Here is a 461,373-nt window from a genome sequence, read left to right as displayed (position 1 = left end):
CGACGTCGCCGCACGCCTGCACCAGGACGACCCGAAGCGTCATCCCGAACAGGTGTGGGCGGACTGGTTGAGCGGCGAACACCCCATCGAACACCGCCGCGACGTCCTGGCACGATTCGTCGAACGCGCCAACCCCCACGGCACCATCACCCGGCGCGCGGTGCTCAGCAACGTCCGTGTCCTCGCCGAGGGCGTCGACCTCCGAGCCCGCGCGGTCGCCTTCATGGACCCCAAATTCAGCATCGTCGACATCGTCCAGGCCATCGGCCGCGCCCTGCGCCAGAATCCGGGCGAAGGCCGCACCGCCACCATCATCGTCCCCGTCTTCCTCGCACCCGGCGAACAACCCGACGACATGCTCCTCTCCGACAGCTACCACCCCCTGGTCCGCACCCTGCACGCCCTCGCCGCGCACGACGCACGCGTCCTGGACATGCTCGCCACACCGGCCCCGAGCGGACCCAAGACCTGGGCGAGAGGGGTAACCAATGCCGAGGACATCGAGGGACGGGGCGACGTCGAGCCCGGTGACGGTGACGAAAGCGACGCCGCCGGTGAAGAGGAGCGGTTCCTCGTGCGGTTCATGACCGAGCGCGACCCCGCACTCCTGCGCAACTTCATCAACCTGCGCGTGATCAACCCCGAACGCCGCGACTGGCGCCGCGGATACCACGCCGCCAAGCGGTGGCACGCGAGCCATGGGCACCTGCGGGTGCCGCTGGAGAGCATCGACTACGACACCGAGACCGGGACGTCGTACCCGCTCGGGCAATGGATCGGGGACCAGCGACGGGCTCGGACGGCGGGGTCGATCACCCTGCATCGCGTCGAGCTGCTCGAGGCGCTGGGGATGGTGTGGAACACCGACGACACCGCCTTCGAAACCGGACTGGCCATAAGCCGCGCCTACCACGCCGTCCACGGACACCTCGCCGCGCCCAAACCCGCCGCCATCAACGGCTACCTCGTCGGACAGTTCGTCGCCAACTGCCGCCGACCGCTGGAAACGCGCAGGACCCCGAACGATGGCGCGAACGCTGGGCACGGCTGGCCGAGATCGACCCCGACTGGAACCCCACCGGCCGGCCCGACCCCGCAAAGCGGTGGTCGCTGGACTGGCAACGCATGCTCGCCGTGGTGCGCCTGCACACCGAGGCCGGCGGCAGCATCGACGACCTGGTCCCCGCACACACCATCGGCGGCGAAGACGTCGGAGCCTGGCTCCGGCGGCAACGACGCGGCGCGGGGAGTCTGACGCCGGCGCAGCGGGCGGCGTTGGCCGGGGTCGGTGTCGACGTCACCGAGCAGGACGCGCAGCCGGCTGCGGTGGCGTCGGCGGCGAGGGCGGACCGGTGGACGCTCACCCTCGCCGCGGCGGCGGCGTTCCGGGAGCGGGAGGGGCATCTGACCGTCCCACGCAAGTACGTCGAGACCGTCGAGCACGACGGAGAGGAGCATCAGGTGAAGCTCGGGGTCGCTCTTGCGAACGCGCGGCAACGGCGGGCCACCTTCCCGCCGGAGCGGCTCAAGGCGCTCTCCGCGCTCGGCATGAGGTGGACCTGACCTGACTTCGGGCGTCGGACCCGGGTTCGGGGCCCGACGTCACGCTCGCCGAGCGCGCGGTGACGCCGGCCGGATGTGTGGCTCGGTCTCGGATCCGCGGAGGGGTGAAGTCGCCCGGAACGCCGTGCGTCCCGGGCGGATGTGCGGTCGACAGCCGCGGGGCTCCTGCGGGTTGCGGGTTTGGGTCGTCTCAGCTTGTTCTTTATCCCCGGAAAGGTCGTTCCTGCCGGGGTTTGTGCGTTCGCCGGACAGAAGCGCGGCCGCCCTGGAAGCTTCGAAATGTCGAGTAACGAAGCAAACAGGAACGGCCGCTGTGACGAGTCTTCTGCAGGATCCCGCCCGCGTCGAGTCCCTGAACGTGTTGTCCCGCTTCAGGACGGACTTCCACGACTGCCTCACCACGCGCGCGGACGCGTTGTTCGAACTGACGGACGCGCTCTCGTGCGCCGACGGCGCCGTGACGTCCCTGGTCGACCTCACCCTCACACCGGAACACCGGCGCGGCCACGGTGCCCTCTACGACGCGCTGAACAGCGGCAGGATCGACGAGGAACGCCTGCGGACCGTCCTGGCCGGTCTGCCGCTGCCCAGATGCGCGGACGGCCGGATCGTCCTCGCCGTCGACGTCAGCCCGTGGCTGCGCTCGGACGCTCCCACCAGCGCGGAACGCCTGTTCTGCCACGTCTACGGACGCGCAAAAAGCAAGTCCGAGCTGATCCCGGGTTGGCCGTACTCGTTCGTCGCCGCGTTGGAATCCGGACGCACCTCCTGGACCGCGATCCTGGACGTCGTCCGCCTGGGACCGACACACGACGCCACGGCGGTGACCGCGAACCAACTCCGGTCCGTGGTGGGCAGGTTGACGAAGGCGGGTCACTGGAACGAGGGCGATCCGGACATCGTCGTCGTCATGGACGCGGGCTACGACGCCACCCGCCTGGCGTTCGTCCTGGCCGATCTGCCCGTCGAGGTCGTGGGCCGGATCCGCTCGGATCGGGTGATGCTCCACCCGAGACCGCACCGACAGCCGGGCACCAACGGCCGCCCGCCCAAACACGGACCCGCGTTCGCGCTCGACCGATCCGCCACCTGGTCGGAGCCGACCCACACGACCGTCACCGAGACCACCCGCTACGGCACTGCCAGAGCCGATGGTTGGGACAGGATGCACCCACGACTGACCCATCGCACGAGTTGGCTCGATCACGACGGCGAACTCCCCGTCGTCGAGGGCACATTGGTCCGTCTGCGCGTCGACCGCCTGCCGGGTGACCGCGACCCCAAGCCCGTCTGGCTGTGGTCGTCGAAAACCGGCGGCACGGCGATCGACGTCGACCGCCACTGGCGCTCCTACCTCCGGCGATTCGATCTCGAACACACCTTCCGCCTGTTCAAGCAGACCCTGGGATGGACCCGTCCGAAGATCCGCACGCCCCAGGCAGCCGACCGCTGGACGTGGCTCGTGATCGCCTGCCACACCCACCTCAGGCTCGCCCGAACCCTCGCCGCGGACCTGCGTCGCCCCTGGGAGAAGCCCGCCGAACCGGGGCGACTGACCCCGGCCCGGGTCCGCCGCGGGTTCAGGAACATCCGCCCGAACCTCGCCCAGCCGGCCGGCGCACCGAAACTCGGAAAACCCGGCCCGGGACGCCCTCCCGGTTCCAGGAACCTTCGACCCGCACCCCGCTACGACGTCGGCAAAACCATCAAACGCGAGCGCACCCTCACGGCCCACCACGAGCGCACAGGATAAAGACCAAGCTCAGAAAATGTTGGGCAACTGATCGTTTTCGGTCTGTTGTGTAGATCCTCGGTGTGGTTGTCGGCGGCAGCTCACGATCGCGGGCATGTGCGTGTGTGTCTGCAAGCCGCCCTACGACTCGTCGTTGACGGATCGGCAATGGGCTTTGATCGAGCAGTTGTTGCCGGTGCGGGACCCGACGCGGGGCGGTCGGCCGTTGAAGTTCCCGCGTCGGCTGGTCGTCGACAGCATCCTGTACGTCCTGGTGTCGGTGAGCATGCCCAGGAGTTGGGCATCGGAGAAGCGTCCCAGCCTGTGAGGGTCGGCGTTGGCGTCGACCAGCACCCGGGTCAGGTTCTGGAGGATGTGTGTCTTGCCCACGCCGTTGCGTCCGATCAGGACGTGGACGTTCGTCGGTGGATCGACACCGGGGGTGACGTTGAACGCCAGGCAGACGTCCTCGGCGTCCGGGCGAGGACCCGGCAGGGTGTAGGTCAGGCCGAACCGGCTGAGGCTGGCACCGCCGCCGGCCAGCCGTCGGTACTGGCCCTCCACTGTGGCGCGAGGGACCGAGCGCAGCAGTGACATCGCGGTGACGGGTTCCGTCAGGGCGCGTTCGAACAGTCGCGCGTCAAGAGCGACGTCCCGAAGCCCGTTTAGAATCTCGTCTCTGACCGTCTCTCCGAGATCGTCCAGACGCTCGTAGTAGCTGTCGTCCTGGCCCAGGGAGAAATAGCTCTCGTCCAGACGGTAGAACGACGGAAGGAGTTCGGGACGACGCCGCGCCGGAGGCTCGGCGGCGACCGGCGCCGATGGGCGGCCGGGGCCGTGGCCGTCCCCCATGCCGAAGTGGGCGATCTTGACCAGGCCGATTTCGTGGTCGCCGCCGTTGAGATCGCAGTAGGTGAGAAAGAACTGCGTCTCGTAGCGGAGCCAGTCGTCCCAGTCGTCGCTGGACAATCTGGCTTCGCCGCGCTGCGGCGGCGTGTTCGCACCCGTCACCAGGGTGAACCTCATGGGCTGCTCCGGTTCTTCCTCGGACGGATGCGCCCAGGATGTCGCATCGTGGATGCCTGGGAGACCGATATCGCTACCTCGACGTGCTCAGGAAGGCAGGTGCTCTCATCGAAAACCTCCCACAACCCGACAGCCACGAGTTCTGGGCCCGGCAGCTTTCGCGGAGCGTCTGGGCGGCGTGCCGAACGGCGTGGGCGGCGAACGTTGCGGTCATGATGAACAGTTGCGATCCGGCGTCCTTCACGTGCTCCCGCAGGACGGTGCGAGCCGTCGGTGGGGATCACGCCAGAGCAGAGTCGAAGTCGCCAACAACGCGCCGCCCGAGTGTCACCGGTTCCGTGGGACGACTCGAGACGGCGACTCGTAACCAAGATGTGAGACGGGTCTGCGGTGGTGGGTCGTGGGTGGCTTACATGCTTGTGGCATGGACCTCGATGAGTTCGCACAGGTGCGAGCGGCAGCGATCCGATTCCGGGCCGCGATGGTGTGTGCGCGAGGCGCAGGCCTGTTCGCCGACGACTGTCTGGGTTTGAAGACGTTTCCGCATGGAGCGTGCGGAAACGCATGCGAGTTGTTGGGCGAGTATCTGACGTCGCTGGGGTTGGGCGAATGGGAGATCGTCACCGGGCAGCGGCACCCGCAGACTCACGCCTGGCTGGAGCGCGATGAGGTGATCGTGGACATCACCGCCGACCAGTTTCCTGACTTTCCTCATGGCGGCGAGTGCGCTTGGAGGGCCACCGACGATCATTCGTGGCACGCGCACTCATTCGTGGAGGACCGTCGGGAACGGGCGTGTCTGCCCGAGCGTGGCGACCACTTTCGGGGCGCCTTGAGGGAGGTGTACCCCCAGGTGTGCGAACTGATCCGAGAGTGAACGGACATACGCGTCCACGGTGCGACCGGGACCGCGTCCGCAGAATCCCCCTCCGTTGCCGCCTCGCCCCCGACAATTGCGATGATCGCAACAGATCTCGTCGAGCGAAATCGATCGGGTTCCTCGGGCACGAGCATGGTTCTCACAATCGATCCAGCGTCTACCGGGCGCTCGCCGAACACGACAAGGCCGCGGCCTACCCCGAAGCTGTCGAACAGGCGCGCGCCGAGTTCGCCCACCGGGCCGGCGACGACATCCCTCCGCCCGTCCGGGCACACATCGCGTGCCCGGACGAGGTGCCGACACCCGACGAACCCGACCTTCGACAACGCCTGATCGCACTACGAGCCGAGCCGTCGACCACGGAGGACCGGCCGCTCCCTTGAGCGGCGGGCTCCGGGGACTGGTCACCGCCTCGGAGGACCAGGTGCGCCAGGCGCTCAAGGCGTACTGGACCGACCGCGTCGAACGCCCGGACTTCGCAGAGCCGTCCCAGATGGCAGACCCTCTCGAGAAATGCCGCACCACGGTGGCGGCTCGAGGCCTTGGGCCATGCCCTCTTCGAGGTGTCGGTCGGCCCGGGCCCGCGTGAGTTCGCGGCTCGCGTCGATGTGTTCTTCGGTATGTTCCGCTGCAGAGGGATCGACAATCGAAGGCGGGGGTAAATGCGCGTTCTCGGGGCGCGGTACGAGTTGCAGGCTCTGGTGGGCCGAGGCGGTATGGGCGAGGTCTGGCGGGGGGTCGACCGGGAACTCGGGCGTACGGTCGCGGTCAAGGTGCTGCCCGTCGAATTGACCCGGCAGGAAGAGTTCCGGACGCGGTTTCGCCGCGAGGCGCGCACCGTCGCGGCGCTGTCACACCGAGGCGTTGCGACGCTGTACGACGTCGGCGAGGACACGACCGACGATGGGGTCTCCCCATTCTTGGTCATGGAGTACATCGACGGCCGCACCCTGGCCGATGCCCTCCGCGACGGGTTGCCGGCAGTGTCCCGTGCGGTGGCGATCGCTCGAGACATCGCGGACACACTCGTGCACAGCCACGGGCACGGCCTCATCCATCGCGACATCAAGCCCTCCAATGTCATGCTGAGCGCTGCGGACGGCGTGAAGGTGCTCGACTTCGGCATTGCCAAGGCCCTCGCGGAGACCACGACCCGACTGACCGCGACCGGGGTGATGGTCGGCACACCCGCGTACCTGTCGCCGGAGCAGATCGACGGCGCTGCGGTGGACGGGCGCTCGGATCTGTACTCCTTGGGCTGTCTTTTGTACGAACTCCTGGCCGGGCGGCCTCCGTTCACCGGGGATTCGCCGTTCGCTGTGATGAACCAGCACCTGGTGAAGGACCCTTCGCCGCCGTCCGCGCTGCGGCCCCGGATCCCCGATCACGTCGATGCGGTCGTGCTACGCCTGCTGGCCAAGTCCCCGGCGCAGCGCTACGGCAGTGCGGCCGAACTCCGGGGCGCTTTGGAGGGCGTCGAGGCTCGGCTGCGTGCCGAAGCCGAGACGGGGAGCGTGGCGGACGCTCCCATTGCGCAGGCGCGGTCGGCACCGCCACCGCGGCCCGAAGGTGCGCCGAACATCCCGACACAGGCGTTGCCGGCGGGGGACGGCGCACCGAGGTACGTCTCGGCCGGGGCGGTCGGCGTCGCGCGGGCTACGGAACCGGCCGCTCCGGTCGGCGCGCACGGCATTCCGGCGCCGCCGCCTGTCCACGACGCCGCCGCGCACGCCGCCACGCGGCTGGTGGAACCGAACCACCGGTTCGCGGAACAGGGCAGTCCGTGGGCGGTTCGTTTCCGCGTCTCGGCCGATGGCCTCGTCGCGTCTGCGGGGATCGCGATGATCCCGCTGACGTTCTTGAGTGTGGGCCCCGACGACTTCTGTGGCCTGAACGTCGTCGCGTTCATCGCCGCTGTGTCGGCTGTTCTCGCGTTGGTGTGGTCGGCGCGGGTGTCCGCGCTGATCGCATGGATGCCTCCGGCGGTGCTCACCGGGGCGCTGTTCTCCTACACCGACGACGCGTCCAGGTACTCGGATGGCTTCGCGTACGGCGCGTACGGCGAACGTGTCGGCTGGTCGGTGGACGACCTGGGCACCCGCTACACCGCCGCCGTCGTGCCTGTTGTGATCCTCGTGTTGTTCGCCCTCTTCGCGTTCTTCCGCAGCCGCTCCGCTCCTGCGGCGTACATCGCGATCTTCTGGGTGGGCGGCATGATTCTCGCGTTCTCGAGCATGACGCCGCCACCTCGCACCATCGTCCAGGTGAGCGAGATCGGCCTCGGCTTCCTCGTGGTCGCCGCGCTCGTCCAGGAGTTCGTGAGTCGACGTCCGAGTCGCCCCGGGGAGTGACGGTCACGGGCGGCTACGCCGGACGGTAGGTCGTGCGTCGCCACTCCCGGTGCCTCGTGGGGTCCACCGAGGCCCCGGTTCAGGCCCCATCGGCGTCGACCAGGGTCGGCAAAGGGTGAACGCCGGGCTTCCAGGAGCCGTCAACGGCCCTCATCGTCGATCGGATGGTCCGAGCAAGACGACCTGGCGGTGCGTTCCCAGGGATTGCGGGGACGTGGTCCACCCACCACTGCGGGAAGGCGGTGTACTGCGCCGCGGTTCGCGAGGGCCGCGCCGAAGCGCCCACCCCGGCAGAATTCCCGACGCCCGCGCGAGCCGTCCTCACGCCTACCATTCCCGGCGACCGTCGCGTTCGCGCACGTCCTGCGTGAAATGCGGGCATGGGGTGTCGCTTGTCCAGGCTGCGGCTACTGGCAGAACGATGTTCAAAGGCGGACAGATCGGTCGCGTCGAGTATCCGCGCGAACGCTTCCACCACGAGCGGCCGCACGCGCTGCGGGGGAACCCTGCCGGTGAACCAGTGCGCGACCGTGGACGCGTCGTAGCGGAGCGGGTGTCCGGCTTCCGCCGCGACTTTCCGCACTTCGGCGGCGCAGGCGGCCCAGGTTCGGCCGGTGCGCGCGAGGATGTCGGCAAACGCGGTGCTGGTGACGGGACGGGTGCGCTGCGTCCCCTGCGGAAACGCCTGGCTCGAAGTCGTCCAGCCCACCCGAACCCGCCCGTTGACGGCCCTGATGATCCGACCGGGAGCACATGCCGTGACACCACGGACGTGAGGCCCGGCCCACTCGCCGGATGCCGCAATGGTCGTACTCGACACAGACGCCGTGATCGACGAGAACCTCGGCCACATACTCCAAGTGGACGCTGCCGTCGGGGTGATGCGCCGAACACGCGGGCCCGCGCTGTCGATCAATGCCGGTGCGGCGGCGGACGGCGTAGGGCACGGCCGGCCGAGCACCCGCCGGCTCAAGCCGTCGCCGGTCTCTCGGTCGCGTATCCCTGAGCACTGTCGGTCTTCGGCAGACCATCGTTCACTCTTGCGGGTGATGGTGTTCGGGGCTTCGACCGGCCGGTCTCGGATTCGTGGCCATGGGGCCGGGCAGGTGCCCACCGTTCGTGTGCCAAGGCTCGATAGTTGTCACCGGTGGAGCCGTCTAGGCTGGCAGAAGGGCCGGGCCGAAGCAGCTTGGTTGTCGCCTGGGAGGCAGGTGGTTGTCACAGATGCTCAATCAGCCGCCTTCTTGTCACGTGACGCGCGACGGCCTCGCCGGGATACTGGGCGAGCAGACCATGGAATGTGGCCCCGCACGTGACGCCTTGATCGCCGGGGCAACGTTCGTCGTCTGGGACGGCCTGGTTCCTGCCGACCGGCTCGCACACACCTACCGGATACGGCTCCGGCACACCCGAAAGCGCGGCCGGCCGACACTGGCCCTGGCCGCCACCGTCGACCGCCTCCTGGAGGCAGAGGACGAACTCCTCCGCATCGGCCAGATCGTCGCGACAGATTCGTCATGGACGTTCATGCTCTTCCTCAACGCCACCGCCACCGCAGTGCTGGCCTGCACCGGCGTTGCCAGGACCGAGTCCCCGGCAGATCAAGGCTCCGAACGCGTAGTGACAACAAGCCTGCCTTGGTGACAACTGTCGTGCCTTGGCTCAGTTCGGTACCCCGAAGTTCAACAAATCAGTTGTAGGTTCTCAAACGATCTCGCGGACGCCGATCCTCTGACCTGCTGTTCTCAACGGAGTTCATGCTGCCTCAGTCCGCGGAAGTCTCACGTTGTAGAACGGCCCCCTACAGTCACAGGATCGACCGGACGGCTACCAGCAGCACAGCACGCCACATCGCCGCTGCCGGTCGGGGCTCCGGTCAGTGCCGGCCGCCGGTCCGGAAGATTCCGTCACTGGCGAGCCAGACCAGGCCGGGGGTGCCCATCTCGTCGAACCACGCCGGGGGCCGCGCGGAGGTGAAGGCCGCGGCCATCGCCTCGAACCAGGCCGTGAACGACGGGAAGTCGGGCACGGCGTCGGCCTCCTCTTCCCACGCGCCGTCCGCCAGGTACTGAGAATTTCGGTTGGGGGTGACTACGGCGGGGCCAGGATCAGTCCCGTCTCGGCGATGAAGCCGTCGAGGAGGGTGGGTCGGTATTGCATCCTCTTCAGTCGGGTGCGGGCCAGGGCGGCGAGTTCGACGGTCGTGCACGCGGCCAGGTTTCCAAGGCTGTGCTTCAGGTGGGCCCACACGCCCTCGGCCGGGTTGAGGTCGGGCGCGTAGGTGGGAAACCGGAACACGGTCAGCCAGGCCCGCGCGTCGATCAACTCCCGCATCGCGGCGTCGATGTGATGGGTGTAGTTGTCCCATACCAACACGATCGGGCCGCCGAGCTGTTGATGTGCGGAGTCCAACAACTCGGCGAAGTCCTTCTCGCGGAAGCCCTTGGGATCGCCCTTGCGACCGCGGTGCACCCGGATCCGGAACAAGAGCCGGGTGCGCCGGCCGGGCGCGCAACAGACCAGGCCGGCGAGCGAGATGCGTCCGGAGCCCTTGCCGCTGACGGGGACGACGGGCGGGTGGCCCCGCCGGGACCAGGCGCGCGCCTTCGGTGGACGCAGCGTCTGTCCCGCCTCGTCCGCGAAGCACAACCACGCGCCTTGGTCCCTCACCGTCTTTCCACGCGCGGCCACGTCTCTTTCACCCAGGTGGCCACCGCCGCCTCGTCGCGCTCGACGGCGCGGTGCACCGGGGCCTGCGGCGTCCAACCCATCTGCCGCAGGATCCGCCAGGTCTGCGGAACACTGAAGCGCACGTGGAAGCGACGGGCGATCACCGTGGCCACCCGGGCGACGGTCCAAAACCGGTCCTCGACCCAGCCGTGCGCAGCCGGGCCCCGTTCCAACTCCGCGTACAGCTTCCTCGGCTTGTCGTTCCTGGCCGTGATCCCCTTCGGTGTGGCGGCGTTCGCCATCGTCCCGACCGCGGTGGACGAGTACACCCTGGAGCAACGAGGCCACCGGTCTGTGTGCAAAGCCCAGGATTATGACGCGCGCACCCGAACCGCCACGACCACGGACGCCGACGGCCACAGCAGCACCCGCACCTGGACCGAATACGTCTACCGCCTGGAGTGCCCGGGCGATGGGCCCCGCGCGATGACGACCACGAAACGCGTTGCGAGGAAGGGAGAGTCGTTGGAGGTGGCCTGGGACCCGAACGACTGGGTTGCCGCCCGCCCGGCGCCCGCCACGAGCAGCGCCGACGACATGTCCTGGGCCCTGATACTGACCGGCGGCGCGATTTTCCTGCGTCTGTCCTCCGCCACCGGGCGCACCCTGAAAGAGCGACGCGACTACACCCCCGCCGCAGCGGGCGGGGAGGGCGCGCAACGCTAACGCCGGGACCTCGGCGCTCGTCCGTGCGCCGAACACTCTCTCGGCCCGCACCACCTCGCGCAACGGATGCATCCCCTCGACCTCAACGCCCACCCCCTTGATCGGACCGGGCACGCCGATGCGATCCCGGGCGTGAGCTGCGGCAAAGCAGTGGCGGGGCCTGTAGGGGCACCGGGCGGGGCGAACACGTCCGCCGCTACTTCAAGCCCTCCCCCGAGGCGATCTCGGAGCTGACCAGCCTCCTCGCACCCGGTAACGCGCGCCGCTGAGCCATCTGTTTGGGCCGCACCAGTGAACCGGGTCCGCTGGGCGCGCCGTCCGTGGCACGGGGCCGGGCGCGGAGGTGGGAGTCACGGAGTCCATCGTCACTGTCGTGCGGAGGCTTCCAGTGGCGGCCCTGTGTTTCTCGGCATGGTTGGTCCGGTGGCCGGTCCGCCGTCGTCCCGGCGTTGAGTCACTCATCCTTCCAGGGAAGACCCCACAGGGCAGGGCGCATTCCCCCGCTTCCCGACCGGATACGGCGCGCGGCCTCAGGGCCGTATGCGGAGCGACAGCGAAGACTCGAGTCTTTGGGGCTGCATGGCGCACGATGGGCGACACCCCCGCCTTCGGACACGCTCGGCCTCCTCGGGCGTCAGCGGATCGTCGGGGCGACCGATGCGGGCAGGCTTGGGCCTGATCGGCGGCAGGCCGTCGTCCACGGCGGCGCCCTCAACTTCGGCGAGCGCCCGGTACAACGAGGCGACGGATGATCGAGCATCTGGGCCGCGCGGCGGGCCGAGATGATCCCGATGAGCGCGATCCGCGACCCCGCACTTCTCGCCGACTTCGTCAAACTGCGGGTCATCGACCCCGAACGCCGGGACTGGCGCCGCGGCTACGTCGCCGCCCGGCGATGGCACACCACCCACGGCGACCTGGGGATTCCGCTGGAGGCCATCGACTACGACGCAGAGACCGGGACCAGCCATCCCGTGGGGGCGTGGATCAGTGAGCAGCGGCGGGCGTGGTCGGTGGGGGCGATCAGTGCGCGGTGGATCGAGTTGCTCGAGGCGTTGGGGATGGTGTGGAGCCCCGACGACACCGCGTTCGAGGACGGACTGGCCATGTGCCGGGCGTACTTCGCCGTCCACGGACACCTCGCCGCACCCAAGAACGCCGCCGTCAACAACTACCCCGTCGGACAATTCCTCGCCAACTGGCGCCGACCACTGGAATGCCGCAAGAACCCCGCACGCTGGGCACAGCGGTGGGAACGCCTGGCCGCGATCGACCCCGACTGGAACTCCACCGGACGCCAGGACCCCGTCCTGCGGTGGCCCCTGGACTGGCAACGCATACTCACCGCGGTACGACTGCACATCGAGAGCGGCGGAACGCTCGACGAGCTCGTATCCGGACACACCATCGGCGGCGAGGACGTCGGCGCCTGGCTTCAGCGGCAACGGCGCAGCGCAGCAGGGTTGTCGGAGGCGCAGCGGGAGGCCTTGGCCGGGGTGGGTGTCGAGGTGGCCGAGGTCGCGACGCAGCGTGCACTGCCGGTGGACCGGTGAGCGCTTACCCTCGCTGCCGCGGCCGCGTTCCGCGAGCGGGAAGGGCACCTGGTCGTGCCGCGCAAACGCGTCGAGACCGTCGAGGCGGGCGGTGAGGCGCACGGGGTGAAGTTGGGTGTCGCACTCGCTAATGCACGCCAACGACAGACGACATGGGCAGCGGAGCGGGTTCAAGCGCTGACTCGGCTCGGAATGCGGTGGGCATAGTGCCGATCACGACCCGGGACCCGGGCGTCGGCCTCGGGCGTGAGGCCTTGGTCGGTTGTGGTCCGCCCGGGGAGGAAGGCGGCAATCGTGCTTTCGGCGTCTGGTTCTGCCGCTACGGTGGTTTCAGGGTGCGGTTGTTTGGTGCCGGGGCGGGGTCCGGCGGCCCTTGGAGCAGGGGTTCGAGGCGGCGATGCATCGTGCGGTGTTCCTCGTCGGGTCGGGCGGCGGCATCTTGGGTCATCACGGTCCGGGAGGTGACGCCTTCGTCGTTGGCCAATTCCCGAATCACCCATACCGCACTTGCTCCGGCTGGGCCCGCTGTTTCGCGGTCGGGCTGCCCCGGGATACCGCATGACACCGATATACACCCACAACCGGCCCCTAACCCGGAACCGAAACTTTCAGTAGCCTCGCCCCATGCGTGAGTCGAGAGCACCTCCCGACTGCCGTTCGACGACCGACCGCGCGTCGTCCGCTGCCGGGTCGACTACGTCGGACAACACGTCGAACCTGCGTGGTGCTCGGCACTGTTCCCCACACCGGCGCGTGCCGATCAGTCGCTCACCGCGTTCTGCGCCTTCCGGAGATGCGTGAACTCGCCCGGGTAGCTCCTGGGTCGGAGCGTCGCGAGCGACTCGGGTACGGCGACCTGGTCTGCGTGTCCCTCCGTCCGCCTCGCCCCTCGGGCGTGTTGTCATGCGATGGCCGCCGGGGTTCGAGCGCTGGAGGACCCTGTGTCGCCCCACGGCGTGGACATGGCTCTCGACGACTTCGCTCGCACGTTCGCGGCGACTCGGCAAAGGAGGTCCGATGCGGCGTGCTCGGTCAGGGTCCGAAGTGCAGGTAGGGGGCCCAGAGCGTCGGGTTGAACGGGGCCGTTCGACGGAGCTCTCGAAGGGCGTGGTGCACTGCGTGAGCGGCCCGATCCGGGCGTAGGGTGCCGTCGTCGATCAAGGTGTCGTAGATCAGGCCGGCGACCGGGGTCTCCTGGGCGTAGTCGTGATCGATCGCCTGCCACAATCCGGCGATGACATGGCGCACACCGGCTATCTGGAGCGCGGCGGCGAGGTGCGTACCCTCATCGAACTGCCGGGTGTCGCCGACGGCGGTATGGCACGCGGCGAGGAACACCGCTTCGGCGAAGGCGCGTTCCGCGACGATGTCCTGAAAGGTGAGGACTCCGTCGGCCAGGTGCAGGCCGCTGTCGAGAGGGTCGGCCTCCTGGCTTCCGTGGCCGGCGATGTGCAGCCAGGAATGCCGGGTGAGCGCGAGGAGTAGACGGTCGCGGGTGATTTCGCGCCCGTCCAAGCGCACCGGCTTTGGTCGCAGTCGTCGGGCCAGGACATCCGCGTCGCGGCTCGGACCCACCAGTCGCGGTAGGTCGGGCCGGTCGGGCAAGGCGGATATCGTGGCAACCAGCGGTCGGCCGGTGTCGGCGGCGACGGGTCGGTCGCGCGCCAGCCGAAGGTGGTTGAGCGTGACGGTGTAGGAGGACACCACCCGTTCCGAAACGGCCTCGTCCCCGCGCCCTGCGGCGTGCAGGGGAAGCATCGCGAGCGGACCGGTGGGGCACCACCACACCCTCGGCGGCGTCGTGTTGTCCCCGGCGACGGCGCGCGTCACCGGGTCGCCCACAGTGTCCCAGAGCCAGGCCAGCACGTCGAGCATGTCCTGCTCCGCCCGATACTTGCCCAGGATGTCGCCCTCGGCCAGCATGCGGGTGAACGTGTTGGTCGCGTCGCGGTAGCGGCGGGCATGGTCCAGCACGTCGCGCATGTCGAGGGAGGTCAACTCCAGGATGCGGATCCGCCGGGGGTCGATGAGGATCGCGTCGCAGCGCAGGTGGCTGACGTTGACGATGACGGCCGTGCCTCCCCGCGTCGCTTCCCTCAGCGCGTCCGGGTCGGCCGGCCCGACGAATGCCGCACGGCCCAACGCTCGAGCGGCCTGCTCGTACAGGGCGTCGAGCTCGGTACGAGTGTGATCCCGTTGCCGGGCCCGTTCGCCGGTCTGCTCCTCACGTTCTCGCCAGCGTGGCGTCTGTTGCGGTGGGCGGATGGTCAGGAGTTGGTTCAGCGTGGACCGAGCACGCTCGATCCGCCCGGCGAGTCGCGGTTCGAGCCTTCGTAGTTCGGCGAGATCCGCGTGATCGCGCACCATGTGTCCCCAAGCGACGAACCGCCCGCGCTCGAGCATCTCCACGGCGAGTTCGCCGTCGCCGGTCGCCAACGCGGAGGCGGCGGCGTCGGTTCCCAGCATGCTCAGTTCCATGGCGCGGCGCTTGCGATCGGCGTCGGACAGTTGCCACCCCACACTGCTGTCGATGAGGTCCACGGCGGTACGGAAGGCCGCCAGGGTCGCCTCGGCCCTTGGGGCGCGGCCGGTCGCCAGGAGACGGGCGTGCAAGGTGGCTGCCTTGAGTCGATCGAGTGCGGGGAGAGACCGGTGTTCGAGCGGATCCGCCGTTAGGTCGAGCGCCGTTCGGTAGTCGGCGTCCCGCCTGTGCTGTTGCCACCGTGCGACCAGGAGTTCGGCCAGCAACAGCCCCGCGCGGGTGTGCTCGGCCGAACCCGGCGGGAGCAGCCGGCGGGCGGCGGTACGCCGAACGACGGCCCGGTCCACGTCGAGGTCACCCTCGGATCCCTCTCGGCGACGCGTCAGCAGGATGTCGGCCATGGCGAGGTTCGCGGCGGCGAGTACTCCCGGTGCCGCGCGGCCTTGTTCGAGCACGGGATCGAGCAAGTCCGCCGCTGTGTCGAGGACTTGCCGATCCCCGTCGAGAGCGAACCGTCGGAGCAAGGCGCCGGCCAGGGTCACGGCGGCGTCGGCCGTGCCCGATTCGGCGCGGGCTCGTGCGCACGCCAACGCCTGCTTCAGCGTCGCCGGGTCATCGGTCCGGTCGAAGAGATCCAGCAGCGACGCGGCCAGGTCTGCGCAACTGGGGTCGCCGGTGTGGGTGTGGTGGATCGTACGGTGATGTACCTCGCGGTGGAGGGCGACGGCCTCGTGCAGATCGTCAAGGTCACCGACGTGTGCGTATCTGCCGCGCAGGGCGTCGCCGAGGACGGACGCCGCACGGGGTCGAGCGACGCGGCGTAGTGCGTTGATGGCCCGGTCGAGGTCGGCGAGATCGCCGGTGACGTGATAGCGGTCGAGGAGCAGCTTGCCCGGGACCGGGGTCCGGCCGTCGGGATCCGCCGCTCGGGCCAGGTCGATCGCCTCGTCCAGGTCGCCGGCGGCTCCGTACCAGCGATGGCGGGTGGCGAGTTGGTCCGAGCGTGTGCTCAGGCACGTGGCTTCGAGGGGGGTGTCGACGGGGACGAGCGTGAGGGCTTCGGCGATGATGTCCACAGCAGCGTCAAGGAGGGCGCGTTCGCCCTTGATCGCGTGTTTGGCCTGATGAGCCACGCTGATACGGCGGAGGCAGTCGGCCCGGGTGACGTCGTCGACGGCCGCGTCCAGGACGGGGCGCAGCGCGGCGACACCTTCGTCGATCCCGTCCGGGTCCTGCCGCCATCCGCCGCGTAGCAGGAGACAGTCGACGAGCAACAGGGCACTTGCCGGTACGCCGTCCCGGGCCGCGCCGCGAGCACGGGCGACGGCGTCGTCGAGCAACGCGGGATCACCGGTGAGAGCGTGACGGTGCACCAGGACGCGTGCGAGGTGGAAGAGCAACGTGCGTCGGGCGCGGTCGTCGAGAGCCGTCTCGGTGAGCGACTCCTCGATGAACACGACGGCCTCGCCGGACAACCGGAACGCGTAGTCGCGTGAGGTGACCACCTCCGCGAGCAGACGCATCGTGTGGGCCACGGAAAGCCTCGCGTCGAGGTCCCTCGGATCGTGCGCGACGGCCGCCTTGAGCAGCGTGTACGCGGTCCACAGGTGGTTCTCGTCGCCGGTGTGCTGATGGGCTTCCAGGTATGCCGTGCCGGCGTGGGCGAGACGGGGCCGGCTTGCCGGGCGTTCCTCGGTCGGCAGGGACCGTGCGAGATCGAACGCGGATACCGCGTGCGCCAGGTCGCGCGGATCACCGAGGGCGTGATGGCGCTCCAAGTGGGCCCAACCGGCGAGGCTCAGCCCGTCGGCCCGCAGCGGCTCGGTGCGCGGATGACGCAGACAAGCGATCACGGCGGAAAGGTCGGCCGACGAGGTGCGGGCGTCGGCGCGTTCGGCGAAGGTTTCGGCCACCACGTCCAGCCACGCCGTCGGCAGCGGCGCGACCGTCGCTCCCTGTGCCGCGGCCAGGGCCCGGGCGGGCTCCGCGAGCTGTTGTGCCAGGGCGGCCACACGGCCTTCGTCGACATTCTCGGGCAGCCGGAGCCCGGCACGCAGCGCGGCGTTTTCGGCGGTGCCGGGGCCGCCCGCGGCCAGGACGCGGTGCAGGGCAGCGAGCACCTGGGTATCGCGCCTGTCCGTGCCCGAGTGGTCGTCCTGCGCGAGGCGTCGGTATGCCGCCAGGCTCGCCGTCAGGTCACCGGGTCGGCGGGTTTCGACGTATGCGCGCGCGTGTGCCTTCACCGCTGCCGCGTCGTCGTCACTCGTATCGATGCGCATGTCCCCGAAGCCCCCTCCCGTGATTCCCTCCGGTCGTATGATGCCGTTGTCGACACGTCAGGGGGGACTGTTCGTGGGCGAGCGGGATGTCTTCGCGGGTTTGTGCCGTCAGCTTCCACAGCTGCGAGACACGCTCGCAGGGGCGGCGCGAGACGAGTTCGATCGCAAGTTGCCCGAACTGCGGGCGGGGACGATCACCCTCCTGGACTTCTGCCGGGCGGTCGGCATTTCGACGGCCGGTGGGGTGCGCGACGGCGGACCTCGCTTCGGGCGGATCCCCGGGGTGGCGCAGACCCCGTTCGTGGCCGGGCAGTACGCGTGCCCCGGATCCCAGTGCGCGCGCATGGACCCGCGCGACGGCAACGGCGTCGCGCCGTGGTGCAACTTGTTCGACGCGGCGCTGAGGCGTCTTCCGGACGCGAGCGCTCCGTGAGCGGCCTGCTGACCGAGTTGGGCAAGCGGTTGGCCGATCGCTGGCTGACGGAACTGCTCATCCCCGGTGCGCTGTTTTGTCTGCTGCTGTGGACCGCGACGACGTTGCGCCATGGCGCGGCGTTGGATTGGCGCCGGTGGGACACGGCCGCCGAGAAGTCGATCTCCTCGCTGAGCGGGGCCGAGGCGGCCGCCCGGGTCCTGGTACTGCTGGTCGCCGCCGGGTTGGTCGGGGTCGTGGGTCGCGCGCTCGCGGCGGTGCTGCGCGGTGTGTGGTTCGCGCCGTGGCTGCGCGTTCCCTTGGGTTGGATCGTGCGTGCACGGCGGGCATGGGCCGTGTGGCGCGGGGCCCCGGGGTATCCGGTGCGATACCTACCGGCGCGCCCCACCTGGATGGGCGACCGCATGCGGTTGCTCGACGAACGGTTGGACGTGCAGTACGGGCTGCGGATCGGGCCGTTGTGGTCTCGGCTGTGGGTCGTGTTGGAGGACGCGGAACGCACTCCGGTGACCACCGCGCAGGCCGACCTGGTTCGCGCGTCCGGCCAGGTGGTGTGGGGACTCGCCGCCATGTGTCTGGTGTGGGTGTGGTGGCCGGCCCTCCTGCTCGGCCTGTGCGTGTCGCTCCTCGGGATCCGGCGGGCACGGGCAGCCGTGGACAACTACGCCGAACTCGTCGAGGCACTGGTGGACACCTCCCAGCGGCGGATCGCGGACCTGTTCGGTTTCGCGCTGCGGGACGGGACCATCCACCGAGACGACGCTCGGCAGTACATCACCGATCGCCTGCGCAAGGGAGCCTGACGGTGCGACCATTCGACATCCCGTGCCGATTCGAGGACACCACGCTCGTCTGGACGTTCTACGTCGGCGAGCCCGCCGCGGACGCCCACCCCTTGGAACAGCAACTGGCGTGGCTGGAACGAGAGCGCGGAGGCGAACTCGCCGCCCCCGAAATGGCCAATGCCTTCGCCGAACTGCACCGCATCGCCCGCCAGGAGGGTGTGGGGCTGGAGGATTTGGCCGCGTTCGCCTGGAGAGAGGCGGGCGAGGAGATCCGGCGATTCGGTCACTGACCGTCCGTCGCCGTGAGCGACTCCAGCACGTCGATCAGCGGCGTCCTGCTCTGTGCCGCCCATGCGGCGGCCCCCCGGAGGGCCGTGGTCAAGGCATTCGTCTCCGTCCAGCCGTGGGTCTCGGCGAGTACTTCCGACTGGTGCGGTACCCCGGTCTCGAATGCTCCTTCGGGCAGGAGAAGCCGGAACCCGTCCGGGTAGGGCGTGACCACCTCGCCGACGATGTCCGGACCGGGCCGGTCGATGTTCAGCAGGTGCAGTGCGGTGGTTCGGCAGAGCATCGCGAGCGACCCGATCGGCAGCGGAGCGTGCGCATCCTCGAGGAGGACCGGGACATCCGCACCGGGGCGTCGGGCCGCGTCGAACAGGATCTCGGCAAGCCTTTGCGCACGATCGGGGTCGGCCAACAGGCCGTGGTCGCAGGCCGTTTGCAGGGTCCTGCCGGCCAGGGCACGGATCCGCCGGTCGTCATTGCGCACACCGTCGACGAGCGCGGCGACGGCCGCGTCGCCGAGGTGGTCGAGCCGGGCGACGGCTTCGATGAGGGTGTCGATCGCCGCGGGCGAGTCCTTGGCCATGGCGAGCAGGGCACCCATGTCCTCACCGATCGCGGTCAGGGCACGGATGGCCCCGGGGTGGGCCGAGTCCCCGGCGGCATCGGTCGGCAGGCTTCGCAGTGCGCGGACGCAGGCGGGTGCGCGCCCGGCCGCCGACCGCACGAGTTCGGGCGCGAGCAGGGCGATCTCTCCAAGGGCGAGCACCGCCACGATGCCGGTGCCGGTGGTCGAGACGAAGGCGGCCCTGCCCCGACCGGTGTCCTCCACGACCGCCCGCATCAGCACGTCCAGCAGGCGCTCGCGGCTCGCCTGCGCCGTGATGAAGCGCGCGACCCACGCGGCCTCGTCGATCAGCGATACCTCCCGCGCGCCCGGCCGGTCCATGCGAAGGAACGTGGTCAGCCACGCCACCGGATCGGAGAGTGGTCCCATGGCCCGTACCCCGCTGCGTTCCAGCTCGTACGCGGCCCGAACACCGTGCGCGTCCTCCCGTGCCGCCGACGTGGTGAGTGTCGTCACCACGATCGCTCGGTCGGCCGGTTCCAGGTCCGCCCGATCGAGGAGGTGCCCCAGCGCGCGCACGGCGTCGACGCCGGCTTCGACACACAGATCGCGCGCCACCGTTGGCGGGGCGCACAACCCGAACAACTCCAGCGCGATTGTGGCGGCATCGCCGAGATCGTTGCGCGCCAGATCCCGCAGGACCGGCACGAAGACCTGGAGATCGCTGCGGCCGGCACGCCCCGCCTGGCTCGCCGCCACCTCGACCAGCGCGCTCAGCAGGTATCTCCGCTCTGGGCCGTCCACGCGGCGCAGCAGCGTGTCCACACCACGCGCCGACAGCGGTGTCAGTCGACGAACCGACCGCAGCAACAGCGATCGCGAGCGGGTGTCCTCACTCAACTCGGTGAGCACGGCCGACAGCGCGTCCGGGGCGTCGTACACGATCGCGGAGAGCGCCGCGCGTAGGAACCGGCGCACGGGCCGATCGTGGTTCGCGGCGGCGAGGCGAGCCAGCCCGGCCACCACGGGGGCGCCCACCGTGCCCATTCGGAACGGGGAGGACACCTGGGAGAAAACGGCCCACACGCGAAATCGCACGTACTCGTCGTCGTGGATCACCAGGCGCGGCAGGCAGTCGACAGCGGCCTCGTCGAGGTCACCGGATTCGAGTGTCAACAGCGTCGCCAGGTCCGCGATGTCGGTCACCGCGAAACCCCGCCAGCCGGCCACCAGTGCGGAGCGCTGGCGTAGCCGCGCCAACGGCAGCAACCAGCGGACCGGTTCGATCCGTCCTGTGGCGAGCAGGCGCTCGACCACCTCGCACGCCGTGCCGTCCAGGTCCAGCGGTCGGGTCCGTCCGGTGCGCAGCAGCACGGCGAGAGCGGCTTCTTCCCGCGCCGGATCCGGTAACGCCGACCACGCGGCCGCTGTACTCGCCGGTTCCGGGACGCTCGGGCCCAGCGCGTCCAACGCGTCGCCGCACACCGCCAGCGCCGTCGTCAGGGCCCAGGGAAATCCCAACGGCGTGGAGGGTTCCCAGGGCCGCCGGTGACGACGTTCGTGGACCAGGAGTGGTTCGGCCGACCGTCCACGCGCCACCGCCCTGGCTTCGGCGCTGCCCAGCCCGGCCACCAGCGCGGCGTGCCGAGCGGCGCGCGAGGGTTCGATCGGGGTGGGGAGCGAACCGAGCAGCAGCGCCATCTCGTGATCGGGTACCTCCGCCGCAGTTCCCGCCCGGTCGTCCAACGGGTCGCCGGCGGTGAATCGGGCCAATCGTGCGCGGGCACGCGCGCGTTCCGTCGGGGAGACGATCCGCTCGGACAGGGCGGTCATCGCGACAAGTGTGCGTTCGTCCGCCCGGGCCACCCGTAGTTCCAGGGCCAACTCCAGAAGGCGCAACGCCTCATCGGGCTCCTCCACTTGCTCCGCAAGGCTCGACAGGTCGGCAGCGGACAGGCGCTGTCCGCACAGATGCGCCAGTCGGATCCGGGCCCTGCCCTGAGGATAGCTCTGCTTCGAGAAGCCTTCCGGAGCAGGCAACGAGGCCAGCATGACGACCGTGTCGGCGGTACTCGCCTCAAGCAGCGCGGGCATGGCGGCCGCAGCTGCCAGCACCCGCAGGCTGCGCTCGGCGCTGACCGGATCCACGGCCCGATCACGGAGCACCAGGCACGCCGCCTCCACCAGGAAACCCTGCCTCACCACCTGCCCCGCCAACCGGTCGATCATCCAGCAACGGACGAAAGCCAGTTCCGGATCCAGCCGCGCCAGCACGGTCAGGGACTCCGCAACGGGGTGACCCGCGGCAGGGGCGAGAGGATCCAGCGGCCAGCGCTCACCGCCGCCCGCAGCGGCCGTCACGGACATCTTCGACAACACGTCGGCCAGTCCCGCGCCCCGACCGTGGACCAAGGCCGCACCGACCGTGTCCAAGGCGACGGCAACGTTGTACGAGGGCGTGTCCGACGTCAGGAGGTAGGAGTTCTCCTGCTGTGTGTTGACCAACTCCAGCAACGACAGCGGCAGGCCGTCCTCGATGTGCTCGCCCCAGCCGCTGCGCCGTCGTTCCACCGTCGCCAGCGCGCGGACGACGGCGACGGAAATCGCCAGTTGCTCCGGAGCCGTCGGACGTCGGGTGCGGAACGCGTTGTACACCGCGCCGGGAGTCAGTGCCCCGACGGCATCCGACAACAGGATCCGGACACGTTCGAGCCGCCACAGGACCCGATTGCGTACCGGCTCGTCCGCGGTCGACGAGAGCAGTTCGTCGTCCTCCCACGGCAGGTCCGCAATCGCCAGCCGAGCGACCACGGCGTCCGCGCGCAGATCGGCGTCGACGCCGTCGTCGGCGGCCAGTCGCCGTAATCGATCGGCGGCATCGGTGGGCAAGGCATCATCGCGCAGCCACTCCAGGATCATGGGCGTGAGCGGAGAGTCCACGGTGATCGCGTCCAGGTCCAAGGCGTCGCCGACGTCGACCGGAAGGCGCGCCCAGCAGCCGTCCGCCAGAGCCGCCAGGCGATGTCGCTCCGACACGGCCATCCTCGCCGCCATCCGCACGCGCAGCGCCGCGATCCGGGCCCGACCGTCGGGCAGGTCCCCAACGCGAGCACCGCCGTACAGGCACAACACCAAACGCCCCCAACGCGGATCGGCCGCCACCTTGTCACCCAGGGTGGGATCGATCGCGAGAGCCGCGCGGAACGGGGTCGAGGCGGGATCGACCAAGGCGGTTCGGATGCCGGCGGCAGGGGCCGGTCGGCGCAGTACGTGGACGCCGGGTGGCAGATGCAAACGAGAGCCATCCTCACCCGGGATCACTGGGCCCGGCGGGCCGGTGGCCCTTCGTGCGCGGCGCATCGCCATCCGTTGCAGAGCGCGGACCACCGTCCAATGCGTGTGGGCCGAGTCCGCGAACTGCGCCCGGGCGAGGGCCGTGCCGATGGCCGGGGCGGTCAGGCCCAGCGCGTCCGCCATGGCAGCGGCGGCGGGAGCATAGACGTCCGATGCGGCGTCGGCCACGGCGGAGATCGCCGATTCCCGATGGTGTTCGACCGCCGCGGAAAGCATCCAGGCCGCGTACTCGGCGTCCTCGGCCACGGTTTCGGGCCGCTGCAGGGGCAACCGACTCGCCACCCATTGCACCGCGCCGCGTACAGCGGAGTCCACCTCGTGGGACGAGAGCGAGGCGGGGTCCGCTGTACGGACCACACGCAACAGCTCCGCCTCGACATCGCCCCCTCGCGAGGCCGGTACCACCGGGCTGTTGCGGAACTTCCCCCTACGTCGGAGGAACCGGCCGATGGCCGGACATCGGAACGCGTCCATGCTCGCGAACTATACGAGGCGGTCATCGACGTCGGGGGCCGAATGTCGCCTGCCGAGGCACTCTCCTGCCCCTCCGGACGCGGACCGCCCTCGACGCCTCCAGCGCGGGCGACAACCACCTCCACAACGCACACGTCGAGCGTTCAAAGGAACTCATCAGCCCATTCGTTCCCAGGCCGATGCCGTACGGACAGCGACCACAGCCGCCGACGTCGAAGCTCGCAAGAGCGACCTGGACTCAGCGCGCGAAGGAGACGAAGCGGAACTTGCCGCGACCAGCTGAAGTTCGCCGTGCGTGAGCCGACACATCGCCGGCAGATCTTCGCCGAAGGGGCCGGCCTGGTCGTAGGCAGCGATAGCATCGTCCAACGCGTGGTAGGCATCGCCGGCGGCGGAGTGGACGCGGGCCTTGCGGGCGTGCAGCATCGCCACCCTGGCCGAAACGACGTGTCGGACCGTTCAACGAGCTCACGAGTCGGGCGTACCGGGGGATGGACCGATCTCAATTCCGTTCGGGCTGCGTCACACCAGGGGACGGCGGCCAAAGAGATCGCCCGGCTGGTGGCTCCCGCGTTCGGCCGGGCCCAGCTGCTCCGTTCCTCGCCACCGTCGCCCTGCGGGACTCCGCTCGCAGGGCGACGGCGGTGTCGGGGCCCGGGCGCGAGCCCACGAGCCGAAAGGGCGGGACGTCCGCCTGTGTCACCCGATCGCACCGCCTGGTCCTGTGGCGTACGGGCACGGACACCATCTCCGGGCATCGTGGGCTTTCATGGGAATCCCGACCCCCAACGGCCGGCGATCCCGACCCACCAATGCGCCCCTCTGGCACGCGGGAGCCGCCACCCCGTCCACACCGGCTCATTGCGGCGACACTCACCCGGCGTCGCCACCACCCATCCACCGGCGGAACCTCGGTCAGCGGATGACGTCGAACACGTTCTTCTGCAGACCGTTGGCGTACGCCTCGTGTTCGACGAGCTTCAGTTTCTGGGTGTCCTTGTCGGTGGCGCTGAACAGGCGCTTGCCCGCGCCGAGCAGGAGCGGGAACACCAGCAGGTGGTAGCGGTCGATCAGGCCGGCGTCCGACAGTGCCTGGTTCAACGTGGCGCTGCCGTGCAGGATGATCGGGCCGCCGTCGGTCTCCTTGAGCGCGGCGACGTCGTCGAGCGAGCGCAGGATCGTGGTCTCGCCCCAGTTCGACACCGGGTCGCCCTCGGACAGGGTGGTGGAGACGACGTACTTCGGCATCACCTTGTAGTCGGCGAAGTCGGCCATGTCCGGCCACACCGCGCTGAACGCCTCGTAGCTGACCCGGCCCATCATCATCGCCGCGGCCTCCTGCTGCTCACGGCCCTTGATCTCGAACGCCTCCGGGAGGAACTCGATGTCCTTGAAGGTCCATCCGGAGTTGCGGTAGCCGGGCTCGCCGCCCGGGCCCTCCACGACGCCGTCGAGCGAGATGAACGCGGTGCTGATCAACGTACGCATTTCGGGTTCCTCGGTGTCTCGTTGCCGGTTCCCGGCGGGTTCGGTCGGTGCGCGCTCATGTCGCGGCCACCGGTCATGATCTTGGACTGTGGGTCGCGGGGAAACTCATCGGCCCCTGCCCAACCTCTTCGGGCGCCCCGTTCGGTGGGCGGGTCGGGACGCCGTGACGCCCGTCGACGAAGGGGGCGCGGGGCTTCGTACCGGGACTCCTCGTCCGCGTCCGGCTCCGGGTTCGCGCCGCCGTTTCCGCGGCAACCCGTCATTGCCCGCATCGCGCAGGCGTCGGCGGGAACGGGTGGGGGTCGGGTCAGCGCGTTGTGCGCAGCATGGGGAGCAGGGCCGCGCCCGCGGCCAGGTGGAGGACTCCCAGCACGATGCGGGTGTCGGTGGTGGCCTGTTCCAGGCCGATCGGCACGAAGGAAAGCAGGAGGACGGCGCCGGCGAGCGCGGCCCAGATCGTCTTCGCGGTCCGGGTGAAGCGTTCCAGAGCGGCCAGTGTGCCCCAGGCGAGCAGTCCCACCGCCAGGGTGAACACGGCGATCTCCGGGGCGACGAACCGGTGGGCCTCGGTCTTGCCGGGGTCGGTGATCTCGAAATCGGTCCCCAGGGCTGCCGCGACCGTGAACAGGACGGTGTTCGCCAGGACCGCGAGGCCGACGCAGACGGCGCGCGTGCGCCGGGCGGACGTGTGGACGGAACGAGCGAGGACTGTGGTCATGACGGGACTCCTGCCGTTCGATTCGGGCCATCAGCTATTGTGGACGTCGTCCACATAAGCGGGGCGTCGAATTCCGAGCACCCCGCTCTCGATGAACGGGATCCTGGCACATCAAAGTGGACGCTGTCCACATGAGGAGGGGGCATGGCCTCGACACCGCCCGCACCCAAGACCGGCACCACCCGCACGCGAAGCACCTACCGGCACGGCAACCTACGCCGAGCCCTGATCGCAGCCGGCCTGGAACTGGCCCGCGAGAGCGGCCCGGACGCGGTCGTCCTGCGCGAGGCGACCCGACGCGTCGGCGTGGTCCCCAACGCCGCCTACCGCCACTTCGCCGACCGGGACGCCCTCCTGGCCGCCGTCTCCCAGTCCGCCATGGCCCGCCTCGCGGCAACCATGGAGACCGAGATCACCACCGCCACCGCCGCCCTCGCCGGGGACGACCCCATCGCCGCCGCCCGCGCCCGCTTCCGGGCCGTCGGCCACGGCTACCTCACGTTCGCCCAAGCCGAACCCGGCCTCTTCCGCGCCGCGTTCACCACCCACGCCGACATGACACAAGCCGAGGACGAAACCGCCGCCGGCCCCGCCGGCCGAACCCCCTTCCAGATCCTCGGCGACGCCCTCGACGACCTCCTCGACGCCGGCCTCCTGACGGAAGACCGCCGCCCCGGCGCCGAGTTCCTCGCCTGGTCCGCCGTCCACGGACTCGCCGTCCTCCTCGTCGACGGCCCCCTCCGCGGACTCACCCCCACCCAGACCCGCACCTCCACCGACGACCTCCTCGACATGATCGAACACGGAATCGAACAACCCACCGACACGACCTGACACCGGACCCGCCGGCATCGGCCTCGGGGCCCGCCGGCCCCCGGGGCAGAACGTCCCGGTTCTTTCAACCCCGGCGATGGAGGCGTCCGCGGTCAGGTCGGTCGCCCACTGCGCGTCGTCGACACGACGGACGACGAAGCGCAGCCGGCGAGTCCACACCGACCAGGGACAAGTCCACCACGCCCCGTTTCGCGGCCTCCGCGATCAGGCCCTCCAACAGGGCCTCGAAGACACCGGCGTCACGCCACTGCCGAATCGGAAGCCTCGGAACACCGACACAGCAGGCCATCGACTTCATCCACTTCGCTTCCCACACCGTTGCGGCTTCCGGGACGAACGACGCGACCGGATCCCGCTCGTAGCCGAGGTGTTCCGTCATCTCCGCGTCCAGGGCCCGCTCCGGGATCGCCCGGGTGATCTCGGTCAACAGGCCGCCCTCGCCCAGCAGGGCCGCCCCCGAGGCGTCCGCGCGGGCCATCAACCGCTCGACGACCTCGTCCACCATCGCGTCCGTGACCGCGGGCGGACCACCGGTGGTCCGCGGGTTTTCGATCTTGTTCCAGGGGGGTCAGCCGCATGGCCGGGGCCGTCCTTTCGGCGAGGTCGCGGGCGTGCTGTGGTGGATCGGGTTCAGGTGTGGTCGGGCAGAGACACGCCGTGTTCTTCGGCGAGCCGTTCGAGGGATTCCAGGCGGGCCTGCCAGACCTCTATGCCGTACCCGTCCCGGTCCCGGCGCGCCTGGGCGAGGTTGTCGTGGGCCTCTTGGAGGCCGCCGGTCAGTTCGTGGACGAATTCCCCCATGGGGTACCTCCTGTGTGGACGGGGCGCATTCGGGTGCGAGGACGACCCGATGGGCGCGGAGTGGGTTTGGGCGTGTTTTCCGGTCATGGGGCTGGGGGGACGAGGGCTGCGTGGCGCTGTCGAGGTCCGCGAAGACGGGGATCCGCCAAGGAGGGCAGGTTCTCGACGACGGGCCCGGACAGTCCTCGGGGTCGCACAGGGCGAGGCGGCGGCCGTGCGGGGCAAGGCGTTTGGCGGCGTCCGTGAGTGCCGCTCGGCCCTCGGTGCTCCAGCGGACCACGTGGCCGACGTCCACGACGACCGCGTCGAGGCCGCCGGTGGTCAGCGTCCATCCCACCGCCCCGCCGAACCTGTCGAAGTCGTCCGCGGTCAGGGTTCCGGACAGGAACAGGATGCCCACGGGGCCGCGGACCTCGAAACGCCACTGCATGGGCACGGTCGTCTCCTCGCCGTCGATGTGCGGACCATCGGGCGCGGGTCCGATGGTCGGGGCGGGGCGCGGATGCCCTGCCGGTCTCGGGTCCGAAACGCGTCCGTCACCTCCCCCATCATGCTGACGTATGACGCAGTTGCCAATCTTATCAATTGCCAATCTATGGTCTTGCTCGTGTCGATGGTCTCGCGGTGGTGGGGCTGTCGGCCGAGGTGGTCGATGCGGGCCCGTGAGGTGGTGTGGATGGAACGTCGAACCATCGTCGGATCGGGCGCGCCGTGGCGGTCGCGGCCTCGGTTCGACGATCGCGTCGCGCCGCACTGGTCCGCGAGTCGTCCGCCGGTGGCCCTCCCGTGTCGGGATTCCGCTCACTCCGACACGGGAACGGCCGCCCTCCGGATCCCGATTCGCCACGGGGCCGGCGGTCGAGGGCTTGGGGAGCCGCGTTGAGTCTGCTGCATGTGTCGGTGCCGGGGTGTCCATGGTGGTCTCGGGGCTGGTGACGGTGGCCGCCGCGGTGTACGGGGCCGCGTATGCCGGTGGTGGGCACGCCGGCAACGACCTGCGACCGCGAGCCGCCCCATCGGCCCACCCGACCCCACCACACAGCCACTTGCTAAAGTAGTCAATTGTTCAATCCGCGCGGAAGCATACGCCGCGAGGCCCGGCCCCGCACCGGGCGCCGGCACGAGGCGCGAAGATCGTCCCCATGACCGAGTACAGACGCGAGGACCATCCGTGGTTGTCACAGACACATCCGAGCGGCCCGGCCGCCACGCGGCGATCGCCGTGGTCGCACGCCCCTCGCACCGTGAACCCCGGGAAGGACGTGGAGCGGTGAGCACCCCCCTATACGAGCTGAAGGCCGAGTTCTTCAAGACGCTCGGCCACCCGGCCCGCATCCGCGTGCTGGAACTGCTCAGCGAACGCGAGTACGCCGTCGCCGAGATGCTCCCCGAGGTCGGCATCGAAGCCTCTCGCCTGTCGCAGCAACTGGCCGTGCTGCGCCGCGCGAACCTGGTGGCGGTCAGCCGCCGGGAAGGATCGACGGTCTACTACACGCTCACCAGCCCCCGGGTGGCCGAACTGCTCGTGGTCGCCCGCGGCATCCTGACCGGGCTGCTCACCGATCAGGTGGGCCTCCTCAAGGACCTGCGCGCGACCGCGCCCCAGGTTTCCCCCAGGACGCCCCGGGACTGAGCCGCATCGCATCCGGTGCCGCCCCACCCGCACGACGGCCCCGGAACGAACGCCCCGGCCACGGCCGTGCGCGGCATCGGCACGGCGTACCTTCCAGGAGCGAGGATCCGCACCATGAACGACCGGCGGCAGGCAGTCCACACCGCGCGGAAGGCACCGCCCCCCGCAGCCGAAGGGCGGATCCCCCGACGGCTCGCGCTCCTTCCCGGCCGCAGCGACCTGCGCACGATGCGGCGCGCCCCCGGACGGGACCTGGTCGCGGGCCTGACCGTCGCCGTGGTCGCGCTGCCGCTGGCGCTGGCGTTCGGCGTCGCGTCGGGGCTGGGTGCCCAGGCCGGGCTGATCACCGCGATCGTGGCCGGCGCGCTGGCTGCGGTCTTCGGCGGATCCAACCTCCAGGTGTCGGGGCCCACCGGGGCGATGACCGTCGTCCTGGTCCCGGTAGTCGCCACCCACGGCACCAACGGCGTCCTGATGGTCGGCCTCCTCGCCGGGCTGATCCTCGTCCTGCTGGCCGTGCTGCGGCTCGGGCGCCTCGCCGCGTTCCTGCCGGCCCCCGTCATCGAGGGCTTCACCGCCGGCATCGCCGTGGTCATAGCCCTCCAACAGATCCCCGCCGCGCTGGGTATAGCCCACGCCGAGGGCGACAAGGTCTGGCAGAGCGCCGCCGACGCCGGCTCCCGCTGGCTCGACCACCCCACCGCCGCCGCGCCGGTCACGGCCCTGGTGGTGGCCGCTGTCATGCTCGCGGGGGCGAGGTGGCGCCCGGCGATCCCCTTCTCCCTGGTCGCCGTCGCCGCAGCCACCGCCCTGGCGTGGTCCACGGACCTGCCACTGACCCCGATCGGGGAACTCCCCGCAGGGCTGCCCGCACCCTCGCTGGGGTTCCTGGACACCTCCCTGTTGCTCACCCTGCTGCCCTCCGCGGCGGCGGTCGCGGCGCTGGCCGCGCTGGAGAGCCTGCTCTCGGCGACCGTCGCCGACGGGATGACGGTGGGGCAACGGCACGACCCCGACCGGGAGCTGTTCGGCCAGGGCGTGGCCAACCTCGCCGTACCGCTGTTCGGCGGCGTCCCCGCCACCGCGGCCATCGCCCGCACCGCCGTCAACGTCCGCGCCGGCGCCACCTCACGCCTGGCCGCCCTGACCCACGCCGTCGCGCTCGCCGTCATCGTGTTCACCGCCGCCTCCCTCGTGGCCCACATCCCGCTGGCCGCCCTGGCGGGGGTCCTCCTGGCCACCTGCGTGCGCATGGTCGAGGTCTCCGCGCTGCGCGCCCTGGCCCGCTCCACCCGCGCCGACGCCCTCGTCCTGGCCCTGACCTTCCTCGTCACCATCGCCCTCGACCTGGTCACCGCAGTCGCGGTAGGCATCGGCCTCGCCGTCGTCCTGGCCCTGCTCTCCGTCGCCCGCACCGCCCGCCTCGAACAGGTCCCCCTGGACACGGGCGACCACACCGCCGAGGAACGCGCCCTGATTGAAGCGCACATCGTGGCCTACCGCCTCGACGGACCCCTGTTCTTCGCCGCCGCCCACCGCTTCCTCCTCGAACTGTCCGAGGTCACCGATGTGCGGGTCGTCATCCTGCGCATGTCCCGCGTCACCACCATGGACGCCACCGGCGCCGGCGTCCTGGGCGACGCCATCGACAAGCTCGAACAACGCGGCATCGCCGTCCTGCTCTCCGGGATCAAACCCGCCCACGACGACATCCTCGCCACCCTGAGGGTGGCCGACCACCTGCGCCGCGACCATCGGATCCTCCCCGACACCCCCGCCGCCATCGCACACGCGCGAACCCTCCTCGGGCAACCCCACCACCGGCCCGCCCCGCTCGACGCCGACCCGCTCGGCCCCCTCCCCCAGACGCTCCCGTGTTGAGCCGCGACTCCTCCGGACGCGACCGCCCGGGCGCCAACCCCGCCTTCAGTGTCCGCATCCACGTCCCCCCGAACGCCGCCGACATCGTCGAGAGCGTCCTCGCCGACGCCCCCGGCGCCGTGTCGCGGCGCATCGACGAACACCCCGACGCCATGGGCGCCTTCCGCATCACCCTGGACGCCGACGGCCCCCGCACCCTCGCCTGGCTCACCGACGCCCTGACCCACCGCCTGGGCGCGGACCTCCTGCACACCCAGGACCCCGTCTTCACCACCGCCTCCACCGGCAAACTCACCCTGCGCGTCTGCGCGCCCACCACCACCGGACTCGACGTCGCCCTCATGGACGCCGACGCCGACCGTCGCGTCGTCTCCCACCTGGCGCAACACCCCGAACACACCGACCGCTACACCGGACGCGGCCACCGCGTCGCCCTCGTCAGCGACGCCAGCGCCGTCCTCGGTTTCGAGGCCCTGCCCCCCGACGCCGTCCTCCCCGCCCTGGAATCCCAGGCCGTCCACCTGCGCCGCGCCACCGGACTCGACGTCTTCCCGCTGCCCCTGGCCGCCCCCCGTGTCGAGGACATCGCGCAGGCCGTGCGCCTGCTCGCCCCCGGCTTCAGCGCCGTCGTCCTCATGCACACCCGCTTCGACCGCGTCACCACCACCCGCTCCGTCCTCGGTCCCACTCCGCCGGTCCTCCTTTTGGACGCCGTCAACGACGGCCTCGCCGTCGCCATCGCCGCAGCCACCGTCAACGCCCTCGTCAACCGCGGCGTGAACCCGCTGAGCGCCCGCGTCGTCGTGGTCGACCCCGCAGCCGGTGGCGACCTGGCCGGACTCCTGATCGCCTCCGGCATCGGCGATCTGACCCTGTTCGACCCCTTCGCGCACCGCGCCGACGCGCTGCGCGACGTCGCCGAGGACACCGACCTGATCGTCGACCTCACCGCATTCGCGACCCCGCCCCCGGGCGTCCCCGTCCTGCGCACCCGCCCCGACACCCCGCCCGCCTTCCCCGCGACCACCACCGGACCCCGCCCCCTGCACGCCCTCCCCGGACTCCTCACCGCCGCCACCACCACCCGACGACCCGTCACCATGCACGCCCGCGTGGCCGCCGCACACGCCCTGATCGAGAACACCCCCCGCAACGCCCTCCTACCCCCCACCGACCAACCCGGCCTCACCGCCGCCGTCGCCGCAGCCGCCGCACGCGTCCTCGACACCGACCCCACCTGAGCCCCGACCGACCCGCACGGCCCCCGCCCCCGTCCGGACACGTCGCACCGGCGCGGGCGGGCCGGCATCCCGCGCACCCGCGGGGCCGCACGGCCCTCGCTCCAGCAAGCACGAGATCTCCCATGGCCGAGGCCTACATCGTCGACGCGGTTCGCACACCGGTCGGCCGCAAGGAGGGCGGCCTGGCCGGGGTGCACCCGGCCGACCTGGGCGCCCACGTCATCAAGGCCCTGGTCGAGCGCAGCGGGATCGAGGCGGCGATGTCCTCGACGCAATTCGGCCTTGCTCGGACTCGAAGGGCTGGGTCGCGCGTTACGGCTATCAGCCGGTCGACCAGTTCCTGGGCGCCGAACTGATCGCGAGGAAGTCGGACATATCCCGCGAGGAGATGGAGCATTTCGCGCTCGCGTCGCACGCCCCGGGCGATCCACGCGATCGACAGCGGCCGGTTCGAGCGCGAGATCGCGCCCCGTCGACGTGGACGGCGCCCTCGTCTCGGTCGACGAGGCGCCCCGACGGGACACCACCGCGGGGAGGATGGCGATGCTGCGGCCGTGGACCCGGGGGGCGCCATCACCGCCGCCGTCGCGTCGCAGATCTCCGACGACGCCGCCGCGCTGCTGATCGTCTCCGAACGCGCCCTGAAGCAGTACCTCCTCACCCCGCGCGCCCGCATCCACCACATGAGCGTGCGCGGCGCGTCCCCCACCGAGATGCTCTCCGCCCCGATCCCCGCCACCGAGTACGCGTTCGCGAAGTCCGGCCTGACCGTCGACGACATCGACGCGGTCGAGATCAACGAGGCCTTCGCCCCGGTCGTGCTGTCCTGGATGAAGGACATCAAGGCCCCGCACGAGAAGGTCAACCCCAACGGCGGCGCGATCGCCCTGGGCCACCCCCTCGGCGCGACCGGCGCCCGCCTGATGACCACCCTCCTCCACCACCTGGAGCGCACCGGCGGCCGCTACGGCCTCCAGACCATGTGCGAAGGCGGCGGCCAGGCCAACGTCACCATCATCGAACGCCTGGGCTGACCCACCGCCCGGAACCCGACGAGCCCAACACGCTCCACCGAACCGATGGATTGACGACCTGACGAGTTGCCAAGAATTGCAATTCGTTGGATGATGACAATGGCATGCACTGGGATGGCCGCCCGACGGGCCATGAGGGCCGTTCGGCTCCGGGGCACTGCCGTCGACCGTGTCAGTCGGGCGCACGGTCGACGCCCACGCCCCTTTCGGGCGCGGACCCGGGCACGTCGACACCGCGCCGGGTCCGGACGGAGACAACGGCCGCGCCGAAGGGGGCAGACTCGATGACGGCTTCGCCCTACACGACCCAGGCGCACTTCTTTCGCGTCCTGGGCCATCCGGTGCGCGTTCGCGTCCTGGAAGCCCTCGGTGAGCACCCCATGGCCGCACGCGAGCTGCTGTCCGCAGTCGGCGTCCCGTCGACCTGTCTGTCCCGCCAGTTGGCGATCCTGCGGCGCCTGGGCGTCGTGCGCTCGGCACTTCACGGATCGACGGTGGTGTACGCCCTGCGGGGGCGCGACCTCCCGGCCCTGATGCGGGCCGCCGACAGCGTCAGGGCCGCCCTCCCCGCAGGACCGGGGGTGGGACCCGACGATCGTGCCCGGGCCCGAACCCACCTCCTGGCGAACGCCGCACCCAAGCAGCCGACACACCGCACACCGCCCCGCGCGAGCCGGGTCGGCCCCGCGTGAGCAGGCGTCGCCGGCGCCCGCCCTGGCGATGACGAACATCGACCGACGGCCCGAACGACCCGCACCGGACGAAGGAGAACGCAGATGCGCTTCGAGATCACCCGCCCTCACATCGACGGCACGAGCAGCGTCGACACCGTCGAGGACGCCGCGAGCGTCGCGGTCCTGGTGCGCGAGGCGGCCGCCGTCGGACAGACCCTCCACATCCGCCCCCGGCGTCGCCAGCCCGAACCGGCACAGACCGCAATTCCCACGCGACCGATGACCAAGACACGCTGAAGCCGGGCCGCGGCCGGCGCCTCGACCTCACGGACCCGACCGACACGACGCTCACCCGCGCTCCCCACCCGACACCGCGCCGCCGCCGGCGGCGCCCCGGATCCCGAGCGACCGGATCGGAGACTCGCCATGCGCCCCGACGACACGAACGCCGAACGCCCCACCCCGCCCCGCCCCGCCGGGGGACGGCAGACCCAGAAGGAGATGGAACGCGGCATCATCGTCTGGCTCCTCGTGTTCACCTTCGGGACACACCTCATCGGCGGCGGAATCTGGCTGTACATCCACTTCAGCGGTCGCGGCTGACCACGACCCTCCGCCCCACGCCGGCCCCGACACGCCACAGCCCCCGTGCCGTGCCGGGGCCGGGTCGCGCCCCCTCGACCGTCCGCTTCCTTCCACCCGGTGCCCTTCCGGCGCCGAGATCGACCGTTCCCATCCGCGAGGAGCCATGCCCATGGGCAACCCCGTCATCGTCGAGGCCGTTCGGCCCCCGATCGGCAAACGCAACGGCGACCTCGCCGGCCTGCACCCGGTACACCTGCTCGCCCAAGCCCAACGCGGAGTCCTCCAAGGGACCGCCATCGACCGCCGCGTCGTGGACCAGGTCATCGACTGCGCGCAGATCTCCGACGGCGCCGCCGCCGTCGGAGATCTGCGACGGCGCCGCCGCCGTCCTGATCATGGACGAGGACCGCGCCCATGCCCTCGGTCTGCAACCCCGCGCCCGCATCGTTTCCCAGTGCCTGGTCGGATCGGACCCGTACTACCATCTGGACGGTCCGAACGACGCCACCGAGCGCCTCCTCGCCCGCTCCGGCATGAAGATTTCCGACATCGACCTGTTCGAGGTCAACGAGGCGTTCGCCTCCGTCGTCCTGTCCTGGATCCGCACCCAGGGCGCCGACCCCGAACTGGTCAACGTCAACGGCGGCGCCATCGCCCTGGCCACCCGGCCGGATCCAGCGGCGCCCGCCTGCTCACCACCGCTCTGCACGAACTCGAACGCACCGATCGCAGCACCGCACTGATGACCATGTGCGCCGGCGGCGCCAACGCCTCCGGAACCATCATCGAACGCATCTGAGGCACGCCGAACCGGCAGCAGGAAACGCACGGAACCGAACAAGGCAAGGAAAGACCGATGACCGACGCAACCGACACCCCACCGAGCTGCCCCGAGTGCTCCGGCGCCCACACCTACGAGATGGGCACACTGCTGATCTGCCCCGAATGCGGCCACGAGTGGGCACCCGCGGCCGCCGAACCCGCCGCCGACACCCGGGACGCGGCGATCAGGGACGCGGTCGGCAACATTCTCGCCGACGGCGACACGGTGACGGTGATCAAGACCCTGAAGGTCAAGGGCAGCCCCAGCGGGATCAAGGCCGGCACCAAGGTGCGCAACATCCGCCTCACGGCCGGTGTGGACGGCCACGACATCGACTGCAGAATCGACGGATTCGGACCCATGCAGCTCAAGTCCAGCGTCGTCAAGAAGGCCTGACCGCGACGGCTACGCCGGCTCTCGCATTCGCCGAACCACCGCTCAGGCTCGTCCTGATCCAGGGCGAGCCCGGCAGTGACACCGTCGGAACCACGCGGGGACCGAGGTCGAGACCACCGACCAGTTCACGGCCGCCACCGCCCGCCTCGCGGGACCATCAAGGATTCCTGATACTCCCCGCCTCGCCGACGCGGGCCTGATCATCCGCGGGGAAACGACACCACCTGCTGCTATGCCCTCCAGGACAAGGTCAGGTCAGCCGCCCGGCGCCGACCCTCGGGGGGACTGCCACACATTCGCCGTCGACGGCTGTGCGGGCCGTGCCCCGACGCCGATCCGGACCAGCCGGCCGACGCCGTCGCGGTCGATGCTCTCGAACGGCGACACGGCGACGATGCCCCGTTCCAGGTAGGGCCCGAGGAAGGACGCCTCGGCGTCGTCGCGGGACAGGCCCCACCTGGTCTGGGTCAGGTCGTTGGTGCCGAAGGAGAAGAAGTCCGCCGAGCGGGCTATGTCGCCGGCGGTCAGCGCGGCCCTGGGCAGCTCGATCATGGTGCCGATCGGGCAGTGCACGTCGATGCCGGTGTATTCGCGGGTCTCGACAAGCACCCGTTCGATCTCGGTGCGGACGATCCGCAACTCGGCCTCGGTGGCCACCAGCGGGATCATGATTTCCGCGCGAGGATCGCCGCCGGCGCGCACGCGGGCGGCGACGGCCTCGGCGACCGCGCGGACCTGGGTGGCGATCAGGCCGGGTACCGCGAGCGCGAGGCGTACGCCGCGCAGGCCCAGCATCGGGTTCTCCTCGTGGAGCAGTTCGCCGGCCTCGTGCAGGCGCAGGTCGCGGGATTCCGGCGGCTGTCCGAGGACGTGTGCGCGGGCGATCCGGACGGCCGATTCGGTGTGGTCGGGCAGGAATTCGTGCAGGGGTGGGTCGATCAGGCGGATGGTGACCGGCAGTCCGTCCATCGCGGCCAGGATGCGGGTGAAGTCCTCGCGTTGGAGCGGGAGCAGCGCCGCCAGGGCGGCGTCGCGTTCGGCGTCGGTGCGGGCGAGGATCATGTCCTCGACCAGCCGGCGACGGGCACCCAGAAACACACGAGTGCGCAGACGATCCGGAACGCGGCCTCGGGGGTGCGTTGCCCACCCTGGTCTGCATGCAGCACCCACAGCCGGCCGCGTTCGATGGTGAACTCGACGTCGCACAGGTCGCGATAGTGGGCCTCCAGTCGGCGCAGGTGCGCTCGCAATCGGGTGTACGAGTCCGGGTCCAGGCGCTCCAGTTCGTCGAGCGCGAGGGCGTCCCGCACACCCGAGACCACGTCCTCGCCCTGGGCGTCGGGCAGGTAGTCGCCGTAGACACCGGATCGGCCGCTGCCCGGGTCCCGGGTGAAGGCGACTCCCGAGCCCGAGTCCGGCCCCAGGTTGCCGAAGGTCGTCTCGGTTCCGGCGAGGGCATGGCCGGCGGTGTGCTGCTTGAGGCCCAGCGGGTCCAGGGCCCAAACGGCGGCGAGGTCGCGGTCGCTGATCAGGCCGAGCGCCCGGTCCCCGTCGACGACACCGACGTGGTGCAGGTGAGTGGCGATCATCTTGTCCATCGCCGCCCACAGGGTGGTCTCGGAGGTCGCCGAGACCACCGGGCCGTGCATCGCATCGCGCACGGTCGGTTGTGAGGGCTCGTCTCGGCGGTGGCCTGCGTCGTCTCGGTCATGGCGTTACTCCTGTTGTGTGTCGCAACGGGCATGAACGGCGGCTTTCTTCGACGGACGCGGCAGCCACGGTGACTGCCGGGGACCGGACAGGCATTTGCGTGTGGCCGGCCCGAGCGAGCGGGCGCGGGTCCGCGCGACGTGGTCACTGCCCCGATTCCACTCGGTCTCACGCGTCGCACCGAGCAGGATCCGCACGGCCGATCCTGACCCCGCTTGGTATACCTGCCCGGGTGCGACGTGTTCGCGCTTCGTGTTGAGGGTGACGTCACCGCGGCGCCGGCACGGGCAGGTGGGTTCGGTCGTCGACCTCGTCGGGAACGATCGGGGTCTCCCCGAACTCGTGGCGCTCAGTCTTGAGCCAGATGTAGACGGGCAGGCCCAGCAGGACGACGAACATGCCGTAGTAGACGGCCTGGTAGCCGCTTCCGGCCAGGGACCAGAAGGAGAAGACCAGGGCCAGCGCGGAGACACCGCAGTCGCGAATCAGGTGCGGCCACCGGGTCTGACGACCTCGGGTGACCAGCCAGTAGAGCTGTGCGGCGGCACTGAAGATGTAGGGAACGACCGCTGTGAGCACGGACAGCAGCACCAGTGTGGTGAAGACCTTGTCGAAGCGGGTGTAACTGACCACGGTCAGGACCGAGGCGAGCGCCGTGGAGGCGACGATGCCGAACGCGGGTATCCCCCGCCGGGTTCGCGCGAACGCCGCGGGAAACAAGCGGTCCTTGGCCGCGGCCATCGGCATTTCCGCGACGATCATGGTCCAGCCGATCAGCGCGCCGAGCCCGGAGACGATCGCGGCGATCGCGACGGTGTCGCCGGCCCACTCGCCGCCGAAGATCGCGTTGGCCGAGTCGGTGAAGGGCGCGCTGGACTTTTGCAGGGCGGCGTTGGAGACGGTGCCGAAGACGGTCAACGTTCCCAGGATGTAGACGAGGGCGCAGCCGATGGTGCCCAGAACGGTAGCTCGGGCGACGTTGCGTTCGGGGTCGCGCACCCGACCGGCGGCCACGGTTGCGGTCTCGATGCCGAGGTAGCTGAACAACGCGATGGCCGCGGCGGCGGATATGGCGGAACCGGCGGAGGTGCCGCTCGCGTTGAAGGGGCCGAAGTTGTGTGCCTTGATGAACAGCAGCCCGATCGTGGCCATGAACAGCAGCGGAACGAATTTCAGGACGGTTGTCACGACTTGGGTGATCGCCATGTTGCGGAGGCCGGACAGGTTGACGACTGCCGGCAGCCACAGGCCGACGAGCGCGAGGGCGATCGACCAGACTTTGGTGTGGTCCGTGTTCCAGAACACCTCCACGTATCCCACCCAGGCCACCACGATCGCGGCGTTTCCGACCCAGGCCGTGATCCAGTAGGACCACGCGTTGAGGAAACCGCCGAACTCGCCGAAGGCGTCCCGCGCGTACAAGTAGGGCCCACCTGAGCCGGGGACGCGTTTGGACAGCGCGCCGAACGTGACGGCGAGGGCCAGGGCGCCGATCGTCACCAGGACGAACGCGACCAGGCTGATCGGCCCGTACGGGGCCAACGCGGTCGGCAGTGCGAAGACACCCGTTCCGATCACCGAGCCGATGACCAGGGCGGTGGCGGTCGGCAATCCGAACCGGTGCCCGGCCGGTGCCCCCGGTGCGGATTCGACTGGGGCGTTCTCTGTGACATCCGTACTCATGTGTAGATCCCCGCTTCCCTTGTTTGTTGCCGGCGTCGAGTCGCTGTCGTCGACGGCGATTGCCTCTCGCACGCTCGACAAGAGGAGGAAGGCCCTTGAGGGCCGCGCACATCCTCGGATGCGCGCCCTCACCCTGCGGCCTCGGCCGTTTCGCGGACAGGGTCGTTGGACCCGGGACCGGTGGGCCGTGTTGCCCAGGTCCCTTGAGAACGCGCCGCGAGCTCAGAGCCGCCGTTCGCGTGATCCCGCTCGTCGAGGCGGTCGTCGGTCGGAGTGCGAAGGCCGAGTTGGAGGCCCGCTACCAGCCGTCGACCGACGTTCCGCGCATCGGCGGTGACTGGTACGACCTGATCCGGCTACCCGACCACGTCCCGTGTCTGATGGTCGGCGATGTGATGGGACACGGCATCGAAGCGGCCACCGCGATGAGCCAGATCAGCAACATCCTGCGCGTCGTCGCCTTCGACGGGAAGGAACCGCCCAGCCGGATCCTCCACCGCCTCGACGTGGTCCTGCACGCACTCCACGGCGGCCCGATGGCCACCGTCGTCGCCGCCCGCATCACCGCCGACGACCGCTGTGAGACCGTCAGCTCTTTGATCGGCGTGGTCGGCCGACCGCAGGACCGGGTGGGGCTTCGTCCCAACACGGCCTCTCGGGCGTGCGTGCTCGCCACCGTCGTTCCCCAAGACCTTGTCGGGGCTGCCGGCGAGCCTCGTCGCACAGGCCGAACGGCCCACATCGGCAAGGCCGGATGGTCACCGAGGCCGGGCCGGGCGCCTCTCCTCGGCGATTCGGCCCTGCACGAAGATCAGAGCAGAGGGCGCGGGGCCGTCCGCACGGCACGGGTACTGCGGAAATCCGTAGGAAACTCCCGCATTATCAAGGAGGTTCGATGGCGTTCAACGTACAGTCGGAGACCGGGCGGCTCAGGCAGGTCATCCTGCACCGACCGGACCTGGAGCTGAAGCGGCTGACTCCGACCAACAAGGACGAACTCCTCTTCGACGACGTCCTGTGGGTCAAGCGGGCGCGCGAGGAACACGACGCCTTCGCCGACGCGCTGCGCGATCGCGGGGTGACCGTCCACTTGTTCGCGGACCTGCTCAGGGAGACCGTCGACGGCGAACCGGCCGCCCGGGAGATGATCTTGGAACGAGTGTTCGACGAGCGTGCGTACGGGCTGCTCGCGGTCGACGAGCTACGCGCCCTGTTCGAGGGCTTCGACCCGGAGACGCTGGTGCGGCACCTGATCGGCGGGATCACCAAACGCGAGACGCTGGAGTACATCCGGGAGCCGCAGAGCGTCGCGTTGCACACGATGGGCCCGGACGACTTCGTCGTCGCCCCGCTGCCCAACCACCTGTTCACCCGCGACACGTCGGCGTGGGTGTACGACGGCGTCGCGATCAACGCGATGCGGATGTCCGCCCGCCGCCGCGAGACGGTGCACTTCGAGGCGATCTACAACCACCACCCGATATTTGCCAAGGACGACTTCAACGTCTGGAGCCCCGGCCAGTCCGAGTACCCCGCGACGATGGAGGGCGGCGACGTCCTGGTCATCGGCAACGGCGCGGTCCTGGTGGGGATGAGCGAGCGCACCACGCCGATGGGTGTGGAGTCCCTGGCCCGCTCGTTGTTCGCCAAGGGCTCGGCGCGCAAAGTCGTCGCCCTGTCGATGCCCAAGGCCCGTGCGTTCATGCACCTTGACACGGTCATGACCATGCTCAGCGGGGACACGTTCACGAAGTACGCCGGCATGGGCATGCTCCCCTCGTACACCATCGAACCGGGCGACTCCGACGAGGAACTCAAGGTCACCGACCACCCGGCCGAGGACATGCACACCGCGATCGCCGGCGCGCTCGGGTTGGACAGCGTCAACGTGCTCACCGCGACCCAGGACGTCCGCTCCGCCGAGCGAGAGCAATGGGACGACGGGTGCAACGTGCTCGCGGTCGAGCCCGGTGTGGTCTTCGCCTACGAACGCAACGTCACCACCAATACGTTCCTGCGCAAGAACGGCATCGAGGTCGTCACCATCCGCGGCAGCGAACTCGGCCGCGGCCGCGGCGGACCACGCTGCATGAGCTGTCCCATCGAGCGCGAGGCCGCCCTCTGAAAACTCGTCGGGATCACCGAGAGGGAGACAGTGCGGCACGGCGGGACAGTCACGGACACGAGCACTGGAGCACCCCAAGGCGTGTCCCGGCGTGAACGCACGGGTTCTTTCAGGAGCGAAGTCGGATCTCGAAAGGATCGAACCGAGCATCGGCTTCTCGCACCCGTTTCCGTCCTGGAGAGATCGACGCCGGTGTCGTGAAAATACCGATCCCGCCCGTCTCGCCGTCCTGTGGGCGGCCGACGAGGCACGAACCGTCGTGGACTCATGGCGCGGCCGGTGCACGCTTTGACCGCCGCTCGGCGCCGATCCCGACCCGCCCGGGCCGGCGCCCTGTTCACCCAGGCCGGCGTCACCGCCGCCCGGACACTGGGCGACCTCGTGGCCACGACCGCGTTGCTGCACTCCCAGCCGCTGCCGATCGGGGCCTCCGTCGCGGTGATCGGGAACGCGGGAGGAGCGGGCGTACTCGCCGCCGACGCGTGCGTGGACGCCGGACTCGCCGTGCCGCGGTTCGGCCCCGGCCTCGAGGCCCGACTGCGCGCGCTGCTGCCGGCCGGCGCGTCCTGCGCCAACCCCGTCGACACCACCGCCACCGCCACCGTCGACGGCGACGGCGACGGCGACGGCCTGCGCGCGTGTATCGACACCGTCGTCGCCGCGGGCCACGTGGACGCCGTCGTGCTCGCACTGGCCCCCACCGCACTCGGTGACCCCCTGGAGGACATCCTCCAAGGCCCGGCGGTGCGCGCACGCCCGGTCGTGGTGGTAGCCCCCGAATGTGCGGCGGCCGTGGACCTGTTGGCGGCCGAGGGTGGCACCCTGCCGGTCTACACGACCCGACGGCGTCAGCGTCGTCGACGCCCGAGTCCGCCTCGCGCCGCGCACGCACCACGACCCCTACCTCCGACGCCTGCGCTGAAGCAGATCCGAATTCACCGTGACGGCGGCTCACGCCACCCACCGCGCCGCCGCGGCGGCGACGACGGGTACCGAGCCATCCGAGCACGACCGCAACGCGATCACCGTGGCCATCGACGGTTCACAGCAAAGCAATCAAGCCCTCGACTGGGCCGTCAGGGAGACCGCCCGACGTGACGTCCCATTGCGGACGGAATGCCGTGCGCGGCTTGTCATGCACGAGGTGGGAGGAGTGTCCCCGGCAACAACGAGGGAACCCTTCGTTCTGCCGGTCAACTATGTGCTCGACGGGGCCGACGTGGTCTTTCGTACGGCGGTGGACTCTCCGTCGGCGGGTCTGGACGGCCCTGTGGCCTTGGAGGTGGACGAGTTGATTCGCGCGGCCCGTCCGGCGTGGAGCGTCCTGATCGTCGGCGACGCAACGTGGGTCGCCGATCCCGTGGAGATCGCCCGACTTTCCGAGGACGGTCTTCGGCCATCGCCCGAGGGCGAGCACGACGCCTGGATTCGAATCCGCCCGCGACGAATCAGCGGCCGCAGGCTCCACCCGTGTCGTGGGGCGCGCCCCCGCCGCCCGCGACTCCTGAGGACAACCGCACTGCGCTGCCGCCGATTCACCTGCTCGTTCCCGATCGAAGCCTGCCTCGGGCGGGGCAGCACGAACACTGCCTCCCAGACCCGCGGTCGCCCTGGACATCGACGACTGCCTGTTCGAGGAGCCACCGATTCCTGGGTCTCACGGGTCCGATATCGGCGTGGCCACCGATGAGGATTCTCGCGGCAGCGGGACCTGCCATTCCAGGACGGCACCACGGTCCGAGGCGGGGCCGAACGAGCAGGTTCCGCCGAGGGCTTCGGCGCGTTCGCGCATGTTGACCAGGCCGCTGTGGCGAACGATCTCCGCAGGGGGTCCCGCTCCGTCGTCGGCCACGCGCAGCCGAACGCGCTCGGTGTCCGCCTCGACGTGTACCTCGACCCGACTCGCGTGCGCGTGGCGCGCGGCATTCGCCAATGCCTCGCGCAATACCGCCACGACGTGATCGGCGACCGATTCCGGCACGAGCGTGTCCAGCAGCCCGTCGACCCGCAACGTCGGGGCGAAGCCCAGCGCCTCGACCGTCGCGTCCACCTCGCGCAGGCAGCGGGAGCGCAAGGCGGTGCTCTGATCTCGGCCGCGGGCCTTGAGCGAAAAAATCGTGGAACGGATGACCTTGATCGTCTCGTCGAGCGCGTCGACCGCCGACTCCACCCGGTCCAGAGCCTCCGGATGGTCGATGAAACGTGTCGCGCTCTGCAGAGTCATCCCCGTCGCGAACAATCGCTGGATCGCCAGGTCGTGCAGGTCCCTGGCGATGCGGTCGCGGTCCTGGAGGACGGTCAACAGTTCCGCGTCGCTGCGCCGTTCGGCGATCTCCAGGGCCAGTGCCGCGTGGTCGGCGAAACCCGTGACCATCCGCACCACCGCTTCCGACAACTGCGGTCGTCCGGTGCGGTTGGCGATCTGCAACACGCCGCGGATGCGGTCGGGCGTGCCCAGCGGCAGCAGGAACGCCGAACCCAGGTCGAAGTCCATCGATTTGGCGACGACCGCGCGCGGATCGTCGCGCAGGTCGGTGCTGTTGATCGCCTCGCCGGAATCGAAGACCTTGCCCATCAGGGTGCCGGTGCCGGCGAGTATCAGCCCGCGTACCCGGTCCGCCGAGTCACCCTCCGCCGCCTCGACCACCAGGTTCCCGGTGCCGGCGACGGGAACGGCCAGGGTCACCAGGTCGGCGTCCGCCATGTCACGGATGGTCGCGGTGAAGGAGCGCAGGACGTCGGCGGGGGCGTCGCCCGAGAGCAGGCTGCGGGTCAGGTCCGAACTCGCGGCCAGCCAGCGCTCGCGGCGGCGGACGTCGTCGTACAGACGCGCGTTGTCGATGGCGACACCGGCCGCCGCGGCGAGCGTGCGCAGCACCGCCTCGTCGTCCTCGTCGAAGTCGCCGCCACCGCGTTTCTCGGTGAGGTAGAGATTGCCGAAGACGGCGTCGCGGATGCGAATCGGCACGCCTACGAAGGTGTTCATCGGAGGATGACCCTCGGGGAAGCCGAACGAGTCCGGGTGCTCGGACAGGTCGTGCAAGCGCAGCGGATGGGGGTCGCGAATGATCAACCCCAGGATGCCGCGCCCGGTCGGGAACGGGCCGATCCCCAGAATCGTGTCCGGGTCCATGCCCACGGGCAGGAAGCGGGCCAGTCGTTCCTCGTCGCCGATCACCCCGAGCGCGCCGTACTCGGCGTCCACCAGCGTCACCGCGGACTCGACGATCCGGCGCAGCACGGTCTCCAGATCGAGGTCGCTGCCCACCGCGAGCACCGCCTCCAACAGTCCGCCCACCCGGTCCCGGGTCGCACGCACCACCTCGACATGCGCCTGGAGCTCGTCCAGCAGCTCGTCCAGACGCATGCGTGGCAGAGCCGTTCGCTCGTCCGACGCCACAGGGCCTCCCAGGATCGGTGACCGGGCGGGGCCTTCCCGAGGTCACGCCCATGGTGTCAAACGTGGATACCGGCGTCATTCGTTACCCCGACCCGAACATCGGTGATGTCCCCGCACGCCCGTTTTCAGCCTTGGTGGGCATCCTGTGACAAGGCAGCGCGTGATGGAGCACCACGAGCGTGGTCGGCCTCGACCGCAACGGCACTCTCAACGACGAAGTCAAGCCGCCGGCAGACCGACAGGGCGGCAGCGAGGACGTGAGGGGCCGAACGGCCCTACCGAGTCGGGCCCTTCCAGGGCCGGTTGCCTCTGTGCGACAGGGTGTGCCCGGGAGCAGGCTGGAGGTCGTACCGCCGGTGCCCGGCGTCCACCGTGTCCGGGGCAGGCGGTGCCATCGGCATCATCACCGATCGCGATATCCTGGCGCGTCCGGTCGGACCACGAACCCATCACGACGGCGAGAAGCGCCGTGCAAGCGTGCGTTCGACGCCGCTTTCGAGCTGATTCCCCGAAGGAGCGGCATGCCGACGTCCCCTATCCGAGTCTTCCTGCTCGACGACCACGAAGTGGTGCGCAGAGGGCTCGCGGACCTGCTCGGCGGCGAACCCGACATCGAGATCGTGGGCGAGTCGGATTCGGCCGCCGAGGCGATCCGGCGTATTCCCGCGCTGCGCCCGGACGTGGCGATCCTCGACGGCCGCCTCCCCGACGGCAGCGGCATCGACGTGTGCCGCGAGGTGCGATCGCGCTTTCCCGAGATCAACGCCCTCATTCTGACCTCGTTCGACGACGAGGAAGCGCTGTTCGCGGCGATCATGGCCGGCGCGGCGGGTTACGTCCTCAAGCAGGTTCGGGGGCGCGACCTGATCGAGGCCGTGCGCACCGTCGCCCGGGGACAGTCCCTGTTGGACCCGTCGGTCACCGCGCGGGTCCTGGACCGGGTCCGCAACGGTCCTGCGGCCGAGCCGGGCCCGACCGGACTGAGCGAGCGCGAGAGGGAAGTCCTGGAACACATCGCGCGCGGCGAGACCAACCGGGAGATCGCGAAGGCGCTGGGCCTGGCGGAGAAGACCATCAAAAACTACGTGTCGGCCGTGCTCGCCAAACTCGGACTCGAGCGCCGCGTCCAAGCCGCGGTGTACGCCACGGAACTCCACCACACCGCGGACCGACCGCCTCGATCCTGACGGACCGGCGCACGACGACCTCCCCCGGACGCCGGCGACATGTCCCGCGAGGGCTCACTCGATCAACCCAAGTGAGCGACCTGGATCGAGCACGCCCCAAGCCGCCCCGGTAGACCTGTCGCATGGAACACGGTGTCATCGACCGGTCCTCCCAGAGACGCTTCCTGCGGGCTGCCAGACCGGGGAAGGGACGGTTCCACAAGACGTCGACCATGCTGCGCCGCGCAACGGGGCGAGGTTACCGACGGCGCCCGTCGGAGTACGTCGATCGCTGCGCCGGGCGGCCGGCCTGGCCCCGTTTACCCCCGGCAGGTACCACGGCGCCGCCTGCCCACCTCCTACGAGGTCGGCGTGCGCAACGGACGCGTGCAACCGGGCGACACGGTGGTCGTGGTGGGAGCGCGCCCGATCGGTTCGCCGCGATCACCACAGCCCGCCTGTTCGAACCCTCCCGGCTCGCTCACGACGGACGGACAGGCCGCGTACGTGGCCATCGAAGCCGTCGGAATCCCCGAGTCCTTCGAACTGTGCACCCGCCTGGTCCGCCCCGGCGGACACGTCGCCAACGTCGGCGTCCACGGCAAACCGGCCACCCTGCACCTCGAAGACCTGTGGATCCGCAACCTCACGATTACCACCGGCCTGGTCGACACCACCAGCACACCACTGCTCCTGGACCTGCTCACCGAACGCCGCCTGAACGTCGACGGCATGATCACCCACCGGTTCGGACTCGAGGAAATGCTCACCACGTAAGGCACGTTCGCCCGTACCGGGGACACGGCGCGCTCAAGGTCGCGCTCTTCCGCCGCTGACGTGTGGGAGCGCCGCGGCCACCGGTCCATGCGAGGAGCCGGCGTCCGCAGGTCGACGTTCTTCGACACTCTCGGCGGGCCACCGGCAACCGGGAGACCGTGTTCAAACGGAGGGCCGCATGAACCGCCCACCGCTGGTCATCGCGGCACCCGACGGCTCACTCCAAGCGGCCGAAGCCCTGCTTCAGGCCGTGGACGAGGCAGCGCGGCACGAGGCAACGAACCGCGCCGGGCGCGGGCACGTCCACGCGCAACGGATCGAGGTCTCGGACGGACAGACTCGCCAAGCCGCCACTCGTGGCCGGGTCGGCCCTGGCGGCCCGTCCGAATCCCCACGACGCCGACCGAAAGCCGTTCGTTCCGGTCGGCGGCCCGGGCGGAGTAACGACACGCCTGGTCGCGAAGATCGTCACGCATGGACGGGGACCAGGAGGACGGGGGCCTTCGAGTGGTGCAGGACGGTGTGGGTGACGCGGCCCAGGTTGGGGCCGAAGCGGCCGGTGTTGCGGTACGCGGCGAGTACGACCAGTTCGGCATCGGCGCTCGCGGCCGTCAGAGCGTGTGCGGCGGAGTCGAGGACGACCTCTTCCGTGACGTGGACGTCGAGGTACTTCTCGCGAAGGGGGGCGACTGCGGCGGCGAGCGTCGCCTTCGCGACGGCCTCGGTGTCCTCGATCAGCCAGGGCGCCGCGGTGAAGGGCGCGCCGAAGGCGGCGACCGCCGGGTACGACCACGTGTGGAGTGCGCGCAGCGGGAGGGATCGTGCGTGTGCCTGGGCGAAGGCGGCCTCCAGGGCGGGAGAGCATTCGGTGTCGGGGACGCCGACGACGATCGAGGTCCGTGCCGATGTCTCCTCGTCCGCCCGGTGTCGGGGGTGTACGACAAGCAGTGGGCAGCGTACGGCTGCCGCGACGGGCAGGCTCACCGAGCCCATGAGCAGGCCGGCGAAACCGCCGAGGCCGCGGCTGCCCACGACGAGCAGCGCCGCGCGATCGCTCACGGTTTCGAGGATGTCGATCGCGTTGGCGATCTCGACCGTGGCGACGACCTCCAGCTCCGGGTGTCGAAGCCGGGCGCGCGCGGCCGCGTTGTCCGCGACGGCCCGCGCGTTCTCGCGGAGTTGTTGCCCGAACCGGTCGGCGGCGCCGCCGAGTTCCACCCATTCCAGGGCGTGCAGCACCTCCAGGACCGTGTGCCGTCGCAGGGCCTCGTCGGCGGCGAGGTCGACGGCGAGATCCGCGGCGGCGGAACCGTCGACACCGACGAGGACGTGTCCGGTGGGCTTGATGCCGTTGTTCGGCGTGTGGCTGATCGTCGCGGCGTCGTCCGACTTGTTCACGGTGACTCCGTATGCACAGTCGTCGACCTGCGCCGAAGCACAGGCGACGATGAGGGTTGACGTTATTTGTTCGGCGGACGCGCCGAGGGGTTGGGACCCCGCCGGCGGTCCAGGTCGTTCATTCCGGTCCCGAGCGTCGAGTTCGTCGGCCGGTCACGAACTCCGATGTGATGCAAAACCAGGAGTATTCGTCCTCGTTCGGTCCCAGTGGCAACAGCCGGTCCAGTCGCTCGACTTCCACCGGATCGGCGACCCGAGTGGATCGTCCGGTGATCGTGGTGGTCCAGCCGGTGCGCTCGGTGACGTCGATACAATCCGCTTGGAACGCGACGACGGAGTCGTGTGCCGCCCGGGCCAACACGGAACCCGTATAGGCCCGAAACACCACACGGTCGCCGTCGAGGGCGAACAGGACGGGATGCACCGCGGGGAGCGCGCCTTCGGTCACCACCACTCGCCCGACCGGCACTTGGGCCATCAGCGCGAGTGCCTCCCGGCGATCGACAGGGGTGTGTGTCATGGGACTTTCGAGCATGTCCTCAGCCTCTGGTCTTTCCGAGACCCTCACCAGGGCCGATCGGCCCTACGGGAAGCCGGCGTCGACATCGTCGCGAGGACCGGCCGACGCCGGGCGTCAAGCATCGGCGGATGGGACGAACACGACCGGTGTGGTGCTGTGGCACAGGCAGTACACGCCGGTCGGGCCGGGGATCGCGGCGGAGTCGATGCCGCTGGTACCCAGGACGAGCAACCGGGCGTCTCGGGCGCGGGCGACCAGTACCTCGCCGGGGCTGCCGTGCACCGGAGCGGCCATGACGCGTTCCGGGGGATTCGGTGTGCGGACGAGGTCGGCCAGGGCGTGCTCCAGGCGTTCCCGGGCCACCGCCGGCGGAGAGTCGGGATGGTCGAGCGTGGGGCGTGTGGTGTCGAGGTCCGCCCAGACCGCGACGACGTCCAGGACCAAGCCGAGTTCGGCGGCCGCACGAGCGGCCCATCGCACGGCGAGCGCGGACGCGCTGTGACCTCGGAGTCGAACGCCCTCGGGGAACGCAGAAGCGGGCGATGCCCGAGACGCATACGAACGACAGGCTCGGCTCCGGGCATGAACACCGCCATGGTTCCGCTTCGCCGGACCCGGACGGCACGACGACGTCCCGATGGATCCACACCGGGCCTCGCCGAGGCAATCGACACCGACGATTGGACCCGAAAATGACCTCCACCTCCCACCTTCCCCCCCTGGGCGTCCTGGTCGGCTACGACGGCTCGGAAGGCGGCGAACGCGCGCTCCTCTGGGGCGCGAACGCCGCCGCCGAAGCCGAAGTGGCGCTGTACATCACGACGGCCCTGCCCCCGGGTTCCCTGGGCCGACGCGGCCGGCACGGCGCCCTGACGAGGTTCGCCGGGGCGCGCACGCCATGGTCGTACACGCCACGGCCAAGGTCCGTGCGGCGTTCTGGTCTACGCCCGCGTGATCGCCGAGCGACTCCAGACAAGCCGCATCAAACTGCTCGACCTGTACGGACCGCACGGCTCTCGCACCCGATGAACACACCGTCGCAGTCGCGGATGCTGATGAGTGCGTGCATTGCAGGCCGCAGTGACAGCGCCGGAGGCAGTGCAGGTTGCCGCTGATGCTGCCGGAGTCCCGGGGACCGGGGCGACGCCCACGAAGCCGGCCAGGCGGTCGGAGCTGCCGTGGCAGCTGTCAACAACGCAGGACCATCCGAGTCACCATCCTGACGCGGCGCACGGGGCCACCTCGACAAAGCCGTTCGGGCCGCGACCGGCTCCCGAGGTGGGGAGGAGACGGCGCGGATTCGTCGGACGATCGCCGGCGCCCCCACCGACGACGGTCCGGCGTCCCCGGGAGCGTCGGCACGTGAACGCCACCTCTCGTCGCGTGCGTGCCGCCGATCGGCCATAGCCGACGGGCGACGTGGGACGCACCGAGAACCGATCAGTGATGGGCGTGCTCGTCGTGTTCGCGTGGGACCACGACCACGGGGCAGTGGGCGTGGTGGATCAGCCCATGGCTCACGGAACCCAACAGCATCCCCTTGAAGCCGTCGAGGCCGCGGCTGCCGACGACCAGACACAGGATCCGTCCACGCCCACGACGATCGTCGGCGGGTCGGCGGTGGCGTGCTCGGGGTTCCGCACGATCACCACGGGGCACGCGGCGTGCGCGGCCACCGGCACGGCGATGCTTCCACTGGTCATCAATTCGCCGATCGAGGACAGCCGGCGCGACCCGAGCACCACCAGGGCCGCCCCCCGCGCCTGGTCGCACACAACCTTCGCGGGCGTACCGTCGACCAGGGTCTCGGACAGTTCCAGATCCGGGTGCCGACCCTCGACCGACATCCGGGCACGATCGAGCGCCGTCTGCCCGGCGCTGTGGAAGATACCGCTCCACGTCCGCCACGGCTTGGTCGTGTCCGGGTCGTGGTCGGCACCCACCGGCCAGTCCAGCGCGTGCACCAGGCGAAGCGGCAGACCGCGACGAGCATCGGCGCACCGGCTCGCCGTCGGGTTCGGCGCGCTGTCCAAGCGCGTCTGCGGCGAGGATGCGGGTCGGCGCCGCCTCACGGTGCTTTGCGGGTCGCGGTGTGGTGCCGTCGTGGGTACCTGGCGGAACGTCCCGCGCGTCGTGCGCCAGGGGGCCCTCTCGAGCGTGGCCACTCGGCCCTGTGAACGGTTTCCCGTTGGAGAGACGGTGAGCACACGGCCCATCCACTCGGGGGGCGGCCGTCGGGTCGGCACCCGGCGTACCGGAAAAGGGGATACGACATGAGCTCGTCGCACGGACACCGGCTGATCACGCGCTTCCATCTGCCCAACCGTAGGACCGCCCCGCAGTCGGACGTCACGACTCCCGCCGCTCTCCCGGCGGCGGCCGACACGCGGTGGAGCACGTCCGCTTCGGTGCGCCCCGCCGAGGCTGCGACGGCGGGTCTACGCGTCCTGCTGGGTGTCGTCTTCCTGTGGGCCTTCCTCGACAAGACCTTCGGCCTGGGATACGCCACCCACAGCGGCAAGGGCTGGGCCGACGGCGGCTCCCCCACCGAAGGGTTCCTGTCGCACGTGAACGTCGGCCCCATGGCCTCCACCCTGCGCGGCTGGGCGGGTGCGGGATGGGCCGACTGGCTGTTCATGCTCGGACTGTTCGGCATCGGAACCGCGCTGATCCTCGGCATCGGACTTCGCCTCGCCGCCGCTGCCGGCACCGCCATGATGGGCCTGATGTGGATCGCCGAGTGGCCCCCCGCCAAGCACCTCGACAGCGGCGCGCCCAGCATGTCCACCAATCCCTTCGCCGACTACCACCTCGTCTACGCCGCCGCGATCGTCGTACTGGCCACAGCAGCGGTCGGAAGTCGGCTGGGCCTGGGTGCCCGCTGGGCCGCCCTGCCCACGGTCCGGCGCAACCCTTGGCTGCTCTGAGCACCGGAATCGGCCACGGGACGGGCTTCGACAACGGCACGATCCTCCTCGCTCGGGAGGGCACTTCGGCGGCCGATCACTGCTTCTCTCACCGCTCGATGCGCAGACGACTCGATTCGGATTCTCGCCGGGACCCCGCGCGGACACCGCGACGTTCCCGGCGTTGTCGTCGGCGTCCGGCTCGACAACGACCGATGGCCCGCCGTTTCGCGAAAGGCGAGGCGGGCCAGGAGTCTTCGCGGCGCCCCGCCGGGTAGCCGCGCCCCTACGACCACGACCGCGTCTCCTTTCCGAACGGCGGATCACCATGCGCGACGTTTCACCCGTGTCTCCTTCGCCGCCTCACCCGGCGGGGCCTGGGGCGTTCACGGTCGGACTGACCAGCCGTCAGGCCGCGGTGCAGTTGGGTCTGCACGGCCCCAACGCGGTGTCGCGGGCCGCACCGACCCCGGTATGGGCCCGGATCGCGGCACAGTTGCGTGACCCCCTCGTGCTGGTCCTGCTCGCTGCCGCAGCGTTGACCGGGGCGACCGGTGACACCGCCGACACCGTGATCATCTGTCTCGTGGTGGTGGTGAACACCGTCGTGGGCGTGGTGCAGGAGATGCGCGCCGATCGTGCGGTGACCGCCCTCGCGGATCTGACGGCTCCCCGAGTCCGCGTCCTGCGAGACGGTGTGGAACGCGAACTCCCCTCCGTGGACTTGGTCCCCATGGACGTCGTGCTCTTGGCCGAGGGAGACGTCGTCCCGGCCGACGTCATGCTGTCCGAGGCATCGGCACTCCTGGTGGACGAGTCGGCGCTGACCGGCGAATCGGTCCCGGTCGACAAGAGCGCGATCGATCCGGCCGGGGAGGTCCTGCCGGAGCACACGCTCAGCGCCGGAACCGTGGTGTTGCGTGGACGGGCGGTGGCCGAAGTGGTGGCGACCGGGGCGCACAGCGCCCTGGGGCGCATCGCGGAACTCATGCACGAACGGTCCGGTCCCACCCCACTGCAACGCCGACTGACCCAACTCGGACGAGTCCTCGCGGTGGCGGTCATCGCGCTTTGTATCGTTGTGTTCCTGCTCGGCCTGTGGCGTGGCGAACCCGCCGAAGCCATGGCGATCACGGCGATCAGCCTCGCGGTCGCGGCCGTACCCGAGTCGCTCCCCGCCGTGGTCACCCTCGCGCTCGCGCTCGGCGCCCGCCGGATGGCCGCACGGCACGCGATCGTGCGCCACCTCCCGGCCGTCGAGACGTTGGGCTCGGTCACGATGCTGGCCACCGACAAGACCGGCACCCTCACCGAGGGCCGCATGGTCGCCGAACGGCTCTGGACTCCCGATGGCACCGCCGAACTCACCGGCACCGGATACGCCCCCGTCGGTCGACTCCTCGTGAACAGCCGGCCCGTCACAGCGGACGCGGTGCCGCACATCCGGGCGTTGCTGACCGCCGGCATGCTCTGCAACGACGCCACGCTCGTGGCGCCCGACGACGACGACGCGTCCTGGCGGGCCCTGGGCGACCCGACCGAGGTGGCCCTGCTCGCCGCCGCCGGCAAAGTCGCCCTGGACCGGGACGAGCTGCGCGCGGCGAACCCGCGCGTGGGCGAAGTGCCGTTCGACAGCGAACGCAAACGGATGACCACGATCCATCGCGCGCCCAACGGGCGAGTTCACGTGATACTCAAGGGCGCGCCCGAAGTCGTACTCGACGCAAGGTTCGTCACGGCCGACCCGCACGCGCTCAGGACCGCACGGCACGCGGCGGACACCCTGGCCGCCGAGGGCTACCGGGTCCTGGCCCTCGCGGCCGGCGACTTGGACGAGGCGCCGACGCGAGGCGAGGAGGCCGAGGCGGGCCTGACCCTGCTCGGGCTGATCGCGATCGACGACCCGCCCAAAACTGCCGCCCGCGACACGGTCACCGCGTGCCGAGCCGCCGGCATCACACCCGTCATGATCACCGGCGACCACCCGGCGACCGCCCGCGCGATCGCCGTGCGACTGGGAATCCTCGACGACCGTGACGACACGGTCCTCACCGGCGCCGACCTCAACGAGGAACCCGAAGACATCACCGCCACGCGAGTGTTCGCACGAACCACCCCCGAGCAAAAACTCACGATCATCCGAGCGTGGCGCTCCCGTGGCGCCGTGACCGCGATGAACGGCGACGGCGTCAATGACGGGCCGGCCTTGCGCCACGCCGACATCGGCGTGGCCATGGGCAAACGCGGCACCGAAGTAGCCCGCCAAGCCGCGGACCTGGTCCTCGCCGACGACGAGATCTCCACCGTGGTGGCCGCCGTGGAGGAAGGCCGCCGGGTCTACGACAACATCCGCCGCTTCCTCGCGTACGCGCTCTCCGGCGGGGTGGCCGAGATCGCCGTCATGCTCGTCGGCCCAGCCCTCGGCATGCCGATCCCGCTGGTCGCCGCCCAAATCCTGTGGATCAACCTGCTCACCCACGGTCTCACCGGTGTGGCCATGGGCGCCGAACCCGCCGAAGCCGACACCATGCGCCGCCCGCCACGACCTCCGGAGCAGAGCATTCTCGGCGACGGACTGTGGCAGCGTGTCCTGGGCCTGGGCGCCGTCGTAACCACCGTCACCCTGGCCGCGGGCGCATGGGCCGAACACAACGGCCACGAATGGCAGACGTTGCTCTTCCTGACCCTGCTCGCCGCCCAACTCGGCGTCGTCATGGGCCTGCGCACGCGTCCCTTCGGCCACGCCAACCTGTTTCTGCCCGCCGCGGTCGCCGCCTCCGCGGTGCTCGGCCTGGCCGGTGTGTACGTACCCGCACTGCGCGAACTCCTCGACACACGAGCCCTGCCGGCCGGTGACCTCGCGATCGCTCTCGCGGGCGCCGTCATCGGCTTCGTCGCCGCCCGCGCTTTCCGCCGGATGAACACGGTCCCGCGCCATGGGAAGGACGACGAGGCGTGAATCGACCGCGAGGCAGCGGCCTCGCGAGACCACGACCGCAGCCCACCAGGGTTCCTCGGTTCGTCGTCGGGCGTCTTCACGGACGGCCCGTGCGGGGGCCGGGCGTCGGGGTCGGGCCACCGGCCCCGGGCGGGCGGGTACGGGGCAGCTCGCGTCCGGCCGCGATCAACTCGCGCACCAGCGTGTCGAACACCGGCGTTCGTTGATCGTCTCGTGGGACGCGGGCTCGGATCGGATGATGACAGCAGCTCACGAGTGGGTCAACGAGCGGATCGCGCCCCGGTTCGGTTCGGTTCCTGGGGCGCCGGCGGACGCCGACGAAGCGACGCCGCCGTAGGCGAACGCCTCCCTCTCCCGCGGCGGGCCGACGGTGTGGATGAGCAACCAGGACGCGGCGAAGATCGGCGTCTCGGCAACGACTGGATCGAGGCGGTCGACCGCAACGGCGTCGTCGTCGCCCGCGCGGTCGTCTCCCACCGCATGCCGGAGGGCACCGTCTACATGCACCACGCACAGGACCGGCTCATCGACGTCCCCCGCACCGAGACCAACGGCCGGCTCCAGTCGCTGCTGCCGGCCTACCCCGACGAGCATCTTCGCGAGAACGCCCACCTGGCCCGCGAGGTGACGGCGGCCCTGCCCGGGCCGGTAGCAGCCCCGCTGTATCGGTTCCTCGACCACGCCGAGGCCACCGATGTCGACGATCTGGCCGCCGAATACGTCGCCGTCTTCGACAACCGCAGGCGCTGCTGCCCGTTCCTGACCTACTACGCCCACGGAGACACGCACAAACGTGGAGTCGCGCTCCTGAGCATGAAGCAGACCCACGCCGCCGCCGGCCTGCGCCTGTCCGACGACGAACTCCCCCGACCACTTGGCCGTCGTTCTGGAGTTCGCCGCAGCCGAACCCGTAGCCGGCCGCAAGCTGTTGCTGGAGCACCGGGCCGGGCTGGAGTTGCTGCGCCTGGCCCTGCGCGACGCGTCCGCTCCCAGGGCGGACGTCCTGGAATCGGTGTCGGCAACCCTGCCCCCGCTCCGAACACGCTCGGCAAGACCCGCGCCGCGCTGCCCGAGACGCCGTGACCTCGTGCGTTCGTGGCAGGCAGTTCGTGGCGATCGTGTGGTTCGGACCGGTGTCGAGCGCGCCCGCGGGCGTCGGCTTGACGGTGGGTTTTCGTAGTCCGGCCCCACCGCCGCGGCGTCCGGCAGGGTCCCGTGGAGCAACGGTCAGGCAACGGTCGGCCGGATGTCCGAGGGTGCCGATTCGGAAGAACCGCGCCCTCGGACACCGACGTTCGCCTACCACCTCAGGCCGCCGGCCCCGAATGGGCGGTTGCGCGACCATGGGGACGACGGGCCCGCCGGTCGGCGGGGTCAGTCCTGTCCGAGCCAGAGGTCCGGTCCGAAGACCTCGTAGTGGATCGCCTCCGCAGGCACACCGCGACGCAGCAGGTCGCCGCGTACCGTCCGCATGAAGGGCAGCGGGCCGCAGAGGAACGCGGTCAAACCACTCGGGAGTTCGAGTGCGCCGACGTCGGCCTGGCCGACGGAGGCTTCCTCGTCGCCGGGCTCCTCGTACCACAGGTGGAGGCCGGCGTGCGGCAACGCCTGGACGAGACGCCGCTGTTCGTCGCGGTGGGCGTGGTCGGCAGGGCTGCGATCGGCGTGGACGACGACCACCGGGCGCGTCGCACCGGTGGCCGCCAAGTGGTCGAGCATGGCCAGCATCGGGGTGGCGCCGATTCCGGCGGAGGCGAGAAGCAAGGGACTGTCGCCGTCGGGCAGGACGAGGTCGCCGAAAGGCGCCGAAACGGCCAGGACGTCACCCACCCCGGCGTTCCGGTGCAGCCAGGAGGAGACCTCGCCATCCGGGCTCGCCCCGCCGTGGACTCGCTTGACGGTGATGCGCCAGTGCGCGGTGCCGGGTGCGGCCGAGAGGCTGTACTGGCGGATCTGCCGTGCGCCGTCCGGAAGTTCGACCTGGACGCTGACGTACTGACCAGGCCTGAAGGAGCCCGCGGAGTCGCCATTGGCGGGCTGCAGCATGAAGGAGACCGCGTCGGGGGTCTCCTCGCGTCGCCCGGTGATCTCCATCGGTCGCCAGACCTGCCCCTCGGCAAGCCGGTGTTCCTGATAGAGGCGTTCCTCGGCGGCGATGAGGGCGTTGGCCATGAGCCAGTAGACCTCGTCCCAAGCTGCGGCGACGTCGGGGGTGACGGTACTGCCGAGCACGTCCACTATCGCGGCGAAGAGGTGGTGGTGGACGATCTTGTACTGCCCGGACGTGATGCCCAGAGCGGCGTGCTTGTTGGCAATCCGTGCGAGCATCGCGTCCGGCCGGACGTCGGGCCGCTCCACGAGCATGGTGGCGAACGCCGCGATGGATCCGGCCAGCGCCTGCCGCTGTTCTCCGTTGGCCTGGTTGCCCCGGTTGAACAGGTCTCGCAGCAGTTCGGGATGGTCGTCGAACATGCCGACGTAGAATCGTTCGGAAATGTCCCCGAGGGCCGAGCCGACGACGGGCAACGTGGCACGGATGACCGGAGTGGATTGCTCGGACAGCACGATTTCCTCCAAATTGGTGATGATCTTCGCATTCAGTCGCGCGCAATCACCGCCTCGGCGAGCGAGGCGGGCTACGGAACGGCGGGTCAGGTCTGTTCGCGCACGCCGAGTTCGATCGGCATCGGAGCGCTCGGTCGTGCCACCAGGTCGGCAACCGGTCAGCGAACCCCGCGGTCCGCGCTCGTCACGCGACATGCGTCAAGGATCATTTCCCACCCATGAATCCAACAGGGCCGTTCGGCCCTGGGTACCGCACGTGCTTGGAAGGCACTGGCACGCAGGCGACGTCCGGTCCGGAGGGAGAGCCGCAGCACCGACCGGCGACCGCGGCGACGCGTAGCCCACCAGCACCGTGGGGATGCCGATGAGTACCGCGCTGCGCCAGGCTCCGCAGCGGCCCGAGACGGCCGCAGTCGGCGCCGCTTTCCGGAAGGGGCCGGCCGGGCGGCCGGCAGACGACGCACCCGTGCGCCGCGCCGTGTCAGGTGTCGCGTGCTCTCGATCAGGTTGTGCGCGCCGGGAACGTGGTCGCCGCGGGCATGGGGGCGGGCGTCTGCGCGCATGGTGGTGTCGGGGCGAGGGTGCGTCAGAGCAGGCTGTTCTCGGGGTAGTTGCCGCTGGGAGTGACGATGGTCCCGGCGTTGCCGCGCAGGATCTCTTCGGCCTGGTCGAGTGCGCCGATGGCGGCCATGTCACCGGTCGTCTCGACGAATCGGCAGGCGGCGTCGACCTTGGGGCCCATGGAACCGGCCGGGAAGTCCTCGGCGCGTAGTTGGGTGGGGGTGGCGTTGGCGATCTCGCGCGCTTCGGGGGTGCCGAAGCCGCGCATGACACGGGAGACGTCGGTGAGCAGCAGGAGGGCGTCGGCGTCGAGTGCCTCGGCGAGGAGTGCGGCGGTGAGGTCCTTGTCGACGACGGCCTCGACGCCGGTGAGTTGGCCCAGTTCGTTGCGGACGACGGGTACACCGCCGCCGCCGGCGCACACGGCGACGGCGCCGGAGTTCAGCAGTTGGCGGATCAGTCGGGTCTCGACGACCCGGGCGGGTTTGGGCGATGGGACTACGCGGCGCCAGTGGGCGCCGTCGGGTTTGACCGTCCAACCGCGTTCGGCGACCAGGCGTTTGGCCTCGTCCTCGGTGTAGACGGGGCCGACGAATTTCGTGGGGTCGTCGAAGGCGGGGTCGGCGGCCGAGACCAGGGTTTGGTTGATGAGGGAGCAGACCTGGCGGCCGGGGAGGGCGTTTTGCAGCGACTGGAGGAGCCAGTAGCCGATCATGCCCTGGGTCATCGCGCCCAGGACGTCGAAGGGGTAGGGGCGGCTGATGCTCTGGTCGGCGGCGGATTGCAGGGCGAGTACGCCGACCTGAGGTCCGTTGCCGTGGGTGACCACGAGTTCGTGTTCGCGCGCGAGCGGGGCGAGTGATTTGACGGCCTTGTGGATGTTGTCGAGCTGGATGTCGGCGTCGGGCTTTTCCCCGCGTCGAAGCATCGCGTTTCCGCCGAGGGCGACGACGATGCGCATGTCGGTGTTCCTCTCGTTCGAGCCGGTCGGTTCGGGCGCACGGCACCGGGTCCCGGTTGATCGGAAGTCGGAGGTCGGAGGTCGGTCGGAGGTGCCCGAGGCGCGTGTTGCGGTGCGGGGTCTGGTGTGGTCAGTCGCCGAGGGTGGCGACCAGGACCGCTTTGATGGTGTGCAGTCGGTTCTCCGCTTGGTCGAAGACGATCGAGATCTCCGATTCGAAGACCTCCTCGGTGACCTCCAGGGCGTCGAGTCCGGTCTTTCGAAAGATCTCCTCGCCGACCTTGGTGGCGCGATTATGGAAGGCCGGGAGGCAGTGCAGGAACTTGACGGCAGGGTTGGCCGTGGCCTTCACGACATCCGCGTTGACCTGGTAGGGCTTGAGTTGGGCAATACGGGTGTCCCAGATCTCCTTGGGTTCGCCCATGGAGACCCACACGTCGGTATAGAGGAAGTCGACGCCCGCGACACCCTGGGTGATGTCCTCCGTGTGGGTGACGGTGGCGCCGGTGCGGGCCGCGACCTCCTTCGCGCGCGCGACGATCGCGTCGTCGTTCCACAGTGCCTTGGGGGCCACCATGCGCACGTCCATGCCCAGCATCGCCCCCGTGACCAACAGCGAGTTGCCCATGTTGTTGCGGGCGTCGCCGAGGTAGGCGAACGAGAGCCGGTGCAACGGCTTGTCGCCGTGCTCGCGCATGGTCAGCATGTCCGCGAGCATCTGGGTGGGGTGCCACGCGTCGGTCAGCCCGTTCCACACCGGCACACCGGCGTACCGACCGAGGACTTCGACATCGGCCTGGCTGTGTCCCCGATATTGGATTCCGTCGTACAACCGCCCCAGCACCCGCGCGGTGTCCTTCATCGACTCCTTGTGGCCGATCTGCGAACCGGACGGGTCCAGGTATGTGACGCCGGCCCCCTGGTCGTAGGCGGCGACCTCGAACGAACAGCGCGTGCGCGTCGAGGTCTTCTCGAAGATCAACGCGATGTTCTTGCCGGCCAGCCGCTTTTGCTCGACGCCCGAGTACTTGGCTGCCTTCAGTTCGCCCGCGAGATCGAGAAGAAACCGGAACTCCTCCGGAGTGAAGTCGAGTTCCTTGAGGAAATTGCGATGACGCAGATTGAAGGCCATGGTCCGTCGTCTCCTGAAATTTCGTCGGGTGGTGTGCGGCCGGTGAGTCGCCGTGCCGGCGGGAGGTGGAAACGGCTTCACGTTCGATGGGGCGACTCACGCAGCGCGGTGCGCCTCGGCCTCGGCGCGGTTCGCTTCCTCGGGTCGGCGAACACGTCGTATTCCTCGTGGGCTCTCTTGACCTACAGGAAAGCGAAGGTCGTCCTTGTTCGTCGTCGTCGGGCGTTCGAGGTCGGGGTGGTGCAGGATCACCTGCTTGAGCCGACCGGTCTCCGAATCGGCGTGGAAGCCCATGGAACGGTCCTTTCGATGGTGAAGCGAGTGCTCACAAACGGGGGTGTCGGCTCCGTGTCGGCCGGGTCGTTCACGAGCGCGGGTCGACGGTGACGTCGGGCGTGTCGGCGCCTCGTCGCGGAGGACCTCGTTCTTTCCGGGGCCGTACTCGCCGTGTTCGGCCGTGACCCGGATGTACACGGGGGATGCCGAGAAGCAGCACCGCGAGGACACCGACGCTTACCAGGCTGAAGGCCAGGATGCCGATCTTCCCGGACTTGGCCAAGGTGGCCGGCAGCGGGACGATCCTGGTGCCGACGACTCCGCCGACGACAAGCGTCGAGGCTTGGGAGAGCCCGAGTCCCGTAAAGGTTCGTCGCCGTCGGCCGGCGATGCGGACGTGTGCGATGCCATCGCGCCGACGGGCGCGGGTGCCTGATTCATCGCTCCCCCTCGATGTCGATGGCAGCACGGCCGGAAACCACGCTGCGGTTGAATTCTCCACCCCGGTCGGGCTGTTGGACATCGGCCGCACGTCCCCCATCGACGGGGAGGAAGCCCTCGCTCGGTATGGGACCTTCGGCCCTTCCGCCACCGGTATCCCCGTTCCGAGCCGGTAGCAGAGACCGTGGTGCCCCGGATCCGCAGGTGGAGCCCCGGTCGGTGACGCATGTTTCAGTGCGGCGTACAAGGAGAGAATCCTGGCCGAGTACGAGGGCCTGGACAAGCAGGGCAAGGGCGCCCTGCTCCGGCGGGAGGGCCTGTACTCGTCGTTGATCTCCGCGTGGCGGCAGCAGCGGACGACGGCGCGCGGGTGGCGCTCGCGACCCCGCCGGGCGCTCCCGCGGGCCGACCCGCGGGAGCGGGAGATCGCCCGCCTGGAGCGTGAGATCGCGCGACTCCGCGGTGAGTTGGGCAAGGCCCGAACCGTGATCGAGGTGCAGGAAAAACTCTCCGCGCTGCTGGATCAATTCGCCACCGGCAGCCCGGACACGAGCACGGGCGAGAAGGCCTGACGTTCGACAACCGAGCGCGCGGAGACCGCCGACACCGACGGGCCCTCGGAGTGGGACGGCTTCACCCTCGAGGAGCGCCGCCGGTGGGACGGGGTGAAACTGTCGACCTTGGCGAGCGGTCAAGAACTGCGCCTGCTCGGCGATGCCCATCGATCATCGTTTCCGAGCCTGTTCTCCGCGTCGTTGCCCGGCGTCCAGTACAGCAGCGGTCGTGCCGTCGACGTGCCGTTCACCAATTTCGAGTTCGTCGACGAGCCGACGCGGACCGCCCTGCGCGGCGATCGCGCGCCCGTTCGGCGGCGTGCAGATCGTCGCCCGGGACCGGGCGCCGTCGTGGAGACGGGCGTGGACGCCGTGCGTGTCGAACAGGACGTCGGGCAGCTGCAGGCGCGGCGCCCACATCAGGTGGGCGTTGTCGTCCCAGGGGCATGGGTCGCGGGTGAGGGCGCGTTCGTGATCGGGGTCGCGGTCGGCGCGGACATGGCGGTGGGTGGGAGTGGTGGGGGTGCCGCGGGCGTTCATGAATTGGGCGAGGCCGTGGTGCCATCCGGTGGCGGAGCGTCCGCCCATGGCGGTGGTGAGGGCGAAGTAGCCCAGGCGGGTCCAGGGGAAGACGATCTCGCGGAAGGGCCGGCGCAGCCGGGCGAGCCCCCGGGTCAGGAGCGGCCTCGGATGCGGTCCAGGTCCGCGTCGAGGACGGCGAGATCCGGGTGGTCCCGCAGCTCCTGTTCCCGCGCCCAGTCCTCGAGGTCGGCCTCGTGCGCGGTGCGCACCCTGTCGACGCTGGTGTCGGTGAGGATCGCGAGCAGCTCCGCGTGCGTGTCGCTCAGGCCGCGGTAGCGGTTCGCGGGTGCAAAGGAGGAGGCGGCCTCGGCGGGGAGAGTGGAGCCGGCCGCAGTAAGCCCGTCGACCAGCCAACGCCGAAACGGCGTGTCCTGGGTCCTCCAGGCCGGGTCGTAGTCCTCGAACCCGGTATCGGGATCGTCGAGATCACCGACCAGCCACCGCCGGAACAGCGAATCCCCGGCGCTCCCGGCCGGGTCGTGATCGCCGTGATCGTCGTGATCGGGAGCATCGGAGGCGGAACCGAAGGCAGCCATGGTCGAAGCCTCACCACGCCCGCGGTGGCGTACGCGAAATCCACCCGCACGAGTGACATCCCGACCAAGGCCATACGAGGTTCGCCGTGAAGGTGAGGCCGCCGACGAACACCGCGGGCCCTCGGGTGCGCAGCAGGGTCGGCATCGCGCGGGGCGGGAATCGTGCGGGTTCGATCGAGGACGTCCACCGGGCGCCCGCTGTGGTGCCGTCCCGGCCTGCCGCCCTCCACAGCTCCGCGCGCACATCCGGATCGCCGGTGTGTCCTTCTCGCCCGAGGTGAATTCTCAACGCGTTGCCCGGCCTTCTCACACCCTGCAGCACCGCAGCCCAACCGACCCCACGCCATGGACCACACCCGACACCACACACCGAAACCCCAGGTCACACAACACATACCGACCTTCTCAATCGGTGCCGCACCCCAGGTCAGAACACCACATCCACGCAACGCGGCTGAGAAAGTGTTGGGCAACTGATCGTTTTCGGTCTGTTGTGTAGATCCTTGGTGTGGTTTGTCGGCGGCAGCTCACGATCGCGGGCATGTGCGTGTGTGTCTGCAAGCCGCCCTACGACTCGTCGTTGACGGATCGGCAATGGGCTTTGATCGAGCCGTTGTTGCCGGTTCGGGACCCGACGCGGGGTGGTCGGCCGTTGAAGTTCCCGCGTCGGCTGGTCGTCGACAGCATCCTGTACGTCCTGGTGTCGGGGTGTGCGTGGCGGATGATGCCGCGCGACCTGGTGCCGTGGGACGCGGCGTATCGGTGGTTTCGGGCGTGGGCCGCGGACGGGACGTGGGAGCGGGTCCACGACGCGTTGCGGGACCGGGCGCGGATCGCCGACGGTCGGGATCCGCAGCCGTCGGCGGCCGTGCTCGACGCGCAGACCGCGCACAGCCATCAGGGCGGCGAGGCGATCGGTTTCGACATGGGCAAGCGCACCCGCGGCCGCAAGCGGCACATCCTCGTGGACACGTGCAGTCTGTTGTTGAAGGCGGTCGTGCACGGGGCGAACGTGCAGGACCGGGCGGGGGCCAAGCTCGTCCTTGCGGGTCTGTCGACGGCGATTCCGCTGGTGGGGCTGGTGTGGGTGGACGGCGGATACGTCAATTCGGTCGACGACGGCCTGATCGGGTGGGCGGAGGAGAACGCGGGCGTCAGACTGGAGGTCGTTGCTCGGAACGCGGATCTGAAGGGCTTCCACGTCCTGCCGCGCAGGTGGGTGGTGGAGCGGACGTTCTCCTGGTTGGGGCGGTGCAGAAGGTTGGCAAGGGACTACGAACGCAAGACGGCGCACGCCGAGGCCATGATCAAGGTCGCCATGATCCGACTCATGGCCGCCCGCCTCGCCGGCGAGGAGATCACACCCAACGGCCCCATCGAGACCGAAGCCGCACGACGCCTCGACGAGGACACCAAACGCCAATAGCCCCCGGTTGCCCAACACTTTCCGAGCTTGTTCTTTATCCCCGGAAAGGTCGTTCCTGCCGGGGTTTGTGCGTTCGCCGGACAGAAGCGCGGCCGCCCTGGAAGCTTCGAAATGTCGAGTAACGAAGCAAACAGGAACGGCCGCTGTGACGAGTCTTCTGCAGGATCCCGCCCGCGTCGAGTCCCTGAACGTGTTGTCCCGCTTCAGGACGGACTTCCACGACTGCCTCACCACGCGCGCGGACGCGTTGTTCGAACTGACGGACGCGCTCTCGTGCGCCGACGGCGCCGTGACGTCCCTGGTCGACCTCACCCTCACACCGGAACACCGGCGCGGCCACGGTGCCCTCTACGACGCGCTGAACAGCGGCAGGATCGACGAGGAACGCCTGCGGACCGTCCTGGCCGGTCTGCCGCTGCCCAGATGCGCGGACGGCCGGATCGTCCTCGCCGTCGACGTCAGCCCGTGGCTGCGCTCGGACGCTCCCACCAGCGCGGAACGCCTGTTCTGCCACGTCTACGGACGCGCAAAAAGCAAGTCCGAGCTGATCCCGGGTTGGCCGTACTCGTTCGTCGCCGCGTTGGAATCCGGACGCACCTCCTGGACCGCGATCCTGGACGTCGTCCGCCTGGGACCGACACACGACGCCACGGCGGTGACCGCGAACCAACTCCGGTCCGTGGTGGGCAGGTTGACGAAGGCGGGTCACTGGAACGAGGGCGATCCGGACATCGTCGTCGTCATGGACGCGGGCTACGACGCCACCCGCCTGGCGTTCGTCCTGGCCGATCTGCCCGTCGAGGTCGTGGGCCGGATCCGCTCGGATCGGGTGATGCTCCACCCGAGACCGCACCGACAGCCGGGCACCAACGGCCGCCCGCCCAAACACGGACCCGCGTTCGCGCTCGACCGATCCGCCACCTGGTCGGAGCCGACCCACACGACCGTCACCGAGACCACCCGCTACGGCACTGCCAGAGCCGATGGTTGGGACAGGATGCACCCACGACTGACCCATCGCACGAGTTGGCTCGATCACGACGGCGAACTCCCCGTCGTCGAGGGCACATTGGTCCGTCTGCGCGTCGACCGCCTGCCGGGTGACCGCGACCCCAAGCCCGTCTGGCTGTGGTCGTCGAAAACCGGGGCCACCGCGAGCGACGTCGACCGCCACTGGCGCTCCTACCTCCGGCGATTCGATCTCGAACACACCTTCCGCCTGTTCAAGCAGACCCTGGGATGGACCCGTCCGAAGATCCGCACGCCCCAGGCAGCCGACCGCTGGACGTGGCTCGTGATCGCCTGCCACACCCACCTCAGGCTCGCCCGAACCCTCGCCGCGGACCTGCGTCGCCCCTGGGAGAAGCCCGCCGAACCGGGGCGACTGACCCCGGCCCGGGTCCGCCGCGGGTTCAGGAACATCCGCCCGAACCTCGCCCAGCCGGCCGGCGCACCGAAACTCGGAAAACCCGGCCCGGGACGCCCTCCCGGTTCCAGGAACCTTCGACCCGCACCCCGCTACGACGTCGGCAAAACCATCAAACGCGAGCGCACCCTCACGGCCCACCACGAGCGCACAGGATAAAGACCAAGGCGTCGCAGGTATTCGGGAATCGCGTCCTTCCCTCGGAGTCTGCCGGTGGACGTAGACGCCTTGGGCATGGTCGAACAGGTGCGCATCGGCGAGCACACGCTAACCATGACGCTTCCGGTGCTCGGAGACACCATGGGGTTGTTGCAGGCGCCATCGGGCTACCCGGGCGGGCCGCTTCCCCCGCATATGGTCGAGGCGTTCGAACACCGGTGGGGATACCGCAGTTCCGAGCGGGTCTACTACGTAACGGCGGCGGCAGCCTCCGTCCTGCTGTGGCCCGAAGAAGAGATGTACGACTCGGAAGAGTTCACAAACTTGAGCAAGGCGTTCTTCCCTTGGTTCAAGGCGGCCCAGGAGTGGGCTTCGGTCTGGGCCGGAATGCCTCTCGGGGACTTCGACAATTCACATGAATCGGCTCTCCACATCCCCGACGGTGGCAGGTACATCACTGGGAGCCCCGCACGGATGCGGACCCTCTTCGTCCCGAAGCAGCCGTTGAGTCGAGCCCAGGTGAGCGGGGCGCTTCGCCGTGCTTCCCGAGGTGAACACCTTCCTGTTGAGCATCAGATGCTGCTGTCTGCCGAGGACGCGCAGCTCGGCGGCGATCTTCGTAAGGCAGTCATCGATGCGGCGACGGCAGCCGAGGTCGCCCTCGCGTCCTATGTCGCCGACCACCTCAGGAAGAAGGACCTGGCGTCCGAGTTCATCGACGAGATGATCAAGGACGTCAACGGTGTGGCGAACCTGCACGTGCTGTGCACACGCCTGGGCGGCGAGCCGGGCGTCTCCAAGAACAGGCTCACAACAGAGCTGGCGGACATCAGGAACAAGGCCGCGCACGGAGGAAAGATCCCCACCTCACGAGAAGCGATCGTCGCCGGCAAGCATGCCGTGACCATCGTCCGCGCGCTTCGGCCCCTACCCCAAGTCTGACCAGGGGCTCAGCCGCACCACCCACGAGCTTCTTCCGATCGCACAACGCGTCGGTGAAGGCCGGGAGTGTGGAAGGAGAGCGTCATCGTGCGCGGCCTGGTCGAGCGCGGCGAGCACGGCCGCGGTCGCCGCGTCGGGCGGGCAAGTTGGGCACCGCCGGTCGGGGCGGCTTCGCGCGGCAGGGCGTTCGAGGGATCATCCGGCCACAGAGTCTGCCCGCTCGAAGTAGCGGTCAGGTCGAAACGGGTGCGTTCGCGGCGACCGCGGCCGTCTCACCACAGGGCGGTCTCGATCTCGACGAGGATCAGGCCGGGACCCGTGCGCCGCGCCGTCTCGAACACCTCAGGCCCCGGAGTGTTGGTCCACATATAACCCGGGACCGGCGTTCCCATCGGCCGGCCACAGTGTGAACTCGCGCTGCGTGGACGGCTTCTTGTTGCCCCGCGAAGAGCACATCGTCCGGAAGACTTCCTGCCCAGTGCCCAGTGCCCGGTGCCCCTGTCCGGGGCGGATACGCGTGGAACGGGGCGTGCGCGGGCGACCACGCGGGACCGCAGCTCGCAACCGTGTCATCGCGCACCCGGGAGGGCCGAAACAGGCTGGGCCGTGTCCCCGGACGTGGTGCACGATGGAATCGACCGCGTGTATCGATCGAAAGAAGTCTCGTGGTTGACCCCGAGCTCAAGCACGCCTTGCGCCATCTTCGCTCCGTGAAATCGCAGCAGCCGTCCGATGCGAACTCCGTCGAGTTCGCCGACTGGCGGGAGCAAATCGCTGAGGCCCTTGACGCGTTGGCCTGCCTGTTGCCCCTCGAGGAGGACCGACTCAGGGCCGCAGCGGAGGCGGCCGCGGCACGAGGACAGGCGGCAGAGGCTCGACGAGGTCTAGGCGCGCCTGGGTAATGGCTCAACAACCGGCGTTCCAGGCGCGACTCGCTGAGTGAGAAGCGCGCGGCTGCTCACCGAACTCGGTATGCGCTGATGAAACGCCGGCGAGCCGGATGTCTCGGCGTGTCTTCGACTCGGACGAAATGGTTGGGTGTGGAGGGAGCCGGGGAAGACGGGCGCAGAGTAGTCGCAGAGGCGACCTCGCGCGGCACCGGCGGCTTCAGGTCGTCGTCGCGTGGTGGCCCATCTTGGCCAGGGGCCAAGTGGGGCCGGACGGGTGGTCGAACCACACGTGTTGGGCGCCGTCGGGCTCGACGCGCAGGCCGAAGCGTTCGGGTCCTGGGCGGCCTTGGGCGGCCCAGCGTGCGTGGGTGTGTTCGATGTCGGCCCACACGTCACGTTCGCCGTGCACGGTGACCGCGAACGGGCCCTCGTCCCGGCCGAGATCGTGGTCAATGTCGGCCCAGTTCGCGCCGGTGGCGTCGATCACCCGCAGGGTGCAGCACCAATCCCCCGGCTGCGGGTCGTGGGCGCGGGCGGTGAGGAAGCGGTATCCGGGCAGGGTGGCGCCGACGACGAACGCGGCCTCGGGCTCCTCGGGTTGCACGGCCCACGGCGCCAGGTCCGACACGCGCTCACGTGTGGGGGCGTCGTGGTCCACGGTCGGCGGGCTCTCGTCGTACCCGGCCGCGGCGGTGCGCAGCGGCATGAACGAGCCCAGGGCGGCGAACGGGCCGGTCGCTCCCCCGTCGTCGTCGCGGGTCAGGCGGGCGATGCCGTAGGACACCCACGGCGAGGTCCACGGGACCAGGAGCGTCCCGCCGAGGCGGGTCTGTTCGACCCAGGCGGGAGGGACGATGTGCACGGAGCACGTCGCCACCACGGCGGCGTACGGGGCTCGGGACGGGTGTCCGAGGGTGCCGTCCGCAGTGACGATGTGCGGGTGTACGCCCGCGCGTTCGCACGCGCCACGGGCCGATCGGGCCAGGTCCGGGTCGATCTCGACACTGACCACCTCACGCCCGGTGGCGGCGCGTAGGAGGCAGGCGTTCCACCCGGTGCCGGTGCCGATCTCCAGGAACGGGCCCGTGGTGGGGTCGAGCAGGTCGAGCATGGCCGCCACGACCGAGGGCTGCGAGGCGGACGAGGTGGGCCAGTCCTCACGGCCGGGCGCGCCGTCCATCGCGGTGATCACCGGGATGTCGTCGTACGCCGCGTCCCACCATGCCTGCTCGTCGACGGAACGGTCGACGGGGCTTGTGTCGGTCCAGACGCGGTCCGGCAGGAACAGGTCCCTGCGCACGGTTGCGATCGCCTCGCGCCACCGCGGGTCCAGGCCGGGAATCGTGGTGGCCACGGTGTCCGCGAGTCGTCGGGCATGCGCGAGCGGGTCGTGCTCGGTCACTTGCCGTCCTTGGGGTCGTCCTTCTTGTGCCGCCCCGGCACCGGCGCCGGCTTCGAACCGTCCGGACTCGGTTTCTGCTGACCGAAATCCTTGTCACCCTCGTGCTCACCCACCGCGCGACCTCCCCCACGCTCGACGCACCGTCACAGATCGAGCATCCTCGCCCACGCCACGTGATCGCAAGCTCTTGGGAGCACGACCCATGCACCCGGGCTCGCCCTCTGCGGCCCGGTCGAAGTGCCTCGGTATGTCGTCACGGCGTGGGGTGTGGGAGGAAGACGTGGGGGGTCTTGCCGATCTCGGCCACGAGGATGTCGTCCTGGGGGTCGACGGTTTCGTCGGCGAGCGGGTCGGCGAAGGAGTCGAGGTGGGTGATCGTGTCGACGGCGTCACCGGCCGCGGCCCGGCGCCGCTCGGGTCTCGTCCCCGCGCAGCACGCGCGGATCGCGGCGTACTCGGCCTGCCACGCGTCGGCGTACGCCAGCGCCAGGCCCCGGAACGGCGTCCCCAGCGGCCCGTGGGCCTGCGCCACACGGTCGTCCGAGTTGTCGCCGTACGTCTCGCCAATGGCCGTGCACACCCACTGCACGAGCGCGGCCGTGGTCGCCGCGAACCTCTCTTGGACGGCGAACTCGTCGTGTGGTCCGACGGCCAACTCGCCTTCGACGCGTTGCAGCTTCGGATGAACCGCGCCCGCGCCGCCGCGCAGCGGCGAGTTGGGGGCCGGGCGTTCGAAACCACCGAACTCCCCAACGACACGACGCTCCCGGGGACACGGCCCGCCGCATGACGAGTTCCCCGTCGACGACGGCGGGAACGGCGCGGGAGCCGAAGGGGGCGAGAGCCCGGCCCGGGCTCGCGTCTACGTTGCGGTGGCGTCCAGGGCCTTCGAACGGCCCAGTTCGCCGGTGACGACGGTGGCGGGCGCATCCGGCGCGGACGGGACCTGGACGAGGACGCACGCGAGGAACGTGGTCCGGATCTCGGTGAACGGCCCGTCCCTGCCCAAGAGTGCGATGGTCCTGGGGACGGTTGCCCTCAGGTTCGCTTCGGGCACCAGCGCCTTGGTGTCGATCGCCTTGTCCAGGACGCAGGGGATGAGCCGGGCGCCGGAGGCGGTTTCGAAGACCTGCCGGGTGACGGGGCGGGCGGTGACGGTGGTGATCTGCGACATGCGTTCGTCCCGGCGGGCGTCGTCGAGGACCCTCTTGCGCAGGTCGGTGGTCCAACTCCCGGGCGCGAGGCCCGGATCGGTGGTGTCGGGGCTGTCGCCGCTCACCGACAGCAAAGCCGCGTACCGTTCGCACACCCCGCCCGCCGCCCCGGCGGGGGCCGTGCGCGCGGCACCGGAGGCGTCCCGGGCGACGTCCTCGAGCTTGGGAATGGCCTGACGCTCGGGGCTCGGGCTCGCGCTTGCGGGCGGGTCTCCGACCCACGCGTGGGCGGTGAACACCGCCTTCCACGGCGTGCCGGGCGCGTCCTGCACGAAGTGGACCACCGCCTGGTTCTCGTCGTCGGCGTGGGTGGCGGCGATGGCGACGAACGTGCGGGGATGACCGCTCCCGCGCGGGATCCAGAACCGCGGTTCCAGGTGGGTGAACGGCTCGTAGGGTTTGCGGTCCTTCGTCAGTCGGTCGGCACGGTACGCGGCCAGCGACGCCTCCAGCAGTTCGCCGCCCTCGACGCCGGCGAGGCGGTCGCCGTCCAGCGCGGCGTTGGCGGCGTTGTTCTCGGCGTCGTAGTGCTCCAGGACCTTCCGGGCCTCCGCCTCGGAGATCACCGGCGGGTCGGGGGCCGGCACCACCGTCGACGCGCTCGGCGCGGGCGCGCTGTCCCGGCCGCCACCACCCGACGAACACCCCACCACCACGGTGCCCGCCCACACCAGCACCGCCGTCGCACCCAGACGCTTCGCCCATCCGCGCATACGGTTCCCCCGAACCCCGACCCGTCACCGACCACTCCACACTCCCACGCGCCTCCGACGACGTGGGGCCCGGGTACGGACGACGCGCACACCGCCGTTCGAACGCGCCCGCCGTACCGTGGTCCTGGACCGCGCCGACGTGCTCTCCGGCGAGGCGTTGGAGTATTTCGCCACCCTGGCCGAGGACCCGCACGTCGATCTCGCGCTGATCGCGATCGGCTCCCCCGCCTGGAGCGCGGGCCTGCCCAAACGGGCCCGAACCTGCACTCGCTCATCTACCGCAGGGTCCGCTTGGAACCGTTGACCGATACCGAGGCCCGCACCGTCGTCCCGGGCCTGCACCCGATCCGGGCCGACACCGCCACACGCGAGATCACGGCCGTCAACCATGACGTCGTGGGAACGCTGCGCGGGTGGCGGCGCGTCACTGCGCACCGGCTCGGTACACCGAACCGGACCCCGGGCCGACACGGCGGATAGACCGCCGAGGCATCGACCGGGGCGCGTGCGGGGCTGGGAATCTAATTCGCGGGCCAGAAATCGGCCGGCTCCTTCGACTTCTCGATCACCTCTGCCAAGGCATACGCCCATTCGCGCGACTGAAGCGCGCGTTGTGCCAGCGCCTCGACGTCGACCGGCGAAGGTTCCGAGCGGCCGCGCGTCGACCGAATCTCGGCGATCAGGTGCCGCGTCCCGTACAGACATCGCGCGGCGTCACCGGCCAGGATGTCAACGTCCAAGCGGATCGTCTGGGCGAGATTCCGATCCAGCCAGGGACAGCCGGCTGCGACCAGGCGCACTCGGATGTCTCGGTCCAGGAAACGCCACTCCGACTCGACCATGGCTGCCCACCGTGCGGCCTGCTTGCTCGTCGAGAGGTTCGTCGCCGCTGCGACTTGCTCCACGAAAGCGCACCCTGCGGTGAGGGCTTGCTCCCATACGTCCGTGCTCACTTGCCGTGCCCGCACTCCGCGTCCCGGCCGCGTCCGGGCGGCAACCGTGTTCGTGACCGCGTGTTCGTAGAACTCGTCGGCCTTCGTGACCAGGCTCGCGATGGATGCCTCGGCGCTCGGGCGGATGCAGCTCTGCACGGTCCGGTGGAAATCATCGGCGACCTGGCGCGCGAGAACGAGGACCGCTCGTTGCTCCGAGCGCTCCGCTTGGTCCTTGCCGAGTGCGTTGAGGACGAACAATGCGAAAGGCACGCCGAACAGCAAGCCTGTGAGGCTGGAGAATACGTTCGGCACGTACGCCAAGTGGCCCCAGCCGAACCGCAGATCCCATACCACGCAACCCACGAGCGCCAGCACGCCGCAGAGCACCGAAACCCAGCTGACGACCCTGATGTACGTGGGCGCGCCTTGCCAGTCTTCCTTCAATCTCGCCATGTTCCTCCCTTCGGATCCACAAGCCGGAGACCCCGGGTCGGCCACGGCACGTGGCGCCCTGCGCAACGGCTGCCCTCCCAACGAGGCCCGCCCGCGGACGTCACGTTCGCGGGCGCAACAGCAGACGGTCCACGAGCCCGGCCCGGTCCCGGGCGTTGTCGGCTCGGGCTTCGGCGCGGGCGGTGGTCAGGGCGCGCATCGCGGCCCGACGGGTGTGGAGGGCGGTGTCGTCGCCGGCGTCGGCGACGCTCCGGACACGTGCGAGGGTTCGCTCGAACGGTTGGAGGGGTGTCGCGTGCCGTCGCGCGGCTGGGAGGGCAGGTCTTCGGTATGAGCAGCCGCCTTTCCGACTCCGGTCCCGACCGCCCCGTGCTCCTGCCTTCCGGGGCGGCTTGGAGTACCGACGCCCGATTGGTCGGCGAGGTGCTGGGGACCATGGGGTCGGCTGCCGTGCGCACCCTCGACGACACCCGCTACCTGCGGCCGGCCCTGACATGGCAGATGGCCGCCGAGGTGGTGGGGGACTGCGTCGCTACCGACCACCGTGCCGAAAACCTGCGGGTCGTGTCCTTGCCCGCCTATGCCTTGAACGCGGTGTGGGCCTGTCATGCGGCACTGGTCCGGGCCGCCGACGGCGCCAACGACGACGGCGAGCGCCTGGCCGATCTGCTGTCCGACTACCTCGACTGTGGCCATGTGATCGATCTGCGTGGTGTGATCAGCGCTTTGGAGAGGGTTCTCACGGTGCTCACTCTCGATCTGCCCGCCGCCCGCACATTGGTGGCCCACTTGGTGCTGAACCCGGGGTCGGGCAGCCCGGAGGCCCGGGCGGCGTTGGACGAGGTCCTGCTGGCGTGGCGCGGTGCGGGAGTGGCCTGCTGACACGCACCGACCAGCCCGGGATCGGGATCCGATGGCAACAGGTCGAGTCGGTGACACGGGAAATCCGGGCGTCCTTCTTGGATGTGCGCAGGACGGGGGAAGGGCAGGCAGGTAGCTCGATCGCGAGGGGAATTCGGGTCGTCGGTCGCTCGAGTCGCTCGGCCATGCCCACAGGGATCGGCGCGACGGCGGCGCAGCGGGACGTCCGGGGAGTGGTGATGCCCGGATGGGCGTCGCGGCCGGTGGGCGGTGTGTGGGGACTCTCCGGGGTCGTGGAGGTGGTGTTGCCCGTTCGACGTCGTCGGTTCGCGTTCCTGCCGTTTCAGGGTGTGGGTGTGAGGAGGCCCTTGTCGACGCGTTCGTGCCAGGTGTCGAGGAGGAACTCGGCAACGGTCACGGTGGCGTTGAGCGCGAGGCGCGGGTGGCGGGCGAGCGCGGGGCTGGGTGTGGTGCGGCCGTGGCCCAGGCCGAGTTGGTTGCGAAGTTCGGCGAGGGAGTTGACCGTCTGCGCGAGGGTGCCCAGGACTTTGTGGGACGCCTCGCTGCCCTTCGCGCTCGCGGGGACGGATTCGGCTTTGAGGGCCGGCAGCGCGGCGACCTGTGTATAGAGCTTGGGGATGTTGTCGTTCTTGGTGTATTCGACCGTGCTCTTGTCGAGGATCATCTTGAGCAGGCTCTCGACGAGTTCCTTGCACGAGGCGATCGCCGCGGCGGGGTCGCGTTCGATCCCGTCGCGGATCCGGCCGAGGTGCTCGTGCAGGACCACGGGGTCGGTCAGCAGCGGGCGGGTGTCGAGTTTGAGTTCGGGCAGTCCGCCGTGGAACGAGGTGCGGCGGCGGGCCCTGTACACGGGTCGGCCGCTGATCGCGCCGTCGGGGACCTGAGGTCACGGACGCCCGTCCGGTCGCGTGCGGCGACCCCTCCACGCGAGCCGACGAATCCCGCAAAAGACAACCTGTCGGCGTCGGTCAGTTGGTGAGTCAGACCCGGCGGAGGAGCCACCACACATCCTCACTGTCAGTCGTTCACCGCACCGATGCAGACGATGTACCGGACCCGCGCCAAGGCGCCGGTGAGCCCCCACAAGCCTTCCGATCATCGATCGGTGCCATGTATCGAGGCGAGCGAACAGAGCCCTTGACAGTCCACCGCAGCGGCACCGCACACCGGAGACAGCCCGACCTTCACCCCCGCAACGCGTCCGCCCGGCGGAACATTCGAGCAAGGCCGGCCCGCATCGCCCACACTGCGGTGCGTCGGCTTGACGGTCTTCCTCGGCTCGTTGCGCGCACGGGGGTCTCGTCCGGCGCGGCTCGACGGTGTTGCGTCGTGATCGGAATGCGGCGGTCGATGTGTCGTGTGCACGAGCGGCCCACCGCGTCCTCCCCCGCTGGCTGTGCGAGCGGCAGGAGCCGGGGGGTCGAGGCCCGGTGATCGCCGCTCGTTTCTCGTTGAACGCTGAACACGCGACGGGCTGCTCAAGGAATCCTTGTCAAGGAAACTTTGGGCATCGTAGCGTGGCGGAATGACCACCCCAGGCGAGAAGGCATCCCCGTCCCCGGCAAGCCCTCTCGGCGGCGACCACCCCGCCGCGCGGATCATCACACGCCACCACGAGGCGATCGAACGCGATGTGGAGCGGGCGCTGGACACGAACGCCGAGCCGTACCTGGCGATCACCCACGTCGTCGGCCGATCCATCGTCGCTGCGCTGGCCGGCGACCCGAACCGCTTGGCCGTCGAGGACGTCGCCGACGCCCTCGAGGCGGTGCCCGCCGCGCGCAACTGGTGGGAGCACTGCGAGGCCGAACTGCTGCGCGCCGCACGCACCCCCACCGCCGACGGCAAGCCGCGGATGACCTGGCGCGAGATCGGCGAGCGCCTCGGCATCACCGAACAAGGCGCCCAGGACCTCTACCGCCGCCGCATCGGCAAAAGCTCTCCCTCCAAACTCCGGAGCCCGTGGCCCGTGGGCCCCGGCGACGCCCCCACCGCACCCAATCACCAGGACACACGGGCCTGAGGTCACCCACCCCCGACACGGACACCCGGCTCGCCCCACGCGGAGACCCCGATGCCCAACCCCAACGCCCCCATCGCACGCCGACCCGCCCGCAACACCACTCCGACGCTGCGCCCCCACCAACGCGACGCCCTGACCGCCGTCGTCCGCGAACTGGAGAACCCGGACCCCACAGCAGTGGGCAGCGCCCGATACAGCGGACGCCGCGCCACCGCGGTCATGGCCTGCGGCACCGGCAAGACCTGGGTCGCCGCCGCAACCGCCACAACCCTCGCCGCGCACGACCGCGTCCTGGTCCTCGTGCCGGGCCGCGACCTCCTCGTCCAGACCGTCCGGGCGTGGCAGCGGGCCGGGCGCGTGGGCGGGACGCAGGTGGCGGTGTGTTCCTTCGGCGGCGACGCGGCGTTGGGCGGCGCCGGGGTGCGGGCGACCACCAGCGCCCCGCAACTCGCCCTGTGGGCCCGGGCCGACGGGCCGTTGACGGTGTACGCCACCTACCAGTCGCTGGGCACGATCCTGGACGCCCACACGGGCGTGTACGGGCTGCGCCTTGCACCGTGGAGGCTCGTGTGTATCGACGAGGGACACCGCACCAGCGGATCGCTCGCGAAAGAGTGGGGAGCCGTCCACGACGACCGACGCCTCCCCGCCCAGGGGCGGTTGTACCTCACCGCGACCCCACGCGTGTGGGAACCACCCGCCAACAGCACCTACAGCGAAGGCACCGGCGAGGGCGAAGCCGAACGGCCCTCGGTCCTCGCCGACGACGAGGCATGGGACAACCCGGAGGCGGCGGGCCCGGGTGGGCTCGACAACCTTGCCCAGGACGAAGCCGGCCGGGACAACGAAGGTGACGAGGACGACGAGGGCGGCGCCGGGCCGATCCGAGTGCGCGGTGGACGTCCGATCCACTCGCCACTGCCGCTCCACGCCGTCGCATCCATGGAGAACGAGGAAATCTTCGGCCCCACCGTCCACCGCCTGGAACTCGCGGCCGGCGTGCGCCTGGGCCTGCTCGCCAAGCCTCGGATCGTGGTGGTCGACGTCGCCGACCCCACCGTCCAGAACCTGGCCGAGGCCGGCGGCCTCGACCTCAACCGCGGCCCGGGCCGGCGCACTCTCGAGGAGGTCGAGGAGTACCGGGCCGCACGCCTGGCCGCCCTGCAGACCGCCGTACTGCGAGTCGCCGCCGACCAGGAGTTGAACACCGTCATCGCCTATCACGCGCGGACGGCGGAGGCCCAGGCGTGCGCGGAGACCCTGCCCGACGTCGCGAAGCGACTGCACGAAACGGACCCGCAGCGGTATCCGGCGGCGGTGTGGGCGAACTGGCTGTGCTGCGAACACGAGACCGAGCACCGGCGGCGGGTGCTGGGCGAATTCGCCGCGCACACCGACCGCGAACCCGCCCCACTCTTCGAGCCCACCGGACGCGACGAGCCCGCCCGGCGGTGGTCCCTGGACCGGCAACGCATACTCACGACGGTACGACTGCACACCGAAAGCGGCGGAAGCCTCGACGAGCTCGTGCCCGGACACACCATCGGCGGCGAGGACATCGGAGCCTGGCTGGAACGGCAACGGCGCGGCGGGACGGGCCTGACGCTGGCACAGCGGGAGGCCCTGGCCGGGGTCGGCGTCGAAGTGGCCGAGGTCCCGGCGCAGCGCGCGGCTTCAGTGGACCGGTGGGCGCTGACCCTGGCCGCGGCGGCGGCGTTCCGTGAGCGGGAGGGGCATTTGACCGTGCCGCGCAAACACGTCGAGACCGTCGAGGCGGGCGGTGAGGCACACCGGGTGAAGTTGGGTGTGGCGATCGCCAACGCACGCCAACGACAGGCTTCCTGGGCGCGGGAGCGCGTCGATGCCCTCACCGCACTCGGGATGCGGTGGGTGTAGGGGGAGGGTGTCCCGCCAGGGTTGGTGAGTTCTCGGAGGTGGCCTGCTGGCTGAGAGCCCCTGGCGGCATCCTCGACCAAAGAAGTCGATTCAGATGGTGGGGTAGGAGCGACCGCCGGCGCCTATACGTGGGACCATCCGGCTGTGTTGGAGTACGACTCATAGCTGTAGCGGGTGCGGCGGTCCCAGTCGTCGCCGGTGAGGTGCTTGTACGCGTTGTCGGGTACGTAGAGCAGGGCCTCGGCCCAGACGAGGTCGCTCGCGTACGGCATGAACCGCTGTGGGGCTCGAAGTACGCTCTCGTACTCCTCACGGCCGGCTGCGACGACCGCCGCTCGGGTGTAGAGGAACTGATCGCCCGACAGGCCATCTCCGTATTCCTCCCGGTCCAGCCTGTACAGGACCCAGGAGAGCTGCTCGGCGAAGCCGACCACATCAGATACAGGGGCGTTCACCAGGCGGGCTGTCAGGGCAGCAGCGAGCTTATGGCCCCCGGGGTCGGGGACAGAGGGGTTGCACGCTTCGATGAGCTGCCAGAAGGCGTTTTCGTCCATGTCGGAGAGCATGGCGCGTGGGTATGACAAGCCAGGTAGTCAGGTGGTTGCCTCGGCCAATCGTCGGTAGCCGATGAGGGTTGCGGCTATGCCGACGAAGGCGAGGAAGGGCTCGGCCTTGCGAAGGGTGGTCGGGTGTCCTTCGCGGGGTCCACACATACTCGCCTCGTGGCGTGCCGTGCGGGCTGTGCCTCGCGCAGGTCGACGAGGAAAGGCTCCGGCCGCGGCAACGCGCGGCCGGAGCCCTTCTCGTTCGTCGCGCGGACGACCCGGCGGAGGGGAACACCGGTCGCCCGTGGACGGGTTCAGGTCGACACGCCGCGCCGGACCCGGTCCGCGATGCTCTCGATCTGTTGGTCGAACAACAGGTTCATGGTCGCCAGGAGTTGCGGGTCGATGTCCGGGCGCAGCAGGCCCGGGACCAGGTCGTTGAGGCCGACGTGGTGGCCGCTGGTGTGGAGGCCTTCGAGGCGTTCGAGGACGAAGGCGTTCAGGTTGGTGTTCAGGGTGCGGTTGATCGGTGCCAGTGCGGGGTTCGGCGGGCCTTGGAGGAGTGGTTCGAGGCGGCGGTACATCGCGCGGTGTTCCTCGTCGGGGCGGGCTGCGGCCTCTTGGGTCATCACGGCCCGGCAGGTGACGCCATCGTCGTTGGTGGTTGCTTGTGTGCGCCTGGTCATTGACCGTGATCGCGTACGGTCCGCAGGTGTTGCGCCTTGGAACCTCGTCGACCTGTTGGGGTGCGGGGCTACGGAATTGACGGGCGTCCCCGGGCTGGGTTTCGGGGTCGCTGGAGCGAGCGCAAACGCCACCTTCTGCGACCTGATGGTTCGCACCGGCAGGCGCGTTTCCGAGCAGGCCCACGTGGTCGAGTGGGAGGCTCCCACAGGCCCCGGCAGGTTCTGGCTGCCGGGCACGATCGCGAAGGGGCAGTCGGCCGGCTGGATCTACGTTCCGGCGTCGGTCCGGCGTGACCTGACGGACTACGCCTTGCACGACCGCGCCGCGGTGGTCGAGCAGGCGCGAGCGAACGGCCGCTATGACAAGGTCCGCCGTCCGTTGATTGTGGAAGGCCGCGCCAGGGCGGACACCGCCCGCTACACGACGGGGGCTGTGGCTCCGCCAAAATCGGATGGCGCCATCACAACGGAAGTGACGCTCATGGGGCAGAGCCTGGGGGTCTGCGGTGCTGGGAGCCCCGTGAACCTGTCGTGTCATCGTCGTCGCGGTGTCGTTGTGGAACCGACCTGCGGACGCCACCGGGGGCCCGCGTGGCGGGCGAGGGCCTGGGTGAGCTCAAAATGCTGTTGCTCGGTCAGCGGCCCGAGGACACACAGGGGGACACGGCTCCACCGTTGGCCGGGAACCGTCCCGGCGTAGAACCAGCCTGCCGGACGCAGCGGGGTGACGTTGCTGTCGACGAAGGAGACGTGCAGTGCGGGGTACGAGTAGGGCACAGAGGTGGAGATGACGGTCTCCACGGTGACGGTCTTGGCCTGTTCCCAGGTGACGGTGCGGCTGAAGACGTCGGTGGTGACGATGCCGTCGGGGCCGACATGGAGTGACCAGGGCGCTCGCCCCGGGAGCGCGTTCCGGTGGCGCCTGTTGCGGCGTGTGCTCGTCACCAACGCGAAGGGCATCGCGCACGCCGATATCGCTGCCACAATCGCCAGGACGAGGAGCACGTCCCAGGGGTTGTCCTCCTTGCTTGGGGTCTTGGCGATGCCGTCCGTGGCGATCCAGACGCCGATACTGGTCGCCGCGACCGCCAGGAGGATCAGGAGGTAGAGCGCGAGCACGGGCGTGCGTACGCGGGCCGAGGCGTAGTCGGTGATCGGTTCCCGGCCGGTCCAGGAGATGTCGAAGGCACCGTCCCGAGTCGGCCGGCGTTCGATGCGTGGTGGGGGTGTGCGCCGCGACGGCGTGGCGGTGACGGCGGTTGCGGTCCGGGTGTCGGAGGCGGCGAGAGCGGTCCGGAGCCGGTCCAGGTGTTCGTGGACCTCCTCCGCGGTCCGGGGGCGCCGGCCGGGGTCGCGTTCCAGGAGTGCGGCGACCAGGTCCGTCAGCGCGGGCGGCAGGCCCACGCAGAGCGTGTCCAGGCGTGGGGCGTCCTCGGTGAGCTTCAGTTGCATGATCGCGAAGCTGGTGGGGCCGATGAACGGCGGTCGGCCGGCGAGCAGGGCGAACAGCACGCTGCCGAGGGCGTACAGGTCGGATCGGGCGTCCCCGCGTTCGGTGAGGAACTGCTCGGGCGCGCCGTACTGCGGGGTGCCCGCGGGGGCGAGCTGGGAGGAGGCCGCGAGGGTGAAGGCGGTCTGGAGGAACCCGGCGATGCCGAAGTCGACGACCTTGACCCCACCGTCGGGGGTGATCATCACGTTGTGCGGCTTGATGTCGTAGTGGACGACCCCGGCCCGGTGCGCGGCGACCAGCGCCGCACAGACCTCCTGCGCGATGGCGAGCGCGCGGGCCGGATCAATCGGTTCCCCGTCGCGGACGTGCTCGGCGAGATTGGCGCCCTCGACCCGCTCCATCACCAGGAACCACAGGTCCTCGTGGATCCCCCGGTCGTACAGGGCGACCACGTTCGGATGGTTGATCTGGGCGGCGGCCACCGCCTCGCGCTCGAACCGGCGCGGCAGATCCGCGTGTACCGCCGCGTCCAGGACCAGCATCTTGACCGCCACGTCCCGGTGCAGCACGCGGTCTCGCCCGGCCCACACCTCGCCCATGCCACCCCGGCCGAGCCGTTTCAGCAACTCGTAACGTCCCGCCACCAGTTCCCCGCGTTCCACCCGCCACCCCCGATGACAACGGCAATGTCGGGCAACAGGCTACGGCCGACCGGTCAACCACAAGGAGACCTCACGACACATCCGGTCCGAGGCCACGGCAGCGGGCCTCAGGGATCGGTCGACCCGCCCGCTGGCGTCACGAAATTGAGATACGCGCCACAGCCAGTTTCACAAAGGCGCAACAGAGCAGCATCATCCACCCGCATGGCCCCGCCCCCGGGGCCATAAGACCCCGTGGCGCCTGTCTTCCAGGACTCGGATCGATCAGACGGTCAGCGGTCAACCACAAACCCTGTCCACAAGAATTCCCGGATCACCCACATAAGGGGCACCTCCCAAGATCAACGGACCGGGAACAGTACTCCGCCCCTGCGACAAGCGGAAGGGGTCGGCGGTGTTTCACCGGTCGGGACCGACCCGAGGTGGCGGGGCGCGGGTGGCGTCGGTGCTACGGCCGAGACGGATGCGGGATCAGGACCTTCAGGTCCCGGGTGGCCCGCTCCGCCAGGGCGGTTCGGAAACGCGTCCGCGAGACGCGTGGATACCGGTCCGATCATGACCGGCAATCCATCGAGCAGCGCAAGTACCCGCTGCCGGAGGTTGAACGACAGGACGAGTACCTGCTCCTGAACCTGCCGGAGGGAGGCGTGGGTCAGGGCCCTGCCTGGGTTCCGTGAACGAACGGGATCTTGATGTAATGCCCGGGCGGATGCCGAGCGCCGGCAAGCGCACGGCTTGGCGGGCGGACGGGGCTGGTGAGCAGTGGTGGGGTCGGAGCCGCATGACGCGGTGACGGGGTCGGCGCTTTTGGACTGGGAGCTCGTGCCGCTGGAGAGCGTCGGGCCGCTGTGCTTCGGCATGCGTATCGCCGAGGTCGCGGCGGCGCTGCCGGGCATGATCGAGTTGCGTCGGTTCCGGGCGGACCCGTTCGAAGAGATCATCGGTGTGGAGTTCGGCACGCCGAATGCAGAACCCGCTGTGTACGCCTACCTCATCGACGGCGGATTGTTCTGTGTCGGCGTCGACGCCGTCCGCGGCCCCCAGGTGAAGCTCTGGGGACGTGAACTGACCGGCTGCATGCCCGCCGATCTGCAGCAGTTCCTCCACCATGCCCACGACTGCGAGGTGATCCAGGTTTCCTACGGGCCGCGGGGAAACCCCGGATCCAACGGACTGGGCCTGGTGCTGCGCGTGCAGGAGGCAACCAGCCGCATGCTGACGCGACCGGTCATGGTGGGAGAAGCCTGGGCCGAGCGCTGCACCGACGACTGGGAAGGCGCGATCCCGGAGTGTGAATGGGCAGGCTATCTGTGGCCCTGGTCGGACGAAACCGAATGGCGACACGGCCCCACCGAGCACTGGGGCGACTGGCAACCCCCGTTCTGACTTGGCCCTGGTTCTGCGGGACCCAGGCCGGGTGCTCAGGAACGGCCTTCGGTCCAGCGTCGGCACGAACAGTTCGGCGACGGCGACGACAGCGGATGATCACGCCGGGCGGACGCGTGCCGCGTCGCGGCGTGCTCGACCTGTGGGACCGATTCCACCAGGCGTAGTACGGGACGCCGTCCTCGGAGGAGTCGTAGCAAACGGGCGAACCCGGGTTCACGCTCAGCCGATCCGTCAAGGTGGGCCGCGAGTTCCGCGTCGCGGTGGATGCCTCCGCCGCACGCGCGGAACGCGTTCTCGAACTGCCGGCGCGAGAAGGTCAGGTCCCCGATGGTGTGGTAGTCCCAGTCACGGTGGCTGTTGCGGAATCCCGTCCACGTCACGGTGCCGGCCGTGAGTACGATCCTCGCCATCAACGCCCCGCAGTCGTAGACGCCGCACGAGCATCCCAAGAGCATCGTCTCGCCGCCTTCGGCGAGATCCGGGACGTAATCCGATTCCTTGCCGAGCAGATGTTCCAGAGACAGTTCGGCATGTGTGTAGTTCCCGGCACGCCAACCGGGGGAGCCGGAGCCGGGTCAGGTTTCCGGGAGGGTCAGGTCGGCCGCGGTTCGGGTGAGGTGTGTGGTCAGGACCTCGGCCGCGGTGTCGGCGTCGCGGGCCAGGGCCGCCTCCTCCAGTCGGCGGTGTTCGTCGATGCCGTCGCGGTCGGGGTTGCGGTGGGCCGACCAGCGGCGGGCCAACTCGCTTGCGGTCCACATGCGATCGAACGTCTCCAGCAGGACCGGATTGCCGCAACCCTCCAGCAGCGTGCGGTGAAAGACCCGGTGTGCCTCGGCCCAGGCGCTGCTGTAGTACTCGCCCTCCTCGGTGTCGTACGGCACCGTGCGGGCCAGCCGGTGGTGCGCCGCCCGTACGCGTGCCTCCCAGTCGACGTCGCCGCGCTCGACGGACATGCGCAGCACGACCGGCTCCACGACCCGGCGCGCCTCGGCGATCTCCTGCCAGCGCCGATCCGAGAAGGCCGGCACGGCGAACCCTCGATTGGGCAGCCGGTCGGCCAGTCCCTCACCGACTAGCCGCACCAGCGCCTCGCGGACGACGGCCAGGCTCACGCCCTGCGCCCGCGCGAGGTCCTGCGGCTTGAGCGCGTCACCGGGGGCATGTACGCCACGCATGATCGCGTCCCGCAGGCGGGCGTGCACCTGCTCGGAAAGCATCTGCTTCGCCGGGGCGGACGAGGCGGGGAACGTCTGAGTCACGCCGCTCACTATAGACGATCCTCCAGATAATCGATTATCCGTGTTATTGTCGATCCATGAGCACCGACAACCCCTTCACCCGCCTCCCCGCCGAGGCTGCCCCGTTCACCGTGACCAGCACCTCCGTCGCCGACGGCGCTCCCTGGGCGCCCGCGCAGCTCTCCGGCATGTTCGGCATCCCGGGCGGCAGGGACCTCTCCCCGCACCTCGCCTGGAGCGGAGCGCCGGAAGGCACCAGGAGCTACGCCGTCACGATCCACGACCCCGACGCCCCCACCGGATCCGGTTTCTGGCACTGGGCGGTCGCCGACATCCCCGCCGGCGTCACCGAACTCCCCGAGGGCGCGGGCGACTGCACCGGCTCGGGCCTGCCCGAAGGCGCCTTCCAGCTGCCCAACGACGCCCGTGCGGCCCGCTTCATCGGCGCCGCCCCGCCGGCCGGGCACGGTCGGCACCGCTACCTCGTGGTCGTACACGCCCTCGACGTCGAGTCCATCGGCGTCCCCGTCGACGGCACCCCCGCCCAGCTCGGCTTCACCATGTCCACCCACACTCTCGGCCGGGCGACCCTGACCGCCACGGCGCGAACTCCGGGCGAGGGCGAGGAGATAGACCCGGTCGAGGTCGTCGAACGCGTCGAGGTCTCCCGCCTCGTCCCCGCCTCCGCCGAAGCCGTCTTCGCGGTCCTGACCGACCCGCAGGGCCACGTGGACATCGACGCGTCGGGAATGCTCCTCGACGCCGAGGGCGGACCGGTGGAACGCCCCGGCGACCGCTTCGTGGTCCACATGGACCGGGAAGCCCTCGGGGACTTCCCCCTGGGCAAGTACGACGTCGAGGTCGTGATCACCAAGCTCGTCCCGAACGAGGAGATCGCCTGGACCGTCGAGGGCCGCATCCGACCGCACGTCCGCCACGTGTACGGCTACCGGTTGGAGCCGGCCGAGAGCGGCACCCTCGTGACGTCCTACTACGACTGGTCGGGGCTCGCCGAGGAGTGGAAGCGGCGCCTCACCTTCCCGGTGGTCCCAGAGTCGGCGCTCAAGGCCACCCTCGGAATCCTCGAACGTACCGTCCGCCGGCGAGCCGCGGCCTGACCGTTCGACCGCCTGACCGACCACCCCGGCGCGCCCGAGGCGCCGGAGGCGTCCGAGCGACGCAAGGTCGCGCGCGACCGCGACAGGCCCATTCCCCGTGTCCGCCTGGAACACCTGTCCACCGACGAGCGGTTCCCGCTCCGCGACCCGGGTTCTCTGGCGGTTCCTCGGGGGCCGACTCTGCCGACCGCCGCACCCGACGATCGTCGTCCTCCACACCCGTCATGCATCGCCGCCCCATGAATCGATTCCAGGGGGCGGATTCAATGCATTCGAGCGGGCGTGGATTTGGCCCGGTCGCTCCGTACCGGGGCCGTTTCGGAGGGACCTCGTACCGACCGTCGAGGCCTCAGGGTTTCCCGATCGGGTAGAAGGCGAAGTGTGCCGTGCCGGACACCGGCTTGACGCCGTTGTAGTTGTCGCCGCGATGGACGGGCAGGGCCGCCGTGGCGTGGTCTCCTTCGTCGAACGCCGAGGCCCCGGTCGAGTCCTCCAACCTGATCTGTCCGGGGGACGAGCCGACGAGGAAGCCGTCGGTCGTGGCGGGGGTGGCCGAGATGTTGGCGGCGGCGTTCCTCACGATCGGTTCGCCCAGGATCTTCACCGGGCCTCTTCTCGCGTCCAGTGTGTCGTCGCTTTGCAGGGCGCCGGTCACCACCAGAGTGCCCGCGGTGATCCGCGGGTTCGCGCCGGTGGCCGTGATCGCTCCCGTGCTGGTCAGGCTCTGCGCGCTGACCAGGGCGCCGACGGTCACCGCCCGGTCGACCGTGCAGGTCTTCTCGGTCCTCACCGCTTCCGCCACGTTGAGCGTTCCCGTGCAGGTCACCGAGAGCCCGGTCAGTGTCAGGGCGGGGGTGCCGATCAGTGAGTCCGCCCGCAGCCCGGGCAGGACGGGTTCGTCCACCGCGACGGTGACCGAGTCGTAGCGGTCCACGCCGCCCGCGCTGGTCTTGACGACGAATGTCTCGTCGCGGTCCAACTGGGCGATTCGGTGCGGGAACGTGACCCGGATTGTCACACATCGAGGCGAACGCACTGGGCCGGGCACGGATACGTGGTACCGGCCCATCGGACCCGGATCCGTCGATGAAACGCCGAGGGCCGGCATGAGGGAAGTGCCGCCGGAGCCGTGCTGCGCTCAGCGGCTGTTGGGCGGGGTCATGCGGGCGCGGAGCAGATCGGGTGTTCCGGCAGCGCCCGCGTTGCGCTTGAAGGCCACGATGACTCCACCCCCCGTAGTGCCACGGCCCGGCACCCTCGGCGAGACGCTACCAGTGCTCCGATCGTTGTCCGACGCGTCGAGGCACTCGAACTCGCCTGCCCGCTCGGCCCCGTTGGTGGCCCCGTGTGCCCGCCCGTCGCTCCGAGAACACGGGGGCGCCGCACGGGCGTTGCCCCACGCGGAATCCCCGGCCGGCGAGGCGTCGCCGGTCAGTCCTGGGGGTCGAACCGCTCCAGGAGACGGTCGCGTTGTTGAATACCGAGGCCGCGCACACGGCGGCTCTCGGAGATCTCCAACTCGCCGAGGAGCCTCGCGGCCCGCGCCTTGCCGATGGCGGGAAGGGATTCGAGCAGGGCACGGACCGGCATCCTGCGCACGGCGTCGGAGTCGGCGGCCAACACCTCGCCCAGCGACAACCGGCCGCGCTTGAGCGCCTCCCTCACCTCGGCCCGCTCCCTCCGCACGGCGGCGGCCTTCGCGAGCGCGGCCCGGCGCTCCTCGGTGGTCAGCGGCGGCACGGTCATCAGGGTGCTCTCCTCGCATCGCTCCCGGATCGGTCCCCAGTGTCGCGTGGAACAGCGCGCCGGTGTCCGGGCACGGGGTGGACGCGTCCCAGCGGTCGCGGCGGTTCCGGGGCTTCGAGGAGCGACAGCGCCCGGGCGAGCGTGGCGTAGCAGTGGAAGTCGGTCAGCGGCACAAGGAGGCTGAACGGGTGAACCGCCTCGATCCGCCCGTCGCGCGGGTGTCCCGACGCCCAGGCTGAGGAGGCCCGACATGCGGACCGGCACTCCGCACTCTTCGACAGGGGATCGACATGCGCTTTCGTTTCGCGGCCACCTTGGCCTGCCTGACCATGACCATCGCACTGACCGGCGGCGGCGCCGGCGCGCGGGCGTCGACGGATCGGGAAGAGGCCCTCGACGCCCCCCGCCAGAAAATCGAATCGACCGGGGTACTGGCCCTGCACTGTCAGAGGGGCTACTTCTGCGCCTACATCCACGCCAACTACAGCGGGGAGCTCCTGAAGTCCCAGGCCGGCCGCGGTTCGCGAGTGGACGTGGGTGGTGGGACGTCGTCGGGCTCCAACAACACGGCCAACGAATGGGTGGGGGTGAACGACCTCTGCTGTGGTGTTCCCGACGACGACGTCTTCAAGTGGGCCCCCTACACGGAGGCGAACGTCAATTCCTCGGCCAACGACAAGATCAACTACTTCCGTGTGAGGTAGTCGTCACACCGACGGGGGTGCCGCATTCCCGGCACCCCCGTTCCCGACGGGAAGACGGACGATGTCAAGATTCACCCTCGTGGGCACGGCCCTGTCGCTGGTGCTGGCCATCGGATCCTCCGCCTGCGGGCGGCATTCGGAGACAGCCGTCGTCGCGGATCACCTCCGGCAGCTCGTGGACCGGCCCGCCGTGCTCGACGAGGCCGAGAACCGGTTGACCGCGCGGTGCATGAACCAGGCGGGGATGACCTATCCGCAGGTGCCGGCCCCGCACGACGACCGGCCGATGGTCGGGCTGCTCAGGGCCGCGGCGCCACTTCGCGCCGAGACCGTACGGGAACACGGCTATCCCGACAGGTGGATGACCCGTGATCGAATCCCGGAAAAGGGTCCCGTCGAGACACACGCCGATTCCCTGCCCCCCGATGTCAGAGAGCGGTTCCATCACCTGCTCGGCGGCGAGGGCGGCAACGACGTCCGGGTCGCGCTGCCCGGGAATTTCGAGGTGGCCGCCTCCTCCTCGGGCTGTGTGGGCGGCGCCCGGCGGCAACTCTACGGGTCGGTGGAAAACTACCTGACCGTGTACTACCTCCCCGAGTTGGTGCAGCGCCGGGCCTCCGCGGCCGACGAGGACCCCGACGTGCGCCTCGCCTACGCGGCGTTCGCACGATGCATGGCCGGCGAGGGGTACCGGACGGCGACCCCGGCCGCCGCCGTCGCCCTGGCCACGACGTACTATCCCGGTGGGCGCCAACGCGCCGGGGCCGACGAGAAGAAGCTCGCCCTCGCGGACGCGGGATGCCAAACCGAGGCGCGACTGCGCGAGCGGCTCGCCGCCGCGGTCGACCGCCTCGCGCGACGCTGGCTGGCCGACAACGAAGCCGCCGTGTCCAAAGCCCATGGACTGTTGCGGGCCGCCCTCGTCGAGGCGAAAACAGCCGTGAACCGCCGGTGACCCACGTCCCGCACTCGCCTCCACCGAAGGCGAACCCGTGGTGCCGTGGGGCTCGTACACACATCGCGGCCCCGCCGCGGGCCCCCCGGATCCTCGCCCGGGCGGCTTCCCCACCACACGGAGCCAGCCCCGGAACGCGCACGCGGGTCGCGAACTGCGCGAACGTCTCGTGTAGTTGCGGCCCGCCGTCGACACCGGGCGGCCGAGTCGGGACTCGCGGGCGCCGGGCGGGGTGGTCGAACCGGTGCCGGCCGTCCGCACAGCGCGATGCTGGACGTGTCCCTGAACACCGTCAAACGGTACGCGCGTATACGCCCGTACTTCGCGGGTCGTTGATTCGTATGGTGTGACCGGTCTGGGGGTGTCCCGGGCGGGGGGTGTGGCGTTGGGTGGGGTGTGTCGATGACTTCCCGGTCCCCGCGGCCACGGTCTCAGCGTCAGCGCCTTGAAGTGGTGGTGACGTCCGTGGTGGAGAAGCGTCTGGGCGCTCTGCCTGTCGCTGCCGAGTTTCTGCGCCGTCTGGACGTGGCCGGGATCGTCGACGGGCTGTGCCCGGGCGGCGCGAGCGCACACCTGACCCACGGGCAGGTCATCGAGGCGATGGTGGCCAACCGGCTGACGTCGCCCGCACCGCTGGTGCGGGTCGGGGACTGGGCGCGGACCTGGGCGGTGGAGGAGGTCTTCGGCATTGAGCCGGACCTGCTCAACGACGACCGCCTGGCCCGGGCGCTGGACGCGATCGCGCCGAAGCTGGAGCAGATCGCTGGCACGGTCGGCGCGCGGGCGATCGCCGAGTTCGGCTTCGACGTGTCCCGGTTTCATTGGGACATAACCAGCATGTCTGTCTACGGCGCCTACCCCGAGGAGGACCAGGACGAGCAGTACCCGGTCATCAAGTACGGGCATCCCAAGGACCGGCGGGTGGACCTCAAGCAGGTCCAGGCCGGGCTGGCGGTGTCCGCCGACGGCGGCATCCCCGTCCATACCCGAGTCTTCGGCGGCGGTGCGGCCGAGGTCTCCCAGGTCGTCGGGGCGATGAAAGACCTGCGGGTCATGGCCGGCGAGCAGAAGTTCTTGATGGTCGCGGACTCCAAGCTGGTGTCCTACTCGAACATAGCGGCCCTGCTGCAGGCCGACGTGCCGTTCATCGCCCCGGTCCCGGCCGCGCAGGTCAAGGACGAGGTCTACGCGGCCTTGGACCTGGAGCAGGCGGCCGTCGTGGACTGGGTACCCGACCGGGACGCGGGCAAGGACCCCGACCGGCGGGAGGTCTACCGGGTGCTGGAGGACGTCCACACCCTGGCCGGGCCCCGCAAGCGCGACCCGGTCCTCACCGTGCGGCGCATCCTGGTCCACTCCACCGGAAACGCAGCCGGCCAGCAGGCCGCCCGCGCCAAGCGCCTCGCCAAGGCGGCCGAGGAGATGGACAAGCTCGCCCGCGCGGCGGGTGGCCGACACTACAAAACCAGCGACAAGGTCGCCGCCCGCGCCGGGGTGATCGCCGCGAAACGCCGCGTCGCCTCCTGCCTGCGCTGGCACGTCGAGCAGGACGAGTCCGGCTCCCCGTCGCTGAGCTGGCACTTCGACCAGGAGGTGCTCGACGCCGAGGCCCAGGTCGACGGCTGGTACGCACTGATCACACCACTGACCGCCGAGCAGGCCGCCCCGCAGGACGTCCTGATCCAGTACAAGGGCCAGGGTGCGGTCGAGCGCCGGTACCACGATTTCAAGTCGCCCCGGTGTTCGTGCAGCACAATCACCGCGTCGCCGCCCTGATCCAGGTGATCTGCCTGGCCCTGCTGGTGTTCTGCCTGATCGAGCGTCAGGTGAGGCGGGCGCTGGGCCCCGAGCAGACGATGACCGGCCTCTACCCGGACAACCGCCGGGTCCGGCCCACCGGCCGGATGATCCTCTACCACCTCGGCGAGCTGACGCTGCGGATCGGTAACGTGACCGACCCGCCCACCGTCCAGATCACCCGCGGCGTCCAACTCCACCTCCTCGAGCTCCTCGGCATCGAAGTCACACGAACCCGCTGGCCACAGACCTGTGACTGAGCGCTTTGCTTGGCCGGTTCGGCCGACTGAGGCGTCAATCCACGGGCAGGTGATCACAGCTTCGGACGCTGTCGCTGCGGCCTGACGGCGTGGCGTCACGCGGTGGACGCCGGCCGACGATGGTCGGCGCGCTAGGCGGGCAAGGCCGTACGGTCGAGGCGCTGCCGCTGGGAGTCGGTGAGCCGGAGGTCTGCCGAAGCGAGATTCTCCTCCAGATGGGCGAGCGAAGCGGTTCCGGGGATCGGCAGGACGACCGGGGAACGGGCGAGCAGCCAGGCGAGCAGGACCTGGGGGGCGGTGGCGCCGAGTTCGGTGGCGACGGTGGCGAGCGCGGATGCCTGGCCGGAGTCGGCTGCTGCGGCGACGGGGCGCCAGGGAAGAAAGGCAATGCCGGTGGCCTCGCATGCCTCCAGAACCGGCTCGTAGTCTCGGTCGAGGAGGTTGTAGCGGTTCTGCACGCTCGCGATCTCGGCGGTCTGCCGGGCCTCGGCGAGTTGTGCAGTGGTGACCTCGGACAGCCCGATGTGCCCGATCTTCCCTTCCAGTTGGAGGTCGCGGAGCGCGCCAACCTGTTCGGCGACCGGAACCTTCGGGTCGATCCGGTGCAGCTGCAGGAGGCCGACGCGCTCGGTCCGGAGCCGGCGCAGGCCCTGCTCGACCTGCTCGCGCAGGCTCTCCGGCCGTGCGTCGTACGCCCACCCTTCCGGCCCGGACTGGGTGACCCCGACCTTGGTGGTGATCAGCAGGCCGTCCGGGTACGGATGCAGGGCCTCGGCCAGGAGTTCCTCGTTGGCCCCCCATCCGTACAGGTGGGCGGTGTCGATCAAGGTGACGCCCAGTTCGACGGCGCGCCGGGCTACCGCGATGGCGGCTTCCCGCTCAGGGCCGGGCTCGGTCGGCAGGCGCATGGCGCCGAACCCAAGCCGAGTTACCCGGTATTCGCCTCCGATGGAAAACGTGCTCGGCGTGCCCGGAGTGTTCGTTGTGCTTGAAGTCATCGGTCCCCCTCGTCGGCCCGACGATACCTGGGCCCGCCTCGTGAGGGTCCCTCGAACGCGACGCTGCGGACAACCTCCGTTCGGGCACTGCGACAGCCTCACCAAGCAAGCCGATATTGAGCACCAGAGTGGCCAACTGAAACGCTCAACGGCCAAGTGAAGCGCTCAGTCACAAGACCTGAATCGGTGACCCGCGAAGTACGGGTATACGCGAGGCTGACGCCCTGCGACGCGCCCCGCGCTACCGGCCCACCCTCGTCGACCCGTATCGCGACCACCTCCGGGCCCGTCGGGCGGCCGATCCCGCCGTGGCAGTCCTCCAACTTTTCCGAGAGATCAAGAACCTTGGTTACACCGGCAGCCTCAACCTGCTCTACCGCTACATCACCCAAGGCCGTGCCGAAGGCGACCGGCCCGCGATCACCCCAGGCGCTTCGCCCGCCTTCTCCTCACCCACCCCGGCAACCGGCGCGACAGCGACGCCGAACTCATCCGAGATCTCACCACCGCCTGCCCCGAAATGAACGGAACTCGCCTGGTCCATCGGCGAGTTCGCCGGATTGCTTGCGCCCGATCCGGGGAACGACGCCCGGCTGACCGCCTGGATCACCGCCGTCCGCGCTTCCAGTCTTCCCCACCTGCACGCCTTCGCGAACGGTCTCGAACTCGACCGCTGTGGGTGCCGGAAACCCCGTCCGCGCTGGTCGGGCGGCATGTCGGTATTCATGGATGGTGCCGCCGAGTCGGTCCTGTCCGCGGATGCGCAACCGCTGGAGTTCGTCGGGGTCGGTGATCGGCTCGGGCAGCGCACGGAGCGGCGCCGCCTGCCGGAGCGTTCGGTGCGGCCTGTGCGCGTTGTCATGCCGTTCGAACTCGCGCAGCGCACGGAGCAGGTGACGCTGATTCCGGATCAGTGTGCGGTCGAGGAGTTCGTGGCGGCAGGTGCGGACCCGGCGCTCCATGACCGCGTTCAGACGGGGTATGCGGACGCCGCGACGGTGCGGATCCCGGCGTCGGCGAGGATCTCGTCGAACAGCCCGGGGAACTTCCCGTCCCGGTCGCGGATGCGCGGCGTGCGGCGGATCCGGCCGGAGAGCCGGGCCGGGGAAGGCAGCGGGGCCAGTCCGCCGCGACGCCGTGGAGGTAGCGGAACGCCCGGGCCCACGATGGGGGGTCGGCACCCGACATGCCGCCTTCCGGCGACCGTCTCCGCGCCCGACATCTCGGGTGCCGAGGGCCGTTCGGAGCAGACGCTGTCGCCTGTCCGATCCACCGGGGCGCGCCGTTGCCCGGAGGGCGCCCGAGCGGCTGCTCAAATGTCGGGACGGCACGACGCCCCGGGCCCCTGGGGCTGCCGAACCACCGGGAGCGACCGTGAAGAAGCCTTTGTCCCTGCGCACTCGCACCGCCGTCGGCGCCGCTGTCCTGGTGCTGGGCCTGAGCATGGCGGGCGGCACGCCCGCGATCGCCGCCCCGCACCGGACCTGGGAGGCACCGGTGGCGGGCGAGGTGAAGGACGGGAACGTCGTGCAGACCTCGCACCTGACCGAGGAGGCCGCGGTGACCGCCGCCCAGGCCGCCCTCGACGCGGCCGAGGCGGACGGCCGGCGCGTCAGCGTCGCCGTCGTCGACCGCAACGGCAACACCATCGTGGTGCTGCGCGGCGACGGTTCGGGCGCGCACACCTACGAGTCGGCACAGCGCAAGGCCTACACCGCGGCGTCGTTCAACGCCCCGACGTCGGTGCTGGTCGGGCGGCTCGAGCAGAACCCGACGCTCGCCGACATCCCCGGCACCCTGTTCCTCGCCGGCGGGCTCCCGATCCACTACCAGGGCGCCCCCATCGCCGGCATCGGCGTGGCCGGCGCGCCGAGCGGGCTGCTGGACGAGCAGTACGCCCAGGCCGGCATCGACGCGATCAGCAACTGACCCGGCAGCGGGCGGTGCGCGGCCGGTCGTCCGGCGTGCCGGCCGCCGTGCGGGGCGGCCGCCCGCGGTGACGTCGGGGCACCACGCCCCGCCCAGCGCCGCAACCGCATCCCCGCCCCCACCCCCGACCCCAACCGCGGCCGCGTGCCCGGCAACCCGCACTCCCCCGCGGGCCCTGCCGGGCACGCGGCCGCTGCCGCGCCCAGCCCGGCCCAGAGGAAGCGCGCCGTCGCGTCGGCCCACGGGTGCGGCCACCGCAGTCGCTGACATGATCGTCGGCTGTGTCCCTGGCCCGATCCGCGCCGCACGGCGGTCACCGCGGTCCCGTGATGTACCCGGTGCCGACGGCCGACAGCCGCGCCGCAACTCGCCTGGTCGGTCGCGCGGGTGGCGGCGGAGTCGGCGTGTCGGGGCCGCCGCGGCGGTCGGTGCTGCTGGCCGCGCTCGGGGCCGCGGGCGTGTTCGCCGGCGGCTGCGCGCCGGGAGACGACGGGCGGCGGGAGCCGGCCGCGACAGGGAGGCCCCTCATGCCCCTGCCCCAAGGCACGGTGCGGTGGACGTTCGACAGCTACGGAACCACCGCGGTGACACCCGCGTTCGGAAACGGCAGGCTCTACGTCGGCGGCGCGGCGGTCTCCGCGCTGGACGCCGCCACCGGGCGGGTGCTGTGGGAGTACCAGACCGCGGACATCGCGGACTGCACGCCCGTGGTCGCCGACCGCACCGTCTTCGCGACAGGCGGGGACCTCGTCGCCCTGGACGCGGACACCGGCCGGGTGCGCTGGCACCGTCCACCCGGCCCCGACGGCGGCTTCCATCACGCCGACCATGCCGACGGCCTGGTGGTTTCGGCGGTCGGCCCCGGCTCGGTCTGCGGCGTCGACGCGGCGACCGAACCGGAGCGGTCCGACGCCGACGGCGCGCCCGATCCACGAGATCGGCCCTGTGCGCGGCCCGCACCACGTCGACCCCGAGGTGCCGGTGAGGATCGCCGGCAGTCCCGCGTCGATCTCGCTCGGACCGTGGTAGCGGTTGGCGGGGGCGGAACAGGAGACCGCCTCGACGGGCGAAGCGGAACCCGCCGCGGCAAGCCCCGCGACCAACCACCGGTGAAACGGGGTGTCCCGCGTACGCCAACCCGGATCGTAGTCGCGGCGTCCGTCCCGACGGGTCACCGTCGTCCGCGCGGTTCCCGAACACCCCGTGCCGGCCGCGACCCGGCCGCGGAGGACGAACGGCGCCGCCTCGGACGGGGCGCGGCTACCCGGCGGTCGGCGTCGGGGACTTGCGCACGCGGATGAACTCGTCGAGCCGGGCCAGTTGTTCGGCGCTGAAAGCGGCCTCGGGCACGGTGGCCACACACCGCGGCGCCGTGCGGATCACGAGCAGCCCGAACTGGCGCCGCACACCGAGCGTGGCCGGCCAGCGCATGCTCGTCGTACCGACACCGGGTCGTTCGCGCGTGAATCCCTCGTCGTCGAGCACGATGTCGATCGCGCCCTGCCTGATCAGCTCACGCACTTGTCTGCCGTGGATGAGGAACAGGAAAAGCACGAAGAAGATCGACCAGAGGCCCATGCGGAGACTCCCCGCGGAGATCGCCAGGAGCAACACCACCACGGGCACGACGACCAATCCCCAGCGGGCCCACTTCGGATAGGCCGCCAACGCCGGTCCGCCACGTGTGGGTGTACGTCGTCGAGATCAGCATGTGCGGATGCTAGGGGGAGCGCGGAACACCCGATCCGGCGGGCCCACCTCGGCCAACGGCCGGCGCAGATTGCCGCCGACCTTGCCCGGAGCACAGGGCACGGGGGAGACGGAGGCCATGTCTCCGTCTGTGGCAGCGATATCCCGGTGTCGTGGATCAGGGAGACGTTTCGGTCGTCGGGGACGGCGGTGTCGAGGATCGGGTAGTCGGCGTCGCCGTCGACGGGCAGCCGGCGCATCACGGTCTCCAGCACGCCGCGTGGTGGCTGCCGCCGCCGGCGGCGGCGAACCGCCACCGGAACCACCATCGTCCGCCTTCCGGCCGAAGACGGATGATGGAGCCGGCACCGGACCGGTATGCCCACCTGCGCATCCCCGATGACACCGGAAGGCCACTGCGCGAGGAGGTCGCTCGGCTGATCCACTCCTTCGACGCGACCCGGACCGGGCGTCCTGACGTTGGCCGTTCGCCCTCTATCAGGTCTTGCTCCGCGTCCGCCGGCGCCGGCCTGGTGCCGTCCGGACCGGCGGACGGGGCAACGTCACTCGGGAACGCCGAGCGGCGGGTGCTCGAGCACGCGGGGCTTGTACTCGACCAACTGGATACGGCCGTCGAAGGTGCGGTGCTCGATCATCTCGAGGGCAACGTCCGGATAGCCGTCGTAGATGCGTTCCGCGCCCGTGGCCCCGGTGATCACCGGGAACATCACGACCCGGAAGCGGTCGACGAGTCCGGCTCGTACCAGGGACCGGCACAGGCTGAGGCTGCCGATCGTGCCGAGGAGCCCCGAGCCGTTCTCCTTCATGGCGCGGACCGTCTCGACGGCGTCGTCGCAGACGAGCGTGGAGTTGGCCCACGTCAGTGGCTCCTCGAGTGAGGAGGAGAACACCACTTTGGACGCCTGCGTGAGCTCGTCGACGGACGCCTCTTCCTCGGGCCTGAACTCGCCTTGGCCATTCGGGACCTCGCCTGCGGCGAAGCCCGACATCAGGCGGTAGGTGTTCGCTCCCATCAGGTAGGTGGCCTCGGGCTGCTCGCCGAGCCATGCGAGGTACTCCGGGCCCTCGAGGCCCCAGAACCCGGGCCATCCCTCTCCCGATGCGTGGCCGTCGAGGGAGGTGATGAAGTCGACGAGAAGCTCCGACATGGCGGTGTCCTTTCCTGGGGTGTCACGACCTTGGACCCGCCGGGAGCCACAAACTCATCGGCCGCGCCGCGAAGCAACGAGAAAACCCATGACGCCGCCCCGACCCGACAGGGCGTGCCCCGCACTCGCCCCGCCGACTCCCGGCCCGCGCGCGGAAAGGCCGGCGTGGACCGGAACGGCGTCGCGGCCGCGCGGTCCGTCCTCTCCAACTACAAGGGGCTCGGCGAGGGGGTCGACATCCCGAACGTGGATTCGGTCGCGATTCTGGACCCGAAAGGGGCTCGGCACGATCCGGTGCACCCGCGGCGCGCTTCCTCACATCGACGCGCGCGGGGCGAGCGGGTCCGGGGCCCGCCCGGGGGCCGGATCTTCCCGGAGCGTGTGTTCACCGAGGGGCGGGGGTTGTCCGTGGCGAAACGCGCGACGAGGACGGTGCCGGTGTCGGCCCGGCGGGTGCGGGAGGGCTGGCACGGCCCTGCGGACACCCGGATCCGGCTGGCGGCGCCAGGCGAGGTGGGTCGCGGCCGCGTCGCGCGCCGCGGAGCGTGAGGGTTTCACCGAGCATCGAGACCCGAACCGCTCCCGCGCCGCTCGACACGTCGGCCCGGCACAGGCGCCACGCGACGGTCGACGACGACCCGGCGCCTTTAGCCTAGGGCCTGTACGGAGTTGTGTCAGTCGGCGGGAGGGTGTGGGCGACCTCGGTTCCGTTGGAACGTGGAGACACGCCTCAAGGATGGGAGACTGGGAGAGCCGGGTGCCGGGTCGAGGGCAATTTGTGAAGGCACTCCCCGAGGCCGTCACTCACGCCGATATCGAGGCGGGGGTCGGGTCGCACCGCGGGTCCGTCAACGAGCGAGGATCTCCCGCGAACCGCGGATGGCCTCCGAGGGCATCAGAGCGCTGTCCTGGTTGGACAGGACAACGACGATGGTGCCGCGTCCGAGGTGGATGTCCAGTTGCCCGCCGTAGCCCGGGGTGCCGCCGTTGTGGCCGACGATGCGGGTGTTGTCGAGCGTCTCGTCCTCGAAGCCGTACGCGTAGCGCATGCGGCTCGGGGTGCCGCTGGGGGGTCCGCCCGGGGCGGGGGCCTGGCCGTTCCCTCCCGGACCGCCGCCCGAGGCGGGGGCCGGACCACCGCTGAGCACGGGCCCACCGGAGCCTTGGCCGCGGTTCGGGAGGTCCTTGCCGGTCAGCAGGGTGTTGGTCATCTCGGGTCCCAGCAGCCGGTTTTCGCTGACGGCGCGGGCGAAGTTGAACAGGTCGGTGACCGTCGAGTACGCCGCTCCCGACGGGTTGGCGAACTGAACCTGATCGGCGATGTCGCGCAGTGTGGCGTCCGACGGCTTGACCGTCCCGGTGGACGATCCCGGCGGCAGTAGCTTGCCGTCCGCACCGACGAGCGCGTAACCGTGCGCCATATTCGGGACGTCAACCGGCTTGTACGGGCGGACATCGGTGTCCGTCATGCCCGCGGGGGTGAAGACCTGGCGCCGCATGTGGTCCGCGTAGGACTCACCCGACACGTGCTCGATGACCGCCCCGAGGGTGATGAACCCGGAGTTGCTGTACTGGAATCGCGATCCGGGCTCGAAGGCCAGGGGCTGCGCCGCGATCACCGGCAGGAGCCCGGTGACCGTCTGTGCCGGATCGGGGGTGTCCGAGCCGAGGACATCGCCCATCCCCGAGGTGTGGGTGAGGAGATGGTGGATCGTCACCCTGTCGGCGATCGCGGCGGGCAGGCCGGGGACGTGCTTGCCGACCGGGTCCTCGAACGCCAGCTTGCGCTGCTCCGCCAAGCGGGCTATCGCCACGCCGGTGAACGATTTTCCGATCGACGCGACGCAGAACTTCGTGGCCACGTCGTTGGGGATCTTCCGGATCCGGTCCGCCATTCCGAAACCACTCGCCAGAATCGGCTGTCCGTCTTTCGCGATGAGCACGCTTCCCGAGAAAGTCCCTTCGGTGGCAAGGCGTTCGAGTTCGCTACGATATGCTTCCCACTCCGGAGGAACCGAAGCATTCCGACTCGGCGAATTCGTTCTCTCGGGAGACTTGCCGGCTTTCGACTTGCCGCCGCCACAAGCGACCAGCCCCCCGGAAATAACAAACATTCCCCCGACAAATGACCTTCGACTGACCGCCATGCCTGTCCCGCCTTCGCGCCGATCCGGTAGTGCACGAGAACGTAGAGCGCGAGTCAGTCCCGAACCAACTGATTAACCCAGTGGTTGATCAAACGCGGAAGGAGCGGCCGATGCGGCTGCGGCTTGCCGAAGAGGCGTCCGACCTGGTGGCATTCAACTGCTCGCCGGCATACGAGGCGCTGCGCAGCCTGCATGTGCTGGGTGACGTCAAAAGCCACCCGCTGCACATTTCCTGGGTTTTGACCGCGCGCACCAGAATGTCCGGCGAACTCAAAGCGGAATTCGACCGGTTCGCCTTCTGGTGCGCCCGACCGCTGGGTTTCCCGGAAATCTGGCCGCCGTCGGGCAGTCGGTCGTGGTCGGAGGAGATATCCGAGCTACGCAAAACGCCGGTGCACAACTTTGCGGAACCGTTGATCATGCCGGCGCTCGCGCGGAACGGGCGCGTGGGACCGACTTCCTGGGAACTGTTCTCCGAGAATTCCGACCTGCGGCACCGGGCACTGGCGAAAATCGAAGAACACCGCCCCGCTTCACTGCCCGCGATGCGCGAACTGATCGCCGACCCCGAGCGTTGCCGAGAACGCTTCGCCGATTTCCTGGACACCTACTGGCAGACGTGCCTCGCACCGGACTGGCCCCGCCTGGAGCGGCACCTGCTCACCGAAATCACGCGCTGCGGACACCTCGCCGGGCAGCGCGGCGTACCACGCATGCTGGCCGCAGCCCTCGGTCACATCGAACTCGCCGAGACGGGGCCGGGCGCCCAGGGCGGCGACGAGATCGTCATCCGGCCCGCCTCCGCGCGCCGAGGCCCGGAGCCCATGGAGATCACCCTCACCCGGGGCGACCAACTCCTGCTCGCCCCCTCGCACTTCGCATGGCCGAAGGTGACCGTCGCGGTCATGCGCGAGCGACGAGGAGACATCGACCGCACAACAGCGACCATCACGTACGCCCTCGCCGAAATGCGCCGGCAGGCCCAGCCTCCCGTGCCACCCGAGGACCTCCTCAAACTCCTGCGCTCGGCAGGCGACCCGACCCGGCTGAAGATCCTGCAACTGCTCGGCGTACGCGCCCGCTCGACACGGGAGATCGCCGGACTGCTCGGCTTCACCGAGGCCGCGATCTCCAAGCACCTCAAACTGCTCGCCGAAGCGGGCTGGGTGGAGCAGGACCGGCACAGCTACTACGTCTACTACCGGCTCGCACACGACGCCCGCGACAACCTCACCCGAGGACTCGACGAAATACTCGGATGAGCACCCGGCGACGGCAACGGTCCGGGATCCACGCCTCCCCCACCACTGACTGACACGACTCCGTATAGGCCTTGGGGCCTATACGGAGTTGCGACCAGTGTTGTTCGTGAACTGAAAGAACACTTGCGTGCCGCGACGTGAACTGAGCGATGAAGAATGCGAGTTGGTCGAGCCATTCTTGCCGATAAGCAGGTTCGGCCCGTACCCGGAGCGACTGCGGGAGCAGTTCGAGGGTGTGGTCTGGCGGTTCCGCACCGGCAGCCAGTGGCGGGAGATGCCGGGCGAGTTCGGGCCATGGTCGACGGTGTACGACAGGTTCTCCCAGTGGCGCGACGCGGGCATCTTCGAGGCGCTGATGGACGGGATGATCGCCCAGGCCGCCCGCCTCGACCAGGTCGACATATCCGTGGTGAGCGTGGACTCCACGGTTGTCCGCGCCTACCACGACGCCGCGGGCGCCCGGGTGAGCGAGGAGGTCCTCACCGCCCTGGAGAAAGCCGCCAGCCCGTCAAAAGGGGCTCGCAAAACGAACAAAACAAGCATGTCGAACCGGACGACGATCCCGGCCGGGCCGAACGGCGGCGTGCCCGCCGCCGGCACCGGGCGCGGCTGACCGCCGCGGCCCTGGGCCGCTCCCGCGGCGGGCTGACCAGCAAGATCCACCTGGCTGGCGACCGGAACTGCCGCCCACTGGCGTTCACCGTCACCGAGGGGCAAGCCGCCGACAGCCCCCGCTTCATCCCCGTCCTCGGCAAGATCAAGATCCGCGGCCCGGCCGGACGCCCGCGCACTCGGCCCGACGTCGTGGCCGCGGATAAGGCGTACTCGTCCCGAGCCAACCGCGCCCACCTGCGCAAGCGCGGAATCACATCGGTCATCCCCGAGAAGGCCGACCAGGCCGTCAACCGCAAGAAGAAGGGCCGCCGCGGCGGACGGCCCGTCACCCACGATCCGGACCTCTATCGCGAACGCAACACCGTCGAACGCCTGATGTGCGCCACGAAGCGTCTTGTGCCGACCACTGTCGCGGCCAGGAAGCGCCCAGCGACAACCGCTCCCGTACGACGTCACCGACGTCGTACGGGACGAACAGCTCGTCCAACCCGCACGTATCGGAACGGATTCGGACGTGGACATGTGCCGTCACCCCACCACGACAGCACCTCCCCACTCGTGAAGCACGCCGATGTCCACACCCGACCGCAACATGCGGAAAGGCGAAATTTGTGATCGGGAGCCGTCGCAGGTGCGCATGTGATCGGGCGGCGCCCAGCGACGTCACGGTCGTCATCGTGGTGCCCCCGTTTCCGTCCGCAACGATCACCGAACCCGCCAGAGCCGGCCCCGGACGGCTGCCGGGCCCTCGTTCGCGCCCAGGACGACGAGGGCCGCTGCACAGAAGATCGGTTGCGACTTTTCGAGCTGGGTGACATCAAATCCAGGGCCTGAACTGGGCCTTAGCGACGTAGTTTTCGCCCCGCTGAGCCGAAGCACCGTAGTTGCCACACAGGCAGGCTTGTTGTCACCGGATTCCGCAGTGGTGGGCGGTTTTCACATGGTTCGGCATGGAGTCGCGGACCATGCGCGCGTTGGGTAGCCGGCCTCGCCAGAGCTCGCGCTCACCGGTGAGCTTGAATCCGTGGTGCTCGTAGAAGCGGATCGCCCTCTTGTTGTAGTCGGTCACCCAGAGGTGTATCGGCGCGTCTTCCGCCCATGGGAGAAACTCGCCCATCAGCCCTTGTCCGATGCCTTGGCCCTGGGCCTCGCTCAGCAGATACATCGGTCCGAGGGTGACCGTCTCGTCTCGCCGGCCACAGAGGAGCCCGACGATCTCCGCCTCGGCGAGGACGACACGGCAGAAGAGCAGGTTCGGCCGCCGCCCGGCCTCCGCGATGAACTCTCGCCACCGGGTGATGCCTTGCGTGGTGACAGCGGACCCCCGTTGCTCCCGAATCCACGTCTCGTCGATCCCCGCCGCATCGTTGGGGTACGTCTGGAGCCACGCCCTCAATTGCATCCGGCCCACGGCCTCGGCGTCGGTGGGGTGAGGAGCTTCGATGCGATGGGTCACGGGGACATTCTTGACGGTGTGCCTGAGTTTTCCCGCGACATGCTTGCCGATGGTGACAAGAAGCATGCCTCGTGGGTGACAACCAGCCTGCTTTGCGCACTACTAAAGGCCAGGTCACCCCGCTTAGTTGGTGACAACCTTCCCGCTTTGGTTCACCCGCTTGACACCGGAAGGCCGAGCTTGTTGACACCTACGCCACGTTTTCAGCCCCGTCGCCACCTGCCACCGTGCAACTCGGCTGGCATCCGAGAAGGACCGGGCGGACGGCTGCTCATGCCAGGGTGACGTCCATGCCACCCTCGGCCAGGGCCTCAAGGACTACGGCGAACAGGTCGTAGGGCCGGCCGTCCGGCGTCAGGGCGTGGGACAGGTGCTCGCGCGCGGTCGCGGCGTTTCGCCAGAGCAGGGTGGCGGGGGCGGTGTAGCCGAAGGTGCCGCGCAGGCAGTCGTCGAGGGCTGCGAGGCAGCCGCCGAAGTAGCCGCCCGGCCCGTTGACCGCTTCGCCGAGCGCCAGGTAGAGGGCTGGTTCGTCGGTGATGTGCCGGCCGTCGAGTTCGTAGGCGTGGCCGGCCGGCCGGTCATGGTGGGATCGTCGGCAGGCCCGCTCCCGGGCGAGGTCCAGCCAGGCCCCGCGGCGGTGGGTATCGAGGCCGGCCCAGGCGTTCACGGCGTCCGGCGGCCCGGCGAGCCACCGCTCCCAGATTGGCCGGGCGTATTCGGGAACGGGTGTGAAGCGGCCTCCGTCGAGCTCCAGGTCGATCAGGTCCGCCCCGCGGGAGGATGGGCGCCGGTCGCTGACCGTGGCCCACAGCAGCCGGTCGGTAAGCAGCTCACCTCGATCGTCCCGTAACTCCAGAGCGGCCTCCCCCAAGTCCAGCGCCCGCCGGGTGCCCTTCGCCGGCGGTGCCCGTCGTGCACGCGAACGCGACCCCTGTGCCCCTCGGGCGGACCTTCGTAGTCGTCCAAACCGGTGAGCAACAGATTGTCCGTCCCGGGGAGTTGCCCCAGAGTCGGCACGACTCGATTCGGTGAACGCCCGTGGCCGGCCCCGATGTCTCCCTCGACGACCTCCTGCGGGACATTGCCCCCGGTCGGCACCGTGTTCCGCCCGCCGAGGCCCGGCCGTGGTCGGCGCCGGAATTCGAAGCGACCCTCGACAACGAGCCTCCGCGGGACCTCGCGGCCGGCACGACGCTTCGTTTCGCTGCCGCGCACTCCGCTCGCACTATCCGGTTTCCGCGACCGCCGACCCCGCCACCCGGTACCGGTGGCACGGGGACATCCAATTACCGCACGCGCGGCGTCCGTGGGGTACCGGACCGGCGGGCGCCGTATAGCCTCACTGTCGACCTCGGGTCGAATCGATTCCGGCTGACCCGAACTGACCTACAAGGGCGGGGACATGACGAGGGTGCGCGCTGTGGTGGGACGGCGGGCTGTGCTGTTGGCGGCGGCCGCGACGGCGGTCGGCGGGGGTGTGCTCGCGGTGGACGTCGCGCAGGGCGCCGACGGCGCGGCGGCCAGGGCGGGTGGACCCCCGCCCGAGTCCGAGGCAGAGCCGGACGAACTCGACGACGGCGACGCAGCGGCCATGCGGGAGTACACGTCCAACACTGCGCTGTACAACGATCGGAACCTGCGCGAGGGCCGCGACTACGCGCTCCGCTATCGGCGGCACGAGGCGGTCGGCGCCGGTGTCGGCAAGCGGTTGCTGTTCCCGGACACGGCCGTCCTCGCGCCGCACGGAGGTGGCATCGAGCGGGGCACCTCCGAACTGTGCCTGGCGATCGCCGGCTACCACCCGGCGACCGGGGCGACGGGCGGCGGACCGGTGTTCGACTACTGGATGTTCGAGGGGCTGCTGAGCGACGGCAACAAGCGGCTGCACGTCACGTCGACGCACTGCGACGACCCGGTCGCCCAGTCGCTCGCAGGCGGCAGCCGGCATGCGCTTTCGCTGCACGGCTGTACCGCCGAGCAGGCGCGCGCCAAAGGCGACGGTCAGGCCGTAGTGGTAGGCGGCCGCGACGGAGCCCTCAAGGCGAAGGTGATGAAAGCGCTGAAGGACGCGAAGTTCCAGGTCATCGACGGCGAGGTCGTCTCCCGACTGGCAGGTCAGCTACCGGCGAACATCGTCAACCGCACGCTGACCGGCGGCGGCGTCCAACTGGAGACGACGACACAACTGCGCGATGCGATGTTCAAGCCGAAGTGCAACACGGCCGCGCTGCGCGGCCGCAACACGACGGCGGTGTTCGACCGCTTCGTCGCCGCGGTCCGTACCGCACTCGCCGCCCCGCACACGCTTCCGGCGGCGCCCTAAAGGTTGTTGCAGAAGGCTGTTCTCATAGGTAAAAGGCCTGTATGGGTGGGGTGTTGCGGGTCGAGGCGTTGTGGGTGGAGACGTTCACGGGGTTGCGGATGGAGGGGTTCGCGCGGTTGGTGCGAGCGGTGCGGGAGCGGTGTCCGGAGCGGCCGGTGACGGGTCGTCCGTGGTGTCTGCCGCTCGCGGACCGGGTGCTGCTCGTGGCGGTGTACTACCGGACGAATCTGACGATGCGGCAGATGGCACCGTTGTTCGGGGTCTCGTCGGCGACGGTGTGCTGGGTGATCCAACGGTTGGGTCCGCATCTCGCGTTGGCGCCCGCCCGGGCCCGGGCGGCGGACGTGGAGCGGGTGTGGATCGTGGACGGCACGCTCGTGCCGGTGCGCGACCGGTCGGTGGCGGCTTCGAGCCGCAACTACCGATTCTCGGCGAACGCGCAGGTCGTGATCGACGCGGACACGCGCCTGGTGGTGGCGACCGCGCGGCCGGTGCCCGGGAACACCGCGGACGCGCACGCCTGGCGCGGCTCCGACCTGCCCGCGGTGTGCGCGGGAACCACGGTGCTCGCGGACGGCGCGTACTTTGGCACCGGCCTGGTCGTCCCGCACCGCCAACGCGCCCGCCGCCCGCTGCTGCCGCTCCAGGAGGACGACAACGCCGAGCATCGCCGGGTCCGCGCCCGCGTCGAACACGTCTTCGCGCGCATGAAGAACCACAAGATCCTCCGCGACTGCCGCCTCAGGAAGGACGGTCTCCACCACGCCGTCCAGGCGGTCGCCCACCTGCACAACATCGCCCTGGCGACATGATCGAAGCAGCCCCGCAAGCCACCCCGACCCGCCCGAACACGGACTTCTGCAACAACCTTTAGCCCCCGCGCGCGCCTAGTACTGCAATTGCGCTTGCCGTGACTTGTCGTCGTGGTGGTCGTTGGTCTGGTCATGGGTGGGGACCTTGGCGTGGGTGACGTGTGGCGGTGGGCGGCGGGGTTGGAGGAGGTGCACGAGCGTTTCGTGCATCGATTCCAACGGACGGAACCCCGGGAGTCGGCGCTGGCCTACATGCGGGGACTGGTGTCGTCGTTGGAACGCAAGAACGGGTGGACCGTGGCGGAGCAGGCGGGCCACGACCGCCCGGACCGCCTCCAACGACTGTTGAACACCTGCGACTGGAACGCGGACGAAGTCCGGGACGACGTACGGGAGTTCGTGATCGATACTTTCAGGCCGAGGACGGCGAGTTCACCGTGGACGCGGCGGTGGCCCCGGGCCGGGTTCTCCCGCGCCGGCCGGATCCCCGGGACACGGATCGAGCGGACCGTCGACGAACGCCCGGGCCGTTTCGGACGGGACACGGCCGCGTACCGGCGGCGGACCGGGTCGCGGTGCCACCGCAGGACCGTGTCGGGGTGCACGGTCGGCCCGAGCCGTCGCAGCACCCGGCGCGGCAGCGGGTGCGGCAGCGCGGCGAGCCAGACCCGGTCAGCCGCGGCGAACCGCGGCCGCCGGTCCCCGAGCTGCCGTTCCAAGACGGTGAGCCGGCGGCGCAACGCCGGAATCCCGGCGTCCTTGTCGCGGTCGCCCATCAGGAGCAGCCGCAACGCGGCGAACGCGTTCGTGACGGTGAGGCAGGCGAGTCGAAGCAGCACGAATGATCATGCTGCCGCGGCGGCGATCGCGCCCGGCCAAGGGGTCTACGACACCGCTCGCGTGCAGCCGCTGAACGCGCGCTCTCACCTGCACGGATGGAATTTCGGCACCCACAGGGTGCCGGTGGCGTACGTCCTCGTGCCGCCGGGCGCGACCGCGAAGGCGCCGGCCGCCGAGTTCGCCCGCTACGTCGGCATCCCCGTCACGGCCCGGATGACGCAGGCCCAGATCACCGAGGCGGTCTGCCACACCTACAACCGGGCCGGCGTCCGGTCCTCATCGATGAGATCCACCGCCTCAACCCCCGCACCAGCACCGGCGCGGAGACCGCGGACCTGTTGAAAGACCTCACCGACCGAAAGCCGATCGCCGCGGCGTCGGGGACCTGGTCCCGGCACAGGCGGGTGGTGCCCCCGAGCTTGGCGACGGGTAACGTATTCGTTACCCATGCAGGTCAATCGATGACGCGTGGTGCCGGTTCTTCCGCGACCACGACATGCGCGTCGGCGTGCTCACGCGGACGGCCCTGGCCGACTCGTGGGATCAACCGACGTGGATGTGTGGGCGCCGGTCGCGGTCCGGTTCGGCCTTGCGGAGTACTTCGCGGGTGACGGGGGCGACTTCGCCTTGGCCGAAGAGGAAGAACCGCAGGAAGTTGGCGAGCGGGTTGCCTTCGGTCCATTCGAAGTGGATGTGCGGGGGCCGGCCGGAGACGTCGCGCACGTGCAGCAGCGCGGCGAGCGCGTTGGGGACCGAGGAGCTCTCCAAGGTGAGGACGCGGTAACGGCCGTGTAGGACTTCGCCCTTGACCCGCATGCCGGACTCGATCTCGGACGGGTCGCCGACGGTGACCTCGACGAAGACGACGTCGTCGCGCTCGGGGATGTGGTTGTCGGCGCGGATCTGCTCGGTCTTGTCGCGGTATTCGGCTTCGTCGCGGCGGTCGGGTTCGTTGGCGATGAAGCGGATGGTGCGGTGCGGCGGCCTCGACCTCGCGAGCACCGCGTTGCGGCGCGCGCAGCTGTCATCCTGGGCGCTCGCACCGTCCCCTTGCCGCGCTCGGTCGCGCCGAGGACGCCCGACGGGCGCTCGCCGACGCCGACGACGCCTTGGACGCGTCCCCGGCGCAGGCTCCGGGTCGGTTCGGCTTCGACCACGCCGGGCACCTCCTGCACTCCGCCGCACATCCCCCTCGGACAGGGCGACCGGGCGGGCGAGCACGCCCGCGAATCCGTGGAAGCCGCGTACGCGTCACCGGACTGGGCGGCGGCCACCGCCGTCCTGGCCCTCGCCGAAACCCCCGTCGTCCTTGCGGGCTCGGTGGCCGGGGCGTCGGGTACGGGGGTGAGCGTGGGTCGTGGCGGTCACCGGTGCCCTTCATCGCCGTGGTGCCCGGGGTGGGCCGGGGTGAGGTAGCGGTGGGAGTCGGCGTCGAAGGCGGCCGCGCAGTGGGCGGAGCAGAAGTAGTGGGTGGCGCCTTCCGCTTCGCGGGCTTCGGGCGCGGTGGCGGGGTCGACGGTCGTCCCGCAGACCGGGTCTACGGCCTGGTGAACAGGCGGGGTGACGGCCCGGTCAGCGGTCGTCTCGACCTGCGGTGGTGCCGTCGGTGCGGGGGCCGGGGCCGTCGGGAGTGGCGTGGGGTGCCAGCGGCGCAGGCGCGATGCGTTGGTGACCACGGACAGCGAGGAGAGTGCCATCGCTGCGGCGGCGATGATGGGGCTGAGCCGGATGCCCCACAGGGGGTAGAGGGCGCCGGCGGCGAGGGGGACGCCGACGGCGTTGTAGACGAGGGCGAAGAACAGGTTCTGCCGGATGTTGCGCATGGTGGCGCGCGAGAGGCGGATGGCGGTGACGACGCCGGTGAGGGAGCCGGAGATGAGGGTGATGTCGGCGGCTTCGATGGCGACGTCGGTGCCTGTACCTATCGCAAGGCCGACGTCGGCGGCGGCGAGGGCGGGGGCGTCGTTGATGCCGTCGCCGACCATTCCGACGGTGCGGCCTTCGGCTTGCAGGCGGCGGATCCCGTCGGCTTTGTGTTCGGGCAGGACCTCGGCGAGGACCCGGCCGATGCCGACCTGGGCGGCGATGGCGGCGGCGGTGCGGGCGTTGTCCCCGGTGATCATGATGACTTCGACGCCGAGTCCGCGTAGCGCGGCGATGGCGGCGGCGGAGTCGTCCTTGACGGTGTCGGCGACCGCGATGACCCCGGCGGGCCGGTTGTCGACCGCGGCGAGGATCGGTGTCTTGCCCTCGGCGGACAGCGCCGCGGCGATGTCGGACAGGTCGCCGGTGGCGATGCCGGCGTCGGTGAGCAGGCGCGCGGTGCCAACCAGGACGGCGTGGCCGTCGACGGTGGCCTGGACTCCTTTGCCGGTGATCGAGTCGAAGCCGGCCGCCGTGCTCCACGACAGGTGGCGGTCGCGCGCCCCGGCGACGATGGCGGCGGCGAGGGGGTGTTCGCTGTCCGCTTCGGCGGCGGCGACCAGGGAGAGCAGCCCGGCCGTGTCGAATCCGCCTACGGTGCGGACGTCGGTCAAGGCGGGTTTCCCGGAGGTGATGGTGCCGGTCTTGTCCAGGACGACGGTGTCGAGTTTGTGGGCGCTCTCCAGGGCTTCGGCGGAGCGGATGAGGATGCCGGCCTGGGCGCCTTTGCCGGTACCGACCGTGACCGACAGCGGGGTGGCCAGGCCGAGCGCGCAGGGGCAGGCGATGATCAGCACGGACACGGCGGAGACCAGGGCGAGGGTCAGCGCCGGGGCGGGGCCGACTGTGAACCACAGGGCGAACGTACCGATCGCGACGGCGATGACGGCGGGGACGAAGTATGCGGAAACCGCGTCGGCGAGCCGCTGGATCGGCGCCTTGGACGCTTGGGCCTGCTGCACCAGGCGGACGATCTGGGCGAGCATCGTGTCCGAGCCGACCTTGGCCGCGCGCACCCGCAAGGACCCGGTGCCGTTGACGGTCGCGCCGATCACCGTGTCGCCCGCACGCTTGGTGACCGGGATCGGTTCGCCGGTGACCATCGACTCGTCCACCGCCGAGGACCCGGACAACACGTCGGCGTCGACCGGGACCTTCTCGCCCGGCCTGATGACGACCTCGTCGCCGACCACGACCACCTCGACGGGGATCTCGGTCTCGGTCCCGTCGCGCACCACACGGGCCATGCGGGCCTTCAGGCCCAGCAGGGCGTGGATCGCCTCGCCGGTGCCGGCCTTGGCGCGGGCCTCCAGCAGCCGTCCCAGCAGGATCAGGGTGAGGATGACGCCGACGGCCTCGTAGTACACCTCGCGCACGTCGCTGGGCAGCGCGGCGGGCGCCACGGTGGCCAGGACGCTGTACCCGTAGGCGGCCGAGGTCCCGAGGGTGATGAGGGAGTTCATGTCCGCGCCGCGGTGGCGCAGGGTCAGCCGGCCGGTCACATGGATCGGCCGGCCGGTGAAGAACATCACCGGGGTGATCAGCGCCAGTTGGACCCAGTGGTTCAGCGTCCAGCCGGGCACCCAGTCGGCACCGAACAACTCGTGCGCCATCACCGCGAACAGCACCGGCAGCGTCAACACCGCGCCCACCGCGACCCGGCGGGTCAGATCAGCGATCTCCGCGCGGCGTTCCGCGGCGTCGGCGGCCTCGGCCTCGACCGCGGACGCCTGGCTGCCGGACAACTCACCGTCCGATGTACGAGGGCCCGGCGCCTCTGGCCTGCTCGCACCGTCGCCGGACTGCACGCCGACGGTCTCCGCGTGGTCGGCCGGTGCGGGCGCGGGCGTGATGTCCGCCGGGACGACGAGCAAGGTGCCGTGGATCATGTTCATTCCGCAGGCGAAGCCGTACGTGCCGGGTGCGGGCGGGGTGAGGCGGACGGTGGTCTGCCGGTTGGCGGGCAGACCGGCACTGACGTGCAGGTCGGGGAAGACCACGCGCGAGGTGCACTCGCCGGACTCCTGTCGATCGAAGACCAGTTCGACGGGGACGCCTTCGCGGACCCGGATCACGTCCGGGGTGTAGCCGCCGCGGACGGTGACCTCGACGCGCTGCACCCCGCCCTCGATCCGTGCGGTACGGGCGCGGCGCGGCCCGAAGAAGTACCAGCCCAGCCCCGCAATCAGCAGCACGGCCACGGCGACGACCGCGACATCGGCTCCGGTCATGGCCCACACCCCTTCTGACGGGTACCTGCCCAGGCTCGCCCCGGGTACCCGTGCCGGGCAGGGGCAGGCCGGCCCTTGGGCCCGGGCCGAACGGCGCTGTGGCCATGTCCGGCGCAGCGCGACTGTGGAGGCGAAGATGCCTCCTCCCGGAGATGGGGGCGGGGCGGCCGAGAGGGGCCGACGATGATGTTCTGGTACGACCACGGCGTCAGCGGCTGGGGCTGGGTGGCGATGACCATCGGCATGGTCGCGTTCTGGGGCCTGCTGATCACCCTCGCCGTCCTGGCCGCCCGCGCCTTGGCCGCCGACCGGCCGACGGCGGCGCCCGCCGCGGGCGTCGCGCCGACGCCCGAGCAGCTACTCGCCGAGCGGTTCGCCCGCGGCGAGATCGACGAGGACGAGTACCTGCGGCGCCTGGGCACCTTGCGCGACACACACTCCGGCGGCAGCGGCCATGGTCCGCAAGCGCACGCGGGCCGCCGCCCTCGCTGCCTTGGCCTTGGCTGCGACGGCGGCCGTCGGGGCGTGCGGCTCGGACGGCACCACCCCCACCCTGCACCGGCCAACGCCACCACCATGGCCGGCCCCACAGCACCGGGTCCGACCGACGGGTGGGGACCGGGCATGTGGAGCGGCATGATGGCCCCCGGCATGGTCAACCCGTCCGACGGCGCCGTGCAGATCGAATACGGCCCGGCGATGATGTGGAACACCGCCTACGGCATGCACTTCGGCAGCCAGGACCAGGCCCGCGTCTCCGCCGACCAGGCCCGGGAGATCGCCGACCGATGGCTCCGCGACCACGGCAACACCCACACCGCGGGCGACCCCGAGCCGTACCCGGGCTACTACACCCTGCACACCCTGCAAGGCGGAAGCATCACCGGCATGCTGTCCGTCAACGCCACCACCGGACAGGTCTGGGAACACACCTGGCACGGCACCTACATCGCCACCAGCCCCCACTGACCCACCGCACGACACACGGACGCCCAGGATCGACCACCCGCGTCCGGTCGCTCGGTGTTGCCCTCGCCAACGCGCGGCAGGGGCGGGCCACCTTTCCGCCGGGGCAACTCGACCCGCTCTCCGCGCTCGGTATGCGTTGGACGTGAGTTCGGACATCCCACGAATTCGCCACGCCCACCGGGACGAGCAGCAGTCGGAAGCGTCCGCCCGGCCGTTGAACACCGTGCTGGAAAGCCCGACTGCAAGCGACGGGTCACGGGACGTCGAAGGTCCGCGCATGGGCCGGATCAAGCAGCGCGGGCGACGCGACGCGCGGGGCGAAACCGTCGGCCACCGGCCCGTCTCCCCGGACCGGCCGTCGGAGGCCGACCCGAGCCAGGCGTTCCAGCTCGCCGCCGAGTACGCCTTCATCGACCAACCCCGACGACGCGCTCCCCAACGAACCGGCCGCTGACATCCGTGGACACCGCACACCCGCACCGCTTTGGGAAGGACCCCTCAAGCCACCGGGGCCGTGCGGGTCATGCCTGCTTGCTGGTGTGTTCGGTGTAGAACTCATTGAACGCGGCGAAGGCCCGTGCTCCGTAGATGGTGGCGGGTCCGCCGTTCATCAGGAAGGTGACGCCGAGGGTCTCGGCTGCCTCGTTCGGGGTAGCGCCCTGGAGCACAGCTGCGTGCGCGTGGGCGGCAATGCATCCATCGCACTCTTTGCTCACCGCGATGGCGAACGCGATGAGCTCTTTGATCTTCCCGTTGAGGGCACCTGAGCGAAGGGCCGCGTCGTGGAGTTCCTTGTAGCCCTGGTATACGTCAGGGATCATGTGACGCAGCTCGCGTGTGAGAGGACGTAGTTCTTCTCGGACGGCTTTGCCGTGGCTGGTGTTCATGGTGGCCTCCTGCCTCCTGACCGGTTGCCAGGTGCGCCGGGCCTTCGTGGCCTGGCTGGGGTGATGGGAGGTTGGCGTCCCCTGAGGTTCTCAGGTCAGGTTGCCGCAAACCGCCGGCTGTACAGGGAGTGAGCGCTGTGGTTCTGCCCGCGCCGGTCGGCGGAGCTGGGTGGCTGCACCGAGCTCCGCGGGGTCGACGCCGGTGAACTGGATGCGCATCCGGAGAAGCCGGATGTCGACGGCTTCAGCGGCGAAGCGGGTTGTGCCGGCAGTCGGACATCTTGCAGGCGCCGACCCGGCCGGTGGTGGACGGGTCGGCGCCTTTGGCCGGGAGGTGAAGAAGGTGTCGCAGTGTGCGTGCTGAACGTCGCCCATGGTAATGGCCGGCGCGTGGCAGGCGGGGTGCCGGTTGTAGGCGCAGTCCTCGATCGCGCAATCGTTCACGACGGGCACTTCGATGACGACGCTCTCCTCGTATCGGTAGGCCTCTTCGGCTCGTCTACGCGAGCTGCAGGCGGTCTCAGGCGAGCATGGGCCCATCAGGTCGAGCGTGGTCGTGGGCAACGCCGACGGCCGGCGGACTTCCGCCGGACGGCGCAACGCCCGAGGGTCGTCGTGCGGCCCCGGCACAGGCACAGAGCCGTACTGTCAGGCAGGGGCGGGCTCGAGGACGCCGATTAGGAGGCTTCACGCACCGGCTCCTCTCGTATCCCCTTCGTCTTGCTCGCCGGACCCGCACCATGGGCCGCTCGGGCGCGGGCCCGCAATGCGGCCCGGCCCCGGCTCGGCGACCCTGGAGAGAGGCAGGCGTCGGGAGGAGCGTCCATGTATCGGAAGACGATCTCCAAGGAGACCGCGCCGGGCGTCACACCGAATCTCGCCGACTACGACGAGGCTCGTTCCGATTTCACCTGGTCGCAGGTCCGCACCGGACTGGCCGGGTTGCCTGGCGGTGGACTGAACATCGCGCACGAGGCGGTCGACCGGCACGTGGGTACGGGCCTCGGCGACAAGGTTGCCCTGAGGTGCGTCTCCCGTGACAACACCGTCTCGACCGTCACGTACTCCGAGCTGGCCGGTCGTACGGCCCGCTTCGCGAACGTCCTGCGGTCGCTGGGCGTCGGCCCTGGGGAGCGGGTGTTCACTCTGCTCGGCCGCTGTCCCGAGCTCTACACGGCGGTGCTCGGCACGCTGAAGAACATCAGCGTGTTGTGCCCGCTCTTCTCCGTGTTCGGGCCTGACCCGGTGGAGCAGCGGCTGCGGCTCGGCAACGCCCGCGTGCTGGTGACCACCGCGGCCCTGTACCGGCGCAAGGTCGCCGACCGGCGGGGGGCGCTCTCCAATCTGGAGCACGTCCTCATTGTCGGACCCGAGGTCGGACCCGGTGCCGAGAAGTCTTCCGACACGCTCTCCTTCGAGGAGCTCATGGCCGCGGCCTCGGACAGGTTCACCATCCCGCCGACCTCGCCGGAGGACATGGCTCTGCTGCACTTCACCAGCGGAACCACCGGCACGCCCAAGGGTGCGATCCACGTCCACGAAGCGGTCGTCGCCCATGACGCCACAGCCGCGTATGCGCTCGATCTGCACCCCGAGGACGTGTACTGGTGCACTGCCGACCCCGGCTGGGTCACCGGCATGTCATACGGAATCGTCGCCCCGCTCGTCCACGGCGTGACGGTCGTCGTGGACGAGGGCGAATTCGACGCCCGGCGCTGGTACCGGATCCTCGGCGAACAGCGGGTCAGCGTCTGGTACACCGCGCCCACGGCCCTGCGGATGCTCATGCGCACCACGCCGCGCGAGGGCCCGTACGACCTGCCGCGCTCGTACGACCTGTCGGCCCTGCGCTTCATCGCCTCCGTCGGCGAGCCCCTCAACCCCGAGGCCGTGGTGTGGGGCCAGGAGGTGCTGGGGCTGCCCGTCCACGACAACTGGTGGCAGACCGAGACCGGCAGCATCATGATCGCAAACTTCGCGGCATGCGAGATTCGGCCCGGTTCGATGGGGCGACCGTTGCCCGGTGTCGAGGCGACCGTGCTGAAACAGGGCGAGGACGGCCGGGCGCTGATCACCGACGGCAGGGTGACGGAGGTGACCAGCCCCCATGTGGAGGGAGAGTTGGCACTGCGGCCTGGCTGGCCGTCCATGTTCCGCGGCTATCTGCACGACAAGGAACGGTACGAGGCGTCGTTCGCCGACGGCTGGTATCTGACCGGCGACCTGGTCAGACGGGATGCGGACGGCTGGTACTGGTTCGTGGGACGCGCCGACGACGTCATCAAGTCGGCCGGACACCTCATCGGCCCGTTCGAGGTGGAGAGCGTGCTGATGGAGCACCCGGCGGTCGCGGAGGCCGGAGTGATCGGCCGGCCGGATCCTGTCGCCGGGAATGTCGTCAAGGCATTCGTGTCGCTGCGCCCCGGACTGGAGGCGAGCGCGGACCTGGAGCGGGAGTTGCTGGGCTTCGCGCGTCGCCGGCTGGGCCCGGCCGTCGCGCCCCGGGAGATCGCCTTCGACCAGAACCTGCCCAAGACCCGTAGCGGCAAGGTCATGCGCCGGCTGCTGCGCGCCCACGAACTCGGCCTGCCCACCGGCGACATGTCCACGTTGGAGGGATCCTCGTGAGTCCGGCTCGCAACACCCACGCCAGGAAGGCCCCGGGAACCCGGAAGCCTGCCCAGAAGGCCGCGAGAAAGGCCGCCACGAGCAAGATAGGCGCGAGGGCGGGCGGTTCGGCCCCAGGACCGGGTATCGAGCACAAGGTGGATCTGCTTGAGGCCATGCTGCGCATCCGGCGCTTCGAAGAGCGGTGCGTCGAGTTGTACAGTGCCGCAAAGATCCGCGGCTTCGTTCACCTCTACATCGGCGAAGAGGCCGTCGCCGTCGGCGTCAACCAGGCGCTGAGCCCCGAGGATGCGGTGGTCTCCACCTACCGCGAGCACGGCCACGCACTCGCTCGCGGCATCCCCGCCGAGGCTGTCATGGCCGAGATGTACGGCAGGACGACCGGGTGCAGCGGGGGGCGCGGAGGGTCCATGCACCTGTTCGACGCCGGCCGCCGATTCTACGGAGGCAACGCGATCGTCGCCGGCGGCCTTCCCTTGGCCGCCGGTCTCGCCCTGGCCGACCGTATGCGCCTACAGCCTCGCGTCACCTGCTGTTTCTTCGGGGACGGTGCCTTCGCCGAGGGCGAATTCCACGAGACGGCGAACCTCGCCGCCCTGTGGAATCTGCCACTGCTGCTGGTCTGCGAGAACAACTTCTACGCCATGGGCACGGCCTTGGAACGCCACGAGGCGCAGACCGACTTGGCCATGCGGGCCGCCTCGTACGGCATGGTCGCCTGGGCCGTCGACGGTATGGACGTGGAAGCCGTGGAGCAGGCCGCCCGCCGGGCCGCCGACGCCATTCGGGCAGGAGCCGGACCGCACTTCCTGGAGCTGCGTACCTACCGCTTCCGAGCCCATTCCATGTACGACCCGGACCGCTACCGCGACAAGACGGAGGTCGAGCGGTGGAAGGACCGGGATCCGATCAACCGGCTCATGGATCGCATGCGCGAGAACGGTGAGCTGGGCGACGAGGAAGTCACCGGGATCGAGCACCGGGTCACAGAGGAGGTCGACCGTGCCGTCGAGGCCGCCGAGCAGGCACCCGAGGAGCCGGTCGAAGACCTGCTCCTCCATGTGACCAGCGCTCCGGGAAGGTGAGTTGACCATGGAGAACGGCGGGCAGCCGGTGGAAGCGAAGACGACCTACCGGGAAGCGATGCGCGAGGCGCTGTGGGAGGCCCTGCGCGCCGACGACCGGGTCTTCCTCATGGGCGAGGACGTGGGCCGCTACGGCGGATGCTTCGGCGTCAGCCTCGGCCTGTTGGAGGAGTTCGGGCCGGAACGGATCCGCGACACCCCGCTGTCGGAGTCCGCCTTCGTGGGCGCGGGCATCGGCGCGGCCCTGGCCGGGTTGCGTCCGATTGTCGAGATCATGACCGTCAACTTCAGCCTGCTCGCCCTCGACCAGATCCTCAACAACGCCGCCACCCTGCTGCACATGTCGAGCGGTCAGCTGCCCGTCCCGCTGGTGATCCGCATGACGACGGGCGCGGGGCGGCAGCTCGCCGCCCAGCACTCGCACAGCCTGGAGGGCTGGTACGCGCACATCCCCGGCATCCGTGTCCTCGCGCCCGCGACCATCGAGGACGCACGCCACATGCTCGCCCCGGCGCTCGCCGACCCCGACCCCGTACTGATCTTCGAGCACGGCAGCCTCTACAGCGCCGCCGGTGAACTCGTCCCGTCCGCCACCCCCGTGGACATCTCACACGCCGCAGTCCGCAGGGCCGGCATCGACGTCTCCCTGATCACCTACGGCGGATCGCTGCCCAAGGCGCTGGCGGCGGCGGACGAGTTGTCCGTCGAGGGCATCAGCGCCGAGGTCGTGGACCTGCGCACGCTCCGGCCACTCGACGACGAAGCGATCGCCACCACCGTGGCTCGTACGCACCGCGCGGTGGTCATCGACGAAGCCTGGCGCACTGGCAGCATCGCCGCCGAGATCTCCGCCCGCATCGCCGAGGAATCCTTCTACGAACTGGACGCCCCCGTGGAGCGGGTGTGCAGCGCGGAAGTTCCCATCCCGTACGCCCGGCAGCTCGAGGAGGCCGCCCTGCCGCAGACCACCGACATCGTCGCGGCGACACACCGGGCGGTGGGCTGACCATGGCGGAGTTCACCATGCCGTCCCTCGGCGCCGACATGGACGAGGGCACGCTCCAGGAATGGCTGGTGCGGTCCGGCGACCAAATCCACAAGGGCGATCCCATTGCGGTCGTCGAGACCGCCAAGTCCATGATCGAGGTGGAGTGCTTCGAGACCGGGACGATCGGAGAGCTGCTCGTCGAGCCGGGCACGACGGTGCCCGTCGGCACGGCACTCGCCCTGATCGAACCGGCCCCGCAACCATCCAAGAAGCGGGAGAAGCGGGCGAAGGCCAAGCGGACCGAGAAGGCCGAGGAGAAACGGCCGACCCGGCCGGCAGCACCACACCCGACACCTCCTTCCCCGCCCGAACCCGGTCACGTCCCTACGCCCTCCGCTGCCCACGAGCGCGGGCACATCGAGGCCGGCCCCCTGCTCAGGCACCTCGCGGAGCGAAGCGGCATCGAGTTGGAGACCCTCCAAGGCTCCGGCCTCGGGGGGCGCGTCACCCGAACCGAACTCGAGCAAGCGGCCGCGGCCGCCGGGACAGCCGCTCCGCAGTCGCGCGTACGGGCCACGCCGCTCGCCCGAAGGCTCGCCGCCGAATTGGAGGTCGACCTGGCGGCGGTGACGGGGACTGGCCGGGACGGCGCCGTCCGCGCCGCCGACGTGCGCAAGACGGCCCCGGGACCCGTGACCGTGACCACGGCTCCGCCCCGGGGCCACGTCACCACCTCCGCACATCCTTCCGAGGACCGGACAGTGGCAATGCGCCAGGCGATCGCCGGACTGATGACCCGCGCCAATCGGGACATCCCGCACTACTACCTGTCCACGACGATCGACATGGCCACCGCAATGGACTGGCTGCACGAGCACAACGGGCGCACCCCGGTCGGCGAACGGCTGCTTCCCGCGGCTCTGCTTCTCAAGGGCGCGGCCCTCGCGGCGCGCCAGGTTCCCGAACTCAACGGTTTCTGGACCGACGACCGCTTCGCGGCGGGCGACGGCGTACACCTCGGCGTGGCCGTGTCCCTGCGTGGTGGCGGGCTCGTGGCCCCCGCTCTGCGCGACGCCGACACCCTCGAACTCCCCCAGTTGATGACTGCTCTCAAGGACTTGGTCGCCCGTGCCCGTACGGGCCGACTGCGCGGCTCCGAGGTGTCCGACTCCACGCTTACCGTCACAAATCTGGGGGACCAGGGGGTGGAAAGCGTCTTCGGCGTCATCTATCCCCCACAAGTGGCCCTGGTCGGCTTCGGGAGGATCGTCGACAGGCCGTGCGCTGTCGACGGCCTGCTCGGCGTACGGCCCGTCGTCACGGCCACCCTGTCGGCGGACCACCGGGCAACCGACGGCGCCGTCGGCGCCCGCTACCTGACAGCGGTCGACCGCCTCCTGCAGAACCCGGAGCAGTTGTGAACCGTACCGAAGCACTCGACATCGTCAAGGAATCGATCGCCCGCGCCGTTCCCGATCCCGACCTCGCCGCCCTGGGGCCGGACGACGCGTTCCGAGACGCCCTGGAAATGGACTCGCTGGACTTTCTGAGCTTCGTCGAGACCCTCAGTAAACGCACCGGCATCCGCATCGACGACGAGGACGCTCCCCGGCTCACCACGATGTCCAGCACCGCCGACTTCCTTCTCGCCCGCGCGAACTGACGGGCCGGCGGAATCTGCATGTGCCGATGGCGGCGTCAGGGGCATGGTGGAGGGGGTGGTGGTCCCAGAACGTCGATCAGGGCCCGGCGCGGCGTCTGTGGCACCTCGCCCGCACTCAGGCCGAGCCGCAGCACCATCTGGGCCACTCTGAAGTGGGCGTCGTCCGAGGACGATTCGATGCGCCCTGCCTCGATGCGCAGGTCCGGGTCTTCCAGTGGCTGGTCGGCGAACGACGCCGCGACCCCGTGCCGGGTGCCGAGTGCCGAGTGCCGAGTGCCGAGTGCCGAGTGCCGAGGACCAGGATGCGCTGGAGGGCCTGGCCCGGGGCGAGCCAGTCGTAGCGCGTGTCGCTGCGGCTCTCCGGCGATGGTCGGTCGCCGCTCGAACGGCGCCGTCGTCCGGCTTGGGATTTCGCGTCCGACGGCCAGGTCTCGCACGGTGCCTGGCGGATCCTCGGGCAGCGGCCCCAGAGTCTGTGCCGGGAGGCCCTCATGGCGGTGGGCGGGGTCCGGGGCGCCCACCCAGAGGGCTCGCTCGTCGCGCATCTCGTCTTCCTCCGGCCCGGTGGCTTCGCGGATCAAGGTCAGCACGTGTTCGTACGCGGGCTCCCGTGTGACAACGCGGAGTCGTGGGCGATCTCGGCGGGCAGTGCCGCCCGGACGTGCCGCATGGGTCCAAGGTCCCCAAAGCGAGGGGTGTCCATCCGCGCTCATCCGCCCATGGGGTCGCTCCCTGTGCCGGCCGGGTCGTTCGCCGCCGCGCGGACTGGGCCGAACGGCCCTGCCCGACCTCGCGCCCCGGGAGCAGAGTCGGGCAGGAAGGCCGACACTCACAGGAAGCAGGAAGGCCGACACTCAGGGGGCGGCTCCCGGGGTCGGCACCCATGAAAAGGGAGTGTGTTGTGACCACCTTCGAAGGATCCGCACCCGTCGTGGTGGGAGTCGAGAACACCGACGCCGCCCGTCTCGCGGTGCTGTGGGCGGCCGACGAGGCGGTCCGTCGCGGGCTGCCGCTGCGCTTGGTGAACGCGTTGGACTGGCCGGTCGGGGTCGACAGCGATCCGAACGTGACCGGCCCCTTGCAGACCTGGGGCGGTGTCTTCCGCGACGCCGGTCGGCGGGCGCTCGACGCGGCCGGTGCGCTGGTCGTGAGCCGACACCCGGGGCTCGGCATCTCCGAGTCCCTCGTCGACGGGGAACCCGCCGAGGTCATGCGGGAGCAGGCGCGAGACGCCGCCATGGTGGTGCTCGGGTCGCGCAGGTTGTCCTCGGTCAGGGAGTTGATGACCACCGGGGGCATCGCGGTGCCGGTGGTCGCGCACGCCCGGTGTCCGGTGGTGATCGTCCGCGAGCCGGAACACGCCACTGGTGATCCGCTGACGATCGTCGTGGGAGTGGACGGATCGCGCGTGTCGGAGCGGGCCGTCGCCTACGCGTTCGACGAGGCGTCGCTGCGCGGCGCGGCCGTGTTGGCGGTCCAGGTCCGTCCGTTCTCCGCGAGCCCGGTGGTGGGCGCGGTGGGCAACGTGGAGGAGTTGGAGGAGGGCCGGGCCCGTCTGGCGGAGACGCTCGCGGGCTGGAACGAGAAGTACCCGGATGTGCGGGTCCATCGGGAAGTCGTCTTCGGCCACCCCGTGAGCACCCTGGCGCAGGTTTCCGAGCACGCACTGTGCGTGGTTGTCGGCACGCGCGGACTCGGCGGGTTCAAGGGGATGCTTCTCGGCTCGGTCAGCCACGGTCTGCTGCACCACGCGCGGTGCCCCGTGGTCGTCGTGCCGCGCGAGCGTGACGACGACCACGACCAAGGTTGACTCCACTCATAGGCGAACCGGAGCGGCCTTCCCGCACCACCCATGATCCGCCCGGCCACCGCCCCATCGCCCGGGAGCGTGGCCGGGCCACCCGCGCGCACGCCTTCCCGCGTTTTTCGACCGCGAGCAGATCCCACAGATCGGCGAACAATCATGCACAACACCCCTCGGGCGAGTTCGGAATCCGGCCCGCCCGCGGACCACTCCTTCCTCGTACGCGGGTTGACGAAGGCGCAAGCAAGCGAGCGGCTTGCCAGGCACGGCCCCAATACCGTGCGACAGCCACGGCGGACACCGGTGTGGGCCCGGGTGGCGGCCCAATTGCGCGACCCCCTCATCCTGGTCCTGTTGGCCGCCGCCGTCCTGACCACGCTCACCGAGGATCTGGCGGACACGGTGGTCATCCTCCTCGTCGTCACGGTCAACACCGCCGTCGGCGTCATCCAGGAGATCCGCGCCGACCGTGCCGTCAGCGCGCTGTCCGACCTGTCCGCGCCGACCGTACGCGTGCTGCGCGACGGAGCCGAACACGAAGTCGCATCGGCGGACCTGGTACCCGGGGACGTGGTCCTGCTGGACGAGGGGGACATCGTGCCCGCCGACGCCGTCCTGTACGAGGCGTCGGCCCTCCTCGTGGACGAGGCGTCCCTGACCGGCGAATCCGTCCCTGTGGACAAGACCGCCCTCGACCCGAGCGTCGAGCCGATCGAGGACAATCTGCTTCAGGCGGGCACCGTCGTCATCCGGGGACGCGCCCTCGCCGAGGTCACGGCCACCGGCGCGACCAGCGCCCTGGGGCGCATCGCGGCCCTGATGCAAGACCGCCCCGGCCCGACACCGTTGCAACACAGGCTCGCCCAGCTCGGGCGCGTGCTCGCGGCCGTCGTCATCGGCCTGTGTCTGGTCGTGTTCGCCCTGGGCATGCTGCGCGGCCAACCCACCGAGTCGATGGCGGTCACCGCGATCAGCCTCGCGGTCGCCGCCGTCCCCGAGTCGCTGCCCGCCGTGGTCACCCTCGGTCTGGCCTTGGGCGCGCGACGGATGGCGGAGCACCATGCCATCGTCCGCAACCTGCCCGCCGTCGAGACACTCGGCTCGGTCACGGTGCTGGCCACGGACAAGACCGGCACCCTGACCGAGGGCCGCATGGTCGCCGAACGCCTGTGGACCCCACACGGCACGGCCGAACTCACCGGCACCGGCTACGCGCCCGAAGGCGAGATCCTCGTCGACGGACGGCCGATCGACGCGAAAGCGGCACCCGATGTGCGCGACCTGCTCATGGCCGCCGCTCTGTGCAACGATTCCACCCTCCTGACGCCGGGCTCGGACCCCGCCTGGTCGGCCCTCGGCGATCCGACGGAAGCGGCCCTGCTTGCCGCGGCCGGCAAGGCCGGACTCGACCGCGACACACTGCGCCGAGAACATCCGCGGGTCGCCGAGGCCCCGTTCGACAGCGACCGCAAGCGCATGACCACCGTGCACCAGGATGCCGACGGCCGGGTGTGGGCCGTGCTCAAGGGCGCCCCCGAGGTCGTCCTGGACCCGGGTTTCATCGCCGCGCCCCCGGAGTTCCTGCACCGGGCACGCTATGAGGCCGACCTCCTGGCCGCGGACGGCTACCGAGTCCTGGCCGTCGCCACGCGGCCCCTCGACGCCGTACCGAACCGCACCGAGGACGAGGAACGGAGCATGTCCCTCCTCGGCCTGGTCGCCATCAGGGACCCGCCCAAGGAGAGCGCCCGGCACACCATCACCGCATGCCACGAGGCCGGCATCACGCCCGTCATGATCACCGGCGACCATCCCGCCACCGCCCGGGCCATCGCCACTCGCCTGGGCATCCTCCACGATCGTGACGAAATGGTCCTGACCGGCACCGACCTGCGCGAGGACCCCCAACGGGATGTGACCACCGCACGCGTGTTCGCCCGAACCACCCCCGAACAGAAACTGACGATCATCCAGGCGTGGCACTCACGCGGTCACGTCACCGCGATGAACGGCGACGGGGTCAACGACGGCCCGGCCCTGCGCCGCGCCGACATCGGTGTGGCGATGGGCCGCCGCGGCACCGAAGTCGCGCGTCAGGCGGCCGACCTGGTCCTCGCCGACGACGAGATCGCGACCGTCGTCGCCGCCGTGGAAGAGGGCCGGCGCGTATACGACAACATCCGCCGCTTCCTCGTCTTCGGCCTTTCCGGCGGCGCGGCCGAGATCGCCGTCATGCTCCTCGGCCCCCTCGTCGGCCTGCCCCTGCCTCTGCTCGCCGCACAGATCCTGTGGATCAACCTGCTCACCCACGGCCTCACCGGCGTCGCCCTCGGCGCCGAACCGGCAGGCGCCGGCACCATGCGGCGTCCCCCGCGCCCGCCCGAGCAGAGCATCCTCGGCGACGGCCTGTGGCACCGGGTCCTGCGGCTCGGTCTGTGCGTCACCGCCGTCAGCCTCGCCGCCGGGACCTGGGGCGACCACACCGGGCGCGCCTGGCAAACCCTGCTGTTCCTGACCCTGCTCGGTGCCCAACTCGGCGTCGTCATCGGCCTGCGCGCCCACACGTTCACGCGGGCCAACCCGTTCCTGCCGATCGCGGTCCTCGCCTCCGCCGCGCTCGGCCTCGCCGGGGTGTACGTACCGGTACTGCGCGACATCCTCGGCACGGACGCGCTGCCCGTGAGCGACCTTCTGGTCGCCCTCGCGGGCGTGTTCGCCGGATTCGCCGCCGCCCGCGTCGACCGGCGGATCGCGGCGGGCGGCTCGCGCACGGGCAGCGGAGGGTGACACGCGGCTCTCGCCGGGCATTACGGACGTCAAGGAGCCACGAAATCCGATCCTGATCGACGATTGCGGGTGTCGTGGAGATCGCTCACGAGCGCGTCGCGGAAGAAGCGCCAGGAGGCACGACGGTCCGAGCGGGCCAGGACCCGGGCGTGCACGACCGAGCTGAGCGTCGAACCGTGGGCGGTGCGTGGCACGTAGTAGGCGACGGTCCGACGCATCAGTTCGTGCCCGGCGCGATAGCCGAGTCGGCGCAGCAGGTCACGCGTCTCCCGTGCGGAGAACAGGTAGTGGAGCATGAGGACGTCGGCCTGCTTGGACACCTTGTAGCGGTTGACGGTGTCGCCCTCGGCTTCGAGGATCCGGTCCAGTCGGCGGATGTTCGGGTAGCGGCGCCGGTAGCCGGCCCAGTCGAGTTCGTCCAGCCGTTCGTAGCCCGCGAATTGGCTGAAGACCCCGTCGTGGAAGGGCACATACGGCCGACGCTCGATCTCCTGCCAGCGGGCGAGTTCACCTCGGCCGAGATCGAGGCGCTCCAGGAGTTCGTCCCTTCGGTAGCCGGGGGGATTCGACGCCGGCGGACGGGCCCAGGAGCGAGCAGGTAGGTAGGTCCGCTCCACCGCCCATCGCTTCGGTATCGGAGTGAATCCCCTGGTCCCGGGGGCGCGTGCGGAGATTTCCAAGTCGATGCCGAGGGTGGCCGCGTGCTCTACGAGGTGTCGGCGATAGCCGCCGTCGACCCAGGCCTTGCGAGTCGCTTTGGTCCCCGGACGTGCACAGCCATTCGATGCCGGGCCGGCGAGCAAGGACACGAGGCGCACAGGGCTCCGCGCGTTATGCGGGTGGGGTCGTTCGGGCCGATGGGAGGGCTGGGGCGCGTCCGGGGGCCGATCATCCGGTGGCCTCGAGGGCGCTGAGGGCGGCGTCCAGACGGCGGGTGGCCTCCTCTGCGACCGACCGGAGGGCGGGCAGGCCGGTGAGAGTGACCATGACGCGGGGATCCAGGGCCTGAACGGCGGTGCGCTCGCCGTCGGTGCGGACTACGACGTTGCAGGGCAGGAGGAGGCCGACGGTGCGGTCGGCGTCCAGGGCTCGGCGGGCAAGCGGCGGGTTGCAGGCGCCGAGGATCAGGTAGTCCTCCATGTCGTGGCCGAGCTTGGCCTTCAGAGTGGCGGTGACGTCGATCTCGGTGAGGATGCCGAAACCCTGTGCGGCCAGGGCCTCACGGACGGCGGCGACGGTCCCGGCGAAGTCGGCATCGAGGTGGACTGTTCGGTCGTAGCGCATGGCGTCATCCCTTTTCGCTGGGTGCGAGGGGGCGGCGGACAGCCGCCCTGCGTTTCGCGGGGTCTCTCCATCACCAAAAATACCCCGGGGGGTACCGCGTTAGACTCGAGAATATACCCCCGGGGGTAAATATCAGCCGAAAGGACCAACCGCGTGTTCTTCATCGACACCATCGAAACCGAGGGACTCGGAAACCGCAGCTACCTGGCGGGCGGGGCGCGTACGGCCGTTGTCGTGGACCCGCCACGCGACGTGGAGCGGGTTCTGGTGGCCGGAGCCGCGCGTGGGGTGCGCATATCGCACGTGGTGGAGACCCACATCCACAACGACTACATCACCGGCGGCCTGGAGCTGGCTCGCATCACCGGCGCCGCCTACCTCGTGCCCGCCGCCGCCCGGGTCGGTTTCGCCCGCACACCGGTCGCCGACGGTGACACAGTGAGCGTGGACGGGGAGATCACCCTGCGGGCGATGGCCACACCCGGACACACCCCGCACCACACCTCCTACATCCTGCAAGAGCGGGGAACGGTGGCTGCGGTGTTCACCGGCGGGTCACTGCTGATCGGCTCGGTCGGTCGTCCGGACCTGGTCGAGCCGCGGCTGACCGAACAGCTGGCCCGCGCCCAGCACGCCTCTGCCCATCGGCTTGCCGACGAACTCCCCGACGAGACGCGGGTGCTCCCCACCCATGGGTTCGGGAGTTTTTGCTCCTCCTCCCAGGCCGAAGGGGAGGCCACCACCATCGGCAAGGAGAAGACGGGCAACGACGCCCTGGTCAAAGACGTCGACTCCTTCGTCGCCGCCCTGCTGGCCGGCTTGGAGGACGTGCCCGCCTATTACGCCCACATGGGCCCGGCCAACTCCGACGGACCGACCCCGGTGGACCTGACCGCACCCCCGCCGGCCGACCCCGCAGACATCGCCGAGCGCCTGGCCGCCGGGGAGTGGGTGGTGGACCTGCGCAACCGGATCGCGTTCGCCGAGGGCCACGTCGCGGGATCGTTCAACTTCGAGGTGGAGGGGAAGATCGCCACCTACCTCGCCTGGATTATCCCTTGGGGCAAGCCCGTCACCCTCCTCGCCGAGTCGCCCGCCCAGCTCGCCGCCGCCCAGCGCGAACTGGTCCGCGTCGGCATCGACCGTCCGGCAGCCGCCGCTACCGGCACCGTTCGCGACTGGCTACCGGACGGCCACACCCCGCGCTCCTTCAGCCGCGCCACCTTCGCCGACCTCGCCGCCCGAGAACCCGCCCCGGACGTGGTCCTCGATGTGCGCCGGGACTCCGAACGCGCCACGGGCTGGATCGAAGGTTCCGTACATATCCCAATCCACCACCTCCACCGCCGCTTGGCCGACGTACCGGCCGGAACAGTGTGGGTGCACTGTGCGGGCGGGATGCGCGCGGGCATCGCCGCCTCCCTGCTGGACGCCGCAGGCCGAGACGTCGTCGCCGTCGATGACGCCTTCGACGCCGCGACCGAAGCCGGCCTGCCCCTCGCCACCGGCACCTGAACCGCTCCCACCCGCGCCCCGAGAATTGGAAGGAAGCAAGGTGTTCCTCTTTCGCCGCGACCCCGCCCGTATCACCCCCGATCAAGCCCGCCGGTACACCATCAACGGCGACGCCGTCCTCCTCGACGTGCGCGAGCAGGACGAGTGGAACGCCGGTCACGCCCCCGACGCCGTGCATGTACCGCTCTCCCGACTGGTCACCGGCACGGACCTGCCCGCCGCAGCCGAGGGTCGACCGCTGGTGGTGATCTGCCGCTCCGGACATCGCTCCCATCAGGCCGCCAAGCTCCTGGTCGGGCGCGGAGCCGAGGCCGTCGACGTCAAGGGCGGTATGGGCGCTTGGGCCTCGGCCGGGCTGCCGGTCGTCGACGAACGCGGAAGCCGCGGCTGGATAGCGTGAGTGTCCTGCTCCTCGCTCTCGTCACCGGGGCCGTCATCGGCTTGGCCCTCGGGGCCCTCGGTGGCGGCGGCAGCGTCCTGGCCGTCCCCGCCCTGATCTACCTTCTCGGCTTCACCCCGGCCGCCGCCACCACCGCGTCGCTGATCATCGTCACCGCCACCTCCGCGACCGCCCTCTACACCCACGCCATCTCAGGCAACGTCCGTTGGAAGACCGGCGCACTGTTCGCGGCCGCCGGAATCGTGCCGGCAATCGTCGCGGCCACGCTCGCCGCCCGGCTGCCCCAGGCGATGCTCACCGCCGCGTTCGCCGCAATAGCGGCCCTCGCCGCCCTGAAGATGCTCAAGCCCGGCGACCGCGACCCGCAACCCAGACAGGTCAGACCGGCGCGGGCAGCCGGCGCGGGCGCCGGACTCGGCGCGGTCACCGGCTTCCTCGGAGTCGGCGGCGGCTTCCTCGCCGTTCCCGCCCTCGTCTCCATCCTCGGACTGCGTATGCGCGCCGCGGTCGGCACCAGCCTCCTGGTGATCACCGTCAACTCCCTCGCCGCGCTCGCCGCCCGGGCCGGCACCAGCACGCCCGTGCGCTGGGCGGTCATCGCCCCCTTCGTCGGCACCGCGATCCTCGGAGCCTGGGACGGCAAACGCCTCGCCGCCAAAATCTCCGGTCCCGCCCTTCAGCGAATCTTCGCGATCGTGCTCCTGGTCGTGGCTGCCCTCATGCTCGCCGACGCCTTCCACTGACCCTTCCCACGTGCGTACCGCCAACCGGGAACCACCGACAACAAGGACGGAACATCGCCTCATGAATGCCCCCCGCACCCTCGACACCGACCAGACCCGCACCCACCTGCACGAACTGATTTCCTGGACGTCCGTACCCCCGGCGAATGTGCCACCGGTCACCTCCCCGGCGCCCTCAACATCCCTCTCGACCACCTCGAACGGGCTCTCCCGGACATCCGCGACGCTGCCCAACGCCGCGATGTCCTCATCGTCTGCGACTCCGGCGCCCGCTCCGAGAACGCCCGCGAAACCCTCGCCGACAACGGCATCCCCGCCTCCGCCCTCGCCGGAGGAACCGAAGCCTGAGCAGCGGTCGGCCACGCCCTCCACCACCCCAACGATGCCCGGCGCACTGCGTGGAGCATGGAGCGCCAGGTCCGCCTCACCGCCGGCGCCGTCGTCCTGACCGGCCTTGCCCTCGGCCGGCTGCGCCCGGCCTTCCGCCTCGCCTCGGTGGGCATCGCCGGCGGCTTGGTCGTCTCCGCCCTCACCAATACCTGCACAATGGCCGCCCTCCTCGCCAAGCTCCCCCACAACCTCCCCCACCAGGACGACTTCGCCGCGCCCTCGCCGCCCTTCGCAACCACTGACATCACCCGTTCAGATACCCCCTGGGGTACCATGAATCGAGAGCACACAATGCCAGGAGGCAACCGGTGAAAGTCGACGACGATGCAGTCAACGCAGTCCTCAACCGCTTGCGCCGAGCCCAGGGACAACTCGCCGGCGTCATCGCCATGATCGAAGCCGGTCGGGACTGCAAGGACGTCGTCACCCAACTCGCCGCCGTCTCGAAGGCCCTGGACCGCGCGGGCTTCAAAATCGTCGCCAGCGGCATGCGCCAGTGCATGACCAACACCGACGAGAGACAGGCTCCCATGTCCGAGGAAGAGCTTGAAAGGCTCTTCCTTGCCCTCGCCTGACGCACGACCTCGGAACGGCCCGGCCGCCACCGCGAGCCGGGCGGGGCCGGGCCGGGCCGTCCATGTGTCCACCTGTCATGTCACCGCGCCGCGCGTCGAGACGGCGTCCGTAACGGGTACTGCGGACAAGATCTTGGCGATGTCGGGTCACCCGGGCGCCGAGGGGTCCCTCCGGGGCGGTGTCGGGTGCCCAGGTGCGCGCCTGGCCCGGCAGACATCGGATCCCTCGCGGCTCGCCACAGCGGTCGCCGGACGACGCACGCGAGGTCGTGGCCGGTGTGGATCTACCGTGATACGGGCCTGACCAGTTCCCGTGCGATTCCGACGGCCCAGTCGTCGATCTCGGCCCAGTTCCGGAAATCTCCGAAACGGCCGCCGCATGCCCATAGCAGCGGGCGCGACAGTGCGGGAATGTGCTCGTGTTTCAGGGCTCCTGCGAACGAGTGCACGTCCTGGGGGTGGACCACCGCGTGGTCCCTCGCGACCGCCGGGGACTCCTTCACGTGCGCCGCGAGCCAGTGGCCCCGCCGCCCGCGGAGGGACGAAGCGAGGCTCACGTTGAACAGCCACACGCGACGCCTCGCAAGCTCGCGTGCGTGACGATGGAGGAACTCGGCCGCGTCCGGCAGCCAGTCGCCATTGTGGATCGCGCTACCGATCACCACCACGTCGTACCGCGAAGTCTGCGGGGCATCGGCAGCAGGCCGGAGATCGACCCGGTGGCCCGCTTCGACGAACCGTGCGGCAATGCGCTCGGCGACCGACCGGGTCGACCCGTGGCAGGTCGCATAGGCGACAAGGATGTCCATGGTCCGCCTCCTGAGGAATCGAACCCGCCGGATGTTGACGGATGTCGCGGGAAGCACAGGATTGCTCGCAAGGTCCGACGGGGGGCATCCGCCTGTTCCGCGACACCCGAGTGCGAAGCGGGGCAGCGGTTTCCGGGCGACCGGTCCGGTGGACGAGGTCCAAACAGAGTTCGTGCCGTGGCGGGCACGTCGCAGATTTCCGGGACGTCCGGGCCGGCGCGGTCATTGCGGGCATCGCCTCGCCCCCGCAGTCCGGTGACGGCGTTGGTGCGCGGCCACGCTTCCGCGTGCGTGCGCACCGCTGTAACGCCGTTGCGGTCGTCCGTGGCTCCTTCGCTCGGGTACGTCCGATGCCGGTGTCTCACGGGCCGCCGGCGGAACTTGGTGCATCGTCGGTCCGGTAGGCGATGTGCTCGACGACCGAGACCACGCCGTCCACGCTCCGGCACAGCCGCTCGATGACAGGGATCAGGCTCTTGAACTCGACGGATCCACCGAGGGTGACCTGACCCTCGTCAACCTCGACCGTCACCTGCGAGGGCGCGAGGCGCAGTGTTTGCCGCAGCACCTCCTGATCGATCTCCTCCCGGATGGCGTCGTCACCTCGCAGGAAGATGCGCAGCAGGTCACCACGACTGACGATGCCCTGCAGCCTGTCCGCCTCGTCCACGACGGGCAACCGCTTGATGTTCTGGACTGCCATGAGGCGAGCCGCCTCGACCACGGTCCAGTCCGGACGCGCGCACACCGCGGGAGCCGACATCAGTTCCTCGGCCCGAACCCCTTCTGCCTTGGCCCGCTCCCAGGCCTCCAGGTCCGGAATCGGACTCACGCCGGACAGGTCGACCCGGGCGGTGGACTTGCGCAACAGATCGGCTTCGGACACCACACCCATGGGGCGGCCCAACTCGTCCACCACGGGCACTGCGGTGACATCGTTGTCCGTCAACAGTTGGACGATCTCCCTGAAAGGCATGTCCCGCCGCGCCCGGACAACCTCTTTGGTCATACATTCCGCAACCGTTCGGTGGTACATGTCGCCTCTCCCATCCGGGGTGTGACAGTCGGTCGTCGTCACGTTTCGGGTGTACCGAGCCGCTCCTGCGACAGCTCCCGGCAATTTTCGGGATCAGGCCACGCGCCGACCGCCTGCTCCCTCACCTCAGCCCCCGGGGCGACACGTTTTCCTGCCACATCATCAGTGTTCCCCATCGGCGCCGGGTCGGGCACCGAATGCCCCAGGCCCGGACGGCGAGCAGCACTTGATGTGGAACCTTGGGGAGGAGGCGACGGAAGAGAGGACGGCGTCGTGAAGTTCCGAAGCGGCGCCGCCCATTGGTCGGGGTGCAGATGGAGCGAAGTCCGGCATCGGATCCGTGCACTGCGCAGGCACTGGATTCCACGACTGACCGAAGAACTCGCGGCAGCCGACCTGGCACTCGAGCAGTCGGACCACGAGGACCTGATCCGGCGCCGATGTGCCGCCGGCATGCCGGACGGGGCGACGACGCCGTAGTCCTGAGCCACGTCGACAAAAAGCTTGTCGACCCCTATGTCATCGACGCGTCACCGGCCGAAGCATCGCCTCGGGTTTCTCGACGTGCGTTTCGGGGCCGGGGAAGAACAGTGACTCGTGGTCGTCCTCGGTCCAGCGCACCATGTAGGGCGGAGTGCCGTCCGTGTGATCCACCCGGATCACCAGGCCGACACGTCGGGGCTCACCCACGCGCGGAGACTCGACTACCACCCAGTCGCCTACCTGTGCCTTCATGATGCCGCTCCCTTGTGGGTTTCCCGAGACCACGGCGGTGGCAGAACTCCGCTGATCCGCCGACCTCAGGATGCCGTCCCTGGACCGCTCGCGTACAGGGCCGTTCGGCCCTGTGAGCTGCCTGCATCCGCGTTTTGGAATCGCGAAACACCGGCACCGGGTCCACCTCCGGGCGCTGCCGGTGTGCCGCACGACAACGGGTCTTCGACAACGAACGCGACTGTAAACAGCAAACACTGTTGGAGGTCTACGTCGTCAAGGCCGACGCCGACACCATGACCAAGGCACCCGACAGCGCCTGTTGCACACCCGTGGCCGACGACGACGTCCCGGTCGCGGTCGGCGTGGACGAACGGGCCGGATCCGGCTGCTGCGGCTGAGGATCGAATGGACGGGCTCGGCCGGTGCGCCGAGCCCGCCCTTCGGCATGCTCCCTCATGCGGAACGCGTTCCCTCGCGGCTTCGGGCTCTGCCGGTCCTGCCAGTCGACGCGATTCCGGCAGCGTGCGGGACCGGCTACGTTTCCACGGAACCGCCTTCTCTGTGTGGGGGAACGACGTAGATCAGACGGTCGAGGACGAGCAGTGGTCGGCTCGTGCGCCCGGGGAGATCCGAGGACAGGGTCAGGGAGACAGACCAGGAGGCACCGTTCGGGTTGGGGTGCACGGAGTCCTTCCAGGCGCCGGCGGCGGTCGCGACCGCTGTCGCGATCTCCGGCGCGAGCGGCTGGTGCGGGTACAGCCCGACCGGCCACCAACTGCGGATCTCACCCACCAGATCGTGACCGTAGGCGAGTTGGACGGTGACAGGCGGACCGGTCGCCGTGCCGAACAGCTCGGCCAGCGCAGCGGTCAGCGCGACGTCGAGATCCGCGCCGACGAGCGTCAACGGCTGTGCCACCGCGAGTATCGGCGTGGCGATGTCGGGAGCGGTGATCGGCGCCGTGCGCATCACGAACGCGGAGTCCGTGGTGATCCCATCGATCAGGTGCTCGTTGCGGTGCACGACCAGGCTCGCCTGGCCGTTCTGAATCGTGGCCACATTCAAGCCGGGCCACCCGATCCGCAGGGTGGGCGTGCCGTCACTGTGGAGCGGATCCGGCGGAAGGTAGCGGAGCCGGCCGTCGCGGGGCCCCTGCGGATCCGGGCGCAGCGCGATGAAGCTGCCGTCCGCAGCGCGCCAGGCGACGTCGGGCCAGGCGCCGCTCGGCGACGGTTGCGGCCGGTCGTCGAGCGCGAGTGTCACGGCCACGACCGCGGGCTCGGTCTCGGCGCCGTCGTCCGGCAGTTGTCGGCTGAGCTTGACCCGGAAGCGGTACGTCTGCGCGCTCGCGCACTCGTCGGCGAGCGCGGTCGTGGGCGGCGACCAGTGCTGTTCCCACGCGGTCGTGATCGGGGTGATCAACTCGACGGCGCTGTGCGCGATGTGATCGCGCACGTCGGCGCCGAGGGCGGGGGTGGTCTGCGCGTACGCCCCCATCGAGTCGCGGACGCGGTCGGCGAGCGCGGCGTAGCACCAAAGGGCGGCGGCAAGGTCGCTCGCGACGTTCGTGGCCTTGACGGTGGGGGCCTCGGGGACGTTGAAGCTCACGGTCACCAGTACCTCGTCCTGTGCCGCGTGCTCGTGGGAGTAGGTGAGCGCGAACGTCCACAGGGCGGCGGCGGTGAGCGGCGGCGGGGTCTCGGAAGACGTCGGGGAGGCGGTCTGAGCGATGATCAGCGGCAGACTCGGCTGCAGGCGCAGGGGGATCGGGAGCTTGAGGGAGCCCAGGTCCCCCTGGATGACGCCGGTCGTGTAGGCACCGGCGAGCGGCCGCACGAACGTGAGCCATCGCCCCGCCCGTCCGTCGTCGGTGGACGTCAAGGTGGGCATGTCCTGCTCGAGAGAGTCGACGACGTAGCCGAGCGCGCGGGTGTCGATCTCCTGGCAGTGCGGTGGGTCGGCGATCGTCACGAGGAAGGTCGCGAACGAACCGGTGGGCCCCAGTGCGGTGGGCGCCTCGGTGAACGTGACATCGGTGCCTGCCGGGTCGGTGCCCGCTCGCGGAGCGCCGTGCAGCCGAGCGGTCGGCTGCGGCGGGTCCGGGTAGGGCGAGACAGCGGTGGTGTCGTACTGCACCGCGAGCGCGATGTCGTACGCGCCGGCGAGGCTCGTGTCACATACGCGGGTGAGTTGCCGAGCGGCGGCCTCCGCGCCGGCGACCGAGTCGCCGACGTCCGTGCCGACGAGTACCGGGGCGAGTCCGGCGGACATCGCCCGGCCGAGACGCCGGCGCAGCGCCAGCAGCGATTTCAGGTCGTCTCTGGACGCGGCGTGCGCGTACATGCCGCAGGAGTACACCGCGGATACGAACAGGTCGAGGTCGGCGAGCAGCCGCCGGGCCCAAGGCTCGACATCGACTCCGCCGAAGCTCGCCGGCACCGTCCCGGACAACTCGCCGGTTTCGGTCAGGACCGGCACCGGTACGCCGGTGCGGCTCTGCGGGTCCGGATACAGCGGGCGCAGCGCGAGGCATCGCGGCGCCTTCTCGGACCTGCCGGGATAGGCGACAGGTGCCTTGAGTTCGACCGAGGAGATCCCCTGGGGACCGAAGTCGACGGCCCACAGTTCCGGCGCCTCGCCGGTCGCGTTCGTGGTCGCCAGGCGCAGGTTCGGAAGCGCGGTCCGGCACTCGTGGATGAACGTGTCGAGAGTTCGCGGCTGTCCGTCCAAGGAGTCGCATGGGGCAGGCACGACCGCGTCCGCACGCTCGACCGGGCCGTCGTTGCCCGGCGTCGTCAGCGCGGGGTCGATCACCGCGGGGTCGCGCTGGAGTCGAAGCGCGCAGGTGAACGGGAAGGCGGGTGCCGCGAACGGACCGACGGCGGCACCGAGATTGGCCGATACGGTCGCCGGTGGCGGCGGCAGCAGCGCGCGGGCGCCGCCGCGGTACAGGGCGACGTGGCCGGTCACCGCCCGCAACCCCGAGATGTCGACGGCGACGCCGCGCGCGGAGAAGCGGGACAGGACGGCGTTCAGGGTGTCCTGCGCGACGGTGACCTCGCTCTCCCCGCCCGGTTCGGTCAGCGTCACGCCCTGCGCGAGGACGCCGACGAGCGCCGCGTTGGCCTGCGCGAAGGACACCGGGTCGACCCCGTAGGCGGCGGCGACGTCGGCGGCGCTCATCGTCGCCGACGGGGCGCCGGTCTTCGGCCGCAGTGATGCGGCCGGGCAGACGAGTAGGCCGCCGACCGCGAGGAGGCCGGCGACGCCGGCGATCGCGGCGACGACGGCGGCGAAGTCGATCCGGCTACTCTGCGTGCTCAGGCGTTGGTAGACCGTATCGAGCGTGTCGGTGGCGGTGGTCGTGGTCGAGTAGGCCCGATCGTCGATCGCAACGGTAACGGTCCGGCCCGCGACGAGGGTCGCCGGCATGTGACGGTTGGTCCGCGCGAGCGACAGCCCGTCGGTGCCGAACTGGGCCGCCAGGATCGTCAGCGTGTCGTCGGCGAGGACCGCGTACGGGATGCTGACGCCTGTGCTCGGAAGCACGACGGCGCCGGGGATCACCAGCGCGTGCGCGGCCGACAGCGTCAGTGCGGTGTTGGCGGCGAGCAGCGCACCCGGGGTGGTGGCGAGACTCATCGCGACCTGGGACAAGGACTCGGGGTTGCTCGGCACGAGCGGGGCCGGGCTCCACTCCCCCAGCGTCAGCGCCGTCCCCGGCGGGTAGGGACCCCGAACGTCGACGTTGAGGGCGGCGACTTGGTCGATCCGGCCGCCCGCGAGCGAGGCGAGCGTGCTGCTCTCGCCCGCGACCACGTGGGTCGTCCGTAGTCCGGAGCCCGGCGCGAGGATCCCCGGTCTGTCGCTGTTCGCTGCCGCGATCTCGCCGATCGTCGCCTCGAATCCGGCACGCTCGAACTCGCCCCGAACATCGGTGAAGGATGCGCCCTGTGCGCCGACGACCACCGTGTGGCCGAGCGCCGAAAGGGTGAACCCGGGGGTGAGCGCGCGCGCGTCGGCGTTGTCGAGCGCGAGTAGGACGGGGCTCGTCGAGTGCTGCCCGGCGATGTCGGCGAGCGTCAGCCGGGCGGCATCGGCGCCCACGGTGAACGCGGTGTCCGGGACCGCGAGGACCGTGCCGGGAGTCAGCGTCGGTCCGTTCGCGTTGGCCGCTGCGGCGAGCAGCGCCGCGGGGGTCGGGCGCGGCGAGCCCGACGGCACGCGGGCAATGATCGAGGTGGCGCTGTCGCCGAGTCGCACGGTGGCGGTCGCGGTGACGGCGAGCTGCCGGCCGGCGGTCACCAGTGAGTTCAGCGCCGCGCCCGCGTTCACCGCGGCAATCGACTCGGCGCTCGTGCCGAAGCTTGTGATCACCTCCGCGAGCGTGTCGACGCCGGTCGCCGACGCCGGCTCCAGCGCCGCGGCGGCGGTCGCGAACAGGTGCCCCGCGGCGGCGTAGCGGACGAGCGGCGCGGTTCCCTCACTCAGCGGCATGGCCATCGCGCCCGTGTCCGCGCCGGTCGCGAGGGGGGAGAGGATCGAGCCGCTCAGTGTGGGCTGGACGAGCTGTAGGTAGGCCCGGGCGAAGCGGATCGCGTGGCCCGCCGCCGTGTCGGCCGCCGGACCGGGCGTGCCGCCGGGACCGGGCAGGGCCGCCGCCGGCTGGGGGCGCACGGTGATCGAGGCGATCACGTCGGCCGCCGGCCGCGCGACGCTCCAGGTGGCGGTCGTCGCCGGCCACGAGCGCAGCCCGATGAGCGGGTCCGTGTAGCCCATCCGCACGGTCACCTGCTTGCCGAACGGCTCCGCGGAGACGTTTCCGAGCACGTCCTGGAAGCCGACTCCGAAGGTCGCGTCGGCAAGCGCGTCGGCGGCGCCGAAGCCTCGATACGGATCGCTCGCGGGCGGCGGAAGCCCGGGCACGTCGGGAGCGACCGACGGCGGGCCGAACGATGCCACCGGCACGACCTGCTCGTAGCGCCACAGGGCAACCGGATTCGTCGGGGAATCCGTCAAAGGTTCGCCCAGGGCTCGTGCGGCGCGGGCCTGCCGGTGGCGGACCCACAGCGGCAGCCGCAGGCCGTCCTCGCGCAGTGGCGGCAGCGGCGGCGCGGTGCGTGCGGTGCTGTAGGCGCCCGACAGGCTGCTCGTCACAAGACTGAAGCGTTGGGCGAGGCGGGCCTGGGCCTGGCCGGGCGGAGTCGGGGCGGAGTCGGGGGACGGTGGGCGGGGGATCGTCAGGGTGATCCCGGCCGCGCCGGGCGGGACGACCGCCTGGCGAACCAGCTCGGCGGGGAAGCGTCCGACGTCGTGGGCCTCGAGGTAGAGCGCGTGCCGGGTGGCGTCGAGCCCCGGCCCGACCAGGGCGCAGTTGTCGGTCTTCAGCAACGCGCGGCCCTCGGGTGCGGCGGCCTGTTGCCGGCACGAGATGGCGATGACCCACAGCGTGAGCGTGCCGTCCTGGGTGATCGCCCCGGGCGGGAGGTCGTCGCCCTGCACGGTCACCAGGTGCAGGAAGGTACCGCGCTGGGCGCCCGATCCCTGCCACAGCAGGGTGAGAAAGTCGGCCGGTTCGGACAGGCTCGCGGTCAGCGGGGCGGGCGGGCCGGCCGGTGACGTGTCGGTCGCCAGGTCGGTGCGGATCAGGAACGTCGCCTGTGGGTCGAGGGCCGGCACGGCCAAGCCGGTCGGGTCGGCGGCGCCCGGGACCGGCGCGATCGCCAGCGCCACGTGGGTCTGCGGCGAGAACATTCCCGCAGTATCGCCGCCCGGCGTCGGCAGCAGGTCGCGGTCGGCCCCCTCGGCCTCGAGCAACTCGTAGACGTTCGTGAGCCCCGGCACGCGACGCGCCGACAGCGCGATTCGGGTCGCGAACGTCGAGTCCGGGATCGCCGTGTGCGTGGAGACGTCGGTGGCCGTGTGCGGGGCGGCGAACAGGTCGAACGGCGTCGTGTCCCCGGCACGGGCCTTGGCGAGCACCGTGGCCGGGAACGGCCACAGCGTCGGGTTGCCGCCCGCGCTGTCGGACGCGCCCGGGATCGGCAGCACCGAGGCGCTCTGCAATTCGACGCGGTGGTCGAGGCCGTAGGTCCGTGGCATCTCGCCCACGACCGGGATCGGGTCGGGACCGCTTTCGGGGGTGATCGTCAGACGTGATTCCGGGTAGTGGGCGGCGAGTTCGGTGTTCGTCCACGAGTAGTCGATTGTTCCCACGCCGCGTTCGGCGTCGAGCACGAGCCAATCGAGGTCGGGGTCGCTCGGGTCGGTCTTGGTCACGGTCGCGTCGAGCGAGCCGGCGCCGTCGAGCGGCGGCGCCGGAAGCTGCTGGCCGCTCAGCTCGGCGAGTGCGGTGAGCGGCCCCGTACCGCGGACGTGACCCCGCACGGTCGTGGGTTCCGGCAACCGGACTCCCTGCAGCAGCGACCGCGACACCTGGTGCGAGATGTCGCTCAGCCGGGTGCCGCCGCACGTCTCGGCAACGAGTGTCTCGATCGACTGCGCGGGCAGTTGCGAGAGCTTCAGCGGTGTGCCGGCCGCGAACAGGTCCCGCGCCCCGGTGACCTCGGCACGACTCCCGAGCTCGGCGACGGTCAGGCCGGCTGCGGCGGCGATCGCGGCGAGGGTCGGATAGGCGGTGCCGGCCGTGAACGGCAGCGAGGAGATCGTCAGCACCGACAGCGGATCGAACACCGGCGCTGCGGCGAGCCACCCGACGAGCGTCGTGGAGGTGGTGATCAGGCGGGTGGCCAGCGAGTCGAGTGTCTCCCCCGGAAGCACGGCGACCGGACGGGCGGGGACGGTGATCCCGTTCTCGGGCGTGACCACCACCTCGGCTCGGAACCGGGTCCAGCGTGGATCGTCGTAGGCGCTCGGCGATTGCGCGAGCGAGAGCGCGGCGCCGATCCGCAGCAGCGTGTCGCCGGTGACCGTGATGTACGTGGTCCCGGTCGTGTGCGTCGGCCCGTCCGGGACCTCCAGGGTCAACCCTTTGGGCAGCGGCTCGCCAAGCGGCAACTCCCTGAGCCGGTCGACGTTCAGGTCGGCGATCCTCTGCGCGTACCATCCGCTCGACGGCGCGCCGACGTCGACGAAGTAGCGCACGTAGACGATCCCGGCGACCAGGTCGAGGTTCGTCAGGCCCGGCAGCGGTGCGGATCGAGCCGGTACCGCCACCAGGGCGCCCGCCAGCAGCACCCGCCTGTCCGACAGCGCGGCGTCGGCGATCAGGCGGGTCGGGTCGGCGGCGCCGTACAGCCGCGTCGAGATCGTGTCCAGTGAGTCCAGCGCGCGTACCTGGACACGCACGTCCTTGACGTCGACGACCGCGCCGGTCGCGAGTGCCACATCGGCGTTCTCGATCGCCAGTGTGGCGCCGGTGACGCCGACGGTCACCTCCAGCCGGTCGCCCGGGGCAAGGGTCGGCAACCGGTCCGCGAGTCCCGGGTTGCATGCCGCCAGCTCGGCAACTGTCGCGCCGAGACAGGCGGCGACCGCGGCGACCGTGTCGCCGGGACGAACGACATAGGTGACGGTGTCGCGCGGCAGCAGCCGATCGTCGGCGGCGAGCGCGTCGAGTGACCCGTCGGCCATCGGCACGGTGCGGTCGACGAGCGTGCCGGCGGCCTGGCGGACCGCCTCGCGGGTGACCATCAGGCACCAGTCGCAGAAGACGCTCGAGGCGATCGACCGGTACTCGGTCGGGTCGTCGTCGGTGGGCTCGGGCCCCGGTTGGCCGGTAACCGGTGAGAAGTCGCTCATATAGGCGCTCGCGTCCCGGAAGTAGAGCGGTCCGGTCCTGTTGTGGAGCGTCAGGTCACGCCGACCTCCGGGGGTCAGGGTGATCGTCACGAACGGCGGTACGGGCAACGCCATCGCGCCGACCGTCGGGACGCCGGTGGCACCGCTGACGTTCAAGACGATGTTGCTCTTGAAGAACGTCTTCAGCGGAGCCGGCGAGAACGGGGTCTTCGTCCACTCCGGGTCGGCGAGTCGAGTCTCGAGCCAGGTGAGGCTGCCGGCGGTCACCTTGCCCGACTCGTTGCCGGGCGTCGTCGCCAGCGCCCGGCGCAGCAGCGCCTCGATCAGGACTGCCGCGGGCGGCGGGTCGTCGAGGGTCGACTCGGGTGCGGTGGCGGCGCGCGCGGTGCGGGCGTCGGCCCGAGAACCGTCCGCGGCGAACAGCGAGAACGCGACTCGCCAATCGGGGCTCGGCTCTTCGCTCGGCGGCGGGGAGGTGCCGTCGGCCCATCGCAGCGGGGGGCCGGCGATCGTGAACACCGGCAGCAGATAGGCGGCGACCGTCCTCGGCGCCTCGAAGACCCGCGTCGCCTGCTCCCAGAGCGCGTCCGCGACCCGTCCCTCGGTCAGCGCCACCGCGGCCGCGTGCTGAACGGCCGCCAGCCGCTCCGGGGCCCGACGCAGCGGCGCCTGCGTCGGCTGCCCGGCGGCAAGCGCCCATGGCGGCTGCGCGTCGGAACCGATCCGGAAGCCGGCGCTGTACCGGACGCTGAACGAGAACGAGATGGAGAGGCCGAGGATCTCGATCTCGGCCTCGGCCTCGACACTGACCTCGAGCGCGAAGATCGTCGCGCGGTATGCCTCGAACGTCACGCCGGCCTGGGCATGCGCCTCGATCGATACGAACGCCTTGACGACCGCGAAGTCGACCTCGCCGTACAGCCGGCCGTGAATCGCGGCGACACCTTGGGCGTAGTGGTAGCGGGCCGAGTTCGTGCCGCCCTCGGCCTGGTACCAGGCGAGCACGCCCTGGAAGATCACCTCGACCTCGACGTAGATCCCACCCGAGAGCGGGCCGATGGCGATGTCCTTGCCGACCCCGATCGCCAGCCCGAGCCCGAGCTCCAGCACCGGCGAGAACGTGCCACCGACGATCGCGGGCACACGAGTGGAGGTAGCTCCGTCCAGGACGCCGAAGTAGACCCCGCCGCGGCCGATGAACGGGAACACCTCGACCGCGAAGGAGCGCTCGAAACTGCGGTTGTGGGGAAAGCCGAGGTCGATCAGGAAGTTGCCGTTGGTGTAGATCTCGACGACGGCGACCCCGAGCGTGATCGACACCGCGCCGAGTTCGATGTGGCGGAACGCCTCGGGCAGGGACAACTCGGCCCGGAACATCCCGACTCCGCCGGCGAGCCGCTTGTACAGGATCTCGAACTTCAGCCCCGCGAGCGGCCCGGCGCGCTCACCGCGAAGCGCGATGGAGAGGCCGTAGACGTTCGGGTCGCTGAACACGAGCGCGAGGTCGACGGTATCCATCACCGAGATGTCCAGCGCCGTGAGCCAACCACTCGCGGGGTCGAAGACCATCGGTCCGCCCGCCACCGGGTCGACATCCCCGCCTGGGCGCGGCTGCATGTCGGCGCTCAACCGCTTGATCGCCTCGGTGACCGTGGTCGGTGGTGAGGAGAGTCGAATCCGCTGGCCGAGAGCCAGGTAGCGCAGATCGAGCAGTTGCTTGCCCTTACCCGGGACGTCGGGCGGCGGGTCGTGCACGACATCCCAGCGCAGTGCGTCCGGCCCCCGGTACGGTCGGCCGAGCAGGTCGCCGGAGACTTCCAGCTCGACACTGTTCTCGCCGTCCGGGCGGTAGTGGTAGCGGACGCCGACGGATTCCAGATGAAGCAGGACCAGGTCCGCATGGACCGCGTAGCTCAGCTCGATCAGCGACTCGGTCGGGTCGATCGTCAGCGTGAAGCATGAGAGGTCGATCGCGAGCAACTCGTCCCACGGCGGGTCGAGGCGGAAGTCGAGCGTCGGCGCCGCCAAGCGGACGAGCTGCTCGATGATCTCGCCGAGCGTGATGCCGCCGAGCTGCAGGGCGATCAGGCGGTGGCACGGGTACGCGTCGTGCGCCTCACGCCAGGAGATGGTCGCCAGCAGCCACAACTCCCCGAGGTGGACCGCGAGTGCGTAGCTCGGCTCGGGGATCCCGATGTCGCCGGACAATTCGACCGCGAGCCGGTTGATCCGAAGGCTCGCCTTGGCCCTACCGGTGGGGGTGGCCCTCGCCGTGGCCACCGCCAGTTCGATCTCCGCCCCGGCCGCGACTTGGACGGTCGTGTCCAGCAGCGACACGGGAAACCGCGCGGCCAGCGCGCCGGCCAGCGACCACGACCAGGTGGTGTCGCCTGTGTCGATCCGTCCCTCCAGTCGCTCGACCGTGAGCGCTTGGAACTCCTCGGGCGCGGTGCCGACGAAGGCCGCGATCAGGTCGCCGACAGTCGGCTCGTAACCCGGCTCCAGGCCGCCGGAGAACACCCAGCCAGGGCTCGGTCCGGATGGCAGCTCGGCGTCGAGCGCCAACACCGCGATGTCGTCGTCCATCCGGCTTCGGAGCGCGAGCCGGCCGCCGATCCCAGCGGAGATGTGCGACTGGCGTGCCTCGACATGGAAGCGCAGCTCGGTCAGCGACAGGTTGTCGAAGAACGGCAGTTGCCAGTCCGTGGTGATCGTCGCCTCGGCGCCGTAGGTCTGGCCCGAGGGGTCGGCGAGCATGCTCAGCTCGGTGATCTGCATCCCGTTCGGAACGGCGAGCTGTTCCGTGCGGCCGAGCAGCGTCCGGAGCGCGGTGGCGACATCGATCGGGGTGTCCTCGCGCAGGCTTCCGGTGAGCACGAAGTGCGGCAGGGTCGCCGCGAGGTCGAGCGTGGGCGGGTTCTCGCCGGTACCGAAGGCGATCGAACCGAACACGCTGCCGGAGACGACGGGCGTCAACCCGCCGTCTTCTTCGCATCGGATCCGCGCCAGCACCCAGCGGGTGCCGACGTCGATGAGTCGCAGGCCCGGGACGGGTGGCCGCCACGGCTCCGGCGATTCGATCGTGATCGCGAGCGTCCGCAACTCGTCGGGGATCGGCGAGCCCTCTTGACAGCGCATGACCGCCTCGACCTCGGTCAGGCGGAAGGTGTCGAACCCGGACAGTCCCGGAGGGACTACCAGCGACCCGACCGGCATGTCGAACAGCGAGGCGATCGCTGCCAGCCCGCCGCTCATTGGCGGGCCGTGCTCGATCTGGGCACTCAGCACCCAGTTCGTGCTCGAGACACGCAGCGGCGCCGTCAGGTGCACCGTGATCGTGTCGGTCAGGGACACGGTGCCGATGAGGTCGAGTTCGCTGAAGGACTCACGCTGCGCGACCTGGGGGTCGAGCCCGGTGACCGCCCGCAAACCGATGCCGAGTTCGCGGACCGCCGACAGTCCCGACAGGTCGAGGCGCGAGCCGGACGCGATACCGCGCAGATCGAGGCTGATCGGTTGGCCGGCGTCTGCCCCGAGCACGAGGTCACCGTCGAGGTCCAGTGGCCACGGGGACAACCACTCGGCATACGCCGCCAGCGGCCCGCTCGGCTGCAACTGCCCGCGCAGACGCAGCGTACCGCTGCCGCTGCGCGCGACGAACGTGGCTCCTCGCACGGCGACTTGGGCCAGCACCGAGCCGGCCCAGGTCAGTCCGGGGCCGTCGGTTCGTGCCTCCAGCGTCGGCGGCAGCGTCGGGAAGGTGGTCGCGAAGGTCCAGTCCGGCGTGGTGATCGCGAGTGCGAGTTCGAACTCGATGCTCGTGCTCGGGGCGGTGACCGACAGTGTCGCGGCGATCGGGATCGGTGGGAGCGTCGCGCCGGCAAGTCCGTACTGCCCGCTTCCGGTGAGCGTGAGGGCGTCGCGTGTGCGACTGATCGCCGCCGCCGTGAGCGGGTACGGCCCGGCGATGCGCAGCGCGGCGAGCATCCCGCTCAGAGATGCCAACGCCGGGTTTCGGGAAGCGACGAAGAGATCGATCGTCTGGTTCGGGGCCGCGCCCTGAAGGCTTGCCAGCAGAGCGGCGTAGACGTCCTCAAGCGGTGAGTCGAAGACCGTGGGCACGCTCATGGGAGTTGTCGCAGCCGGGACGGCGGGGGTGGCGGGGACGGGGGTTCGTAGTCGGGTGGCTCCGGCTCCGGCTCCGGCAAGGGGCCGGACGAGGACTCGGCGGGGCCGCCGTCGGTCGGCGGAGCGGAAGGAACGACAACGAACCCCTCGGAAGGCAGCGGTCCGTGCACCGCCTCGACCGCCGCCCAGTACTCGGCGTTCGCGCTGGTGCGCTCGCGCACGACCTCCAGCGCGGTGGTGCCGTCTTGCCTGACGATGAAGCCCCACGAGATCGCGCGCGGCGGTGGGGGCTTGAACGCGCTTTCCCCATCCTCGCGTGCCTCCCATGGGAAGGCGATCGGGATCGGTGTGTGGGGAACTTCAGCGAAGTAGTCGGTCGTGTACACGTTCTCTGTGGTGCGGACCGTGTACCAGCTCTCGGACGGCGGCCAACCGGCGCCGGCCGGCTTGGCCTTGCTCGATGACACGGTCAGTGACCGCTCGGGGAAATAGGCGGTGTAGAAGTGCTGGTGGCTCGCCTCCAGCGCTGGGTCGAAGTACTGCGGGTAGGGCCGCAGGTTGGCGCCGAAGTCCTTGATGACCCGAGCCGAAGGGTGCCTGAACGTGCTCCTCTCGCCGGCACTGGCGGAGATCGTCTCGGCTTTCACCCAGCTGCAGAATTCCTCGACCACCCCTTTGCCGGCGTCGGACTCCCCCGAGCCGGTCAGGTCGTAGGTGGTGGTGTCGCTGCCGTGATGCGGGAGCGTGAGCATGTAGGCGGCGGCGCCCAGCTTGTCCCGGACGTCTTCTCGCGCGAGTAGCTCGTTGCAGTGCGCGAGCGACAGCCCGGTCGCATCACCGGTGGCAATGATGGTCCGGCCCGCGAAGATGGCGACGGTCACGATCGAGCGGGTGTTGATCGCGAAGCCTCCGTCGGGCAACTCGGCGCGCAGGCGCTTGCGGCCTACGAGCGGGATCTTTTCTGCGGTCGTATTGGCGCTCAACGCCCACAAGTCGATCTTGCCGCCGACCCTTACCAGGGGTTTCCAGCTGGACTTTTTCTCCTTGAACGAGCTGAAATCGCTTCCGAGCCTGGTGATAATCTCCTCTTGTCCTCTGGGGCGATATTCCTTGAGCTGGTTGAGGTAGTTCACCGCCTTCCCCTTCTGGTATTTGCCGAAGTCGCCGCCAAAGATGATCTTCTTGATGGTCAGCACCGGCTTGGTCGGACTCTTGGTGCGCGGCGTGTCGAAGTACTCGAGCAGCGAGGAGATCAGGTTGATGTGGTCGGAGTCCGAGTGGGAGAGGATCACCGCGTCGAGCACGGCGCCGCCGGTCATCTCCTTCAGCCGTCCGGCGATTACCGCCGCCGACGGCCTGCCTGCCGTCGTTTTCCACTGTTCGGAGCCGACATCGATGATTGCGGCGGCCGTCAAGGAGTCGTCGCTCTCACACAACTCGATGTAATTCGCGCTCCCCTGGCCGACGTCCATCACGCAAAAGCGCATGTAGCTCATCGCATGACCTCCTTGGTGGTGGGCTTGCCGCCGACGTAGGCGGCGTACCAGCCGACCACGCGCCGCTCCTCGGTGCCGCTCGAGCCGAACAGCACCAGGTCCGTGGTTCCCGGTGGGAACGAGAAGCCGAGGATCGACAGGCCCAGCCGACGCAGGCGCAGCGCGTAGCTGCGCACGCCGGGTGTGAGTTCGGCGGTCTCGAACTGGAATGAGCGAAAACCGACCTTCAGCACGCCCTGGAGCGGCCAGCTGAACGAGCCGTTGGCATAGCCGGGGAGCTTGAGGCCGACAAACACCGGGCGGTCGTCGGGCTCGACTGCCGGGCCCCACGCGGCCAGGAGGTCGAGCGTCAGCGGTTTTCCGCCCGAAAGGGCACCGAGCGTACCAAGGTCGAGCGCGTAGATGAGGCCGAACCACGGGCCTGGGAGTGGCTGCTGCTCCATCCGGGCCGCGATCGAGACGTAGCCGAGTTCTTCGGGCGGACTGCCGGCGTCTCCGGCGACGAACCCCGTCGGCGTCACCGGAAAGCGCGCCACGAGCGAGTTCGCGCGCGCGCGGCTCCCCGCCACGTCGAGCGTGACCGCGGTGAGGTCGGTGGCGAACCGAGGCCGTGCGCAGGCGCCGAGCGAGAAGGTCATGTCGACGGCGAGGCCGTCGAACCGCAGCCACCCGTCGACCGGCGGATCGCCGACGGTCACCCCGTACCCGAACGGGTCGAAGTACGGAAACTCGATCATGCGCAACGCGCCCGCGAGCACGAATCGCGTGGTCGCCTCCCCGACACCGACGACGCCGTCGCGGGTCAGGACGAGCGCCGAGGAGATGTCGATCGTGTCGAGCACGGTCGCGCCGGCGCCGTATCTATTGACTCCCTCGAGCGCGAACACGCAGGTGGGGGAGCCATCGCCCGAGGTGTGCAGGCTCCCGGTCAGCACCAGATTGTTGCCGTGCGCGGGATCGAGCTTGGTCAGTCGCGCGCCGAGCAACTCGTTGACCATCAGCTCGACACGGGCGGCGAAGCCGGTCAGGGCGGCGTTCACGAACTGGGCGGTCAACCGCAGGGTCTTGAACGCGAACGGAACCGGATGGGGATCACTGGGGTCAAGCGTCAGGTCGTCCGGGTCCTCGTAGTCGATCAGCCCGAAGACCGCCGTCTGCCGGAGCGCGATCTCACCCCCGTCGACCTCGACCGGAGTTGCCGAGAAGCCGATGTGGTGGGCGTAGAACCTGTTCTGATCGATGCCGCCGGCGACGAAACGGATCGTGCTCGGCAGCCGCACGACGTCGACCGGCGCGTTCACGAACAGCACCCCGTTCCAGTCGGGGTCGGCGACGATGTCGCGGTAGAAGACGGCGTATGGGTCGTCGCGAGGCACGGTCGGGTCGTTCGCGCGCGCCCTGGCGGCGGCGAACATCGCACGCAACTCGTCCTGCGTGCCCTGCTCGCCGGTGATCGGCAGCGCCGCCGCGGCGCGCCAAGCCCAGGCGGCCGCGTCGTCGACCAAGTCCTCGAGGCTACGGTGGGCGAACTTCAGCAGTATCACCGTGGGTGCGTCCTGGGCGGTCGGCGGAGACTGCTGGGCGCGCCAGGCGCGGGGCGAGAGCTGGATCGCCCAGCCCGACATCACCGCCTGCGAGAAGCCGCCGATCCGAACCAGCGTCGACACGTGGTCCGGCGCGACCGGCCGGATCGCGGCCACGAAGGTGGCTTCGTCGTCGAACCGCTTCGGCACTCCGTCGGGCATCACGATCGGGCGCAGCCGGTCGACCACCGCCGGCGGCACGTCACGAGCCGCCGCCATCCGCAGGCCGACGTCGTCGAGTTCGTAGGGGATCGACGAGTCGGTCATGTACACGTCGGGGTTCGCGATGATCGCGAACAGCTCCGCGGCGGACAGCGCCGCGCGCATCTGCGGGCCGAGCGAGGTCAGTTCGATCCGGCCCTGGGGGGTGGCGGGCATGTTCGCGATCACGAGCGAGTCGACCTGCCGGTCGCGGACCTCGATCAAAAGGCCCTGCGGGGTGACTGCGGGGGCGCCGCGTCCGGATGCGCGGGGGCCGGTCGCGATACTGCCGAGCGCGAGCCGCCGGGCCGGCGCCAGCGCGGCATCGACCCGCAGCACGAGCTCTTGATCGGACACGTCTGCGCCCGCCGGCAGCGCCACCGGGACGGTCGTCGGCGGCGGACCGGCGCCGGCCGTCCACGACGGCAGTGTGGCCGCCGGCAGCTCGAGGTAGTCGAGGAAGCCTGCCGGCAGCACCGAGATCTGCTCGCTGTAGAGCGGTGCCTGGACAGGTTGGGCGTAGTAGCGCAGCCCGGGCGCGGCCGAGGTCGCCGGCAGGATCACCAGATGGGAGGTGATGGCCTCGTCGCTCAGCAGAGGCGTGTCGGGCCCGGCCGCCGGCGGCTGGGGAGCGGCACGCAGCGCCAGCGCCGGCCGGCCCGCGCTGAAGAACGCGATCCCGGTGGTACCGGGAGGAAGCGTCGCGTATTCCTGCGCCGAGCGGCCGAACGTCACGCGGTTGTCGCTCGTACCCTCCGGTTCGTCGACTGCGAGGGTGAAGGCGCCGTCCGGACTCAGGTGATAGGTGAACGCGCTCTGATCACCGATCGTCAACGGCGCGCGGCCGAACACGAGCGCGGCCGGGCGCAGCGGCGCCTCGGCCGCGCGCGGGGTGAGCGTGGTCGCGTGGCCGCTGCTGGTGCGCAACGTCGCCGCCAGCGTCGATGCGCTGCCGCCGCCGCTGTCGTCGAAGAAGCCGAGTCGGCTGCGCACGGTGCTCAGCGGGTGCAAGGGGTCGTAGCTCAGGTGAAGCGAGATCGCCGCCGTGCCCTGTGCGATCACGCTCATCCCGAGCACATCGACGCCGTCGCCCGGAGACCCGTCCCGCTGTGGGGCCGCGAAGCACAGCTGTGTCCGCAGCGCCGCGAGCCCGTCGCCGCGACCCGCCGGCAGCGTGATCCCGGCGCGCAGGCAGCCGACGCCGACGCCGGTGAACGCCAGCCGGGCGGTGGCCGACTCGGCGGCGAACGAGCCGCCGGGCGCCTTCAGCGTCAACGCCGCGATGGCGATCCCATGGCCGAGCGTGCCTGGCGGCATCTGGGTCAGGGCCGTCCCGCACGGGAGCTCGACCGCGTACTCGCCGAGCGCCGTCGTCGCGGTGCGGAGCACGCTCCAGGTGATCGCCGGCCCCGAGCCGCTGCACGCGCACTGCACGGGCCACAGGCGCCACCGCGAGTCGGGATCGTTCGGGTTCTCGATCCACAGCAGCCGGACCCCGCCGCTCGGAGGAAGGCGCTCCAGCACCTCGGTCAGGGCTTCCGAGAACGCCTTCGACGACGCCGGCACGGACCCCAGGAACACGTAGCAGCCGCCGGCGTCCTGCCACGCCTGGTCGAGAGTCACGGTCGCGCCGAAGGCGGCACCGTCGCTCGGCCGGTAGCCGGCCCAGAACGGGACGGGCGCGTCGCCGCTGCTGGACAACGCGTACAGCGGCGGCTGCGAGACGACCCGGTCGAACGTGGGCGCGGCGGTCATGCCCGCGCGCCCACCGTGAGGCGGTCGCCGTGCAGCAGCGGCAGCGACAGGGCGTCTCGTTGGTCGAAGGTCCGCAGTCCCCCATAGTCCACGCGCACCCTCTCGTAGGCTCCGGCGTCGTAGCGGGTGGGGTCGAGCACCGCCGGTCCGAGCCCCCGCTCGAGCGTGACTCCGAGCAACTCGGTCGCCGCGTGCGGCGGGCGGCGGGCGAGTCGATCGAGCACGTTGCCGACGGTCGTGCCCACCGGGACGAGTTGTTGGGCGCCGTCGACCGTGACCCGGATGGCGAGCTTCAGCACGCTGCGCCCACGAAAGTAGGCGACCGCGACGCCGGGACTCGGCGCCGGTTCGCTACCGGAGATCGCGTGGTAGGTCGCGGCGGCGGCGATCGTGAACTGACGGGTGGTCTGTGCTTCGGCGGGCGGCGTCGCCGGCTGCGCCTGGGCGGGGAAGAACAGGCGGTAGAACGGCTGCCGGAAGGTGGGGTGGTAGAGGTCGACGGCCTCGGCGGCGCCCGATTGGAGTCCGCCGGTGCTTTCCGGGGTGGGCGCGGTGATCACGCCGTTGGCGGTGAGCCAGGACAGGAACGCGTCGAAGCCGAGCAGCCACGTGGCATTGCCCGGCTGCGGTGCGCTGTCGAAGTAGTCGTCCACGTCGTAGTCGAGGGCGGCGCCGTTGGCGTAGCCGGACGCGTAGGCCGGCGGGCGGTTCGAGGACATCAGGTCGAATTCCGAGGAGGCGACCCGCAGCACCAGCCCTGGCCGCAGATCCGCCGAGCGGCCGGCAGGGTCGAGGCCGTACGCGTACAGCAGCGTCTCGGCGAACGTCTGCGGCATCAGCCGCGACACGAGCTGCTGGAGTTGGACGATCCCCCACGGCGTCGCGCCTGCGTCTTCGGCCCCGGTCAGCAAAGCCGTGTACGCGCTCCATACGGCCGTGCGGATCGCCGGGGCGTCGGAGAAGTCGAGCGCCGCGCCGCCGATCTTCAGCAGGTAGGGGAACGCGGCGCTGTGGGCGCGGTCGGTGTTGGCGGTGATCTGTAGCGCCGGTGGGTCGTTGCCGCTGTCCGGTGGAACGGGCAGGCTGCGAAGCGGCCCGATCTCGGGAAGATAGGCGGTCGTCGGGGCGGGCGTCAGCGCGAGCGTCGAGGCGCGGAACACCCGTGGGCGGCCGTCGCTGCGCAGGTAGATCCCGGGACTGAACAGTGGCCGGGTGACCGGCGGGCCGGTGCTTCGACCACGCCGGGCCTGGAGCACGAGTTGCCAGTCGCCGGTCGTGTCGGGCAGCGTGACCGGGAAGCGCAGTGTTCGTGCGTCGGCACCGGCGTCGGCGGTCGCGGCGGGCTGGGCCCGGCCGGGGGCGACGACGCTTGCGCGGTACCCGCCGCCGTCCACGCTCGCCCCTTCCCACGCCAGCGCCGCGCTGATGCCGTCGTAGTCGCAGGCGCGCAACGCGGGTTGTGCGGTCAGGACCTCCGCCGCCGGGCCGTACGGGCCGGTCAAGGCGACCGAGGACACCGTCGCGCGGGCGCGGACGGCGACGCTCAGGCCCCACTGGTCGGTGATCGCGACCGGTGGCAGCGTGGCGGTGGTGGTTGTGGTCTGTACCGGCGCGCCGAGCGGCTCACCCTGGCGCAGCAGTTGCACCGCGTAGCCGTCGGCGGGCGGGCTCACGACCGGGGTGAAGGTGACCGTGGCCGCTCCCGTGAGCGGGTCGACAACGATGCCGGTGACCGACGGCGATGTCGGCAGGGCGGTGGCCGGTGCGCTGGGCGGCCCGGTGACGGTACCGAGGGTCGGCGCGACGGTGACCGACAACTCGCCGCCAGCGCCCGCGGGCACTGGGACGACGGCGGTGGTGGAGGTGACCGTGCGCCGCGCGAGCACGCCGTGCCCGTCCGAGACCGTGACGACGTAGCCGCTCGGCGCAGGCCCGCCGGGCGGTGCGGTCCAGCTCGCGATCAGCCCGGGATCATCGAACGTGACCGACGTGATGGCCGGGGAGGTGAGCAGCGCCGTAAGCGTGCTCGTGGGCGGCCCGAAGCCGGTTCCGGCGGCTGCGGCGACCGTAACGGTCGCTCCGGTCGGCACCGGGTCGAGCGCGTTCGACCAGGACCCACCGCTGACCCGGAACCGCTGGACGGCCCTGCCCTGGAGCGTGAGTGTCACGATCGCACCGTCGACGCGCGGGTCGCCGGGCCCCTTCCAGGTGGCGGACAGGACGCCGCCGGCGAAGCCGAGCGCGACTTCGACCGGCGCGCCGAACACGATCGGGGCGAGCCCGCTCGGGGGTCCGAGCGCGACGCCGGCGCGGGCCCGCAGGGCAAGTGACGCTCCTGCCGGCGTGCCTGCGGGGAGGTTGATCAGCGCAGGAGAGGTGGTACCGATCTCCGGCATGGCGACCACGCCGCCCGCCATGAGCAGTGGAACAAGCGCGGCGGTCCCGGTCGGGGCGGTGAACGTCGCCGTCACGGCACCGCCGGTCGCGTCGGTGGCGAGCTCCAGCGTCGGCGCGGCGGTGACGAGCGCGAGCGTTGCCGACGGCCCCACGGCGACGCCTGCGCGCTGCGTGACCGTGACGGTGTACGAAACCTCGGCCTCGGCCGGGAACGACAATGTCGCGGAGCTGCCGCGCACTTCGACCTCGGCGACCGTCCCGGCGCCGGTCACCGTCACGACCGACTGTCCCGGCGGCGCCCAGCTCAGCTCGAGCCGCGCGCCGTCGTAGCGAGCGGCGGCGATCGTCGGCGCCGCGATCGGCGTCGGCACCCGCGTCGACCAGGGACCGGTCGCTCCGTTGGCGCTGACGCGGGCGGCGACCGTCACGGGGCCGGCGCCGGGGATGTCGAACGTGGCGGTGCCGTCACCACCGACCGCTTGGGTCGAGGTCGGGTTCCCGTTCACCCACAACCCGGCAGTGAACGTCAAACCGGTCGCGCCCAGCGCTCCGGGACCGACCGCGACGACGAGCTTCGAGCCGCACTCGACCGCGGTGACGATCGGAGCGGCGAGGAGTACGGCGGCGCACGCGGCCGGGCCGGTGGCGATCCCCGCGATCGCGCTTACGGCAAGGGTGTACGCGGCCGCGGGGTCGATCGGGCCGTCGACCGGCAGGGGCAATCGCGCATCGCCGACTGGCGCGGGAACGATCGCGCGCGTGATCTCGGTGCCATCGGCAAGCAGCGCCAGTGCGTAGTGGTCGGGCGCAGGCGCGCCGCCGGGAGCGGTGACGGCGACGCTCAGGGTGCGGCCGTCGAATCCGGGCCGCGAGAGCGTCGGCGGGGCGAGGACGGCGGCGACGTGCGCGCACTCGGGCCCGGCAGCGGCGCCGGCACGGGCGGTGACGCCGACCGCGTAGCTCGCGTTCGGATCGATCGTCCCTGGAGCGAGCGTCGCGGTCGTGCCGGCGACGACGGCAGTCGAGACCATCGTGCCGTCCTTGTACAGGGTCGCGAGATACGCGTGGACCGTGCCGGGAACGGGAGTCCACGAGACTTCGACACCGCCGTCGGCGAGCGTGCACACACCGGTGATCACCGGCCTCCGGCGGAGGACGGGAAGCCTGTTGCCGATCGGCCCGCTCGTGTCGACACCGGTTGCGCGGATCGCAACGTACAGCGGCACGAGCGGGTCGCTTGCGATCGTGGGGATCGCGACCGATGGCCGCAGCGTGTCGACCGCAGCCGTCCGCGGCGGGTAGCCCGGGCTCGTGAACACGCCTTGCAGACCGGTGACCGCGCCGCTGGGCACCGTCGGGCCGGTCCAGGTCAGCGTCACGTCGGTGCCGGTGACGACAGCCGACTCCAGCGCCGGCGCATCCGTGGGCAGTAGCGGCCCGGTGGCGGCCAGGCACTCCGCGACGCCGGCGAGCGCATCGACCCGGACTGTCGTCCGCGCGGCCGGGTCGAGCGTCGCGGCAGGCGTGAGCACCCCGGTCAGCCCGGCGAGGACGACGCTCCCGAGCTGTGTGCCGGCGCTGACGATCGAGAGCCGATACGCCGTGGCGACCGTGGCGTCGAGCGCCTCCTGCGGCCATGCCCACGAGGCCGACAGCCGCCGACCGTCCCAGTTGGCCGAGACGATCGAGGGCAGCGTCGAGACCAGCGCGATCCGGGCGGCCGGGGAGGAGCCGGCGGGACCGGTGGCCGTGACCGACAGCGTCAGTGAGACCGTCGGGCTGATCAGCGCGGCGGGCAGCGTCACCTGAGCCGAGGTGCCGGGCAGGGCCGGGAAGGTGGATGGCTGTCCGCTGCTGGGCGTGACCACGAGTGTCGCCCCGGTCACGGCGCCGGGCGGGGCGTCCGGATTCGTCCATGCGACCGTCAGTGTCGTCCCGGTCAGCTTCGCGGAGCGGATCGACGGCGCGACTGCGACGACGGGCGTCGGCGGGCCGAACGGACCGCCGACCCGGACGCCGGTCGGCGGGCCGAGCCCCCGCGCGCGGACCGCGAGCCCGGTGGCGCCGGCCAACCCCGCGTAGGTGATGGTCGCGACCGGCGCGCGGCCCGCGTCGACCGGCGCCGAGCGTGCGACCACGACTTCGCCCTGCTCCAGCACCGCCACGTAGCGGGAGATGCCCGCGGTCCGAGCCGGCGGCACGATCGTCGCGTTCACGCAGCCGTCGCCGAGCGCGACCGCGCTCACCGTCGGCGCGGCCGAGATGAGCGAGGCCGAGTCGCCTGCCGGCCCCTGGCTGGGGGCCGGGAACGCGCTCCAGCGCAGCGCGGCCGAGTACGCGGCGGCCGGATCGAGCGGCACCGCCACCGCGGCGGTGCCGCCGCCGCCTTGCGCCTCCGCGACGGTCACGCCGCCCTGGGTCACAAGCAGCGTCGCCAGGGTCGCGTTCGTCGGCGCCGCGGCGCTCCAGGCGACGTTCAGAGTGCGGCCGTCGTAGTCGGCGCTGTCGAGCGCCGTGCCCGCGGCGACTACGGGCACGGCGGCGCTCACGGCTCCCTGCGCGACGCCGCGCAGATTGGCGACGGTGGCGGTACAGGCCGAGGTCGCCGGCAATGGCGGGCTGGGGGTGACAGCACCACTGGCGGCGCCCGGCACCGAGGTGCCGCACACGGTTTCACCCGCCGCGCTCACCTCGATCCGCGCGCCCGTCGGGTACGGCGGGCCGAGCCGGTTCTCCCAGCACAGCGCGAGCTTGCTTCCCTCCCAACGGATGTCCCGGATGACCGGGCCGACGACAGCCAACTCGACCGCCGGGCCGAGCGGGCCGCGTGCGGTTCCCGCGATCCAGAACGGCCGCACCGTCCAGGCCTTCGCGGGGTCGAGTGCCGCAGTGACCGCAATCCGTACGAGGAGCCCCGGCGTCCCGACCTGCTGGGAGACGGGCCGGTCGTCCGCGTACAGGATCGCGCCCGCCAGGGAGCCGTCCGGCACGGGGCCGGTGAGGATCGCCCGCACCAGGTTCCGGTCCTGGTCGTAGGCGACGGCGCTCAGCTCCGGCGCGATCGTCACCAGCGGCTCGACCGTGGGCGGTCCGGTCGAGGTGCCGAACGCCGCGCTCGCGCCGAGTGTGTATCTGCCGCCCGGGTCGAGCGGGGCCGGCAGCGTCAGCGTCCCCGAGCTGCCGAACAGCAGCGCCTGCGCGATCGGGCTACCGGTGCTCGCGTCCACCGCGGTGACGTACGCCCCGTTGACAAGTTCGGTGGTCGGCAGCGTCCAACTCGCCGACACCGCCAGTGCGCCGTCGTAGCAGACCGCCGGCGACCGCAGGCGACCGACGACGAGCGTCATCGGCGTGCCCCACTGCCCGGGGACACCACCGTCGTCCACGGCGGCAGCCGCGACCTGATAGATCGGCCCCGGAGCGAGCGGACTCGAAAGAATGACCGAGCCGCGCACACCGAAGCCGGACCCCTTGGCGAGCAGCGTGTCGCCCTGCAGCACGCCGACGCGGAAGAACGTCGCTCCCTGGACCGGGTTCCACTGTGCGTTGACTTTCAACACGCCGTCGTAGGCGGCGATGGTGATCCTCGGCGTCTCGGTCTCCGACATCGGACTCCCCTCAGCGGCCGGCTGTGATCTCGCTCAGGTATTGCTCGAAATCGGGCAGGTAACGAGGCTCGAGCATGGCTCGGATCCGCGCGGGGTCGGTCCGGCGCGAGCGGTCGTGCGACATCTGCAGCGCGTAGTCACCGACCTCGATCCCGCCCGCGAAAACCGAGCTCTGCGCCGGATCGGGCTCCGAGGACTCGTCGAGCCGAAGATTGCAGAGCAGGCCCTGGTAGGGCTCGCGTTCTGCCTGTACGAGGACCGACGTGGCGCCTCCCCAGACCCGCACCTCGTCGCCCGGCTCGAGTTCGTGTGCCTGCACGAACCCGTCCGTCGTCATCACCGGGTGGTTGCCGGACAGCGCGACCTCGCCGCCGTTCTCGGTGCGCAGCTTCAGAATTTCTCCGCCGAAGCGAAAGATCGTCGTGGAGCTGACCTCGCGGGCGACGCCGTCGCCGCAGCGGACGACCGAGCCGTGGACAACGTCCTCGATCGGGATCGTGGAGTCGTCGGCGAGCAGGATGGGCGTGCCTGCGACCAGACAGCTGTAGACGAACTGGATCGGCGGGATGTAGGTAACCCCGTCGAGCGGGTCCTGGTCGGGGAGGTCGGAGCTCTGCACGGTCGCGATCGCGGTCGTCTGATCCTGGAGGCGGACCATGAGCTGGATCGTCAGGTAATCGGCCTCGCCGCTGACCCAGTTCAGGTTGCCCCACAACAACGGATCGCCCCTATCACCCCACGGTGGCTTGACGGCCGGCGGCTTCATTGTCCAGGCGAGTGTGTTGCCGCTGACGTGGAGGTTGTCGAACAGTGTCATTCTCGAGGCCCGCGGCAGCGCCGCATAGCCGCCGGTCCCGCCCAGGCCGCGGGCGAGTGTGCCGAAGATCCACGTGTTGACCTCGTATAGGGGCTCCGGTGGAGGGGCGACGAAGGTCACGCTCCCGTACCAGGGCAACGCGTACGTAGTGGTGTCGTGCCCGTACCCGTACCAGTAGTCGACATCGTCCTGAGAACTCCCCCCGCGTCCGAGCGCGATCCGGATGTAGTCGCTCGGAACCTTGGTCTGGTGCTTCTTCGGGTGGATCACCACCGGGTCGGCCAGCACGCCGAGGCTGACGCCACTCTGTGTGGCGCCGGTGACCCACGGTCCGCCGGGCTGCTGCTGGTAGGAATAGACGATCGTCCCCGTCATCTGCGGCTGGACGGTCCGGCCGGACACCGGCGCGGCGTACAGCTTCAGGTACTGGCCCTGGTTGAACTGCGAGCCGGAGCCGGACGCGAGCGTGGTCGTGCCCGCCGCGTCGAAGACCGCGATCGTCGAGTTGAGCTGAAAGGCACCGTAGACGACGCTCGCGAATCCGGACGCGGCGGCGTTCTCGGTGTTCGGGACACGGCTGATCTCGTTCAGGTGCGCCCCGGTTCGGAAGGGGGGGTCCTGCGGCAGTTGCTCACCGTCGATGCCGCTGCGCGCCACGTGGCGCTCGCGCCTCTCGGCCAGTGCCGCGTGCATTCCGGGGCGGGTCTCGGGTGTGTGACCACCGAGGTTGTGGATCGCGAGTGCGGCGCGGTACTGACGCTCGTCGGAGAAGTCGAGAATGGTGTTCTCGCGACCTTCGATCAGTCCGAGAAGAGTGGCGATCGCCTCGCTGTCCTCGTGTCCGAGCACGTGAAACCCCCTGCGTCCTGTCTGAATCGTTGCTCTCAAGGTCGCAGTGTGGGTCGCGTCCACGCGCTCATGTATCGATCGCCGGCAGCAGATCACGCGAATGAGCTACCACGGTTGCCATCCGATGGAGCAATGCTCCGCTCCGGCACTGGTTCATCCGGGGGGATCACGCCGCGCGAGCGGTAGGACCTCGCAGGTCCTCATCCGCGATGCCCCGACCTCCTGGAGGACCCGGAAACATGGCGCGCTCGCCCGCTGGGCCTGGCCCCCATTTCCGCAGGGTCTGTTCCCGACACCGTTCGGGCGATCGAGGTCCGGCCTCGTCGGCCGGGCCTCGACGGGGTCGTCCAGGTCGCGGAACCGCCCCACCGTTCGTGACCCACCGGGACCCGCAGTCTGCTCTCCGGCACCGCGCCGTCCGACGTGCCGAAGTCCTTCACCGCGTCCGTTCGCGAGAACGAACACCTGTTCGCCGTTCCTCAACCGGGCATCGCGCGACGCGTTCCCGTCCAATGTCCCGAGACCGGGCGTCCGGTCGGCGTCGGCATGCCCGCGCGCCGTCAGCTCGACACAGCCGACCTGCTTCGGCTTCGGGCCTCGGGACGGGAAGTCGGGGCGAGTTCGCCTGTTCGACAGGGCCCATATCCGCCGCCGCCGGGCGTTTCGATCACGAGGACGTCGCCGGGCCGCACGTCGACGAAGTCGCAGCCGGCCATGGGCGTGGTACTGCCGTCCGCCCGTTCGACACGGTTGGTTCCCAGGGCGCCCGGCGCCCCGCCGGCCATACCGTACGGCGGTACCCGGCGATGGCCCGACACGATGCTCACGGTCATCGGCTCGCGGAAGCGGATCCTGCGTAGGGCGCCGTCGCCGCCGCGCCACTGTCCCGCGCCGCCGCTGCCGTGCCGGATGGCGAATTCCTCGAGCAGCACGGGGAAGCGCCATTCGAGGATCTCGGGGTCGGTCAGCCGAGAGTTGGTCATGTGTGTCTGCACCACGGCCGTGCCGTCGAACCCCGCGCCGGCGCCGGAGCCGGACGCGATGGTTTCGTAGTACTGGTGCCGTCTGTTGCCGAATGTGACGTTGTTCATGGTGCCGGACCCCTCTGCCTGGACGCCGATTGCGGCGTAGAGCGCGCCGGTGATCGCCTGGGACGTTTCGACGTTGCCCGCGACGACGGCGGCCGGATAGGACGCGGCCAGCATCGAACCGGACGGAATGACGATCCGCAGTGGGCGCAGGCAACCGTCGTTGAGGGGGATGTCGTCGGCGACGAGCGTCCGGAAGACGTACAGCACGGCAGCGGCCACCACCGAGGTCGGCGCGTTGAAATTCGTGTCGAGCTGCGGCGAGGTTCCGGTGAAGTCCACTGTCGCGGTGCGGCGTTCGCGGTCCACCGAGATCTTGACGTGGATGAAGGCGCCTGAGTCCATTTCGTAGTGGTACTCGCCGTCGTCAAGGGCGTCGACGACCCGGCGAACGGCCTCCTCGGCATTGTCCTGCACATGGCGCATGTAGGCCTGGACCACGTCGCGACCGAAGTGGTCGATCATCTTGCCGACTTCTTCGACGCCCTTGTGGTTGGCGGAGATCTGGGCGCGCAGGTCGGCGAGGTTGGTGGCCGGGTTGCGAGACGGATAGGGGGCTTCCGCAAGGTGTTGCAGGGTCTCGGTCTCGCGGAGTCTGCCGTTCTCGACCAGGAGCCAATTGTCGAAGAGCACGCCCTCCTCGTGGATCTCGCGGCTGTTCGCCGGCATCGAGCCGGGGGTCAGCCCTCCGACCTCCGCGTGGTGGCCTCGGGAGGCGACGAAGAACAGGATCTGGGCGGGGTCCGCGTGTTCGTTCCGCTTCTCGAAGACCGGGGTCACCACGGTGATATCCGGCAAGTGGGTGCCGCCGTGATATGGGTCGTTGACGGCGTAGGCGTCACCGGGCTTCATCGATCCGGCCCGGCGGCGGATCACTTCCTTGACCGTGGTGCCCATCGATCCGAGGTGCACGGGGATGTGCGGGGCGTTGGCGACGAGGTTGCCGTCCGGATCGAACAGGGCGCACGAGAAGTCGAGCCGCTCTTTGATGTTGACGGACTGGGCGGTCGATTCCAGTCGCGCGCCCATCTGCTGGGCGATCGACATGAAAAGGTTGTTGAAGATCTCCAGCAGAACCGGATCGGCGCCGGTTCCGAAACGGGCCGTGACGCGGGCGCCCACCCGCTCGACGAGCAGGTGCCCGTTCCTGCTCATGGCTGCTCGCCAGTCCGGCTCGACGACCGTGGTGGCGTTGGCCTCGGTGATGATCGCCGGACCGGTCACGCTGTCGCCGGGCCGCATGCGTTCACGCCGATGGAGGGGGACGTCACGCCACGCTCCGCCCGTGAACAGGGGAACGGAGCCGGGAGCCTCGACGTCGTCGCTCGCGGCGGTCTCGCCGAGGCGGCCGAGGTCGGGTTGCCGAGTGAGGCCGATCGCCTCGACCGAGAGTGCTTCGACGACGATCGGACGGTCCATCAGGAACGAGTACGCCGCGCGGTGGCGCGCTTCGAACACCTCGGCCATGGCGGCCGGATCGGCCAGCTCGACGGGCACGGCGGTGTCGGTGCCGTCGTATCGCAACCGCGCGCGCCGCGACACTCGGATCTGCTCGGCGGGGATGTCCTCGTCGAGGAGTTCGGCGCGGGCCGCCGATTCGAGTTCGTCGGCGACCGCGCGAACCCGGCCCATCCGCGCTTCCTCCAGGGGAACCTCCACGGACTGCTCGCGCATGGCCGTGGTGTCGGCCAAGCCGATGCCGAGCGCGGAGAGCACGCCGGCCATGGGCGGTACGAGAACGGTGCGGATACCGAGGGAGTCGGCCACCGCGCACGCGTGCTGGCCGCCGGCACCACCGAAGGTGGTCAGTACGTATTCCGTGACGTCGCGTCCCTTTTGCACTGAGATGCGCTTGACGGCCTCCGCGATGTTCGCCACCGCGACCTGAAGGTAGCCCTCGGCGACCTGTTCGGGCGAGCGCCGGTCGCCGGTGCGCGCGTGGATGTCCTCGGCCACCTCGGTGAACCGTTGCCGCACGACGGTGCGGTCCAACGACCGGTCGCCGCCCGGTCCGAACACCCGTGGGAAGTACGCGGGTTGGATGCGACCGAGCATCACGTTGGCATCGGTGACGGTCAGCGGTCCACCGCCCCGGTAGCAGGCCGGCCCCGGGTCGGCACCCGCCGAGTCCGGGCCGACCCGATAGCGGCTGCCGTCGAAGTGCAGGATCGAACCGCCCCCGGCCGCGACGGTGTGGATGTCCAGCATGGGGGCCTGGATACGTACTCCCGCCACCTGTGTGGCGGACACCCGCTCGTAGTCGCCGGCGAAGTGGGACACATCGGTCGAGGTACCGCCCATGTCGAAGCCGATGACCTTGTCGAAGCCCGCCAGTTGCGACATGCGCGCCATGCCGACGATGCCGCCCGCGGGGCCGGACAGGATCGCGTCCTTGCCCCGGAAGTGCCCGGCTTCGGCAAGGCCGCCGTTGGATTGCATGAACATCAGCCGTACGCCGGGCAGCCGATCCGCCACCTGCCGTACGTAGCGGCGCAGGACCGGTGACAGGTAGGCGTCGACGACGGCGGTGTCACCACGCGGCACGAGCTTCATCAGCGGGCTGACCTCGCTGGACAGCGACACCTGCGGAAATCCGATTCGCTCCGCGAGGTCACCGATCGCCTCTTCGTGGGCCGGGTGCAAGTGGCTGTGCATGCACACCACGGCGACGGCACCGATGCCGTCGTCGCGGGCGCGTCGCAGTTGGTCGGCCAGGCGGACGAGATCCGGCGGGCGCGACACCGTCCCATCGGCGGTGATGCGCTCGTCGACCTCGACGACCCGCTCGTACAGCGCCTCGGGCAGTGAGATCTCCCGGTCGAAGATGCGTGGCCGATTCTGGTATCCGATCCGCAGCGCGTCTCCGAATCCGCGTGTGATCACCAGCACGGTCCGCTCGCCGGTGCGCTCGAGCAGGGCATTGGTCGCCACCGTGGTGCCCATCCGTACGGCGTCCACCTCGCCGCTGGGGACCGCTTGCTCCGGCGACAGGCCCAGCAGCGTGCGCACGCCCGCCACGGCGGCGTCCCGATAGCGGGCCGGATTCTCCGACAGAAGCTTGTGCGTCACCAGTCGACCGTCCGGGCGTCGAGCCACGATGTCGGTGAATGTGCCGCCCCGGTCGATCCAGAACTGCCATCCCCCGCCGGCATCGTTCGTCACCTGTGGCTCCCTTCCGTGTCGCCGGTCCGTCGAAGGTTGTGCCCCCACAGCTTGACGCGGAGGGCGTGGCCGGCCGTGCTGCGACCCGCCGCAAAGTCACCGGGGCCGGCAGCCGCACCGACTGGCCCGGCGGCTTGGGCGGTTCCGCTGCAGGGCCGGATGGCGGACTCCTGCGCCTGGCAGGGATCTCCCAGCGGATCCGCAGGGCGAAACCAATGCAGATGCGCGAAGGCGCGTTCCACAGTCCAGCGGCGAGGCCACCGAGCGACTCCGGGCAGCGGACCGACTGTCGTTCAGCCGGTCGGCATGAAGTCGGCGAAGAGGTCCGCGTGGCGGGCCAGGGACACGGCGTGGCTCGCGCATCGCTGGTAACAACAGCTCAGCAACGTCGCATCGGCGACGTCTCCGGGCTCGGCTTGGTCGGTTTGGTCGGCTTGGTCGGCTTCGGCAAGCATTCGCCGATACAGCAGCCGCTGGCGCTGGGCGATCTCGTGCAGGTCTCCGAGAAGGTCCGCGACGGCCTCGGATTCCCTGGACTCCAGCACGTCACCCGCCTTGCCGACCATGGTCAAGGCGAGGTTGCCCATCCCCTGCAATGGGAGCCGCAGCCGAGACGGCAAAGGCTGCCTCGACTGCCGTGCCCAGGCCAGCTCGACCAACTGTCGGGCAAGAGCCGCCAGGCACTCCACGTCCGTGCCGACATGGACGCCGACGACGATCGCGCGCGGGTCAACCGTCGGCGAACCGTCCGCCGGCACGACCGAAGCGTCGTCCTCGATCTCCTCACGGAGCTCGTACAGCGCCTTCTCGGCAGCGGTCGCGTTCTCGGCGGCGGTGTCGGCGATGTCGAGCAAGGCGGCAGTGGCTTCACCCAGCGCCTTGTACGCGAGCCGAACCATCCCGGCGAGGTCTGCGACCAGCCGACGGGACCGGTACTGGCCGGTGTCGGACATACTCCAACTCCTGTTCCAGGACACCAGCCTCGCGGCCGACCGACCGCGTCCGCGGGGTGGGGTCTCTGCCGACCGTGAGGGCAAGCGCCTGAGCGCGCGCCGAGTCCCACGCTTCCCTCCAAGTCTCGCACCGCTCCCGCGGACGGCAAGGTGGCCTCAATCGACGGCCGGCCGCCGAAATCGCGGAGGAACCGGCAGCGGAGCCGTCAGGGGTGCAGAGCCGCCTCTGGGACCACCTGCGTCACGCTTCCTCGACATCGTGGCTCGGAACGACGATCACCGGGCAGGAGGCACGGTGGATCAGCCCGTGACCGACCGAGCCCAGGAGCATGCCGCGGAAACCACCCAGGCCACGGCTGCCGACGACCAGGCACAGCGCGGCCGCCGAACGGTCCGCGAGCACGCGCACCGGATGCCCATGGGCGACCTGCGGTCGGATCACCACATCCGGGTACTTCTCCTTCCAGCCCGCGAGGCTCTCGGCGAGACGCACCCGGCCCTGTTCGTCGGCGTGCCGGGTCGCGTGGGTGACGAGCACCGCTTCGACGACCGCGTCGCGACGCGAAGCCTCGTCGAAGGCCAGCGCGATCGCCGGCTCGGAACGGGCCGCTCCGTCCACGCCGACGACGACGGTCCGGGTGAGCTCTTCCTCGTGGTCGGGTCGGCGGACGACCGCGACCGGACATCCGGCATGGGCCGCGAGTGGGACGGCGATGCCACCGGTGGTCATCAACTCCGTCGCCGCCGACAGGTGCCGTGAGCCGACGACCACCATCGCGGCCTCGACGGCTTCGGCGCGCAGCACGGCGACCGGGTCGCCGTCGACCAGCACGTCGACCACCTCCAAGCCGGGGTGGCGGCCGAGCGCCAGCGCGTGCGCCCGGTCGAGCGTTCGGCGACCCGCGTCACGGAACTTGTCGCCCCAACCGTGCCGCGGGGGCGTCAGGTCCGGATCGCGGTAGACCTGCACCGGCCACGACGTCGCGTGTACGTGCTCGCTGGGCCGGTCGCGCGGCGGCGGCTCTTTCGTGTGGGGGTGATGCGGCTCCGGCGCGCCCACTGGCCATTCGAGGGCGTGCACCAGGCGAAGCGGCAGCCCGCGACCGGCGGCTTCGTCGGCGGCCCACGCGACGGCGAGGTGTCCGGATTCGGTGTGCTCGACGCCCACGACGACCGAGAGTCGAGCAGTGTGTGGGGTCATGATGACACTCCTCTCGGGGAGCGGAAGGACCCGGTGATGAGCCGGCGGCTACTTCGACCGTGCGGCGGCGCGGCGAATCCGGACAGGGCCATTGGACCCGGCAGGAAGGGACGGAAGGCCGTGGTCGTCATGCGGTCGGATGCGGGCGTGCGCGCGAGACCTTGGGACGAAACACTCATCCGAAAGCCTTGCGCCGGCGGGCGGCCTCGTCCAGTTCCTGCTGTTCCAATCCGAGTTCGCACGCCTTGAGGGCATCGTCCAGCCGTGGGATCCAGTGCCGTCGGAGGGCGCGGACTCGTCGCCGCGCACGCCGGATCTCGTTCTCCACCCGGCGCGCGGCCAAGAGCGCCGCCGCGTGATCGGCGGCGGCCTGCAACGCTTCGCGATAGCTCTGCTCCGCATTCACCAGCGCGGTGTTCCCCGGGGAGAAGCCTGTCTCGGCCCGGAGCGGAATCGCGCAGGCCGTATGCGCGGGGTAGCGGACACCCATCAGGGTGACCCATGCAACGGTGATTTCCGCCGTCCCGATCTCGGACCAGGCCGTCTCCGCCATACGTTCGCCGCCCAACACGCGGCCGCGCAGGAGCCACGTCTCGGCTTCGGAGAGCTTGGCCCGCCACGATTCCCCGGTGTGACGCTCGGCCACGCTCAGGCGGTCCCGCGTTCCGAGAAGGATGGTCAGCTTGCGTTCGAGCAGGTTCGCTCCGCGTTCGGCGACGGTCAGGCTGCGCCGCAGCCGCAGCCGTACCGCGCGGCCGGACGGGCTCCCGTGGACGGCGGTCATGCGGACTCCCCGGTGGGGTCGGAACCAGCCTTCGGCACGAGAAAGGTGTCCAACAGCGACGGAGGGAGCATGGCGAGTTCGCTGCGCGGCAGTACGCTCAGTACCGCCCACGCGAGGTCCAGGGTCTGGTCGAACGAACGCAGCTCGTCGCGTCCCTGGTCGACGAACCGGCGTCGGAACGCGTCGTCCAGGGTGAGGTAGCGCCGGTCCATCGGGCTGAGCGCCGACTCCCCGATGAGGTCGACGAGTTCCCGAACCTGCCGGGCGTGGGCCAGCGCGGCGAGGAGCTGCGCCGCCACATCGAGGTGGTCGAGCCTGGTCCGGTCCGCCCCGACGCCCTTGCGCATCAGACGCGACAGCGACGCCAGGGCATCGAACGGCGGGTACACGCCGAGAGCGTGCGTTTCCCGCGACAGCACGATCTGTCCCTCGGTGATATACCCGGTGAGGTCAGGCACGGGGTGGGTGATGTCCCCCGCAGGCATGGTCAGCACCGGCAGCACGGTCACCGAACCGGGCAGTCCCCGGATACGGCCGCAGCGTTCGTACAGCGAGGCAAGGTCGCTGTAGAGGTAGCCGGGATACGCGCGGCGGGCCGGTGTCTCCCCGCGGGCGGAGGACACTTCGCGCAGGGCCTCGGCATACGCGGTCATGTCCGTCATCACCACGAGGACGTGCCGGCCATGGGTGAACGCCAGATCCTCCGCGATCGTGAGCGCCACCCTCGGGGTCAGGAGGCGCTCGATGACCGGGTCGTCGGCGGTATTGAGCAGCAGGACCAGCTCGCTTGCCGCGGACCGGGCGTCCAGCGCGTCCCGGACGAAGTCCGCGTCGACGCGGGTCAGCCCCATGCCGGCGAAGACCACGTTGAAACTCTCGCCCCCGGTGGAGGCCTGAGCGGCGATCTGCACGGCGAGTTCGAGGTGCGGGAGCCCGGCCACCGAGAAGATCGGCAGCTTCTGGCCACGTACGAGCGTGGTCAGGCCGTCGACCGCGCCGACCCCGGTGCGAACCGGCTCGGCCGGTGGCTCCCGCCACTGCGGGTTGATCGGTACGCCGTTGACCGCGGCCGTCGTGTCGGCGAGAACAGGAGGGCCGCCATCCACGGGCTCGCCGCGCCCGTTGCAGACGCGGCCGAGCCACTCGGGGCCGACAGGCACCCGCAGGGGGCTGCCGGAGAAGGCCACCCGCACGTTGGTGGGGTCCATGCCCGACGAGCCCTCCAGCAGCTGCACGACCGCAAGACCACGATCGATGTCCAGAACCAGGCCGTGGCGCTGCTCGCCGCCGCCCAGGGTGATGCGCACGTATTCATCCCAGCCGACGCCGGACACGCCCTCGACCAGCATCAGCGGCCCGTGCACTTCGCGCACCGCGGTGTACTCGACTTCGCCCCAACGGATCACGGCGGCCCCCCTTCGCCGGGCTCGTCCGGCCCGGAGGGAGCGTGCCCCGGGGATCCCGCCAAGGCGGTGAGGCGGCCGAGGACGGTGTCCCGCCGGGCGTCGATTCCGGCGGTGTCGCCGTTCGGCACTTCCTCGCGGGCACGTACCAAGGGGCTGAAGTCGATCTCCTCGACGGCCGATGGCGAGACCTCCGCTTCGACGAGTTCACGGCAGACGGCGACGACCGCCAACACGGCGTCGACCAGCGCGGCCGTCTTGCCCGCGTCGCAGTAGGCGTCGTTGGCCGAGAGCGCGTTCTGCTGCAAAACGCCTTCCCGGACCAGGCGGCCCGCAAGAACGCCGATGCGTTCCCGCGGCGGCAACGCGGTGATGCCGATCAGGTCCACGAGATCGGCGAGCCGGTCCGCTTCGCTCAGCACGGAGGCGACGTCCGCGCGACGCCAGGACCATTGGGCATCGCCGATGCCCTGGAGGCCGGCGTCGCGCGAGAACGAACCGGCCCAGGACAACGCCGGGTAGTGCCGCGCGTAGGCCAGGTCGCGGTCGAGGGTCCACAGGCACCGGACGAAACGCTCCGTATGCGCGGTCACCGGCTCGGTGAAGTCGCCCCCGGGTGGTGACACGGCACCGATCACGGTCACCGAACCCGCCGTGCCGCCCAGCGTGGTCACGGCCCCCGCCCGTTCGTAGAATCCGGCGATCGCCGACGCGAGGTTCGCCGGGTAGCCCTCTTCGGCGGGCAGCTCGCCGCTGCGTGACGCGAACTCTCGCAGCGCCTCGGCCCACCGCGAGGTGGAGTCGGCGATGACGACGGTGTCCAGTCCCATGTCGCGGAAGTACTCGGCCACCGCGGCGCCCGCATGCACGCTCGCTTCCCGGGCCATCATCGGCATGTTCGACGTGTTGGCGATCACGACCGTCCGGTCGGCGAGGTGCCCTCCGGTGCGCGGATCCTCCAAGGTGGCCAGCTCCGCGATGACTTCGGACATCTCGTTGCCGCGCTCACCGCAGCCGACGTAGACGATCACGTCGGCATCGCACCACTTGGCGATCTGCTGGAGCAGCATCGTCTTGCCGGTCCCGAACCCGCCCGGCACCGCGACGGTACCGCCCCGAGCGATCGGGAAGAGGAGGTCGATCGCGCGCTGGCCGGTGGTCAACGGCTCCCCGAGACGCCGCCTTTCCTGGATCGGACGGGGCCGCCGGATGGGCCACGCCGTGTCGATCCGGATGGCGGTCCCGGCCACCTCGGCCACGATCTGGGCCCCCGTATAGCTGCCCGGCGGAACAATCCGGGTGACCGGGCCGGAGGTGCCCGGCGGAGCAAGAACGCGCACGGCGACCGACCCGGCCGTGAGGACTTCGCCCACCGGCTCGCCTGCCGCCACGGACTCGCCGTCCGCGACCGAGGGTGAGAAGGCCCAGGACCGGTCGTTGCGGCCGTCTCCCGTTCGGCCGGGGGCCAGCCACACTCCGACATCGCCCAGCGGACGCAAGAGCCCGTCGAAGACGCCGCCGAGCAGATGCGGGCCGAGTGGCGCGGACAAAGGCCCGCCGTGCGTCGCCGCCCGGTCGCCGGGCCGGAGCCCGCCGGTGTACTCGTACGCCTGCGCGGTGGCGACCTCGCCGCGGATCTCCACGATCTCGGCGAGCAAGGCCGCTTCCCCGAGGGACACGACATCGTGCATCGCCATGCCGGGCACGTGTCCGATCTCGACCAACGGCCCCGTGACACGCAAGACCCGGGAGGGCTCGCGGGCGCCGCTCACGGTGTCCACAGCGTTCGCACCTCCGCTCCCACACGGGCCAACGCGCGCTCGGCCAGGGTGGCGAGCCTGAAGTCGACCCGTCGGTCCGCTGTCCAGCCGACCACGCCGCCGTCCGGATCCTCGACCACCGTGGCCGCGTCACCGAGACGGGTCCGGGTGCGGCGGACCAACGAGTCGACGTGGTGTGCGTAGTCCGGTGTGCCCCGCAGCTCCCGCGCCCGTTCGGTCACCCGCGTCCTCAGCAGGTCCAACGCCTCTCGCTGGGCAACGAGAACCCGAGAGCGTGCCTCCTGACGGGCCCGCGTGAGCCGGTCACGAGCGGCCGTCCCACCGTCGGCGGCACCCTGGCTCCGTGTCGAGGCCAGGATTTCCCGGGCTGTTTCCGCTGCGCTGTCCACGGTCGCGGCGGCGTCGCGTTCCGCCTCGCGAAGCAGCCGGTCCGCGTCGGCGCGTGCGGCGTGCAGGAGCTCCGCGCGCACCGGTTCCAGTGCGGTGTCCATGTCGTCGGAGTCGCCCAGTCTCATCGCGGCATCACCGCGACCAGGCGAGCTGTGCCCTCGTCGTCGGCAAGATCCTCCGCCAAGGCCTCCGCGGCGGCCTCGGTGAGTACCACCAGCTCGACGCCCGGGGTCAACTCACGCCACACGGCGCGCACGGCCGAAGGGTCTTCCGCGATCCGGACGTCGACACCCGCCAGAGCCAGCCCGGCCACGCGCGCGTATTCGCCGATCGCCGCCACGGTTCCCATGTCACGCCTTGCCCATCAAGAGGACCGCGACCACGAGGCCGTAGATGGCGATGCCCTCCGCCAGTCCGACGATCACCATGGCCCGGCCGAAGAGTTCAGGCCGTTCGCTCAGCGCGGCGAGCGCCGCCGCGCCCGTGTAGGCCACCGCGATCGACGCACCGATCGACGCGCCTGCGACTGCGATGGCGGCCCCGATCAGGGCGGCCGAGGAGGACCCCGAATCTCCGTTGGAGGCGGCCGTGCCGGCCGCGTGGGCACCTCCCCCGGCAAGGGCGATCGACAGCACGACTCCGGCGCCCGTGAGCATCAGCGCATTTGCGGCGATCACCCACCACAACGCCGCGCGTGATCGCCGCAAGAACAGTCTGACCACGAAGAAGACCACAGCGATGATGGGGAGAACGATGATCCAGGCAGTCACGCCGCCACCTCCGTACGTTGTACGGGCGGATGCCAGGGCCGGAACGGCCGTCCCTGAGAGACGAATACGCGGGAGAACAGCTCGTAGTATTCAAGGCGCATGGCCTGCACGCCGGCGACCAGCGCCTCCAAGGCGAAGGCCAGCGCGTTGCCGACCGCGAACAGCGCGACAGCGGCGAGCCAGGCGGCTCCGCCGCGGCGAGCCGACGCGGTCGTCCCATCCCAGATGATCGCGCCGAGGGCCGCATGGGTGAGGCCGAAGGCGGCGAGCCTGGTGAACGAGACGATGTTCGATCCGAGCCGCATGACGGAGTCGACGAGTTCGACGCCGGCCTGCGCCGCGCCGCCGGGCCCCCCGGCAGTGCCCGCGTACAGCCCCACGCCGCTCAACACCAGCCCGGCGACCGCGAGGACACCGCCTACCGCGAGCAGGACCGCGCCGCCGCTGACCAGCGCGACGGCGAGCAGGACACACCCCGCGAAGAGCGCGGCGCCCCCGCCACCGGACGTCGCATACCAGGCGTACCCCGGCCCCTGCTCGCGGCGCCGGTTGACGAACGCAACGACATACGCCACCGCCAGCAATACGACGCCGATCACGACCGCGGCTGTGAGCAGACGCAACGGTTCGTCCAGGGGTCGCAGCCACAGGGCGGGCACCACGCCCGTCGGGCCGAAGAACTCCCCGTACAAGATCCCGGCGAGCATCGACGCGACCGCTGCCCCCGCCACGAACGGCCACAGTGCGCGTGACCGCGCCAACGCGGCGGGCCGACCCGAACGAAGGCACAGCGCGGCCACCAGCAACAGCGCCCCATGGCCCAGGTCGCCGAACATCATGCCGAACATCACGGCGTACGCGAGCCCGGCCGGCACCGTGGGGTCGAGGTCGGCGTAGGGCACGGTCCCGTACGCACGCACGAGCGGGGCATACGACCGCCGCAGGGCGCCGTCGTCGCGGAGCATTGTCGGTGGATCGTGCCCACGCGGCGCGCGCAGCAAAACGATCGCCGCCCCGACCTCCGCCACGCGTGTTGCGGCCTCCGCGACGTCGGAGGCCGGGCACCAGCCGGTGAGCGCGGCGGCTTCACCGTCGCCGGCCGCCTGATCCGCGAATGCCTCCAGTTCCGCCTCCCCCGCCAGCAGGTCCGCGCGGCCATCGTGCTCAAGGGCATCGAGGTCGGGCCGTGACGCGCTCAGGGTCACCATGCCCGGGGGCCGGCGCAGCCGCCCGAGGCGGGAAGCGGCCGGGACCTGCCGGGCCCGGCCGCCTTCCACACGGTCGAGTTCGATGCGGCCGATCTCGGCAATACGGACGAGCGTTTCGCGCAGTCGTGACCGTGGGGCCACTACTGCGACCCGCTGCATGCGCACCGGCGCTGCGGCATCAAAACGAGGCATCGAGCACCTCCGGCGATACGCCGCCGGTCGTGGCGACTGCCAAGGCAGCGCGGGTCCGCCAAGCGTCGGTGGACATCAGGGCGATCGCGCCCACCACGGCTGCCTGGCCGAGGCCCCTCCTTCGGAGCAGTCTCCGTCCCTCGCACTCGACGTCCGTCCACCAGCGGGCCTCCGCCCGCCACAACTGCGCCGGACGATCGATCCCGGCGAAGACCGTCCGGGTCTCGGTCGGCACCGCGCGCCGGTAGTCCGCGAACGACCGCGCATGCGGGGCGGCAGCGCCGAGGAGACGGGACGCGATGCGACGCGTGCGATCGGTCAACTCCCGTTCGAGCAGGAACCTCTCGCGACAGATCAGCAGGGCGAGCCGCTTTCGTGCCCACACGGCCGCGAGCGGCACCTGCTCGGCGACCCGGACGGACGCGGCGACCCGCATGCCGACACCGATGGCCGCTGCGGTATCCGCTCCGGGATCGCCCCACGGCGAACGGGCCAGCTGCGCCCTCAGCTCCGGTAGGGAGCTGGTGTGGGCCAGTCTCGGCCACGCGATCGCCAGGGCGCCGAGCCGGTAGGGCGGGGCACCCTCGCCGTTCCGAATGGATCGGATATGGGCTTCGGTGTTGGAGATCTCGAACCCCGAGGCGAGCAGGCGCACGTCATCGGCCCCGGAACGCGTTTGCCAGCCGGCGAGCACACGGAGCTGCCACAACAGCGTGTCCGCGACCGCGCGCTGGGCCTCGGCCAGGGAATCGGCCGCACCCACGCGCCGACCGTACGCGGTCGAGCCCAGACCTTGCACCGCCTCGTCCAAGGCCGACAAGGCCGCGATCCGGCGCAGCTCGTCGGGACCGACGCAGCGCGACAGCATGGTGCGTGCGCGAACGGCTCCGGGAGCCCACCCGGCCGTCATGGCCGCCCCTCGGCTGCGGGGCCGGGCAGGGTCGGCCTCGTGCCGTCGAGGTCCGCGACGACCTCGGCGAGGACGCGCCCGACCAATGCCGGCATGCGCGCCTCGGCACGTTGCGACACGGCACGGGCCGTCCGCAGTCCGGAGTCCCTGATCTCGGCCGCGCGCGCTTCCGCCTCACGGAATACTCGGCGTGCACTCCGCTCGTGCTCCGCCGGGGAGTCGTTCCGCGCCTGTGCCACGAGCGCCTCGGCATCCCGCTCGCCGCGGCGGCGGATTTCGGCCGCTCTGTGCTCGGCCTGCGCGCGGATGGTGCGTGCCTCGGCCTGGGATGCCGCAAGCAGGCCGAGCGGAGTCGCGAGTTCGTCGGCGAATTCACGCGAGCGATCGGCCGGGACACCCGCCACCCCCGGGCCGGGTGCGGTAACCGGGCGAAACCGCCCTAGGAGGTTCCGAAGGGGCGCCATGGGGATCTCCAACCGGGGTGGATTTCCGGGACAGCACCGCCGGGCGCCACCGGTCAGGGTCCATCGGCCCTGAATTCCTTGCATGCGCCCGCAGCACGGTCGGCTGAGGTTGAACGCGTAAGTCCATCGTCGGCGCATTGGACACGCACCTCAAACGCAGCCCTGTCCCTCGGGTCCACCGCGTCCCTCGGGTCCACCGCACCCGTACTCGGCTCGCCGCAGCACCGAACGAGGACCTGCCGCCCCCGCAGATGTGGTCGAACTCGCCTGGATGGTATGGCTCTCGAACGAAGCATTCGACGAAGCCCAGGGGCCCGCCACGAGTGGAAGTCCGTTGGGCGCTTCGCAGGCAGCCGGGCACGGGCGGAGTGGCGAGGCCCATCCCTGGGCAGGAGGTGGAAGAAGACAGCTGCCGCGCGTTCACCACGCCCGGCCGTCCCCACGGCGGCGGTAACGGCCCGCACAATGACGCCGACGAGCACGAGGACCCGAGGTGAGGACCATGGTCCGCAAGCGGGCGCAGGCCGCCGTTCTCGGTGCGTTGGCCCTGGCTGCGACGGTGGCGGTCGGCGCGTGCGGCTCGGACGGCAACACTCCGCACCGTGCACCGGCCAACACCACCACCATGGCCGGCCCCACAGCACCGGGTCCGACCGACGGGTGGGGACCGGGCATGTGGGGCGGCATGATGGGCCCCGGCATGATGGGCGGCGCCTGGAACTCCTGGGCGCCCGGCATGATGGGGCCCGGCATGACGGGCAACTGGTGGCTGCCCGGCGATGGCGTCCGCGTGCAGAGCCTCGACCAGGCCCGCGGGCGCGCGACCGTTTTCGCCGACCGGCTCGGTCTGCGCGTCGGCGAAGTCATGCAGTTCTCCCGCAACTTCTACGCCGAACTGCACGCCGCCGACGGCCGCCCGGCCACCGAGGTCCTGGTCAACCCGTCCGACGGCGCCGTGCAGATCGAATACGGCCCGGCGATGATGTGGAACACCGCCTACGGCATGCACTTCGGCAGCCAGGACCAGGCCCGCGTCTCTCCCGACCAGGCCCGGGAGATCGCCGACCGATGGCTCCGCGACCACGGCAACACCCACACCGCGGGCGACCCCGAGCCGTACCCGGGCTACTACACCCTGCACACGATGCAGGCCGGAAGCATCACCGGCATGCTGTCCGTCAACGCCACCACCGGACAGGTCTGGGAACACACCTGGCACGGCACCTACATCGCCACCAGCCCCCACTGACCCACCGCACGACACACGGACGCCCAGGGCGTGTCTCACCTCGGTGACCGGCCCCCGTCGGTGGGGTGACGACGTCGGCGGTTGGCGCGCCTCAGCTCGTCGGCGCCCCACACGATGAACGGGAAGGACGCGATGAGCGCCAGAACGTCCACCGGGAGTGCCGATGTGCCGAAAAGCGTTTGGAACGGCGGGAGGTAGATCAAGGCCGCGGTGAAGGCGATCTCGAAGGCGATCCCCCATAGGAGCAGTGGATTCGACCACACGCCGACCGAGCGCAGCGAGGCGTGTTCGGTACGGGCCGCGAAAGCCGTGCCGATCTGGCAGGCGACGATGCCCGCGAAGGTGGCACTGGTGGCCCGTAGATAGTCGTCGTGCAGCGGATGTCCCGAGCCCGTGGGGTCGCCGGGCTGCCAGCCGGCCCGCCACAACACGTAGAAGAACGCCGTCATGACCAGCGCGGCGGAGATGAGCCCGAGGAACACCCAAGCCCTGAAGAGCAGATCGCCACGGATGATGCTCTCCTTGCGCGAGCGCGGCGGCCGGTTCATCAGTCCGGGTTCGGCGGGTTCTCGCCCCAGGGCAAGTGCGGGCAGGGTTTCGGTGCCCAGGTCGATCGCGAGAATCTGCAAGACGGTCAGGGGCAGTGGAATCTTCCCGCCGGACAATGCGAACACCAGGAAGGGCACCACCTCGGGAGTGAGGTGGGCGAAGATATAGAGAATGAACTTGCGAACGTTGTCGTAGACACGGCGACCGGCTTCGATCGCCGCGACGATGGTGGCGAAGTTGTCGTCGGTGAGCACCATCGTCGACGCCTCACGCGCGACGTCGGTCCCACCCCGTCCCATGGCCACGCCGATATCCGCACGATGCAGTGCCGGCGCGTCGTTGACGCCGTCCCCCGTCATGGCCACCACATGTCCCACCGCTCGCAGCGCGTCCGCGATACGCAGCTTGGCCTCGGGTGACGACCTGGCGAAGACGATCTCGTCACCACTCCCGATGAGTTCGTCCAATCTCGCCTCGGACATCGCCTCGAGCTCTTCTCCCGTGACCGTAAGAAGGCCCTCCGTACCGATGCCCACCTCACGGGCGATGCTTGTGGCGGTGACCGGGTGATCACCCGTCACCACGTGCACCTTCAGGCCCGCGTCGTGGCACCTGCGCACCGCTTCCGGGACCTCGGGCCGGGCCGGGTCGACCAACCCGACCAGCCCGAGGAAGCACAGGTCGTGCTCCGCGTCCTCCCGATGCTCGGGCGCGGGCGTACCCTCGGCGAAGACTCGGTCCGCGGACGCCAGGACACGCAGTCCCCGTCCCGCGAAATCCGCCAGCGCTGCCTCGGTACGCCGCCGATCCTCGTCCGTCAGTGCTCGGGCAACGCCATCGTCGACGATCGTGGTGCAGCGAGGAAGCACCGCCTCGGGCGCGCCCTTGACGTCCAGTCGTCGCCTGGTGTCGGACTCGGGTGTCACCGTGGACATCAGTCGCAGGGTGGGAATGAAGGGGAACAGACGGAGCCGATCGCGGTCCCGGACGGCTTCGTCCACAGGCGTGTCGCCATGCGCCGCGGCTTGGAGGAGAGCAAGTTCCATCGGATCGCCGATCGCCGGCCGATCCCCGTCCGCCACCGCGGCCGTCGTGCAGGTGGCGACGGAGTGCAGCAGGTGCCGGTACTCCTGCGGCAACCCCGGCCCCGGAACGACGTCGACTGGGGCGCCTCCACCGCGAACGAGGGACACGTGCATGCGGTTCTCGGTCAAGGTGCCGGTCTTGTCGGTACAGATCACCGATGTCGAACCGAGTGTCTCGACCGCGCTCAGGCGCTTCACCACCGCACCCCGACGCGCGAGCACCCGCACGCCGACCGCGAGCGCCAGGGTGATGGTCGGCAACAACCCTTCCGGCACGTTCGCCACGAGCAGGCCCACCGCGAACAGGAACGCGTCCTTCAGGGAGAGTCCCGCCAGCAGACCCAACGGCAGAAAGGCCAGGCCCACACTTGTCGCCACCGCGGCAATGATCCAGGCGACTCGCTTGACCTGCGTTTCCAACGGGCTGCTCTCGCGCTTCACGCGGTGACTGAGAGCGGCGATACGACCAAGTTCGGTGTGGTCGCCGGTGGCATACACGAGCACGCGCGCCGTGCCGTCGACGACTGCGGTTCCGCTGAACAAGAGATCGGATGCCTCGAGCAGGGGCGGAGTGCCCACGGCGTGCTGCGAGCCGCGTGCCACGGGCACGGACTCGCCAGTGAGCGTGGACATGTCCACGTCCACCAGACCCTCGACGACGCGCGCGTCGGCACAGACCCGATCGCCTTCGGCGAGCAGCACGACATCTCCGGGGACGATCGACGCAGCGTCCACGGAGCGAGACACTCCGTCGCGTACGACCCGAGCCTGCTCGGACAGGAGGCGCCCGAGCGCCTCCACCGCCTGCTCCGCCTGGCGCTCCTGGACGAAGGCGAACGCGGCGTTGAGAACGACCACGGCAAGGATCGCGCCGGCCAGCGCGGGCGTCCCCGCCGCGAACGCCAAGAGCCCCGCACCAATCAGCAGCAGCGCCAAAGGATGCACGAATTGAGCCGCGAGGTCGCGCCACCAGGGGCGCTTTCCCCGACGTCGGATCCTGTTCGGGCCGTACGCCACCAAGCGCCGGGCGGCCTCGCGCTCGCTGACCCCGTCGGTGCCGCATCGCAGGTCACGGAGCAATCGCAGGAGCGGCTCGCGGGGGTCGGGCTCAGCGGAGTCGGCGGATGGTCCCGATCGGGCTCTTCCAGGCGTCGGATCGGGCATCTGTGCGCTTGGGTCACTCATCGGACCTCCGCGGGTCGCTCATGGTCGGCGGCCGGCGAGATCGGATTCGAGCCCGGTGGTCTCCGGGCAACCACGACCATGAGTGCCGAGGGATGTCACCGGGGCCGCTTTCTCCACGACACGCACCGCTCCCATGACCACATCCGTCGTCCGTGTCGTCCCGTGGGCCGGCTCCGGTCGTTTGTCCGACACCGAGACAATGCCCGTCATCGTCGTCGCACTCACCTCCCCCACCATCCTGTGAGCGTGGGCGCTGCTCGATAGTCGACAGCCTGCGCGGGGAACAGGCCGCCGACGACGGCACGCGCCCCCGGAAACAGGGAAGCCGCCGCAATGCCGTGACCCGTGTGGCATGGGCCGGGCCCGCGCGCAATGCTGGGAATGTCATGTCGCAAGGGGTCGTCCCCTCGATTGCGATCCACCTCGACCGGGAGCACCCATGAAGACCTCCGACGCACCCCGGGCACCCGGCGAGGTGGCACGCGCAGTCTTCGAAGCCCTGAACGACGGAGATCTCGACGGTTTCGCCCAATTCTCGGCCGACGGCGTCTTCGGCGACTTCATCGCTGTCGGCGAGTTCCGCGGTGCGGCGGCCGTACGCTCCTTCTTCGTGGAACTCTTGGCCGCCGTCCCGGATTTCTCGATCACCGTGGAGGACGTGATCGCGGACGATCACGGCGCCGCGGTCAAGTGGCACGCGACCGGGACGTTCACGGGCAGCCCGTTCCGGGGGGTTGTCGCCAATGGGCGACGGATCGGACTCCGCGGTGTGGATTTCATGGAAATCGACGGCGGGCGGGTACAACGCAACCGAATCGCCTACGACGGAGCCACATTCGCCCGCCAGGTCGGCTTGCTGCCACCGAACGGATCAGGACCCGACCGAGCCTTGCTCGCGGCATTCAACGCGAGGACCCGTCTCGCCGGATGGTGGCAGCGCCGTTGCCGGTCCACCACATCGCGCTGACCGCCCCGGGACTTCACGGCGCTTTCGGGCCGCCTACGACGAGGGAGAGCACGGTGCGGGCGACATTCCCACTGGGGCGGATCGCCGGGGTGCGGATCGGGGTGCACTGGAGCGTACTGGTCATCTTCACGGCGATCACGGTCGGGCTCGCGCGTAGCCGTCTCCCCCATGCCCACTCCGGCCACCCACAGGTTGTCTACTGGGCGGTCGGCGTAATCACCGCCGTGGCGTTCCTTGCGTCCTTGTTGGCCCACGAGTTGGCGCACGCCGTGGTGGCCCGGCGGAACGGGATCGAGGTGGAGGACATCGTTCTGTGGCTGCTCGGCGGCGTGTCCCGACTCAAAGGGGAGGCATCCACCCCTGCCGTCGAGCTGCGGATCGCGGGTGTCGGTCCGCTGGTCAGCATCATTCTGGGCGTGTTCTTCGGCCTCGCCGCATGGCTGCTGAACACGGTCTCCGGCGCGAATCCGGTGGTCGAGGCGGTGGTCTGGCTCGCGGTTGTCAACGTCCTGCTGGCGCTGTTCAACTCCATCCCCGCCGCCCCGCTCGACGGCGGCCGACTGCTGCGTGCGCTGTTGTGGTGGCGCACCGGCAACCGACTGCGCGCGACCACCGGAGCCACTGCGGCGGGCCGGACATTCGGCTGGGTCCTGGTCTTCCTCGGCCTGTTCCTGGCCGTATACGGCGATACGTTCGGGGGACTGTGGCTGGCGCTGATCGGCTGGTTCCTCATCGCGGCCTCGACGATGGAGGGGCGCCAGGCCCAGCTACGCGAGACCCTCGCCGGGATCCCGGTGCGCAACGCCATGTCGCGGGAGCCTGTCACCGTGTCCGAGCGGCTCACGGTCGCCGAGTTCTTCGACGGCCCGCGGTACCGGTACCGGCACTCGGCGTTCCCGGTGACCGACGACGCCGAGGCCCCGGTCGGATTGCTGACGCTGCGTGCCGCACAACACGTGCCGGAAACCGAGCGGGACTCGGTCACGGTGGGCCGGATCATGCTGCCGATGTCTCGGGTGGCCGTCGCCGCTCCGGACGATCCGCTGTCCGACCTGCTGCTCCGCCTGGAGCCGGGCCCCGAGCACCGGATCCTGGTCGTCGACGGCGACAGGCTCGTCGGAATCGTCTCCGCGTCGGACGTCAGCCGGATGGTGACCTGGCTCATCACGACCGATCCGCGCCGACGCGAGCGTTGACCCTCGGGCCCTGCGTCCGACGAGCGCCGGCCGTTCACGCCGCGTGTGACGCCGGGTCAACAGACCGAACACAAGGTGACCGTCTGGTACACGGCGCCGACCGCCATTCGGATGCTGATGCGCACGACGCCGAGGCGGCAACCCGGCGATTTGCCGCCGGGAACCGACCTGTCCGCGCTCCGGTTCATGGCCGGCGTAGGCGAACCGCTCTACTCGTTCCCGGGAACGGAACTCGCCTGTCCGCACGTGCGTTCCGCTCTCGGGTCTACCCGTTCCGGCCGTCGTCGTGTGCGCGGCACCATCGGTCATAGGCGTCTACGGCGGTGGGCAGCGTGGGGAACAGACGGTCCGCGCCGATCGATGCGGTGAGGCCGTAGGCGTCCAACTGCGTGCGCAGGTCCTGTTTCACCCGTGCCAGGGCAACGACCACGCCGCGTTTGCCCAGTTCCTCGCGCACGGACTCCAGGGAGTCCAGGGCGGTGATGTCGACCTCGACGATCGCCTCGGTGTTGAGCACGAACCACGACACCGGGTGGGTCTCCTCAGCCACGGCGGCCAGTGCACGGCGCCGGAAGTCCTCGGCGTTCGCGAAGAACAGCGGCGAGTCGTAGCGGTACACCACCAGCCCGGGAATCGTCCGGGCTCCGGAGTAGTCGTCGATGTCGTGCATGCCCGCCATGCCCGGCACGATTCCCTGGACGGCGTCGTGCGGTCGTGCCACGCGGCTCAGCAACTCGGCGACCGACAGGCCCACCGCCACCAGGACGCCGTAGAGAATGTCCAGCGCCAAGACGCCGACCAGACAAGCCATCGCCAGGAGGAACTCGCGCCGCCGGAAGGACATCAGGCGCCGGAATCCCGCCACGTCGATCATCCGCACGGCGGCGAAGACGACCAGTGCGCCGAGGGCCGCTGTCGGCATGTTCGTGAGTAGAGGACCGAGGAACAGCAGCACGGCGACGACCACCGCCCCGGCGGTGAGCGCGTACACCTGTGTTCGGGCACCGGCCGCCTTGGCCAGCGCGGTGCGACTGGCACTGCTGCTCACCGGAAAGCCGTGCACCATACCGGATGCGACGTTCGCCGCGCCCATGGCGAGCAGCTCCTGGTTCGGATCCAGGCGGGGTTTGCCACCGGCCGAATCGAATGCGCGCGCGGTGAGCATCACGTCGGTGTACCCGACGAGCAAAATCCCGGCCGCAGGCGCCAGCAAGTCACGCGCCTGGCCGAAGCCGGGTGCGAAGACGTCGGGAAACCCGGTCGGCACATCGCCGACGACCTCGATCCCGTGCTCCGTCAGGCGAAACGCGACAACCAGCGCGGTGCCCAACGCGACAGCCGGCAACGGGGCCGGGAATCGGGGAGCGAAGTGCGCCGCGCCGAAGAGGAAGACCAGCGTCGCCGCGCCCATGACGACCGTCCCCCAGTGCACATCGGACAAATTCGTCACGAACGAACGCCACTTCGGACCGACCCCGTCGCCCTCCACCGGGACACCGGTGAGTTCGGGCAACTGATCCACCATCATGATCACTGCCAGTCCGGCCAGGTAACCGATCAGCACCGGGCGCGAAAGCAGGTCGGCGACGAAGCCGAACCGCACCAGCCACGCCACGAGGGCAAGAACCCCGACCAGGATGGCGAGGGTCGCGGAAAGGACCGCGTAGCGCCCGGCGTCGCCTGCGGCCAGGGGGCCCACCACCGTCGCGGTCATCAGCGCGGTGGTCGACTCCGGACCGACCGACAACAAGCGCGACGACCCGAGAAGGGCGTACATCACGATCGCGGGCAGAATGGCCCAGAGGCCGACGACAGGTGGGAGGCCCGCGACGGTGGCGTAGGCCATGACCTGCGGCACAAGATAAGCCGCGACCGTGACACCGGCCGGCAGGTCGTCGCGCAGATGTTTCGGCTCGTATCCTCGCAGCGCCACCACCCCGGGCACCGCGCTTGCCAGGCATCGACTGATCGCCGTGGGAAAGGCGGCGGGCTGCGGCATGGGCCTCCTTGGGTGAGGGCTTCATGATGCCGCGCACAGTGTGGACAACCTCGTAGCGGACACGGAATGGACACGGAATACCGTCATGTGGTCACCCGCGCTGCCGCTCCTGAAACGGTCGCCGACTGTCTGGAGTCCCCGACTCCCCGGGGGCATTCACGCACGCCGGCTCCATCGTGGTCGGGAGGTGAGTCGTCTCGTGCTCCCTGTCGTGAAGAGGTCTCCGGAGGATACCGGCGCCGGCATCGGGTGCCTGGATGCCACGCGTGTGGCCGCGCGTCGGTGTTGTCGGGCAATTACTCAATCGTGCACGGCGGCAGGTGACCCGGTGACCGCTTCGATATCGCGTGCGGCCAGGTCGAGCAGGCGGTGTGCCAGATCGGACAGTGCCCGGGCGGCGGCCAGATGGTCGCCGATCTCCGGGACGTCCCGGTCCTTGGGGTTCTTGCGGGCGTGTCCCCAGCCACGAACCGATGTACCGTCCCGCGTGTTCAGCCGTGCCTCGGCGAACGTACGCACCGATTCGCCGCCTTCGAAATCGTCCGGGCCGCTCTTTTCACTCAGGTGGATATCGACGGTCCAGTGCTTTGCGGCAACCATCCGACTCACCTCCGGTTCGACAGCTTCCTGCTCTCAGTCTGCGCCGCCGGCGCATACGCGGTAGGGCCGAACGGCCCCCGGCGTAGCGGCCTCCGACGCGTCCGGCGGTGTCCTGCGCTCGGTTCCACGACGACGGCAGGAGAAGCCATCAGCGACCCCGCGGTCGCCGCCCGGGCCTTGTCTCGCGCGGCGCGCGCGCTACGGCGGACGATCGCCCGGAGTGGGAGGTGTGCCGTGCCCTCCCGGTCGGCCTCCTTGTGCAACAGATCGGACTCCGAGACGACGCCGACAACAGCAGTCGCGGTGAGCCCCCGATCGTTCGGCAAAGGGCCCTTCGCCGAACCGACCGGGCCGAATGGCCCTGCCCGACATCGTGTGCAGGGAGCAGAGTCGGGCGAAAGGGCCGGCGATCGAGGCGGCTCGCCCGGAAGGGAGTGCGTCGTGACCGCCTTCGAAGAACCGGTGCCCGTGATCGTCGGGGTCGAGAACACCGACGCCGCCCGAATCGCCGTCCTGTGGGCGGCCGGCGAGGCCGCTCGCCGCGGGCTTCGGTTGCGTCTGGTGCACGCTTTGGACTGGCCCGTCGGCGCCGAGCACGACCCGGACATGAGGAAGCCGTGGGAGACCTGGAGCGGGATCTTTCGGCGTTCCGGGCAGCAAACGCTGGAAGAGGCGCGCACACTCGCGTTGGGCACCCATCCAGGGCTCGACATCACCGAACTCCTTGTCGATGGAGAGCCCGACGCGGTCATGCGAGAGCAGGCCGCGAACGCCGCCATGGTCGTCCTGGGTTCGCGCCGGCTGTCGTCGATCAGGGAGTTGATGACCACCGGAGGCATTGCCGTCCCCGTGGCCGCCCACGCGACCTGTCCGGTCGTGATCGTCCGGGATCGGGAACACGTCGAAGACGATCCCGGGACGGTTGTCGTCGGGGTGGACGGATCGCGCGTGTCCGAACGAGCCGTCGCCTTCGCGTTCGAGGAGGCCTCGCTGCGCGGCGCGACCGTACTCGCCGTCCAGGTTCGTCCATTCTTCGCGAGCCCGGTGGTGGGCGCCGTGACAAACGCGGAGGAGGTCGAAGAGGGCCGGATCCGTCTCGCGGAAACGCTCGCGGGTTGGTCGGAGAAGTACCCCGACGTGCCGGTGCGACGCCAGGTCGTCCTCGGCCACCCCGTGCACACCCTGGTCCAGGCGTCCGAGCAGGCCCTGTGCGTAGTGGTCGGCACGCGCGGACTGGGCGGCTTCAAGGGCATGTTGCTCGGCTCGGTCGGCCACGGACTGGTGCACCACGCCCGTTGTCCCGTCGTCGTCGTGCCGCGCGAGCGCGACTGACGTCCCACGGGAGAGTGTCCGACCACGTCGTACGCGAACCCGGTCGACCCCTATCGCGCACACCATGATCGGCCCGGCCGCGCCACCCCATCGCCCGGGGAGCGGCCGGGTTGCCGTCCCACACATCCTGCGTGTCCTTGGATCGCCGGCGAATCCGACTGATCGGTGGCGAACGACCGTGAGGGGTCGGAGAACGAGGTGGCCTCGGCGAAGCTCGACGGGCAACCGGTGGCCGGGCACTGCGCCACAAGGATGCACGACCTGCTCACCGCGGCCTCGCTGTGCAACGACGCCACTCTGGTGCCGCCGGGCCCCGACCCTGCGTGGTCGGCTCTGGGTTCTGGCCGCGGACGGCTACCGGGTCCTGGACGTCGCCACACAGCGTCTGGATGCCGTGCCCCACCGTGTGGAGGACGCGGAGGAGGGCGTGTCCCTGCTCGGCCTGATCGGCATCAGCGATCCGCCTCGGGAGTCCGCTCGCACCACCATCGCCGCATGCCACGAGGCCCGCATCACTCCTGTGATGATCACCGGCGACCACCCGTCCACCGCACGAGCGGTCGCCACGCGCCTGGGCATGCTGCGCGACGGCGACACCACGGCCCTGACCGGCGCCGACCTGCGCGCGGATCCCGAGCGGGATCCGACCGCCGTGCGGGTGTTCGCGAGAACGACACCCGAGCAGAAACCGGCGATCATCCAGGCGTGGCGTGCCCGAGGCCACGTCACGGCGATGGCCGGCGACGGCGTCAACGAGAGCATCCTCGGCGACGGCCTGTGGCAACGGGTCGTGCGGCCGGGCCGTGCGTGACTGCCGTCAGCCTTGGCGCCGGAGCGTGGAGCCACCACGCCGGACATGTCTTGCAGAGCGTGCTGTTCCTGACCCTGCTCGGCGCCCAACTCGGCGTCGTCACGGGCCTGAGGACCCGACTGCTCACCCGCGCCAACCCGTTTCCGCCGATCACCGTCCTCGCGTCCGCCGCCTTGGGTCTGGCCGGCGTGTACGGACCGATGCTGCGGGATCTCCTGGGCACCCACGCCTTGCCTGCGGGAAGCCTCCTGATCCCTCTCGCCGGGGCAATCCTCGGATTCGCGGCCGCCCGCGTCGACCGCCGGATCGCAGCACGTGGACGAACGGTCGGCGACCGGTGAAGCCGGACGTGGGACTCACGGCCCTGGTCCTCTCGGGGCATCCGGCCCTGTGGTCCCGATGTCGGAAGCCCGAGACTGATGACATCCGGCGTCATCCCGATCGGGCCACGTGTTCGACGGCAGGAGGCCCCGGATGAGCGACCGTGCGTCCGCGCGTGACCGGGCCGCCGCCGTCTCCGCCCCTGAAGGTGGAGCCCGACGGGTACAACCAGGGTGCGCCGAATGCGCCTTTCCGCGTTCGGACGCATCGATGGGCCGTAGGGAGAAATCGACATGACCAAGGCATCCCTGAACCCCGCCGACCTGCGGTACCTGGCCGCCGCGGCCGGTGCGGCACCCTCGCTTCACAACAGCCAACCGTGGTTCTTCCGACCCACGATCGACGGCTGCGGAATCGCGGTGTACGCGGACGGCACGCGAGCGGTCCCGCTCACCGACCCCGATGGCAGAGCCATGCACATCTCCGTCGGCGCGGCCGTGTTCAACCTGCGCGTCGCCGCTGCTCAACTGGGTCGGGAACCGCTGGTGACGCTCCTCCCCGACGATGATGCCGATCCGTCACCGACTGCCGTGCTCAACCTGGGTCGATGCGCCCACACCCCACTTCCCTACGGCCCGGACCTGTACTCGGCGATCGCCCGACGGCACTCCAGTCGCCTACCGTTCGCCAACCGTGACGTCCCGGAGCGCGTCCTCGGTGAACTCATCGCCGCAGCCGCCGCGGAGGGCGTGGTGCTGGCCGTGCTGGAGGAGGCCGACGCGCGCCGTGTCCTGAACCTGACGGCCGAGGCCGAACGACGAACGGCCGCGGACCTCGCGCGACAGGCGGAGACACGCGAGTGGCTGCGCCTGGAGGAACCCGCGGCCGACGGCATCCCCCGCGAGGCCCTGGGCCCCCAGGACCACGACGCCCGGGTACCGGTCCGCGCCTTCACCGGGCACCCGCCCTCGTCTCCCACCACGACGCAGCGCTTCGAGGCGCTACCCCAGGTGGCAACCCTCACCACCCACTTCGATCGTCCGCAGGACTGGCTGCGCGCAGGCCAGGCCATGGAGCGGGCATGGCTGGTGGCAACGGTCCACGGTCTGCGTGTATCGGTCCTCCACCAGGCCGTGGAATGGCCCGACACCCGCGCGAACCTGCGCGATCCGCAGACCGGTCCCGGGTACGTCCAGATGGTGCTGCGGATGGGGTACGGGCCGCCCGGAACCCCCACTCCCCGCCGCCCCGTATCGGAGACACTCGGGGCGGCCGAGGCCGGTGGCGACGCATCGACCGTGAACGAAACCGGCGGGGAAACGGCACCACCCCTCGGGTCGAACCGACAATGAGCCTGCCCGGTATCGAAGGGCAGAGGGTCGGAGGGTTTCTTCGAGCATGCGTCGTCGTTCGTCGGCCGACTTCTCGATGCTCCCGACCCCGCCCAACGCCCCGGCGCGGGCGGACCCGATGGGCGGTGTGCCCGACACACTCACGGCCGGCACGTCCCCGCCGGTGCGGCGGGCCTGTTCGACTGCGTAGTCGATCGCGGCGGTATCGCCGTCGCTCGCGACGCCCACCACGACGTCCTTGGCTACTCCCCCGGTGATCACCCTCCTCGCGAGACCACCGTTGTGCCTGATGGATACGCCCCGATGCGCATCGCGACCAGAGCCCGGAATTCAGCCTTCGGCTCACCGGCAGCGGCCCGCGACGGCCCACTGCCATAGGGCCGTTCGGCCCTTCACTCCGCGCGTGGTCGGCGCGAGCGTGGGAACGAGCGGAGTTCAGACGACGCACGAGAGGAAGCCCGATGACGATGGCGATTCCCGAGGGTCCGGACCTGACCACGGTCGACGCATGGTGGCGGGCCGCGAACTACCTCGCGGTAGGCCAGATCTACCTGAGCGGGAACCCGCTTCTGACCGAACCGCTGCGCCCCGAACACATCAAGCCGCGCCTGCTCGGGCACTGGGGCACCTCCCCCGGCCTGAACCTGATCTACGCCCACCTGAACCGGGTCGTCCGCGAACGCGGCACGCACGCCCTGCACGTCACCGGTCCCGGGCACGGCGGCCCCTCCGCGCTCGCCGCGTCGTGGCTGGACGGCACCTACAGCGAGCGCTACCCGAACGTGTCCCGGGACGCGGACGGCATGGTCGCGCTCTTCCGCCAGTTCTCCTATCCGGGCGGCGTCCCCAGCCACATCGCCCCCGGCGTGCCGGGCTCCATCCACGAGGGCGGCGAACTGGGCTACAGCCTCTCGCACGCCTTCGGCGCCGCCTTCGACAACCCCGATCTGGTCGTGGCGTGCGTGATCGGCGACGGCGAGGCCGAGACCGGGCCGCTCGCCGCGTCCTGGCACGGCAACAAGTTCCTCAGCCCCCGCACCGACGGCGCGGTGTTGCCGATCCTGCACCTGAACGGCTGGAAGATCGCCAACCCGGCGCTCCTCGCCCGCGTGCCACGCGAGGAACTGGACGCGCTGCTGACCGGCTACGGATGGCGCCCCATCCACGTCGAGGGCGACGAACCCGCCCGCGTACACGCCGCGTTCGCCACCGCGCTGGACGAGGCGCTCGAGGAGATCGACGCGCTCAAGACCACCGGGCACGGTCGCCCCCGATGGCCGATGATCGTGCTGCGCACCCCGAAGGGTTGGACCGGCCCTCGCACCATCGACGGCGTCCCGATCGAGGGCACGTGGCGCTCGCACCAGGTCCCGTTGACCGGTGTGCGCGAGAACCCCGAGCACCTGGCCCTGCTCGAGACGTGGATGCGCTCCTACCGCCCCGACGAACTCTTCGACGAGGGCGGCCGGCCCACCCCGATCGTGCTCGCCAACGTGCCCGCCGGCGACACCCGCCTGGGCGCCGTGCCCGAGGCCAACGGGGGCACCATACTGCGGGATCTGCCGCTGCCCGACCCGAACGCCTTCGCCGTCAAGGTGGTCGAACCCGGCGCGTCCTCGTCGGAGCCGACCCGGGTCCTGGGCGAGTACCTGCGCGAGGTCTTCGCCCGCACGGCGACCCGGCGCGACTTCCGCCTGTTCGGCCCGGACGAGACCGAGTCCAACCGACTCGGCGCCGTCTACGGCGCGACCGCCAAGGCCTGGCAGGAACCGATCACCGACCTCGACACCCACCTGGCACCGGACGGCCGCGTGGTGGAGATTCTCTCCGAACACACCTGCCAGGGCATGCTCGAGGGCTATCTCCTGACCGGGCGGCACGGCGTCTTCTCCTGCTACGAAGCCTTCACCCACATCGTCTCGTCCATGTTCAACCAGCACGCCAAATGGCTGCACGCCTGTCGCGAGATCGGCTGGCGCCCACCCATCGCCTCGCTCAACTACCTCCTCACCTCGCACGTCTGGCGCCAGGACCAGAACGGCTTCTCCCACCAGGACCCCGGCTTCGTCGACAACGTGATCAACAAACGACCCGAGGTCGTCCGCGTCTACCTGCCGCCGGACACCAACACCCTGCTGTCGGTGAGCGACCACGTACTGCGCAGCCGCGGCCTGGTCAACGTGATCGTCGCCGGCAAGACGCCCAACCCCGACTGGCTCACCATGGGCGAGGCCGTCCTGCACTGCACCCGCGGGGCCGGGGTCTGGGAATGGGCCTCCGACGACGAGGGCGACCCGCAGGTGGTCCTGGCCTGCGCCGGCGATGTGCCCACCCTGGAGACCCTCGCCGCCGTCGACCTGCTCCGCCGACACCTGCCCGAGCTGCGGGTGCGCGTGGTCAACGTGGTCGACCTGATGCGGCTGACCCCCGAGAGCGAACACCCGCACGGCATGCCCGACACGGAGTACGACGCGCTGTTCGGCACGGACGTTCCGGTCATCTTCGCCTACCACGGCTACCCGTGGCTGATCCACCGCCTCGCCTACCGCCGCCACAACCACGACCACCTCCACGTGCGCGGCTACAAGGAATACGGCACCACGACGACCCCGTTCGACATGGTCGTCCTCAACGACATGGACCGCTACCAACGCGTGATCGACGTGATCGACCGCGTCCCCGGCCTGGGTTCGCGCGCCGCGACCGTACGTCAGGCCATGGTCGACGCACGTACCCGGCACCACGCGTGGATCCTCGAACACGGCGAGGACATGCCCGAAGTCCGCGACTGGGTGTGGCCGACCGACACCACCGATCGGCATTGATCCGGCCGCAGCCGATGTGACCGCCTGTCGCCCACCCCCACACGACAAAGAGGACAGTTGCCATGAGCAGTCGCACCGAGACCGTCTTACTCGTCCCGACCGCGGACACGGGTCCCTCCGACATCGACACCGCGGTGGACATCCTTGTCGCCGATGCCGCCAACGCACTCGCCGCCTACGACGCGTTCACCCAGGAGCAGGTCGACCACATCGTCAAGAAGGCGTCCGTCGCCGCCCTGGACCAGCACACCCGACTGGCCCGCGAGGCGGTCGAGGAGACCGGCCGAGGCGTCTTCGAGGACAAGGCGGCGAAGAACATGTTCGCCTGCGAATACACCACCGACAGCATGCGGAGTCTCAAGACGGTCGGCGTCGTGGCTCGCGACGAGATCACCGGCATGATCGAGGTCGCCGAACCGGTCGGCGTCGTGTGCGCGGTCACGCCGGTCACCAATCCCACCGCAACGGTCGTCTTCAAGGCGTTGATCGCCCTCAAGAGCCGCAACCCGGTCGTCTTCGCCTTCCACCCCTCGGCCCAGCGGTGCAGCGCCTCGGCGGCACGGGTGGTGCGCGACGCGGCGGTCGCCGCGGGCGCGCCCGAGCACTGCGTGCAGTGGATCGAGACCCCCTCGATCGAGGCGACCACCGCGCTCATGCGTCACCCCGGCGTCGCACTGATCCTGGCAACCGGCGGCGAAGGCATGGTCAAGGCGGCCTACTCGGCGGGCAAACCGGCCCTGGGGGTGGGTGCGGGCAACGTACCCGCCTACGTCGACAGCGACGCGGACCTGCGCCGGGCGGTCAACGACGTCGTGCTGTCCAAGTCGTTCGACAACGGCATGATCTGCGCCTCCGAACAGGCCGTGATCCTGCACACCGACATCCACGATGCCGCCCTGTCCGAATTCGCCTCCCTGGGCGCCCACTTGGCCACCGAGGACGAGAAGCACAAGCTGGAGACCTACCTCTTCGGCGCCGGCGCGGGGCCCGGTCGCGAACCACGCGTCAATCCCGAGGCCGTGGGCCGGAGCCCGATGTGGATCGCCGCCCAGGCGGGGTTCACGGTGTCCGCGGACACCACCGTGATCCTGGTCCACGCCGACCGAGTGGGCCCGCAGGAGCCCCTCACCCGCGAGAAGTTGTGCCCCGTCCTGGCCGTTCTGCGCGCGGACTCGCGCGAGCAGGGGTTCGCGCTCGCCGCCGACATGGTCGCCTTCCACGGCATGGGACACAGCGCCGTCATCCACACGAGCGATCCCGCCGTGGCCGAGGACTACGGGCGGCACATGAAGACGGCCCGCATCATCGTCAACGCGCCCTCGTCCCAGGGAGCCATCGGCGGTATCTACACGGGCCTGTTGCCCTCGCTGACTTTGGGCTGTGGATCCTGGGGCGGCACTTCGACGTCCAACAACGTCTCGGCGGTCAACCTGTTGAACGTCAAACGGGTGAGCACCCGCCGCAACAACATGCAGTGGTTCAAGATCCCGCCCAGGATCTACTTCGAACCGCATGCGATCCGCTACCTGGCCGAGATGCCGCACGTGCATCGGGTGACCATCGTCACCGACGCGACCATGACGCGCCTGGGTTACGTCGACCGCATCCGCCGGGTACTGCACTCCCGCGAACTCCCGGTCACGATACAGACCATCGACGACGTGCTGCCCGAGCCGAGCATCGACTCGGTACGGCGCGGCGCAGACCTCATGCGGACATTCCGCCCGGATACCATCGTCGCCCTGGGCGGCGGCTCGCCCATGGACGCCGCCAAGGTCATGTGGCTGCTGTACGAACAGCCCGACGTCGACTTCTCCGACATGCGGCAGAAGTTCCTAGACATCCGCAAGCGCGCCTTCCGCTTTCCCGTCCTGGGCGAACAGGCCCGACTGGTGTGCGTACCGACCACGTCCGGCACCGGCGCCGAGGTCACACCGTTCGCCGTGATCACCGACTCCGTGACCGGCAAGAAGTACCCGCTCGCCGACTACGCCCTCACCCCGAGCGTGGCCATCGTGGACCCGCTGCTGGCCGCGGAACTGCCGCCCGCGCCGGCCGCGGACAGCGGGATGGACACCCTCACCCACGCCATCGAGGCATACGTCTCGGTCTACGCCAACGACTTCACCGACGGCCTCGCGCTGCACGCCATCCGGCTGGTCTTCGACAATCTCGAACCCGCCGTCACCGACCGGCAAGCCAGTCCCGAAGCGCGCGAGAAGATGCACAACGCGGGCACCATCGCGGGGATGGCCTTCGGCAACGCCTTCCTCGGCATCGTGCACGCCATGTCCCACACCCTGGGCGCCACCTTCCACATCGCCCACGGGCGCACGAACGCCGTCCTGCTGCCCCACGTGATCCGCTACAACGGCAGTCCGCCCGGCAAACTCGCCGGCTGGCCCAAGTACGAGCGCTACCAGGCGCCCGAGCGCTTCCAGGACATCGCCCGCACGCTCGATCTCCCCGCCGGCACCCCCGCCGAAGGAGTGCGCTCCCTGGCCGCCGCGGTCGAGCGGCTCAGGGATCGAGTCGGCATCGAACCGTCCTTCCGGGACCTGGGCGTCGACGAGCGAGCATTCCTGGACGCGTTGCCCGGGCAGGCGCTCAACGCCTACGAGGACCAATGCGCCCCGGCGAACCCGCGGATGGCCATGCTCGACGACATGATCGCCATCATGCGCGACGCCTACTACGGCCCCGCCGCCGCCCCGACACGGTGAGCGACCGGTGGCGAGCCGCTCGGATGGGTCACGGACCGTAGCGGAGCCGCGGGCCGGGGACGCGATCGGCTTCCGCCTTCATCCGATCCGAGGACTGCCGGAACCCGTACGGTCGCGGCCTCGCCCGCCCTCTCCAGAGCCTCGCGCAGGAGCTCGGTGGGCGAATGGGGCCTGTCGGGCCACTCGCTCGGGTCCATGAGTTGGGCCGCGACCCGGGGTGATACCTGCGGCGGCACCACGAGAAGTTCCCTGAAGGGGGCGATCAGCGAGAAGTGTTCGATCCGGCGAGGGTCCTGGCCGGCCACGATTCCCCCACCGCACGACGCGGTCGAGCCCGGCGATCCGGAACGGCCGAGGCTCTTGGGGCCACAGGCTCCGGTCGAGCGTCGCGCGCGAATACCATGGGATCGTGATGGATCCGGGCCAGGACCCGCGCCAAATCGTGGCCGGTGACGATTCCGAGCGGCACGGACGATGGAATTGGTTCCGGCCTTGGCGGTGATGCCCGCGCGGTACGGCGGGCACATGGACGAGGACGACGGCTGGATGTGGGTCTGATCCGCGCTCCCGGTCGCCGGGGCATCGAACACGTGGTCCATGTGGGCTCAATGCTCGATGCGGCCGCTCCAGGTCGGCTCCACCGACGCCCAGTCCCGCTCCCAGGCGCGCGCACGACGACGGGAGATCAGCAACCACTCCACGCCGTAGGTCCCCGCCATCACCACGAGCGACCCGGCGAATGCCATCATCCCCGCGACGATCTCGTCGACGACGATCGCGGTGTGGGTCAGCGGCGGGTCTGTCGGGCGACCCGCGGCGTCGAGCCAGATGTGGATGGTGTCGCCCTCGGATGTGCCGAGGGGCACCCGGGCGGTGCCGGTTTGCGTGACGCCGTCGGTCGCGACCCATCGCACGCTCGCCGCCACCGTCTCGGCGCCGGGCGCGGCCATCTGGGGCGGCTTGGCGGTCAGCACGGCGGGAACCCGTTGTTCTTCGGCGAGTTGGCGATTCCGCGTCGCCTCGCCGGAAGTCGCGCTCGCGTCGACGGCCATCACGATCGCCAGCGGTACCACGAACAGCGTCAGGAGCGTCAGCAAAAGCATCGAACGGACGTGCACGACATCACAGCGCCGGTACATCGGCTCGCGCCCGACGAGTGCTCGGACCCATCGCCGTAGTCCTTCGTGCCTGCGCCGCGGTCGCGGCGTCGCCGTGTTCATGGCCCTGCGACGGGTATCGGCACGACGGCCACCGGACAGGACGCGTGGTGAAGCACCGCGTGGGTGGTGGGGCCCAGGCGCATCGGGAAGGGTCCGTGCGCCCGGTGGGCGGCGACCACCAGCAGATCCGCGTGCGCGGAGACACCGATCAGGGCGTAGGCGGGGGTACCGGTCGTGACGATCGCCTCGATCTGGACATCCGGTGTCCGTGCCCGGATCGGGTCCAGGATTTCGGCCAGGAGGTGGTCGTGGGTTGCCGCCATGTCCAGCGGGTCCCCGAGCAGCGGCGCGACCACGCCGGGAAAGTAGCCGGCCATCGCGAGTGTCCACACGTGAACGGGGACCACCCTGCCGCCGATGCGGCGAGCCCGCTCGACGGCGAACTCGACCGCGGGCGCGTCGCTGCGATCGGCGATGCCCACGACGACGCTCGGGGTGTCCACGTCGTCGGCCGCCTCGGGTACGACCACCACGGGGCAGGTCGTGTGCGCGCACACGCGCAGGGACACCGATCCGAGCAGCAGCCCGGCGAAGCCGCCGAGGCCTCGGCTCCCGACCACGATCAGCTCGGCCCGTCCGCTCGCCTCCAGGATCGCATCCGCCGCCGGCCCCTCGACCAGCGATGTCTCGACCGCCAGATGCGGGTGGGCGGCGCGGCTGCGGTCCGCCGCCCGCTCCAGCAGGGCGCGGGCGCCTTCACGAACCTCCTGCGAGTGACCGTGCCGGCCGAGAGCGGCGACGGGAATGGCCATGGCCAGGTACAGCGGCGTTTTCGCGTCGGCGGCGGCGTGGGCGCCCCAGGCGAGCGCGCGTTCTCCGCCGGGTGAGCCGTCGTAGCCGACCAGGACGCCGAGGCCGGGAAGGTGGGTTCCGGTGCTCATGAGCTTGTCCAATCGTCGCGTGCCGACGGCTCGGGCGGCGGGGCCGGAACTGCGAGACCCGATCGACCCCTCACCCTCAGCGTGCTCGCACTCCATCGGCGGGCACAGGGCCGCCCAGACCCGGGGCCCGGGACCTTCGGCCCGGCCCACCACCCCCACCGGCCCTGTGTCCGGGGCTGCCGAGGTTCGATGGTGGAGACAGGGTGGACCGCGATTGCGAACCCCGGACAAACAGGAGGCGAGCGCGATGGGGACGAGCAGCGAGACCGCCCCGGGCGGTTCCACCACACAGGCGAACGCGTCGGCGGGTGAGCGGAGCGTGGCCGACGTGATGAGCACGGCGTTGCTGACCGTCGCGGGCGACGAGTCCCTGTTGATGGCCTGGGAGCTCATCCAGCGGACCGGGTTCCACCACCTTCCCGTCGTGGACGAGGACGGGCGCAGCGTGGGGCTGCTGGAGCGGGGCGAACTCGCGGTGGCGTGTGCTCTTCCGGCCATCTCGCTCGCCGAGCGCTACGTGGGCGATCTGCTGTCCGGCGGTGTTCAGCCGCACGTGCCGACCTCCGCCCGGCTGGCCGAGGTTGCAGAGGTCATGACCGACCACGCGGTCGACGCGGTCGTGGTCACGAACGACAACGACGCCATGGTCGGGCTGGTGACGGCCCGGGATCTGGTCTCGGCGCTCGCCGGACGCAAGCCCGCACACGGCCCCAGCGACCGCGGGCCGGTGCTCTTCCGACTGGAACCGGTGCTTCCCCCGGAGCGCCACACCTGATCGGCATTGCCCGAACGTTCGCCGTTCGGCACTCGATGGCGACCACGACCACACGAAGGAGTTCGACATGGAATCCCTCGGCACCCGCTTCGACCCGGAAACGAATGCCGGCTCTCCTCGGCAGGGCACCGTCCCCGCAGACGAGATCACCGACAACCGGCGGCAGGGCCGGATCGTGGTGGGCTTGGACGGCTCCTTCGGATCCGCCGTCGCCTTGCGCTGGGCCGCCCGGGAGGCCGCCGAACTCGGCGTGGTCCTGGACGTGGTCGCGGTCTGGAGGGACGCCGATCCCGAGCGCCCGACCCTGGACCGGCCCGATGCCCCCTTGTCGGTGGCCCGCGAGCGGCTGGAGCACGCCCTGGCGAGCCTGGTGCGGGCCCCGATCCCGCCGGAGCGGATCGTGGCGACTCCGCTGCACGGCGCAGCGGGCGAGGTTCTGGTGGCCCGCGCACGGGACGCCCGGTTGCTCGTGCTGGGTACCAGCGGCATCGAGTGCCCCACGATCCCGGGGCCCACCGGCGTGTACTGCCTGCGCCACAGCGCCACCCCGGTGGTGTTCGTCCCCGCGCCGGAAGCCTGACCCCCACACACCGCCGAATGCCCGACCACCCCGAGCCTGATCAACAGGCTCGGGGTGGTCGGGCATTCGGCGGTGGCATTCACCGCAGGCGAAGCGTCGAGCGCTCCCTGCGGGGCGATCACCGCCGGCTCGGGCGTGGACGCAGCCGGCGGCCGGTCACGCGTCCGGGGTGGATGCGGAACCACAGTTCGCCGTGCCGGGCGGGCCAGGCATCGCGTCCGGCTTCTTTGAGCCTGGCGATTTCGACGGGGTCGGTGACGGGCTCGGCCACGCCGATCACCAGGACGCTCCAACCCAGTCGGGCGTACCGGTCCACGTCGTCGACTTCGAAGGCCACCGTTCCGCGAACGTGGGCGAGTGGGGAGCCGGGGCGGGTGGTGAAGACGATGTCCCTGCCATCCGACATGTAGTTGACGGGAAGAACCCACGGCACGTGCTCCATGCCGCCGGCGAGGCGGCCGACCTCGTGGGTGGCGAGGCGGGCACGGCACTCGTTCTCGCTCATCCGAATCAGGCTGCGGACATCCGGGACACTCGGGTTGTCCCGGATGGTCCGCTGCGTACCGAAGGTGCCGGACATGAGGGCGGTGACGCTGGTCTCCAGGGCCACCGCCAGGCCGCCGAGGGCGGCTCGGGACAACGGGGCGTCTCCGGCCTCGAGTTCCACGAGCCACTTGAGGGGCAGTCCTGCCCGGGCGCAGACGTCCGCCCGGGTCAGGCCCAGTTGTTCGCGTCGGGTGCGGATGTTGCGGGGAATGTCGACCATGTCGGGAAGGCGGGTACCGGCCGTCTCGTTGTCCATCGGATCCTCCTTCTCGACGGGCCGTTCCGCCCACGCGCACGGTCCTGGGTGTCGCTCAGTCCCGGTCGGGTTCCGTGCGCGTGGGCTCGTCGGGGTTGATGTCGTGCGCCGCGATGGCGGCCCGGGCGGCTTCCAGGCGGGCGCCGGGGAGGCGGTAGGGCGAGCAGGAGACGTAGTCGACGCCGCAGTCGTGGAAGAAGTGGATCGAGTCGGGGTCGCCCGCGTGTTCTCCGCACACCCCGATGCGCAGGTTCGGTGTGGTCGCACGGCCCTGGTCGACGCCGATTCGGACCAGTCGCCCGACGCCGTCACGGTCGATGGTCTCGAACGGGGAGACGGAGAGAATGCCCTGTTCCAGGTAGGCGGCGAGGAAGGAAGCCTCGGCGTCGTCGCGGGAGAGACCCCACGTGGTCTGGGTCAGGTCGTTGGTGCCGAACGAGAAAAAGTCCGCCGAGCGGGCGATCTCGCCCGCGGTCAGTGCGGCTCTGGGCAGTTCGATCATGGTGCCGATCGGGCAGTTCACGTCGATGCCGGTGCGGGCGCGGATCTCGGCGAGCACGCGTTCGACCTCGGTGCGGACGATGCGCAGTTCCGCCTCGGTGGCCACGAGCGGGATCATGATCTCCGCACGAGGATCGCCGCCGGCGCGCACGCGGGCGACGACGGCCTCGGCGACCGCGCGGACCTGGGTGGCGATCAGGCCGGGTACCGCGAGCGCGAGGCGTACGCCGCGCAGGCCCAGCATCGGGTTCTCCTCGTGGAGCAGCTCGCCCGCTTCGTGCAGGCGCAGGTCGCGGGGATTCGGCGGCTGTCCCAGGGCCTGTGCGCGAGCGATCCGGACGGCCGATTCGGTGTGGTCGGGCAGGAATTCGTGCAGGGGTGGGTCGATCAGGCGGATGGTGACCGGCAGTCCGTCCATCGCGGCCAGGATGCGGATGAAGTCCTCGCGCTGGAGCGGGAGCAGCGCCGCCAGGGCGGCGTCGCGTTCGGCGTCGGTGCGGGCGAGGATCATGTCCTCGACCAGCCGGCGACGGGCACCCAGAGATCGTCCGGGATGTGCTCGCGCCGCCGATAGACCGAGGCGCGTTCCCCGTTCCACGACTCGAACACGGCCACCACGGCGCGCCGCAGTTGCTCACGCGCGTCCTGCGGGAATTCCTCGCCGGTCACCTCCCGGATGATCCCCTGGAATTCCCGCACGGTCTCGGCGAGTTGGCGCGTTTCGAGGCCCAGGTCGTCGCCGGCGCCGACCTGTCGCCTACGTCGGGTCAACACGTCCTCGAAACGGGCGGCGTCGATGCCGAGGACGGTGGCGCCGTACATCTGGACCAGGCGCCGGTAGGAGTCCCAGGCGAAGCGCTCGCGGCCGGTGGCCTTGGCGAGGCCGAGCACCGAGGCGTCGTTGAGTCCGACGTCGAGGATGGTGTCCATCATTCCGGGCATCGAGAAGCGTGCGCCCGAGCGCACCGACACCAGGAGCGGGTCGTCGGCGTGGCCCAGTCGCCGCCCCATGACCTGCTCCAGGCGTGCGAGGTGGGCGGTGATCTCGTCCTCCAGTCCCCCGGGGACGTTCCCGGTGCGCAGGAAGGCCCGGCACGCGTTCGTGCCCACCGTGAAGCCGGGCGGGACCGGGAGCCCGAGACGGGTCATCTCGGCGAGGTTGGCGCCCTTGCCGCCGAGCAACCCGGCCTGTTCACGGGAGCCTTCGGTGAAGTTGTACACGTACACGGTGGTCATGTCCGGCCTTCCTGCGGGTTCGTGTGACGTGACGGGTCAGAGACGGCGGGCGACGTACTCGGTCAGGTCGAGCAGGCGGTTGGTGTAGCCCCATTCGTTGTCGTACCAGCCGAAGACCTTGACCAAGTCGCCGTTGACCTGCGTGAGTTCGGCGTCGACGACGCACGAGTGCGGATCGCCGATCACGTCCCGGGAGACGATCGGCACGTGCGAGACCCGCAGGATGCCGCGCAGCGGGCCCTCGGATGCGGCCTCGAAAGCCGCGTTGATGCCGGCGGCGTCGGTTTCGTCGCGCAGGATCAGGGTCAGGTCGGTGAGCGAGCCGTCCTCAACGGGAACCCGGACCGAGATGCCGTCCAGCGCGCCGTCGAGCTCGGGCAGCACGAGCCCTACGGAGCGGGCCGCGCCGGTGCTGGTCGGGATCATGCTGAGCGCGGCGGAACGGGCCCGGCGCAGGTCCTTGTGGGGTGCGTCGAGCAGGGATTGGTCGTTGGTGTAGCCGTGGATGGTGGTCATCAGGCCGCGTTCGATCCCGAAGGCGTCGTGCAGCACCTTGACCATCGGCACGACGCAGTTGGTGGTGCAGGAGGCGGCGGAGAGCACATGGTCGGTATCCGGGTCGTAGTCGCCCTCGTTGACGCCCATCACGATCGTGGCGTCGACACCGCGACCCGGAGCGGACAGCAGCACCTTGGCGGCGCCGGACTTCAGGTGGGTCGCGGCGTCCTCGCGGCTGCGGAAGCGGCCGGTGGCCTCGATCACGATGTCGACGCCCGCCGTGTCCCAGGCCAGGGCGGCCGGGTCGCGGTGGGCGGTGACGGCGATGGGGACGCCGTCGACGACGATCGTGTCACCGTCGGCCTCGACCGAGCGGGCCAGAATGCCGTAGGTGGAGTCGTACTGAAGCAGGTGGGCGAGCGTGGCGGCGGGGGCAATGTCGTTGACCGCCACCACCTCCACGGGCGTGGTGCCGTCGTCGACACGGCCCAGGACGGCGCGCAGGTAGTTGCGGCCGATGCGGCCGAAGCCGTTGATTCCCACTCGTACGGTCATCGCGGGATCCTCCTCGGATCTCGTGGAACACGGCTGGGGCGGGGTGCTTCAGCGGCGGAAGAGGGCGACCTTGAGCGCGCCGGTCTCCCCCGCGCGGGAGAAGGTGTCGTAGGCGCCGAGCATCTCGTCGAGGTCGAACCGGTGGGTGATCATCCCTTCCGTACCGAGTCGGCCCTCGGCGAGCAGGTCCAGGAGCAGCGGTGTGCTGGTGGTGTCGACCAGGCCGGTGGTGATGGTGAGGTTGCGGATCCACAGGTCTTCGAGGTGCAGGGTGGCCGGTTTCCCGTGCACGCCGACGTTGGCGACGTGTCCGCCGGCGCGGACCAGGCGGGTGCACAGTTCGAAGGACTCGGGCACGCCGACGGCCTCGATGGCCACGTGCGCGGCCTGTCCGTCGACGGTGAGCGAGCACAGGGCATCGTGCGTGGCTTCGGGAAGGTCGAGCACGACGTCGGCACCGAACCGCTCGGCCGCGTCACGGCGTGCGGGCGAGGGGTCGACGGCGACGATGCGTGAGGGGGCGAAGAGGCGGGCGGTGGTGATGGCGGCCAGTCCGATGGGGCCTGCTCCCACGACGACCACGGTGTCGCCGGGGCGTACGTGCCCGTTGCGGACGCCGACCTCGTAGGAGGTGGGCAGGATGTCGGCGAGCATCAGGGCCTCCTCGTCGCCGACGACCTCCGGGAGCTTGTACAGCGAGGTGTCCGCGAAGGGCACCCGGACGTATTCGGCCTGGGTACCGTCGACCAGATGTCCGAGCACCCACCCTCCGCCTCCGAAGCACTGACCGTAGGCGCCGGTGCGGCAGTTGCGGCAGCGCCCGCACGAGGAGATGCACGAGACGAGCACGCGGTCGCCGGGAGTGAAGTCGCGTACGCCGGGCCCGACTTCGGTGATCGTGCCGACGGCCTCGTGGCCGAGGATCCGGCCCGGTTCGACCTCGGGCACGTCGCCCTTGAGGATGTGCAGGTCGGTGCCGCAGATGGTGACGGCGTCCACGCGAACCACCGCGTCCTGGGGGTCGCGGACGGTGGGGGTGGGCACGTCCTCCCACCGGTGGTTTCCGGCGCCGTGGTAGGTCAGGGCCTTCATGGCGTCCACCTTTCCGAAGGTCAGCGGCAACGCTTACGCCCCCAGCGTCACCCGCCGAGAGATGTCGCCGTAGGGCCGAGTGGCCTGGACGAACGGGCCGAGTGACACACCTCGTGGACTGCGGAGATTCCCTCGTCGCACGGAACGTCGGGCGTCGCAGGGTCGTCTACACCTCGACCTCCGGCCATCCTTCTGCGCTGTCCCAGTCGACGCAGCCGATCGAGCCGTCGATGATGCGCAGTGCCTCGTCGATCGGAGTTCGTCCTCGCAGTCCGGCAGGGTGAGTTGGCAACCGTCACAGGAGGCGAACTTCCAGACGGCGAGTTCCGCGTCGGCGACACGCTCGCGGGCGGCGGTCCGGGTGACCTGGGGTGCGGGCCACCAGGACCGGGCAGGTCGCCCGGCCTGCGAGGGCCAGGCTCACCGATCCCAGGAGCATCCCGGTGAATCCGCCGTGCCCACGACCGCCCACGACCAACAGGTCGGCTCGCTTGGCCGTCTCCAGCAGGGCCTCCGACGGGGGAAAGCTCCCGCACGGGACCTCGGGCGCCGCCATGCCTCCCCCGGGAGTTCTGCGGTGGTGGAGGACGGGTCACGCTCGCGGACGGCTCGGTGTGAGCGATCCCGCTCCCGCTTGCGCTCAATGGGCCCGCAGTCCGTGCGCGCGGAACTGCGCGCGGACGCGATCGACGAGTTCGGCCGTCGGCGGCGGTGTGTCCCGCAGGGGGAAGACGATGCCGAGTTCGTCGTACTTGGCGGCGCCGAGTTTGTGGAAGGGCAGCACGTCCACGCGTTCGACATTGCCCAGCCCCGCGGCGAACGCGGCCAACGTGTCGATCATCGCGGCGTTCTCGGTCAACTCCGGAACGAGGACGAAGCGCAACCACACCGGGATGTCGGTGGTGGCGAGCCGGCGGGCGAACGCGAGGGTGGGTTCGAGTTCGCGTCCGGTGAGTCGGCGGTAGGCGATCGGGTCGAAGGACTTGATGTCGAGCAGGACCAGGTCGGTGGCGGCCAACAGTCGATCACCGGCCCGGGCGCCGAGGAATCCCGACGTGTCCAGGGCGGTGTGCAGGCCCAGCTCGCGGCATCGCCTCAGCACCGTTTCGACGAAGGGCGCCTGGAGCAGCGGTTCGCCTCCGGTGACGGTTACTCCCCCGCCGGTCGCGAGCAGGAAGTCGCGGCAGGCCGTGATCTTTCCCATCACCTCCTCGATGTCGGTCCGCCGGCCGTCGCGCAGGTGCCAGGTGTCGGGGTTGGAGCAATACAGGCAGCGCAGCGGGCAGCCGTTCAGGAAGAGCACGAAGCGGGTCCCGGGTCCGTCCACGCCGGTGGACATGTCCCACGAGTGCACCATGCCGATGTGGCCGTCGTTGCGGGGGTGGGCTGCGTGCAGGAGGGGGTCCGGGTCCTGTCGCATCGTGCTCACCTGGTCTCGTGAAACGTGCGGCTGATCACGTCGAGTTGTTGCTCGCGCGTCAGGCGGGTGAAGCGCACGGCGTATCCGGAGACGCGGATGGTCAGGTCCGGGTAGCGGTCCGGGTGTTCCATGGCGTCCGCGAGTGTGGCCCGGTCCAGGACGTTGACGTTCATGTGGAAGCCGCCGGACGCGATGTAGCCGTCGAGGAGGCCGACGAGGTTGTCGGCGCGCTCGGTGGGGTCGTGGCCGAGTCCTTCCGGCGTCACCGTCGAGGTCAGTGAGATGCCGTCGCGGGCCAGGTCGTAGGGGATCTTGGCGACCGACAGCGCGGAGGCGGCCATGCCGTGCCGGTCGCGGCCGTTCATCGGGTTGGCGCCGGGGGCGAACGGCGTGCCGGCGCGGCGGCCGTCGGGGGTGTTGCCGGTGTGCTTGCCGTAGACCACGTTGGAGGTGATGGTCAGCACCGACAGCGTGTGTTCGGCGTCGCGGTAGGTGGGGTGGCGGCGCAGTTTGGCCAGGAACGAGCGCACCAGGTCGACGGCGATCACATCGGCGCGGTCGTCGTTGTTGCCGAACGCGGGGTACTCGCCCAGGACGCGGTAGTCGACCGCCAGTTGCGTGTCGGGGTCGCGGATCACCTCGACGCCGGCGTACCGGATTGCGGAGAGGCTGTCGGTGACCACCGAGAGGCCGGCGATGCCGCAGGCCATGGTGCGGTGGACGGGGTGGTCGTGCAGCGCCATCTCCAGGCGCTCGTAGGCGTACTTGTCGTGCATGTGGTGGATGATGTTGAGCGCGTCCACGTAGGTGCCCGCCAGCCAGTCCAGGACGTTGTCGAACGCCGCGTCCAGTTCCGCCGCGTCGAGTCGATCCCCGGTCAGCGGGTGGGATTTCGGGCCGACCTGTTCGCCGGTGATCTCGTCCCGGCCGCCGTTGATGGCGTACAGCAGGGCCTTGGCGAGGTTGATCCGGGCTCCGAAGAACTGCATGTCCTTGCCGACGGCCATCGCCGAGACGCAGCATGCGATCGCGGTGTCGTCACCGGTGCGCGGGCGCATCAGGTCGTCGGATTCGTACTGGATCGAACTGGTGTCGATCGAGACCCGGGCGCAGTACCGCTTGAAGCCGCGCGGCAGCCGGGGCGACCACAGCACGGTCAGGTTCGGTTCGGGCGCCGGGCCGAGGTTGTAGAGGGTCCGCAGGTAGCGGAAGGAGGTGCGGGTGACCAGGGGGCGCCCGTCGGTGCCGATGCCACCAAGGGATTCGGTGACCCAGGTGGGGTCGCCGGAGAAGAGCGCGTCGTATTCGGGGGTGCGCAGGAAGCGGATGATCCGCAGTTTGATCACGAAGTCGTCGATCAGCTCCTGGGCGCGGCTCTCGTCGATGCGGCCCTCGCGCAGGTCACGCTCGAGGTAGACGTCCAGGAACGTGGAGGTGCGGCCGAGCGACATCGCGGCGCCGTTTTGTTCCTTGGTCGCGGCCAGGTAGGCCAGGTACAGCCACTGCACGGCCTCGTGCGCGGTGGCCGCCGGTCGCGAGACGTCGCAGCCGTAGGTCGCGGCCATCTCCTTGAGTTCGCCCAGGGCCCGTGCCTGCTCGGCGAGTTCCTCGCGGTCGCGGATCACCTCGGCGGTGGCGGGCAGCGGGTCCAGCGCGGCGCGGTCGGCGTGCTTGGCCTCGATCAGGCGGTCGGTGCCATACAGGGCCACCCTCCGGTAGTCGCCGATGATGCGTCCGCGGCCGTAGGCGTCCGGGAGCCCGGTGATCAGTCCGGCGCGGCGGGCCCGCAGGATCTGCGGGGTGTAGGCGTCGAAGACGGCGTCGTTGTGGGTCTTGCGGTGGGTGGCGAACACCGCGCGCACGAACGGGTCCACCTCGTAGCCGTAGGCGCGCAGCCCGGCCTCGACCATGCGCAGTCCGCCGTTGGGCATGATCGCCCGCTTGAGCGGGGCGTCGGTCTGCAGGCCGACGATCAGCTCCCGATCGCGCTCGATCCACCCGGGGGCGTGCGAGGTGATCGTCGAGGGAATCGCGGCGTCCACGTCCAGCACGCCCTTGCGGCGCTCCTCGGGGAACAGCGCGGACACCTTGGCCCAGACCGCCCGGGTGCGGGGGGTGGCGTCGCTCAGGAAGTCCGCGTCGCCGGTGTAGGGCGTGTGATTGGTCTGGATGAAGTCGCGCACGTCGATGGTGTCGTTCCACCTCCCGGGGCGGAAGTCCCTCCAGGGAGCGCGGTCGGTCCGGGTCTCGGACGCGGCGTCGATGGTGGTCATGGTGGCCTTTCGGTTGACGGGGTCGACCCGGTCTGTTCACCTCCAACGCTCGTCGCCCACCGGCGGGCCGTACAGGGTCCAACGGCCCTGGGGCGGGCGCCGGTCGGGCCGGCGGCACGGCGTCGGTGCGGTTGCCGGGTTGTGTTCTCGGCGGTGCGCGGCTCAGTCCCGGTCCAGGCGCGGGCGCAGGCGGCGGCCGGTGACGGCACTCGCGTGGATCCTGGTCCAGACCTCGCGCGTGCCCTCCGACCAGGTCCGGGTCCGGGTCGCCGCGAGGCGGGCCGTCTCGGTCGGGTCGGTCACGTGTTCGGCGTCGCCGATCACCAGCACGCTCCATCCCAGCCGGGCCATGCGGATCAGCTCGTCCACCTCGAAGGCCACGCGACCGACCACCTCGGCGGGGCGGGTGCCCGCGACGCTGCGAAAGACCACGTCTCCTCGGTCGATCAGGTAGTCGACCGGCAGCACGAACGGTTCCCGGCTCATCGCGGGGGCGACCCGGCCGACGTCGTGCAGGAGCAGGCGGGCGCGGCACTCCTCCCGCGTCATCACGACCAGTTCCCGGATGTCGGGCGCGGGTGCGGCCCGCGCCGCGGGTGCGTGGTTCGGCGGCACCTCGACGGCGCCGCTCAACAGCCGTTCGACGCTGGTGTCCAGGACGCGGGCGACACTCGTGAGCGCGGCGTGGGACACCGGGGCCGATCCCTCCTCCATGCCTTCGAGCCATGTCACCGGCAGGTCCGCGCGGCGCGCGAGTTGCCGGACGGTGAGCCCGAGGCTGCGGCTGCGCGAGCGCACGCCGACCGCGAGGGCGAGGTGGTCGGAGCGGGCTGTTCCCGCTGTGTGGTCGTGCATGGGTGGTACCTCCGTCGGTGGGGGCGGCGTACTTCACCCGACGGTCCCGCGGGGCGCAGCAGAACGGACAGGGCCGTTGGACCCACCGAAGGACGAAAGTCTCCTGCCATCACGGCGGTTGCGTGCGAGAACGCCCATCGTCACCGACGATCGGTCATCGGCATTCGGCGGTAGAGCGTCACGGGTGTGCACGGCCACGCGCGGGTGGCGAGCTTCGAGTCGAGGCAGGCCCGGCCGTGTGGGGAGGTCCTCGCGGGGTCCTCCGACGAGGAGTGCACCGCACGGGGGTTGATACGTCGCCGGTGGTCACCGTGACGCCCGCGGACGGTACCGCGTGGGCGGCTCGGCTGATGGATCGCCACCACGTCAAGCGCCTGCCGATGGTGGACCGATCCGGGCGACTGGTGGGCATCGTCAGTCGTGGAGATCTCCTGGCCGCCCTGGTCCGCTCGGACGCGGACATCCGCGCGGAGATCGAACAGGACGTGCTGGGCGAGGCGTTGTGCGGTTGTGCGCCTCCGTCGACGGCGTCGAGCGCGTCACTCACACGCTCACGCATCCGGCCGGCGCCGCGCGCCCGGGGTCGGCGCGCTGATGCCGACGTCCCCACAGGGGTGTGGGGACGTCGGGGCGTCGGCGAAGCGAGGCGGGTCCGTCGTTTTCAGGTTCGGTGTCGCTCGGTGTCCTGGTGCAATTCGGTCGCGTAGACGGCGGCTTGGACGCGTCGCTCCAGGCCGAGCTTGTTCAGTACCGCGGAGACGTAGTTCTTGACGGTCTTTTCCGCCAGGCCGAGGCTTTCGGCGATCTCGCGGTTGGTCTGGCCCTGTGCGATGTGCTCGAGGACCTGTTGCTCGCGCTCGCTGAGTCCGGTGGGGCCGGGTTCGGCCACCGGTCCCCTACGTACGCGTTCCAGGACGCGGGTGGTCACCGCGGGGTCCAGCAGGGATTGGCCGGCGGCCACCGCGCGCACGGCCGCGATCAGGTCCTGTCCGCGGACCTGCTTGAGCACGTATCCCGCCGCCCCGGCCATGATCGCCGCGAACAGCGCGTCCTCGTCGTCGTAGGAGGTCAGGATCAGCGCGTTGATCTCGGGAAAGCGCGAGCGCACCTCGCGGCACACGTCGATGCCGCTGCCGTCGGGCAGGCGTCCGTCCAGGATCGCGACGTCCGGGCGCAGGGCGGGGATGCGCCGCGTGGCCTCTTCGGCGGAACCCGACTCGCCCACGATCTCGATGTCGGGTTCGGCGCCGAGCAGGTCGGCGAGGCCTCTGCGGACCACCTCGTGGTCGTCGAGCAGGAACACGCGGATGGGCGGTGTCGACACGGCCCTCCTCCGGAGGTCGGTGGGTCCACTGTCGGACGTCGAAGACGCCCGCGCCTGTCACCGTAGCGGGCGGTGCAGCCCCAGGAGAACGGTCAGCAGGTCGCGGTCGGTCAGGACGCCGATCGCCGTGCCGTCGGCGTCGACGACGAGCAGGGCGTCGCGGCGGTGTTTGAGGAGTTCCTCCCCCGCCGCGATCACGTCGGTGTCGGGGGCGACGAAGGTGGTCTCGGTCCCGGCGAGGGCGTGTCCGGCCGTGTGCTGCTTCAGGCCCAGCGGATCCAGGGCCCACACGGCGGCGAGGTCGCGGTCGCTGATCAGGCCGAGCGCCCGGGCGCCGTCGACGACGGCGACGTGGTGCAGGTGGGTGGCGATCATCTTGTCCATCGCCGCCCACAGGGTGTCCTGTGTGGTCACCGAGACCACCGGGCCGTGCATCACCTTGCGCACGGTCGGGATCCGAGGGCTCGTCTTCGTGGTGTCCCGCGTCGTGTCGGTCATGGCGTTGCTCCTGTCGTGTGTGTCGCAACCGCTGTCGGGTGATGGTCTGTCTCGGCGGACGCTGCGCCCACGGTGACCACCGGGCACCGGGCGCATCGGAGGCTCTCGCGGGTGACCGGGCCCAGCGGGCGCCGGTCCGCGTGGCGCGGTCGACCGCCCAGAACCAGCAGGCACGCCTCGTTCGCCGCGCCGAGCAGCACCGGCACGACCGGTCCCTCGATCGGTCGCCGGACCACGGTCAGGTCGGGCCGGATGTGGTGCGCGGCCTGCTCGGCCCCGTCCAGCAGTTCGCGGACCCGCCGGCGCTGCACGGTCGGGTCGACGAGGGTGTGCATCGGCGCGTAGTGCGCGCGGTGGGCGGAAGCCGCCTCCCAGGCGTACACGAGGTGCAGTGCGGCTCCGCGCAGGTCCGCCTCGTGGGCGGCCCATCGCACGGAGTTTTGGTTGATCCAGGGGTCGGGGTCGATCCCGACCACGACGTACGGCGCGGTGCCCTGCGGAGGGCGGGTGTCCATGGGTTCCTCCTCGGCGAGAGGTACAAGCCCAACCCTGCTCTGCCTCGGCCGGCCCGCACAGGGTCTGTCGCCCCTGCCTCGGGGTCTTCTCCAGGGTCGTTCGGCCCCTGCGGGGTGCATCGGCAACCGGAATCGCGACGGCGTCCATCGGGCGAGGGGCAGACGTGGCCGGCGGGGTTTGACTCGATGGGGCCGAGACGCGTTTCGACGGGTGACCGATCCTTGGAGGGGTTGTGCCGTCGGACGAGCGACCGGCACTGCCGCGGATGCGCCTGGGCGAACTGCTGAGAAACGCGGCGGGGCGGACTTCGACGAGGACGACGAGGCGGTCCTGCGCACGCTCGCGGCGGCGGCCGGCGTCGCCATCGACAACGCCCGCCTGTACGACGACGTCCGCCACCGCGAACGCCGGCTCGGCGCAAGCTCGGAACTGACCCGGAGCCTGCTCTCCGGCGACACCCCCACCGACGTCCTGCGCACGTTCACCACCACCATCCGGGACATGGCCGACGCCGACCTGGTGACCCTGGCCGTGCCGGTACACGGGACGGACGATCTGGTCGTGGAGGCCGCCTCGGGGCCCTTGGCGAACCGCGTCCGCGGGTTGGTCCTGTCCGGCGAGAGCACCCTGATGGGCAAGGTGTTCAGCTCCGGCGAGACGATCGTCAGCACCGACATCGGCCACGATCCGGGCGCGGTGGTGGCCACCGCCGCGGGATCCGATCTCGGTTCGGCGTTCCTGCTGCCGCTGGGCACCCGCGAGCGCATCCGCGGTGTGCTCCAGGTCGCCAACCGGCTCGAGCGGCCGCAGCTGTCGGACGCGGTGGTGCGCATGGTCACCGGCTTCGCCGACCACGCGGCACTCGCCCTGGAGATCGCGGAACGGCGCCGCGACGCCGAACTCTTGACCGTGCTGCAGGATCGCGACCGCATCGCCCGGGACCTGCACGGCCTGACCATCCAACGCCTGTTCGCCACCGGCATGACCCTGCAGAGCGCCACCCGCTTCATCGACCACCCCGAAGCCCTCGAACGCGTCGAATCCGCCGTCGACGCACTCGACGACACGATCAAAGTCATCCGGTCGACGGTCTTCTCCCTCAAGGCTCGCGGCCGCGACACCGGCGTCGGACTGCGTTCCCGCTGCCCGCGCGAAGTCGACGCGGTGACCGAAATGCTCGGCTTCGCACCGACGTTGCGCGTCGACGGCCTGCTGGACACCCACGTACCCGAGCCGATCGCCGCCGAGGTGATCGCGGTGCTGCGCGAAGCACTCGCGAACGCGGCCCGCCACGCCCACGCGAGTCGGGTGGAGGTACACATCGAGACCGACGGCGACCACGTGCGGCTGCGGGTGCGGGACGACGGCGTGGGCCCGCCGGCGTCCCCGACCCGCGACAGCGGTCTGGGGAACATGCGCGCGCGGGCCGAATCCCTCGGCGGCGCCTGCTCGTTCGGGCCCGCCCCCGACGGCGGCGCCCTCCTGGCATGGCGCGTCCCGCTGGGCTGAGCCCCCGGCCCCCGGGTCTCGGCAACCGGACACGCGATGTCGTCCCCCGCCGCTGCGGCCGGTGGGTCGCCACCGGGCCGGGTGGCCCGGGTCCACCGGGCCCATCGGCCCGTGCGGTCCGCCGCTGGATGCGCTGCCGTGGACTCGAAAGGCAGCGCCTGCCCGGCTGTTGCCGTCGAGAAGGGACGAGTCCATGCCTGTCACCCCGCGCACTCCCACCGGACACGTGGTCGTCGGCGTGGACGGATCGCCCGCCGCCCTGTCCGCCGTCGCCCAGGCCGCCCTGGAGGCGGCGAACCGCGGACTGCCGCTGGAGATCGTCAGCGCCTGGCTGGTCCCCAGCGACGGCGAGTGGGCCTCCTACGCCGGGCGGATACGCCGCGAGGCGCAGGAGGCGGCCGAGGCCGCCGCCGCCCACGCCCGTGCGCTGTTCCCGCAGATCTGGACGATCGCGCGGGTCCGCCGCGGCGCCGCTCACGAGGTGTTGCTCGCATCCGCCGAACACGCCTCCCTCGTGGTGGTCGGCAGCCGCGGCCACGGACGCATGGCCGGTCTACTCCTGGGCTCGGTGAGCCTGTCGGTGGCCGCCTACACGCCGTGCCCCCTGCTGGTGGTGCGCGGCGAACCCGGCCCCTCGCGGGTCGTGGACGGCGACGCCGAGGGCCTGATCGTGGTCGGCGTCGAGGACGAGGACTCCCGCCCCGCCGTGGAAGCCGCATACGAGGAGGCCCAGTTGCGACACCTGAGGGTGTGCGCGCTGAACGCGATGCCACCGGCCACCCCCACGCCGATCGGGCTGCCCGCGCCGGCGTTGGAGTCCCTGGCCTCGGCAACCGCCCTGCGACGCGAGGCGGTGGAGGCCTCACTGGGCGCGCTGCGGGCCAAGCACCCCGAGATCGAGTCCCAGGTGCGCCTTGTGCGCGAGGGCGCGGGTCGCGCTCTGGTGCAGGCCTCTCGCGAGGCCGACCTGGTGGTCCTGGCCGCCCACCGACGCACCGCCCGTTTCGGCACGCGCCTGGGCCGGGTCAGTCACACCGTCCTGCACCACGCGCACGCCCCCGTCCTGCTCGTGCCCGTGGGCTGACCCCGGGCGCCGATCCCGCGCGGCAGGCATGGGACACACATGGGGGCGATCGTCGGCCGAGTCTGCGCCGCGCCCCGGAAGACCACGAGAGACGTCACGAAGAGGAATCCCGCCCGCAGGCGGTCGCCCCCGAATCGTCGGGGGCGACCGTGTGGGTGCCGAAAATTCCATCCGCCCAAGTCAGGCCGCATGTCGGTATTCGTGGATGGTGCCACCGAGTCGGTCGCGTCTGCGTATGTTCAGACGCTGGATCCGGACGGGATCGGTGATCGCCTCGGGTAGGGGCCGTAGCGGCGCCGCCTGGTCGAGTGTCCGGTGTGGGCGGTGGGTGTTGTAGTGCCGTTCGTACTCGCGTAGCGCGTGGAGCAGGTGGCGCCGGTTCCGGATCAGCGTGCGGTCGAGGAGTTCGTGGCGACAGGTGCGGACCCGGCGTTCCATGACCGCGTTCATCCGCGGGGTGCGCACCGCCGTCGGCACGGTGCGGATCCCGGCATCGGCGAGGATCTCGTCGAAGAGCCTCGGGAACTTCGCATCCCGGTCGCGGATCAGGAACGCGGCCCGGGTGCCCGCGTCGTCGAGGTCCATGACCGGGTTGCGGGCGGTTTGGACCACCCAGGCGCTGGTGGGGTGGGGTGTGGCGCCGAGGATGCGGACGCGGCGGGTGGCGTGCTCGATGACGCGGCTTCTGGCACCTGCCCATGAGCGCCCCCTCGATCGATGGTCACCCTATGTTGTCGAACCCTCGCCCGGTGTGCGGGAGTTCCCGCAGACTGGGAGCGGACGTGCGGGTTCGGCCGTTCGTGTCCGGTGGCGCGTCGGGCCGGGCGGCAGGGAGCCGGGAGGGGGACTGCGGTGGGGTGGTTCGGGCGCTTCAAGGGTGATTTCTACTTCGAGGAGGTCGTCGGGGAGGGCGTGATCTGGCCCGCGTACACCGACGACGACGGCGTGGTGTTCCTGGACGTCGACGAGGACACGTCAAGGTCGTCATCGACGGCGTGGTCCTGGGCGACGAGATCTACGACGCGTACATCGACGAGAACGGCCGCCTCCGACTGGACGAATGAAGCCGTCGGCTCGAAGGCCGAGTGTTCGCCGGCGGACCGAGACTCGCGATTTGGTCAGGAGTGGCGCGGAACGGTCAAGAGTGGCCGAGTGGGTGCCCAGAGAGCGAGGGGCGTCCATGTGGTGACGTCAGGTCCCTGACGGGCACTGCGAGTTGCCGACTGGCTGCTTTTGGGTGCCCAGGCGCGGGTTTCGACAAGGAGAGGGCTGTGATGGTGGCTGCCGGGGGTGCGCGGAACTACGCGCAGAGGATGGGCATCGTTCGATCGATCGTGGTCCAGGAGTTGGGCTGGGACGAAGACACCGACGATGAGATCCGCACCGATATCGGGGACGCGATCGGCAGCGAGATGGTGGACGACAAAACCGACGAAGTCGTGGACGTCGTCCTGCTGTGGTGGCGGCAAGGCGGCGGCGACTTGGCAGACGAACTCAGGGGTGTGGTGGCGCCCCTTTCCGACGAGGGCGTGGTCTGGGTCCTCACTCCTAAGACGGGCAAGCCCGGCCACATCGATCAGAGCGAGATCGCCGAAGAAGCGAACACGGCCGGCCTGGCATCCATCGGCGCGGTCACCCTGGGGGCATGGTCCGGGAGCCGTCTCGTCCAGCCCAAGACTGCCTCCAAACAGCGGTAGTCACAGCCCGACCGGGCGGATTCTGCCAGACACGTCGTCCAGAGCCACGGGCCGCTGTTCGGGGTAACCGGCTGAACTCGAGGACGCGGGAGGCCGTGCCCCCGGGCCCCTCGCTCTGGTGCCCGGCCCCAGTCGGCGCCCGTCCCGTTCAGGCGTCCCGAAGCGGAATCCACGCCGCCGCAACTCGTCGGCGGGAGCAGGCCCAGGTCAGCAACGCGCGATCCACCGCGGTGTCGGGGGCGCGGCTGCGGGCGGCGTAGGCGTGGGAGGTGATCTTCGCCCAGGTGAGGAAGTTCCCCCGGGCGTGCGTCCGGTCGGTGTGGAGCAGGTCCTCGTCGATCGCGGTGTCCCACAGGGGGTGGAACAAGCGCAGCACACCGGGGACTTGCGATGGCTCCAGACGTGGCACGTGCTGCCAGGTCAGGACTCGGGAGGCCAGGGCGGGAGTTCGCGCCAGGGTGCGCTCGGCGCCCGCCCCACACAACACCAGGCAGGTGTGGGTGGTGGGGACGTCCACCAGGAAGCGGAGGTAGTCGAGTTCGGGGGCGGCGATGCGTTGGACGTCGTCGAGCACGAGCACGCCCGGGGCCCGAGGGCGTCCAGCCGTACGCGGACCGCCCAGCCGGCGGGAGTGATCGGGGAGAAGAGCTCTTCCCTACGTTCGGGCAATAATCGGGGCCGGATACACCAGGAGCAACCGTTCCGGGCCATCGATCCGTCCACGACGGGAGACCAGTGCCGGCGTCGGCGTCCAGGGGCGTTCCATCCATGGCGCAACGTGGACCGTGTCCACCTCATGCCACCGCGCGCCCTCCAGGACGCCGATCCGGATCGAGGTGTCGTACTCCGGAACCACCCATTCATCGTTCCAACCGTGGTCTTCCTCCGGCTCACTCCACCCCCCGGTCGACCACGCCAGGTAGAGCCTGTCTTGGTGTACCGCCAGGGCCGGGCGGCCGTTGCCGTTGGCGTGGCCGAGCACTACGGGCTCCGACCAGGTGTCACCCTCAAGCATGGTATGGACGATCGCGGCGGGGTCGCGGCTCTCGTCGTCGTACCGGCGGAAGGCAATGTGCAGGCGCCCCCGGTGGAAAGCAAGGTCGAGGTCGAACCTGTCCGTGACGGGCAACGGGACACCGTCCGCCCAGGAGGCGCCGTCGAATGTGTAGTGATACATGGCATCGGTGTTGTCGTACTGGTACGCGGTGCGTACGAACTCGTCCGACAGGCGCGGGGAATACAACTTCCTCGCCTCCTCTGGCAACACCGCCGAGGGATCGAACCCGTGGAACGCGAGGTGGAGCAGCCCGTCGTGAACCGTCAGGACCGGTTGACCCTTCGCCACACGGCTGAACTCCCGTGACTCCCAGCCGCCGTCCGGGTGGGAAGTCGCCAGCATCAGTACCGGAAAGTCGTCGGTGGGCCGTTTCGTCAAGTACGCGAGATACAGCCTGTCCTCATACGAGGCCGGCGCCACCGGATTCCCGGCCCGAGTGATGTCGATGCGGCGATCCTCGCACCATGTACCCCCGCGTCCGTCGGCCGTGGGCGTGAACACGGTCCCTCCCCCGCCACCCTCATCAGCGACACCCTCACGCCCTGGACCGAATGCCACGACGTGACCTCCGGCACCAACCCCGCCACCACGATCGCGCTGTGCGGACCCATCTGGGCCAAATACAACCTGCTCCGCACCGCCAACGCGATCGGCCTGCCCCTGACCGGCGTCCTGAGCGAACCCGACAGCGTCGGCAAGTACGCGAACTTCCAGCACAGCACCGGCGGCACCACCGCACACGCGTCCATCCACTGGACACCCGACACCGGCGCCTGGTCCATCGAAGGCGACATCCGCGAGAAGTGGCTCGCCGACGGCGGCACCTCCGGACCCCTGGGCTACCCCGTCTCCGACGTGAGCCAGGTCAAGGACGGCGCCGGCACCCCGATCGGCTACATCTCCCACCTCACCGGCACCCCCGCCACGGGGGCCGCCGCCATCACCGACGGCAACAACACCGGCGTGAACGAACTCCACGGCAACATCCACGCCCGCTGGCAGGCCACCGGAGGCGTCCGCGGACCCCTCGGATTCCCCTCCACCGACGAAACGCCCACCCCGGGCGGAGGCGGCTCCTACAACCACTTCCGCACCCCGGGCGCCGGCGCCGACACCGGATCCGTGTACTTCAGCTGGGACACCGGGACCTGGGCCCTGTACGGCGCCATCCGCGAACGCTGGGCAGCCCTCGGATACGAGAACGGCTACCTCGGATACCCCACCGGCAACGAGTACGACTTCCTCGGCGGCCGCCGCCAGGACTTCCAGGGCGGCTACGTCCACTGGATCCCCGGCACCACCACCGACACCCCCTACGCGCCGCAGCGCGACATCGCCACCGCCGACCTCACCGGCGACGGCAAAAGCGACATCGCCGCCATCTGGGACGACGGCAGCCTCATGCTCTACCCCGGCGACGGCAACACCCACCTCGGCCCCGCCATCTCCATGTGGCCCGACCAAACCTGGAACGGCATGCGCCTGACCGCCGGAGGCGACTTCAACACCGACGGCAAAGCCGACCTCGTCGCCGTCAGCGGCGCCGGAAACCTCTACCTCTACACCGGACGCGGCACCATCACAGGCGGCGCCGCCCTCAACCCCGCCATCCCCCTATGGCCCAACAACAGCTGGGCCACCATCCGCGACATCGCCGCCGGCAACCTCGACGACAACCCCCACGCCGACCTCATCGCCATCTGGGACGACGGCACCCTCCACACCTACCCCAACCTCACCCCATAGCAACACAAACCCACAGGCCCACAAGCCCACAGCGACAACCGCGGCCCCGCACCCACACCGGGTGCGGGGCCGCGGTACGACCACCGACAACCGACCAACAGCCGCGTGGCGGCGGCCGACACCGGGGCGGCCACGCGCACACCGACCACCGGCGCGGAAACGGTCCAGCATGTCCGCGCACCGCACAACGGGGTCCCCGTAGTACTCGGGAAAGATCGGGCGGATATGGCCGAGTAGGCTCCTGACCAGGGGGCTCCGGGGAGTTGGGGAGGGGTGTTAGGTCGTGGTCGCTCCGGTGTTCACAGACGAGGAACTGGAGGGGCTGCGGCGGTTCCCTGAGATCGGCCGGGAGGAGTTGTTTCGGTTCTTCACGCTGACCTCGTCGGATGTGGCGTTCGTCGATCCGGGCCGGGGCCGTGGCCCGGCAGACCGGTTGGGGCTGGCGGTCGCGGTGTGCACGCTGCCGTGGCTGGGGTTCGTACCGGATGATGTGGCGTCCGCGCCGCGGGCGGTGGTGGTGCGGCTGGCCGAGCGGCTCCGGGTCGATCCGGACGCCATCCGCTCGTACGGGCGTAGGGCGAAGACCCGCACGGAGCATCTGCGGTTGGCGGCGCGGTACTTGGGGTGGCGGGCGGCGTCGACGCTGGAGTTGAAGGAGCTGGACGAGTTCTTGCTGGCGCGGGCGATGGAGCACGACTCAGCGACGCTGTTGTTCCGGCTGGCGGGCGAGTACCTGATCTCGGCGCGGGTGATCCGTCCGGGCCCGGTCACAGTGGTCAAGCGGGTCGCGCACGCCCGCGAGGTGGCGCGGGCCGAGACGTTCGAGCGGTTGGCGCACGAGTTCACCGACGAGCGACGCGCCGGGCTGGATGATCTGCTGGTGGTGGACGCCGGGCTCGGGATGACCCGGCTGCGGTGGCTGGGCACGGGGCCGGTGGAGGCGTCGCCTGCGGCGGTGAAGGCGGAGATCGCGAAGCTGGAGTTCCTGCGCTCGATGGACGCCCACACCCTGGACCTGTCGGTGCTGCCGGCAGAGCGGCGCCGCTTCCTGGCCACGGTCGGGCGCCGGTCAACCGCGCAGGCGTTGGAGCGACGCGAGCCGGAACGGCGGTATCCGATCCTGCTGACGCTGGTGGCGCAGTCGGCGACCGAGGTCCTGGACGAGGTGGTGCAGCTGTTCGACCAGGCGGTCTCGGCGCGCGAGGGCAAGGCCGCGCACAAGATGCGGGACTACCTGGCCGAGCGCGCCAAGTCCGGGGAGGGGCGGCTGGAGCTGCTGGACACGATCCTGGCGGTGGTTGCCGACCCGGCGGTGCCGGATGAGGACGTCGGCGGCCTGCTCCGCGGGGAGCAGATCGGGTGGGAGCGGCTGTGGTCGGCCCGGTCCTCCGCACTCCCGCCGCTGCCGCGTGATCACGGGCACCTGGCCGCATTGGACGGCTCGTATGGGTACTTGCGGCAGTTCACCCCGCAGGTGCTGGAGGCGGTGCGGTTTTCCGGCGGCACCGCCGCGGCGGAGTTGCTGGCGGCGGTGAAGATCCTGCGGGAGGTGAATGTCACCGGTGCGCGCAAGGTCCCCGACGGCGCGCCGACGGAGTTCGTCCCGGTGCGCTGGCGTGGCTACCTGGACACCGCGGCGCGGGCGGGCAGCGTGACCGCCTACCGGCACTACTGGGAGCTGTGCGTGCTGCTGGCACTGCGGGACGGGCTGCGCACCGGCGATGTGTTCGTGCCCGGTTCGCGCCGCTATTCCGACCCGGCCGCGTACCTGCTCACCCCGGCCAAGTGGACGGACCATCGGGCCCAGTTCTGCCGGCTGGTCGGCAAGCCCGCTGACGCTCCGACTGCCCTGGCCCAGGTGGAAGACGAGTTGCACGCCGCGCTCGGCGAGTTAGAGACCGTCCTGGCCGCCGGGGACGGCCCGGTCCGCCTGGACGAGTCGGGCGACCTGGTGATCTCGCCGTTGTCGGCGGAGGACATCCCGGCCGAGGCGGTGGCGTTGAAGGCGGAGCTGACCGAGATGCTGCCGTTCGCGCCGATCGTGTCGCTGCTGATCGAGCTGGACAAGCGCACCGGGTTCCTGGACTGCTTCACCCACGCCGGCGGCAAGCAGACCCGTACCCCGGAGCTGAAGCGGAACCTGATCGCGGTCCTGCTCAGCCATTCCACCAACCTCGGCCTGACGCGGATGGCCGATGCGTGCGGCATCTCTTACGGCATCCTGGCCTGGACCGCCGAGTGGTATGTGCGCGAGGAGACGCTGCGCGCGGCGAACCTGGCGCTCATCGGCTACCACCAGCGCCTGCCGCTGACCCCGGTGTTCGGCTCCGGAACCTTGTCCTCCTCGGACGGCCAGCGGTTCCCCACCCGCGGCAAGTCCGTCACCGCCAGGGCGCTGAGCCGGTACTTCGCGAACGAGGGGCTCTCGACGTACACGCACGTGACCGACCAGCACACCACCTACGGCACGAAGGTCATCGTCGCCACCAAGCGCGAGGCGCACTACGTGCTCGACGAGATCCTCGGCAACGCCGCCGACATCCCAGTCACGGAACACGCGACCGACACGCACGGGGTGACCCTGGTCAACTTCGGCCTGTTCGACCTGCTGGGGCTCCAGCTTTCGCCGCGCATCCGGGACCTGGGCAAGATCACCCTCTACCGCACCGCGCCCAAACCCGAGGCGGAGTCGGCGTTCCCGCTCACGGGGCCTTTGCTGACCCGCCGGGCCAACCTGGACCTGGTCGCCGGACACTGGGACGACCTGCTGGGGCTGGCCGGGTCGCTGAAGTTCGGGCACGCCACCGCGTCGCTGCTGGTCGGCAAGCTGTCGGCGTCCGGGCGGCAGAACGCGCTGGCCGCCGCTTTGAAGGAGTACGGCGCCGTGCGCAGGACGATCTACGCCGCCCGTTACCTCGCCGACCCGCAGTATCGACGCAAGATCTCCCGCCAGCTGAACAAGGGCGAGTCGCTGCACGCACTCAAACGCGACCTGCTCTACGCCCACGAGGGCGCCATCCGGGCCCGGCATCTGGAACAGCAGACCGAACAGGCCTGGTGCCTCACGCTCGTGACGAACGCCGTCGTCACCTGGACGACGGAGTACTACGGGCTGGCCGTGGAGTCGATGCGCCGCTCAGGACGACGCGTCGACGACGAGGTCCTGGCCCACATCTCCCCGGCGCACAGCGAGAACATCAACTTCTTCGGCGCCATCGAGGTCGACATCGAAGGCGAACTCGCCCAACTCGGCCCCACCGGCTACCGGCCGCTGCGTATATCCGACGCCCTGTTCTGACCGCGTCGTCGCGGTGGAAGGGGCGGAACGCGGGCTGCGTCGGGGGCCTATCGCCGGGTGCCCCCGGCCGGGCGTTCTTCCTGCCGGTCTTGATCGTGAGCTTCCGGGATACGGAAGCAGGGCCGGGACCGGTGCGCGGTCGTCTGCGCGCCCGAGAGTACGGCCCGCCACAAACACCTCACGCGTTTGAGCTGTCAAGCCGCAGCGGCAATCGCGGTGGGGAAGGCGGTCTGTTCGTCGAACAGTTCGTGCTTCTGGAGGCAGTGGTAGAGCTGTCCGATTTGCAGCGGCACTCAACAGGCACGACATAGTTGTCGCCATGACGATCTACGACTCCATCGGTGCAACCTACGGCAGTACCCGGCGACCCGATCCCCGGATCGCCGCCCGGATCCACGCCGCGCTCGGTGACGCGGCCACCGTCATCAACGTCGGCGCCGGGACCGGTTCCTACGAACCGCCGCAGACCGTGCGCGCGGTCGAACCCAGCCAAGTCATGATCGCCCAGCGCCCGGCGGGATCCGCGCCGGCCCTGCAGTCGGCCGCGGAATCCATCCCCATCAACGACAACGCCGCAGACGCCGTGATGGCCCTGTTGACCGTGCACCATTGGTCGGACCTGGAAGCCGGGATCGCGGAGCTGCGCCGGATCGCACGCCGCCGCATCGTCATCCTGACCTGGGACCAGGACGTCTTCCGCCGTCAGTTCTGGCTGGTGCGCGAGTACCTGCCCGAGGCCGCAGCCTTCGACGACACCCGCGCCGTCCCGATCGACCGGCTGACCGCGCTGCTGGGCGGTGCCCGCATCGAGCCGGTACCGGTGCCCCACGACTGCACCGACGGATTCGGCGCCGCCTACTGGCGCCGCCCGGAGGCCTACCTCGATCCCGTCGTCCGGGCCGGCATCTCGATGCTCGCGCAGACCGGCGAGGACGTCATCGCCCCAGGCCTGTCCCGGCTGGAGGCCGACCTGTCCTCGGGCCGCTGGCACGCGCGCCACGCAGATCTTCTCGACCGTGACGAACTCGACGTTGGGTACCGGCTACTGGTGGCCGACCTGTAGACGCCGACCCCCGGCGCATCACGATGCACCGGCTACCAGCTCGACCACCGCGACGCCTCCATGTCGTGCTCCCGGGGCCTCGACTGCCCCGGCGTCGCGCTGTCGCACCGCGGGTGGCGCGACTGCGCTGCGGGTGACCGGTGCGACGCCTGTGCCGGCCGCCTCGCCTGGGCCTGCGGCAGCTGACCGACCACCGGGCGGGTACCGGCCCCGCAGGTGGCTTCGCCGCGCTACGCCTCCGTAGCAGCGGCGATCCGGTCGGCGTAGGTGCGGTAGGCCTTGCGCCCGGCCGGGGTGGAGCCGTCGCCGACCAGGGCGGCGCACTGCCCGAGCACGGCCTGGTGGAGCGTGAGCGGGGCTGTGACGCGCAGGGAGTAACCCCGCCCACGGCGAATCGCCCACCCCGCGCGCAGCGCGCCGCGGACCGCGTCGTCCGGGGTGCCCTGCAGATGCTCGGCGAGCAGGCCGGGCACATCCAGGGTCGTCGGCTCGTCGGCGGGCACCCGCTCCGCCTGGCCCTGGCCCTCAACTTCGTCGGCGCCGTCCAGGATGTGCCGGACGTCGGCGGGGAGTTCGCGTGCGCCGGCGGCATCGAGGGCCCGGCGGACGGTACGCGGGTCGACGCCGTGTTCCCGGGCCAGCGCCTTGACCGCGGTCCCCTCGCGGTACGCGGTGACGACCTCCGCAGCGGTGCGCGCGTCGAAGACGGCCGGTCGGCCGAGTGTCTTGCCGGCGGCGACTGCGGCCGCCACGCCCTCGCGGGTGTTCTCCGAGATCATGTCCCGCTGGAACTCCAGCACCCCGGCGAGCATGGTGACGAACAGCTTCGTCATGGGGTCGTCCGCCGTCAGGTCCATCCCCGACCAGGCGCCGGCCGCCACCCGCAGGTGGACTCCGCGACGCCGGAGCACGGCGCGGACGTCAAGAACGTCCTTGACGGAGTGGAACAGCCGTGCGGCGTCGGCGACGCGCACGGTGTCGCCGACGGCGGCCTCGTCCAGCAGGCCGCGGAACCCGCCCCGCCCCAGCGGATGGATCCGGCTGGAGGTGGCAGGGTCCTCGAAGGAGCGCGCCCCGTCGGCCAGGTAGGAGCCGAGCGCGTGCTTCTGCCGGCCGTTGGTCTGCTTGTCGGTCGAATGGCGGAGGTACAGGAGGTCGGCCACACCCCAACCCTAGGCGGAAAGGAGGGGGCTAAATGACGGACGGCCTGGATTGGATCCGCAGGGCGTTCCGCGTGGTTCCGAATGGATTCCGGCAGCCGTCCAATGGGGAGGCGCAATCGAGCGATTCAGCCCCTGCACACCATTCGATCGAAGCCCGTCGCGGCGATCTGGGGTCAGACGTCGCGGGCTTGGGCGGCTTCCCACTCCTTGATCGCGCGCCAGTCGCGGGTCATGGCGTAGCAGCGCTCCGCAAGCTTCTCGGGAACCTCCCCGCTGTCGGGTCCACCTCGAAGGCGAGGCCCAGCAGGCGTACCGCGGCGTGTTCGGACAGGGTTTCCGTCCTCTGGGCGGCGGTCAACGTGGGCAAGGCCATGGGACGACCCTCGACTCGGCTCCGGGTGTACGGCCCCGCGCGGCAGTCAGCGGCTGTAGTTGCGGACGTGGCGTCCGTCGTCCAGCCGCTTGTACGCACCGGGCGGGGAGTGCTGTCCTCCAGAACCGTCCAGTCCCCTGAACCACCGGTCAGGATGAGCGGAGGCTCGTCGCCGACACCGCACTCGGGGCTGGAGCCGGTGGGCACGACGACCTCGATCGGCGTGGCATCATCCAGGCCGGCCAGGAGCAGCCGCAGCCGCCCCACGGTCAGCGGGATGGCATCGTGCACGTAGCGGTAGGTCACACCCCCCACCGACGACCATCACGCCGGGCAGGTCACGTACCCGCCGCTCCGAGCGAGGGCTGATCATCGCGTCCGGTGACACGGAATGCAGGTTCCGGGTCTTGGGGTCCTGGTAGGAGCGGAACGGAAAACCGGCGTTGGTGTCAAAACATTTGACACCAACGGTCAATGGTGGGCCCGATCCTCGGCCGCAGACAGTTCGGCTCGTTGTGCGATCAGGCGTTGCCGAAGGTCGAGTTCCTCGGATGTCGGCAGTGCGTCGGGGCGTGCGATGCGAGCCCGGATGGGTCGGGGGATGTCGTCAGCGGACCGGTGCGCGAAGTCGGCGTGGGCCTGTTCGACGGCGTCCGGGTAGGTCGCGGCCTTGTCGTGTTCGGCGAGCGCGCGGTAGACGCTGGCGAGGCTGGGGCTTCGTCCCTTGCGTTTGCCGGTGGGGATGATCAGGTCCGGGCGGATCGCCTCGACGCTCTCGCCGGCGGCCTTGCGGCGGAGCACGGTGTGCAGCATGTCGTCGGTGATGACCGCGGGGCGGCCCCCGTGCTTGCCCTTGCGGGCGGCGGCGTCGAGTCCTTCGAGGGTGGCCTCGCGGACGTTCTCGCGTTCGGTCTCCGCCATCGCGGCGAAGAACCCGAACAGGATGCGCCCGGGCCCGGTGGGGTCGTAGATCCCGGGCAGCGGCCCGGCGAGCATCTCCAGGACCAGGCCGTGTGCGGTCAAGTGGTCGGCCAGGGCCGTCAGTTCGGCCGCGTCCCGTCCCAGCCTCTTCATCTCGTACACCGCCAGGATCACCCGGCAGTGCGGGGCGTGGGCCTTGATCTGGCGGGCCAGCGCGAGGGCGGCCTCGAACTGCGGGCGCACCCGCACCCGGGTGCTGATCTTCTCCGAGAAGATCTTGTCCCTGGGGATGCCGTGCGCGGCGAGCGCGTCCAACTGCGACTGGAGTTCCTGCGTGAGCGTCGAGCAACGCGCGTATCCGATGCGGATGTCGGCGCCGGGGGTGTCGGGCGCGATCGCGAGCGGGACCGGGGTGCCCGGCCGCCACGACCGCCCGGGGCCGCGGTCGGCCGGCGTCGGTACCCGCAGGAGTTTCGCGAGTCGGGGGACCTTGGTGAACCGGCCGGTGTGGTAGGCGCCGGCGACCGCGCCGGAGCGCGAGCGGCACGGCGACCCGGCCGCGACCGCACACCTCGGGCACGGGTGGCGCTCGACGTCGTCGGCGTCGGTCGAATCGGACTCTCGGGGCGGCGTCATGACCCGAGATGCTGTCACAAACATTTCTCACAAGGGGGTGGATCCCGGTTTCGCGTGAGAACGGGTTGTGAGAACGATTCGAGGGCCGGGACAGGCCTCGCGACACGTTCCGGCTCCTGCTCCGGGAATGGACCGTTTGTGAGAGGGCGGGGTGCCGGGCCATGCGCGCGCCGTTGTCCGGCGCGCGCATGGCCCGGCCGGCTGTCTCTTCAGTCCAGGTCGGACATGTCGAGCACGAAGCGGTAGCGGACGTCGTTTCGCCGGAGGCGGTCGAGTGCCGTGTCCACCTGTGACGACGGGAGTACTTCGATGTCGGCGGCGACGCCGTTGTCGGCGCAGAATTGGAGCATCTCGGCTGTCGCCATGCGTCCTCCGCTGCCCGCGGAACTGAGCTTCTTGCGGCCGATGAGCAGGTCCGTGGCCTCGACGGTGACGGGGCCCCGGTACCCGAGGAGGCTGAGGGTGCCGTCCATCGCCACCAGCTTCAGATACGGGGCGAGGTCGTGAGGGGCGGGGACGGTGTCGATGACGACGTCGAAGGTGTCGCGTGCCGTGGCCGTCTGCCGGCTGTCGGTGGAGTCGATGAGGTCGTGAGGGCCGAGCGTGCGGGCGTCGTCGAGCTTGTCCCGGGTGCGGCTGATGACGGTCGTGGTGGCGCCGAGCGCCACGGCCATCTTGACAGCGAGGTGGCCGAGGCCGCCGAGGCCGGCCACGGCGACGCGACTGCCGGGGCCCACGCCCAGGGAGCGCAGGGGTTCCCACACGGTGACGCCAGCGCACATCAGCGGGGCGGCTGCGGCCGGGTCGAGGCCGGCGGGGAGCGGGTAGGCGAAGGCGTCGCGCACGACGTACTCGCGGGAGTAGCCGCCCAGCGTGGTCGACCCGTCCTGCCGGTCGGTGCCGCCGTAGGTCAGCGTCGGGAAGGAGTGGCAGAAATTCTCCTGTCCGGCTTCACACATGACGCACACGCCGCAGGAGTCGACGATGTTGCCCACCGCGACGCGGTCGCCGACCGAGAAGGTGGTCACCACGGCGCCGGTCCCGGTCACCCGAATTCGGGGTTGCCGTCGGCACGGAGCCCGCCGACGGAGCGGTCAGCGGATGGGCGTGGCGAGCTCGTGGACGATGTCGAGGTAGGTCGAGGCGACCGGGTTCAGGCCGGTGCGGGGCCACAGGAAGCCGTAGTCGATCGGTGGGGCGTCGTGCAGCGGGACGAAGGCCAGGCCCGGGCGGGAGTGGAAGTCCTGGGCGCGCATTGCCACCGTGCTGACGCCGACGCCCATGCTGACGTGGACCAGGACCTCGGGCCAGAAGCGGGTGGCCGGCCCCTGCGGGATCGGCCGGCCGGACGGGGTTCTTCGCGGGAAGTAGTAGTCCATCCAGTATGCGGGGATGTGTTCCGAGGCGATCGTGACCAGCGTCGTGTCGGCGAGGTCTTCCATCGAGACGGATTCCTTGCCTGCGAAGGGGTGGCCTGCGGGCACCAGCAGTCCGCGCGGCTCGGCGAACATCAGCGGACCCTGCACGATGTCGGGCTCGTCGATGGGGAACTCGGTGAGCTGCAGGTCCACTTCGCCGGCCCGCATGCGGCCGAGCGGGTCGAGGAGCTGGATCTCCTGGATCTCCACCACGCTGTCCGGATGGCGCACGCGGAACAGGTCGGCGGCCCTGACGAGCAGGTTGCCGCACCACGCCCCGGAGAAGCCGACGCGTACCACACCCTTGATGCGCACGCCGCGGGTCGTGGTGACCGCCTGTGCGAGCCCGGCGGCGATCTGGTCGTACGCGGGGCGCAGGTCGTCGCGCAGCTGCTCACCAAGCGCGGTCAGCGTCACCTTGCGGCTGTTGCGTTCGAACAGCGGGCCGCCGACGCGGCGTTCGAGCTTGCGGATGGTCTGGCTGATCCGGCCGGTCGTGACGTGCAGGCGTTCCGCGGTGCGCCCGAAGTGCAGCTCCTCGGCGAGTGTGAGAAACGCTTCGAGCTCCAGCCGTTCCAGCATGCCCACTCCTTGATCGTTTAATCGTGCTCAACCCAGCGTGTCTCGGTCGTGTCTTGTTGCGCCGCGTGCCGATCCTGCACGCTGAAGGGGTCGCGTCCGAAGGGCCCCGGGGCCTCGGAGCGGATTCCCCCATAACTGCGAAACGGAGACTTCCGCATGAGCAAGGTCGTTGCGGTCATGTACATCACGATGGACGGCGTGATCGAGGACCCCGCCTGGACCGGCCCGTTCTGGAACGACGAGCACGGCAAGTACCAGAACGGCCAACTGCGCGCGAGCCGCGCCCTGCTGCTGGGGCGCACGACGTACGAGAGCTTCGCGAAGTCGTGGGCCCCGCGCGACGAGTCGGACGAGTTCACCGCGCGGATGAACCACATCCCCAAGTACGTCGCCACCACCACGCTGCAGACGGCGACCTGGAACGCGGCGATCCTCGACGGCGACGTCGTCGAAGAGGTCACCAAGCTCAAGGCCGAGCCGGGCGGCGACCTCCTGGTCTACGGCAGCGCCACGCTCGTCAACACGCTGATCGAGCACGACCTGCTCGACGAACTCAAGCTGTTCCTCCACCCGGTGACCCTCGGCACCGGCAAGCGCCTGTTCGTGGACGGCCTCGCCCCGAAGACCTGGACGCTCGCGGGCACCCAGTCCTTCAGCTCGGGCGCGATCGTCCTCGACTACCGCCCGGCCAAGGCGGCCTGACCCACCCGTCTCGGCCCGCACCGGGGTCACCCGGTGCGGGCCGAGACGAACAAGTCGGCCGAACTGCTCCGGCCAGGAGACGGTTTCCCGCGCGCCCCGTCCCTCGGGGACACGGCTCCACGAACGCCTGCCGCAGCGGTGCCCCCGCGCCGATGGTCTTGCCGGCGAGGTTCGGGCCGAGTAGGGCTCGTGCCTTCGGGGACCGTGATGTCGATGCCGCCTGGCACGGTCTTGTCGCCGTAGGACTTGCGCAGCCCGTTCGCCGCACTGTCGCGGTCGGTCACGCGTGTGGGCCTTTGGGGGCCACAGGCGGAAGTGTCGCCTGCACAGGGTGCGGGCGGTGATACCGCCGTGGCCGGCGGCGGCGTTCCTCAGGGTGTTGTCGATTCGACCGTGGCCTGTACCAATGTCCGGGGCGACGGACGCTCCGGGACGCAGCGCCGATAGGCACGTTGCCCATCCGGGTGTGCAGCACGACCGTGCCGGAGATGGCCTCGGCGATGTGGATCTTGCCCTGTTGGGTGTTGATCTGCGCGGGGCCGGTGAGGCGCCCGATCGCGATGTCACCGGCGTGGGCGGCGGAGCGCAGGCTCGTGGCCTCGTCGATGCCGTGATCGCGCCGTGTGCGTTCTCGACGGTGACGTCGACAGAGGTCCGACGACCCGGAGTTCCGCGCCGGACAACCTCGCCTCGACGTGGGCGGCGGGCAGCCGAAGGGTCACCTCGACGGACCCGGAGGCGCCGAAGTACCGCCTCTTCGCCGTCGGGACGTCGATCCACAGGACACCGTCCTCGTAGCCGACTGCGGCCTGCCGGGCCCGCCTTCACGTCGCGGCCCTTCGAGGCGCCGGCGGGCAGGACCGCCACGTTCGAGTCGGCGCGGTCGGTGGCGATGACCCGGATGCGACCCACCGGGACGCCCAGGACGGCGGCGGTCGGGGTGTCGAACGGCTGCATCGCGCTCTCCTGTGAATCGTAGTTCCCGACAACGGAAAAGCTATGTTGCTTTCAAACATCATTCAACTCATACATTGCGCAGGATTGCTATATATGCAGCTCAGTGATTGAAATCGTTGCAATGATCCTTCTTTTAATGCAACGATTCGATCAAGGAATGTTGCAATGAGCCAATGGTGAACGCTATGCAGGCTTCGGAGAACGCGAGGACGCCCGACGAGAAGCTGTTCGCCGAGATGGGTGCCTTCATCGACGAGCTCAGCGCCGCGGGCGTGCTGCTGGCGACCGGCGGGCTCGAGCCGGGCGGCGTCCGGCTGGTTTGCGAGGGCGGCGACATCACCGTCACGGACGGTCCGTTCGCCGAGTCCAAGGAGGCGGTGGTCGGCTTCGCCCTGGTCGAGGTCCGGTCCAAGGAGGAGGCGGTCGAACTGGGCCGGCGGTTCCGCAGGATCGTCGGTGACGGCGGAGAGCGTGATCCAGCAGGTCTTCGGTCCGTGACGGACGCCCACCGCACGGTCGACGCGATCTGGAAGATGGAGTCGGCCCGGATCGTCGCAGCGCTCACCCGCATGGTGCGCGACGTCGGGGTGGCCGAGGAACTGGCGCAGGACGCGCTGGTCGCGGCGCTGGAACAGTGGCCGCACTCGGGGGTCCCGGACAATCCGGGTGCCTGGCTCACCACCGTCGCCAAGCGCCGCGCCGTCGACCACATCCGCCGCGACCGACGGTCGGTGGCACACGGCGAGACGCTCGCCCGCGACCTGGCCGAACAGCGGCGGCTCGACGACGGCTTCGGCGGCCCCGAGTACGACCTCGGGGCCGCCGAGCCGGCGTCCGAGCAGGACGACGTGCTGCGGCTGATGTTCGTCTCCTGCCACCCCGTCCTGCCGACCGAGGCACGCGTGGCCCTGACCCTGCGGCTGCTCGGTGGAGTCACCGCATCCGAGATCGCCCGCGCGTTCCTCACCGTGGAACCGCTGATCGCCCGCCGCATCGCAACGGCCAAGCGCACGCTCGCCGAGGAGCGGGTGCCGTTCGAACTCCCGGCCGGCGCCGAGCTGGCCGAACGCCTGTCCTCGGTCCTGGAGGTCGTCTACCTGATCTTCAACGAGGGCTACTCGGCGACCTCCGGCGACGACCTGATCCGGCCCGGCCTGTGCCTGGAGGCGCTGCGGCTGGGGCGCCTGCTCGCCGAGTCGGTGCCCGACGAGGCCGAAGTGCACGGCCTCGTGGCGCTGATGGAGATCCAGGCGTCCCGCACGGCGGCGCGCACCGGCCCCGGCGGCGAACCCGTCCCGCTGCATTGGCAGAACCGGGGACGCTGGGACCCGTTGCTCATCCGCCGCGGCTTCGCCGCGATGTTGCGGGCCCGCGCCGTCGGCACGCACGGCCGGCCCGGCCCCTACGTGTTACAGGCCGCGATCGCCGTGTGCCATGCCCGGGCGCGCACCGCCGAGGAGACCGACTGGGTGCGGATCGCCGGACTGTACGCCGCCCTCGCCCGACTCCTGCCCACCGCGGTGGTACGGCTCAACCAGGCGGTCGCGGTCGGGATGGCGGACGGCCCCGCGGCCGGCCTCGCCCTCGTCGACACGCTCACCTCGGACCCCGCGCTCCGCGACTACCACCTGCTCCCCGGCGTGCGCGGCGACCTGCTGCTGCGCCTGGGGCGCGGCGAGGAGGCACGCCGCGAGTTCCAGCGCGCGGCGCTGCTGACCAAAAACGCCGCCGAACGCGCCTACCTGACGCGTCGTGCCGAGGCGATCCCGGTCGGGGACGCGTCCACGCGGACGTTCGGCGAGGCCATCGACGCGTTTCTGGCCCAGGACCGGCTCGCGCCGGCGACGGCCCGCTCCTACGGACAGACGTTGGGGCGACTGCGAATGTCCCTGGGCGTGGGGTTGCCGCTCGCGTCGCTGACGGCCGATCAGATCGCCGCCGCCTTCCGCCTGTCGTGGGCCGGCGCGGCGGCGGCCACCTGGAACCGACACCGGTCCGCCGTACGGGCATTCGGGGCGTGGACACACACCCCGGGCCTCGACGCGGCCATCCCCCAGCGGATACCCGACCCAACGCCGACGCCGACCCCGGTCACGCCCGGAACGGCGTGGCCGGGGAATGTGGAGGCATCCTTGCGGGAGCGCACGCTGTGGACGCTGCTGTACGAGTCGGGCGCCACCGTCGCGGCCGTGCTGGCCCTCAACGTCCAAGACCTCGACCTGCCGAAGCGACGAGCCCGCCGCGCGGACCGGCAAGCGGACCGGCGGTCGGATCGGCGTGGCGCGTGGATCACCTGGCGGTCGGGGACGGCCGCGCTCCTGCCCGAACTCCTGGACGGCCGCACCCGCGGCCCGGTGTTCCTCGCCGACCGACGCCCGGGGCCGGCGCGGGCGGGCATCCTGGGCGCGGAGGACGTCTGCCCGCAGACCGGACGCGGCCGACTGTCCTACGAGCGCGCCGAGTTCCTGTGCAAATCGACGACCGGACACTCACTGCGCCGACTGCGCGACTGGAGCAGGAACCGGAACGGATCCTGAGGAGGCTGGGACCGGGGCCGCTCCCCCGGCGCCGGAGATATCCCCGACGTCGTGCCTGCCGGCGTGGCCCTTCAGCCTGCGGGTGCGAGCCGACGTCGATGCCGTTGACGATCAGGCCACAGCGGACTTCGGCACCGCCACGTCGGAGTCGGTATACAACCGGTGCCTGACGCCGGCTTCGCCGGTCGGGTCTCACACATCGCGTCTGAGAACCATTCGGGGATCCGCGAGAGGTTGACCAGGCCCATCACCCACGAACCCACCGCCGCGTCGCCCTGTCGTCCAGGTCGCGCGGCGCCGACCGGTCCAGGCCCCTGACGAGTCGATCAGGTCGACCAACATCCTCGTTGTACATCCTCACCGGCTCCGAACGGGAGGTTCCTCGATCACTTCGAGCGCTGCAGGATTTCCGTCGGGGCCCGCAGGCGAGCATTCGGCACAGCAGCCCGGTGGCCGTCGTTCCCAAGGCTCACGATCGCCTGTGCTCGATCTCGACCGCGCCGTAGTCGGGACCGAGCATAGACGAATCCGGCTCTTCCGGCTCTCGACGGTCATACGGAGCAGTACCAAGGCGCCGCCGGAGACCTGCGCCAGGGCGCTTGCGCCCACCGGCCCTTGAGATGGCGCCCTTCATCCGGCCGACGAACCAAACGTAAGGCCGTGGTATCCGACCTCGTACACCGCCCAGACCGCCGCGAGCGCAACCACCGTCGGCAGCTTCGGTGCACCCGACCGTGCGAACTGCGGCAGGAATGGGATCGCGAAGATCACCGCCTTCGGGTTGCCGAGGCTGAGCAGCAGGCCGCCCCGATACGACGGGAAGCCCGACCTCACGGCGGCCGCCGCCTCATCGAACGACACCTCCTCGCCGCGCCGTGCCGCGCGCAGCGTCTGGGCACCGAACCACACCGGCGCCACCGCCCCGACGATGCGCACCACGTCATACTCCGGCTCCGCGGTCGCGAGCAGGGCGGGCGGCCCGAACGCAGCGAACCGACCCACACGAACACGCCGGTCCAGTTGCCGAGCAGGTCGCAAAGCCGGCCCGGTGACTGCGCAGCGACTCCTTGATGATCAGCATCGTGCCGGGCCGCGGGTGGCAACCACGAGATCATGCAGGCGCCGAGGAAGACGAGGACCAAAGGGCGCGGGATTCCTCCCCTGGGTCCGGTGTTGATGCGTGGAGGACACGATCCTGCCTTCATCGTCAACTATGCAAACGCCAGTCTGCTTTCGGTGCACTGGGATGACGGTGAACGCACCACTACTCCCACCCTCGGCCGTCTGTGCTCGGCGGCAACTCCCAGCCCCGGGGGCAATCAGGTGGTCGGAGCCGCGTGTGTGGTGAGGAATTGGGGGTCGAGTACGAATGGACCAGAGACTGCAGTTTGGTGTCACATCAGTTGACACTCAGTCTGCGACTGTGGTTCCAGTCCGTTCGTCGTGCTCGCGCAGCATCCTCATCACGGTGGCGGGGGACGGGTGCTGGCCCTTCTTGGTGCCGTGGGTGATGACGAGCTTTTTGGCGATGTCGCGCAGGCTCATGTCCTGGTCGCGGAGGTGGCGGGCCATGGTGAGCATGGCGTCGTCGGTCACGCCCGCGCCGCCGATGGTCTTGCCGCGTTTGCGGGCGGATTCGTGGCCTTCGAGGGTGCGGTCGCGGATGTACTCGCGTTCCATGCCGGACAGGGCGGCGAGGACGGTGAACACGACGCCGGACGGGTCGTGGCTGCCTTGGAGTTCGCCGGTGAGGAACTGGAGGCCCACGTCGCTGCCCTTCAAGTCCTCCGCGAGGGTGGCCAGGTCGATGCCGCGGCCGAGGCGCTTCCAGGCCCGCTACCGCACCCTCAACCAACCCCTGCGCCGCCTCGCCAAGACCATGGACCTGACCGGCACCGACGAAGCCGCACACCTGCTGGACGCCCTCGCGTTCCTGCCCAAGCTGGAACGCACCGTCGCCCGCGCCGGCAAGAGCGGCGCCCAGCGCGCTCTGTTCCCCACCCTGCCCGTCGACCACCTCGGCCCGACCTGGCGCGAACGCGTCTTCCCCACCGACGGCGAGCACGCCGGATCCCTCGACAAACGCGCGTGGGTCGTCGGCACCGCCGAGACCCTGCGCGGCGCGCTGCGCCGCCACGACGTGTTTGTCCCCGGCCTCACGAAATGGGGCGACCCGCGCCGGGCACTGCTGGACGGGGACGCGTGGGAGGCCGCCCGGCGCCGGGTGTGCAGCAGCCTCGGCCTGAACCCCGCACCCGGCCCGGACCTCACGCGGTGGTGCGCCGACCTGGACGGCGCGTACCGCCGGTTGGCCGACGGCATCGCGGACAACCCGCACATCCGCATCGAACAGCGCACCGACGGTGGGCGTATCCGCGACCACCTGGTGCTGACCGGGCTGGACCGGCTCGCCGAACCGGCCAGCCTGATAGGTCTGCGCGACGCGGTCGACGCACTGATCCCCACTGCCGACTTGCCCGAACTCCTCCTGGAAGTCCACGCCTGGACCGGGTTCCTCGACCACTTCACCCACGTCGGCGACCAGAACACCCGCGCCGAGCACCTGGTCACCTCGCTCGCCGCGGTCCTGGTCGCCGAGGCCTGCAACATCGGCATACAAGCGATGGTCGCCGAGGACGAACCCGGGCGCTCCCGCGCCCAGCTGTTCTGGGTCGAGCAGAACTACCTGCGCGCCGAAACCCTCCGCCTCGCCAACGCCGCGCTCGTCGACCACCAGTCCAAGCTGGAGATCGTCGGCGCGTGGGGCGGCGGCGAACTCGCCTCCGCCGACGGGCTGTCGGCGCCCTCGGCCTGGTGCTGAACGCCTGCGTGCTGTGGAACTCCGTCTACATCCAAGAATCCGTCGCCCAGTTGCGCGCCCAGGGCCACCACATCGCCGACGCCGACCTCGCCCGCCTCTCACCCCTCGGGCACGACCACATCCGGATCCACGGCCGCTACAGCTTCGCCCTTCCGGCCGAGGTCGCGGGCGGGCAACTGCGCTCGACCCGCAAGCCCATCGACACGGCCGCCGCAGTCTAGGACGCCTTGTCCGGCTCGTCCGCGCGGCGGGCGAGCCGGTACCGGACCTTCTCGTGCGACAGGCCCACGAGTTCGCCGATCTGCCGCAGCCCCCAGCCCTCCGCCTTCGCCGCGGCCATGCCGCCGTCCAGAGCCGCGTCCGTCACCTCGCCCAGGGCCTGCCGCAACTCGACGACCAGCCGCAGCCGGATCGCGGGCGCCAGATCATCCAGACCGGCACAGAACCGCGCCACGTCCGCCTTCAGGAAACCGACCGTCGGGTCATCGCTCATCCACCCACCCTGACGGGCCGATTCACTCCGTGTCAAAAAGTTTGACATCAACGCCGGTTTTCCGTTCCGTTCCTACCGGGACCCCGTCTTCAGTCATATCCGCCCGATCTTTCCCGAGTACTACGGGGACCCCACAACGCGGCGACCGGACGGCCACCCGAAGCCGCCGATGCCTCGGCCGTCGGCCAGGGGTGGTCGGGCGTCGAAGCTGCCGGCACCGATGGGGTCGCGAGACAACCGCTCGAGCGGAGACCCGAGTTCCCGCTCCGCCGGGGGATCCCCGAGACCCTCGTATACGCACGGCACGGCAACAGGGCGACTCGTCCCACATCGAGCTCCTCGCCATCGTGCTCAGGACGAATTCACCGCACTGGCATTCGCCCATGAGAATCACGACGACCTTCACGTACACGTGGAGAACCGGTGCCGCGACATTGCTCGCGGCGTACCCGAAGTGGTCCCGCTTGGCAATGGTCGGAATGCCCGTGATCCTGCCGTTGTTGGCGATCGGCGTGGATTCCGTCGTCCTGCGCATCTGGCTGGCCCTCTCGGGAGTCGTCCTGGTGTTCACGCACGGCAGGCAGGTGCACGCGTTGATCAAACAAGGTGCGATCGACGTCGAACTCGACGAGGACGGCTTCACCCGCGAACGACCGGACGTGGGCGCGTCGAGCATGCGGTGGTCGGCCACCTTGGACGTGCGGCGGCAGTACGGCCTCCTCGTGATCCGAACGATCCCCAGGTGTGTCGCCTCCGTGCCCGAGAGCGCCTTCAGCACCGAGCAACTCGGCCACCTCGACGAGTTCATCCGCCTGCGCCGGTACCCGACTGCCCGCATCGACGGGACCGAACCGACGGCCAACACCCCAGCCTGAACGAGTGGACTCCCACACACGGAAACATCCCGTCTCGTCGAGAACGCCGCGAAGACATCTTCGGGCCCGCGCACTGTCGCCTTCGATCGAGACTCCGCCCCTCGGCGGTCGCCCCTGAGTCGTGGCATCCGACCCGGTGGGATCCGATGTCTGAGTGAACGGGCCATCCTGGTGACCACGTTCCAGAAGCTGATCAACGGCAGGTCCGTGTTCGGGGTGGTCGGCGACGATCGGGAGCACGTCGACCTGGGCGTGGTCGTGGTGGACGACCCGCGTGTCGCGCTCGCGACCACCGAGGACGTGTTCCGGCTCGCCTTCTCCCGCGACCACCCCGCGTTCGAACCCCTCGAGGAGTTGTTCGCCGACGCGCTCAAGGCACAGTCCGCGAGCGTGTGGCCGACATTCGGGCGCAGGACCCCACCGCGACGGCACGCGTCCCCTTCTGGGAGTGGGCGGACAAGCAGGAGCACGTCATGGCGGTGCTGCATCCCCACCGCCACGACGACGACTTCAAGTTCGCGTGGCCGCTGATCAAGGACGTCGTCCTGCGCCTGTGCGTGGCCTCCGTGACCGGGCAGGGCGTCGAGATCCGCCCGCCGGTACCGCCGATCGCCTGGATCCCGGCGTTCGCCCGGGCCCGCCATCCGGGCACCCCTCATGGTCGCGACACCCGCGCTCGGCGTTCCTCGCTCATCCGTCCGACGGCGCCGCGGCGCTGGATCGGAACGCCCGCCGGCACCACGAAGGAACTCCCGCCCAACCCCGCCCACGCCGGTCAGGCCGGCGAGTCGTCCGGGGCATTCGCGGCCCACGGACCCGTCGACGGGTCCCACAGGATCGGGGCCGGCGCCGGCAGGCAATGCACGGCGATCGCCTCCTCCACACATCCGCGCCCGATCAGCATGCGCGCCGGGTCCACGCGGCCGTAGCCGGTGGCGGCGGCATATCCGATTTGGTCACCGGCTCCACACCTAACAGGACCGCAGGCGCTGCCATCCAGGGCGCGGATCAGCGAGCGAGCGACCGGTTGGGATGCGCTGGGTGGTGCATCGGATGAGCACGATGCCTGGCGCAGCGGAGTCCGTCGGCGCAGGCCTCGGTTGCCAAGACGCGTCGTATTGGGCACTATCCACGTCATGACTACACGAAAGGGCGGTCAGCCCTCCGGTCGGTGACCGGCTCGTGGTGGGTGCGCGACGGCGGTGTCGCCTGCGATCATCCCATCCTTCTCGATCACGCGCTTACCCTCCGCGACCGCTACGGGCAGGGTCCGTGGCCGGGGTTCGGCGATCCTCTTCCCGATGCTCGCCCCGGCGGTTCCCGCCCCGTCTTCGTCGGCGGCGGTGAAGACGCCCTGGTGAGGCGCGATCACGACGGCCAAGGTGTCGTTCATCCTGCGGGGATCGAACTCGCCGACCATCTCGAAGACTTGCTCCTCACTCCGGATCCCGTTCGCGGTGGCAGGCTTCGGGACCTCCACGACCGGCTCGCCACCTGCTCGCCGATCGACGTCGCGGACGAGCTCGGCGCCGAGGTCCGCCGCCGCTGCCTGCCGTCCGGTGGCCTGCGCCGATTGGGCCGGGAGTTGGCGGAACACGGCACCTGTCGAGCCGCGGTGAAGATCGGCCTGGTACTCCTGGGCCTGGGCGGGGACATGCGCGACCGTGAACTGCTGCTCCTGCTGGGAACATTGGACGAACTCACCCTGTACGCCGCCGTCGCACTCCACCGCTCCCAGCCAGACGGAGACCAAGCCGTCCACACACTGGCTCAACGTGTCGCCGGCTGGGGACGCATCCACGCGGTCCGGACGCTGCGCGACACCATCGACCCCGGCATCAGGGCCTGGCTGCTCCGCGAGGGCTTCCGCAACGCCATCATGGACGAGTACCTGGCTCACATCGCCGCGACCACCGGCGACCTGCACAGTGCCCTGAGCAATCCGGAGATCGACACCTCGCTGATGAACGGCGCGAACGGCATCCTCGCTGCGCTCGCCGCGAGCCAGGGCGGTCCGGCACCCGGCTTGGCCGACTACCCGGACGCCGTCCCCGTGCTGCGCCGCTACACCGACCTGGTCCAGGCCCGGACGCCCACCCTCGCCATGCTGCGTGACCTGATCAGCATCACCATCTTCTTCCGCCACGCACCCCAGGGCCTGCCCTGGACGCCCGCGGACATCCAGTACCTGACTGCACGCCACGAGGCATTGCTCCACGAACCCCGGTGGCCGGCGCTTGTCCTGGATCACCTCGCCGACCCCCGCCGGCCCGACTTCCACCTCGCCCTGGGACCCGCTGAAGTCCTGGGCCTGCGCCCGACGGCGCAAGCCCTGGCACGCGTGGAAACCGGACCGTCCCTGCTCGACCCGACCTGGATCCACGCCCTGCGCGACGGGAACGGCGGGCAAGCCGCACACATCCTCGCCTTGGCCGAACAACGCCTGGCCACCACGCCCCAACCCGAACGTGACCATGCCCTCGTGCTCTTCGCGCACTTCCTGCGACACCATCCCGAACACGGCCGGCCCCTGCTGAAGTCCGCACTCGCGACCAGCACGCCCGAAGTACGCCGCACCGCGCTGACGACCCTCGCGGGGTGGCCCACCGACCTTCTCGACCCCGAGGCCGCCGAACACCTCCGCAGCGCCCGGACACATCAGCAGGACAAGCCCCGGGAGGCAAGCCCGTGACCGCAACTCCCCACCGTCTGGCGCCCTACGCCTCTCTGCCCGACCGCTACGGCGAACAGCAGGTCGCGGCATCGACCGTCGACGCCCACGGACGCGTCGTCACACTGCTCGTCCCGCCGGACGCGACATGCAACCATCGTGTGCCCCCGGAGCAGCGCCGGCCCTGCGACGCACTGATCGTGGTGATGGACGGCAGCGACGTCCATGAAGTGCGCCTGCCGGACCTCGACATGCGCTTCCCCAGGATCGACTCGCTGGGCGGCGGCTTCGTCCTCGCCGCCGCACGCTGCCGCATGCCCTCCGGACCACCGGCGGCCACCTTCGAAGCCCTCGAAAGAGAAATCCCGCACAATGCACTCATCGTGGGCGACGACGGCACACCGCTGACGACCTTCCACGCGGGTGACGACGTCCAGCACCTGCTCACGGACAAGCACGACAACATCTGGACCGGCTACGGCGACGAGGCCGTCGTCTGCGCGCAACTCCCCGCGAACCGGCACCGCGCTCGCGGCTCCGCGACCACGCCTCGGCCCGCGCCGCGGATGACCATGCCGATGCCCGGTCTCGTCCGCTGGACCCGCGACGGCTCTCCCGCCTGGTACGCGACGCAGCAGGCCAACCCAGCACAGCGCGTCTGCTCGCGGTCGTCGACGACGACGCCCGTGCCCGGCGTTCGGTGTGCCGGCTCCCGAACCCGCTCGCGGCGGGGTCGACGCAGCGGGACGAGGACCGGGTCAGGAGCGATCTCGGATGCGATCCAGGTCCGCGTCGAGGACGGCGAGGTCCGGATGGTCCCGCAACTCCTGCTCGCGCGCCCAGTCCTCAAGGTCGGCCTTGTGCGCGGCCCGCACCCTGTCGACGGTGGTGTCGGTGAGTATCGCGAGCAGTTCCGTGTTCTCGCGGCTCAGGTCGTGGTAGCGGTTGGCGGGGGCGTAGCAGGAGACAGCCTCGGCGGGGAGGTCGGAGCCGGCCGCGGTGAATCTGTCAATCAGCCATCGCCGGAACGGGGTGTCTTGGGTGCTCCAGGCGGGGTCGTAGTCGTCGTACTCGGGATCGTCGAAACCGGGACCTATGCCAGCCATGGCCGAATCCTCTCCACAGCCGCGGCAGCGTACGCCAGACCCACTCGAACGCCAAGAACCCCGCGATCAGCCGGACAAAGCCCAGCTCAACAAGGGGAAACCAAAACCGGAAGCGCTGTCACCAAACCCGCTGACACCACACCACACAATCACACCTCGAATTGCGCATGCACATACACGCCGCGCGGCACGCCACAAGAGGACAATGATCGCCGCGCCCCCGCTGGCGACTGCCCCACCGTCCGCCCGGACGCCGGAACGCACGCCGACGACCAAGCCGGCGAGACGGTGCCGGCGGAGGTTTCCACCCCCGCCGGCACCGTACTTCTCGCGTTCCGCGAACGGCCGGCGAACCGGTCGCCGCGCGGGTCTGCCGCGGCGGGTTTTCGGCCTCGGCTACGAGTTCGCGACCATGCGGGCCGCGACCTTGCCTCGGTAGTGGTCCAGGACGACCGCGAGCATGATCACCACGCCCGTGATGATCTGTCGTTGGAAGTCCGAAACCCCCATCAGGAGAAGCCCGTTGGTCAGTACCCCCAACAGGCACGCGCCGAGCAGTGTGCCGATCATGGAACCCTTGCCGCCGGACAGGGAGGCTCCGCCGATCACGACGGCGGCGATGGCGTTGAGTTCGTAGCCCTGGCCGAGGATCGGGCTCGCGATGTTGAGCCGCGCCATGTACGTGATCGCGGCGATGCCGACCGCGAAGCCGGCGATCGCGAAGGCCGCGATCTTGACCACCTTGGTGCGGTGGCCGGAGAGCCGAACGGCTTCCTCGTTGTTGCCGATCGCGAAGATCATCCGACCGAAGACCGTCCGGGTGAGCACGAGGTGGCCGATGACGACCATCACGATCGCGATCCAGAACAGGACCGGCACGCCGAGCAGTGTGCTCGTGCCGAAGCGGTTGAAGCCCTCCGGGAAGGTGTACAGGGTCTTGGCGTCGGTGTACTCCAGCGCCGCTCCACGGGCGACGTTGAGCATGCCGAGCGTGACGATGAACGAGGGCACGCGCCACCGCTCGGTCACGAATCCGTTGATCAGGCCGCACACCATGCCCACCGCGACGGACAGCCCGACGGCGGCGGACACCGCGAGCGGTACGGGCAGATCGCCCGAGGCCAGGACCTTGCCCGAGGTCACCGCGCACAGTGCCATCACGGCGCCCACCGAGAGGTCGATGCCGCCGACCAGGATGACGAATGTCATGCCGACGGCAAGCATCGTGTTGAGCGTGATCTGGGTGGCGATCTGGGTCAGGTTGTTCGACGTCGCGAACGAGTCGGCGAAGATCGCGAAGAACACCACCATCGCGAGCAGCGCCAGTCCGATCCCGGCCTCGCCCATCACCTGTCGGGCCAGGCCGGCCGTCGAACGCGTCGCGGGCCGGGTCGTCAGCGTGGAGGAGGTCATCGTTTCACCGTCCGGATGGGATGTGGGGCGCTGTCGGTCCCGGGGGTGTTGTCGGGCTCGACGGTCGGGGAGGCGGTCGTTGGCGTCTGGGTCTGGGTCCGGGTCGACGCCGCGGGGACACGGTCCGTCGGCTGCGCGGCGTCCGAGACGTAGCCCGAGTAGGCCAACGCCAGGATGTGCGAGCTGTCGAACTCCGCGCGCGGTACTTCCCCGGCGACGCGACCGCGCGACAGCACCAGGATTCGATCGCAGACGCCCATGAGTTCGGGCAGGTCGGAGGACACCACGAGGAGCGCCTTGCCGGCCGCCGCGAGGTCGACGAGGAGTTGGTGGATCTCGTAGCGCGCGCCGACGTCGATGCCCCGGGTCGGCTCGTCGACGATCAACACGTCGGTGCCCGCGAGCAACCAGCGGCCCAGGACCACCTTCTGTTGATTGCCGCCGGAGAGGCTTCCGACCGCCTGCCGCACACTCACGGCCTTGACCCGCAGCCGTTCCACGCTCTCCCGCGCGAGCCGCTCCTCCTCGCCGCGGCGGAGCAGTCCCGCACGGGACACCTTGGACAGCGCGGCCAGCGTGACGTTGGCGGCGATCGGAAGATCGAGCACCAGGCCCTGGCTCTTGCGGTCCTCGGTGAGCAGGCTGATGCCGTGCCGGACCGCGTCGCGCGGCGAGCGGATGCGGACGGGTTCGCCGCGTACGAAGACCTGGCCGCCACGGGCCGGGTCGGCGCCGTACAGCGCGCGCACGACTTCCGTCCGGCCCGAGCCGACCAGGCCCGCGACCCCCACGATCTCCCCCGCCCGCAGGGCGAAGGACACGGGTTCGCCGCCCTGCGGATGCAGGTTCTCGACCCGCAAGAGTTCGTCGCCCGGGGGAAGTTCGGTGGGCGTCGGATATTCGTCGGCCAGGTCGCGGCCGACCATCAGACGGATCACCTCGGCCGTGTCGAGGCCGGCCATCTCACGGGTGATCACGTGTCGACCGTTGCGGAACACGGTCACCCGGTCGCCGATCTCGAACACCTCGTCGAGGTGATGCGAGATGTACAGGACCGCGACGCCGCGTGCCGTGAGCCGGCGCAGGATCTCGAACAGGCGACCGGTCTCCTGCGGTGTGAGGGTCGCGGTCGGCTCGTCCATGATCAGCACGCGGGCGTCGTGCCACAACGTGCGGGCGATCTCCAGGAGTTGCTGCTGGGCGATGCCGAGCCGTTCGACCTTGGCGCCCGGCGCGATGTCGAGGCCCACCTCGGCAAGCAACTCCCGTGCCCGCCGATCGAGTTCGCGTCGATCCACGATGCCGAACCGGCGAGGCAGGTGCTGGAAGAACAGGTTCTCGGCCACGCTGAGGTAGGGCAGCACGTTGAGCTCCTGGTGCACCACCTGCACACCCGCCCGCAGTGCCTCGGCGGCGCCGCTCGGGCGGTACGGCTCACCGCCCAGGCGCATCTCCCCGCTGTCCGGGGGGTGGATCCCGGACAGGATGCGGACGAGCGTCGATTTGCCCGCGCCGTTCTCGCCCAGAAGTACGTGCACCTCGCCCGGCACGAGGTCGAGCCGTACGTCCTCCAGGGCCACCACACCTGGGAAACGTTTGCCCACCCCGGTCACCTGGAGTACGGGGGGCAAAGTCGTGGGCGCCGGGCCGGTGCCTCCGTCGTCGTCGCGCACGTCTGTCACCTTTCGTGCCTTGGGTCGTGTCGTGGGGTGTCGTGTTTCCGGTCGCCTCGCAACGTCGCCTGCGCAAGTCGCCCGTTGCCGGTCCCGGCCGTCGTCGGCCTGCTGCTCCCGGTCGCCGGACGACTCGCGAGCGCACCGACGGGCCGTCAGCCCGCCTTCGTGACGACCTTGATGTCGGTCTTGATCCAACCGGTCACCGGCTGACCCGAAAGCAGCTTGAGTGCCTGGTCGATTCCGTCCCCGGCCTGCTTGGACGGGAACTGGTCGATCGTGGCCACGACGCTGCCGTCCTGCACGAACGGGGCGATGGCCTCGATGTTGTCGAAGGACGCGAGCTTGATCCGCTTGTCCTTGCCGGCCGCCTTGATCGCCTTGAGGGCGCCGAGTGCCATCGAGTCGTTCGAGGCGAGCACGCCCTGGATGTCGGGGTGTGCGGTAAGCATGTTGCTGACGACGGTGTAAGCCTCGTCGGTCTCCCAGTGCGCGGTCTTCGAATCGAGCAGCGTGAGCTTGCCCTCGGTGACGGCGGCTTGGAATCCCGCCTTGCGCTGTTCGGCGTTGGCCGCGCCGGGGTTGCCCTCCAAAATCACGACCTTGGCGCCCGGGCCGAGCGCCTCGACGAGCTTCGTGCCGGACTGCTTGGCGCCGTCGGTGTTGTCCGGGCCCACGAACGGCACGTCCAGACCCGCCGACTTGAGTCCGCCGTCGTCGAGCTTGACATCTATGTTGACGATCTTCAGGCCCGCGCTCGCGGCTCGCTTGATCGGCGCGATCAGGGCCTTCGAATCGGCGGGCGCGATCACCAGGGCCCGAGCCTTCTGCGTGATGCACTTGTCGATCGCGGCCACCTGACCGTCGATGTCGGTCTCGTTCTGGATGCCCACGGAGGTCAGGTCGACGGTGCCGAGTTCCTTGGCGTGCTGCTCGGCACCCTTCTGCATGCTCTGGAAGTACTCGTTGCCGAGCGACTTCATCACGAGGCAGACCTTGGCCTTGTTGTCTGCGGCAGGCGGAGCGGCCGCCTTGCCGGAACCGTTGCCGCTGCCGCCCTCCTGACCGCACGCGGTCAGGGTCAGCACGAGTGCCGCGCAGGCGGCGACGGTGAGCGCGGCGCCTCGGCGGGGCGTGTGAGTGGTGGTTCTCCGGGTGGTGATTCTCATGGGAGCGTTTCCTTTCCATCGAGAGGGTTCGGTACATGGGCGCGGCGACGCGAAGGGGGGTCGCCGTCGACACCGGCGCGACGCGATGGTCGCGGGGTTCGGGAAGGGGCGCGGAACGGGCGCGATCGGGCCGGTGCTCCGCGAGGTCAGAAGGGGACGCCGGCGGTCAGGATGACGTTGGCGTAGGGGGTGGCCTCCCCGGTGCGGACCACCGCCCGCGCGCTCGCGGTGAGGCGTTTGAATTCCTCGTGCGGAACCCGATCGATCGGCACGTGGCCGAGGAGCCGATCGGTGCCGGCGAGCAGCACCGGGTCGTGCGCCTCCTCCGCCAGCACCGCGTGCTCGACGACCAACTCGGTCAGGATCGACTCGAGGACGGGCAGGAACGCGGGGTCACCGCGACGCCAGACCAGGTCGATCGTCTCCACCGCGGGCGGCACCGGCAGCCCCGGATCGGCCACTACGAGCCGATCCGTGTGCCCGAGCGCCGCGAGCACATGCAACAGGCGGGGATGCCAGAGTCCCTCGCGCCGCACCTCACACCACCGCCGCGGCGGCAAGCGGACGATCGGCGCGGCCGGGCCCGGCCATCAGGCGCGACCGGTTCGGGTCGGCAGGGCTCTCGCGGCGCATGTCACGCCACCGCCGCCGCGGCCAGGAGCGCGTCGACCTCGGCTCGGGTGGGCAGCGCGGACTGCGCCCCGTGGCGGGTCGTGGCCAGAGCGCCTGCGGCACACGCGCGCCGGAGTGCCTCGGCCGGGTCCGCGTGGGCGCCGAGCGCGAGGGTCAGTTCGGCGCAGAAGGAGTCACCGGCGCCGACCGTATCCACAGCCGCGACCGGAAAGCCGCCCTGCGCCACGTGTTCGTGGCCGTCGGCGGCCACCGCCCCCTCCGCGCCGAGCGTGATCACCACCAGATCCGGGCCGAGTGCGCGCAACGCGTCCGCCTGTGCGGCCCAGTCGGGCACGGCCGGGATGCCGGCCGCCCCGAGCAGCCCGGCGGCCTCGGTCTCGTTGACCACGAGCACGTCCGTCTCGCCCAGCAACGCCCGCAGGACATCGTCGAAGGGCGGCAGCGGCGCGGCGTTCAGCACCGTCGGTACGCCGGCGGCTCGCGCGGCTCGGGCCGCCGCGAGCACGGTGGCCACCGGGACCTCCAGTTGGAGCAGCAACGCGTCGGCGGCCTCCGCCACGCCCCCGTCCGTCACGGCCGCGAGCGCGGCCTCGTCCAGTCGCCGGTTCGCCCCCGGCGACAACGTGATCGCGTTCTCGCCGTCGTGCTGGACCACGATCAGGGCCACGCCGGACGCGCCGTCGACCGTACCGACCGCCGAGTCGTCCACGCCCTCGGCGACCAGCCGATCGCGCAGTTCCGTTCCGAACGGGTCGTCCCCGAGTAGGCCCACGAGCCGCACCGCCGCGCCCAGCCGCGCGGCGGCCACGGCCTGGTTGGCCCCCTTGCCGCCGGCTCCCCGCACGGCGTCCTCCCCCGACACCGTCTCACCGGGCGCGGGCAACACACGCACCCGCACCACAACATCCATATTCAGACTTCCCACCACAACCACCCGCCCGCTCATCGGACTTCCCTGCCGTTCTCGCCGACTCGTCTCGTACAAAAGGCCCGGCCACCGCACCTCCCGCGGACCGGTCGCGACACCGGCCCGCTAAGTCGGATCGCCCCACCGGCCGTGCATCCGCAGCCGCCTGCGGCAACGGGCGCGGCGGCCTCATCCACCGCCCACGGTCTCCTCGGCCGCCGCCTGCGCCGTATCGACGTGCTCACCGCCCGCCGGGTCGGGACATCCGCACGACCCACGAGCGATCAGGTGCACCGGAAGCACGTCCCGACTGGGCGCCAGGTCCGGATCTGCCATCCGCGCACTCAACCGCGCCATGGCCACGCGGCCCAGGGCTCCGACCGGCTGCCGCATCGTCGACAGCGCCGGCCACGTGTAGGCGGACGCCGCGATCCCATCGAAGGAAACGATCGCCAAGTCCTCCGGCACCCGAAGCCCCAACTCCGTGGCGGCCCGAAGCACACCCACCGCCTGCTCGTCCGACGTCACGAACAGCGCGTCGAGCCCACGATCGCGCGAGAGCAACGTGAGTCCCGCCAGGTAGCCGTCCCGGCGCCCGAAGGACCCGTGTACGAGCGGCGCCGCATCCGGGCACGACTCCCATCCGGTCCGGCCCCCGGAGCCGGAACCCACCCGCTGACCGGCCTCCTCGAGGGCGTTGCGCCATCCCGCGACCCGATCCACCGTCGGGTGGATTCCCAAGGGCCCCGCGATACACCCGACCCGCCGCCGCCCGTGCCCGATCAGGTGCGCAGTGGCCGCCCGCGCGCCTTCGACGTTGTCCACGAGCACCTGCGACACGGTGGGATCCTCGACCTCCCGGTCGAAGACCAGACAGGGCACGCCCGACCGGGCCAGTTCGCCGCGCCACGTCCGGTTGCCGTGCGTGGGGATGATCACCAGCCCGTCGACCTGGCGATCCAGGAAGGTCCGTACGTACCCCGCCTCGCGCTGATCGTCGTCCACCGCGTTGCCCACCAGCAGGGTGTATCCGGCAGCCCAGGCGTGGTCCTCCAGCGACCGGGCCAACTCCGCGAAGAACGGGTTCGCGCTGTCCGGTACGACCAGGCCGAGCGTCATCGTGTGACTCAGCCGCAGCGACCGCGCCACCGCGTTCGGCCGGTAGTCCAGTTGCTTGACCGCCGCCAGGACCCGGTCGCGAGTGGCCGGGGCGACCGAGCGCGGGCCGTTGTTGAGGACGTAGCTGACCACCGCCGGAGAGGTGCCGGCCAGTCGTGCCACATCCTGTCGCGTAGCCATCTGGGAAACTCCCGAATTGGGTGGGTCCGGCAGCATCCACACGAGTTGGCAACTCGTGTTGATCCGGAAGTGGACGGAATTATGGAAGGCAACCGGAGCAACCGCAAGAGTCCGGCACTGCCAATCGCACGGTCGTACGTACGCAAGGCACCCCGTCACGAGCACATGAGGTCACGTCGTCCGCCCGACCCGGTCGGCCGGCCGGGACCGGGACGACGACCGGTAGGCGCGCGGCCGGCAGCGTGGCGGCGGGCGAGGAGGTCGGGTCGGCGCTCGACTTCGACCTCGCCCGCCCATACCGTCAGCCAGCCCTGGATGGGCCCCAGGTGTGCGGTCTGGGCGGCGAGTTGGAAGGCCTCGTTCTTCTGGCGTTCCATCTCGGGCAGGCGATGCGGCGCGCGCGAGGGCCACGCGCAGGGCGTCGGGGGTTCGGTCCGGGCGGGGCAGCCGTTCACCGCCCGGCAGGGGTGTGGTGGGCTCACTCATGCCGCGTCGTCCTCTCGGTGTGTGCGGGGTACGTGGCCGGTCGCGGTCAACGTGGTGACCAGGTGCCCGTCGACGTATCCACCGATCAACAGTTCGCACAGCACGGACATCGACTTCACGCCCGCCGCGGCGCGCCGCCGGTCGGCGCGCGCCCACACCCGCTGCGACAGCGGGCCGGTACGGCAGCCCGTGCGGGCGGTGCCGTCCCGGGTGGGGCCCAGGGAACGACCCGCGGGCGGGGTCACCGTCACCCGGCCGTCGGCGTATGCGTGGAGGAGGGCCTCGAGCACCGGAGTCAGGCCCAGGGCGTCCTCGGCCGCGCGTTCACGGGCGTGCCGCCACAGGCCCACGTTCATCCACACCAGACGCTCACGCGCACCGTGTTCGGCGTCGTCGGCGTCCCCGCCGCGCACACGCACACCGATGCCGGTGCCGGTGTCGTCCGCCATGGCCTCCCTCCCGTCCCATGTGACAGCTGTCCTCGACCCCGATCCATCCGCAATCCTAGATGTGCCACATCCAGCCCCGAAAACCCCCGGCGCCCCGGACACCCGAGCGGGTGGCGGCGAACCCGCGCCGGCCGGCTGCCGGCATCCTCGCAACCCGGGCCGTCCCGGCCTGATGGCCTCGGTGCTCGAGGCGTTCGCGCGGCCGCGGCCGCCGATCGAGGAGGTCGAAGCGGTCGGCGACCCGATCGAGGTCCTCCCCTGCGCCTTCCACGCCCTGCGGCACGGGCAGTCGACGGCATCCCCGGACGAGCCCTTGCACGAACGCGGCACGGGGCGGGGGTTCGTCCCGACGGTGGCTCCTCGGCCCGGGGAGCAGGTCCGGATCGACACCACTCGTCTCGATGTTCTGGCCTTGTTCGAGGACGGCACGGTGGGGCGGCCCGAACTCACCATCGCGGTCGACGTCGCGACCCGGGCGATCCTGGCGGCGGTGCTGTGTCCCGGTGGAACCAAGGCCGTGGACGCGGCGCTGTTGCTCGCGGAGATGGCCGTCCCGCACCCGGCCCGGCCCAGGTGGCCCGACGTACTGCGCTTCGCCCACACCCGGCTGCTCTCGCGCGATCGGCTGATGACGCTGGACGAACGCCTCGAGGGCGCGGCGGCGCGGCCGGCCGTGGTGCCGGAGACGATCGTCGTGGACCGGGGAAAGGTCTTCCTGTCGGGGGCGTTCACGGGCGCGTGCGAGACGCTCGGGATCAGTGTGCAGCCCGCCCCGCCGTTCGCGCCGACGGCCAAGGGCATCGTGGAGCACGCCTTCGGGTCGATCAACTCCCTGTTCTGCCAACACCTTCCGGGATACACCGGCTCCGACGTCACCCGCCGCGGCCCCGACGCCGAGCATGAGGCGTGCTTCAGCGTCGCCCAACTCCAGGACCTGCTCGACGAATGGCTCGTGCACTGGCGCCACCGCCCCCACGAGGGGCTGCGCCACCCGGTGATGCCGAAGGTCGCGCTGACACCGAACCGGATGTGGGCCGCGCTCGTCGCGGTCACCGGATACGTACCGGTACCGCTGAGCCGCGGCGACTACCTCGGACTGCTGCCGGTGCGATGGCAGGCCGCCGGCGAACGCGGGATCCGCATCGACCACCGCCCGTACGACCACGAGGTGCTGGGCCCGTACCGGGGTCAGTCCTGCGGCATCGTCGCCCGAGACGGGAAGTGGGAGGTCCACCACAACCCCCACGACGCCCGCCAGATCTGGATCCGCCTGCCCGACGGGGAACTCACCGAGGTCCCGTGGATCCACCGCGACCACGCCCACCACCCGTTCAACGACCGCACCTGGCAGTACGTCATAGCCGTCACCGCTCTGCGTTCGGATCGTGACCGGTACGAAGCCGACCTTGCCGACGCCCTCGACCAGCTCATGCGCCGCGCCCAAAGCGGGCATGTCACCCGTGTCGAACACGCCCTTCCGGCCCGCAGCACACCCGCCCGGACTCCTCCACCGGCACGCTCCGCGCACGAGGGGCGGGAACAGGACCTCGGTGACATGCTCCTTGGGCCAGGCGAGGACAGCCTCGACGAACTCGACGACGGTTGCGACGAGTCGCCGCTGCCGGGGTCGGACTCCGGCGAAGACGATCCCGACTCCCTCGCCCCGCCGTATAGGGGGCTCGGGCTCTACGACGCACACGAGGAGGCCCTGAAATGGTGAGCCCCGATGCGAACTCGGGCGACCACACGTGGGGTGTCGGTGCGGACACGACGGAACAGTCCCGGCCGGTGACCACCTGGCAGGGTTGGCAGGACTTCGCGACCGCACCGCCCCCGACACCGCCCGAGCCCGGCACACCACCACGCAACCGGGAGGAACGTCCGGCCTATCACTCCGCGTTCGTGACCGTCCGTACCCCGGCCATCGACGCCCTCGCCACCAGCGTGCGCACGCTGATGATCCTCGGCCGCCACCAACGGACCACCGCCCGGCCGTCCCTGATCGTCACCGGGCCGGCGGCGGCCGGGAAGACCACCGCCCTGCTCCACGTCGGGCGCGCCTGCCACCTCGCCCACATCCGCAACCGTCCTCCACCGCCCGGAACCGCACATGCCCGGGTACCGGTGGCGTACGTCCTCGTACCGCCCGGCGCGACCCCGAAAGCGCTCGCCACCGAGTTCGCCCGCTACCTCGGCGTCCCCGTCACCACCCGGATGACACAGGCCCAGATCACCGAAGCCGTCTGCCACACCTACGACCGGGTCGGCGTCCGTCTGGTCCTCATCGACGAGAACCCGCCGCCTCAACCCCCGCACCACCACCGGCGCCGAAACCGCCGACCTGCTGAAAGACCTCACCGAACGCATCGCGGCGACGTTCGTGTACGCGGGCATCGACGTGGCCGCCACACCGTTGTTCGGTGGTGTGCGCGGGGCGCAACTCGCCGGACGGGCCTCGCTGATCGAGTGCGGGGCGTTCCCGGCACGACTCGGGAAACGCGAACCCTTCACAGAGCTGATCGCCGGAGTGGAAGCCGCCCTCGACTTGGAACGCACACCGCGCCGGGACACTCCCCCGCCTCGCGTCCTACCCCCACCAACGCACCGCCGGCCGGATCGGCAGCCTCACCCGCCTCACCCGCCAAGCCGCGATCACCACCATCGTGGACGGCACCGAACGCATCACCAAAACCAGCCTCGACGCGGTTCGGACGCGGGCAATCCGGGAGTCCACGCGAACTCTTCTCTCTGTCCTCCCGCGAACTACCTGATCGCCCCTCGGCTCCGTCCACGGCTCGAAGTTGGCCCACCGGCTCGCAGAAGTCGTGTTCGCGACAGCGGCAGAAGCACTGGTAGAGGAGGGAGCGCCGCGACGGAGCGACACTGACACGCCCAGAGCGGTGCAGTGAGAATCTGCCGTCAGGAATGAGTGTCCCGTCGCACTGCATCCGGCAGATGGCGGGCTGCGACCTGGTGAGATGCCATGTCGTTTGAGAACTCCAAGGGACGGCATTCTCAATCACATGGCTTTCGCGGAAGCGCCTGGGCGGCGGGCAAGGACGGCTCAGTGTCCTGATCATCGGCAAGGCTGCCCACGGCCTTTCGGAGACGGTGACGTGCGGCGTCCAGACGGTCGATGTAGTCGGCGGCGAAGATTCCGGGAAGTGGCTTTGGCCAACGTCCCGCAAGCTTGTGGATCGGGGCCCAGGCGGACGGATCGTTGACCAGGCGGCTGAGATCCGTCATCTGTACTCGCTCCAGCCAGTCCGAGAGGACCAGCGCCTCGTCAGGGGTGAGCTTGATCGTGATCTCAGTGCTCTCTACGGCCCGAAAACCCCACGAACGAGGCAAACGCCGCCGCCGCCCCTTGTCATGCAGCTCAGCTTCGTCGTGTCATCGAATGCAACCGAAGGTCTTCTTGGATCTGAGCATGCCAGGATGCCGGGGAAACGACCGCCGGCACGTCGACGGGCAGGAGCCAGCCATGATCAGCGGTGCACATGTCATCCTCTACAGCCAGGACGCCGAGGCGGACCGCATCTTCATCCGTGACGTCCTCGACTTTCCCGGCGTCGACGCGGGCGGCGGCTGGCTCATCTTCAAGCTGCCCCCGGCCGAGGTGGCCGTGCACCCGACCGACGGCCCGCCCCAGCACGAGTTCTTCCTGATGTGCGACGACCTTGATTCCCAACTCGGCGAGTTCCACGCGCAGGGCGTCGAGATCACCCGCCCGATCAGCGAACAGCGCTGGGGCAAACTGACTGCGATCCGGCTCCCGAGCGGCGCCGAACTCCCGCTGTACGAACCGCTGCACCCCATCGCCCACAGCCTGTGACCCCACAGCACTCAACTCGGCGTGACGCATCTCAGGGTGGCCGCGGAGCGTCGGTGGCGACGCCACAACAGGGAGGCCGTCCGCATGGGAATCGCGTTCGTAGCGGTTCGTAATGGTTCGGCCCATCACGCGACGCTCGGACACCATGACCCACCGCCTCGCAACCGACCCAAGACCCGTCTCCCGGCAAGACCGCCTGGTCAAGACACAGGTCACCGCACCACAGCAGGTGGTAGAGCGTCGGCAGGACGGACAGGGGGTCCCCCGCTGCCGCGGCGCCGTCCATCAGCAGCCTCGGGGCGTCGAAGGCGTCCATGAGCCGTTTCGCCGCGTCGCCGATCCGGTTGCGCGGATGCCAATAGCCGGACAGCCGGCGGACGTTCGCCATCTCCACCGCAGGACTGTGTCGGAGTGCACGGTCGGCCGGAGCCGTCGCAGCACCTGGCCCGGCAGCGGGTGCGGCAGCGCGGCGAGCCAGACCCGGTCAGCCGCGGCGAAACCGCGGCCCCTGGTCCCCGAACTGCCGTTCCAAGACGGTGAGCCGGCGGCGCAACGCCGGAATCTCGGCGTCCTTGTCGCGGTCGCTCATCAGGAGCAGCCGCAACGCGGCGAACGCGTTCGTGACCGTGAGGCAGCCGAGTCGAAGAGGTAGGCGAGTCGAAGCAGCACGAATGATCAGGCTGCCGCGGCGGCGATCGCGCCCGGCCAAGGGGTCTACGACACCGCTCGCGTGCAGCCGCTGAAGGCACTCTCACCCGCACGAATGGAATTTCGGCACCCACACCCCTGAGCCGGGTAGTCGCCTTACGGTCGACCGAGCCGCATGGCGTGTGTGCGCCGTGGAAGAAGCTCCAGCCCCTGATGCCCCGGCCCACGTGCCCAGCGAGAACGGCCGGTCGAATCCAGCTCGTTGCTTGGGGCCGCTGTTGACAGGGGCGGTTCCACCGGAGGATGAATGGAGGGCAGGCGCCGCGATACGCGCGGCCTCCCCGGGCCCGGACACCTCCACCGACCGCCGAGTGAGGAAGAACTCCGATGCCCTCGTCTTCCGATTTCACCGTCTCCACCGTCTTGGCCGGCCCCTGGGCCGTGGTCACACCCGCAGGAGAGATCGACGTCGACTCCGCGCCCGATCTCGAACGTGCCCTCGACGACTGCCTGGACCACCACCCGAGCGAGGTCCACGTCGACCTGTACGCGGTCCGCTTCTGCGACTGCCGGGGCCTCGGTACCCTCCTGCGCGCACAGCGCCGCGCACACACCCTCGGCGCGGCCCTGGTCCTGCACGACCCGGCCCCCGTCGTGGCCCGCCTCTTGGCCGTCAGCGGAACCGACGGGGTACTCGGCCCGCCCGTCGCGGCATGACGCGACGGGCAGGCGCGAGGGCCTGCCGCGTGGCCGTCTCGCCACCTCGCTGTTCAACCTCGCCAACCGATTGGCGGAGGCGAGCCGGAAACGGGATTCCACCACCGCCCCGCCTCACGGAACTCGGACCGGCGCTCTTGATGGTTGCCGGACCCCGGCTCAACGGAATCCACACCAGGAAGCGTCCAACGGGTCTACTCCACGCGAAAGCCCCCATGCTCCTTCGCCCGGCGCAGGAAGTCGATCAGTTCGTCCCATCGCGGCGTGGCGGCACGGGCTTCCGCCCCCGCGGACGACGGCCGGGTCGCGAGGGTGGTCAGGGCGGCGCGGATCTCCTTCGGGGTCACGAGCCAGTTGTCGTTGCCGTGGCCGATCTTGTACTCGGCGATGCCGGTCGGCTCCTCGGCCGCCCAATCCAGCGCCGCGTCGTACGCGGCGCGGAACGCCAGGGCCGCGGTCGTCATCCGGTCCCGGGGAACCGCGCACGCCTGGTGCCACGTGACGCCGAAATCCTCCAGGTCCGGGAACGGCGCCTCCAGACCGTGGGTGAGCATGCCCATCCCGTCCATGGCCCGCTTCACCGGACCCATACTCGACATGTTGAAGCCGATCTCGGGCACACCCTCGCTCTGCTCCCCCACGATCACGAAGTCCCAACTCACCGAAGCCTCCCCGACTCCCACCGAACCGTCGACACACGGCACAACGCCGGTCTCGACCCGTTTCACCGACACCCGAGGCCCGGACGGGATCATCCCCGGCTCGTGTCCCGGTGGGCCGGTCGGTCGATCTTCCCACCGGCACGGCCGGCCCCCGCGAGGGCCCAAGCCCCAGCGCACCCGCGACTGGTCGCACGGACGGTCGAGGAGCAGGACGGTGTTCTCGTCGGCCGATATCGCGGCGATGAGCTTCGTGGTCCGGGTCGGGCGCGCCACCCGCTCGCACGTTGCGGGGACCACGCGAAAAGGCACTGCCACAACCCGGACGCCGGCCCGACACCCGAGCCCGCGTTCGCCCATTCGACCATTGGGCCGTCCGATCAGCGCTGCCGGAGAGCGCAGGTCCGCTGCCTGGTCGGGTGCGTGACGGTGAAGCGGTGTTCGCGAGCACGCGGGCGGTGTCCCCGATGGCGGGGAGCAGCCGGGTGCGGGGCGGTGCTCGCCGGTTCGGCCGGTACCCGAACCGCCGCCGTCCGGGGCCGCGACCGGGGGACGGTCGACGGAGCGGCGCACCCCGCCACCGCCACGGCGAGCGGGCAGACCACCGCGCCGGGCGCGCTGATCGGCGCGCGGGCCCTGCAGGGCGTGGGCGGCGCAATCCTGTTCCCCGCGACGCTGTCGCTCGTCAACACGCTGTTCGCGGAAGGGCGTTCGCGGACCCGGGCGCTGACCGTGTGGGCGGTGTCGGGAGCAGGCGGGCTGAGCCTGGGGGCGCTGCTCGGCGGCGTACTGACCAGTGTGTTCGGCTGGCAGGCGGTGTTCCACGTCAATGTGCCGCTGGTCGTCGTCGCCGGGCCGGCCGCGTGCGCGCTGCTGCCCACCGACGCGGCGTGGCGCGGCGAGCGTGAAGAGCGCGAGGGAGGTAAGGGACGTAAGGATTGTGAGGGGTGCGCGGGACAGGACGGACGCAAGGAGCACGACGGGCGCGACAGCGCGGGTGCGGCGCAGCCCGGCTTCGACTTCCCGGGGGCGCTGACCGGCACGGTCGGGCTCACGCTGCTGGTGTTCGCGATTGCGCAGGGACCGGAGTGGGGGTGGACGGATCCCCGGGTACTGGGCGCGGCGGGAGTGGAGTCGCGGACGCCTGATCCGCTGCTGCCGCTGCGCCTGTTCACGCACTGCGGTCTGACGGCCGCGAGCGGGGTGATCCTGGTGTTCGGACTGACCCTGCAGGCGGTGCCGTTCTTCCTGACGTTGTGGTTTCCAGGGGGAGATGGGCTTTCGGCGCTGCGCACGGCGGTCGCGTTCCTGGGTCCGAAGTCGTCGATCACGGTGGGCCATCTCGCGGGTGAGCGCCTCGCGGGGCGGCTGGGCGTGCGTCGGTGATGGTCGGGTTCGCGGTCGCCGCGTTGGGAGCCGCGGTGTTGGCGACGGGGATGACGGACGACTCGTCGTACGCCGGGCTGCCGGCCGGGATCGTCGCCTTCGGGCTGGGCACCGGCATCGTGTTCACCACGATGTGGGTCGCCGCGGCGTCGGGCGTCGCCCACGCCGAGCAGGGGGCGGCCTCCGGACTGGGCGTCCATCGCACTCCAGTTCGGCTCCGGGCGGGCCTGGCGGTGCTGGTCTCGGTGGGCGGGATCCGGACCGGCGTGGCGGTGGTCGCGGTGGGTGCCCTCATCGGTCTCCCGGCCGCGCCGGCGTTCCCGAAGGCCGTGCGGCCTCCTGTCGATCCGGCCGGGGCCGAGGCCTGCCGATCCGATCGGTCAGCCGTCTTCGTCCTCGTCCTCGGTGCGGTCACCCTCGGCCTGCGACGTCTCGTAGGCGTGGGCGGTCTGCTCCGATGTGGCGTCTTCGTCGGACGGGCGCATGTCGCTTCCCCGCACCACCACGCGCGGGGGCGAGTGCATTCCGTGGTGGTCGTCGTGAAGGTGCTCGCCGCGCACCTTGCTGTCAGGCATGGGAACCTCCTGCGGCCCACCGCACCCGGCGGCGCCGGGTGCGGTGCCGCTGCATCTCCAGTGTCCCTCTTCCACGGGTCGCCCGCCCCGTGCGCGGTGCGTCGCCGGCTGCGACGCCCTGCGGATGAACCGCTCCGGGTTTGTTAGAGACTCGCGGTTGTGGTGATGACCTGCTGATTTGGTTGTTCCTGGTAGTGCTTGGCTTCGTGTTCGGCGGGTGGGACGTGGCCGATCTCACCGTGGAGTCGGGTGTGGTTGTACCAGTCGATCCACTCCGCGGTGGCGAGTTCGGCGGCGGCCAGGGTGCGCCACGGGCCTCGGGGTTTGATCGATTCGGTCTTGTAGAGGCCGATGGTGGATTCCATCAGGGCGTTGTCGAGGGCGTCCCCGACGGTGCCGATGGATCCGGCGGTGCCTTCGCGTGCGAGGTGTGCGGAGAGCCGGAACGAGGTGTACTGCGAACCGGCATCGCTGTGATGGATCAACTCCCCGTGTCGCACCGGGCGTTGCGCGCGGTCGCGTTGCCACAGGCCCATCTCGAACGCGGAGAGTACGAGGTCGGTGCGCTTGTTGGTGGCGGCCGACCAACCGACGACGCGGCGCGAGAAGGTGTCCACGACGAAGGCGACGTAGACGGTCCCGGCCCATGCGGCGACATGGGTGAAGTCCGCCACCCACACGCGGTTCGGAGCGCGGGCGACGAAGTCGCGCCGGAGCAGGTCGGGAGCGCGCGTGGCGGCCGGGTCCGGCTCGGTGGTGCGGACCTTCCGGCCGCGTACGGCCCCGGAGAGCCCGGCGGCGTTCATCAGCCGGGCCACCGTGCAGCGGGCGACGTCGGTGTGGCCGCGGCGCCCGAGCTCGGCCCAGACCTTGCGGACGCCGTAGACACGGTAATTGGCCTCCCATATCTCTTCGATCAGGGCGGTCAGTTCCGCGTCGCGGACCGAGCGCGCGGAGGGCGCGCGCTTCTTGAAGGCGTAGTAGGTGGACGGGTGGATGCCGCAGTCGTGCGTGGTGAGCACGGTGCAGATCGGCTCGACTCCGCCGAAGCGGTCCCGGTGCTCGTCGATGAAGGCTACGAGCGTGTGTGTGGCCGGTCGAGCTCGGCCGCGAAGAAAGACGCCGCGGCCTTCAGGATCTCGTTCGCCCGCTTCAGTTCCGCGTTCTCTCGTTTCAACGCCTTGAGTTGCGCGGACTCCTCCGTCGTGGTTCCGGGCCTGCCGCCGGCGTCGACCTCGGCCTGACGCACCCAGTTGCGGAGCGACTCGGGCCCGACGTCGAGCTTGGCGGCGATCGAGCGGATCGCCGCGTGCTCGGACTTGTACTGGTCACGGGTCTCCAGCACCAGGCGCACGGCCCGCTCTTTGAGATCCCTTGGATAGTGCTTCGGCATGATTCGTCCGATTCTCTCAAGAATGAGAGTCTCGATCAAACCCGGAGCGGTTCATTTGCCCAGGTCACAGCCATCCAGGTCACCCCGAAGGACAGTCTTACAACAGCCCCGCCGGCCGGCGACTCAACCGCCGTCCCCACCCACGGCCGCCGGCAACACGCCACCCCGCCACACCACCCGCAACGGGCGCGGCCGAGCGCGGGGTGCAGGAACGCCCGGCGTATCACTCGCGGTTCGCTGCCGTGACACCCCAGGCCTCGCCGCCGTGTACGGTGCGCGAGTCCGTTGATCGTTTAACAGGGGGACGATATGTCTGGGGTTGCCACAGCGTACGATGTGTCAGTGGGGTCGGTGCACTCCGCGGACGGCACGGTCATCAGCTACCGAAGTGTCGGATCGGGTCCGGGGTTGCTGATCGTCCCCGGAACCCTGGCGATGGCCGCCGACTTCGACGGCTTGGCGGCCGCGCTCGCCGGCCGGTTCAGCGTGCACACGATCGAGCGGCGCGGACGCGGGGCCAGTGGCCCGCAGGGGGACGAGTACAGCGCGGAGGTCGAGACCGCCGACATCGAGGCGGTGCGCGCGGCGACCGGAGCCCGCTTCGCCTTCGGACACAGCTTCGGCGCGTTTTTGACCCTGGAGGCCGCACTCGGGGGATCCGCGTTCGAGCGGATGGCGTTGTACGAGCCGGGGGTCTCCATCGACGGCTCGGTACCGATGGACTGGGCGCCGGAATGCCGGCGTCAGCTCGAAGCCGGCGAACCCGCCGAGGCGTTCCTGACGTTCATCCGGGGCATCAACCCGGAGACCAGCGGCAAGGCCCCGCGCCCGCTGCTGCGGCTGATCATCCCACTCGCGATCAAGAAGCCCGAACGGCTCCAAAAGTACGCCCTGTTGGCCGGGTCGATTCGTGAGCACGCCGAAGCGGCACGCAGGGACAACGACTTCCCGAAGTACGCCCGACTCGACGCCCCGGTACTGCTCATGGCGGGCAAGGGGGTCAAGAACACCGGCGCGGGCCGTTCCGCCGTCCGCCTCAAGGACGTCCTGGTCGGCTCCGAACTGGTCCTCTATCCCAAGCTCGATCACTTCGGCCCGGAAAAGGATCCCGCGACCATCGCCGCAGCCGTCTCGGCCTTCTGCCTGGATCGCTCCGCCTGAGTTTCGTCCCGCCCCCGGCAAGGGACGATCTTGCCGGGGGCGGTCCAGGCGCGGCGATGAGGACGACGGTGTCCGATAGCGGGTTCCGAAATCGGATAGGCCTCGGCCGGGGTCGGTGGGAGACTGGGCGAAGTCGATCATGGACGGTCGGCCGGCTTGTCTCCCACGACCCGAAGGATTCGGCGTTGCCTCCTGCACGAATTCGTACCAAGGCTGCGGCCCTCGCGATACCGCTCCTGTTCTGTGTCACCGCGTGCGATTCGGGTTCGGGGAGCACGGCCGAGGGGGCGCCCCCGCGAGGCGATGCGCCCGCGGCTCCGCCGGCCGCCGACATCGGTTCTCCCCGGACGTCACCGCCGGTGTCGAGGCCGGCCGCTCCGCTGACCCGCGCGCAGTTGCAGGCGGCGCTGGTCGAGCGTGCCGACATGCCGTCGGGCTGGACCGTGCAGGAACAACCGGACCTGCTGACGGACTCCTCCGCGTCGCCCGGCGACTCGGCGCAGCGGAACACCAAACCGGCGGCGTGCGGCGGCATCGCCGAACTGCTGAAGCCGGCCGGAAGTTCGATACCCGCGAAGGCCGCCGTCGGAATCGTGGCCTCCGCGGCGCCACCGGGCGGAAACCGCGTCGCGTCGATCCTGGGCATCACCGTGACCTCGTTCGCGCCGGGCGACGCCGAGCGGCTGCTGTCGAGGGCGATGGCACTGGTCCCCGGCTGCGCACGCTTCGAGGCACACGACGAGAGAAGAACGTTCCGCGCCGAAGTGGCCGAGGTCGACGCGCCGAAACTCGGTGACCAGGCCGTCGCGATCACGCAGACCACCAGGTACGGCGAACAGGAGTTCGTGCACTCCGTCGTGGTCGTCCGGTCCGGCACCACGCTGATCCAGGCCACCTACGTCAACCTGAACGACGCGACGCCCGTGATGCCCGACACGGCGCTGCTGACCAAACAGGTCGAACGAATCCGTACCGCCCGGTAGCCACGCCTTGCGACGTCCCGCATCGGCGCCGCCATCGAACGCCGAGTTCCGGCGTCGCCGAGTTGCGGGGGCACGGCCTCGAGGTGCTCGGCCCGTGCCCGAGGAGGGCCGCCGGGTCCGGCATGTCCATCTCCGGCGTCCGCACCACCTACGACCACGCCGACGTCGCCGACATGCAGCACGTCCTCGGCCGCAAGCCCCGCGAATGGCGCGCCACCACCCCCGACGACCCCCCGGACGACGGAGGCACCCCGTGACCGCCCCCGGCCGGGCAACCGCCGCCCGACTGCACCTGCCCGAACCCGTGGGCGGACCTGGTCACCGTCGTCGAGGGCCAGCGCCTGCGCGCCCGGCCCGCCACTCGCGCTCCGGGCACGGATCGACTGAGATTCCCGACAACCCCGACGCCTCAAGCTGATCTGGTCACGCGGCTCAAGAACCACGCCCGCAGATCCGACCATGCACGCCTGGACAGCCACAACGGCTGTTTCATAGGGTTCGCCCAAGGCCCCGGAGGTGTGCCGCCGGGGCCACCGGCGCGTCCGGTGAGGGTCAGGTTCGTCCGGCGAGCATCATGCGGCCGGGGAGCCAGGTTCGCGGAATGCAGACCTCGCCGAAGTCGGGGTCCTCGACTTCCTTGATCCCGGACTCGGCGCACACCACGTGCGTCTCCGGGTCCGTCGCGGGCCGGGACGCCGTCTCGGTGGTGGGCGCACCGCTCGCGGGAGCGGTGGGCGGGGTGTCCGCGGGGATACGGGCGGCCCAGCGTTGTGCGTCGCGGGGTTCGCCTTCGACGCGGTGGTGCAGGACCAGGAACCGCATCGCCTCGCCTTCGTCGGCGCCGGCCGCGAACCTCCACCAGAACGCGGCCGGTTCCGAGCGGCCGGTCAGGTAGAGCAGACACGAGAACACGATCGCCCCGGCGGGGTTGCGCTCGTTGACGAACCCGGTGAGCAGCCGGCCGGTGCCTGGTGGGTCTGCACGAACGCGAGGAAGTCGTTGGGGAGCAGGTCGGTGAGGCGATCGGGTCGTGGACGGCCTGGTCGGGAAGTTCGGTCATCGTCCCCCGCCTTTCCCGCGCGCGGAGCGCGCCGCGTGGTGGCAGTGGCCGTAAGTGCAGCCGGATGCGACCACGGCGATGGCGCGTCGACTCAGGGCGCCGACGGGCGCCGCAAGGCAGTTCCTGGGGACTCACCGCCCGGCCCGTGATCATGTATCCCGAAACGGTCGTCCTCGCCCGCGCCCTCGCTCGTACGCGCCTTCCGGCGACATCCCGCCCCGACCGGCACCCGGCCGCGGGCGCGTTCCTCGAACACACCGCCCACACACTCGGACTCGCACGCCTCACCCCCGGACCCGACGACCTCTTGTGGGCCTGGATCCGCCACCACACCCGACCCTGAAAAGCCCGCCCCGAGCCGATCCCCCGGACCACCCGAGAAGAACCGCCAAACGCTGCCGCCTATGGCATTCCCAGCCGAACTGCACAAAATCTGTCTGTAGCAAGGTGTTTGGGGACCAGTGGAGCAAAGTGATTTGGCTCCACTGAGACCGTGCGTCGGGTGGTTCGAGGCATTGCCGATGTCGACTTCGGCAACGTGATTTGGCTCCACCACGTTCGGGTGGTTTTGGCGGCTCCAGGGGTCGGTGGAACATAACTTGGAGCCCTCGGGTTCAGGCGAACCTGCACCCCCGACAGGTTGACGGGGTCGCCTGGACCCGGCCCGTTTTCGAAAGGCCCTGCCACGACGTGGGCGGATCGGCTCCGCCGCCGAAAGAGGCGGGGGTGTCGGCGCGGCGCCTAGGCTCGCTACTCATGATCCTGCTGAGTGATCCCCGCGTCGTCGCCCTCCCGATTCGGGACTGCGGCGAACCCCTGGTGGAAATCGCCTCCGTGACGGCGATACGGCTGGACCCCCGTGAACGAGACGAGGCCGGAGCATACGGTCGGGTCCGGGCCGGCGTGCTCGAACGTCTGCGCGTCGCCGCGGACGAGCTGCCGGACGGCTACGGCCTTCTCGTCCTGGAGGGACACCGCGAAAGCGCCGAGCAAGCACGACGATTCGCCCACCACGAGGACCGGATACGCAGGTCTGGTGTCACCGATCCCGCCGAACTCCGCCGCCGCACGAGCGCGTTCGTCTCCCCGGTCGAGGTGGCACCCCACTGCGCCGGCGCCGCCGTGGACCTCACACTCGCCGACACGGACGGCGTGGAAATGGACATGGGCGGGGCCGTGAACGCCCACCGCTCCGGCGACGAGAATTCCTGCCCGATGGATGCCCCGGTGCCCGCCCTTGCACGCCGACATCGGGAAATCCTGGCATCGGCCATGACCGCGGCCAGCTTCGTCAACTACCCCACCGAATGGTGGCACTGGTCCTACGGCGACCGCTACTGGGCACTGCACACCAACACCGACCATGCCCTTTACGGACCTGCCTGATCGATATTGGGCGGCGGATCTGCAACCGAGGACGACGCTTCCGGGACCCGGATCCACACTCGCGTCCCGATTTCAAGGGACGCCGCCGGTGCCCGTCAGGGCACCGGCGGCGAGGGATCGCGTGAACGTCAGCCGCGACGCTTCTCCTGGGTCTTCCGGAGCCGGAACGAGTCGCTGCCCGTCTCGATGATGTGGGCGTTGAACGTCACCCGGTCCACGACCGCCGAGCTTATCTAACCGTCCTGCTGAAGTGTCTTCGATGTCCGTGACGACTCCGTGCGGCGGCCGTTAGGCTAATCGTGGACGCCTTATCTTCCTGTGTGCGCGACGTGGCGGTGTTCCGGGTTCAGCGGCTGGTGATGCCGTCGGGTACGGAGTCGATGACCGTTCTCGCGGGCGGGGTGGTCGTGGGGCCGGCGGACCGGTTCCTGGCGCATCTGACCGCGATCGAGCGCTCGCCGAACACCGTCCGCGCGTACGCGCACGACCTGCGGGACTACTTCGAGTTCCTGGATCGCCGCGGGTTGAGGTGGGATGGGGTCGTGTTGGAGGACCTGGGCCGGTTCGTCGCTTGGCTTCGGCTGCCGGCCGGGGCCCGTGACGGGCAGGTGGCAGCGCTGCCATGGGTCGAGGCGGACCTCGCTGCGGCGACGGTGAACCGGAAGTTATCGGCTCTGGCGTCGTTCTACGAGTTTCATCACCGGCACGGCGTCGGGCTCGGCGAGTTGCTGACGCGGTGGCGCCCGGGACGACGGGGCGGATCCTGGCAGCCGTTCCTGGCGCACTTGGGGGCGAGGCCCGAGAAGCACCGCGCGATCTCGTTGCGGGCCGAACGCCGGCCGCCGCGCGAGCTGAGCCAGGCGGAGATGACGAACCTGATCGAGGCATGCAACCGTCTGCGGGACAAGTTCCTGCTGAGTCTGCTGAAGGGCACCGGGCTGCGGATCGGCGAGGCCCTGGGTCTGCGGCACGACGACGTCGGGGTCCGGCGGCGGCTTGTTGCGGTGCGGCCGCGAGTGAACGTGAACCGGGCACGGGCCAAGACGTGGTCGCGGGAAGTCCCCGTGGATGCGGGCCTGTTCCGTCTCTACAGCGACTACCTGCACGAGGAGTACGGCACACTGGACTGCGACTACGTGTTCGTCAACCTCTGGGGTTCGCCGGTGGGGGCGCCGATGAGCTACTCCAGCGTCGACCGGCTGGTGCGCCGGCTGCGGGACCGCACCGGCATCGCCTTCACACCCCACCTTTTCCGCCACAGCTACGCGACCGCGCTCCTGCGGCGCGGGGTCGCCGCCGAGATCGTGCAGCACCTGCTCGGGCACGCAAGCATCAGCACGACCGTCGACACCTACTCCCATCTGGGCATCGAGGACGCCCGCCGCGCCCTCGCCGCGGCGGGATTCCTCGACGATGCAGCGCCGGAGCCGTCCGTATGAGGCAACTGCAGCCGACCACGTCCCCCGATCCCGGCCTCGGCACCGGCCCGGCCGCCCGGCTGCGACCGCAGTTCGCGCAGCCGGTGATCCTGGCCGACCCCGACGACCCGGTCATCGGCGGCCCCACGTGTCTGATCCCGGTCTGCGACCGCCTCGCGGTGATCTTCGGCAAGTGCTCGGCCCACCACCGACGGTGGATCGACGACGGCCGCCCCGACGACCTGTCGGCTTGGGCCGGGCGGGCGCCGGCGAACCGGCGCTGGCTGCATCAGCCCGCGAAGTGCGCGATCGTCACCTGCCGACGCAGCCGCCGTGAGCACGGGCTCTGTCACTCGCACGCCAGCCGGTGGCACCAGCAGGGCCGAGAGGACCTACCGCAGTGGATCGGCAGCGGCGGCGGCCCGCCGCTGCCGGCCGGCACCGACTGCCGCTTCCCCGACTGCGGGCTCGAAGCGGAGGGCGAGGCAGGTCTGTGCGTCCACCACCGCAACCGGTGGGTCCGCGCCGACCGGCCGCCGATCGACTCGTGGCTGCTGGGCTGCGCGACCTTCGGCCGCGACCGGTTCGACCTGCGGGCGCTGCCGGAACCGATGCGCTGGGAGATCGCCTACGCGATCCAGTGCCGGGTCGACGAACGCCGCACCATCACCCGGCCCCACTCCATCCGGCGACTGCTGCGGGCCCTGCCCGCGGCCGGCGTCGCCTCGCTGTTGGATCGCACCGCCGAAGCGTGGACGGCCCATCTCGGCTTCTCCAGCGACCGCGGCCACATCGAACGCCGCTTCCTCCTGGACGCCATCGGCTACCTACAAGACCTTGAGGAAGGCGTCGGCTGGGACGCGGAGTTCCCCCGCGACGTCTGGCTGCTGCGGCGCCTAGGCTTCCCCGGCCGCGATGCCCGGTTCCGGTTCACCGTCATCGAGCCGCTCTGGCTGCGGCATCTGACCAAACGCTGGGCGCGCTGGCGGTTGTCCACCGGCATCGCGGTCGCCACCGTCGGCGCGGACATTCGCGCGATCACGTCGTTCGCCCAGTCGTTCCCCACCCTGCGCAACGGACCCGAGGCATTGACCCGCCAGGTCGTCGAGGTCCACTTGGCGCACCTGGTCGAGCGGTTCCCCAACCCGAAGAGCAGGACCGGCCAACTCACCAGCCTGGCAGGGCTCCTTCGCACCGCACGTCAGCACGGCTGGGAGCCGCGCCTTCCGCCGCAGGTCGACCTGTTCCCAGAGGACTACCCCCGCTTGACCAGGGGAGCCCCACGAGCGCTGCCGGAGACGGTGATGGCCCAACTGGAGCGCCCCGACAACCTCGCGCGGTTCACCGACCCCCGCGGCCGACTGCTCGCCCGGATTCTGATGAACACCGGGCTTCGCGTCGGGGACGGCAGCAAGCTGCCGCTGGACTGCATCGTCCGCGACGGCCAGGGGGCTCCCTACCTCCGCTACACCAACCACAAGATGCGCCGCGAAGCGTTCGTGCCCATCGACACCGACCTCGCCCAGGCCATCGCCGTCCAACAGCAGGCGGTGTTCGGCGAGTTCGACGATCCGCGCTTCCTGCTGCCGCGTCCGAACCGCAACCCCGAGGGCAAGGTCGCCTTCAGCACTGCCACCTTCCGCGGACAGCTGCGCGAGTGGCTGCGGACCTGCGACATCCGCGACGAGCACCGTCGCGCGGTCCACGTCACCCCGCACCAGTGGCGCCACACTTTCGGCACCCGGCTGATCAACAACGATGTCTCCCAGGAGACGGTCCGGCGCTTGCTCGACCACGATTCGCACGCCATGACGTCGCACTATGCCCGTCTCTCGGACACGACCATCCGCGAGCAGTGGGAACGGGCCAGGAAGGTCAACATCGCGGGGGAGGAACTGGCCACCGACCGCGGCCCGCTCGCCGATGCGGTCTGGATGAAGAACAATCTCGCCAGGGCGAAGATGGCGCTTCCCAACGGCTACTGCACGCTGCCGCTGCAGCAGAAGTGCGAGTTCGCCAACGCCTGTTTGACCTGCCCGGTCTTCGTCACCACCGCCGAGTTCCTGCCCCAGCACCGACGCCAACTCGAACAGACCCAGGCCCTGATCGCCCATGCGGACGCGGGCGGCCACCAACGGCTGGCCGAGATGAACCGCACGGTCGAGAGGAACCTGATCGCCATCATTGACGGCCTGGACGGCCCGGGCTGCTGCGGCGGCGCGTCCTCCTGCTCGTGCTCACGGAAACGGGGCACGGATGCCGGTTGACCGCGGCCGCCACCTCGCCGAACAGGCACAGCGGCGCCACCAGCAGACCCTGGATCGCACCCACCAAACGCTCACCGAGATGGCCGACACAGGCGAACCGGTGACCATGGCACGGGTCGCCCGACGAGCGGGTGTCTCCCGGTCCTGGCTCTACAGCCAACCCGAGATCCGCGACCGGATCCAGCAACTACGAGGCGGGCGGGCGAGCGCGGATGCCGTCCGGGACACCGTCACCCGGGCCAGCGACGACTCGCTACGACAGCGACTCACGCTCGCGCACGAGCGAATCAGCCGGCTACGCGAGGAAAACCGACAACTCCGAGACGCCCTCGCACACGCCCACGGCCAGCTCCGCGCTGCCCGGCTCCACGCCGAGGGGCAATAGTCAAAGACAACTGTCCACCACACGAAGACGCTGGTCACACACCGAAATCGGCAGGTGAAGTCGAGCTAACCGCGCTCCTTCTCGACCGACTCCTCCACCACTGCGACGTGATCTCCATCAACGGGCCCGGCTACCGCCTCACCGCCATTGAACGAGACACAGACGCAGCCTGGCAACGAGGCGGCATCTCTCGGCAGTTGCCCCGGACGAGCTAGCGGCCGTCGGGACCGGGCTGCCGAGCAGCGGTGGCGGCACGCCAACGTGCAGTGCGAACTTGTGACGTGCCTCTGAGGGCGTCCATCTCCTTCGGCCCCGCCACTCGGCATGACCCCGTGTCCTGGTCCACGAGGATGGGCCAGTTCCCCCCGATCCTTCTCGGGCGGCCCTGCTCGTTTTTCGCCGTGGGACTCCAAGTGAAGCCATAGACGCCCGTGACAGCCGGCGTCGCCCACAGGCGGAGCTCGAAGGCCCACTCGTCCCAGCGGTCGGTCAGGGTCCTGCCGAACTCTTCCGCGAGTCTCCGAGCTTCATTCTCCTCCACAAGGCCCCCTTCGTCGCTCTCCAACACTTGAGGGAAGAGATGTTACGGGACTGAAGCGGGCCACCGCGCGGGAGCTACCGCGGTGCGCATAGCTCGGTACTTGGGCGTGCACACAGAGAAGTACGCCCACACCCCCTCGCACACGCCCACGGCCAGCTCCGCGCTGCCCGGCTCCACACCGAGGGGCAATTGTCGAAGACAACTGTCCACGACACGAAGATGCTGGTCACAGACCGAAATCAGCAGGTGAAGTCGAGATAACCGCGCAGAGGCGTGGGTCGGTGAAGGTCTGCTTCCACTCGGAGAACGGCGCGTTGGAGGCGATCGCGATCGCGCGCTGTTCCTCCCGCTCGGTGAAAACCTGGAACAACAGCTTGGCGCCGGCCTTGTCCAGGTCGAGATATCCGAACTCGTCCAGGCAGAGGAGATCCACCCGTCCGTAGCGGGTGATGGTGCGGGCGAGTTTCTTGTCGTCGGCGGCCTCGGCGAGCTCGTTCACCAGGTTCGCCGTGGTCGTGTAACGGACCTTGAGGCCGGTCTCGGCGATCGCGGTGCCGATCCCGATCAGCAGGTGGGACTTGCCCGTTCCCGAGTCCCCGATCAGGCAGAGCGGGTTGCCCGCCTTCACCCAGGCCGGCTCGGCCAGGGTGTTGATCATCTCGGGCGTGACGTTGGGGTTCGCTGCGAAGTCGAAGTCCTCAAGCCGTTTGGGCCGGGGGAAGTTCGCCTCCCGGACCAGACGGAGCTTGCGTCGTTCCTCGCGCTGTGCGCATTCGGCTTCCACCAGGTCCGCAGGAAGTCTTTGTAACTGGACCGATCCCGCAGCGCGGCCTCGGCGATGTCCTCGTAACGAGCGCGGATCGTGGGCAGGTGCAGGTTTCGGTATCCCTCGTCGATCACGGTGTCGAGGGCTCCCAGGGCGGCGTGATCCGAACGTGGTCGTGGGACGCGTTGCAGGCCGGTGGCGGAGGCGATGGTCATGCGGTGCCTTTCGGTCGACGAGAGAGGAGTTGGTCGTAGATCGCGACCGAGGGCATCGGTCGCTCGTTGCCGGGAAGCTCCCGCCGCCGGTCGGGCAGGGAGAGGATCCGCGCCGCCGGTTCGGTCCAGGGCAACGAGTCGTCGTCCGTCCACGACTCGGGCCCGGAGGCGTCCGACTCCGCCCTACGGGCCTCGATCGCGACGACGTCCGGGCTGATTGCCCCCGCCTTCAACGCCGCCGCGACCCCGGCCAGGACCGCGTCGGCCGGCATCCGCCGGTGCAACAGAAGGACCTCGATCAGGGCGCGGGTGCCCGCCGCGGCCCCGTGGATTCGCCGGGCCTCCGCCCAGAACGCCTCGTGGACGGCCGTGAACGAGCCTTCCTCGCGAGCCGCGGCCAACGCGGTCGAGCCGGCCATCGCGCCCGGCTTGACGAGAGGGATCTCCGGGTAGTGGTCCAACTCGTCGCGGAAGTCCCAGCGTCGGGTCAGCCGCTGATGGCGGGCGACGACGGCCTGCCGTTCGAAGACCAGCAGTTCGTTGCCGCGCAGGAGCACGCGCACCCGCTCGCCGATGAAGCGGGCCGGGACCGAGTAGTGGCACTGACGGACGGTGATCCGACTGTCCCGCGAGACCTTGGGCGTGAGGGTCAGCCCGCACTCGAAGTCCTCGAGTGGGCCTGTCGCCCTCCCCCGCCACGGGTGGGGCCAGATCACTTTGCTCCACCGTCGGGGCCCAAACACCTTGCCGAACTGGGGCCCGGAGAACCTGCTGTAGACACAGCAGGCCGACCTCGCCGTTGGGCATGTCGACCATCATTCCGAAGGAGCGGTGGCGAACCACGATCGCCTCCACCACCGCGCCCCGCGAGTACCCGTTCGCCATCGGTTTCCCAGCCCTCGTCGGAATCCTTCGCTGTACGATCCGCGAACGCCGCGACGGGTCCGGGACGTTCCCGGAAGGGAATTCCCAACCGCGATGCGCAGAGACGGTTGGGACCGACGCTGTCGGACTCGCAACCGGCGCAGGTTCAAGGACGCGCGTCGGAGTGCGTGGTGGGGAGGGGGTTCGAGGGGTCGTCCAGCCACGCGGTCTGTGCGTCCGCCGTGGCGGTGAGGCCGAAGCGGGTGCGTTCGGGGCGGCCGTGGGCGTTCCACCAGGCGAGAGCGGCTTCGACCTGGGTGAGGATCGGTCGGGGGCCGTGTGCCGCGGTCTCGAAGACGGTCGCGCCCGGGGTACGGTCCACGCAGGCCCAGGATTGGGTTCGCGCGTCGACCAGCCATAGGGTGAACTCGCCGTCGTCGCGGGTCGCGTCAGGGGGACGGCCGATCGAGCGGCGCACCCCGGGGACGAACAGGCCGGTGCAGAACGCGGCGTCGCGGTCGTCGACGAGCAGCTTGGGGTCGAGGGTGGTGGTGCTCGGGGTGCCGGGGTCCTGGTCGTGGACGGTGTCCATGACGCCGCCGCGTACGCCTTGGCCGCGTTCCCACATGAACGCCGCGTCCCCCACCACCGGGCCCGACGCGCGCGGGGCGCCGCCCGCGTCCGTGTCGACGTCCAGGGCCAGGAGGACGCCGTTGTACAGGGCGCTGCCCCACGGGGTGACGATCCGGCCCCCGGAGCGGGACTGGGCGACCCACGCCGGCGGGATGGTGTGGACGGAGAACGTGGACAACACCCGGTCGTACGGAGCATGTTCGGCGCAGCCGCGGGTCCCGTCGCCGATCAGCAGGTGGGGGTGGTGTCCTGCGCGGTGCAGTGCGGTGCGGGCGTCGGCGGCCACGGTCGGGTCGAGTTCGATCGAGGTGACGGCGTCGTCGCCGAGCCGGCCGGCGAGCAGGGCTGCGGTGATGCCCACGCCGGTGCCGATCTCCAGGACGCGGTGTCCCTCGCGCACGTGGAGGTGGTCGAGCATGGAGGCGACCATGCGCGGCATGCTCGCGCTGCTGGTCGGGCGCAGCGAGAACTCCGGCGCTCCGGTGCCGTCGTCGACCTGGGTGATCAGGGCGGTGTCGGTGTGGGCGAGGGCGTGCCAGCGTGCGGGGTCGTCGGCGCGGTCCAGGCGGTGGTAGCCGTCGGGGGCCGGGACCCAGACGCGGTCGGGCACGAACGCGGCGCGGTCCACCCGGTCCCAGGCGTCGACCCAGTCCGGGGCGAGCCAACCGGCGGCGGCGAGCTCGGCCGCCAATGCGGCGGCCTGGGACACGGTCGCGGGGGCGGTCGGGGCCGCGGTGCCCGAGGTGTCGATGCCGGGGGGTGTGCTCATTTCTCGGGCGGGGCGGGCGGGTTCGGGTCCGGGGGGATCGGTCGTCCGGGTTGCTGACCGTCGCCCTCGATCGGATCGTCCTTGCCCCGATGACGTCCGGCCATGGACGTCTCCCCTCGTGTCGACCCGATGGACACCACCCACCGTAGCCGCACGCACACACGGAGGGAAAGCACACGGCCCGGATATCCGGCTCGCCCCCACACCGATGTCGTCGATCCTCGGAAGAGGTTCGGCTCGGCGTTCCAAAACCCGTCAGTGGGCCCACCGGCTCGGGGATCGATCGGGCTACAGCGGTGTCAGGTTCGTGGGCGGCTTCGGCAGGTCCTCGGGATCGCCGTGTCCGGAGATGACGTGCGCGGGGATGCGGGCGGCGACGAGTTCGTCGACGAGCACATCACCGAGGAGGCCCCGACAAGCAGCCTGGACGGCCCCTCCGGCCCCCGATGCCCGATCTCCGCCACCAAGGCCCCGCAACGGGCACGACAACCCCGGGCGGCCCCGATCGAAAGCCCGAAAGTTGTAAGGAAAAATCCGGGCAGGAATCGGGACACCCGCAGAGCAACCACCTCCACTCGGCACAGCACCCCAACCCACACGACGGACCAGGCACGGCCAACTCCCGGGCACGCATGGGAGGTTGCAGGACGCTGCCCTGCAGGACGTCGCCTCCACGACACCGGGAAACCATCCAAACGACACGAACGGCGCCCTTGCACGGCCGCGACCAGGCACACCCGTCACACGACCCACGACATCCTCACACGGCCACCACGACACCCAACCACAACTCCACAGCCCTACGGCCCCCACTCCCCCACGCCGCCAACGAACCGACACCGACCTCCAGGCGCAGCGAACAGGCCCTCCACCGTCGTCGCGAGCCCCGCCTCGGACCAACAGGACGCCCCAACAGGAAGCGCCGGACGCCCCCTGCGGACCTCACGCTCCGATTCCGCCACGGCCCGCGGCCGAGCCCCGAACAACGCCGCAGGCCGGACCGGGCCACGACCCGAGCCACGCTCTTTAGACGGTGGCGCCGCTTTTGCCCGCGCTCACCCCGATCTCCGCAGACAAGGACCGCCGACGACCGCGAAGCTCGACTGCCACCTGCGCAAGGTCATGGCCGACCGGGGGTCTTCTCCACCACCGACCTGATCCCGTTGTTGGAGGGACGGACGCGGCATCGCCTGGCGGCGATTCCGAAGAGCGTGCGGGTTCGGTGACCACCCGGTCCCGCACGCTGCTTTGCAGCCCTCGCCGCACGTTTCCGGGGGCTATCTCACAGCGCCCACGTGTACGCGCGCCCGTCCGGGGCTGCGAGGCGGACGTGTTGGCCGGTGGGGCCCACGTCGAGGGTGAACCATTCGCGGCGGGGCCGGTTCACGTCCTGCCACAGTCGGTGCGCCTGTTCGATCGGGGCCCACAGGTCGCGCGGGCCGGTCCGGGTGACCTCGGCGCCGTCGTCGGTCTCGGTGACGGTGGTGGTGCTGCCGTCGAGGGTGCGCAGCAGGGTGGTGTGGCGCTGTTCGGTATGGGTGAACGTGCGGGTGGTGTCGGGGTCGAGGTGGAGTTGGGCGAAGAAGGAGAATGTCCAGTCGTCCAGGGCCCGGGGGGTCAGCGTCGAGGTGCGGGTCTCGTCTGCGGCGTCGTCGTCCTCCCGGTCGGCTCTCTGAAGGCCTGCGTCGACATCGGTGTCGGGTAGGAGTGGCATGAATGCGGCGGGGGTGTGCATGAGCTTGACTCTGTCGGGGATCTTGAGGATCCCCGGCGAGGCAGCATGATCAACGGGCATGCTCGGCTCTGTTCAAGGACCGATGCAATTGTCGAGGTGCCCGTTGTCGCTCCACGCCCGTCCTGGTGAGCAAGTCCCTTCTCTGACCGTGCAGATGGCGCGAGCGAGCAACCCGCGCGGCACAACGGCGATGTGGGTGAGAGACCACCTGGGCGGGCTGTGGCGTGACGAAGACTTCGCCGACTGGTACCCGCGCAACGGCCGCCCCGGGCTCTCGCCCGCCCAACTGGCCACCGTCTGTGTGCTGCAGTTCCTTCTCGATCTGTCGGACCGGCAGGCGGCCGAGGCGGTTCGCTGCCGCATCGATTTCAAGTACGCGCTGGCCATGGAACTGGACGATCCCGGCTTCCACCACAGCGTGCTGGCCGACTTCCGCGAGCGTCTCACCGAGGGCGGCCGAGCCGACCGTCTCCTCGACCTCGCGCTCGCGCGCCTGAAGGAGGCCGGTCTCGTCCGCGAGCGCACCACCCAGCGCACGGATTCCACCCATGTCCTGGCCGCGGTGCGCGACCTGACCCGGCTGGAACTGGTCACCGAGGCCGTCCGCGCCGCGCTGGAAGAGCTGGCCGGCACCGCTCCGCACCTGCTGGCCGGCCTGGTCGACGAGGAGTGGGGGCGGCGCTACGGCCGTCCGGTCCGTCTGGGCAAGAACCCCACCCGCCCCAAGACCAGGATCCTTGCCACAGGCGCCGACGCCGTCCGGCTGCTGGAGCACGTCGGGGAGCGTGGAGCGGATCGCCTGTCCGGTCCCCGGGTCCAGGCCCTGCGGCAGATCATGGTGCAGAACTACCACCGCGACGGGGCCGGCCGCCTGCGCTGGCGCACCGTCGAGGACGGCGGGCTGCCGCCCTCGGCCGTCGCAGTCGTCTCGCCCTACGACCCGACGGCCCGCTACGCGCGCCGCGGACATGTCACCCGTTGGAAAGGGTTCGTCGCACATCTCACCGAGACCTGTGATCCTGACGGCGTCAACGTGATCACAGATGTGGCCACCACCGACGCCACCAGCTACGACGCGAAGGCTCTGCCCGGCATCCACACCCGACTGAAGCGCCGCGGGCTGCTGCCCACCGAGCATCTGGTCGACGGCGGCTACACCTCCCTGGTCCATCTGGAACAGGCAGCCCGCGAACACCAGGTCACGATCACCGGCCCGCTGCCGGTCAACTCCACCCGCCAGCACCGCAAGAGCGACGGCTTCGGCCGCGACGACTTCCACATCGACTTCGACCGCCGGCAGGTCACCTGCCCGCAGGGCGAGACCAGCGCGGGATGGCACGGCCCCTATCCGACCTCCTCACCCACCGCGGCACCTCTGATCGTGGCACGGTTCACCAAGAGCCAGTGCCGTCCCTGCCCGGTCCGCACCCGCTGCACGACCACCACCGACAGCGCCCGAACCGTGGGATTTCCCCCGCGAGAACTCCGTGACCTGCAACTCCGAGTCCGCGCCGAGCAACAGACACCCGAGTGGCGGGCCCGCTATGCGGTCCGCTCCGGAGTGGAAGGCACCATCAACGAGCTCGCTCACGGACACGGCATGCGCCGCTGCCGCTACCGGGGACAGCAGAAAGCCCACCTACAGCACGTGTTCACAGCCATCGCCGCAAACATCGAGCGCCTCAGCCGACGGCCGCCGACCGGAGAAGCACCTTCGTCCCGGCCGCCGACCGCCTTCCAGAACTTCCTGGACCACCACGGGATCCCCCGGCCGAGGTCTTGGCGGTCCGCCAGAGACTGAGCAGACGACACCAAGATCCCCGACAGAGTCAAGATGAGTGCCTGTTCCATATCCCCGGGGCCAGGGACCGCGCGGGTTCGACTGTCCTTCGACATTGAACCTTGACTGCTTGCCACTGAAGTTTGACGACCGATAGTCGGCCTCAAGACTGTCCGTCAGTCAGTAGAAATTTGCGCTGGTGTAGGCATGGCCCCCGATCACATGGAGCGAGGCCTTTTCGCCCGTGCCACATCGACTCATGAGCGAACATTTCGACTGTGGCGCAGGAACTCCAAAGCGGCGACTGTGATTTCCTTGCCCACCTTGTCAGCTCGATATCCTCGGGACTTGATGTATTCGTAGAATTCTGAATCCGGCCCATAGCCATACTGCTCCAGGTAGTAGGCCTGTGCCGACGCCCAGATCCAGACGCCATCGGTCATGGTCAAGATCGGAACGACCTTGCCTTTCGACGCATCGAGCCGATCCGGGGCCAGCCCGGCAGCCCGCTCGACAGCGGTACCACCGTGTGCCAGAAATTCGACCAAGCGTTCACGCTCATCCTGATCATCGATGCGTGGCCTGGACTCATCGAAGTACGGACCGGACTCTGGATCGACACCATCGAACAACCGCGCACGCTTGAATTCCACCGCTACTCCCTCAGTTCGGATCATTCGGTCGGAACGTTGCCACTCGCCGTCAGGCGGCCAGGTCGAGCACTTATCGCCACATTCATCGACGTTGGAGATGCTGCGGTGAAGGCAGCGCCGCACGCCAAGAGCGGGGCCGGTCACCGGTCAAACTTTAGTGGCAAACGGTCAAGGTTCAGTATCAAAGGACATCGACCGCTCTTTTGAGGGCAGGTTGGAGGTCCGCCGGAGGGTTGTGTCCGGTCGATGAGGTGATCGGGCTGCCGGATCGCGCGTTGCTGTGGGAGCGTGGAAGGGCCCGAAATTGGTGGGAGTGGGTGGCGGCCGGCCGGATGGCCGTCAGTCTCGGTCGTTCTCGCGGGACGTCGGCTGAGTCGTCCGCCGGGACTGCCTGCGGGTGATGCGCCTGGTCATGAGAGTGATGACGGCCCAGGTGATCAGCGATTCCGAGTACTGGACGAGCCGTTCGTAGTCGCGGCCGTGCTGCGCCGGGCCGCGTCTCGTCGCCGGCCATCACACGAACGCCTCGTGGACGAAGCACCACCGCCAGTCCTCGCCGGGCTCGAGCGACGCCACGATCAGATGGCCGTCGGCGGCGGCGTGACGGCGGGCGTGCCGGTTCGGCGAGGAATCGCAGCAGCCGACGTGGCCGCAGGTCAGGTAGAGCCGGAGGTGAACCCAGGGGGAATGCGTGGCGAGGCATTCCTCGCTCCCTGGGGCGCGCGGGGTGACGGGCGTACGAGGGCGAGGTAGGGGTCGGTTCGTACGGTCATGGCCGATCATCCTTTCCCGGCCGGTTGGCGGCCGGCGATCGACTGTTCCACCCACTGCCTCAGGGCAGGGGCACGTGGCCGCGCACCCCGGGTACCGATATCGCCGGGTCGATCGCGCCGATCAGCTTGATCCGGTCGTCGACGGTCATCAGGCCGGTGGCCCGCAATCCGGACGCCATGGCAGCGTAGTCGGTGGAGACCCAGTGCGTGGCGTTGTCGAGCTGTATCCGGCGGGTGCGTCCTTGCGGGTGGGCGAGCATGGCCGACCAGCAACGATCGAACCGCGCGTTGCGGAAGCCGTCGGTCCCGAGCAGCAGCATCGGCCAGTCCGTCCCGTGCCGGGCGATCGGGAAGAGTTCACCTTGACCCAACCCGACCCGATTCCGTTCTCCGCCTCCCGGTCCGGAAGGCGCGCCTGGCTCGCAATCCGCGGGTCACCGCGGGCGAGACGACTTTGCCGAGTCGTCGGAACGGGAACGTCGAGGCCGCGACACGGTGGGCGCCACCGGCCCGGCCCGCTTGGTACGGCGCTGCGTGATGGAGGTCTCGATTCGGGTTATGCCTGCGACCTCGGCCAGGTCGGTGGCCAGATACTCGTACAGAGCATCCGTGTCGCGACACTCCAGGATCGCGACGACAGTCGCCTGCCCGGTGGTGATGGCGGCGAACGCGACCATGTCGTGGCGGGACAACACTTCGGTGACCGCCACCAGGTCGGACGGTGCGACCTCCAGCCATACGATCGCCTCGATCGAGCGGCCGAAAAACTCGGGATTGACCTCCACTTCGAAGGCCAGCACCCGGGCGTCGCGCAACCGGGTGATGCGGTGCCGGACGGTGGACTCCGACCATCCGGTGGCGGAACGCAGGTGGGGCAAGTCCGCACGACCGTCCTCCGCAAGCGCTCGTGCCAAGAGCTCGTCCCCATCGCTCCACGCGATCGCGCCCCGCTCGGCATCCACCGCCACGCCGACCGTCGAAGGGCGAAGGCGGGCCTGTTCGGATTCGTCGAGGGCCTGCATCCGTCCCTTCCAACCACCGACTCCGACGATCGGACGCAACACACAGGCCGCGAGCACGTCCCGCACCCCGTGGGTACGCCCCAGCAGTTCGAAGAACGAAGGACGTGCCTCGAACGAAGGGCGCGCCTCACCTTCCCCCGAGGGGGCACGCACCATGCACGTGATCTCCGTCCCGCCCACCAACGGGGCGATCCAGGAGGTGTCCTCACGCTGGGAGAGCGTCTGGGCGAGTGTCTCGGCACTCGCGGGTACACAGCGGATGCGCACGAACCAGTCGAGCATCCCGATGCGGCGGCTGTCGATGTTGCCGACCACGCGCACGATCAGCCGCGACCGCAGACGCAGATAGCGGCGCGCGATTGTGCGATCGGAGACCTCGAGCACTGCCGCGATGCGACTGAAGGAAGCCCGTCCGTCGAGTTGCAGGGCATGGATCAGGCGACGATCGAGATCGTCGAACGTGACGGATTCCATCGGTTCCGCCTCCTCGAACGTCCAATTCCAGTGAACTCGACGGTCATTCCATCCGCTGGTGGGTCGATGGTGAACATACTCGCACCACCGGACGGGCACGACGCAGCCGCTCATGGGTCCACGGCTTCGCGGCTGCGGCCCGTGCGTGTTCGACCGGGTCCCTGCTGCGGCGATGCCGCCCGAGTGCACCGCGCACGGGTATGCGGCGCGTTCCGGCAGGGCGGACCGTCCGACGGAGGCCACACGGACGGTCCGCAGCGTGAAAACGACGCTGAACGGCCTTATATCGCACGCTTCGACCATCCAAGGAGAGCACTTGCCGGCCGTATTTCCCATCAGGTACGTGGCCGACGTCGACGCCTCGCGGCGCTTCCACACCGGCCTCGGCCTCGCCCTTCGACCGGAACCGAGTGTCGACGTATGGGCGCAACTGTCGGCTGACGCGGGTGCCCTGGGAATCCACGACGCAGCCGTGTCGAAAGGGCGCCCTCCCGGCACGGTGGAACTGGGATTCGCCACGGAAGAGAGGCTCGAGGACGTCGCCCGGCGACTGGCCGACGCCGGCTACGAACTCAAGCTCTTCGACGAGGACTTCGGGCGCAGCATCCGCGTCGTCGACCCCGACGGCGTCAACGTCCGGATCCAGGAGATCGACCAGGACACCGTCCGGCGCACGGCGGCGGCCCTGAGCACCGAGCGTGACTGACGTTCAGTCACGACGTGCGATCCGTCGGGCGCCGGGCGCAAGCCCGCCGAGAGGCGTGACGGGGCTCTCCTTGGCGGCCCCTCACCGAACGCCTGAGCGTCCCAGGCGGGGACGCTCTCGGCGAACAGGACATGCGGGATGCGGGTCTTGGGGGGCATGAACCATACGGCGCGGACTTCGGCGGCCGCGTAGTCGCGGTGCCGGGCCTGCCACAGCTCGTCGGTGATCAGTTCGCGCCGGGCTTCCGGCGCCAGGCGGGCGTCGGCGGCGAGGACGACGTGACCTCTCGGGTTTCTCGCGAGTGCTATGGACGCTCCCCGTTGGGGGTGTCAATTCCAAGACAAGGAACGATCGATGGCTTCTTCCACCAGTGCCGTGTCATGGCTCGGCTGGTCGCGGGTGATCGCCGGGAGGCGGTCCAAGTGGGCCGTGCTGGTGCTGTGGGTCGTGCTCATCGCGGCGGGCGGCACACTGGCGTCGCAACTGGGGTCGGTGCAGGACAACGATCCGCAGACATGGCTTCCGGCGGACGCGCAGTCGACGAAGGCAGTCGATGTCGCCAAGGACCACTTCGCCCAGAAGGACGTGAGCACCGCTGTTGTGGTCTACGCCCGTGCGGGCGGACTCACCACCCGCGACCTGACGAAAGTGGCAGAGGACCGCGCGGCCTACACGGCGCAGGAGTTCGTCGCCGGAGAGGTGCCCCAAGCGGCCGTTTCGGACGACGGCGAGGCTGCGTCGCTGAGTGTCCCGGTGCGCACCGACACGAGCGACAACTCCGTGCTGGCCGACGGCGTCGACGATCTGCGCTCCCTCGCGCGGCAGGGCGCACCGCCCGGGCTGGACGTGCGGATCGCCGGGGAGGCGGGCAACATCGCCGACTTCATCAACGTGTACTCGGGCATGGACGCCACGCTTCTCGCGGTAACGCTCGGGCTGGTGGCGCTCATTCTGCTCGTCACCTACCGAAGCCCGGTGTTGTGGCTGGTGCCGCTGCTCGCGGTGGCCTTGGGCAGCCAGGTCGCGAGCGGTGTCGTGTACCTGCTCGCGAAGCACGCGGGACTGCTGGTCAACGGACAGAGCGCCTACGTGCTGACGGTCCTGGTGCTGGGCGTGGGCACGGACTACGCGCTGCTGCTGATCGCGCGCTACCGCGAGGAGTTGCGACGGCACGGGGATCGGCACGAGGCCATGGCGCACGCGCTCGCCCGCTGCCTGCCTGCGATCACCGCGTCGGCCGCGACGGTCATCCTCGCGACGCTGTGCCTGGTGTTCGGCAGCATGAACTCGACGCGCGGACTGGGACCGGTGGTGGCGATCGGCGTCGCCGTCGTCCTCCTCGCGATGATCTCACTGCTACCCGCCCTGCTCGTGGTCCTGGGCCGGTGGGTGTTCTGGCCGTTCATCCCCCGCCATACCGACGCTTCACCGGACGCCACCGCGGGTCCCGACGCGCCGGCGCGCGGATGGGCCCGGGTGGCCCGCACGGTGGGTGCTCGGCCCCGTACCGTCTGGGTCGCGAGCGCGCTGGTCCTGGGCGGGCTCGCGCTGAGCGCGACCACGGTGTCCACCGGGCTGAGTCAGGCCGAGCAGTTCACCAAGCAGGTCGACTCGGTCGCGGGCCAGCAACTGCTCGCCGCGCACTTTCCGGCCGGGTCGTCCGCGCCCGTGGACGTATACGTCCGTGACCCGGAGGTCGCCACGGCACTTGCCAAGCTGCCGGGAGTACCGGGGTACGTCTCGGCCGGTGCCGTGGCCTCGGCGGACGGCTGGACACGTCTCGCAGTAGTCCTTGACTCGGGGTCGGACACGCGAGCCGCGCGGCATGGCGTCGAGCGCATGCGCGAGGTGCTCGACCACGCGCCGGGCGAGGCGAAGACCGCGCTCGTCGGCGGGCAGGCGGCGATCGCGCTCGATACCTCGAACGCGCAAGCCGATGAGGAGCGGCTGCTCATCCCGCTGATCCTCGGCGTGGTCCTGGTCATGCTCATCGCGTTGCTGCGCGCGCTGGTCGCCCCTGTCGTGCTTCTGGTATCCGTCGTGCTGTCCTTCGCAGCGGCGGTCGGTGCCGCGCTCCTGCTGTTCCAGGCTCTGGACCACCCGCGCATCGACCGCGGACTGCTGCTGTTCGGGTTCCTGTTCCTGGTCGCGCTCGGCATCGACTACACCGTCTTCCTGATGACCCGGGTTCGCGAGGAGGTCGCCCGCCGAGGCCACCGGGAGGGCGTGATGGCCGGACTGACCGTCACCGGCGGGGTGATCACCTCCGCCGGGATCGTGCTTGCTGCCACGTTCTGCGTGCTTGCCGTGATCCCCACCGTCAACGCCCTCCAGCAAGGGCTCCTGGTCGCCGTCGGGGTGCTGCTTGACACGTTTCTGGTACGCAGCCTGCTCGTTCCCGCACTCGCGATCGACCTCGGCCCGCGTTTCTGGCGCCCGGGACACCCCGAGGCCGCACTGCCGCACAACCAACACCGACCCGAAACCCCCCGAACACCAGAACCCGCCACCACGCAGGGAGCCACCCCATGAAGCCCTCCACCACCGTCCTCGTCACGGGCGGCACCGGTGCTCCCGGCCGTCACCTCGCCGCGCCTGCGCGCGGCCGGGTCGCCGGTCCGGGGGGATGTGTCTGAAGGTTCGCGTAAGTCCGTCATATGACCGAACGAAGCACCAGGGGGCAGGCATTTCGCACGAGTCTGTGCTTGGGGTCCACGACCGGCTCCACGAGCGCCGGGGCGCTCCGGCCGTAGGGGAAACGAGTCGCTTCAGCCACCTGCGTTCGTTGAGTTCGCGGGTCAACTCATGGCTGGGGCCGTCAACGAACAGCAAGGTTTTGGCGAGGGAATTCGAGGATGCCTTCGCAAGCGTGCTTCCCCAACCGATCGAAGTCGATTTCGGCGGGGTGCACTACAACCCGGCGCGTGTATTCGGCAGAGGGCTGCTCATGTCGGCGATGTGCTTCCCTGGGATGGCGCTCAACAGGTTCGCCGGCTGTGATCTGGGCGCGCCCGAAGCGACGCCCGAGGGGCAGAATTGGACGCTGGGTCGTTACGACCCGGCCGACGGAACCGTGTACATGAACGAGCGATACTTCGGCACCCGGTCGTGGGATCAAGCCCAAAACCAGCAGACACCTCGCACGCCGCTGCAGGCGAGGCTCGGGGGCCCCTCCCCTGCGGCCTACGGAGCTCATGAGGGCGGGCACGCCGCAGCCCACGGCGCACTCCCGGGTTGGGAGTGGGGCGGTTCGTTGGCGGAACGCGAGACCAATCTGGGCGAGGATCTCTTGCTTCTTTGCGACCCCCGGGGCGGCCCCCCGCCCCGGCAACTCGTCGCGGCCGCCGGCGAGTACGCGGCCTCGACGCCACCGGAGACGATCGCCGAACTGTCGGCCGACGTCGTCATGAACGCCGATCGTGCTCACCGCTTCTCGGCCGGCGTCTTCAGTCGCCTGAGACTGGCCCAGGGGCTGGACGAGCGGGGAACGCTGGGCATGGCACCCAATCTCGCCGCGGCACGGCATCCGGGTCCGTCCCGTGAGTTTTCCTTCGGTGGGGCGCTGGGCACGCAAGGGAAGGTCCACCAGTGGTCCGAACTCCTGCCCGGTTGGGAGAGGTGGAAGGCGAGCGGGGTCGATGCCAGGCCGGCGGCCGCTGGGTTCGAACCCTTCACGCTCCAGTACGTCGGCAAGGATGGCCGGGTACTGCCCCCCGGCCGCGACGACGTTTCGGCCCAGCGGGGCCCTTTGCGTGGCGCGCTGTCCCACATGGTCACCGGCAGGCGGGACAGGGGGACCGCGGTCGACCGCTGGTGAAGCGGCCACCGTAATCACTCGCCCAAGGACAGCTGGGCAAATGGGTCAACAACCAGTCCGCACATGCCGGCCATCCCCCGGCACGGGAAACCCCGACCACCTCGTCGAGAACGTGGCGGCGGGGGGATCCGGCTCACGGATGCGAAGGTGAGGCGGCTCGACGTGCTCGCATGATCCACGGTCACCCATTGTGTTCGAATTGACACACAGGGGCATGCGTCGCGTACTGGTGGAGGACGAACGGATCTTCGGCCCTACCGTCCATCGGCTGGAACTCGCGGCCGGGGTGCGTCTGGGCCTGCTCGCAAGGCCGCGGATCGTGGTGGTCGACGTCGCCGACCCCACCGTCCAGGGTCTGGCCACGGCCGGCGGTCTCGACCTCAATCGGGCCCGGGCCGACGGACACTGGAGGAGGTCGAGGAGTACCGGGCCGCGCGCCTGGCCGCCCTGCAGGCCGCCGTGCTGCGAGTCGCCGCCGACCAGGCGTTGAGCACGGTGATCGCCTACCACGCCCGCACCGCCGAAGCCGAGGCGTGCGCGGAGACCCTGCCCGCCGTCGCGCAGCGGCTCCACGAGGCGGACCCGCTGCGGTATCCGGCGGCGGTGTGGGCGGACTGGCTGTGCGGCGAACACGAGGCCGAGCACCGGCGGCGGGTGCTGGGCGACTTCGCCGCGCACACCGACCGACCCGAACCCGCCAAACTCTTCGAACTCCCCGACCGGGGCGAGGTGATGACCCGGCGGGCGGTGCTCTCCAACGTGCGCGTGCTCGCCGAAGGCGTCGACCTCAGGGCCGACGCGGTCGCGTTCATGGACCCCAAACTGAGCGTGATCGAGATCGTCCAGGCCATCGGCAGGGTCCTGCGTCAGGAACCCCACGAGGGCCGCACCGCAACCCTGCCGGACGCGACGACCCCGCCCAGCGATGGTCCCTGGACTGGCAACGCATACTCACGACGGTACGACTGCACGTCGAGAGCGGCGGAAGCCTCGACGAACTGGTGCCCGGACACACCGTCGGCGGCGAGGACGTCGGCGCCTGGCTTGAACGGCAACGGCGCAGCGGGGCGAGCCTGTCGCCGGCGCAGCGGGAGGCGTTGGCGGGGGTGGGCGTCGAGGTGGCCGAGGTCCCGGCGCAGCGCGCGGCGGCGGTGGACCGGTGGGCGCTCACCTTGGCCGCGGCGGCCGCGTTCCGCGAGCGGGAAGGGCATCTGACCGTGCCGCGCAAGCACGTCGAGACCGTCGAGGCGGGCGGTGGGGCGCACCAGGTGAAGTTGGGTGTCGCGCTCGCCAATGCGCGGCAGCGGCGTGCCACGTGGGCGGCGGATCGTGTCGATGTGCTCACCGCACTCGGGATGCGGTGGACGTAGGTGAAGGTTGTCGCGGCGGGGGTTCGCGAGTTCTCGTGAGCAAGACCAAGGATCGACGAGCACGGCGCGTTCTTTCGATTTCGGCCGGCGTCGAGTCGGGACGGGCGCGTCCGAGATGGGCGACGTGGATGGACGTCACGCGTTCGGCGTACGTCGCAAACGGGTGGCGGCTCGTTGAATCGGTCATGGAGTACACCGCGCTCACTCGCGACGATCTGGGGCCCTGTGCCGCGCAGCCGGGCGATTCCGTCGTGCTCGGCAATCTCTTGGTCGAGTGCGCCACATTCCCCGAGGCCATCTTCGAGTGGGCGGATCGCGAGTGGGACCCGCGGTGGGTACCCGAGGTGTTCGCGTCCCGAGTGCTGGGCGTCACGGTGCCCGTCGGATCCGTGCTGGAACTCTGCGGCATCATGGCCGACGAAGGACGAGGCGCCGTCCTGACCGTCGAGTCCCTGACCCCCCAGTGCCAGGTTGTTTTCGCCTGCCACATCCGGCGCTTCGCATTGTTCCTCACCCAGGCCGGGGCCGCGGAGCTTTGCCCCGTGCCCGGGTGTTCCGCCGGGCCGATCCACGAACACATCTTTCGGTGCCGTCGCCATCTCGTCGACTGCGATGTCGACGAACCGGCCCGGATGGCCCGGGAGTACGGAGGGACTCGCCGCGAGGAACTCGATCGCGACCCGGCACGCATGGCGGGCGACCCACACGCCGACCTCCTCGCCAAGGCCGCCGCCGCACACGGCGCCGCCGAACCCGTGAACGCCGCCTACCTGGACGGGTTGTTCGACCCCGAGATGATCGACGAAATCCACTGGGATCCGACCGAAGCTCTGGCCATGCGCCACGCTTTGGAGCGCGAGGGGCTCCGGCTCCGCCGCGTCGCAGACACCGAGACACGCCTCATCCGCGCCCGGATCAAGAACTGCACGACTTGTGGGGGCGGCCTCTCCCCCTGGGCCGTTCAAGCCGTCCCACCGTACTTGTGTGCAGGGGCCTGCGTCCCCTCTGCCGCCGACGTTCGCGCGCTCACCGCGACCGGGTAGAGGCCGTAGCGGTGATGTCGCCCTCGTCGATGGCGGAATCGGAGAACCCCGGCCCCGGCCCGCGAGGATCACCGGTCCCGGCAGCGGCACCGACCCCGAGCTGATGGATCGGCTCCGGCGGCAGGTACTCGACGGAAGAACCCAGGCGTGATCCCGCTGTACCCGTACCGCACGAATGGGCCGGGCGTGCTCGGCACGGGCCCCGGCGGCACCGGGCCCTTCGGCCGGTGGCCCGATCCCGAAGACGACCGGGACCGCGACGACGACATCGACTCGGATGAGCAGCAGTCGGCGAGCGACCCTTGATGTGTGGCCCGCATCCGCGTGTGCAAGAGTCGGGTGATCAGGCGTAGTTCCGCGCTCGCGGCGTCGTAGACCTGGGAGGATCCGACCTCGTCGTCCAGGTGCGGGCGCCCGCGCTTCCGGCACCACGTGCCTCGGGCCGGTCACAGAGGCCGGCCCGGCGCCGGCTACGTTGTGTCGATGACGACACCGAACGAGGAGTTCACCGACGCCGACCGGGACCAACTGGCCGTCCTGTTGCATAAGTACGCCCAGTACGGCCTCGACCAGTGGACCGCGCTGCGGACGTCGACGACGCACGGAACGGTCTACATCGCGATCACCCGCGACCCCCAGGACGGCGCGACCGACGAGGACTACCACTCGATCGACCGCTTCGTACCAGGACCCACCACGCGCTCCGAGAACACACACCAAAACCGGTGAACCCCGGGACCTGCCCGGGCTCGCGCCGGGCAGTCTCCGTTCCTCCCCTCGAACCAGGACAACGACAACCTGCGCGCGCAGGACGCCCGATGGACACCGCGCCCCGACCGTCGTCGTCACTCGAAGGCGATGTCGTCGTCGAGAAGTCCAAGGCGCGGCTCGCCGGCACGGACGACGCCGGCCCTCTTCCGGCCTCGGGTATCGCTTCGGCTCGGGCCCGGCGTACCCGCCGCCATCGCGATGGTCGGCACCGGCTCGATGGGCACTGCCCTCCTGGCGGGCGCGGTGGCGGCCGGTTCCTCACCGGCGGCCTCTGGTCGTACTCGCCGTGAGGTGGGTGTCTCGCCGGGTTGACGCGGTGTCGTCCGTTCACTTCACGCCGGCAGGCCGTTCGGAATCGAGCGCCGGTGCGGGACCCAGCACAAATTCGCAGATCTCCATCCCGACGAACGAGGTGCGGTCGCAGTCGAGTTGAAGCCACACGCGGGGCTCTTCCTCGTCGTCAAGATGGACCCACACGTTGTCGGCCCGGGCCGTGGGACCTGTCCGAAGGTAATTGCAGCCCTGCCGGCACCCGCACCAGCCGTGGAACCGCAACCGCTCCACAACCTGTGCCAGGACCGACTCACCCTCGGCGACCAACGCCGCGCCCAGGAACGAGACCAGCGCGGGATAGACGTCCGCAAGCAGCGGTGGCTCACTCTCGCTCACCCGGCAAGGCTACCGGCGCCCCGTACGATTCGAACCTCGCCGTCAGGGCCCTGAACCTGCGTCAGAGGTTGACGCTCACAGTCGGGGATCTTGCGAGGCGGGGGGGTGACCTCGATGGTGTGCTTCTGGTCCGAGCGCCGCCGAGGACGCACACTGTCGTGGTCCTCCCGACGACGTGGCAACGGGAGGCCCCACAGGGCGTCTCGGACGGAACACACCCCGACCAACGGAACGCACCCGATCATCGGAGTACACGAGTGCTGCGGATCCACTTCACCGCGGAGGACCTGGCGCCGACCCGATTGGCCGCGACGGTCGGTGCGGCGGCCGAGACCTAACACAGCCTGGAACTGCTGCACGTTCCGCGCAGCCCGCTGCCCTTCCGAGCCGGCGCAGCGCGGTGGCCGGGCGGATGGCGGCGCCGGGACCGCTCACCGCGCTGATGCCCACCCGCGGCCCCGGCCTCGATCTGCGCACGCTGGTCGGGGACTCACCCTCCCTCGACGAGGGCATCGAGAACCTGCTCGCGGTACCCGGCGGGCGATTACGCAAGGAACTGGGGCATCTGACCTTCGCCCCCGCGTACTCGACCTGGGTTCGCGACTTCCTGGACGGCGGCCTGGAACCGCGCCGCGAGTTCGCCGAGGCCCTGCGCGCCTGCCACGAGGTGACGGTCGCGCCCTTCCACGACCGGGTGCGGTCGCACCTGGAGGCGGCCCGGAGCCACTACGCCCACACGCTGCTCGACGGCGGTGTCGAAGGCCTGTTGGCCGGGTTGTCCGTACCGCTCATCCGCTGGGATCCGCCGGTCCTGGAACTTCACCATCCCAGGGAGCACGACATCCGGCTCGGCGGCCGGGGTCTGGTGATCGCACCGACGCTGTTCGTGTGGCGGGAAATGACAGTGCTCTGGGACGCCCAGGACGAAACCGCGCCGTACGTGTTGGCCGTGCCCACGGTGCGCGACCTCCAGGACGGCGTCGCGCTGTGGGAACGCGGCGCGGCGGACGGCCGCGCGCTCGGCGCGCTCCTCGGACAGACCCGGGCCGCCGCACTGACCGTGATCAACGACTTCTTTTTGGGGATGCCGACTCGCTTGACGGGACTGAACCGGTATCGCTCGTGGCGCATCGCATCGACAATGCGTCCGATCTTGTACGGTGCTTCCGCATGCGTGACCTCACTTGGTTTCGGCGTAGCGTCCAGTTGCCACCCATCGTGGACGGTTTCACGAACACCAACGACGGGCTGAGAGGCTTCACGTTCTCCGGACGGAGCGATTGCTCCCGTCCCATGCCGCAACGTGCGGCTCCCACCCCGGTCCTTGGTTCTCCGTCGGACTCCGTGCCCCCTCGTGGGAGAGGCGATGCCGCCTCCAACGGTCCCTGAGCACGATCTCGTCGACCCCGAGTCCCTTCCGGGGCCCGACAACCCTGCGCGGGCCGCCGTCCGGAAGAACAGAGCACCTCGGCAGCGCCGCCGGAGTACGACCCGGCGCGGTGGACGCCGACCGAACGGGAACGGGCCAGGGCCGAGGGGGGCAACGCCGCGCTGCCGACCGTACGGCGCGCCTACGACCACCCGGCCGGCCGGAGCGACCCAGGGAAGTGACGACACCTTCACCCTCGCGGTCCCGGATGGCCCGGTCGCCGGGCGGGCGGTACCCGGGACCTTCTGCGTTCTCCCACGATTCCCCCAAATGTGACTGTGCTCGGAACACACGCCGTTAACGTGATTTCCGCCAATAGAACGGAAGTTCGCGAACCGGATCAGGTGGGCCTGTGCCGACCGATCGGATGTCCAGGGTGATCGTGGTGGCGAGCGGTGTGCTGATGGCCGCGGCGCTCACCGGGTGCGGCGGGTCGTCGTCGGACCACAGGACCGCAGACGCCGCGACGACGACGGCGCAACCGAGCGCCGCCGTCCCGAGTGCGACCTCCGCGGGCACGTCGGGCGGCGCCACCAACGGTGGCTCCGGCGCCGGTTCGGGTGTGCCGACGGCACGGCTCCCTTCTGCTTCCACGTCGGCCGGAGGCGGCTCGGGTGACAACGCGGCCTTCTGCGCCGACGCCGTCAAGGCCATGGCGACCGACGACAAGCTCGACAACGGCCTACCCGACGCGCAGACGATCGAGGTGTGGGACCGCATGAACAAGGAGGCGCCCGCCGCGATCGAGAGCAGCGTCGACAACGTCGACCGCCAACTGCACCAACGGGCCGACCACGGCACGATGGACGACATCAGTGGCTTCGCCACGGCCTACCAGTCGGTTCTGCAGTGGGTGGGCGGGAACTGCGGCCTGACACCGTCGTAAAGCGGGCACGGAACGGCGGGTCGGGGTCGGCGTCGGATTCGGGGTCGGCTCACGCCGGCGCCTGCGCACAGGGCGCGATGTGCCCGTCAGGGCGATTCGACTCGACCATGGTGCTGTGACGTCGGCGCCGAGCGGCTGGTGATCGTGGTCCCTCCGGTGGTCCCGGACGCTGCCCGGGTCGCGAAGACCCGCGTCCTGAAACAGGCCGCCGAGGAGGCGGGTCGGAGTTTAAGCACTCGGCCATCGCCCTGCGCAACACGGTTGGCGAATCTGGAACCGGTCTTCGCGGCCCGGGATCCGTGCGGCCGCGAACAGCGGTGTGTCGAGGCGCTGCCGGCCGCGTTCCCGGAGCCCCGACCGATCCTCGAAGGTGTCCTGGCGTGCGGTCTGCCCCGACTCGCGGCGCTGGAACCGGTCCACCGCCTCGTGTGGCGGCAACTGCTGGTGATCGACCGGAACGCGCCGCTGCTCTCCGAGTCCCTCGCTCGGGCCGCCCGGGAGGATCGATGAACGCGGCACTGGCGACGGGTACGCCGCGGTGTCCGCTTTCACCGCCGCCGCCCTCTTCCTCCGGTCATCCCATTCGGTGAGTCCACGACAGCCGACGAGGATGCGGCGATGCTCGTGAACGCGCGGAAATGCCGCTTCGCGTTCGCAGCGGCGGTGGGAAACGGCAGCAGCCGGCGAGTTCGCTTCCGGTCGAAGATCTTTTTTGATCCGCGTTCCCTTCAACGCGGCGTGGTACCGGCGCGTATCCCCTTGAGAAGGCAGTCACCGAGTCGGCAGCGCGCACGGGCCGGCAAGCACGGGGGGCGCATCCCATCGAGCGCGATCACCGGAAGCCGTTGACTCCTTCGATCGGAACCCAGGAGGCGACGGACGTCAGATGACCAGGTCTGCGAACGATCCGGGTTCCGCTGTAGTGCATGGCCATGCGGGTGTCCACAGCGGGTGGGCACCACGAACAAGGGAGACAGTCCCGGTGAAGAAAGCCAGGATCACTCGCCGAATGATTCTCAGCACCGCCGCTCTCGCCGCCGCCCTGACCCTGCCGGGCGCGGTGGCCTGGGCGGAGTCGGGTTCATCGGCGGCGACGTGGCTCCACTCCTCGTTCGGCGCCTACACCGGCACCGTCGACGGCGTGCGCACACCGTTCGACCCCACAATTCACAACAACAGCATGGCGATCAGCCCCGACGAGCGCATCGCCGTGGCCACGAACTCCGAGTCCGATCACCTGGTCGTCGTCGACCTGCGTCGCGACCGGAAGATCACCGAGATCAAGGGATATGTCAGCCCGCGCAACATCCTGTTCGCCCCGGACGGCCAGAGCTTCACCGTGTCCGACAGCACACTCGGTGTCGTGGACCAGATCTCCACGCGCACCTTCCGGGTGGAAAAGCGCCTGCCGCTGGGTGCCGGCGTGTTCGGCACCGCCCAAACCAAGGATGGCAAGCGGCTGTACGCCAACAACCAGGCCTCGAACACGGTCACGGTTGTCGACCGCGTCAACAGTACGCCGCAGACCGTCCTCACCGGGTTCTCCCAGCCGCGCCAGGGAGTGAAGCTCAACTCCGCCGAGGATACGTTGTACGTCACCAACTTCCAGGGCGACCGGATCACGGCCGTCGACACCAAGACCTACAAGACGAAGGACATCAGCGGGATCAAGGAGGTGCGGGGGCTGTCCATCAATCGTGACGGCACGCGACTGTACGCCGCCAGCACCTTCGACAACACGGTGTCCATTGTCGACACCGCTTCGGGTCTCATAGTAAAGAAGGTCCCTGTGGGGCCGAAGCCCTACGGCGCCGCCCTCTCCCCCGACGAAAAGATCCTGTTTTCCGGGAACATGGAGGGGAACTCGTTGACCGCCGTCGACCCCACCACCGGCGCCGCCACCGCCACCGTGACCGGCCTGAAGGGTCCCCGCCAGGCGATCAGCTTCAGTGCCGACTCGAAGACCGCATGGGTCCTCAACAGCGACCTGACCATCGCCGAAGTCAACGTGGACGGCCTCGAGGTGACCCGCACCCTGGGCTCACGCTGACCCATAGCCCATTACCACGGCGGTCGCACGCTCGGTGTGACCGGCGGTGTTCTCGATCCTTCGCAAACGGTCGTCGGTCGCCACGGTCGGCGGATCGTCGCCTCTGACGCGGCCGACGGCCGACGGAACCAGAAGGCGGGTGTCGTCCGGGTGGACCGGTTCCACCGCGGCGCCGGTCGATGGACACGAACCGGCCGAGGGGAACAGGCACAACCGCCACCGGCGGGCCCCGAACGCCCGCGGTCTCCAGCTTGTCCGGGGCAAGGTCACGGACGGGGCGCCGGTGGAGCCGGGCCGGCGCTGATCACACGATCCGGGGCCCGTACCCAGGAGGGGGCCACCGGAAGGAGCTCCGTGACTCCCGCGTCGCTTGAACCGAGGGCGGGGATCCCGCCGGTGATCCTCCCTGTTCGGGGGCGGCCGAGTCGGCGGGCGTCGCTGTGATGGACGGCACGGCAGTGGTGTTCCCGTGCGTGTCCTTGGTGGGGGGGGATCGTCCGACCGCCAAGGAGGGAAATCAGCGCCATGTAGTCGGGGTTCGACGGTCAACCGGAGGTGGACGGCGTCACAAGAACGTGGGTCACGACGTGTCCCTTCGCGTCTTCGACGATCAAAGCGATGATGGTGTCCTTGCGCATGGCGGTCACCATGCGCAGGGAGATCGACTCGCCGGTCGTGGCTCGCACGCTGCCGCCGGGAGCACGCGTGCCCTCGGCATTGACCGTCATCATGCGGTAGGTCTGTCCCGCCTCGAGGCCCGACAGGGCCACGGGCACCTCGGTGCCCCACGCACGATCGACCATCTGCCCTTGACGGACCATGACCACGGATGATGTGTGAGGTGCACGGTGGTCTTGGTCCGCCGTGAGGGGAACCAGCACCGCGGCGGCGACCGTGACGAGTGCGGCGGCGACGCCCAGTGCGATCCGCTGCCCGCGACTGGTCCGGGCGGTCTTCGCTTTGACCACGTCCCGGCGGATCCGGTCGCCGAGATCCCTCGACGGCCGGGCACGGGTCTCCGCCCCCTGTGGACGGGTCCAGTCCGCGAGGGGGTTCGCCCGCCGCAGGGTTCGGACCACGTCGTCCGTCTCGGCGGCCTCGCGGGTGCAGTCCGGGCACCGGCCGAGATGCCGGGACACCTCCTGTGGCAGGGGCGTCCCGAGCAGCAGGTGCTCGGTCAGGAGCGGACGGAAGGGGAAGCATTCCTCGTTCATGGCGCCAGCCACCCGTTCTCCTCCAGGACGAGTCGCAGCGACCGGACGCCGTAGTACAGGCGACTGCGCATGGTGGACGCCGGAACACCCAGTTCCTCACCCAGCTCGGCGCAGGTACGACCGCCGAAATACACTTCCACCACCGCCTCTCGGTGTTGCGGGCTCAACCTCTGCAATGCCTCCCCGAGCTGAATCCGATCGAGAAGCCGATCGACGGGGTCGAACATCAGGGACGACTCGGACACTGCGTCCCACGACGAATGGCCGGGGCCCTCCCGGGCTTTGCGCCGCCGTATGGCGTCCACCACGCCGTTCCGGGCGATGGCGAACAACCACGTTCGCAGACTGCCCTGACGCGGATCGAAGCCCCGGGGCGATCTCCAGGCACGGACGAACGTTTCCTGTACCACCTCCTCGGCGAGCTGCCGGTCGTCCAGCGCTTTGAACGCAAACCCGAAGAGTTCGCCACCGTAGGTTTCGTAGGCGGCCTGCACCTCGCGTTCGGTCCGCAATCCGACGGAATCCGGACCTTTGGTTGTGTTCCGCCCGCGAAACCACCGCAGAGGACTACCGCTCACAGTCACGCCCACTCGCATGCGTTCCGCGCCGGCCTGTCATGGTGCTCCCCATCTTCGGAGACAACGTTCGTCAGGGAATACGCAGCCCACGGCGCATGTGTTGAAACGCCGGTGAAGAAAGTCGCTGTCACCCGGGACATTCAGGTCTCCTCCGCCGGCATCAGGGCCGGCGGTGGGGCGGTCGCCGAAGGAGTTCGCCCCGAATGCGTTCACCGCCGCGTGCGAGACGCTCGGGATCAGCGTGCAGCCCGCCCCGCCGTTCGCGCCGACGGCGAAGGGCATCGTCGAGCGCAGTGGTGGTGGCCGCGTTCCACGTCGAACGTCGTAGTCATCACGAAAACGCGGCCGCAACGCTTCACCCGGCCATTCCGAGCACCAGAGAGGCCATACCCTTCGACCTGTGCATACGTGCCTCTGAGGTACTCGGGGGCGATCGTCCCCTGTACGTCCGACGTGCCGCCTCGCGCGTCGTGGTACCGATCTGGCATCCGTCAAACACTTCATACGTGAGCGATGAGTTTCGGCGGCGGATCGGGTCTGCCCTGGCATGACTCGAATCATCGCCGACATCTCGGTCTCTCTCGACGGCTTCGTCGCCGGGCCCGACCCCGGTCCGGACCACGGTCTGGGCACCGGCGGCGAGGCCCTGCACACGTGGGCGTTTTCCGACGACCCCGACGACCGCCGGGTCCTGCGCGAAGGGACCGCCCGCTCGGGCGCCGTCGTCCTCGGCCGCCGGCTCTTCGGCGTGGTAATCGGGCCGAACGGCTGGGACGACACCTCCGGCTACGGCGCCGGCGAGGTCGGCAAGCCCGCGTTCGTCGTGACGAGCTCGCCGCCGGAGTCGGTGCGGCTCACCGACCTCGACTGGACGTTCGTCACCACCGGTCTGCCCGACGCCGTCACCGCCGCGCGCGAGCGCGCCGAGGCGGCGTCGTCGGACAGCGGCAGGGACCTCGACGTCGTACTCATGGGCGGCGGCGCCACGATCGGCTCGGCGCTCGACGCCGGGCTGGTCGACGCGCTGACGCTGCACCTCGCGCCCAGCGTGCCCGGGCGCCGGGAAACCACTGTTCACCGGCGGAGCGCCGCGCACGCCGGTGCAACGGAGCGTGATTTCGACATCGACCGCGACGCACCTTACCTACGACGTCTCCCGGTGATCCGATGACCACTGTCAACGCCAATGAGATCGCCTTGGGCATCGAGTCGTTCGGTGACGACGACGCGCCACTCGTCCTGCTCGCGGGCGGGACGACGATGCTCTCCTGGCCCGACGCGCTTTGCGAGCGCCTCGCCGCCGGCGGGCGCCGTGTGGTGCGCTACGACCTGCGCGACAGCGGGGGGTCGACGACGACGGATCCCGAGGCGCCCGCCTACACCCTGCGTGGCCTCGCCGCCGACGCTGCGGCCCTTGCCGACGCGCTCGGCGGGGGGCCTGCGCACCTCGCGGGGATCGGCGTCGGCGGAATGGTCGCCCAGGTGGCCGTGCTCGACCATCCGGGCGCGTTCTCGGCGCTCACCCTGGTCGGCACCCGCGCGGTTGCCCCTGGCCCGCCCGACGATGACCTCCCCGACCATGACCAGGCGACGATGAGCCGGCTGTTCGCGCGTCCGATGCCCGACTGGACCGACCGCGAGGCGGTTGCGGAGTTCGTCGCCACCGGCGCGGAGATCCTCGGCGACGACCCCGTCGCCGCGCGCGCGATCGCTGCGCGCATCTGGGACCGCACGCCCGGCACCGCACCACCGGTCCAGATGGCCAACCAGATGGGCATGGTGTTTTCCAGGCTCGACTGCACACCCCGCTGGCGCGAGCGCCTGCCCGAGATCGAGGCCCCCACGCTCGTCGTCCACGGCCGCCGCAACCGGTTCTTCCCCGTCGGAAACGGCGAGGCGATCGCACGCGAGATCCCTGGGGCACGGCTGCTCGTCCTCAAGGAGGCCGCCACTGCGATCCCCGATGCGGCGGTCGGCGAGGTCACCGAGGCGATGCTCACGCTCGGATAGAGGACGGCGGGTGCCGCGCGGGTCTGGCCTAACTCCACCGGCAAGATCACGATCTACGGCTGGAGTATCAGCGGCCCGGAACGGCCCCAGGGCGGCGAACCGGCCCGCCACTCCTCCGCTGTCGTCGTCGCGGGTCAGGCGGGCGATGCCGTAGGACACCCACGGCGAGGTCCACGGAACCAGGTCCCGGAAGACCGAGTCAGGTACGCGCCACCGGGGCAGTCGCAGGGCGGCATCCGACCGTGAGGTGAAGGTCGTGAGGTCGTCGTCGGTCTCCTGATCGCGCAGAGCACCCTGAACGAGAAGGCGGGCGTAACCGGCGTCCGCCGGCGCGCGCCGAGCGGCCGACCGTGCTCATCATCCGCCGGGGCCGGCGAGGCGTCGAAGCAGGTCGGGAACGCCGTCGAGCCCCACGATGTCCAGGGTCTGGCCGCTCGCCCGGTGCACGGCGAGGCAAGGCCCGTCGGGCACGCGGGCGAGGACCGTCCAGTCCGACAGGGCGAGCCGTATCACGCGGGCGCCGCCATAGGCCGCCTTGCCCACCTGCACGCCCGAGGGCTCGTCCGCTTCGGCGGCCGCCAAGGCGGCCGAAAGGGCGGCGACGTCGCGGTGCTCCGGCTCGGGTTCGCGCGCGAGGTCCACCAGCCGCACCGGGACCGGCCCGGGATCGTGGTCGCCCATGTTGTGGGCGTGCTCCAGCCAAGTCTGCTCGTACAGTGCTCTGGGGCGGTAGTCCTGGAGTTCCCGGGCGAGTTCGGCAACCCGGGCAGTGTGCGCGGCCTCGCGGGCGGTGTCCCCCGTGGGCGGGCGCAGGATCGGCCGGCGGTCGGTGACCGGGTCACGTGGCTCGGGCACGCCCACCAGACGCAGGTCGCAGGACATGGGCCAGCCGGGCAGATCCGCGACCACGGCCTCGGCGTCGAGGTCGAGCCCGCACGCGATGCCCGATTCCTCCGAGGCGAGGAACGTGTCGATGTGGCCGACGTCGCGAGTGATCCGCGTCCAACGCCCGCCCCCGCGGTCCAGGGCCAGGACCAGGCCGTAGCCCTTGCCGAACGGCTCCACCCCCAGGCGCTTGCACGCCGCCCGGTAGCCTGCGGCGATCTCGGCGGGCCAATCCTCGGGCTTGAGCAACATCGGGAGAACAGGGAGGAGTTCCCGCCCGCTCTCGTCACGGGACGCCTCCTCCGCAGGTGTGGCGGAAGTCGACACCGATGAGCGACGTGATTTGCGTTGATTTCGTCCCATGACACCACCATGTGACCTCCGCCGCGGACATGGAGGTGTTTCGAGTGAATCGGCCGAGCCACTCGTCCGGTGGTCCGCCGGACCTGAACCCCGTGTTGATCGAATTTCGACATCTCGCGTGCGTACGTGTACGTCGCCGGCTGGTTCCTCATCCGCCCGGAGACCGGGAACACGCTCCGCCGCCGGTCATCCCCGTGGGGCGAACCGTTCCAGGAGACGGTCGCGTTGTTGAATGCCGAGGCCGCGCACACGGCGGCTCTCGGAGATCTCCAACTCCCCGAGGAGCGTCGCGGCCCGCGCCCTGCCGATGGCGGGAAGGGATTCGAGCAGGGCACGGACCGGCATCTTGCGCACGGCGTCGGAGTCGGCGGCCAACACCTCGCCCAGCGACAACCGGCCGCGCTTGAGCGCCTCCTTCACCTCGGCCCGCTCCCTCCGCACGGCGGCGGCCTTCGCGAGCGCGGCCCGGCGCTCCTCGGTGGTCAGCGGCGGCACGGTCATCAGGGTGCTCTCCTCGCATCACTCGGAACGGAACGGACCCATCATCTCTCTCCACCCGAAGCTTCGACCAGCGACTTTGCCGACAGCGGGAGGCACCCAGGGTCCCGATCGAAGGGGTGGGCGCACGACGTCGTCCGGCCGTACGGGAAACGTCTCCTGACTCGGGGCCGTGCGGGAATCACGCAAACGCGTGTGTCCACGTCCAATGGAAGCCAGGACGCTTTGCAGGTCGACGACCGGTCGGCCGCAGACGCAGCGGAGGCACAGGTGAGGTACCAATGCCCGTCCACTGATACCGGGCCGTCCCCGTGCAACGAAGTGGGTCGCCTTCGACGCCGCGGTCCCGACCGTGCCCGTCGGAACCAACGATCAGGCGGCCGGCGATTCCGACGGCGGCGTGGGCTCCTTCAGGAGGCCACTCATCGCGCGGCAAATGAAGCTGCGGCCGTCGTATCAACGGGACACACTCCGAGCATGGTTGAGATGAACCCCGGCGAAGCACGCGAGTTCTGGAAGGCGTTGGTGGACAACGCGTCGTCCCTGATCTCCGATGCCCATCTCTGTGCGTTGCGAAGTCGTACGGTCGGGCGAGATCGCTCACCGTCCTGGCGCAGGAGGAACTCGGCAAGGCGCTCTGGATCTACGACACCTTCGAGCGCGATTGGAGCCGGGGCTACGAGGCGCCCCGCGCGGTGAACGCGCTCAAGCAGCATGGGCGCGGTCAGCTCGGCGATCAACGCGGCGTGGAATCCGGTGCCCGCGCCGACCTCCAGGACGCGCAGGATCGGGCGCCGGGCCGCTTGGTGGGCGATCACGTCCAGAAACGCGGCCATGGCCAGGGGCTGGGAGCAGCTGGAGGTTCGGTGTGCCGGATCGGAGGCGGTGTCCTGGTGCGTCATGCGGCTGGTGTTCGCCTATGCCATCTCGTACAGGTCGGCGGTGTAGGTGGCGCCGGTGTGGTCGATGGGGGTGTGGTGGCCGCGGTGGTAGATCCCGGGCAGGAACAGGTGGCGGGGGTGCGGGTGAACAGTGCGGGCACGTAGGGGTGCAGGTCCATGGGGTGGGCGGTCAGTTCGTCGGCGAGGGCGCGGGCGTAGGGCCGCCAGTCGTCGCGTGTCGGGGCCTGGGTGGGGTTCATCCGCTCTCCCGGGATCGGTGCGGTTCGTAAGTGGGCTCGCGGGCGGCGGGGTGTGGTGCCTTCGGGGTCGGGTGTCGGTGCGCCGTCGGAGTTCCCGGGCAAGTTCACGCGCGGTCGTGCGCCCGCCAGGAGGCGAGCCCGGCCGATCCCTTCACCGCGTCAGCGGTCCTCCTGCGAAGTGGCGCCGACTGCCGGCCGGGATCGATCGGCCGCGTTACCCGCCCCAGTTCCGGTGCATCCTCGTATGGTCCAACTCCGAGTGACCACCAAAGTGTTGCCGGTCCTGCGATCGGGGATCGGCGCGCCTCGTATCGGGACGCCGTCGGCGTGAAACCGGAAGGTTGAACAGATGCTGGACGACGCGGACATCTACGTGGGCGTGTGGCACGACGTGCGGACCGAGGTGAACCCGGCCGTGGTCGCGACGGTCGTCCTGGGCCTGACGGAACGTCACGCCGCAACGGAGCCGAAGGGCGTTGAAAATGGCATGGCCTGCTGCGGAAGCCCGGTCAAACGGTCTCGGCGCCGGCCGGCCGCCGATGGCCACAGTCGATCTCGTTACCGTCGACATCCGTGACATAGCCGTGGCGCCCGTTGAAGTGCACCGTCACCGAGCCTGGACGGTAGTCCACCTCGAAGGGCTCGTTGCCGAGTGTCGTCCCGGGCCAGGGATCGCCCTCGGCAGAGCCGACCGTCCAGACCACGAACGTCTCACCGGGCAACAGCCAGTGGTCGCTCCCATAGCACTCCAAGACCAACTCCAGCAACGCGTCACTGCTGTTCTCGATCCGTAGGCGTGCCACCGGCGTGTCCTGCGCTGCCACTATTCCTCCATCGCCGACCGGTCCCCTTGCCCGGCAGAGTACTCAGTACCCGCTCGACTGAACCCGGTGAACCTTCGCGGTCAGAGCACTACACCGCGGCCGGAGCGGCGCAGGACGCGCGGCGGGTCCTGCCCGAGAACGCGTGACCTACCCGGGGCTCGCACCATGGGTCGAACGCGCTGGAGTGCTCTGTCGGTTCAGTGGGGGTGGGGTCACGTTCGGGTGGTGGTGTGCATTGCGTTCGGGCGAACCGCCCACGCCGGTGCCGGGTTGGTGTAGACGGTAGGCGGGTGCCCTTTGCGGGGTCCACACTTTCGCCTCGTGGCGTGTTGTGGGGGCTGTGCCCCGCGACGGACACCAGGGAACGGGTCCGACCACAGCAACGCGCGGCCGGAGCCGTTCCCTGGTGTCCGGGGCGGGCGCCGGCGCGGGCGGGGCTCAGTGGTGGAGGAGCCACCACACGAGCCATCCGCCGGCGGTGTTTCCCGCGCCCGAGGCGATCCCGCGGACCGCGTGGGAGGCGGTCGTGCGGGCGGCGCGCACGATCAGGGCGTGGACACGCCCGCGGGCCGCGGGGGTGGGGGTGGTGTCGATCATGTGTTGTCTCCCGAGTCCCGGTCGGGGGCCCTCGGTGTCGGGCCGCCCGGTGTCAGGAGCCCATGAGGTCCGGGCCGCTGTGTGTTCGGCGATCGAGCGGCGACCGGTCCGAACGATCCCTACGCTGGTCACCCCGGGAATCCACGGATCCCCGGGAAGTGGTTCGGTCCGAATTCGGACCGAAGACCAAGGCGCGGGACGCGGGGCGGGGGCGTTGATGGACGCGCGAAGCGACGGCGAAGACAGTCGTGAGCAGGACCGCAGGGGCGAGTCTGCGGCGGAGTGTTTCGCGCGATGCCTGCGCGAACTCCATCAGGCGGCCGGCAGCCCCGCGCGCGCCGAACTGATCCGGCGCGGCCTGGCCCACAAACCCCCCGTCCGCCTGACGCCCGCCTCGCTCAGCGACTGGCTCGCCGGCCGCTCCACTCCCACCGCCCACTCCACGCAACTCGCCTTCCTCCTCGGCCACCTGGAGACCACCGCCAACCGGCTCAACCCCGGACGGCAGGCCACTCCGCCCGAGCAATGGCGCGAACTACGCTCACGGGCCGAGAAGGAGCGCCGCGCGAGGCAACGCTCCCGGAGCACAACCGGGTCGCGGCCGGGCCAGGACGCGCGCGGCGTCGACAAGTCCGGCCCCGAGCCTGGCGCCCCCACCGACCACCGACCCGTCGGGGCCCGGTACGGCGGCGGCCACATCGACTTCAGCCGTGGCACCTTCACCGGACCCGTGACCGGGAAGGTCGAACACCACCACGGACCCGCACCCACCGCCCTGGCGTCCCTAGCTCCCGTCCCGGCCGGATTCGTCGGCCGCGTCGGCGAACTCGCACGCCTCGTCGCGACCCTCGCCCCCGCCCGCGAAACACCGGGCCCCACCGCCACGGCGCACGAGTGCGTGAACACCGCGACCGCGCCCGGTCCGCAAGATGGGGACGCGGGCACGCCGGTGGTGGTGTGCGCGGCCGTCGCCGGCATGGGCGGCGTCGGGAAGACCGCCCTCGCACTCGCCGCCGCACACGCGTTGCTCGACCGGGGCCGGTTCCAACACGCGATGTTCGTCAACCTCCGCGGCTACGACCCCGACCCCGTCACCGGCGACCAAGCCCTCGAAGCCCTGCTGCGCGCCCTCGGGGTGGATCCCGTCCACATCCCGCGGTCACCCGACGAGCGAGCCGGGTTGTACCGCTCGGCCCTCGACACCCTCGACCGCGACGGGCAGGCGGTGCTGATCCTGGCCGACAACATTCGACGACGCCATCACCGCCCACACCCACGCCCTCGACCTGTTCACCGGCCTCGGCGACCGGCACCGAGCGGGATCGGCATGGTTCAACCTGGGTCGGGCATTGGCGGCGGTCGGGCACATCGACGAGGCGATCACGGCCATGGGCGAGGACCTCGCGGCGTGCCGCGAGACGGGCGACCACCACGAAGCCGGGCAGACCGGCGAGGCACTCGCCGAGTTGTGGACCCGCGCCGGGGACACGGCACGGGCCCGCGAGGCGCGCGCAGGCGCGGCGGCCGAGTACACCGCGGCCGGGGCGGTCGAGGACGCGCGGCGGGTCCTGGCCGAGGACGAGTGACGCGCACCAGTGTTCTCCCCGATGGCGTCGCGTAGGCGCCGGCGGGTGACGTGTGTGAGCGGTTTCCCAAGAGAATCGGGTAAGTCAGGCGTAACAGGTGTATGCCGCCGCTGTTGCCCGTTCGCGTTCCGGGCTGATCCGCTGTGTGCTGCCGTGCCGCGCTGATCGCGGTCGTCAGCCGAAAATCCGCTCGCCGGTGGGCGTCAACGGCCCGTTCGCCAAGGCGGAGCCGATCCCGAGCCCACGTCGATCGTCGCAGGCTCCCCCTCCCTGACGTCGAAGGGAGCGCAGGTACTCCGGGCCGTCAGGCGGGTGTCGCCCCTGCCGGTCCTTCCGGATCTGCGTCGGCTCGGACGCACGCGGCCCCCCGACCCGCGTCGGGCGCGCACGCGGTGCACCAGGTCACCCACTGGCCGCCATCGGCGCGGGTGAGGACGCCCGCGCGGGGCGCCACATAGATGCTGCACCTGCGGTTCACGCACGCGGCGCCGAACTTGTTCACTGTGCTCATCGGTCACTCCCGTCGTCGACATTCCGGTGGACCGTCCCAACTGCCGGGCCCAGCCGCGGACATCGGCGGGCACCGGGTGGGCGGTGCCGCGCCGACGCGCGATGGCGGACGTTGTTCGCGTCACCGACACGCGGGCAGTCGCAATTGCCGTGTCCGGCTGCGAATCCTGCCGAACCCGTAGGTCGCATGGGGCTCACAGGCCGGCGTCGGTGTCGAAGAAGTCGACGGTGCGGGGGGCACGGCGCCGGGGTCGTTGCGTTGAGCAGGCGAGAAGACTTCGAGGGGTACCAGCCTGCCTGCTCCGCGACGCGGGACGCGTTGAGTCCGGCCTCCACTGCGCAATACCTTCACGGGCCCCGCCCTGACCGCCCCTCGGAAGGGTGTGACCGAACCGGCGGTTCGACACGTTAAGACTCTGCTAGGTCGTCGACGGAGCGGGGAGAAGGATGGGTTGGTTCCACAGGGAGCGCATCGGATTCGCCGAGTTCGCCGAGGTGAACCAGACCGTGCTGCGCCGCACCGCCTACCTGCTCTGCGGCGACTGGCATTTGGCCGAGGACCTCGCGCAGACCGCGCTGGAGAAGGTCTACGTCGCGTGGCCGAAGCTCGAGCGGCAGGAGCACCCGGAGGCCTACGCCAAGCGCGTCCTGATCAACGCGTTCCTGGACGGGCGCCGTCGCAAGAGCAGCGGCGAGATGACGGGCATAGATGCCGACGCACTGGCCCGCACCCCCGCCCCTGCCCATGGCGACCCCGAACTGCGGCTCACCCTCGTCGACGCGCTGCACACCCTCGAACCACGCGACCGCGCCCTGCTGGTGCTGCGGTACTGGGAGGACCTGAGCGTCGAGGAGACCGCACGGCGGCTGGGCATGGGCGTGTCCGCCGTGAAGACCGGCGCGATGCGCGCACTCGCCAGGCTGCGCGAGCGCGTGCCGGAGCTGACCCGCAAGGCCGCTGCGGAGGGTCGGCCGTGAGGAAACGGCGCACGGCGGAATGGCCGGCGGCGGAGACAGCGGCACACATGAGAGGAACCGACGTCGTGGAAGGGCACGTAGTGGAGACCGAAGACCTGTTTCGCAGCGAACTGCGCGCCGAACTGGACGAGTTGGCGATCCCTCCGGGCGCGGGGCTGGCGGTCCGGGCGGCCGAGGGCGGCCGCCGCCGGGCCCGGCGGCGCGCGTTGGGGCAGGCCGTCGGCGCGACCCTTGCTGTGGGAGTGATCGCGGCGGGCGTGCTGGGCGCGGCACAGCTGGGGACGAGTCCGGCGGCCAAGGCGGGGCCCGCAGCGGATCCGTCGCCGTCCTGGATCGACGGACGGTTCGGCGGCGTGAACCCCGAGCTGCCGGCGCAGCCGGTGGCACCAAATCCCCTCGCCGAGCAGCTCGGTCCGATCATTACGAGCCTGCTGCCCGGGGGGACGAAGCAGGTCACAACCAACACCGCCGTCGACGGCGGCCTCTACGCGAAGGTCACCTGGGACACCGGCCAGGGCGTGGTCGAGGTGACCTTCCACATGGTGGGCAAGCGGTTCTTCGGGTGCACCATGGCCGACGGCAAGCCGAAGCCCAAGGAGAACAACTTCGGCGGCTGCCGCAACGCACCGGACGGAACGCTGCTCGGCACCTTCGAGAAACCCTTTCCGGACAAGGGCATCGCCTGGAAGGCCGTCAACTACGTCGCCGGGGAGACCATGGTCGAACTGAGCTACGGAAACGGCGAACTGTCGGACAACGGCAAGCCCACCCGCAGCACCTTGCCGCTGACCGACGAGCAGGCCCTGTCCATCCTGAGGAACCCGGCCTGGGCGCCGATCCTCGCCGCCTACGTCCCGCCGCCGCCCGCCGACCCCGCCACGCTGCCCACCTTGGGCCCGACGCGGTTCCCGATCGCCTCGTCCAGCCCGGCAGAACAGCCCTGACCCGACCCGCACGCACCGAGGGCGCCCCCGCCGGTCCCGGCCGGGGCGCCCCGTGATCTGCCGGAGGCGCCCGGCAAGGTCCGCGCGTGCTTGCTGGGCGCTACCGGACGGAGACCGGGGCATCGGTACGGGGAGTGTCAGACCTTGAAGTCCTCATGGCGGACAGCTCGTTTCCGCGCGTGCTCGTAGCCGGTTACCAGGTGAGCCGCCAGGGCCGGGTCCTCCCCGACGAACCGCTCGGTGACGGCGCCCTCACCATCGGAGCGTGACCACCCCTCGCCGCACCCCGACTCGGCGGCGCGGTCACGCGTGTCCGTTCCGCTGACAAGGCGACGGTATTGGGTCCGCCGAGGCATCGCACGCCGGGCGAGGCGCGGCGGCCCGGAGATCGCAGAAGTGTCGGCGGTATCCCGGTGCGGTGCGCCGCGAGTGCGATGCGCAAGGTTTTCGAGATGTCCGCCGGCCCCTTGTCCACCGTCCGTCCACCGCGGACAAGGAGGCTGTGTCCAGGCGATATCCACTGTGTCCCGGTTGCCCCCTCGACCGCCGCACCTACGACCACGAGGTCCTGGGCCCGCTCCGCGGGCAGTCCTCCGGATCGCCGCTCGCGGCGGGAAATGGGAGGTCCACCACAACCCGCTCGACGGCCGCCGGGTGTGGATCCGCCTGCCCGACGGCGAGTCGACGCAGATCCCCCGGCTCCACCGCGACCACGCCCACCACCCGTTCGACAAACCCACCAGGCGGTACCTGCGTGCCACCGTCATCCCCCACACCGACGCCGACATCCACGAAGCGAACCTCGCGCAAGCCCTCGACCGACTCATGTGCCGCGCCCGCACCGGAGGGGCCACCCGCACTGAACAACGCCTCCTCGCCCGCAGCACACCCACCCGGATCCCCCCACCGGCACGCTCCGTGCACGAAGGACGGGAGCAGGACCTCGGCGACAGCGCCCCGGGGAAAGGCGAGGAGAGCCTCGACGAGCTCGACGACGGCCTCAACGAGTCACGGCCGGCGGGGTCGGACACCGACGAAGACGAACTCGACTCCCCCGCCCCGCCGTACACGGGCTACGAGCTCTACGACGCCCACGAGGAGGCCCTGAAATGGTGAGCCTCGGCGTGCACTCGGGCGACGGCCCGAGTGGCGAGGGTATGGACACGACGGAACAGTCCCGGCCGGTCACCACCTGGCATGGTTGGCAGAACTTCGTGGCCGCACCACCCCCGACACCGCCCGAGCCCGATGCCCCGCCACGCAGCCGGGAACAACGCCTGGCCTACCACTCCGCGTTCGTCACCATCCACACCCCGGCCATCGACACCCTCGTCACGAACATACGCACGCCGATGATCCCGGGCCCGGGCCGCCGGCAACGGACCACCGAAACGCGCACCGACCGCGCGGGGACACCACCGCCGCCTCGCCGCCTACCACCCGCCAACGCACCGCCGGCCGGATCGGCAGCCTCACCCGCCTCACCCGCCAAGCCGCCATCACCGCCATCGACGACGGCACCAAGAAGATCACCAAAACCAGCCTCGACGCGATCCGCCTCGACCACACCGCCGAAACCCGGCATCGCCCCGACACCACCGGGTCCCGCCCACCCAAGCGGTAGGCCGCCCCGACCCTGCGACCAGGCCACAGCTCCGTGACCAGCACAAACACGGTCCGGTCCTTTAGACATACAGGGCTATGCGAAACATACCCCGGCTTTCTCAACGAAACTGCGACACCGCGAGGTCAGGCCCCCGCGGTCCCCGCCCGGACGGCCACAAAACGTTCTCACCCAACCTGCAACACCCCAGCTCACACCACCGCCTACACACCAACAACCACTGCGAAATCACAGCCGCACTCCGGGAGTTGGACCCGTGGTGGCGACCTGAAGGATGGACCATCGCCTGGCAGAGGGCCGCCAACGAAACACGCCTCCACCGCGCACGCTGTGGCAGCCTCGACGAGCTCACACCCGGATGGATCACCTGGACGTGCCCAGAGCACACGTCGAGACCGTGGCGACGCAGACGGCGGCCGGACCCGACGGCGGCGTGGGTGAGGGCGGCGGGGTCGTCGACGTGCGGCTCGGCAAATGGGTCAACAACCGACGCACCCGGCGGAGTTCGTTGAGCGAGGAACGGGTGGGGCTGCTCACCGAACTCGGCACGCGGTGGTGAACTGCGGTGTCGAGTGGGGGTGTTCGTGTTCGGTGGGTGTGAGGTTCGCAGTGAGATTCGAGGGGTGTGGTGGCGGGGGTGCTTCGGGTCGCTCCGGGCGGGGCCCGACGAAGTGGTCGTTTATGGGCCGGGTCGCCGGGTGCTACGGGCCGGCGCCGATGCCCCGGCGGCTCACCAGCGGTGGCTCAACCGCCGCCCCCGTAGGCGATGCTGTCGGGGTCGGTATTGGCCATATGGGGTGGTGGTGCGGGATGACGTCCTGGACCTCGTCGGGGGGCGGGAAGGAGGGGGTGCTCGGGCGGGACGACGGCCGGTCCGGCCCAGCCCCATGGACTCCCGCGCAGTGACTCCGGAGTTTTTGGCCGAGGGCGAGGGGCCCTTCTCGGCGTCGGGCGTGGAATGGGACGGCGGTGCCCGGTCCCTTCTGGTGGTCTCCAGCCTCACCGCCGTGGTCGCCGTTACCGCTGTCATCGCGGCCGGTGGCCTGCGCCGTGTTCCGGCCGTCACGGGGGCGCGAGGCTTGGGGAGCCGGAGTGAGAGTCGATGCTGCCGGTCTTGGGGCGCGGCGGTCCATTCGGGGGCGGGTCTACTGGACCATGGCCGTGTGTGGGTGTTCGGGGGAGTGGGGGCAGATGTAGAACTGCAGATGGTTGAGGTCGAAGATCTGGACTTTGGTCGGGTCGTGCGCGTCGTCGGCGCAGGGCTCGGGAGCTTGGTCTTCGTGGGGGATCCAGCTGTGTTGGATGCTGTTCCATTCCCTTGAGTCGATGTTCAGCAGGGGGACCATCTCGGTTTCGCACGCGGTGCAGAGCCGGATGCCGGGATCGGTGAGGCCCCAGTGGGGCCGGCCGCCGACTTTCCAGCCGGGAGCGGTGGACAGGTGATATCGGTAGAAGTCCTCCGGGTACTCGGGGTAGGGGTCGACGTCGTCTGTCTGCCACCTGTCGAGTTCCTCGCCGACCGTGCGCCATCTGTCCGGGTCCTGCAACCGTTGTCTCGGTTCCTGGCCCAACTCCAGGGGGTTGGGGTATTCGACGATCGGCTCGGGTGCGAGGAGACACGGCTGGGGCACGTAGTAGGACTGCGCCTCGAACGGCTCCGGGGGTGTGACCAGGACGTCGACGATCTCGCGGGCCGATCGCCAGAACAGGGCGGTCAAGGGCATGTAGTCGCCCGACTCGAGGTAGTGGTCGAAGGGACACCACAGGACTTGCAGCAGATCGGCGTTCCCGGGCGGTCGGAGCAGGGGTACATCCCGCACGTACAGCTGGGCCACGGGCAGCATCGCGACCGGACCGCCCCCGGTGCCGACTCCCTCACGGAGCCGCTCCAACCGCTCCCTGATCGCCTTTTCCTCAGGCTCGTGTCGGGGGTCGTCGGGGTCGCGACGCAATCGTGATTCCACGTGCCGTAGCCGTATCTCCGTCAGTGTTTCGGCCGTGCCGCTGTCCGGATGCGGTCGGTCGCAGTGCGGCCATGGCTCGTCGGCGGGCCACCGCAGCGGCCCCCCGACGGAACTCTCGTGCATGCTCGGGGATCCGGGGCGGGGGTGGAGTCGTATTGCAGCCCGCGCCAGTGGAGCCAGTTCGGGGAAGACCGCAGTGACGTCGACCGGACGCGAAGGAGTGGTACGAGTGAACTTCACTTCGATCATGCTGCCACCGCCCTCCGACACCGAACGCGCCGCCCGCACGCCTGTCCGGAGGCGATCACGCGCCCTGTCCGCCGGCGAGGGTGAAGCCGGTCCTGTCCGGCGTGTCGGCGGCGAGGGATCCGGGGGACAGGAACAGCGCGGCGAACGCTCCGGGGCCGTGCCGCCGGTCGAGCCGGTCGTACATCCGTGTCGTGTCGCCGTCGATCCCGGTCGTCAGGATCGACGTGTGCAACTCCTCGGCGTTCGTGCGGCCGATTTCGGCCGGGACGTCTCGTACCGGCCGTTGACGGCAATCTGGTACCCGGCCGACGAGTTCGGGTATGCGGTGCGTTCGGGGAGCGGATCGCCAGGGACGGGCGGGGCGGTGGCGAGGTCAGCCGGGGCGAGTCGTTCGGTCACGTCACGGAAGGCGATCGCGTCCACGGGGGTTCGGGACGTCGCGGACGGTGAAGCCGTGTCGTGCGGCGGACAGGTGGGTGATCGCCCGCACCTCGCGGTCACAGGCTCCCTCCATCACCACACGACCGAAGACACCCAACCCACCTCCGACATCGTCGAGCATTTCTACGAAAACCTCATCGGCGACTTCCCGGCCAAGTCGTCGTCGAGAATGGCGACCCCCTCCCGGCATCGAGGAGAAGGCGGCAATATTCGCCTTCGGCGCGACCGGCGACCCGACGCGCCGGGTACTCCGTAGCCCGGCCACGCAGCACGGTCAGCCCCCGGCGGCGGGCCCGCTCGCAGAACTCCACCAGCAGCCGACTCTTGCCGATGCCGGCCTCACCCGTGACATCGACGACCGACGGACCGCTATCCCCCAGCCGCTCCAGCACGCAGTCCAGCCGACCGAGCTCCGCGGCCCTGCCGACGAACGGCGCCATGTCCACGCGCAGTTCCGGCCTGTCATACGCCTCAGTCACGACGAATCCCCTTCTTGGCACAGCCCGGCACACCGTTTCGAAGTCGGCGGGGGAACCGGCGGCTCCTCCGGCCGTGCCCGACGCTGCCCGCCGGACATCAGGCCCTGGCCTGTGCCAGGACTTCGCCCAGCCGATCGCACATCCAGTCCAGTTGATCGGGCTCGATGACCAGTGGCGGGGCGAGCCGGAGGGTGGAGCCGTGGGTGTCCTTGGCGAGCACGCCGTGGTCCAGGAGCCGCATACAGGCATCGCGTCCGGTGATCAGTGCGGGGTCGAGGTCGACACCGGCCCACAAGCCACGGGACCTGACGGCGACCACGCCCCGGCCGGTCAGATCCTCCAGCCGGCCGCGCAGCCGCTCGCCGAGAGCGGCCGCGCGGGCCTGGTACTCACCACTGCGCAGCAGCCCGACCACGGCATGGCCGACGGCGGCGGCCAGTGGGTTGCCACCGAAGGTGGAGCCGTGGCTGCCGGGGCGGATGACACTCAGCACGTCGTGACGGGAGACCACTGCGGAGACGGGCACGATGCCCCCGCCGAGTGCCTTGCCGAGGATATAGATGTGGCGTGCCCGCTGCGGCCCTGCACCGTGATCGTGAACTCGTCGGCCGAGGCGTTGACGCCACCGGGGGTGCAGGCGACGGTGCCGGACGGCAGCAGCGGCTGCACATGTGCTCCGATCACCGCCCGGCACACGGCGCCTTTCACGGTCGACCGCCTCCTGGACCACCACGCCCACATCACCGGCACAGGACCCGCACCGTTCTGACCCGCACCCGAAACCGACCAGCCCCGAGGGCAACGTCAGCCAGCGGCGGGCCGGCTATCTACAACGAGCAAAGGCCCGATTAGTGCAGCAGAATACCTATATGAGCCATTCAGACCTTTTGCTGAAATTCATATCTCTTGATGCCTCGGATGAACAATCCCGTAGTGCCCCCTACCGGATTCAGGTGTTGATCCGAGGGACTGTGCTGACCGGTCGCGTGATCGCCGTCGCCGCCTTTGTGGATGAGGCGCTGCCCTCCCCGCCGCAGAAGCAGAAATACGAGAAGAACCACAGCGCCGAGGACGACGCGAGCGCATACCTGCACATGCACACGGATCCGGACGTGGGGATCGGGGAGGCCAGGCGGCAGAAGGTGCGAATCCGGATCGATCACATCGATGCCTGGTGGCCGTGTGCCTAGAACGGGGCGGGCCACCAACCGGCCTGGATCATTCCATATAGTGCCCAACTCCTCGCGACATCTCGGTTCCGAGACGGGTTCCGAGCGCCGCGCCGCGTGTTCGCACGTCCGGGCTCAGCCGGCGGCGGGCCGGTCGCCCTCGCCGAACGTCGGCACATCCACCGGCGCCATGTCCTCGCGCAGGCGCAGCAGCCGGACCGGGTGCCGCCACCGGCCCTCGTCGAACGCCGTGTCCACCGCGACCTCGGCCACCATGTCCGGCTCCACCGGGATCATCGGGTGTCTCTCGCGGCTTCCCCACGCGGTCGAGAACGAGCGGCCGTACCAAGGGTGGTCGTCGGCGGCCGGGGCCAGCCGAGCGGTCACAGCGGCGGCCACGCGGCGGCCTGGGACCGTACTGCGGCCGACGGACCTCAGCAGGCCAATGTCGTCGAACCGGCCGAACAACACCGTGGTGGGCTGCGAGATGCTCCCGGCGACCGCCCCGATCACGGCCTCGGTCGTGTTCCGCAGTACGGGTGCAAACCACGTATTCGTTGCGTGTGCTACTCGGGTGCGTTGTCGTCTACGCGGGATCGGGTTGGACCCGTCAGCCGCGTCGGCGCCGCGTTACCCAGGGCAAGCGCCCAGACGTCAGCTCAGCAGGGTCGTCGCCAGTCCGACGAAGACGCCCGGGCTCGGGAGGCCGCTGTCACCGAGGGTATCCCTGACGCTCATATCCCCGCACGGGTGGCGGGGAGGCCATGCGCAGGGTGATGGACGGTGTGGACCCGTCCTCGGTGTTCGCCGAAGCGAGCGTCGCTTTGAACATCCTGCGGAACGTGTTTGGGATCGACGCCCGGTTGAACCCACCGTCCTGAGAACCGCGACCCAGGGCCTTCATTGAGCGCGTGGCGCCCACCCCTCGCTCTGTAATCTCAGCCCTGGCCGGTCTGACCGTGATCATGCCTATTCACGATGTCGTGGGGTTGGAGCCGGGCGAGCCGATAGAGGTGGACACGCAACGCGTTGTGGCCGCCGACCGGGCCCAGAGACGGCGTGATTCAACCCCAGACGGGTTTTTCGTGGTTGCTCGGCTCGTTTTTGAGGAACTCGTCGAGGTAGCCGGCGAACTGGTTCGCCAAAGTGGTGACCCTCTGCTTGTGGTTCGCGCCCAAGTTCCCGAACTCCCTGTACTTGATCTCGATGACGAGGTTGGCCCGCCGGAACCGGACGTAGGTGGTGTTGTGCGTGCCGATCTTCGAGATCGCCTCGTCCATCACCGTCTGCACCGCCTCGTCCCCGGGCCCGTTCGCCAGCTTGCTGGAGGTACTGCCACCAAAGGGATCGGGGCCGGGCGTGAACGCTTTCATCTCTTCCTGCGGGGGTCCTTCGCCGCCTAGCACCGAGCTGATGACCAGCTCGAACCCCTGGTTGTCGGGGCCGCCCTTCCACCCGCAGTTCGCGTTCCGGCTGTCGTTGGTGATCTTCGACAGCTCATAGGCCGCCAATTCCTTCCTCCCCCGCATCTGATTGCGCTGCAGGTCCCCACACAGGTCCGGCATCCTCTGGTACCGGGGCGCCGAAGTGACGGTCGCGCTCGGACCGGCGGCGGCGTTGTCCGACCGATCACGCTGTTCGACCACGGCGTAGTAGGCGATGGCGACCACCACGAGAGACATCGACAGGCCCGCCAGAAGTCGAACGCCCCTGCTCACGGCCCATCGGCGCGCGACCGTCTGCGCGAACTCGACGTCTGCGGTTCCCGGTTGGGATGCGTCGAGCGCCCGAGTCCGCGCGAGTGGCCGGATGACCTCCGTCTCGGTGCCGTGGGTATCTCGGTCGGTGGTGTCCGGGCGCAGCTGCGCGAGGCGACGGTGGACTGCCGCCGCCGATCCGGGGCGCTCTTCGGGGTCGCGCCGGAGAAGGTCCGCGAGGAACCGGGCCACCGGCGCGGGGACGTCGGGGCGAAGTTCGGTCACCTCCGGAGGGTCTTCGTCGAGTTTGCGACGGATCACCGACAAGGGTGTGCCTTCGCCGAAGGGAGGCGCCCCGGTAAGCAGGGCGAAAAGGACGCCGCCCAGGGCGTAGAGGTCGGAGCGTTCGTCGCCGCGTTCGTCGAGGAACTGCTCCGGCGCCCCGTACTGGGCGGTTCCGGCGGGGGAAAGCATCGTGGTGGGCGTGACGGTGAAGGTGTGGGAGTGGGTGAAGCCGGCGATGCCGAAGTCCACGACCTTGACGGAGCCGGCCGTGGTGAGCATGACGTTCGAAGGCTTGACGTCGTAGTGGACGACGTTCGCCTCGTGCGCCGCGACGAGGGCGGCACAGATCTCCTCGGTGATCTCCAAGGCCCGGTCCAGAGCCAGGGGACCGCGCCCGCGCAGGTATTGGGCCAGGCTGGTGCCCTCGACGTACTCCATGATCAGGAATTGCAGGTGGTCGTGGGTGCCGCGGTCGTAAAGGGCGACGATGTTGGGGTGGTTGATCTGGGCTGCGGCCACCGCCTCGCGTTCGAATCGGCGGATCCGCTCGGGCGGGGCGTGGTCGTCGTGGTGCAGGAGTTTGACGGCGACGTTGCGGTGGAGTTGGCGATCACGTCCGGCCCAGACCTCGCCCATGCCCCCTCGACCGAGCTCTCGCGTCAACTCGTACCTGCCCGCGATCAAAGCGCCCCGCTCCACCCGCCACCCCCGTGACCTGTCCATCCGAAATGCTCGGCATCACGGATCACGCCCACATCTCGCAGATAGTTCCATCAACATCAACGATCCGCAGCAACCCAAAGGCGCCATGCGCCGCATGGTCAAAGAAGCTAAGAGTCTCGGCCTGACCATTCGCTTCGACCTCATCCCGGCACGAAGGTTATTGACCGCCTCGAAGATCGCCGCTGGGGATCCAGGAGGGCGACACCATCGACCAGCACCAAATGGGAGACTTCCGGCAGGTCCACGCTCGCGTTGCGTCCAACGCAACATCGTTGAATCGGTTACGGGGCGCTGGTCAAGCCTCGGGCGGCGGACAGAGTCCGCCGCCCGAGATCCGCCGTGACCTGCAGGTCAGCCCCGTTTGCCGCCCGCGTCGAATGTTGCATCCAGCGCAATTCCGCTCGCTATCGGAACTTGCGCCACCGGCGCTCCCCCGGCAGATACCGCTGTCGCGGGTCCTTGACCATCAGGCCCTCGATCCCCGCCGGCGCCCACTCCCGCATCCACCGCTCTGCAAGAGCGCGGTCGGTCGTCGACGGGCACAACACCCACGGCGGGCCGAGCCCGTACTCGGCGAACAGGGCCTCCAGGGCCGAGCGGCGCTCGGTGTAGGGCAACGCGGTGAGATCCCGATCCCGAGGGATCAGGTCGAAGGCCACGAAGTTCGCCGGACTCTCCCACGCCAACTTCGAGGCCCCGGCCCGGGTTCGGTTCATCCGCTTCCGCAAGAGGTCGAACGCGAGCTTGCCGTCGTGCCAGTCCACCAGCTCGCCGTCCAGCAGCACGTCTTCGGGAAGGTCCCGTTCGGCCGCAGCCGCGATATCGGGGAAAGCATCCGACAGGACGGTCCCCCGTCGGGACAGAACCCGCGCCGGGCCCCCGGCCGGGCGCGCCACCCAATGGCCCTCGCCATCTCTCCTGCCCCGATCCCAAGGCGGCTTCCGTGCACGACCCCGCCCCCGACGACGCCCCACACACATCACCCGAAGTCCCGGACCGTTCCGAGACGGCCGACCACGAGGGCGGGTCCGAAACGGTGGGCCAGGTGATCGCCTGGTACACCGAGCGGATCCTGGCCGAGACCAGGGCGGCCGCGCCGGACACCGGACGTCTGGCGCGCTTGCGGGCCGAGCGGCAGGCGTGCGTAAGCGACCGGCGGGAGCTGAAATACGCCGACCCCGACCGGGCGGCGGAGATCACAGCCCTCTACGACGCGCGTTTCAGGGAACTCACCGAAGAGCCGTAACCGAATTCCGGCGCGGTCCGCGGGGACGGGACGGGCAGCCCGGCCCGCGACGTGGGCGTGCCCAGGGACTGGAGTCGCGTCGGCGCGGGCATCAGGGGCGCGGCAAGGCTGGCGATGTCCGCCAGCTCGGACCGGTGTTGCGGCAACACCGCCGTCAGCCACCGGTGGATCGAGAGGAACTCGGCCGCCTCGCCCGGGGTGTAGGGACGCCGCTGCTCGCCCAGCAACGCCCACGCGGCGCCCGCCGCACGGGTCCACCGCCCGTCCGGGCCGCGGTCGTTGCGATAGGTCGCCGTGTGGTCGCGCCGCACGACCGTCACCGAGTCCACCGGCGAGTCGTGCTCGGCGGCGTGGACCGAGTCCAGGACCGCGCGCAGGCACCGGTCGTGCCCGGCGGCCGTGGTGAATCGGGCCGGGCCGGACCTGCCTACCCGGGCGTAGCGGGCGGCGGTGCCCTGGCGGCTGTCCGCTGCGCGGACGGCCAGGACGACGAGGTCGACCCGGTAGCCGGCGCGGCGGTCCGCGGCGGCGTCGGCCAGGAACGCGTCGGCGCTGCCCGGGGAGATCTCGACGATCATGTCGCCGCGGCGCGCGCGGACGTATGCCATGGCCTGGTCGCGCCAGGCACGGTAGTCGGCGCGCACGCGTTCGCCGGCGGTGCGGGGGCGTTCCCGGAGGAGTTGCAGGTAGTCGGGGTGGGAGACCTTGAAGTCCTCGGCGGTGATCCCGGTGGGTCGGCGGTGGCGCATGGCGCGGTGGACCAGGCGCGCCGCGCGGGTCTTGCCGGCGCCGGGCTGGCCCATGACGTACACCACCACCGGGCGCTCGTGCGCGGTGATCTCCCCCAGGTCCGGAACGAGCAACTCGTCGAAGATCCATTGGTGTTCCGCGGCGGACAGGCGGTGGTAGTCGACGCCGGGTGCCTCGGCGATCGCCCGGGCGATCCGCCGGACCGGCTCGGCCAGGGCCGCGGCCCGTTCCGCGTCGCGTCGGACGGCCAAGCGGTGGTCCTCGGCCAGCGGTTCGCAATGCAGGCGCCGGTCGGTGTCGGCCAGATCCGCTCGGAATCGCATCGTCTCCGGCGCGGTCCACGGTCTGGCGCGCTCGCCGACCACGGCCGTGTCGGCTCCCACCGGGCGGACCCACTCACCATCCACGCCCGCCTCGTTGGCGTACAGCGCGGTGCCGTCCCGGCGCACGACGGTAACCCGGTCCGCCAGCTGCTCTGCCTCGATCACTGCCAGGACCTGCGGTAACGCCCGCGCGCAGGCGTCGTGGTTCTCCCAGGACACGTACCGGCCCGCGGCGGCGGTCGCGCCGGTGACATAGCGGTCCAGGATCCCCAACTGACTCAGGGCTTCCGGCGTCGCCAACGCGACGACCTCGACCCGGAAACCCGCCCACCTGTACGCCGCCGCGTCGGCGCGAAACGCGTCCACGTCGGCGAGCGCGGTCTCCACCACCGCGTCGAAACCCCGGTCCCGCACATGCGCCTCGACTGCGACCTGCCAACGACGGGTGTCCGCTCGCACCGCCGCGCCGGCGGTGCGCACGTCCTCGGACAGGGCCTCGGCGTAGCGGGGGTGGAGGGGCTTGTAGAGATCGGCACCGACGCGGACCGTGCCGCCACGACGATCGAGTACCACCTGGACCAGATCGGCGATCGAGGTCTTCCCCGCGCCGGGCTGACCGCCGACGAAGACCACCACTGGCCGGTCCTGCCGCACCGCGCCGGCCGTCCATGTCGCCAAGATCCGGTCGATCACCATGTGTCGGTGATACTCATCGGCGGGTGTCGCAACCGACAAGCGGGCATGACAGCATGGGCGTGGTTCGTCGATGGGCATTCAGTCTCCATCCGTCGGACTCTGTGAAACAGGCGGCTCCCGGAGGCAACCGGGGGCCGTCGCCATTTCGGCGTCGGCCCGCTGAGCACGACAGCAGAGTAGTCACACGAACCGGCCCTGAGCGCACGTTGCATATGGCTCTGACCTGCAAAGTTTGCAGATGCACGGACATTGCAGCCCCGGATGCGTCCGGGTCGCCGGCAAGGAACGTGTTCCCGGGACTTCGTCGTCCAGGCCAAGGCCGGAGGAGCTTGCGACGACACCGTCGTCGAGCAGGTCACCCCGGACAACGACCCCGAAATCCAGCTCGGCTGGGGGGTGTCCGTGAGCGGGGTCAATCCCCCGGCCGCCGTCATCCCCCTCCCCCACCGCATGATGTGGGACATCCAGAACGTGCTGGACGAGATCGCCAACGGCGACGGTGACGCCCGCGCAATCCAGGCTGAAGTGATCAAGTACGCCGGTCTGCTGCGGGGACACCCGGTCGACCACGCCACCGGTCGGCTCTAACCCGACCCGCAGTCTCGCGCGAGAAGCGTTTGTCGGTGCGCGCGAGCCTGGGGACGGCCGGTCTCGGCTGTCCCTGGGCTCGTTCACTGCAGGCACGGCGGAGTCGCGGTGGTCTCAGTCATCGGAGCATGGTCGCAGCCGGGCGACGGTCCGTTCGGCGTTCCGGGCGAACGCGTCGGGTGGAGTGATCGTCCGAGCATGTCCCCGGTTGTATCGGTAACCCCGGGGTTAACCGTGCTTGCGGGAACGGCCGTTGTTCGAGGCGGACGCGAACGGGAGTCTTGAGGTGTCGAAGAACGGAGCGGCGAAACGCGGAGACCGCGACCCGCTCCTCCCCTCACCCGCCGTCGATTTCCCGGGAGTTCGCCATGGCCGCCGTCGACCACATCCTCACCGCCGCCGCCTCGCCCGACACCGTCGCCGGCACCCGCGACACCGTCGGCCGCTGGTTCACCGCCGGAACCGTCGCCAACGCCCTCATGGCCGGCACCTACGTCGCCTTCACCGCCGTCGTCATGCCCATGCTCTCCACCAAGGACGACGCCGGGTTCGTCAACTCGATGCAGAGCATCAACACAGGGATCGAGAACCCGCTCTTCTTCGCCGTCTTCTTCGGCGCCCTGGCCGCACCCGCCGTCGCCGCCTGGAAGCTCCGCAAGCGCGGCGGCGGCACCACCATGAAGTGGGCTTTGGGCGCACTCGCCCTCTACACGACCACCGTCCTCACCACCTCGGGCATCAACGTCCCCCTCAACGAGATGCTCGCCTCCACCGGCGACGCCGACCCCACCAAGGCCCGCACCGACTTCGAGACCACCTGGAACATCTGGAACGGCATCCGCGCACTCCTGACCACCGGCGCCACCCTCGCCATGGCCAAAGCCCTCCGCCTCCACCGCCGCAACCGGATCTGAAACAAGCCCCGACCGGACCCCGAACCCACAGAACAGCATCACCCACTCGCCACCGGCGCGAACGCGCAAGAAGCAGGCCAGCCATCGCCAGCGCTCCGGGCATGTACATGCAGAGCCCCCGCCCGGCGGCGCTACGTCGGGCGGGGGCTCTCGCGTGGTTCAGTGGTGAATGTGCCCGTAGACCTGATGGAACAGGCCGGCGAGACTCGTGGCCGCGAGGGTCGCCGCAGCGTAGAGCCGGCTCCACAGGGGCGAGGCGGCGTTGCCGCCGGTCGCGCGCACGATGCAGCGGAACACCCCCGGACTCGGCAGGCGCTTGCCGCTCTCCGCATGCGAGACGGAGGAAGGCGAGCAATGCGCCTTGTCCGCGACCTCGCGCACGGTCATCCCCGACGCCTTGCGGCAGTCGCGCAACTCCCTGGCCAGGGCGAGGCGATCCGGGTGCAGGGCGGGGTCGGGGTCGCGCTCAGGCCGCCCACGACTCATCGGCCGCTCTCCCCCTCGTGCCCCGGGGTGACCTCCCAGACGCCGCGCGGCTGGGGCCACGAGGCCACGCATCACCCAAACCGCCTCGCTCAATAAGGCCACCTCCCTGAGCAGGCAGGTCGACGCGGCGACCACGGCCAAGAAGCCCGCCGGCGAGGCACGCGCCGCCGTCCTGACGACCAACAACGGCCGTCGGGCCTTGGGATGGCGGCGCGTGTCTCCCGATTGGGACGCACCGGCTTGCGGGGGCGGGCAGACCCGCCTCGAAAGCGTCGGCGAGCCGTTCAGGCGTACGGAGTCGGCTCCGAATCGATGTCGACCGATCGGGGTTGACGCGATTCGACGCACGCGGAACTTCGCTCGGCCCTTGCCGAACACCCGTGGTCGGGCACGCTGTCCACGGCCCCGGGCACACGTGGCGCGGCAGGGGTCATCACGTCGGGTTCCATGGGGCGGATTCCGTGGCTGGGGCCGTTAGCGGCCGGACGACGTAGATTCCGCTCTCTTTCGGGCTTTCTTGGGAGCGGTCCTTGAGGTCTTCGATGTCGATCGTCTCAGGCCATCGTGTTCCGGTCCCAGACCAGCGCACTCCCGCCAGGTCGACTTCGGTCAGCGTCACGCCGCGTAGGTCCGAGGTCGTGAAGTCGTGGAGCAGTGCCCTCAACGAGGGTCCGTTCAGTCCCAGGGGGAAGCGCCCGAGAACGAGGCCGATCTCGTGGCGTGTCTCGCTGAGGAATCGTTGTGCCAGGTGGCCGGCGCATTCCATCGCGGCGATGAGGGCGTGCATGAGGTTCGTGGAGTCCGCCTGGCTCCACATCTCGGTCGGGATCAGGGGCTGTGGCCACGCCTTGGGGTCGAGGAGACGTTCGGAGCAGTCGAGGGCGTCTCCCACGGAGTCGGTGAGTCTCGTGGCGTACTTGCGGACTTCGTCGGGCGTCCAGGCCCGGGCAAGGACATGGGACGCGAAGTTCAGGACGTTGTGGTGGACGCGACTGATTCCGCGCAGGGTGTGATGCTCCCGGGCCCTGGCGCGCACGTGCTCGCCGCGTGGATCCAAGCGGGCCGCGTCGGCGAGATAGTCGACGAGACCTGCGGCGTGGCGGTGCGCGTGTTCGAGTTCCTTGGCGATCCGGAAGGCGAGTTCGTAGTCCCGCAGGGTCGCCGTAACCTGCGTTCTGCCGCGGAGGGCGAGCCGTTGCCGAGGCTCGACCGACCACACGAATCGCTCCAGGAGGGCGCGTTGGTCCTCCCGGGTGTCGCGGGCGGATCGGATCGGGTCGGAAGAGACGGGATCGGGCCATGACTGGGTCCGCACCGAGTATTCCTGCGGCACGATCGCCGCCAACCCGCTTTCGACGTCGAGGACGTCGGCGAGATTCTCGACGAGGGTGGCGTGGCGGGAGTGGAGCAGGATCTCGCGCAGACCGGCTTCCACGTCCAATGCCTGCTCGAGGCCCACCGCGAGGACGTACCGGTGTCGATCGAACTCGAGGGCGACGTCGTCCTGCGCCTGGCGGTCGGTCACCGGTTCTCCTCTCGCGTCTTCAGGTAAAGCGCCGCCCTTCGTCGGCCCTTCATCAGGTTCGCGCGCACGGCATCACTGGTCAGGCCGAGTTCCTGGGCTATCTCCGAAGGGGTGAAGCCGGCGAGTGTCCACGCGAGGACTTGGCGCTGACGCGGCGGGGTCGCGAGGCGTTCCAGTCGGGGGCGCCCCAACCACGGCTTCTCCAGGGCGGTGGACGGCTCCAGGCCTTCGACGGCGCCATCCCACCCGAGCATCCCGGCGGCGGATCCAACTCCCGGGGACGGCGTGGACTGGCCCAACGGGTGTTCGGCATCACGTAGGCGTTCCCAGCGTTCCTGCCAGCCGGTTTGTCGCGGCAGCGGTAGGTACCCAATCCCAGGCGGGCGTTCACGTCGGGCTCCCGGCGATGGTGGCGGCTTGGCCGGCGACCAGGACCGTGACGACGGCGGCTGCGTCGGCGATCCCGAGGTCGGCGCGGGCGGCCAACTCCGCCGGCGTTGCGCCGCGACCCTCGGCGAGTGGCCGCAGCATCGGCTCGGTGGCCGCGGCGAACGCGAACTCCTTGCCGTTGGCGGTCAGGACGGTGGTGTCGGTGACGGGGTCGGTGCGCAGATGGGAGCGGGCGGTGGTCAGACGCACGGCGAGGGTGCCGTCGGCGGGGACGTCGCCGATGTGGGGCAGCGAGGGGCGCATCCGGCCCGGGTAGAGGGCGTCCCGGGAGGCGGCGTAGGCGCCGAACAGGTCGGGGTCGGTGAATTCGGCAAGGACGAGTTTGCCCAGGCGTTCGACGTGTGCGATCTGTTCGGCGGGGATGGCGTGTACGGGCAGGTCGCGGCGGAAGTCGGCGTCGCGGCGCAGGTTGTCGGCGATCCACGCCAGGAGGTCGGCGCCGGTGCGGGTCTGAAGTCCGGCGGTGATGTGCAGCGAGGGGTGTCCCTGGTCTGCGGTCACCGCGTGCCACCAGCCGCGCGGCACGTAGAGCACGTCGCCGGCCGTCAGGACGAGGTCGGTGATCGGTGTGTCGGGCGGGGGTTCGGGGACGGCGACGTCGCGGTGCAGCGGCGCTGTGCGGGTGGAGCCGTACAGGCGCCGGCGTTTGGAGCCGTCGAGTTGGACGATCACGGTGTCGTGGTCGTCCCAGTGGACGCCGAATCCCTCGACGGGGGTCCAGGACGCGTAGGCGTTGATCTGGACGCCGGTGCGTGTGAACCGTTCGAGGTCCTGGGCGAACCCGCCGAGCGGGCCATAAAGTTCGTCGACGGCGTCCAGGACGAGGGTGGCTCCTGCGGCGAGGCGCTCGTGCGGGTGGCCGGGCTGGAGGCGGTGCACGACGACGTTGCGGCGGCTGGTCTCGGGCATCGTGTAGTCGTGTTGAGGCAGGGCGTCGCCACCGACGGCGAGCCGCAGCCGGGGCGGCTCCAGGCGCTGGTGGGCGAGGATGTCGTTGAGTGCGTCCCAGGACAGAGCCCGGCGACGTCGGCGGGGCTGCCGGGTACGTGCAGGAAGTCGCGGTGCAACGCCCGGGCGAGGCAGGTGTCCCCGCCCAGGCGCTCCGCGATCGACACAAGGGTCATCGCGATCTGCTCCGGTTTCTGCTAGTTGTCGTTTCCGTCGGTCTTGCCGGTTCGGCCGGGCAATGACCGGGGTCGACACCGCAGCGGCGCGCGAACTGGTGAAACGGCTGGGACACGAACGCGAACGAGGGGGCGGGGCGTGGGCGACGTAAGGATCGAGCGGCACGACGGGCCGGCGGCGGCCGCACTCGAGGACGAGGTGAGCGCGACCTACGGCGCGGTGTTCGCCGAACCCCCCTACGGCAAGACCGCGAGCGAGGTCGCCGCGAACGGGCGCCGATTCCGCCGGCAATGCAGGAAGGCGAGTTTTCGGCTCGCGGTGGCGCGCGAAGACGGCGGCCGCGCGCTGGGCATCGCTTACGGATACGCGTTGTCCGCGGACACCGGCTGGTGGGACACCCTGACCGAACCCGTCCCCGACGAGGTCCGCCGCGAGGACGGACACCGCACGTTCGGGCTGATCGAACTCGCCGTCCTCGCCGAGGCCCGAGGGCGCGGCGTGGGCCGGGACCTGCACGAGGCGGTCCTGCGGGACGCGGAGCACGAGCGGGTGCTGCTCAACGCGCGCCCGGACGCGGACGCCGCACAGACGCTGTACCGCAACCTGGGATACCGGCGAGTGGGCGGCGCCCACCCGTGGGAAGGCGCGGTCCTGCACGACGTCCTGGTCCTGGAGCTGCGCAAAACCTGAGCGTCGGTGTTCGCCGGCATCCGCGCCGCGTCGGCGGCCGTCGACGCCATGGTCCGCGCAGCGGGCGAAGGTCTTCCACACCGGGCTGTACGTCGACGACTGGCGGGCCTTCCTCAACGACGCCACCCAGTGGCGCACCGCCCGCGGCACCGTCCCGCTCCCCACCACCGGGCCCGCCCTGGTACGGGCCGAGCAGGTCTCCTTCACCTACCCCGACCGCGACACCCCCGCCGTCGAGAACCTGTCCCTGGAACTGCACCACGGCGAAGTCGTCGCGCTGGTCGGCGAGAACGGCAGTGGCAAGACCACCCTCGCGAAACTCCTCACCGGCCTCTACCTCCCCGACACCGGCACCGTCACCTGGGACGGCGTGAGAACCACCGACACCGACCCCGAACACCTGTGGACACGCGTGGCGTCCGTACCGCAGGACTACACCCGATGGCCCATGAACGCCCGCAACAACATCGACCTCGGACACCCCACACCCACCGGCGACGACGCCGTGCACACCGCCGCCGAGGCCGCCGGAGCGGACGCCGCACTGACGGCCCTGCCCCACGGTCTGGACACCAGCCTCGCCCGCTCCTGGTGGGGCGGCCACGACCTCTCCGGCGGCCCATGGCAACGCATCGCCATCGCCCGCGCCTTCCACCGCGACAGCGCCTTCCTCATCCTCGACGAACCCACCGCCGCCCTCGACGCCCGCGCCGAACACCACGTCTTCACCCGCCTGCGCACCCTCGCCGCAGGACGCACCACCGTCTTCGTCACCCACCGCCTCGCCAACGTCCGCAACGCCGACCGCATCCTCGTCATGAACGCCGGACACATCGTCGAAACCGGCACCTTCGACGAACTCGTCCACGCAGGCGGCCTCTTCGGCGAGCTCTACAAACTCCAACAGGGCTGACCCGAACCACCCTCGCCACGCGAGGGCTGCTCCCGGAACGACCAGTCCCGCGCTCTTCCGCGGGACTGGTCGCTCGCATCATCAGCGACCGTCAGACCATCAGGCCGCCGGAGGCGCGCAGGTTCTGACCGGTGATCCATTGCCCGTCGGGCCCGGCCAGGAAGGCGACGACGCCGGCGATGTCGTCCGGGCGTCCGAGCCGCTGCAGCGGCGTCAGGGAAACGACGTGCTCGACGGCCTGCTCCAGATGCTCCCCGGCCGCGGCGCGCATCATGTCTGTCTCGGTGGCTCCCGGGGTCACGCTGTTGACCGTGATGCCCCGGGGACCGAACTCGTGGGCGGCGACCGCGGTGATCGCCTCCAGCGCGGCCTTGCTGGCGAAGTACAGGGCCAGACCCGGCACCGCGCCGGACGAGGAGATGTTGACGATCCGCCCGCCCTCGCCGAGCCTTTCGGCAGCCGCTTGGATGATGAAGAACGGCCCCTTGGTGTTGACGGCCATGACCTCGTCGAAGTCGCTCTCCGAGGCGTCGCAGATGCTCCCCATCGGATTGATCGCCGCGTTGTTGACCACCACGTCCAACCCGCCGAGGCTCCGGTCGACCTCGGCGAAAAGGTGCTTCAGGTCGGGCAGACTCCCCTGGTCCGCCCGTACCGCGATCGCCCGCCCGCCGAAGGCCGCCACTTCGGCCACCACGTCCTCAGCCGCCGCCTGGTCGTGCTTGAAGCTGAACATCACCGCCGCGCCCTCACGAGCCAGCCTCACCACGATCGCCCGCCCGATCCCCCGCGACCCCCCGGTCACCAAGGCCTTCTTCTCCGCCAACGTTCCCATGCCAGATCCTTGCCCTCGGGCCGCTCCCCGGATGAGAGCGACTCACCGCAGAGTCGTAGCAACCACGCGAGTCTTGACATCCGCGGCGAAGACAAGCCGCGGCAGCGGCAGTGCCGCAGGCCCAGGATCTGCGGGTGGTCTGCGGCACGCTTGTGGAAGAGAGCGTTGCGGGTTGTCGGGGCGACGGGCCATCAGCGCGTGGTGCCAGGGCGTGTACGGAGTTGTGGTTATTCGGCGGGGCGGAGGCTGCGGATCCAGATGATCGTGCCTCGCAGGTGGAGGACCGCCAGGTAGCTTTCGGGGGTTTTGTCATAGCGGGTTGCCAGTCCGCGCCAGGCCTTGAGCTTGTTGGTTGGGTAGGCCGCGCGGCGAGGTGTCCGCTTCTGGGCGGGTCCTTTTCCGCACGGCCTCCCTCCGAACCCGCCGTACGAGTTTCCCCGTAACGGGCTCTCCAGTGACCTATTCCGTGATCCGGCAAGTCGGCTTCCCGACATGGATGGCGTCGTGACAATCGGTGCAGACCACCAAGGTCTTGCGCCTCTTCTTCGCCATGACCCGATTCCATTGAGGGAGTAACCTGCCCCTGTCGAGGTCGGCGAGTTTCCGGATGTGGTGCACCCGTACGTCGTGTGACGCCCCACAGAGCTCGCATTCCCCTTTCAAGAGCCGAGCGATCAGCTCTTTTCTGGGATGAGGACCGGCCACTTGGCGGTCCGTGAGGACTGCCGCCTTCTGTCGTACAAGAGAGATTCCACCGAATCGCGCGACCAGTGGCTTCCTTCCCGCGCTGCGGGGCGACACTGGCTTCGAAGCATGTGCGAAGCCCGTGCGGTGTCTCGACTTTGGCCTTGTATCGGGCCGCCATCTTTGAGACCGTCGAGCGATGCTTTGCCGCCAGTGTCTTGAGCAGCGAGGTTTCCATGGCCCATCGCAGCCGATGTAGCCGACATACGTTCTGGGCCGGCAGGTAGTACTGGATGATGCCCCTGTATTCGGCCCCGAAGACGCTGACGATGGTGTAATCGTCCTCGTTTAGAAGTTGAGGCCGGTGCGCGGGTTTCCCCCGTCTGCAGTATGGGGCTGCCTTTTCTCTGATCACCGCCGCCGGCACCCGTAGGGCAATACTCCCGTTGGCCGTCCTACGGCCGTGGGTGACCTGCCTGTCATTGTGCTGAACGGTGATCTCATATCCGAGGAAGGATGCCGCTCCCTTACGGGCGTGGGTGATCAGCGTCTTTTCCGGCGACAGTTCCAGCCCCGGCTGCCCCTTCGTCTCCGGTTTGCGGCCTGGTCCGCCTTCTCCGGGATGACCGCCTTGATCTTGCGTGTGCGCAGGTGGGTGCGGTTGGCGCGGGAGGAGTACGCCTTGTCGGCGGCCACCGCGTCGGGCCGGATCCGCGCACCTCGACCACCGCGCGGCGAGCGCCGGGGGTCGCGTCACGGCAAACCACCGGCCACCTGGGCGCACAGACCAGTGGGACGACGCGGGCACGATCGCGCGGTCGACCCCCGATCGGGCGGCGATCGTCCCGGCGTCGTCGCCGGCTCGTCCGGTGTCCGCGAGGCCGTCCTACGTCGGATTCGGTGGACCGAGGGCCTTCGGGCGCGGAGCGTCGGTCCGGTGGCGTTGCGCCACCCGCGTTTTCCGGATGTCCCCGAAAGCACGTCGTCTTCTCGAACGCACGACCATCCAACCAGTCGACTATTCGGCCGTGGACGCGTCGGTCCCCGCCGACGGAACGTGTGCGCCGCGAAGTTCCGGTGTGGTTCGGCCGGTTCTACGCCTACCGGACGATCATCGCTCCTCGTACTGTCATAGCCACACAAGGTGATCGATCGTAGTTCGGCCTGTCGGCGATCGGCACGATGACCGCGAACGCCGCGCCACGCCGGTTCGGGTCGTCGTCGACAGGTGTCGTGTACCGCAGGGCCCGGCCTACGCGGCGGACGTCCCTCGCGGAGATCTCAAGGAATGGGAGTGTCGCGTGGCCGTGCCGGTGGAGGAGTTGCGGGCGAGTGTGGTCCTGTCCGAGTCCACGGACGACGGGAGCGATTCGGGGGCGACCGAGGTCGAGGCAGTCCCGGTCCACGAGTCGACCATCGATCCCGACCCGATCCGGCCATCACCCGCGCAAGGCGAAATCGAACGCGCGAACCCGGTGATCGTGGGAAGTCCGCATCCGGCCCGGGCATCGAGGCCGACGAGCTCACCGTCCACATCCTCACCGGCACGGCCCCCGCCAACCCGGCTCTGGACCCGATCGGGATCGCCCCGGACACGGCGCAGCCGTGTGGCCGACCGACATCGGGGGCCTCCTCCCGCCCCGGGCGCCGTCGAATCCGCCCCCCACGAGGTACTCGCGAAGCGAGCCCGAACAGGTGACCACACCACCGGCCCCTCCGGGCAGCCCCTGCCCGGGGTCGCCGGGACGAACCGGGGCGCACCCGACTCCGCCTATCGCAGAAACGGAACCCACAGCATGAGCCTGGTTGCCCAATCCATCGCCGCGGACCCGGACGACTCCCAGTCCCTCGCCGCCGGAACCGTCCTGTCGTACGAACTCACCACCGAACCCGACCCGATCCGCGCCTCGCCCGCCACCGGCACCGTCGAACTCGCCAACCTCGTCGTCGTCGGCTCACGCCAGGCCGCCGACGCGATCGAGGCCCGCAAACTCACCGTGTACCTCCCCACCGGTACCGCCTCGGCCGAACTCGCCCTGGACCTGACCGGAATCGCCGCACGCACCAGCCTGCCCGGCTGGACCGCCACATCCGACCCCACAGGCCAGCGCATCGTGTTCGCACCACCCTCCGGCACCGCCACCATCCAGCCCGGCCAAGGCGTCACCATCCAACTCGACGGCATCCGCATCAACCGCCAAGTAGGCAGCGCCCCGGTGGTCCTCGAACTCGAATACCGCGCCGGATCGACCGCCTGGCGCACCGACACGGTCACCCTCGGCGTCGGAAAGTTCCCGCCCGGCTTCCACCTGCGCAACCTCGTCGTCACGCCGCTCGTCGTGGACAACGGCGGCGAGGCCACCCTCACCTGGGAAGCATCCGAGGGCGCCACCTACAAACTCCTGTACGACACGGCCGAGATCGACGTCACCAACCGCCGCAGCTACCCACTCACCGACATCCGCCGCACCACCATCTACTACCTGCGCGGCATCGCCCAATCCGGCAACAACACCGTCGAACGCACCCTCAACACGATGATCAGTGTGAACCGCCCCGACCTGGAAGTCGGCAACCTCACGGTCAACGGCACCATGAAACTCGGAACCAGCTTCCGCCGGCGACTCAAGGACCTGCCCGACGGACGGACGGTGACACTCACGGCGAACAACGACGGAATCCTGATCCTTCTCAGCAACGGAGGCGAGGTGTACCTCAACACCTCCGTCATCTCCGGAGTCACCGTGGACTACTCGAAACCCCAGTGGACGTTTCCCATGAACAAGGGCGAAAGCATCACCATGACGAAACAGAAGGTTGGCCCGTTCCAACTGTGGTGGGCGGCCATGGGGGCGCAACCCCTGGAGGTTCCCTGGTAGACCGATTTCGGGGACAGGCCCCATCACCCGATTCGAGTGGGCGAACCTCCGCAGGATCGAGGAATTCTCTATATAGACGCGGCCTGCCGGCACACTGCCCTGCCGGCCCGGCCGGGTGGTCAACGGGGCGCGGCGGTGAGCGCGTCGGGGAGGCTGCCGCAGGGTTGGGGAACGTCGGGGTAGTCGGCGTCGCCCTCCACCCGCAGCCGGCGCATCACCGCCTGCAGCCGTCCGGGCAGTCGGGGGCGGTCGCCGCGGTCGCACTGGGCCCGGATCTCCTCGCGCACGTCCTCGGGCAACAAGGGCCGGTCGACCTCGACTTCCTTGGTGAACACCGGCGGCGGGGTCGTGCACACCAGAGCCGAGAGCGAACGGGCCTGCTCCAGCCAGTTAGTCCGCGTCGCGGGCCTCGCCGCGGCTGCGGTGCTGCAGATACAGGCACCAGGCCGCGTGGTGGCTGCCCGCGCCGGCGGCGAACCTCCACCAGAACGTCGCGCCCTCGTCCCGGCCGCTCACATGCAGCAGACACGCGAACACCAGCGCCCCGCGCGGGTCGATCACCCGCCGGTCGTTGACAAGCCTGCCCAGGCGGCCCGCCGCGCCCGGCGCGGTCAGCACCAGCACGTCACACCCGATCATGAATGAACCTTTCGACGTTCTGGCAGGCATAAGTGATCACGGGGCGTGTCGGGGCTTACTGTGGCCCATGCCTGCCTCTCTTCGTTCGACGAGCGGCGCCTCGTCATACCTCCGGGGTCCAGGCAGCCACCAGGTAGAGGAGGCCGGGGAAGCGGGCGTTGAGGTCGTCGACACGTACGTGACTGCGGCGTTCGAGCCCGTACTGGCGCTGGCGCGTGACGCCCGCCTCCCGCAGCGCCTTGAAGTGGTGTGTGAGCGACGACTTGGGCCGGTCGAAGCCGAACCAGCCACAGGAGTGGTCGAACTGCTCTGATTCCAGGAGGAGTTTGCGGACGATCGTCAGCCGCAAGGGATCGCTGAGCGCACCCAGAACGGCCTCAAGACGCAGCTCCTCAACCGCCGGCTCCGGCAGCGGTTCGGGCAGGCCGGGCGGCTCCGGGAGCACCTTGGTGGCGGATGCGGTGCCTGCGGTCGAAGGCATGGGCAACTCCTCATAAGTCGATTCCTTTGTACGACTTCGATCGTACTGCATGCTAAGTTCGACTCGACTCGTACTGCAGGAAGTCGGAAGGAGCAGTCATGTCCGAGACTCGGACCGCGCCCGTCCAGGCCGCCGTCGACGGAAGGCAACGAAGTGGCACCGCGGAGCCCGGCGGACGATCCGCTGCTCCACTGTGGTGGGTGTGGCTGGCCGCGTGGCCGGTCACCGCCGTGTTCGTGCTGTCCAACGCGGCGACGCCGCTGTATGTGCTGTGGCAGCGTGACATCGGCTTCTCCAAGGGCACCCTGACCGTGGTGTTCGCGTTCTACATCGTCGGCCTCATCGGCTCGCTTCTGGTGTCCGGAGTGGTCTCCGACCGGCTCGGGCGCAAGCCCGTGCTGCTGCCCGCCCTGGTGCTCGCCATGGCCGCCTGCCTGATCTTCGCGACCGCCACCACCGTGGCCGCGCTGATCGTGGCGCGGCTGTTCACCGGGATCGCCGTCGGTGCAATCGTCTCGGCCGGCATGGCCGCGGTGACCGACGTGGCCGGTCCCGGGCGCAAGCGGATCGCCGCCCTGCTCGCTTCCTGCGCGATGGTCTTCGGTGCCGGTCTCGGCCCGCTCCTGGCCGGGGTGCTCTCCGAGACGCTGCCCGCGCCGACCGTCACCGTCTTCGTCGTCGAGGCCGTGCTGCTCGTCACCGCGGTGCTCGCCGTGCTGCACATGCCCCTCCGGCGTCCCGCGGCGCCCGCGAAGGGCGCCTGGGTGCGCGTGCCCGGCGTGCCGCGCGGCAACGGCCGTCAACTCGCCCTCGGCATCGCCGTGTTCGCGCCCGGCATCACCGCCACCTCATTCGTGCTCTCGCTCGGCCCCTCGCTCCTGTCGGGCCTGCTCGGCACCACCAGCCGGATCGTCACCGGCGCCATGGCCTTCGTCATGTTCCTCGTCGCCACCGGCGTGCAGTTCGCCGTACAACGCCTCGACCGGCGCACCATCCTCACGGCCGGCGCGGTCAGCACCATGCTGAGCATGATCACGCTGATCGTCGCCGTGCACACCTCGTTGGTGCCGGTCCTTATCGCCTCCGCACTGCTCGCCGGTGCGGGCCAGGGCATGGGCCAGCTCGGCGGCCTGTCGCTGCTCAACTCCAGCGTCCCGCCCCAGCGCCTCGCGGAGGCCAACGCCGCGCTCAACGTCGGCGGGTACGTCCCGGCGGGGCTGCTGCCCGTGTCCGCCGGTTACCTCAGTGACGCCGTGGGCCTGACCAGCGGTGCCACGGTGTTCGGTGCCGTCCTCATGGGCCTCGCGGTCATCGGCGGCCTGGTGGTCCTCGCCAGTCGGCGCCAGGTGACGGAACCAGCCTGACGGCCGCGAGCCACAGCAAGCCCCGACACCGCCCCGTGATCACCAATGCCTGCCAGAACGTTGAAAGTCGAGCGAATCCACAACTCTTGACAATTACTCAAGGGACCCAGACGCCCCCCTGTGGCCCCTACACACCCAATCCGCCACATCCCACCATCAAGGACCGGGCAACACCACACAGCGCCATCGACAGGCCCGGCGCCCGACCGACAACCCGACCCGAAAGTCGGGAGGAAAACCGGACAGGAAAACTCGACAGGAAACCGAGAGACCCCGCAGGAACCGCCGCGCCCGCGGCGCCGGTTCGGCTCAACCGCGCCAGGACCCGTCGACCGGGCGACGGACCGTAGGAACGAGGAACGGTGAGCGCGTGAGTCGGATCCGCGCTACGGCGAGCCGACTCCCCCGCGGCGTCACACCCGCCGCACCATCAGCCCGGCCAAGGACTCTGCAGCGACCCTCTCGACGAGCCAGTTGCCCTCGGGTATGACGCCCTTGCGAAGTTGTTTGAGAATCGCCTTGCGGTGCTCGTACTCGTGGATCATTTGCGGCCATTCGTCGGCCGATACGGCGCGAGCCAGGCGCGCCGCCAAGGAGGCGTTCGCACGCAGTTGATCTGCGCTCCCGGACGGACGCACGCCGCCCTCCACGATCGGCGGGCGCAACGTGCCGGACGTGAGGCGTTCCCACATCTCGGCCTCGGTCGCGGGAGGATCGGGGTCTTTGTCGCTGCCCTCCTTCATGGTCCACAGCTTCGGCATCGCGTAGATCCCGCCGTGTGGGCCGATCCGGGGCCACCAGGTGACACTCAGCTTCGCGCGCGCCTGCGTCTTGTCGGAGGTGAGCCTGTGCAGGAGACGAAGTCCTCGGATGGCCACCCGGTACAGCGGGACCCGACGACGCATTCGGCGATACTCGATGCGAAATCGCTCGTCGCTCTCCAGCCAGGCGCTGCCCTGGAGCTTCCGGCCGCGGACGTGATCAGTAATGGCGTTGGGCATTGTGATCCGTTCCGGTACACACAGGTGTCGGGAATACGGGGTTCCGGATCGATGAGCCTACCGGGCGAGTTGCCCATGCCCGATAGTGCCGACCGTGCCGATCGAGGCGGAGCGCTTCCGATCGAGGCGGACCCCCGGGCGCGATGTCGAGCCTTCCGACACCTGGGCATGCGGGTGTGTGGCCCGGGACACGAATGACCCGATTCACGAATGAACCGGGAGCTTTCCCCCAGGCCGGGTACTACGTGGCGCGGGCTTCGAGGACGTCGATACCCGGAAGCCGCTTACCTTCGAGATACTCCAGGGCGGCCTCGCCGCTGGTGGAGACGTACGACAGCTTGTCCACCAGGTTGAACTGGTCGATGACGGCGAGCGTGTCACCGCCCATGGCGACCGAGAACGCCCGGCTCTTGGCGACGGCCTGGGCGACGGTCTCTGTCCCGTTCCGGAAGTTGGCGAACTCCCACACACCCACCGGGCCGTTCCACAAAATGGTCTGGGCGCGCTCCAGGATCTCCGCCGTGTTCTGGACGGTTTCCGGACCGAGGTCCAGGATCTGCTCGCCGTCACCGACCGCCCCGACCTTCTTCAGGGTCGCCGCCGCGACCCCCACGCCGGGTCCCGGCGTCCCGGACATGGGGCAAACGGCCAGAGCCCCGATACGTGCCACACCACGGCGGATCCGGGCCTTCGCCCTTCCGGCGGCACCGGTGCACCGCAGCCGCCCGGCCCTGACACGCGGAACCCGCAGCCGGCCCGCGGACGACACCGCGCGGCCGACCGGAGCCCGGCAGGGCACCACGTCCCACCCAGTCCTCGCGCTCACACTCGCTGCCCCGCCGTGTCCTACGCCGTCCTACCACAGGGCCGCCGGCCTCCCCTCGATCGAGCCCGGTCCGCCCCCGAGCGCGACACGGCGCGCCTGGCCGATTAGTCTTCGTGCGTCATCCTGATGCCTGAGCAGGCTCCGCATCCGTCGAGCGGTTGCGGAGCCCAGTCGTGCCTGTGAGGAACTTGTCATGAGCGAGCCGCGCGGGGGCGTCGGCCGGAATCATTTCGCTCGACTGCGCCGCCTGCGGTGGGGTCCATGCCCGCGTCGGTCGGCGTTCGGACGCGAGGGCGGCCGCATCGTGACGGCGGTCGTCGGCGCCGCCGCCGGCGAACGGCGCGGTGGTCGCCTGGGCCAGGCGTCCGGCGCGCGTCACGGCGGGGACCCCGAGCCCGCGAAGCCGTCCGGCGTCTCCCCGCCCCGGTGGCGGATATGTCATGTGGCGGTTGCGCTCGCACTACCGCTGTATGTGGGATGGGGCCTCCTGCTGGCCACCGGTGGCGGTGATCTCGCGGCTCAGTACTCCTGGGCGGAGTTCGCCGTGCGGCATCCGGGTACACCGTACGGCCTGTTCTGGTTTGGCGGGATCGACGTCGGCAGCTACAGCGTCCTCTCGCCGCCGCTGATGGCGTTGGTCGGGGTCCGCACTCTCGCCGCCCTCAGTGGGTTGACCTCGACCTGGCTGTTGGCCGCGCTGTTGGTGCGCACCACCCGGAAAGTGCCGACGTGGCCGGCGCTGATAGGGGTGCTGGCGCTGTGGGCCAACGTCGTCTCGGGCCGCGCCACGTTCGCTCTCGGTGTCGCAAGCGCGCTGGGCACCTTGCTGGTCCTCGTGGGGCGGCACACACCTGTGTGGCGGCTCGTCGCGGGGGTCGTGGGGGCGGGGTTGACCGTGCTGTTCAGCCCCGTGGCTGGTCTGTTCCTTCTCGTGGCGGGCGCGGGGTTCCTGCTCGACCGGCAGTGGGCGAGAGGCCTGGCCCTGACCGTACCGACGGGTGTGGTCGGTGGGTTGGTGACCGCGCTGTTCCCGTCCCACGGCCAACAGCCCATGGGAGCCGAGCGGATCATCTTGCCGGTCCTGGCCGGCGTCGTGGTGGCCTTGACGGCGCCGCGCGACTGGCGCGTGCTGCGGGCCGGTGGCGCGGTCTACGCCGTCGGTGTGGTGCTGACCTGGCTGATTCCTTCGCCGGTGGGCACCAACGTCGAGCGCCTGGGCACGCTTTGCGGCGCGCCCGTGCTGCTGGCAATCTGGTTCGAGCGGAGACGGCGAGGCCCGCAGCCCGGGAGGTCCTTGCTCCGAGTCGGTGGTGACGCGTCCTTCCGCACGCGCTTCTGTGCCGCGGGGCTGGCGATGTGCGTGATCTGGACGGCGGTGGCGACGGCCCGAGATGTGCAGGCGCATACGGAGGTGCCCGGCTGGTCGCGGCACACCGCCGGGGTCATCGCCGAGTTGGACCGGCTGGGCGCGTATCGCGGCCGTGTCGAAGTGGTCCCCACCGGCTCGCACCGCGAGGCCCGGGTGTTCGCCCGGTATTTCCAGGCGGTGCGCGGCTGGAACCGCCAACTCGACATGGAGCGCGGCCGGTTGTTCTACTCCGAGGAGCTCGACGAGGCGAGCTATCGGGCGTGGCTGAACGATTGGGCGGTCGGCTACGTCGTCCTGCCGCACGCCCCACCGGACGGCTACGCCAGGACCGAGGCCGCGTTGATCCGGTCCGGCCGCCTGGGCTCCTGGCTGGAGCCGGTCTGGAACGACGCCTATTGGACCGTCTTCCGCGTCCAGGACGCCGTGCCACTGGCCACCGCCCCCGCCGAAGTGCTCCGTGCCGGCGACGCCGACATCGTGCTCAAGATGCCCCGCCCGGGAACGGTCACCGTGCGTGCCGCCTACTCGCATTGGCTGTATTCCGACGGCGCCTGCCTGCGCGCGAGCGGCCCCTGGATACAACTGACCGCTTCGCGCCCCGGGATCTACCGGATCACCTCCAGCTACTTCCCCCCGGATGGCTGCCGAACATGAGGTTTGCGGCCGGGAGGCACTGACGCCGTCCCACATCCCCGAGGCCGCTCAGCCTTTGCCGGCATACGCGCAGCCGGGCGACACCGTGCACATCTCCGAGATGTTCCGCCTCGTACGCGGCACCGGGCACATCCTCGACGTGCTCGACGTCCTGCACCGCGACCGCCTCGCCCGGCGCATCGCGTGACGACGGTCGGCCGGACGCACTTCAGGCCTGCCCGGTGTCGGACTCTGGTCCGGGTATCGCCCGGAGGGCGTCTTGGTACAGCGCGAGGAGGTCGTTGACGACCATTTCGCGGGCCAGGACGCCCGCAACGGTCAGGACGTCCTGCCAGGCGGCGGCGTCCAGATGGGCCTGGTCGTCGGCGTCGGGCGGCAACCCTTCCGCCACGGCGTCGTAGGCGGCTCCGAGTTCTCGCATCAGGTCCGCGGCCGCACCATCCCTCCCCGCCACGCACGCCACCCTTTCCGGGGTTGACGTGCATCCGGCCGGCGTCGTCCTTGGTGACCGCGCAGGCGTCGTAGCCGGCGACGACGCCGAGCGAGTGGAGGTCCTTGGCGACGTCGTAGTCGACCCGCGCCGCGGCTTCGCTCGGGTACGTGCCGATGTGGACGAAGACTCCGCCAGGAGCTGGCCGTGGTTCTCTCCCGTCCGCCTTCGCCGTGTGCGGAGGAACACGGCGAGGTGCGTGGGTTCGCTGCCACCACGCCGACCGTCGGTGCCCTGGCGCCGACGGTCAATCGGTGTCGTGCAGCGTGCGTGCCCTCGGGAGCCACCGGGTTGTGACCGGTGGGCAGGATCGCCCGCCCCGGTCGCCCGGAACCACCGGATGTGCACGACCGCAGCCCGCAACGGCCGCCGCCGCCACAGGGCCACGCCCCCGGCCGACAGCAACGTCAACGGCCACGCCTCACCCGGCGCCCGCGGCGCGAACCGCCCCCGGCCCGCTTCCCGTGCGCCACCCGTCATCCGCGGAACCCACATCGTTCTCGACGGCACCAGGGCCCCCGGCCGCACGGGTGCCGTCACCAACCGCCCCGGAACACACAGCTCTGTCACGGTGATACCGCATCGCCGCGATCCGGTGACGCCCGACGCACCGGCGGAGGAAGTCGAGGCCCTCGTCGATGTGGGTGATCGGGGTCTTCTCCGGCGACAGGCGCAAACCATCGGGGAGAGGACTCCGGCGATCTCCTCACGGAGGGCTTCCGCGTCGACCTCGGTGCGAGACAACCAGGCACCAGTCGTCCGCGCGCCACGGACCGGCCACCCGCGGCTCGCCCGTGGTGCGGGATGCCCAGTCGGGCGGAGGAGCACATGCTGGAACTGATGGACGAGATCGGATGGCTTCCGACCCGGGCGGTGCCCGTCGCCTACGTTCCGTGGTGCGCCGTCGATCATCGCCGTGTCCATCCGAGTGGAAGGATCAATGAGATGGCGAAGCCCGAAGCAGTGTTCATCTACATCGGGACCTATCCGGACGAGACCGCGGCGCGTGCCGACTACGACGTCGTGAAGGACCTGCACTCGCTCGGTGCCGTCGGCAGCTACGACGCGTCGGTGGTGACCAAGGACGACGGGAAGGTGCACGTCAACAAGGACGAGACGGCCACCCGACACGGCGCGTGGGGCGGCGCCGCGGCCGGTGCCCTCGTCGGCATCCTGTTCCCGCCGGCGATCATCGGCACCGCCGCCGTGGGGGCGGCGGTGGGCGGAGTGGGCGGCCACCTGTGGCGCGGCATGTCGCGAGCCGACGTGAAGGAGTTCGGGGAACTCATCGACGAGGGCGAGGCCGCCTTGGTCATCGTCGGCGAGAGCACGCTCCAGCAGGCGTTGGACAAGGCCGAGCTGAAGGCCGAGAAGCAGGTGGCCAAGGATCTCGACGTGAGCTCGAAGGACATCGACAAGGCCATCCGGGAAGCCGCCGGCGAAGTCTCCTGACACCCCCTCGCGCAGCCGGATCCGGCACGGCCGGACGGGCCCGAGCCGCCGCGCCTTCGATCGCGGCGGCTCGGCCCGGCCGCAGAGGAACCGGTGTCTCCGCCCCGAAACGGGTGGGACACGCATCCGTATCCCGATCGACCGGGGCCGCTCGGCCGACCGGCCCGGCAACACGGCACCGCCCCCGGTCCCGGACCGATCGCAGGCTGCCCGCCCTCCCCCACGCACACACGCCGCCCGGATCGACCTCCCCGACCCGGGCAACCCACACCGACAGCGCCCGAACCCGGCGAGGAAGCCGAACCTCGGACTATCACTCTCGGTGATGACCGGATCACTGCGGACCAGCGAACGGGGTCCAACATCTCGAACAGCGTGTCCCACAGCCGGCCCGTCGCCTCCTCGCGCACACCGGCCACCAACCGCGCCAACGTCATCACCCCGGGCAACAACACCCGGCGCTCGCGCAACCACACCACCGACGCGTCGAACAACGCCTTCGGACCGTCGCCAGTCGTCCACGCCCGCGCGTCCACCCACGCCCGCAACTCCGCCTGCACGTCGGAGAACTCGCAATATCCGAACGCCTCCCGAAGCTCCCACACGTGCTCGAAGCGAGTCTTCTCCCGCGTGCCGTACTCCTTCGACACCGACGGATCGGCAATCCCCAACTGCCCGGCCAGGTAGTCCACCACCGCGGGCGGGGCCTCACCCGGGTCCGTGAGGAAGACCCCCAAGTACCGCAGCGTCGTCAACTGGACCGCGAATCCGAGCCGGTTGTGAGCCCGCCGCTTGGCCTCCACCAACGCCCGGTCCGCGTCGTCGAGGAAGAAGAACCGCTCAAACTCCACGCGAGCCGAACTGCACGGATGACACTCCTGGCGCCGGCGCCGTCCAACTGCTCCTTGAGGCTGCGTTCGACGGCTTCCGCGCGGTCCGCGTGCCCGGTTTCCTTCCTGGATGGTGCCGCATTCGCGGCCTGGGTCAGGCGGAATCGTTGACGGTGCTCGCGGGCACTTCGATGCCCTCGCGCACGAGGTGCAGAAGGCGGCGGCCGTGCGTGGCGCCGCCCCCGGCGATGCACAAACCACCGGCTACGGCGAGCAGGTCGTCCGTCGTCACGCCGCGGCGAATGGCACCGGCGGCCTGAGCCCGCGTCAGGAGCGGCTCGGCTGCGGCTCGCAGACTGTGGTGCCAGCGATCGAACAGCTCGGTGCGTATTTCCGCCGCGTCGTGGGTGGCGGCCAGGGCCAGGGGTCGCTTGTCCGCGACGTGTTCCATGAAGGCACCGAGCCAAGTGAACAACGCCTCGGTGGGTGAGGTCGGCGCCTGGGCGAGTGCCGCGCCTTCTTCGCACAGCGCGGCGACCTCGTCCGCGTAGACCGTGGCGAGCAGCTCGCCGCGGGTGGGGAAGTGTCGGTACAGCGTGGCGTTGCCGACGCCCGCCCGCTTGGCGATGTCGTCGAGCGCCGCGTCGGGGCCGTGCGTGTCGAAGAGTTCCTTGGCCGCCGCCACCAGTCGCTGTGCGTTGCGTGTCGCGTCGGCCCGCGCACGCCGCGGCTTCCCCGCCGCCGGGTTTCCCGTGCCGACCATGGCGCACCACCCTGGTTCCGTTGTTAACCGGGGATTTCCCCGGTTAACCAACACTCAGAAAGCGGGGAACTCCCCGGTTATACCGAGCCCCTGGCACCCGGACCGTCTCACCGCACCGCGAGAGGAACGACCGTGGCACTGAACGCCGAAGACCGCGTCACCATCACCGACCTGATCGCCTTGCACGGACACTTGGTCGACGTGGGCGAACTTCAGCGCCTCGACGAGCTGTTCACCGCCGATGTCATCTACGACGTCACCGACCTGGGGGGAACCGCGCTCGAGGGACTCGACGGCATCCGTCAGGCCGCACACGCACTCGGCGCCGGCAATCCCGTCGCGCACCACGTCACCAACATCGTGCTGACGCCGATCTCCGACACGGAGGTGGTGGCCCGTTCCAAAGGCATCGGCGTCAACACCGACGGCACGTGCGGCAGCGCGACGTACGAGGACACCGTTGTCAGGACTGACAGCGGCTGGCGTATCAGCCACCGCAAGGTCCACGCACGCCGCGTGCCTTTGAACGGCCTGTGGGGCTAGGTTCTGTCCTGCGGGTCATGTGCGGAGCCAGATGATCAGGGCTGCGAAGATGACGGTGCCGTGGAAGACGTAGCCGCCGCGTTTGTGTGTTTTTGGGTTGGGTGAGAACGTTTCGTGGCCGCCTGGGTGGGGGCGATGGGTGCGCAGGTCGCGTAGCTGCGGGGCCGGCCTGACGGTCATCGGCCGCGGACCGACGCAGGGCCGTGTGCCCGGGACCGAAGCCGCCGTTCGGATCACAAAAGCGGCCCCTTCCGGTGAATACCGAACGCCTCGTGAGCGAGGTAGCCGTCGCAGGGGTACGGCATCTCGGCAAAGGCGAACCGGAACCCACGAGGAGATCGGCTATGTACGCAGCAGTCCGGCGGTATGAACAAGTGACCGATCCGGCCGAGGCGGCACGCGTCGTGAAGGAGGGGTTCGTGCCGCTCATGCGGCAGGTTCCCGGCTTCGTGGCCTACTACTGGATCGACGCCGGGAACGGAGTGATGGTCTCCACCAGCGTCTTCCGGGACCGGGCCGGTGCCGAGGAATCGATCTCGAGGGCGTCGGAGTTCGTGCGGGACAACCTGGCGTCACTGCTCCCCACTCCTCCCCAGGTCATGACCGGGGAGGTTGTGGTTTCCACGTAGTGGCGCAGGCGTGCACCTGGTTCGGAGCGCGCGTCGCAGCGTGATGAGAACGCCGGAGCGAGCAGTGACGCGCGAGAGATGTGGCCCCGGTGTACCGCCTCGACGGGGACACCCGGGCGGAATACGCCCGTATCGCCGACGAGTTCCGAGAGAGTCGCCGGCCGCAGCCAACCACCTCCCGGTCGGCGCCCAGCACTTCTCCATCACCCGAATCGGCGGATCTGCCCCGACGGGCCCGAGCCGCAGCGCCCGTCCGACGTGGACATGCACGAACCGGACGCAGATGCACCCGCCGATGGACGAACACTGCACGATCACCCACGAAGAGGAGTGAACCGCGCCCACCCGCAGCCGGGGAGGAATCCGTCCGCGGCGTGTGAAGGACCGTTCTTCGGGAAAGCCGAGTCGGCGGAGCGTCAGGGTCTCGCCGTCCCGGGCGAGGACGAGGTATCGCGCGATCCGGTCCGTGTGCAGGCGGACCGAGTCGTTGGGTTGCGGGTCCCAGGGCGGCATCTCGGCGGTGCACCGAGGGCGGTGGTAGGAGCCGGGGCGGTTGTCCCCGAGGAAGGAGCCGGCGCAACCGGCGCAGCATCGCAACGGTGCCCCGGTCATGGCGTCTCGTCCCACGTGAGGGAGCCGGCGAACTCGGCGAACCAGCGTTCGCCCTCGCCGACGTTGGTGACTCCCGCGTCGACCATGTCGCCGAGGGGGATCGCCGATCGCGTCGGAGTCACCGACGGCACCATCCGACTGTCCAGCCCGCCGGGCGGACCGACTCTCGTCCGCGTGGAGATCCCGTGCTCGCCGCCGACAACGACCGCACCGACACGGTGACTCCCGGCAACGGCGCCGAAACCGGGGCGCCCCCCTTGCGGGTGATCCTCGCCGAAGACGCCGTCCTGCTGCGCGCAGGCCTCGCGGAACTTCTCGAACGCTTCGGATTCCAGGTCACCGCGGTCCCCGACGGAGCAACCCTCAAGGACACCGTACGCAAGGACACACCGGACCTCGTGATCACCGACGTCCGCATGCCGCCCGCGTTTGCGCTGTCCGGCAGGGCCCGGCCTCGAAGATCCTGGCGGCGTTCGAGCCCTGCGTGTGTATGCCACCGCCGGCGCCCCGCGCGGGGCTCGCACCATCGCGCTGCGCGTCCGGGCCACGAGGCTTGTGCCCTGGCGGTGGCATCGGTCACTTCGCGGGGTGTTGGGCTCGGTGCCGGCGGTGCCGGTGGTGCTGGTGGGGTTGACGGGTTGGCGATGACGCAGGTGGGGGCATTGGTGATGGACCGTCCCACATGCATGTACACACGGTCGCCTCGTTGCGCGAAACCAGAGCATCTGAGCAAAGTGGACATTCTTCCCAGATCGCGTCGCGTTGACACGCGTGACCCGTTGCCGATTTTTCCGGAGTTCGTGTGCCGAAGCCCGTCCTGACGTCCCAGCCATCCGTCGCCCGTCGCGTACGGATTCCCGCGCTCCCGGGCCGGGAGGCCGCCCGCCGGCTGCCGACCCTGGCGGTGGTCGGCGTGCTCGCGCTGACCGTCGCCGCGTGTGGTCAGGGTGACGGCGTGGGGCCTGCCCAGAGCGGCAGGGCAGCGTCGGTACCCGTGGATCCGCCCACGACGGCCGCCACGAACCCGGCTCCGGCCGACCCCGGGGCACGGGGCACGGCCCCGACCGGCCCGGCCGGGACGACCGTCCCCGGCCGTCGGGCGCGCAGTCGTCAGCGCCGGCGCCCTCGACGCCGTATCCCTCCACCCCACCGCCGACGACTCCCGCGTCGAGGGCCCCCGGCGCGCCTTCGTCGGCCGCGACGCCCGGCGGCCCCGACCAGGCCGCACCGGCCGGCCCGCCTGCGCCGGCGGCGACCCAGGCTGCGGCCATACCCCCGCCACGCGTGCCCATGGGCATCGTACGGAGCACCACCGACCCCGGTGACCGCACGGTGGCGCTCACCTTCGACGACGGCCCCGACCCGCGGTGGACACCGCAAGTGCTCGCGCTGCTCGACGAGTACGACGTCAAGGCCACCTTCTGCATGGTCGGCCCCAACGCCCGGCGCCACCCCGACCTGGTGCGCCGTGTGGTCGACGCCGGCCATCGACTGTGCGACCACTCGGTCACGCACGACGAGAAGATCGACAAGCGATCGGCCCCGCAGATCGAGCACGAGATCGTCCCCGCGCGCGACGCGATCGCCCAGGCCGCCCCGGGCCACGACGTCGACTGGTTCCGCGCGCCCGGCGGCGCGTGGTCTCCGACCGTGCGCCAGGTGTCGGCCGCGTACGGCTTGAAGCCCCTCGGCTGGTCGGTCGACACCCGCGACTGGGAGAAGCCCGGCGTCGACACGATCCTCGACAACGTGCGCCGTGAGCTGCGCCCCGGCGGCGTGATCCTCATGCACGATGCGGGCGGCGACCGCACCCAGAGCGTCGACGCGCTCGCGCGGCTTCTGCCATGGCTGAAGGACCGGGGCTACCGATTCGCGTTCCCGGCCTGAAACGACCGACCCCGGCATTCCAGTGCAGGTGTTGCACTGGGCGCCGATTCGGTGGTCCTTCGCGTCGCGAAGGCAGGACAAGTGCGTTGTGGCTCGTCCAGGACCGTGGCCGCGACTGGCACGGCGTTCGGCTGCGGTTGTGCGCCGTGCGTCGCAGGCGCGGGTCCGCTTCGGTCGGTTACGAGCTCGGGTTGTTCAGCAGCGTCTGTGGCCGGACCGGGGCGCTCGTCGCGGGCTTCGTCCGACCGTGTCGGATTCGGCACGGAGGCGGTTCAGGGCCCACGTGATGTCGTCGAGGAGTTGGCCCACGACCGCCGCGTCGGTCCGGGGGTGCAGAATGCAGACCCGGACGACGACGCCGTAGCCGGGGAGTTGCGTGGTGGCCAGGTAAGCGTTCTTGCGGGAGCAGATCAGTGCACACAGGCGAGCGTTGAGCCGCGCTTCATCGGCGCCTTCGTGTTCGGGGAGCAATCGGAAGTTGACCACCGGCAACACGAGTGGATGCGGCTGAATCACTTCTATGCCGGGTAGTCGCGCCGCGCGGGCGGAGAAGTCCGCTGCGAGGTCCATCGCCGTGTCCAACGCCCGCTCGAACGCGTGGATGCCGTGCATTTTCAAAGGCAACCATGCGGTGACACCGCGTACTTCCCGCGAGAGTTCCGGTCCCAATCCGCAGAAGTCCACGAGTTCGTCGTCGGTCGTCAGGCCCGGCAGGTAGGCGGCGTCCGACACTCGAAAGGCGTCACCGAGTCGTCGTTGATCGCGTACGAGCAGGGCCGAGTTTCCGTGCGGCAGGAACAGCGACTTGTGCCCGTCCACGGCGATCGAATCGGCGTTCTCGATGCCGGCGAGCGCCGCCCGGCCGCGCTCGGTGATGTGGAAGAACCCACCGAAACAGGCGTCCACGTGCAGCCAGATGTCGTGGGCTCGGCAGTATTCGGCGAGCAGGGGCAGGTTGTCGACGGCGCCGGAATTGGTGGTGCCCGCCGTGGCGATCACGCAGGTCGGGCGATGCCCGAGCGCGCGGTCGGCCTCGATGTGGGCGATCAGCGCGTCCGTGTCCATCGCGTAGGCCGGCGTCGTCGGAATCACGCGGACCGCCGACGCGGGGAATCCCGCCATCCGGGCGGCCTTCGTAATCGAGAAGTGCCCCTCGGCCGAGACGTAGAGTACCGGTTCGCCGCCTGCGGGCCGTGCTCTTTCGTCGTGCTCGCGTGCGCAGACGACCGCCATGAAGTTGGCGATGGAACCGCCGGTCGTCAGGTACCCGAAGGAGCCCTCGCCGTAGCCGAGCATGGAACAGAACCAGCGGATCACGTTGCGTTCGATCTGCTGGAACCCGGGCGCCGCGATCCATACGCCCGCGAAGCGGTTCACCGAACGTGCGACGAAGTCGGCTACCGCGCTCTGGAACAGGCCACCAGAGGGAACGTGCGCCATGAATCCGGGGTGCGGATGCATGGTGCCGTTCGCCATCGCAGGTCCGAAGATCTCACCGAGCAGCACCTCCACGCTCGTGCCGTTGGTGGGGACCACGTCCTCACGCAGCTCCTTCGCCGCCCGTATGCCGTCCTCGTATGCCGCTGGATCGAGCGAGTCGTCGACGTAAGAGGCCGGATGGACACCGGACGCCAAGCCTTCCCGGAATCCCAGCACGTGGGCCGACGCCAACTCGATCAGCCGGCGCGACTGGGCGGCCGACAGGTTCAGGTCCGGGCCCGAAGGCTCGTCGTCGGAGCGGGTGCCGAGCTGGTCCACCATGGTGGTTCCTTGCCTTCGTCGGGAGCGCGGGTGGCACCGGTGGCCACGTGGGGCCGATCCACGCGGCGGTGACGGCGATCGTCGATGCGGGGCGGCGGCTCACAGGTCGTCGAGCGCGACCGCTTCCGAGGCCCGCATTCGTCGCGCGAACCGATGAGCGATCTCCTCGGGTTCGACGTCCCGGCCAAGATTTTCGAACAGGTCGTCGAGCACCTTGCGGCCGCGATCGTGCGCGGCGATCACCTCGTCATAGGGGACGCTGGAGAACGCGATGGCTCCGTAGAGCGGCGCGAAGTAGTCCGGATGTGCCTTGTGCACCAACTCCTCGACCCGGTCGCGACGGCGCAGGTCGGCGTGCTCGACCGGCTCGGACAGTCGCGCCAAGTGGGCCCGGGACAGATCGGTGATCGCATGGCACGGCCCCAGGCGGGCGGCGGTGAACTCCGCCACGGCTTGCGGAACGAAGTCGTGGCGGGCGCGAAGGCGATCGAGAATGTCGAAGAAGACATGTACGTCCTCGAAGCCGCAGTTGATTCCCTGCCCGTAGAACGGGACCATCGTGTGCGCGGCATCGCCGATCAGTACCGCACGGCCGTGGTGGTAGCGGCTCGCCTTGACAATCCGTAGCGAGGCCCGCGGCCGCGCGAGGAACTCGTCGGTCAGGTGAGGCAACAACGGGAACGCGTCGGGGAACCTTGTCCGGAAAAAGGTCTCCACGTCCACAGCGCGAGTGAGGGTGTCGAAACTCGGCTCGACCGGATCGGCGGCGGAGACCGGCAGGAACAGTGTCACCGAGTACGACCGGTCCCGGTTCGGCTGGGCCAGCAGCATGCTGCCACCTCGCGGCCACACGTGCAGGCCCCGCGGTTCGCCCCCCGACCGGGAGGATCCGCCCAAGCGATCCTGCCCGTGCTCGCCCGGTGGGATCCGCAACTCGACGTAGCCGTGCTCGATGAACTCCTGACGGATGTCGAGCCGGCTTCCTCCTCGGGACATCTCGTGGCGGACCACGCTGCTCGCGCCATCGCACCCGACCACCAGGTCCGCCTCCCGGGTAAGCAGGCCGTCGCTGTTCGCGATGAACACCGCTCGCCCGGTATGCGCGTCCACGCGTACGCACTCGTGCTCGAAGTGGATCCTGACACCCGCACGCTCGGCCTCGTCCAGCATCGTGCGGTGCAACACCGACCGGGAAATCGACAACAGGTGCTGCTCAGGGTCCTTTCCATATGGCTGCGCCGTGCGCGTTCCGTCGGAGTGGTGCACGACTCTGTGGGTGCACGCAACCCCGGCACTCCACAGCCGGTTCCGAAGTTCGGGTTCCAGCGTGCCGGCGCCACGAAGGGTCAGGGTCAAGTTGAAGGAGTACGAGTGGCCGCGGGAGGAATCGGCCTCTCGGGGGTCCGGCGCGCGCTCGTAAACGTCCACCTCGAAGCCACGCTCTCGCAGCCGTTTGGCCATCAGACATCCGACCGGCCCACCACCGACGACTATTGCCTTCACTGCGTTCCTTCAGGTGTGCGCCGTCCCCATGAGACGGCAGTCCCGTCGCGAAGCGCGCTCGACGTGCTGTGCGCGGCGTGGCGAGGCTCTACGAGCGTGGAGACCCGGGCGCTCCCGACGGACCAACCGGAACCACATCGTCCGATTAGCCGCGACGCCCCGCTATCCACTTTGCGAAATCGGCGATCGCAGCGCTTGCCGAATACTCGTCCTTGCTGTCGCGAAAAAGGCCCGGGATGCCGCGACGGGCTCGATACCATCGCGCCGTCGCCCAGGGCGATCTCATGGCTCGCGGGGTGGGTCCCGATGCGGCGTGCTCGGGTGAGGGCACGGTCCGTCGACCCGATCATCGACTACGAAAATCTTGCGGGAGTCGAACTCTCTTCAGTCCGGGGTGGCTCTCCCGGACGGGACTGGAGTGCGTGATCGCGCGGTCTCGGACGCCCCTTGTCACGGCGGCGGGGCCTGGCATGCCGTGCCCGGCTCGGGGGCGAGCCGGGCGGTCGTCCTCGGCGGGCGTGTCGGGGCTGTCGGGTGCTCCCCGGGTGCAGGAGCAGGGAGGCCACGAACTGCACGGCGGTGACGGCGATGAGTGTGGTGAAGACCGGTGCCCACGAGCCGGTCCTGTCGTGGAGGGCCGCGAAGAGGACCTGAGCGAGTGCCGCGACGGGGAACGAGGTCGCGAACACCATTGCCGAGAGTCGACCGGCGGAGGCGGGATCCGGCGCGATCCGTACTACCAGGACCAGCGCAAGCGGAAATGCGCCGCCGAGCGTGAGCCCCAGGAGGACGGTCGTCGGCCAGGGCGCGGCATCCGGGGCGAAGGCCAGGAGGACCATGCCCACCATCGCACCGCCCACGGTGGACGCGAGCACGGGTCGGTGGTCGCGGATACGGTCCGCCAGCATCGGGATGGCGACACCCGAGACGATCCCGGCGATTCCGAACGCCGCGAGGAGGAACCCCGCGCGATCGGGTGTCCAACCGCGTTCGATGAAGGCGGGAGCGAGCCAGCCGACGATCCCGTAGTACGCGGTCGTCTGCATCATCAGAAACGCGGAGAGCCCCCAGGCGATCGGTCGCCTCCACGGAGACTGTCCGGCGCGGCGCCGTGGCGCGGGTTCGACAACGCGCGACGCTCGGGCGTGGTACAGCACCGGAAGCCACGCGAGGAGCCCGACCGCGGCGGGGACCGCGGACGCGAGCAGGGCCACACGCCATGAGCCGAAGTCGACGGATATCGGGACGGACACGGCGCCGGCGGCCGAGGCTCCTATGCCCAAGCCGGCGCTGTACAGGCCGGTGACGGCTCCGGCGCGGTGCGGAAAATAGGTCTTGACCACGCCCGGCAGGGCCGTACCGAGGACCGCGATGGCAATGCCGACCAAAAGCGTGCCGGCGAACAGCGCCACCACGGAAGCGTGAGCCACGCGCAATCCCAGGCCGGCGAGGAGAACCGTGATGGCGGCGGCGATCGTGGCCTCGTATCCGCGGCGCGTCGCCATGCGGTGCGCCGCGGGGGCAAACAGCCCCATTGCGACGACGGGTATCGCTATCAGGGCTCCTGCGGCCGCGTTCGAAAGGCGGAGATCCCCGCGGATCTCGGCGAGGAGAGGCGGGACGGCCGTGATCGCCGCACGCAGGTTGAGCGAGACCAGGAGCAGGCCCACCAGGACCGCGACCGGCGCGGATTCGGAACGTGCGGTGTCCGGCGGTTTCGCCCCGGTCGGAGCGGGGGCCGCCGGAAGGACGGCATGCGGGATCGGCTCCTCCTCGTCGACTGTGAAACGGCTCCGTCCGCGGCCGGCGGTCGTGTTCGGCTCGTGCTCGCGCCGGAGCCCGGCGGCGGCGCCACGGCGACACGGTTTGGTCACCCGTTACGCGAGGTGCCGGCGCGATGCAGCGGAGAGTTGACACGTGACGCGCTGCCGCCGTGTGTGTCCGCCCACGAGACCAGGGCCGCGTGACAGGCGTGGTCCAGGTGTCGCAGTTCGGACACGTCCAGATGGATCGCCCGATCCTGGGGAAGCGCCTCCAGGGTCGCCAGGATCCGGGGCAGCCGCAGGAAGGTGGCGTTCCCGACCATACGGACTCGAATGTCGTGCTCCGTCTCGATCACGTCGATGCGCACCGCGGACGTTTCCCACGCCGACTTCGCCACCGCGAGCAGCAGCCCGAGGACGACTCCCTCAAGCAGGTTGGTGACCACGATCGCGCCCGCGGTGGCCACCAGTACGCCCGCTTCCGCCCGATCCCGCCGCCACCAGCGCAGGCACTCGGCCGGTGCCAGCAGCTTCCAACCGGCGTGCACGAGCACTCCGGCCAACGCCGCCAACGGGATCGCCCCCAGCGCGGACGGGACCAGGGCGGCGAACAGCAACAGCCACAGCCCGTGCAGGATGCGGGACGCCTTGGTCCGCGCGCCCGCCTGCACGTTGGCGGCGCTGCGGACCACGACCGCGGTCATGGGCAGGGCACCCAGGATCCCGCAGCACACGTTGCCGACGCCCTGCGCCATCAGTTCCTTGTCGTACTTCGTGCGTGCTCCCTTGTGCATCCGGTCCACGGCGGCGGCGCTGAACAGGCTCTCGGCCGAGGCGATGAGCGCGAACGCTGCCGCCGTGCCCAGCACTTCGACCTCGGCAACGCGGGAGAACGCGTTCGTGTCGGGCGGCTGGATCGCGTTGAACAGTCCCTCGACGTGTACATGGGACACCGGAGCGTCGAGGAGCGCCGCGGCGGCGGTGGCCAGGCCGACGGCGGCAAGCGGCGCGGGTATCGTCCGGATCCGGCGCGGCAGACGCGGCCACAGCAGCAGCGTCACGATCACGCCCGCGCCCAGTGCGCACGCGGTCAGGGCACGTCGATCGCCGGCGACGTCGCCGACGAGCCCGGGCAAGCCGGCCAGGTTGGCCGCCGCGTCGCCGCGCGGAGCGGCGCCCAGCAGCGCGTAGGTCTGGCTCGCCATCAGGACGAGTCCGATGCCGGCGAGCATGCCCTGGACGACCGACGAGGAGATGGCACGAAACCACGCCCCGATCCCGCCGGCGCCCATGAGGATCTGGAGCACGCCCGCGACCAGCACGATCACGCCGAGGGTGGCGAGACCGTAGGCGCGGACCGCCTCGTACACGAGGACGGTGAGTCCGGCGGCGGGCCCGCTGACCTGCAACCGACTACCGGGCAGGGCGCCGACGACCAGGCCTCCCACGATGCCGGTGACGAGGCCGAGTTCGGCGGGTACCCCGGAGGCGACGGCGACGCCGATACACAGGGGGAGGGCGACGAGAAAGACGACGAGCGAAGCGGTGAAGTCGGGTCGGGTGATGCGAGGGCGGCCAAAGATCAGGTCGCGCGGCATGACAGGGGTTCCATATCCGGTAAGTGCGGCGGTGTGGCAGAAGCCGCGTCGTGCGGGAGGTCGAGTGTTCGAAGGCGGGTCACGGGCGGGGTGACAGGAGGGTCACAGGGGGCGGAACGCCCGTTCGCGTGCGGAGTACGTCCGCACCGTGCCGGTGTCGATCTCGTAGAACCAGCCATGCAAGCGCAGTCGGCCGGCCCGGACGCGGGTCGCGACGAACGGGTACTCCGCCAGCCGTTCGAGTTGGGCGACCACGTGCTCGTGGATCGCGGCGGACACGCTGCCGGCGGCCTCGCCCGATGTCGTCTTCCCCGCGTTCGGCCGCGGTTGGGCCAGTCGGAGCCAGTCCCGCACGGCGGGCATGGCACTGAGGTCCTGGTCGGTCACGACGGCCGTGACGGCCGCGCAGTGGGAGTGGCCGCAGACCACGATGTCGGGGACTTCCAGGACGGTGACGGCGTACTCGATCGTGGCGGCGACGCCGCACGGGCGCCGCAGGCCGTGTGGTGGAACGATGTTTCCGGCGTTACGAATCTCGAAGAGTTCTCCGGGCTGAGCCCCGGTGAGCAGGGCGGGTACGACTCGGGAATCGGAACAGGTGATGAACAGTCCCTGTGGTTTTTGCCCTTCGGCGAGGGCGGCGAAGTCTCCGGACCGATCGGAGACGATCTCGCGATAGTCACGGGCGTGTCGGATCAGCGACTGCACGGCACGTGCCTCCTGGGGCATCGAGGTGTCGGCGTTGTCGTCGGCGGGCCCGAATCCCGGCTTCGGGCGCGCAGCGAGCCGGCCCGCACGCTGCGCGCGGGTCGGCTGTCGGTGCTGTGTGGGGAGCGGATCGAGTCGACGCCGGGGATCGCCGTCTGGTGCGGCCCCCTACGGGTGACTGCATCAGCATCCGGGTGGCCGGCCAAGGTTGTGGCGGTTAACCGAGCATGATGAACGCACCGGTAGGTCCGGGGAACGCGGGGCGTGCAGATCCCGTCCTTGACTACGCAGGTCGCGCGAGCGAGCGACCCCGGTGGTACGACAGCGATGTGGATGAGAGACCCGATGGAGGGCCTGTGGTGCGACGAGGACTTCGCCGACTGGTACCCGCGCGACGGGCGCCCGAGCCTCTCGCCCGCTCAGCCGGCCACCGTCTGTGCGCCCAACCCGCGACGGCCGGGTCGAGCATCCTCGATCCTCGAAAGGACACGAGCCGCGAAGCCCCACCGCGGTGTTGGAACTCCGGCCACCTCGGGGCTCGGTACGCGAGGACCGGGTCGGTGAGCGCGGTGGGGCTTCGCGCGGCCGGGCGTGATTACCGGTAGACGCGAACGTAGTCGGCGGCGAACGTGAGCGGATCGTCGTCGCTCGGCGCGGGGTGGTACTCACCGGCACAGACCGACAGGTTCAGGATGAGGTAAGCCGACCACGACGTCCCCACGCCGGTGTCGTCCGCGAAGACCTTGACGCCGTTGACGTACCAATCGACCGACCGCGCGCCGTACTTCGTGCCGATGGTCACCCACTCGCCGGGAGATATCGCGAGCGCGTCGGTGTGGTACCGCTGACTCGGCCGGACGTGGTTGGTCAGCTCCAGCAGGTTCGGGTTGTCGGGGTGGTACTCGAACGAGTCGATCTCGTTGCCGCCGTCTTGCCACGTCCACAATGCGGGCCAGGCCCCGTCACCGGAGGGCATCCGCACTCGTGTCTCGACGTAGTCGCCGGTCCGCACTCGAAAGCCCTCCGCGGAACCCTCGGTGGTGAGCAGCCCGGTGGACCATGCCCGCTTGCCGTTCTCCAGGTCGTGCGCCCCGGGGCGTGCGGTGAACGTGGCGATCCCGCCTTCCACGTTCACGTTCGAGCGGTCCAGCCAGTCGAGCTTGTTGTCGTCGGGGTTGTGGTCGCCGTATCGGTAGGCGCTGCTCCGGTCGCCGACCCAACGCGTCTCCGAGCTGATCGGCGCATCGAACTCCTCGGCCCACAAAGGCGCTTGACCGACCTTGACGGGGTCTTTCGCGGAGGTGGCGGCATCGGCCTGAGCCGCTGTTCCGCTCGTGACGAGGGCGATCAGGACCGACAATGCGATCCGGCCGGATTTCGACACTTGGGGCTCCTTCGTATCGTGTGGCTTGAACTCTGGCTTCCACGGGTTGCGTGTCGTCGCAACGCCGCCGGACTGTGGGGCCATCGACTGCGGCGCCGGCTCGCGTGGGTTCGCGGCCCCGGGCATTGCTGCCCGGGGCCGCAAACCGCTTGTCCGAGGGGGTTTGTCAGAGCCGGACTGTCAGAGCCGGCTGGATTGTCGGAGACCTGGTGTTCAGGACGCGTTGCCCACCGGCAGCGGGAGAGTGGCGGTGGTCGCGGTGACGGTGTCCGTCACCGTGGTCTTGACCGTGCCGACCGTGCCCTCGAGGGCGGGCCGGGTCTGCTCGACGTTCTTGCCGAGGCTGTCGGCGCTCTGGACATCGCCAACGGACGGCAGGTCCGCCGTACGCGGGGCGGGCAGCGTGCGCACGGTGCCGGGCAGCGTCAGCGGGGCCGAGGGCAGCCCCGACGGCAGGTCGGCGGGCAGGTCGGCGGGCACACTCGACGACAGCTCCGCAGGGACACCGGCGGGCAATTCGGCCGGCACACCCGACGGCAGCTCGGCCGGCACACCGGCAGGCAACTCGGCAGGGACGCCGTCAGGCAGAACCGGTGCCGCGAGCGCGGTCTTCACGGCATGGGTGACCTGGGCGGCGTCGATGTCGGTGACCTGGTCGAGGTCGGCCGGAACGCCAGGAACGGTGGGAACGGCGGGGGCGGCCGGAACGCCCGGAACGGCGGGAACGGCGAGAGCAGCCGGAACGCCCGGAACGCCGGGAAGAGTCGAAGCCGCTGCGGCTGCCGTCGGCAGCGACGGCAGGAACGGGACGGTGGCCGCCCCGGCCGTGGTCTGCCCCAGAGCCGCGAGACCGACGGCGACACCGGCGAGAACGAAACCGCGGCGAACAATATTGCGCATGAGTGAGAACTCCCTGATGGGGTGGGTCGATCGATGGGGTGTTGCTGCGAACCGCGGATGCCGACACGGGCGTCCGGGCGCGGATCCGCTCGGATCGAGCCCGCACATGGGCTACGACCGGGCGGAAATCGGAGGGGTCACCCGATCGAGGCCGGGCCACGGGTGCCAACGGCACCGGCGACGGCATCGATCACAGGGTGAGCCGGCTCGGACCGATCACGGTCGAGCGGGGGAGAATCGCGTCAGGCGGGAGAGACCGAGACCTTTTCGGGCCGGTCGACCGGCTGGGCGACGGGAGCGCCCAAACCCTGCGCGGGTACAAGGCGTGCCGGAGCGACGGGTGTGGCCGGCACCGGAGTGCCCGCGGCGTCGCCACCGCGATGCGCGGAGCCGACGACCGCGTCGTCGGGCGCCACCGACCCGTGCGGCGACTGCCGGCGGGGCGAATCCGTGTCATGCGGGACGAGCGCCGTCGCGCCGCGCTCGGCGTCGGCGCGGCCGGCCATCGAAAACTCGTGGCCGAGCGCGGACGGATCAGCCGAAGAGGCCGACGGGTGCGTCGGCGACACAACGGTCGCGGGGGTCGTCGTGAGCCCGATCGACGACGTGGCGATCTCGCTCGACGGCGGCGCGAACGCCGCGTCGTCCGACCAAGCGGGATACGGTTCGACCGTCTCGCCGCGCGGGTCGGTCGGCTTCGCAGGCAGGACCTCGGGCAGATCATCGGCGAGGTCGTGCAACGGCGGGCGAATCACCGTTTCCCGCAACTGCTCCGTGACGCGATCGGCGTAGCGCGTCACGGTCTTCGGCGACGCAATGCCGGTCTTGCCGGGCGTGCCCTGCGGCAACACAACGGCGACAGCCGGCTTCTTCGGCGACACCACGGCGGTCTTGCCGGGCGTGACCTTCGGCAACGCGTCGGCGACGCGTCCCGCGACAGGGTCGGTCGGGTTGTCGATCCGGGCGACCGTATCGGTGACCGTGTCGACCGGTACCTCTGCGGCCCGCGCCTGGTCCGACAGCGCCCACCCGAGCAACACCATGCCTGCCGCGAACAGCAGCACGAGCACCGCACGCCGCGCGGCCGACGTGCTCGAAAGCACGCGGCAGGGCATGGCGAATGCGGTACACAGCAAGGGAGTTGGCCTCTTTCGGAACGCGATAAACGGGGCGTGGCCGGGGCGACACGCAGAGCATGGCACAAAGGTCGGGGGGCACCGCAACCCCACTGCCCGATGCCGGATTGTTTACGCAAGTCCGAGCACTTCCACGGCAGTTTGCCCGAATCGGCGCTCTCGTCGATATTTTCCGGAACTTCCCATCGGTCATCCCGAATACGCGGGGCGTCGCCGCAGATCTCACATGACGTCCCCATGGCAGGTAACCTTTCGAACGGCGATCCCTACACTCGGACTTCGCCGCGCTCGGCGCCGCGTTCGCCATCGAATCGCACGTCGGTCGTCGTGGACCCACGTCCCATCCCGTCCGTCATGCCGCCGGAACGCTACTCGGCGGCGCACCTCAGCCGAGCCGGCCGCCGCGCTGGACCACAGCGTGCGCGGCGAGGACGTCTGCGTTTGAAAGCCCGCCCGGGTGAGCAACCTCGTCAAGTGGTTGTACCAGTCGATCCACTCGGCGGTGGCGAGTTCCACGGCGGCCGGGGTGTGCCACGGGCCGCGGGGTCTGATCAATTCCGTCTTGTGGCGGCCGATGGTGGATTCCATCAGGGCACTGTCAAGGGCGTCGCCGACGGTGCCGATGGATCCGGCAGTGCCCTCGCGCGCCAGGTGGGCGGCGGGGCGGGACGAGGTGTATTGCGACCCGGCGTCGCAGTGGTGGATCAACTCCCCCTGCAGGACGGGTTGTTGCGTCCGGTCGCGTCGCCACAGGCCCCATCTCGGACGCCGAGAGTACGAGGTCGGTGCGTTTGTTGGTGGCGGCCGACCAACCGACGACGCGGCGCGAGAAGGTGTCCACGACGAACGCGACGTAGACGGTGCCGGCCCACGCGGCGACATGTGTGAAGTTCGCCGGCCACACGCGGTTCGGCGCCGACGCAACGAAATCGCGTCACAACAGGTCCGGCGCCCGCGTGGCGCTCGGGTCGGCCTCGGTCGTGCGGACCTTCCCGCCGCGGACCGCGCCGGAAAGCCCGGCGTCCTTCATCAACCGGGCGACGGTGCATCGGGCGACGTCGGTGCCGGGAGTTGGGCGCGGCGTGGTTCGGCGTGCGGCGAGCCCGGGACGCCGGTGAGACGGTCGCTGCGATCTGGTCCGGGTCTACCCGACGTGATGCAGCCAGGGATTGTAGACGGCCACGCGGTCTTCGGCAGCTCCCATGCCGGATCGTTCGACGCGCGCATGGGTGGCACGGACGCGGAGAATGAAGCAAGGATCCGTTGCCAGGAGCAGCACGCCCTCTGCCCTGCTGAGCAGCGGTGGCTCCTTCGCGAAGGTGGTGGCGATGCCAACGTGGCGATTGCGGGACTTCCGCGACGACGACCTGGACCGCGCCATCCAGATCTGGGACCAGAACCAGCAAGCGGACGAGGCGCCTGCCGTTTTCCCCGTGTCGGAGGTCGTGACCGCAGCCATGGCCGGAGGACCGGCCATGGTGGCGGTGGTCGGCGACGAGCTGGTGGGCGTCGCCGTGGCGCAGGCTTATGGCGAGCGGGGCTGGATCACCGTGGTGGCCCTGGCCGCGACGTGGCGCAACCGCGGCATCGGGAGCTCCTTGATCGCCGAGCTTGAGCGCCGCCTGCGGTCACAGGGGGTCCGCCGGATCGGCGCGCTCCTCACACCGGGGGCGACGGGAACCGCAGCCTTGGAGAACTCCGGCTACCGCTCCCGGGCCGGGCTCGTCTTCTACGAGAAGGTGGAGCACCTCGGCGCGAGCGACGCCGGCCTCCTCGCGGAACTCGGGGGAAGGATGCTTCCCGGGGGTCTGTGGGACAGCCTCGCGGGAATGGAACGGGAGAAGGAAGCCATCGAGCGGCGGATCGTGCTGCCTCTGGCCCAGCCCGTACTGGCCGAGCATTACGGAGTGAGGCCGCCCAAGGCGGTCATCCTCTTCGGGCCGCCTGGCACCGGCAAGACCAGCTTCGCCCAAGCGGTCGCCTCGCGGCTGCAGTGGCCATTCGTGGAGCTCTTCCCCTCCCGGCTTGCGTCATCCCAGGAGGGAGGACTGGCGGCCTCGCTGCGGGAGGCATTCACCGAGTTGGCCGAGCTGGAGACGGTGGTGCTCTTCATCGACGAGGTCGAGGAGATTGCCTCCATCCGGTCCGGTACGGCTGTCGATCCCAGTCACGGAGTCACCAACGAGTTGCTCAAGCTGATCCCCGGATTCCGCGACCACGACGACCGCCTCCTGATCTGCGCCACGAACTCCGTCCGCTCCCTCGACCCGGCGTTCCTTCGGCCCGGTCGTTTCGACTACGTCATCCCCGTCGGCCCGCCGGATCCGGAGGCCCGTTCGGCGGTCTGGCGGCGCTACCTCGGGCCCGCCGCCGTCCATGTCGACTTGCACCGTTTGGTGGAGGCAAGCGCAATGTTCACGCCGGCCGATATCGAGTTCGCCGCTCGCAAGGGTGCCCAAACCGCCTTCGAACGCGAAGTCGCCGAGGGGAAAGGCATCCCGATCGGCACGGAGGACTACCTGCAGGCCATCGCCCAGACCCGTCCCACACTCACCGACCAGGCACTGAAGGACTTCGCCGAGGACACCGAGGAGTACGTGCGTATGTGACATCGAGGCACACGCCGCAGACCCGACAGGATGCTTTCACCGTCGGTCGCCCGGCGGCATCGTCCCCTCGGATCGCAAACGGGCACCGAGCGCACCGACCGCGACGACCGCGACGACCGCGGCCGAGCGCGAGGAGATCTCGCGGAGCCTGGCGCGGGACGAGCCCTTTCGGGCGATCGCGACCCGGTTGAAGCGGGCCCGTCGATGATCGATCGTGAGGTGGGACGGCACGGCGGGCGCGCCCGGTACCGCGCCGCAGCCGCCGACGAGAGGACCCGGGCCAATGCCTGACGCCCCAAATCCTGTCTGCTGCAACGGAATTCGGCTCTGCGGGACGTCGTCGCCGTCAAGCTCGCCGAGGACTGGTCACCGCAGCAGATCTCGGGATGGCTCGCCCGGGAGCACGGACGCGACAGCGGGATGTACGTCTCCCACGAGACCATCCATCGCAGTCTGTTCCTCCAGGCCCGAGGCGTCCACACCGCAGCACCCCACCCCCGGCGCCGTCGTCCCCGACAGTTCCCGCCACGACCGCACGTGGGACACAACCCTCCCCACCACCGCGGCGTCACCACCGCCGCAGCCTCACCCGCAAAGCGCCCACGACACGCGGCGCAGTGTTCGCCCGGGGCGCCGCCATGCCTGAAGCGGCGTCATCCGGGTGCGTTCGAGGATGTGCCGGGTGTTGCGCTCGTCGACCCACTCACGGAGCAGGTCGACGAATGCCTCGAAGGTCAGCGGCGGGTCCTGGTCGCCGACACGGCGGCGGTGATCGAGTCGGGGCGCTTGGGTGTAGCGGGGCAGGTCGGCGAAGAAGCGGGTCATGCCGGTGCGGTTCAGCCGCTCGATACCGCCCTTGTGGCGGGCGCTGCGCACCCGGTTCACCGGCACACCCAGGAGCCCGAAAGCCCGTTGGACGGTCTTGGACATGAAGTCGGCGCCGCCGTCGATGCGCACGAGGTGCGGTAGTCCGCCGGCCGGTCCGTAGGGGGCTTCTCGCAGCACCGATGTGCGTACGGCGGCCAGGACCGATCCGCGGTGCGCGGAGCCGGCGCTGACCGGCCGGCCCATCACGTAGCCGGTGCCGCGGTCCTCGAACCACGTCACCCACACCCGCGAGGTGGGGTTGTCGGGCATCGCCACCACCAGCGGGGCCTGCTTGTGGTCGCCCTCCCATACCTGGTTACGGGCCACCGCGGGCCGTTTGAAGGCCGGATCGAAGCCGCGGGCGGCCGGAATTCCCTTGCGCAGGCCCGCCATGAAGCCCGGATCGGGGTCACGATGGCGTCGTGCAGTGTGGTCGGCCCCACCGGCTCCTCCCCCGCTGCCAGGGCGGTCCGTGCCAGGTGCTCGTGGGCGCGTTTGACGTTGCCCTGGTATTCGGCGAGGACATCGATGATCTCGTCGGTGATCCGGAACCGCTGCGCTCGGGTTTCTCCGGGGAACCGGTCCGCTCGGCCTGGGCCGGCCGGCGCCATACCGTGCGCACATTCACATCCACCGACTCGGCGACCAGCCGCACGTGATCGGTGGTCAACTCCCCTGCCTGGCGCAGCCGCAGGAGTTGACCGACCCCGGCGGGCCACAGCTCATCCCGGTGCCGGCCCAGGCCCTGCGTCGAGGTGTCCTGTGGTGTGGCTTGCGGGCCGGGTCGCTGTGGGTGCGCACTCCCGGGCCGGTGCCCTGGAAGTCGACACCGTCGAGATAGACCATGGAGTTGACCGTGGCCAGGTCCGCGGCCGCCTTCTCGACAGCGGACAAGACCTCGGTCGGCAGGCCCGCGGCGACCTCCTCGAGGCTGGGCAGCCATTCCCAGGACCAGTCACTCACCGGCGATCTCGCGGTGCGCCTCGGCGCGGAGTCGGGCGATCTCGGTGCCCGCGTCCCGGATCTCCTCGGGATCGTTCGACCGGGCCACGACGCGCTCCAACTCCCGCAGGCGTCGAGCGAGGGCGGGGCGGCGCTCGATCGCCACGAATACGGCCCATTTGCGCAGGAAGAGCCGTACCGCGTTCGGCTGGAGGTTCTCGGCGACCCAGTCCAGCGCCTCGTCCTCCTCCTGCTGGAACTCGGGCAGGTAGGTGGGGCTCAACACGGCCACCGCCTCACGAAGCGCCCGGATCTTCAAGGGCGGCATCGGGATCAGCGGCTCGTCGCCCCACTCGGCATGGTGTGCGGTCATGATCTCCTCCTCCGACGCCCAGTCAACCAGAACCATCCGACCCACACCCCCCACCACCACGAACCCGCCGGACCGCAACAGGCCCGGCCAGGTGGTGGCGCGACCGCGGCACGGCACCCGGTGCCGGTGCGGTGTCGGGTGCCGGCGGGGTGTCGGGTGCCGGTGCGGGGGCCTTGGAGGTCGTCGCCTCCCGCCCGTCCGCGCTCGGCGGGGCCCTCGTGGACCTGTGGCTGCGTGAGGGCCCGGCCGTCCGGCCCGTGCCTGCGGCCCGGCCGATGTGGGACGTGGTTCCAGGGCCCGCCGACCGAGTCCGGCTCGTGGGCCACGTTTCCGCCCGAAGGCCGGGCCGAGTGGGGCGCCTTCGCCGCCGCCCGTCAGGGCGCCGGCCGGCCGCTGCACGACCCCGTCCGGCACCTCGACGGCCGGCACGTCACCGACGTGTCGGCGCTGGTGTGCGCGCTGGGCGAGGCGGTCGCGGGCCCCGGCGGCCACTACCACCAGTGCTGGGGCACGTTGCGCGGCTGCCCGTGCGGCGGGGAGTGGCCGCCCGCGCCCTTCACGCCGGTCTGGCACGACACCAGTGTGGCCCGACGCGCGCTCGCCTCGGTAAGCGTGGACACGGAGGGCGAGACACCGTACGTCGACGACGTCCTCGGACTGCTCGCACGGGTCGGCATCACCGTAGAACTCCGCTGATCCCTCTGAGAACTCCAAACCTGGTGACTTCAGGCGCATCCAGCGGATAGGTGGCGCATTCGAGGGGTGAGGCCTCCCCGGGGGGCTCCCGACGCCGATGCGCAGTCCTCTACGCAGCCGTGATCCCCCTCGCCTCGCCGTCGGCAAGACGGCCGGCGTGATCGCGTTCCCGGTCGGCCTCGCGATACCGCCGACGGCGCGGCCGCCGCGATCGGCGTGGTCCTGTTCTTCTGCTTCGCCGGCGCGGTCATCACCGCGTCCGCGCCGGCGACCGTGCCGTGGCACCGGCAGTGATCCTCGGCCTGATCGCCGCCGCGGCGCTGGTGCTGCGCCTGGCCTCGGCCTGAACGCCGGGCGGACGGGTGAGGGGTTCACCCGTCCGGGTCGGCCCGGATGCCGTCCCGGCCACCCGCTGTCAGCGTGGGGGCGGTGACCATCGGCCGAGTCTGGAGCACACCATGACGACCGGGACCTGGGGCAGCACATCGGTGGCCGAGCGGGGGGAGTGGTTGCCCGTTCTCGACATGCCCTCTCCCGGGCGGCAACGGCGGCTCACCGTGCTGTTCCGGTACCTCCTGCTGATCCCGCAGTTCATCGTCGTGTGGGTGTTGGGCCTGGTGGCGACCGTCCTGGTGTTCGTGGGCTGGTTCGCCGCGCTCGTCATGGGTCGGCTGCCCGGACCGATCGCGTCGTTCCTGTGCGGGTTCATCGGCTACGACACGCGCGTGACGGCGAGTCAGATGCTGCTGGTCGACCGGTATCCGCCCTTCGCCCTGGAGCCCCCGGCCGACTATCCGGTTCGGGTGGGGCTGCGGCCGGGGCGGCTGAATCGGCTCGCCGTGCTGTTCCGCGTCATCCTGATCATCCCCGCCCTCGTCGTCCAGGCCCTGGCGTGGGCGGGGTGGTTCGCGGTGTCCTTCGTGCTGTGGCTGATCGTGTTGATCACTGGCCGGATGCCGGATCCGCTGTTCGAGGCCACCGCGGCGATCGTGCGCTATCGGATGCGTTTCATGGCGTACGGCCTGCTCGTGACGTCGGCCTACCCGAAGGGTCTGTTCGGCGACGCCGACACGTGGGAGGCGGGCACGGATCGCTCCGCGACGCGCCCACTGCTGGTCAGCGGGCTCGGGCGGGGCCTGATCGCGCTGTTCCTGGTGATCGGACTGGTGGGCGCCTCGACCGCGTCGATCACCCCCGCCCTCGGGAACCATTAGGCAGGCGCGTGCCCTCGCAGCCGTGACCAGGGCTCCGGTGACGTGGCCCCGGCGCGCCCGAGCCGCGCAGGACCGCCCTGCCGACGGCGGTGGTGCCCCACCTGGAGGCGCAGGCCACCGTGCTCGCGGCCCTGTTCGGCATGGAACACGAGTGGTTGGATCCGATGTCTTGACCCTCAGGGCGGCAAAATCCGCAGTGGCACGGGCAGCAGATCGCCGCCGTCCGGGCGGTGCTGAACGGGTCCGCGACGAGCAACGAACTGCGGATGTTCCACGCCCATCAGCGCGCTGTGGGCGAAGTGATGGTGCATCCGGACGGGGAACCGGGACGACGTCGATGTCTGGGCTACGCGGAGTTCTCGCTCAGGTTGGACACCGATACCGTTTTCCGCGCGTGGTTCATCGATCTCATGGCGGACGTCGACCGCATCGCGGCGAATGTCCTGCCGGCCGTTCCGCGCCTCAAGGCGCTTCAGCACGAGTTGGTCGCATTGATCGAGCTGTTGGATCCGGACCGGGTGCAGTTCCCTCGGTTTCGCGACTCGTTCGATCACGGGCGCCTTCCCGGCACTCCAGCTGGGCCTATCGGCGGCTGGGGCCGCAGCCACGCCGGGGGTTCCCCGTCCGAGGGTGCGTGTGGGGGTGCGCGGCGGCGGGCCGCCCGCCGGTGGCTAGGTTAGCCCGCATCCGTGTCCCCCATCGGGAGTCGATGTGTCCCACGAAGCACAGGAGTTCGACGATGACGACGAGAAGTTCTTCAACGACGACCTCTTCGAACACGAGGGTGTGGTTGCGATCTGGTTGAACGCTTGCTTCGAGGAGGTCAACGAGAGCATCGGTTGGTACGACCACGACTACGAGGAAAGCCACGGCCGCGGTGACAGCGACGGCCAGTTCCACCCACAGCCGGTCCGTCGTCTGCTGAGCGGACTCAGCCACTGCGCGTCGTGGATCGACGCCGCGGTGAAGGCGGCCCAAGAGCTGGGGATCACCGAGGCCCAATACGCCTGGATGCTGTTCGACCACGAATACGCTGCCCCTGCGGGTCCTTTCGAGATCGCCCGTGATACCGAACGATTCCCGGGTGTGGATCCCTACTACCTGGGCGCCTTCTCGTTCACCCGACCCTGACCGCAAGGCGAAGGAACCGTGGCACGCGCCACGAACACTCCAGCCGACGAAGTCGATGCCCCGGGCGGCTACCCGCTGCGGACGGCGGCCCGCGGCCCTGCGGAACCCGGCCGGCCGTCGCACGGCACCGCGTCCGCGCCACCGGCGTGCACAGGGTCTATCGGGGGACTATCAAGGACTCGGCTCTGTTCCGTAGTCGGTGGTGACGTTGGGTGCCCGTTTGTGATCATGGGGCGTGCATGATGCGAACACGCTTGTGGTTACGGTGTTTTCAGGGCTCTCGGCGCTGGTCATCGAGGATGTAGTGGACGGTGGTGAGGTGGTCCGGATCACCGCCCGGACCCGCGATGTCCCCGTCCCCTGTCCGGTGTGTGGGGTGCCGACGGGGAAGGTGCACGGGTATCACCGGCGGACGGTGCGGGATGTACCGGTCGACGGCCGCCCGGTCGTGGTCCGGGTGAGGATACGGCGGCTGGCCTGTCCGGCCCTGGGCTGCTGTCGACGGACATTCCGCGAGCAAGTTCCCGGGCTCCTGGAGCGCCATCAGCGTCGCACTGCACGTCTGACCGGCCAACTATCCGCAGTGGTCAAGGAGTTATGCGGCCGGGCGTCCGCCCGGCTCACCCGGCCGCTGGCGGTGCCCGTCTCGTACGCCACCGCCCTGCGGCTGCTGCGGCGCATCCCCGTGCCGGCAGTGCGGATTCCCCGGGTCGCCGGGGTCTTCGATCGCGGCGACGCTCGCGCCCGGGGCGTTGGTGGTGCGGTCGCTCCTGGAACGGGCACAGGGGCGGATGACCGTGTCGTACGACCCGAACTGACGCCCGTCCTTGATGGGCGACCCCGAATCGGCCCGGATGCGAATCGAGTCGCTGGTCGCGCTCCCCGACGTCGTCACGGTGAGTAGTGAGGATCTCGTGGCCGCGGAGACGATCCACTGTCATGAACTGCCGCTGCGGTGCGGGCTCTCGCCCATCGGGCGTTTGGGCGTGCGACGTTCCCGCTGATCCGGCTCGGGCGCGAGTTCGACGTCCGGGATCCGCCGGAGCTCGTACGGTGTCTGCGCGAGCCTCGGCGGGCGGTTCAGCCGCGCTGGGCGTGGATGAGGTCTCGGTACCAGAGGAAGGACGCCTTCGGGGTGCGGATCTGGGTGTCGTGGTCGACGTGGACGAGGCCGAAGCGCTGGTGGAAGCCCTCGGCCCATTCGAAGTTGTCCATCAGGGTCCAGGTGAAGTAGCCACGGACGTCCACGCCTTGGGCCACAGCGGCGTCGACGGCCCGGAGATGGGTGTCCAGGTAGTCGATACGGTCGAGGTCGGGGACGGTGCCGTCCGCGGTGACGACGTCGTCGACGGAACAGCCGTTCTCCGTGATGTAGACCGTCGGGAGCGTCGGGTAGCGCTCCTTGAGGCCGACGAGCAGTTCGCGCAGGCCGTCGGGGACGACGGGCCAGTCGAAGGCGGTGCGGCGGTAGCCCTCGATGGGGGCCTCTTCGAACGGCAGGCCCTCGGACGTCGGAGCCTGGATCCGGGTCGGGTTGTAGTAGTTGATGCCGAGCGCGTCCAGCGGAGCCGAGATGAGTTCGAGATCGCCGTCCCGGACGGAGCCGCCGAGGGTGGCGTCCGCACCGTAGGCCGACAGGTCGGGGTAGGTGCCCGTGAGGATCGGGTCGTTGAACAGGCGGTTGTGCAGGTTGTCGTAGGCCTGCGCGGCGGCGCGGTCGGCGGGGGCGTCCGAGGCGGGCCAGACCGGGGTGCAATTGTTGGCGATCATCACCTGAAGGCCGCGTTCGCGCAGCTCCCTCAGCGCCAGGCCGTGGCCGAGCAGCTGGTGGTGGGCGACCGGCAGGCAATCGAGGAACAGGGTGCGGCCCGGCGCGTGGGTGCCCAGGCCGTAGCCCCAGACCATGTGGATGAACGGTTCGTTGAGCGTGATCCACTTCCGGACGCGGTCGCCCAGCCTGTCGGCCATGGTGGCGCAGTACTCGGCGAAGCGGTGCGCGGTGTCGCGGTTGAGCCAGCCGCCGTCGTCCTCGAGGGCCTGCGGGAGGTCCCAGTGGAACAGGGTCGGGACGGGCTCGACGCCGCGCGCGAGCAGGCCGTCGACCAAGCGGTCGTAGAAGTCCAGGCCATGGAGGTTGGCCTCGCCCTTGCCGGTCGGCTGGATTCGGGGCCAGGCGATCGAGAACCGGTAACCGGTGAGGCCCGCCTCGGCCATCAGCGCGAGGTCCTCCTCGTACCGGTGGTAGTGGTCGCAGGCCACGTCACCGGTGTGCCCGTCGCGGATCGCGCCGGGGCGGGCGGTGAAGGTGTCCCACACCGACGGGCCGCGGCCGTCCTCCCTGGTGGCGCCCTCGATCTGGTACGACGCCGTCGAGGCGCCCCAGATGAAGTCTGCGGGCAGATGGTCCAGTGCCATGTCCAACCTCCAAAACATGAGTAGGACTCATGTTAGTGTAGATCGATGGGATGATGGAAGCGTGAACGAAGATCGCACCGCGGGGACGCTGCGCCGCCGGCCAGTCCAGAGGCGCAGCGCCGAACGATTCAAACGGCTGTTGGACGCCTGTGCCGAACTCCTGGACGAAGTCGGCTACGTCGCGCTGACCACCAAGGAGGTGGCCCGCAGAGCCGAGGTGCCCATCGGCACCCTGTACCAGTTCTTCTCCGACAAGGAGGGGCTGATCGGCGCGCTCGCCGCCCGCAACCTGGACGCCTTCCTCGAGCGGGTCTCGGCCCGGCTGGAGAGCGAGATGCCCGAAGACGTCTCGGGCATCGTGGAGGTGACCGTCGACGAGTTCGTCACCATGCGTCGGACGATCACCGGTTTCGGCGTGGTCGACTTCGGCGCGGAGGGCCGGGACCACACCCTCGATCCGGCCCTGGACAACAACACCGCGGTCGCCGGACGGCTGCGCGGACTGACCGCGACCCTGACCGGGGCCCGGGACGACGCCGAACTGGAGATCGTCGTCCGAGTGGCCCTGGAGTGCGCGGACAGCGTGCTGAAACTGGCCTTCCTTACCGATTCGCAGGGCGACCCCCGACTGATCGCCGAGTGCAAGCGAGTCCTCAACAGCTATCTGAACGATCGAATCCGTTCATTGACAACAAGTTAGTGTCATGACGCGCTTCGCCGCCGAAAGACACGAACGGCGTGGCACCGACACCACCCCCGAGCGCCGTCACATCTCCCACGTGGCAGCCACGCGGAACAGGCACCGCCACCTCCTCCGAACACCGCGACACAGAACCGGACTTCTTCCGAGCGCACAAGCCGGTCAACGGACGCTCGTGACCTTCCAGACCAGTGCCGCGCCCAGCACGGACATGGCCGCGGAGCAGAGGAACAACGAGCGGTAGCCCCCCAGTTCGCCGAGCACGACCGAGGCGATCGGGGGAACCAGCACGTACGGCAGGGAGGTCATCAGGTTGGCCAGGGCCATGTCCTTGCCCCGGTTCGCCGAGGCCGGGAGCACTTCGGTGACCAGGGCGGTATCGACTGCCAGGTACACGCCGAAGCCCAGGCCCAGGATCACGGCCGCGACCAGCGTCATGGTCCACGTGGGCGACAGGGCGAGCGGGATCGCGGCGACGGCCATCGTGACGCCGCCGAGGAAGACCAGCATGCGGCGCCTGCCCAGCCTGTCGGAGAGCCAACAGCTGAGGACGACCGTCGAGATCGTAGCCAGGCAGTTGACGCCGATCACGATGAGCAGGCCGTCCTCGGTGGACTGGCCGGGGAAGAGCTGCTCGTAGTGCAGGACGTCGTCCAAAAAGTACGGCATGTACAGCGTGCCCAGCCCGTACCCCAGACCCATGACGAACCGGGAAACCATCGCCCAGACGAAGTCCGGGTGCTCACGAGGGCTGATTCGGTAGCCGTCCAGGAAGGTGCGCAGCGAGAACGGCTCGTGGTGACTGCCGGGCAGCGGCGGGTCCTTCAAGACGATCGCGAACAACACGATCAGCAGCGGGAAGGCGGCCATCAGCGCGTACTGCGCGGAGAACCCGGCGACGAGACCGATCAGCAGCCCGCCCGCGATCATCCCGCCCGCCTGCGGGACCGTGGCCCAACCCAGCACCACGCCGCGCTGCGCGACCGGGACCCGGTCGGGCACCACCGGGGCGAGCCCGGCACCGATGATCATGAAGCCGGCGGACAGCACGAGAGAGCCGAGCGCGACCCCGACGACCGTCGTCTGAACGCCGGTGTAGACCAGCGCCGCGATGCAGACCAGCGAGCCCGCGATCATCCACGGCCGGCGGCGGCCGAACCGGCCGGTGGTGCGGTCGCAGAGCGCGCCGGCCAGCGGCGCGATGACGATTCCCGAGATCGCGCCCATCATGCTGACCCAGGCGTAGCTGTCGACCTTTCCCTCCGGGTCGATCTGGGCGATCTGCTCGGGCATCAGGAACGTGGTCGGCACCAGCATCGGGATGTACATCCCGGCGTTGGCCAGGACGTACAGGACGACCCATGCGGGGCCGACCCTGCGGGTCGGCTCGGCGAGGGCCTCGGGCCGTACGGGCGCAAGGGTCATCGGGGCACTCTGCCGAGGTGGACGAGCTCGCTCGTCCAGTCGAAGGACAGCAGCGGCGGGAGGCCGTGACCGAGCAGGACGGCACCTTCGTGCACGGCGCCGGTGGCCTGGTCCTGGTAGCGGGCGTCGGGATCGAGGCCCTTGAGCCGGGTACGGGCGACCGAGCGATTCAGCGCGGACGGCTGGAACTGGAAGACGACGACCTCGTCCTCGGTGAGGTACTGCACGGCGTGGTGCCCCAGGCGGTACTGGACACCGCCGTGCACCACGGGCCGGATCCGCTTGTACTGCTCGACCAGCGTTCGGGACCAGGCCAGATCCTCCTCGCTCCAGTTCCGCAGGTCGCCGCCGATGCCCATCGCCCCGGCCATCGAGACGTGGAAGCGGTACCGGATCGAGGTCGGGCGGGCGGTGAAGCTGTTCGGGCTGTCGGTGACCCAGGCGCCCATGGTCCGGGCGGGCAGCAGCTGACAGTGTCCGTGCTGGATCGCGACCCGGTCGGCGGCGTCCGTGTTGTCGGACGTCCAGACCTGGTCCGCGCGGGCCAGCACGCCCAGGTCGGCCCGGCCGCCGCCGCCCGCGCACGACTCCAGGTACAGGCCGGGACGGGCGGCGCGCAGCCGGTCCATCACCTCGTAGACGCCGCGTGTGTGCTCGATCCAGACCCGGTCGGGATCGGCGGCCCCGGGTTGCCCGGCCTCGCTGAAGGACCGGTTCATGTCCCATTTGAGGAAGGCGACGTCCAGCTCTGTGACGGTCCTGACCAGCCATTCGACCGCCCATTCACGGACGTCGCGGCGGGCGAAGTTCAGCACGTGCTGGTTGCGGCGCTGGGTGCGGGTGCGGCCGTCCTGGCACAGGATCCAGTCGGGGTGCGCACGGAACAGGTCGCTGTCGGGGTTGACCGCCTCGGGTTCGACCCACAGGCCGAAGCCCATGCCCAGCGCGCGGACGTGGTCGGCGAGCGGGCTCAGACCGTTCGGGAAGCGGTCCGGGTTGGGCCACCAGTCGCCGAGCCCGGCCATGTCGCTGGTGCGGGCGCCGAACCAGGCGTCGTCCACCACGAAGACCTCGACGCCGATACCGGCGGCCAGCTCGGCCAGCTCGGTCTGCTGCTTCTCGGTGATGTCGAACTCGGTGGCCTCCCACGAGTTGAAGATCAGCGGGCGTTCGGCCGGACGGGCGGGCAGCACCCGGCGTTCTGTGTAGGCGTGCCAGCGGCGGCTGGTGCCGCCGAAGCCGTCGGGGGCGTAGAGACCGATAAAGGCGGGGGTCTCCAGGCTCTCGCCGGGGACCAGTTTCCAGACCAGGCCCTCGTGGCCGAAGCCGCCGGTCCAGGAGGTGCGGCCGTAGGGGTCGCGGCGCAGGGTGATCCGGCGGCTGCCGCTCCAGGCCAGGGCCGCGCTCCAGACCTCGCCGTGCTCCTCTGCGGCGTCGTGCGCGTCGAGCATCAGCCAGGGTCCGGCGTGCTGTCCTGTGATGCCGAGGCGGCTGGTGAACACGGTCTCCCCGACGGGCACCCGGTCGCGCTGGAGCTGGAACTCCCGGCCCCACTCCCCCACCACATGGCTGACCCGGTAGTCGTCGCGGGCGGGCAGCGTCCAGGCGGCGGAGTCGAACCGCATGACGTCCACGGGCTCGTCCGCGGTGAGAACGGACCAGCGTTCGATCTGGTCATGGCCGTCCCGGATCCGGTAGTTCAGGTCGAGACCAAGGGAGCGGACGCGGTCGGTGAAGGAGAGCGTGAGCCGGCCGTCCCCGGCCGTGTGCGAGACGAACCGCCACTCGAAGCCGCGGACGCCGTCGTCGAACCGGACGGTCAGCGACGGCGCCCCGAAGCGCAGGCCGCCCTCGACCGCGTACTCCTCGCCGCCGGGGTCGTCGCTGCCGGGGTCCTCGGCGGGTAGGTCGGCCGCGATCACGACGGCCTGCTCCAGGGTCAGCGGGCGGCCCCAGTGCACGTGCCGGGGTACGTCGTCGGCGTCCAACCGGAAGGCGTAGGAGGTGCCGGGCGTGCTCAGCAGCCACAGGCGGGCTTCGGAGTGATGGATGATCATACGGAACCCTTAAATATGAGTAGCACTCATGTTTGGCTCACATGTTAGGTACGCGCGCCCACAACGCCAAGCCCTTGACGGGGACTGCCGTCGGGAAATGGGGAAGATCGCTCCACCGGGGGGTCGGGCCGTCGCATGCCCGAGCGGGGACGTCGATTCCGACTGTCGGGATCATGGAGTGCATGCGTGCCTTGGTCACGACAGGCGCGTATGTGTGAGCGTGAGGGGTTCTCAGGGTGGAGGACCGAGTTCGCGGCGTCAGAGGTGGGTGAAGTACCTGCGAGCGGCGATGCCGTCGCGGGTCATTGCCCGCATCGCCGCCTCGGTCGGCTGCCGGCGCCGGTCCGCCGACGGCATCCGTGCCATGTGGTTCCCTTCGCTCCGCGTGGCGCGCCGGGAAGTCGGCCGGGGCCGGCCGGATCAGGAGAGCTGATCGGGCCGGCCCCGCCGTGGACATCGCCCCACCGGTGCCGTCAGTCGCTGTAGACGCCGACCTCGTGGAGTGAATAGCCCCTCTGCGTGCCGCGCTCCAGCCCCTGGATCCGCACGTAGCGCGCCGGAGTTCCGGCGAACCGCGCCGTGTCCAGGCCGCCGTCACCAGTGGTCGTGGACCAGGCCGTCTGCCAGTTCGTGCCGTCGGCCGACAACTCGACGCGGTACGACTTCCCGTACGCCGCCTCCCAGTCGAGGGTGACGCGCTTGATCAGGTTCGCGGATCCGAGGTCGATCCGCAGCCACTGGTCGTTGTTCCACTCGCTGGCCCAGCGGGTGCCCCTGTCGCCGTCCACGGCCCGGCCGGGCGCGAAGCTGACGAACGGGTTCCACCACTCCGACGTGGACGCCGTGGCGGCCGCGCCCGAGGCCAGGTTCACCCCGGAATTGTGCCGTTCGGAGTTCCCCCAGGTGCGGAGGTAGGTCTCGGCGCCCGCGAAGAGGTCGTCCACGACTTTCTGGCCGCCGACGATCCGGACGTCCTCGATCCAGTCCGGGACCATGCCGTAGTGCGCCGCGCCACTGGTGTTGAAATCCCAAGTACGCTCGCCGGTGGTCTGCTTGTCGATCACCGAGCCGCCGTCCGTGCTGCGGAACGGGTACTTCACCGGGTTCGGGGTGTCCCCGCCCCGCGGGGACGGCCAGCCGCCGACACCGTTCATGTCGGTGCCGTAACCGTAGCCGACCCCGTACTTCTCGCGCAGTGCGTCCGTGCGCTCGGCTTCCGCGCTGAACGCCTCCGATCCGCTCATGTACTGGCTGATGAACCCGCCGAGCTTGTAGAGCCGCTCGGTCCAGCCCGGGTCCATCCAGCTGTGCGAGGAGATGACGCCCGGGTACGACTCGGATTCGAGGATGTCGAAGGTCTGACCCGCGGCCTTGACGCTCATGTGGTCTATCTCCAGCATCATCTTGCGCTTCATCATGCCGCGCACCGTGTACTCACCCAGGTCGGTCAGCCCGCGGGTGTTGCACTGCGCACCCGAGGGGTACGAGGGGACGGCCACCCCCGCCGGCAGTTGCTTCTCCGCCGCCGACGCCGCGTTGCCGATCGGGTTGTCGTGCTGCGGGCCGCGGCAGGTCTCCGTGTTCCAGAAGGTGCCGGTCGACAGGAACTGGCCGACGTTGATCGCGGTGCCGAGGGCGCCCTGGTCGAAGCGGACCCCGCAGAGCGCGTTGTCGAACTTGTGGCACAGGAACATGCTGCGCACGCCCAGCTTGTACAGCTCGTCCAGGCCGCGGTCGATGTCCGCCTTGCTGCACTGCGCGACGTCCAGGATCTGCTTGCAGCCGAAGGGCTCGGAGGTCTCGACGCCCAGGACGACGGCGAGCTTGCCCTGCTTGATCACCTCGCGGGCCTGCGCGCTGTCGGTGACGATGCGGAACCAGCCCTTGCCCGGGCCGCCGTACATCTTGTCGATGAAGGCCTGCATGTCGTACGACTTCTGTGCCTCGAGACGGATGGCGGTCATCTCGTCGCAGCTGCGGTCCTTGAAGAAGTAGACCGAGCAGATCAAGCCGTTGGTGACCAGGTCGTTGACGAGGACCCTCTGGCCGCCGCGCCAGGCCCGCTCGATCCAGGCGTAGTAGTTCTGCTGGTGTGTCAGCGAGTCGTAGGCGGGCCAGTCCTTGAAGGTCGGCCACCCGTTGGGGTCGTGCTTGCCGTCGCCGCCCTTGGTGATGAAGTCGAAGATGGCGAGCGTGCCGTCGGGGTAGTGCTCGGGGCAGTCCTTCAGCGCGTCGGCGACGCCCTGCTCCGAGAACGGCTTGCCGCAGATGAGCCGGCCGCCGAAGCCCTCGTTGGACATGATGTGGTCGTGGGCGTCGACGAAGCCCCTCACGCGCCCCTGGGCGTCGGTGCCCTTGAAGGGCTCGCCCGTGACGTTGATCTGCGAGTCGGGCGTGGGCCGCGCGGCCGGGGTCCACCAGCCAGGCTCCGCCGCGGAGTTGGGCATCGGACCGAGTACCAGGGCCATCACGGTGAGGAGCAGTGACACCACCGCGAGGGATCCGCGTCTGCGGCGCAGAGGTTGAACCATGATCATCACACAGTCCTTAAATGTGATATGGGCTCATGTTCCGCTCATTACGTTAGGCAAACGCGCCCGCAACGCCAACCCCTTGACGGGGGTTCGTCAGGAAATGGGGAAGATCGCTCCACCGGGGGCAGGGCCGAGCTGCGGGTATGCCGGTTGGGGTGAGACCGGCATGCCTCGGGATTCTCACCGCACCTGGCTTCTGTGGAAGTCCAGCGCGGCATGAGCGCGTTCCGGCCCTGGCCGAAGTGGTTGTGCATCGCCGTCGGCGGGGCTGCCCGTCAGATGGCGTCGGCGGAGTCGGGTGAAGGCGGTGGGGTTGGGGCGGTGCGGGAGGAACTCCTTGATGCGCTGTGCGCATTCGCGTGGGCTTGCCGTGCTGGTGTCGCACTCCAGGTCGTAGTCGCCGTGGACGTGGACCAGGTCGTATTGGTGTGCCGCGAGGCCCGGCGGGCGGTCGCCCCGGGCCGACTCGCGGCGGGCCAGCTCCTCCAGCGAGCAGTGGACGCCGACAAACAGTACGTCCTCGGGTGGCAGCAACGTCAGGCAGTCGAGTAGTCGCCACGGCTCGCTCAGCACATGGTCGACCACGATGTCGTTGCCCACCTCGGCCATGGCCGCAATCGAGCGATGGAAGCCCATCCTGGTCCGCCGCAGCGCGGCGTCGAGCTCCTCCGTCCCGAGCTCCCGCTTGCTGCGCATCGCGTTGAAGCTGTCGACTGCCAAGTGGAAGAAGACGCCGTCGTCCAGGATGTCCAGTAGCTCCCGGGCGATGCTCGACTTCCCTGAACTGGAGGTGCCATTGAGGAAGATGATCCGACCAGATGTCATATCGGCATGGTCACACGGTGCCGCTCCGGCTCCGTGTTGAGGGGATCTCAGTGGAGCTCGGCGCCCCGTGAAGTGTTGTACCCCTGCTCTTCGTCGAGACAGGTCTTGATGAAGTTCTCGAGGTTTCAGTTCATGCGGGATCCTGTCCCGGTCGCGAGGCCTGGCCCGCTGGTACCTCTCCTGACGAGTCGGCGAGGAACGCCACGCCCGGTCGGGTCGGGTCGGGTCAGGTCGAAGGCGGAGCGGCGGGTGGCCAGGCCGGCGACTCCTCGCGTGCCAGCCCTATGCACGCGTCCGCCAACTCGGTGACGAAGATCGAGGGAAGGACGTCCCACGAGCGCGCCTCGATCGCATCGGAGTACGAGACGGTCTTCCAGGCGACCGACTCGACCAACCTTCCGTATTTTTCGGGATGTTCGCCCGGGAGTCCCAACGCGACGGCCACCCAGGGAAGGGCGGCCTCCACATCCAGGTAGTCCCACCACTCGGCGTCGTCCCAGGTGCAAAATCTCGCCTTCACCTGCGCGTCCCAGGCGTCGTGGCACAGGCGCGTCACCACGGCGCGCACGCGATCGCTCGCCGACAGGCCCTCGACCGGCACGGCTTCCAACGCCGCGTGGGCCCTGCGGATCGCGTCGACGTCGTCCCGAAAATCGTTCCATTTACTGCGGAGCACCTCGCGCAGCGGTTCCGGGGATATGGCGGCCTTCCGGGTGGGCCGGAACGCCTTGCCGTCCTGAGGGGGACCCCAGAGGCCGCCGTGGCCGCCGTGGTGTCCATATGGTTCGAAGCCGTGCTCGGCGAGCACCCGGCCCAGCAGGGCATCGCGCCAACCGAGCGAACACGCGCCGCTCAAGCCGCGGATCACCGCCATCTGATCGACCGTGACCATCATGTCCAGCGGTTCCTCCGTCGTGTCCTCGCACACCCTCAGCCACGCGTGGAGAACCGCGGTGCGGAACTCTTCGTCCGTCTCCAGCATCGGCCGCCGCGCCTGCGGCAGCAGCATCTCGTACGTCTCGTTCCATAGCGCCCGGCTCCCCATGGGATCCATCCTGGCGAGCCGGCCATGGTCCGAACAAGAAATATCCGGATCACGCGAACGGCGTCGGAGCCCCTGCGGATCCCGGGCGAGGACCACCGGCGCCGCCTCCGCGTTCACCACAGGGTCACCAATGCCCTGGCGGCGGGCTCAGACCTGACCGTTTGCGAAGTACGCGGCCGCCTTCGGGTCCACCGGGGCGACGTCGATGGGCCTTCCCCCGTCGCGCAGCGACACGGTGGCCGCGTAGCCGGCGGCCACCGCCTCGCGGGCGGCCACCGGCGAGGTGACGGTGGCCCCGCCCTCCCGTACGAACTCCAGGAACTCCGCGACCAGCACCGGATCGGCGCCACCGTGCGTGCCGGGCGGGGTGTGGACGCGCACCACCACATCCGCTTCGGCACGGTATCCGGTGCGCCGGTTCCACACTCGGACCTCCGCGCCCTCGGTGTCGCCGAAGTTCTCGAGCCGCCCCTCGGTGCCGATCACGGTGTAGTTGCGCCAGGAGTCCGGTGTGTAGTGGCACTGCTGGTAGCTCGCGAAAACACCGTTGTCCAGCTGCATCTGCATCATGCTCAGGTCTTCCACGTCCACCACCGGGTTGAGACCGGTCTGGCTGAGCGGCGGCCAGTTGTCCATCGAGAGCCACTCGGTCATCCGCTCCCCGGTGCGGTCGCGGCGCGAGCCGATGTCGCCGTAGACCGTCAGTCCGCCCATGGCATTGACCCGCCGGGTGTACCCGCCGGCCAGCCAGTGGATGACGTCGAGGTCGTGAGCTCCCTTCTGCAGCAGCAGCCCGGTGGTATTGCGTCGGTCGGCGTGCCAGTCCTTGAAGTACCAGTCCCCACCGTTGCCGACGAAGTGGCGACACCAGACCGCCTTGACCTCGCCGATGGCCCCGCTGGTGATCAGCTCACGGATGGCCACCACGACCGGCATGTGCCGCATGTTGTGGCCGACGTACAACGGCGTCCGGTGCTCCTGGGCCGCAGCGAGCAGCCGGTCGCAGCCCTCGGTGGTGATCGCCATCGGCTTGTCCAGGAAGACCGGGATCCCGGCCGCGAGGAAGTCCAGGCCGATCTGCTCGTGCGTGCGGTCCGGGGTCAGCACGAACACGCCGTCAAGCCCGGCATCGAGCAGCTCGAGATGGTCCGTGGTGGTCCTGACCCGGGTGCCGAAGCGCTCCTCGGCGCGCGCCAGAATCCGCGGGTCGCGATCGCAGGCCGCAACCACCAGCGAGCCCGAGCCGGGCCGATGAGCCAACTCGACCAGATCACTACGAGCGCCCAACCCGATGACGCCGAGCCTGGTGTCGTCCAACGCGCTGTCCTTTCGGAGGGATTTCGGGGAGTTGCGGTTGCCGCCGGCCAAGGTGATGCCCTGGAAGAAGTGCCACTCGGGCAGCATGCGGGCAACGCTCACCGACGTGGAGGCCATGGGCGACCCGGCGGTCGGCATCGCCGGAGGAGGGCTGCCTTGGAACCTGGCGAGAGGGGCCATCGGCGGCAAGGACCGTGCGGAGGCGATGGCCCGCCACCGCGCTGCAAGGCTTGGTTGTTGGTCCCTGTCGCGGACCTCGTAGTCGAGCCGGACCGGGAGATGCCCTGCTGCTCTGCCGAATGTACATGGAGACATCCCATCCGCGCTACGATGGAAGGGCGATAAATCAGATACATATCGAACCCTCAAGCTGGAACCGTGCCAACTTCCCCGGGCTCCATGCGCGGGTTGCGAGGGTTCAAGGTGGTTGTCCAAGGACTGTGTCACGGCCGGACGAGAGCAATACCGCGTAGTCACGGTCAGGTGGTGCGGTGCGATCGGGACGAGCAAGGTCTTCGGGCTGCCGGATCCTGGCACCATGGATCTGAATGTGATTCACTGATTACGAAGCGTATGATGTATCCGAAACATATGTCGGCATCGAGGCCGGGTCGACAGACCAGCGGCCCAAGAGGGAAGCGAGAGAGAGTCGTTGACCCACTCAGAGAAGATCTCCGCGCCCACGCAGTCGACGGGCACGGTGCGGGGTTACCGCCCCGGATACGAGGTCGCGGCCGAACGGGTCCTCGAATACGTCGTCCAGGCGGGACTTCAGCCCGGTGACCGGCTGCCCACGGAGAAGGACCTGGCCGACGAGGTGAAGATGAGCCGGACCGTGGTGCGGGAGGCGGTGAAGATCCTCTCGGCCCTGGGGCGGCTGTCCGTGCAAAAGGGCCGCGGCATCTACGTGGCCGAGCCCGAGCAGTCCTCCTGGCAACAGTCGCTCGCCAACTTCCTGCCCGCGGACCTTCGGCAGGTCGACGAACTCTTCGAGTTCCGCCGCCATCTGGAGACCACCGCCGCGAATCTGGCCGCGCAGCGAGCCGCTCCCGCGCAGGTCAAGGCGATACGCGAAGCCGCACGGCAGTCCGCCCATGCGGCACAGCAGGGCGACATCGATGCTTTCACCCGCGCCGACGACGCCTTTCACACCGGCATCGCGGCCGCTGCCGCCAACATGTTCTTCGTCTCCACCGTCGACGCGATGCGACGTCTGCAGCAGCAGGTCATGGCCATCGGACTGGCCGGCGTCGCCGGCGGATCCCTGCAAGTGGCCGCGGAGCAGCACGAGGCCATCGCGGAAGCCATCGCCGGCGGAGAAACCGGCCGCGCCGAAACGCTGATGGCCGAACACATCGACATGACCGCCCGGCAATTCCAGCAGGAGATCTGGCGCCGCGTCGTACCGAGCGACGACAGCCGCCCCTGAGCAAGCGCGCGTGCTTGGGTGTTCGGCCAATTGCGCAGCGCCACCGCGCCGTTCGGCCCACCGCCTGCGGAGCGATCCCGGGTGGGTCGTGCGGGCGTCTCGTACCCGATCGGACCGCGGTGCCGCTCGATCACCTCGCGAAAGCGTGGAACTTCCCGGTCGGCTCTCCCGCGCCGCGCCGGCCGGCGCGTCGTAGTCGCAGCTCGTGAGGCGGGCCGGTAGTCGGCCTCACCACGATTGGCGCCCTCCCACCAGCCGAAGTTCGTGCCGCAGTGCCCCCTGGAGACGTTCACCGAGGCGCATGGGGCAAGCATCCGGTCCGGCTCCGCGGCGGCTTCGCGTGGGTCGCGGACGTGCATGGAGAACTCCTCTGGTGGGGCAGGATCGATTGAGCGGTCATGAGCGCACGGCGTAGCGCGAGATGGATCGGATACATACCGGATCCAGGAAATCGAACCGTGCCGACGTTCCTGAAGACCCGTCGCAGGTGGGAAGGGGCGACACCAGTCGCCTGAACCCCTCCCTCGCACCGACGTCGAGGCGGAAGAACCCGACCGAGACGGGGAAGAGTCTCGGGTTACCGAACCTGGCGTCGGAATTTTTGATGTGATTTACTGATCCAGCGTCGCATCATATATCCGAGACATATGATGGCCGCCAGGGCCGGAATGTGACGACGGGCAGCCTCAGGGAGCAAGTGAGGGAGTGTCGTTGCCCCCTCAGAGCACGTCTCCGCGCCCGGGTACGAGGTCGCTGCCCTACGCATCCTCGACCATGCCGTCCGGGTGGGACTCCAGCCCGGCGACGACAGCCACTCAGGATCCCCGGGCCTCTAGCCGTGAAGGACATCCATGCAAATCATCGATGTGACTGTGGAATTGGTCGATCTGCCCGCTCAGCCGCCTTTCCGATGGCGCGCCGGGCTTCCGGGCTCGGAGCCGGCGGTGGTGGGCGGAATCCTGCGCGTCCACACGGACGAGGGCCTGGTGGGCGAGGCGCACACGAGGCGCGGGCTGATCGTCGCCGACCTGGTCGCCCGTCGTATCCGCGAGGACCTCGTCGGTCGCGATCCAATGATGCGCGAGCTGCTGTGGCAACGGCTGTGGGAACTGGACCGCATCGAGGAGCTTCCGATCTATGCCCTCGGTCTGGTCGACGTGGCGTTGTGGGACCTGGCCGGCAAGGCGACCGGGCAACCGGTCCACCGACTGCTGGGCACCTACCGCGAAGCCATCCCCGCCTACGCGAGCACGGTCACCTTCGGCAGCGTCGAGGAGTACCTCGACGTCGCCACCCAGTGCCTGGAACTGGGCTATGTCGGCATCAAGCTGCACGCCTGGGGCGACCCGAAGGCGGACGCGGAACTGTGCCGGAAGCTACGGGCGCACGTCGGCGACGACGTCCCACTCATGTACGACGGCTCGGCCGGGTTCGACCTCGCCGACTCGATCCAACTCGGTCACGTCCTGTCCGAGGCCGGCTACCTCTGGTACGAGGAGCCGATGCGCGAGTTCAGCGTGACCGCCTACCGCCGGCTGGCCGAACGAGTCGAGGTCCCGCTGCTGGTCGCGGAGACCTCCGACGGCGCGCACATGAACGTCGGCGACTTCATCGCGGCCGGCGCCGCAGGCCGGGTCAGGACGAGTGCGCAGTACAAGGGCGGAATCACCGGGGCCATGCGCATCGCACACCTGGCCGACAGCTACCAACTACGAGCCGAAGTGCACGGCACCGGAGTGGTCAACGCCCACCTGTGCATGGCGATCCCCAACACCACCTACTACGAATCCCTGGTCTACACCAACCCCGTGCAGCGCGAGCCGGCGGTCGGCGCCGACGGGCTCGTCCACGCGCCGACAGCCCCGGGCATCGGCTTCGACCAACCGGGCTGGTGACGAGTTCGCAAGTGGTCGCCGCAGGCGACAACAGGGAGGGCGGGCGCAGGTGCGCCCGCCCTCCCTGTTGTCGCCTGCCTGCCACGACGATCCGCGTCAGCGGCAGCCTTCGTCGTCGGCGTGCGGTCCGGTGAGTGGGCGCAGCAGACGTTGGAACCGTTGTCCCCGCGGCCGGGCCGGGTGCTTGGAGCTCGGCTGCGGCAGGCCGGCACGGCCGGCTTCGTCCCTGTCGCCGGCGGCGTGGCCGTCGCCCGGTGCGGTGTGAGCGCGCACGATGGCGAGACGGCACAACGGGGCGGGGGCTTCCACAGCCCCCACCCCGTTGTGCCGCTCCGCCGGTCAGCCCTTCGTCGCTCCGCCGGTGAGGCCTTTGACGAACTGCTTCTGGAAGACCAGGAAGAACACCAGGATGGGCAGCGTCGCCAGGAACATGAGGGCGAACACCGTGCCGTAGTCCGCCTGGTGTTCGCCGATGGCGCGATAGATGCCGACGGTCACCGTGGTCCCGGTGGCCGGGCCCAGGATGATCAGCGGGTTGAGGAAGTCGTTCCAGATCCAGACGCCGAGGAAGATCAGCACGCTGGACGATGCCGGTCGCATCAGGGGAAAGACCACCTGCCAGAAGGCACGGAACGCACCGGCCCCGTCGATGGCCGCCGCCTCCTCGATTTCGCGGGGGATCGTCTTGGCGAAGCCGGCGAAGACGAAGACTCCGAACGGCATGTAGTAGCCGACGTACGCCAGGACCAGACCGGGCACGGTGCTCATCAGGCCGAGCGTCCTGAGCACTTCGGTGATCGGGGTGAGGATGACCGCCGGCGGCACCATGAGGCCGCACAGCAGCGCGACCATGGCGATCTTGGCCAGGACACCGTTCGACCGGGCGAGGTAGTGGCCGAGCATGGCGGAGATCGCGGTGACGATGAGGATGGAGATCACGGTGACCTCCGTGCTGTTCATCAATCCGTACCAGAAGAGATGGTCCGGTCGGGACAGCACGCTCTGGATGTTGTCCAAGGTCGGCGGGGCCGGGAGACCCACCGGGTTCGACACGATCGCCGAACCGTCCTTGAAGACATTGACCAGCACGAGGTAGATCGGCAGGAAGAACAGGATGCCTGCGAGCAGCGCGGCAGCCGGACGGAGCCAAGCCCTGGGTTTGTTCATGATCAGGAAGACACCTCGCGTTTTTGCAACAGACCGAGCGCGACCACCGACACGACCGCGACCATGGCCAGCATCGCCACGGCCATCGCAGAGGCGTAGCCGATGTGGTTGCCGTTGAACGCGGTCTGTACCACCTCGAAGGCGAGGGTGGATGTGGTGCCTGGGCCGGGGCCGCCGTTGGTGAGGACCTGGACCTGGTCGTATGCCTTGAACCCGCCGATCAGCGACATGACCGTATTGATGGTGACGGCGGGCGCCAGCATCGGCCAGGTCACATGACGGAACCGCATCAGTGGTCCGCAGCCGTCGATCGATGCCGCCTCCTGCAACTCCTGCGGGATTCCCTGAAGCCCCGCCAGGTAGATGACCACGCAGAATCCGAGCCCTTGCCAGGCGATGACCCACGAGACCGTGTAGAGGGCGAGATTCGGGTCGGAGAGCCATCCCGGCGGATCACTCATCCCCAGCTGACGCAACATGGAATTGAGCAGGCCGTCGTCGACGAGAATCGCCTGCCAGATGACGCTGACCACCACAGCGCTCAGGACGACCGGGACGAAGAACACGCTGCGGAGCACGTTGTACAGCCAGCCGCGTCGATCAAGGAGCAGGGCGATGGCAAGCCCACCCACGTTGGTGGCGATGGTCACGATTACCGTGACGAGGGCGGTGTTCCCCAGCGCCGTGAGGAATTCGTCGTCCGAGGCAAGGCTCGTCAGATTGTCCGCCCCCACCCACCGGGTCGGTGGATTGAAAGGGTTCTTGTTGGTGAAGCTGTAACCGATCGTGATGCAGACGGGCACGAGCACGAGAGCCAGGTAGACCAGCAGGCCCGGCGCCGCGAAGAGGGTGAAGCGGCTCAGTTTGTCCCGCGAGCGCGCCCCCCGGGACCGATGCGGCGACCGCTTCGGCACGGTGGCCGGCGGCCCCTCACCTGCCACGCCCGAATTTTCGAGCGTGGCAGGAAAACGTGCCGGCCGGGTGAGGGTACGGATACGCATTACCGGGTGGCCTTGTCCCATTGCTCGTCCATGTAGGTACCGAATTGCGAGGCTGTCATGCGACCGCTGAGGAGATCCTGGACGCCTGCCGCGGCCTTGTCGGCCAGACCCGGCGGCAAGGAACCGTCGCCGGTCTCCTGGGAGAACGAGTTGACGATTCCATTGGCCGTCTGGGCCTGCCGATACGCCGCCACGGTCTCCTTGTAGACAGGTCCCATGTCGGCCGGGGCCGTGTAACCCTTGACGTCGATGATGAGCCCGTCGGCCTTGACGCCGGCGTTGAGGTTCTCCTCGTCTTCCATGAAGGCCTTCGCCCACGTCTTGGCGAGTTCCACGTCCGCCGCCTTGGAGCTCACCGTCATCCCGCCGCCCGTGGCGCTCGGAAGCGCCGGCGTTCCCTGGTCGGTGGGCCACGCGAACACACCCGTGTCGAAGCTCGGCTTCTTCGTGTCGGCGGAGGCGGAGAACCAGCTGCCCATCGGGTACATCGCGCCCTTGCCGTCGCGGAAGGCCTGCTCGGTGTCCGAGTAGGAGCGGGACAGCCCCGCCCGGTCGATGTAGCCCTTGCCGGCCAGGTCGGCGACCTTTTGGGCGGCCGTCACGAAAGCCTTGTCGGTGAACTTGACTTTGCCCGCGGTGCGTTGTGACAGCCAGTCCGGCGTCTCCTTGTAGACCTCACTGGCCACGGTGCATATCAAGGGGAACATGTCGGCCCACGAGTCCTTGCCGCCACCGCCGACCACGAACGGATTGATTCCCTTCGCCTTCAACTTGGCGCTGTCGTCGAGCAGCTCGGCGTAGGTACGAGGCGGGGCATCGATACCGGCCTCGGCGAAATCGCTCTTGTTGTAGTAGACGAGCGTCGTCTGCGTGGCATAGGGCAGTTGGTAGACCTTCCCGCCGTACGTGTTGGCGCGGGGCTGGCTGTACTTCGCGAGGTCGGTGTCCGACCATTCCGCCAACTTGCCCGCCTGGGCGAATCCGGCAGGGTTCAGGCCGATCATGATGTCCGGGAACTGGCCCGTACTGTCCAACTGCTTCGCGTATCCGGTGCGGTCGGAGCTGGGTGCCACGAGCTTCTTGATGGTCACCCCGGGCACCTTCGCCGAGGCACGGGCTATCGCCGCATCCCAATACTTCGCATCGAGGTTGGGCGTTTCGAAGGTGAGGAAGGTCAGGGTGCGCTTGTCGCCTGATGACGCATTCCCACTGGTGCTGCCGGCCGTGCATCCGGTCAGTGCGAGCGCACCGGCGAGGGCGGCGGCCCCCAGGAGTTTCGAATTGCTTGTCATGTGTCTCTTCCCCTGCCCGTCGATGTCGGAGGCGATGGTGTGTCGGTGCCTGTGTCGTTACGATGACGAGATGGGGCCCGATCCCAACCGCCCGTCACATCCGTCCCATGGTTCGGACTCTTCCGAGAGTTCTCCTGCGCTCGGCGGCGACCGACCGAAAGCGCTCCGAGTCCGAAGGCCTTCGAGTATCGAAGTCCTCCGATGGCAGTGTCAAGAGATAAGACCCAACTATCCCGCCCTTCCTGGCTAATAGATGCGATACATCGGGGGTAGCTGGGGTTCTGGCCGGCGGCGCCGGGGTCGGCACCGAGGGAACTCATCGCTGCTCGCCGACCACGATGACGGCCTGCCGCGGCACCGACGGCCTGATGGAGCGCCTCGTCAGCCCGGGCGAACGCCGCGTCGTCGCACCCGGCAGCGCGCACCGACTACTGTGCGGCCTCGCACGTCTCCCCCAGTCGGACAGATGTGGCGCTCACTGCCGACGGCCGACCGGCCTCGACCTCAGCGAAGCGCCGGCGCTCGAACGCAGATAGATCCGAACTAAGTCTTGACTCGCTCGTCGGTCGGCTGCACGCTGGATCGCACTTGCGCCGGGCATCTTCCCGGAAGAGGCAAGGTATTTCATGTAGCTGCGGGAGCGCCCGCTCGACGCTTCTCGTCTGCTCGTACTCCTTTGAAGAGTACGAACTATGTGGGGGGACACCGTCGGTCGTCCCCCACGCGGGACTCCGACCCCATGCAGGCTGCAGCACGAACGATCAGCACTTACACGCTTCGTCGAGATCTGCTTCACCGAGGGGAAAATATGGACAGACGCCGATTTCTGATCGTCAGTAGCCTGAGTTCGGTCGCGACGGTGGGGACGATGGGGCTTGCGGCCTCCCCCGCTCAGGCGGTGCAGGCAACCACCGATGGGGTGTCCACCGATGGGGCGTCCCAATCGCATCGGATCACCGCGGGCTTCCTGTCGGTGGGCGTCGACAGCCGTGGTCGGGTGAACAGCCTGTTGGATCTGCGCAGCGGCACCGACTATCTGGCGGCGGGCACTTCGGTGCCGCTGGTCAGTGTGGTGGCCGATGGCCGACAAGAGGCTCCTACCCAGGTGAGGGTCTCGCCGCGTGACCGGCGAGTGCTGGTGTTCACCGGCGAGAAGGTGACGATCGAAGTGAAGGTCGTCAGTTTTCCGACGTACTCCACACTCGAGGTGACCGGCTTGACCGCGGCCCCGGGTGTGGACGTGCAGACATTGCTGTGGGGGCCGCTGCCGACGAAGATCACCCAGACGATCGGTGAGACCGTCGGGATGGTCAGCGACGACAATGTCGTCGTGGGGGTGCGCCCGCTCAACGACAAGACCGTGGGCGGGTGGCCGAACGAGCACCTCGCCTACGGGTTCGGCCCGGATCTCGTCTGGAATCCGTACGGCCTGCAGACCGGCGAGAAGGACGAGTGGCTGGCGAGCAATGTCGCGGCGAAGACGAAGTGGGGCAGCGTGCTGCGCGCCACCACCTACGACTACAGCCGAGAACGGGTCCGGCAGCGCACCAATGGGTACGAGATCCCGCTCGGACCGCTGCCCGGGCCGGAAGGTCGGATCGTCGGGTCGAAGATCGCGCTGTTCGGCAGTGCGCCGGATCTGTCCCTCACCGTGCTGAGTCAGATCGCCCAGGAGCACGGCCAGGCATACCCGACCCTCGACGGCCAGTGGCAAAAGGCGGCCCAGCGCACCTCGCAGTCCCACTTCTGGGTCCACGATCTCAACACGAGCAATGTCACCGCTGCCGGCCGGTACGCCCGGCAGGCCGGGGTCAGGAACATCTACGCCATCGCCGGCGACGGGCCCTGGGTGTCGCACGGGCACTACCAGTTCAACGGCGCGTTCGGCGGATCCGACGCGGCAGCGGCCCAGTTGGTGGCCACCGCGGCGAAGGAGGGCATCGAGGTCGGCGTGCACACCCTGTCCGACTTCATCGACGCCCACGATCCGTATGTGAAGGCCCCGGCCGACGCGCGGCTGTCAGTGGGAGGAAGCGTCGGGCTGACCCGACCGCTCGGCTCGTCGGACACCACGCTGTACGTGGACGCCGACCGCCCGCTGGGACCCGGCGTCGACGGCCAACGACTGAGGATCGGCGACGAGTTCATCACTTACGGCACCGTCACCAAGATCAGCGGCACCGAGTGGCAGGTAAGCAATTTGGCGCGGGCGCAATGGGGATCGGCCGCGCAGTCCTGTCCGGCCGGCACCCGTGCCACCCGGCTCATCCAGAACGGCTACGGCGGCGCGATGGGCGGCCTGCCGATCATCGACGAGATAGCCATCCGGCTGGCCGGCGCGTACAACGCCACCGGCATCCGGGCCACGTCCTACGACGGGTTGGAATCGGCGGGCTACACCGGGTGGGGCGGCTACGGCTTCGCGCATCTGGTCAACGGCGTCCACCGGCGGCTCGACTCCGAGGAGTTCGTCACCGAATGCAGCAACCTCTCGTCCAACACCTGGGACGCCCAGTCCCGGGCCAGTTGGGGCGAGATCGGAAGGACGGACTACGCCCAGATCCTCCGCAGCAACACGTTCTACCGCGCCAACTGTCTGCCCGGAATGATGGGGCAACAGGGGTTCTCCGGCGGCGACAGCCTTCAGAAGATCGAAATCACCATGGCGCGCGCGGCGTCCCTGAACGCCGGCATCAACTTCGAGACCAGCGTGCAGAGTCTCGCTTCCGGAGCGAACACCGCCGCGTTGCTTCAAGCGGTCAGGACTTGGGAGTCCGCGCGCGGCGTCGGCGCCTTCACGGCCGAACAGAAGAAGCAGTTGGGCGACCCGAACACCTACTGGCACTTGAGCGAGGTGACGCCACATCAGGAATGGTCGCTCCAGCAGGTGGACTCGTCCGGTCAGCCGATCGGTGAGCCGCAGCGGGCCAAGGCGCCGACGCCAGGCTTCATCACACCCGAGCCGCCCGATGCCCAGGTCGGTGTCTTGTACGCGTTCAAGGTGACCTCGAGCACGCCACAGACGGTCCGCTACGAAGTCACGTCCGGCGATCTTCCGCCCGGACTCACCCTCAACAAGGACACCGGCGGCATCACGGGCGTGCCTCGCGCCAAGGGCACCAGCAAGTTCACCATCACGGCCCGCAACGGTGGGGACATCGCCGACGCCAAGATCACCTACCGGGTGAAGACCACGCCGCCGAGGTAAGCGTGATGGTGCCTCGCTGTCGGTGATCCACCGGAAACGCGAAGGGCTGCCGTCTCACGGCGGTTGCCGGCGGTCGTCGGGCAGCCCGCCCCGGCGAGGTGGTGTGCATCGGACCGAACCATCGCGACCACGCCCGGGAGGTGGACGCGCGAACTCGCCCCGACCGCCCCCGGGTTCTCCGCGCGCATGCGCCCCGAATCGCTTGCCGCGTACGCCTTTCCCGAGGGCGCGGCCCGGTCTCGGCACTCGGAGGTGCTCCTGTGAACGGCCCGTCTTGGGACAGCTCAAGGAGCGAGGAGTGCTCACCGAGGCCGGGTTCGAGGCTCAAGAGAGCCGCATCCTCGAATCGTGAAAAGAGGCCCCGCAGTTCGGGGTTGCGGCTGTGGCTCGCTCGGCGTCGCGTTCTGACGGCCGAACGGAGCCGACCCTTGACGTGGGCCTGACGAAACGCTCTACTGAATCAGTGGTCTAGACCACTGCTCTGGATCATGCACCTGGTTGTGGCGGGTTTTATCACCTACTCCCCACTAGGAACACGATGAGCCTCCTGCGATTGTTGTCCCGCGGCGTGCTTGCCATGGCTGTCGGCCTGGTCGCCACCATCTCGGTGGCGGCCGACCCGGTGGCCGCGCAGAGCGCGTCGAATCCCAGCCCCCTCACCATCCCGGCGCTGCAAGAGTGGATCGGTGGCACCGGCTCGTTCACCTTCACCGACGCCACCCGGATCGTCTGGTCCGCCGACGACGCGCCGGCCCTGGCGTCGACCAGTGCGGTCTTCGCCGGCGACCTACGGGACCTGACCGGCCGGCCGGTCACCAGGCGTGTCGGCACCAGCGCCGACCTGCGGGCCGGTGACATCTTCCTGTCGCTCGGCTCGACCGACAGCGCGCTCGGCGACGAGGGTTACGCGCTCTCCATCACCGACAAGATCACCATCAGCGCCCGCGACGATCGCGGTGCCTTCTACGGCACCCGGACCGTCCTGCAGCTGCTCAAGCAGGGAACCTCGATCCCGCGGGGCTCCGCGCGGGACTGGCCGCTCAAGCCCGAGCGCGGTCTGATGGTGGACAACGGCCGCAAGTACTTCACTCCGCAGTGGCTGCGGGATCACGTGAAGGAACTGGCCTATCTGAAGATGAACTACTTCCATCTGCATCTGTCGGACGACAAGGGCTTCCGGATCGAGAGCACGTCGCACCCCGAGATCGTCTCGCCGGAGCACCTGACCAAGCAGGAGGTCAGGGACCTGATCGCGCTCGCGGCGAAGTACAAGATCACGATCGTGCCGGAGATCGACGCGCCGGGCCACATGGCTCCGATCATGGCCGCCCACCCCGAGCTGAAGCTGGTCAGCAATACCGGTGCGGCACACGGGTCGTACATCGACCTGAGCAAGCCCGAGTCGTACGCGCTGATCAAGGACCTGTACGACGAGTACCTGCCGCTGTTCCCCGGCCCGTTCTTCCACATCGGCGCCGACGAATACCAGGTCGATTACAGCTCCTACCCGCAGCTCGAGCAGTACGCCAAGGCGACCTACGGCGCGAACGCCACCGGCAAGGACGCCTACCTCGGCTTCATCGACTGGGCCAACGGGATCGTCCGCGGGGCCGGCAAGACCACCCGCGCTTGGAACGACGGCATCGGCGGCGGCGTCGCGGTCACCGTCGACGCCAATGTCATCCTCGAGTTCTGGTACAACATCGGCAAATCACCGCAGACACACATCGACAACGGGCACCTGATCTCCAATGAGAGTTGGACTCCCACGTACTACGTGCTCCATGCCGGTGGCCAAAGCGGCCCGGCCGGCCAGTGGGGCTACGACACGTGGAACCCCGACCTGTTCCAAGGCAACCAGACCATTGGCGAGGCGTCGAAGTCGAAGAACCTCGGCTCGAAGATCCACGTCTGGTGCGACAACCCCGACGTGGCGACCGAGGAACGCATCGCCTCCGACATCAAGCAGGGGCTGCGGATGCTGGCCCAGCAGACCTGGGGCTCGCCGAAGCCGGTGACGCCCTGGTCGAATTTCGTCTCGGTGATCAACACGATCGGCCGCAACCCCGCCTGGCCGTCCGCCACCCAGGCGGGCAACCTCGCCGCGGGTAAGCCGGTGACCGTCTCCAGCACCGAGACCGCGAACTTCCCCGGGGTGAACGCCGTGGACAGCGAGTACGGAACACGCTGGTCCAGCGGCTACACCGACAACGAGTGGATCACCGTCGACCTCGGATCGCGGCAGCAGATCGGCCGGGTCAAGCTGTACTGGGAGAAGGCGTACGCCACGGGCTACCGGATCCAGGTCTCCGACGACGCCACCACGTGGACCACGATTCAGACCACGACCACGGGTGACGGAGGCACCGACGACCTGACCGGTCTGTCCGGCTCCGGCCGCTACGTCCGCATGGAGGGCACGGCGCGGGCGACGACGTGGGGCATCTCGCTGTACGAGTTCGAGGTCTACGCGCCGACCAAGGTCTAGGGCCCGGGCCCAGGCCCTAGAGGCAACGCCGTTCGGTCAGGGCGGGACTGGGCGGCGCCAAGGGTCGGCTGTGAGCATGTTGATGCAGGTGGTCGCCTTGTCGGTGGCCCGGTCGACGGCGGGTCCGCGTGCGTTGTACTTGGAGATCGCTCGTTTGACGATGCGATCTTCGGTGCGGACCCGCCGTTCCGCTCCATGACGGCTCCCGACCGGCGCACACGGATCAGGCCGCGACCCTGGCCGGGCCCGGGCCCCCAACCGCACGACGGCATCCGGCAGCACACCGCAACGTTCCCGACGCCAGGGTCCCGAATCGTCCTTGCCGATCAGCCGGTTCCGTCGGAGCGCCTGAGAAGGTGCGTCAAGGGCACGCCGGTATCGGCGAGTTCCTTTGCGTCGACTGCTCGGCCGGAGGTGACGAGGTCGCGGATCGGGTCGGTGACGTCCCAGACGTTGACGTTCATCCCTGCCAGCACCCGGCCCTCGGCGAGCCAGAACGCGATGAATTCCCGGGTGTCCCTCCGGCCGCGGAAGACGACCTGGTCGTAGGCGTCGGGCTCGACGTAGCCGGTGTACTCCATGCCCAGGTCGTACTGGTCGGTGAAGAAGTACGGCACGCGGTCGTATGTCACGTCCTGGCCGAGCATCGCCTTGGCCGCGACCTGGGGCTGGTTCACGGCGTTGGCCCAGTGCTCGACACGGATGTGCTTGCCGAACAACGGGTGAAAGGCGCCTGCGACGTCCCCTGCGGCGTAGATGTCCGGGTGCGAGGTGCGCAGGTCGGCGTCGACGCGGATGCCGTTGTCGACCTCCAGGCCGGCAGCGTCGGCGAGCTGGGTGTTGGGGGTGATGCCGACCCCGACGATGACCGCGTCGGCAGTGATGCGGCTGCCATCGGCCAGCAGCACACCGTTTGCCCGGCCGCCGTTCCCCGTGATCTCGGCGACCTGTTCACCGAAGCGCAGGTCGACCCCGTGATCGGTGTGCAGGTCGGCGAAGATCTGGGAGACCTCGCGGCCCAGCACGCGCAGCAGCGGCAGCTCCGCCATCTCCAGCACGGTGACCTCCACGCCGGCCGCGCGGGCGGCGGCCGCTGTCTCCAGACCAATCCAGCCCGCGCCGATCACCACGACGCGGGACGCGGACTCGAAGGATTCCTTGATGCGGTCGCTGTCGGCGAGTCGGCGCAGGTAATGGACGCTGTCGAGGTCGGCTCCGGGCACTGGCAGTCGGCGAGGTGAAGAGCCGGTGGTCAGGAGCAGCTTCGCGTAGCCGATGCGGCTGCCGTCGGCGAGCGTCACCTCGTGGGCGGCCGGGTCGATCGCGGTGACAGTGGTGCCCAGTCGCAGGTCGACATCGTGCTCGGCGTACCACTGGGGAGGATGGACGTAGACGCTGTCGCGCTCGTCCTTGCCCAGCAGATAGCCCTTCGAGAGCGGCGGGCGTTCGTAGGGGCGCTCGTTTTCCTCTCCGAGCAGCACGATCGGGCCGTCGAACCCCTCTTCCCGGAGGGTCTGGGCTGCCCTCGCACCGGCCAGGCCGGCTCCGACGATCACGAATGCTGTGTTCGCGGCCATGTTCTCTCCTCTGCTGTGTTGACTGGGCCGGCAGGCGGATGGTGGTCCGCTCTCTGCCGGCATCGCACGTGGCCAGGCCATCGTCGTCGATAGCCCTGCACTGTCAGCGGTTGATTTGTTCCCGGTGTGTCTGTCGCTGCCGAAGAGCATCAACCGCACCGGCGTGGGGTGGCTCTGGAGGCGTGTGCGGAGCAAGTGGGCTTCCGATCGACGCCCACAGGTCGCGGAGCTGGACCGGGTGACCGCGGCGCCGTGGTCGGTCTCGGTGACGGTGGCGGCGCAGCCGTCGAGGTGCGCAGGGTGGTGGTGTGGTGTTCGCCGGTGTGAGTGAGGGTGCGGGTGGTGTCGGGGTCGAGGTGGAGTTGGGCAAAGAAGGAGAACGGGGCGACGTATGAGGACCACGTTGGACGGCCACCGCTTCGTCTTCTCCACGCCCATGCGGGCGTCCGGCCGATCGACCTGCTGCGGCTTGGCCTGTCCACGCCGTCCCGCGTGCGCCACCGCGTCATCCGTACGTGTGTCCCGCCCGTGTGGGCCCACGCTGTCGGGTGCGTACGGTCATAACGTTCCGATATGCCATCGCCGTCCCGAATGACCTCTGCCTCGTCCGGATCCCTCGATCGTGTACACGTGCTGTGGTTGCGTCGGGATCTGCGGCTGGCCGATCACCCGGCGCTGCACGCCGCGGCCGGAACCGGCTTCCCCGGCACCGGCTCCGGCGAGCCCGCGCGGGTGTTGCCGCTGTTCGTCCTGGACCCGGTGCTGTGGGACGCCTCCGGACCCGCACGCCGGGCGCACCTGATCGGCTCGCTGCGCGCACTGGACGCGGATCTGCGCGAGCTCGGCGGGCACCTGGTGATCCGTGCGGGCGATCCGACCCGCGAACTGCCCGCGCTCGTGCGCGAGGTCGGCGCCGCCGAGGTGCACGTCACCGCCGACTTCGGCCCCTACGGGCGCAAGCGCGACGCGGCCGTGGCGGCGGCCCTGGACGTGCCGTTTCGGGCCACCGGGTCACCGTACGCGGTGGCGCCGGGACGGGTGCACAAGGCCGACGGGTCGCCGTATCGGGTGTTCACCCCGTTCCTGCGCGCGTGGCTCGAACACGGCTCGCGGGACCCGCTGCCTCGCCCGACCGACCTCGCGTGGGCGCGGGCCGACTCGGTGGACTCGCCCGCCGCGCCCGCGCCAGAGGGGGTGCGACTGCCCGAGGCGGGCGAGCGAGCCGCGCGCGCGACCTGGGACACGTTCCGCGCGCACGGCCTGGACCGCTATCGCGAACTGCGCGACCGGGCCGACCTGGCCGGCACCTCGCGGCTCTCGGTCCACCTGAAGTTCGGCGAGATCCACCCCCGTACGCTGCTGGCCGGCCGCGTCGACGAGACGTTCCGCAGCGAGCTGATCTGGCGGGAGTTCTACGGCGACGTGCTGTGGCACCGACCGGAAACCGCGCGGGAGTACCTGAACCGGGACATGGCCGACATGCGCTACGACCGAGGGCCGGACGCGGACGCGCTGTTCGACGCGTGGCGCGCGGGCCGGACCGGCTTCCCGTTCGTGGACGCGGGGATGCGTCAACTGCTCACCGAGGGCTGGATGCACAACCGGGCGCGGATGGTGGTCGCGTCCTTCCTGGTCAAGGACCTGCACCAGGAGTGGACGCGCGGCGCGGCGCACTTCATGCGGCACCTGGTGGACGGCGATCTCGCCTCGAACAGCCACGGCTGGCAGTGGACCGCGGGCTGCGGAACCGACGCGTCGCCGTGGTTTCGGATCTTCAATCCGATCACCCAGGGCCGTAGGTTCGACCCCGAGGGGGACTACGTCCGGCGCTATGTGCCCGAGTTGCGCGGCATCGCCGGCAAGGCGGTGCACGAGCCGTGGCGAATCGGCGTCGAGGGCTACCCCGACCCGGTGGTCGACCACGCCGAGGAAAGACGCGTCGCACTCGACCGCTACGAGGCGATCCGGCGGTAGGGCGCCGGATCCGCGTACACGCGCCGGATCGGCACAGGAAGCACCACACGAACCGAAACGGCTGTGCCGCGTAGTTCGGGAGGGGCACGACGAGGCGCTCATGGTCCTGCACGACCCCGCCGGCCCTCGCCGCGCCGCAGGGAGGTTCGACCCGCGTGGGGTGCCCTCTCCGGGGAGGGCACCCCACGCGCTACGCCGACCGCTCTCCAAACCGACCGACAAACGCTCTCCGCTCTGACCTACGTAGCCACCTCGCGGACCCGTTCGTCATGGCCCTCACCGCGGTCGCGACCCGTTTCACCGGCCCCGTGGCCCGGACGAGATCATGCCCGGTTCACATCTGCCAGGCTCAAGTATGAGCTCGGATCTGCTTCACCGGATGGCCCAGCCTGTCTGCCAGTGCTGTCAGCTCGTCCTCGCTGAACCAGGGACGTTCGGGGTTCCAAATGGCGATCTCGAACCGGGCGAAGCCACAAGGCCAGTCGTAATCCAGTGCGTCCAGCGTGGTTGACCCTCCGCAGCACGGGGCCTCGATCGCGAGGGTGGTGAAGCCATCGTCGCAGTGGGCATCAAGGAGGTCGCCCCACCACTCCGTGTCGATGGACGCCCGACACAGGGGACAGCCGATCCTCTCCAGGTTGCCCCCGCAGTCCACGACGGTCACTGCGTCGTGCCACGTCACGTCGATGTCCACATCCACGCCGTCGGCGGCTCCGGGAGCGAGTTCCTCGACGAGCGAGACGACGCGGTCAACCGCATCGCGTTCCGGCCGCCACTGCGGATCCGTCGGAATGATCGACAGGACGTCATCGCTCATGGCTCCCCCACCTGGTCAGTCACAGTGACATCGCGACGCGATGCTATCGAGCACGCCTTCCGGCGCCGCACCCTCCCGAACCGCGGCCGCCGACACGGCCGGCGAGTGTCGGCTCGATCGTAGAAATCGTTCAGGCCGTCGGAAGATGCCTGCGGCCGTACGGTCTGGGTTGGCGGCCGCAGCTCGGTCATCAGCGCCTGAATCATGATCATTCACGACCGCACGTGCCCTCTGTATCCGGCGGGTTGGTTCCGGGAGGCCGTGGCGGCAATCGGGTTGCTCGCCCAGGAGTCGCCACCACCCGAGGCGGAGTGGTCCGATCGGGCGACCGTTGGGCGAGTTCGCCGCGCGTGACGCGGGTTCGGGTCCAAGGTCGTGTGTGTGCGTTCCGAGGAGAGCCGCACCGACACCCCGACCCCGAGGAGACAACCGTCATGGCAACGATCCCCAACGGCACCTACGGAATCGTCAAACCCGGCGAGCAGAACCTGACGCTTTCCGAGGCGAAGGCCCCCGTGGTCGTCCTCCCGCCGACCGGTCAGCCCGGCGAACAGGAGTGGCACGTCCAGAGCCTCTCCGACGGCAACGTCACCATCAAGAACCTGCGGCACGACACGTACCTCAGCTACGACGGCGTTCCCGAAGTCAACAAGATGCTCCGCGGCTCCTCGCAGGAGACCCCATGGCAGCTGCGACAGTCCGCGCAGCCGCACACGTTCCACATCGTCGTACCCGGCGGCCCGGTCGACGGCGTCGAACTGGCGGCCGACCTCAGCCTGCTGCGGATCTTCCCGCCGATGACGGCGCTGCGGCCCCTACAGCCCCAGGAACTCAACCAGGCCTGGCACTTCCAGTTCCACGAGTAGGCCACCCGACGGCCGCCGCCCCACCCCGCCGGCGGGGTGGGGCGGCGATCGTCGGCGGGCCTTGGGTGGCCCTTTCCGGGCCCGGTGGTGCCGCTCGAACTCCGCCCGTCCGCACCGTCCGCACCGTCCGCAGCGCTGGGAGCCGGGCCGAACTCCACGCCTGATACGTGGAGTTCGGCCCGCACGCCCGCTTCCCGAACGCTCGGTGCCTCGTAGACATGAGCAAGCGCGTTGCCTGGGCCCGGGCCGGGGCTGTCGAGTGTTCGTGGTGCCGAACCCGGCGCCCGGGTCAGGTGACGGTGATGGTGAGGGGTTCGGCGAGTTTGGTGTACTCGTTGTTGTACAGGTACCAAGCCGCGTAGCTGCCCGGCGCCAGGCCGGCGGTGGGGACGCGCGCGTCGCGCTCGTCGACCGCCAGTGTCTTGCCCGGCGGTGGCGATGTGCTCGGGTTCGTCGAACCACGACCGGTGTCGGCGGGGCAGTGGAGGGCGCTGCGGCCGTCGTCTTGCGTTGCGCGCGGTGATGCCCGTGCGGGGGCTCAGCGCGAACGCGGGTTGTTCGGGACTTCCGGGGTGGGCCGTACCGGAGGCTGCCGGGCCTGGTCAGTGGTGGAAGCCGCCGCGGTTCGCTTCCTGCGGGCGGCCGTCGTCGAGTTGCTTGATGGCGCGGCGCATGTCGTCGGCGAGGAGTTCGATCTCGTCGCGGTCGATGCCGTGGCGGACGAGTACGCGCTGGATGACGGTCTCCTGGCGGTCGGGCGGCAGCGGGTAGGAGGGCACCTGCCAGCCGCGCATCCGGAGCAGGTCGGAGAGTTCGTACAGGCTCCACCCGACCGAGTCGGGATCGGTCAGGGTGTAGGAGACGGCCGGCAGCGCTCCCGCCCCGTCGTAGAGCAGGGTGAAAGGGCCCATGTCGGCGATCTGCCGGGCGAGGTGCTGGGCCGTGTGTGCGCACGCCTCGTAGACCCGCCGGTACCCCTCCCGGCCCAGGCGCAGGAACAAGTAGTACTGGGCGATGACTTGCCCGCCGGGGCGAGAGAAGTTCAGGGCGAGGGTGGGCATGTCGCCGCCGAGGTAGCTGACGTGGAAGACCAGGTCGGCGGGCAGGGCGGCGTCGTCGCGCCACAGGGCCCAGCCGACGCCGAGCGGGGCCATGCCGTACTTGTGGCCCGAGGAGTTGATCGAGGCAACGCGCGGCACCCGGAAGTCCCATGACAGGTCGGGGTGCAGGAAGGGGGCGATGAACCCGCCGGACGCCGCGTCCACGTGCACGGGGATGTCGAGGCCGGTTTCCGCCTGGATCCGGTCGAGTTCGGCCGCGATCTCGGCGACCGGCTCGTACGTGCAGGTGTAGGTGACGCCGAGAATCGCCACGACGCCGATGGTGTTCTCATCGACGTAGTCGCGCAGTTGGTGCGGTTCGAGGCCGGTCGCCCCGGGTTCGACCGGGACTTGGCGCAGTTCGACGTCGAAGTAGCGGGCGAACTTCTCCCAGCACACCTGTACCGGCCCGCACACCAGGTTGGGCCGGTCGGTCGGCAGGCCCGCGTCGCGCCGGCGGTTGCGCCAGCGCCATTTCAGCGCGAGGCCGCAGAGCATGGCGGCCTCGCTGGAACCGGTGGTCGAGCAGCCTACGGCGTTGCCGCCGCCGGCAGGCGCGTGCCACAGGTTCGCGAGGATGTTGACGCACCGCGACTCGATCTCGGCGGTCTGCGGGTACTCGTCCTTGTCGACGATGTTCTTGCCGAGGCACAGGTCCAGGAGGTGCCGCACTTCGTCGTCCGCCCAGGTGGTGCAGAACGTGGCGAGGTTCTGCGCGGCGTTGCCGTCCAGGAGCAGCTCGTTGCGCAGCACCTGGAAGACGATGTTCGGGGGCGTCGGGAGTTCGGGCATGGCCCGCTTGGACAAGGGGCGCTCGCTCAGCGGGGAAGCGAAGACGTCGTCGGCCGGGTCACCGGCTTGTTCCTTGGCCTTGTGCAGAGCCATCAGAGAAACCTCTCATATTGCCTTATTTGCATGCTTTTCCGAACAATACGGGTGAATGCCGATGCTCGACAGTGGGCGTACTCCGCCCGGGGTTGGCGGGTACGCGCCGCCCAGACGCCGGACGGAGCGCGCTCGTCCGGTCGACTGCATCAGCCGAGGCCGCCACGCGGAGGGAGGTTTCGCGGCCATACCGCCCGCGTGAGCCGGCCGCGCCCCGCTCCCGCCGCCGGGGCCGGGCCGGCCGGGCACCATGCCGCGCCCCCGCAGGCCGCAGCGACGGATCGACAGGACGGGCGTTTCGCCCGGCTTCCGGTCCTGCCCGAGGTTCTAGGCTCGGCCCGTGAGGCAACCCGAGCAGCGCGCCGAGGGCGCGGGACCGTTCACCACCCGGCTCACCTGGCACGTTCCCGGCGGCGGCACCGCCGTGTGGGAGTCCCGGCTCGCGCGGCGGCGCGGCGTGATCGCCGTCCGTCCCCTTGGTGCGGCGGCCGCTCGGCACACCCGAGCGGACGCCGTTGCCATCACCCGGCTGCGCAGACTCAACCCCATCGCCGCGATCGCCTTCGTCATCGGCGGGGCGCTCTTCGCGGCCGGCGCGGCCGTGTCCCAGTTCGGCTCCGGCGATGCCACCGAGTGCGCCTCGATCTACCTCGCGGGCGGCCTGTTCTTCAACACCGGCGGGTATGTCTCACTGCTCCAGGTGATCAACGCGCCCCGCCACGTCGGCGGCGGCGAAGGCCGGCTGGTCACCCGCCCCTGGCGGTGGTGGAGTTACGAGCCGATCCGGGTGGACTGGCTGGGCACGTTCGTCCTCTTCGCGGGCACACTCGTCTTCGCCGTCGACCTGCTGGACTCCTTCCTGCAGGGTCTGAACGTCCACCAGGTCAACCGGCTGATCTGGGTGCCCGACGTGATCGGCTGTGCCCTCTTCCTGGTCTCCGGCCACCTGGGCTTCGTCGAGATCTGCCATGGCCGGCCCTGCGTCCGCCCGCACGACCTCGGCTGGTGGATCGTCGCCGTCAACCAACTCGGCTCTGTCCTGTTCATGGTCTCGGCGCTCGCCGCCTACACCCGCCCCGCCACCGACAGCCCGGCCAACATCGACATCGCCAACTGGGGCACCCTCACCGGCGCCCTGTGCTTCTCCCTCGCCGGCCTCCTCCAACTCGGCGAACACCCATAGGCTCGCAGCGGCCGTTCCTGCGGTCCTCCAGGCTCCGTAATCCGGCGGACGTCGCGGAGTTCGTCTCGGAACGCCGATTACTCACCTGCGAAGCCCTTCCCTGCCCTCGGAGCTCTCGGATCGCGCGTAACTGAGCGTTGGGTCGGGGCCGGAGGTTCGGAGGGGTTGAGCGGCGTGGTGAGTTCCGTTCTCACCGCGCTGGGCCGGTCTCTGGTCTTGTGGTGTGGGCGGCGTGGGCGTAGCGGGCGGCGAGGTCCCCGAATGCGGTGGCCAGTTGGGGCGGTCCGATGACCTCGATATCGGTGTCGAAGCGGCCGATGGCGGCGGCGAGTCCGGTCCATGACCAGGAGCCGAGGGTGAGCCGGCAGTGGTGGGGGCCGAGTTCCTCGACGATTCCGTCCTGGGCGAAGGACGCGACATCGGCGGCCGGGAGGTGGAGGATGACTTCGCCTCGGCAGGGCCAGTCGGTGGTGGTGCCGTCGTTGCCGCGGAATCGGCTGGTGACGAAGGTGGAGACGTTGCCGCCGGGAAGTTCGCGCCGGGCGAAGTGGGGGCCGGTGGGTGTGCGGGGCCGGATGCGGTCGACGCGGAAGGTACGCCAGTCCTCGCGGTGGAGGTCCCAGGCCACCAGGTACCAGCGATGACGCCAGGCGACCAGGTGGTGGGGTTGTACGCGGCGGGTGTCATCGGCCGAGGTGCTCGGGCCCGGGGTGTAGTCGAAGCACAGTTCCTCGCGGGCGTGGATGGCGCGGCTCAGGTCCATCAGGACCTGAGCGTCGACCCGAGGGGTGTCGCCGGTCGCCGCGGGCGGTTGGACGGCGGTGATGTGCAACAGGTCGACGCGGTGGCGCAGGCGGGGCGGCATGACCTGGCGGAGGGTGGCCAGCGCGCGGGAAGCGTCTTCGGCGACGGCGGTGCCGGCGGCCGCGGTCTGCAGCGCGACGGCCAGGGCGACGGCCTGCTCGTCGTCGAACAGCATGGGCGGCAGGTGAGTGCCGGCCTCCAGGCGGTAGCCGCCGGCCGGTCCTTTGACGGTCGTGATCGGGTAGTCGAGTTCGCGCAGGCGGTCGATGTCACGGCGCACGGTGCGCGAGGTGATGCCGAGACGCTCGGCGAGATCATCGCCGGACCAGTCACGGGGCGTTTGAAGCAGCGAGAGCAGCGCGAGCAACCGGGCGGAAGTCTTATACATGACACCACATATTTCCTGGAGTACCGGACAGAACCTGTCCTCTACCTCTGCCATCGTGGCATACGAGCCGTTCGGGAGGCATGACCCCTGGTCACGGCAGCCGCCGCTCGGCATCGACGGCCGACGGCGCACATTTGTCACATCAAGGCAAGGAGCAGGTCATGTCCGTCACGACCACCACTCACCTGAACTTCCGGGGTACCGCACGTGAGGCGCTGGACTTCTACCAGTCCGTCTTCGGCGGACGTACTGTCGCAGTCACCTACAAGGACGCGGGCGCCGTGCGGAACGAGAGCGAGGCGGACTGGGTGATGTGGGGCGAGGTGGTCGGCGGCAACGGCTTCCACGTCATGGCCTACGACGTGCCCTCGCATCTGCCCTGGAACCAGGGCGAGAACTCGTTCTTCGTCTCCGTGCGTGGCGACGACGTCGAGGAGACCGGCGCCCTGTGGGGCAAGCTCGCCGAGGGCTCGACCATCGTGAGTCCGCTGGAGCCCGCGCAGTGGGCGCCGCTGTACGGCATGCTCACCGACCGATTCGGCGTCACCTGGGTCCTGGACGTCACCGCTCCGTACAACGGCTGAACCAACCGACCGACCTGACTTGCCTACGCCGTCCGGGCCGCCGCAGCCACACGGGCGGCCCGGACGGCGCGGGCACCGAACGCGTACAGCAGCGGAAGGAAACGGGTCACCGTGAGGACGCGGAAGCGCGTGCGCATGATCCACCGGGCGCTTGACGTTCCGGTGTGTCGCGCAGAGCCAGGAAGGTCCGCGAGCCGACGCTGGTCTCGACGTCGCGCTCAGGACGCTGCTTCACTCCAGCGATCGAGCGTCTCACTCGTGCCGTCGTAGGTCAGCCAGGTCCCGTCGCCGAGCGGGCGTACGTAGCGGTCGGCAGGGCCGGTGGGGTACATGGGGCTCCCGCGTACGTCCAGGGTCCGGGCGTCCAGGAGCCAGTGCCGGACGGCACGTTCCGAGTCCTCATCGGCGTCGATCGTCGTGGCGATGACGGTGTCGGCGTCGACGAAGCCGCAGCCGTGGTCCCACCAGGGTGAGTCCTCGCCGTCGGCCGCCTCGGGCACCCCCTCGGCGAGCACGGCGCCATCCAGCGCGTGCAGTTGCAGGTCGGCTCCATAGTGCTCGACCGTCAGGAAGCCCGCGTGCCCCGCATGGACGTCCGTCAGGATGCGGTCCATGCCCTCGTTCAGATCCCAACTGGTCAGCTTCTCGCCGTCCCAGCGCGCCCAGTAGAGCAGGATGCCGTCCTGGCCCATACCGATGCAGAGGCCGACGTGGATCCCGTCCGGATGGGAGACGTGGTGTGAGCCGGCGGCCGCGCTCTCCAGCGGCAGCCGGGCCAGTTCCCGTCCGTTCCGGGCGTCCAGGACTACCCAGCACTCATGCCAGTCCTCCCCGTCTCGGTCATGTCCCCCGACCACGACGTGCGCCCAGACGAGTCGGCCGTCGTCGGAGACGTGGCAGGACCCATGTTCGAGGCCGCGGCACACCTCCTGCTCGTCCCCTGTGTGCGTGTGACCGACCAGGGGCCCCCAGCAGCTGTGCCGGTACTCCCACAGTGTCTCGCCGCCCTCGCTCACGGCCCGCACCGCGCGCTGGCCGGAGAACACCGCGAACGACGCGTCGGGACTCACCGAATCGACACCGCGGTCCCACCCCGGCCACGGAAGGGGGAAGAAAGCAGTCGGCGCGAACTCCCCTGCGAAGAGCTCATCCAGGTCGTACGCCTCCAGCTCGTGCCCGTTCCGGAGAAGCACGCGGTGCGACCCGTTCCCACGGCTGTCCAAGGCGTAGCCGTTGACCAGGGCATCACCACCCGACAGCCTCACCGAGTTGCGCAGTTGTGCAGTGATCGACATGCCCGGAAGCTAGCGAACCCCACTGACTCGTTCGCGGCCGGGCGCTCAGGCGCCGGTCGGCGTCGACGCCGGAGAGGTCGATGTGCCGGCGGCCAAACAGCTTTGCGCCGCCACCATGGTCGGCCGCGGTGGGAGCAGTCCGGTCGGGCATGCAGCCGACGGAGTCCCGGACCGCGCACCAGGCGTCGCGCTCCGTTCCGGGACCGTCGGGCTGGGTCCGTCTTTTCGCCGTCGGGCTTCGCCTTGTGCGGCCTGACCGGGGCGTCGCCTTGCGGCCCGGGCGGGTGGGGCTGGTCAGTTGGTGCAGCCGGGGACGGCCCCGGGGGGTCGGCAGTTGTCGGGTGTGTTGCCGGAAACGAAGCTGCTCACCAGGTTGACCGTGCTGCCGGGATTCTCGAAGATGCCGCCGGCTTCGAGCACGGCGCTGTTGCCCGTCACAAGGCTGCCGGTAAGAGTCGCGGTGCCCGTGCCGTTGTAGAGCCCCCCGCCCTGGGAGCCTGCAGCCGTGACCTTGTTGTTCGAGAGGCTGGTGGAGTTGAGGCCGAGTGTGGCGTAGTTGCGGATCCCGCCGCCCTCGTTCTCCGCGGTGTTGCCGCTGATGGAGCTGAAGTTGACGGTCATGGAGCCGACGAGATTGAAGAGGCCGCCGCCGATGCCGGCGGTGTTCTTCTGCACGCTGCTGCTACTGATCGTCGCGGTGCCGGTGTTGTAGACACCGCCCCCCACGCCTCCCATGAGCGTCGCGGAGTTGTTGCGCACGACGCTGGACTGCAGGTTCAGGGTGCCGAGGTTGTGAATGCCGCTGCCGTGGTGGGCATTGTTGTCCGACACGATGCTGGAGCGGGCCGTGACGCTGCCGCCGAGGTTGTAGAGGCCGCCACCGCCGAAGAAGGCGACGTTGCCGCTGACGACGGTGCTTGAGATCGTGGTGCTGCTTCCGCCGAGGGAAGCGATGGCGCCACCCTCCTGAGCCGTGTTGCCGGCCAGGTTGCTGCTGCTGACGGCCAGGACGCGGCCGGCGTTGACCAGGATGGCACCGCCGTCCTCGCTGCCGAGGACGGCGGGGTTGCCGTTGCGCAGGGTGATCCTGTTGAGGGTGAGCTCGCCGTCCGTGCCGCCGACCTCGAACATGCGGAACTTCGGGGTGAGGGGCGCGGCGGCGCGTTCGATGACGGAGTTGGCGCCGTTGATGGTGATGGGCTCGGTGATCACCGGTAGCCCGTTCGGTCCGCTGCCGCCGACCGGGGGCTCAACCGTATCGAGGGAGTAGACGCAGTTCGGGGCCAGATCGATGGTGCCGCCGCCCGCCAGATTGGCCGCGTCGATGGCGTCCACGAGGGCCGCCTCGTCACAGGTGATCGGTGCGGCGTGGGCCGGGGCGGGGATCGTGGCAAGCCCGAGGGCCAGCCCGACCGCGGTGAGCACGCTGCCCGCCTTGGGTGCGAATCGCACAACAGGCTCCTTGTGCTGTCGGGGAGCCCGGTTGGATCCCGCTGCGATCAGGATCTCCAGGGCGCGGGGGTCTCGCCTTCTGGGAGCGGCGAGGGGGTGAAACCGGTCTCTACGCTTCCCACCACTGCACGACGCGCGGTGACCAGCCAGGCGCGGGAGTCGAACCACACGCCCTCGCCGGTGTCATGGGCGTCGAGCGTGGCCGGCAGCCGGCCGAAGGCACGAGCCGTCGCCGCAGCGTCCAGGTCGGCGACCAGATCCTCGACCATCCGCAGATTGGACAGGGCGTCGCGGGCGCGGGCCGCGTCCGGACCGTAATAGATCGGCTCGCGAACCTCGGTGATCTCGATCGCAGTGAAGCCGGCAGCGGTCAGCACGCCGGCCGCGACGGTCGGATCCGCCAGCGAGAAGGCACCATCGCCGAGTCCGGCCGGCGCCATCCCACCACCGGCCAACGCATGTCGGATCGCACCGAACCACTCCTGGCGGTCCTCGGCCTGCCATACCAGCTGCACCAGCCGCGCCCCCGGCCGCAACGCCCACCCGATGTTGGCGAACGCCGCGACCGGGTCGGTGAAGAACATCGTGCCGAACCGGCTGATCCCCAAGGTGAAGCCTCCCGGCGCGAAGGGGTGGACCTGGGCATCGGCCCGTTCGAAGGCGACGTTGCGGATTCCCCCCTTCTCGCTCAGCCGGCGGGCACGGTCCACCATCGGGCCGGACAGGTCCACGCCGAGTGCACTTCCAAACGGCGCGGATCCGGCGGCGTCTCGCGTGGTCTGTCCGGTGCCGCAGCCGATGTCGAGCACGCGATCAGCGGTCCGGACGCCGGCAGCCGCTCGCAGCCGCACGTTGTAGCGGCTCAGTTCGGCGTCGTAGTCGAACACCTCAATCGCCTCCCGGACTCGCTGGGCCGTCGCGGAGTACGCCGCGTACCGCGTCGAGCCGTACACCCGGTTCGAACTCCGGCAGCCACCAGGTCGCGCCGGCCGCGGCGTACGGCAGCGGATCGGCGTCGAGGGGCAGGCTGATGGCGATCTCGTACGGTCCGGTCACGCCCGCTCGGAGTTCGGTGAGGGTGGCGACGACCTCGGCGAGCTGGTCCGGGTGCTCGAGATTGGCCGGGAAGAAGCCATCGAGCCGGGCGGCTCGGCGGATCGGCTTGACGTTGCCCGGGAATCCGGCGGGCCACACCGCTCGCCGCCGAACCGATCGCTGGGGGCGGCCTTCGTCCATGTGCCGCGCCTGGGCCGATGTGAAGTCGTCTCACACCGGCCCCGGCAGGTCGTGTCCGGTGAGTCCCTCTGGTTTCGTCACGTGGTCGGCCGGGCTTCGGAGACTGATTCGGAGACTGAAAGGATCGCTGAAATCGCGGTGTCCCAGAGCTCCGGCGGCGGCATCTGGTGCCCCATGCCCGTGAGCGGGACGAGCCGTGCTCCCGGGATCTCCCGTGCCAGCGCCTCGCCGTGCCCGTACGGGAGTAGCGGGTCCGCGGTGCCGTGCAGCACCAGCGTGGGCGCCGTGATCTCGCCGAGGCGGGCGCGGACGGGCTCGCCGCCGTCGAGCCGCCAGTGGTTCTGCGCCGACGCCAGGGCCGGGCCGCGGTCCCAGGCGCGGCCGACGACGCGGCGCACCCGCTCCTCGTCGACGGGGATGGTGCCCGCGAAAGTGCGCTCGCCGTCGGTGTAGTACGCGATGACCGCCTCGCGGTCGGACCAGTCGGGCGCCTCGTCGCCACCCTCGGCGAACTTCTCCGCCAGTTCCTCGCTCATCGGCGGCAGGTCGGGGCGGCCCGGGCCGCCGGGCCCGCCCGGGCTGGTGGCGATGAGCGTCAGGGAGGCGACCCGGTCGGGGTGGTGTACGGCCAGGTGCTGGGCGATGCCGCCGCCCATGGAGACGCCGACGATGTGGGCGGCCGCGACGCCGAGTTCGTCGAGCAGGCCGACGGCGTCGTCGAGCAGGGCGTCGCTTCCGTACGGCGGCTCGCCGGGCGGGAAGGTTGTGGAGCGGCCGGTGTCCCGGGTGTCGTACCGGATGACGTGCCGCCCGCCGGCGGCGAGGCGCTCGCAGAACTCGTCGTCCCACCAGTCCATCGACGCCTCGGCGCCACCGATGAGCAACAGGGCGGGTGCGGCCGGGTCGCCGAAGGTCTGAGCGCAGAGCTCGATGCCGTTGATCTCGAGAAGTCGCTCGCCGTGTGATTGCTGAGGGGTCATGTCCAGCACGCTAGAGCCCGTGACTCCATCGTGAAAAGCGATGATTTTCGATCGATTCGATCGCTCATGCCAATGATCGTCGCTACGCTGAAACGTGTGACCGACGTCGAGTTGCGCCATCTGGCGGCGATGGCCGCCATCGCCGAGGAGGGCTCGTTCGGTCGGGCGGCCGCCCGTCTCGGCATGCCATGGCGGTTGTGCGTCGAAGGCCAGGCCGGCCCTGCCGCAGTGCGTTCCCGGAGCTGTATCCAGCCCGCACTGTGATCGAGGCTGCCTTCCATCCGCTGGGCGCCGCTGATCGTGACCGGGCCAGAAGTCTGACGCTCTGGGTGACGGCGACGTTGGTCAGGAAGCCGTGTTCGGTTGCGGCGCCTGCTTCGGTGCCCGCCATGCGGGATTCTTCCGGACGCCGACCTGTTCCAGTTCGAGCGCGTCTCCGGTTTCGCTGCGCACTTCGACGTGGACCGGGACGCCGGTTTCGTGATCGACGTAGTGCAGCGGCGCCGTGCCGTCCTGCAGGTGCTTGTCGCCCCACTGCATCAGGGCCACGATCACCGGGAACAGGTCGCGACCCATGTCGGTGAGCACGTATTCGTCGCGGGTGCGGCCGCCGTCCTCCCGGTAGGGACGCTTGGCGAGCAGGCCGGCCTCGGTCAGGCGCCGCAACTGCTGGGCGGCGGCGCGGTCGGTGATGCCGATACGACCGGCGAAGCCGCTGAACCGGGTCGTGCCGTAGCAGGCCTCGCGCAGGATCAGCAGCGCGGAGCGGGTTCCGACCACCTCCAGCGCCTTGACCAGTGAGCAGTGGTCGGTCTTCCACGCGCCGAGATCGGCCAGCGCGCCCTCCATGACAACCGGCATGGGGTCCATGGTACCCGCTTCAGCTTGATCCTTGTATAGCCAGACCCCCCTGCCTATACTCGCGGATAGTTAGAGCTCTGCCTCCTGCTCCGGGAGTGGGAAGCAGGCCGCTGCCTTCGACCGGCTATCCGGTACAAATCGCAAGGGGATTCCCATGGCCACGCAGACCACACCAGCCACCGAGGGCGTGCGACAGGACCCCGGTAGACCGTCGGCGATCACGTTCGTCGTGTGCTCCGCGGCGTTCGTCGCGATGCTCGACGTGTTCGTGGTCAACGTCGCCTTCACCGACATCGGCGCCGAATTCGACGCGCGGCTCGCGGACCTGAGCTGGGTCCTCAACGCCTATGCCATCGTCTACGCGGCGCTGCTGGTCCCGGCCGGGCGCCTCGCGGACCGGTACGGCCGCAAACCGGCGTTCCTCGCCGGACTGGCCTTGTTCACCGCTGCGAGCGCCGCCTGCGCCTTGGCGCCCCAGTTGTGGTGGCTGGTGTTCTTCCGCGGGATACAGGCGGTCGGCGCGGCCGTGCTCACCCCGGCCGGCCTCGGGCTGCTGCTCACCGTGCTGCCGGCGGAGCGCCGGACCGGAGCGGTCAGGATCTGGGCCACCACCAGCTCGTTCGCGGCCGCGGTCGGCCCGGTGGTCGGCGGCGGCCTGGTGGAACTGTCCTGGCGCTGGGTGTTCCTGATCAACATCCCGGTCGGCGTGGCGGCGTTCGCGGCGGCCCGCCATGTGCTCCCCGACCTGCGTGACGACTCGGCCGTGCGCATGCCGGACCCGCTCGGCACGGCGGCGCTGGTCGTCGCCTTCGGCGCGGTCTCACTGGGCCTGGTCAAGGGCCAGGAGTGGGCGTGGACCGGGGCGGCGACCGTCGGCACCTTCGCCGTCGCCGCCGCCGGTATCGCGGTGTTCGTCGTTCGGATCCTGAGTCACCCGGCACCGGTCGTGGATCCGGCCCTGTTCCGGACACCGGCGTTCGTCTGGGCCAACATCACGGTATTGCTGTTCTGCACCGCCTTCGGCGCGGTCTTCCCGTCCGTGGTGCTGTGGCTGCAAGGTCCCGCCGGCTACTCCACCCTGGTCACCGGCCTGGCCATTGCCCCGGGCCCGCTGATGGTGCCGCTGTTCGCGGCCGTCGGCCAGCGCCTGGCCACGCGCGTTCCGGCCGGAGCCCTGGTGGCGGCGGGGAACCTGCTGTTCGCCGGCGGCGCCTTGATGCTGGCCGCCGGTGCGTCCCCCGATACCCGGTACGCGACGCAGATCCTGCCGGGATGGCTCGTCATCGGCGTCGGCATCGGCCTGGCCATGCCCGTCATGCTCTCCCAGGCCACCGCCCAACTGCCCGGCGCCCAGGCCGCCACCGGCAGCGCCGTGGTCAACACCAGCCGCCAGCTCGGCTATGTCCTCGGCGTCGCCATCCTGGTCGCCGTCCTCGGCACGGCCGGCACCGCACACGATCCGACGCACACCTTCCAACACGCCTGGTGGTTCATCGCCGCCACCGCCGCCGGGTCCGCCGCCACCGCCTTCGGCATCACCGGCCGCACCCGGAGCTGATCACCGTGACCACCGTGGTTGCGTCCAATACCGTGCACCTGCGCTCTTGGCGCGCGGACGACATCGACAGGCTCGGCCAGGCCGTGGCCGGCATCTCGCAGGACACACTCGCCCTGCGGTTCGGCGTGCCGTACACCACGATCCCCGACTGGTACCTGGCTCGGATCACCGAGGGCTGGGCGCGGCGCACTTGGAACGCGTACGTGGCCGAGAGCGGAGGCCGCATCGTGGGCTGGGCGGAGTACGGACTGAACAGCGATCCCCGCCACGCCGATGTCGCCGCCCTGGTCTGCGACCGGTACCAGGGAAACGGCCTCGGCACGCGGTTGGTCAAGGAAGTCGCGCCGCCGGCCCAGGCGGCCACGGTGCGTGTGTTACACGCCCAGATCCAGGTCGGGAACCAGGCCGCGCGCAAGGCACTGTGCGCGGCGTTGCCGGACCTGCGGTACACGGGACTGCAGGACGGACAGTGGCACTACGTCATGTACCTGCCGGAGGCCTCGTACTGAACGAAGCCCGGGTTGCCCCGCTACCAAGTCGGCTGGTCCGGATCCACCGGCAGGGGACCGTCCAGGCCGGTGTGGCGGTCGTCTCGCGGGCGTTGCCGATCAGGAGGGCGGCGTCGTCTGAGGGGTCGGTGGATGTTGTGGCCGAGGTGGTGGCTGCGGGGCGTCGGGTAGGCGCGCGGGAGCGATCGCCTCGGCGGTGGGGTGGCGAAGGGTCGGTGGCGTGGGAGCGTAGTGCGGTGGCCGGAACTGCGTTGCGGCCATGCGGTGTTCGCGTTCGGTTTGGAAGCCGGTGATGCGTGCGATCACGGCGACGAGCAGGCCTGCGGAGATGGTCAGGATCAGGTAGCCGCAGGCAAGCGCGATGTCCGCGGTGCGGGATGCCTCGGCATGGGCGATCGGGTCGAACGTGTCGCTGGAGATGTCCGGCTCGCCGTCGGGGCGGACGTAGCGGACGTAGGCGTACAGCGGGACCACGCTTACGAAGGTGGCCCACCAGGCCCACACCAGGGGGAGCCCGCCGCGCGTGGAAGCCTCGGGGTGGGGTGGATGTGGGTCACTGGCGCGCCAGATGTCCCGGGTGATCAGCATGGGGAACCACAGGTTGACCACCGGGCAGAACCAACCGCCGATCGACCAGCCGGGGGACAACGTCCGAGTCCGGCGGTCGGGATACGTGTCGATGTTGGCGCGCGCGTGGTGGAACCAGATCAGGAACACCACGATCAGGGCGAGGTAGGGGATCGCGCTCAGGCGCCACAGGAGGGTCACCGCCTCGCCGGTGTTGTGGGGATCGCCTCCGGGCGTCCGGTCCCGTGCGATGTCGTCCCACTGGAAGGCGCGTTCGAGGAGCCAGATGCCGTCGAACACCGAGAGGGCGGCGTGGACTCCCAGGAGGACGTACAGGGCGATCGCGAGCCCTCGCAACGGGCGCGGGTGGGGCACCGGATGGGGCCAGGCCGGGCGAGCCCAGGCCGGGTGGGGCCAAGGGTGGGTCGGCGGCGGCAGGTGGGCCGGCGGAGCGACGTCGGATCCCGCGCCCCAAGGGCCGCGGGTGTCCTGCGCGGGAGGCGGGACGATGCTCCGGACAACGCAGTCGGTGCAGCGGCCGGGCGTGCTGGAGGGCCCGCCACACGTTGAGCACAGCACTGTTCTCGGTCCCCCGTCGATGATCGCGGGGTGGTCGCGTGTGTCCTCGCGTCGCCGATTCCCGCCGGCCTCGTGTCGTGTACGGGCCGCCACGGACATCATGTCGTGGAACATCGTTCCACGCCACGGGGGTTCGTCGTTGTGCCCGTCGTGGTCCGGCGTCTCCCCGGGGCGGGTCCGGTTGGGCGCTGGTCTACTTCTCCGGCTTGCCGGAAGGTTCGCCGGATTTGTTTCTCTTCTCCTTGGTCTTGGTGTCGCTTCCCGGCTCCTTGTTCGAGCCTCGGGTCGGGGACTCGTCACCGGCGGGTGAGGAGATCTGGTTGTCGACGGCGGGGGTTGTTTCCCGGGGTGGAGCGGGAGCGGTCGCACGTGTGGGTAACGCCGAGGATGTCGGCGTGGAGGCCGTCGTCGGGGTCGCGGTGGGTGGGGTCGCGGGCTGCGTGGAAGGCGGGAGGGGCGCGGTGGTCGGTGCGGGGCGGCTGTTGCCCGCGTCCGGGGCGGCGTGGTTGTCGAGGACCGCCATGGTCGCCCCGGTCGCGCCCAGGATGATGCCGGCGACCACAGCCGTGGCCGGCAGGCGATGTCGTCTCCGCCGCACCACCTCGGTATCGGATGCGACCGGAGGAGTCGAGTCCGAGGTCGACGGAGGGACCCCGTCGACGGACGCGTGGCGGGTCGCGACTTCCGGTTGGCGCGGCGCGCCGGACGTGGGCGTGGACGATGACGCGGCGGCTTCGAGCAGGCGGACGCACTCGGCGGCGCCGGGCCTGGCGGCGGGATCGGTTCGCGTCATCGCCTCGATCACAAAGGCGAGTTCGCCGGGCACGTAGGACGGGATGCACGGCGAGCGCAGCGAGCGAGCCAGGGCGGCCTCGAGGGAGGCTCCCGGATATTCGCGTTCGCCCTTCAGCGCCTCCAGCAGGACCAGGCCGAGGGCGTGGACGTCGCACGCGGGCCCGGAACCCTGACCGAGGATCTGTTCGGGCGCGAGGTAGGGGATGGTGCCGACGATCGTGCCGGGTGTGGAGCGGGTGGGTTCGTCGACGAGACGCGAGATCCCGAAATCCGCCAAGTACGGGACGTCGTTGGGGCCGATCAGGACGTTGGACGGCTTCACGTCCCGATGCACGATGCCGGCCGCGTGTACGTGTTCCAACGCCGAGGCCAGTCGCGCGCCGAGCCTCGCCACGCGGTCGCCCGTCAGGGGGCCGTCCAGCACGTGCTCCCGCAGGGTGACGCCCCTGACCAGGCGCATCACCACATACGTGCAACTCTCGTGCCAACCGACATCGTGCACCGTGACGAGGGAAGGATGCGTCAACCGGCCCAGCAACACCGCCTCCTGGCAGAACCGTTCCGCCGTCACGGCACACGCGCCGGGTCGGAAGATCTTGACCGCGACCTCCCGCCGCAGTCGCAGATCGACGGCCCGGAAGACGTCGGCGGTACCGCCCGCGCCCAGCAGTTGCCCCAGGCGATAGCGACCGTCGAGGATGCCGCCGCTACGCGGAAGGGGACGCCGTATGCGGCGCGGCAATGCCGTCATGCAGTCTCCCCGGCCCGGTCCCGACAATGCCCGGGTCCTTACCCACCCTTCGCGCCCACATGCCGAAGTGCGACCCGAATGACGAGAACTACGCGTGCGCTGCTGGACAAAAGGCGTACTGCCGCGTAGAACCGGATCGATCGTACGCCTCGGCGCTTTCATCGTCGGCCGGTAGTCGGACGGCGCGTTGCAACCGCGGCGACAACCTCGCTCACTTCGCGGCCCTGGGCCCCGCCCGGGCGGTCGGCCTGGACATCGCGGAGGACTGCGTCACCCAGGCCCGGGGGTCCGGTCGGCGCCCGTTCCGTGCCTCGCGCGGACCGTCGGCAAGGCGGGCGGGAGGCAACTGGCCCGCCCGGGTATTCATTTCGGTGACGGAACAAGTACATGGAGTTACGATGTCGGTACCAGTGCGACGCGCAGGAGGTGTCGTGGCGTCAGGCAGAGCCGATCAGCTGGTCGTCCATCGTCATGGCTCGTCCCCAAGGAGTGTTCGTGAAGCTCTCCCCCCGTCCTCTTCGAGTCGTCCTGGTGGCAGCGTCAAGCGCCCTCACCGCGCTGACCGTGATGGCGTTCCCTGGTCCGGCCCACGCCGAGGCCGGGCGTGGGCCGGAAGTGCGCCAGGCGGATGCGGCCTCCACCCCGTGCGGCTTCTTCCGGTACAAGGTCCGCGAGTCCGAGTTCGCCGCGTACAACCACTGCGGTGAGACGACGGTGCGGGTCCACGTCGACGTCAGAGGGGGCGGCAGCGGGAACGACTACCACCTCTGCGTCAGCCCCGGCCCCACGCAGCTCCCGGGCGCGGGTCCGAACTATCTCAACGCGTACTACATCGGCGGCGCCGGCTGCCGAAGCGGAGATCGCACCGGGCACACACCCCACTGATTCGCGCCCCCCGCTCCTGGCACGGACAGCACCGACTCCGAACGCTCGTTCCGGCTTCCAGGCGGATCAATGTTCCCTCGACGATGGGGGGTTCGCCATTCACGGCACGCGGCGCCCGGCCGAGCGGGGCTGCCGTCCGATTGGCCGTACAGGCCCTGGACGTCGTCCATGCGTGCGGCGTCGAGGAGGCGCACACGGAGCCGATCACCGACACCACTGAAGCCGCCCGGACGCGAGGGGCGGTCCTTGCCGGCCGCAACCGGGTGGCAAGGACCGCCGTCACGCCTGGGCCCCGTTTCGCGGCAGTGCCACGCCGGCGGGGCCCGTATTGCCGAGCAGATCCTGCTCAGCGGATCCTGGTTCGCCGGGGCTCAGCGCCATTCCCGGCGGACCGGCTCACTTGTACTGCGTGGTGACGCTCACGCCGCCGAAGGTCTGCGAGGCGGCGAGGGTGAAGTAGACCCAGCCGGACGGCGGGGCGGCGATCGTCAAGGTCTCACCGTTGCCGGCGTTGGTGGACTTCGCCTGGTAGTTGCTGGTGGTGGCCCAGTTGCTGCCGCCGTAGTACAGGTCGGCGTTGCCGGTGCCGCCGCTGCTGGTGATGGTCAGCTCCTTGACACCGGCCGGCAGGTAGAGGAAGTGGTAGCTGTAGTTGCCGGTGGTGGCAGCGAGGTTGTCCCGGCGGCAGTTCTTGTCGAACTGACGGGGGTCGGCGATGGTGCAGAGCGGGGTGGACGAGGCCTCCGGCAGGGGGCCGCAGTCGTCGGTGGCGCAGGTGGTCGTCAGCCAGGTGGCGAAGCCGGCGTCGTAGCCGGTGCCGATGGTCTGCTTCAGGAAGGTGCGGGCGCCGTTCCAGTCACCGGCGCGGTACTTGGCGAGCACGGTCTCGACGTCCGCGGGGTGCGCCTGCAGCATGTAGCGGACAGCCAGGAAGCCCCACCGGTAGACCCGGGCCGAGTTGACGTCGGGGTCCTCGTCCTGGCCGTAGACGGTGTCGAACAGCTCGCTGAGCGTGTAGGTCTTCTTGCCGGCCGCGGCGATGGCATCGGCGTTGCGCTCGTTGCGGTAGCCGAACGAGACGTTCTCGGCGATGCCCTCGACCCACCAAATGGTCGGCGTGGTCAGGCTGGCCTCGAAGTCGCCGTACATGTTGTAGCGGCCGTCGAGGTAGTGGGTGTATTCGTGGTTGAGGTTCCAGATCTCGAAAGACGGACGCAGCCAGTCGGCCTCGTGGGCGATGAAGCGGGCCTGGTTGCCGGCCTGGGTCGGGTTGCCCTCCTCGTACATGCCGCCGTTGTCGACGTCGATGTTGTAGATGGCCCAGGCGTACAGCGCGTACTGGGCGTAGTCGTCGAAGGCGACGACCTCGAGGTTGGTGTTCACATCGCCGGGGATCGCGCCCTTGTCGCCGATTACCCGGTGGAAGTAGGCGTCCTGGTTGATCAGGTTGGTGCAGGTGGTGGCCAGCTGCCCGGGGGACATGTCCTGGGCACGGAACTTCAGGTTCAGGTTACAGGTGTGCTGGATCGGCAGGACCACGGGGAGCACACGGTCGCCGAGGTCGCAAATGGCGTAGGCCGCACAGTTGTTCCTGTCGAACTGGCGCGTGTACCAGGCCAGGTTCATGGTGATCGGTGCGGTGGGGCCGACGTTCGGGTAGCGGTTGATCAGGTCCTTCAGCAGCGGCCGGACCCGGTCCTTGAGCTCGGGGATGTCGAGGGCGTAGCCGAGGTAACGGCCGACGTTGCTGACGACGTCCAAGCGGTTCAGCTGGGCGTTGTTGCGGATGATGAAGTCGGCCCAGGTGTTGAGGAGGGCGGGGTCGGCCTTGAGGGCGGCCCGCCAACCGCGGCCGTCGTTCTTGGCCTTGAAGCCGTTCTCGACGACCCACTCGACGTGCTCCACGGCAAGGGTCATCTGGCCGGGCCAGGTGGCGTCGTAGCCGGCGAGCAGCCACTTGACGACGCCGGCGTACCGGCCGGCCGAGTGGGTGCTGTCGATCAACGTGACGACCTCGTTGAGGGTCTCGCCGTTGGTGTTGGTGACGTCCTTGCTGTGCGGGGAGGCGAAGAAGGCGTCCAGCGCGCCGCGGGCCGCGGTGTCCAACGCCGGACCGTAGTCGCCGACGGCGTCCGCGTGGTTGTCCTGCACGTAGTAGCCGGCGCGCAGGAACATCACCAGCTGTCCGATGGAGGTGGTGTTGGTGCCCGGGTACGTCGCGGAGGTGTCGCGCAGCGCGTCGGCGACGGTCACCATCTTGGCTTCGTGGAAGGCCGTTCGCGCGGTCTCCCCGGTGAGGTTGAACAGCGGGTAGGTGCAAGTGACCCTGGGAAGGGCCTTGAGTTGTTGGATCAGCGCGCTGCCCGTGGCGTTGATCACTCCGGACAAGTCGCCGCACTCGTCCCCGGCGGCCGAGAACTGCCTGTCCCCCTTGGCGGGTTCGGCGGTCGGGGCGGCCGGCGGGCCGGACTCCTCGGTGCCTTCCGGCGAGGAGATCTTGAAGCCGGAACTGTCGGTCTTGGCGTCGGGTGACCTGGGGACCGGGATCGACCGCGGCGCCGGGGCCGCGGTTTTGGTGGCGCTCACACCGGCCGGGGCCGTGGCACCGACCGGGGCGGCGTGGCTCTGCGGCGCGAACAGGCCGAGCGCCATGAAGAAGGCCACGCCGAGCGCAGGGAGTCTGCGCGCATTGGCCTTTGATATCCGGGAGGGACTCATCTGTGGGGCCTCCGGAGCCGTTGTCGGCCGCGTACTGGAACGCAGCCTGTTGACATGCGACATGTAACATTGCACATGTCGCATCACGCCGGAAGAGCCTCGGCCGGACTGCTGCCCGGCACAACTGAGACGTCGTCATATTGCGAGGTCGTGTTCGGTGGGATCGGGCAGCGTGAACCGGTCGTTTACGGGTCGGCGGGCCATCGTTCGACGAAGTCCGGGGCGGCCGAGGCGAGTTGTTCCGGTGACGCGTGCGCGGCTCGAGACCTTCATGACGGTCTTGAGGCGGCCGTGGCGGCGCGGACCGGTCCTTGTGCGTCTGCCCGGTTCGGCGGCCCGCTCGGCGAGAAGGCCCGTGGCCGTCTCGCGGGCAAGCAGTGTCAGGGGCTCGAAGATCCGGCCCGATGTGCCCATCCCCGGGGCCGGTTGCCCCTGCGGTGACCGCAGACGAATCCGTCGCACGACACGCACAACCACCGCGCGTCGGCATCCACGATCGCGGCTATGTCGGGGCGGGCGTCGCGGAACAGGTGCGCCGGCGGGCGCGGGCGGTGCCGGATGGGACGCCCGCGCCGACGCCCGGCTCACCGCCGAACTCGCCCGTCATGCAGCCGATCTGCTCTGCCTGCCCATCAACGGCCGCGACGAGCGTGGTTCTATTCGGGCGGTTCACCGGGGGCGACGAGGTGCGGTGTCGGGCGTCGCGGAGCTAGGCGTGGGATTGAGGCCGTGTTCAGCCCGGCCCACTGGACTCGGGCCTGCGATTTCGCACGGCCTTGAGGACAAGCGGGGGAATCGGAATACCAGGACGACGAGGCCACTTGGCGGGTTACCGCTGCCTCGCCCTTGTGGCCAGTCTGGTCCGGCCGGATGGCGCGCGGTATGCGTCAGGTGACTGCTTTCATGGCCGGACGTGCCCCTATTCCTGATTCCTGGTGGGCCGCCCCGTCGCGAGGGTGTCCTCGATGAGGTCGCGCAGCTGGGATCGGGCGGTGATGCCCAGCTTGGGGAAGCTGCGGTAGAGGTGCGAGCCGACCGTGCGCGGAGAGAGGAAGAGCTTCTCGCCGATCTCACGGTTGGTCAGCCCGCGGGCGGCAAGCCTGATGATCTGCTGCTGTTGCGGGGAGAGTTCGGCGAGCGCGTCGGGGGCCGCATCCGTGACGTCGAGGCCGGCGGCGCGCGATTCGGCCCGGGCACACTCGATCCACGGGCGCGCGCCCAGGCGACGGAAGATCTCCAGGGCCTCGGTGAGCGGCCCACGCGCCTCTGTGATGCGCCGACGACGCCGCAGCCACTCGGCGAGGTCGAGCAGGGTCTGAGCGCGTTCGAAGGGCCAGTACTCCAGTACCGGATCCGCCAGAGCCGCCCGGAAGTGCGGCTCGGCGTCCTCGGGGCCCGCCAGCAGGCCACGGGCTCGGCTGATAAGCGCACGCAGACGAGGTGAAGCGTTGTCCGCCAGCGCAGATGCCGAGCGCTCGACGATCGCGACGGCCTCCTCATGGCGGCCGCAGCGCACGGCGGCGGCCAGATCCGCGAGGGCCGGGTAGGCGGCGTGGTAGTGCACGGGCGCGCCGTCGGCCGTGAAGACCATGCGGAGTTGGTCGTACGCGGTCTCGTAGGCGCCTTCCGCGGCTGCCGCGGCACCGAGCGCACGACGGGCATAGACGGAGACCGAGCGGCTTTCCAGCGGATCGATCAGTGTGAGCGCGTCCTCGGCTCGTGTTCGGGCCGAGGACGCATCGCCCTGGAAGGCCAGCACGGTGGCGTCCACGGTGGCCGCACAGGCCACGGCGTGGTCGAGACCGGCCGCCCGGCCGACCGCGGTGGTGCGGGTGCAGGCCTCACGGGCCTGTTCCCACCTTCCTCGCTCCACGTAGGCCCAGGCGACTGCGCCGCCCAGACCCTCGGGCAGCGCTCCCTGCAACTCCCAGCGGTCGAAGGCCTCGTCGAAGGCGCGGACCGCCTGTGGGGTCTCGTCCAGGAGCCACGCCAAGATCCCGAAGGTGGTGAGCCGCTCCGGTCGGGCTTCCGCCTCGGCGGCCAACTGCTGTAGCAGGGAGACGAGTTGGGCCCGGTCGTCGAAGGGGTCCGAGACGGCTCTCACCCAGGTACGCAAGCCCGCGTGTGAGGCGTTCTCGGGAAGGCGCCGCAGGATGTCCTGGATGCGGTGGCGCTGGGTGTCCTCTCCGGAGTAGAAGCGGACCACGGCGGCGCCGGCCACGAGGTCCAGCGCGGCGGCGGGTTGGGAGACCGTCAACTCCTCGGCAGCGTCGGCCAGTCGGGAGAAGACCATGGTGTGGCGTCCGGTCAGAACCGCCAGCCGTCCGGCCTGCACGGCGGCGGAGGCCAGCAGGGTTGCGCAATCCGTGCGCGCGTGTGCCGCGGCGACCAGTTCCTCGACCCAGGCGATGTCTCCGGTGAACACGGCCGCCGCGGCGGCTTCGACCAGCAGCCGGGCGCTGTCCTCGCGTCGCGGTGCGAGTTCCGCGGCGCGCTGCAGGGCCTGGGCCGCCGCCGCATGGCCGCCGCGTCGGCGGGCCCGGCCGGCGGTCCGCTCCAGTTCCGCCGACACGGCCGCGTCCGGGTGCGGGCAGGCGGCGGCCAGATGCCAGGCACGCCGGTCCGGTTCGGCCCGCAGCATCTCGGCGAGCGCGAGGTGAGCCTCGCGCTGGGCGCCCAAGGACGCGGCGTGATACACGGCGGACCGGACCAGTGGGTGGCGGAACCGGAGGTCCCGGCCGGTCCGCCGGACCAGCCCGGCCTGCCCGGCCGGCAGCCAGGCCGCGTCCTCGGCGCGCGGCAGCCCCGCCGAGGCGGCGATCGCGGAGTCGGCGCTTTGTCGACACCGGCGTCGGCAATCACAAGGACCGCGTGATCCCCGCGCACCTGGGCGGCCACGGCGCCGCCGAAGTGGCACGCGAGGGAAGCAAGTTCGCCATCAGGGGCTGGGCGCCCTTCGCCCCGTACACCGAACAGGCCTGAGTCCTGCGGAAAGGCACGAAACATGAGCCACCACCCCGACCCCGTCGTGACCACGGCGCAGGGGGCCGTCCGCGGCCTGCGCCGGCACGACACCGCCACGTTCCTGAACATCCCCTACGCCGCCCCGCCCCGCGGCGCCGGCCGGTTCGCGCCGCCGCAGCCGCACGAGCCGTGGGACGGCGTACGGGACGCCACCGCGCCGGGGCCCAACGCGCCGCAGTCCGAGCGCAAGCTCGGCAGTGTGGACATGGCCCCCTACTTCGGCACCGGTTGGAGCCGGGGCGAGGACTACCTCACCGTCAACGTCTGGACGCCCGCTGCCGCGAGCGACAACCTGCCCGTCATGGTGTTTGTCCACGGCGGCGGATTCGTTGCCGGATCGACGCGGTCCGCGCTGTACGACGGCTCGGCCTTCGCCCGCGACGGCGTCGTCCTCGTCACCCTCAACTACCGGCTCGGCATCGCCGGGTTCCTCGACCTCCCCGGCGCGCCCGCCAACCGCGGCCTGCTCGACGTCGTCGCCGCGCTGCGCTGGGTGCGGGAGAACATCGCCGTCTTCGGCGGTGACCCGCACAATGTCACCCTCTTCGGCCAGTCGGCCGGGGCGACCATCGTCGGCGGCGTCCTCGCCGCCCCGGAGGCCGCCGGCCTCTTCCGCCGGGCTATCGTCCAGAGCGGCAGCGGCTTGGGGGCGTTCACCACCGAGCAGGCCGCCCGCGTCACCAGGGCAGCAGCCGAGGCACTGGGTATCGAGCCCCAGGTCGACGCCTTCGCGGAGGTCTCCGACGAGCGCTTGGTCGAGGCCGCCTCCCGGCTCGCGGGCATCGACCTGCAGACTGGGACGCACGATGATCCGCTGATCGGACTCGGCCCCTTCAGCCTGGTCCTCGACACGCAGCCCGCCGAATCCGTCGCCGCCGGGCTCGGTAGCGACATCGACCTGCTCATCGGAACCAACACCGAAGAGGGACACCTCTATCTGGTCCCGGTGGGCAAGTACGCCACCTCGGCCGCCGGAGACGTCGACGATGCGGCGGCGCGCTCGCACCCGAATCCGGCGCAACTCGTCGAGACGTACCGGAAGGAACGCCCCGAGGCGTCCTTCGGTGAGCTGCGCTCCGCCATCATGGGAGACGCGTTGTTCGGCGCGGGTACCTGGGCCCTGGCCGGCGCACATGCCACCCATTCCGAGTCCGCCACCTACGCCTACGAGTTCGCCTGGCGCTCCCACGCTCTGGACGGAGAACTCGGCGCCACCCACGCGGTCGAGCTGCCTTTCGTCTTCGATGTCGCGCACTTCCCCCAGCTGCGCGGATCCGCCGCCCTGCTCGGCCCCGACAGGCCCCCCGCGGATCTCGCCGCTCGCATGCACGAGACGTGGGTCCGGTTCGCCAGGACCGGCGACCCCGGCTGGGACCCGTACGACGACGAGCGCCGAGCCACGATGTGCGTCGACGCCGAGTGGACTCAGGTCGACGACCCTCGCAGCCAGGAACGACAAGCGTGGAACTGACCCTCGGACCGCCCTTCTCAAGGACACACCCATGACCAGAACCGTCATCACCACCGAGAACGCACCCGCCCTGGCAGCCCCGCTGTTCCAAGGCATCCGCAAGGGCCCCGTCCTGCAGGTCTCCGGGCAGCTCCCGCTCGATCCGGACACGGGCGAGGTCGTCGGCACCACGGTCGCCGAGCAGACCACGCAGACGCTGCGCAACGTCACCGCCGTACTCAAGGCGGGCGGTGCGGGCCTGGACGTGGGCGCGCTGCGGCCAGGCGATGTGGGCGCGGCCGCTCTCGGGGTGACATCTGTTGTCCGGGAGTAGGGTTCGTCCCCGTAGGGTCGGCGGATGGCGAAGTATTTCGATGTGCACCCCGAGAACCCCCAGCAGCGCACCATTGGCAGTGTGGTCGACCTGATCCGCTCCGGATCGCTCGTCGCGTACCCGACGGATTCCTGCTTCGCGCTGGGATGCCAATTGGGCAACCGTGACGGCATCAGCCGGATCCGGACGATCCGCAACCTCGACGACCGGCACCACTTCACCCTGGTGTGCGAGAGCTTCGCTCAACTGGGCCGGTTCGTACACCTGGACAACGACGTGTTCCGTGCCATCAAGGCATCGACGCCCGGTCCCTACACCTTCATCCTCCGCGCGACGTCCGAGGTGCCGAAGCAACTGTTGCACCAGAAGAAGAAGACGGTCGGGGTCCGGATTCCCGATCACGCCGTTGCCCAGGCCCTGCTCGCCGAACTCGGTGAGCCGATCCTCTCCAGCACGCTGCTCCTGCCCGGCGAGGACGAGCCGCTGACACAGGGCTGGGAGATCAAGGAACGGCTCGACCACGTAGTGGACGCCGTGGTGGACTCGGGCGACTGCGGCACCCAGCCGACCACGGTCATCGACTTCTCCGGCGACGAGGCCGAGATCGTACGCCGAGGAGCGGGCGACACCGCGCGGTTCGAGTAGCGGCCGAGTTTCGGGCGGCAAGAGGGGCGGAATCCGTCGACGCCTCGTAGGCAAGCAGCGTGCGCTCGCCTACGAGGCGGTCCCTCATCAGGGCGACGTGTTGCCCGGACCTTCGTGTCCGATGGCGCCCGTTCACGTTGCTAGGGCGTGTCTTCAAACCCCCGTCGGGCTCCGCGGCGTCCGGTGCCGTGCATCGGCGTGCCGGAGAAGCAGCCGCATAGTGGTTCTATTCGGCTGTTTCTCCGGTGCGGCGAGGCGAGCGCAGCGAGGAGCCCGAAGGGCGGATGCCGGGCGTCGTGGTGCTCGGCGGGGGTTTGAAGACACGCCCAAGGCCACCGCGTTGCCGAACCGCCACCCGCGTCGGGTTGAACAGCCCGGTTGCGGGCGACGGCGGGTCAGGGTCGGGCGGCGAGGGCCTCGACCTCGAACAGCACGTCAGGCGCGGCCAGGCTCGCGACACCGATGAGCGTTTGCGTGGGCGGTTTCGTACCCCAGCCCTCCTGCACGGCCCCGGCGATCGGCCCAAGCTTGCTGACGTCATGGTTCACCACATACGTCCTGAGCTGGACGACGTGGCTGAGGTCGAGCCCATGGGCGGCAAGAGCGACACCGATGTTGTGGAACGTCCGCTTCACCTGCTCGGCGAAGTCGGCCGAGACAACCGCGCCGTCCGGTCCCGATCCGTACTGACCCGCGATAAGCACCAGTTCCGTACCTGCGGGGATGGTGGCGGTGTGGCTGTAGCCGAACGGGACCGGGTTGTGCAGGCCGTCCGGATTGACAATGGCGTGTGCCATGTTGGGTCACCTCTTGTTTGCGGTGGGGCTTTGTCGTGCTGGTTAAGCCTCCCAACGAATCACGACACCCTGTGTCGTGTATTCCGGTAGAGTTTTCGTATGCGCGCCGACCGGTTGGTGTCGATGGTGCTACTGGTGCGGCAGCACGGTCGGCTGACCGCGCCCGCGCTGGCCCGCGAGTTGGAGGTATCCACCCGCACCGTGCTGCGCGACATCGAGGCGCTGTCGGCAGCCGGCGTCCCGGTCTACGCCGAACGCGGTCGGCACGGTGGTTTCGCGTTGCTGCCCGGTTTCCAGACCGAGCTCACCGGACTGAACCACGACGAGGCACTCGCCCTGCTGGTCGCCGGATCGCGGCGCGGCGCGCAGGTATTCGGCCTCGGCGCGGCGCTCGCTTCGGCCATGCGCAAGGTGGTCGACGCGCTACCCGAGAGCTATCGGGTCACCGCGGCCGGCGCGGCTCGGCGATTGCTCATCGACCCGGAGACCGACCTCCTCTCGCGTCGGCAGGCCGCCGAGGAGGTGCCCGACGCCATCGTGGCCGAGGTCCGGCGCGCGGTATTTGCCGGACACAAGCTGCGCATCCACTACGCGGCTGTGGACCAGGCCCCGAAGTGGCGCACGGTGGACCCGATCGGCCTGGTGACCGTACGCGACCAGGGCTACTTGCTGGCCACGAGGTCCGGCGTGGACCGCACCTACCGGCTGTCCCGGGTCTTGGCCGCCGAGGAACTCGCCGAACCGGCACAGCGACCGGACCGGGTCGATCTGGATCGGGCCTGGCAGGAACGCAGCACGCAGTTTCGGACCGGCGGCGACCAAGTCACCGTGCTGGTACGGGTGAACCCGGCGCGGCGGGAGGACCTGGTGGGCACCGCGCTGACCGTCCGCGCCGAAGAAGCCGACGCAGACGGCTGGCTGCGGCTGGAGGTGACCTTCCAAGATCCGAGACACGCCGAATGGGCGCTGTGGCAGCTCGCCACGAACGCGGAGGCCCTGGCCCCGCAGTGGCTGCGCAACTCCTTGCGCGACCGCGCCGCCGCGATCGCCACCTGCTACGGAGTGTCGTCCTGAGAGTTGCCGCCTTCTGCGGGCCGGCCCCGAAGCCGACGAACGCCGGCCGGGCTCGCCGGGGTTCGACCTCACCCCGTGCGGCCGGCGTCGTCGTCGCGCCGGGCATCGCGATCGGGTGCGCTCATGTCCCCCGTCTCGGGCGTGCCGTCGGCGAGCCCGTAGCGCAGGTACACGGTGCCCTTCGGACCGGCTGCAGGCGGTTCGAGGAGGGTGAGGTTCGTGGGCACCTCGCCACCGCCGAACACCTTCTTCCCGACGCCGAGCACGATCGGGTGCACCCAGAGGTCGAGACGGTCGAAGAGCTTCTCGCGCAGGAGGGTCTGCACCAGGTTCAGGCTCCCGACGACCTTCACGTGCTCGTGCCGGTCACGGATCTCGCGCACCGCGCCGGCCAGATCCGGGCCGAGCTGCGTGGAGCCTGCCCACGAGAGGTCGGGCCTGCCGCGGGAGGCCACGTACTTCGGGACGCCGTTGAAGAGCGTGGCGATCGCGTTGTCCCCGCCGCCCTCCTGGTACGGCCAGTAGGCGGCGAAGAGGTCATACGTCCGCCGGCCGAGCAGGAGGGCGTCCGTACCCTCGTACGCGGCACCGACCTGCGCCCCGGCGACCTCGTCCAGCAGGGGCGCCTGCCAGCCGCCGAACGGGAACCCCACCGGGTCCTCGTCGGGGCCGCCGGGCGACTGCCCGACGAGGTCGAGGGTTGCGAACAGCTCGATGTGGATGAGGCCCACGTCTTCTCCCGATGAGTTGGTTGTCTCGGTCGGAAGGTAGACCTGTCGGCGCCGGCAGACTCATCGCCGCGACGGCACCCGGCTTCATACCCCTCGACCGAGAGGCGTTCACTCGGTCAGGCCGGCCGGTCCGAGGGCATCGTGGTCACCCGGGCCGACCAGCGCGTCGGCGCAGGTCGACGGGCTCGCCGAGGCCGAGCAGGCCCGCCGCCGCTCGTCGGTAATCGCCCGCTACAGCAAAGTCGATCTTCTTTGCTCGATGAATTCGACTACCTCGACCCGGAAGAGGAGGGCGAATTCAAGATCGGCTGCCATCCGGAATAAAGGATTCCTCGGGAACCACTTCGGCGTATGTGCGTCCAAGCGGGCGAGGGCCCGGCGGGCGGCCGCGTGCGGTGAAAGCAGGTGTCCTGCCATATCAACCCGACGAAAGGATGGCCAAGGTGATTATCACTAGCAATTGATCAGAATTTGCCGTTTGCTTATCCGGCCTTGTATCGACACCCAAACCGTCCGTAGGCTCGGGCAACCTGTTCTGTCATCTCCAAATCGGGGGACTGGATGAAAACCAGATCAGCACATGCCCTTGCGCGTTTCTTGATCGCGATATCCGTTACTTTCGTGACCGTCCTCTCCGCCGGGAATCAAGCGCAGGCGGCCGTGACGGACAACATGTTCCCGAACTACGGCTGGAACTGTTGGTCCGGTGGTCCCGTCTACGACGGGAACGAAACGTTCTGCCGGACCGACAACAACTACTTCACCTGGGGTTGGGAAGCGAGCATCACCGACTCCGGTGGGCTCATGGCGGCGGCCAACGACTTCAACGGCACGGACCTCACCACGGCCGGAGAAGTCCCCGTCTACACCGGCGGCAGCGAGACCGACGTGGTGTGGCAGGCCGGACCGCTACCCCCGAACCTCGGCGGGGTGGCCTGGTGCGACGACGCGGTCTCGAGCACGAAGTGCGACCAGCACTACGCGCGGTTCTGGACCGGAGCCCCGAACCATTACCTGTCGTGCCATGAGACGGGCCACACGGTAGGCCTGACCCACGGCCCGGATGCGAACCCCAGACTCGATATCAATGACGCACGTCTCGCGTGCATGAACTATGTACAAAACGACCCCTGGCTGGGGTACAACAACTACGACAATATCAACGGCGCGTACTGAGATTCGGGGGATCTTGAATGAGAAAGCGCATGGGTGCGTTAGCGACAGCAGCCCTGATCGCGCTCGCCGGCACGGCGGCTTGCGGCACGCACGACAAGCAAAAAGGCCCGGCAAGCGGCACGCAAACCGAAATTCTGTCCGGCAGCCCGCTTATTCCAGCCACGGACGTCGTGGACACGGTCAGTTACGCCGATCATGTCCTCGTCGTAACCGTGACCGCGGAACGGGAGCTTCCGGCCGACCAGGAGATCAAGCGCGGAGAAGGCATGATCATGCGCGAAGTCACCCTGAACGTCGACGAGACATTGTGGAGCCGTCCCGGGGCCGCCCAGGCAGCACCCCGATCCATCAAGTCGAACGCGGCCGGGTGGGTCCTGCGCAAGAACGAGCGCACGCCGTTCGCCACTCAAGGCGACTCCCGCCTGGAGGTGGGCAACACCTACATCATGGCCGTGTACCGACTGCAGGAACGCGGGTACGCCGCAGACGACTGGATGCCCTTCGTGACCCTGCCGTACAACGACAAGCAGATCGGCCACGGGGAGCAGACAGGCGGCAAACCCCGACCGGCCGGCGTGTTGAGCAAGACGGAAGGCCAGTCGGCCGCAGCCCTGTCTGCGCTGCTGACCGCGACCCAACCCGATCCGATCAGCACCAAATATCTGCACCTGGACGGCGCAGCTCGTTACCGCGCGACCGCTGCGGAAAAGCACCCCGTCGCCCCTCGCTGACCGCCTCACGGTCGCGACCGCCACAGCCGTACACCCCCGCAAGGTTGGAGCCGCCCCCGGGACTGTGCCCGGGGGCGGCTCTCCGCATGTCGAGGCCGACGGCATGCCCGAGACGGCCGTCCCTTCGTGGACGCCTGGCTCCTGCGGGCCTGCGCGAGCCTGGGGATCCGGCTCACGCACCCGCGGCCCACCCCCGCGCGAGAAGGTGTGCGCCACGGTCTTGGCGACGACGGTCATGTCGTGTTCGAACCGGGAGGCGAAGTCCATCAGCAGCGCCGTGTCGACGGTGCCGTCGGGCTTGAGTCCCCAGGTGGCGTCCACGGGGTTCTGGCTGACGCCGGCATCGGTGGTGGTCGTGACATACCCGTTCTTCACCCCCACCGCCAGGGCGGACCCGTTCAGGTCGCCGGCCTGGTAGGCGGTGCCGCCGACGGCCTGCAGTCGGCCGGTCCCCCGGGTTGCCGGGCAGCATCACCTTGACCGTGACGTGGTCGCCGGCACTGGGGTGAGACAGCACGACGGTGACGTCGCAGGACGCAGCGAGCCAGGGACGAGCACTGGCCGGCCCCCGGGGATGGCCGCCCCGACCCCGGGCCCGGGGCAACGGGCCTGGGAGGGCCAGGGGGTCCTGCTGGGCGACCGGGCTTCCTGGCACAGTGACGGACACTGGTGGGATGGCAGACGGCACAACCCCGCCGACCCGGTTTGCCTGGTCAGTGTGCGGCTTGGTACTCCCTCCACTTCTCCTCTTGCCAATACAGCACGAGGAAGAGCGCAAGGAGGAGGTCGTCCGGCAGCGACTGTCCCTCGCCGTGCAGCAGCACTCGAATGGGACGGCTGCCGAGTCGGTCGTAGGAGATCTCCAGAGGGCCGACGCCACACACGCGGCTGCCATGGTTGTCGTATCTCAGCTCGTGCGGCCCGATGCGCAGCAGGCGGGCGGTGAACTTGGTGTTCTCGCAGGTCCATTGGCCGACGGTGCGCGGCAGATTGGCCCACCGGCTGTAGGTGATCTCGGCGGCGCCCACGACGCGCAGGCGTGAACCGAGCAAGTCGTAGTCGAGCGCCCATGAACCGAGGGTGTGGGGTCGGCTGCCCAGTCGGTCGTAGGAGATCTCCACGTCGCCGATCTTGCGCAGCCGGCTGCCGGCCACGTCGTAGGTCAGCTCGATGTCCATGCGTCGACTCACCCCTTGGGAGGGCGTCGGGGGGCCGGGCCGTCGCCGCGGGGTCCGACGAGCGCGCCCGGGCCACGAAGCCATTCGCACCAGGGCTCGGCGCGGGTCGGCTCGTGGTGGCGGATGACATTCGCGACGATGAGGTTCAACTGTTTCTCCGCAATAGTCGTCTCCAGCCTCGCACTTTCGGCGGACTTCCGCAGCGCGGCGACTTGGTGGGCGTCGCGGGCACACGAATGACCGTTCACCTACAGCACGGCCACCGCCGAGGACTCCGAGAGTCGGCTGCTCGGCTACCTGTTCGCGTTCAAGGCGTTCTCGTCCTCGTCCTCGTTCTCGTTCTCGTTCTCGGAGGAGTCGAAGCTTCGGAGTGCGCAATCACTGGTGGCCGCAGGATCCCGTCGTCGGCCGGAGGGAGGCAGGCGTCCGTCCAAGCATGGTGCGTGCCATGCGTGTGAGGTGCGCTTGGTCGGCAAAGCCGGCGGTGGCGGCGCCGGCGGCAACGGTGTCGCGGGGCAGGTTGGCGATCGCGGTGCGTAGGCGTGCCCATTGTCTGAGGCGTACCAGGGGGATCCCGACGGACTCGCGGACGAGGGTGCGCAGGCGTGGCGGCGAGAGTCCGACGTCGGCGGCCACAGCGCCGATCGGGGCTGTGGCGTCGGGGTGGGCGATCTCCCGCAGGGCGTGCGCGACTCGGGGGTCGAGCGCGTCGCCGGCCCCTGTGGCGGCGGTGAGTTCGGTGAGTGCCGCGGACAGATCGGCCGGCCCGGCGAAGGCGTGGACTCCGGCTCGGCCGAGGGCGGCGAGTATCCGACGTACCGCGGCCTCGTCGAGTCGGGTCACCTGCGTGCTCGCGGGCAGCCGCCGGCAGTCGACGAAGAGCGCGGCGTACGACGAGGTCGCCGTGGCGGTGTGGGCGAGCTGAGGGGGCACGATCAGCCCGGGCGCGGCGATGGTCCGACCGCCCTGGCCGATCTCGACGTGGCCGCTGATCGACAGGACGATCTTCCACGCCGGGTGGAGGTGGCGGGTGACGCCCGCCGCGCCGGTCTCAGCGAACATCGTCGCCTCGGCGTCGGTGGCGAAGTCCAGCCGGCGATCGTTTTGTTCAAGCGTCCACGCATGGGCCGAGGAGATCATCGCGTCGTGCACGATATCGCTGCCGTCGCGTTGGCGGTCTTCCTGGTCGTTGTGGGCATCGCGCACTTGTTGCGGCCCGCGTACTTCCGCGCCCTGGTCCCGGCATGGTTGCGCGGGGCCGGTCCGCTGGTCGCCCTGAGCGGTGTGGCGGAGATCGCGGTGGGGGCGCTGGTCGCCGTACCGAGAAGCCGCGCGGTCGGGGGATGGACGGCGGCCGTACTGATCACCGCTTACCTGGCAACCCATCTCGACGCGTTGTGGCACGCCCGCTCGGACCGAGCCCGCGTGCTGGAACGGCCGATCGGCGCGGTGGTGCGGTTGGTGGTGAACGCCGCATACATCGGCTGGGCCGTCGCGGTCGCCCGGGCCGGCGCGTGCGCGGATTCGTGCGGGAGTTCCAGAGGCCGCCATGCCCGTCGGTTCAGGCGTGGCGAGGAGATCGTGGAGATCGAGGAGTCTGATGAGCCATCACATCGTAGTGCCGGGCGCGGGTTACGCCGGGTCGGTCGCCGTCAAGCGCGTCGCCCGGCCGCTGCGTCACATCGACGTCAATGCCTCGCTGGTCAACGCCGGCGAACGGTTCGCGGAACGGGTCAGGCCGCACCGGCTCGCCGTCGGCCACCGGTTGCGGGACCTGCCTTTGCGTGACCCGGTGCACGGGACGGGCATCGAACTTGTGCGGTCCGACGCGCTGCTCACCAGCGAGGGCCCAGGTCCGTTTCCACCCGGCCGAAGCCATCCCGTCCCGGAAGGCACGGAGACGCGATGAACGGGCGCGGCGGGCCGGGAGCAAGGGCTCACAACGAAGTCGTGGAGGGCGCCGGATGGTCCGACGTCCGATCGAAGGCCGGTCCGACTCCTGGGCCGGGTACGCAGCCTGCGGATGGGCGGTGGCGTTCGGACTCGCCCATGTATACGCCGGATTGGGTGGCGCGCGCGTACTCATCCGGCACAGCGTGGGCGAGACGCGCGCCTCGGGCGACACCTTCATCGCCGTCGGCTTGTTCGGAACAGGCCTGCTGTGCCTGGTCGCAGGTGGGCTTGCTCTCGCTCTGGTTCAGCCTTGGGGTCTGGTGGTGCCCCGGAGGATGCTCCTCGTCGCCGGCTGGAGTGTCGCCGCGATCTTGTTCGTCCATACCGCGGGCGCGTTCGCCATCCTCGCGCTCGCGGGGGCCGACGTCATCGAGCTGACTACCGAGCCGATGCGGACGTACGGGCCGGCCTCGGTGGTCCGCTGGAACGTCTTCGTCTTCGAGCCGCCTTTCCTCCTCGGCGGCGCGCTGTTCGCACTCACGACCAGAACATTCATGAGGCGCACCCGTCCCGGACCGCCGGTGTCCCAGAACCCGCGCCGACCGCAGCGATGACGACAACCACGGCCTGCACAAGCCGTGGCGGAGGTTGAACCTCGAGCCGACACCGCAGGGGCCACCGGCGGCATCCGAAATACGTGCCTCGAGCCCTGAAATCGGTCCGTCCGGCTGTCACGCCGAGGTTGTGCATGGGTTGCCGCACCTCCACGTCGCCCGCGTACCGGCCCGCATGTTCCGCCGGATGCGGGCGCCCTGGCCGGCCCGGCACCGTGTCGCCGGGCGACGCTGCGCCAGTGCGCCACTGCGCCACTGCGCCACTCGGATGCATAGCGGTGTACGGCGGCAGCATCCGTCCCGCGATGGGGTAGGGCTTGTGGCATGGCTGGAATCGAACTGAAGAGTGCCACGTTCAACGACGGAGCGTTCATTCCGCGCCGCTGTGCCAAGGACGGCGACAACGTCTCGCCCGACCTGTCATGGTCCGGCGTACCGGAGGGCACCTTCGAGCTGCTGTTGCTCTGCGAGGACCCCGACGCGCCGTCCGGGACATTCGTGCACTGGCTGGTCACCGGTATCGATCCGGGCAGCGACGGCGTCGAGGCCGGGCAGACCCCTGCCGGCGGGCAGGAGCGGACCACCGGCTGGGGCAGGCCCGGCTGGGGAGGGCCACAGCCGCCTGCCGGCGATCGGGCCCACCGGTACTTTTTCCGCGTCTACGCGCTTCCCGAACCGGTATCCCTGCCCGAGAACGCGACCGCGGACGACGTACACATCGCGGTGGACAGGCAACTGGCAGGCGGCACACTCGTCGGCCTCTACCAACGCTGAGGGCCGATGGCTTTCGGGAACGGACTTCCCGGGTCCTCTCGGTTCTCCTTGCGGGTCGCTTCGACCGGTTCCGACCTGCTCATATGCGGCCGGCCGCTGATGTCCGGCCGCTGGGCCGACTCTTCCGTCCGACGAGCCTTCAAGGCTCAGTTCACGTAATCATCGGGAAGGGTGAAGAATGGACTCCGGCGGAACGCATCTCGTGTGACGACACGTCGTATGTGGTGACGCACGGGAATCAAGCTGCCGGAATCGGCCGCACATTGAGCGCAGAGCGCGTCAAGCAACCGGACGATGACCCGGTGTCTATGAATGACACAGAGTAGCTGACATGGCACAGTCGGAATTTCCGTCGGGGAATGGGCAGAGCGGCGGTCTCGAACGGTGGTTCACGGACCGACTGCGATGGTTCCGCGCTCTGGATAAGCGGTTCCAGATTGCCGCCGCCGCGGGGTTGGCTATTCTCCTGGCCGGCGTCGCCGTCTTGAGTCTCTCCCTGAGCGGAGGGAACGGCGGAAAGCAGACCGACGAAACCGTGAACCCGCCACCGATATCCCGAGAGCCCTCCGCCGCGCCGGTACAGCCGCCGACACCCGGCGGCCTGCCGGCCTCACCCAACCCGCTCACGGGCGATGTGAGACCGGGCGGCAAGGTTCTCGCCGTGAAGATCGACAACGTCGGTGCGGCCACGCAGGCGCGACAGGCAGGACTCAACTCGGCCGACATCGTGTACGCCATACGGGTCGAAGGCGGACTCTCACGCCTCATGGCGATCTACGACAGCAGCCACGTCCCGACGTCAGTGGGCCCTGTTCGGAGTGCGCGGGAGACGGACCTGCCGATCCTCGCCGCCTACGGCAAGGTCGACTTTGCATACTCCGGTGCGTCCAACGGCTTCCTGCCCGATCTCGCCAAGGCGAACGTCTTCAATGTGACGCCGTCCACGTACGGCGGATTCTCGAACGGCGGTTCAAGCCCGACATTCATCAGTCCGGCCGCTGTCTTCGCCCAATTTCCCGACGCTGCTGTAGCACCCGACATAGGGCTACGCTTCGCGGACGCGCCGAACACGCCACCTGGCGGTACGTCTGCTGATTCGTTCGTCGTAAGAATGCCCGCGGCTTCGTTTGGGTTCTCGTGGGACGGGTCGAAGTACTTGGTGTCGACAGACGGGCATGCCGCGGTCACCGACAGCGGACAACGCGACACCACGACAAATGTCATCGTTCAACACGTCAACATCGTCCCGGGCAGGTTTACGGACGGGCTTGACAATAATGCCGTCCTCAGCAGGACGACCGGCAGTGGCAACGCTGACGTATACAGGAACGGCTTGGTCTACCACTGCACATGGAGCAAGCCGACAGATTCATCACCGACGACGTATTCCATCAACGGCTCACCGATGACACTCCAGTCCGGCAGAACATGGATAGTCCTGGCGTCGTGAAGACCCAAGTCGCCCAGGTCGCGCGGATCGGCGGCAGCAGGGGCGAGGACGCAGGCCCGCCCGTTTCGCCGGGACGCTCGTCTATCGGAGGATCCCCACGAGGCCGTCCCCGCCCTCGGCGCACGCGAAGGTGCCCGGGCAACACGGTTCCCACCCGCTCGGTGTTCCGAGCAGGACCAGATGTGACCAGTGGTCGTCCGCCGACGTTCGCCCTCGCAGCCACAGGCCCAGGGGCTCGACCGTCGCGTCGGCGGACGAAGGCGCGGACGGACGCGTCGCCCCCGGCAGCACGGACACGATGTCGTGGCGCGGATGGCCGAACAGGTCGACACCGTCCCACAGCACGGGAACGGCAGCCGACCCGCCGCGGGACGGGGCGAGGTCGCGTTCGATGGCGATTCGGGAGAGGCGGTCCGCGCCGGCGGGTCCGCCTCCCGCGACGGTCACCACGACACCGTCGAAGACAGCGACGGTGGTCCACGCGGGATCGAAGAGCATGCCGGAAAGCCAGGCGTCGTGGGCGTGCCGGAGTTCCGTGTAGTCGCTGCGCGTCAGCGACATGCACTGCATCCCGTGGTGGGTCCCGGTCGCCGCCGTCAGCAACACGCGGATCTCGTCGGGAGGCATCCCGAACCCAAGTGTCCCGGCCCCGTCCGGCAGGGCCACACCGATTCCCGGCAGGATCTCCAGCATCGCCACATTGTTCACCCTCCTCGGCGATCGCGTTCGTCACCCCCCATGCGACTGCCCCCACGCGATTGCAAGTGACACCGAGGCAACGTCTCAGTTCCGGCGGGTCGGCTCCTTCCGGCGTTCTCGCGCACGATGGTCACGATGGTCACGATGGTCACGATGGTTCAGGCTACGAGAAGGCGGAGGCCGAGCTCTGCCGCGTCGAGGGCGACGAGGTCGCGGTTGCGTTCGACCCACCGGCCTGAGGAAAGGTCGTCGCGGAGTCTGGTTACTGCCCGCTGCTCGGCCTCCGGCCCGACTCTGGTCCATACCGATACCGCGCGGCGCACATGTTCGTCCAGGTACGCCTCGGGCCGGCGCCAGTAGGCCTCGAAGAAGCCGTCAGCGCAGTCCCACGGGATGAGCACCGGCTCCATGCGGGCCCCGACCGCGCCGGCCAGCCGGTCCACCGAGGGCCGGCCGGCGACCAGGCCGGCGACCTCAGGCAGGTAGTCGCGGGTGAGCCAGAACCGGTGACGCCAGCCGGTGTCACCGGCGTCGTGCGTGAACACCACCACGCGGCGGGCCACGCGCCGCATCTCGCGCAGTCCGGCGATCGGGTCGTGCCAGTGATGAACGGTGCTGAAGGCCATCGCGGCGTCGAAGGACTCGTCCTCGAACGGAAGGCTCTCCGCGCTCGCGGCCACGCACGGCGCCGCGCCCGCGGGACGCTGTGCCCGCATGACCGCCGACGGTTCCACCGCCGTGACGTCGCGGTCGGGCGGCTCGTAGGAGCCGGTGCCGGCCCCGACGTTCAGGACCGTCCGTGCGTCCCCGAGCGCATCCCAGACCCTCGCGGCGATCCGCGGCTCGGTGCGCCGCGTGGCTGGGTAAGCGGACCCGATGGCTTCGTACAACTGCGCGCCGAACACTTTCAGTTGTTCCTCCGGCGTCGTCCTGATCCCCATTGCCCGTGCCTCCAGTTCCCTGTCTATGGCCGTCACCATGGCGGCAGCGCGGTCGCGCTGTTCCAGCAGCAGGCCGCGCAGCCGGTGCAGGTGCGCGACCGCGTCGGTGGTCGGGTCGTCGACCAAATCCGCGATCTCGCGCAATCCGAAGCCCAGCCGCCGATAGGCGAGCACCTCCCGCAGTCGCTCCACGTCGCCCGCCGAGTAGGCCCGGTACCCGGCCGCGGTCCGCGCGGACGGCTGCACGAGGCCGATCTCGTCATAGTGATGCAGCGTGCGGACGCTCACGCCGGTCAGCTCGGCCACACGTCCCACGGTCAGGTGCTTTGCCACACCACCGACAATGCGGCATGACGCCACGTGAGGGTCAAGCACTACCGGGGTGGAGTCGGCGATCCAGACCGTGTCGGTCCAGAAGTCACTGTCCATGGCGAGCTCACGGATCATGCGCTTGAGCAGCGGCAACGCGGCCTTCAACCGCTTGTGGTAGCCGTGCCCTGCGCAATGTCACGCCCGACTGTCCAACGATCGAACATGGCCCCGTTGGGGCAGGTAGGGGAACATGCCGGACAGGTACTTGCGGGCGTAGCGCAGCCAGCGGGCCTCGGAGTGGTAACCGAGCAGGGCCTGGGCGACCGCGAGACAGACGAGCTCGGAGTCGCTGAGCAGGGGCGGCCGTCCCATCCATCGCGTTTCTCCGATCTCGTCGTCGATCTTCACATAGAGTGCGGTCAAGAGGGTGTTCAGGTCGGTCGTCACAAACTGATCTTGGACGCCCTCTGCTTCTGGGTACTGTCCCGTTCGGCGTCGCGTGGTCAGGGGCGAGTGGCCGCGACCAGCCAGACGGCGCCGCGCAGGCGGACTCCCTCCGGGGTCTCGTACTGCCGGAGCGCCGCGGTCACCTGCTCGCGGGCTTTGGCAGTGACCTGTTCGGGGATGTTGTCGAGGTTGAAGCGGACCGGGCTCATCGCGAAGAAGAAGTCGGCGGCGTCGCCGGCATCCCGCCCCCAGTGGACAGGTCCCTGGACGGACGTCGTCGTCACATCGGCGAAGCCAGCGGCGGTGAGTACTTCGTGGACGCGGGCGGGGTCGGAGAGCGACATCATGCCTCGCGCGGCCGGGGAGGGCTCGCGCATGAGGGCGTTCACCGGCGCGAACACCTGGGCGGATTCCCCATGAGGGTCAGGCAATTGTGGGCAGATAAAGGCGAGCCGGCCGCCAGGGCGCAGAGCGCGGCCGATGTTGGCGAACGCGACGACATGGTCGGCGAAGAACATGACCCCGCCCCTGCTGATCACCACGTCGGAACCGTCGGAAGGAAAGGGGTGGACCTGCGCGTCTCCCTCCTCAAAGATCGCGTTGGTGACGCCTTCTTCAGCGGTGACGGCGCGGGCCCGCTCCAGCATCGGCGCGGAGATGTCGATCCCTACGGCCTGCCCGGAGATGGCCTGGCGGGCTGCGCGGCGGGTGGTCTGACCGGCTCCGCACCCGATGTCGAGAACGCGGTCGTGCTCGTTGATTGCCGCTGCGGTGAACAGCGCGTCGTCGAACCCGCCGTTCAACGTGTCGAAGCGGTCATAACGGTCGGCCCAGTAGGCCCCCTCGGGGCCGTTCCATGCCTGTGCTTGTTGGGTGTTGGCGATCGGCTTCATCAGCGGTACTCCAGTTTCATTAGAGTTGACTTCTAGAGTTCAACTCTAGAGATAGAGTGCAGTCATGGCTGATGTCAAGAGGGCGGGGAAGCGGGCGCTGAAGGCCCAAGAGACGCGGCGGCGCATCCTGGAGGCCGCACGTGAGCTGTTCGTGGAGCGCGGCTACGGCGCCACGATGCTTCAGGACGTCGCGGCCCAGGCGGGGGTGGCCGTGCAAACGATCTACTTCGTGTTCGGGAACAAGCGGTCCCTGCTCAAGGAACTCGTCGACATCTCGATCGTCGGTGACCACGAGCCCGTGGCCACCATGGACAGGCCGTGGTTCCGCGACGCATTGGCCACCGGAACCGCCGATGCACAACTGCGGGCGCACATCCGCGGGACGCGAGAAATCCTCGAGCGCGTCGCGCCGATCATGAAGATGGTCGACACGGCGGCCGCGTCGGATCCAGAGGTCGCCGGGCTCTGGCAACAGGACGAGGACCCGCGATTCGTCGTTCACGACACTGCCGCGAAGGCCCTGATGGCCAAGCCGGGAGCACGCCCAGGAGTGCCTGCCGAGAGGGCCGCCGACGTGCTGTTCGGTGTGCTCAGCCCCGAGCTCTACTTGCTCTTCGTTCGCGAGCGCGGCTGGTCACCCGAGCAGTGGGAGCAGTGGACCTACGACTGCCTGCGCTCCCAACTCTGCTCCGTCTAGAACTTCCTTCGAACACCGACCACATTGGAACTACTCGTCTAGCATGTGACGATGCGGCCCTTCGGGTACGAACGCGATGACGCGGAAGTGCGGGACCTCGCACGCCCGACGCGGCCCAGCCGGGTGGCGGGGGTCGGCATGGCCGGGTTCTGTGATCGTGGCATGACCGCGGATCGGCACCGGAGGGTCCCGCGCCCGGCTGTGACGCTGGTTGTGGAGTTCGGTGCCGGCCCGCTCATCGTGGACGATGCCGTCGGGCGGCAGCAGCGGGGAAGTCTCGTCGCCGGGATGGGGTTCGGCCACGGCGTGATTCGGATGCGGGGCGAGAACCTCGAGTGTGTGCAGGTGCGCCTGTCCCCCGTGGTCGCACGTGCGGTTCTGGGCACCTCCCCAGCCGACCTGGACGGCACCCTGGTGGCCCTCGACGACCTCTGGGGCCGAGAGGCGTCACGGTTGCGTGAGCAACTGGGCGATGCCTCGTCGTGGGAGGATCGCTTCGCGTTGACGGACGCGTTGCTCGTCCGCCGACGTGCGGAGCGGTCGCCGTCCGTGGATCCGGAGGTGGCCAGGGTCTGGGACCGGATCGTCGTCGGCCGCGGCCTGGTCCGAGTCGACAGACTCGCGGCCGAGGTCGGATGGAGCCGCAAGCGCCTGTGGTCCCGGTTCCAGGCGCAGATCGGCCTGCCGCCCAAGCGCGCTGCGAGGCTGGTCCGCTTCGACCATGCCGCCCACCGCCTGGCCGCCGGTGAAAACCCGGCCAGGGTGGCGGCGGAGGCCGGCTACGCCGACCAGTCCCACCTGCATCGGGACGTCATGGCGTTCACCGGAGTGACCCCGTCGACCCTGGCCGGCGAGCCACGTCTGGCGATGACGACACGGTAATGTGCGGTTCGTCGCGAAGGTGAGCAGACGGGCTGTCGCCGCCCGGCGCACCGTGTCACGCGCCGAGACCGGGGGCGGACTCTGCTCCGACGGTGACATCGTGCCCCTCCCCCGCACCCCGCAGCAGGCGGGACCCGTGGTCCGACGATTCTTCGAGGACCTGTTCACCGCGTTCAGCGTCACCACGTCGTGAAGATGAGCGGGATGCCCCACGCGCGACATCCACCTCACTCGGTCATGCTCCCTGCCGGGGCCGAGACGGGCCACCGGGGGCCGGTGTCGGGGTCGCCCGCCCAGACGAACTGCTCGCCGTCCGGGGCGACGGTCATGCCGTGGTCGTACAGGCCGACCGCGCCGGCCGCGATCCACGCGTCCCAGGCGGCCTCGAGTTCGTCGACGAGGCGACGCGGGCCGCCCTGAGAGGCGATCGTGCGCCCGTCCGGCAGCGCTGAGACCGTCGCCCAGGACTCCGTGCCGTCGTGGAGGCGGGCGTTGACGCCGTCCGCGTCCACGCTCGTGTCGAACAGCACGTCGGGCAGGGCAAGGCGCAGTGCCCAGAGCAGGTGCGCGTTCTTGTGGAGGGGGCGCAGGTCGCGGCTGAGGAGGTGTTCGTGGTCGGGGTCGCGGTCGGCGCGGACTTGGCGGTGGGTGGGGGTTGCGGGTGTGTCGCGGGCGTTCATGAATTGGGCGAGGCCGTGGAGCCATCCGGTGGCGGAGCGGCCGTCCTTGGCGACGGTGAGGGCGAAGTAGCCCAGGCGGGTCCAGGGGAAGACGATGTCGCCGCCGGGTGTGGTCTGTTCGATCCAGGCGCGGGGGACGCGTTCGACCGCGTACGTGGCCACGATCCGGTCGTAGGGGGCGGTCGGGGCCCAGCCGAGGGTGCCGTCGCCGAGCTCGACGTCAACGCGCGCTCCGGTGCGGGCCAGGGTCGCTGCCGCGGTGGTGGCGAGGGTGGGGTCGGCTTCGACGCTGGTGACGTGTCCGGTGGGTCCGGCCCGGTGGGCGAGCAGGGCTGCGTTCCATCCGGTGCCGGTGCCCAATTCGAGGATCCGGTGGCCGGGTTCGACGTCGACGGAGTCGAGCATGTCCGCGACGATCGACGTGCACGACAGGCTCGAGGAGGGCCGGTCGTCGACGAGTTCGGTGACGGCCGCGTCGTAGGGGCCGGCGTGGACCAGGCGGGCCCACCGGTCGGGGTCGACGGTGCGGTCGATCGGTGTCCAGGCGTGGCCGTCCCAGTCCCACAGCCGGTCCGGGGCGAACACGTCACGTGGCAGCGCGTCCATCGCGGCGCGCACCCACGGGGAGTCCTTGGGCCAGGCGCCGCTGTCGTCCATCGCGGCGGTGGAGCGTCGACGATGCTCGACCAGGTCGTCGGGGTCGTCGCTCACTCCTGCTTGTCCTTCTTGTGCTTGCCCTTGGGGTCTTCCGGTTGCGGCACCCGGCCGTCACCGTTATCGGGCGGAGGCTCCCCCTTGGCCAGGTCCTGATCGGGCTTGCGATGATCGGCCATCGCACCCACCTCCTCGGTGTCGTCACCGTACGCATCCTCATGATGACGCGAAACGCCGACGAGCGGGAAGGCCCTCGAGGGTGGACGCGATATCGCACCGGTATGCGGCGGAATCGACCGATTCCAAGGGCGCATCACCATGCTCGGACAGCAGCTCAGCTCGCCGAACGTCAGGCCGAACTCGACGAACAGGCAGAGGAACTCGACGCCGCGCGAGCCGCCGACCGCGAGCTCACCAGACCGCACCAGCCACGGGCCGCTGAACGCGGTCCCGCGCAAGCGCTGGACCGCGTTCTCACGCCTCACCCGACGCGCTTTCGGCGCCCCGGCCTCGCTCGGACGGCGCAGGCGTGGCTTGTCCGTCGGCCGCAGTACGGCCGCAGTACGACGCTCCGGCTGTATCGAGGGTGCGGGCCGCCGTCGGTCCACGCGCGCGCGATGGCCCAACCCTTGGTTGCGACCGTCCCGCGCAGAAGTACGACCCCGCGGGGATCATGCGAACCGAACCGAACCGATCCCGATCCGGCGCAGCCGGTCGGGCCGGGTGGGCGCGGTACGGCCGGCGTCAGTGGGAGGCCAAGGCCGCCTTCGTCATGCTTCGGGAGCGGCCGCGGTGTCTCCGAACGGAGTCACCGCGAAGCCGAAGCGCCCGCGTCACCGCGACCGGACTCGGCGGTCACGGTGCCCGCCGATCACCGTCCGAAGTCCTGCGTCCACCATGGGCCGCCGGGACCGGTGTGCACGCCGACGCCGAGCGAGGTGACCTTGCAGTCGACGATGTTCGCGCGGTGCCCCGAACTGTTCATCCAGGATTTCATCACGGCCTCGGGAGTCGCCTGCCCGCGAGCTATGTTCTCCGCGGCGAGGTTCGTGATCCCGGCCGCCGCCGCCCGGTCCCACGGACTCTTGCCGTCCGGGGTGTCATGCGCGAAGTAGCCGCGTTCCGCCATGTCCTTGCTGTGCGCCCCGGCGAGTTCACGAAGCGGGCCGTCGTTACGCACGGGGGCGCAGCCTGCTTTGCCCCGTTCCACGTTGACAAGGGTCAGCACGCGCTCCTCCAACGTCGCGGAGCCGCCGTCCGTGGATGGCTTCGAAGCGGTCGCGGGCGCTGACGTGGAGGCGGACGGGGGTGGCTGCGGTGGGCGTGTCGACGGCGCCGGGGGCGTCGTCGAGTCGGCGGGCGTGGGTACCGCCTCGGCGGGAGGGGCCGCGGGCGGCGTCGATACCGAACCGGCGGTGGCGTGCGTCGGCGGGGGCGACCCCGGCCTGTCACGGGCAACGGTCGAGGGAGACTGCCGGCCCCGCCGGTTGTCGACCGTGGTGGGATCCGCAGGCGATTGCGCACTCGCGGGGGGCCGACCGCCCGCGTCGGTGATCGGCGGCGAGGGGGACGTCGACTCGGCGTCAGTCGTCGGCGGGGACGTGGGTGCATCGGAGACGGCAGTCGGCGGCGACGGGGGCGCATCAGCGACGGTCGGCGGCGAGGGCACCCGTGTGGCCTCGGCCACGTGTTTGTCACCGCTCCCGTCGACTCGGCCAAGCGCGGCGGTGCCTGCGACGACGCCGAGGACGGCGACCACCGCGAGGACCGGGGCAACGGCCATACTCGATGGTTGGCGATGCCGCCCACGCTGCCGCCACGGGCGGGCCGCGCGGGGCGGTTGGCTGTCTTCGGGCCATCTGTGCCGGGCCATGGTGCTGCACCCCTTCCGCTGTCGGACGTCGGGCTTCACCGAGTGCCAACCCGGCCGAGGTCACCCGAATGGGTGACGAGTGCCGGAGACTATAGCAATCTTGCTGATTCGCTTCCGAAGCCGGCGATCAGCCGCAGTGGGACCTTGTCGATCGATTACGCCACGATCCGCACACCGCTCACAGCACGACACCACCGGCGCCGGGCACCGGCGAGCGGCGAGGATCTGCCGCACGGCACGGCGCATCGCACGGCGAGAGAAGCCGTCGCCCGGGCCACGATCACCCGCTCGGAAGGCGACGAGCGCCCTACGAGCGGGTGATCCGGCGACGCCTCATCGGTGACCCACCCACCCCCACAGGTACGGCCGCTCGGACGGCGGGACGGGGGGACGGGGGGACGGCCACCACGACGCACCCTGGGCGGCGAGGTGGAACAGTTCAACACCTTCGGGCACGGCCCTGCCGCGCAACCCCGGCACGCCGGTGACTACCCGGGCGTCGTCGGCATCGACGCCCGGGAGCAGAGCGTCGAGCACACTCTCCAGGAGCCATCCTCGCCCGGGCGGCTCGACGCGTCGCCACGCGGGATGGCGATGCACCCCTGCGGTGTGATCATCACCGACGCCACACTGCTGGACCGATTGCCGGTGCAGCCCACACCCGGCGGCGGCTTCCCCATGGTCCAGGCCGCGGCGGAGGAGGTGGAGGCGCTCGGCCTGATCAAGCTCGACGTGCTGATCTGAGCTGCTGTGTACGGACGGCCGAATGCACGGAAGGTCCAGCCGGCCTCCCGCCAGGTGCCGGCGTTGAGCCTGGCGCGGCCGTCGATGACCCTCGCAGCCGGACACGGGCCGTCAGGCGGTGTAGGCCGACGTGGCTGAACTGGTCCCATTCAGGGCAGCGTAATCCGGCGCTGCATCGCCTGACGCAACCCAAAACCGACCGACAAGCCCCGTCTACGAAAGATCGTCAACAGGGCAAAACGTGGCCTGACGCGCCACTACCAAGCCGGGCTGCGGTCTTCAGCGAAGTGCGGCAGAACCATCTCGACCAGTGCGGCGACGTCGGCGTCGACCATCGGCTCGCCGGTCATGCCCATCCGGTGGAGCAGGACTCCGACCACGACGTCGATGAAGAACAGGACCCGGTGCTCCGGCTCGCCGAGCGCGTCCTGGAGCGCGAGCCGGTACGGGTCCTGCAACCGCGCGGACAGGATCTCGCGCAGGGCCGGGTCGCTGACCGCGTCACTGAACACGCCGGCGAACGCGTCACCCACCCCGGGTTCACCGATCTTCCCCGCGACCCAGTGGATGGTCGAGGACATGAGCTCGGCTCGACTGGTGCCCTCCAGCGGCGGCGGGCCGAACGCGTCCAGAAGACAGTCCACGATCAGCGCTCCCTTCGACGGCCAGCGCCGGTAGACCGTCGACTTCGCGACGCCGGCCGCGGCAGCGATGCGCTCGACGGTGGCGCGCGCGTAGCCGAGCTCGTGGACCGTGCTCAGCGTCGCGGCGAAGACCACGGCGTTGACGCCGGTGCGCGGGCGGCCGGGTGGCCTGGCGGATGTGGTCGATGCCATAGCCAGACGATACCTGGTTTCGCTACCTTAGGTTTCGATACCTGAGGTCGCGTAATTCTGTGGGCAAGGAGATGACATGAGCGAGGTCACTGCTACGGAGCGGCCGCCGGTGCCGAACTGGTCGGCGATGACGGCCCAGGAACTGGTCGCCTACCGCGACGCGGAAAACCGCTTTCGGGCGTCCGGCGCGGCGCGGGCGATCACCGGGGATCCGGATCCCGGCGCCGCGATTCAATGGCGGAAGGTGACGCTGCCCGGCCGCGAGCTCCCGGTCCGGGTGTACCGGCCGGCCCCCGGGCGCGACGGCGAAGGCGCCGACCGGACCGAGCTGCCACTCGTGCTCCACGTGCACGGAGGCGGGTTCGTGGGCACGGCGGTGCAGAGCGACTGGATCAACAGCCACCTCGCCGCCCACCTGCCCGCGGTCGTCGTCTCGGTCGAGCACCGCCTCCTCGACCCGGAGACTCCGCTGTCGGCAGCCGTCGACGACGGCTGGGACGTGCTCGATCACGTGGTGCAGCACGCCGCGCGGTGGGGCATCGATCCGGCGCGGACCGCCGTCTTCGGCGAGAGCTGCGGCGCGTTGATCAGCGCCCTGGCAGCGATCCGGGCCAGGGAGGCCGGACCGCACCTCCAGGCGCAGGTGCTGGTCAATCCCGCTGTCGACGTGACCGGGACGATGTTCGACCACGCCTCGGTCACCGAGCACGCCCACACCCCGACCCTGGCCGTGCCGCAACTGCGCCTGATCCAGCGGCTCGCTGTTCCACCGGGAACCGACCCCCGTGCGCTCTCGCCGCTGTATGCCGACAACCTCGACGGGCGGGCTCCAGCGCTGGTGGTGGTGCCGACCCACGACCCCCTGGCCGATCACGGCCGCCGCTACGCCGAACGACTGCGAGCGGCCGGGACGCCCGCGCGGCTCACCGAATACCCCGGAGCGGGGCACGCGTTCCTCAGCATGCCGGGCGTGGCACAGCAGGCCGAAGCCGCGCGGGCGGAGATCCTCGAGTTCCTCCGAGCCTCCCTCGCCGCGTAACCCGAAAGGAAAGCATTCCAATAACGAAGACACCCATGAGCGATGGGCCATCAACGCGATGCACACGGACTCAACGCCACAGACCCGAACCAACACGGTTCACGAACCACCGCGGACGACAGGGGTAGACACAATGAAACGCATCGGCATCATCGGAGTGGGCGAGATCGGCCGGGCCATCGTGATGGGCCTGTGTGATGGGGGCGACAAGTCGCCGGAGGTCTTCCTCTCCCCCCGGGGAGCCCGCACTGCTGCCGAGCTGTCCGAGCGCTACGAGAGCGTACAGGTATGCGCCGACAACCAGGAGGTCGTGGACCGCTCCGACGTGGTGATCATCGCCGTACGCCGCCAAGAAGGGCACGAAGCACTCGCCGGCTTGAAGGTGGACGGCGACAAGGTGGTGGTCAACGTGATGGCCGGCGTCGGCATCGACGACCTGCGCCGGACACTGGCCACCGACGCCCCGCTGGTACGGGCCATCCCCTTGCCCGCCGTACGCGAACGCCGCTCCGTCACGGCGACGTGCCCGTCGCACCCGGTGGTGAATGCCCTCTTCGAGCACCTGGGCGGGGTGCTCCCGGTCGCGGACGAGGCGGCCTTCGACGTCTTCTCCGCACTGACGGGGACGCTGACCACCCACTACTGGTACCTCGCCACGCTCACGTCGTGGGCCATCGGCCACGGCATCGCCTCCGACGACGCGGACAGCTACGTTCGCGGCCTCTTCCAGGGGGTCGGTCGCTCCCTGAGTGACGAGACCCGTTCCCTGCACCAGCTCGCGGCCGACCACGAGACCCCGAACGGGAGCAACGAACGCATCCGCACCACATGGTTCGCCCCGGCCAACTCCGACGCCCTCAACAAGGCCCTCGATGACCTCCTCGCCGACCTGAAGTTGCCCCGGGTAGAGGGCTCGCACCCGAAGCCCCCCGTGAGTTGACCGTGAACCCAGGGGCCATCCCCCAGAATCAGGGCAATCGACCCCCCTCGGGTTCAGGCTGAACAACCTTCCAACCGACCCGAAAGGAGCTTGGGGCCGCGGCCTGTTGCGTGTCCGATCCCACGCACAAGCGGCTCGGCCGCGTCGGCTGCCGGGTCCGAACGGCGCCTCGCCGGCCCTCGACGCGAGGTGGGTGACGCGTGCCTCGGCTTCCTGAACCTGCCTCGAACGCAGCCGTTCGATCTCGTCGTGCCGGGCGGCCATCCACGAGATCGCCAGAAGCCTGAACTCGGTCACCTTCGCCAACTCACCGTCTCGCCGCGCGATCCGTTCTCTGAGTTCGGTGTTCTCTTTCGTGAGTCCTTCGATCTGCGCGGCGCGGGGATCGACGACCGCGCCGGCGTCCTGAACTTCCTGCAGGCGCCGCGCGAATCCTCGGCCAGATGCCGTGCGGCCTGCAGGCAGGCGGCCCTCCTGGATTTCGCGGAAGGCCTGCACGGTCAGCTGAACATGGTGCTCTTCCTCAGCCTCCTCGACCTCCGCGAGGAACAGCCGCTGGGATCCACCGGGGCGCGCCGACGGCATTCTCGAACAGCAAGTAGTCGTCGATGAGAATGGGAATCCCACCGGCTGAGAGTGCTCCCATCCCACGACTCCCAACCTGCCGCGTGAGGCTGGTCATGCGCATGGCCGGAGACACTACGTATCCGACAGGACGAAGCGCGACAGACTCGAACGAGCCTGCTGCCAAGGCGAGTTCGGAATCCCGCAGCGATGAAGCAGCGACTTCCGAGCAATACCTCGCCGCCCGCCACGGCGCCGCCCCCACCTACCCGCACCCCGATCTGGAACCGGTCCTCGCCGACACCTACGACGTCACGATCCGGCACGAACAGATCATGGGAATGTTGTCGATTTTGACGGCTCGGCCAGCTCGAAGGCCCCACGGTTGGCCTCGCCGGCACCGAAGCCAAACTCGCTCAGCTCGCCAACCGCACCGTCCACATCGGTATGCCCGACCTCCGCGCGCCCTCCGGACGCACAACACCCACCCATCGCCAACTGCCGGTCGTCCCGTGAATAGTCATCACATGCACCCTGCAGAGGATCACACGGACGCCGCCGCTCCGAGTGCCGAAGAGCACAGCGCAGTGCACGCGGCCCTCACCGCCGTCGCGAGCGCCTGGAGGGGCGGGCCACCTCCCACCCTGAACTACCTGCTTGCGCAGTGGAACGGCATCACGGCGGAGTTGGAGGCGGAGGGCTACTCGGACTGCGCACCCGAGTTCCACCACGACATCTGGTGCCGCAACACCCTTGCCCAGGTCTGGCCCCTGCTGCCCCCACGCATCCGCACACTCAGACAGCCCGAACTCGACCGCATCGATGACCGATACCGCGAGGCCACGGTTCCGTGGCCCGGACGACCCCAGGACGAAGCCGACTGGTGGCACCGGCGGGTTCCCCGACGCCTGGAAGTGGAAATCTCAGAGCACCGCGAGGACGACTGGCCGTGGGGTTGGGAAATGATGCCGTTCCCCAGGCCGGATACCGTCGAGATCATCACCTGGGGATGATCTCGCTCGAACAGGCATGGATCCACTGGTAGTTCAGAGAAGCTTGTGGCCCTGATCGTCTTCGTCAGTCGGGGGTTTATTCGGGGTGTCAATGACGATCAATGGTCAGTAGCTCGGGATCGTCCCAGACGTCCGAATGGCCGGGGGCGATGCGGAACCGCCAACCGGGAGGCAGGCCAAGATATGGAAGAACCTCGGGGCATCTGTCGAACACGCCGTTGCTTTGGCGCGAGCTATGCGCTCTGAATCCACTCGCCTTCCCCTCCCCATCCACGGGCCCCTCATCAACCACCGCTGCGAAGCGCCTGGTCATGCTGCCGGGAACCACGTCACGGCTTCAATCTCAATCGTTCAGAGAAGCGTGTGTTCGCTGCCCGGGAGGAGCGCCGGAAATCGCCGATCCATCTCGGTGTCCCCGCCCTCTTCGAGGCCGCCGATCACACCACATTTCCGGTCTCCCGTTGCAGGGACTCGGCGACTCCGCATCGAAGGACGCTGAGCAACTGTGAAACCAATGCGGAGCCTGCGACTGCAAGCCCCGCACCACGGAACTCAGAGCGAACCGCACCAGACGTTCAGTTACTGACGCCGTTGGCCAAGGACACAGAACTCGTTACCCTCGGGGTCGGCCAATACAACCCACGATTGATCACCCTGGCCAATATCAACACGCTGTGCGCCATGAGCCACCAGACGATCCACCTCGGCGTCCTGATCATCAGGCCTGAAGTCGAGATGCAGTCGGCTCTTAACCTTCTTGCTCTCATCAAGCCGGACGAATTCCAACCCCGGCAGGCGATCCGGCTCCGGGCGGATCTCGAACTCCTCATCAGAGGAGTGGACCACGACCCACCCAAGAGCCTCGGCCCACCACTGCCCCAAGGCGACCGGGTCTACCGAGTGAACAATTACCTGCTCCCATTCCAAGGTCATCAGCCGAGCCTAGACCTCCAGGCTTCGAAAACACACTCGCATGAGGAGGGCCGACTGCCTGCAGTTTCGGTTAGTGCCTGTCCGGCGGTCATGTGACTGGTTCGGTCGGGCCGGGGTCGTTGCGCCCGTCGTGGGACGGGGAGATCTGACGAACGACGAGTGGGCCCGGATGAAGCCACCTTGCCCAAGACGGCCCAGCGGGGCAGGCGTTGGAAGAACCTCCGCAGGGTGATCGACGGGATCCTCTTCCGGAAGCGGACCGGAGTGCCCTGGCGGGATCTGCCCGCACGTTTCGGCAAGTGGAAGACCGTCTACGAACGACCGCGTCCCCCGCCCGGGCGGCGGGGATCCTCGCACCCGCCCCGAACACCTCGGCGGCGACAAGGCGTACAGCTCCCGCCGTAACCGCTGCTACCTGCGCAGACGCCACATCAAGCACACCATCCCATCTCCAAGCCGAAGGAGCAGCGGGCCAACCGCAAGCGCCGGGCAGCAAAGGCGGTCGGCTCGCCGGCTTCGACAAGACCATCTACAAGCGTAGGAGCGAGGTCGAGCGGACGATCAACAGGCTCAAGAACTTCCGCGCTGTGGCCACGAGGTACGACAAGCGGGCCTACGTCTTCCACGGCACAGTCACCGTCGCCGTGATCCGGCTCTGGCCTCGTCCATGATCCGCCGGACGGAACCTGGCGGTGAGGCGCTCGAAAACAAGTGGAGCAGCGCCGCTGTGCGCCATTACCGTGCTGCCGAACCAAGTCGTCTAGTCAAGGACGCGCCGTTGTACACCCTGTGAGACCTCCTGAGCGCTGAATCGTCGCGCGTCGCGCATGTGCGCCGCGCTCCTTTTTGCTGCGGACTTCTCACTGAAACCGGTGTACTTCTGTGCTCAAAAGCTGGGTGGTCGTGCCCACCTGCCTGCCGCTCGTTCTCCGCCGTTGCCACGCGTGCGCGTCCCAGCGCTTCCGGGCAAGCCGTAAATTTCGCGTCAACGCAAACCACAAGCTCATCGACGCCTGGCTCCTCGCGCTCTGCACCGCTTGCGGGGAAACTGCAAAGCTCACGGTGCTGGAGCGGATGAATGTGCGCTCCATACGGCCTGAGCTGCTGGACCGGCTGTACGACAACGACCCTGGCCTGACAGCTGAGCTGCTTCAGGATCCGGTCGTGCGGCGCCGTAATCGCATCGCCCTCGACTGGGACAACGCCTGGCGACTCGACACTGGCGGATCGGATCACCTGGACCGCGAGGTAATCGACGTCTCGGTCCGCTTCGCGGCGCGGATCCCTGTCCGGCCGGTGCGACTGATCGCTGAAGGTTGCGGTCTTTCGCGGGGCGAAGTCGAGAGACTGATCACGGAGGGGAAGCTCGTTTCGGCAGTCCGGCTGAGCGGAAAGCTCTCCGGCGACTTCACCTTCACGCTCAAGCGCTGAGCCCTCTTCGAAGCCAGGGACCTGTTCGGCCAGATCCGCCGGACAGGCCCTGGTTCGGAGAAGGCCTCGGCTGGGCACACGCCGTCGCATTCGCCGTTCCGGCCTTGCAGAACCCGTGGCTCAAGGCGCACCATCCCGCCGCGCTGTTACGCCGGGTGGCTCGACCGCGACCCGGGGATGTGGCCGCGTCGGGGGATCGTCGCCGACGCCCGTCGACGCCACGTCCCGACCCTCCCCGTCGACGTCAACCACTCCCAACCCGGCCACACCGTCGACATCGCAGGGTGGGCGACGGGCAACTCCCGCTCGCCGACAGCCGGCCCGACACGACCCACCCCAGCGGACTACCGGAGATGACTGCCCGGGAGGCCGTCGGCACGGAACTCCACGTGCCGGGCATCGACGCCACCCGACACCTGATGGAGCACCACCACCGGCTGTTCCGCGAGATCGGCGCGGTCGACGCCCGACACCTCGCCGAACTGCGTCCCGGCCAACACGTGACCTCGCCCCCTACACGCAAGCTCTCGCTGCCCGAATCGACCGAGACGCCACAGCCCAACCGACCCGGGGTCGTGGCGTATGAGCACACAAGGCTCATGTGTCGGGGTGTCGTCAAGGTTCCGCGTCAGGACGGGGCGAGGACGCAGAACTCGTGGCCCTCCGGGTCGGTCAGGCACGTCCACGGGACGTCGCCCTGGCCGAGGTCGAGGTCGGTGGCGCCGAGGGCCCGCAGCCGGGCCACCTCCGCTGCCTTGTCGTCACCGGGGTACGGCAGCAGGTCAAGATGGATGCGGTCTGGCACGGTCTTCACACCGGGCGTGCGGAGGAACTCGAGATACGGGCCGACGCCCTTGGCGGAGCGCAGCACCGCATGTTCGTCGGTGACCTCGTGCAGGGTCCAGTCCATCGCCTCGCCCCAGAACCGGGCCATGGCCCGCGGATCCGCGCAGTCGACCACCACCACGGCGATCGGCCCGGTGTCCCGGTAGATCTCCCGAGGCTCCAGCACGCAGAACTCGTTGCCCTCGGGGTCGGCGAGGACCGTCCACGGCACGTTGCCCTGGCCCACGTGGGCAGGCGTCGCACCAAGAGCCTGGAGGCGCGCGACCAACTCCGCCTGATGGGCCGCAGAGGTGGTGGCGAGATCGAGGTGCACACGGTTCTTTGTTGTTGTCTTGGGTTCCGGGACGGTAACGACGTCGACGCAGACGGCGACCGGGTCCGGCCAAACGAAGCCGCCGACGGGTCCAATGTCGGTCACGACGGGTCCAGCGTTGGTCACGCCGGGTCCAACGTAGGTCACGGCGGGTCCCTCGTAGACACCCCAGCCGAGCGCCTCCGCCCAGAACCGGCCGACCGCCGAGTGATCAAGAGCCTTTATGTTCACCTGAACAGGTCGCAGTGCCATGCCGGCGACCCTACGCGCTCTGCAACGGCATCCGCAGGTTACCGTCGCCGAACAGAGAGCAACTCGTTCACGGGCCGCGATGCTCCGCTCGCCAACCAGAGCGCTCAGCCCACCAGGTCAAGTGCTCACTCGCCGGATGAAGAGATGAGTCGCACGGCCGCGACCAGGCCGCGCGTCACTCGCCCGCCTGCTACGGAAAGTCGAACGGTTCCTCAACGAATGCGACGAGAGAGTCGAGGAAGCCCTCGCCGCCCACTTCGGCCTCAGCCCCGCCGGCGACGCGTTCAGCGCTGCCCCCTCTGCTTCCACGCAGGCGCGATCGAGACCGCCCTCGCCAACGAGCCCACCCCGTCACGGACATCTACGCGACGCATCTGCCCAGTTCACAGCCCACCTGATCAGTCCGAGAGACCAAGTGCGACGCGCACGGCGAGTTCGTCGGCGCGCGGCACTTGGGCGGTGTTCGCCCCACGGATCTCATGACGCTCACCCCGCTATCGCAGAGCCCTTGAAGACGGGACCAGGGTGAAGTGGGACGGGTTCCAACGGTTCCAACCGCGTTACGCGAGCGGGCGGAACCGGCAGTGGCATGCCAATCGGCGTGAGCCTGCCCGTACCGCCTCGCGCCGGCTCAGGCCGCCTCGCAGGTCGAGGGCAGGCGTCACCCGAACGCCCGCCCTCGATCCGAATTCACACCGACCCCGCCCCCGCCTCGGCCCCATACCGGGGCCCGAGGCTCGGGACAGGCGCCGACCCCGCCTACTTGTCGGCGGTCAGGGTGCCGGCGCTGCCCCAACTGTCGGTGGGCACTTCCTGAATCCAGACCTGCACCGACTCGGCCGGAATCTGCAGGCTGTCCACAAACGCGTCGGTGACCTGCTTGATCAGTTCGCGCTTGAGTTCGACGCTGCGCGGGCCCTGCTGGATGGTAACGACAGGCATGACTGTGCTCCCTGTATCGGCGGTGGCCTCCGCGGTCTTCCGGGGTGCTCACCGGCACGACTCCAGTCCAGCGCCTGCGGACCGGACGACCAAGAGGCAACTTCCGCTCGCAGCGATCACGAAACGAGATGGTCCGGTCCGGGCGCGGCAGCCGTGCACGCGTCGATGAGCAGATCGAGTGCCGCGGACGAGGCGTCCGCACGCACGGCGAGGCCGGTGGGCAGGGACAGCCCCGCGCCTCGAAACGGTCGGAACGCGACGCGCGGCGCGTGCAGCAGGTTCGCGTGCGAGGCATAGATCACGGTCCACATCGGTTCGCCGGATCCGATCGCGGCGAGCGCGTTCTGCAGCGAACTCGACGGCGGCCCGGGAATCGGTTCGAAGCCCGCGTCCTGACAGGCCGTGACAACCAGGTCGACCAGGGCCGGATTGTTGCGCCGCGAGGTGAGTCGCAACGGCAGGCCGGCCAGGTCGGCCGGCGCCACGTCGGCGGATTCGGTCAGCGGATGTCCCGCGGGCAAGACCGCGACGAGCGGGTCATTCCACAGCGGGACCACTCGCAGTCCCGGGGCATCGGCGTCGTCGTCGCTCCGGACGAAGGCCGCGTCCAATTGTCCGGCCCGCACCATGTCCAGCCGACTGCGCACCGGTACCGAGACCAGTTCGAGGGTGGTGGTCGTCGGCGCGCGGGCGGCGAAGGCATCCAGTAGGCGATCCAGGTGGGAGCCGAGCCCGGTGCTGGTACCGAGCCGCAGAGTGACCGCTCGGCGCTCGCCCGGCGGGCCGCAAGCCGCCGCCCGGGCGCGCTGTTCGGCCACGAGCAAGGCGCGCGCCTCGGGGAGGAAACGCGTCCCGGCGGCGGACAGTCGGACATGGCGCGACGAGCGATCGAACAATCGGACGTTCAGCTCGCGTTCGAGGCGTTGCACCTGCTGACTGACGGCGGACTGGACAATATGCAGCCGCTCGGCGGCTCGTCCGAAATGCAACTCCTCGGCGACCGTCACGAAATATCTGACCTGGCGTAGTTCCACAACCCCAACGGTAGTTCGAGCGACGGGTCAGCCGCTCGGGTGGTCGGTCGAGCCCGTCAAGCCGATCAAGCCGGTCGAGCCCGTCAAGCCGATCAAGCCGGTCGAGCCGGTCGAGCCGCGAATGATCCCGGCCGTACATGCGGCCGATAGCAGGTCCCAGCGGCGGCCGACCGTGGACTGGCTGACGCCGAAGACCGCACCCGCGACCTCCTGCGGGAGGTTCTGGCGCATCAGGCAGAGCACCAACATCACCGACTGGTACAGCCCAATCGCCGCAGGCCGTCCGCCCGGCTTCACGACCCAGAACCCGTTGCCCGCTGTCGAGCCCCGTGAGAGCATCAAGGTTCAACGGTCCGTCTCCTTTCATTTACGCTTCGCAACGCAAATGAAAGAGTGCGGGCCGTTGCCATGTTCACGGTTTTGAGAAATCCATCAAGATCTGCGAATGGCAGGTACCGTTTGATGTACACAACAGAGCCGACAGAAGCCTGCATCGAAGATGCGAGCAACATCTTGGTTGCGCCTTCGATGCTGCAAGATAATGACTTGACCAGAGACTTCTTCGGATCCACAATCACGCCGGAGGACCTTGCTTCCGGTTCGCCCAACCTCGCGCAGAAGACCGTCTACCTGTGTGGCGATATATCCGGGATCAGCGCCCGCCAACTGCGTGCGGCTGCCCGGGTATTCGTTATCCGGGAGCTATCACACGGTTACCACGAGGACGTCGACAAACCTTGGACCCTCGTCGACCTCGGCCGAGTTCCCATCCGTGTACACGGGATCGGCGTGTACTACCGCCGCTTTTTCGAACTCGGCGCCGATCACTTCGGACGGATCCGCACGGAGCACGCGTTCCAGTCTCTGACGGAGTCCACCAAGCCTGGAACAGCCCATCGCAGCGGAATCTATCTGACGCCCGTCACACGAAACGGTGACGAACTACATTTCCGCCTGCTCCGGTGCTCCACGAATCTCTCGGGGCCGACCGAAAGCTTTGGCCCGACCGACACGCGCATCGTCGAGGCTCTGAACCGCGAGGCCGCCGCCGTCTTCCGGAACCAGGCACCGCTGAATCACGTCCTCGCTCAGATCTACCACAACACCCTTGCCACGACCGAGCGCAAGCAGTCCAAGGCCAAGATCTCGGCCCATGCCGACAAGACCAAGGACATGCCCGTCAATGGCATCATGGCCTTCTGCACCTTTTATGACCGGCTCGACAAGCTGCAGCCCCTGGCCGAAGACGCCTTCGACTACGGTGTGAAGGGTGCCAGCGGGCTGACCAAACTCCACTTTCGCCTCAAGGGGCCGACCGAAGAACGCGACGGGGTTGCGTTCCCCCCGCAGTTCACCGTGACTCTCTACCCCGGCTCCGTATTCCTCATGCCGCTGTCCACCAACCGCCTGTATACGCACGAAATCCGGCCCTCAACGTTGGACGCCGAGTTGCTCCCGACCCGCCTGGGATACGTGGTCCGCTGTTCGAGCGCCGAAGCCGTTCACAAGAACGGCCACACGTTCCTCAAAGTGGCCGGAGATTTGGTGAAGCTGGGGCCACCCACACCGGCCGGCATGAACGAGCTGCGCAGGCTGTACACCGAGGAGAACAAGACCTCGTCCTTCATTGATTACGGCGACCAATTCCTCTTCAGTATGAACACGGGAGACTACGTTGCCCCCCGAGTCTAGGATCTCGGATGAGATCCTCTCGTGCGCTTTGGCAACCGAGGAGAATCTCTTTGCGGAGCTGTCCGCATCGGCTCGTTTGGAAGACGTAGGAAAAGGCCGGCGAGGCGCCGTGCTTACCAAGATCGACGAGGCGGGTGGTGTGCCTCTCGTACGTACTACCACTCGATACAGCAGCCCGACGCAGCGTTTCCGGGCGGTGCACGAACGGCTGGCGCAACAGATTCAAGAACGTGCGGCGCTTTCGCTCGGCTTCAACAACGCTCTCATCGAGAGGTACACGAACGCTTACACAAGCATGGGCAGCCATTCCGACCAAGCCCTCGATCTGGCCAACGAGTCGTATATCGCCGTCTTCTCCTGCTACCAACATCCTGAAGCGAGCCCGCCGAGGAAGCTGATCTTCGAATCAAAGGGGTCCGGTGGCGAGAAGTTCGAGATCCCTCTCGCCCACAACAGTATCGTCGCGTTTTCTGTCGACTCGAATCGGCGACTCAGGCACAAAATCGTATTGGACACGCCCGCCGTCCGGACGGCGGACAACCAATGGTTGGGTGTAACGTTTCGAACGTCAAAGACCTTCGTTCGGTTTCGCGACGGACATGTATACCTCCCGCAGGGTGCGCGCCTCATGTCTGCCGACGATGAGCAGAGGCACGAGTTTTACCAACTACGGCGCCGTGAGAACAATGAAACGGACTTCATCTACCCCCTGCTGACGTACACCATCAGCGAGAGCGATCTGATGCCGCCGGTCTGACCTTGAGGGCCTTTGAATAACCGTTCGTGGAGGGTCGGCCGCAGCCTGGACAAGGCAGCAGCGGTGGTGGGAGGAACGCGGGGCCTGGACCGCAACGGGGGTGGCGGGTGCCTTCAGTGACCTCCTCCCGAGCGGCTGCCAGTCGTACTCCGTGGCCGCGGTGTACGCCGAGTTCGCGCACCGTCGTGGCCGGCTCAGGCCCGACCGTGTGCTCGCGGCCGACGAGTACGACGTGCTGCGCGGCATGGTGCGCCGCTGGGCGTCCAGGGACCGCGTGTGGGCGGACGTCGTCGCCGAGTTCGGCGTCCGTCCGTGTTGTTCGGCGGGAGGAACCGTCGAGTTTTGCAACACCGGCGGAAGAGGCCCTCGTTCCACCGGTGTTCCAAAACCGCAGCCGGCCTGACCGGGCGCGACAGCCGGCAGTGTCGGGCCGGCAGGTACCTCCCTGGACATGGCGCATCAGGCCCCGACGAAGGTTGACTCAAGCTGGGGGCGCGGTTGACGGATCCCAGCGCGGGGTCCGGGGGGTGTTGCGCCGCGTATTCCAGGTGGTGGTTCATCGCGCGGAGTAGTTCACGGTTCGGGTGACGGCCTCTTGAGAGGCTGGAGATCGGTGTGCAGGTGGTCGAGTGCGCTGCGGTACAGCTGGGGCCCCACGGAGACCCGGGCCACACCGATTGCACGAAGCTCGTCCAGCGACCCGCGTTTCAGCGGCAGACCACCATTCACCGGCGCGCCGACCTCGGCGACGATGGCCCGGAGGTCGTCCGGCCCGGCTCCGGGAGGGAACACACAATCAGCGCCGGCCGACCAATAGGCCTCAGCCCTGCCGATCGCATCGCCACGCTTCTGGTTCTCGGCCAGAGGCGAGGTGGGGAAGAAGGAGTCGATCCGGGCATTGATGACCAACGGCACGCCGATACGGTCGGCGGCTGCGCGCATCTGCGCGATGTAGGCGGCGCGGACATCGACGTCGATCAGGCCGCCGTTGGCGTGATCACTGTCCTCGATGTTGCAGCCGACGACTCCGATCCCGATCAGCAGTTCGACCAGTTCCTCCGGCGCCATCCCGTAGCCGGCCTCGGCGTCGACGGTGACCGGAACGTCGACAGAGACTGCGATGCGTTGAGCGATGAACATCATCTCCTCGCTCGGGGCACCCTCACCGTCGTCGTAGCCCAGAGCGGCGGCGATCGCGTTGCTCGCGGTCGCGACCACCGGGAAGCCTGCGTCGACGACGGCGCGGGCGCTGCCCACGTCCCAGGCGTTCGGCAGCACCAGCGGAGCGCCCGGGATGTGCAGGGAACGAAGCAACTCGGCCTTGTCGGCCTGATCGGACATCGCGGTCTCAGTCGACAAGTGCGCCGGCGGACAGATTGGCGATTGTTCCGGTCATGGATCCGGCTCGATCCGAAGCCAGGAACGCGGCCGTCTCTGCGATTTCAGAGAGTGTAGGCAGCCGCTTCAGAAGCGTCCCCTGCGCCATCGCCCCGCCTTCGAGCAATTCCTGAACCGACTGCCCGGCCGCCGCCGCGGTTTGCTTGAAGAGGTCCTTGGTGTAGGAACCCGCTGCCGGCGCATCGACGACAGCGTGTGGACGAATGCCGATCACCCGAATGTTGCCGGGTGCCAGCTCCGCGGCCAGAACTCGCGAGAATGCCTCCTTGCCGGCCGCGCTCACGCTGTGCCCCAAGATGCCGCCTACAGCCAGTTTGGAACCCGGCTCGGACAGCGTCAGGATGACGCCGGGACGCTTGTGGCCCATGTGCGGTGCCACCGCCTTGCTGGTGATGAACAGCGACCGCAGGAATCCGTCGATCGGCCGCATGAACTCCTCCAGCGAGAGGTCCGCCAGCGAAGTCCCCTGGTCGTGCATGACACTCACGGCGTTGAGGGCGATGTCGATGCTGCCGGCCGTCGCCGCGACCGCGGCGGCGTGCTTTTCGACCGCCTGTTGATCGAGAACGTCGACCTGCGCGGTCTCGACTGTTCCGCCCGCGGCGGCGATATCACGCGCCACGGCGTCGAGCTTCGCCTGCGTCCGCCCGGCGATGAAGACCCTCGCGCCTTCCCGGACGAATACCCGCGCGATTGCGCCGCCGATAGCGCCCCCGCCGCCATAGATCACAGCGTTCTTATTCTCAAGCAGCAAGCCACTCATATGTGTCCTCCTAGGGTGACTGATTCTTCCGAATGATTACGCAGGCTTGATGGTCACACCGTCGCCGCTGCGAGTCCCGCTGCGGGTTTCCGCTGCGGGTTCTTTCCCGTCCGCAATTACCGGAGGCTTCAGTAAGCCGGCGGCCCAGGCGGCCGGGATGGAGATCACCGCAGACGAGGCGACGAAGGTGCCGATCACCACGCCACCGGCACACGGGCCCAACGCGCTGCCTGCGTTGCCTGCGGAGACCGGCAGCGAGGACGCCGGCTGTCCACCTGGGCCGGCCAGGCTCACCACGCGGTACCGCATCGAGGGCACCATGCCCATGGCGAACAAACCGAAGGCCGGTAACGCCGGCGCCACGAGCACAGCAATCGCCCGACAAGCAAGAGCACCAGCGGCGAAGCCGCTACACCGCTGGCGCCGACGATCAGGGTGCGCACGGCATTCCGGTCGGCGAACCGGCCGGCGGCCTGTTGGTCAGTCGCGTTTCTGACGCTGGATCTCTTCTGCGATGCGCTTGATGCGGTTCAGTCGCGCATCCCAGGTCTTGCCGACTTCATTCAGTTGCCGGACGGCGCGGGTGAGTTGCGCCTCGTCAACCTCGTAGCGCCGCTCGCGGCCCATCGGTGTCGCGTGCACGAGGCCTACGCGATCGAGGACGCCCAGGTGCTTGGTGACCGCTTGGCGCGAGATCGGGAGATGATCGCTCAGGCTGGTCGGCGTACCGACTCCTTCCGCGAGCAGCAGGTCGAGCAGGCGGCGCCTGATCGGGTCGCCGATCGCCGACCAGAGTTCGTCGTCGACGGCGACGCTCATTGCGCCACCACGGAAGGGGCGTAGCTCTGCAGTCTGGGCAGGAACATGTCCCAGCCGCGCTCGTGGTCGTGGAAGGCCTCCTCGAGCACAGCGGCTTCCCAGCCCTTCTCCCGCCAGCCGCTCTCGGTCAGGCGCAGAATCGTGCCGTCACCAGAGGGTTCGAGCTCGAAGGTGACCAGGAGCGAGTTGTCTGCATCGGGCAGCTGACCGTCGGGAGCGATCCAGCGGATCGCGAACTTGCGGGGCGGATCCACGTCGACCACCGTGATCGCTTCAACCCCGGCGCGGTCGCCCCACACCAGTTCGCCGACCGCGCCTGGCGCAGGCTCAAACTTCGCGTCATCGGGCCACCACATCTTGATGTGCTCGGGACGACTCACCACATCGAACACGATCTCCGGTGCCGCGTCGATGCGGATCTCGCGCTCCAACTTTCCGAACTCCACTACGGACCCCCAATAAGCAACCATCGGTTGCGCATGACTCTAGTAGTCGCACCGGCGATCCGCAACCTCATGTTGCGTAACGACCGTGAGGTCGACGCAGGCGCATCCTGGGGGTCGTCGGTGGACCCGGCCGCCGAGAAGAACCCGAACCGAGCGCGGGTGCAACTGCGCGGGAAACGGCTCAGACGACCACGACCCGGCGCCCGCGCGTGTGACCGGCTTGGCTGTCGATGTGCGCCGCTGCGGCCTCGGCGAGCGTGTACGACTTCTCGACCGGGATGTGGAGCTTTCCCCGCGAGATGAGGTCGACGGCCTCGGCGAGCGCTTCCGGCACGCTCCCGGCCACGCCGGAGAATCGGACACCGAGCTCCGGCGCACCGAGATCGGCGATGGAGATCACCTTCTGCGGGTCCCCGGTCAGCTCGACGAGCTCGCGGATCACGCCCGAGCCGGCCAGATCGAGGGCTGCGTCGACACGGCCGAGCCGACGCACCCGCTCGACCCAGCCGTCGCCGTACGTCGTGGCGAGGGCACCCAGGCTGCGCAGATAGTCCTGGTTCGCGGCCCCGGCCGTGCCGATCACCGTGATGCCGCGGGCGCGGGCGATCTGCAGCACCGCCGATCCGACTCCCCCGGACGCACCGCTGGCCAGCAGCGTCTGCCCGGGCTGCACACCGACCTCGCGGACGATGCGCAGCGCGGTCTCCACCACGGATGGGTACCCGGCCGCCTCTTCGAACGTCAGACCCTCGGGCATACGGGCCCAGGCCGACAGCACGGCGAACTCGGCATAGGTGCTCGAGCCTTCGCCGAACACGTGGTCGCCGACCTCGACCCCTTCGACTCCCTCGCCGACCTCGTCCACCACCCCGGAGGCGTCCAGCCCGACTCCGGCCGGCAACTCGATCGGATGGGCCTTCAGCATCTGGCCTTCACGGACCCTCCAGTCCACGGGGTTCACGCCCGCCGCCCGCACGGCGATGCGTACCTGACCGGGGCCCGCGTGGGGCTCCTCGGCGTCTACGAGTTGCAGAACGTCGGGACCGCCGAACTCGGCGAAGCTCACTCTCTTCATGCGGTCGACCGTAACACTAACCGTTAGTGTTTTGAAACCGTGTCACTTTTGCATCTGATAGCGTCAGGGCATGACCGTGCCGTCCGGACGCCGTGAGCGCAAGAAGGCCGCGACCCGCCAGAAGATCGCCGACACCGCGCTGCGGCTCTTCCTGGAACGCGGGTACGACGCGGTGGGCATCCGTGACGTGGCCGCCGAGGCCGACGTGGCCGTCACCACGCTCTTCTCCCACTTCGCCTCGAAAGAGGCCCTGGTGTTCGAGCGGGACGAAGACTTCGAACAACGCCTCACGCGGGCGGTCACCGGCCGGCCGCCGCACGAGCCGCTCATCCCTGCGCTGCGCCGCGAGATCCAGGCCATGGTGCGACATTGCACGGCGGACAGCGCCGCCCCGATCTGGCACATGATCGACGAATCACGTGCCCTGCGGGAGTACGAGGAGTCGATGAGGCTGCGCCATGCAGAGTCGCTGGCAACGGCCATCGCCGCCGATCTCGACCTGTCACAGACCACGACGGCCTGCCGGACGATCGCGAGGTTCGTGATCGACGCCCATTCACTGGCCCGTGAGGCGGCCGACCCGGACGCTGCGGTGGACGAGATCTTCCGGATGATCGAGGCGGCCTGGGAAGTCACCCGTCCTTCTCGACGTACGCGAGGAACTGTTCCACCGGGGAGGGCAGGGGCCGGTCGGGACTGAGGAGCTTCAACTTGCCTGTCGGGAGGGTCTTGACCTCCCAGACACGGCGTTCGACGCGCTTTACCGCGGACCGGCTCCAGCGGCAACCCGTTGCGCTCTACTCAGCCTTACCTCGGCCGGCCGTGTCGCATCCGACCAGCACGCCCCGCTCCAGGCAACGGTGTCAATGCGGATGTCCTACACCTGCCCACTGGTGGGGCGAACGGTCGGCGGCGATACGCAGCAGGAACGGCACCGCCAACGGCGGCGCCGCCCCCAGGCCCTGCTCGGCGACAGGGGATACGACTCCAACCCCAACCGCCGCGAACTGCGCGCCGGGTCCTGCCGGTGGTCTCCCGCAAAGGCGCCCCGAACATCCAGGGCCTGAGCAAGCTCCGCTACGTCGTCGAGCAGCCCCTCGCCCTGCTCCACCGGTTCAAACGCCTCGCCGTTCGCTGGAGCGCCGCACCGAATTCCACGGCGCCTTCAGCTCTCTCGCATGCAGCCTCATCTACTGGAGACGCCTCAAGAAACGCAACTCATGATCGCGTTACGAGTTCTTAAGGAATGTTCCGTAAATGATCCGAGATTACCCGCCGGCCACTGACTTGCGATGTCAGTACCAGACATAAAGATAGATTGGCAAGAGCGGTCCGGGCAGGCCGAAAACGCACTTGTAGGGGAGGCTGAGGGCTTCTCCGGCAGACTCGCACCACGAGGGCGAGTTATAGTACGTGCTGTGGTAGTGCCAATCAGGCGCTGCGGCGTTCGCATCGTTGGCCGAAACCTTCGCCGATGGCGTGGGTTCGGTCGCCTGGGCGGGCACGGCTGTGCCTCCGAGGGCGAGCGCACCCCCCAGGGCCAGGCTTGCCAGTGCATGACGTATGCGCATGAGTTCTCCTCTTCTGATCATGGTGCCCGTCAAACCCGTGGCGCAACGCGCCCCCGGGAATCCGTCCATTCGCTGGACTTTCTCCTTGCTAGCACAGCGAGCCGACGAACCGATAGACCCCATAGAATTCGCGCCACCGTCGATGCTTTTCCGTTGCTCCAACCGCTGCCCATTGCATCGGACACGCACTCGCGAAAGTCAGGGAATCCGTGCAGGCCAGGAAGGCAACTGCATTGCGACCCGTCAGAGCAGTCGTAGTTCGGTCGGCAAGAAGCACGTCCACAGCCCGGAGGACTGATCAAGGGCCGGATACAGAAGTCGACAAGGGCAATGCGGCGGGCGCGAAAAATCTCAGACCTACGGCAACATGGATTGTCCCGTCAACGGGACAAATATCCGACCTACGACAACGTCATGGTTGGTTCAACCCACGGGACGGCCGCACCACCGTCCTCGTCACCCACCGCCTCGCCAACGTCCGCATCGCCGACCGCATCGCCGACCGCATCCTGGTCATGGACGCCGGACGCCTCGTCGAAACCGGCACCTTCGACGAACTCGTCCACACAGGTGGTCTGTTCGGCGAGCTCTACAAACTCCAACAGGGCTGAACCGGACCACCCTCGCCACGCGAGGGCTGTTCGGTACCTCGTGGCCGGATCGGCGCGTACCTCAACCGACCGGGGCCGCGCTCAGGTCGGGACGGCGCCGGCGCGGCCCGGTGTTCGCGTACGTACGGTGTGGAACGTCTGCTGTGCCGGTCCGAGGCGCGGTTATTCGCCTTGGTGTCGAGGGTTGAGCCCTGGCAAGATCAGAGCGAGTCGAGGGGTGGGTCGTGGAGTTGCGCGCCTCTGCCCGCTCATGTGTTGCTCAACCGTTGCGATGGAGCACCGTGGCTGTAGTCCGCGTTCCCGGGTCGTGCGCAAGACGTTCCCAGGTTTCCACGACGCCCTGGCGGCTTTGGTATCGCAATGGACCGCAGGGCCCGGCCAGACCGCTCCGTCAGCGCCGTAGACCGCGCGGCCTCGTGCCTTCTTGACGCGGTACAGCAAGGCCAGGCTGCGCTTGGTGGCGAGTGTGCAGCAGACGCGGTACCCGGCCGTCGCTGCCTCCGTCCCGAGTGCGATCGGCAGGTGCGATTTGCCGGTTCCCGAGTCGCCGATCAGGCACAGCGGCCGGCCCCACTGGTTGTCGTAGCGCACCTTCCCGCGCGGCACTCCGCCCAGCGTGCGCAGTGCGTACACACGAGTAGCCATATTGCGTAGGGGCGCCGCCGGTATCTGGGACATGCTCCTAGGCTTGCCGGATGGCCAACGAAGACGACCCCTGGATTGCCTGCTACCAAGCGCTGTTGCCGTGGATCGAGCGTTCAGAAGATACCGCCCTCGACCACAGGGCGCGGACCGCTGTGGAACGCTCGCTGGTCGTCGTCTGGGAGCGGATCGACCGGGAGGCCACGGCGACGGACGCCGATGTGCATGCGATGGTCGCCGCCGCCAACGCGTACAACCAGGGCTGGTTCGACGCTGTGTTGCCCATCGACCGCGGGGACACCCGACGTGAGGCACTGTGGCCCCCGTCGCTGAGCGATTGGCTGGTCGCGTCGAACAGTCGTGGCCGGGGCAGAGCATTTCGCGACACCGTCGGCGAGAACATCGACTTCTTCGGCCGTTTCGACTTCCGGTGGACCTTGGAGTTGGTGGGTGAGGCCGCGTCCGCCGCACAAGCGGCGACGGGCACTCCCCGGGAAAGGGCGGCCCGAGCCGTCGTCGATGTCCTGCAAAGGGCTTGGGCCAAGGAAGACAAGCAGGACTGGGACGACGCCGAGTGGTACCAGTACATCGCCGTGGGGGAACGGGTCGGTTGGGCCGTGGCGGCACTGGAGGTTCCGGGCCTGATCCCGTATCAGGTCGCCGATCGGGCAGTGCGGATCGCGGAGGGGTACTGGGACGGCAACGACGGCTGGTCGGCACGGACATCCCCTGAGCTGCCGGCGCCATTCCTCGCCGGAGTGGCTCAAGCGGTAGCGGACTGCGTTCCAGCGACAAGAGACCGCTGACCGGCACCGACGTCACCCCCGTCGAGGTGACCGTGCACCAGCCCAAACCAGCGACCGAACAGCACAAGAAGCTTCAGTCGGCCGCACCGACTCGGCGCCGCGTCCCGTCCCCGGCCATTGGCCGCCCGGCAAGCAGGGCCTCCGCAGCTTCCATCTCCAGATGTCCGCTCGGGCCCGTCGAGGCCGGCTCACCAAGACTGCCTCGGGCGTCTTCCTGATCGCACCCTCGACAGGGGTGGACACGGCCCCGTGATCCTCAACTTCGCGGCATTGGGAGATCACCGATGAAACAGCGCCCGGGCAACGTTGATGCCGGATGCCACCACGCGGCTCAGGAGTTCCGGGTGTGGTGGTCCAGCAAGCGGGTCAGCAGCTGCACGAACTGGTCGCGTTCGGCCGGACTCAGCGGCGCGAGCAGTTCGTCGTGGAGGTCGTCCAGGACCTTGTCGAGGAGGCGTAGGTGGCGGCGGCCCTGGGCGGAGATCGTGATGATGTTGCGGCGCCGGTCGTCGGGATCCGGTGCCCGCTCGACGAGGTCACGCTCGGCCAGTTCGTTGAGCACGCCGACCATGTCGCTGCGGTAGATGCCGGAGCGCGTGCTCAGCTCCGCCTGGCTGCCCGGCCCGTAATCCTGCAGTGAGGCGAGCACGGCATAGTGCCACTTGCGGGCGTCGACCCGGGCCAGCCCCTCGGTGATCAGCCGGTCCGACGGCATGCTCAACTGCGACAACAGTCGGCTCGCCCGCCGACGCAGCCGGTCGGGCGTCTTGCGCGCGCCGTCGTCGGGCATGTCTGCGGCTTCGGCTCTGATCATGCTGTTCATGCTACCCGTTGCATTAGTCCAACTAACGGTATAGGTTCACTCACGCTTAAAACGCTAGTGCAACTAACGTTAATGGAGTGAACTCCAAGGAAGGAAGAACTTGCCCACCAAGACAGTGCAGATTCCCACCACGGACGGCCGGGCCGACGCTTTCGCCGCCTTCCCCGACCACGGCGAGCGGCACCCAGGGGTGCTGATGTACGCGGACGGCTTCGGCATCCGGCCCGTGCTGCGGGAGCTGGCCCGCGAACTGGCCGGGCACGGGTACTACGTGCTCGTCCCCAACCTCTTCTACCGGCACGGCCCGACACCGGTGATCGAACTTCCCGAGCACATCGGAGAAGATGTCCGGCCCGCGGTCTTCGCCCAGCTGATGCCCTTGATCGAGGCGCACACCATCGAACGTGTCCTGAGCGACGCCGACGCCTACCTCAGGTTCCTCACCACCCAGCCCGAGGTCGGCCCCGGACCGGTCGCGGTGACCGGCTACTGCATAGGCGGCCTCCTTGCGATGCGCACCGCCGCAGCCCACCCCGGCCAGGTGGCCGCCGTCGCCGGCTTCCACGGCCCCGTGGGCGCCGACGGGCCCGACCTCTTCTCCAAGCTCACCGCCCAGGTCCACCTCGGCCACGCCGAAACCGACGTGACGCCCGAGGCGCTCGGCGAGCTCAACCAGGCCCTGGACGCCGCGGGTGTCGCCTACACCTCCGAGATCTACCCCGGCACCATCCACGGCTTCACCATGTCCGACACCGACGCCTTCAACCCCGCCGCCCTACAGCTCCACTGGGACCGCCTGCTCCCCCTCCTCGGCCGCGCCCTGGCCAACGGCTGAGGCTCCGGCCGGAAACCAAACCCGAAGCGCGCGGCTCCGCAGCCCGTAGCTCGCACGCCGACCGCAACGCGGACGCAGCAGCCGGGAACCGGTTCCGCGCGCAAGCACACGCGGGCCGCCGGCTCGCGCTCGTGCGGGCGTACGCGGGGCACGAGCGGCCACCGGGCCGCCTCGTCGATCCGGTGCAGAAATCTCATTTCGGCCGCCGTCGGCCGTGACCGGGTGGGCGAAATGGGTCGCGTCGCCGGCGATCCGCGTGTCACCGTGTCGGATCGACGGAAGTGGGAGGAGGTCCGATGGCATCGGTCCTGATCTGCGGCGCCGGCGTGGTGGGTCTGGCCACGGCCCTGATGCTGGCGCGCGACGGGCACGAGGTGACCGTGTACGAAGGCGACCCCTCCGTTCCGCCGGATGATCCCGCGCAGGCGTGGACGGCGTGGCAGCGTCGGGGCGTGGCCCAGTTTCGCCAGCCGCACAACCTGCTGCCCCGGTTTCGCGGAGTGCTCGCGGAGGAACTGCCCGAGGTGATCGACCTGCTCGTGGCGGCCGGCTGCTTCGAGGGCAACGCGCTGCACCCGCTGCCCCCGAGCGTAGCCGGCTACGTCCACCGGCCCGACGACGACCGCTTCCGCTTCCTCACCGGCCGACGCCCCGTCGTCGAGGCGGTGTTCGCGTCGGCCGCCGTCGCCGCCGGGATTCGCGTCCATCGGGGCACCACGATCGCCGGCCTGCTCACCGGCGCACCGATCCTCCCGGATACCGCCCACGTGATCGGCGTACGCACCACCGAAGGCACCGAGTTCCACGCCGACCTGGTGATCGACGCGACCGGCCGCCGGACCGCCTCGGCGCGCTGGCTGACCGACATCGGGGCGCCGGCCCCGCTCGTCGAGTCCGAGGAGGGCGGATTCGCCTACTACACACGCTACTTCACCGGTCCGCGGCAGCCTGTCCGACGGAGCGCGCCCTACACGCCGTACGACACGTTCGCGCTGCTGACCATTCCCGGCGACAACGACACGTGGTCGGTCACCGTCGTCGCCGTCACCGGCGACGCGCCGCTCAAGGCGCTGCGCGAGCCCGATCGTTTCACCCGGGTGGTCCGGGCTTGCCCGGCCCAGGCCCACTGGCTGGACGGCACACCGGTCACCGACATCGTGGTGATGGCCGGCATCCTCGACCGTCGACGACGGTTCGTGGTGGACGGCCACCCGGTGGCCACCGGCTTCGCGGCCGTCGGCGACGCGTGGGCGTGTACCAACCCCACCGCCGCCCGAGGGCTGAGCGTCGGCTTGGTCCAGGCCCAACTGCTGCGCGACGTGGTACGCCGATGCGCCGACGACCCGGCCGGTTTCCCGCTCGCGTGGGACGAGGCCACCGAACGGGTCGTCACGCCGTTCCATCACGACCAGATCCGCGCCGACCGCGCACGCGCCGCGGTGATGTCCGCCGACCGAACCGCCACCCCCGCCCCCACGCCAAGCCCCTTCGGCGCGGCGGCATTCCGCGACGCCGAGGTCTTCCGCGCCCTTCTGGAAACCGCAACCTGCCTGGCACTCCCCCGGGACGTGCTCGCGCGACCGGACATCCGGGCAAGAATCGACATCACGCGGCCCGAACCCGCGGACACGGCGGGGACGGCGGGGACGGCGGGTCCCGACCGAGAAAGCCTGCTGCGGCTCCTCACTTCCTGACGAGGCTGTCAGCCACGGCGGCGGCCGAAGCCGGCCAGGCGGACGGAACTGCCTCAGCGACTCACGTCGCCGGCGGTGGCGACCGGGAACCCGACGCCCGGAATCGCTCCTCCCCGTTTGCCCCTTCGCGCCGGCGCCGGGCACGCCACTGGCGGATGTCCTGACGTTTCGTGCGCGGTACGCGGACGAGCGGGGACGGCTGATGCGCGCCGGCCGTCGAATCACGCGATGTTGTTGTCGGTGCCGGGTGACAGCGGTGGTCCCGTTCACTGTGCCCATGTCGGTGTCCAGGTCCCGGCCTCCGAGGGGTCGGGCCGCCGGGAGGAGAAGTGGTCGCGGAGCGCGGCGAGTGCCGGGTGCGGGTTGTCGCGGTGCCATACGAGTGAGTGCGGGTACACGGGTGTCGGGTCGCGCATGTCGATGCGCCGTAGACCGTGGTCGGCGGGCCAGGCAAGGCGTGTGTGCTCGCCGACGAAGGTGGCCAGTGAACGGGAGTCGGCGACGGTGTCCAGCACGGGCTCGGTGCCGAAGTCGGGGCTGGTGATCTCGATGGTGAGTGTGAACGCGGCGGCGAGGGCGTCGTAGTAGGCGGCCCACTCGGTTCCGGGGACGATGCCGGGCATCCAGATCCGGTGCCCGACGAGGTCGGCGGGCGAAACCGCGCGGGCGGCGGCGAGCTGGTGGGCCGGTCCGGTGAGGAGTTGGATGCGCTCGTCGAATACCCGGGCGGACTCGATGTCGTCGGGGAGTTGCCGGCCGGGCATGGTGACGGCGCGGAAGGACGCGTCGATGGTGCCGGACCGGATGGCGGCGACGGCCGCGTCGGCGTCGAAGAGGGTGACGACGTCGAGTTCGACGTCGGGACGCGCGCGATGGAAGTCACCCAGCAGGGTGGCCGGGGCGAGACGTCGGCCGATCACGTCGACGCGGAGCGCGCGGCGGCCGGGAGACACGGAGGCGATTGCCCGCGCTTCGGTCCTCAGGAGGTCGCGGGCGTGGGGCAGGAACGCCTGTCCGTCGATGGTGAGTTTCGCTCCTCGTGCGGTGCGGGTGAACAGCCGCACGCCGAGGGATTTCTCCAGCGCGGCGATCCGTTTGGAGACGGCCTGCTGGGTGATCGACAGTTCGGCGGCGACGTCTTGGAACCGCCCCGCTTCGGCGGCGGCCACGAAGGCGCGCACAGAGTTGAAGTCCACGCCGAGCATGCTAACGACACAACCCGTGGTTGTGCCTTCCTCGCTGATCGGTTGTTTGATCTCGCCGTCTGCCACACGATTTGATGCCGCTGGTCGACGCGTGGTTGTTCGAATCTGTGCGGGGTGTGGTCGGAATGTCGGGTGGGCGGGCGTTGGGGCGGCGGTTCGAGTGGTTGTGGGCGGCGTACGCGGTCAGCGCGTACGGCACGGCGCTGGGGTTCGGCGCGTTTCCCCTGATCGCGGTGATCGTGTTGGACAGCGGGCCGGCCGAGGTGGCGGCGCTGGCGGCTGCGGGGCGGGTGGTGGGGGCCGTGGTCGCGGTGCCGCTGGGTCCGTGGGTGGAGTTCCGCCGTAAGCGGCCGGTCATGGTGGCGATGGACCTGACGCGGTTCGCGGCGTTGATGAGCATCCCCGTGGCGTTCGCGTTCGGTCGGCTGGGCTTCGCGCAGCTTCTCGTCGTCGCGATCGTCGTCGCGGCGGCTGACATCGCCTTCAGGGCGGCGAGCGGCGCGTTCCTGAGGTCGCTCGTGCCGCCCGAGGACCTGCTGATCGCGAACGGCCGCTTCGAGTCGACGACATGGACCGCGACGGCGGTCGGACCACCGCTCGGCGGGGCCGCGATCGGGTTGTTGGGCCCGGTGACGACGGTGGTGGCCAACGCGGTCAGCTACCTGCTCTCGGCGCTGGGCCTGCGCGCCGTCGGCGGAACGGAGCCGCGCCCGGTGCGGACCGGCCCGCCCCGGATGCGTGCGGGCGACCTGGTCGAAGGATGGCGCCACATCCTCGCCGACCCCACCCTGCGGCCGCTGTTCCTCAACACGATCGTGTTCAACGGCCTGATCATGGCGTCCGAGCCGCTGCTCGCCGTACTCCTGCTCGGCCGGTTCGGGTTCGCGCCGTGGCAGTACGGCCTCGTGTTCGCGGCCCCGTGCGTGGGAGGGCTCGTCGGCGCGCGCATGACGCCCCACCTCGTGGCACGGTTCGGGCGGCACAAGGTGCTGCGCACCGCCGGCGTGCTGCGCGCGTGCTGGCCGCTCGGGCTGGCGTTCGTGGTTCCCGGCGTGCCCGGGATGGTCCTGATCATCGTCGTGCAACTCGGTCTGGTGACCTGTTGCGGTGTGTTCAACCCGGTGTCGGCCACCTACCGTCTCGAGCACATCGCACCGGACCGCATCGCCCGGACCCTGACCGCGTGGTCGATCAGCACCAGTACGGCCATCGCGGCCCTGACCGCCGCGTGGGGTCTGCTCGCCGTGGTCACCGGCTTGCGCACCGCGATCGCCGCCGCGGGGGTCCTCGTCCTGGCCACCCCGCTGCTGCTCCCACGACACGACCACTCGCCGCAACACGAAAGCACCGACCGGGCAGCACCGGAAAGAAGAACACCCGCGTGAGCACCGCCCCTGCGCTCGTCCCCACACACACCGCTCTGCTGGTCCTCGACTTCGCCCGAGCAGGGTGAGCACCCGCTCCGTCGTTCGGCCGCCTGCCGGGGTCAGGGCAGCAGGTCCTCGTGGTTGTGCACCACGAGCCAGCCCTGCGGGAAGCGTCGGACCACCGCCGTGTTGCGGATCCGCTCCGGGGCCGCGGTGGTGCCGTCGGCGGCCGGCGCGAAGTCGACCCGCAGCAGGTAGCGGGCCAGTGCGGTGTCCTCCCACACGTCGATGACCTCGTCGTGGGCGTGGATCCCGGCGACCACGGGCGCGCCCTCGCCCGTGGGACGCTGGGCGCGGACCCAGTCCAGGTCGGCCCGCCCGAACAGCAGCGGGGTCACCGCGGAGTCCCAGATCGTGGCCTCGGGATGGATGCGGCGGTCGATGCGTTCACGGTCGTGCGCGGTGAAGCCCGCGTAGATGTCGCACAGGGCGGCCCAGACCGCGGCGCGGTCCTCGGCCGAACCGGCCTCCCGATGGGCGGCGCGGGAGGGGTTGGAGTCGGTCATGGTGGGGTCGTTCCTCACTCTTGTGTCGAAAGCGCGTGTCGAAAGCACGTGTCGAAAGCACGTGTCGAAAGCGCCGTGTCTACGACAAACGCTGTGGTCGAAAGCGCTGCGGCGGAACCGCGAAACTACCGTGCCGGAACCACGAACTACCGTGTCGAAACCGTGAAATCGTCGCGAACGACGCGTCCGCCCTGCATGACGAAGGACAGCCGGCCCATGGCCGAGATGTCGCGGACGGGGTCGCCGTCGACGGCGACGAGGTCGGCGGTGAATCCCGGCGCGACCCGGCCGAGCCAGTCCGCGGCCCGGACGAGGCCGGCCGCGGTGGTGGACACCGACTGGAGCACGCGCAGGTTGTCGAGCCCGCCGCGGGCCATCAGGAACATCTCGTACACGGCGGCCGGCACCCCCTCCACCAGGTCGGCGGGTGGGATGTCGGTGCCGTTGACGAGCTGCACGCCCGCCGCGACCGCACGGCGGAAACTCTCCCGGTGCGGTTCGATCGCGTTTTGGGCGTTGGCGATGGATGCCTCGCCGAACCGGTTCTCGCGCATCCAGTCCGCCGAGTTGGTGACACACAGCGTCGGCGTCACGAACGCCTCGCGGTCCGCGAGCAACCGCGCGGTGTCGTCGTCGAGCGCGTACGCGTGCTCGAAGGAGCGCACGCCCTGGGCGAGTGCCTGGCGGATGGCCCGCGACTCGCCCGAGTGGGCGACGACGTAGGCGTCGTGCTCGTGCGCCGCGCGCACGGTGGCCGCGATCTCCTCGTCGCTCATCTCGGCGTGCTCGAAGTCCTCGCCCTCGCGGGCCAGCCCGGAGTTGATGAAGATCTTCAAGTGGTCCGCGCCGGCCGCGAGTTCGCCGAGGGCGGCGCGGCGGAAGCCGTCCGCTCCGGTGGCGTACGCGCAGTCGGCGCCCTCGCCGTGGCCGTGCGGCGTGGACAGCGCGCGTCCGGCGCCGAAGATGCGCGGCGCCCGGATCCAGCCGCGCCGGGCCGCGTCCCGCAGCACCAGGTCGATGCGGTTCTGCTCGTGGACACAGCGCAGCGTGGTGATGCCCGCCCGAAGCGCGTCCTCGGCGCGTTGCGCGGCCCGGAACGCGGTGAGCGCGGGGGATTCGTCCTCGCGCGTGTCCTCGAACGGGAACACGACGGACAGGTGCGTGTGGCACGAGATCAGTCCGGGCAGGAGGTGGCGTCCGCCGAGATCGTGGGCGTCGGCACCCGGCGGCAGCGCCGCCCGGATCTCGGCGATCAGGCCGTCCTCGATCCGTACGCTGCGATCGCGCAGCACCTCACCGGTGAGGACGTCGACGACGTGGGTGTTGGTCAGCCATCGAGCGCCGGTCACGCCGGTCACGCCGGTCACGCCGGTCACCCGACCTTCGTCAGGACCGGTGCGAGCACACCGCACGCGGCGCGCCGATCGGGGAGGAATTCGGCGAGCACGGGTTCGTCGACCGCGCACGCGTCCACCGCGACCGGACAGCGCGGGTGGAAGCGGCAACCGCCGGGCGGAAACGCCGGATCGGGCACGTCGCCGGGCAGGTCGACCGGCAGCTCTCCGCTGCCGTCGGCACGGGGTACGGCCTGGATCAGCGCCCTACTGTACGGGTGTCGCGGGTCGTCCCAGACCTGGTCGGTCGGGCCGCTCTCGACGACCGTGCCCAGGTACATGACCGCGACTTCGTCGGCGATCTGTCGCACGATCGACAGGTCGTGCGAGATGAAGAGCAGTCCGACCTCGCGTTCGCGGGCCAGGGAGAGCAGCAGGTTGGCGATGGAGGCCTGGGCGGACGCGTCCAGGGCCGCGATCGGCTCGTCGGCGACGATGCAGGCCGGGTCGGCGGCGAGCACGCGCGCGATGGCGATGCGCTGGCGTTGGCCGCCGGAGAATTCGTGCGGGTAGCGGTCGACGAACTCGGTCGGCAGTCCGACCCGGTCCAGGAGTTCGGCGGCACGGGTGCGTCCGCCTTGGCGCGTGCCGCCGCCCAGGACGACGGCGTCGGCGATCTGGTCGCCGACCCGGCGGCGGGGGTTCAGCGACGCGTACGGATCCTGGAACACCATCTGGAGGCCGCGCTGGTCGGTCGGCCGCGGGCGGCGCCCCAGCGGGGTGACGGGTCTGCCGTCGAATTCGACCGTGCCGGAGGCGGGCCGGAGCAGTCCGACGGCGGCCTTGCCGAGCGTCGACTTCCCGCAGCCGGACTCGCCGACGAGGCCGACCACCCGACCCGGCGCCACGCTCAGGTTCACCCCGGCCACGGCGCGCACCGGGCGCCGGCCGGCCGAGCGGTACGAGACGGTCAGGTCGGTCAGGCGCAGCCCGCCGCTGGTGGGGTCGGATCCGGTCATGGGGCGCTCACCTCGGGTACGGCGACGGCCAACGGGTCGATCGGGCAGGCGCCGGCGTGGGTCGGGGTCAAGGAGAGCAGCGTGGGGGTGTCCTCGCGGCAGCTCTGCTCGGCGTGCGGGCAACGGGGGTGGAACGCGCACCCGGCCGGGGCCTGGCCCAGCTTGGGCGGGGAGCCGGGGATGGGCAGCAGCGCGGCGGTGCCGCCGCCGGGGTGCGGCAGCGCGTCGAGCAGACCCCGTGTGTAGGGGTGACGCGGTGCGCGCAACACGTCGGCGCGCGGCCCGCTTTCGACGATGCGCCCGGCGTACATCACGCAGACCCGGTCGGCCAGCGCGGACATCACGCCCAGGTCGTGCGTGATGATCAGGACGGACAGGTCGTTCTCGCGGCGCAGTCGGTCGAGCAGTCGCAGGATGCCGGCCTGCACGGTGACGTCGAGCGCCGTGGTCGGTTCGTCGGCGAGCAGCAGCGCGGGGTCGCAGGCCAGCGCGATGGCGATGGCGATGCGTTGGCGCATGCCGCCGGAGAACTGGTGCGGGTAGCGGCCGAGCGCGGTTTCGGGATCGGGGATGCGTACGGTGGCCAGCAGTTCGACCGCGCGCGCGTTCGCGGCGCGCTTGTCGAGCTTCTTGTGGTGGCGCAGGTGTTCGGTGAGTTGCTTGCCGATGGTCAGCATCGGGTGCAGTGACGTCATCGGGTCCTGGAACACCATGGCGACGCGGTTCCCGCGCAGATCCCTGACCTGGCGCGGCGTCATCTCCAGCACGTCGTCGCCGTCCACGAGCATGCGACCGGTCGCACTGCCGCCGTGCGGGAGCAGGCCGAGCAGGGCGAGCGCGGTCATGGTCTTGCCGGAGCCGCTCTCGCCGGCGAGGCCGACGATCTCGCCGCGGCGCACCGTCAGGTCGACGCCGTCGAGTGCCCGCAGGCGCTCGCCGTCGGGGCCCGGCAGCTCGACGACGAGGTCGCGGATGTCGAGCACGGGCCCGGCCGGCTGCTTGGTCGAGGTCTTGTTCATGGTCGTCACCCTCGGATGGCCCGTGCGGTACGGGGGTCGAGTGCGTCCCGGAGGGTGTCGCCGAGGAAGTTGAACGCGAGCACCGACAGGAGGATCGCCAGGCCGGGGAAGACCCCGACCCACCACGAGTCGAAGTTCTGCGCGCCCGCGTTGACCATGGCGCCCCATTCGGCGGTCGGCGGTTGCGCGCCCAGGCCGAGGAAGGACAGTCCGGACAGCAGGAGGACGGCGTTGCCCAGGTCGAGTGCGGCCAGGACCGCCACCGGGCCCGCCAGGTTCGGGCGCAGGTCGACGGACAGGGTGCGCCACCCGGACGCGCCGAGCAGGCGCCCGGCCTGGACGAAGTCGGACTGGCGCAGGGTGAGCACGAGTCCGCGCACGACCCGCGCGTAGGTCGGCCAGCTCACCACCACGACGGCCAGGACGGCGTTGGTGAGGTTGGGGCCCAGGGCCGCGACCACGGCCATCGCCAGGATGATCCCGGGGAAGGCCAGGACCAGGTCCGCGCAGCGCATGATCAGCATGTCGATCCACCCGCCGAAGTACCCGGCGATCGCGCCGAGCACGGTGCCGATGGTCATCGACAGGACGACGAGCAACAGCGCGAGGGGCAGCGAGACCCGCGTTCCGTGGATGACGCGCGAGAGCACGTCGCGTCCCAGCTGATCGGTGCCGAACCAGTGCTCGCCGGAAGGCCCTTGGAACTTGGGCGCGTTCTGCGCGAGCGGATCCTCGGGGGCGAGCACGGAGGCGAACACGGCCGCGATCAGGAACATCGCGAGGATGGTCAGGCCGGTGACGGCCAGCGGGCTGCGCCAGACCGACTTGCGGCCGGTGCGGCGCTTTCGAGGCTTGGCGGGCGGGTCTTGATCGGGCCGGCGGGATCCGAGCCGGTCGCCCAGGAAGATGCGCGTGGCGTTCACGAGATTCTGATCCTCGGGTCGATGACCCCGTAGAGCAGGTCCACGAGGAGGTTGATCACGACGTACACGACGGCCACGACCAGGCAGACGCCCATGATGGACGGCAGATCGAGGTTGAGCGCGCTGCGGTACGCGTACTGGCCCAGGCCCGGCCAGGAAAAGACGCTCTCGACCAGAACGGTGCCCGCGAGCATGCCGCCGAAGGTCAGCCCGGCGACGGTGAGGATCGAGGTCAGCGCGGGCCTGAGCACGTGCCGGCGGATCACGGTCGTCTCGGGCAGGCCCTTGGCCCGGGCGGCGCGTACGTAGTCGTTGCCGAGGGCTTCCAGGACCGCCGCGCGGGTGAACCGGGTGAGCACGCCGACGTTGAACGCGGCGAGCACGCTCGCGGGCAGGACCAGTCGGGAGGCGGCGTCGTTGAAGGTCGCGAAGTCGCCGCCCAGCAGCGCGTCCACGGTGTACAGGCCGGTGATGTCGCCCGGTGGTTCGGCCCCGGGTGGCAGCCGTCCGCCGGCCGGGAACCAGCCGAGTTGGTAGAAGAAGACGTAGAACACGACCAGGGCCAGCCAGAACACGGGCACCGACACGCCGGCGAGGCTGATCACCCGGATGATCTGGTCCGGCCAGCGGTCGCGGGTGACGGCGGCGACCACGCCCATGGTGACGCCCAGGGCGAGCGCCAGGACGATCGCGACCAGGGCGAGTTCCACGCTCGCCGGCACGTACTGGTCCAGGTCGTCCCACACGGGGCGGTGGGTCTGCTGGGAGGTGCCCAGGTCGCCGTTCAGGAGGTTGCCCAGGTACGTGAAGTACTGCGACGGCAGCGAGTCGTTGAGGCCGTTCTTCTCCTTGAAGGCGGCCACCGCGGCAGGGTCGCCCAGGGCGCGCTGGCCCAGGTTGGCGGCGACCGGATCACCGGGCACGGCGTGCGTGAGCGCGAACGCGAGCATCGTGATGCCCAGGCACAGCAGCAGGCCCACGGAGAGCCGGATCAGGACGAAGCGTGCGAAGGGGTGGCTGCGGCGGGAGGCCGGTGCCCCGGGGCCGGGGGCCGCGCCCGGGGAGGGCGCGGCCGACGGCGGGGTGCTGCGGCCGGTGGTGGGGTCAGCCGAGCTTGTCGACATCGATGTACCAGATCGGGTTGTAGTGCAGGTTCTTGACCGAGTTGGCGGCCGCGATCACCTGTGCGGGCTGGAGCAGGGGGATGAACGGTCCGGTCTTGTTCATCGCCTCCTGCATCTGTCGGTAGAGCTGGACCCGCTGCGCGTCGGTGGTCGCGGTCTTGGCCTGCTGCGCGAGCGCGGTGACCTCTGCGTTGCCGCCCGGCTTCCAGCCGGCGCGCAGGCCGACCAGTTCACCGGGGGCGAAGGCGAGGTAGTCGCTGGCGTCCGGGTAGTCGGCCTGCCACCACCACAGGCCCATCGCCTCGGAGCCCTTGCGGTACGACTCCAGGGCGGTCTGGGTGGGGGCCGGCTTGAGGTTGATCGTGATGCCGACCTCCTTGAGGTTGGCCTGCACGCGGGCACCGAGGTCACCGAAGTTGATGCCGTTGATGGTGACGTCGGAGGCGTAGTAGAGGTCCACGCTCGGGTTGTTCAGTCCGGCGCGGGCGAGCGCGGCCTTGGCGCGCGGGATGTCGCGCGCGATCGCGGCGGCCGGGTCCAGGGCACCGGTGAAGAAGCTCGGGACGACACCCGCGGCCTGGGCGGAACCGGCTCCGGCGACGTCGAGCAGGCCCTTGTAGTCGACGCCGTAGCGAACGGCTTCCTGGAAGTCCTTGTTCGAGGTGATCGGTGAGACGGCCGGGTCGTCGTTGGCGAACAGGAACGCCGTGGTGGGGGTCGGCTTGGTGAGCACCTGCGCCTGACCCTTGACCTTGGTCGCCTGGTCGGGGGACATGTCCAGGGACACCTGGCTCGCACCCTGGAGGATGTTGAGCTGCTGGGTGTTGGCCGGCACGTTGCGCACCACGACCTTGGCGTACTTGGGCTTGGCACCCCAGTAGTTGTCGTTGCGGGTCAGTACGACCTCGGTGCCGACGTCGTACTTGGTGATCCGGTACGGGCCGCTGCCCTGGGAGTCGCCGTTGAGGTACTGCTCGGCCTTGTCGCCCTGGTCCGCGCCGGGGGCGTCGGTGCCGCCGTGGGCCGTGACCGTCTTGGAGTTGACGATGCCCAGCGCGGGGGTGGCGAGGCGGAACGGCAGGGCGGGGTCGGCGGCTTCGGTGGTCAGCACGACCGTGTGCTCGTCCTTCGCGGCGACCGTGACCCCGTCGAGCAGGAACGCCGGGTTGCCCTTGATGTTCTTGACCCGGTTGAACGAGAAGACGACGTCCTTGGCGGTCACCGGCGAGCCGTCGGAGAACTTGGCCTCCGGGCGCAGCGGGAAGGTGAACGTCTTGGCGTCGGGCGCGGCCTCGAACGAGGCGGCGAGCAGCGGCACGGGCTTGGTCACGTCGCCGTTGTCGAAGGTCAGCAGGGTGTCGTAGACCGGCCGGGTGACCAGGATGCCGGTGGGCTCGAACGTCCGCCCGGGGTCGGCGGTCTTGAGGCTGAACGACGTGTCGACGACGAGGGTGTCGCCGCCCGCGCCGGCGGAGGACTTGTCGGCCCCACCGCAGGCGGTGAGCATCAAGGCTGCCGCGACGGTGACCGCGAGCGGACCGGAGGCCCGTCGTACGACCTGGCTTGGACTGGCCTTGATGGGGTGATTGGCCCGCATGGTGCACCTTCCTCAAGGCACTCGACCGACTTGGGACGGAAGTCGAGTGTTTGATGTGGCTGAACGGTGGGGCTGAACGTAAGGGTGTCCGAGTTCGACGGTCAAGACTTTTCTCGACGTCTCGCCGCAGGCGGGTCCGATTGTCTGCGCCCGGTGATCGAACATCGACGAACAGCGACGATTCGACGGCCGAATAGCGATCCGATGCCTGGTCAGAGGAGACATTTGCGTACGGTGGCCATCGCGCAGAGCGACGAATGAGCCGGGGACGGAACGGACTTCCCGGGTGCGTTCGATCCGATCGAGTCCCCGCGAAGGGGGTCTTGACGGGCATGCGCCGGCACGCCTAGTTTCCCCCCGAAGCGTTCAATCACACTGAACACACCAGCACGCACAAGCTAGGATTCGCGGGTCAAGCGTGGGCGGCACCAAATCGAGCAAGGACCACACGATGCTGGGTGACCGACTGCGCTCTCTGCGCCAGGCGCATGATCTGACACTGCGTCAGTTGGCGGCGCGGGCCGGGGTTTCGGCGGGCATGCTCAGCCAGTTGGAGAACGGCGCGGCGGAACCGAGCCTGGCCACACTGCGCAAGCTCGCCCAGGTCTTCGACACCTCCATCGCCACGTTGTTCGACGATCCGGACATGCCCCGAGTGGTGGTCACCACCCGGGAGCAACGCATGCGGCTCGGTGCGGCCCGAGAGCACATCACGTACACCAGGCTCACGCCCGGATCGGGTGATCTGGAGGTGCTGGAGGCGCACATCGAACCCGGCCAGGTCTCCTCCGACGAGCCCTACGGACATCCCTCCACGGAATGCGCCACCGTGCTCGCCGGCCGCCTCGACGTCGAGGTCGACGGCCACGTCCACCACCTGGGCGAAGGGGACGCGATCACCTTCGACTCACGCCTGCGGCACCGGTTCGCCAACCCGTACGACGAACCCGCCCGGCTGCTGCTCGCGGTCACACCGCCGATGCCGTAGCGCGCGGGCAGCCGCCCGGATCCCGGTTTGTGCCCCGGAAAGGACCGAGGGCATGGACCGCCACACCGTCGATTGGCACGGCTACATACCGGCCGTGACCACCCCGTTCACGGCACAGGGCGAACTCGAACTGCGCGCGTGGGACGAACAGTTGGAATGGTTCGCCGCCGAGCGACTCGACGGTGTCGTGATCGCGGGCACCACCGGCGAGTGGTACACGCTCACCGCGACCGAACGCGCGGCGCTGTTCACCCGCGCGGCCCGGCAGGTCAGGGGACGCTACACCCTGCTCGGTGGATGCAACGCCTACACCGCGGGCGAGTCGATCGGCCACGCCCGTGCCGCCCGCGAGGCCGGACTCGACGGCATCCTGCTCACCCCACCGCCGTACGTGGTGCCCAACTCCCGCGAGACGGTGGAGTTCTACCGCGAGGTGTCGGCCGGCGTGGACATCCCGATCTGCGTGTACAACTGGCCGCGCGGCACCGGCCTGGACCTGGACACCGAAACGCTGTCGGCGCTGGCCGACGTCCCCGGCGTCGTCGCCGTCAAGAACTCCACCGGCGACTTCGGCGCCTTCGTGCGGGCACTGGTCGCCCTGCGCGAACGCGTGCGCTGCTTCGGCATCACCACCGACGAGGTCGGAGCGGCCCTGATGCGCGGCATCGGCGGCGACGGCCTGATGGGCGCCGGCGCGGTGCTCGGCCGCGACCATCCCGCCTTCTTCACCCATCTCGCCGCCGACGACCTGGACGCCGCCCTGGCCGTCGGCGCCCGCGACCGGGTGCTGATGCGGGCGTGGTTCAACCGCGACTACGGACCGCGCTTCGCGAACGCACCCGCCATCCTCAAGTACGCGCTCACCCTGCGCGGCATCCCCGCCGGGCACCCTCGACGCCCGCTGCTCCCCCTCACCGCCGGCGAGCGCGAACGCGTGCGCGCGACGATGGCCGAACTCGGGCTCGTGCCCTGATGGAGAGCCACGACGTGCTCGTCGTCGGCGGCGGGCTGCTCGGCTGCGCCCTGGCCTACCACCTCGCCCGTGCCGGGGCGACGGTCCTGCTGATCGAGAAGGACCAGCTCAACCGACACGCGTCCGGCCAGAACGCGGGCAGTCTGCACTTCCAACTCGAATACCGGATGATCCGGCACGGCCGGCACGTCGCGGAACGCGCGGCCGAGGCCCTGCCCCTGCACCTGGACGCGATGCGGTCGTGGGAGAGCCTGGAGGACGAACTCGGCGAACCCTGCGGGGTACGCCGCAAGGGCGGCCTCATGCTCGCCGAATCGCCCGACCAGATGGCGCTTTTGGCCGAGAAGGCCGCACTCGAGACGGCCCGCGGGCTCGACGTCGAACTCCTCGACGCCCCGGCCACCCACCGACTCGCCCCCTACCTGTCCGACCGCGTCGTCGGCGCCACCTGGTGTCCCGGCGAGGGCAAGGCCAACCCCCGCCTGGCCACCCACGCCTACGCGCGGGCCGCGGGCCGGTTCGGGGCCCGGATCCGGGCGGCCACCCGGCTCACCGCGCTGCGCCACGACGGCCGGCGATGGCTCGCGGACACCGAGCCGGGGCCGCGCGTCGCCGCCTCCGCCGTCGTCGCCGCGGCCGGAATCTGGACCGGCGAGGTCGCCGCGATGGCCGACATCCGCCTGCCCGTGGTGCCGGTGGCCCTGTCCATGGCGGTCACCGCCGCCGCGCCGCCGCTCGTGCCCCACCTGATCCAGCACGCCGGACGCCGGCTCTCGCTCAAGCAGACGGACGAGGGCAACATCCTGGTCGGCGGCGGGTGGCCCGCCAAGTTCGTCCAGCACGCCGGCGCGCTCGACCTGGACGCCCGCCCCGAACCCCGCCTGGACTCCGTCTTCGGGAGCGCCGACGCCGCCCGGGTGGTACCCGCCGTACAACGCCTGCCGGTCCTGCGGATCTGGACGGGGGCGACCTCGCTGACCCCCGACCAACTCCCGATCCTGGGCGCGGTGCCGCGCCGGCCCGGCTTCTACGTGGCCACCGGCGGCTCGGGCTTCACCCTCGGGCCGACGTACAGCCGCCTCCTCGCGGAACTGATCCTCGGCGAGAGCACCGCGCTGCCCATCGACGACTACTCTCCCGCACGATTCGGGTCGGTGAACTTTGTCTGACCTCGGCACACCCCACGCCGACACACCCGTCACGCTCGACGGCCGGCGCACGTCGCTGCCCGGCGGGCGCTCCCTCGCCGCCGCCCTCATCGCGATCGGACACCCCGCCACCCGACTCGACCGGGCCGGCCGCCCGCGCGGTCCCTACTGCGCCATGGGCGTCTGCTTCGAGTGCGCGGTCACCGTCGACGGTGTTCCACTCGTCCGCGCGTGCCAGGAACCGGTACGCGCCGGCATGTGCGTCGAGACCGGCACGACGCCCGATCGTGCACATCCCGGGGCGACGCGGACCCGAGGAACCCCAACCCCGGGCAACGAAACGGGGGATGCCCCCGTGCCGGGCGACGCGGTGGAATCCCCCGGAACCGGAGAATCGACGATGAGCGAGCGCTGGGACCTCGTCGTGGTCGGCGCCGGGCCCGCCGGCCTCGCCGCCGCCGTGACGGCGGCCCGACACGGCACCCGCGTCCTGGTCGTCGACGAACAGGCCCGGCCCGGCGGGCAGATCTGGCGGCGGCCCGACCCCGCCTCGCCCGGCCCCGACCCGCTGGCGGCCCACGCGTACGCGGCGGGACGCGCTCTCCTGGCCGAAGCCGCCGCTACTTCGGGCATCACCTTCCGGCACGGCACCACCGCCTGGGGCGTCTTCGGCACCAGGACGACCCCCGACGGCTTCGCGGCGCCCGGCTCACCCGTGCCCGCCGGCCCGCGGCTCGCGGTCCACGGCCCCGCCGGTGTGCAGGTGCTGCTGCCTCGCGCACTGCTGCTCACCGCCGGCGCGTACGACCTGCCGGTGCCGTATCCCGGCTGGACCCTGCCGGGAGTGCTGACCGTCGGCGGTATCCAGGCGCTGCTCAAGGGCCATCGCACGCTCGCCGGGCGGCGCGTGGTGCTCGCCGGGTCCCACCCGCTGCTGATCGTGGTCGCCGCGCAACTGGTCCACGCCGGTGCCGAGGTGGCGGAGGTGGCGTTCGCCCAACGACCGCCCGGTCCGGGCGTGTTGGCCCGCGCGCTCGGGGCGTTGGCCGGCAACGGCCCCAAGGTCGCCGAGGGCATCGCCGCGTTGCGCACGCTCCGTCGCGCCGGCGTCCCCGTGCGCACCGGGACCGTCGTCGTGCGCGCGCGAGGCGAGGACCGGGTGACCGGGGCGGTCCTCGCCCGGGTCGACCGCGACTGGCGGGTGGAATCGGGCACCGAACGCCACGTGCCGTGCGACGCGATCGGCACCGGCTTCGGTTTCGTGCCCTCCACCGAACTCGCCCGCCAGGCGGGATGCGAGGCGACCTGGAACGGCCCCGCGGGCGGCTGGGTACTGGTCCACGACGAGGCGATGCGCACCAGCCTGCCCGACATCTGGGCGGCCGGGGAACTCACCGGTGTCGCGGGCGCGGAACACGCCGTCGCCACGGGCCGCCGCGCGGCGCTCGACATCTGCCGAAGTCTGGGCGTCGTCGACGGGGCCGCGCTCGATCGCGAACTGCGCACGGCGCGTCGCGAGGTGGCCGCCACCGGGCGGATGGCCGAGCTCCTCGACCGCACGTGTGCGCCCGACCGTGCCGCGCTGACCGAACTCGCCGACGATGACACCCAGTTGTGCCGCTGCGAGGAGGTGACGTTCGGTCGGATCCGTTGCGCGGTGCGGGACAATCCGCCCCAGGCCACCGCGGACGCGATCAAACTGCTCACTCGCGCGGGCATGGGGCCGTGCCAGGGCCGCATGTGCGGACCCGCGCTGACCGCGTTGTTGCAGCGGGAGACGGGCGTCGCCCCCGCCGGAATCGGCCCCCTGGCGGCCCGTGCTCCGGTCAAGCCGATCCCCATGGAGGCCCTCGCACGCGCCCACGACGACCTCCCCTGAGCCTCGCCCCTCGGGCGGCCGGCGCTTCCCGGCGGCCGTGGAGCAACGCGCCTTCGTACAACGGGGGTTCGAGCGTGTCCATTGGACTACGAGGCGTCGAAGACGCCGACCTGCTCGGGGCACCGCGGACTCGCGCCCGAACTGGGGCACCGCGCCCGAACTTCGGTCGCGCGTGGCGATTTACCGATCCCGACAATAGGATCCGGCAAAACGTGATCACCGGGTCACCCTCCGATCGCGTCCGTTGGGAACCCCCGGGACCGAAGGAGAGCTGTGCCGCCCACCCCGTCGACAGCGTCCGACGCTCGCGAGATGCTCACCGCGCCGGGGTGGGGCGTCCGGTGGTTCTCGGTTCGTACCGTAGATTCCTACGCCGACCTGAGCGTCGCGCTGTACGACGTCGTGGCCGATTCGATGCCCGTGATCACCGTCGTCGGCGGCGCGGCAGGGGCCGGCAAGGCGACGGCCGCGGACCAGGCGGTATACGAAGAAATCCTTTTGAGCGCCGCGAGATTCGGAGCGGCGGTGTTCTTCGGGGGTACCGACTCCGGCTGCCTCAAGGAAGTCGGCGAGGCCAAGCGCCGGTTGTTCGCCGAGGGCCGACTGGGTGGGGCCGACGCCCCGCTGATCGGTGTCGTGGCGAAGGGCACGGTGGCCTATCCCGGAACGCTCTACGATCCGAACAAGAAGGCGCCCCTACAACCCGACCAAGACCTGATCCTCGTTGTGCCGGGCGAGGATTTCGGTGACGAATCCTGGGCACTGGCACAGGCCGGTCGGCTCCTGTCCCGGACAGAGGGCTCCGCCACGGTGCTCATCAACGGTGGTGGGATCACCGTGCAGGACGCGACACATCGAGTCCGGGACATGACCGAGAACGGCCGGCCGGTCGAGGATCAGATCCTCTTGGCCTACCGAGGTTCCGGGCGCGCGGCCGACGACATCATCGCGGCGTCGGAGAATGGCGGGGGACACCAGGATCCCAGGATCAACGCCATCGGCACGCACGCACAGACCCGGGCCTTCGACACGGCAGCCGACCTCCGACGGCAACTGCACGCGCACTTCACAGCCGCCGGTCAGGCGGCACACGAACCGGGCGAACCGAGAACGGCCCGTAGGGCGCCGGAAGTCGCCGTCCCGACCGTTTCGCTCCCGACGCCGTCCGTCGTCGCCGGCCTGACGCCGATGCGGGCGTACGAGTTGGCCCAAATGACGGTCGGCGGCGGTGGTCCCCGCCATCTGCGCGAGGCGCGCACCGATCCGCGTCAGCATCGAACGTGGCGAGAGGCCACCAAGGCCTCCCGCGTGGCCGCGCTGGACGAGTTGAAGCAGGACAACGCCCGCTACCGAGACGACGATCGGGCAGGCGACGGTACGCGGGCCATCGCCGCCTACAACGCCGGCTCCGGGAAGCCTTCTGGCGCAGCCACGACAGTATCCGGGACGGTGCCCACTCGACGCCGGGCGGACTCGCGCTCCTCGCGGCCACTGGCCTCACCGCGCCCAAGTGGGCGGCGCTGCAGCCCGGGGACACCGAACCGGTCAACGGGGGTAGCGACAACTGGACACAGGTCGTGCTGCCCTCGCTCGCATCCGGTGTCGGTCACGGCAGTCGTTCGCACGGCTCGCCCGCGGGACGGAGCGTCGCACCCGGCGCACAAGTCGGACGCGACGAGGCATCGCTGTCGCTGCGCCGGGAATGACACTCCACGCCGCACGTCAGCCGACCTGACCGCCCGCCCGAGCATCGCGCTCCGACTCCGCGCGTTCGTCGGCCCGGGCCTACCGGCGGACGGTGTCGACTCGTCGAAAGCAATGGACGGCGGCGGCGGTGGCGGCCGTGGTCGAACTCGACGACGCGGCGGCGTGCTTGTACGAGGCCCGCGGGCACGCGGCGCTGCCGCGCCCGCGTCGACGCACCCGCGCGGAGGAGATGGAGCGCGCCTGGGAGGAGGCGCAGGCGCTCTACCGCTCCCGCTTCGACGCTGCGTTGGCTGCCTACGAGCCGACTGCGGAGGAGATTTGCGAGGCGATCCGACGGCAGGCGGAGGAGGACCTTCGCCGCGCCCACGCCCGGGACCGGGCCGCGGAGTCGGAGCGAAAGCGCGTCGAAGCCCTCGTGAACGCGCGCCTGGACGCCCTGGCTGAGGAACTTCGCTGGGGCGTATCGACCTCGAACGCCCCGGGCGACACGCTGCACGTGGTGTGTGAGGGCGTCCCACCGCGTGCGGTACCAGGGGATGCCACGCGCCTGACCACCGACACCGACGTACGTGCGCTCCGCGAGCTCTTGGCCGCTCGCGGGTGGGCCGGGGTGGTGTTCGACGACTCGATCGAGGAGCACGTCCTCGCGCGGTTCGCGGATCTGCCCGGCATGGCGTCGCGCACGGGGCTCTGGCAATTCTGGTGGCGGCTGTTCAAGGAGGATTACAAGACCGGGACCGTCCCCCGACCAAGCCCGAAATCGTACGGATCGAGCCACACGAGCTACACAGGATTCCACTTTTGAACCCGACAGGTCACGGGGCGCACTCGGCTACACCCGTTCCGCCGACGGCGGGCCTGTCCCGTCCGCCGGCTCTTCCGCCACATCAAGACGGCGAGTGCCGGGGCTCGCCCGGAGCGACGCCGACTCGCTCGGCGGGGGCGTCGCGGGTGTGGCGCCGCTCAGCCGGGCCACGTGCCGGTCAGGCCTCTCGTCGCGACCAAGCCGCCGCGCTCGACGGCGGCTTTGACTCCGGCGAAGACGGCGCCTTGCAGGGCGGCGGCGAGCAGGACTTCGCGCCAGGTGCGGTCCTGGTCGGTGGCGTCGGGCGCGTCCTGCTCGTGCCCCAGGGCTTTCCACAGCTGTTTGAACAACGCCCCGGCCACCATCCCGCTGATCGCGCCGAGCAGCAGTCCCACCGGCTTGTATGCGATCTTCGCTGCCTTCATCGTCTGCTCCTCACTTGTGAGGCCGGTTCGAACTCCCACGGGCCGGCCACCGTGGTCGTCCCCGGTCGGGGAGTCCTCAGAGGTGGTGGCGGGTGGGCTTGTCGGCGGCCACTTCGCGGTCGGCCGCCGCGTCGCGTTGGTCCGCGGTCCAGGTGCGCGTGTCGCGCGGCTCCACGTACGGCTCTTCGTCCAGCGGGTGGCCGCCGACGACGGCGCGTTCGCGGGACAGTTCGGCGTCGAACTCCAAGCCCAGCAGGACCGCCAGATTGGTGACCCACAGCCAGACCAGGAAGACGATCACGCCGGCGAACGTGCCGTACGTCTTGTTGTAGGAGGCGAAGTTGGCCACGTACAGCGCGAAGCCTCCCGAGGCGACCAGCCAGATGAGCAGGGCGACGAAGCTGCCGGGGGTGATCCAGCGGAAACCGCGGTTCCTGGCGTTCGGCGCCGCCCAGTACAAGATCGCGATCATCAGCGTGACCAGGAGGATCAGCACCGGCCACTTGGCGATCGCCCACACCGTCAACGCGGTGTCCCCGATGCCCAGCGCGGTGCCCGCCTGACGGGCGAGA

Annotated in this window: 397 protein-coding genes and 40 pseudogenes (2 of these 437 running past the window's edge); 205 read left to right on the top strand and 232 right to left on the bottom strand. The window is 69.9% G+C overall.

Annotated elements, in window-relative coordinates:
• The 7 genes and pseudogenes from OG928_RS46555 to OG928_RS46525 form a co-directional block, all read left to right on the top strand.
• Window positions 1-1,255, top strand: partial view of a Helicase associated domain protein gene (locus OG928_RS46555; protein WP_406292010.1) — the 3' portion only. Its footprint begins 695 nt before the window's first position; only the last 1,255 of its 1,950 coding nucleotides appear in the window; its start codon lies beyond the left edge, outside the window; the stop codon is at window positions 1,253-1,255.
• Between the two features lie 20 nt (window positions 1,256-1,275).
• On the top strand, window positions 1,276-1,563 hold the full coding sequence (locus OG928_RS46550; protein WP_331768070.1) for a helicase associated domain-containing protein: 288 nt from the start codon (window positions 1,276-1,278) through the stop codon (window positions 1,561-1,563).
• A 313-nt stretch (window positions 1,564-1,876) separates the two neighbouring features.
• Window positions 1,877-3,316 (top strand): NF041680 family putative transposase, encoded by a 1,440-nt coding sequence (locus OG928_RS46545; RefSeq protein WP_331768069.1) that lies wholly within the window; start codon window positions 1,877-1,879, stop codon window positions 3,314-3,316.
• A 94-nt stretch (window positions 3,317-3,410) separates the two neighbouring features.
• Window positions 3,411-3,575, top strand: a pseudogene (locus OG928_RS46540) (transposase); the annotation flags it as partial.
• A 1,170-nt stretch (window positions 3,576-4,745) separates the two neighbouring features.
• A complete protein-coding gene (locus tag OG928_RS46535; RefSeq protein WP_331768068.1) occupies window positions 4,746-5,198 on the top strand; it encodes a hypothetical protein in 453 nt (150 codons plus the stop codon).
• Between the two features lie 665 nt (window positions 5,199-5,863).
• On the top strand, window positions 5,864-7,552 hold the full coding sequence (locus tag OG928_RS46530) for a protein kinase domain-containing protein (protein ID WP_331768067.1): 1,689 nt from the start codon (window positions 5,864-5,866) through the stop codon (window positions 7,550-7,552).
• Between the two features lie 1,224 nt (window positions 7,553-8,776).
• Complete coding sequence (locus OG928_RS46525) at window positions 8,777-9,196, top strand: hypothetical protein (protein WP_331768066.1); 420 nt, start codon at window positions 8,777-8,779, stop codon at window positions 9,194-9,196.
• Window positions 9,197-9,428: 232 nt separating this feature from the next.
• Here OG928_RS46525 and OG928_RS46520 read toward each other — a convergent pair whose 3' ends face one another.
• The 3 genes from OG928_RS46520 to OG928_RS46510 all read right to left on the bottom strand — a co-directional run bounded on the left by OG928_RS46520 (window position 9,429) and on the right by OG928_RS46510 (window position 10,524).
• On the bottom strand, window positions 9,429-9,581 hold the full coding sequence (locus tag OG928_RS46520) for a hypothetical protein (protein WP_331768065.1): 153 nt from the start codon (window positions 9,579-9,581) through the stop codon (window positions 9,429-9,431).
• 62 nt (window positions 9,582-9,643) lie between these two features.
• The gene (locus OG928_RS46515) at window positions 9,644-10,222 is read right to left on the bottom strand and encodes a transposase (protein ID WP_331768064.1); all 579 of its coding nucleotides are present in this window, start codon (window positions 10,220-10,222) and stop codon (window positions 9,644-9,646) included.
• The gene (locus tag OG928_RS46510; RefSeq protein ID WP_331768063.1) at window positions 10,219-10,524 is read right to left on the bottom strand and encodes a winged helix-turn-helix domain-containing protein; all 306 of its coding nucleotides are present in this window, start codon (window positions 10,522-10,524) and stop codon (window positions 10,219-10,221) included. Before OG928_RS46510 ends, OG928_RS46515 begins: the two co-directional genes overlap by 4 nt.
• Between OG928_RS46510 and OG928_RS46505 the strand changes: the two genes are divergently transcribed.
• The 4 genes and pseudogenes from OG928_RS46505 to OG928_RS46490 all read left to right on the top strand — a co-directional run.
• The gene (locus OG928_RS46505) at window positions 10,508-10,948 is read left to right on the top strand and encodes a hypothetical protein (protein ID WP_406292007.1); all 441 of its coding nucleotides are present in this window, start codon (window positions 10,508-10,510) and stop codon (window positions 10,946-10,948) included. The two genes, OG928_RS46510 and OG928_RS46505, sit on opposite strands and share 17 nt — an antisense overlap.
• A 182-nt stretch (window positions 10,949-11,130) precedes the next feature.
• Window positions 11,131-11,217, top strand: a pseudogene (locus OG928_RS46500) (site-specific integrase); the annotation flags it as partial.
• A 522-nt stretch (window positions 11,218-11,739) separates the two neighbouring features.
• Complete coding sequence (locus tag OG928_RS46495; RefSeq protein ID WP_331768061.1) at window positions 11,740-12,501, top strand: helicase associated domain-containing protein; 762 nt, start codon at window positions 11,740-11,742, stop codon at window positions 12,499-12,501.
• Between the two features lie 21 nt (window positions 12,502-12,522).
• Window positions 12,523-12,708: pseudogene (locus tag OG928_RS46490) on the top strand (helicase associated domain-containing protein); the annotation flags it as partial.
• 825 nt (window positions 12,709-13,533) lie between these two features.
• On the opposite strand, the gene OG928_RS46485 reads toward OG928_RS46490, so the two are convergent.
• Window positions 13,534-17,262: a CHAT domain-containing protein gene (locus OG928_RS46485; RefSeq protein WP_331768060.1), complete on the bottom strand. Its 3,729-nt coding sequence runs from the start codon at window positions 17,260-17,262 to the stop codon at window positions 13,534-13,536.
• A gap of 46 nt (window positions 17,263-17,308) precedes the next feature.
• Between OG928_RS46485 and OG928_RS46480 the strand changes: the two genes are divergently transcribed.
• From OG928_RS46480 to OG928_RS46470, 3 genes are read left to right on the top strand one after another with little or no spacing between them, the layout of a single operon-like run.
• Window positions 17,309-17,695 carry a hypothetical protein gene (locus OG928_RS46480; protein WP_331768059.1) on the top strand — a complete coding sequence of 129 codons (387 nt, stop codon included), beginning with the start codon at window positions 17,309-17,311 and terminating at the stop codon, window positions 17,693-17,695.
• Window positions 17,692-18,498: a hypothetical protein gene (locus OG928_RS46475; RefSeq protein WP_331768058.1), complete on the top strand. Its 807-nt coding sequence runs from the start codon at window positions 17,692-17,694 to the stop codon at window positions 18,496-18,498. Before OG928_RS46480 ends, OG928_RS46475 begins: the two co-directional genes overlap by 4 nt.
• A 2-nt stretch (window positions 18,499-18,500) precedes the next feature.
• Window positions 18,501-18,770: a DUF2610 domain-containing protein gene (locus tag OG928_RS46470; protein WP_331768057.1), complete on the top strand. Its 270-nt coding sequence runs from the start codon at window positions 18,501-18,503 to the stop codon at window positions 18,768-18,770.
• Here the strand turns inward: OG928_RS46470 and OG928_RS46465 are convergent.
• The 3 genes from OG928_RS46465 to OG928_RS46455 form a co-directional block, all read right to left on the bottom strand.
• Window positions 18,764-23,041, bottom strand: coding sequence for a hypothetical protein (locus OG928_RS46465; protein ID WP_406292006.1), 4,278 nt, complete (start codon window positions 23,039-23,041; stop codon window positions 18,764-18,766). The two genes, OG928_RS46470 and OG928_RS46465, sit on opposite strands and share 7 nt — an antisense overlap.
• A gap of 1,032 nt (window positions 23,042-24,073) precedes the next feature.
• On the bottom strand, window positions 24,074-24,646 hold the full coding sequence (locus tag OG928_RS46460) for a dihydrofolate reductase family protein (protein WP_331768055.1): 573 nt from the start codon (window positions 24,644-24,646) through the stop codon (window positions 24,074-24,076).
• 307 nt (window positions 24,647-24,953) lie between these two features.
• Complete coding sequence (locus tag OG928_RS46455; RefSeq protein WP_331768054.1) at window positions 24,954-25,364, bottom strand: DUF6069 family protein; 411 nt, start codon at window positions 25,362-25,364, stop codon at window positions 24,954-24,956.
• A gap of 144 nt (window positions 25,365-25,508) precedes the next feature.
• On the opposite strand from OG928_RS46455, the gene OG928_RS46450 reads away from it, so the two are divergent.
• The gene (locus OG928_RS46450) at window positions 25,509-26,198 is read left to right on the top strand and encodes a TetR/AcrR family transcriptional regulator (protein WP_331768053.1); all 690 of its coding nucleotides are present in this window, start codon (window positions 25,509-25,511) and stop codon (window positions 26,196-26,198) included.
• A gap of 64 nt (window positions 26,199-26,262) precedes the next feature.
• Here OG928_RS46450 and OG928_RS46445 read toward each other — a convergent pair whose 3' ends face one another.
• Both OG928_RS46445 and OG928_RS46440 read right to left on the bottom strand, forming a co-directional pair.
• Complete coding sequence (locus OG928_RS46445; RefSeq protein WP_406292154.1) at window positions 26,263-26,703, bottom strand: hypothetical protein; 441 nt, start codon at window positions 26,701-26,703, stop codon at window positions 26,263-26,265.
• Between the two features lie 125 nt (window positions 26,704-26,828).
• Window positions 26,829-26,999 (bottom strand): hypothetical protein, encoded by a 171-nt coding sequence (locus OG928_RS46440; protein WP_331768052.1) that lies wholly within the window; start codon window positions 26,997-26,999, stop codon window positions 26,829-26,831.
• A gap of 1,270 nt (window positions 27,000-28,269) precedes the next feature.
• On the opposite strand from OG928_RS46440, the gene OG928_RS46435 reads away from it, so the two are divergent.
• The 7 genes and pseudogenes from OG928_RS46435 to OG928_RS46405 all read left to right on the top strand — a co-directional run bounded on the left by OG928_RS46435 (window position 28,270) and on the right by OG928_RS46405 (window position 34,065).
• Window positions 28,270-28,632, top strand: coding sequence for a metalloregulator ArsR/SmtB family transcription factor (locus OG928_RS46435; RefSeq protein WP_331768051.1), 363 nt, complete (start codon window positions 28,270-28,272; stop codon window positions 28,630-28,632).
• A gap of 228 nt (window positions 28,633-28,860) precedes the next feature.
• A complete protein-coding gene (locus OG928_RS46430) occupies window positions 28,861-30,513 on the top strand; it encodes a SulP family inorganic anion transporter (protein WP_331768345.1) in 1,653 nt (550 codons plus the stop codon).
• Window positions 30,507-31,754, top strand: coding sequence for a malic enzyme-like protein (locus OG928_RS46425; RefSeq protein WP_406292003.1), 1,248 nt, complete (start codon window positions 30,507-30,509; stop codon window positions 31,752-31,754). Before OG928_RS46430 ends, OG928_RS46425 begins: the two co-directional genes overlap by 7 nt.
• 122 nt (window positions 31,755-31,876) lie before the next feature.
• A pseudogene (locus OG928_RS46420) lies at window positions 31,877-32,788 on the top strand (acetyl-CoA C-acyltransferase).
• A gap of 284 nt (window positions 32,789-33,072) precedes the next feature.
• The gene (locus OG928_RS46415; protein WP_331768049.1) at window positions 33,073-33,480 is read left to right on the top strand and encodes a winged helix-turn-helix domain-containing protein; all 408 of its coding nucleotides are present in this window, start codon (window positions 33,073-33,075) and stop codon (window positions 33,478-33,480) included.
• An 84-nt stretch (window positions 33,481-33,564) separates the two neighbouring features.
• Window positions 33,565-33,759, top strand: coding sequence for a hypothetical protein (locus OG928_RS46410; RefSeq protein WP_331768048.1), 195 nt, complete (start codon window positions 33,565-33,567; stop codon window positions 33,757-33,759).
• Between the two features lie 129 nt (window positions 33,760-33,888).
• A complete protein-coding gene (locus OG928_RS46405; protein WP_331768047.1) occupies window positions 33,889-34,065 on the top strand; it encodes a hypothetical protein in 177 nt (58 codons plus the stop codon).
• Here OG928_RS46405 and OG928_RS46400 read toward each other — a convergent pair.
• On the bottom strand, window positions 34,049-34,444 hold the full coding sequence (locus OG928_RS46400) for a hypothetical protein (RefSeq protein WP_406292152.1): 396 nt from the start codon (window positions 34,442-34,444) through the stop codon (window positions 34,049-34,051). The two genes, OG928_RS46405 and OG928_RS46400, sit on opposite strands and share 17 nt — an antisense overlap.
• Here OG928_RS46400 and OG928_RS46395 point away from each other — a divergent pair.
• Window positions 34,392-34,846: pseudogene (locus OG928_RS46395) on the top strand (steroid 3-ketoacyl-CoA thiolase); the annotation flags it as partial. The gene OG928_RS46400 and the pseudogene OG928_RS46395 sit on opposite strands and share 53 nt — an antisense overlap.
• Before the next feature lie 57 nt (window positions 34,847-34,903).
• Entirely contained in the window at window positions 34,904-35,266 is a 363-nt protein-coding gene (locus tag OG928_RS46390) for a zinc ribbon domain-containing protein YjdM (protein ID WP_331768046.1), read from the top strand.
• Window positions 35,267-35,593: 327 nt separating this feature from the next.
• Here OG928_RS46390 and OG928_RS46385 read toward each other — a convergent pair.
• The 3 genes and pseudogenes from OG928_RS46385 to OG928_RS46375 form a co-directional block, all read right to left on the bottom strand.
• Window positions 35,594-36,729 (bottom strand): annotated as a pseudogene (locus OG928_RS46385) (putative PEP-binding protein); the annotation flags it as partial.
• A 54-nt stretch (window positions 36,730-36,783) separates the two neighbouring features.
• A pseudogene (locus OG928_RS46380) lies at window positions 36,784-36,915 on the bottom strand (CBS domain-containing protein); the annotation flags it as partial.
• Window positions 36,916-37,243: 328 nt separating this feature from the next.
• Window positions 37,244-38,659, bottom strand: coding sequence for an amino acid permease (locus OG928_RS46375; RefSeq protein ID WP_331768045.1), 1,416 nt, complete (start codon window positions 38,657-38,659; stop codon window positions 37,244-37,246).
• Window positions 38,660-38,946: 287 nt separating this feature from the next.
• Here OG928_RS46375 and OG928_RS46370 point away from each other — a divergent pair, with 287 nt between their 5' ends.
• The 4 genes from OG928_RS46370 to OG928_RS46355 all read left to right on the top strand — a co-directional run bounded on the left by OG928_RS46370 (window position 38,947) and on the right by OG928_RS46355 (window position 42,474).
• The gene (locus OG928_RS46370) at window positions 38,947-39,627 is read left to right on the top strand and encodes a PP2C family protein-serine/threonine phosphatase (protein WP_406292000.1); all 681 of its coding nucleotides are present in this window, start codon (window positions 38,947-38,949) and stop codon (window positions 39,625-39,627) included.
• A complete protein-coding gene (locus OG928_RS46365; RefSeq protein ID WP_331768043.1) occupies window positions 39,555-40,784 on the top strand; it encodes an arginine deiminase in 1,230 nt (409 codons plus the stop codon). Before OG928_RS46370 ends, OG928_RS46365 begins: the two co-directional genes overlap by 73 nt.
• Window positions 40,785-41,063: 279 nt before the next feature.
• A complete protein-coding gene (locus OG928_RS46360; protein ID WP_331768042.1) occupies window positions 41,064-41,882 on the top strand; it encodes a hypothetical protein in 819 nt (272 codons plus the stop codon).
• Window positions 41,812-42,474, top strand: a complete 663-nt coding sequence (locus OG928_RS46355) for a pyridoxamine 5'-phosphate oxidase family protein (protein WP_406291998.1) — start codon at window positions 41,812-41,814, stop codon at window positions 42,472-42,474. The genes OG928_RS46360 and OG928_RS46355 overlap by 71 nt, the downstream gene beginning before the upstream one ends.
• Here the strand turns inward: OG928_RS46355 and OG928_RS46350 are convergent.
• Window positions 42,442-44,151, bottom strand: coding sequence for a GAF domain-containing protein (locus OG928_RS46350; RefSeq protein WP_331768041.1), 1,710 nt, complete (start codon window positions 44,149-44,151; stop codon window positions 42,442-42,444). The two genes, OG928_RS46355 and OG928_RS46350, sit on opposite strands and share 33 nt — an antisense overlap.
• A 554-nt stretch (window positions 44,152-44,705) precedes the next feature.
• Between OG928_RS46350 and OG928_RS46345 the strand changes: the two genes are divergently transcribed.
• Window positions 44,706-45,371, top strand: coding sequence for a response regulator transcription factor (locus OG928_RS46345; protein WP_331768040.1), 666 nt, complete (start codon window positions 44,706-44,708; stop codon window positions 45,369-45,371).
• A 327-nt stretch (window positions 45,372-45,698) separates the two neighbouring features.
• Window positions 45,699-46,127, top strand: a pseudogene (locus OG928_RS46340) (zinc-binding dehydrogenase); the annotation flags it as partial.
• Between the two features lie 217 nt (window positions 46,128-46,344).
• Here the strand turns inward: OG928_RS46340 and OG928_RS46335 are convergent.
• The 6 genes from OG928_RS46335 to OG928_RS46310 all read right to left on the bottom strand — a co-directional run bounded on the left by OG928_RS46335 (window position 46,345) and on the right by OG928_RS46310 (window position 50,009).
• The gene (locus tag OG928_RS46335) at window positions 46,345-46,473 is read right to left on the bottom strand and encodes a hypothetical protein (protein WP_331768038.1); all 129 of its coding nucleotides are present in this window, start codon (window positions 46,471-46,473) and stop codon (window positions 46,345-46,347) included.
• A 122-nt stretch (window positions 46,474-46,595) separates the two neighbouring features.
• Entirely contained in the window at window positions 46,596-47,525 is a 930-nt protein-coding gene (locus OG928_RS46330) for a universal stress protein (RefSeq protein WP_331768037.1), read from the bottom strand.
• A 118-nt stretch (window positions 47,526-47,643) separates the two neighbouring features.
• Complete coding sequence (locus OG928_RS46325; protein WP_406291996.1) at window positions 47,644-48,045, bottom strand: pyridoxamine 5'-phosphate oxidase family protein; 402 nt, start codon at window positions 48,043-48,045, stop codon at window positions 47,644-47,646.
• A 114-nt stretch (window positions 48,046-48,159) separates the two neighbouring features.
• On the bottom strand, window positions 48,160-48,684 hold the full coding sequence (locus OG928_RS46320) for a universal stress protein (protein WP_331768344.1): 525 nt from the start codon (window positions 48,682-48,684) through the stop codon (window positions 48,160-48,162).
• Between the two features lie 801 nt (window positions 48,685-49,485).
• The gene (locus OG928_RS46315) at window positions 49,486-49,581 is read right to left on the bottom strand and encodes a universal stress protein (RefSeq protein ID WP_406291994.1); all 96 of its coding nucleotides are present in this window, start codon (window positions 49,579-49,581) and stop codon (window positions 49,486-49,488) included.
• Window positions 49,563-50,009 carry a universal stress protein gene (locus OG928_RS46310; RefSeq protein WP_406291993.1) on the bottom strand — a complete coding sequence of 149 codons (447 nt, stop codon included), beginning with the start codon at window positions 50,007-50,009 and terminating at the stop codon, window positions 49,563-49,565. Before OG928_RS46310 ends, OG928_RS46315 begins: the two co-directional genes overlap by 19 nt.
• A 309-nt stretch (window positions 50,010-50,318) precedes the next feature.
• On the opposite strand from OG928_RS46310, the gene OG928_RS46305 reads away from it, so the two are divergent.
• From OG928_RS46305 to OG928_RS46290, 4 genes and pseudogenes are all read left to right on the top strand, one after another.
• The gene (locus OG928_RS46305; RefSeq protein ID WP_331768033.1) at window positions 50,319-50,972 is read left to right on the top strand and encodes a DoxX family membrane protein; all 654 of its coding nucleotides are present in this window, start codon (window positions 50,319-50,321) and stop codon (window positions 50,970-50,972) included.
• A 307-nt stretch (window positions 50,973-51,279) separates the two neighbouring features.
• Window positions 51,280-53,910 carry a cation-translocating P-type ATPase gene (locus OG928_RS46300; RefSeq protein WP_406291991.1) on the top strand — a complete coding sequence of 877 codons (2,631 nt, stop codon included), beginning with the start codon at window positions 51,280-51,282 and terminating at the stop codon, window positions 53,908-53,910.
• A 346-nt stretch (window positions 53,911-54,256) separates the two neighbouring features.
• Window positions 54,257-54,468 (top strand): annotated as a pseudogene (locus tag OG928_RS46295) (molybdopterin dinucleotide binding domain-containing protein); the annotation flags it as partial.
• Between the two features lie 66 nt (window positions 54,469-54,534).
• Window positions 54,535-54,993 (top strand): molecular chaperone TorD family protein, encoded by a 459-nt coding sequence (locus OG928_RS46290; RefSeq protein WP_331768343.1) that lies wholly within the window; start codon window positions 54,535-54,537, stop codon window positions 54,991-54,993.
• Window positions 54,994-55,284: 291 nt separating this feature from the next.
• On the opposite strand, the gene OG928_RS46285 is transcribed toward OG928_RS46290, so the two are convergent.
• The 4 genes from OG928_RS46285 to OG928_RS46270 all read right to left on the bottom strand — a co-directional run bounded on the left by OG928_RS46285 (window position 55,285) and on the right by OG928_RS46270 (window position 59,423).
• Window positions 55,285-56,475 carry a globin domain-containing protein gene (locus tag OG928_RS46285; protein WP_331768031.1) on the bottom strand — a complete coding sequence of 397 codons (1,191 nt, stop codon included), beginning with the start codon at window positions 56,473-56,475 and terminating at the stop codon, window positions 55,285-55,287.
• A 586-nt stretch (window positions 56,476-57,061) separates the two neighbouring features.
• Complete coding sequence (arcC, locus tag OG928_RS46280) at window positions 57,062-57,997, bottom strand: carbamate kinase (RefSeq protein WP_331768030.1); 936 nt, start codon at window positions 57,995-57,997, stop codon at window positions 57,062-57,064.
• Window positions 57,998-58,127: 130 nt separating this feature from the next.
• Window positions 58,128-59,129: an ornithine carbamoyltransferase gene (gene argF, locus OG928_RS46275; protein WP_331768029.1), complete on the bottom strand. Its 1,002-nt coding sequence runs from the start codon at window positions 59,127-59,129 to the stop codon at window positions 58,128-58,130.
• Between the two features lie 96 nt (window positions 59,130-59,225).
• On the bottom strand, window positions 59,226-59,423 hold the full coding sequence (locus tag OG928_RS46270; RefSeq protein WP_331768365.1) for a hypothetical protein: 198 nt from the start codon (window positions 59,421-59,423) through the stop codon (window positions 59,226-59,228).
• Window positions 59,424-59,586: 163 nt separating this feature from the next.
• On the opposite strand from OG928_RS46270, the gene OG928_RS46265 reads away from it, so the two are divergent.
• Both OG928_RS46265 and OG928_RS46260 read left to right on the top strand, forming a co-directional pair.
• On the top strand, window positions 59,587-59,841 hold the full coding sequence (locus OG928_RS46265) for a hypothetical protein (protein ID WP_406291989.1): 255 nt from the start codon (window positions 59,587-59,589) through the stop codon (window positions 59,839-59,841).
• A 334-nt stretch (window positions 59,842-60,175) separates the two neighbouring features.
• Entirely contained in the window at window positions 60,176-60,418 is a 243-nt protein-coding gene (locus OG928_RS46260; protein ID WP_331768027.1) for a hypothetical protein, read from the top strand.
• A gap of 153 nt (window positions 60,419-60,571) precedes the next feature.
• Here OG928_RS46260 and OG928_RS46255 read toward each other — a convergent pair whose 3' ends face one another.
• Window positions 60,572-60,988, bottom strand: a complete 417-nt coding sequence (locus tag OG928_RS46255) for a hypothetical protein (RefSeq protein WP_331768026.1) — start codon at window positions 60,986-60,988, stop codon at window positions 60,572-60,574.
• An 86-nt stretch (window positions 60,989-61,074) separates the two neighbouring features.
• The gene (locus tag OG928_RS46250) at window positions 61,075-61,518 is read right to left on the bottom strand and encodes a hypothetical protein (protein WP_331768025.1); all 444 of its coding nucleotides are present in this window, start codon (window positions 61,516-61,518) and stop codon (window positions 61,075-61,077) included.
• A gap of 541 nt (window positions 61,519-62,059) precedes the next feature.
• Here OG928_RS46250 and OG928_RS46245 point away from each other — a divergent pair.
• From OG928_RS46245 to OG928_RS46235, 3 genes are all read left to right on the top strand, one after another.
• On the top strand, window positions 62,060-62,944 hold the full coding sequence (locus tag OG928_RS46245) for an IS5 family transposase (RefSeq protein WP_331768024.1): 885 nt from the start codon (window positions 62,060-62,062) through the stop codon (window positions 62,942-62,944).
• 145 nt (window positions 62,945-63,089) lie between these two features.
• Complete coding sequence (locus OG928_RS46240) at window positions 63,090-64,529, top strand: NF041680 family putative transposase (RefSeq protein WP_331768023.1); 1,440 nt, start codon at window positions 63,090-63,092, stop codon at window positions 64,527-64,529.
• A 54-nt stretch (window positions 64,530-64,583) separates the two neighbouring features.
• Window positions 64,584-65,471 carry a hypothetical protein gene (locus OG928_RS46235; RefSeq protein WP_331768022.1) on the top strand — a complete coding sequence of 296 codons (888 nt, stop codon included), beginning with the start codon at window positions 64,584-64,586 and terminating at the stop codon, window positions 65,469-65,471.
• Window positions 65,472-66,578: 1,107 nt separating this feature from the next.
• On the opposite strand, the gene OG928_RS46230 is transcribed toward OG928_RS46235, so the two are convergent.
• The 3 genes from OG928_RS46230 to OG928_RS46220 form a co-directional block, all read right to left on the bottom strand.
• Complete coding sequence (locus OG928_RS46230; protein ID WP_331768021.1) at window positions 66,579-67,763, bottom strand: methyltransferase domain-containing protein; 1,185 nt, start codon at window positions 67,761-67,763, stop codon at window positions 66,579-66,581.
• Between the two features lie 253 nt (window positions 67,764-68,016).
• Window positions 68,017-68,418, bottom strand: coding sequence for a hypothetical protein (locus tag OG928_RS46225; protein ID WP_331768020.1), 402 nt, complete (start codon window positions 68,416-68,418; stop codon window positions 68,017-68,019).
• A 207-nt stretch (window positions 68,419-68,625) separates the two neighbouring features.
• On the bottom strand, window positions 68,626-69,690 hold the full coding sequence (locus tag OG928_RS46220; RefSeq protein ID WP_331768019.1) for a hypothetical protein: 1,065 nt from the start codon (window positions 69,688-69,690) through the stop codon (window positions 68,626-68,628).
• A 300-nt stretch (window positions 69,691-69,990) separates the two neighbouring features.
• Between OG928_RS46220 and OG928_RS46215 the strand changes: the two genes are divergently transcribed.
• A complete protein-coding gene (locus OG928_RS46215; RefSeq protein WP_331768017.1) occupies window positions 69,991-70,170 on the top strand; it encodes a hypothetical protein in 180 nt (59 codons plus the stop codon).
• A 41-nt stretch (window positions 70,171-70,211) separates the two neighbouring features.
• Here OG928_RS46215 and OG928_RS46210 read toward each other — a convergent pair whose 3' ends face one another.
• Window positions 70,212-71,078, bottom strand: a complete 867-nt coding sequence (locus tag OG928_RS46210) for a hypothetical protein (protein ID WP_406291986.1) — start codon at window positions 71,076-71,078, stop codon at window positions 70,212-70,214.
• A 450-nt stretch (window positions 71,079-71,528) separates the two neighbouring features.
• On the opposite strand from OG928_RS46210, the gene OG928_RS46205 reads away from it, so the two are divergent.
• The gene (locus OG928_RS46205) at window positions 71,529-71,960 is read left to right on the top strand and encodes a hypothetical protein (RefSeq protein WP_406291984.1); all 432 of its coding nucleotides are present in this window, start codon (window positions 71,529-71,531) and stop codon (window positions 71,958-71,960) included.
• Window positions 71,961-72,282: 322 nt separating this feature from the next.
• Here OG928_RS46205 and OG928_RS46200 read toward each other — a convergent pair whose 3' ends face one another.
• Window positions 72,283-72,810, bottom strand: a complete 528-nt coding sequence (locus OG928_RS46200) for an abortive infection family protein (RefSeq protein ID WP_331768014.1) — start codon at window positions 72,808-72,810, stop codon at window positions 72,283-72,285.
• Between the two features lie 675 nt (window positions 72,811-73,485).
• Here OG928_RS46200 and OG928_RS46195 point away from each other — a divergent pair.
• Complete coding sequence (locus tag OG928_RS46195) at window positions 73,486-73,983, top strand: hypothetical protein (protein WP_331768013.1); 498 nt, start codon at window positions 73,486-73,488, stop codon at window positions 73,981-73,983.
• 51 nt (window positions 73,984-74,034) lie between these two features.
• Complete coding sequence (locus OG928_RS46190; RefSeq protein WP_331768012.1) at window positions 74,035-75,879, top strand: DEAD/DEAH box helicase family protein; 1,845 nt, start codon at window positions 74,035-74,037, stop codon at window positions 75,877-75,879.
• Window positions 75,880-76,001: 122 nt separating this feature from the next.
• Here the strand turns inward: OG928_RS46190 and OG928_RS46185 are convergent, their stop codons facing one another.
• The 3 genes from OG928_RS46185 to OG928_RS46175 form a co-directional block, all read right to left on the bottom strand.
• Complete coding sequence (locus OG928_RS46185; RefSeq protein ID WP_331768011.1) at window positions 76,002-76,433, bottom strand: DUF4240 domain-containing protein; 432 nt, start codon at window positions 76,431-76,433, stop codon at window positions 76,002-76,004.
• A gap of 305 nt (window positions 76,434-76,738) precedes the next feature.
• Entirely contained in the window at window positions 76,739-77,110 is a 372-nt protein-coding gene (locus OG928_RS46180; RefSeq protein WP_331768010.1) for a hypothetical protein, read from the bottom strand.
• A gap of 534 nt (window positions 77,111-77,644) precedes the next feature.
• A complete protein-coding gene (locus OG928_RS46175) occupies window positions 77,645-79,225 on the bottom strand; it encodes a serine/threonine-protein kinase (RefSeq protein ID WP_331768009.1) in 1,581 nt (526 codons plus the stop codon).
• Window positions 79,226-80,032: 807 nt separating this feature from the next.
• Here OG928_RS46175 and OG928_RS46170 point away from each other — a divergent pair.
• A complete protein-coding gene (locus OG928_RS46170) occupies window positions 80,033-80,611 on the top strand; it encodes a hypothetical protein (RefSeq protein ID WP_406291981.1) in 579 nt (192 codons plus the stop codon).
• Between the two features lie 35 nt (window positions 80,612-80,646).
• Here OG928_RS46170 and OG928_RS46165 read toward each other — a convergent pair whose 3' ends face one another.
• Window positions 80,647-81,024, bottom strand: coding sequence for a hypothetical protein (locus OG928_RS46165; protein WP_406291979.1), 378 nt, complete (start codon window positions 81,022-81,024; stop codon window positions 80,647-80,649).
• A 165-nt stretch (window positions 81,025-81,189) separates the two neighbouring features.
• Window positions 81,190-81,831: a GntR family transcriptional regulator gene (locus tag OG928_RS46160; protein WP_406292140.1), complete on the bottom strand. Its 642-nt coding sequence runs from the start codon at window positions 81,829-81,831 to the stop codon at window positions 81,190-81,192.
• A gap of 98 nt (window positions 81,832-81,929) precedes the next feature.
• On the opposite strand from OG928_RS46160, the gene OG928_RS46155 reads away from it, so the two are divergent.
• Window positions 81,930-82,970, top strand: a complete 1,041-nt coding sequence (locus OG928_RS46155; RefSeq protein WP_331768006.1) for a YbhB/YbcL family Raf kinase inhibitor-like protein — start codon at window positions 81,930-81,932, stop codon at window positions 82,968-82,970.
• A 349-nt stretch (window positions 82,971-83,319) separates the two neighbouring features.
• Here the strand turns inward: OG928_RS46155 and OG928_RS46150 are convergent, their stop codons facing one another.
• Together OG928_RS46150 and mihF (OG928_RS46145) are read right to left on the bottom strand one after the other, a co-directional pair.
• The gene (locus OG928_RS46150; RefSeq protein WP_331768005.1) at window positions 83,320-83,988 is read right to left on the bottom strand and encodes a hypothetical protein; all 669 of its coding nucleotides are present in this window, start codon (window positions 83,986-83,988) and stop codon (window positions 83,320-83,322) included.
• A gap of 413 nt (window positions 83,989-84,401) precedes the next feature.
• Entirely contained in the window at window positions 84,402-84,716 is a 315-nt protein-coding gene (gene mihF, locus OG928_RS46145) for an integration host factor, actinobacterial type (protein WP_331768004.1), read from the bottom strand.
• Window positions 84,717-85,006: 290 nt separating this feature from the next.
• On the opposite strand from mihF (OG928_RS46145), the gene OG928_RS46140 reads away from it, so the two are divergent.
• From OG928_RS46140 to OG928_RS46125, 4 genes are all read left to right on the top strand, one after another.
• Complete coding sequence (locus OG928_RS46140; RefSeq protein WP_331768003.1) at window positions 85,007-85,420, top strand: peptidase inhibitor family I36 protein; 414 nt, start codon at window positions 85,007-85,009, stop codon at window positions 85,418-85,420.
• 61 nt (window positions 85,421-85,481) lie between these two features.
• The gene (locus tag OG928_RS46135; RefSeq protein ID WP_331768002.1) at window positions 85,482-86,375 is read left to right on the top strand and encodes a hypothetical protein; all 894 of its coding nucleotides are present in this window, start codon (window positions 85,482-85,484) and stop codon (window positions 86,373-86,375) included.
• A gap of 465 nt (window positions 86,376-86,840) precedes the next feature.
• The gene (locus OG928_RS46130; protein WP_331768001.1) at window positions 86,841-88,151 is read left to right on the top strand and encodes an IS1634 family transposase; all 1,311 of its coding nucleotides are present in this window, start codon (window positions 86,841-86,843) and stop codon (window positions 88,149-88,151) included.
• On the top strand, window positions 88,115-88,432 hold the full coding sequence (locus OG928_RS46125; RefSeq protein ID WP_331768000.1) for a hypothetical protein: 318 nt from the start codon (window positions 88,115-88,117) through the stop codon (window positions 88,430-88,432). The genes OG928_RS46130 and OG928_RS46125 overlap by 37 nt, the downstream gene beginning before the upstream one ends.
• 131 nt (window positions 88,433-88,563) lie before the next feature.
• On the opposite strand, the gene OG928_RS46120 is transcribed toward OG928_RS46125, so the two are convergent.
• Window positions 88,564-89,430, bottom strand: coding sequence for an aldo/keto reductase (locus tag OG928_RS46120; protein WP_406291976.1), 867 nt, complete (start codon window positions 89,428-89,430; stop codon window positions 88,564-88,566).
• 194 nt (window positions 89,431-89,624) lie between these two features.
• Here OG928_RS46120 and OG928_RS46115 point away from each other — a divergent pair.
• A pseudogene (locus tag OG928_RS46115) lies at window positions 89,625-90,104 on the top strand (ISL3 family transposase); the annotation flags it as partial.
• 33 nt (window positions 90,105-90,137) lie between these two features.
• Here OG928_RS46115 and OG928_RS46110 read toward each other — a convergent pair.
• A pseudogene (locus OG928_RS46110) lies at window positions 90,138-90,496 on the bottom strand (integrase core domain-containing protein); the annotation flags it as partial.
• 308 nt (window positions 90,497-90,804) lie between these two features.
• Here OG928_RS46110 and OG928_RS46105 point away from each other — a divergent pair.
• Window positions 90,805-91,359: a heme-binding protein gene (locus OG928_RS46105; RefSeq protein WP_331767998.1), complete on the top strand. Its 555-nt coding sequence runs from the start codon at window positions 90,805-90,807 to the stop codon at window positions 91,357-91,359.
• Between the two features lie 527 nt (window positions 91,360-91,886).
• Window positions 91,887-92,660, top strand: coding sequence for a PQQ-binding-like beta-propeller repeat protein (locus OG928_RS46100; protein WP_331767997.1), 774 nt, complete (start codon window positions 91,887-91,889; stop codon window positions 92,658-92,660).
• Here the strand turns inward: OG928_RS46100 and OG928_RS46095 are convergent.
• The 3 genes from OG928_RS46095 to OG928_RS46085 form a co-directional block, all read right to left on the bottom strand.
• Window positions 92,620-93,027, bottom strand: coding sequence for a YcxB family protein (locus OG928_RS46095; RefSeq protein WP_331767996.1), 408 nt, complete (start codon window positions 93,025-93,027; stop codon window positions 92,620-92,622). The genes OG928_RS46100 and OG928_RS46095 overlap by 41 nt on opposite strands.
• A gap of 584 nt (window positions 93,028-93,611) precedes the next feature.
• Window positions 93,612-94,217 (bottom strand): dihydrofolate reductase family protein, encoded by a 606-nt coding sequence (locus tag OG928_RS46090; RefSeq protein WP_331767995.1) that lies wholly within the window; start codon window positions 94,215-94,217, stop codon window positions 93,612-93,614.
• Window positions 94,218-95,065: 848 nt separating this feature from the next.
• Complete coding sequence (locus OG928_RS46085) at window positions 95,066-96,331, bottom strand: serine hydrolase domain-containing protein (protein WP_331767994.1); 1,266 nt, start codon at window positions 96,329-96,331, stop codon at window positions 95,066-95,068.
• A gap of 143 nt (window positions 96,332-96,474) precedes the next feature.
• On the opposite strand from OG928_RS46085, the gene OG928_RS46080 reads away from it, so the two are divergent.
• Window positions 96,475-97,626, top strand: a complete 1,152-nt coding sequence (locus tag OG928_RS46080; protein ID WP_331767993.1) for a metalloregulator ArsR/SmtB family transcription factor — start codon at window positions 96,475-96,477, stop codon at window positions 97,624-97,626.
• Between the two features lie 127 nt (window positions 97,627-97,753).
• A pseudogene (locus tag OG928_RS46075) lies at window positions 97,754-98,619 on the top strand (IS5 family transposase); the annotation flags it as partial.
• Window positions 98,620-99,148: 529 nt separating this feature from the next.
• Here OG928_RS46075 and OG928_RS46070 read toward each other — a convergent pair.
• The gene (locus OG928_RS46070) at window positions 99,149-99,763 is read right to left on the bottom strand and encodes a GNAT family N-acetyltransferase (protein WP_406291973.1); all 615 of its coding nucleotides are present in this window, start codon (window positions 99,761-99,763) and stop codon (window positions 99,149-99,151) included.
• 205 nt (window positions 99,764-99,968) lie between these two features.
• Window positions 99,969-100,912: pseudogene (locus OG928_RS46065) on the bottom strand (barstar family protein).
• A gap of 187 nt (window positions 100,913-101,099) precedes the next feature.
• Here OG928_RS46065 and OG928_RS46060 point away from each other — a divergent pair.
• Together OG928_RS46060 and OG928_RS46055 are read left to right on the top strand one after the other, a co-directional pair.
• The gene (locus OG928_RS46060) at window positions 101,100-102,020 is read left to right on the top strand and encodes a poly-gamma-glutamate hydrolase family protein (RefSeq protein ID WP_331767991.1); all 921 of its coding nucleotides are present in this window, start codon (window positions 101,100-101,102) and stop codon (window positions 102,018-102,020) included.
• 41 nt (window positions 102,021-102,061) lie between these two features.
• Window positions 102,062-102,832, top strand: a complete 771-nt coding sequence (locus OG928_RS46055; RefSeq protein WP_331767990.1) for a transposase — start codon at window positions 102,062-102,064, stop codon at window positions 102,830-102,832.
• Between the two features lie 75 nt (window positions 102,833-102,907).
• Here OG928_RS46055 and OG928_RS46050 read toward each other — a convergent pair whose 3' ends face one another.
• A complete protein-coding gene (locus OG928_RS46050) occupies window positions 102,908-103,042 on the bottom strand; it encodes a hypothetical protein (RefSeq protein ID WP_331768364.1) in 135 nt (44 codons plus the stop codon).
• Between OG928_RS46050 and OG928_RS46045 the strand changes: the two are divergent.
• Window positions 102,983-103,261, top strand: a pseudogene (locus tag OG928_RS46045) (transposase); the annotation flags it as partial. The gene OG928_RS46050 and the pseudogene OG928_RS46045 sit on opposite strands and share 60 nt — an antisense overlap.
• Before the next feature lie 522 nt (window positions 103,262-103,783).
• A pseudogene (locus OG928_RS46040) lies at window positions 103,784-104,031 on the top strand (TniB family NTP-binding protein); the annotation flags it as partial.
• 184 nt (window positions 104,032-104,215) lie between these two features.
• Here the strand turns inward: OG928_RS46040 and OG928_RS46035 are convergent.
• Window positions 104,216-104,650 (bottom strand): annotated as a pseudogene (locus OG928_RS46035) (amino acid transporter); the annotation flags it as partial.
• 386 nt (window positions 104,651-105,036) lie between these two features.
• Entirely contained in the window at window positions 105,037-107,826 is a 2,790-nt protein-coding gene (locus OG928_RS46030; protein ID WP_331767989.1) for a heavy metal translocating P-type ATPase, read from the bottom strand.
• A gap of 183 nt (window positions 107,827-108,009) precedes the next feature.
• On the opposite strand from OG928_RS46030, the gene OG928_RS46025 reads away from it, so the two are divergent.
• Both OG928_RS46025 and OG928_RS46020 read left to right on the top strand, forming a co-directional pair.
• Window positions 108,010-108,795 carry a hypothetical protein gene (locus OG928_RS46025; protein WP_331767988.1) on the top strand — a complete coding sequence of 262 codons (786 nt, stop codon included), beginning with the start codon at window positions 108,010-108,012 and terminating at the stop codon, window positions 108,793-108,795.
• A 142-nt stretch (window positions 108,796-108,937) separates the two neighbouring features.
• Window positions 108,938-109,249, top strand: coding sequence for a hypothetical protein (locus OG928_RS46020; protein WP_406291969.1), 312 nt, complete (start codon window positions 108,938-108,940; stop codon window positions 109,247-109,249).
• Window positions 109,250-109,316: 67 nt separating this feature from the next.
• Here OG928_RS46020 and OG928_RS46015 read toward each other — a convergent pair whose 3' ends face one another.
• Both OG928_RS46015 and OG928_RS46010 read right to left on the bottom strand, forming a co-directional pair.
• Entirely contained in the window at window positions 109,317-109,682 is a 366-nt protein-coding gene (locus OG928_RS46015) for a carboxymuconolactone decarboxylase family protein (protein WP_331767986.1), read from the bottom strand.
• Between the two features lie 90 nt (window positions 109,683-109,772).
• Window positions 109,773-110,282, bottom strand: coding sequence for a hypothetical protein (locus tag OG928_RS46010; protein WP_406291967.1), 510 nt, complete (start codon window positions 110,280-110,282; stop codon window positions 109,773-109,775).
• A 225-nt stretch (window positions 110,283-110,507) separates the two neighbouring features.
• On the opposite strand from OG928_RS46010, the gene acsA reads away from it, so the two are divergent.
• From acsA to OG928_RS45975, 7 genes are all read left to right on the top strand, one after another.
• A complete protein-coding gene (acsA, locus tag OG928_RS46005; RefSeq protein WP_331767985.1) occupies window positions 110,508-112,310 on the top strand; it encodes an acetate--CoA ligase in 1,803 nt (600 codons plus the stop codon).
• A 137-nt stretch (window positions 112,311-112,447) separates the two neighbouring features.
• The gene (pdhA, locus tag OG928_RS46000) at window positions 112,448-113,395 is read left to right on the top strand and encodes a pyruvate dehydrogenase (acetyl-transferring) E1 component subunit alpha (RefSeq protein WP_406291965.1); all 948 of its coding nucleotides are present in this window, start codon (window positions 112,448-112,450) and stop codon (window positions 113,393-113,395) included.
• Window positions 113,396-113,402: 7 nt separating this feature from the next.
• A complete protein-coding gene (locus tag OG928_RS45995) occupies window positions 113,403-114,401 on the top strand; it encodes an alpha-ketoacid dehydrogenase subunit beta (protein WP_331767984.1) in 999 nt (332 codons plus the stop codon).
• A 2-nt stretch (window positions 114,402-114,403) separates the two neighbouring features.
• Window positions 114,404-115,804 carry a 2-oxo acid dehydrogenase subunit E2 gene (locus OG928_RS45990; protein ID WP_331767983.1) on the top strand — a complete coding sequence of 467 codons (1,401 nt, stop codon included), beginning with the start codon at window positions 114,404-114,406 and terminating at the stop codon, window positions 115,802-115,804.
• Complete coding sequence (locus OG928_RS45985) at window positions 115,801-116,046, top strand: acyl carrier protein (RefSeq protein WP_331767982.1); 246 nt, start codon at window positions 115,801-115,803, stop codon at window positions 116,044-116,046. The genes OG928_RS45990 and OG928_RS45985 overlap by 4 nt, the downstream gene beginning before the upstream one ends.
• A gap of 901 nt (window positions 116,047-116,947) precedes the next feature.
• On the top strand, window positions 116,948-117,856 hold the full coding sequence (locus OG928_RS45980; RefSeq protein ID WP_331767981.1) for a universal stress protein: 909 nt from the start codon (window positions 116,948-116,950) through the stop codon (window positions 117,854-117,856).
• A 153-nt stretch (window positions 117,857-118,009) separates the two neighbouring features.
• Window positions 118,010-120,637 carry a cation-transporting P-type ATPase gene (locus tag OG928_RS45975; protein ID WP_331767980.1) on the top strand — a complete coding sequence of 876 codons (2,628 nt, stop codon included), beginning with the start codon at window positions 118,010-118,012 and terminating at the stop codon, window positions 120,635-120,637.
• 29 nt (window positions 120,638-120,666) lie between these two features.
• Here OG928_RS45975 and OG928_RS45970 read toward each other — a convergent pair whose 3' ends face one another.
• Both OG928_RS45970 and OG928_RS45965 read right to left on the bottom strand, forming a co-directional pair.
• Entirely contained in the window at window positions 120,667-121,254 is a 588-nt protein-coding gene (locus tag OG928_RS45970) for a hypothetical protein (RefSeq protein ID WP_406291962.1), read from the bottom strand.
• A 271-nt stretch (window positions 121,255-121,525) separates the two neighbouring features.
• Window positions 121,526-121,921 (bottom strand): DUF302 domain-containing protein, encoded by a 396-nt coding sequence (locus tag OG928_RS45965; RefSeq protein WP_331767979.1) that lies wholly within the window; start codon window positions 121,919-121,921, stop codon window positions 121,526-121,528.
• Between the two features lie 153 nt (window positions 121,922-122,074).
• On the opposite strand from OG928_RS45965, the gene OG928_RS45960 reads away from it, so the two are divergent.
• The 5 genes and pseudogenes from OG928_RS45960 to OG928_RS45940 all read left to right on the top strand — a co-directional run bounded on the left by OG928_RS45960 (window position 122,075) and on the right by OG928_RS45940 (window position 125,544).
• Window positions 122,075-123,436, top strand: coding sequence for an MBL fold metallo-hydrolase (locus OG928_RS45960; protein WP_331767978.1), 1,362 nt, complete (start codon window positions 122,075-122,077; stop codon window positions 123,434-123,436).
• Window positions 123,437-123,476: 40 nt separating this feature from the next.
• Complete coding sequence (locus OG928_RS45955; RefSeq protein ID WP_331767977.1) at window positions 123,477-123,836, top strand: rhodanese-like domain-containing protein; 360 nt, start codon at window positions 123,477-123,479, stop codon at window positions 123,834-123,836.
• Window positions 123,833-124,579 (top strand): sulfite exporter TauE/SafE family protein, encoded by a 747-nt coding sequence (locus OG928_RS45950; protein ID WP_331767976.1) that lies wholly within the window; start codon window positions 123,833-123,835, stop codon window positions 124,577-124,579. The genes OG928_RS45955 and OG928_RS45950 overlap by 4 nt, the downstream gene beginning before the upstream one ends.
• Window positions 124,580-124,640: 61 nt before the next feature.
• Window positions 124,641-125,211 (top strand): annotated as a pseudogene (locus OG928_RS45945) (rhodanese-like domain-containing protein).
• A 66-nt stretch (window positions 125,212-125,277) separates the two neighbouring features.
• The gene (locus OG928_RS45940; protein WP_331767975.1) at window positions 125,278-125,544 is read left to right on the top strand and encodes a metal-sensitive transcriptional regulator; all 267 of its coding nucleotides are present in this window, start codon (window positions 125,278-125,280) and stop codon (window positions 125,542-125,544) included.
• 284 nt (window positions 125,545-125,828) lie between these two features.
• Here OG928_RS45940 and OG928_RS45935 read toward each other — a convergent pair whose 3' ends face one another.
• From OG928_RS45935 to OG928_RS45925, 3 genes are all read right to left on the bottom strand, one after another.
• Window positions 125,829-126,353, bottom strand: coding sequence for a flavodoxin domain-containing protein (locus tag OG928_RS45935; RefSeq protein WP_331767974.1), 525 nt, complete (start codon window positions 126,351-126,353; stop codon window positions 125,829-125,831).
• Between the two features lie 361 nt (window positions 126,354-126,714).
• On the bottom strand, window positions 126,715-127,389 hold the full coding sequence (locus OG928_RS45930; protein WP_331767973.1) for a CBS domain-containing protein: 675 nt from the start codon (window positions 127,387-127,389) through the stop codon (window positions 126,715-126,717).
• Window positions 127,390-127,908: 519 nt separating this feature from the next.
• Window positions 127,909-128,124 carry a DUF1918 domain-containing protein gene (locus tag OG928_RS45925; protein ID WP_331767971.1) on the bottom strand — a complete coding sequence of 72 codons (216 nt, stop codon included), beginning with the start codon at window positions 128,122-128,124 and terminating at the stop codon, window positions 127,909-127,911.
• A gap of 239 nt (window positions 128,125-128,363) precedes the next feature.
• Here OG928_RS45925 and OG928_RS45920 point away from each other — a divergent pair, with 239 nt between their 5' ends.
• On the top strand, window positions 128,364-128,504 hold the full coding sequence (locus OG928_RS45920; RefSeq protein WP_331767970.1) for a hypothetical protein: 141 nt from the start codon (window positions 128,364-128,366) through the stop codon (window positions 128,502-128,504).
• Between the two features lie 136 nt (window positions 128,505-128,640).
• Here the strand turns inward: OG928_RS45920 and OG928_RS45915 are convergent, their stop codons facing one another.
• The 17 genes from OG928_RS45915 to OG928_RS45835 all read right to left on the bottom strand — a co-directional run bounded on the left by OG928_RS45915 (window position 128,641) and on the right by OG928_RS45835 (window position 167,007).
• On the bottom strand, window positions 128,641-139,995 hold the full coding sequence (locus tag OG928_RS45915) for a LysM peptidoglycan-binding domain-containing protein (protein ID WP_331767969.1): 11,355 nt from the start codon (window positions 139,993-139,995) through the stop codon (window positions 128,641-128,643).
• The gene (locus OG928_RS45910; RefSeq protein WP_406291960.1) at window positions 139,992-141,491 is read right to left on the bottom strand and encodes a hypothetical protein; all 1,500 of its coding nucleotides are present in this window, start codon (window positions 141,489-141,491) and stop codon (window positions 139,992-139,994) included. The genes OG928_RS45915 and OG928_RS45910 overlap by 4 nt, the downstream gene beginning before the upstream one ends.
• Window positions 141,488-145,030, bottom strand: coding sequence for a hypothetical protein (locus OG928_RS45905; RefSeq protein ID WP_331767967.1), 3,543 nt, complete (start codon window positions 145,028-145,030; stop codon window positions 141,488-141,490). Before OG928_RS45905 ends, OG928_RS45910 begins: the two co-directional genes overlap by 4 nt.
• Window positions 145,027-151,035, bottom strand: coding sequence for a hypothetical protein (locus tag OG928_RS45900; protein WP_331767966.1), 6,009 nt, complete (start codon window positions 151,033-151,035; stop codon window positions 145,027-145,029). The genes OG928_RS45905 and OG928_RS45900 overlap by 4 nt, the downstream gene beginning before the upstream one ends.
• A gap of 10 nt (window positions 151,036-151,045) precedes the next feature.
• Window positions 151,046-152,701 carry a Hint domain-containing protein gene (locus OG928_RS45895; protein WP_331767965.1) on the bottom strand — a complete coding sequence of 552 codons (1,656 nt, stop codon included), beginning with the start codon at window positions 152,699-152,701 and terminating at the stop codon, window positions 151,046-151,048.
• A gap of 560 nt (window positions 152,702-153,261) precedes the next feature.
• Window positions 153,262-156,951: a hydantoinase B/oxoprolinase family protein gene (locus tag OG928_RS45890; protein ID WP_331767964.1), complete on the bottom strand. Its 3,690-nt coding sequence runs from the start codon at window positions 156,949-156,951 to the stop codon at window positions 153,262-153,264.
• Window positions 156,952-157,244: 293 nt separating this feature from the next.
• Entirely contained in the window at window positions 157,245-157,904 is a 660-nt protein-coding gene (locus OG928_RS45885; RefSeq protein ID WP_331767963.1) for a hypothetical protein, read from the bottom strand.
• A gap of 241 nt (window positions 157,905-158,145) precedes the next feature.
• Entirely contained in the window at window positions 158,146-159,105 is a 960-nt protein-coding gene (locus OG928_RS45880) for a universal stress protein (RefSeq protein WP_331767962.1), read from the bottom strand.
• Window positions 159,106-159,280: 175 nt separating this feature from the next.
• Window positions 159,281-159,889 carry a V-type ATP synthase subunit D gene (locus OG928_RS45875; RefSeq protein ID WP_331767961.1) on the bottom strand — a complete coding sequence of 203 codons (609 nt, stop codon included), beginning with the start codon at window positions 159,887-159,889 and terminating at the stop codon, window positions 159,281-159,283.
• Complete coding sequence (locus OG928_RS45870) at window positions 159,886-161,295, bottom strand: V-type ATP synthase subunit B (protein ID WP_331767960.1); 1,410 nt, start codon at window positions 161,293-161,295, stop codon at window positions 159,886-159,888. Before OG928_RS45870 ends, OG928_RS45875 begins: the two co-directional genes overlap by 4 nt.
• Window positions 161,292-163,073 carry a V-type ATP synthase subunit A gene (locus tag OG928_RS45865; RefSeq protein WP_331767959.1) on the bottom strand — a complete coding sequence of 594 codons (1,782 nt, stop codon included), beginning with the start codon at window positions 163,071-163,073 and terminating at the stop codon, window positions 161,292-161,294. The genes OG928_RS45870 and OG928_RS45865 overlap by 4 nt, the downstream gene beginning before the upstream one ends.
• Window positions 163,061-163,588, bottom strand: coding sequence for a V-type ATP synthase subunit E (locus OG928_RS45860; RefSeq protein WP_331767958.1), 528 nt, complete (start codon window positions 163,586-163,588; stop codon window positions 163,061-163,063). The genes OG928_RS45865 and OG928_RS45860 overlap by 13 nt, the downstream gene beginning before the upstream one ends.
• Window positions 163,585-163,812: a V-type ATP synthase subunit F gene (locus tag OG928_RS45855; RefSeq protein ID WP_331767957.1), complete on the bottom strand. Its 228-nt coding sequence runs from the start codon at window positions 163,810-163,812 to the stop codon at window positions 163,585-163,587. Before OG928_RS45855 ends, OG928_RS45860 begins: the two co-directional genes overlap by 4 nt.
• A gap of 1 nt (window position 163,813) precedes the next feature.
• Window positions 163,814-164,233, bottom strand: a complete 420-nt coding sequence (locus OG928_RS45850) for an ATP synthase subunit C (RefSeq protein ID WP_331767956.1) — start codon at window positions 164,231-164,233, stop codon at window positions 163,814-163,816.
• The gene (locus OG928_RS45845) at window positions 164,230-165,633 is read right to left on the bottom strand and encodes a V-type ATPase 116kDa subunit family protein (protein ID WP_331767955.1); all 1,404 of its coding nucleotides are present in this window, start codon (window positions 165,631-165,633) and stop codon (window positions 164,230-164,232) included. Before OG928_RS45845 ends, OG928_RS45850 begins: the two co-directional genes overlap by 4 nt.
• On the bottom strand, window positions 165,620-166,543 hold the full coding sequence (locus OG928_RS45840; RefSeq protein ID WP_331767954.1) for a hypothetical protein: 924 nt from the start codon (window positions 166,541-166,543) through the stop codon (window positions 165,620-165,622). Before OG928_RS45840 ends, OG928_RS45845 begins: the two co-directional genes overlap by 14 nt.
• Window positions 166,540-167,007, bottom strand: a complete 468-nt coding sequence (locus OG928_RS45835; RefSeq protein WP_331767953.1) for a hypothetical protein — start codon at window positions 167,005-167,007, stop codon at window positions 166,540-166,542. Before OG928_RS45835 ends, OG928_RS45840 begins: the two co-directional genes overlap by 4 nt.
• Window positions 167,008-167,509: 502 nt before the next feature.
• Between OG928_RS45835 and OG928_RS45830 the strand changes: the two genes are divergently transcribed.
• Window positions 167,510-168,256 carry a hypothetical protein gene (locus OG928_RS45830; protein WP_331767952.1) on the top strand — a complete coding sequence of 249 codons (747 nt, stop codon included), beginning with the start codon at window positions 167,510-167,512 and terminating at the stop codon, window positions 168,254-168,256.
• Between the two features lie 35 nt (window positions 168,257-168,291).
• Here OG928_RS45830 and OG928_RS45825 read toward each other — a convergent pair whose 3' ends face one another.
• Window positions 168,292-171,054 (bottom strand): cation-transporting P-type ATPase, encoded by a 2,763-nt coding sequence (locus OG928_RS45825; protein ID WP_331768340.1) that lies wholly within the window; start codon window positions 171,052-171,054, stop codon window positions 168,292-168,294.
• 373 nt (window positions 171,055-171,427) lie between these two features.
• On the opposite strand from OG928_RS45825, the gene OG928_RS45820 reads away from it, so the two are divergent.
• Together OG928_RS45820 and OG928_RS45815 are read left to right on the top strand one after the other, a co-directional pair.
• Window positions 171,428-172,042 carry an ester cyclase gene (locus tag OG928_RS45820; protein WP_406291959.1) on the top strand — a complete coding sequence of 205 codons (615 nt, stop codon included), beginning with the start codon at window positions 171,428-171,430 and terminating at the stop codon, window positions 172,040-172,042.
• 53 nt (window positions 172,043-172,095) lie between these two features.
• On the top strand, window positions 172,096-173,238 hold the full coding sequence (locus OG928_RS45815) for a site-2 protease family protein (protein ID WP_331767950.1): 1,143 nt from the start codon (window positions 172,096-172,098) through the stop codon (window positions 173,236-173,238).
• Window positions 173,239-173,503: 265 nt separating this feature from the next.
• On the opposite strand, the gene OG928_RS45810 is transcribed toward OG928_RS45815, so the two are convergent.
• Both OG928_RS45810 and OG928_RS45805 read right to left on the bottom strand, forming a co-directional pair.
• Entirely contained in the window at window positions 173,504-175,237 is a 1,734-nt protein-coding gene (locus tag OG928_RS45810) for a sulfate permease (RefSeq protein ID WP_331767949.1), read from the bottom strand.
• A gap of 300 nt (window positions 175,238-175,537) precedes the next feature.
• Complete coding sequence (locus OG928_RS45805) at window positions 175,538-175,837, bottom strand: DUF1876 domain-containing protein (RefSeq protein WP_331767948.1); 300 nt, start codon at window positions 175,835-175,837, stop codon at window positions 175,538-175,540.
• A 441-nt stretch (window positions 175,838-176,278) separates the two neighbouring features.
• Between OG928_RS45805 and OG928_RS45800 the strand changes: the two genes are divergently transcribed.
• The 6 genes from OG928_RS45800 to adhE all read left to right on the top strand — a co-directional run bounded on the left by OG928_RS45800 (window position 176,279) and on the right by adhE (window position 185,201).
• Window positions 176,279-177,169 (top strand): universal stress protein, encoded by an 891-nt coding sequence (locus OG928_RS45800; RefSeq protein ID WP_331767947.1) that lies wholly within the window; start codon window positions 176,279-176,281, stop codon window positions 177,167-177,169.
• Window positions 177,170-177,563: 394 nt separating this feature from the next.
• On the top strand, window positions 177,564-177,980 hold the full coding sequence (locus OG928_RS45795; RefSeq protein ID WP_331767946.1) for an HAD family hydrolase: 417 nt from the start codon (window positions 177,564-177,566) through the stop codon (window positions 177,978-177,980).
• Between the two features lie 50 nt (window positions 177,981-178,030).
• Entirely contained in the window at window positions 178,031-178,321 is a 291-nt protein-coding gene (locus OG928_RS45790) for a cation transporting ATPase C-terminal domain-containing protein (RefSeq protein WP_331767945.1), read from the top strand.
• Window positions 178,322-178,594: 273 nt separating this feature from the next.
• Complete coding sequence (locus OG928_RS45785; RefSeq protein WP_331767944.1) at window positions 178,595-179,653, top strand: Acg family FMN-binding oxidoreductase; 1,059 nt, start codon at window positions 178,595-178,597, stop codon at window positions 179,651-179,653.
• A 461-nt stretch (window positions 179,654-180,114) separates the two neighbouring features.
• Entirely contained in the window at window positions 180,115-182,478 is a 2,364-nt protein-coding gene (locus OG928_RS45780) for a phosphoketolase family protein (protein ID WP_331767943.1), read from the top strand.
• A gap of 62 nt (window positions 182,479-182,540) precedes the next feature.
• Window positions 182,541-185,201: a bifunctional acetaldehyde-CoA/alcohol dehydrogenase gene (adhE, locus tag OG928_RS45775; RefSeq protein ID WP_331767942.1), complete on the top strand. Its 2,661-nt coding sequence runs from the start codon at window positions 182,541-182,543 to the stop codon at window positions 185,199-185,201.
• Between the two features lie 605 nt (window positions 185,202-185,806).
• Here adhE and OG928_RS45770 read toward each other — a convergent pair.
• Window positions 185,807-186,304, bottom strand: coding sequence for a hypothetical protein (locus OG928_RS45770; protein WP_331767941.1), 498 nt, complete (start codon window positions 186,302-186,304; stop codon window positions 185,807-185,809).
• 113 nt (window positions 186,305-186,417) lie between these two features.
• Window positions 186,418-187,302 (bottom strand): universal stress protein, encoded by an 885-nt coding sequence (locus OG928_RS45765; protein ID WP_331767940.1) that lies wholly within the window; start codon window positions 187,300-187,302, stop codon window positions 186,418-186,420.
• A 247-nt stretch (window positions 187,303-187,549) separates the two neighbouring features.
• Between OG928_RS45765 and OG928_RS45760 the strand changes: the two genes are divergently transcribed.
• Window positions 187,550-188,077 carry a CBS domain-containing protein gene (locus OG928_RS45760; protein WP_331767939.1) on the top strand — a complete coding sequence of 176 codons (528 nt, stop codon included), beginning with the start codon at window positions 187,550-187,552 and terminating at the stop codon, window positions 188,075-188,077.
• Window positions 188,078-188,144: 67 nt separating this feature from the next.
• Window positions 188,145-188,657 carry a universal stress protein gene (locus OG928_RS45755; protein WP_331767938.1) on the top strand — a complete coding sequence of 171 codons (513 nt, stop codon included), beginning with the start codon at window positions 188,145-188,147 and terminating at the stop codon, window positions 188,655-188,657.
• 118 nt (window positions 188,658-188,775) lie between these two features.
• Here OG928_RS45755 and OG928_RS45750 read toward each other — a convergent pair whose 3' ends face one another.
• From OG928_RS45750 to OG928_RS45715, 8 genes and pseudogenes are all read right to left on the bottom strand, one after another.
• Window positions 188,776-189,459, bottom strand: a complete 684-nt coding sequence (locus OG928_RS45750) for a pyridoxamine 5'-phosphate oxidase family protein (protein WP_331767937.1) — start codon at window positions 189,457-189,459, stop codon at window positions 188,776-188,778.
• Between the two features lie 55 nt (window positions 189,460-189,514).
• Window positions 189,515-191,109 (bottom strand): annotated as a pseudogene (locus tag OG928_RS45745) (putative PEP-binding protein).
• Between the two features lie 123 nt (window positions 191,110-191,232).
• Window positions 191,233-192,249 carry a type I glyceraldehyde-3-phosphate dehydrogenase gene (gene gap, locus OG928_RS45740; protein ID WP_331767936.1) on the bottom strand — a complete coding sequence of 339 codons (1,017 nt, stop codon included), beginning with the start codon at window positions 192,247-192,249 and terminating at the stop codon, window positions 191,233-191,235.
• 48 nt (window positions 192,250-192,297) lie between these two features.
• On the bottom strand, window positions 192,298-193,341 hold the full coding sequence (locus OG928_RS45735) for a zinc-dependent alcohol dehydrogenase family protein (RefSeq protein WP_331767935.1): 1,044 nt from the start codon (window positions 193,339-193,341) through the stop codon (window positions 192,298-192,300).
• 295 nt (window positions 193,342-193,636) lie between these two features.
• Window positions 193,637-193,897 (bottom strand): universal stress protein, encoded by a 261-nt coding sequence (locus OG928_RS45730; RefSeq protein ID WP_331767934.1) that lies wholly within the window; start codon window positions 193,895-193,897, stop codon window positions 193,637-193,639.
• Window positions 193,898-193,981: 84 nt separating this feature from the next.
• Window positions 193,982-194,761, bottom strand: a complete 780-nt coding sequence (gene pflA / locus OG928_RS45725) for a pyruvate formate-lyase-activating protein (protein ID WP_406292138.1) — start codon at window positions 194,759-194,761, stop codon at window positions 193,982-193,984.
• 5 nt (window positions 194,762-194,766) lie between these two features.
• Window positions 194,767-197,034, bottom strand: coding sequence for a formate C-acetyltransferase (pflB, locus tag OG928_RS45720; protein WP_331767933.1), 2,268 nt, complete (start codon window positions 197,032-197,034; stop codon window positions 194,767-194,769).
• A 162-nt stretch (window positions 197,035-197,196) separates the two neighbouring features.
• A complete protein-coding gene (locus OG928_RS45715; protein WP_331767932.1) occupies window positions 197,197-197,889 on the bottom strand; it encodes a pyridoxamine 5'-phosphate oxidase family protein in 693 nt (230 codons plus the stop codon).
• Window positions 197,890-198,239: 350 nt separating this feature from the next.
• Between OG928_RS45715 and OG928_RS45710 the strand changes: the two genes are divergently transcribed.
• Window positions 198,240-198,596, top strand: a complete 357-nt coding sequence (locus OG928_RS45710; RefSeq protein WP_331768338.1) for a CBS domain-containing protein — start codon at window positions 198,240-198,242, stop codon at window positions 198,594-198,596.
• Here the strand turns inward: OG928_RS45710 and OG928_RS45705 are convergent.
• From OG928_RS45705 to OG928_RS45695, 3 genes are read right to left on the bottom strand one after another with little or no spacing between them, the layout of a single operon-like run.
• Entirely contained in the window at window positions 198,551-199,213 is a 663-nt protein-coding gene (locus tag OG928_RS45705; protein WP_331767931.1) for a response regulator transcription factor, read from the bottom strand. The two genes, OG928_RS45710 and OG928_RS45705, sit on opposite strands and share 46 nt — an antisense overlap.
• 57 nt (window positions 199,214-199,270) lie before the next feature.
• Window positions 199,271-199,711: a CBS domain-containing protein gene (locus tag OG928_RS45700; RefSeq protein WP_331767930.1), complete on the bottom strand. Its 441-nt coding sequence runs from the start codon at window positions 199,709-199,711 to the stop codon at window positions 199,271-199,273.
• Window positions 199,708-200,226 (bottom strand): universal stress protein, encoded by a 519-nt coding sequence (locus OG928_RS45695; RefSeq protein WP_331767929.1) that lies wholly within the window; start codon window positions 200,224-200,226, stop codon window positions 199,708-199,710. The genes OG928_RS45700 and OG928_RS45695 overlap by 4 nt, the downstream gene beginning before the upstream one ends.
• Window positions 200,227-200,437: 211 nt before the next feature.
• On the opposite strand from OG928_RS45695, the gene OG928_RS45690 reads away from it, so the two are divergent.
• Together OG928_RS45690 and OG928_RS45685 are read left to right on the top strand one after the other, a co-directional pair.
• Window positions 200,438-201,736, top strand: a complete 1,299-nt coding sequence (locus tag OG928_RS45690; protein WP_331767928.1) for a GAF domain-containing protein — start codon at window positions 200,438-200,440, stop codon at window positions 201,734-201,736.
• A 193-nt stretch (window positions 201,737-201,929) separates the two neighbouring features.
• Window positions 201,930-202,820 (top strand): universal stress protein, encoded by an 891-nt coding sequence (locus tag OG928_RS45685; protein WP_331767927.1) that lies wholly within the window; start codon window positions 201,930-201,932, stop codon window positions 202,818-202,820.
• Window positions 202,821-203,000: 180 nt separating this feature from the next.
• On the opposite strand, the gene OG928_RS45680 is transcribed toward OG928_RS45685, so the two are convergent.
• Window positions 203,001-203,432, bottom strand: a complete 432-nt coding sequence (locus tag OG928_RS45680; RefSeq protein ID WP_331767926.1) for an integrase core domain-containing protein — start codon at window positions 203,430-203,432, stop codon at window positions 203,001-203,003.
• Window positions 203,433-204,094: 662 nt separating this feature from the next.
• Between OG928_RS45680 and OG928_RS45675 the strand changes: the two genes are divergently transcribed.
• Window positions 204,095-204,517: a DUF3052 domain-containing protein gene (locus tag OG928_RS45675; RefSeq protein ID WP_331767925.1), complete on the top strand. Its 423-nt coding sequence runs from the start codon at window positions 204,095-204,097 to the stop codon at window positions 204,515-204,517.
• Window positions 204,518-204,665: 148 nt separating this feature from the next.
• Here the strand turns inward: OG928_RS45675 and OG928_RS45670 are convergent, their stop codons facing one another.
• On the bottom strand, window positions 204,666-205,097 hold the full coding sequence (locus OG928_RS45670; protein ID WP_331767924.1) for a hypothetical protein: 432 nt from the start codon (window positions 205,095-205,097) through the stop codon (window positions 204,666-204,668).
• A gap of 75 nt (window positions 205,098-205,172) precedes the next feature.
• Window positions 205,173-206,075, bottom strand: coding sequence for a hypothetical protein (locus OG928_RS45665; RefSeq protein WP_331767923.1), 903 nt, complete (start codon window positions 206,073-206,075; stop codon window positions 205,173-205,175).
• A gap of 60 nt (window positions 206,076-206,135) precedes the next feature.
• Here OG928_RS45665 and OG928_RS45660 point away from each other — a divergent pair, with 60 nt between their 5' ends.
• From OG928_RS45660 to OG928_RS45650, 3 genes are all read left to right on the top strand, one after another.
• Window positions 206,136-207,320: an FG-GAP-like repeat-containing protein gene (locus OG928_RS45660; protein ID WP_331767922.1), complete on the top strand. Its 1,185-nt coding sequence runs from the start codon at window positions 206,136-206,138 to the stop codon at window positions 207,318-207,320.
• 295 nt (window positions 207,321-207,615) lie between these two features.
• Window positions 207,616-210,618 (top strand): Tn3 family transposase, encoded by a 3,003-nt coding sequence (locus OG928_RS45655; RefSeq protein ID WP_406291950.1) that lies wholly within the window; start codon window positions 207,616-207,618, stop codon window positions 210,616-210,618.
• A 319-nt stretch (window positions 210,619-210,937) separates the two neighbouring features.
• Window positions 210,938-211,681, top strand: a complete 744-nt coding sequence (locus OG928_RS45650) for a methyltransferase domain-containing protein (RefSeq protein ID WP_331767920.1) — start codon at window positions 210,938-210,940, stop codon at window positions 211,679-211,681.
• 230 nt (window positions 211,682-211,911) lie between these two features.
• On the opposite strand, the gene OG928_RS45645 is transcribed toward OG928_RS45650, so the two are convergent.
• The 5 genes from OG928_RS45645 to OG928_RS45625 all read right to left on the bottom strand — a co-directional run bounded on the left by OG928_RS45645 (window position 211,912) and on the right by OG928_RS45625 (window position 216,774).
• On the bottom strand, window positions 211,912-212,844 hold the full coding sequence (locus OG928_RS45645) for a recombinase family protein (RefSeq protein WP_331767919.1): 933 nt from the start codon (window positions 212,842-212,844) through the stop codon (window positions 211,912-211,914).
• A gap of 229 nt (window positions 212,845-213,073) precedes the next feature.
• Window positions 213,074-213,523, bottom strand: coding sequence for a hypothetical protein (locus tag OG928_RS45640; RefSeq protein WP_331767918.1), 450 nt, complete (start codon window positions 213,521-213,523; stop codon window positions 213,074-213,076).
• 165 nt (window positions 213,524-213,688) lie between these two features.
• Entirely contained in the window at window positions 213,689-214,774 is a 1,086-nt protein-coding gene (locus OG928_RS45635; RefSeq protein WP_331767917.1) for a recombinase family protein, read from the bottom strand.
• Window positions 214,775-214,983: 209 nt separating this feature from the next.
• Entirely contained in the window at window positions 214,984-215,823 is an 840-nt protein-coding gene (locus OG928_RS45630) for an NAD(P)-dependent alcohol dehydrogenase (protein WP_331767916.1), read from the bottom strand.
• Window positions 215,824-215,868: 45 nt separating this feature from the next.
• Window positions 215,869-216,774: a LysR family transcriptional regulator gene (locus OG928_RS45625; RefSeq protein ID WP_331767915.1), complete on the bottom strand. Its 906-nt coding sequence runs from the start codon at window positions 216,772-216,774 to the stop codon at window positions 215,869-215,871.
• Between the two features lie 156 nt (window positions 216,775-216,930).
• On the opposite strand from OG928_RS45625, the gene OG928_RS45620 reads away from it, so the two are divergent.
• Window positions 216,931-217,476 (top strand): dihydrofolate reductase family protein, encoded by a 546-nt coding sequence (locus OG928_RS45620; RefSeq protein WP_331767914.1) that lies wholly within the window; start codon window positions 216,931-216,933, stop codon window positions 217,474-217,476.
• 154 nt (window positions 217,477-217,630) lie between these two features.
• Here the strand turns inward: OG928_RS45620 and OG928_RS45615 are convergent.
• Together OG928_RS45615 and OG928_RS45610 are read right to left on the bottom strand one after the other, a co-directional pair.
• Window positions 217,631-217,748, bottom strand: a pseudogene (locus OG928_RS45615) (ABC transporter); the annotation flags it as partial.
• Between the two features lie 55 nt (window positions 217,749-217,803).
• Window positions 217,804-218,433: pseudogene (locus OG928_RS45610) on the bottom strand (DUF4097 family beta strand repeat-containing protein); the annotation flags it as partial.
• 185 nt (window positions 218,434-218,618) lie between these two features.
• Between OG928_RS45610 and OG928_RS45605 the strand changes: the two are divergent.
• Window positions 218,619-220,970 carry a DUF6596 domain-containing protein gene (locus OG928_RS45605; protein ID WP_331767913.1) on the top strand — a complete coding sequence of 784 codons (2,352 nt, stop codon included), beginning with the start codon at window positions 218,619-218,621 and terminating at the stop codon, window positions 220,968-220,970.
• A 630-nt stretch (window positions 220,971-221,600) separates the two neighbouring features.
• Here OG928_RS45605 and OG928_RS45600 read toward each other — a convergent pair.
• Together OG928_RS45600 and OG928_RS45595 are read right to left on the bottom strand one after the other, a co-directional pair.
• Window positions 221,601-221,909 (bottom strand): LysE family transporter, encoded by a 309-nt coding sequence (locus OG928_RS45600; RefSeq protein WP_331767912.1) that lies wholly within the window; start codon window positions 221,907-221,909, stop codon window positions 221,601-221,603.
• A gap of 471 nt (window positions 221,910-222,380) precedes the next feature.
• Window positions 222,381-222,752, bottom strand: a complete 372-nt coding sequence (locus tag OG928_RS45595) for a recombinase family protein (RefSeq protein ID WP_331767911.1) — start codon at window positions 222,750-222,752, stop codon at window positions 222,381-222,383.
• A 25-nt stretch (window positions 222,753-222,777) separates the two neighbouring features.
• Between OG928_RS45595 and OG928_RS45590 the strand changes: the two genes are divergently transcribed.
• Window positions 222,778-223,791 carry a Tn3 family transposase gene (locus OG928_RS45590; protein ID WP_331767910.1) on the top strand — a complete coding sequence of 338 codons (1,014 nt, stop codon included), beginning with the start codon at window positions 222,778-222,780 and terminating at the stop codon, window positions 223,789-223,791.
• Window positions 223,785-224,012 (top strand): Tn3 family transposase, encoded by a 228-nt coding sequence (locus OG928_RS45585; RefSeq protein WP_331767909.1) that lies wholly within the window; start codon window positions 223,785-223,787, stop codon window positions 224,010-224,012. Before OG928_RS45590 ends, OG928_RS45585 begins: the two co-directional genes overlap by 7 nt.
• On the opposite strand, the gene OG928_RS45580 is transcribed toward OG928_RS45585, so the two are convergent.
• Entirely contained in the window at window positions 224,009-224,284 is a 276-nt protein-coding gene (locus tag OG928_RS45580; protein WP_331767908.1) for a hypothetical protein, read from the bottom strand. The genes OG928_RS45585 and OG928_RS45580 overlap by 4 nt on opposite strands.
• Window positions 224,285-224,667: 383 nt before the next feature.
• Between OG928_RS45580 and OG928_RS45575 the strand changes: the two genes are divergently transcribed.
• From OG928_RS45575 to OG928_RS45565, 3 genes are all read left to right on the top strand, one after another.
• Window positions 224,668-225,159: a hypothetical protein gene (locus OG928_RS45575; RefSeq protein WP_331767907.1), complete on the top strand. Its 492-nt coding sequence runs from the start codon at window positions 224,668-224,670 to the stop codon at window positions 225,157-225,159.
• A gap of 171 nt (window positions 225,160-225,330) precedes the next feature.
• The gene (locus OG928_RS45570) at window positions 225,331-225,690 is read left to right on the top strand and encodes a hypothetical protein (protein ID WP_331767906.1); all 360 of its coding nucleotides are present in this window, start codon (window positions 225,331-225,333) and stop codon (window positions 225,688-225,690) included.
• The gene (locus OG928_RS45565; protein ID WP_331767905.1) at window positions 225,633-226,088 is read left to right on the top strand and encodes a hypothetical protein; all 456 of its coding nucleotides are present in this window, start codon (window positions 225,633-225,635) and stop codon (window positions 226,086-226,088) included. The genes OG928_RS45570 and OG928_RS45565 overlap by 58 nt, the downstream gene beginning before the upstream one ends.
• Window positions 226,089-226,315: 227 nt before the next feature.
• Here the strand turns inward: OG928_RS45565 and OG928_RS45560 are convergent, their stop codons facing one another.
• Window positions 226,316-226,579: a hypothetical protein gene (locus tag OG928_RS45560; RefSeq protein WP_406291944.1), complete on the bottom strand. Its 264-nt coding sequence runs from the start codon at window positions 226,577-226,579 to the stop codon at window positions 226,316-226,318.
• 9 nt (window positions 226,580-226,588) lie between these two features.
• Between OG928_RS45560 and OG928_RS45555 the strand changes: the two genes are divergently transcribed.
• Window positions 226,589-227,851, top strand: a complete 1,263-nt coding sequence (locus OG928_RS45555; protein ID WP_406291942.1) for a hypothetical protein — start codon at window positions 226,589-226,591, stop codon at window positions 227,849-227,851.
• Between the two features lie 737 nt (window positions 227,852-228,588).
• Here the strand turns inward: OG928_RS45555 and OG928_RS45550 are convergent.
• From OG928_RS45550 to OG928_RS45510, 9 genes are all read right to left on the bottom strand, one after another.
• Entirely contained in the window at window positions 228,589-228,936 is a 348-nt protein-coding gene (locus OG928_RS45550; RefSeq protein ID WP_331767903.1) for a hypothetical protein, read from the bottom strand.
• A gap of 396 nt (window positions 228,937-229,332) precedes the next feature.
• Complete coding sequence (locus OG928_RS45545; protein WP_331767902.1) at window positions 229,333-230,349, bottom strand: ABC transporter permease; 1,017 nt, start codon at window positions 230,347-230,349, stop codon at window positions 229,333-229,335.
• On the bottom strand, window positions 230,346-232,031 hold the full coding sequence (locus OG928_RS45540; protein ID WP_406291940.1) for a sugar ABC transporter ATP-binding protein: 1,686 nt from the start codon (window positions 232,029-232,031) through the stop codon (window positions 230,346-230,348). The genes OG928_RS45545 and OG928_RS45540 overlap by 4 nt, the downstream gene beginning before the upstream one ends.
• Before the next feature lie 146 nt (window positions 232,032-232,177).
• A complete protein-coding gene (locus tag OG928_RS45535) occupies window positions 232,178-233,191 on the bottom strand; it encodes a sugar ABC transporter substrate-binding protein (RefSeq protein ID WP_331767900.1) in 1,014 nt (337 codons plus the stop codon).
• Between the two features lie 146 nt (window positions 233,192-233,337).
• Window positions 233,338-233,727: a D-ribose pyranase gene (gene rbsD, locus OG928_RS45530; RefSeq protein ID WP_331767899.1), complete on the bottom strand. Its 390-nt coding sequence runs from the start codon at window positions 233,725-233,727 to the stop codon at window positions 233,338-233,340.
• 98 nt (window positions 233,728-233,825) lie between these two features.
• Window positions 233,826-234,770: a ribokinase gene (locus tag OG928_RS45525; protein ID WP_331767898.1), complete on the bottom strand. Its 945-nt coding sequence runs from the start codon at window positions 234,768-234,770 to the stop codon at window positions 233,826-233,828.
• 150 nt (window positions 234,771-234,920) lie between these two features.
• A complete protein-coding gene (locus tag OG928_RS45520; RefSeq protein ID WP_331767897.1) occupies window positions 234,921-236,030 on the bottom strand; it encodes a LacI family DNA-binding transcriptional regulator in 1,110 nt (369 codons plus the stop codon).
• 155 nt (window positions 236,031-236,185) lie between these two features.
• Entirely contained in the window at window positions 236,186-236,407 is a 222-nt protein-coding gene (locus tag OG928_RS45515; protein WP_406291938.1) for a hypothetical protein, read from the bottom strand.
• A gap of 105 nt (window positions 236,408-236,512) precedes the next feature.
• Window positions 236,513-236,965 (bottom strand): hypothetical protein, encoded by a 453-nt coding sequence (locus OG928_RS45510; RefSeq protein ID WP_331767895.1) that lies wholly within the window; start codon window positions 236,963-236,965, stop codon window positions 236,513-236,515.
• 172 nt (window positions 236,966-237,137) lie between these two features.
• Here OG928_RS45510 and OG928_RS45505 point away from each other — a divergent pair, with 172 nt between their 5' ends.
• Both OG928_RS45505 and OG928_RS45500 read left to right on the top strand, forming a co-directional pair.
• Window positions 237,138-238,685 carry a hypothetical protein gene (locus tag OG928_RS45505; protein ID WP_331767894.1) on the top strand — a complete coding sequence of 516 codons (1,548 nt, stop codon included), beginning with the start codon at window positions 237,138-237,140 and terminating at the stop codon, window positions 238,683-238,685.
• Complete coding sequence (locus tag OG928_RS45500) at window positions 238,679-239,821, top strand: TniB family NTP-binding protein (RefSeq protein WP_331767893.1); 1,143 nt, start codon at window positions 238,679-238,681, stop codon at window positions 239,819-239,821. Before OG928_RS45505 ends, OG928_RS45500 begins: the two co-directional genes overlap by 7 nt.
• Window positions 239,822-239,980: 159 nt before the next feature.
• On the opposite strand, the gene OG928_RS45495 is transcribed toward OG928_RS45500, so the two are convergent.
• A complete protein-coding gene (locus OG928_RS45495; protein WP_406291935.1) occupies window positions 239,981-240,211 on the bottom strand; it encodes a hypothetical protein in 231 nt (76 codons plus the stop codon).
• A gap of 238 nt (window positions 240,212-240,449) precedes the next feature.
• On the opposite strand from OG928_RS45495, the gene OG928_RS45490 reads away from it, so the two are divergent.
• Window positions 240,450-240,800: an extradiol dioxygenase gene (locus tag OG928_RS45490; RefSeq protein ID WP_331767892.1), complete on the top strand. Its 351-nt coding sequence runs from the start codon at window positions 240,450-240,452 to the stop codon at window positions 240,798-240,800.
• Between the two features lie 484 nt (window positions 240,801-241,284).
• On the opposite strand, the gene OG928_RS45485 is transcribed toward OG928_RS45490, so the two are convergent.
• The gene (locus tag OG928_RS45485) at window positions 241,285-241,509 is read right to left on the bottom strand and encodes a hypothetical protein (protein ID WP_331767891.1); all 225 of its coding nucleotides are present in this window, start codon (window positions 241,507-241,509) and stop codon (window positions 241,285-241,287) included.
• Between the two features lie 326 nt (window positions 241,510-241,835).
• Here OG928_RS45485 and OG928_RS45480 point away from each other — a divergent pair, with 326 nt between their 5' ends.
• Window positions 241,836-242,165, top strand: a complete 330-nt coding sequence (locus OG928_RS45480; protein ID WP_331767890.1) for an STAS domain-containing protein — start codon at window positions 241,836-241,838, stop codon at window positions 242,163-242,165.
• A 194-nt stretch (window positions 242,166-242,359) separates the two neighbouring features.
• Here the strand turns inward: OG928_RS45480 and OG928_RS45475 are convergent, their stop codons facing one another.
• Complete coding sequence (locus OG928_RS45475) at window positions 242,360-242,827, bottom strand: hypothetical protein (protein ID WP_331767889.1); 468 nt, start codon at window positions 242,825-242,827, stop codon at window positions 242,360-242,362.
• A gap of 492 nt (window positions 242,828-243,319) precedes the next feature.
• On the opposite strand from OG928_RS45475, the gene OG928_RS45470 reads away from it, so the two are divergent.
• Window positions 243,320-244,210 carry an MFS transporter gene (locus tag OG928_RS45470; protein WP_331767888.1) on the top strand — a complete coding sequence of 297 codons (891 nt, stop codon included), beginning with the start codon at window positions 243,320-243,322 and terminating at the stop codon, window positions 244,208-244,210.
• A 380-nt stretch (window positions 244,211-244,590) separates the two neighbouring features.
• Here the strand turns inward: OG928_RS45470 and OG928_RS45465 are convergent, their stop codons facing one another.
• Together OG928_RS45465 and OG928_RS45460 are read right to left on the bottom strand one after the other, a co-directional pair.
• Window positions 244,591-244,785 (bottom strand): hypothetical protein, encoded by a 195-nt coding sequence (locus OG928_RS45465; RefSeq protein ID WP_331767887.1) that lies wholly within the window; start codon window positions 244,783-244,785, stop codon window positions 244,591-244,593.
• 143 nt (window positions 244,786-244,928) lie between these two features.
• Window positions 244,929-246,178, bottom strand: a protein-coding gene (locus tag OG928_RS45460) for an IS3 family transposase (RefSeq protein WP_331767886.1) whose coding sequence is annotated in 2 segments (ribosomal slippage) — window positions 244,929-245,905 and window positions 245,905-246,178 — 1,251 coding nt in all. Because the reading frame shifts where the segments join, the coding sequence is not laid out codon by codon here.
• Between the two features lie 342 nt (window positions 246,179-246,520).
• Between OG928_RS45460 and OG928_RS45455 the strand changes: the two genes are divergently transcribed.
• The 3 genes from OG928_RS45455 to OG928_RS45445 all read left to right on the top strand — a co-directional run bounded on the left by OG928_RS45455 (window position 246,521) and on the right by OG928_RS45445 (window position 248,579).
• Complete coding sequence (locus OG928_RS45455; RefSeq protein ID WP_331767885.1) at window positions 246,521-247,339, top strand: alpha/beta hydrolase; 819 nt, start codon at window positions 246,521-246,523, stop codon at window positions 247,337-247,339.
• 359 nt (window positions 247,340-247,698) lie between these two features.
• Window positions 247,699-248,322, top strand: a complete 624-nt coding sequence (locus tag OG928_RS45450) for a hypothetical protein (protein ID WP_331767884.1) — start codon at window positions 247,699-247,701, stop codon at window positions 248,320-248,322.
• 122 nt (window positions 248,323-248,444) lie between these two features.
• Window positions 248,445-248,579 carry a hypothetical protein gene (locus OG928_RS45445; RefSeq protein ID WP_331767883.1) on the top strand — a complete coding sequence of 45 codons (135 nt, stop codon included), beginning with the start codon at window positions 248,445-248,447 and terminating at the stop codon, window positions 248,577-248,579.
• A 295-nt stretch (window positions 248,580-248,874) separates the two neighbouring features.
• Here the strand turns inward: OG928_RS45445 and OG928_RS45440 are convergent, their stop codons facing one another.
• Entirely contained in the window at window positions 248,875-249,234 is a 360-nt protein-coding gene (locus tag OG928_RS45440) for a hypothetical protein (protein WP_331767882.1), read from the bottom strand.
• Window positions 249,235-249,527: 293 nt separating this feature from the next.
• Here OG928_RS45440 and OG928_RS45435 point away from each other — a divergent pair, with 293 nt between their 5' ends.
• Together OG928_RS45435 and OG928_RS45430 are read left to right on the top strand one after the other, a co-directional pair.
• The gene (locus OG928_RS45435) at window positions 249,528-249,725 is read left to right on the top strand and encodes a hypothetical protein (RefSeq protein ID WP_406291931.1); all 198 of its coding nucleotides are present in this window, start codon (window positions 249,528-249,530) and stop codon (window positions 249,723-249,725) included.
• 413 nt (window positions 249,726-250,138) lie between these two features.
• Window positions 250,139-250,768: a M15 family metallopeptidase gene (locus OG928_RS45430; protein ID WP_331767880.1), complete on the top strand. Its 630-nt coding sequence runs from the start codon at window positions 250,139-250,141 to the stop codon at window positions 250,766-250,768.
• A 128-nt stretch (window positions 250,769-250,896) separates the two neighbouring features.
• Here the strand turns inward: OG928_RS45430 and OG928_RS45425 are convergent, their stop codons facing one another.
• Window positions 250,897-250,986 (bottom strand): ATPase, encoded by a 90-nt coding sequence (locus tag OG928_RS45425; RefSeq protein WP_406291929.1) that lies wholly within the window; start codon window positions 250,984-250,986, stop codon window positions 250,897-250,899.
• Window positions 250,987-251,067: 81 nt separating this feature from the next.
• Here OG928_RS45425 and OG928_RS45420 point away from each other — a divergent pair, with 81 nt between their 5' ends.
• Genes OG928_RS45420 through OG928_RS45410 form a run of 3 tightly spaced genes read left to right on the top strand, consistent with a single transcriptional unit; the run spans window position 251,068 to window position 254,838 of the window.
• Window positions 251,068-252,207: a site-specific integrase gene (locus tag OG928_RS45420; RefSeq protein ID WP_406291927.1), complete on the top strand. Its 1,140-nt coding sequence runs from the start codon at window positions 251,068-251,070 to the stop codon at window positions 252,205-252,207.
• The gene (locus OG928_RS45415; protein WP_331767878.1) at window positions 252,204-254,453 is read left to right on the top strand and encodes a tyrosine-type recombinase/integrase; all 2,250 of its coding nucleotides are present in this window, start codon (window positions 252,204-252,206) and stop codon (window positions 254,451-254,453) included. Before OG928_RS45420 ends, OG928_RS45415 begins: the two co-directional genes overlap by 4 nt.
• Window positions 254,443-254,838 carry a DUF6262 family protein gene (locus OG928_RS45410; RefSeq protein ID WP_331767877.1) on the top strand — a complete coding sequence of 132 codons (396 nt, stop codon included), beginning with the start codon at window positions 254,443-254,445 and terminating at the stop codon, window positions 254,836-254,838. Before OG928_RS45415 ends, OG928_RS45410 begins: the two co-directional genes overlap by 11 nt.
• 797 nt (window positions 254,839-255,635) lie before the next feature.
• On the opposite strand, the pseudogene istB reads toward OG928_RS45410, so the two are convergent.
• The 4 genes and pseudogenes from istB to OG928_RS45390 form a co-directional block, all read right to left on the bottom strand.
• A pseudogene (gene istB, locus OG928_RS45405) lies at window positions 255,636-256,360 on the bottom strand (IS21-like element helper ATPase IstB); the annotation flags it as partial.
• Window positions 256,357-257,076, bottom strand: a complete 720-nt coding sequence (locus tag OG928_RS45400) for a Mu transposase domain-containing protein (protein ID WP_331767876.1) — start codon at window positions 257,074-257,076, stop codon at window positions 256,357-256,359. The gene OG928_RS45400 and the pseudogene istB, both read right to left, overlap by 4 nt.
• A gap of 314 nt (window positions 257,077-257,390) precedes the next feature.
• Complete coding sequence (locus tag OG928_RS45395) at window positions 257,391-258,626, bottom strand: methyltransferase domain-containing protein (RefSeq protein WP_331767875.1); 1,236 nt, start codon at window positions 258,624-258,626, stop codon at window positions 257,391-257,393.
• Between the two features lie 1,282 nt (window positions 258,627-259,908).
• The gene (locus OG928_RS45390) at window positions 259,909-260,421 is read right to left on the bottom strand and encodes a hypothetical protein (protein ID WP_331767874.1); all 513 of its coding nucleotides are present in this window, start codon (window positions 260,419-260,421) and stop codon (window positions 259,909-259,911) included.
• 130 nt (window positions 260,422-260,551) lie between these two features.
• On the opposite strand from OG928_RS45390, the gene OG928_RS45385 reads away from it, so the two are divergent.
• Window positions 260,552-262,162 carry an IS1182 family transposase gene (locus OG928_RS45385; RefSeq protein WP_331768337.1) on the top strand — a complete coding sequence of 537 codons (1,611 nt, stop codon included), beginning with the start codon at window positions 260,552-260,554 and terminating at the stop codon, window positions 262,160-262,162.
• A 236-nt stretch (window positions 262,163-262,398) separates the two neighbouring features.
• Here OG928_RS45385 and OG928_RS45380 read toward each other — a convergent pair whose 3' ends face one another.
• The 4 genes from OG928_RS45380 to OG928_RS45365 form a co-directional block, all read right to left on the bottom strand.
• Entirely contained in the window at window positions 262,399-262,794 is a 396-nt protein-coding gene (locus OG928_RS45380; protein ID WP_331767873.1) for a hypothetical protein, read from the bottom strand.
• Window positions 262,795-263,307: 513 nt separating this feature from the next.
• On the bottom strand, window positions 263,308-263,577 hold the full coding sequence (locus OG928_RS45375) for a UBP-type zinc finger domain-containing protein (protein WP_331767872.1): 270 nt from the start codon (window positions 263,575-263,577) through the stop codon (window positions 263,308-263,310).
• Between the two features lie 49 nt (window positions 263,578-263,626).
• Complete coding sequence (locus tag OG928_RS45370) at window positions 263,627-263,938, bottom strand: hypothetical protein (RefSeq protein WP_406291923.1); 312 nt, start codon at window positions 263,936-263,938, stop codon at window positions 263,627-263,629.
• Window positions 263,939-264,001: 63 nt separating this feature from the next.
• Window positions 264,002-265,063 (bottom strand): AsnC family transcriptional regulator, encoded by a 1,062-nt coding sequence (locus tag OG928_RS45365; protein WP_331767870.1) that lies wholly within the window; start codon window positions 265,061-265,063, stop codon window positions 264,002-264,004.
• A 343-nt stretch (window positions 265,064-265,406) separates the two neighbouring features.
• Here OG928_RS45365 and OG928_RS45360 point away from each other — a divergent pair, with 343 nt between their 5' ends.
• The 9 genes from OG928_RS45360 to OG928_RS45320 all read left to right on the top strand — a co-directional run bounded on the left by OG928_RS45360 (window position 265,407) and on the right by OG928_RS45320 (window position 272,728).
• Window positions 265,407-265,769 (top strand): VOC family protein, encoded by a 363-nt coding sequence (locus OG928_RS45360; RefSeq protein WP_406291921.1) that lies wholly within the window; start codon window positions 265,407-265,409, stop codon window positions 265,767-265,769.
• 354 nt (window positions 265,770-266,123) lie between these two features.
• The gene (locus OG928_RS45355) at window positions 266,124-268,301 is read left to right on the top strand and encodes an MMPL family transporter (protein WP_331767868.1); all 2,178 of its coding nucleotides are present in this window, start codon (window positions 266,124-266,126) and stop codon (window positions 268,299-268,301) included.
• A gap of 253 nt (window positions 268,302-268,554) precedes the next feature.
• Window positions 268,555-269,586, top strand: coding sequence for a hypothetical protein (locus OG928_RS45350; RefSeq protein ID WP_406291919.1), 1,032 nt, complete (start codon window positions 268,555-268,557; stop codon window positions 269,584-269,586).
• A 214-nt stretch (window positions 269,587-269,800) separates the two neighbouring features.
• Window positions 269,801-270,076, top strand: a complete 276-nt coding sequence (locus OG928_RS45345) for a hypothetical protein (protein WP_331767866.1) — start codon at window positions 269,801-269,803, stop codon at window positions 270,074-270,076.
• A complete protein-coding gene (locus OG928_RS45340; protein ID WP_331767865.1) occupies window positions 270,046-270,801 on the top strand; it encodes a helicase-related protein in 756 nt (251 codons plus the stop codon). Before OG928_RS45345 ends, OG928_RS45340 begins: the two co-directional genes overlap by 31 nt.
• 2 nt (window positions 270,802-270,803) lie before the next feature.
• The gene (locus OG928_RS45335; RefSeq protein ID WP_331767864.1) at window positions 270,804-270,956 is read left to right on the top strand and encodes a hypothetical protein; all 153 of its coding nucleotides are present in this window, start codon (window positions 270,804-270,806) and stop codon (window positions 270,954-270,956) included.
• Between the two features lie 128 nt (window positions 270,957-271,084).
• Window positions 271,085-271,999, top strand: coding sequence for a hypothetical protein (locus tag OG928_RS45330; protein ID WP_406291916.1), 915 nt, complete (start codon window positions 271,085-271,087; stop codon window positions 271,997-271,999).
• Between the two features lie 147 nt (window positions 272,000-272,146).
• Entirely contained in the window at window positions 272,147-272,305 is a 159-nt protein-coding gene (locus tag OG928_RS45325) for a hypothetical protein (RefSeq protein WP_331767862.1), read from the top strand.
• A 177-nt stretch (window positions 272,306-272,482) separates the two neighbouring features.
• A complete protein-coding gene (locus OG928_RS45320; RefSeq protein WP_331767861.1) occupies window positions 272,483-272,728 on the top strand; it encodes a hypothetical protein in 246 nt (81 codons plus the stop codon).
• 369 nt (window positions 272,729-273,097) lie between these two features.
• Here the strand turns inward: OG928_RS45320 and OG928_RS45315 are convergent, their stop codons facing one another.
• Window positions 273,098-273,439, bottom strand: coding sequence for a hypothetical protein (locus OG928_RS45315; protein WP_331767860.1), 342 nt, complete (start codon window positions 273,437-273,439; stop codon window positions 273,098-273,100).
• A gap of 412 nt (window positions 273,440-273,851) precedes the next feature.
• On the opposite strand from OG928_RS45315, the gene OG928_RS45310 reads away from it, so the two are divergent.
• The 4 genes from OG928_RS45310 (at window position 273,852) to OG928_RS45295 (ending at window position 277,804) form a co-directional block, all read left to right on the top strand.
• The gene (locus OG928_RS45310; protein WP_331767859.1) at window positions 273,852-274,691 is read left to right on the top strand and encodes a transcriptional regulator; all 840 of its coding nucleotides are present in this window, start codon (window positions 273,852-273,854) and stop codon (window positions 274,689-274,691) included.
• 544 nt (window positions 274,692-275,235) lie between these two features.
• Window positions 275,236-275,754 carry a hypothetical protein gene (locus OG928_RS45305; RefSeq protein WP_331767858.1) on the top strand — a complete coding sequence of 173 codons (519 nt, stop codon included), beginning with the start codon at window positions 275,236-275,238 and terminating at the stop codon, window positions 275,752-275,754.
• A 261-nt stretch (window positions 275,755-276,015) separates the two neighbouring features.
• Window positions 276,016-276,264 carry a hypothetical protein gene (locus OG928_RS45300; RefSeq protein WP_331767857.1) on the top strand — a complete coding sequence of 83 codons (249 nt, stop codon included), beginning with the start codon at window positions 276,016-276,018 and terminating at the stop codon, window positions 276,262-276,264.
• Between the two features lie 472 nt (window positions 276,265-276,736).
• Window positions 276,737-277,804 carry a YncE family protein gene (locus OG928_RS45295; RefSeq protein WP_406291914.1) on the top strand — a complete coding sequence of 356 codons (1,068 nt, stop codon included), beginning with the start codon at window positions 276,737-276,739 and terminating at the stop codon, window positions 277,802-277,804.
• A gap of 545 nt (window positions 277,805-278,349) precedes the next feature.
• Here OG928_RS45295 and OG928_RS45290 read toward each other — a convergent pair.
• On the bottom strand, window positions 278,350-279,030 hold the full coding sequence (locus OG928_RS45290; protein WP_331767855.1) for a hypothetical protein: 681 nt from the start codon (window positions 279,028-279,030) through the stop codon (window positions 278,350-278,352).
• Entirely contained in the window at window positions 279,015-279,512 is a 498-nt protein-coding gene (locus OG928_RS45285) for a sigma-70 family RNA polymerase sigma factor (RefSeq protein ID WP_406291913.1), read from the bottom strand. The genes OG928_RS45290 and OG928_RS45285 overlap by 16 nt, the downstream gene beginning before the upstream one ends.
• A 631-nt stretch (window positions 279,513-280,143) precedes the next feature.
• Here OG928_RS45285 and OG928_RS45280 point away from each other — a divergent pair.
• Window positions 280,144-280,759 (top strand): annotated as a pseudogene (locus tag OG928_RS45280) (dihydrofolate reductase family protein).
• Between the two features lie 4 nt (window positions 280,760-280,763).
• Window positions 280,764-281,606 carry an alpha/beta hydrolase gene (locus OG928_RS45275; protein ID WP_331767853.1) on the top strand — a complete coding sequence of 281 codons (843 nt, stop codon included), beginning with the start codon at window positions 280,764-280,766 and terminating at the stop codon, window positions 281,604-281,606.
• Between the two features lie 357 nt (window positions 281,607-281,963).
• Here the strand turns inward: OG928_RS45275 and OG928_RS45270 are convergent, their stop codons facing one another.
• Window positions 281,964-282,743 carry a hypothetical protein gene (locus OG928_RS45270; protein WP_406291912.1) on the bottom strand — a complete coding sequence of 260 codons (780 nt, stop codon included), beginning with the start codon at window positions 282,741-282,743 and terminating at the stop codon, window positions 281,964-281,966.
• A gap of 297 nt (window positions 282,744-283,040) precedes the next feature.
• A complete protein-coding gene (gene mihF / locus OG928_RS45265; protein ID WP_331767851.1) occupies window positions 283,041-283,355 on the bottom strand; it encodes an integration host factor, actinobacterial type in 315 nt (104 codons plus the stop codon).
• Window positions 283,356-283,864: 509 nt separating this feature from the next.
• On the opposite strand from mihF (OG928_RS45265), the pseudogene OG928_RS45260 reads away from it, so the two are divergent.
• A pseudogene (locus OG928_RS45260) lies at window positions 283,865-284,011 on the top strand (AbiV family abortive infection protein); the annotation flags it as partial.
• Window positions 284,012-284,131: 120 nt separating this feature from the next.
• Here OG928_RS45260 and OG928_RS45255 read toward each other — a convergent pair.
• From OG928_RS45255 to OG928_RS45245, 3 genes and pseudogenes are all read right to left on the bottom strand, one after another.
• Window positions 284,132-284,188 (bottom strand): annotated as a pseudogene (locus OG928_RS45255) (hypothetical protein); the annotation flags it as partial.
• Window positions 284,189-285,002: 814 nt separating this feature from the next.
• A complete protein-coding gene (locus OG928_RS45250) occupies window positions 285,003-285,317 on the bottom strand; it encodes a hypothetical protein (protein ID WP_331767850.1) in 315 nt (104 codons plus the stop codon).
• 438 nt (window positions 285,318-285,755) lie between these two features.
• Window positions 285,756-285,914, bottom strand: coding sequence for a hypothetical protein (locus OG928_RS45245; protein ID WP_331767849.1), 159 nt, complete (start codon window positions 285,912-285,914; stop codon window positions 285,756-285,758).
• Window positions 285,915-287,263: 1,349 nt separating this feature from the next.
• On the opposite strand from OG928_RS45245, the gene OG928_RS45240 reads away from it, so the two are divergent.
• Window positions 287,264-287,500 carry a hypothetical protein gene (locus OG928_RS45240; RefSeq protein WP_406291910.1) on the top strand — a complete coding sequence of 79 codons (237 nt, stop codon included), beginning with the start codon at window positions 287,264-287,266 and terminating at the stop codon, window positions 287,498-287,500.
• A gap of 304 nt (window positions 287,501-287,804) precedes the next feature.
• Here OG928_RS45240 and OG928_RS45235 read toward each other — a convergent pair whose 3' ends face one another.
• A complete protein-coding gene (locus tag OG928_RS45235) occupies window positions 287,805-288,011 on the bottom strand; it encodes a hypothetical protein (RefSeq protein WP_331767847.1) in 207 nt (68 codons plus the stop codon).
• 446 nt (window positions 288,012-288,457) lie between these two features.
• On the opposite strand from OG928_RS45235, the gene OG928_RS45230 reads away from it, so the two are divergent.
• The 4 genes from OG928_RS45230 (at window position 288,458) to OG928_RS45215 (ending at window position 292,115) form a co-directional block, all read left to right on the top strand.
• Window positions 288,458-288,988, top strand: coding sequence for a SigE family RNA polymerase sigma factor (locus OG928_RS45230; protein WP_331767846.1), 531 nt, complete (start codon window positions 288,458-288,460; stop codon window positions 288,986-288,988).
• Between the two features lie 65 nt (window positions 288,989-289,053).
• Window positions 289,054-289,932, top strand: coding sequence for a hypothetical protein (locus OG928_RS45225; protein ID WP_406291908.1), 879 nt, complete (start codon window positions 289,054-289,056; stop codon window positions 289,930-289,932).
• A gap of 654 nt (window positions 289,933-290,586) precedes the next feature.
• Window positions 290,587-291,048 carry a hypothetical protein gene (locus OG928_RS45220; protein WP_331767843.1) on the top strand — a complete coding sequence of 154 codons (462 nt, stop codon included), beginning with the start codon at window positions 290,587-290,589 and terminating at the stop codon, window positions 291,046-291,048.
• An 881-nt stretch (window positions 291,049-291,929) separates the two neighbouring features.
• Entirely contained in the window at window positions 291,930-292,115 is a 186-nt protein-coding gene (locus OG928_RS45215) for a helicase associated domain-containing protein (protein ID WP_331767842.1), read from the top strand.
• Between the two features lie 586 nt (window positions 292,116-292,701).
• On the opposite strand, the gene OG928_RS45210 is transcribed toward OG928_RS45215, so the two are convergent.
• From OG928_RS45210 to OG928_RS45195, 4 genes are all read right to left on the bottom strand, one after another.
• Window positions 292,702-293,520 carry a hypothetical protein gene (locus OG928_RS45210; RefSeq protein ID WP_406291906.1) on the bottom strand — a complete coding sequence of 273 codons (819 nt, stop codon included), beginning with the start codon at window positions 293,518-293,520 and terminating at the stop codon, window positions 292,702-292,704.
• Between the two features lie 304 nt (window positions 293,521-293,824).
• A complete protein-coding gene (locus OG928_RS45205) occupies window positions 293,825-294,001 on the bottom strand; it encodes a hypothetical protein (RefSeq protein ID WP_331767840.1) in 177 nt (58 codons plus the stop codon).
• A gap of 343 nt (window positions 294,002-294,344) precedes the next feature.
• A complete protein-coding gene (locus OG928_RS45200) occupies window positions 294,345-294,689 on the bottom strand; it encodes an ATP-binding protein (RefSeq protein WP_331767839.1) in 345 nt (114 codons plus the stop codon).
• 97 nt (window positions 294,690-294,786) lie between these two features.
• Window positions 294,787-295,383 carry an aminotransferase class III-fold pyridoxal phosphate-dependent enzyme gene (locus OG928_RS45195; RefSeq protein WP_406292137.1) on the bottom strand — a complete coding sequence of 199 codons (597 nt, stop codon included), beginning with the start codon at window positions 295,381-295,383 and terminating at the stop codon, window positions 294,787-294,789.
• Window positions 295,384-295,558: 175 nt separating this feature from the next.
• Here OG928_RS45195 and OG928_RS45190 point away from each other — a divergent pair, with 175 nt between their 5' ends.
• Window positions 295,559-295,879, top strand: coding sequence for a hypothetical protein (locus tag OG928_RS45190; protein WP_406291904.1), 321 nt, complete (start codon window positions 295,559-295,561; stop codon window positions 295,877-295,879).
• Between the two features lie 114 nt (window positions 295,880-295,993).
• Here the strand turns inward: OG928_RS45190 and OG928_RS45185 are convergent, their stop codons facing one another.
• The 3 genes from OG928_RS45185 to OG928_RS45175 all read right to left on the bottom strand — a co-directional run bounded on the left by OG928_RS45185 (window position 295,994) and on the right by OG928_RS45175 (window position 299,543).
• Window positions 295,994-296,257 (bottom strand): hypothetical protein, encoded by a 264-nt coding sequence (locus tag OG928_RS45185; RefSeq protein ID WP_406291902.1) that lies wholly within the window; start codon window positions 296,255-296,257, stop codon window positions 295,994-295,996.
• 665 nt (window positions 296,258-296,922) lie between these two features.
• On the bottom strand, window positions 296,923-298,563 hold the full coding sequence (locus tag OG928_RS45180; RefSeq protein ID WP_331767835.1) for a serine/threonine-protein kinase: 1,641 nt from the start codon (window positions 298,561-298,563) through the stop codon (window positions 296,923-296,925).
• 404 nt (window positions 298,564-298,967) lie between these two features.
• Window positions 298,968-299,543: a hypothetical protein gene (locus OG928_RS45175; protein WP_331767834.1), complete on the bottom strand. Its 576-nt coding sequence runs from the start codon at window positions 299,541-299,543 to the stop codon at window positions 298,968-298,970.
• Here OG928_RS45175 and OG928_RS45170 point away from each other — a divergent pair.
• The gene (locus OG928_RS45170) at window positions 299,507-299,809 is read left to right on the top strand and encodes a hypothetical protein (protein ID WP_331767833.1); all 303 of its coding nucleotides are present in this window, start codon (window positions 299,507-299,509) and stop codon (window positions 299,807-299,809) included. The two genes, OG928_RS45175 and OG928_RS45170, sit on opposite strands and share 37 nt — an antisense overlap.
• Here the strand turns inward: OG928_RS45170 and OG928_RS45165 are convergent.
• The gene (locus OG928_RS45165; protein WP_406291900.1) at window positions 299,770-301,578 is read right to left on the bottom strand and encodes a zeta toxin family protein; all 1,809 of its coding nucleotides are present in this window, start codon (window positions 301,576-301,578) and stop codon (window positions 299,770-299,772) included. The two genes, OG928_RS45170 and OG928_RS45165, sit on opposite strands and share 40 nt — an antisense overlap.
• Window positions 301,579-301,839: 261 nt before the next feature.
• Here OG928_RS45165 and OG928_RS45160 point away from each other — a divergent pair, with 261 nt between their 5' ends.
• Together OG928_RS45160 and OG928_RS45155 are read left to right on the top strand one after the other, a co-directional pair.
• Window positions 301,840-302,166 (top strand): hypothetical protein, encoded by a 327-nt coding sequence (locus OG928_RS45160; RefSeq protein ID WP_331767831.1) that lies wholly within the window; start codon window positions 301,840-301,842, stop codon window positions 302,164-302,166.
• Window positions 302,167-302,534: 368 nt separating this feature from the next.
• Window positions 302,535-303,080 carry an anthrone oxygenase family protein gene (locus tag OG928_RS45155; protein ID WP_331767830.1) on the top strand — a complete coding sequence of 182 codons (546 nt, stop codon included), beginning with the start codon at window positions 302,535-302,537 and terminating at the stop codon, window positions 303,078-303,080.
• Window positions 303,081-303,239: 159 nt separating this feature from the next.
• Here OG928_RS45155 and OG928_RS45150 read toward each other — a convergent pair whose 3' ends face one another.
• From OG928_RS45150 to OG928_RS45135, 4 genes are all read right to left on the bottom strand, one after another.
• On the bottom strand, window positions 303,240-303,566 hold the full coding sequence (locus tag OG928_RS45150) for a helix-turn-helix transcriptional regulator (protein WP_331767829.1): 327 nt from the start codon (window positions 303,564-303,566) through the stop codon (window positions 303,240-303,242).
• A 433-nt stretch (window positions 303,567-303,999) separates the two neighbouring features.
• Complete coding sequence (locus OG928_RS45145) at window positions 304,000-305,091, bottom strand: hypothetical protein (RefSeq protein ID WP_331767828.1); 1,092 nt, start codon at window positions 305,089-305,091, stop codon at window positions 304,000-304,002.
• Window positions 305,088-305,345 (bottom strand): sigma factor-like helix-turn-helix DNA-binding protein, encoded by a 258-nt coding sequence (locus OG928_RS45140; RefSeq protein WP_331767827.1) that lies wholly within the window; start codon window positions 305,343-305,345, stop codon window positions 305,088-305,090. The genes OG928_RS45145 and OG928_RS45140 overlap by 4 nt, the downstream gene beginning before the upstream one ends.
• Window positions 305,346-305,478: 133 nt before the next feature.
• A complete protein-coding gene (locus tag OG928_RS45135; RefSeq protein WP_331767826.1) occupies window positions 305,479-306,450 on the bottom strand; it encodes a JmjC domain-containing protein in 972 nt (323 codons plus the stop codon).
• Window positions 306,451-306,804: 354 nt separating this feature from the next.
• Here OG928_RS45135 and OG928_RS45130 point away from each other — a divergent pair, with 354 nt between their 5' ends.
• Together OG928_RS45130 and OG928_RS45125 are read left to right on the top strand one after the other, a co-directional pair.
• Window positions 306,805-307,356 (top strand): GNAT family N-acetyltransferase, encoded by a 552-nt coding sequence (locus tag OG928_RS45130; RefSeq protein ID WP_331767825.1) that lies wholly within the window; start codon window positions 306,805-306,807, stop codon window positions 307,354-307,356.
• Window positions 307,357-307,441: 85 nt separating this feature from the next.
• On the top strand, window positions 307,442-308,269 hold the full coding sequence (locus OG928_RS45125) for an ATP-binding cassette domain-containing protein (protein ID WP_331768336.1): 828 nt from the start codon (window positions 307,442-307,444) through the stop codon (window positions 308,267-308,269).
• Window positions 308,270-308,360: 91 nt separating this feature from the next.
• On the opposite strand, the gene OG928_RS45120 is transcribed toward OG928_RS45125, so the two are convergent.
• From OG928_RS45120 to OG928_RS45110, 3 genes and pseudogenes are all read right to left on the bottom strand, one after another.
• Window positions 308,361-309,104, bottom strand: coding sequence for an SDR family oxidoreductase (locus tag OG928_RS45120; RefSeq protein WP_331767824.1), 744 nt, complete (start codon window positions 309,102-309,104; stop codon window positions 308,361-308,363).
• A 459-nt stretch (window positions 309,105-309,563) separates the two neighbouring features.
• A pseudogene (locus OG928_RS45115) lies at window positions 309,564-310,359 on the bottom strand (group II intron reverse transcriptase/maturase); the annotation flags it as partial.
• A pseudogene (locus tag OG928_RS45110) lies at window positions 310,359-310,502 on the bottom strand (IS5/IS1182 family transposase); the annotation flags it as partial. The pseudogenes OG928_RS45110 and OG928_RS45115, both read right to left, overlap by 1 nt.
• Before the next feature lie 1,082 nt (window positions 310,503-311,584).
• Between OG928_RS45110 and OG928_RS45105 the strand changes: the two are divergent.
• Entirely contained in the window at window positions 311,585-312,667 is a 1,083-nt protein-coding gene (locus OG928_RS45105; protein ID WP_331767823.1) for a hypothetical protein, read from the top strand.
• A 119-nt stretch (window positions 312,668-312,786) separates the two neighbouring features.
• Here OG928_RS45105 and OG928_RS45100 read toward each other — a convergent pair whose 3' ends face one another.
• From OG928_RS45100 to OG928_RS45090, 3 genes are all read right to left on the bottom strand, one after another.
• Window positions 312,787-313,002 (bottom strand): hypothetical protein, encoded by a 216-nt coding sequence (locus OG928_RS45100; RefSeq protein WP_331767822.1) that lies wholly within the window; start codon window positions 313,000-313,002, stop codon window positions 312,787-312,789.
• 55 nt (window positions 313,003-313,057) lie between these two features.
• Window positions 313,058-313,306 carry a hypothetical protein gene (locus OG928_RS45095; protein WP_331767821.1) on the bottom strand — a complete coding sequence of 83 codons (249 nt, stop codon included), beginning with the start codon at window positions 313,304-313,306 and terminating at the stop codon, window positions 313,058-313,060.
• A gap of 103 nt (window positions 313,307-313,409) precedes the next feature.
• Complete coding sequence (locus OG928_RS45090; RefSeq protein WP_331767820.1) at window positions 313,410-313,787, bottom strand: ArsR family transcriptional regulator; 378 nt, start codon at window positions 313,785-313,787, stop codon at window positions 313,410-313,412.
• A 98-nt stretch (window positions 313,788-313,885) separates the two neighbouring features.
• On the opposite strand from OG928_RS45090, the gene OG928_RS45085 reads away from it, so the two are divergent.
• Window positions 313,886-315,151, top strand: coding sequence for an MFS transporter (locus OG928_RS45085; protein WP_331767819.1), 1,266 nt, complete (start codon window positions 313,886-313,888; stop codon window positions 315,149-315,151).
• A gap of 413 nt (window positions 315,152-315,564) precedes the next feature.
• Here the strand turns inward: OG928_RS45085 and OG928_RS45080 are convergent, their stop codons facing one another.
• Both OG928_RS45080 and pgk read right to left on the bottom strand, forming a co-directional pair.
• Complete coding sequence (locus OG928_RS45080; protein ID WP_331767818.1) at window positions 315,565-316,152, bottom strand: hypothetical protein; 588 nt, start codon at window positions 316,150-316,152, stop codon at window positions 315,565-315,567.
• 241 nt (window positions 316,153-316,393) lie between these two features.
• Window positions 316,394-316,756: pseudogene (pgk, locus tag OG928_RS45075) on the bottom strand (phosphoglycerate kinase); the annotation flags it as partial.
• A gap of 526 nt (window positions 316,757-317,282) precedes the next feature.
• Between pgk and OG928_RS45070 the strand changes: the two are divergent.
• Both OG928_RS45070 and OG928_RS45065 read left to right on the top strand, forming a co-directional pair.
• Complete coding sequence (locus OG928_RS45070; protein WP_406291897.1) at window positions 317,283-319,001, top strand: hypothetical protein; 1,719 nt, start codon at window positions 317,283-317,285, stop codon at window positions 318,999-319,001.
• Window positions 318,985-319,188 carry a hypothetical protein gene (locus OG928_RS45065; RefSeq protein WP_331767816.1) on the top strand — a complete coding sequence of 68 codons (204 nt, stop codon included), beginning with the start codon at window positions 318,985-318,987 and terminating at the stop codon, window positions 319,186-319,188. Before OG928_RS45070 ends, OG928_RS45065 begins: the two co-directional genes overlap by 17 nt.
• Before the next feature lie 21 nt (window positions 319,189-319,209).
• Here OG928_RS45065 and OG928_RS45060 read toward each other — a convergent pair whose 3' ends face one another.
• Window positions 319,210-319,455, bottom strand: coding sequence for a hypothetical protein (locus OG928_RS45060; RefSeq protein ID WP_331767815.1), 246 nt, complete (start codon window positions 319,453-319,455; stop codon window positions 319,210-319,212).
• Between the two features lie 981 nt (window positions 319,456-320,436).
• Here OG928_RS45060 and OG928_RS45055 point away from each other — a divergent pair.
• A complete protein-coding gene (locus tag OG928_RS45055) occupies window positions 320,437-320,943 on the top strand; it encodes a DUF1269 domain-containing protein (RefSeq protein ID WP_331767814.1) in 507 nt (168 codons plus the stop codon).
• Window positions 320,944-321,302: 359 nt separating this feature from the next.
• On the opposite strand, the pseudogene OG928_RS45050 reads toward OG928_RS45055, so the two are convergent.
• Both OG928_RS45050 and OG928_RS45045 read right to left on the bottom strand, forming a co-directional pair.
• Window positions 321,303-321,800, bottom strand: a pseudogene (locus OG928_RS45050) (DUF4158 domain-containing protein); the annotation flags it as partial.
• A 127-nt stretch (window positions 321,801-321,927) separates the two neighbouring features.
• Window positions 321,928-322,536 (bottom strand): TetR/AcrR family transcriptional regulator, encoded by a 609-nt coding sequence (locus OG928_RS45045; RefSeq protein WP_331767813.1) that lies wholly within the window; start codon window positions 322,534-322,536, stop codon window positions 321,928-321,930.
• Window positions 322,537-322,668: 132 nt separating this feature from the next.
• On the opposite strand from OG928_RS45045, the gene OG928_RS45040 reads away from it, so the two are divergent.
• Both OG928_RS45040 and OG928_RS45035 read left to right on the top strand, forming a co-directional pair.
• Window positions 322,669-323,079 carry a nuclear transport factor 2 family protein gene (locus tag OG928_RS45040; RefSeq protein ID WP_331767812.1) on the top strand — a complete coding sequence of 137 codons (411 nt, stop codon included), beginning with the start codon at window positions 322,669-322,671 and terminating at the stop codon, window positions 323,077-323,079.
• Window positions 323,080-323,423: 344 nt separating this feature from the next.
• Window positions 323,424-323,708, top strand: a complete 285-nt coding sequence (locus OG928_RS45035) for a hypothetical protein (RefSeq protein WP_331767810.1) — start codon at window positions 323,424-323,426, stop codon at window positions 323,706-323,708.
• Window positions 323,709-324,316: 608 nt separating this feature from the next.
• Here OG928_RS45035 and OG928_RS45030 read toward each other — a convergent pair.
• Window positions 324,317-324,442: a hypothetical protein gene (locus OG928_RS45030; protein ID WP_331768363.1), complete on the bottom strand. Its 126-nt coding sequence runs from the start codon at window positions 324,440-324,442 to the stop codon at window positions 324,317-324,319.
• Between the two features lie 63 nt (window positions 324,443-324,505).
• Here OG928_RS45030 and OG928_RS45025 point away from each other — a divergent pair, with 63 nt between their 5' ends.
• Window positions 324,506-325,141, top strand: coding sequence for a response regulator (locus OG928_RS45025; RefSeq protein ID WP_406291896.1), 636 nt, complete (start codon window positions 324,506-324,508; stop codon window positions 325,139-325,141).
• 469 nt (window positions 325,142-325,610) lie between these two features.
• Window positions 325,611-326,207, top strand: coding sequence for a polysaccharide deacetylase family protein (locus tag OG928_RS45020; protein ID WP_331767809.1), 597 nt, complete (start codon window positions 325,611-325,613; stop codon window positions 326,205-326,207).
• Between the two features lie 195 nt (window positions 326,208-326,402).
• Here the strand turns inward: OG928_RS45020 and OG928_RS45015 are convergent, their stop codons facing one another.
• From OG928_RS45015 to OG928_RS44975, 9 genes and pseudogenes are all read right to left on the bottom strand, one after another.
• Window positions 326,403-327,968 carry an aminotransferase class V-fold PLP-dependent enzyme gene (locus OG928_RS45015; protein ID WP_331767808.1) on the bottom strand — a complete coding sequence of 522 codons (1,566 nt, stop codon included), beginning with the start codon at window positions 327,966-327,968 and terminating at the stop codon, window positions 326,403-326,405.
• 99 nt (window positions 327,969-328,067) lie between these two features.
• The gene (locus OG928_RS45010; RefSeq protein WP_331767807.1) at window positions 328,068-329,471 is read right to left on the bottom strand and encodes an NAD(P)/FAD-dependent oxidoreductase; all 1,404 of its coding nucleotides are present in this window, start codon (window positions 329,469-329,471) and stop codon (window positions 328,068-328,070) included.
• A gap of 353 nt (window positions 329,472-329,824) precedes the next feature.
• Window positions 329,825-331,345, bottom strand: a complete 1,521-nt coding sequence (locus tag OG928_RS45005; protein WP_331767806.1) for an MFS transporter — start codon at window positions 331,343-331,345, stop codon at window positions 329,825-329,827.
• Window positions 331,342-332,832 carry a SulP family inorganic anion transporter gene (locus tag OG928_RS45000; protein WP_331767805.1) on the bottom strand — a complete coding sequence of 497 codons (1,491 nt, stop codon included), beginning with the start codon at window positions 332,830-332,832 and terminating at the stop codon, window positions 331,342-331,344. The genes OG928_RS45005 and OG928_RS45000 overlap by 4 nt, the downstream gene beginning before the upstream one ends.
• 102 nt (window positions 332,833-332,934) lie before the next feature.
• Window positions 332,935-333,540 carry a carbonic anhydrase gene (locus OG928_RS44995; protein WP_331767804.1) on the bottom strand — a complete coding sequence of 202 codons (606 nt, stop codon included), beginning with the start codon at window positions 333,538-333,540 and terminating at the stop codon, window positions 332,935-332,937.
• A 595-nt stretch (window positions 333,541-334,135) separates the two neighbouring features.
• Window positions 334,136-334,924 carry a glycoside hydrolase family 16 protein gene (locus OG928_RS44990; protein ID WP_331767803.1) on the bottom strand — a complete coding sequence of 263 codons (789 nt, stop codon included), beginning with the start codon at window positions 334,922-334,924 and terminating at the stop codon, window positions 334,136-334,138.
• A gap of 213 nt (window positions 334,925-335,137) precedes the next feature.
• On the bottom strand, window positions 335,138-335,824 hold the full coding sequence (locus OG928_RS44985) for a hypothetical protein (RefSeq protein WP_331767802.1): 687 nt from the start codon (window positions 335,822-335,824) through the stop codon (window positions 335,138-335,140).
• Window positions 335,825-336,066: 242 nt separating this feature from the next.
• Window positions 336,067-336,894 carry a hypothetical protein gene (locus tag OG928_RS44980; protein ID WP_331767801.1) on the bottom strand — a complete coding sequence of 276 codons (828 nt, stop codon included), beginning with the start codon at window positions 336,892-336,894 and terminating at the stop codon, window positions 336,067-336,069.
• 664 nt (window positions 336,895-337,558) lie between these two features.
• Window positions 337,559-337,867, bottom strand: a pseudogene (locus tag OG928_RS44975) (DDE-type integrase/transposase/recombinase); the annotation flags it as partial.
• 421 nt (window positions 337,868-338,288) lie between these two features.
• Here OG928_RS44975 and OG928_RS44970 point away from each other — a divergent pair.
• Window positions 338,289-339,569, top strand: coding sequence for a GNAT family N-acetyltransferase (locus tag OG928_RS44970; protein ID WP_331767800.1), 1,281 nt, complete (start codon window positions 338,289-338,291; stop codon window positions 339,567-339,569).
• 585 nt (window positions 339,570-340,154) lie between these two features.
• Here OG928_RS44970 and OG928_RS44965 read toward each other — a convergent pair.
• Window positions 340,155-340,829: a hypothetical protein gene (locus OG928_RS44965; RefSeq protein WP_331767799.1), complete on the bottom strand. Its 675-nt coding sequence runs from the start codon at window positions 340,827-340,829 to the stop codon at window positions 340,155-340,157.
• A gap of 92 nt (window positions 340,830-340,921) precedes the next feature.
• Here OG928_RS44965 and OG928_RS44960 point away from each other — a divergent pair, with 92 nt between their 5' ends.
• The gene (locus OG928_RS44960; RefSeq protein WP_406291891.1) at window positions 340,922-341,095 is read left to right on the top strand and encodes a hypothetical protein; all 174 of its coding nucleotides are present in this window, start codon (window positions 340,922-340,924) and stop codon (window positions 341,093-341,095) included.
• 7 nt (window positions 341,096-341,102) lie between these two features.
• Here OG928_RS44960 and OG928_RS44955 read toward each other — a convergent pair whose 3' ends face one another.
• Entirely contained in the window at window positions 341,103-341,399 is a 297-nt protein-coding gene (locus tag OG928_RS44955; protein WP_331767798.1) for a hypothetical protein, read from the bottom strand.
• Window positions 341,392-341,751, bottom strand: a complete 360-nt coding sequence (locus OG928_RS44950) for a hypothetical protein (protein ID WP_331767797.1) — start codon at window positions 341,749-341,751, stop codon at window positions 341,392-341,394. Before OG928_RS44950 ends, OG928_RS44955 begins: the two co-directional genes overlap by 8 nt.
• 234 nt (window positions 341,752-341,985) lie before the next feature.
• Between OG928_RS44950 and OG928_RS44945 the strand changes: the two genes are divergently transcribed.
• Window positions 341,986-342,447: a hypothetical protein gene (locus OG928_RS44945; protein WP_331767796.1), complete on the top strand. Its 462-nt coding sequence runs from the start codon at window positions 341,986-341,988 to the stop codon at window positions 342,445-342,447.
• A 458-nt stretch (window positions 342,448-342,905) separates the two neighbouring features.
• Window positions 342,906-343,661: a DUF4389 domain-containing protein gene (locus OG928_RS44940; RefSeq protein ID WP_331767795.1), complete on the top strand. Its 756-nt coding sequence runs from the start codon at window positions 342,906-342,908 to the stop codon at window positions 343,659-343,661.
• 176 nt (window positions 343,662-343,837) lie between these two features.
• On the opposite strand, the gene OG928_RS44935 is transcribed toward OG928_RS44940, so the two are convergent.
• On the bottom strand, window positions 343,838-344,215 hold the full coding sequence (locus OG928_RS44935; RefSeq protein ID WP_331767794.1) for a hypothetical protein: 378 nt from the start codon (window positions 344,213-344,215) through the stop codon (window positions 343,838-343,840).
• A gap of 157 nt (window positions 344,216-344,372) precedes the next feature.
• Between OG928_RS44935 and OG928_RS44930 the strand changes: the two genes are divergently transcribed.
• Window positions 344,373-344,792 carry a hypothetical protein gene (locus OG928_RS44930; protein ID WP_331767793.1) on the top strand — a complete coding sequence of 140 codons (420 nt, stop codon included), beginning with the start codon at window positions 344,373-344,375 and terminating at the stop codon, window positions 344,790-344,792.
• A gap of 265 nt (window positions 344,793-345,057) precedes the next feature.
• A pseudogene (locus OG928_RS44925) lies at window positions 345,058-345,519 on the top strand (transposase family protein); the annotation flags it as partial.
• Window positions 345,520-345,872: 353 nt separating this feature from the next.
• Here OG928_RS44925 and OG928_RS44920 read toward each other — a convergent pair.
• Window positions 345,873-347,207 (bottom strand): GH1 family beta-glucosidase, encoded by a 1,335-nt coding sequence (locus OG928_RS44920; RefSeq protein WP_331767792.1) that lies wholly within the window; start codon window positions 347,205-347,207, stop codon window positions 345,873-345,875.
• A gap of 61 nt (window positions 347,208-347,268) precedes the next feature.
• On the opposite strand from OG928_RS44920, the gene OG928_RS44915 reads away from it, so the two are divergent.
• Window positions 347,269-347,907 carry a TetR/AcrR family transcriptional regulator gene (locus OG928_RS44915; protein WP_331767791.1) on the top strand — a complete coding sequence of 213 codons (639 nt, stop codon included), beginning with the start codon at window positions 347,269-347,271 and terminating at the stop codon, window positions 347,905-347,907.
• 162 nt (window positions 347,908-348,069) lie between these two features.
• Here the strand turns inward: OG928_RS44915 and OG928_RS44910 are convergent, their stop codons facing one another.
• The 7 genes and pseudogenes from OG928_RS44910 to OG928_RS44880 all read right to left on the bottom strand — a co-directional run bounded on the left by OG928_RS44910 (window position 348,070) and on the right by OG928_RS44880 (window position 357,110).
• Window positions 348,070-349,332: an MFS transporter gene (locus tag OG928_RS44910; RefSeq protein WP_331767790.1), complete on the bottom strand. Its 1,263-nt coding sequence runs from the start codon at window positions 349,330-349,332 to the stop codon at window positions 348,070-348,072.
• Entirely contained in the window at window positions 349,329-351,389 is a 2,061-nt protein-coding gene (locus OG928_RS44905; protein ID WP_331767789.1) for an alpha-galactosidase, read from the bottom strand. Before OG928_RS44905 ends, OG928_RS44910 begins: the two co-directional genes overlap by 4 nt.
• A gap of 288 nt (window positions 351,390-351,677) precedes the next feature.
• Window positions 351,678-351,755 (bottom strand): annotated as a pseudogene (locus OG928_RS44900) (TetR/AcrR family transcriptional regulator); the annotation flags it as partial.
• A 107-nt stretch (window positions 351,756-351,862) separates the two neighbouring features.
• A complete protein-coding gene (locus OG928_RS44895) occupies window positions 351,863-353,926 on the bottom strand; it encodes a discoidin domain-containing protein (RefSeq protein ID WP_331767788.1) in 2,064 nt (687 codons plus the stop codon).
• Window positions 353,927-354,103: 177 nt separating this feature from the next.
• Window positions 354,104-354,748, bottom strand: a complete 645-nt coding sequence (locus OG928_RS44890; protein ID WP_331767787.1) for a phosphotransferase-like protein — start codon at window positions 354,746-354,748, stop codon at window positions 354,104-354,106.
• A 226-nt stretch (window positions 354,749-354,974) separates the two neighbouring features.
• Window positions 354,975-355,793 (bottom strand): hypothetical protein, encoded by an 819-nt coding sequence (locus OG928_RS44885; protein ID WP_331767786.1) that lies wholly within the window; start codon window positions 355,791-355,793, stop codon window positions 354,975-354,977.
• 147 nt (window positions 355,794-355,940) lie between these two features.
• On the bottom strand, window positions 355,941-357,110 hold the full coding sequence (locus tag OG928_RS44880; protein ID WP_331768335.1) for a Gfo/Idh/MocA family oxidoreductase: 1,170 nt from the start codon (window positions 357,108-357,110) through the stop codon (window positions 355,941-355,943).
• A gap of 652 nt (window positions 357,111-357,762) precedes the next feature.
• Between OG928_RS44880 and OG928_RS44875 the strand changes: the two genes are divergently transcribed.
• Together OG928_RS44875 and OG928_RS44870 are read left to right on the top strand one after the other, a co-directional pair.
• Window positions 357,763-358,539: an FCD domain-containing protein gene (locus tag OG928_RS44875; RefSeq protein ID WP_331767785.1), complete on the top strand. Its 777-nt coding sequence runs from the start codon at window positions 357,763-357,765 to the stop codon at window positions 358,537-358,539.
• An 851-nt stretch (window positions 358,540-359,390) separates the two neighbouring features.
• The gene (locus OG928_RS44870; protein ID WP_331767784.1) at window positions 359,391-360,434 is read left to right on the top strand and encodes an enolase C-terminal domain-like protein; all 1,044 of its coding nucleotides are present in this window, start codon (window positions 359,391-359,393) and stop codon (window positions 360,432-360,434) included.
• A gap of 339 nt (window positions 360,435-360,773) precedes the next feature.
• Here OG928_RS44870 and OG928_RS44865 read toward each other — a convergent pair whose 3' ends face one another.
• Genes OG928_RS44865 through OG928_RS44855 form a run of 3 tightly spaced genes read right to left on the bottom strand, consistent with a single transcriptional unit; the run spans window position 360,774 to window position 363,894 of the window.
• On the bottom strand, window positions 360,774-361,601 hold the full coding sequence (locus tag OG928_RS44865) for a carbohydrate ABC transporter permease (RefSeq protein WP_331767783.1): 828 nt from the start codon (window positions 361,599-361,601) through the stop codon (window positions 360,774-360,776).
• A gap of 2 nt (window positions 361,602-361,603) precedes the next feature.
• On the bottom strand, window positions 361,604-362,602 hold the full coding sequence (locus OG928_RS44860) for a sugar ABC transporter permease (protein ID WP_331767782.1): 999 nt from the start codon (window positions 362,600-362,602) through the stop codon (window positions 361,604-361,606).
• Complete coding sequence (locus OG928_RS44855; protein ID WP_331767781.1) at window positions 362,602-363,894, bottom strand: extracellular solute-binding protein; 1,293 nt, start codon at window positions 363,892-363,894, stop codon at window positions 362,602-362,604. Before OG928_RS44855 ends, OG928_RS44860 begins: the two co-directional genes overlap by 1 nt.
• Window positions 363,895-364,813: 919 nt before the next feature.
• On the opposite strand from OG928_RS44855, the gene OG928_RS44850 reads away from it, so the two are divergent.
• Together OG928_RS44850 and OG928_RS44845 are read left to right on the top strand one after the other, a co-directional pair.
• A complete protein-coding gene (locus tag OG928_RS44850) occupies window positions 364,814-367,102 on the top strand; it encodes an Ig domain-containing protein (RefSeq protein ID WP_406291887.1) in 2,289 nt (762 codons plus the stop codon).
• Between the two features lie 538 nt (window positions 367,103-367,640).
• Window positions 367,641-369,590, top strand: a complete 1,950-nt coding sequence (locus OG928_RS44845) for a family 20 glycosylhydrolase (protein ID WP_331767779.1) — start codon at window positions 367,641-367,643, stop codon at window positions 369,588-369,590.
• A 326-nt stretch (window positions 369,591-369,916) separates the two neighbouring features.
• Here OG928_RS44845 and OG928_RS44840 read toward each other — a convergent pair whose 3' ends face one another.
• Window positions 369,917-371,167: an FAD-dependent oxidoreductase gene (locus OG928_RS44840; protein WP_331767778.1), complete on the bottom strand. Its 1,251-nt coding sequence runs from the start codon at window positions 371,165-371,167 to the stop codon at window positions 369,917-369,919.
• A 591-nt stretch (window positions 371,168-371,758) separates the two neighbouring features.
• Here OG928_RS44840 and OG928_RS44835 point away from each other — a divergent pair.
• Entirely contained in the window at window positions 371,759-373,141 is a 1,383-nt protein-coding gene (locus OG928_RS44835) for a deoxyribodipyrimidine photo-lyase (RefSeq protein WP_331767777.1), read from the top strand.
• A gap of 349 nt (window positions 373,142-373,490) precedes the next feature.
• Here the strand turns inward: OG928_RS44835 and OG928_RS44830 are convergent, their stop codons facing one another.
• Complete coding sequence (locus OG928_RS44830) at window positions 373,491-373,958, bottom strand: hypothetical protein (protein WP_331767776.1); 468 nt, start codon at window positions 373,956-373,958, stop codon at window positions 373,491-373,493.
• Between the two features lie 434 nt (window positions 373,959-374,392).
• Between OG928_RS44830 and OG928_RS44825 the strand changes: the two genes are divergently transcribed.
• Complete coding sequence (locus OG928_RS44825; protein WP_331767775.1) at window positions 374,393-374,824, top strand: hypothetical protein; 432 nt, start codon at window positions 374,393-374,395, stop codon at window positions 374,822-374,824.
• Window positions 374,825-375,426: 602 nt separating this feature from the next.
• On the opposite strand, the gene OG928_RS44820 is transcribed toward OG928_RS44825, so the two are convergent.
• Window positions 375,427-376,809, bottom strand: a complete 1,383-nt coding sequence (locus tag OG928_RS44820; RefSeq protein WP_331767774.1) for a glutamate decarboxylase — start codon at window positions 376,807-376,809, stop codon at window positions 375,427-375,429.
• 340 nt (window positions 376,810-377,149) lie between these two features.
• Between OG928_RS44820 and OG928_RS44815 the strand changes: the two genes are divergently transcribed.
• Entirely contained in the window at window positions 377,150-377,992 is an 843-nt protein-coding gene (locus OG928_RS44815) for a hypothetical protein (RefSeq protein ID WP_331767773.1), read from the top strand.
• Between the two features lie 190 nt (window positions 377,993-378,182).
• Here the strand turns inward: OG928_RS44815 and OG928_RS44810 are convergent, their stop codons facing one another.
• Entirely contained in the window at window positions 378,183-379,184 is a 1,002-nt protein-coding gene (locus OG928_RS44810) for a WYL domain-containing protein (protein ID WP_331767772.1), read from the bottom strand.
• 161 nt (window positions 379,185-379,345) lie between these two features.
• On the opposite strand from OG928_RS44810, the gene OG928_RS44805 reads away from it, so the two are divergent.
• The gene (locus OG928_RS44805; RefSeq protein WP_331767771.1) at window positions 379,346-379,768 is read left to right on the top strand and encodes a VOC family protein; all 423 of its coding nucleotides are present in this window, start codon (window positions 379,346-379,348) and stop codon (window positions 379,766-379,768) included.
• Window positions 379,769-379,986: 218 nt separating this feature from the next.
• Here the strand turns inward: OG928_RS44805 and OG928_RS44800 are convergent, their stop codons facing one another.
• From OG928_RS44800 to OG928_RS44780, 5 genes are all read right to left on the bottom strand, one after another.
• Window positions 379,987-381,063, bottom strand: a complete 1,077-nt coding sequence (locus tag OG928_RS44800) for a hypothetical protein (protein ID WP_331767770.1) — start codon at window positions 381,061-381,063, stop codon at window positions 379,987-379,989.
• A 294-nt stretch (window positions 381,064-381,357) separates the two neighbouring features.
• Window positions 381,358-382,515, bottom strand: coding sequence for a hypothetical protein (locus OG928_RS44795; RefSeq protein WP_406291883.1), 1,158 nt, complete (start codon window positions 382,513-382,515; stop codon window positions 381,358-381,360).
• Between the two features lie 47 nt (window positions 382,516-382,562).
• Complete coding sequence (locus OG928_RS44790) at window positions 382,563-383,402, bottom strand: class I SAM-dependent methyltransferase (protein WP_331767768.1); 840 nt, start codon at window positions 383,400-383,402, stop codon at window positions 382,563-382,565.
• Between the two features lies 1 nt (window position 383,403).
• The gene (locus OG928_RS44785) at window positions 383,404-383,751 is read right to left on the bottom strand and encodes a hypothetical protein (RefSeq protein ID WP_331767767.1); all 348 of its coding nucleotides are present in this window, start codon (window positions 383,749-383,751) and stop codon (window positions 383,404-383,406) included.
• Window positions 383,752-383,828: 77 nt separating this feature from the next.
• Window positions 383,829-384,731, bottom strand: a complete 903-nt coding sequence (locus OG928_RS44780; protein ID WP_331767766.1) for an alpha/beta fold hydrolase — start codon at window positions 384,729-384,731, stop codon at window positions 383,829-383,831.
• Between the two features lie 96 nt (window positions 384,732-384,827).
• On the opposite strand from OG928_RS44780, the gene OG928_RS44775 reads away from it, so the two are divergent.
• The gene (locus tag OG928_RS44775) at window positions 384,828-384,995 is read left to right on the top strand and encodes a LysR family transcriptional regulator (protein ID WP_406292150.1); all 168 of its coding nucleotides are present in this window, start codon (window positions 384,828-384,830) and stop codon (window positions 384,993-384,995) included.
• An 81-nt stretch (window positions 384,996-385,076) separates the two neighbouring features.
• Here the strand turns inward: OG928_RS44775 and OG928_RS44770 are convergent, their stop codons facing one another.
• Entirely contained in the window at window positions 385,077-385,592 is a 516-nt protein-coding gene (locus tag OG928_RS44770) for a winged helix-turn-helix transcriptional regulator (protein WP_406291880.1), read from the bottom strand.
• Window positions 385,593-385,746: 154 nt separating this feature from the next.
• Between OG928_RS44770 and OG928_RS44765 the strand changes: the two genes are divergently transcribed.
• Window positions 385,747-387,150 (top strand): MFS transporter, encoded by a 1,404-nt coding sequence (locus OG928_RS44765; protein ID WP_331767764.1) that lies wholly within the window; start codon window positions 385,747-385,749, stop codon window positions 387,148-387,150.
• A gap of 5 nt (window positions 387,151-387,155) precedes the next feature.
• A complete protein-coding gene (locus OG928_RS44760; protein ID WP_331767763.1) occupies window positions 387,156-387,659 on the top strand; it encodes a GNAT family N-acetyltransferase in 504 nt (167 codons plus the stop codon).
• A 99-nt stretch (window positions 387,660-387,758) separates the two neighbouring features.
• Here OG928_RS44760 and OG928_RS44755 read toward each other — a convergent pair whose 3' ends face one another.
• Entirely contained in the window at window positions 387,759-388,601 is an 843-nt protein-coding gene (locus tag OG928_RS44755; protein WP_331767762.1) for a DUF4328 domain-containing protein, read from the bottom strand.
• 397 nt (window positions 388,602-388,998) lie between these two features.
• Window positions 388,999-390,351, bottom strand: a complete 1,353-nt coding sequence (locus OG928_RS44750) for a protein kinase domain-containing protein (protein WP_331767761.1) — start codon at window positions 390,349-390,351, stop codon at window positions 388,999-389,001.
• Window positions 390,352-390,846: 495 nt separating this feature from the next.
• Between OG928_RS44750 and OG928_RS44745 the strand changes: the two genes are divergently transcribed.
• The gene (locus OG928_RS44745) at window positions 390,847-391,236 is read left to right on the top strand and encodes a DUF6355 family natural product biosynthesis protein (RefSeq protein ID WP_331767760.1); all 390 of its coding nucleotides are present in this window, start codon (window positions 390,847-390,849) and stop codon (window positions 391,234-391,236) included.
• A 396-nt stretch (window positions 391,237-391,632) separates the two neighbouring features.
• Here OG928_RS44745 and OG928_RS44740 read toward each other — a convergent pair whose 3' ends face one another.
• The gene (locus tag OG928_RS44740) at window positions 391,633-393,900 is read right to left on the bottom strand and encodes a collagenase (protein WP_406291877.1); all 2,268 of its coding nucleotides are present in this window, start codon (window positions 393,898-393,900) and stop codon (window positions 391,633-391,635) included.
• Between the two features lie 973 nt (window positions 393,901-394,873).
• Entirely contained in the window at window positions 394,874-396,634 is a 1,761-nt protein-coding gene (locus tag OG928_RS44735) for a LuxR C-terminal-related transcriptional regulator (protein WP_406291876.1), read from the bottom strand.
• A gap of 188 nt (window positions 396,635-396,822) precedes the next feature.
• On the opposite strand from OG928_RS44735, the pseudogene OG928_RS44730 reads away from it, so the two are divergent.
• The 4 genes and pseudogenes from OG928_RS44730 to OG928_RS44715 all read left to right on the top strand — a co-directional run.
• A pseudogene (locus tag OG928_RS44730) lies at window positions 396,823-396,936 on the top strand (MBL fold metallo-hydrolase); the annotation flags it as partial.
• 22 nt (window positions 396,937-396,958) lie between these two features.
• A complete protein-coding gene (locus OG928_RS44725) occupies window positions 396,959-398,449 on the top strand; it encodes a carboxylesterase family protein (protein ID WP_331767757.1) in 1,491 nt (496 codons plus the stop codon).
• 31 nt (window positions 398,450-398,480) lie between these two features.
• Window positions 398,481-398,708 (top strand): annotated as a pseudogene (locus OG928_RS44720) (Rid family hydrolase); the annotation flags it as partial.
• Window positions 398,709-398,786: 78 nt separating this feature from the next.
• Complete coding sequence (locus tag OG928_RS44715) at window positions 398,787-399,407, top strand: L-threonylcarbamoyladenylate synthase (RefSeq protein ID WP_331767756.1); 621 nt, start codon at window positions 398,787-398,789, stop codon at window positions 399,405-399,407.
• Between the two features lie 395 nt (window positions 399,408-399,802).
• Here the strand turns inward: OG928_RS44715 and OG928_RS44710 are convergent, their stop codons facing one another.
• Window positions 399,803-400,204, bottom strand: a complete 402-nt coding sequence (locus OG928_RS44710; RefSeq protein WP_331767755.1) for a Rid family hydrolase — start codon at window positions 400,202-400,204, stop codon at window positions 399,803-399,805.
• Between the two features lie 99 nt (window positions 400,205-400,303).
• On the opposite strand from OG928_RS44710, the gene OG928_RS44705 reads away from it, so the two are divergent.
• Window positions 400,304-401,278 (top strand): YafY family protein, encoded by a 975-nt coding sequence (locus OG928_RS44705; RefSeq protein WP_331767754.1) that lies wholly within the window; start codon window positions 400,304-400,306, stop codon window positions 401,276-401,278.
• A 68-nt stretch (window positions 401,279-401,346) separates the two neighbouring features.
• Here the strand turns inward: OG928_RS44705 and OG928_RS44700 are convergent, their stop codons facing one another.
• Entirely contained in the window at window positions 401,347-402,009 is a 663-nt protein-coding gene (locus OG928_RS44700) for a dihydrofolate reductase family protein (protein WP_331767753.1), read from the bottom strand.
• A gap of 621 nt (window positions 402,010-402,630) precedes the next feature.
• On the opposite strand from OG928_RS44700, the gene OG928_RS44695 reads away from it, so the two are divergent.
• Together OG928_RS44695 and OG928_RS44690 are read left to right on the top strand one after the other, a co-directional pair.
• Window positions 402,631-403,185: a hypothetical protein gene (locus OG928_RS44695; RefSeq protein ID WP_331767752.1), complete on the top strand. Its 555-nt coding sequence runs from the start codon at window positions 402,631-402,633 to the stop codon at window positions 403,183-403,185.
• A gap of 17 nt (window positions 403,186-403,202) precedes the next feature.
• Window positions 403,203-403,916, top strand: coding sequence for a hypothetical protein (locus OG928_RS44690; RefSeq protein ID WP_331767751.1), 714 nt, complete (start codon window positions 403,203-403,205; stop codon window positions 403,914-403,916).
• Window positions 403,917-404,629: 713 nt separating this feature from the next.
• Here the strand turns inward: OG928_RS44690 and OG928_RS44685 are convergent.
• Together OG928_RS44685 and OG928_RS44680 are read right to left on the bottom strand one after the other, a co-directional pair.
• Entirely contained in the window at window positions 404,630-405,094 is a 465-nt protein-coding gene (locus OG928_RS44685; protein WP_331767750.1) for a hypothetical protein, read from the bottom strand.
• A gap of 378 nt (window positions 405,095-405,472) precedes the next feature.
• Window positions 405,473-406,300, bottom strand: coding sequence for a helix-turn-helix domain-containing protein (locus tag OG928_RS44680; protein WP_331767749.1), 828 nt, complete (start codon window positions 406,298-406,300; stop codon window positions 405,473-405,475).
• 394 nt (window positions 406,301-406,694) lie between these two features.
• Here OG928_RS44680 and OG928_RS44675 point away from each other — a divergent pair, with 394 nt between their 5' ends.
• The 4 genes from OG928_RS44675 (at window position 406,695) to OG928_RS44660 (ending at window position 409,825) form a co-directional block, all read left to right on the top strand.
• Window positions 406,695-407,003, top strand: a complete 309-nt coding sequence (locus tag OG928_RS44675; RefSeq protein WP_331767748.1) for a hypothetical protein — start codon at window positions 406,695-406,697, stop codon at window positions 407,001-407,003.
• Between the two features lie 55 nt (window positions 407,004-407,058).
• Window positions 407,059-407,601 carry a DUF3995 domain-containing protein gene (locus OG928_RS44670; RefSeq protein WP_331767747.1) on the top strand — a complete coding sequence of 181 codons (543 nt, stop codon included), beginning with the start codon at window positions 407,059-407,061 and terminating at the stop codon, window positions 407,599-407,601.
• Between the two features lie 324 nt (window positions 407,602-407,925).
• Window positions 407,926-408,375, top strand: a complete 450-nt coding sequence (locus OG928_RS44665) for a YbhB/YbcL family Raf kinase inhibitor-like protein (RefSeq protein WP_331767746.1) — start codon at window positions 407,926-407,928, stop codon at window positions 408,373-408,375.
• A 331-nt stretch (window positions 408,376-408,706) separates the two neighbouring features.
• Entirely contained in the window at window positions 408,707-409,825 is a 1,119-nt protein-coding gene (locus OG928_RS44660) for a DUF3048 domain-containing protein (RefSeq protein WP_331767745.1), read from the top strand.
• A gap of 81 nt (window positions 409,826-409,906) precedes the next feature.
• Here the strand turns inward: OG928_RS44660 and OG928_RS44655 are convergent, their stop codons facing one another.
• The 4 genes and pseudogenes from OG928_RS44655 to OG928_RS44640 all read right to left on the bottom strand — a co-directional run bounded on the left by OG928_RS44655 (window position 409,907) and on the right by OG928_RS44640 (window position 413,117).
• Entirely contained in the window at window positions 409,907-410,518 is a 612-nt protein-coding gene (locus OG928_RS44655) for a hypothetical protein (RefSeq protein WP_331767744.1), read from the bottom strand.
• 164 nt (window positions 410,519-410,682) lie between these two features.
• Window positions 410,683-411,798 carry a MerR family transcriptional regulator gene (locus OG928_RS44650; protein ID WP_331768334.1) on the bottom strand — a complete coding sequence of 372 codons (1,116 nt, stop codon included), beginning with the start codon at window positions 411,796-411,798 and terminating at the stop codon, window positions 410,683-410,685.
• Between the two features lie 42 nt (window positions 411,799-411,840).
• Window positions 411,841-412,224: pseudogene (locus tag OG928_RS44645) on the bottom strand (hypothetical protein); the annotation flags it as partial.
• 56 nt (window positions 412,225-412,280) lie between these two features.
• A complete protein-coding gene (locus OG928_RS44640; RefSeq protein WP_331767743.1) occupies window positions 412,281-413,117 on the bottom strand; it encodes a class I SAM-dependent methyltransferase in 837 nt (278 codons plus the stop codon).
• Window positions 413,118-413,181: 64 nt separating this feature from the next.
• Here OG928_RS44640 and OG928_RS44635 point away from each other — a divergent pair, with 64 nt between their 5' ends.
• Window positions 413,182-413,814, top strand: coding sequence for a helix-turn-helix domain-containing protein (locus OG928_RS44635; RefSeq protein ID WP_331767742.1), 633 nt, complete (start codon window positions 413,182-413,184; stop codon window positions 413,812-413,814).
• Window positions 413,815-413,865: 51 nt separating this feature from the next.
• Complete coding sequence (locus OG928_RS44630; protein WP_331767741.1) at window positions 413,866-414,696, top strand: helix-turn-helix domain-containing protein; 831 nt, start codon at window positions 413,866-413,868, stop codon at window positions 414,694-414,696.
• A gap of 227 nt (window positions 414,697-414,923) precedes the next feature.
• Here the strand turns inward: OG928_RS44630 and OG928_RS44625 are convergent, their stop codons facing one another.
• The 3 genes from OG928_RS44625 to OG928_RS44615 all read right to left on the bottom strand — a co-directional run bounded on the left by OG928_RS44625 (window position 414,924) and on the right by OG928_RS44615 (window position 417,258).
• Window positions 414,924-416,087, bottom strand: coding sequence for a methyltransferase domain-containing protein (locus OG928_RS44625; protein WP_331767740.1), 1,164 nt, complete (start codon window positions 416,085-416,087; stop codon window positions 414,924-414,926).
• Window positions 416,084-416,515, bottom strand: a complete 432-nt coding sequence (locus OG928_RS44620) for a hypothetical protein (RefSeq protein WP_331767739.1) — start codon at window positions 416,513-416,515, stop codon at window positions 416,084-416,086. The genes OG928_RS44625 and OG928_RS44620 overlap by 4 nt, the downstream gene beginning before the upstream one ends.
• Window positions 416,516-416,901: 386 nt before the next feature.
• Entirely contained in the window at window positions 416,902-417,258 is a 357-nt protein-coding gene (locus OG928_RS44615) for a CAP domain-containing protein (RefSeq protein WP_331767738.1), read from the bottom strand.
• A gap of 1,212 nt (window positions 417,259-418,470) precedes the next feature.
• Between OG928_RS44615 and OG928_RS44610 the strand changes: the two are divergent.
• Window positions 418,471-418,641: pseudogene (locus OG928_RS44610) on the top strand (hypothetical protein); the annotation flags it as partial.
• Between the two features lie 263 nt (window positions 418,642-418,904).
• Here OG928_RS44610 and OG928_RS44605 read toward each other — a convergent pair.
• Window positions 418,905-419,483, bottom strand: a complete 579-nt coding sequence (locus OG928_RS44605; RefSeq protein WP_331767736.1) for a TetR/AcrR family transcriptional regulator — start codon at window positions 419,481-419,483, stop codon at window positions 418,905-418,907.
• Window positions 419,484-419,559: 76 nt separating this feature from the next.
• Here OG928_RS44605 and OG928_RS44600 point away from each other — a divergent pair, with 76 nt between their 5' ends.
• The 5 genes and pseudogenes from OG928_RS44600 to OG928_RS44580 all read left to right on the top strand — a co-directional run bounded on the left by OG928_RS44600 (window position 419,560) and on the right by OG928_RS44580 (window position 423,039).
• On the top strand, window positions 419,560-420,522 hold the full coding sequence (locus OG928_RS44600) for an alpha/beta hydrolase (protein WP_331767735.1): 963 nt from the start codon (window positions 419,560-419,562) through the stop codon (window positions 420,520-420,522).
• A gap of 133 nt (window positions 420,523-420,655) precedes the next feature.
• Window positions 420,656-421,462 (top strand): NAD(P)-binding domain-containing protein, encoded by an 807-nt coding sequence (locus OG928_RS44595; protein ID WP_331767734.1) that lies wholly within the window; start codon window positions 420,656-420,658, stop codon window positions 421,460-421,462.
• 189 nt (window positions 421,463-421,651) lie between these two features.
• Complete coding sequence (locus OG928_RS44590; protein ID WP_331767733.1) at window positions 421,652-422,074, top strand: hypothetical protein; 423 nt, start codon at window positions 421,652-421,654, stop codon at window positions 422,072-422,074.
• A pseudogene (locus OG928_RS44585) lies at window positions 422,071-422,370 on the top strand (hypothetical protein); the annotation flags it as partial. The gene OG928_RS44590 and the pseudogene OG928_RS44585, both read left to right, overlap by 4 nt.
• A gap of 183 nt (window positions 422,371-422,553) precedes the next feature.
• On the top strand, window positions 422,554-423,039 hold the full coding sequence (locus OG928_RS44580) for a hypothetical protein (RefSeq protein ID WP_331767732.1): 486 nt from the start codon (window positions 422,554-422,556) through the stop codon (window positions 423,037-423,039).
• A 579-nt stretch (window positions 423,040-423,618) separates the two neighbouring features.
• On the opposite strand, the gene OG928_RS44575 is transcribed toward OG928_RS44580, so the two are convergent.
• Entirely contained in the window at window positions 423,619-423,972 is a 354-nt protein-coding gene (locus tag OG928_RS44575) for a VOC family protein (RefSeq protein ID WP_331767731.1), read from the bottom strand.
• 130 nt (window positions 423,973-424,102) lie between these two features.
• Here OG928_RS44575 and OG928_RS44570 point away from each other — a divergent pair.
• The 3 genes and pseudogenes from OG928_RS44570 to OG928_RS44560 all read left to right on the top strand — a co-directional run.
• Window positions 424,103-424,643, top strand: a pseudogene (locus OG928_RS44570) (transposase).
• 211 nt (window positions 424,644-424,854) lie between these two features.
• Entirely contained in the window at window positions 424,855-425,403 is a 549-nt protein-coding gene (locus OG928_RS44565; protein ID WP_331767730.1) for a DUF1062 domain-containing protein, read from the top strand.
• Between the two features lie 74 nt (window positions 425,404-425,477).
• Window positions 425,478-425,957 (top strand): annotated as a pseudogene (locus tag OG928_RS44560) (DNA polymerase III subunit alpha); the annotation flags it as partial.
• A gap of 74 nt (window positions 425,958-426,031) precedes the next feature.
• On the opposite strand, the gene OG928_RS44555 reads toward OG928_RS44560, so the two are convergent.
• Window positions 426,032-426,814: a VOC family protein gene (locus OG928_RS44555; RefSeq protein WP_331767729.1), complete on the bottom strand. Its 783-nt coding sequence runs from the start codon at window positions 426,812-426,814 to the stop codon at window positions 426,032-426,034.
• A 759-nt stretch (window positions 426,815-427,573) separates the two neighbouring features.
• Window positions 427,574-427,756 carry a 4-oxalocrotonate tautomerase DmpI gene (dmpI, locus tag OG928_RS44550; RefSeq protein ID WP_331767728.1) on the bottom strand — a complete coding sequence of 61 codons (183 nt, stop codon included), beginning with the start codon at window positions 427,754-427,756 and terminating at the stop codon, window positions 427,574-427,576.
• On the opposite strand from dmpI, the gene OG928_RS44545 reads away from it, so the two are divergent.
• Window positions 427,740-427,925 carry a PH domain-containing protein gene (locus tag OG928_RS44545; protein ID WP_406291868.1) on the top strand — a complete coding sequence of 62 codons (186 nt, stop codon included), beginning with the start codon at window positions 427,740-427,742 and terminating at the stop codon, window positions 427,923-427,925. The two genes, dmpI and OG928_RS44545, sit on opposite strands and share 17 nt — an antisense overlap.
• On the opposite strand, the gene OG928_RS44540 is transcribed toward OG928_RS44545, so the two are convergent.
• The gene (locus OG928_RS44540) at window positions 427,873-428,790 is read right to left on the bottom strand and encodes a LysR family transcriptional regulator (protein WP_331767727.1); all 918 of its coding nucleotides are present in this window, start codon (window positions 428,788-428,790) and stop codon (window positions 427,873-427,875) included. The genes OG928_RS44545 and OG928_RS44540 overlap by 53 nt on opposite strands.
• A gap of 27 nt (window positions 428,791-428,817) precedes the next feature.
• Entirely contained in the window at window positions 428,818-429,129 is a 312-nt protein-coding gene (locus tag OG928_RS44535) for a transposase family protein (protein WP_406292133.1), read from the bottom strand.
• 123 nt (window positions 429,130-429,252) lie between these two features.
• On the opposite strand from OG928_RS44535, the gene OG928_RS44530 reads away from it, so the two are divergent.
• The 3 genes from OG928_RS44530 to OG928_RS44520 all read left to right on the top strand — a co-directional run bounded on the left by OG928_RS44530 (window position 429,253) and on the right by OG928_RS44520 (window position 431,642).
• Window positions 429,253-430,482 (top strand): hypothetical protein, encoded by a 1,230-nt coding sequence (locus tag OG928_RS44530; RefSeq protein ID WP_331767725.1) that lies wholly within the window; start codon window positions 429,253-429,255, stop codon window positions 430,480-430,482.
• The gene (locus tag OG928_RS44525) at window positions 430,466-431,239 is read left to right on the top strand and encodes an alpha-ketoglutarate-dependent dioxygenase AlkB (protein ID WP_331767724.1); all 774 of its coding nucleotides are present in this window, start codon (window positions 430,466-430,468) and stop codon (window positions 431,237-431,239) included. The genes OG928_RS44530 and OG928_RS44525 overlap by 17 nt, the downstream gene beginning before the upstream one ends.
• 100 nt (window positions 431,240-431,339) lie before the next feature.
• Complete coding sequence (locus OG928_RS44520; RefSeq protein WP_331767723.1) at window positions 431,340-431,642, top strand: hypothetical protein; 303 nt, start codon at window positions 431,340-431,342, stop codon at window positions 431,640-431,642.
• 170 nt (window positions 431,643-431,812) lie between these two features.
• On the opposite strand, the gene OG928_RS44515 is transcribed toward OG928_RS44520, so the two are convergent.
• The 5 genes from OG928_RS44515 to OG928_RS44495 form a co-directional block, all read right to left on the bottom strand.
• Window positions 431,813-432,580: an isocitrate lyase/phosphoenolpyruvate mutase family protein gene (locus tag OG928_RS44515; protein ID WP_331767722.1), complete on the bottom strand. Its 768-nt coding sequence runs from the start codon at window positions 432,578-432,580 to the stop codon at window positions 431,813-431,815.
• A 7-nt stretch (window positions 432,581-432,587) separates the two neighbouring features.
• Window positions 432,588-433,400, bottom strand: a complete 813-nt coding sequence (locus OG928_RS44510) for an SDR family oxidoreductase (RefSeq protein WP_331767721.1) — start codon at window positions 433,398-433,400, stop codon at window positions 432,588-432,590.
• Between the two features lie 480 nt (window positions 433,401-433,880).
• On the bottom strand, window positions 433,881-434,219 hold the full coding sequence (locus OG928_RS44505) for a helix-turn-helix domain-containing protein (protein WP_331767720.1): 339 nt from the start codon (window positions 434,217-434,219) through the stop codon (window positions 433,881-433,883).
• Window positions 434,216-434,665, bottom strand: coding sequence for an SRPBCC family protein (locus OG928_RS44500; protein WP_331767719.1), 450 nt, complete (start codon window positions 434,663-434,665; stop codon window positions 434,216-434,218). Before OG928_RS44500 ends, OG928_RS44505 begins: the two co-directional genes overlap by 4 nt.
• Window positions 434,666-434,846: 181 nt before the next feature.
• Window positions 434,847-435,740 (bottom strand): NADP-dependent oxidoreductase, encoded by an 894-nt coding sequence (locus OG928_RS44495; RefSeq protein WP_331767718.1) that lies wholly within the window; start codon window positions 435,738-435,740, stop codon window positions 434,847-434,849.
• A 70-nt stretch (window positions 435,741-435,810) separates the two neighbouring features.
• Between OG928_RS44495 and OG928_RS44490 the strand changes: the two genes are divergently transcribed.
• Window positions 435,811-436,440, top strand: a complete 630-nt coding sequence (locus OG928_RS44490) for a helix-turn-helix domain-containing protein (protein WP_331767717.1) — start codon at window positions 435,811-435,813, stop codon at window positions 436,438-436,440.
• A gap of 1,272 nt (window positions 436,441-437,712) precedes the next feature.
• On the opposite strand, the gene OG928_RS44485 is transcribed toward OG928_RS44490, so the two are convergent.
• The gene (locus OG928_RS44485) at window positions 437,713-437,877 is read right to left on the bottom strand and encodes a hypothetical protein (protein ID WP_406291865.1); all 165 of its coding nucleotides are present in this window, start codon (window positions 437,875-437,877) and stop codon (window positions 437,713-437,715) included.
• A 498-nt stretch (window positions 437,878-438,375) separates the two neighbouring features.
• Window positions 438,376-438,492 (bottom strand): annotated as a pseudogene (locus OG928_RS44480) (ATP-binding protein); the annotation flags it as partial.
• Window positions 438,493-438,617: 125 nt separating this feature from the next.
• Between OG928_RS44480 and OG928_RS44475 the strand changes: the two are divergent.
• Window positions 438,618-439,370 carry a hypothetical protein gene (locus tag OG928_RS44475; RefSeq protein WP_331767716.1) on the top strand — a complete coding sequence of 251 codons (753 nt, stop codon included), beginning with the start codon at window positions 438,618-438,620 and terminating at the stop codon, window positions 439,368-439,370.
• Window positions 439,371-439,701: 331 nt separating this feature from the next.
• Here OG928_RS44475 and OG928_RS44470 read toward each other — a convergent pair whose 3' ends face one another.
• Window positions 439,702-440,184, bottom strand: coding sequence for a MarR family transcriptional regulator (locus OG928_RS44470; RefSeq protein ID WP_331767715.1), 483 nt, complete (start codon window positions 440,182-440,184; stop codon window positions 439,702-439,704).
• 109 nt (window positions 440,185-440,293) lie between these two features.
• On the opposite strand from OG928_RS44470, the gene OG928_RS44465 reads away from it, so the two are divergent.
• Both OG928_RS44465 and OG928_RS44460 read left to right on the top strand, forming a co-directional pair.
• A complete protein-coding gene (locus OG928_RS44465) occupies window positions 440,294-441,028 on the top strand; it encodes a dienelactone hydrolase family protein (RefSeq protein WP_331767714.1) in 735 nt (244 codons plus the stop codon).
• Window positions 441,029-441,324: 296 nt separating this feature from the next.
• Window positions 441,325-442,722, top strand: a complete 1,398-nt coding sequence (locus OG928_RS44460; protein WP_331767713.1) for an FAD-dependent oxidoreductase — start codon at window positions 441,325-441,327, stop codon at window positions 442,720-442,722.
• A 266-nt stretch (window positions 442,723-442,988) separates the two neighbouring features.
• On the opposite strand, the gene OG928_RS44455 is transcribed toward OG928_RS44460, so the two are convergent.
• The gene (locus tag OG928_RS44455) at window positions 442,989-443,927 is read right to left on the bottom strand and encodes a LysR family transcriptional regulator (RefSeq protein WP_331767712.1); all 939 of its coding nucleotides are present in this window, start codon (window positions 443,925-443,927) and stop codon (window positions 442,989-442,991) included.
• 125 nt (window positions 443,928-444,052) lie between these two features.
• Between OG928_RS44455 and OG928_RS44450 the strand changes: the two genes are divergently transcribed.
• Window positions 444,053-445,312 (top strand): MFS transporter, encoded by a 1,260-nt coding sequence (locus tag OG928_RS44450; protein ID WP_331767711.1) that lies wholly within the window; start codon window positions 444,053-444,055, stop codon window positions 445,310-445,312.
• A gap of 101 nt (window positions 445,313-445,413) precedes the next feature.
• On the opposite strand, the gene OG928_RS44445 is transcribed toward OG928_RS44450, so the two are convergent.
• The 7 genes from OG928_RS44445 to OG928_RS44415 form a co-directional block, all read right to left on the bottom strand.
• Complete coding sequence (locus OG928_RS44445; protein WP_331767710.1) at window positions 445,414-445,860, bottom strand: DUF4440 domain-containing protein; 447 nt, start codon at window positions 445,858-445,860, stop codon at window positions 445,414-445,416.
• A gap of 146 nt (window positions 445,861-446,006) precedes the next feature.
• Window positions 446,007-447,236 (bottom strand): amidohydrolase family protein, encoded by a 1,230-nt coding sequence (locus OG928_RS44440; RefSeq protein WP_331767709.1) that lies wholly within the window; start codon window positions 447,234-447,236, stop codon window positions 446,007-446,009.
• Entirely contained in the window at window positions 447,233-448,213 is a 981-nt protein-coding gene (locus tag OG928_RS44435; RefSeq protein ID WP_331767708.1) for an ABC transporter ATP-binding protein, read from the bottom strand. Before OG928_RS44435 ends, OG928_RS44440 begins: the two co-directional genes overlap by 4 nt.
• A complete protein-coding gene (locus OG928_RS44430; protein WP_331767707.1) occupies window positions 448,210-449,232 on the bottom strand; it encodes an ABC transporter ATP-binding protein in 1,023 nt (340 codons plus the stop codon). Before OG928_RS44430 ends, OG928_RS44435 begins: the two co-directional genes overlap by 4 nt.
• 5 nt (window positions 449,233-449,237) lie before the next feature.
• Complete coding sequence (locus OG928_RS44425; protein WP_331767706.1) at window positions 449,238-450,155, bottom strand: ABC transporter permease; 918 nt, start codon at window positions 450,153-450,155, stop codon at window positions 449,238-449,240.
• Complete coding sequence (locus tag OG928_RS44420; RefSeq protein ID WP_331767705.1) at window positions 450,152-451,279, bottom strand: ABC transporter permease; 1,128 nt, start codon at window positions 451,277-451,279, stop codon at window positions 450,152-450,154. Before OG928_RS44420 ends, OG928_RS44425 begins: the two co-directional genes overlap by 4 nt.
• Window positions 451,260-452,876, bottom strand: coding sequence for an ABC transporter substrate-binding protein (locus OG928_RS44415; RefSeq protein WP_331767704.1), 1,617 nt, complete (start codon window positions 452,874-452,876; stop codon window positions 451,260-451,262). The genes OG928_RS44420 and OG928_RS44415 overlap by 20 nt, the downstream gene beginning before the upstream one ends.
• A 418-nt stretch (window positions 452,877-453,294) precedes the next feature.
• Here OG928_RS44415 and OG928_RS44410 point away from each other — a divergent pair, with 418 nt between their 5' ends.
• From OG928_RS44410 to OG928_RS44385, 6 genes and pseudogenes are all read left to right on the top strand, one after another.
• Window positions 453,295-453,864: a helix-turn-helix domain-containing protein gene (locus OG928_RS44410; protein WP_406291861.1), complete on the top strand. Its 570-nt coding sequence runs from the start codon at window positions 453,295-453,297 to the stop codon at window positions 453,862-453,864.
• Between the two features lie 52 nt (window positions 453,865-453,916).
• Window positions 453,917-454,837, top strand: a complete 921-nt coding sequence (locus OG928_RS44405; protein ID WP_331767702.1) for a dihydrodipicolinate synthase family protein — start codon at window positions 453,917-453,919, stop codon at window positions 454,835-454,837.
• Entirely contained in the window at window positions 454,837-456,006 is a 1,170-nt protein-coding gene (locus OG928_RS44400; RefSeq protein ID WP_331767701.1) for an FAD-binding oxidoreductase, read from the top strand. Before OG928_RS44405 ends, OG928_RS44400 begins: the two co-directional genes overlap by 1 nt.
• Window positions 455,999-457,864 (top strand): FAD-dependent oxidoreductase, encoded by a 1,866-nt coding sequence (locus OG928_RS44395; RefSeq protein ID WP_331767700.1) that lies wholly within the window; start codon window positions 455,999-456,001, stop codon window positions 457,862-457,864. Before OG928_RS44400 ends, OG928_RS44395 begins: the two co-directional genes overlap by 8 nt.
• 312 nt (window positions 457,865-458,176) lie before the next feature.
• Window positions 458,177-458,770, top strand: a pseudogene (locus tag OG928_RS44390) (hypothetical protein); the annotation flags it as partial.
• Between the two features lie 892 nt (window positions 458,771-459,662).
• A complete protein-coding gene (locus tag OG928_RS44385; protein ID WP_406292149.1) occupies window positions 459,663-460,376 on the top strand; it encodes a hypothetical protein in 714 nt (237 codons plus the stop codon).
• Window positions 460,377-460,534: 158 nt separating this feature from the next.
• Here OG928_RS44385 and OG928_RS44380 read toward each other — a convergent pair whose 3' ends face one another.
• Together OG928_RS44380 and OG928_RS44375 are read right to left on the bottom strand one after the other, a co-directional pair.
• Window positions 460,535-460,801, bottom strand: a complete 267-nt coding sequence (locus OG928_RS44380; RefSeq protein ID WP_331767698.1) for a DUF4235 domain-containing protein — start codon at window positions 460,799-460,801, stop codon at window positions 460,535-460,537.
• Window positions 460,802-460,877: 76 nt separating this feature from the next.
• On the bottom strand, window positions 460,878-461,373 hold the 3' end of the coding sequence (locus OG928_RS44375) for a YihY/virulence factor BrkB family protein (protein WP_331767697.1). It continues 578 nt past the right edge of the window; only the last 496 of its 1,074 coding nucleotides appear in the window; the start codon falls outside the window, past its right edge; the stop codon is at window positions 460,878-460,880.

This window comes from Embleya sp. NBC_00896 (assembly GCF_045207785.1).
Taxonomy (GTDB): domain Bacteria; phylum Actinomycetota; class Actinomycetes; order Streptomycetales; family Streptomycetaceae; genus Embleya.
Note: the sequence above shows the minus strand (reverse complement) of the source record. Positions and strands in the feature narration are given on the sequence as shown.

Coding starts and splice junctions, on each gene's coding strand:
- OG928_RS46535 (WP_331768068.1), top strand. CDS start 4,746: ATGGACCTCGATGAGTTCGCACAGGTGCGAGCGGCAGCGATCCGATTC.
- OG928_RS46530 (WP_331768067.1), top strand. CDS start 5,864: ATGCGCGTTCTCGGGGCGCGGTACGAGTTGCAGGCTCTGGTGGGCCGA.
- OG928_RS46525 (WP_331768066.1), top strand. CDS start 8,777: ATGCTCAATCAGCCGCCTTCTTGTCACGTGACGCGCGACGGCCTCGCC.
- OG928_RS46510 (WP_331768063.1), bottom strand. CDS start 10,524: ATGGCGAACGCCGCCACACCGAAGGGGATCACGGCCAGGAACGACAAG.
- OG928_RS46495 (WP_331768061.1), top strand. CDS start 11,740: ATGAGCGCGATCCGCGACCCCGCACTTCTCGCCGACTTCGTCAAACTG.
- OG928_RS46485 (WP_331768060.1), bottom strand. CDS start 17,262: ATGCGCATCGATACGAGTGACGACGACGCGGCAGCGGTGAAGGCACAC.
- OG928_RS46460 (WP_331768055.1), bottom strand. CDS start 24,646: ATGCGTACGTTGATCAGCACCGCGTTCATCTCGCTCGACGGCGTCGTG.
- OG928_RS46455 (WP_331768054.1), bottom strand. CDS start 25,364: ATGACCACAGTCCTCGCTCGTTCCGTCCACACGTCCGCCCGGCGCACG.
- OG928_RS46450 (WP_331768053.1), top strand. CDS start 25,509: ATGGCCTCGACACCGCCCGCACCCAAGACCGGCACCACCCGCACGCGA.
- OG928_RS46445 (WP_406292154.1), bottom strand. CDS start 26,703: ATGGTGGACGAGGTCGTCGAGCGGTTGATGGCCCGCGCGGACGCCTCG.
- OG928_RS46440 (WP_331768052.1), bottom strand. CDS start 26,999: ATGGGGGAATTCGTCCACGAACTGACCGGCGGCCTCCAAGAGGCCCAC.
- OG928_RS46430 (WP_331768345.1), top strand. CDS start 28,861: ATGCGGCGCGCCCCCGGACGGGACCTGGTCGCGGGCCTGACCGTCGCC.
- OG928_RS46415 (WP_331768049.1), top strand. CDS start 33,073: ATGACGGCTTCGCCCTACACGACCCAGGCGCACTTCTTTCGCGTCCTG.
- OG928_RS46410 (WP_331768048.1), top strand. CDS start 33,565: ATGCGCTTCGAGATCACCCGCCCTCACATCGACGGCACGAGCAGCGTC.
- OG928_RS46405 (WP_331768047.1), top strand. CDS start 33,889: ATGCGCCCCGACGACACGAACGCCGAACGCCCCACCCCGCCCCGCCCC.
- OG928_RS46400 (WP_406292152.1), bottom strand. CDS start 34,444: ATGATCAGGACGGCGGCGGCGCCGTCGCAGATCTCCGACGGCGGCGGC.
- OG928_RS46390 (WP_331768046.1), top strand. CDS start 34,904: ATGACCGACGCAACCGACACCCCACCGAGCTGCCCCGAGTGCTCCGGC.
- OG928_RS46375 (WP_331768045.1), bottom strand. CDS start 38,659: ATGAGTACGGATGTCACAGAGAACGCCCCAGTCGAATCCGCACCGGGG.
- OG928_RS46365 (WP_331768043.1), top strand. CDS start 39,555: ATGGCGTTCAACGTACAGTCGGAGACCGGGCGGCTCAGGCAGGTCATC.
- OG928_RS46350 (WP_331768041.1), bottom strand. CDS start 44,151: ATGCGTCTGGACGAGCTGCTGGACGAGCTCCAGGCGCATGTCGAGGTG.
- OG928_RS46345 (WP_331768040.1), top strand. CDS start 44,706: ATGCCGACGTCCCCTATCCGAGTCTTCCTGCTCGACGACCACGAAGTG.
- OG928_RS46325 (WP_406291996.1), bottom strand. CDS start 48,045: ATGACACACACCCCTGTCGATCGCCGGGAGGCACTCGCGCTGATGGCC.
- OG928_RS46315 (WP_406291994.1), bottom strand. CDS start 49,581: ATGCTGTTGGGTTCCGTGAGCCATGGGCTGATCCACCACGCCCACTGC.
- OG928_RS46305 (WP_331768033.1), top strand. CDS start 50,319: ATGAGCTCGTCGCACGGACACCGGCTGATCACGCGCTTCCATCTGCCC.
- OG928_RS46300 (WP_406291991.1), top strand. CDS start 51,280: ATGCGCGACGTTTCACCCGTGTCTCCTTCGCCGCCTCACCCGGCGGGG.
- arcC (WP_331768030.1), bottom strand. CDS start 57,997: ATGCGCATCGTCGTCGCCCTCGGCGGAAACGCGATGCTTCGACGCGGG.
- argF (WP_331768029.1), bottom strand. CDS start 59,129: ATGGCCTTCAATCTGCGTCATCGCAATTTCCTCAAGGAACTCGACTTC.
- OG928_RS46270 (WP_331768365.1), bottom strand. CDS start 59,423: ATGGGCTTCCACGCCGATTCGGAGACCGGTCGGCTCAAGCAGGTGATC.
- OG928_RS46255 (WP_331768026.1), bottom strand. CDS start 60,988: ATGGGCGGACGCTCCGCCACCGGATGGCACCACGGCCTCGCCCAATTC.
- OG928_RS46250 (WP_331768025.1), bottom strand. CDS start 61,518: ATGGCTGCCTTCGGTTCCGCCTCCGATGCTCCCGATCACGACGATCAC.
- OG928_RS46245 (WP_331768024.1), top strand. CDS start 62,060: ATGTGCGTGTGTGTCTGCAAGCCGCCCTACGACTCGTCGTTGACGGAT.
- OG928_RS46220 (WP_331768019.1), bottom strand. CDS start 69,690: ATGCGCGGATGGGCGAAGCGTCTGGGTGCGACGGCGGTGCTGGTGTGG.
- OG928_RS46210 (WP_406291986.1), bottom strand. CDS start 71,078: ATGGCGAGATTGAAGGAAGACTGGCAAGGCGCGCCCACGTACATCAGG.
- OG928_RS46195 (WP_331768013.1), top strand. CDS start 73,486: ATGACCACCCCAGGCGAGAAGGCATCCCCGTCCCCGGCAAGCCCTCTC.
- OG928_RS46190 (WP_331768012.1), top strand. CDS start 74,035: ATGCCCAACCCCAACGCCCCCATCGCACGCCGACCCGCCCGCAACACC.
- OG928_RS46185 (WP_331768011.1), bottom strand. CDS start 76,433: ATGGACGAAAACGCCTTCTGGCAGCTCATCGAAGCGTGCAACCCCTCT.
- OG928_RS46180 (WP_331768010.1), bottom strand. CDS start 77,110: ATGACCAGGCGCACACAAGCAACCACCAACGACGATGGCGTCACCTGC.
- OG928_RS46165 (WP_406291979.1), bottom strand. CDS start 81,024: ATGGCGAGGATCGTACTCACGGCCGGCACCGTGACGTGGACGGGATTC.
- OG928_RS46160 (WP_406292140.1), bottom strand. CDS start 81,831: ATGCTTTCCGAGCAGGTGCACGCCCGCCTGCGGGACGCGATCATGCGT.
- OG928_RS46155 (WP_331768006.1), top strand. CDS start 81,930: ATGAGCACCGACAACCCCTTCACCCGCCTCCCCGCCGAGGCTGCCCCG.
- mihF (WP_331768004.1), bottom strand. CDS start 84,716: ATGACCGTGCCGCCGCTGACCACCGAGGAGCGCCGGGCCGCGCTCGCG.
- OG928_RS46140 (WP_331768003.1), top strand. CDS start 85,007: ATGCGCTTTCGTTTCGCGGCCACCTTGGCCTGCCTGACCATGACCATC.
- OG928_RS46135 (WP_331768002.1), top strand. CDS start 85,482: ATGTCAAGATTCACCCTCGTGGGCACGGCCCTGTCGCTGGTGCTGGCC.
- OG928_RS46120 (WP_406291976.1), bottom strand. CDS start 89,430: ATGACTTCAAGCACAACGAACACTCCGGGCACGCCGAGCACGTTTTCC.
- OG928_RS46100 (WP_331767997.1), top strand. CDS start 91,887: ATGCCCCTGCCCCAAGGCACGGTGCGGTGGACGTTCGACAGCTACGGA.
- OG928_RS46090 (WP_331767995.1), bottom strand. CDS start 94,217: ATGTCGGAGCTTCTCGTCGACTTCATCACCTCCCTCGACGGCCACGCA.
- OG928_RS46085 (WP_331767994.1), bottom strand. CDS start 96,331: ATGTTTGTTATTTCCGGGGGGCTGGTCGCTTGTGGCGGCGGCAAGTCG.
- OG928_RS46080 (WP_331767993.1), top strand. CDS start 96,475: ATGCGGCTGCGGCTTGCCGAAGAGGCGTCCGACCTGGTGGCATTCAAC.
- OG928_RS46070 (WP_406291973.1), bottom strand. CDS start 99,763: ATGCTTCTTGTCACCATCGGCAAGCATGTCGCGGGAAAACTCAGGCAC.
- OG928_RS46060 (WP_331767991.1), top strand. CDS start 101,100: ATGACGAGGGTGCGCGCTGTGGTGGGACGGCGGGCTGTGCTGTTGGCG.
- OG928_RS46055 (WP_331767990.1), top strand. CDS start 102,062: ATGGGTGGGGTGTTGCGGGTCGAGGCGTTGTGGGTGGAGACGTTCACG.
- OG928_RS46050 (WP_331768364.1), bottom strand. CDS start 103,042: ATGCACGAAACGCTCGTGCACCTCCTCCAACCCCGCCGCCCACCGCCA.
- OG928_RS46030 (WP_331767989.1), bottom strand. CDS start 107,826: ATGACCGGAGCCGATGTCGCGGTCGTCGCCGTGGCCGTGCTGCTGATT.
- OG928_RS46025 (WP_331767988.1), top strand. CDS start 108,010: ATGATGTTCTGGTACGACCACGGCGTCAGCGGCTGGGGCTGGGTGGCG.
- OG928_RS46015 (WP_331767986.1), bottom strand. CDS start 109,682: ATGAACACCAGCCACGGCAAAGCCGTCCGAGAAGAACTACGTCCTCTC.
- acsA (WP_331767985.1), top strand. CDS start 110,508: ATGTATCGGAAGACGATCTCCAAGGAGACCGCGCCGGGCGTCACACCG.
- OG928_RS45995 (WP_331767984.1), top strand. CDS start 113,403: ATGGAGAACGGCGGGCAGCCGGTGGAAGCGAAGACGACCTACCGGGAA.
- OG928_RS45990 (WP_331767983.1), top strand. CDS start 114,404: ATGGCGGAGTTCACCATGCCGTCCCTCGGCGCCGACATGGACGAGGGC.
- OG928_RS45975 (WP_331767980.1), top strand. CDS start 118,010: ATGCACAACACCCCTCGGGCGAGTTCGGAATCCGGCCCGCCCGCGGAC.
- OG928_RS45965 (WP_331767979.1), bottom strand. CDS start 121,921: ATGCGCTACGACCGAACAGTCCACCTCGATGCCGACTTCGCCGGGACC.
- OG928_RS45935 (WP_331767974.1), bottom strand. CDS start 126,353: ATGGACATCCTTGTCGCCTATGCGACCTGCCACGGGTCGACCCGGTCG.
- OG928_RS45930 (WP_331767973.1), bottom strand. CDS start 127,389: ATGTACCACCGAACGGTTGCGGAATGTATGACCAAAGAGGTTGTCCGG.
- OG928_RS45925 (WP_331767971.1), bottom strand. CDS start 128,124: ATGAAGGCACAGGTAGGCGACTGGGTGGTAGTCGAGTCTCCGCGCGTG.
- OG928_RS45915 (WP_331767969.1), bottom strand. CDS start 139,995: ATGAGCGTGCCCACGGTCTTCGACTCACCGCTTGAGGACGTCTACGCC.
- OG928_RS45910 (WP_406291960.1), bottom strand. CDS start 141,491: ATGAGCTACATGCGCTTTTGCGTGATGGACGTCGGCCAGGGGAGCGCG.
- OG928_RS45905 (WP_331767967.1), bottom strand. CDS start 145,030: ATGACCGCCGCGCCCACGTTCGACCGGGTCGTCTCGCAGCCGCCGCTG.
- OG928_RS45900 (WP_331767966.1), bottom strand. CDS start 151,035: ATGTCGGAGACCGAGACGCCGAGGATCACCATCGCCGCCTACGACGGC.
- OG928_RS45885 (WP_331767963.1), bottom strand. CDS start 157,904: ATGTCCGACACCGGCCAGTACCGGTCCCGTCGGCTGGTCGCAGACCTC.
- OG928_RS45880 (WP_331767962.1), bottom strand. CDS start 159,105: ATGACCCCACACACTGCTCGACTCTCGGTCGTCGTGGGCGTCGAGCAC.
- OG928_RS45875 (WP_331767961.1), bottom strand. CDS start 159,889: ATGACCGCCGTCCACGGGAGCCCGTCCGGCCGCGCGGTACGGCTGCGG.
- OG928_RS45860 (WP_331767958.1), bottom strand. CDS start 163,588: ATGAGACTGGGCGACTCCGACGACATGGACACCGCACTGGAACCGGTG.
- OG928_RS45855 (WP_331767957.1), bottom strand. CDS start 163,812: ATGGGAACCGTGGCGGCGATCGGCGAATACGCGCGCGTGGCCGGGCTG.
- OG928_RS45845 (WP_331767955.1), bottom strand. CDS start 165,633: ATGCCTCGTTTTGATGCCGCAGCGCCGGTGCGCATGCAGCGGGTCGCA.
- OG928_RS45840 (WP_331767954.1), bottom strand. CDS start 166,543: ATGACGGCCGGGTGGGCTCCCGGAGCCGTTCGCGCACGCACCATGCTG.
- OG928_RS45835 (WP_331767953.1), bottom strand. CDS start 167,007: ATGGCGCCCCTTCGGAACCTCCTAGGGCGGTTTCGCCCGGTTACCGCA.
- OG928_RS45830 (WP_331767952.1), top strand. CDS start 167,510: ATGGTCCGCAAGCGGGCGCAGGCCGCCGTTCTCGGTGCGTTGGCCCTG.
- OG928_RS45825 (WP_331768340.1), bottom strand. CDS start 171,054: ATGCCCGATCCGACGCCTGGAAGAGCCCGATCGGGACCATCCGCCGAC.
- OG928_RS45820 (WP_406291959.1), top strand. CDS start 171,428: ATGGGCCGGGCCCGCGCGCAATGCTGGGAATGTCATGTCGCAAGGGGT.
- OG928_RS45810 (WP_331767949.1), bottom strand. CDS start 175,237: ATGCCGCAGCCCGCCGCCTTTCCCACGGCGATCAGTCGATGCCTGGCA.
- OG928_RS45805 (WP_331767948.1), bottom strand. CDS start 175,837: ATGGTTGCCGCAAAGCACTGGACCGTCGATATCCACCTGAGTGAAAAG.
- OG928_RS45785 (WP_331767944.1), top strand. CDS start 178,595: ATGACCAAGGCATCCCTGAACCCCGCCGACCTGCGGTACCTGGCCGCC.
- OG928_RS45780 (WP_331767943.1), top strand. CDS start 180,115: ATGACGATGGCGATTCCCGAGGGTCCGGACCTGACCACGGTCGACGCA.
- adhE (WP_331767942.1), top strand. CDS start 182,541: ATGAGCAGTCGCACCGAGACCGTCTTACTCGTCCCGACCGCGGACACG.
- OG928_RS45770 (WP_331767941.1), bottom strand. CDS start 186,304: ATGCTTTTGCTGACGCTCCTGACGCTGTTCGTGGTACCGCTGGCGATC.
- OG928_RS45765 (WP_331767940.1), bottom strand. CDS start 187,302: ATGAGCACCGGAACCCACCTTCCCGGCCTCGGCGTCCTGGTCGGCTAC.
- OG928_RS45760 (WP_331767939.1), top strand. CDS start 187,550: ATGGGGACGAGCAGCGAGACCGCCCCGGGCGGTTCCACCACACAGGCG.
- OG928_RS45755 (WP_331767938.1), top strand. CDS start 188,145: ATGGAATCCCTCGGCACCCGCTTCGACCCGGAAACGAATGCCGGCTCT.
- OG928_RS45750 (WP_331767937.1), bottom strand. CDS start 189,459: ATGGACAACGAGACGGCCGGTACCCGCCTTCCCGACATGGTCGACATT.
- gap (WP_331767936.1), bottom strand. CDS start 192,249: ATGACCGTACGAGTGGGAATCAACGGCTTCGGCCGCATCGGCCGCAAC.
- OG928_RS45735 (WP_331767935.1), bottom strand. CDS start 193,341: ATGAAGGCCCTGACCTACCACGGCGCCGGAAACCACCGGTGGGAGGAC.
- OG928_RS45730 (WP_331767934.1), bottom strand. CDS start 193,897: ATGGCGGCGCCCGAGGTCCCGTGCGGGAGCTTTCCCCCGTCGGAGGCC.
- pflA (WP_406292138.1), bottom strand. CDS start 194,761: ATGCGACAGGACCCGGACCCCCTCCTGCACGCAGCCCACCCCCGCAAC.
- pflB (WP_331767933.1), bottom strand. CDS start 197,034: ATGACCACCATCGACGCCGCGTCCGAGACCCGGACCGACCGCGCTCCC.
- OG928_RS45715 (WP_331767932.1), bottom strand. CDS start 197,889: ATGCACGACCACACAGCGGGAACAGCCCGCTCCGACCACCTCGCCCTC.
- OG928_RS45710 (WP_331768338.1), top strand. CDS start 198,240: ATGGATCGCCACCACGTCAAGCGCCTGCCGATGGTGGACCGATCCGGG.
- OG928_RS45700 (WP_331767930.1), bottom strand. CDS start 199,711: ATGACCGACACGACGCGGGACACCACGAAGACGAGCCCTCGGATCCCG.
- OG928_RS45695 (WP_331767929.1), bottom strand. CDS start 200,226: ATGGACACCCGCCCTCCGCAGGGCACCGCGCCGTACGTCGTGGTCGGG.
- OG928_RS45685 (WP_331767927.1), top strand. CDS start 201,930: ATGCCTGTCACCCCGCGCACTCCCACCGGACACGTGGTCGTCGGCGTG.
- OG928_RS45675 (WP_331767925.1), top strand. CDS start 204,095: ATGGTGGCTGCCGGGGGTGCGCGGAACTACGCGCAGAGGATGGGCATC.
- OG928_RS45650 (WP_331767920.1), top strand. CDS start 210,938: ATGACGATCTACGACTCCATCGGTGCAACCTACGGCAGTACCCGGCGA.
- OG928_RS45635 (WP_331767917.1), bottom strand. CDS start 214,774: ATGACGCCGCCCCGAGAGTCCGATTCGACCGACGCCGACGACGTCGAG.
- OG928_RS45625 (WP_331767915.1), bottom strand. CDS start 216,774: ATGCTGGAACGGCTGGAGCTCGAAGCGTTTCTCACACTCGCCGAGGAG.
- OG928_RS45620 (WP_331767914.1), top strand. CDS start 216,931: ATGAGCAAGGTCGTTGCGGTCATGTACATCACGATGGACGGCGTGATC.
- OG928_RS45605 (WP_331767913.1), top strand. CDS start 218,619: ATGCAGGCTTCGGAGAACGCGAGGACGCCCGACGAGAAGCTGTTCGCC.
- OG928_RS45590 (WP_331767910.1), top strand. CDS start 222,778: ATGCCGCGGCCGAGGCGCTTCCAGGCCCGCTACCGCACCCTCAACCAA.
- OG928_RS45580 (WP_331767908.1), bottom strand. CDS start 224,284: ATGAGCGATGACCCGACGGTCGGTTTCCTGAAGGCGGACGTGGCGCGG.
- OG928_RS45575 (WP_331767907.1), top strand. CDS start 224,668: ATGAGAATCACGACGACCTTCACGTACACGTGGAGAACCGGTGCCGCG.
- OG928_RS45565 (WP_331767905.1), top strand. CDS start 225,633: ATGGCGGTGCTGCATCCCCACCGCCACGACGACGACTTCAAGTTCGCG.
- OG928_RS45560 (WP_406291944.1), bottom strand. CDS start 226,579: ATGGTCGGCGAGTTCGATCCCCGCAGGATGAACGACACCTTGGCCGTC.
- OG928_RS45550 (WP_331767903.1), bottom strand. CDS start 228,936: ATGGCTGGCATAGGTCCCGGTTTCGACGATCCCGAGTACGACGACTAC.
- OG928_RS45545 (WP_331767902.1), bottom strand. CDS start 230,349: ATGACCTCCTCCACGCTGACGACCCGGCCCGCGACGCGTTCGACGGCC.
- OG928_RS45535 (WP_331767900.1), bottom strand. CDS start 233,191: ATGAGAATCACCACCCGGAGAACCACCACTCACACGCCCCGCCGAGGC.
- OG928_RS45525 (WP_331767898.1), bottom strand. CDS start 234,770: ATGAGCGGGCGGGTGGTTGTGGTGGGAAGTCTGAATATGGATGTTGTG.
- OG928_RS45520 (WP_331767897.1), bottom strand. CDS start 236,030: ATGGCTACGCGACAGGATGTGGCACGACTGGCCGGCACCTCTCCGGCG.
- OG928_RS45515 (WP_406291938.1), bottom strand. CDS start 236,407: ATGGAACGCCAGAAGAACGAGGCCTTCCAACTCGCCGCCCAGACCGCA.
- OG928_RS45510 (WP_331767895.1), bottom strand. CDS start 236,965: ATGGCGGACGACACCGGCACCGGCATCGGTGTGCGTGTGCGCGGCGGG.
- OG928_RS45505 (WP_331767894.1), top strand. CDS start 237,138: ATGGCCTCGGTGCTCGAGGCGTTCGCGCGGCCGCGGCCGCCGATCGAG.
- OG928_RS45500 (WP_331767893.1), top strand. CDS start 238,679: ATGGTGAGCCCCGATGCGAACTCGGGCGACCACACGTGGGGTGTCGGT.
- OG928_RS45495 (WP_406291935.1), bottom strand. CDS start 240,211: ATGACGGATCTCAGCCGCCTGGTCAACGATCCGTCCGCCTGGGCCCCG.
- OG928_RS45490 (WP_331767892.1), top strand. CDS start 240,450: ATGATCAGCGGTGCACATGTCATCCTCTACAGCCAGGACGCCGAGGCG.
- OG928_RS45480 (WP_331767890.1), top strand. CDS start 241,836: ATGCCCTCGTCTTCCGATTTCACCGTCTCCACCGTCTTGGCCGGCCCC.
- OG928_RS45465 (WP_331767887.1), bottom strand. CDS start 244,785: ATGCCTGACAGCAAGGTGCGCGGCGAGCACCTTCACGACGACCACCAC.
- OG928_RS45445 (WP_331767883.1), top strand. CDS start 248,445: ATGTCCATCTCCGGCGTCCGCACCACCTACGACCACGCCGACGTCGCC.
- OG928_RS45430 (WP_331767880.1), top strand. CDS start 250,139: ATGATCCTGCTGAGTGATCCCCGCGTCGTCGCCCTCCCGATTCGGGAC.
- OG928_RS45415 (WP_331767878.1), top strand. CDS start 252,204: ATGAGGCAACTGCAGCCGACCACGTCCCCCGATCCCGGCCTCGGCACC.
- OG928_RS45410 (WP_331767877.1), top strand. CDS start 254,443: ATGCCGGTTGACCGCGGCCGCCACCTCGCCGAACAGGCACAGCGGCGC.
- OG928_RS45395 (WP_331767875.1), bottom strand. CDS start 258,626: ATGAGCACACCCCCCGGCATCGACACCTCGGGCACCGCGGCCCCGACC.
- OG928_RS45390 (WP_331767874.1), bottom strand. CDS start 260,421: ATGCCCGTTGATCATGCTGCCTCGCCGGGGATCCTCAAGATCCCCGAC.
- OG928_RS45385 (WP_331768337.1), top strand. CDS start 260,552: ATGTGGGTGAGAGACCACCTGGGCGGGCTGTGGCGTGACGAAGACTTC.
- OG928_RS45375 (WP_331767872.1), bottom strand. CDS start 263,577: ATGATCGGCCATGACCGTACGAACCGACCCCTACCTCGCCCTCGTACG.
- OG928_RS45365 (WP_331767870.1), bottom strand. CDS start 265,063: ATGGAATCCGTCACGTTCGACGATCTCGATCGTCGCCTGATCCATGCC.
- OG928_RS45355 (WP_331767868.1), top strand. CDS start 266,124: ATGGCTTCTTCCACCAGTGCCGTGTCATGGCTCGGCTGGTCGCGGGTG.
- OG928_RS45345 (WP_331767866.1), top strand. CDS start 269,801: ATGCGTCGCGTACTGGTGGAGGACGAACGGATCTTCGGCCCTACCGTC.
- OG928_RS45330 (WP_406291916.1), top strand. CDS start 271,085: ATGGACGTCACGCGTTCGGCGTACGTCGCAAACGGGTGGCGGCTCGTT.
- OG928_RS45320 (WP_331767861.1), top strand. CDS start 272,483: ATGACGACACCGAACGAGGAGTTCACCGACGCCGACCGGGACCAACTG.
- OG928_RS45310 (WP_331767859.1), top strand. CDS start 273,852: ATGGCGGCGCCGGGACCGCTCACCGCGCTGATGCCCACCCGCGGCCCC.
- OG928_RS45305 (WP_331767858.1), top strand. CDS start 275,236: ATGTCCAGGGTGATCGTGGTGGCGAGCGGTGTGCTGATGGCCGCGGCG.
- OG928_RS45275 (WP_331767853.1), top strand. CDS start 280,764: ATGACCACTGTCAACGCCAATGAGATCGCCTTGGGCATCGAGTCGTTC.
- OG928_RS45270 (WP_406291912.1), bottom strand. CDS start 282,743: ATGTTGCTCAAGCCCGAGGATTGGCCCGCCGAGATCGCCGCAGGCTAC.
- mihF (WP_331767851.1), bottom strand. CDS start 283,355: ATGACCGTGCCGCCGCTGACCACCGAGGAGCGCCGGGCCGCGCTCGCG.
- OG928_RS45245 (WP_331767849.1), bottom strand. CDS start 285,914: ATGATCGACACCACCCCCACCCCCGCGGCCCGCGGGCGTGTCCACGCC.
- OG928_RS45235 (WP_331767847.1), bottom strand. CDS start 288,011: ATGAGCACAGTGAACAAGTTCGGCGCCGCGTGCGTGAACCGCAGGTGC.
- OG928_RS45230 (WP_331767846.1), top strand. CDS start 288,458: ATGGGTTGGTTCCACAGGGAGCGCATCGGATTCGCCGAGTTCGCCGAG.
- OG928_RS45190 (WP_406291904.1), top strand. CDS start 295,559: ATGAGCCATTCAGACCTTTTGCTGAAATTCATATCTCTTGATGCCTCG.
- OG928_RS45180 (WP_331767835.1), bottom strand. CDS start 298,563: ATGGACAGGTCACGGGGGTGGCGGGTGGAGCGGGGCGCTTTGATCGCG.
- OG928_RS45175 (WP_331767834.1), bottom strand. CDS start 299,543: ATGTGTGTGGGGCGTCGTCGGGGGCGGGGTCGTGCACGGAAGCCGCCT.
- OG928_RS45165 (WP_406291900.1), bottom strand. CDS start 301,578: ATGGTGATCGACCGGATCTTGGCGACATGGACGGCCGGCGCGGTGCGG.
- OG928_RS45160 (WP_331767831.1), top strand. CDS start 301,840: ATGCGTCCGGGTCGCCGGCAAGGAACGTGTTCCCGGGACTTCGTCGTC.
- OG928_RS45155 (WP_331767830.1), top strand. CDS start 302,535: ATGGCCGCCGTCGACCACATCCTCACCGCCGCCGCCTCGCCCGACACC.
- OG928_RS45150 (WP_331767829.1), bottom strand. CDS start 303,566: ATGAGTCGTGGGCGGCCTGAGCGCGACCCCGACCCCGCCCTGCACCCG.
- OG928_RS45140 (WP_331767827.1), bottom strand. CDS start 305,345: ATGCTCGGGTGGGATGGCGCCGTCGAAGGCCTGGAGCCGTCCACCGCC.
- OG928_RS45135 (WP_331767826.1), bottom strand. CDS start 306,450: ATGCCCGAGACCAGCCGCCGCAACGTCGTCGTGCACCGCCTCCAGCCC.
- OG928_RS45120 (WP_331767824.1), bottom strand. CDS start 309,104: ATGGGAACGTTGGCGGAGAAGAAGGCCTTGGTGACCGGGGGGTCGCGG.
- OG928_RS45105 (WP_331767823.1), top strand. CDS start 311,585: ATGAGCCTGGTTGCCCAATCCATCGCCGCGGACCCGGACGACTCCCAG.
- OG928_RS45095 (WP_331767821.1), bottom strand. CDS start 313,306: ATGATCGGGTGTGACGTGCTGGTGCTGACCGCGCCGGGCGCGGCGGGC.
- OG928_RS45090 (WP_331767820.1), bottom strand. CDS start 313,787: ATGCCTTCGACCGCAGGCACCGCATCCGCCACCAAGGTGCTCCCGGAG.
- OG928_RS45085 (WP_331767819.1), top strand. CDS start 313,886: ATGTCCGAGACTCGGACCGCGCCCGTCCAGGCCGCCGTCGACGGAAGG.
- OG928_RS45080 (WP_331767818.1), bottom strand. CDS start 316,152: ATGCCCAACGCCATTACTGATCACGTCCGCGGCCGGAAGCTCCAGGGC.
- OG928_RS45065 (WP_331767816.1), top strand. CDS start 318,985: ATGGCTGCCGAACATGAGGTTTGCGGCCGGGAGGCACTGACGCCGTCC.
- OG928_RS45055 (WP_331767814.1), top strand. CDS start 320,437: ATGGCGAAGCCCGAAGCAGTGTTCATCTACATCGGGACCTATCCGGAC.
- OG928_RS45045 (WP_331767813.1), bottom strand. CDS start 322,536: ATGGTCGGCACGGGAAACCCGGCGGCGGGGAAGCCGCGGCGTGCGCGG.
- OG928_RS45035 (WP_331767810.1), top strand. CDS start 323,424: ATGTACGCAGCAGTCCGGCGGTATGAACAAGTGACCGATCCGGCCGAG.
- OG928_RS45020 (WP_331767809.1), top strand. CDS start 325,611: ATGGGCATCGTACGGAGCACCACCGACCCCGGTGACCGCACGGTGGCG.
- OG928_RS45015 (WP_331767808.1), bottom strand. CDS start 327,968: ATGGTGGACCAGCTCGGCACCCGCTCCGACGACGAGCCTTCGGGCCCG.
- OG928_RS45000 (WP_331767805.1), bottom strand. CDS start 332,832: ATGCCGCGCGACCTGATCTTTGGCCGCCCTCGCATCACCCGACCCGAC.
- OG928_RS44985 (WP_331767802.1), bottom strand. CDS start 335,824: ATGCGCAATATTGTTCGCCGCGGTTTCGTTCTCGCCGGTGTCGCCGTC.
- OG928_RS44970 (WP_331767800.1), top strand. CDS start 338,289: ATGCCAACGTGGCGATTGCGGGACTTCCGCGACGACGACCTGGACCGC.
- OG928_RS44965 (WP_331767799.1), bottom strand. CDS start 340,829: ATGGCGGGCCTGCGCAAGGGAATTCCGGCCGCCCGCGGCTTCGATCCG.
- OG928_RS44950 (WP_331767797.1), bottom strand. CDS start 341,751: ATGACCGCACACCATGCCGAGTGGGGCGACGAGCCGCTGATCCCGATG.
- OG928_RS44940 (WP_331767795.1), top strand. CDS start 342,906: ATGACGACCGGGACCTGGGGCAGCACATCGGTGGCCGAGCGGGGGGAG.
- OG928_RS44920 (WP_331767792.1), bottom strand. CDS start 347,207: ATGGCACTGGACCATCTGCCCGCAGACTTCATCTGGGGCGCCTCGACG.
- OG928_RS44910 (WP_331767790.1), bottom strand. CDS start 349,332: ATGACCCTTGCGCCCGTACGGCCCGAGGCCCTCGCCGAGCCGACCCGC.
- OG928_RS44905 (WP_331767789.1), bottom strand. CDS start 351,389: ATGATCATCCATCACTCCGAAGCCCGCCTGTGGCTGCTGAGCACGCCC.
- OG928_RS44895 (WP_331767788.1), bottom strand. CDS start 353,926: ATGATCATGGTTCAACCTCTGCGCCGCAGACGCGGATCCCTCGCGGTG.
- OG928_RS44890 (WP_331767787.1), bottom strand. CDS start 354,748: ATGACATCTGGTCGGATCATCTTCCTCAATGGCACCTCCAGTTCAGGG.
- OG928_RS44885 (WP_331767786.1), bottom strand. CDS start 355,793: ATGGGGAGCCGGGCGCTATGGAACGAGACGTACGAGATGCTGCTGCCG.
- OG928_RS44870 (WP_331767784.1), top strand. CDS start 359,391: ATGCAAATCATCGATGTGACTGTGGAATTGGTCGATCTGCCCGCTCAG.
- OG928_RS44865 (WP_331767783.1), bottom strand. CDS start 361,601: ATGAACAAACCCAGGGCTTGGCTCCGTCCGGCTGCCGCGCTGCTCGCA.
- OG928_RS44860 (WP_331767782.1), bottom strand. CDS start 362,602: ATGCGTATCCGTACCCTCACCCGGCCGGCACGTTTTCCTGCCACGCTC.
- OG928_RS44855 (WP_331767781.1), bottom strand. CDS start 363,894: ATGACAAGCAATTCGAAACTCCTGGGGGCCGCCGCCCTCGCCGGTGCG.
- OG928_RS44845 (WP_331767779.1), top strand. CDS start 367,641: ATGAGCCTCCTGCGATTGTTGTCCCGCGGCGTGCTTGCCATGGCTGTC.
- OG928_RS44840 (WP_331767778.1), bottom strand. CDS start 371,167: ATGGCCGCGAACACAGCATTCGTGATCGTCGGAGCCGGCCTGGCCGGT.
- OG928_RS44835 (WP_331767777.1), top strand. CDS start 371,759: ATGACCTCTGCCTCGTCCGGATCCCTCGATCGTGTACACGTGCTGTGG.
- OG928_RS44830 (WP_331767776.1), bottom strand. CDS start 373,958: ATGAGCGATGACGTCCTGTCGATCATTCCGACGGATCCGCAGTGGCGG.
- OG928_RS44825 (WP_331767775.1), top strand. CDS start 374,393: ATGGCAACGATCCCCAACGGCACCTACGGAATCGTCAAACCCGGCGAG.
- OG928_RS44820 (WP_331767774.1), bottom strand. CDS start 376,809: ATGGCTCTGCACAAGGCCAAGGAACAAGCCGGTGACCCGGCCGACGAC.
- OG928_RS44810 (WP_331767772.1), bottom strand. CDS start 379,184: ATGTATAAGACTTCCGCCCGGTTGCTCGCGCTGCTCTCGCTGCTTCAA.
- OG928_RS44805 (WP_331767771.1), top strand. CDS start 379,346: ATGTCCGTCACGACCACCACTCACCTGAACTTCCGGGGTACCGCACGT.
- OG928_RS44800 (WP_331767770.1), bottom strand. CDS start 381,063: ATGTCGATCACTGCACAACTGCGCAACTCGGTGAGGCTGTCGGGTGGT.
- OG928_RS44785 (WP_331767767.1), bottom strand. CDS start 383,751: ATGGACGAAGGCCGCCCCCAGCGATCGGTTCGGCGGCGAGCGGTGTGG.
- OG928_RS44780 (WP_331767766.1), bottom strand. CDS start 384,731: ATGACCCCTCAGCAATCACACGGCGAGCGACTTCTCGAGATCAACGGC.
- OG928_RS44770 (WP_406291880.1), bottom strand. CDS start 385,592: ATGCCGGTTGTCATGGAGGGCGCGCTGGCCGATCTCGGCGCGTGGAAG.
- OG928_RS44765 (WP_331767764.1), top strand. CDS start 385,747: ATGGCCACGCAGACCACACCAGCCACCGAGGGCGTGCGACAGGACCCC.
- OG928_RS44750 (WP_331767761.1), bottom strand. CDS start 390,351: ATGACGGCATTGCCGCGCCGCATACGGCGTCCCCTTCCGCGTAGCGGC.
- OG928_RS44725 (WP_331767757.1), top strand. CDS start 396,959: ATGAGCCACCACCCCGACCCCGTCGTGACCACGGCGCAGGGGGCCGTC.
- OG928_RS44715 (WP_331767756.1), top strand. CDS start 398,787: ATGGCGAAGTATTTCGATGTGCACCCCGAGAACCCCCAGCAGCGCACC.
- OG928_RS44710 (WP_331767755.1), bottom strand. CDS start 400,204: ATGGCACACGCCATTGTCAATCCGGACGGCCTGCACAACCCGGTCCCG.
- OG928_RS44705 (WP_331767754.1), top strand. CDS start 400,304: ATGCGCGCCGACCGGTTGGTGTCGATGGTGCTACTGGTGCGGCAGCAC.
- OG928_RS44690 (WP_331767751.1), top strand. CDS start 403,203: ATGAGAAAGCGCATGGGTGCGTTAGCGACAGCAGCCCTGATCGCGCTC.
- OG928_RS44685 (WP_331767750.1), bottom strand. CDS start 405,094: ATGGACATCGAGCTGACCTACGACGTGGCCGGCAGCCGGCTGCGCAAG.
- OG928_RS44675 (WP_331767748.1), top strand. CDS start 406,695: ATGAGCCATCACATCGTAGTGCCGGGCGCGGGTTACGCCGGGTCGGTC.
- OG928_RS44670 (WP_331767747.1), top strand. CDS start 407,059: ATGGTCCGACGTCCGATCGAAGGCCGGTCCGACTCCTGGGCCGGGTAC.
- OG928_RS44665 (WP_331767746.1), top strand. CDS start 407,926: ATGGCTGGAATCGAACTGAAGAGTGCCACGTTCAACGACGGAGCGTTC.
- OG928_RS44660 (WP_331767745.1), top strand. CDS start 408,707: ATGGCACAGTCGGAATTTCCGTCGGGGAATGGGCAGAGCGGCGGTCTC.
- OG928_RS44655 (WP_331767744.1), bottom strand. CDS start 410,518: ATGCTGGAGATCCTGCCGGGAATCGGTGTGGCCCTGCCGGACGGGGCC.
- OG928_RS44640 (WP_331767743.1), bottom strand. CDS start 413,117: ATGAAGCCGATCGCCAACACCCAACAAGCACAGGCATGGAACGGCCCC.
- OG928_RS44635 (WP_331767742.1), top strand. CDS start 413,182: ATGGCTGATGTCAAGAGGGCGGGGAAGCGGGCGCTGAAGGCCCAAGAG.
- OG928_RS44630 (WP_331767741.1), top strand. CDS start 413,866: ATGCGGCCCTTCGGGTACGAACGCGATGACGCGGAAGTGCGGGACCTC.
- OG928_RS44605 (WP_331767736.1), bottom strand. CDS start 419,483: ATGGCATCGACCACATCCGCCAGGCCACCCGGCCGCCCGCGCACCGGC.
- OG928_RS44600 (WP_331767735.1), top strand. CDS start 419,560: ATGAGCGAGGTCACTGCTACGGAGCGGCCGCCGGTGCCGAACTGGTCG.
- OG928_RS44595 (WP_331767734.1), top strand. CDS start 420,656: ATGAAACGCATCGGCATCATCGGAGTGGGCGAGATCGGCCGGGCCATC.
- OG928_RS44580 (WP_331767732.1), top strand. CDS start 422,554: ATGCACCCTGCAGAGGATCACACGGACGCCGCCGCTCCGAGTGCCGAA.
- OG928_RS44575 (WP_331767731.1), bottom strand. CDS start 423,972: ATGACCTTGGAATGGGAGCAGGTAATTGTTCACTCGGTAGACCCGGTC.
- OG928_RS44555 (WP_331767729.1), bottom strand. CDS start 426,814: ATGGCACTGCGACCTGTTCAGGTGAACATAAAGGCTCTTGATCACTCG.
- OG928_RS44545 (WP_406291868.1), top strand. CDS start 427,740: ATGGTAACGACAGGCATGACTGTGCTCCCTGTATCGGCGGTGGCCTCC.
- dmpI (WP_331767728.1), bottom strand. CDS start 427,756: ATGCCTGTCGTTACCATCCAGCAGGGCCCGCGCAGCGTCGAACTCAAG.
- OG928_RS44535 (WP_406292133.1), bottom strand. CDS start 429,129: ATGCTCTCACGGGGCTCGACAGCGGGCAACGGGTTCTGGGTCGTGAAG.
- OG928_RS44530 (WP_331767725.1), top strand. CDS start 429,253: ATGTACACAACAGAGCCGACAGAAGCCTGCATCGAAGATGCGAGCAAC.
- OG928_RS44515 (WP_331767722.1), bottom strand. CDS start 432,580: ATGTCCGATCAGGCCGACAAGGCCGAGTTGCTTCGTTCCCTGCACATC.
- OG928_RS44510 (WP_331767721.1), bottom strand. CDS start 433,400: ATGAGTGGCTTGCTGCTTGAGAATAAGAACGCTGTGATCTATGGCGGC.
- OG928_RS44505 (WP_331767720.1), bottom strand. CDS start 434,219: ATGAGCGTCGCCGTCGACGACGAACTCTGGTCGGCGATCGGCGACCCG.
- OG928_RS44495 (WP_331767718.1), bottom strand. CDS start 435,740: ATGAAGAGAGTGAGCTTCGCCGAGTTCGGCGGTCCCGACGTTCTGCAA.
- OG928_RS44490 (WP_331767717.1), top strand. CDS start 435,811: ATGACCGTGCCGTCCGGACGCCGTGAGCGCAAGAAGGCCGCGACCCGC.
- OG928_RS44475 (WP_331767716.1), top strand. CDS start 438,618: ATGGCCAACGAAGACGACCCCTGGATTGCCTGCTACCAAGCGCTGTTG.
- OG928_RS44470 (WP_331767715.1), bottom strand. CDS start 440,184: ATGATCAGAGCCGAAGCCGCAGACATGCCCGACGACGGCGCGCGCAAG.
- OG928_RS44460 (WP_331767713.1), top strand. CDS start 441,325: ATGGCATCGGTCCTGATCTGCGGCGCCGGCGTGGTGGGTCTGGCCACG.
- OG928_RS44455 (WP_331767712.1), bottom strand. CDS start 443,927: ATGCTCGGCGTGGACTTCAACTCTGTGCGCGCCTTCGTGGCCGCCGCC.
- OG928_RS44450 (WP_331767711.1), top strand. CDS start 444,053: ATGTCGGGTGGGCGGGCGTTGGGGCGGCGGTTCGAGTGGTTGTGGGCG.
- OG928_RS44445 (WP_331767710.1), bottom strand. CDS start 445,860: ATGACCGACTCCAACCCCTCCCGCGCCGCCCATCGGGAGGCCGGTTCG.
- OG928_RS44435 (WP_331767708.1), bottom strand. CDS start 448,213: ATGACCGGATCCGACCCCACCAGCGGCGGGCTGCGCCTGACCGACCTG.
- OG928_RS44430 (WP_331767707.1), bottom strand. CDS start 449,232: ATGAACAAGACCTCGACCAAGCAGCCGGCCGGGCCCGTGCTCGACATC.
- OG928_RS44420 (WP_331767705.1), bottom strand. CDS start 451,279: ATGTCGACAAGCTCGGCTGACCCCACCACCGGCCGCAGCACCCCGCCG.
- OG928_RS44415 (WP_331767704.1), bottom strand. CDS start 452,876: ATGCGGGCCAATCACCCCATCAAGGCCAGTCCAAGCCAGGTCGTACGA.
- OG928_RS44405 (WP_331767702.1), top strand. CDS start 453,917: ATGGACCGCCACACCGTCGATTGGCACGGCTACATACCGGCCGTGACC.
- OG928_RS44400 (WP_331767701.1), top strand. CDS start 454,837: ATGGAGAGCCACGACGTGCTCGTCGTCGGCGGCGGGCTGCTCGGCTGC.
- OG928_RS44380 (WP_331767698.1), bottom strand. CDS start 460,801: ATGAAGGCAGCGAAGATCGCATACAAGCCGGTGGGACTGCTGCTCGGC.